The following is a 347,415-nucleotide window of genomic DNA, read 5'->3' on the forward strand; positions in this document are numbered from 1 at the left end:
CCCCCCAGGTCATGCCTTCGACAGGGGGACACAGTCATGCCGGACCCGGAGGCCAGCGGCCCCGTTGCGGAACCGCAGAAAACATAACGGGGGCGGGGGCGACGGACCCCGCCCCGGCCGACCGAACGGCGGTCCCGCCCACCCTTGGGCGGGACCGCCGTTCACCGGGCGGGCCTCAGCGGAGCGCGTCCCGCAGCAGTCGCGCGTTCTTCACCAGCCCGCTCGAACCCTTCCGTCCGGCCGTTGCCGTCACCTCGGCGATCTCCCCCTTCGCCCCGCAGCGCGACACGCATTCCACGGCGAGCGCCAGCAGTTCGCCCGCGCCCCGGACCGGGGTGTCCCGCAGCAGGCCGGGCAGAGCGGCTGCCAGCACGGACCACACCGTGGCGTACGCACCCGTCTCGGCGGCGGTCCGCAACGACTCGGCCGCCCGGCTCGCGCTGGGCCACTCGTCGTTCAGCAACGCCTCCAGCTGCCGTCCGAGCAGCCCGCCGTCCAACTGCCCCCGTGCGGCCAGGACCAGCAGGGCGTCCACCACCGCGTCGGTGTCCATGCGCCAGATCAGTCCGAAGGCCACGGCCAGGTGCACCGAGTAACCCGCCGGACCGCCGGACTCCGCGACGAGCGGCAGGACGCGCGGCCACCCCGTCTGTGACATGCGCGGCTCGAAGTAGTCGCGTGCCATCAACTCCTCGCGGTGGTGCGGCAACTGCGCCACCCAGAAGGGCCGGATCGGGTCGGCGAGGCCGTTGTTGCCGACGTACGGTCCGACCAGCGCCGCCGCGGCCAACGGGAACGCGGGGTCGATGGGCGCCCCGGGGCGCGCGGGTGTCCACCACCCCTGCGAGGCGGGCTTCGGCGGCTTGCAGTGGGGCCAGCCCTTCGGCTCCGAGTCCTGGTGCGGAAGCCCGCCTTCGCGCAGCCAGTGCGCCAGCCGCCGGCCGGCGGGGGAGTCGAGAGCCCCGGCGGCGCGGAGCACCTCGTCGTCCGCCGTCGGGGTGACCCGCAGCAGGGCCTGGGCCAGGTCGACCGGCGCGGGCGTGACGCCCAGGCCGGCGAGCGCCGAGATCCGTTCCAGTAGTACGGCGGCGTCCAGTGCGCCGGTGGAGAGGGTCGGTACGGCCAGCAGGAACGGCTGAGCGCTGGACTCGATGATCTCCATCGCCTCGGCGAGCCGTGCGGCGAGCATCGAGCCGGCCAGGGAGAAGCTGCCGCTCGGGCGGGTCCGGCCGAGGTGGACGACGCGGTGCAGCAGGCCGACCCGTGGTCTCGGTTCGTCGCCACGCACCGTGGCCGCCACGTCGTAGAGGTCCGCCTGTGCCCAGTCGTAGCCGCCCTTCGGCTGTCCGCGCATGACCGGCTTCAGTGCCTCGGACAGCGCGGCCCGGTCCACATGGGCGTGTCGGACCAGGCCGTCCAGGGCGCGCTCGAAGGCCACCACGTCCTGGTCGTTCGCGACGACCGCCGCGACCTCCTGCGCGACCTCGGTGGCTGTTGCCACGGGCCCCGGCACCGGGTTCGGGACCGGCACGGGAAGCAGTGTGTCCGCGTACGACTCGGTGACGACGACCTGTGGTGTGCCACCCACGTCCCCCTGTGCGCCGAACAACTCGCCCGCCCGCGCCGCGAGTCCAGGGCTGAGCCGCTCGGCGGCCGTCCGTAACTCCGGCAGCACCGACTCCCCGGCAGACTTGATGTGACGGCCCGTCAGGGTCAGTGCGCGCTCCTGCAACGCCAGGTCCCGGTGTCCGAAGGCGATGGCCATGTCGGCGAGCAACCTGTCCGCGCGCGCCGGGTTCCGCCGGATCGCGCGGTCGAGCAAGGCCAGTTGGGCGCGGACCAGTCCCTTCTCGGGGCGGAGCAGGACCCGTACGCACGCCTCGGTGAGGACGTCGGGTTCCAGCAGCCCCGACTCGTCCAAGCCGGTCAGGACCTCCTGGGCGTAGCCGGCCACCGGCAACGACCCGTCGAGCAGCGCCAGATGGTCCCGTACCAGGAGCGCGTTCTCGGCCGGTGTGGAGTTCAGGGCCCGCAGGAACAGCAGGAAAGGCGTGGTCTCCACGCGCGTGCCGTCGGCCGGCAGGTGCCCGAGCAGTTGCCCGGCCAGCGCGGCGCGTGCGGGAGCCACCCGGGCGTGTTCGGCCGGGGTGAGCGCGAGTGCCTCCAGCATGGCCGCCGCGCGGGCTCCTCCCGGCGGATCGCCGACCATGTCCGCGAAGAGGTTGTCGACCAGCTCGTCACGGTCGGCGAAGCCCTCTGCGGTGAGGTCGACGAGAGCCTCCAGCAGCCACGCCGAACGGCCGAAGACGATACGCCCAGGTCTTTCCACGGCCAGGGGGACGAGTGTCGGGGTGAAGGCGTCCGTGCGCAGCCGCTCCAAGAGGTCGGCACCCGGTGTCCCACCCAGGACCCGCGCGGGCCGCTCCCGGTTGTTCGCGCGGTTGAAGAGCCAGGCCAGGGCGAACTTGCGGGAGGCCGGCAGCGGACAGCCGGTGTCGTGGACGAGGTGTTCGGTGATCGTGTACACCGTGTCCGAGGCCGTCGCACGTTCGCCGAGCTGTGCGACCAGCTCGGCGCGCCAGGCGACGGGGCGCAGGTTCAGGACGTCCACCGTCCAGGTGTCCAGCTTGAAGTACCGGTACGTCAGGAGCCACGACGCCGCGGCCTCGGGGGTGACCCGGCAGCCCAGTTCGGCGGCGGACAGGGATGCCCTCACTTCCGCGGTGTTCGTCCGCCGGAAGATCGCCTCGCGGAGGGCCGCCAGCCCGGCCGCGCACGCCTTGCGCTGCTCCGGCTCCAGAGCACCCAGCTCCCGGACCACTCCGGCGAGGTCGCCGGCCTCTACAAGTTCGACCAGCTTCATCGTGCCGCCTTCGTCCTTTACGTGTGGGTAAGTAGGCCCAGGGCGTGGGGGGTTGAGCCACATGGACACGCTAGGGCCGCGCACCGACAGGACGAAGAAAACGTTCAGAGGGCAATGATCAAGATGTGTGCGGGGTGGTTGTCCGGGGCGGTGGCCCGCGCGAAACCGCCCAGATTTGAGACCCGCCGTCTCGCCACCCGAGATGCATGTTTGACATTAGGTGACCTTATGAACGATAAAGGACATGCTTTGACCATCTAATAGCCGCCCGTGTTCGCCATGTCGTGGCGTCCGCCCAGTCGAATGAGTTCGCCGTGTCCCAGTCCACCGCCTCCCCGGCCTCCGTCGACCCCGGGGAGGAGTGGAAGCTGTGGCGTGCCGAGCGCCACCGTTCGCTCACCTCACCGACCGGGAACCTCGCCCTCGTCGAGACCCGCTGGCTGCCGACCGGTGAGGAGACCGACACCGAGGCGGCCCGCGCCGGGCAGCCGGACGGTGTGACGGTCACCACGCTCCGGCGCACCGACCTCGTCACCGGCGAACCCGAGCACGGCCTGCGCCTGTGGAACGCGGACTCGCCCGCCATCCGTCATTTCGACGGCGTCACCGCCTTCCCGTACGACCCGGCGTGGGTCCTGGAGGCGTCCTACACCCCCGTGCCCGGCGCCCGCCGCGTCGCGTTCGAGCACCTCCGGGACAACGGCGGCACCCGCGAGCTGGTCGTCCCGGGCGACATCACGCTCACCGTCGACGGCCGCGAGTACACCCTCAGCGCCTTCGACGACGACGGCACCCTGCTCCTTGTCTTCGGCGACCCCACGAACGGGGACACCACCTACGGCGCCGGCCGCTTCCTGTTCGTACGGCGTACCCAGGACGACAACCGGGTGATCCTCGACTTCAACCGGGCCTTCGTGCCGCCCTGCGGGTTCTCCGATCAGTACAACTGTCCGATGCCGCCGCGGCAGAACCGCTTCCACCTGGCCGTCGAGGCCGGCGAGAAGCTTCCCCTCTTCCGCGACGGCTTCCCGGCCCAGCACTGATCGCCCCCTTCCCACCGGCTCCCGCAGCACCGGGCGGCTCCCGACAGCACCCCGCGGCTCCTCGTACCGAAGGCACCTGACACCCATGAGCAAGAACAGCAAGAGCAGAGCGTCCCTCTACGGCACCGCCACCGTCGCCACCCTCGCCCTCGGCCTCACCGCCTGCGGCGGCGGCTCCGGCGGCAGCGGCGCCTCCTCCGGCACCTGGGACAAGAGCGCCACCGTCAACATCGGCTCCCTCTACGAGCCGCAGAACCTCGACAACACCGCGGGCGGCGGCCAGGGCGTCACCGAGGCCCTGAACGGCAACGTCTACGAGGGTCTGTTCAAACTCACCGACGACGGCAAGGTCGAGAGCCTCCTCGCCCAGGACCACGAGGTGAGCAAGGACGGCCTCACCTACACCTTCACCCTGCGCGACGGTGTGAAGTTCCACAGCGGCAAGGAACTGACCAGCGCGGACGTCAAGTACAGCCTGGAGAAAGTCCTCGCGGACGACTCGCAGTCCGCCCGCAAGAGCAATCTCGAAGTCGTCAAGGACATCGCCACCCCCGACGCGAGGACCGTCAAGGTCACCCTGTCGAAGAAGTCGATCTCCTTCGTCTACAACCTCTCCTACGTCTGGATCATCAACTCCGACGCGAAGAACCTCAAGACGACCGAGGACGGCACCGGCCCCTACGCGCTCGCCAAGTGGACCCGCGGCTCCGCGCTGAGCCTCGACCGCTTCGCCGGCTACTGGGGCGACGCCGCAGCCAACAAGAAGGTCGTCTACCACTACTACAAGGACGCCTCCGCGCTGAACAACGCGCTGCTGACCAACGCCGTCGACGTGGTCACCAGCGAGCAGTCGCCCGACGCCCTGGAGCAGTTCAAGAGCAACCAGAACTACAAGGTCAACGACGGCGAATCCACCACCAAGCTGCTCCTCGCCTTCAACGACAAGGCCAAGCCGTTCACGGACGTCAAGGTCCGCAGGGCCGTCTCCGCCGCCATCGACGACAAGAAGCTGCTCGATTCCGTCTGGGGCGGCTACGGCAAGCTCATCGGCTCGATGGTGCCGCCCACCGACCCCTGGTACGAGGACCTCACCGACGTCAACGCGTACGACGTCACCAAGGCGAAGAAGCTGCTCTCGGAGGCGGGCTACGCCAAGGGCTTCAGCTTCACCCTCGACACCCCGAACTACGACCCGCACCCCACGGCCGCGACCTTCATCAAGTCGCAGCTCGCCAAGGTCGGCATCACCGTCAAGATCAACACGATCACGCCGGACGAGTGGTACACGAAGGTCTACAAGAACCGCGACTTCACGGCCACACTCCAGGAGCACGTGAACGACCGCGACCTCGTCTGGTACGGCAACCCCGACTTCTACTGGGGCTACGACGACAAGCAGGTCACCCAGTGGGTGGAGCAGGCCGAGGAGGCCTCCACGACCGACGAGCAGACCGACCTGCTGAAGAAGGTCAACCGCAAGACCGCCGAGGACGCGGCCAGCGACTGGCTCTACCTCTACCCGCAGATCGTCGTCGCCGGCAGCAAGCTCTCCGGCTACCCGCTCAACGGCCTCAACTCCCAGTTCTACGCCTACGACATCAAGAAGAAGGGCTGATGGGGCGCTATCTCCTGCGCCGCCTCGCGTTCCTCCTGGTGTCGCTGGCCCTGGCGAGCGTGGTGCTCTTCGTGCTGCTGCGCCTGCTCCCCGGCGACCCGGCCAACGCGCTCACCTCGGTGGGCGCCAGTCCGGAACAGATCGCCGCGGCCCGCCACTCCATCGGCTCCGACCGTCCGCTGCCCGCGCAGTTCACCCACTGGCTCGGGCAGCTGACGAGCGGCGACCTCGGCACGTCCTTCGTCAGCTCGCTGCCGGTCGGCCCCGAGGTGAGCGCCCGCCTGAACGTCACCGTGCCGCTGACGCTGGCCGCGTTCGTGCTGGCCGTCGTCGTCGCCGTACCGGTCGGCTTCGTGGCCGCGTACAAGCGCCACACCTGGTACGGGGCGGTGCTCAGCGGGATCTCCCAGCTGGGCATCGCCGTCCCGGTGTTCTGGCTCGGCATGATCCTCATCGCCGTGTTCGCGCTGAACGCGGGCTGGCTCCCCTCCGGCGGCTTCCCGCAGGACGGCTGGGCCGCACCCGCCGACGCCATCCGCTCGCTCGTCCTGCCCGTGGTCACCATCGCCCTGGTCATGGGCGCCTCCCTGATCCGGTACGTCCGTTCCGCCACCCTCGACGTCCTCGGCAGCGACTACCTGCGCACCGCCCGGGCCCTCGGCGCGTCCTTCCCGCGGGCCATGTGGCGGCACGGGCTGCGCAACGCCTCCGTACCCGTGATCTCCATCCTCGGGATCGAACTCGCCTCGACGCTGCTCGGCGCGGTCGTCGTGGAGTCGGTGTACGCGCTGCCAGGACTCGGCTCGCTGCTGGCCACCGGTATCGCCCAGCACGACTACCCGGTCGTCCAGGGCGTCCTGTTCGTCTCGACCCTCGCCGTGCTCCTGATCGGCTTCGCCGCCGACCTGGTCCAGCGGATCATCGACCCGCGCCTGCGCGGACGGCTCTCCGGAGGTGCCCGATGACCCTGCCGCCCGCCCCGCTCAAGGAGACGGAGCCCACGGAGTCGACGCCGGTCTCGCGCCGCCGCCGTTCCGCCACGCTCCTCGCGGGCTGCTCGCTGACCGCCCTGATCGTGCTGCTCGCCCTCGTCTCGCTCGTCTGGCTGCCCTTCGACACCGACGACACCTCCGGCGGGCGGCTCGCGGGCCCCGGCGACGGGCATCCGCTCGGCACCGACAAGCTGGGCCGGGATTTGCTCACCCAGCTGATGACCGGCGCCCGTATCGCCGTGCAGGCGGGTCTGGGCTCGGTCGCCATCGCCGCGGTCGTCGGGGTCACCCTCGGTGTGCTCGCCGCGTTCGCTCAAGGGTGGTTCGACGACACCCTCGCCGCGTTCCTCGACATCCTCATCGCCTTCCCGACGCTGCTGCTCGCGATGCTCGTCGTCGCCGCCCGTTCGGCCACCCTCGGCTCCGCGATCCTCGCCATCGGGCTGGCCCAGAGCGCGGTGGTCGCCCGGCTCGTGAGGATCCTCGTCAAGCGGGTCCTGGCGCGGGACTACGTCACGGCCGCCCGGACCTCGGGCACCTCCTGGCCGCGTACGGTCGCCGGGCACGTCCTGCCGAACATCTGGCCCACCCTCGTGGTCAACCTGGCGCTCCAGTTCGGCCTCGCCGTGCTCGCCGAGGCCGGACTGTCCTACCTCGGCCTCGGGGCCCCGCCGCCCAACGCCTCCTGGGGCCGCATGCTCCAGGAAGCACAGTCCACCTTCACCACCGCACCCGCGGGCGCGCTGGCCCCCGGCATCCTGCTGGTCGTGCTCGTCGTGGGTGTCAACCTCATCGCCGACGGACTGCGCGACACCCTCGACCCGGCTACGAGAAGGAGGCGGACATGACCCTCCCCGCCCCCCTCCTGGACGTGCGCGGCCTGACCGTGCGCACCGACGACGGACGCACCCTCGTCGACGACCTCTCCTTCACCGTCGGCAGCGGCGAACGGCTCGGTCTGATCGGCGAGTCCGGCTCCGGCAAGTCCCTGACCACACTCGCCCTGCTGGGCCTGCTGCCCGACGGCATGACCGCCACCGGCAGCGTCGAACTGGCCGCTACGCAGATCGTCGGCGCCCCGGAAAACCGCCTCACCGCCGTACGCGGCCGGGACGCGGCCGTGGTCTTCCAGGAACCCCTGACCGCCCTCGACCCGCTGATGCGCATGGGCCGCCAGATCGCCGAACCCCTGGCACGCAGGACCGGCCTCAAGGGCCGGGACCTGCGCGCGGCCGTCACCGAGGCCCTCGTACGGGTACGGCTGCCCGAACCCGACCGCATCGCCCACGCCTTCCCGCACGAGATCTCCGGCGGCCAGCGTCAGCGCGTCGCCCTCGCCATGGCCCTGGCCTGCGAACCGAGCCTGCTGATCGCCGACGAACCCACCACCGCGCTCGACGTCTCCGTCCAGGCCGAGATGCTGGACCTGCTCGACAGCCTCGTCCGCGAACGCGAGATGGCCGTGCTGTTCGTCAGTCACGACCTCGCCGTGGTGGCCAAGGTCACCGACCGGGTCCTGGTGCTGAAGGACGGGCGGGCCGTCGAGGAGGGCCCCGTCCTCGACGTCGTCACCGCGCCGAGGGCCGAGTACACCAGGGCGCTGGTCGCCGGCGCCCGGAAGCTGGAGTCCGCCCTGGACCTGAGGAGCCCCCGATGACACCCGAGCCCGAGCCGACGGAGGCGGAGCGTGTGACACCCGTACTGGAGCTCACGGACGTGGCCGTACGCTACCGGGGCGCCGCCGCCGACGTCGTACGGGACGTGTCCCTGGCCGTCGAGCCGGGGCAGTCGCTGGCCCTGGTGGGGGAGTCGGGCGCGGGCAAGACCACCCTGCTGCGGCTCCTGCTGGGACTCGCCCGTCCCACGGCCGGTACCGTCCGCTTCGACGGTGAGCCGCTCGCCCCGCGCGACCGGCGGCAGATGCGCCGTTTCCGACGGGGCGTCCAGTGCGTGTTCCAGGACCCGTACTCCTCACTCGACCCCAGCCGCCGCGTCGCCGCGATCGTCGCGGAACCGCTGCGCTCCCTGGGCCTCGACTCCCGGACGACCGCCGCGCCGAAGGTGGCCGCCGCCCTCGAACGGGTCGGGCTCCCGGCGGACACGGCCTCCCGCTACCCGCACGAGTTCTCCGGCGGCCAGCGTCAGCGCATCGCCATCGCCCGTGCCATCGTGTGCGACCCGCGCGTGCTGCTCGCCGACGAACCCGTGAGCGCGCTCGACGTCACCACCCGGGTCAAGGTCGTCGATCTGCTGGCCGAGCTGAAGGAGGAGCGGCGACTGACCCTCGTCATGGTCTCCCACGACCTGTCGGTCGTCGCCTCCCTGTGCGAGCGCACGGCGGTACTGGAGAGCGGCCGACTGGTCGAACAGGGCGACACCGACCAGGTGTTGGGCGACCCGGCCCACCCGTACACCCGGCGGCTGATCGACAGCGTGCCGCGGCTGCCGGTCTGAGCGGCGGACCCCCGGGCCCAGACAGGACCCGCCCCCTCGCCGCCGCGAAACCCCCCTTCCTGTGAGCCTCGGCGTTGGCGCCGTGCGAGCGCGAAGCTGTGGCTAGACTCGCGCCCCATGCGTAACTCCGGCCCCGCCAGCCCGTGGCAGCAGACCTCTTCCAGCGCATCGGCCACCGACGCGGGGGAGGGCAGAAGAGCGGTCGAGGGGAGGGGTGGCGCTTGGTGAGGGCTCGGCACAAACAGTCCCGCGATCCGCGGGGGCACTGGCTGTTGCTGATACTCGTCCTGCCCGCGATGTTCGCGGCCCTCCTCTTCGAGGGCTGGACCAACCACGAGGTCGACGCCGCCGACACCCGGTCCGCCTGTACCTCGCCCGCACCCGACGCCGTCACCCGCGGCGGCCCCGTCATCGGCATCAACCGCAACGGCGTGCGCACCGCCTCCATGCCCGCCCGCACCGTCGCGCTCACCTTCGACGGCGGCCCCGACCCTGTCTGGACCCCGCGCTTCCTCGACCTGCTGAAGAAGCACCGGGCCCGCGCCACCTTCTTCCTCCTGGGGTCGCAGGCGGCCCGCCATCCGGACCTCGTACGACGGATCCGCGCCGAGGGCCACGAGATCGGCTCCCACACCTACACCGGAGCCGCCCTGGGCGAGACGTCCGCACTCCGGTTCTCCGCCGAACTCGACCTGACCCAGAGTGTGCTGGCGGGCACCGCGGACCTGCGCACCAACCTGCTGCGGATGCCGCGGACCACCTCACCCGACACCCTGTGCGGCCGTGAGTGGGCGGCGGCCCGGCGCGCCACCGCCCAGGGCTATGTACTGGTCGCCGCCGACAAGGCGTCCCGCAGGCCCGCACAGGGCCTGGTCCGTCAGTTCAGCCAGACGGCGACCGCGTACCGGGAGACGGAGAAGCTGCTCGGCAACCCGGGAGTCGACCGCTTCACCACCGTCTCGGCAGGGGTCCGGCTGACCCCGTACGAGCGGGTGTCGGCCGTCGAGCGCTGGTGTGGCAGCGCGCTGATCCGGGCCGCCTGGCTGGGGCGCGCGTTCTCGGACGTGATGACCTGGACGCTCGGCATCGCCGGCGCGCTCGGCGTGCTGCGTCTGCTCCTGCTCGTCCACTTCGCCCGCGCCCATGTGCGCCGGCTCGAACGCTCCCGGCCCGGCGCGCCCTGGCTGCGGGAGGTGACGGAACCGGTCACCGTGCTCGTCCCCGCCTACAACGAGGAGGCCGGGATCGAGGCCACCCTCCGCTCACTGCTGGCCTCCGACTACGCCCGGCTGCAGATCATCGTGATCGACGACGGCTCCACGGACCGTACGGCCGAACTCGCCGAAGGCGTCGGTGACGCGCGGGTGCTGGTGATCCGCAAGGCCAACGCGGGCAAGGCCGCCGCCCTCAACACCGGCCTCGAACACGCCAGTCACGACATCCTCGTCATGGTGGACGCCGACACCGTCTTCGAACCGGACGCCGTGCACCACCTCGTCCAGCCGCTCGCGCACCCGGCCGTCGGCGCGGTCAGCGGCAACACCAAGGTCGGCAACCGGCGGGGCCTGCTCGCCAAGTGGCAGCACCTGGAGTACTGCTTCGGCTTCAACCTCGACCGCCGCATGTTCGAGGTGCTGGAGTGCATGACCACCGTGCCCGGCGCCATCGGGGCCTTCCGCCGGGACGCGCTGACCGGGGTCGGCGGAGTCAGCGACGACACCCTCGCCGAGGACACCGACCTCACGATGGCCCTGTGGCGGGCGGGCTGGCGCGTCCTCTACGAGGAGTCCGCCGTCGCCTGGACCGAAGTGCCCACCTCGCTGCGGCAGTTGTGGCGTCAGCGCTACCGCTGGTGCTTCGGCACGATCCAGGCCATGTGGAAGCACCGCGGCGCCGTCCTGGAGACGGGCGTGGCCGGACGCTTCGGCCGGCGCGGACTCACCTACCTCGCGGTCTTCCAGGTCGCCCTCCCGCTCCTCGCACCGGTCATCGACGTGTTCGCCCTGTACGGCGTGCTGTTCCTCGACCCGATCGGCTCGGCCACGGTGTGGTTCGCCTTCATGGGCATCCAACTGCTGTGCGCCGGATACGCGTTGAGGCTCGACGGGGAGCGCGTACGGACCCTGTGGTGGATGCCGTTCCAACTCGTCGTCTACCGCCAGTTGATGTATCTCGTCGTCATCCAGTCCGTGGTCGCCGTGCTGCTCGGCAGTCGGCTGAAGTGGCAGATCATGAAGCGTTCCGGCACCGCCGCTGAACAGATCGGCGACCCCGCCCCGTATAAGAGCGTGCCCACGAGATGACCCCGTGACGGGGTGACCCCATGTGTCGAAGGACTGGACAGGCGGATGAACGACGGGACCGACCACGGGACCGGCCACGGTTCGTGGTCGGGGCGCGGGAACGGCGCCCCCACCTCGACACGTACGGCACCACTGCCCGGTATGCCCTCACCGGCCACCCCGGGCCGTACGCATGAGGGCCGTACGGACGACGGGAGCCGGCCCCACCGGAGCGCGAACAGCGGCAGATCTCCCAGGCCCCGCCCCACCCGGCGCCGCAGGGTCGTGCGGCTGGCGGTCCTGCTGCTCGCCGCGCTGGTCGCGTCCTCCGTCGGCACCTATGTGTGGGCCGACACCGAACTGGACCAGGGAGTCGACCTCGGCGCGCTCCCGGACCGCGCGCCGGCCGGAAAGGGCACCAACTACCTGATCGTGGGCTCCGACAGCCGGGCGGGCCTGTCCGAGCAGGCCAGGAAGGACCTGCGCACCGGTTCGGCCGAGGGCCGCCGCACCGACTCGATGATCCTGCTGCACACCGGCGCCAACGGCACCACCATGCTGAGCCTGCCGCGCGACTCCTGGGTGACCGTCCCGCCCTACGTCCGCCCCGAGACCGGCCGCAGCTACCGCGCCGAGCCGAACAAGCTCAACGCCGCGTTCTCCCTCGGCGGCCCCGACCTGCTCGTACGGGCCGTGGAGAGCAACACCGGGCTGCGCGTCGACCACTACGCGGAGATCGGCTTCGCGGGCTTCGTCGGCGTGGTGGACGCGGTCGGCGGTGTGGACATGTGCCTGGACCGGGACGTCAAGGACGACAACTCCGGCGCCGACCTGCGCAAGGGCTGCCAGACCCTCGACGGCGCCGAGGCGCTGGCGTTCGTCCGTCAGCGCAAGCAGGAGGCCCAGGGCGACCTGGGCCGTACCCGCAACCAGCAGAAGTTCCTGACCGCCCTCGCCGAGAAGGCGGTCACCCCCGGAACCCTCCTCAACCCCGCCAGGTCCTTCCCGACCCTCGGTGCGGGCCTCGACACGCTGGTGGTCGACAAGGGTACGGGCCTGCGGGACCTCATGACACTGTTCCGCGCGATGCGGGGCGTCACGGCGGGCGGCGGCCGGCAGCTCAACGTGCCCGTGTCCGACCCCGCTCTCGCCACCGACAAGGGCAGCGCCGTGCAGTGGGACGACCGCCGCGCGCGGACACTCTTCACTGAGCTGCGGAACGACCGCCCGGTGACGCTCCCGCGGGAGAGGTGACCCTGTTCTTCGACGTCTTGTCCTTCGAGGCCTTGTCCTTCGAAGCCTTGTCCTTCGAGGCCGGGGGAAGCACCGGAGCCGGCGGCAGCGCGGCGGCCGGGACCTCGACGGCGTGCGGGAACGCGGCCGACCGGTGCTGGAAGGAGAGGATCTTCGGGTTCAGGACGACACCGTCACGAATCTCGATGGCGCTCTTGATCGTGGCGTCGCTGTCCCAGGCCGCCGGGCCGCTCAGGACCGTGCGCAGATAGGGCAGGAGCGCCTCACTGATCTCCCAGGTGGCCGAGTCCCACAAGTGCGACGGGCTGTGGTCCACGCCGTAGTAGTGGCAGCCGGGACCCACCGTGGGCATCGGGTCCTCGAACGTGGTCGGCCGCGCCCAGTCGAAGCCCATGCCCTCGTCGCAGGAGACGTCGACGAAGAAGGTACCCGGCTTGAACAGGGCGAGTTCCTCGTCGGTGACGAACGTGAGCGGCGCGTCGGTGTCCTGCCTTATGCAGTTGACGATCACGTCGAACCCGGCCAGATACTCCGCGAGCGGCACGGGGCCGAGCCCGGTGAGCGCCTCCAGACGGGACGGATCGTCCTCGCGCTCGGCGAAGTGTCCCATCACGACCGACGGCATCGGTGAGGCGACCGCCGCGGCGGCGCGCTGCGTCAGCACCGTGACGTCGGAGATCCCCATGGCGCCCAGACCCGTGACCGCACCGCGTGCGGTGGCCCCGAAACTGATGACCACCGCGCGCATCCGGCGGCCGTAGCTGCCGGTCAGCCCGCCGAGCTGCAGGGCGTGCAGCACCGAGCAGTAGCCGGCCAGTTCGTTGTTCTTGTGGAACACATGGACGCTGAAGGCGCCCGTGGAGGTCCAGTGGTTCATCGCCTCCCAGGCGATGAGGCTGAGCTGCCGGTCGATGGCGAGCTGAGTCATCCGCTCGTCCTGCACGCAGTGCGGCCAGCCCCACAGGACCTGGCCCTGGCGCAGCTGGGCCACGTCCTCGTGCATCGGCTTGGGCAGCAGGAGCACATCGCACTCGTCGAGGAGCTGGTCGCGGGAGCGCAGTCCGCCCACCAGTGGCCGCAGCGCGTCGTCACCGACGCCGAACCGGCCGCCGTAACCCTCCTCCAGGAAGATCTTCGCGCGTACGTCGGGAGCGATCCGGTCGAGGTGACCGGGATGCAACGGCAGTCGGAACTCGTTCTCTTTGCGGGAGGAGGCGAGTACTCCGAGACTCAACAGACTCATGCGCGTCCTTCTATTTCGTTGTCGTCGTGCTGGTTGTCGTCGTGCTGGTTCGATCGTGGTGCTTTGGTCGTTCGCGGTGTTCAACGCCGGACCGGCCGGATCAGGCACGGTCTCCCCGGTGCCTGCGCACACGTTCGTCCAGGGGGAGGGCCGTCTCGCCGAGACCGTTGACGGATCCGCACGCCATGCGCGCGCAGGTTCCGTGGCAGGCGAGGATCTGTCCGCCGTCGTGGTGGGAGACCACCACGGCCTCGGGGTCGGGTGCGTTCCGGTAGTCGGTGCCGCACATGAGGCAGGCCAGTCCGGAGAGCATCTCGGCGGTCGGTTCGGGGCGGCCGCGGCGGTGGCCGGAGATCGCGTCCTGTGAGTACATGTGTCCCGCATCCTCTGTGTTCGGGTCTGGTCGGACCGTGCACGAGGCTCCCGAATGCCCAGGGGCGTCCGAAGAGCTGGGAGGGTCGCTATCGCCGGGTGCGGAAGGGACTGCGGGAGACGGCGGGACGGTACGAGCCAGAAGGCATCGTGCGGCTCATTTCCGGCCGGATTCGATCTTCGTCGGCCATTGCCGTTCTCCGAGTGCGACGCCGAAACGGATGACGGCATACGAGGTGCGCCCGGTGACGCAACCGTACTCCCTTCCGCATTCGGCGCCGACCTGCCGGCCAGGGGCCGGAGCCCGGATCCGGGCTTTTCCGTCCATCGGGAACGTATGCGGCACACCGGACGTTGTAGGGAATGGTTGTGGTTGAAGTTTGCGAACGTGGAGGCGCCCGCGGAGTTCTGACAGCGGGCGCTCTGTCGTTTTCGCGCTCTCCGCTCAGCTCGTCATCTCGATTCGAAGGAGACATCACATGGCTCTTGGAACAGTGAAGTGGTTCAACGCGGAGAAGGGCTTCGGCTTCATAGCCCCCGATGAGGGCGGCGACGACATCTTCGTGCACCACTCGGCCATCGACACCGAGGGGTTCCGCTCCCTGGAGGAGAACCAGAAGGTGGAGTTCACGGCCAGCCAGGGACCCAAGGGGATGCAGGCGGACCAGGTGCGCGCGCTCTGAGGAGCCCCCGTCCTGAGCCTTCTGACCTTCTGACCCGAGGCAGGCCCTTTCCGAGGCAGACCCGTACGCGGGCCTGCCTCGGGCTGCTTCCGGCGCCCGGCCGACGAGCCCTGGGTGCCCTGCCGCGCGCAGCAGGCCCGCCCGCACCCCGAGAGGAAACACGTGAGCACCACCGACACCATCGACCGGGGCACCGACCCGGCCGATCCCGCCCGGATGACCAAACCTCCGCCCGCCCGCCGCGGCAGCGACTACGCCGCGCTCTCCCGCGAGGTCAGGCAGAGCGGGCTGCTGAATCGGCGCCCGGTCTACTACGCGGTCAAGGTCGGGGCGAACCTGCTCCTGCTGGCCGCCGGATGGACCGCCTTCGCGCTGATCGGACAGTCGTGGTGGCAGCTGGCGACCGCCGCGTTCCTCGCGGTGATGTTCACCCAGACCGCGTTCATCGGGCACGACGCCGGCCACCACCAGATCGCCGCCTCCAAGCGGGTCAACAACGTGCTCGGCCGCGTCCACGCCGACCTGCTGGTCGGCCTCAGCTACGGCTGGTGGATCAACAAGCACACCCGGCACCACTCCCACCCCAACCACGTCGACCGCGACCCCGACATAGCCGACGGCGCGATCGCCTTCACCGAGGACCAGGCCCGCGTCCGCAGCGGCGCGTACGCCTGGCTGGGCCGTCACCAGGCCTGGCTGTTCTTCCCCATGCTGCTGCTTGAGGGACTGGCCCTGAAGGTCGCCGGCGTACAGGCCACCTTCGAGCGCGGCAACGCGCGCACCGGGCGCGCGACCAGGCTCGCCGAGGCGGCCATGCTGATGACGCACATCGCCGGCTATCTCGCCGCTCTGTTCCTGGTCCTGACCCCCCTCCAGGCCGTGGCCTTCATCGCGGTGCACCAGGGACTGTTCGGGCTGTACATGGGGTGCTCGTTCGCCCCCAACCACAAGGGCATGGCCCTGTTCGGCAAGGACGACAAGATCGACTTCCTGCGCCGGCAGGTACTGACGTCACGCAACATCCGCGGCCACCGGCTCACCGACCTGGCGCTCGGCGGACTGAACTACCAGATAGAGCACCACCTGTTCCCGTCCATGCCGCGGCCCAGCCTGCGCCGCGCCCAGGAACTCGTCCGCGCCTTCTGCGCCCGGCACGGCGTCGCGTACCACGAGACGAGCCTCCTCGACTCGTACGCCCAGGTGCTGAGGCATCTGCACACCGTCGGCGGCCCGCTGCGCCTGCGGCCGGAACTGGAGTACTGACTCACCGAGGGCCGCGCGGTACCACCAGCCCGCAGTCGTACGCCAGGATGACGGCCTGCACCCTGTCGCGGAGCCCGTACTTCTCCAGGATGTGCGCGATGTGCGTCTTGACCGTCGTCTCTCCCACGCCCAGTTCCAGCGCGATCTCCGCGTTGGACAGTCCACGGGTCAGGGCCCGCAGGACGTCGAGCTCACGGCTGGTGAGCGCGCCGAGGCGGGACGGTACGTCCGGGGACGCGGGCGCGCCGAGATGGGCGAAGCGGTCGAGCAGCCGGTGGGTGACCCGGGGCGAGAGCACGGCGTCACCGGCGGCGACGGTACGGATGGCGCCGACGAGCGAGTCGGCCGGTCCGTCCTTGACGAGGAAGGCGCTGGCCCCGGCGCGCAGGGCGTCCACCACGTGCGCGTCCAGGTCGAAGGTGGTCAGGATGACGATGCGGCTCGGCGACCCCGTCTCCGCGATACGGCGCGTGGCCTCGACGCCGTCCATGTTCGGCATCCGGATGTCCATCAGGACGATGTCCGGGCGCAGGGACCGGGCGCTCTCGACGGCGGCTACGCCGTCCGCCGCCTCGCCGACGACCGTGATGTCCGGCTCGGCTTCCAGGATGAGCCGGAATCCCGTCCGGATCATGGGCTGGTCATCGACCAGCAGGACGCGGATGGCTTGCATGCGGGGGGTGCCCTTCGTAGTGCCCTGCGATGTCGAATGAGGGATCGTCCGGTGCCGGTGCCGGTGCAGGTGCTTGTGCTTGTGCTTGTGCTTGTTCGTGTGACGGTGTCGACGCCGGCAGCGGTACGACCGCGTGTACGCAGTAGCCGCCGCCCGGGCGCGCGCCGGTGTGCAGGGAACCGCCCACGGCACCGATGCGTTCCCGCATGCCGAGCAGTCCGTGACCGGGCCCGTCGGGCAGGTCGGCCGGGCGCGGCGCCGCCCCCACGCCCGGCCGGGGCCCGTCGTCGCAGAGCCGGACGGTGAGCCGCCGGTGCCTGCGTTCCCAGGCGACGGTCAGTTCGGCGTGGGTGTGGCCGGCGTGCTTGAGCGTGTTGGTGAGCCCTTCCTGCACGATCCGGTAGACGGTCAGGTGCGAGCCGGCCGGTAGTTCGGCGGGTGTCCCGGTCGTCGTGAAGTCCACGGTGAGGCCCGCCGCGCGCACCGCGTCCACCAGCGCGGGCAGGGCCTCCACGGTGGGCTGCGGCGGCTCCTTGCTCGGATCGGCGCCCGCCTCGTCCTCCGTACGCAGCACGTCGAGGAGTCTGCGCAGTTCGGTGACGGTCGCCCGGCCCGTCTCCTCGATGGTGCCGTGCAACTCGTGGGCCTTGTCGCCGTCGCGGTCCTGGACGCGGTCGGCTGCGATCGTCTGGACGACCATCAGGCTGACGTTGTGCGCGACGATGTCGTGCAGTTCGCGGGCGATCCGGGCCCGCTCCTCCATGACGGCGGCGCGCGCGTTGGCCTCATGGGCGCGGCCCAGCGCCGAGGCCCGTTCCAGTGCCTGGTCGCGGATGGCGGCGCGCGCCCGGGTCAGCCGGCCGAGTGCCCACGCCGCGACCAGCAGCACGCCGTCCGTCAGCAGGGTGGCGATGCGGTGCCCGTCCGGGGCGAGGACCGCCTCGGTGGCGGCTGCGGCCGGGATGACCACGGCCACGACCAGGGTGGCCGTCCCGGGCGCGCCCCGCAGGGCGGTCAGGAAGACCGCCGTGGCCACGCCCAGGTAGGAGGGCCCGATGGAGGTGCCCTGCGGACCCGACAGGTGCGGGATGTAGTGCCGTCCCTGGAGCGCGGTCACCGCGACCGTCATGACCAGCAGAACCGGCAGCGGGAAGCGCCGGTGGACGGCCAGCGGCAGTGCGGACAGCAGGGCGAGTACGACGAACAGGGCGTCCGGAGTGCGCAGTGCGGGCATGTCGGCCGGCATCGGCACGAGCGTGACGAACGCCCCCGCGGTGAAGAGCAGGGCCAGACCCGCGTCCGTGACGGCCGGGGGTACGCGCCGTCCGGCGAACGAGTCCATCAGGGTCATGGACCCCACGGTAGACGGACCGCCCGTGCCGTCCCTCTGGCCCTGGGAGGAACGGTTTTTGGCCGCCTCCTCCGTGAAGGCGTCCTCCGCAGGGAGGAGGACCCGCCGGGTCCCCCGCGGCGGACGGACTCTCGTCAGGTCAGTGGGAGACGCGTACGCCGTCCAGGGCGATGGACATGACCCGGTCGCGCTGGGTGTCGTCGTCGAAGGTCGTCGCGGTGATGCCCGCGACCATGCGCAGCAGGTCCCCGAACGTCATGTCCGTACGTGCCTCGCCGGCCCGCTGGGCCCGCTCGAACAGCGGGGTGGCGGCCGCGTACATCGACTCGCGGCAGGCGGCGAAGATCGCCGACTCGTCGTTCAGGGCCTCGCGCACGGCCCGCTTGGTCACCATGTAGCCGGCGAACCTCTCCAGCCAGGCCGTCAGCGCCTCCCACGGTTCGAGGTCCGCGACCTCCTGGGCGGCCTCGCACAGCGAGTTGACCTCGTCCGCGTACAGGCTCTCGAAGAGGTGTCTGCGGGTGGGGAAGTTGCGGTACAGCGTGCCGATGCCGACGCCCGCGCGACGCGCGATGTCCTCCAGGGAGGCCTCCGCGCCCTGCTCCGCGAAGGCCTCGCGGGCCGCGGTGAGCAGCGCGTCGTAGTTGCGCGCCGCGTCCTTCCGGTGGGGCCGCCGGGTCGCGACGATCTCGCTGACGGGGAACGACTGGGCGGTCACTGCTGCCTCCCGGGCGGGACGAGGTTGAAGCGGAGGTACCCCTCCGCTACAGTGGAGGGGTACCTCCACTTTAACAGTTCGGGGTGCGTCCACCGGGGACACGTGCGGCCGCACGCGCCGTCGGCACGACGTACCACCGTCTCCGTCCGGGCCAGGCGCCGAGCGCACCGCCCGCCCTCTGACACTCCCTGACATCTTCCGCGACCTTCCCCTGCTCCCGGCTGCCGCTTCCGGCCGCGCTCGAACAGGGGACCCGTCCAGCGACCACCGCCGCGTCCGCGCCGCTCCGGCATGCGCGGACGACGGGAACGTGACGACAGGACCCGGGCCGCAACCAGTTCGGAGAGGCTTTCCATGCCCCGCAAGTCCACCCGCCTCACCTTCGCGGTCCTCGCGACCGGTGCGGGCGTCTTCTCCATGCTGCAGTCGCTGATCGCGCCGGCCCTGCCGACCGTCCAGCACGCACTGCACACCTCGCAGTCCACCGCGACCTGGGTGATGACGGCCTACCTGCTGTCCGCCTCGGTCTTCACACCGATCCTCGGCCGGGTCGGCGACCTGATCGGCAAGAAGCGCACCCTCGTCGCCGTCCTGGTGACCGTGATGATCGGCTGTCTGATCGCCGCGCTCGCCCCGACCATCGGCGTACTGATCGTCGCCCGGGTCGTCCAGGGCATAGGCGGCGCGCTGTTCCCGCTGTCCTTCGGCATCATCCGCGACGAGTTCGCCCCGGCCCGGGTGAGCCCCAGCATCAGCAACCTGTCCGCGGTGATCGCCGCGGGCGGCGGTGTCGGCATGGTCGCGGCCGGTCCCATCGTGACCGCGCTCGACTACCGGTGGCTGTTCTGGCTGCCCGTCGGAGTCGTCGCGGTGACCGCGCTCATCGCCCTCCGCTACGTCCCCGAGTCGCCCGGGCGTGCCGAGGGCCGCGTGAACTGGCTCGGCGCGATCCTGCTGTCGGCCTGGCTGGTGGCGCTGCTCCTGCCGCTCAGCCAGGCGACCCGGTGGGGCTGGGGTTCGGTCAGGGTGATCGGGCTGTTCGCCGCCGCGGTCGTCCTCTTCGTCCTGTGGCTGCTCTCCGAGGCGCGCTCCCGCTCGCCGCTGATCGACCTGAAGGTCATGCGGCTGCCCGCCGTGTGGACCACGAACACCGCCGCGCTGCTGTTCGGCGCGGGCATGTACTCGATCTGGTCCTTCCTGCCGGCCTTCGTCCAGACGCCCCGCTCCGCCGGGTACGGATTCGGTGCGAGCGTGACCGCGTCCGGACTGCTCATGCTGCCGATGCTGGTCGCCATGTTCTTCTCGGGCATCCTGAGCGGCCGGCTGGAACCCGTGGTGGGAGCCAAGAAGCTGCTCACGACCGGCGCCGCGCTCGGTGCCGTCGCCTGCGGATTCCTCGCGCTGTGGCACGACGAGCAGTGGCAGGTGGCCTTCGTGGCAGGCGTGTTCGGGCTCGGCATCGGCCTGTCGTTCGCCTCGATGGCCAACCTGATCGTCGGCAGTGTCCCGCCCGAGCAGACCGGAGCCGCGACCGGGATGAACGCCAACATCCGCACCATCGGCGGGTCCATCGGCGCCGCGGTGACCAGCGTCCTGGTCACCGGCCACCTGCAGCCCTCGGGTCTGCCGGAGGCCTCCGGCTACACCCACGGGTTCACCCTGCTGGCGCTGCTGTGCCTGGCCGCGGCTCTGGCCGCGCTGCTCGTCCCGGTACAGCACGTACGCCGTATCGCCGGCGCGCCCCGCGCCACCGGCGGCCAGGAGCCGGACAACGACCAGGGCGTGGGCCCGGAGCCGGCGCGTACGAACCAGGAGACCATCGCCCCCGCCGTACGCAACTGACGTCAGTGGTCCTCGACGGCCCGGCGGCTCTCGGAGCCGGCCGGGTCCCGGTCCGCCTCGCCGGACGCCGTCAGACTCCCCAGGATGGCGAGGAGTTCGGCGTCCCGGCTGCCCGGTGCGGCCTGGAAGACCTTCAGGATCAGGCCGTCCGATCCGACGATGCCCAGCTTGCTGGCGTGCAGCTCGAAGTCGCCGACCTTCGGATGGCGCAGCCGCAGGAGACGCGACTGCTTGGGCCGCACATCGTGCCGGGCCCACAGATACCGGAAACGCTCACTGCGTACGGACAGCTCGCCCACGAGTTCCACCAGTCGGGGATCGTCGACGTCGGGCCCGACATTGGCCCGCAGCGCGGCGACCCCCGCCTCGGTCAGCTCGTCCCAGTCCCGGCGCAGCTCCCGTTCGCTCTCGTCGAGGAGGACGGCCCGCATGATGTTGCTGCCGGGGGCGTGGTTCGGGGACAGGGCCCTGGCCAGCGCGTTGGCGGCCAGCACGTCGGTGAACTTGTTCTCGACGTAGGCGGGGTTGTTCGGCCATGCCTGAAGGAGCTGGAGGATGTCGGGCGGCACGGCCTCGGGCTTGCGCGCGGCCCCGCGTCCGCGACCGGCGGCGGAACCCGTCCCGCGAGCCCGCGACGGCCGGGCCTGGGCCAGGCCGATCAGATGTTCCGTGGCACTGGCGTCCAGATTCAGGACGTCGGCCAGGGCTTCGAGGACCTGGAGCGACGGATTGCGGTCGCGGCCCTGCTCCAGGCGCAGGTAGTAGTCGGCGCTGATGCCGGAGAGCATCGCGACCTCCTCGCGGCGCAGGCCCGGGACGCGCCGCAGGCCGCCGCCGCGGATACCGGCGTCCTGTGGCCGGACCAGGGCGCGACGGGCGCGCAGGAACTCTCCGAGGACGTTCGTGCCGTTCATCTCTCCACCGTAGTTCCGTCCCGGCGCGGGTGACTGTCCCCGCCACTCCCAGGAACAGCGGGGTACTGCCGTCCGCGTCCGGTCCCGCGCAGAGTCGAGGAGCAAGGAGTCGAGACATACAGCGAGAGGCATCACCATGACGGACGTGACCGGCACGCTCTCCGGCGGCACCCTCACCCTGGCCGACGACCTGACCCTCACCCGCATGGGGTACGGGGCCATGCAGCTGGCGGGCCCCAACGCGTTCGGGCCGCCCAGGGACCGGGACGAGGCCGTCGCGGTGCTGCGGGAGGCCGTCGAGCGGGGCATCACCCACATCGACACCAGTGACTTCTACGGACCCTTCGTGGTCAACGAGATCATCAAGGAGGCCCTGCACCCCTACCCCGACGACCTGCACATCGTGACCAAGGTCGGCGCCCGCCGCGGCGACGACGGCGCCTGGATCTTCGCGCGGGAACCCGAGGACCTCAAGGCCCAGGTCCGTCAGAACATCCAGCACCTCGGCGTGGAGGCGCTCGACGTGGTGAACCTGCGGATGGGCTCCGCCGTGGGCACGGACGAGGAGCCGCTGAGCGAGAAGTTCGGCGCGCTGGCCCAGCTGCGGGAGCAGGGGCTGATCCGGCATCTCGGCGTCAGCTCCGTCACCGCCGCGCAGCTGACCGAGGCGCAGGCCATCGCGCCGGTCGTCACCGTGCAGAACCTCTACAACCTGGCCAACCGCCAGGACGACGCCCTCGTCGAGCGGTGCGCGGCGGAGGGGATCGCGTTCGCGCCGTTCTTCCCGCTCGGCGGCTTCAGTCCACTGCAGTCGTCGATCCTGACGGAGGTCGCCGCGCGGCTGGACGCGTCGCCCCAGCAGGTGGCTCTGGCGTGGCTGTTGCGGCGCTCGCCGTCGATCGTCCTCATCCCGGGCACGTCGTCGCGGGCGCACCTGCGCGAGAACATCGCTGCCGCGGATCTCGTCCTGCCGGACGAGGAGATCGCCCAGCTGGACAAGATCGCTTAAGGGACTCCCACCTGCGCGGCGCGCCGAGCGGCGCCGGGCAACCCTCACCCCCTAAGGGGCGCGGGGAACTGCGCGCTCAGCCCCCACTGACCCGCAGTCGGCGTACGACGTCGGCTGCGGGTCGCATGTGGCTGGTCGCGCAGTTCCCCGCGCCCCTTAGGGGCTACGGCGCACCCACCGCCGCCGTCTCGCGGACGAGGTCCAGCTCGGCCAGGGCCACCCCGCGCCCGGCAGGGCCCCGCGTCCGCCGCAGCCATCCGATGTCCCGGCCGAACGACCAGGTCAGCAGGGCGAGCGCCAGGGCGACGACCCCGAACGTCAGGGCGTACGGGAGGATCCCCGAGCCCGCGAGGAGCAGCAGGACTCCCTGGAGCGCGGCCACGGTCTTGCGCGCGGTGCTCGGCGGGAGCGCGTTGTTCAGCCAGGGCAGGAACTTCGCGGCGGCCACGAAGGCGTACCGCATACCGCCGATGACGAGGGCCCACGGCCCCACCGTCGTGGCGACGTACACGCTGAGCACCAGGATGAGGAACGCGTCGACCTCCATGTCGAAGCGCGCGCCCAGCGCCGTGGAGGAACCGGTGCGACGGGCGACCTTGCCGTCGACCGCGTCGAGGATCAGGGCGACCGCGGTGAGCGCGACCAGGACCGTGACCGGCGGCGGGCTCTGGAAGGAGTCGGCGACCAGGGCGGTCACCCCGCCGACCAGGGTCGCCCGGCCGAGCGTCACGCGGTTGGCGGCTCCGAAGGAGCGGGGCCGCGTGCGGTGCAGGGCGCGTGAGAGCACCGCCCAGGTCGCGGTGCCGAACGCCAGCCCGGTGAGCCAGCCCGCGGGGCCCAGGCCGATCGCCGTGCCGAGCACGGTCAACAGCAGTAGCTGTACGCCCGCTCCCACGGCCGTCTCCTGCTGCAAGAGCCTCGCGTCATACGTGTTGTTCAGGGCCACCGCACATCCTCCGGCCAGGTGACAGAGTCGATCATTGCCGCGTACCTTGTGCGCGGCTTCGCAAAGGTCGGTACGTGGCTCGCCGCCCGATCGTTCAGCCCGTTCACTCAGCCGATTCACATGAATCACTCAGGAGGATGCCGAATGGACCGCTCCGCCCGCGCCTTCTGGCTCAGCTCTCCCGGCCGTGGCGAACTCCGAGACACCCATCTGCCCGAACCCGCCGAGGGTGAGGTCGTGGTGCGCACACTCTTCTCGGGAGTGAGCCGTGGCACGGAGACGCTGGTCTTCCGCGGAGGGGTCCCGGAGAGCCAGTACGCCGCCATGCGGGCGCCCTTCCAGGAGGGCGACTTCCCCGGGCCCGTCAAGTACGGCTACCTGAACGTCGGAACCGTGGAGGAGGGGCCCGCCGAACTGCTCGGACGGACCGTCTTCTGCCTCTATCCGCACCAGAGCCGGTACGTCGTCCCCGCGAGCGCCGTCACGCCCGTGCCCGAGAACGTGCCCGCCTCACGCGCCGTGCTGGCCGGCACAGTGGAGACGGCCGTCAACGCCCTCTGGGACGCGGCGCCCCTGATCGGCGACCGGATCTCCGTGGTCGGCGCGGGCATGGTCGGCGCGAGCGTCGCCGCGCTGCTCGCCCGGTATCCCGCCGCCCGCGTCCAGTTGGTCGACGCCGACCCGGCGCGCGCGGACATCGCGCGGGCGCTGGGCATCGAGTTCGCGCTCCCCGCGGACGCCGCCGGGGACCGCGACCTCGTGGTCCACGCGAGCGCCACCGAGGCCGGGCTCTCCCGCGCCCTCGAACTCCTCGCCCCGGAGGGTACGGTCCTCGAACTGAGCTGGTATGGCGACCGGAAGGTCACCCTGCCGCTCGGCGAGGCGTTCCACTCCCGCCGCCTCACCGTCCGCAGCAGCCAGGTCGGGTCCGTCTCACCCGCCAGAAGCTCCCGCCGCACCTACGCCGACCGGCTCGCGCTCTCCCTCGAACTCCTCGCCGACCCCGCGTTCGACACCCTGATCACGGGCGAGTGCGCCTTCGAGGACCTGCCCGCGGCGATGGCCGGGCTCGCCACGGGCGAGACGACCGCGATGTGCCACCTTGTGCGGTACGACGCCGACACGGCCAGGAACTGACAGACCCGGGCTGAAGCAGCCACGTCCGCACACCGAGTAGTCAAAACCCCACGCCGGTAATCAAGTTCGTACCACGCGCCCCGCTGGCACCCCTGTCTCGGTGAACGCGTCCGAAACTCCGACCCGAACCCTGTGAACACGGAGAACGGACCGGCCGTACTACACGACACGCCCCGGCAGAGGGGTCAGACGCACCGCACCTGGAGGGTCGTCCGTTGTTCAGCATCACCGTCCGCGATCACCTGATGATCGCCCACAGCTTCCGCGGAGAGGTCTTCGGACCCGCGCAGCGACTGCACGGAGCGACGTTCCTTGTGGACGCCACGTTCCGCCGCGCCGAGCTGGACGACGACAACATCGTCGTCGACATCGGACTGGCCACCAGGGAACTCGGGGAGGTGGTGGCCGAGATGAACTACCGGAACCTCGACAACGAGCCGGTGTTCGCCGACACCAACACCTCCACGGAGTTCCTGGCGAAGGTCGTCGCCGACCGCCTCGCCGAGCGAGTGGAAAAGGGAGCACTGGGCGAAGGAGCCCGCGGACTGGCCGGCATCACGGTCACCCTGCACGAGTCGCACATCGCCTGGGCGAGTTACGAGCGTGCCCTGTGAGCTCATACGCCGACATCATCCCCATGTCCCTGCGCGCCATGCACTTCGTGATGCCCGGCGGAGTCAACGACTCGACCATGCCGAGCGGCGGCAACGTCTACGACGCCCGCGTCAGCCTCGACCTGCCCGGCTTCGGCTGGCAGGTGCACAAGCACGCCGTCGACGGAAGCTGGCCGCGGCCCGAGGCGCCCGCCCGTGACGAACTGGCCCGCATTCTCGCGGAGCTGGCCGACGGCACCGTCGTGCTGCTCGACGGGATCGTCGCCTGCGCGGTCCCCGAGATCATCGTCCCGGAGGCCGAGCGGCTGCGGCTGGTCGTCCTCGTACACCTGCCGCTCGGCGACGAGACCGGGCTCACGCCCGAGGTGGCCGCGGACCTGGACGCCCGGGAGCGCCACACCCTGCGTGCCGTGCCGGCCGTCGTGGCCACCAGCGAGTGGGCGGCCCGCAGGCTCGTCGCCCACCACGGACTGGCGCCCGACCGCGTCCATGTGGCCACCCCGGGCGCCGACATCGCGCCCCTCGCCCCCGGCACCGACGGCGTCTCCCGGCTCCTGTGCGTCGCCTCGGTCACCCCGCGCAAGGGGCAGCACCGGCTCGTCGAGGCCCTCGCCTCCGTCACCGACCTGCCCTGGACCTGCGTCCTGGTCGGCGGCCTCGACCACGACCCCGAGTACGTGTCCGGGTTGCGGGCGCTGATCGACCAGCACGGTCTCGGTCACCGTCTGGAGCTCGCCGGACCCAGGTCCGGTGCCGCGCTCGACGCCAGCTACGCCTCCGCCGACCTGATGGTCCTCACGTCGTACGCAGAGACGTACGGCATGGCCGTCACCGAGGCGCTGGCCCGCGGGATTCCCGTACTCGCCACGGACGTCGGCGGGCTCCCCGAGGCGGTCGGGCGCGCGCCCGACGGCGGGGTGCCCGGTCTGCTCGTCCCGCCGGAGAACCCCGCGGCCCTCGCCGCGGAACTGCGCGGCTGGTTCGGCGAGGCCGACGTACGCCGGCGCCTCAAGGCCGCCGCGCGCGCCCGCCGGGCATCCCTGGGCGGCTGGGCCGCCACGGCCCGGAGTCTGTCGGGTGTCATGGGGCGACTGAAGAGCGAGGCAAGGAGGGGGGCGGCATGACCAGCACCAGTACGAGTACGAGTACGGGCGTCAGTACGAGCACGGCGCCGACGGAGGGCCCGGGGGCGGGGGAGCGCGGACAGGACACAGGAACGATTCGGCTGGGCGACCGCACCCGCGGCGAGGCCACCGACGACACCACCCGTTACGCCCCCGAGTGGCTGCAGCTGCGGGAGGGCGTCGACGCCTCGGCCCGGTCGGCCGAACTGCTCGATCCGCTGCGGATCCGGCTCGCGAACCTGCCCGGACGGGCGGGCGGGTTCGTCATCCACGACCTCGGCTGCGGCACCGGCTCCATGGGCCGCTGGCTCGCGCCCCGGCTCGACGGGCCCCAGCACTGGGTGCTGCACGACCGGGACCCGTATCTGCTGCACTTCGCGGCCGTCGGCTCGCCCCGTTCGGCCGCCGACGGCAGCCGGGTGACGGTGGAGACACAGCGCGGCGACGTCGGCCGGCTGACCGCCGACGCCCTGACCGGGGCCTCGCTGGTGACGGCCTCCGCACTCCTCGACGTCCTCAACGCCGACGAGATCGAGGCACTGGCCGCGGCCTGCGCCGGAGCCGGCTGCACCGCCCTCCTCACCCTCTCCGTGGCGGGCCGGGTCGAACTCACCCCGGCCGACCCGCTGGACGCCGAGATCGCCGACGCGTTCAACGACCACCAGCGGCGCGGGGGCCTCCTCGGCCCGGAGGCGATCAGCGCGGCCTGCGACGCCTTCTCCGGGCACGGGGCGACGGTACGGGTGCACCCCAGCGCCTGGCAGCTCGGCCGGGACGAGTCCGCGCTGACGGCGGAGTGGTTGCGCGGCTGGGTCGGCGCGGCCGTCGAGCAGCGCCCCGAACTGGCCGCCCCGGCAGAGACGTATCTGCGTGAGCGTCTCGCGGCCTGCGAGGCGGGAGAGCTGACCGTGGTCGTCCACCACAGCGATCTGCTCGCGCTGGCCCGACCGGCCGGGGGATCGTGATGAGCGCGGGAACCGTGGCGCGGGAGGACCGGTCGGACCGGTCACCGGCCGCCCTGGACGCAGAGCTGTCGGCGGCGGCCCGCGACAGCGGCCCGGACGGGACGGCGGAGCGGACCCACGCCGACGCGGGCCCCGGCGAACCCGCCGTGCGTCCGCGCGGCGGCCGGCCGGGCGGCGCCCGCTCCGGCGTCCGGTTCCTGCGCACCCACTTCGGCACGATCGCCGGTGTCGTCATCCTCACGGTGCTGACCTGGCGCCTGGGCACGGGAGTCTTCCTGGACGGCCTGCGCCGCATCGACGGGCCCACACTCCTCGCGGCGCTCGGCATCGGCCTGCTCACCACGGTGTTCAGCGCCTGGCGCTGGTGCGTGGTGGCCCGGGGCCTGCGCCTCGAACTGCCGCTGGCCGCGGCGGTCGCGGACTACTACCGCGCACTGTTCCTCAACGCGGCACTCCCCGGCGGCGTACTCGGCGACGTGCACCGGGCGGTACGGCACGGACAGAGCGCCGGAGACGTCGGACGCGGAGTGCGCGCGGTCGTCCTCGAACGGGTCGCGGGACAGGCCGTCCTGGCCGCGGTCGGCGTGGCCGTCCTGCTCACCCAGCCCTCGCCCGTCCTGTCGGAGACCCGGCACCTCGTCGCGCTGCTGGCCGTCGTCTCGCTGTGCGGGGTCGTCACCGTGGGCGCCGTCCGCGGCAGGGGCAGGGCGCCGCGCACCTCCCGCCGCTACCGGGCCGTGCGGGGCGCGCTCACCGAGGCCCGCGGGGCACTGCTGGCCCGCGGGAGCTGGCCGGGCGTGGTGATCTCGTCCGTCGTGGTCCTCGCGGGACACGTCCTGATGTTCCTGCTCGCGGCCCGCGCGGCCGGATCGGCCGCGCCGGCCGCCGAGTTGGTGCCCCTGGCGCTGCTGGCCCTGATCGCCATGGGACTGCCGCTGAACGTCGGCGGCTGGGGACCCCGGGAGGGCGTCACCGCCTGGGCGTTCGGCGCCGCGGGCCTGGGCGCCACCCAGGGCCTGACCGTCGCCGTCGTCTACGGCGTCCTCAGCTTCGCCGCGAGCCTGCCCGGCGTCGCCGTCCTGGTGGGGCGTTGGTACGTGGGACTGCGCGGCCCGCGGGAGACCGTCGCGGCGGCCGGAACGGACCCGGACGCGCTGCCGCGGCCACGGGCAGAGCGGTCACCGGGAGAGCCGCTCCCGGTCCGCGCCGAAGGGAACGGGGACGCTCAGTGCGGATCGACGGCCGGCGGTACGGGCGATGCGACCGGCACGAGCGGTACGTCGGAGTCGGATGTCAGCAGGGAGAAGTACGCTCCGAAGGAGTCGGCGAGCGAGGCGAGAATGCCCTTCCCCTTCTCGGCGGACGCCCTCGAAGGGCGGCCTATGACACCGGACTTGGTATAGGCGGACATGCCGAGGGAGAGCAGATGCCGGCGGTCGTCGGCGACGAAGTCGGAGGTCTCGTAACCGGGCCTGAGATATCCGGGATCGGTGTGCAGCAGAATGGAGGTCTCGATTTCCCCCGCATGCATATCGGTGAGCAGCGAGGTCTCCACCCCTGCGGCCTCCCGCGCCGTTTCCCAGTCCTCGACCGCCGGGAACAGAGCCATTCGAGCACCGGCGGCGGAAGATTCCTGAACGACATTGCCCAGCACGTAATTTCCGCCATGACCATTGATCAGTACGAGTGTGTCCACGCCCGACCGACGCAGCGAATCGGCTATGTCCCGCACCATCGCATGGAGTGTCACGGAGGAAATGCTCACCGTTCCCGGCCAGGCCGCGTGTTCGTGGGAGCAGGAGATCGTCACCGGAGGAAGGAGATGAACGGGGAATGCTGCAGCGACCTCCCGGGCGATCGCACACGCTACGAGCGTGTCGGTCGACAGCGGAAGATACCGGCCGTGCTGCTCGAAGCTGCCGACGGGGAGCACGGCGACCTGCCGGGCGACACCGGCGCCTCGCGTACGCACATCCTCCGTGGTGTCCGTCGGCAATGGCCCTGACACCGTGAGCCGTATTTCCGAACCGTCCGTATTGACCATGTTCTCGCGACCTTTCGTCTCTGCTTAGGAACCAGAATCATGACAGAAATAGATGGCGTACTCGCCGGGAAATCCCAGTCCTCGGGTGTCGAGCGGGTCGTAACTTCCCCGCTGCCCACCGTGTACGGCGATTTCCAGGCCGTCGGCTACCTGGACCGCACTCGCGGAGACGAACAAGTGGCCCTGGTGCACGGTGACATCCGGGGTGCCCGGGGCGAGGGAGTACTCACCCGGCTGCACTCCGAATGCCTGACCGGTGACGCGTTCGGGTCCCGGCACTGCGAGTGCGGCCCGCAACTCACCACCGCGCTGCGGGAGATCGCCGCGGAGGGCCGCGGCGTCCTGATCTACCTCCGGGGGCACGAGGGCCGCGGCATCGGTCTGCTGGCCAAGCTCCAGGCGATGAAGCTCCAGTCGGAGGGCCTCGACACGGTCGAGGCGAACCTCGCGCTCGGACTGCCCGTGGACGCCCGCGACTACGGCGTGGGCGCGGACATCCTGCACGACCTCGGGGTCCGCTCGGTACGGCTGATGTCCAACAACCCGCGCAAGCGCGAAGCGCTGGTCCGCAACGGCATCCGGGTCGACGCACAGGTGCCCCTGCTGATCCCGCCCTGCGACGACAACATTACCTATCTGCGCACCAAGCGCGAGCGCCTGGACCACGACCTGCCGCACCTGGACGCGGTGGTGGGCCACCGGGTCTGACCCACCCGGTCGCCCTCCGGGACCGCCCGGCCGCCGCACCCGGTCCGTCCCCACCGAAGCCGCCCCGTGCGCCGCCGGTCCTCCGTGCGGCGCGCGGCGGCCGGCAGGACCGTTCGGACGCGCCGGATGTGGTGACCGGGCGCGGACGGGGGAAGGGATGGGGGATGACCTCAGACCTCAGGACGGGCCGCCCGTGACCGCCGTGCCGGGGCGTGCGGGAGTCGTCGTCATCGGCGGCGGGGTGATGGGGACCAGCATCGCCTGTCACCTGGCGCGGGCCGGCGTGCCCGACGTGGTGCTGGTCGAGCGGGACGAACTGGCCTCCGGGTCCACCGCGCGCGCCGCGGGAGGCGTCCGCGCGCAGTTCTCCGACGAGCTCAACATCCAGCTCGGCGCCCGCAGCCTGGAGGCGTTCGCCCGCTTCGAGGAGGAGACGGGCCACGACATCGGACTGCATCGCGTCGGCTACCTCTTCCTGCTGTCGACGCCCGAGGAGGTCGAGGCGTTCGAGGCCGGGGTCCGGCTGCAGAACGGCCTCGGGGTGCCCAGCCGTATGACCGACCTGGCCGAGGCGTGCCGGCTCGCACCGCTGATCACCACCGACGGACTGCTGGCCGCCGCCTTCTCCCCGGACGACGGCCACTGCACACCCGAGGCCGTGGTGCACGGATACGCGGCCACCGCCCGTCGCCACGGCGCGACGATCGTCCGGCACTGCGAGGTCACCGGCATCGACAGGCGCGGCGACGACATCACGGCCGTCGTCACCCGCCGGGGCCGGATCGCCACGGCCACCGTCGTCTGCGCGGCCGGTGCCTGGTCCCGGGCCGTCGGCGCGATGGCCGGCGTGGACCTGCCGGTGGAGCCGCTGCGCCGCCAGATCGCCGTCACCGAACCGGTCCCGGACCTCCCGCCGGACCTCCCCATGACCATCGACTTCACCAGCGGCCTGTACTTCCACACCGAGGGCCCCGGCCTCCTCGTCGGCATGTCCGACCCCGACGAGCGGCCCGGCTTCGCCACCGAGACGCACGACCGCTGGATCCCCCGCCTCTACGAGGCCATGGAGCGCCGCGCCCCCACCCTGCTCGACGTGCGCAGGACGGGCGGCTGGGCGGGTCTGTACGAGATCACCCCGGACCACAACGCACTGATCGGCGAGGCCGGCCAGGTCTCCCGCTTCCTCTACGCGACCGGGTTCTCCGGGCACGGCTTCCTCCAGGGACCCGCCGTCGGAGAGGTGGTCCGCGATCTGTACCTGGGGCACGATCCGTTCGTCGACATCACCCCGCTGCGTGCCGACCGGTTCGCCGCCGACGCCCCGAGACCGGAGGTCAACCTCGTATGACCGAGCTGCACCTGTGGCTGCGCCACGAGACCCGTACGACCGAGCGGCGCACCCCGGTCGTGCCGTCCGACGCCCGGCGGCTCGCCGGGGCCGGCGTGACCCTCACCGTCGAGGAGTCCCCGCAGCGGATCTTCCCCACCGAGGCGTACGAGGCGGCCGGCTGCCGTGTCGTCGAGGCGGGCTCCTGGACCGGGGCACCGGCGGACGCGGTGATCGTCGGCCTCAAGGAACTGCCGGACGGACCCGACGGGCCGGGGGAGTTGCGGCACCGGCACATCTTCTTCGGGCACGCGTACAAGGCACAGCCAGGCGCCGGGGCACTGCTGCGCCGCTTCGTCGCGGGCGGCGGAGGACTGTTCGACCTGGAGTACCTGGTGGACGAGGACGGACGCAGGCTCGCCGCCTTCGGCTACTGGGCGGGCTATGTGGGCGCCGCCCTCGCGGTCCTGCACCACCGGGGCGGGCTGACGGCTCCACTGCGGCCCATGTCGAAGAAGGAACTGGACGGCGGACTCCACCCGCCCCCCGGCGACGAACGGTTCGCCCCGCTGGTGATCGGGGCGCTGGGCCGCTCCGGACGCGGGGCACGGGCGGCGCTCGCCGAGGCGGGCCTCGAACCCACCTGCTGGGACCTCCCCGAGACCCGCGCCCTGGACCGGCCGGCTCTGCTGACGCACGAGTTGCTGGTCAACACCGTGCTCACCACGGGGCCGTCCACCCCCTTCCTCACCGAAAAGGACCTGGCCGAGCCGGACCGCCGCCTGCGCACGGTGTGCGACGTGACCTGCGACGTCGGCTCCCCGTACAACGTCCTGCCGGTCTACGACACCGTCACCGACTGGGCGGACCCCGTACGGCGTCTGCACGAACGACCCGCCCTCGATCTCATCGCCATCGACAACCTGCCGTCCCTGCTGCCCGCGGAGGCCAGTACGGACTTCTCGGCGGCGCTGACCCCCCTGCTCCTGGAGTTCGGGGTGGGCGGGGAGTGGGGCCGCTGTCTGGACCGGTTCACACAGGCGTGCCGGGAACTCGGCGCAGGGGATGAAGGGGTGGGCGATGTCTGAGGCCGTCGCACCCGGGGCCGCCCTCATGCCGTCCTCCGGGACCGTCCACTGGATCGGCGCGGGCCTGTCCACCGGCAGCGGGCTCGCCGCGCTCTGCGAGGCGGCCGACCGCGTACGGCTGTGGCACCGCACCGAGGAGCGGGCCGGGCGGGCCCTGGCGGCGCTCGGCCTCACCGGTCGCGCCGAGCCCCGCGCGTACACCCCGCGGGCCCTCGCCGCCGAGCTGGCCCCCGGGGACGTGGTGGTCTCCATGCTGCCCGCCCCCGAACACGCGGGACTGCTCGCCGCGTGTGTGGAGGGCCGCGCCCACTTCGCCTGCTCCAGCTATGTCTCCGACGCCGTACTGGACCTGGTCCCGGCGGCCACGGCTGCCGGTGTCGTCGTCCTCACCGAGGCGGGCCTCGACCCCGGCATCGACCACCTCTTCGCGCACAGCCTCATCGCCCGCGCCCGTGCGGAGGTCGGCGCGGACACCGCGGCCGAGGTGAGCCTCACCTCGTACTGCGGAGGCGTCCCCGCCGTCCCGAACGACTTCAGATACCGCTTCAGCTGGGCCCCGGCCGGGGTCCTCAACGCCCTGCGCTCGCCCGCCCGTTACATCGAGTCCGGCGCCGAGACGACGGCCCCGCGCCCCTGGGAGGTCACCCGGCCGCATGCGGTGGACGGGGAGCCCTTCGAGGTCTATCCGAACCGCGACAGTGTCCCGTTCGTCGTGCAGTACGGGCTGCCGCCGGCCTGGAAGCCGCAGACGTTCGTCCGCGGCACCCTGCGGCTCGACGGCTGGCTCGACGCGTGGCAGCCGGTCTTCGCGGAACTCCGCGACGGCGACGACCGACGGATCGCCGAACTGTCCCGGGAACTGGCCGCCCGCCACCCGACCACCGACGCCGACCGCGACCGGGTGGTCCTCGCGGTGACCTTGGAGGTACGGGACGGCTCGGGACACTCGTGGTCGGGCCGCTATCTCCTGGACATGGAGGGGGACGCGCAGGAGAGCGCGATGGCGCGCTGCGTCTCGCGGACACTGGCGGTCGGCGTGCGGGCGATCCTGCGGGGCACCCTGCCGCCGGGCCTCAACCGTGCGGCGGAGACCCCGGAGCGCTCGGAGGGCTGGCTCACCGAACTGACGGGTGAGGGAGTCGACTTCACGCTCCGGGCCGGCGGCTGAGCCTCCTGGGAGAGCATTCCCCGCCGAGCGCACCCGGGCCCCGCACCGGGACCGCACACCGCCCTGGAGAGCGAGGGTCCTACGGCTGGAGCAGCGCGGGCGGCACGAACCTTCTGGGTCGACCCCCGCAAGGACCTGACCGTGCTCCCGGTCGCGCGGACCGTACGACGTGAGATGCGCGACACGTCGTGACGAGCCAGGGGAACGAGGTACCCGGTAAAAGAGCCGTGCAACTGGCCCGCGCCTGCCCCCGGTTGACGGTCTGAAAGCGGCGGAAAAGGGATGCCGGCAAGCGCTCGGCGACGAGGCGTGGAGATCGGGAAGCGCTACGGGAGCAGCTGTGCGGGGGATGTCCTCCGAAGGGGATTCACGGCCGCGGCCGGACCCGTACGGGGGGTCGTGGACCGGTGTGCCCAAGTACCACCGGCCCCGGGACACCACACCGGCGCGCGGGGCGCGCGGCGGAGGAGCGTGTGCGTCAGTGCGCTGAACTGCGGCTCCACCCCGGATCCGTAACGCTCGGACCTGCGTCTCCAGAGGTGAATGGCTGCCCTGTGCACGGACGATCGGCGCGGCTGGATCACGTCACGGACCGTACCCGTCCGATGACTACGCAGCGTGAGGCAACCATTCTCCAGTTCGATTCGTATATCTCCGTGGAAGCACTGTGGGCCCGCCAGGTAACGTGACGCCGGAGCGTCACGATCCGCTTGGCCGGATCCGCACCGAGCAAGGAGAACCGATGCGACCGTTCGCGCTCAACTACGCCCGTCCGGCCCAGCAGTTGGAGGTCAGCGTTCCGTACGCCTATGACTCCAGACTGCAATTGAATGTCCTCCCGGACGGACGGCTGGCCGCGCATGACTACGCCGTGTTGCGGGAGTTGGGGTCCACGACTTCCACAGCGGGCTCCAAGACCCACTTCGACGACTGATTCCGGACCCCCGACGATGACGGTTCTGATCCTGACGTGCGAACAGGATGTGACCACGGACATGGTGGTGGCTGAACTCGACGCACACGGAGTTCCGGTCGTCCGCCTCGATCCCGCGGACCTGCCCGGCCCGGTGGCCTTGTCGGGCGAGTACGTGCGCGGCGGTTTTCGCGGGCATCTGTCCGCCGGCGGCCGGCTGGTGAGCATGGGTGGGCTCCGGTCCGTCTGGGTCCGCAGGCCCGGTGCGGCCGCCTCGAATGCCGCCGAGCCCTCCGACTGGCTGACCGAGGAGTCCGCGCAGGCGCTCTACGGCATGCTGCGGTCCACCGACGCACGCTGGATGAACCACCCCGACGCGGCCCGCCGGGCCCGCCACAAGCCCTGGCAGTTGTCCCTGGCCCAACGCTGCGGCCTGCCCGTACCCGCCACTTTGATCACGACGTTCCCGCAGGCCGCCCGTGACTTCGCGGACCGATTCCCGGATCTCGTGGTCAAGCCCGTGTCGGGTTCGCACCCGCAGGAACCGCCGAGGGCGGTCCCCACCAGCCGGGTCGCACCCGACGCGGACTTCACGGCCGTCGCCTTCGGGCCCACCCTGCTCCAGCGGCGGGTGGTCAAGCGAGCGGACATCAGGCTGACCTGCGTCGGCGACCGGATGTTCGCCGCGCGCAAGAAGGTCGCCCCGGACGCCGACCCCGACGAGGTGGACGTCCGGTTCGCTGCCTCGGAGGCCCTGTGGCAGCCGGTGGACACGCCGTCGTCCGTTGCCGCCGGGGTCCGCACCTACCTACGTGAGGCCCAACTGGCTTTCGGTGCCTTCGACTTCGCCGAGGACGCCGAGGGGATGTGGTGGTTCCTGGAGTGCAACCAGTCGGGCCAGTTCGGATTCGTACAGATCGAGTCGGGCCAGCCGATCGCCGCCGCCGTCGCGGACTGGCTGGCCGCCCCCACGACGCCCGGGGCACGCTCCGACGGCCCCAGGGCGTGGGCGATCGAGGGCCACTGAGACAACGCACGGAAGCCATGCACCGCGTCGAGGTGAACGCGTTCTCGACTGCGGCCCGGTGGGGGCAGCCCGTGCCGCGGGCTTTTGAGGGGCGCGGGGAACTGCGCGCCCGGCCCTGGCCTGGCTCGCAGTGGAAACGGGCGCGCCCCTTACGGGCGTGAGGCTCCCGGAGTCGTCGGGTGGGGCGGGACGCACGGCCTGCGTCCCGGGTTTTTGAGGGGCGCGGGGAACGGCGCGCTCAGCCCCCACGGACCCGCAGGCGGTAAGCCCGTACTCTCCGCCAAGGGGTCAAGTGCGGCGAGCGGTCACGGAATCCGGACCGACAGCCCCCGGGACGTAAAGACCGCCTCGGCACGGACCCCGTCCACCACGACCTCGCCGAACCGCCCCCGCAACGACCGCGCCCCGACAACGGGGAGGACCGCGCCTTTCCGCGGCCGGTACGCGTCGGCGAGGTGTACGACGAGCCGGCCGCCCCGGTCGAGCAGCACACGGCGGTCCACCGTGAGCGCCGGCGCCCCGTCACCCGCGAGCGTCACCTCCAGCGTCGTACCGGACGCCTGGGCGTACGCGCCACGCACCCGCAGGGGCGAAGCCACCCGCAGGGTCCCGCCCTCGACCCGGACGTCGCCGTGTCCCAGCGCGGAGGCCGAGGCGGTCGCGAGGACGCCCTCCTCCAGCGTGGTGCCACCGGTGTACTCGTTGGCGCCGGCAAGACACAACGTTCCACTGCCGCGCTTGACGAGCCCGCCCCGGCCGCCGATGTCGTTGCGCCAGGTGTCGGTGGCGCCGAAGCCCCCGACAGCGGCGTCCAGCGTGACGCGCGCGTAGGTGTCGAAGGCCCCGTACCCGTCGGCGGCGGCGAAGAGGTTCAGCCGCCCCCACTTCTCGAAGCCGTCCAGCAGGACGTACCCGGCGGGCAGCGCGGTCGTCCGCAGCACCTCACGCCGCTGGGCCGCGGAGAGATAGGGCAGCCGCGTCTCCAGCAGCACCTCGGCGCCCTTCGGCACGCTCATGCGGTCGTGCGCGGACCGCTTCGGCAGTACGTACGTCAACCGGGGCTCGACCGCCGCCCAGTTGGCGGCACGGTCCGCGTACGGATCCGTGTCGGGGCCCGCCGAATGCGCGTAGGCGCAGAGGGTGTCAGCGGTCGAACCGGTCCGCTCCTGGAAGTACGCCGCGGCCTGGGCACGGGCCGCCGCCTTCAGTCCGGCGTTCGCGGGATCGGCGAGCGCCGCCGCCGCGAGAGCCGTGGCGAGGACCCGGCCGCCCACCACGTCGACGGTGGAGTGCATGCCCGACGCGATACGCGTGTGGGCGAGTTCGGAGGCGCGGGTCACCAACTCCTGGAACCGCTCGGGAACCGCGTACGCCAGGGACAGGGCCGCGAGGTAGAAGGCGTTCGTGTGGCCGCTGGTGAAGCCCCCGTCGTCGGCGGGGTCGGCGCCGCGCTGCCTCAGCAACTGGGGGACGACCACGACGTCGGACTCGTACACGGGGAAGCCCAGTTCGTCGGTCGTGCCCGCGGCGACGATCCGGCTGTCCTCGGTCATGCGCCACGGGCGCGGGTACTGGTAAGCGAGTTTGGACGGGTTGCTCGAAGCGAACGGGCCGCGCACGGTGTCGACCAGCTCGGCGACCTTGCCGAGGTCCGAGGTGTGCGAACCGGCGCCCAGCGCGGAGCCCGCGGGCGCGTCGGCCGGGAGCGTGTCGTTGATCCGGCCCGCCGGAATGCCGTCCGGCGCCGAGGTGATACCGGTGACGGCCTTCGCCCCGCTCCGGTACAGGTCGGCGAGCGGGCCCAGGCCGGCGATCACCGCGTAACTCTGGTGCTGGCGGTCCTGGACGAAGGCCGTCCGCGCCTCGGCCTCGGTGCGGTGTCGGGTGACGCGGGCGCAGTAGCGCATGTTGGCGCGCAGGACCTCGGGTCGCAGCGGGGTACCGGTGTCCCAGGTCGCACCCGTCTTCCAGATGCGCGCGAAGCCGTCGAGGATGTGCACGGCCGCGTTGGTCTCGGGCGTGAGGTTGCCGACGACGTTCGTGGTGTACGCGTCCACGAAGGCGGCGGACGTGTTCGTGACCGCCGTTGCCGCCGATGCCGATGCCGATGCCGATGCCGATGTCGATGTCGATGTCGAAGCCGAGGCGGTGGCTGGCACGGCCATCACCGCGGGGGCCGCGATGAGTCCGGCCGAGACGCCCACGGAGCCCCGCAGGAACACGCGCCGGTCGATACCGATACCGATACCGATACCGGTTCCGGTTCCGGTTCCGGTTCCGTCGTGAGGGGGACGGGGGTGTGCACCGGGCATGGAGGTGCCTCTCCTTCTGATCGTGTTCCGATCGGTCCCGGCACCGGAGCCGGGGCCGCCCCCGGCTCGCGCGCGCACATGCGTCTTGGTGCCGCCCACGTCGTTACCGACGACGGGTGTGGAGTCCGGCACGGAGTCTCCTTCGTCGGAGCACGACGCCGCGATACGCGATACGCGATACGCGGTGTGCGCGGGCGAAGCGAACGGCGGGCGAACCGTGCCTGCGAACAACGACTAGGGAAGCCCCGGGACGGGCTTCGGGGGAGTGCGGCAGACGAGTGCCGCACGAGTTCGTTAGGAAGTTAACTAACGAAGTAGGGTGCGTCAAGGGTTGTGGAATCCATGCCTTACAACGGTTGCTACGAGGGCCGGACAGACCCGAGCGGCGGACCGCCGCGGCATGACCTGAGGGAGAGCATGAACCTGAGCGAGAGCGCCCGCGCGGTGTTCGCCGTACTGGCCGCGTCGGGCACCGCCACCCGCCCCCAGCTGGCGGCCGGCGCGGGTCTGTCCAAACCGACCGTCTCCACCGCCGTGGCAGAGCTGGAGAGCGCCGAACTCGCCGCCTGCTCCGGCACGGCCTCCGGCGGCACCGGCCGTTCCGCCGTCGTCTACGGCCTGGGCCCGGCCGCGGGCACCGTGCTCGCCGTCGATCTCGGCCCCACCCACACGCAGGTCCGCGGCTGCGCGCTGGACGGCACACTGCTCGCCCGGGGCACCGGGCTCCGGGCGGACTCCGCCGACACGGTCCGGGCGGCCCTCGGCGCCCTGCCCGCCGGAGCCCCGCTGCGCGCCGTGGTCGTCGCCGTCGGAGACGTCACCGCGCGGGACCGGGACGGCGCCGGAATGCGCCCCGCGACCGAGAAGGCCGGCCCCGCCTTCGACGCCATGGCGGTCGCGCTGCCTGTGGACGTCCCCGTCCACCTGGAGAACAACGTCAACTGCGCCGCGCTCGCCGAACTGCACCAGGGCGCCGCCCGCGGCCGTGACTCGTTCGGCTATCTGCGGATCGGTGTGGGGATCGGCCTCGGCATCGTCATCGGCGGCCGGGTGCTGCGCGGCGCGAACGGCGCCGCGGGCGAGCTGGCCCGGCTGCCCTACCCGTGGGACGACGGCCGCGAACCGCGCCGCGAGGCACTGGAGGAGCACATGGGTTCCCGTTCGCTCCTGCGCCGGGCCGAGGAGGCCTGGCGGGGCGCCGACGGCCCCTGCCCCCGTAAGCCCGAGCGGCTCTTCGCCCTCGCCGAGGAGGGGCACTCCACAGCCCGTGCCGTGGTCGGCCGGCACGCCGCCCACATCGGCCGGCTGGCCGCCGCGGTGGTCGCGGTGCTGGATCCGGGACTGATCGTGCTGGGCGGCGCCATCGGCGCGTTTCCGCAGCTCCTGCCCGGTGTACGGGAGGAGCTGGCGCGGCTCAGCTGGCCCACCGAGGTGGTCAGCAGCATGGTCGGCGACAGCGGCACCGTGGCGGGTGCGAGCCGCCTCGCGGTGGCTCATGGAATCGAAACCGTGACCGGTGGCGTGCGAGTCAGGCATTGACGGTTCAGCCGCGGGTCTGCCAATGTCCGGACAAGCGCTTTCCATGGCCGGCGGGACCCGGCCCTGGGTGAGGCGTCCCGCCGTACGCGACGTACGGCAGCCGTGCGAGGGCGCGCTCGTGCGGCTGAGGCCTCAGGGCCTGCCGTCACATTCCCTCCCCGAGCCTTCGGCCGGGAGGTGCCCCAGCAGGGCGCCACCCGGCCCGTCCTTCGGGCGGACGACGCGAATGTGACGACGGAACCTGGACCGGGGACCCCCACTCGTCAGAGCGATGCGGCCGGGCGAGGCCGCACGCCGGAAGGCCTCACCCCAGGGACAAAGACCCGAGCCGCTCGACGGCCAGGGGATCCGTAACGCACCTTCAGGAGGACCCGGTGGGTCACCAGATCACGCGCAGAACCCTGTTCCGCTCCGCGAGCGGCATCGCAGTCGCCGGCGCACTCGGCACCTCGCTGAGCGCCTGCAGTTCAGGCACGGGCGCCGGCAGCACCAGCAGCGACCTGACCATGATCTGGTGGGGCAGCGACGACCGGCACGCTGCCTACAAGAAGGTGCTGGCCGCCTTCCAGAAGAAGAACCCGAAGATCAAGATCCGGCCGACCTACTCCGGCTACGACGGGTACTTCGACAAGTTCAACACCAACATCGCCGGCGGCAGCGCCCCCGACCTGCTGCAGATGGACACCGCGCTGGTCGCGCAGTACGCCCGCAAAGGCGTCCTCGCCCCGATCGACTCGTACGTCGGCAAGAGCCTGGACCTCACCGGTTTCTCCAAGACGCTCCTCGCCGCGGGCACCGTCGACGGCAAGCTGTACGGCGTCCCGTCCGGCATCGGCGTCAACCAGCTCACCGTCAACCGCACCGGTCTTGAGAAGCTCGGCCTGGAACTGCCCGACCGCGAATGGACCTGGGCCGACCTGAGGAAGATCGGCACCGACGTCCACAAGAAGAGCGGCGGCAAGATCTACGGCGTCGACGACGGCGGCGGCTCCACCCTCCAGTGCTTCGAGGTCTTCGCCCGTGAGAACGGTGAGACCTTCTTCACCGAGGACGGCAAGAAGCTCGGCTTCACCGCGGACACCCTCCAGGAGTGGTGGGAGTACTGGGCCGGGATGCGCAAGGCCAACGCCTCTCCGCCGCCGGCGATCACCTCCGCCGCGCACAACGACCTCACCAAGAACGCGGTCGTCATCGGCAAGGCGCTGTTCACCTTCGACTCCGGTGTCTACGGTGCGGGCGGCTCCATCACCGACGCCCAGCTCGACTTCCTGCCCACTCCGCAGGGCGACTTCTCCGGGGCCCGCGAAGGCAACTTCGTCAACGGCGGTGTGCTGCTGAGCGCGACGAAGGCCAGCAAGAAGGTCGCCGACTCGGTGAAGATCATGTCGTACTTCGCCCAGGACGCCACCGCGATCAAGGACATGCAGCTGCTGCGGGGCATTCCGCCGACGGAGAAGGCGCGTGAGCTGATCGCCTCGGGGCTCACCGAGACGGACAAGCTGAACATGGCCAACGCGGACTACATCGCGCAGCGGGTCGGCAAGGCGACCGATGCGCTCGCGGCGCCCGCGCCTCCGCCGCAGGGGGCCGACCAGATCTGGGATCTGTTGTTCCAGTCGAACCTGGCGGTGGCCTTCGGGAAGAAGTCGATCAAGGCGCAGCTCGGGGCGTTCTTCGATCAGTCCGCCGGGATTCTTGAGGGCTGAGCGCTGCCGCGCAGCGCCGCTCGGGGTGGGGCCGTTCGAAGGCGCGGGTCCGCTGTGGCCGGCCGCGCGGTTCCCCGCGCCTTTGAAAAGCGCTGGTGCCCGCGCCCCCGAAGGCGCTGGTGCCGCGGGCTTCGAAAGGTGCGGCTCAGCCTTCGCCGTACATCAGCATGACGCGAGAGGGCCAGGGAGAGATGAGTATGACCGTTGCGAAGAGCGGCGAGGTCGTCGAGGAGCAGGCTGCTCCCGTGACCCCGTCCGACCAGCGGGAGCGTGACCGTATGCGCCGCCGCCTCGCCAGACGGCGGGGCGGCGGCTGGTGGCCGTACGTCTTCCTGGCCCCCTGGTTCGTCGGCCTGTTCGGGCTGACGATCTATCCGATGCTGGACTCGCTGTACCTGTCCTTCACCGACTTCGACCTGCTGACGCCCGCGCGGTGGGTCGGAGTGGACAACTACGACAAGATGTTCACCGAGGACCCGGTCTTCTGGGACTCGGTGCACGCCACGCTGCTGTACGTCGTCGTCTCGGTGCCGCTGAAGCTGGCCCTCGCCCTCGGTGTGGCGATGCTGCTCAACCGGGATCTGCGGGGCATCGGCCTGTACCGGGCCGCCTTCTATCTGCCGTCCCTGCTCGGCGGCGCGGTGGCCATCGCCATCGTGTGGCGGCAGGTCTTCGGCGGCGACGGCCTCTTCAACGACTTCCTCGCCTGGTTCGGCATCGAGGGCCAGGACTGGATCTCCAGCCCCGACACCGCGATCTACACGCTGATCCTGCTCGCCGTCTGGCAGTTCGGCACCCCGATGGTCATCTTCCTCGCCGGTCTCAAGCAACTGCCGAAGGACGTGTACGAGGCGGCCGCGATCGACGGCGTCACGCCCGTCACCCGGTTCTTCAGAATCACCCTGCCGCTGCTGACACCGATCGTCTTCTTCAACGTGGTCCTGCAGATCATCGACGCGTTCAAGACGTTCACCCCCGCCTTCGTCATCAGCAACGGCTCCGGCGGACCGCTCAACTCGACCATGCTGTACAGCCTCTACCTGTACAAGAAGGGCTTCACCGACCTCCAGATGGGATACGCCTCGGCGCTCGCCTGGGTGCTGTTCCTGGTCATCGCGGGCTTCACGGCGGTCAACTTCATCGCCAGCCGCTACTGGGTCCACTACGACGACTGAGCGAGAGGTCCTTCACACCATGTCCGCCATCACCCGGGCCCGGTCCCGGAGGTCGCCGCTCCAGCAGCTGCGCTCGTCCACCGGATCGCGCCGCGTCTTCATCCACACCGTGCTCGTCGGCGTGGCGATCGTCATGCTCTATCCGCTGCTGTGGATGCTGAGCAGCTCGCTCAAGCCCGACACCGAGATCTTCACCCAGCCGGGGCTCATCCCCAGCTCGCTGCGCCCCGAGAACTACTCCGAGGGCTGGAGCGGCTCCGGCAACTCCTTCTCCCTCTACATCACCAACTCGCTGATCGTCACGATCGGCGCGGTGATCGGGAACGTGATCTCCTGCTCGCTGGCCGCGTACGCCTTCGCGCGCTTCGAGTTCCGCGGCAAGAAGATCTGGTTCGGCCTGATGCTCGGCACACTGATGCTGCCCACCCAGGCCGTGCTGATCCCGCAGTACACGATCTTCTACAACCTGACCTGGATCAACACGTTCCTGCCGCTGATCGTGCCGAAGTTCCTCGCGGTGGACGCCTTCTTCATCTTCCTCATGGTCCAGTTCATCCGGTCCATCCCGCGTGAGCTGGACCAGGCGGCCATGATGGACGGAGCCAACCCCTTCCAGATCTACTGGAAGATCATCCTGCCCCTGATGAAGCCCGCGCTGATCACCACCACCATCTTCACCTTCATCTGGACGTACGACGACTTCCTGCACCAGCTCGTCTACCTCCAGCAGAACGACAAGTTCACCGTCCCACTCGGCCTGACCCTGTTCCTGGACCAGACCAGCGGCTCCTCGTACGGCGCGATGTTCGCCATGTCGACGCTCGCTCTCCTGCCCACCCTCATCTGCTTCCTGATCTTCCAGAAGCGGCTCGTGGAAGGCCTGGCCACCTCCGGCATGAAGGGCTGAGTACGTGCACCTCCTCCATCAGCGCGGCCCGCTGCACGGCCTCGCGGACGACCCGGCCGCGTACGACGCCGTACTGACCGGCGTCACGGAGACGGCCCTGGCCCGTCTCACCCCCGAGGGCAACCTGGAGAACCCGGCCGCCGGCGACGACATCGGCGACACCTCGCTCGGCATCACCTCCCTGCTCGCGCTCGCCTGGCACCGCACCAAGGACCCGCGCCTGCCGGAGGCCGTGCGCCGCAGTCTCGGCTTCCATCTGCGCGAGCGCGTCTTCACCGAGGACAACCCCGGCTACCCGAACCTGACAGCACGCGACTCCGGCCTCCCGTACGCCCGTTACGTGCCGGCGCCCGGCGCGCACCCCATCGGGGACTGGCCGAGCACGGTGTGGGCGCTGCTCCAGGCCGTCAACGTCCTCGACGCGTCCTTTGGCGGGCTCGTCGACGACGGGCAGTACCGCGAACTCGTCGGCGTGGCGGGCGGCTACTGGCGCTGGCTGACCGAGGCCACGGTCTTCAACCCGCAGGACGCGGCGAACCAGGCCATCGGCTGTGTGGTCGGCGGACTGATGCTCGCCCGCCATCTCCCCGCCGAGGAAGGGGAGTCGGTCCGGCAGCGCGCCCTGCGGCTGTACCTCGACGAGATCCGGGCCCGTCGCGTACGGGACCGGGGCGCACCCCTGCCCCCCGAGCACGGCGGCGCGTACGACAACAACTACGGGCCGATCTCCCTGTCCTTCCTCGCCCAGGCCCACCGGATCAGCGGCGAGGAGGTCTTCGCCCAGGACGGCGACACGCTCGCCCGCTACATCGACGCGCGGGTCTGCTCAAGTGGCTTCGACATCGGCGGCCCGCGCTACAGCGAGCAGCACTCCGCCTTCGAATCGGTCCTCGGACTGCGGTACTTCGGCCGCCGTATCGGCGCGGACATCGGCCGCTACGCCGGGGACGCGCGCTGGGGCCGGCACGCGGTCGGGGCCGACGGAGGCGTCGACGGGCACTTCGCGTTCATGCTCGTCTGGCAGATCCAGGACACCCCGGGCTGGCACCGCGCCCCGAGCACGGCACCCGCCTGCCACCAACTGCGCTCCGGCACGGTCACGGTGTCGTTCGACGACCGGATGACCCCCTCGGTGATCGAGGCCGGCGGTACGGCGCTCATCGCTGCCGCCGTCAACCGGCAGCACGGCTTCGGGCCCGTCGTCGGCCCCGCCGCGGACGGCTTCCTGCTGTGCCGACCGATGGGCGCGGTACGGGTCGCGGACCACCGGGTGGGCGGGCTCGCGGCCAAGCTCGTGACCAAGCCCGTCGTCGGCAGGGACCATGTGCTGCGCCAGGTGCGGTCGTTGTACGTCACGGACGGTACGCGGCTGTGGATGACCGTGATCGTCGAACGGCTGGCCGGGGAACGGTACCTGCTCGCGGGGATGCCCTATGTCGCCGCCGACGGCGACCGGTTCCGGCGGGTGGCCGACTTTCCGCTCGTCGCGGCGGTCGGTGAGCTGCGGCTGACCCATCCGCGGCGGGGCGCTGCGGATTCCTTCGACGCGCGGAGCGAACGCACGCAGCAGCAGGTCGCGTTCGAGCTGGCCGCCGATCCGCGGGGGTATGGGGATCCCGACGCCGGGTGGCGGCATGTGCGGACGACCAGTGCGCTGGAGGTCGGGCCCTCGGCGGACTCCCCGGAGGGGCTCGATGTGTTCGCTGTGCGGTACGGGGCTGTGGCCGCCGAGCCGTTGAGCGTGGTCTGTGCGCGGGTGGAGGGGGAGGGGCTGGTGGTGCGGGCGGGGGCGTTCACCGCGGTGCTCGGGGCGGCGGACGCTCATGGGGAGCCGGGGCTCACGCTGGCCGTTGAGGGGAGCTGAGCTGACGGGGAGGGGGACGGGCAGCGGGCGGCGGAGGGGATTTTCGCCCCCGCCGCCCCTACCCGGTCCCGTCACCGACTCGGGGGCGCTGCCCCCGAACCCCCGGATCGCGCTTCGCGCTCGTCCTCAAACGCCGGACGGGCTGAATACGGTCGGCGCTCTTCAGACGCCTGAAGGGCTGAGTACGTCCGGTGATTCCTGAGGTGCCCGTTCGCCCAGTCGTTCCGTCGGGACCTTGTGCGTCTCGCGGGCCGTCAGTGCGGCGATCACCGGTGGGACGCACAGCGCGGCCGTGAACAGGGCCACGGGCAGCCAGTCGTCTCCGTCCGGGCCCGCGATCTGCGCGGCGAACGTCACCGCGAAACCTGCTATCGCGAAGCCGATCTGTGTGCCGATGGCCATGCCCGACAGGCGGACCCTGGTCGAGAACATCTCGCCGTAGAAGGACGGCCAGACACCGTTCGCGGCGCTGTAGACGACACCGAAGGTGACGATGCCGAGGACCAGGACCAGCGGGTAGGAGCCCGTGGAGATGGCCCACAGGTAGAGGAACATCAGTACGCCGCTGCCCGCGGCGCCGATCGCGAAGACCGGGCGGCGCCCGATGCGGTCGGACAGGGTGGCCCACAGCGGGATCGCGCCGAGCGCGACGAGGTTGGCCAGCGCGCCCACCCACAGCATCGACGTGCGGTCCATACCGACCGCGTCACTGGTCGCGTACGCCAGCGCCCACACCGTGAAGATCGTACTGACCGAGGCGACCAGAGCGGCCGCGATCACCCGCAGGACGTCCGCCCAGTGCTCGCGCATCAGCACGGCCAGGGGCATCTTCGCGACGCCCTCGGTGGCGGCCTGCTGCGTGAAGGTCGGCGTCTCCTGGAGAGTGCGGCGGATCACGTAGCCGACGACGGCGACCGCGATGCTCATCCAGAACGGGATGCGCCAGCCCCAGGCGAGCAGCTGGTCCTCGGGCATCGCGGCGACCGGGATGAACACCAGCGTGGCGAGCAACTGGCCGCCCTGGGTGCCGCTGAGCGTGAAGCTGGTGAAGAAGCCGCGTTTGTCCGGTGGCGCGTGCTCCAGCGACATGGAGTTGGCGCTGGCCTGCTCTCCCGCGGCCGAGATGCCCTGCAGGACCCGGCACAGGACCAGCAGGACCGGCGCCAGTGTGCCGACCTGGTCGCGCGTGGGCAGACAGCCGATGAGGAACGTCGACACGCCCATCAGGATCAGCGTGAAGACCATGATCTTCTTACGGCCGACCTTGTCGCCGAAGTGCCCGAGGAACAGTGCCCCGACCGGGCGGGCCGCGTACGCGACCCCGAACGTGGCCAAGGACAGCAGAGTCGCCGTGGCCGGGTCGGACTCGTCGAAGAAGACCTCCGGGAAGATCAGCGCGGCCGCGCTGCCGTAGATGAAGAAGTCGTAGTACTCCAGCGCGCTGCCGATCCAGGCGGCTGTCGCGGCCTTCCTCGGCTGACCGGGCGGCGCGTCGAGGGGTGCTGCGGGGACGGACACGGCGATGCTCCTTCGGGGGAACTCCAACGTAGGCGGAGTGAGCGGGAGGAGGGCGATGAGCGGTGAGCGGTGATCGGATGATCGGGCGAGCAGAGGGGGAGGCGGGCAGAAGCGGCGGATCCCTGGGGTGGTGGGACGGCCCTGCCGCGGTGCTGCCGGTTAATTAACCCACTGGGTAGTTAGTAGTGGCTGGCTACGGATGTTGCGCTCACGTTTCCCGGGTGTCAAGAGGTCGTGCCGAAGGATCTTGCGGTGGTCAGTCGGCCGTGCGGTCCGCCGTCAGGTAGGCGATGACCATGTCGCCGAGCATGCTCCGGTAGTGCTCACGCTGTGCGGGGTCGACCAGATCGCGGCCGAACAGGGCGCCGAAGGTGTGCCGGTTGGCGACCCGGAAGAAGCAGAACGAGCTGATCATCGCGTGCAGGTCCACGGCGTCGACGTCGGCCGTGAACAGCCCCGACTCCCGCCCCGACTCCAGGATGCGGCGGATCACGTCGAGCGCGGGCGAGCCGATCCTGCCGAGCTTCTCGGAGCCGGCGATGTGCTCGGCGCCGTGGATGTTCTCGATGCTGACCAGGCGGATGAAGTCAGGGTGCGCCTCATGGTGTTCGAAGGTCAGTTCCGCCAGCCGCCGGATGGCCGCGACCGGGTCGAGATGCTCGACGTCGAGCCCCTGCTCCGCCTCGCGGATGACACCGTACGAACGCTCCAGCACGGCCGTGAACAGCTGCTCCTTGCCGCCGAAGTAGTAATAGATCATCCGCTTGGTGGTCCGGGTGCGGGCGGCGATCTCGTCGACCCTGGCCCCGTCGTAGCCGGCCCGGGCGAACTCCTGGGTCGCCACGTCGAGGATCTCGGCCCTCGTGCGGACGGCGTCACGGATGCGTCCGTTCGGCCTTGCCGGTTCTTCGACGCTGGTCATCGGGTTCCTTCGGGTCCTTCCGGCTCTTTCGGGTGCTCTCGGGCGAGGGGCCGGTGCCCGCGATTGTAGAAGCAGGGGCCGATGCGTCGCTCCGGGTGTCCGGAGGGCCTTCCCGTGACCGCGGGATGCTGGTATAGCTAACGTACTGGTTCGTACATTAGTGAGCTGCTCGGGAGGTCCGTCGTGGTCGCCGTGGTCAAGGACTCGTATCTCGTCGGACTGATCGGCGCGGGCATCGGCCCTTCGCTCAGCCCGGCCCTGCACGAGCGGGAGGCCGACCGCCAGGGCCTGCGCTATCTGTACCGGCTCATCGACATCGACGAACTCGGTGTCGCGCCGGAGGCGGTGGGCGACCTGGTGCGCTCCGCCCGCGACCTCGGCTTCGACGGGCTGAACATCACCCACCCCTGCAAGCAGCTCGTCATCGAGCACCTGGACGCGCTCGCCCCGCAGGCCGAGACGCTGGGCGCGGTGAACACCGTCGTCTTCGACGGCGGGCGCGCGATCGGGCACAACACGGATGTCACCGGGTTCGCGGCGTCCTTCGCGCGCGGGCTGCCCGACGCTCCGCTGGAGCGGGTGGTGCAGCTGGGCGCCGGGGGAGCGGGGGCGGCCGTCGCGCACGCCCTGCTGACCCTCGGGGCGGGGTACGTCACCGTGGTGGACGCGCTGCCGGACCGGGCGGCCGATCTTGCCGCCGGGCTGAACCGGCAGTTCGGTGCGGGGCGGGTGGACGCCGGTGGCCCGGAGCGGTTGCCCTCGCTGCTCGCCGGGGCCGACGGCGTGGTGCATGCCACGCCCACGGGGATGGCCGCGCATCCTGGGCTGCCGTTCGCGGCGGAGTTGCTGCGGCCCGGGTTGTGGGTGGCCGAGGTGGTCTACCGGCCGCTGGAGACCGAGTTGTTGCGCGTCGCGCGGGGGGTGGAGTGTGCGGTGCTCGATGGTGGGGGGATGGCTGTCTTTCAGGCCGCGGATGCGTTTCGGTTGTTCACGGGGCGGGAGCCGGACGCTGCGCGGATGCTCTTGGACATCGCGGAGTTGGCCGGGGCGGGGGTCCTTCGGGCGGGCGGGTGAGGGTGCGTCGTGGCTGGTCGCGCAGTTCCCCGCGCCCCTGGAAGACGAAGGACGAAAGACGAAGGATCGCGCCGTTCCCCGCGCCCCTGAAAGCCTTAAGCCGGAATCTGAGGAGTAGCAACGTGCGTACTTCCATTGCCACTGTCTGTCTCAGTGGGGCCCTCACCGAGAAGCTCACCGCTGCAGCTCGGGCCGGGTTCGATGGGGTCGAGGTCTTTGAGAATGATCTGTTGGCCAGTCCGCTCACGCCGGAGGAGATTCGTGCGCGGTGTGCCGATCTCGGGCTGAGTATCGATCTCTATCAGCCGATGCGTGACATCGAGGCCGTGCCACCGGACGAGTTCCAGCGCAATCTGCGCCGGGCCGAGCACAAGTTCCGGCTCATGGAGCGGCTCGGCGCGGACACCGTCCTGGTGTGCTCCAGCGTCTCGCCCCTCGCTGTCGACGACGACGCGCTCGCCGCCTTCCACCTGCGCCGCCTCGCCGAACTCGCCGAGGGTTTCGGTATCCGCGTCGCCTACGAGGCGCTGGCGTGGGGCCGGCACGTCAGCACGTACGACCATGCCTGGCGCATCGTCGAAGCCGCCGACCACTCGGCGCTCGGCACCTGTCTGGACAGCTTCCACATCCTCGCGCGGAGCTCCGATCCGAAGGATCTCGAAGGGATCGCGGACATTCCCGGCGAGAAGATCTTCTTCCTCCAGCTGGCCGACGCGCCGCTGATGGCGATGGACGTCCTGCAGTGGAGCCGCCACTACCGCTGCTTCCCCGGACAGGGCGGCTTCGACATCGCCGGGCTGCTCAGGCAGGTGATCAAGGCCGGATATCAGGGGCCGCTCTCCCTCGAAGTCTTCAACGACGTCTTCCGGCAGGCCGAGGCCGGGCCGACCGCCGTCGACGCGCAGCGCTCGCTCCTCGTCCTGCAGGAGAGCGTCGGCCTCACCGCGCCGCCCGCCCCCGTCGTGCCGACCGGCATCGCCTTCGCCGAACTGGTGAGCCCCGACGTCGAACCGGTCTCGGAACTCCTCGAAGCACTCGGCTTCACCCGGACCGCCCGGCACCGCGGCAAGCCGGTCGATCTGTGGCAGCAGGGCGAGGCCCGCGTGCTGCTCAACACCGGTCCGGGCGCCCGCCGCGACGGTACGCAACTCGCCGCCGTCGGGCTGGAATCACCGGACCCGGCGGGCGCGGCCAGGCGTGCCGAAGCGCTGCTCGCCCCCGTGCTGCCGCGCCGCCGTACCCCCGAGGACGTGCCCCTGGACGCCGTCGCCGCACCCGATGGCACGGAACTCTTCTTCTGCGCCACCGGCCGCCCCGGACTGCCCGACTGGACAAGCGACTTCGACCCCACAGGACCCACAGACCCCGCGGAGCCCGCGCGGTCGGCGGAGCCCGCGCAGGGTACAGAACCCGTTGAGCTTTCGGTGTCCACCGTCCGTGGCATCCACCGCATCGATCACCTCGCTCTCACCCAGCCCTGGCACCAGTTCGACGAGGCCGCGCTCTTCCACCGCAGCGTTCTGGGACTCGGCGCCCTGGAGAGCGTCGACGTCGCCGATCCGTACGGGCTGCTGCGCAGTCGTGCCGTCACCAACGCCGACGGCAGCGTCCGTATCGCCCTCGGTGTCGGCCCGGCCCCGAGCGCCGACGACAGCGACCGTGCCCAGCACATCGCGCTCGCCACCGACGACCTCGTGACGGCGGCCCGCCGCTTCCGAGCCGCGGGCGGCCGGCTGCTGACCATCCCCGCGAACTACTACGACGACCTCGCGGCCAGGTACGAGTTCGCCGACGGTGAGCTGGAGACCTTCCGCGAACTCGGCATCCTCTACGACCGGGACGCGGAGGGCGCCTTCCGCCACTGCTACACGGAGACGATCGGCCGGGTCTTCTTCGAACTGGTCCAGCGCGACGCGGGCTACCGCGGCTACGGCGCGCAGAACGCCCCGGTACGGCTGGCGGCACAGCACGTACGGAGGCCGGTGGGGGCCCGCGCCCTTTGACGGGCGGGGCCCCGGGGAGGGTCGTCGGCTGCCGGCCGGTGAGGGCTGAGCGCGCAGTTCCCCGCGCCCCTGAGAAGCAAGGGCTACCGCCCCCGATGAAAGACAGGGGCGCAGCCCCGTCTTTCAGGGGCGCGGGGAACTGCGCGGCCCACCCCCACCGGCCGGCAGCCGACGGCAGACAGACACGGGCTCCGCCCGTCAAGGGCGCGGGCCCTCACCCCCTACGGCTTGGCGTTCCATTCCGCCAGCACAGGACGGCCGTGCTCCAGCGAGAGACGGCTCACCGTGGCCGTGTCCAGCCGGAACAGCCGCCCGTCCGAGGCGGGCAGTCCGAGCCGGCGGGCGGTCAGGACACGCAGGAAGTGCGAGTGGGCCACGAGGACCACATCACCCTCGTCGAGCGCCTTCGCCGCGTGGGCGAGCACCCGGTCGGCACGGTCGCCCACCTCGACGGGCGACTCGCCCGTGTGCCCGTCCGGGCCGGGCGGCACCCCGTCGTTCCACAGGTACCAGTCGGGACGGGTGCGGTGGATGTCGACGGTCTTGATGCCCTCGTACGCCCCGTAGTTCCACTCGTGAAGATCGGGGTCGACGACGGCCCCGGTCAGACCCGCCAGCTCCGCGGTCCGTATCGCGCGCTGGAGCGGACTGGTGAGCACGAGGGCACAGGAGCGCCCGGCGAAGAGCGGGACGAGGGACTTCGCCTGTTCCTCGCCGTGCGGGGTGAGGGGCAGGTCGGTCCAGCTCGTGTGCTGTCCCGACCGGCTCCACTCGGTCTCGCCGTGCCGGACGAGAAGAAGATCGCCCATGACTCCTACTTCGCGGACTCGACGGCGTGGCCGCCGAACTGGTTGCGCAGTGCCGCGATCATCTTCATCTGCGGCGAGTCGTCCTGCCGGGACGCGAACCGGGCGAACAGCGACGCGGTGATCGCGGGCAGCGGTACCGCGTTGTCGATGGCCGCCTCGACCGTCCAGCGGCCCTCGCCGGAGTCCTGCGCGAAGCCGCGCAGCCGCTCCAGGTGCTCGTCCTCGTCCAGCGCGTTGACCGCCAGGTCGAGCAGCCAGGAACGGATGACCGTGCCCTCCTGCCAGGAGCGGAAGACCTCACGCACATCGGTGACCGAGTCGACGGCCTGGAGGAGCTCCCAGCCCTCGGCGTAGGCCTGCATCATGGCGTACTCGATGCCGTTGTGGACCATCTTGGAGAAGTGCCCGGCGCCGACCTTGCCCGCGTGCACGAATCCGGCGTCGCCCTCCGGCTTGAGGGCGTCGAAGACCGGCTGGACCTTCGCGATGTGCTCGGCGTCGCCGCCGACCATCAGCGCGTAACCGTTCTGCAGGCCCCAGACACCGCCCGAGACACCGGCGTCGACGAAGCCGATGCCCTTGGCCGCCAGCTCCTCGGAGTGCTTCTCGTCGTCCGTCCAGCGCGAGTTGCCGCCGTCCACGACCACGTCACCGGGCTCAAGGAGGTCACCGAGCTCATCGATGATGCCCTGGGTCGCGGCACCGGCCGGGACCATCACCCACACCACTCGCGGGCCTTCGAGCTTGCCCACGAGCTCGGTCAGGCTGCTCACGTCGGCGAGCTCCGGATTGCGGTCGTAGCCGATGACGGTGTGGCCCGCGCGGCGGATGCGCTCGCGCATGTTGCCGCCCATCTTGCCGAGGCCGATGAGACCAAGCTGCATCGCAGTCATGTCAGTTCACTTCTTCCGGAGAGTGCGGTACGTGGCCACGAGGGCACTGGTGGAGGAGTCGAGGCCGGGAACGTCGGCGCCTTCGGTGAGGGCGGGCTCGACGCGCTTGGCGAGGACCTTGCCGAGTTCGACGCCCCACTGGTCGAAGGAGTCGATGTGCCAGATGGCGCCCTGCACGAACACCTTGTGCTCGTAGAGGGCGATGAGCTGGCCGAGGACCGAGGGCGTCAACTCGCGCGCGAGGATCGTCGTCGTCGGGTGGTTGCCCTGGAACGTCTTGTGCGCCACCAGCTCCTCGGCCACGCCCTCCGCCCGCACCTCCTCCGGCGTCCTGCCGAAGGCCAGCGCCTGGCCCTGGGCGAAGAGGTTCGCCATCAACAGGTCGTGCTGGGACGCGAGTTCACCGCCCAGCTCGGCGACCGGGTTGACGAAGCCGATCAGGTCGGCCGGGATCGTCTTCGTGCCCTGGTGGATCAACTGGTAGTAGGCGTGCTGCCCGTTGGTGCCGGGCGTGCCCCAGACGACCGGCCCGGTCTGCCACTCGACGGGGTGCCCGTCGCGGTCCACGGACTTGCCGTTGGACTCCATGTCCAACTGCTGCAAGTACGCCGTGAACTTGGACAGGTAGTGCGAGTACGGCAGCACCGCGTGCGACTGCGCGTCGAAGAAGTTGCCGTACCAGATACCCAACAGGCCCAGTAGCAACGGTGCGTTGGACTCGGCGGGCGCGGTGCGGAAGTGCTCGTCGACCAGGTGGAAGCCGTCGAGCAGCTCCCGGAAGCGGTCCGGACCGATCGCGATCATCAGGGAAAGTCCGATCGCGGAGTCGAACGAGTACCGCCCGCCGACCCAGTCCCAGAACTCGAACATGTTGGCCGTGTCGATACCGAAGTCCGCGACCTTCTCCGCGTTCGTCGACAGCGCCACGAAGTGCTTCGCCACGGCCGCCGGTTCCTCGCCGAGTCCGGCGAGCAGCCAGGTCCGCGCCGAGGTCGCGTTGGTGATCGTCTCGATGGTGGTGAAGGTCTTAGAGGCGACGATGAACAGCGTCTCGGCCGGGTCCAGGTCCCGTACGGCCTCGTGCAGGTCCGCCCCGTCGACGTTCGACACGAACCGGACCGTCAGATCCCGGTCGGTGAAGGCGCGCAGCGCGTCGTAGGCCATCGCCGGGCCCAGGTCGGAGCCGCCGATGCCGATGTTGACGACGGTGCGGATGCGCTTGCCGGTGTGGCCGGTCCACTTGCCCGAGCGGACCTGTTCGGCGAAGCCGGCCATCCGGTCGAGCACGGCGTGCACCTTCGGCACCACGTTCTCGCCGTCGACCTCCACGACCGCGTCACGCGGGGCGCGCAGCGCGGTGTGCAGGACCGCCCGGTCCTCGGTGACGTTGATCCGCTCACCGCGGAACATCGCGTCACGCAGACCGAACACATCGGTGGCGGTGGCGAGTTCCTGGAGCAGCGCGAGCGTCTCGTCGGTGATCAGGTGCTTCGAGTAGTCGATGTGCAGGTCGCCCACGCGCACGGTGTAGCGCTCGGCGCGCTCCGGGTCCGTGGCGAACAGCTCACGCAGATGCGCGTGCAGGAACGGCCCGGCCCGGTGGTCCTCCAGAGCGGTCCACTCGGGGCGGCGGGTGAGCTTCGGTGAGTCAGACACGGCTCTCCCTCTGGGCGTCGTCCCCGTGTAGGGCGACGGCGTACATCTCGTCCGCGTCGAGCCGCCGCAGTTCCTCGGCGATCAGCTCGGAGGTGCTGCGGACCTTCAGCGCGAGGGTGCGCGAGGGCTGGCCCGGCAGGGACAGCGTCGCGAGGGGGCCCTCGGGGCGGTCGATGACGATCTCGCCGTTCCCGGTGCCGAGCTTCACGGCGGTGACCACGGGCCCCGCGGTGACGACCCGCTCGACCGAGACCTGGAGACGGGCCTCCAGCCAGCGGGCCAGCAGTTCGGCGCTCGGGTTGTCCGCCTCGCTCTCCACGGTGGCCGTGATGATCTTCGTGCGGGCCTGGTCGAGGGCGGCGGCCAGCATCGAACGCCACGGCGTCAGCCGGGTCCAGGCCAGGTCCGTGTCGCCCGGCGCGTACGCGGCGGCACGCGCCTCCAGGGCGTCCAGCGGCGTCTCCACGGCGTACATGTCGGTGATCCGGCGCTGCGCGAGGGCGCCGAGGGGGTCCTTGACCGGGACCTCGGGCGCGTCCACCGGCCACCAGACGACGACCGGCGCGTCGGGGAGCAGCAGCGGCAGGACCACCGAGTCGGCGTGGTCGGACACCTCGCCGTACAGCCGCAGGATGACCGTCTCACCGGTGCCGGCGTCGGCGCCGACGCGTACCTCGGCGTCGAGGTGGGAGTTCGTGCGGTCGCGAGGGCTGCGGGCGTGCCGCTTGATGACGACCAGGGTGCGCGAGGGATGCTCGTGCGAGGCCTCCTCGGCCGCCTTGATGGAGTCGTACGCGTTCTCCTCGTCCGTCACGATGACCATCGTCAGGACCATGCCCACGGCTGGCGTGCCGATGGCGCGGCGACCCTGCACGAGGGCCTTGTTGATCTTGCTTGCCGTGGTGTCGGTCAGGTCGATCTTCATGGCCTGCGCCAGCTCCGTCCGTCTCGTGCGAGCATCTCGTCGGCTTCCCCGGGACCCCAGGTGCCCGAGGCGTACTGCGCGGGTTTGCCGTGCGTGTCCCAGTAGCCCTCGATCGGGTCGAGGATCTTCCAGGACTCTTCCACCTCCTGGTGGCGGGGGAAGAGGTTGGCGTCTCCGAGCAGTACATCCAGGATCAGGCGTTCGTACGCCTCCGGGCTGGACTCCGTGAACGACTCGCCGTACGCGAAGTCCATCGACACGTCCCGGATCTCCATCGACGTACCCGGCACCTTCGATCCGAAGCGCACGGTCATGCCCTCGTCGGGCTGGACGCGGATGACGATCGCGTTCGCGCCGAGTTCCTCGGTGGCGGTGGAGTCGAAGGGGGAGTGCGGGGCGCGCTGGAAGACGACCGCGATCTCGGTGACACGGCGGCCGAGACGCTTGCCGGTGCGCAGGTAGAAGGGGACGCCCGCCCAGCGGCGGTTGTCGACCTCCAGCTTGACGGCCGCGTACGTGTCAGTCGTCGAACCGGGGTCGATGCCGTCCTCGTCGAGGTAGCCCCGCACCTTCTCGCCGCCCTGCCAGCCCGTCGCGTACTGACCGCGGACCGTGTGCTCGCCCAGGTCCTGGGGCAGCTTCACGGACTTGAGGACCTTGAGCTTCTCGGTGAGCAGCGAATCGGCGTCGAAGGCGATGGGCTCCTCCATCGCGGTCAGCGCCATCAGCTGCAGGAGGTGGTTCTGGATGACGTCACGGGCCGACCCGATGCCGTCGTAGTAGCCCGCGCGGCCTCCGATGCCGATGTCCTCGGCCATCGTGATCTGTACGTGGTCCACGTACGACCGGTTCCAGATGGGCTCGTACATCTGGTTGGCGAAGCGCAGCGCCAGGATGTTCTGGACGGTCTCCTTGCCGAGGTAGTGGTCGATCCGGAACACCTGCTCCGGGTCGAACACCTCGTGCACCACCCGGTTCAGCTCGCGCGCGCTCTTCAGGTCGCGGCCGAACGGCTTCTCGATCACCCCGCGCCGCCAGGAGCCGGCGGGTGCCTCGGCCAGACCGTGCTTCTTGAGCTGCTTGACCACCTTGGGGAAGAACTTCGGCGGTACGGAGAGGTAGAAGGCGTAGTTGCCGCTGGTGCCCCGGGACTTGTCCAACTCGTCCACTGCGGCGCGCAGTTGATCGAACGCCTGGTCGTCGTCGAAGTCACCCGGGATGAACCGCATGCCCTCGGCGAGCTGCTGCCAGACCTCCTCGCGGAACTCGGTGCGCGCGTGGTCGCGGACCGAGTCGTGCACGATCTGGGCGAAGTCCTCGTCCTCCCAGTCGCGTCGCGCGAAGCCGACGAGCGAGAAGCCGGGCGGCAGCAGACCGCGGTTGGCCAGGTCGTAGACGGCCGGCATGAGTTTCTTGCGCGACAGGTCGCCGGTGACACCGAAGATGACCAGCCCGGAGGGGCCGGCGATCTTCGGCAGACGGCGGTCCTGGGGATCGCGCAGGGGATTGACCCACCCGTCGGCGTGCTCCAGAACCTCGGTGAGCGACTGCGGCGCGAGATCGGCGGCGGTCGCGTCGGCGGTCGCGTCGGCGGTCGCGTCGGCGGTCGCGACCGCCGCCGTCTCCACGGTCGTGGCCGACGCCGAGCCGTCCGCGGCAGTGGCGGCAGCGCCGGCCTTCGCCCGACCGGGCGCGGCTTTCCTGGCACCGACGGCGCTCTTGGCACCAGCGGTCTTCGCGGCGCCCGCGGTCTTCTTGGCGCTCGCGGCCTCGGTGGCGCCTGCAGTCTTCTTGGCGCTCGCGGCCTTGGTGGCTCCGATAGCCTTCTTGGCGCTCGCGGCCTTCGTGGCTCCGGAAGCCTTCTTGGTGCCCGCGGCCTTCGCGACGCTCGCAGGCTTTCCGGTGGCAGCGGGCTTCGTGGCACCCGCAGCCTTGCCGGTACCCGCCGCGGAGTTCCCGGCGCCCGGACCCGCGCTCTTCTTGGTCCCCGGAGCCTTCTTGGTGCTCACGGCCTTCTTCGTTGTGGCCGAGGCCCGATCGGCCTTTGCCGCCGGGGTGGCGGCAGTGGGGGAGGCGCCCGGTGCCGTGCCGGCCCCCTTCGCCGGGGTTCCCTCGGGAGGGTTCTTGCTCATTCGCCGTCAACTCCCTTGCTGTTCAGCGAGACCGTGACCGCGTCCAGCAGCTCGTCCCAGGCCACCGCGAACTTCGCGACGCCCTCGGTCTCCAGCTGCCCGACGACCTCGTCGTACGAGATGCCCTGCTTCTCGACGGCGTCCAGGTCCGCGCGGGCCTGGACGTAACCGCCGCTCACCGTGTCGCCGCGGATCTCGCCGTGGTCGGCGGTGGCGTCCAGCGTGCCCTCGGGCATCGTGTTGACCGTGCCGGGCGCGACCAGCTCGTCGACGTACAGCGTGTCCTTGTAGGACGGGTCCTTGACGCCGGTGGACGCCCACAGCGGGCGCTGCTTGTTGGCGCGGGCGCCGCCGAGCGCGTTCCAGCGCTCACCGTCGAAGACCTGCTCGTACGCCTCGTACGCGAGCCGCGCGTTGGCGAGCGCGGCCCTGCCCTTGAGCGCGAGCGCCTCGTCCGTGCCCACCTTCGTCAGCCGCTTGTTGATCTCGCTGTCGACGCGGGAGACGAAGAAGGAGGCGACGGAGTGGATGGTGGCGAGGTCCAGGCCCTTGGCCCGGGCCTTCTCCAGGCCGGCCAGGTAGGCGTCCATGACCTCGCGGTAGCGCTCCAGCGAGAAGATCAGCGTGACGTTGACGCTGATACCGAGGCCGATGACCTCGGTGATCGCGGGCAGCCCGGCCTTGGTCGCCGGGATCTTGATCATGACGTTCGGGCGGTCGACCAGCCAGGAGAGCTGCTTGGCCTCGGCGACCGTCGCCTTGGTGTCGTGGGCCAGGCGCGGGTCGACCTCGATGGAGACCCGGCCGTCCTGGCCGCCGGTCTCGTCGTACACGGGCCGCAGTATGTCGGCGGCGGCACGCACGTCGGCGGTGGTCATCATCCGTACGGCCTCGTCGACCGTGACGCGGCGGGCGGCGAGGTCGGCGAGCTGCTCCTCGTACCCCTCGCCGGAGCCGATCGCCGCCTGGAAGATGGAGGGGTTGGTGGTGACGCCGACGACGTGCCGGCTCTCGATGAGCTCGGCGAGGTTGCCGGACGTGATGCGCTTGCGGGACAGGTCGTCGAGCCAGATGGAGACGCCTTCGCCGGAGAGGGCCTTCAGGGGGTCAGTGGTGGTGATTGTCTGGGTCACAGTGATCATCTTCCTTCGTGCAGTCGAATCAACCGCGGGCGGCGGCAACGGATTCCCGCGCGGACGCGGCGACGTTCTCGGCCGTGAAGCCGTACTCGGCGAACAGGATCCCGGCGTCGGCGGAGGCGCCGAAGTGCTCCAGGGAGACGATGCGTCCGGCGTCACCGACGTACCGGTACCAGGTGAGACCGATGCCCGCCTCGACCGCCACGCGGGCCTTCACGGATGTCGGCAGGACACTCTCCCGGTACTCGGCGGACTGCTCCTCGAACCACTCCACGGACGGCATCGACACCACACGGGTGCCCACTCCCTCGGCTTCCAACTGCTCGCGTGCCGCCACGGCGAGCTGCACCTCGGAGCCTGTCGCGATCAGGATCGCGTCGGGGGTCTCGGTGGAGGAGTCGCGCAGAACGTAGCCGCCCCTGGCCGCGTCGGCGTTGGCCTCGTACGTGGGTACACCCTGACGGGTGAGGGCCAGGCCGTGCGGGGCCGGGTTCACCGCGTGCCGCCTGGTGATCTCGGCCCAGGCGATCGCGGTCTCGTTGGCGTCGGCCGGGCGCACGACGTTCAGTCCGGGGATGGCGCGCAGCGAGGCCAGGTGCTCGACCGGCTGGTGGGTCGGGCCGTCCTCGCCGAGTCCGACGGAGTCGTGCGTCCACACGTACGTCACGGGGAGCTGCATGAGGGCGGACAGGCGGACGGCGTTGCGCATGTAGTCGGAGAACACCAGGAAGGTGCCGCCGTAGACACGGGTGTTGCCGTGCAGCGCGATGCCGTTCATCTCCGCGGCCATGGAGTGCTCGCGGATGCCGAAGTGGATCGTGCGGCCGTACGGGTCCGCCCCGGGGAGCGGGTTGCCCCTCGGGAGGAACGAACTCGTCTTGTCGATGGTCGTGTTGTTCGAGCCCGCGAGGTCGGCCGAGCCGCCCCACAGCTCGGGAAGCACACCGCCGAGAGCCTGCAGCACCTTGCCGGAGGCAGCGCGGGTCGCCACGGACGTTCCGGTCTCGAACACCGGCAGCGCGCTCTCCCAGCCCTCGGGCAGCTGTCCGGCCACGATCCGGTCGAAGAGCTTGGCACGCTCGGGCCGCGCGGTACGCCACTCGGCGAGCTGCTTGTTCCAGGCGGCATGTGCCTCGGCGCCGCGGTCGAGGGCGCGGCGAGCGTGGTTCAGGACCTCGTCCGACACCTCGAAGGACTGCTCGGGGTCGAAGCCCAGTACGCGCTTGGTGGCGGCGATCTCCTCCGCGCCGAGCGCCGAGCCGTGCGAGGCCTCGGTGTTCCGCGCGTTCGGGGCGGGCCAGGCGATGATCGTGCGCATCGCGATGATCGAGGGCCGCCCGGTCTCGTTCCTGGCGGCGGTCAGGGCCGCGTACAGCGCGGGTACGTCGATGTCGCCGGCCGTGTCGCCGTCCGTCGAGGGCTCGATCCGCTGGACGTGCCAGCCGTACGCCTCGTACCGCTTCAGCACGTCCTCGGAGAACGCCGTGGCGGTGTCGCCCTCGATCGAGATGTGGTTGTCGTCGTAGAGGAAGACGAGGTTGCCGAGCTTCTGGTGGCCCGCCAGCGAGGAAGCCTCGGCGGAGATGCCCTCCTCCAGGTCACCGTCGGAGACGATGCCCCAGATGGTGTGGTCGAAGGGGGACTCGCCCTCGGGGGCGTCCGGGTCGAAGAGGCCGCGCTCGTAGCGGGCGGCCATCGCCATGCCCACCGCGTTGGCGAGGCCCTGGCCCAGCGGACCCGTGGTGGTCTCGACCCCGGCCGTGTGGCCGTACTCGGGGTGTCCCGGCGTCTTCGAGCCGTGGGTGCGGAACGCCTTCAGGTCGTCCAGCTCCAGCTCGTAGCCGGAGAGGAAGAGCTGGGTGTAGAGCGTCAGCGAGGTGTGGCCGGGGGAGAGGACGAAGCGGTCGCGGCCGGTCCACTCCGGGTCCGCGGGGTCGTGACGCATCACCTTCTGAAAGAGGGTGTACGCGGCCGGGGCCAGACTCATCGCGGTGCCGGGGTGGCCGTTGCCGACCTTCTGCACGGCGTCCGCCGCCAGCAGACGGGCCGTGTCGACGGCTCGCCGGTCCAGATCGGTCCACTCCAAGCTGTCAGGTGTCTGCGCGCTCATCTTCAAGAAATCCTCACCGGAAGCCTGATAACTGCTCTGATGCCTTCAACCTTAAAAGTCTGACTTTTACCGGGGAAGGTGCCCCTGTGTCAGCCTTTGGTGAAAGTGGGACAACGACCACGGGACCGATCCGGTAAGAGAAGGACATGGCGGACACAAACGCTCAATTCGAGGACGGACACGAGGTCGGACACGCGGTCGGACGCGAAGACGGATACGGGGGCGGGGATGGATACGGGGACGGATACGACGGTGGCCGGACCGGGATCAGGACCTTTCCCTTCCCCGTGGATCTCAGCGTTCTCGGCGTGGGCATGCAGGTGGGCCCGATGGAAGCAGGCCGCAGCTGGCATTCGGGTGAACAGATCGAGCGCGTCCACCGCATCGACTTCCATGTGGTCCTGCTCTTCCGGGGCGGTCCCGTCCGGCACATGATCGACTTCGACGAGTACGAGGCCGGGGACGGCGAGATCCTGTGGATCCGGCCCGGTCAGGTGCACCGCTTCTCCTCGGCGGCGGACTACCGCGGCACCGCCCTGATCATGCAGCCGGGCTTCCTGCCCCGCGCCACCGTCGAGGCGACCGGCCTCTACCGCTACGACCTGCCCCCGCTGCTGCGCCCCGACCGGGACCAGCTCACCGCGCTGGAGAACTCCCTCGCCCAGCTGGAGCGCGAGTACGTGGACACGGGCACCCTGCCGCTCAGCCTGCACACCGCCGTGCTGCGGCACACCCTGACCGCGTTCCTGCTGCGGCTGGCCCATCTGGCGGCCGGTGCCGCCGACGCGGCCCACGCGCGGGCCGACAGCACCTTCACCCGCTTCCGTGAGGCCGTGGAGAAGGGCTTCGTCACCAACCACAGCGTCAGCGCCTACGCCGACGCCCTCGGTTACTCCCGGCGCACCCTCGTCCGCGCGGTCCGCGCCGCGACGGGCGAGACCCCGAAGGGCTTCATCGACAAACGCGTCGTCCTGGAGGCCAAGCGCCTGCTGGCCCACACGGACATGCCGATCGGCCGCATCGGCGCCGTCGTGGGCTTCCCGGACGCGGCCAACTTCTCCAAGTTCTTCACCCAGCACACGGGGACGACACCGGTGGCGTTCCGGGCGGAGCTGCGCTGAGACGCCGTAGCCGCGCGGATACGCCTGTGGCGGGATCACCGGCCGCCCGCGATCCGGATAGAGCGACACCAGAGCCGCCCCGGACAAGACCTCCCCGAGAGCGTCCCGCATCAGCATCGCCAACGTCCCCTGCGGACACACTGTCCGAGCCATCCGCGCGGTCTCCGCCGGAATGTTCCAAGTCCCGTCGCCTGGAACGACATCAGACACCCCCAACACAAAACGCCGGTCCCTACCACTCAAAGCGAGTGACCAAGACCGGCGTCAAGCTAAGGCCAGGACTTACCCCAACAGTGTCCCCACGGGCCGCCCCTTCTACTTTCGACGCCTACGCCCCAACAGGGAATACAGGGCCGGACGTCGAGCTTTCAGACCACCGTTACGCGTCGGTGGTCGGTCCAGAACCGGGCTGCTGTGACCATGGCCTTCAGCCATGACACACCGGGCTTCCGGTCGGAGAAGACCCGATACATGCGCAGGACGGCCGCAGAAAAGGCGTCAACGGCTTCCTGGTCCCCCGAGGCCCATGCCGCACAACTGGACACGCAAGATTCTGCCGAGTCGGGACTGTGTCCCGCCGCAACCAGTTGGAGCACCAGAAGGGCCGGATCGATGAACCCCGCACCACGGGTTGGCCATGCCCAATCCACAGCCCACATGTCGTGTGCCCCGACAAGGAGGTTGCTGGGATTGATGTCTGTGTGCAACAACGAGTCACCCCGGAAGAGTTCGGCTTCCGACCCGTCGAGAGCGAACGGGTGCCATCGGGTCTCCGGCCAGTCGCGAGCTACGTCCGGGAGGTGAAGTTTCCCGACGCGGTCAACGAGGTCAACGACCGCGGTGAGGTCTGGGGAATCCGGTGCGAAGCTGGCCGGCCGTCCGTCGACCACTTCGAAGCCCAACGCGATCCAGTGTTCATCTTCCGCGTGCCACTTCAGAGCGGGGGAGACGGAGGTGACGAACGGGCTGATGACCCGTTCGCGGGTGATGGAGTCACGGCGGCCACCGGTCCGGTTGCGCATGGCCTTAATGAAGAACGGCCCCTTCTCGCACTCGACTACAGCCGTCAGATCGGAGCCGAAGCCGCGAGCGGTAGGTTCCGTGTCGACCTGGCCACCAGTGTGCGGGCGGACCAGGGCCCAGAACTCGGGTCCGGGCAGAGGGTGTGTCATGGTCCTCAGTTCCTCGGGTTGCAATCGCTGAGCGGGGTTCCCGGGCTGTACTCGTCGTCAGGCTCACAGCCGTCATGGTTGCCGGGCAGACCAGGGGCGCGACTGCTACGGATGGACGCGTTGGCCTCGGCCATGGCACTGCCGCCGAGAATATCGGCCAGGGGCGCGTCATGTACGTTTCCGACGCCGAGCCAACCGGAGAAGACGCAGGGGGACACGGCCCCGTTCGGGCCGATAGCGGCCCGGCCGCTTCCACACTGGCCGCAAAGATTGCCAGCATCCGAAGCCTGATGATGTGCGGCCCGGCCAAAGGGCCGGACGCGGTCGGTTCCGATCCTGGTCACGCCCATAGCTGCAAGCTCTTCCAGAGTCTCGTTGAGATGCTGCTCATAGTCGCTGACGATGATTCCCACACGCAGACGGACGCCGAGCTGCACGGCCGTCTCGATGTTCGCGCGGGTCCGAGCATGACTTCGTCGCGCGGTCATCGCGTTGTGCTCGCTGGCGTGGTTCGAGTAGTACGACGTTGCGAGGGTGACCCCGCCCCGCCGGAACAGATCCCACCATGCGGGCGTGACGTGTACCAGGTTGCTGAAGACTTCGACCTTCAGCCCGATGTTCAGCGCGTAGTCCACCAGCTCGGGCGCGTCGGGATGCATGGTCGGTTCGCCGCCAATGAACTGAACGGAATGGATCCCGACGCTGGCCGCCTGGTCCAGGACGCCGAACCAGTCTGCGGCCGTCATGTCGCCGTGCGTGCCTTCTGGCCCCGAACCGTTGTAGCAGTGCCCACAGTTGAGCTGGCACTTTCGCGTCAGGTCCAGCCACAGAAGTCGGGGTGTGACAGCCGCCGTTGCCGTGGTCTGCGGTTCCGCGATCGTGGTCACAGGTGTACCTCTTTTCACTGAGTGATACGGCCGTTCATGAGGCTTTGCTCGGGTGGGGATGGTTCTCGATCTCCCGATTCCGGCTAGTCACGGTGTCCCGATCCGAGCGGAGCCGAGCGGCCTCCCTCTGCTCGGCCAGGGAGGCGCACACGCCGCAGCCCTCGACCGGGACCGGTTCTAGAGCAGACAGGGCAGCAGGGGGAACCAGAACCGGTCCCTGGCCGCTCACGCCGATGCCCGCTCCCGTAGGCGCTGCTGTACCCGCGCGATCACCTGAGCGGTCGGAGCATCGAAGCGGAGCGGGACCCACGAAGGGGCATGCGCCCGGAAACTCCGCCACTCGGCGATGTCGACGACGACAGTGCATCCGCCTCTGTACGGCGGTGGCTCTTCGACTTCGGGCTTCATGGGGTTCCCCTCGCTGACGTTGTCGCTCTACGCAACCGCGCCGTAGCCCTCGGCGGTACCGTTGAGGTGTCAGCGAGAGTTGAAAGCGTGGAAAGTGTCAGGGGCGGCCATGGCTGAGCGGGAAGCGAACGAGGGATTGAGCCGACTTCTCCGCGAAGCGGATTGGACGTATGGGCAGTTAGCCGCTGGCATCAATCGGGCAGGCAGCGAAGCGGGAGTGAGTGTCCGGGCTGACAAGAGCAACGTGAGCAAGTGGCTTACCGGTACAACGCCCGTGCAGAAGGTTCGTCTCCTGGTCCTCGAAGCTCTGTCGCGGCGCCTAGGCCGTCAGGTCACCTACGCGGAGGCCGGTCTCCCGGGGCCGAAGGGTGAAGAGGCCGTGCCGGGCACCGTTGAAGGTCTCGTTGACCTCGGACGCGCAGACATGGACCCGGCCCGCCGAAGTGTCCTCGGGGCAGGGCTGTATTCGATCGCGCTTACGATTCCGGGGTGGCCCGATGTGGTCGAACGGGCCGAGGCGGTGAAGAAGGGCCGCGGGCTACGGATCGGCTTCGGCGAAGTCGACATGGTTGTTCAGATGACCGAGAAGGTTTCGGAGATAGATGATCAATACGGGGGCCGCACTGCACGCCCCCTGGCCGCAACCTTCATGGTGAACACCGTTGCTCCGTACCTGCGGGCCGAGGCGCCCGAGGACGTACGTAAAGCCATGCTGTCGGCCGCTTCGGATCTCTGCTACCTCACCGGGTACATGGCCGTCGATGAGGGGCTTCACGGCCTGGCTCAGAGCTACTATCTGAAGGCTCTCGAACTAGCCGGAGGGTCCGAGGATCACCTGACTTACTGCACCACCCTTCGAGGCATGAGCGTGCAAGCGGTCGACCTCGGCCACGGCCAGGACGCGTTACGTCTCGCAGATGCCGCCGCCACCGCGTCCCCGAAAGCGGGCCCTCGCATGCTCGCTTTCCTGAAGGGGCAACAGGCGCATGCTGCCGCACAAGACGGCAACCGCACGGCTGCACTGCGCTTCATCCGGGACGCTGAGGTAGCCATGGAACGAGCGGAGAGCAGGGGGAAGCCGCTCGGGTCGTACGACCCCGCCGCTCTCAACTATCACGTGGCGCAGGTGCGTTACGAGCTAGGCGACACTCACGGCTCGATCGAAGCTCTGCAAGAGAGCAACAGGGTTCGCTTTTCCGTGTACCGCAGGGGCAACGTGCGCATGCGCGCACTTCTCGCCGAACGCCAGTTAGAAGTTGGTCACCTCGAAGAAGCCGTGAAGACCTGGCACGAAGCCCTCGATGACTACCCGCTAGTCCGCTCGGGCCGCGCCGATCAGAGGGTGGCGAACATGCGCAGGATGATCCGGCCCCACCTGCGGCACCACGGGGCCGCCGCGCTGTTCGAGCGGGTCCAACACATGAGGCCAGCCATATAAACGCTGCGGAACCTAGGGGGATTCTCCGTGTCGGATACATGGTGGACGATTCTTTTCAGTGTCTTCACTGGTGTGTTCTGTGTGCTACTTGGGGGATGGTATGCGAACAGACTTAGCAACCCAAAGCAGCAACTCGAATATTGGGCAAAAAATACCGCCCTCCTTGAAGCGGCAGGAACTAACCCCAGCAACCCTCCGACCAGTGCGCCCCCCCCGGCTGGGGTATCACTGCGGACGGAAGCGGACTGCTCATTCCGCCCAGCCTCCTTAGGGCGTCCGCCAGTAGGTGCCGTGGGCGGCGGTAGTGGGGCAGGCACGGTTCGCCCGATCATGGAGTTCTCTACGCTTCACGATCACCGGGGGATCCGTGCCTGCCGTCCCATCATGCATTCTCGACCCGATCCGCGACCAGTTCCTTGCTCTGCTGCCCGCCCGTAAGGACTCCCATCCGTGGGGCTGCCACAATCCGCGTATCAGTGACGCACTGGTTTTCGACCGCCTGGTGCAGGTCCTGGTCTTCGGCTGTGGATATGAGCGCGCGGCCGACCGCCTCTGCTCCGCCACCACACTGCGCCGCCGGCGCGATGAATGGATCGCGGCCGGTGTGATGGAGAACCTGCGACTGCTCGTCCTGGGCTGCTACGACCGGATGATCGGCCTCGAACTCGACCGGCTGTCCGCCGACGGCTGCATCACCAAGGCTCCGTCAGGCGGCGAATGCGCGGGCAAGAGCCCGGTCGACCGGGCCAAACTCGGCATCAAACGCTCGCAGTTGACCGACGGATACGGCATACCACTGATCACTGTCCCCGCCCCGGCCAACACTCAGGACCACACCCTGCTGCCCGCTACCCTCGACCGCCTCACCGGCCTGGCACAAGACCTGGGGCCGCTGCCCAAAAACCCGTGCCTGAGCCTGGACGCCGGCTACGACTACAGCATGGTCCACCAGGACCTCCATGCCCGGCAGATCAGCGGCAAGATCACCGGGCGCGGAGCGAAAATCCCTATCCAGACCGGTGGACGATGGGTGGTCGAGCGCACAAACTCCTGGATGAACAACTTCGGCAAGCTCCGCCGCTGCACCGAGCGACGAAAAGCTCCCATCGAGTTCTTCATCGCCCTGGCCAGCGCCATCATCACCGTCCGCAGCCTCATCCGACGCGCCTGGACGCTCTACCGCTAGGACACCCGCCCACCAAGCCCTCGCATCCGATGACCTACTGGCGGACGCCCTAAGGGCTGTCCCGTAAAACGACCTTCTGTTGTCGAGGCTCGGTCAAGCATGCAGTCTCGTCCGGCACGTCAGGCTCGGGCGGGGTAGTCAGGATGGTCGATGTAGGGCGAAGCGAGGTCACGCAGGTCGTGGCACGGCCAGGGGTCGCGGGCGTGACGGGCCAGGATGCGCTGCTTGGCCTCGATCTCGCGCAGGACACGGGCTGGATCGTGCAGAGCTACGTGCAGAGCAACCGTGGGATGGAAACCGGAGAGGTCGGCCTGGCAAAAGTCGACCGTGTGTCCGTGGGCAGACCACTCCCCGCACCCGTCGCCGTCGCAGCGCCGGGCCAAGCCGGCCTCCTCGTCCAGCCGCGCCTTGATGAACCTCACCAGTTCTTCAGTCACAGGAGCATTCTCGACGTTGTGCCGGGCATCATGAAACGATCTTGTGGTGTCTGGTGTGATCACGGCGTCCGAGCCGTCCTGGGTAGCCCCGTTCACCGGGCTGAGCCCTCGTCTGTTCGGGAAGCTGGTGACGGTGCTGCGGCGTGAGGGTGCAGACGCGGTCCGCAGGGGCCGGCCGTGGGGCCTGCCGTTGGAGGACCGGGCCTTGCTGGTCGCGGCGTACTGGCGCACAAACCTGACCATGCGGCAGCTGGCCCCGCCGTTCGGGGTTTCGAAGTCGGCGGCGGACCGGATCATCGATCACCTCGGGCCGATGCTCGCCCTCCAGCCCCGCAAGCGGTTCGCGAAGGACACCGTGCTCATCGTGGACGGCACCCTGGTGCCCACCCGTGACCACACCATCGCCGAGCAGTCGAAGAACTACCGGTACTCCACCAACCACCAGGTCGTCATCGACGCCGACACCCGGCTCGTCGTCCTAGTCGGCCGGCCTCTGCCCGGCAACCGCAACGACTGCAAGGCGTGGGAGGAGTCCGGCGCGAAGGCCGCCGTCGGCACAACCATGACCATCGCCGACGGCGGATATCCGGGCACCGGACTCGTGATGCCCCACCGGCGCCGCAAGGGCGAGGAGTTGCCCGACTGGAAGCAGGCCCACAACAAGTCCCACAAACAGGTCCGAGCCCGGGTCGAACACGCCTTCGCCCGCATGAAAACTTGGAAGATCCTCCGCGACTGCCGTCTCAAAGGTGACGGTGTCCACCACGCCATGCTGGGTATCGCCCGGATACACAACCTCAATTTCGCCGGATAGGCGAGCGGTCGGACTGGTACCGATCACGTCCGCACCAGTCAGAGTTCATTTACGGGACAAGCCTTAGTCGGGAAGCAAGAAGTCCGCTTCTCGGTAATCGCCGATGGTCCAGTCGATCAATCAAAGTTTTGTTTCGTATCTCCCCTGGTGGGTGTCTCGCTAAGAGAGGGCTTCGTCGTAGCTCGGGGCGTGCTGAAGGGCCACGCGGAGGGCGGCCCCGCTTCGGTCTACTGGCCGTAGCGCGAGGGCTCCAGAAGGGCCGATAGGGTTTTGCCGTAAAAATGCGCAGGACTGTTCTTGAGAAAGTTCACTGGGGATATTCCTTACTTGGTTACGGAGAATCTGTGTCGCTTACTGAGGGTGGTAAGGCGGCCTTGCCGGGAATGCCGCCATAGGGGCGGCCAACCCGCTGCCGTGGACACTCCAAGACCGCGCTGCAACACATGTTCACCGCCTCGGCCATGAGAACCCCTGACGGTGGCGGGACGCGCGGAGCCTTTCCAACAGTGTCCCGACCGGACCGGCCGCCCCTCCATAGGCATCTGGCTGTCGCGACTACTCAGGCCTCAGTGACCGAAGTTGAACCAGTTCACGTTCACGAAGTCCGCCGGCTGGCCGCTCGTGAAGGTCAGATAGACGTCATGCGTTCCGGTGACGTTGCTGATGTTCGCCGGCACGGTCCGCCAGCTCTGCCAGCCACCGGTGCTTGCCAGCGCGAAACTGCCGATGGGCGTGCTCGTACGGCTGTCGAGGCGCACTTCGACGAGACCGCTGACGGAGTTCCCGGCGCCGCTCGCGACCCGGGCGGTGAACTGCTTGGCCGCCGTGGTGCCGAAGTTGACGCCCTTGTACTGCACCCAGTCGCCGTTGGCGAGGGCGCCGATGTTCTGCCCGCCGCCCGAGTCGGTGGTGGTCTCGGTGATCGTGCCGCCCTGGCTGTCGAACGACTCGGCCTGGATCGCGCTGTACGCGTCGCGGTTGCCGGTCGGGGGAGGCGTGGTGCCACCACCCGAGGTGAGCACCTGGACATAGTCCACGACCATCGGGTTGCCCGGCACCGTGGCACCGTCCGGGCCACCGCCGAAGGCGTCCACGAAGCCGCCGCCCATCGCCACGTTCAGAATGATGAAGTAGCCGTGGTTGGTGGCGTTCGCCCAGGTCGTCGCGTCGACCTGGTTGGCCCGTACGGTGTGGTAGTTGACGCCGTCGACGTAGAAGCGGATCTCCTCCACGCTCGTCGAGCGGTCCCACTCCAGGCCGTACGTGTGGAAGCCCGCCTGACAGGTCGTGCCGGGACAGGCGATGGAGCCGCCGATGCCGGTCGTCTCGTTGCACGGGCCGCCCGGGTTGGTGCCGCAGTGCATCGTGGACCACACGGTGTTGAGGCCCTGGACGTTCTCCATGATGTCCAGCTCGCCGACGCTCGGCCAGTTCTGGTAGTTGCCGCGGTAGGGCGCGCCCAGCATCCAGAACGCCGGCCAGTACCCGCGGGCGGCCGTGCCCGTCACGTTCGGCATCTGGATCCGGGACTGGACGCGCAGCTTGCCCCCGGCGGGCGGCTGGAAGTCGGTGCGGTTGGTCTCGATGCGGCCCGAGGTCCAGTTGCCCGAGGCGTCGCGCCGCGGGGTGATCCGGAGGTTCCCGGCGCCGTCCAGCGCCACGTTGTCGGTGCTGGACGTCATGTTCTCGATCTCGCCCGTGCCCCAGTTGGAGGGCCCGCCCGGATAGCCGTGGCCGGTCGCGTACTGCCAGTTCGAGGTGTTGACGCCGGTGCCCGCGGTGCCGTTGAAGTCGTCGACGAAGACCTGGGTCCAGCCACTGGGCGGCGTGGGCGCGTCCGCCCGCGCCGCCGATGCCCCGGCCGCGGCCAGGCTCAGCACGCCGACCAGCGCGATGACCGAGCGCCGTATTCGTCCGGGTCTTGCAGGTGTGCCGGAAGTTTCCCTCATGGGTGCCTCTTCGGTACGGAGTGGGGGTGCGCGGATGGTTCAGAGAGCTTTGAGAGCGCTCTCATCACAGCTGCGCGGCCAATGTGCTCTTCGGCACTCCGGTCGTCAAGAGGTAAAGCAGAGAAAGCCTTCAGAGGGCCCGGGAGTTCACACCGTGAAGGAGATGACGGGAGCGGGGACGGATCGGACGGGACGTCAGAAAGCGCTTCCCGCCTGCCAGTCGCTCCAGGACATGTTCCACCCGTTGAGGCCGTTCGCCGGATCCACCGTGTCCTCGCCCGAGTTCTTCACCGCGACCACGTCTCCGAGCATGGAGCTCTTGTAGAACGCGTAGCCGGGCTCGGAGGTGTCGCCCCCGCCCTTGGCGTCGCGCAGGCCGATGCAGCCGTGCGTGGTGTTGCCGGCGCCGAAGATCGACGACGACGCCCAGTAGTTGCCGTGGATGAACGTGCCCGACGTGGTCAGGCGCTGCGCGTGCGGCACGTCGTCGATGTCGTACTCGTCGCCGAGGCCGACCGTGGACGACTCCATACGGGTCTTCTTGAACCGCTCGCTGATCACCATGATCCCGGACCAGGTGGTGTGCTCGGCGTCACCGCCCGACACGGGATACGTGGCGAGGGTGCGCCCGTCCCGCCGTACCGTCATCGTCCTCGTCGCCAGGTCGACCGTACTGATCTGCGCGCGGCCGATGTGGAAGGTGACGTCCTTGGACTGGGTGCCGTAGACACCGGCCGCGCCCTCGACGTCCCTCAGCCGCAGGGTGAGGGTGATCTTCGTGCCCGCCGCCCAGTACTCCTCGGGCCGGAAGTCGAGCCGGGTGTCGCTGAACCAGTGGCCCACCACCTCGACCTGCGGGTCAGCGGTCACCGTGATCGCCTTCTCGACGGCGGCGCGGTCCGTCACGGCGTGCGTGAAGTTCACGGACACCGGCATGCCGACGCCGCAGGTGGACCCCGCCTCGGGAGTGAACCGTCCGACGAAGGTGTCCGCGGCCGTCCTGGTGGTGAAGGAGAGGGTCTCCTCGATGGCCCCCTGCGCCGTGGCCGTGGCCGTGGCCGTGGCCGTGACCGTGTACGTGGTGCCGGAGTACGGATTCCGCGCGGAGGTCCACGTCGTACGGGAGTCGTCGAAGGATCCGGCGAGGGTGGAGCCGTCGTCGGCTGTGACGCTCACTCGGGAGAGGGCGCCGAAGGACGTGGTGACCTGGACCGGGCTGGTGAAGTCGGCGTTCTGGCTGCCGTCGGCGGGGCTGAGGGTGAGGGTGGGTGCCTTCGTCGTGGAGTCCGTGGAGTCCGTGGAGTCCGTGGAGGCCGCGGGGGTGGCGCTGAGGGCGTCCGAGGCGCTCGCCGGGGAGCCGCAGCCCGTGAGCACGGCGGCCGGTACGGCCCCGAGCACGGCGAGAATGCCCCGCCGGGACCATTTCTCCGGTCCGCCGGATATGTGCGAGACGCCCACGAGATGCCTTCCTGCTGTGACCACTGGTGTGTGCAGCCTGCTCCTCTTGTATGGGTTTGTTCTGTGAAGGGGTGGGGTCCCGGCTGAGATTCCTGTGAGAGCGCGGTGGGCTAAGGCCCGTCCCCGAGGTGGCCGGGGCCGTGCCGGGTCAGCCGGTGGCCCGGGACGCGGCCGGTGCGGCGAGCAGGCCGCTCATCGTCTCCGCGGCGCGTACGGCGGCATCACCGCAGCAGTTGTTGAAGAGCACGTGCAGCTCCTCGGCACGCTCGGCCATCGAACGCAGCCGAGGCAGCCAGGCCGCCAGCTCGTCGGTCGTGTAGGCGTGCCGGAAACGGTCCTCCTTGCTCCCGGACCCCCAGGACGCACTGCGCCCGTGGAAGCGGACCACCGCCCGCCGGGGCGAGGTGACCACGTCGACCGGGGGGACGGCGTCGGCGACGGACTGGGCCATGTCCACGCTGACGGTGCTCATGCCCAGCCGCGTGAGCAGATCCGCGGACGCCTGCCGCAGGTCGGGCCGCCACCAGTCCGGATGCCGGAACTCCACGGCGAGCGGCCATCCGGCGGCCCGCCGCGACCACCCCCGAAGGACGGCCTCGGCCCGGTCGTCCGGCCCGAACCACGGAGGGAACTGGAACAGCAGGGTGCCCAGCCGTCCGGTCCGCCGCAGCGGTTCGAGCGCCGTGGTGAACCGCCGCCACAACTCGTCCAGCAAGCCCGGATCACCCAGCCCCGGATCGCCCGGCCGCCCGCTGTGCAGAGACCGCAGATCGGGGGGCAGGGCGGCGCTCCGGGTGGGGTGGCCGGTGAAGAGGGAGAAGGCCTTCACGTCGAAGAGGAAACCGTCCGGCGTCCGTTCGGCCCACAGGAGGCTGTTGCGCTCGCTCGGCAGGCCGTAGTACGTGGAGTCGACCTCCACGACGGGAAAGCGCTCGGCGTAGTACCGCAGCCTGCCTTCCGCGTCCCGCCGGCCCGGCGGGTACCAGCCGCCGGCCACCAGCTTCGCATCCGTCCACGAACACGTGCCGACGAGTGTGTTTCCCATTGCCTACCAGTAGCCGCAGAACGGGGCCCGACACCTGCGCGAGGCAGGTGCGGGTGCAGGTGCGGTCCCCGACGCCTCGGTGCTGCTCGGTGAGTTCGGGCCGTGCGGGCGCCCCACCACGCTCGCCGGCCCAGTAGCGCCATGGTCGCCGGGGCGAGCAGCATCCGTACCGGCGTCGCGTCGATCAGTACCGCGAGCGCCAGGCCGAGACCGATCCGCAGGACAGGGGCGGAGCCGCCCGTCATGAAGGCGCCGAAGACGGCCGGGAGCAGCAGCGCCGCGCAGCTCACGACCCGGCCGGAGCGGCACGGACCGGTGACGACGGCCTCCTGCGCGTCCCCGTGCGCAGCCATGTCTCGCGCATCGCGGACAGCGCGAGTACGGCGAGCGCGGTGTCGACGACGTACGGGTCGGCCGTGCGCGGGCGGCCGACGGCAGGGGTGATCCAGGGCGAGGCGGACCAGGCGGGTGAGGCGGACAAGGCGGGTGAGGCGGACGAGGCAGGCATGGGCGGCTCCTCGGGAAAGGGGCCGTGCCGGTATCGGCGCGGAGCCGAGCCGTGTCCTCGCCGGTGAGAGGGATATCGGGCGGCCTCTGTCCCCGTTGGCCGGCCCTCATCCGCTCGACGGCTCCGGCTGCCACCCCAGTGCCCGGGAGATCCCGCGCGCGGCGAGCCGTACCGCTGGTATCAACGCCGGTGTCTGCGCGCCTCGTTCGGGCACCACGACCGACACCGCCGCTGTCACCGAACCGCCCGGACCGCGCACCGGAGCGGCCACCGACAGAGCGTCCTCAGTGATCTGACGGACACTCACCGCGACGCCGGAGCGCCGGACTTCGGCGAGTACGCGGCGCAGGGCGGTCGGGTCCGTGAGGGTGTGCGGGGTGAAGCCGGCGAGCGGTCCGCCGCAGTACGCCTCCTGGAACGCCGGTTCGCAGTGGGCGAGCAGCGCGAGTCCCACACCGGTCGCGTGCAGCGGCCAGCGCGCGCCCACCTGGATCTTCACACCCACCGCCGAACGGCCGGAGATCCACTCGATGTAGACGACCTCGGAGCCGTCGCGGACGGCCAACTGCACGTTCTCGTGCGTGGCTTCGTAGAGGTCCTCCAGATACGGCAGAGCGATCTGCCGCAGGGCGAGCCCGCGCGGGGAGAGCGCCGCGAGCTCCCACAGCCGCAGACCCACGTGGTAGATCCCGTCCGCGTCGCGTTCCAGGGCGCCCCAGTCGCTGAGCGCGCCCACGAGCCGGTGCGCGGTGGTGAGGGAGAGTCCGGCCCGTCGGCTGATGTCCGTGAGGGAGAGCGCCGGGTGGTCGTGGTCGAAGGCGGCGAGCACGGCCAGCAGGCGGTCGGGTGCGGACAGGGAGGTCATGGTCCGCGCCGCTCTACGCGCCGGAGTCGAGCTCGGTCTCGGCGATGCGTCGCAGCAGCGTGTGCAGGATCTCCCGCTCGGCGGGGTCGAGGGGCCCGAGCAGGCCGTCCGTCACACGCAGCCCCGCCTCGTCGGTGTCGCGCAGAAAGGCGCGCCCGTCCCCGGTGAGTACGACGGTTCGGCTGCGGCGGTCGTCGGGGGAGGGGCGGCGTTCGGCGAACCCGAGCTTCTCCAGGTCGTCGACCAGGCCGACGATCGCGCTCGGGTCGTAACCGAGCCGCGAGCTCAGCTCCCGCTGGAGCGCGCCCTCGGAGGTGGCCAGGAAGCGCAGCAGCGCGTAGTGCCGCAGCCGTAGCCCCGACTCCTGGAGGAACGTGTTGAACATCTGCCCCGAGCGCAGGCCCATCCGGTACAGCAGGTAGCCGGTGTCTGCGTGCAGTCCGCGCATCCACGGTTCCTGGGCGTCGATGGGCGCGGGACCCGCGGCGGGGTCGGTGACATGCGGCTGGCGGGCGATGGCGGGCTCCCTGGTCGTGGTCCCACGAGGGGTCGGTGGTGCGTCCGTACAACACCAGCATGGCGCACCGATCGGACGGCAACAACTATTGACGTCAACAATTATTGTCCTTAGCTTCGATCTCGTCACCTCCATCACCCGTCACCCCATGACCCATCGCCCTGAAGGGACCCCTCGTGTCCAGCATCGATCTCACCGGCAAGGTCGCCGTGGTCACCGGCTCCGGCCGTGGCCTCGGCCTGGCCTACGCGCACGCCCTCGCCGCCGCCGGCGCCTCCGTGGTCGTCAACGACGTGGACGAGGCCGCCGCCGAGCGGGCCGTCGAGGCGATCACCGGCTCGGGTGGCACCGCCGTGGCCGAGGTGGTCGCGGTCGGCACCGCCGAGGCCGCGGACCGCCTGGTGGGCCGCGCGGTCGAGGAGTTCGGCCGCCTCGACATCCTGGTCACCAACGCGGGCATCCTGCGCGACAAGGTCCTGTGGAAGATGACCGACGACGACTTCGACGCGGTGATCACCACACATCTCAAGGGCACCTTCACCTGCGCCCGCGCCGCCGCCGTACGCATGCGGGAGCAGGGCGAGGGCGGCACGCTGATCCTCGTCGGCTCGCCCGCCGGGCAGCGCGGCAACTTCGGCCAGACCAACTACTCCGCCGCCAAGGCCGGCATCGCCGCCATGGCCCGTACCTGGTCGATGGAGCTGGGCCGTGCGGGCATCACCGTCAACGCGATCGTGCCGGTGGCCGCGACCGCGATGACCGAGACCATCCCGGCCTTCGCCCCCTACGTCGAGGCCATGAAACAGGGCGAACCGCTGCCGGACTTCCTGCGCAGGGGCGAGGGCTTCGGCACCCCCGAGGACTGCGCGGCCCTCGTCCCGTTCCTGGCCTCCGGGGCCGCCCGCGCAGTGACCGGCCAGGCCATCGGTATCGGCGGCGACAAGGTGGTCCTGTGGTCCCACCCCCAGGAGATCAGGGCCGCGTACGCCGACGGCGGCTGGACTCCCGAGGCACTCGCCGACGTCTGGCACACCTCGGTCGGTGCCGAACCGCAGACGGTCGGCATCCCCGCGCCCAAGGCTCCGGAGGCGTCATGACCCTCCCGATGAACGTCGACGACCTGGTCGCCATCGACGTCCACACCCACGCCGAGGTCTCCTCCAAGGGCACGTCCTCGCTCGACGACGACCTGCACGCGGCCTCCAGCGCCTACTTCAAGGTCGAGGGCAAGCGGAAGCCGACCCTGGAGGAGACGGCCGCCTACTACCGGGAGCGGAGGATGGCCGCCGTGATCTTCACGGTCGACGCCGAGTCCGCGACCGGCACCGAACCCGTCCCGAACGAGGAGGTCGCCGAGGCCGCCGCCGCCCATCCGGACGTGCTGATCCCCTTCGCCTCCCTCGACCCCTTCCGCGGGAAGGCGGGAGTGAAACGGGCCCGCCGGCTGGTCGAGGAGTACGGGGTGAAGGGCTTCAAGTTCCACCCCAGCATCCAGGGCTTCTTCCCCAACGACCGTGCCGTGGCCTACGCGTTGTACGAGGTCATCGAGGAGACCGGCGCCATCGCCCTCTTCCACACGGGACAGACCGGGATCGGCGCGGGTGTGCCCGGCGGGGGAGGCATCCGCCTCAAGTACTCCAACCCGCTGCACGTCGACGACGTGGCGGCGGACTTCCCGCACATGAGGATCATCCTGGCGCATCCGTCCTTCCCCTGGCAGGACGAGGCCCTCGCGGTCGCCACCCACAAGCCGGGCGTCCACATCGACCTCTCCGGCTGGTCGCCGAAGTACTTCCCGCCGCAGCTCGTGCAGTACGCGAACACCCTGCTCAAGGACAAGGTGCTGTTCGGCTCCGACTACCCCGTCCTCACTCCGGACCGCTGGCTCGCCGACTTCGCGAAGCTGCCCGTCAAGGACGAGGTCAGGCCGAAGATCCTCAAGGAGAACGCGGCCCGGCTGCTCGGCCTCACCAAGCCATGACCGGACACACCGAGCCGTAAGGGGTATGGCATGCGCAACGAGGGACTGGGGTCGTGGCCCGCCCGCCGGGCCCGCAAGACCCCCCACCGCACCGCCCTGGTCCACCACGGCACGACACTCACGTACGGCGGCCTGTACGAGCGCACCACCCGCCTCGCCCACGTCCTGCGCGCCCGCGGCGTGCGCCGCGGCGACCGGATCGCCTACCTCGGCCCGAACCACCCCTCCTACCTGGAGACGCTGTTCGCGGCCGGCACGCTCGGCGCGGTCTTCGTCCCGCTCAACACCCGCCTCGCCGGCCTCGAGATCGCCTACCAGCTCCAGGACTCCGGCGCGAAGGCCCTCGTCCACGGGCCGGCGTTCGAGGGGCTGGTCGCCGGGCTTCCGGGCACCTGCGATGTCCGTACGTACGTCGAAGTGGGCCCGGACTACGACCAGTTGCTCGCCTCGGCCTCCGTGGAGGCCATCGACGAACCCGTCACCGCCGACGACGTCTGCGTCATCATGTACACCTCGGGTACGACGGGCCGCCCCAAGGGTGCGATGCTCACCCACGGCAACCTGACGTGGAACGCCGTCAACGTCCTCGTCGACCAGGACCTGATCGCGGACGAACGCGCACTCGTCAGCGCCCCGTTGTTCCACACGGCGGGCCTCAACATGCTGACGCTCCCCGTCCTCCTCAAGGGCGGTACCTGCGTCCTGGTCGAGGCGTTCGACCCGGCGACCACCCTCGACCTGATCGAACGGCACCGGATCACCTTCATGTTCGGTGTGCCCACCATGTTCGAGCAGGTCGCCCGCCAGCCGCGCTGGGCCGACGCCGACCTGTCCTCGCTGCGGATGCTCAGCTGCGGCGGCTCACCCGTACCGACCCCGCTCATCGCCGCCTACCAGGAGCGGGGCCTCACCTTCCTGCAGGGCTACGGCATGACCGAGGCCTCGCCCGGCGTGCTCTTCCTGGACGCCGAACACGCGGTGACCAAGGCGGGCTCGGCGGGCGTGCCGCACTTCTTCAGCGACGTACGCGTCGTACGACCCGACCTGGCCCCGGCCGACGTCGGCGAGACCGGTGAGATCGTCGTCCGCGGGCCCCATGTCATGCCCGGCTACTGGGGGCTGCCCGACGAGACCGCGGCCGTGTTCAGCGACGGCTGGTTCCGCAGCGGGGACGCCGCCCGGATCGACGAGGACGGCTATGTGACCGTCGTCGACCGCATCAAGGACATGATCATCTCGGGCGGCGAGAACATCTACCCCGCCGAGATCGAGGACCGGCTCCTCGCCCACCCCGGCATCGCCGAGTGCGCGGTCATCGGCGTGCCCGACAAGAGGTGGGGCGAGGTGCCGCGCGCGGTCGTCGTACCGCGCCAGGGTGTGGGGCTGGACCCCGAAGAGGTCCTCGCCTCCCTCACCGGACACCTGGCCAGGTACAAGATCCCGAAGTCGGTGGTGCTCGCGGACGAACTGCCGCGGACGGCCTCCGGCAAGCTGCTCAAATCCCGTGTCCGCCAGCGGTACGGGACCGATTCTCACTAGGGAGAGCCATATGACGATCACAGTGAACGGTGTCGACGAACTTCGGAAGCTCGCCGGGGGTGACCTCGGCACGAGTGAGTGGACCGAGGTGACCCAGGAACGGATCGACACCTTCGCCGATGCAACGGGTGACCACCAGTGGATCCACGTCGACGCGGAGAAGGCCGCGCGGGGGCCGTTCGGGGCGCCCATCGCACACGGGTATCTCACCCTGTCGCTGTTCATCCCGCTCTTCACCGAACTGCTGGACGTCCGGGGCGTGACCACCAAGGTCAACTACGGGCTGAACAAGGTGCGGTTCCCCTCGCCGGTGAAGGTGGGTTCGCGGATACGGCTCGTCGCGAAGCTCGCGAGTGTCGAGGACGTGGCGGGCGGGGTGCAGGTCGCCGTCGACGGCACGATCGAGATCGAAGGGGTGGGCAAGCCGGCGGCGGTGCTGCAGAGCTTGTCCCGCTTCTATGTCTGAGCGGGGGTGTTCGGTGCGCTGCCCGGTGCGGTTCCGTTGTGGCGGGTCGCGCCCACGCGGCGGAGCCGCATATCGATACAGCCTCGCGCCCCTGAAGGCAGAAGACTGCGCAGTTCCCCGCGCCCCTAATGTGGCGGCCTCACCGGGACCAGATCCAGGAGGTCGTCCGCGGACTGCTGGGCCAGGGGGGTCAGGCGGGTGTACACCGTGCGGAACGTCTTCTCGGCCTGGTCGGCGGGCCAGTTGTCCGGGAGGTGCTTGACCGGCAGGCGCGGGTCCCGGCGGACGACCTGCAGCCACTCCGTCGACAGGCGCAGTCGCAGCGCGAGTGCCTGGTCCGCCGCGGGTTCGACCGTCTCCCAGTGCTGCCAGCGGCGTTCGAACGCCTCGTAGCGCGTGGCGAGTTCGTCCAGTTCCCAGGTCTCCTCGATCATCGCGCCGATGTCCATGCCGGCGTCCGCGTGGGCGCGGAAGATCTTCACATGGGCGGACAGGCCGAGTTCGGCGACGAGCCCGGAGACATCGGTCTCGCCCGGTGCGATCCACAGTCCGCCGAACAGCGGGCCGAAGCCGTTCCACGTCAACTGCGCCCGTAGGTCGTGCCGTTGGCGTTGCCATGACTCGGGCAGCGAGAAGCCGAGCAGGGTCCAGGTGCCGTCCCACCGGCGGTTGACGGCCCCCTCCTCCCAGATCCGCTGCTCGCCGTCGCGCAACACGGCCTCCGAGCGCGCGGTCAGCCCGAAGTACATCCGGCGTCCCTCGCGCTGCCGCCGCAGCAGGTCGCGGCCGACCATGCGCGTCAGGGTGGAGCGGGTCGCGTGCTCGCCGACACCCGCGCGCCCGAAGACGTCGATGACGCTGCCCGAGTACACGCAGACGTCCCGGCCGAGCACCTGGTCGCCGAGAAAGGACAACATGAGGGACTGGGGCCGCAGCACCTCGTCACTGGTCACCCACCCACGGTACGCCCGCCGATCACAGACCGACCAGCCACACCCTGGCCGCCTCCAGGCCCGCGGGACTTTCTAGGGGCGCGGGGAACGGCGCAGTCTTTCGCTTGTAGGGGCGCGGGGAACAGCGCAGTCTTTTATCTTTTTGGGGGCGCGGGGAACGGCGCAATCTTCTGTCCGCAAAGGGCGTAGGGCTGAGCGGTCAGAGCACGCGCAGCGTCCACTCCCACCGGTGGGCCCCCGGCGCGACGAGATACCCGGCCGAGGTGTCCGGCCCGCACGAAGCCGTGCCGAGCCCCCGGTGCGCCGCGTCGAGGTGCACGACGCAACCCGGCCGCGGCACCAACTCGTCGTGGTGCGCGGCGGCGGCCAGATCCTCGGCCCGGTACCGGTTGACGGAGACCTGCCCCGGCGCACCCAGCTCCACCGCGAGCCCCGTGGCGTCCGGCGCCGACAGCGTGAACCGCCGCATCCCGTGCCGGCCACCACTCTCCTGCGGACGCAGATACGGGGTGAACAGCTCGTCCACCGCCAGCGAGTGGTGTCCCACGGGCGCGCCCGCACTGCGGTCCGGGTACGACTCCCAGGGGCCCTGCCCGTACCAGTCCAGGACATCGAGTCCGGGGACCGTCTCGAAGACCGTGCCGACCCTGGCCACGTCGTCCAGTCCCGGCGGCAGTTCGGCCGACTCCTCGACCCGGATGCCGCCGGTGACCGGGGTGAACACCTGCTCGTGGCGGACGGGCCCGGCCCCGGTCGCGTACTCGCTCAGCACGACGACCCGCGAGCCCTCTTCGCGCAGGTCCACGACCTTGCGTACGAGGGCGTCGAGGCCCCAGTCGTGCCAGCGGGCCGCCATGCCGCCCAGCTCGTCGTTGTCGGTGGGCGCACGCCACAGGGCGAGCCGCGGCGCGGACGTCAGCAGCGGGTGGACCAGCAGCGCGTCCCCGTCCAGCGTGACGGCCGGGCCGTCCGCGGGCTCCGGCGTCGCGTCGGCGACCGCGGCGCTCAACCGGACCTGCGGCACACACACCTCGGTGCCGAGCGGCGCCCATGCCTCGTCGTCCGCGGTCGTGACCCGCAGGGTCAGCCAGGTCTCACCGGCGGAGGGCTCGGGCAGCGGGAAGGGCGGCGGCACCGCCGCCGACCCGCCCGGCGGTACCTCCGGCAGAGAGGCCGACGCGCGCCGCGTCGTACCGTCGGCGCCCACGAGCAGCCACTCGGCCGCCAGCCACTCCAGTCCCCGGAAGTGCTGCCGGTTGTGGATCCGCAGCACCCCCTCGTCGTACGTCAGCCTGACCGGGCCCGCGATCTCCCGGTGCTCGTACATCACGGGCTTGGGGGTGCGGTCGGGGAACACCACGCCGTCGGCGATGAAGGCGCCGTCGTGGATCGCCTCGTCGAAGTCGCCGCCGTACGCCCAGCGGTGGCCGGGTGCGGTGACACCGTTGCCGTACAGGCCCACGCCACCTCGGCCGGCCGGTCGTCCGTCGTTCACACGTTGCAGGATGCCGTGGTCCCAGAACTCCCAGATGAAGCCGCCCTGAAGGCCCGGGGTGGACTCGATGGCGGCCCAGGTGTCGGCGAGCGTGCCGTTGCTGTTGCCCATGGCGTGCGAGTACTCGCACTGGATGAGCGGCTTGGTCTGCCTGCCCGACAGGGCGTGCGCGACGCACTCCTCGATCGGCGCGTACATGGGGCAGGCGATGTCGGAGGCGAGCTTCTCGTCCGCCCAGTCGATCTTGGCCGCTCCCTCGTACTGGATCGGCCGGGTCGGGTCGTGGCGCCGTACCCAGCCCGCCGCCGCGTCGTGGTTGGCGCCGTAGTCGGACTCGTTGCCCAGCGACCAGATGATGATCGAGGGGTGGTTCTTGTCCCGCAGGACCATGCGGGAGACCCGGTCCACGAACGCGGGCAGGTAGCGGGGGTCGTCGGCGATCTCGTGGGCGTGGTCGTGCGACTCGATGTTCGCCTCGTCCACCACGTACAGGCCCAGCTCGTCGGCGAGGTCGTACAGCGTCGGGTCGTTCGGGTAGTGGGAGGTGCGGACCGCGTTGAAGCCGAACCGCTTGAGGACGACGAGGTCGGCGCGCATGTCGTCCGCGGTGACCGTGCGGCCGGTCAGCGGGTGGAAGTCGTGCCGGTTCACGCCCCGGATGTACACGCGCTCGCCGTTGACCAGCAGGTCCCGGCCGACGATCTCGACGTCCCGGAAACCGACCCGGTGGTGCGAGCTGTCGGCGATCGATCCGTCGGCCCGGTGCAGCCGCACGGCCAGGTCGTACAGTTCGGGCGTCTCGGCGGTCCAGGGGCGGACGTCCCGGACGACGGTCCGCAGCCGTGCCTCGCCGTAGAAGTCGGACACCCGCATGTCCTCGGCGTTGAGGCGGTCGAACTCCGTGTCCTGGGCCAGGAGCTGTCCGTCCAGGGCCGCGGTGACGTACCAGCCCTCGGGGAGCTGTCCCGCCGTGTCGCGCACCTTGCAGTCGACCAGCAGCCGCCCGTCCCGCCGAGCGCGCACGGTCACGTCCGCGAGGTGCAGCGGATCGGTGGCGTACAGCAGCACCGAGCGCGTGATGCCCGCGTGCCACCACTGGTCCTGGTCCTCGATGTGCGAGGCGTCGGACCACTTGACGACGGTGAACCGTACGGTCGCCGGGTCCCCGGGGCGTACGACGTCGGAGAGGTCGAACTCGGCCGCCAGGTGCGAGTCCTTGGAGATGCCGACCGGCCGGCCGTTCACATGGACGAGGAGCACGCTCTCGGCCGCGCCGACCTGGAGGACGATCCGGCGCCCCGCCCACTCGGCGGGGATGTCCAGGGACCGTTCGTAGACGCCGGTCGGGTTCGCGGCGGGCGTGTGCGGCGGGAAGTCGCCGAACGGCATCCGGACGTTGGTGTACTGGGGCAGGTCGTCGGGGCTCTGCATGGTCCACACGCCCGGCACGTCGGCGAGGGTCCACTGGCCCGACGCGCCGGTCGGCGAGGGCAGCAGCTGGAAGTGCCAGGAGCCGTCCAGGGACAGCGCGCCGGAGCGCCGGTCCACCGCGTTCATGGGCAGCCGCTGCCAGGAGGTCGTCTCCGGTGACTCCCAGGGCCGCAGGGCGAGCAGGTGGTCGCGTCGCATCAGCGGATCGCTCCCTTGCCGAGGTCGGCGATGATCTGTTTGGCGCCGATCGCGAAGACGATCAGCAGGGGGATCAGGGCCAGCACCGCACCCGTCATGACCATTCCGTAGTCCGTGGTGCCGTGGACCCCGTTGAGCTGGGACAGGGCGACCTGGAGGGTCACGTTGTCCGGGTTGGTGAGGGCGATCAACGGCCAGGCGTAGTCGTTCCACTGGCCCATGAACGTGAAGATGCCGAGGAAGGCGAGCCCGGGGCGGACCACGGGCAGGGCCACGTGCCAGTACTGGCGCAGGAAGCTCGCCCCGTCGATCTTCGAGGCGTCGAGCAGCTCGTCGTGGATCGCGCTCTTCATGTACTGCCGCATCCAGAAGATGCCGAACGCGTTCGCGGCGGCCGGCACGATCAGCGAGGTCATCGAGCCGATCCAGCCCAGCTTCGCCATGATCACGAACTGCGGGATGGCCGCGAGCTGCGCCGGCACCATGAAGATCGCCATCATCATCGCGAACAGCACCCCGCGGCCCGGGAACGTGAACTTCGCGAAGACGAACGCGGCCAGCGAGTCGAAGAAGAGGACGAGGAACGTCACCGAGACGGCGACGAGCAGCGAGTTGAACATCGACCCGAAGAAGTCGATGCTGTCGAACAGCTTGCCGAGGTTGTCGCCGAAGTGCGAGCCGGGCAGCAGCTTCGGCGGGTAGGAGAAGATCTCGGTCGACGTGTGCGTCGACATGATCACGGCCCAGTAGAACGGGAACGCGGAGAGCAGCACCCCGAAAATCAGGGAGACGTGCAGGGCGATGCCCCGGCGCTGGGTGCCCCGGATGCGCGTGCCCTTGGCGGGTTCGTCACGGGGCGGCTCGGTGGGGGCGGGCTCGGTCTGTGTGGTGACTGCCATGGTGACGTGCCTCCCTAGTCTTCGCCCCGGCGCTGCACCAGGCGCCAGTTGACGATCGAGAAGATGACGACGACGAGGAAGATGCCCCAGGCCACGGCGGCGCCGTAACCGAAGTCGTTGTTGTCGAAGGTCTGCTGGAAGAAGTAGAGGACCATCGTGCGGCCGGCGTGGTCGGGACCGCCCGAGAAGGTGGACTCGTTGGCCGTGGACTGCAGCAGCACCTGGGGTTCGGAGAAGCTCTGCAGTCCGGTGACGGTCGAGATGACGAGCACGAACAGCAGCACGGGCCGCATCAGCGGCAGCGTGATCCGGAAGAAGGTCTGCACGGGTCCGGCGCCGTCCATGCGCGCCGCCTCGTACAGTTCGCCGGGGATCGTCTGGAGTCCGGCGAGGAAGATGATCGCGTTGTAGCCGGTCCACTGCCAGGTCATCAGGGTGGCGATGGCGACCTTGATGCCCCACGGGGTGTTCAGCCAGGCGATCTGGTCGAGGCCGACGGCCTGCAACAGGGCGTTGACCAGGCCGAAGTTGGTGGAGAAGACCGAGCCGAAGATGATCGCGACGGCGACGACCGAGGTGACGTTGGGCAGGAAGTAGGCGAAGCGGTAGACGTTCTTGAAGCGGACCGCCGAGTTGAGCATCACGGCCGTCACCATGGCCAGGAAGATCATGGGGAAGGTGGCCAGCCCCCAGATGATCAGCGTGTTGCCGATCGAGCTCCAGAAGTCGGTGTCGCTCAGGAGATAGCGGTACTGCGAGAGGCCCGCGTACTCCATCGAGCCGAGGCCGTCCCACCGGTGGAACGACAGATAGAGCGAGAAGCCGACCGGGATCAGACCGAAGGCGAGGAAGAGGAGGTAGAAGGGGGAGATCGCGGCGTACAAACGCCAGTAGCTCAGGATGCCCTTCCTGGGGTGGGCGGAGGGCGGTTCGGCGACGGGCGCCGGAGGCTTCTCGACCAGCGGGGCGGTGGCCATCAGTGGCTCACCCCCAGGTGATCGGCGATACGCCGGCACTTGCTCATGGCGTCCTTCCAGGCCTGTTCCGGGTCCTTGCCGAGGACACCGACGTTCTTGATCTCGTCCTTGACCGGCTGCCCGAGCGCCACGTCGTACGGACTGTTGAAGGCGACCGGGATCTTCTCCGCGGCCGGTCCGTAGACGTCCATCGTGATCTGGCCGCCGAAGAACGGATCGGGCTCGCGCAGCTTCTTCATCCCGTACGAGGCGGGGGTCGACGGGAAGAGTCCCGCGTCCATGAAGCCCTGGGCCTGGTTGTCGGCCCCGAGCAGCCAGGTGATGATCTCGAAGGCCTTCTCGGGTTCACGGCACGCCTTGGTGATCGCCAGGAACGAGCCGCCGACGTTGGAGGGGCCGCCGGGACAGCTCGCGACCCGCCATCTCCCCTTGGTCCTCGGGTACTGCAGTTTGAGGTCGCCGGCGTTCCACGAGGCGTTGAGCTGGCTGGGCAGCTCGCCGCTCTCGGTGGCCGAGATGGAGTCGGGCGTACCCGTCACGATGCTCGACGCCAGCCCGCGCCGCTTGGCCTCGACGGCCCGGTCCCAGCAGATGCGCACATGGTCCTGGTCGCCGATGAAGTGCTTGTCCTTGTCGACGTACCGTTTGGTGCCCTGGCCGATCGACATCTCGAAGACGCTGGTGATGTCGGTCAGGATGAACGCCCCGCGCACCCGCTTCTTCAGTTGCTCACCGGCCGCGAAGAACTGGTCCCAGGTACCCATCTCCCTGGAGACGTCCTCCGGTTCGTGCGCGAGGCCGGCCTTCTCGTAGACGGCCGGCTGGTAGAACTGCACGACCGGCCCCACGTCGATGGGGAACCCGACGAGGCTGCCGTCCGGGGCGACCCCCTGCTCCCACTTCCAGTCCAGGTACTGGCTCTTGAGCTTCTCCGCGCCGAGCGTGCGCAGGTCCACGAACTGGTCGGCGTTCGGCAGGTATGACGCCATGTCCTCGCCCTTGAGCCCCGCGATGTCGGGGACATGGGCCTGGCCGGTCATCGTGGTGATGAGCTTGGAGCGGTAGTAGCCGCCGATCTGGATCGCGTTCAGGTCGACAGCGTTGTCGTAGCGCGCCTTGGCCTTCTTGACGACGGTGTCGCTCAGACCGCCGCTCCAGTACCACAGCACCATGTTCCGGCCCGTCGAGCCGGTCGGTACGGCGCAGCCGGACGCCAGGCCGCCGAGCGCGGTCGCGGCCGTACCGGCCAGTCCCGCGCGGAGCAGGCCCCTTCGTGAGAGCCGCACAGCTCCCACCGCCTTTCGCATGTGTTCGGTCTTCGCATCAGGAGAAGCGCTTCGGGAGAGACGCCGCAGGAGAGAGGCATCCCGGGTGAGGCATCAGAAGGGATGCGTCGCGGGAGATGCGTCGGGGGAGATCGGGAGTGCCGTGGGGGTGGGTGGAGTCACCGGGGCGTGGGGGACCGGGGGGCCGGGATCGGCGGGCACGCGGTCGGCCAGGAAGCCGTACGCGTACCGCAGTTCGGGGTTGTCGAGGGAGCGCCACCACTGGTGGATCCCGTACCAGCCGGGCGCGGCCAGCGCCCCGCCGTGCCGCTGTACGGAGAGTCCGGCGGCCAGCACCGCGAAGCGCAGCCGCTCCTCCAGGGGCCAGCCCTGCAGCGAGGCCGCGACGAAACTCGCGCCGAAGACGTCTCCGGCACCCGTCGCGTCCAGGACGTCGGTGGCGAGGGCGGGCACGTCGGCGTGCTCACCCGTGGTCTGGTCGACGGCGATCGCGCCGTCCCGGCCGCGGGTGACCACGGCCACCGGCACCAGCTCGGAGAGCCTGGAGAGCGCGTCGGCCGCGGTGTCGGTGCGGGTGTACGCCATCGCCTCGGTGTCGTTCGGGACGAAGGCGTGGCACAGGGCGAGCTGGTCGAGGAGGTCCGAGGACCACTGCTGGGTGGGGTCCCAGCCGACGTCCGCGTAGATCTTCGTGCCGTTCGCTGCCGCCTTGGCGATCCACTCGCGGGGTTCGGCCTCGATGTGCACGAGGGCCGTACGCGCGGCGGGCGGGTGGCCCATCAGCACGTCCTGCGAGTACGGGGGCTCCTGGCCGTGGGTGACCAGGGCCCGGTCGTGACCGTACGCGATCGAGACGGTGACCGGGGTGTGCCAGCCGTCCGCCGTACGGGAGAGCGAGAGGTCGATGTGCTCCTGTCCTGCGAGGATCTCACGGCAGTACGCGCCGTAGTAGTCGTCGCCGAACACGGTGGCCAGGGAGGTCTTGAGGCCGTAACGGGCCGCGGCCACGGCCAGGTTGGCGATGCCGCCCGGGCTCGTGCCCATCCCGTCGGTCCAGATCTCCTCGCCGGGGGTCGGCGGCTTGCCCAGACCGGTCAGGACGAGGTCGTAGAAGAGCAGCCCGGTCAGCAGCACATCGGGCCGCGCGTCGGGTCGTGTCTCACCCACGAGCGCATCCTCTCGTCAAAACTCTTCATTTTCGGTGCACCGGATCGTGTTTCGGTGGACAGGATCGTGCGCGTCTCCGGCCGATTTGGCAAGAGTCGAGCAGAACTGAGCATAGAAATGATTGGCAATGACGAGTACTGTTCAGCTCGTGCTTGCAGAGCGACGACATCAACTCATCCTGCGGGCCCTGCGCTCCGGTGGCCCCGCGGCCGTGACCGACCTCTCGGAGCAGCTCGGCGTGAGCCCCGCCACCGTCCGGCGCGACCTGCTCAAGCTGGAGGAGGAGGGCCTGCTCACCCGGGTGCACGGCGGAGCGGTCGCCGAGGAGGGCGACCAGCCCTTCGCCGAGGTCGCCGAGGTGCGCGTGGCCGAGAAGGACGCCATAGCGGCACGTGCGGCGGCCCTCGTGGAGGACGGCCAGTCCGTACTGCTCGACATCGGCACCACCGCCTACCGGCTGGCCCGGCAGCTGCACGGCCGCCGGATCACCGTGATCACCAGCAACCTCGTGGTCTACGAGGAGCTGGTGGACGACGAGGCGATCGAACTGGTGCTGCTCGGCGGCATGGTCCGCCGCGAGTACCGCTCACTGGTCGGCTTCCTCACCGAGGACAACCTGCGCCAGCTGCATGCGGACTGGCTGTTCCTGGGAACAAGCGGAGTGAGGCCGGGAGGGCAGGTGATGGACACGACCGTCGTCGAGGTGCCGGTGAAGCGCGCCATGATCAAGGCGGCCGACCGGGTCGTCCTGCTCGCCGACCGCGCCAAGTTCCCGGGGACGGGAATGGCGAGGGTCTGCGGACCCGAGGACCTGGACGTCGTGGTGACCAACGCGCCGGCGGACGCCGGGACGCGGGCCGCCCTGGAAGAGGCGGGCGTACGCGTGGTGCTCACGTGACCGGCGCGCGCGGAGGCCCCGAGACAGGGCCGACGACCCCGAGGAACAGCGAAAGGGCAGTTGCGTGAAGCTGACGATTCTGGGCGGCGGCGGATTCCGCGTGCCGCTCGTGTACGGGGCGCTCCTCGGAGACCGCGGCGAGGGCCGCGTCACCGACGTCGTCCTGCACGACCTCGACCAGGGACGGCTCTCCGCCGTCGCCCGGGTCCTCGCCGAGCAGGCGGCCGGCCACCCGGACGCACCCGCCGTGACCGCCACCACGGATCTGGACGAGGCACTGCGCGGCGCCGACTTCATCTTCTCCGCGATCCGGGTCGGCGGCCTCGAAGGCCGCGCCGCCGACGAACGGGTCGCGCTCGACCAGGGCGTCCTCGGCCAGGAGACGGTCGGCGCCGGCGGTATCGCCTACGGCCTGCGCACGGTGCCCGTCGCCGTCGACATCGCCCGGCGGGTGGCCCGGCTCGCACCCGACGCCTGGCTCATCAACTTCACCAACCCGGCCGGACTGGTCACCGAGGCCATGTCCCGCCACCTCGGCGACCGTGTCATCGGCATCTGCGACTCCCCGGTCGGCCTCGGCCGCCGCATCGCCCGGGTACTGGGCGCCAACCCGCGCGAGGCCTGGATCGACTACGTCGGCCTCAACCACCTCGGCTGGGTCCGCGGACTGCACGTCGCCGGACGCGACGAACTCCCGCGGCTGCTCGCCGACACCGATCTGCTCGGCTCCTTCGAGGAGGGCAAGCTCTTCGGCACCGAGTGGCTCCAGTCGCTCGGCGCCATCCCGAACGAGTATCTGCACTACTACTACTTCAACCGCGAGGCGGTCCGCGCCTACAGCCGGGCCGAGAAGACCCGCGGCGCGTTCCTGCGCGACCAGCAGGCCCACTTCTACGAGGAGATGAGCCGCCCGGACAGTGCCGCCCTCACCGCCTGGGACCGTACGCGGGCCGAGCGCGAGGCCACGTACATGTCCGAGAACCGGGAGAGCGCCGGCGCGGGCGAGCGCGAGGCCGACGACCTGTCCGGCGGTTACGAGAAGGTGGCCCTCGCCCTGATGCGGGCCATCGCCCGCGACGAGCGGACCACGCTCATCCTCAACGTCCGCAACCAGGGAACCCTGGCGGCGCTCGACGCGGACGCCGTCATCGAGGTGCCCTGCCTGGTCGACGCCAACGGCGCGCACCCGGTCGCCGTGGCCCCGCTGCCCGACCACGCCACCGGTCTGGTGTGCGCGGTGAAGGCCGTGGAGCGGGAGGTGCTGGCCGCCGCCGGGTCGGGTTCGCGCGCCACGGCCGTGAAGGCCTTCGCCCTGCACCCGCTGGTCGACTCGGTGAATGTGGCACGCGACCTGGTGGACGGGTACATCGCGGTCCATCCTGGTCTCGCCTACCTCAAGTAAGCGCTTTCCCCGCTCGTTACCTGGAGACTTTCATGCACGACGAACGCCGGCGAATCGAGGAGCGCGTCCAGCGCCTTCACGACCAGCGCATCAGGGCCGCGATCTACGCCGCCGCCGTGCCCTTCGAGATCGAGGCATGGCAGGCCCCGGGGGAGCCCGTCCCCTTCGAGGAGGCCGCGTCCGCCCCGTACGCGCCCTTTGAAATGGGCACGCCGTGGGGCCCGCCCTGGGGCACGACCTGGTTCCGGATGCGCGGGCAGGTGCCCGCCGAGTGGGCGGGCAGGCGCGTCGAGGCGGTCATCGACCTCGGGTTCGTCGGCGACTGGCCCGGCAACCAGGCCGAGGCCCTGGTCCACCTCACGGACGGCACCCCGCTGAAGGCGGTCAACCCGCTCAACCAGTACGTGGCGATCGCCAACCCCGCGGTCGGCGGCGAGGAGATCGACTACCTGGTGGAGGCGGCCTCCAACCCGGACATCCTCGCCGACGACTTCTCGAAGACCACGCCGATGGGTGACATCCGCACGGCGGGCGACAAGCCCCTCTACACCTTCCGGCGGGCCGACATCGCCGTCCTCGACGAGGAGGTCTGGCACCTCGACCTCGACATCCAGGTCCTGCGCGAGCTGATGCTGGAGCTGGGCGAGCACGACCCCCGCCGGCACGAGATCACCCACGCCCTGGACCGGGCCCTGGACCTGCTGGACCTCGACGACATCGCCGGTTCGGCCGCCGACGTACGGGCCGCGCTGAAGCCCGCGCTGTCCAAGCCCGCCAACGCCAGCGCCCACATCGTCTCCGGCGTCGGCCACGCGCACATCGACTCCGCCTGGCTCTGGCCGATCCGCGAGACCAAGCGCAAGACCTCCCGCACCTTCTCGAACGTCACCTCGCTCGCCGACGAGTACGAGGACTTCATCTTCGCCTGCTCGCAGGCCCAGCAGTACGAGTGGGTGCGGGACAACTACCCGAAGGTCTGGGCCCGCATCCAGGAGTCCGTCAAGAAGGGCCAGTGGGCGCCGGTCGGCGGCATGTGGGTCGAGGCCGACGGCAACCTGCCCGGCGGCGAGGCCGTCGCCCGCCAGTTCGTCCACGGCAAGCGGTTCTTCATCGAGCACTTCGGCGTCGAGACCAAAGGCGTGTGGCTGCCGGACTCCTTCGGCTACACCGCGTCCTACCCGCAGCTCGCCAAGCTGGCCGGCAACGAGTGGTTCCTCACCCAGAAGATCTCCTGGAACCAGACCAACAAGTTCCCGCACCACACTTTCTGGTGGGAGGGCATCGACGGCACGCGGATCTTCACGCACTTCCCGCCCGTCGACACCTACAACGCCCGCTTCAGCGGTGAGGAGATGGCGCGCGCCACCCGCAACTACCAGGAGAAGGGTGTCGGCACACGCTCGCTGGCCCCCTTCGGCTGGGGCGACGGCGGCGGCGGCCCCACCCGCGAGATCATGGAGCGGGCGCGGCGCCTCGCGGACCTGGAGGGCTCGCCGAAGGTCGTCGTGGAGCACCCCGACGACTTCTTCGCCAAGGCCCGTGCGGAGTACCCCGACGCCCCCGTCTGGGTCGGTGAGCTGTACCTGGAACTGCACCGGGCCACCTACACCTCGCAGGCCCGCACCAAGCAGGGCAACCGCCGCAGCGAACACAAGCTCCGCGAGGCCGAGCTGTGGGCGACGACGGCCGCGCTGCACGCGCCCGGCTACGCCTACCCGCACGACAAGCTCGACCGGCTCTGGAAGACGGTCCTGCTCCACCAGTTCCACGACATCCTGCCCGGCTCCTCCATCGCCTGGGTGCACCGCGAGGCGGAGGCCGAGTACGCGCGCGTCGCCGAGGAGGTCGAGGCACTGACCGCCGAGGCGGTCACCGCACTCGGCACCGGTGGCGCCCGCGTCTTCAACACCAGCCCGGTCGAGCGCCGGGAGGTCGTACGGACCGCCGACGGCTCCCTGGCCCACACGGTGGTCCCGGCGAACGGCAGCGCGCCCCTCGGCACGGGCACCGGCACCGGCACCGGCACGGGCACGGGCACGGGCACCGGCACCGGCACCGGCACCGATTCCGGCACCGATTCCGGGGCCGCGGAGGCGCCGAGCCCCGTGTCCGTCACCGGCCGCGTCCTCGACAACGGCCTGGTCCGCGTCGAGATCGCCGAGGACGGCACCCTGTCCTCCGTACGCGATCTGCGCGCCGGCGGCCGGGAGGTCCTGGCCGGCCAGGGCAACCTGCTCCGTCTCCACACGGACCTCCCGAACCACTGGGACGCCTGGGACGTCGACAAGCACTACAAGAACCGCTACACGGACCTGCTGGACACCGACTCCGTGACGGTCGTCGAGGACGACCCGCTGCTCGGGGCGATCCGCGTCCAGCGCTCCTTCGGCAACGGTTCGCACATCACGCAGACGATCAGCCTGCGCGCCGGCAGCCCCCGGATCGACTTCGAGACGGACATCGACTGGCACGAGGCCGAGAAGTTCCTCAAGGCGGGCTTCCCGGTGGACATCCGGGCGGCGCACTCGTCCGCCGAGATCGCGTTCGGCCACATCCAGCGGCCCACGCACACCAACACCACCTGGGAGTCGGCCCGCTTCGAGGTCTCCGGCCACCGCTGGGTCCACCTCGGCGAACCCGGCTACGGCGTCGCCGTCATCAACGACTCCACGTACGGCCACGACGTCTCCCGCACGGTCCGCGAGGACGGGGGCACGACGACCACGGTCCGGCTCAGCCTGGTCCGCGCCCCGCGCATCCCGGACCCGGCGGCCGACCAGGGCAGGCACCACTTCACCTACGCGCTGCTGCCGGGCGCCACCATCGAGGACGCGGTCGCCGAGGGCTACGCGCTCAACCTGCCGCTGCGGGTGGCGGACTCGGCGGGCACCCCCGAACCGGTCGTCTCCGTCGACGGCGAGGGCGTGACCATCGAGGCCGTCAAGCTCGCCGACGACGCCTCGGGCGATGTCGTCGTACGCCTCTACGAGTCCCGCGGCGGCCGTGCGCAGGGCACCCTGCGCACGGGTTTCCCGCTGGCCGGTGCCGAGTTCACCGACCTGCTGGAGCGCCCACTGTCGACGGCGGACACGGACGGGAACGGCGTCTTCGTCACCCTCCGCCCCTTCGAGATCCAGACGCTGCGGCTGGCCGTGCGGAAGTGAGGAACACGCTCATGCCGAAGCGGTGACCCCGTTTCCCATGAACAATTAAGGAAGCGGTGAACGGCCTGGTCACGGCGGGTGGGGGAGAGGTCCCCCGGCCGCCGTGACCAGTCCCCTTTCCCTGCACGACACCTGCGGTTCGCTCGGCGCCCCTGTGATGAGGGCGATGGGGGCAGTACGAGAGAAAGGTGTCACCGTGCGAGACCCGCGCATGTCCGCGATCGGCAAAGGGCTGAGGCGCCGCGGCAGACTGATGGCCCAGGCGGTGAGCCCGCCGCGCCGGAACCTCGACGCCGTGCCCACACCGCGCGAGGCCGAGGGCTCCCGCACCGAGGACGGCTATGTGGCGCCCCGCGCCCCGCGTCTGGTGGACTCGCCGGTCTTCGTCCTGTCCTGCGTCCGCTCGGGCTCGACCCTCCTGCGGGTCCTGCTGAACAGCCACAGCAGCATCCGGGCCCCGCACGAGATGCACCTGCGCACCCTGCACGTCCATCTGTCCCGTGACTTCACCGCCGACGCCATGCGGGCACTGGAACTGGACAAGGAGGAGCTGGAGCACACGCTGTGGGACCGCGTGATGCACCTGGAACTCGCCCGCAGCGGCAAGCAGATCATCGTCGACAAGACCCCGCCCAACACCCTCATCTGGCCGCGACTGCAACGATGTTGGCCCAACGCCCGCTACATCGTGCTGCTCCGCCACCCCGGCGCCGTGGTCGCCTCACTGACCGACCGCCGCACCGACCCCGACCCCGAGCAGATCCGCGCCGAGGTCCTCGACTACGGCGTACGGCTCGACGGGGCCCGCCGCACCCTCGACGCCCACGTGATGACGTACGAGGAACTCACCGCCGATCCCGAGCGGACCACGCGCGGGCTGTGCGAGTACCTCGATGTGCCCTGGGAGAGCGCGATGCTCGACTACGGGACGAAGGACCACGGCACCTTCCGGCCCCAGCTCGGCGACTGGAGCCCCACCATCAGGTCGGGCCGCATCCAGCCGGCCCGCCCGGCCGACCCGAAGGCCGAACTGCCGCCCCAGCTGGCCGAGTTGGCGAGGGCATGGGGATACCCGGTCGGCTGACCGGACACCCCCGCTGCGAGAGCCCCTGCGAGGAAACGATCCGGTATCGGACCGATCAGACGGTCAAGGGGCTGTCCGAAGACTGCGAAGCCTGAGCCGTATGAGCCTGACGGGTTGTCTGAGCCGTCTGAGCCGTACGGGCCGCCTGAGCCGTACGGGCTTCCTGGGCCGGCTGGGCTTCCGGGGTCGATGGGGCCGGCTGCGCTTCGGGGGCGGTGTCCGGCGCCGACGCCGGACGCACCGCGCGCGGCCCGGAGACCACCGCGTAGTCCGAGCCGAGGAACGGCGGGACGACATCGCCGGGCTCCTCGCCGAGCGCGAGGCGCACGGCGGCCCACGGCGCGTTGATCCCGCACTGCGAGAGCTGGTGCAGACCGCCCGCCGGGCGCGTGTTCACGTCCATGAGGACCGGCTCGTCACCGAACATCCGGAACTGGATGTTCGTCAGGTAGTGCAGCCCGAAACCCTCCGCGAGGACGCGCGCCGGCTCGATGAACGACGGGTCGAGCGTGAAACCGCGCCGCCGCCCGTTCTTCGTACGGCCCACGGCCATCCGGACCCGTCCGTCAGGACCGGTGAGGCAGTCCACGGACACCTCGGGCTCGCCCAGAAGGGGCATGACAAGCCAGTCCACGGGCTCGTCCGCCTGCCGCAGCGCCTGGACGACCAGGTCCAGCGGCATGTACGGGCTCGGGAAGCCGCTCAGGTGCATGAGCGAGAAGGGGGTGCGCGTGATGATGCGGAAGCCGACGCCACCCGCTCCGGAGGCGGGCTTGAAGCACGCCTTGTGACCGGCCGCCTCCAGCTCGTCGACCGCGGCGATCAGCTCGTCAGCGGTGCGGACCCGCCACCACGGAGGCACCGGCACGCCGAGCTTCTCGACGGCCTCGTACGCGACGACCTTGTCCTGGAAGGTGTGCACGGCCTCGGCGGGCGGCGCGAGCAGCGCGGTGCCGACCGCGGCGAACTCCTCGCGGTGCCCTGCCAGGGCGGTCTGGTGCAGGACGGGCACGAACACGTCGATCGAGTGCCGGGCGCACTGGTCGAGCGCGTACTCGACATAGGCGGCCGGGGACAGCCCCTCCGGCTCCATCGCGGCGATGTCCGCGGCGGCCAGGATCGGGGAGTCGGGGTCGCCGTGGGTGGCGTGGATCTCGACCGCGCGGCCACACGGATTTCGCCGCAGCTGATCCATGAAGAACACGTTCTCCGCGTACGTGCGGTTGAGCCAGACGCGTACGCGAGAGACCATGCAGGCCGCCTTTCAAGGTTTGCGGGCACGTCAAAGCAGACCATGCTCGGCAAGAGGTTGAGTGGGTACACAAAACCGCCGTTCGAAAACGGGAGTTCGTGGCGGTTGTGTATGGCCGATCATAGGGGTTCCTGACCAGTGCTGCTGCTACGGCCGTGTTACGGAATCACCCGCCGGGCCCGCCGTACGGGTCCGCCCGCCGGGCCCGCCGGGGCTCGCGTGGCAGGTCAGAGGCCTGCGCCCGTCGACGCCTAGGGGCCGGCGCAGGGTGCGGCCGGCCCACCGCCGGTGCTGCAGATCACCGCCGTCCGATCGGCGGATCGGGGGATCGGGGGATCGGCCGATCGGTGGGCAGGCACGGCGAGCCGGCCCCCGGGCCGACCGCGCTCCGACCCGCACCGCTCGGCGCCGCCCGCGCGGGCGGCGCCGAGCGGTGCGCGCACAAGGCACGCGCCCGCACCACCGACGTGCGGCCGGCTGCCGGCCGCACGTTCAGCCCGTCCGCCCGCTCGGCCTGTCGGCGGTCGGACGGGCCCCGTCCGCCCTGCCGACATGCCACCCGCCCGCCCAGCCGGCCTACCGACGGGCCGGAGGCCCCGGAAGCCCCGGGGGCCTGGGCCCGAGGGGGCCACCCCGGCCGGGCACCCGGTTGGCTCGGCGCCCGGGTCCCGACGCCGGACGGAGTCGCTCTTGTACCGCGCCGTGCGCGTGTGTTCTTGTGTTCTCATCCGGGCGGCCGCGAGGCGTCCCGGCACGGGGAGGGGGCGAGGGTGACGACGGCTGACCGTCAGGGCCGGCTGCTGGCCATCAGCGACCTGCACGTCGGATACGCCGAGAACCGCGCCCTCGTCGAGGAGATGCGCCCCGAGACCGACGACGACTGGCTCCTCGTGGCCGGTGACGTCGCGGAGACGGTGGCCGACATCCGCTGGGCCCTCGAAACGCTCAGCCGGCGCTTCCGGAAGGTGATCTGGGCACCCGGCAACCACGAACTGTGGACCCACCCCAAGGACACCGTCACCCTGCGCGGAGTGGCACGCTACGAGTACCTGGTGCGGCTCTGCCGCGAGCTGGGCGTGCTCACCCCGGAGGACCCCTACCCCGTGTGGGAGGGCCCCGACGGACCGGTCGCGGTGGCCCCGCTCTTCCTCCTCTACGACTACTCGTTCCTGCCCGCGGGCCGCGTGACCAAGGAAGAGGGCCTCGCGTACGCCCACGGGACGGGCATCGTCTGCACGGACGAGCACCTGCTGCACCCCGACCCGTACCCGAGCCGCGAGGCCTGGTGCCGGGCCAGGGTGGCCGAGACCGAGCGCAGGCTCGCGGAGATCCCCGACGGGCTGCCCACGGTGCTCGTCAACCACTACCCGCTGGACCGGCACCCCACGGAAGTCCTCTGGTATCCGGAGTTCGCCATGTGGTGCGGCACCCGTCTCACCTCGGACTGGCACCGCGCCCACCGGGTGGCCGTCATGGTCTACGGCCACCTGCACATTCCCCGCACCACCTGGCTCGACGGCGTCCGCTTCGAAGAGGTGTCCGTGGGTTACCCCCGCGAGTGGCGCAAGCGCTCGGAACCGCCGGGCAAGCTGCGCCGTATTCTGCCGATGGAGGTCGGATCCGGTGATCGAGGAACTGCTCCCGGAGTCGGTCGTGGCCGTGGAGGCACACGCTGACGACCACGCCGAGGGCACCGGGGCCCCGACGCCGTACCCCGAGCTGTATCCCGAGGAACAGGCGCTGATCGCGCGCGCCGTCGAGAAACGGCGCCGTGAGTTCACCGTGGTCCGCGGGTGCGCCAGGCGCGCCATGGAGAAGCTCGGCGTGCCCCCGCAGGCCGTCCTGAGCGGCGACCGGGGAGCCCCGCGATGGCCCGCCGGGCTGATCGGCAGCATGACGCACTGCGAGGGCTACGCCGCCGCCGCACTGGCCCGGACCACCGACCTGGCCTCGCTCGGCATCGACGCGGAACCCCATCTGCCGCTCCCCGACGACGTGCTGCCTTCGGTGGCGCTGCCCGGCGAGGTCCGGCGGCTGGGCGAGCTCGCCGGACACCATCCGCGGATCCACTGGGACCGGCTCCTGTTCAGCGCCAAGGAGTCGGTCTACAAGGCGTGGTTCCCCCTCACCGGGAAATGGCTCGACTTCTCCGAGGCCGACATCGAGGTCTTCATGGATCCCGGACACACCACGTCCGGCGGCCTGAGTGCCGGACTCCTCGTGCCGGGGCCGGTGGTGGACGGCCGTCGCATCGGCCGCTTCGAAGGACGCTGGACGGTGAGCCGGGGACTCGTGGCGACCTCGGTGACCGTGCCGCACGGGCAGGACTGAGCGCGGCTCCGCCCGGCGAGGGGTGGCACAGGGGCTGACGGTGGTTCATCACACCTCCGGGCACCAGGTGTGCAGCAGGCGGAAGAACGCCTCCTCGTTGCCCTCAAGGCCCGCCGCGGCCAGTGCGCGCTCCGCCTCCGCGAGGGCCGAGGGCGGTACGACGACCGGCCGCCCCGAACCGGACGGGGCGTCCATCGCGGCTCGTACGGTCTGCAGCAGGCGCAGATAGGCCTGCACGGCGGTGCGTTCGTGATCGGTCAGTACGGCTGTCGGCATCGGACGGCTCTCCCGGTTCGGCTCGGCTTCCGCTCTTCGGTCCTGCTCGCGCCGCCGCACAGCGGTGGCGCTGGGTCCAGCTTGCCGTCCGCCACTGACAATGCCCTTTCCACGCGTGTTCGTTCGCCCGGTCAGCCGAGGGAAAACCTCACGGAAACCCCTTGTCGTACAGAGGGCTCACGCTGGAACGGAGGACCTGGGCCGTACTCCCGGCGGCTCGGCGCGAGCCCGGTGAGGGGAGACGATTCCGGTGGTCGACATGCCCGGGGCCGGTGCGTCGTGCGTTGACCGCGGGCGCGTCGTGGCCGGCCGCGCAGTTCCCCGCGCCCCTCAAGGAGCGTCGCTGCGTGCGGCCTCGACCACGGGGGAGTGGCGTAGGGCCAGGGACATGCGTACCAGGTCGCGGGGGCCCTCGGTCGGTCTGGGCGGCTGCGGCGATGCGATGCGGCTGCCGTCGGGATCGGCGGCTCTGGCCCGTACCGCCGCCGCCACCATCGCCGCGTCCGCCTCGGCGCGGGCCTGGGCGGGGTCGGAGCCGGTCGCGAGCGCCGCGGCGTGCGCGCGGGCCCGTATCCCGGTGTCGAAGTAGGGGTAGAGGCTGAGCAGGCCGTCGTGGATGTCCGACTCCCGCTGGGTGACCTGGAGTTCGGCGGAGGACCACCAGGACATCCGGGCCGCGCGGCCCGCGTGCGGCGAGACCGGTGCCAGTTCCCGCCACAACGGCCCCAGCCGGCGGTACCTGCACCAGGTCGACCAGATGTCGCCGGCCCGCTGACAGGCCAGCGGAAGACAGAAGCCGACCGCGCTGATCTGCGCCCCGGCCGAGGCGAGCACCGGGGCCACGTCGGAGCTGAGGTAGTCGAGGTTCCCGCCGTTCCAGCGCGCCACCACCGCGGTGAACTTGGCGGTCAGATAGGCGATGTTGCACACATAGCCCGCCACGATGATCAGCAGCCCGGCCCGCAGCCGGCCCTGGACCTGGAGGGCCCAGCGACCGCACATCACGTTCATCGCGACACCCGCCACGGCCAGCGCGCCGAGATAGAGCACGATCATCTCGCGGACGAACGGCGCGTCGGCGTAGTACGTGTCGAAGTCCCGCAGCCGCTCGACCGGGGTGTCACCGAGGACGAACAGCACGACCAGCACCACGATCACGACGCCGTACCCGGTGATCCAGCGCCGCGACATACGCCGGGTAAGTTCGGGCGGGCCGCCCCGCCAGTTGACGATCAGCACCAGACAGGCCGCGCTGAACGCGCTCAGCAGACAGTAGACGAGCGGCGCGGATACGTTCGTGACGCCGAGGACGTCGTTGACCTCGGCGATGGTCGGCGGCGCCGCGAAGAAGAACACCAGACCCGTCAGCGCCAGCAGCCAGCACACCGACCGCAGCAGCGGATCGCGCCAGGAGCGGCGCAGCGACGGGCACTTGACGGCCAGGACAGCCGCCATGGCGACGGCGGGCAGGTAGTAACTGGACCCGTCCACGGTGTGCCGGCGCTCTCAGCCCCGCGGCCCGCGGTAGCCCAGGGACGCCTCGATGCGGCCCGCGAGACCCCCGCGCCGTACGGGCCCGCGCGACCCCGGACCGGCCAGCCACCCCCGGCACCTGCTCGCCAGCAGCAGCCCGAAGCTCTCGGCGTCCTTCTCGTCGGCCAGGTCGAACCGGGTACGCGCCGCCACCTGGCGCACGGTGGCCCGCAGGTCCGCGTCGTCCGGCAGCGGACGGGCGGCGACGGCCGCCCCCTCGACGTGGTGGCCGCGGTGGCCCGCGCTCATGTGCCACAGCTCGTGGCCGAGAATCACCAGCTGGTGGTCGGGCGCGGTGCGCTCCTCGACGACCACGAGGTCCCAGTCCGGCATGTCGAGCCAGAGCCCGCTGGCGGTGCCCGGCGGGAAGGGGGCCGTACGGAAGCGGACCGGACGGCCGCGCCGACCGCTCATGGCCCCGCACAGCGCCGCGTACAGGTCCCCGGGCTCCGCGGGTGCCGGGAGCGACAGCTCGTCGACCAACTCGCCGCACAGACGGCGCATCTCCCTTCCGACACCCACGGCAGTCCCCCGGATCACGACTCGGGCCGCTTGACGCTCTCCAGGAGCATGTCCAGCCACTCGGCGACCTTGTCCCGGTGCTGGTCGGTGGGCAGCTGCGCGGCCCGCCAGGCGATGCCACGGACCCCGTGGTCCTGCAGCAGCCGCTCCAACGGGTCGTCCGCGGTCGCCGGGTCAGCCCGCCGCTCCCGGTCGGCGAGCCGCTGGAGCAGATCCTGCTCGGTGCGCTGCAGGGCGCCGGCGAGTGCCTCGGGGTCCTCGGCGGACAGGAAGCCGGCGTGGACGCGGAAGAAGCGCTGGATGGCGTCGCAGTGCTCCATGGTGGGGCGCCGGTCGCCGTTGATGAGCGCGCCCGCCTGCTGACGCGACATGCCCGCGCCGTCGGCGATCTCCTGCTGGGTGTACCGGCGGCCGTTGGGCTTCAGGCGGGTGCGGCGCAGCAGGTCGAGGCGCTGCAGGAACCGGGCCTGGAGGTCGGGCTCGCCCGCCGACCGGCCGTTCAGCAGGGAGGCGACCACGACCTCGGGGACACCCGACGCGGCGGACAGCCGGCGGACGTCGAACACCTCGCTGTGCGGTGCGCCGAGCCGGTCCGCCAGACCGGCGACTCGGGCCACGACGGCCGGCAGCAGACCCGTCGCCGTGGCGCCCGGAACCTCGAAGCCATCCGTCACCGACAGTTCTCCTACGTCTCAATCGACCGAACGCTGTGGGGGAACCGGACCCCTCGGACGTGAAGTCCCTGTGGGGATCCGTGTTGTGCAGCGTGAACTGCCCGAAGACCGGAGAGTAGCCCTTTGGTCGAACTCGCATCCAGGTCTCGCCACAACTGTGGCGGGATTCAGCCGTCAACGGGCGCCGAATGCCACGATAGTTGACACCGCTCCGGCCGGGGTAGCAGGATCACGACGCCGCGTGAAGCCCGCATAGGCAAGAGGGGTGGACCTCCCGATGGCATACCAGGCAGGAGGGCCCCGGCCGCAGCCGCGGCCTGTCCCCGACAGTCTTGAGGCCCAGGCGTATCTCCAGGACTACGCAGCACTTCTGGACGCCGTCACCTTTCCGTCCGTCGTCGTCGACCACCGCTGGGACGTCGTCCTCGCCAACGACGCGTTCGAGACACTTTTCCGCGCGGTCGGCCCGCACCCCACCGCCATGCCCGGCGACAACTTCCTCCGCTTCGTCCTGTTCCACCCGGACGCGGGCACGGTCCTCGCCGAGCACGAGTCGAGCTGGTGCCTGCCGATGCTGGCGCACTTCGCCGCCGCCGTGGAGCGACACGGCCACGACCACGGACTCCAGTCGATCCTGCGGGACATCGCCCAGGACCCGATCATGGACGCCGCCTACCGGCACGGCCTGCCCCACTGGATCCGCTCGGTCGGCCCGCACGCGGTCGAGCACGACGGCGCGGTACGACCGCTGCTGCACCCCGATCCGCGGTGGGGGAGTACCTGCCGGATCGTCGGTGAGACCCCCAAGACCCTGCACGACATGGGGTACACGCGGCTGACGCTCGTCCTGCGCGAGGCCCGCCGCCCGGCACCGGCGACGCGCCGGACGAGCAGGCCCGGCCGCGGCCGGCGCGCGGCGGGCCACCTCAGCGTGGTGCCCGCGACCGAGGCATGAGGACCTCCGTCGGCCGCCGGTGACACGTGCGTGCGCCGCCCTACGGGGGTGAGGGCGTGTCGGTGAGGTCCTTCACCAGCCGGTCGACGACCGGTGTCCCGCGCTTCGCCGCCTGGATCTGCTCGTACACATGGGTGCGCAGTTCGGCGAAGCGCGGGGCCACCCGGGTGTGCAACTGGTCCCGTTCGGTGGGGAGATCGATCTTCAGCTGCTCCTGGACGACGGTCGGTGAGGAGGACAGGATCAGCACCCGCTCGCTGAGATAGACGGCCTCGTCGATGTCGTGCGTCACGAACAGGATCGTGATGCCCCGCTGCCGCCACAGCCCCCGGACCAGATCCTCCAGATCGGCCCGGGTCTGGGCGTCCACCGCCGCGAACGGCTCGTCCATCAGCAGCACGTCGGGCTCGTACGCCAGGGCGCGGGCGATGGCCACCCGCTGCTGCATACCGCCCGACAGCTGCCACGGGTACGCGCCCGCCGCGTCCGTGAGACCCACGGACGCCAGGGCGTCGGCGACCAGCTCACGCCGTCTGCCGGCCGTCAACTTCTTCTGCTTGAGCGGTAGTTCGACGTTCTCGCGCACCCTCATCCAGGGGAACAGGCTGCGCCCGTACTCCTGGAAGACGACAGCCATGTCCGGCGGCGGCCCGGTCACCCGGCGGCCCCCGATCAGCACCTCGCCCGCCGTGGGCGTGAGCAGGCCGCCCACGCACTTCAGCAGCGTCGTCTTGCCGCAGCCCGACGGTCCGACCAGACAGACGAGTTCGCCGGCGTCCACGGTGAAGGTGAGGTCGCGCACCGCCTCCACCCGCCGGCCCGATCCCTCGTAGACCTTTTTGAGGCCGCGTACATCGAGCATGGACCGCCCTTTCGCGAGGTTCACGACGACCGCCGGGAAGCGTCGCGCGCACCGTGGTACCAGCCGAGCGCACGACGCTCGACGAGCCGGAGGACAACCGACAGGACGAACCCGAGCAGACCGAGGAGCAGGATCCCGGTCCACATGTCGGGGATGGCGAAGCCGCGCTGGAACTGGACGATGGTGAAGCCGAGCCCGTTGCTGGCGGCGAACATCTCGCTGATGACCATCAGGATGATCCCGATGGACAGGGCCTGGCGCAGCCCCGCGAAGATCTGCGGGCTCGCCGCGGGCAGCACCAGGTGCCGCAGCCGCGCGGCGCGCGTGATGCCGTAGGAGCGGGCCGTCTCGGACATCACCGAGTCGACCGCCCGTACGCCCTCGACGGTGTTGAGCAGGATCGGCCAGACGCAGCCGCTCGCTATCACGGCGACCTTCATCGTGTCGCCGATGCCCGCGAACAGCATGATGACCGGGACGAGCACGGGCGGCGGCACCGCCCGCAGGAACTCAAGCACCGGTTCGCACACCGCCCGCACGCGGCGGTACGAGCCGATCACCGTGCCAAGCGCCACGCCCGCGACGGCCGCGCACGCGTAACCGGCGCTCAGCCGCAGCACACTGGGCAGTACGTCCTCGCGCAGCCGCTCGCCGGTCCAGACGTCCGGGAACGTGGTGAGGATGGTGCGCAGCGGCGGCCGGTAGACGTCCGTGCTGCCGTCCGACGCGTACCACCACGCCACGACGAGCAGGGCGGGCAGGGCCACGACGAGGAACAGCCGCAGCAGGACACGTCGCAGGCCGTTCACACCGCCACCTCCCCGCGCACGGACTGGTGCCAGGCCAGCGCCCGCCGTTCGACGGTCCGCGCGCCCACGTTGATGAGCAGCCCCAGCAGACCGGTGACCACCACCAGCGCGTACATCTCCGGCACCGCCTGCGAGGTCTGCGCGACAGCGATCCGCGCTCCCAACCCCGGCGCTCCGATGACGAGTTCGGCCGTCACGGCGAGGATCAGCGCCACCGCGGCGGCCAGCCGCACACCCGTCATGACGTACGGGAGGGCCGTGGGCCACAGCACATGGCGGACCCGCGCCCAGGTGCCGAGGCCGTACGAGCGGGCGGTCTCCTCGGCGACCGGGTCGACGTCCTGGACGCCGTACATGACCTGCACGAGGACCTGCCAGAACGACGCGTAGACGACCAGCAGGAGCACCGAGCGCAGTTCGGTGCCGTACAGCAGCACGGCGAGCGGAATCAGCGCGACCGACGGGATCGGGCGCAGGAACTCGATCGTCGAGGCGGTCGCCTCACGCAGGTACGGCGTGACCGAGATCAGGACGCCCGCGACGACGCCCGCGCTCACGGCGATCACGAGCCCGATCGCCCAGCCGGTGAGGGTGTCCCCGAGCGCGGTCCAGAACGCGTCGTCGGCCAGCTCGGTGGCGAGCGCGTCGGCGATACGGCTGGTCGGCGGGAAGTAGTCCTCGTCGACCAGGCCGAGCCGCGGCACCGCCTCACCGAGGGCGAGGAAGGCCGCGAGCCCGGCTGCGCCCAGAAGAGCGTTGGTCCCCCTCACGGCAGCAGCTTGTCCAGGTCCGGCGCCTGCTCGAACAGGCCGTCCTGCTCGCCCAGTTCGGCCAGCCTCTCGATGGAGGCGCGGTCCGGCTCCGCGGGCCAGCGCGGCAGGGTGAGCGTGTCCACCAGGGGCTGCGGGATCTTCGTGTACGTGGTGATGATCTCGCGGACCTCGTCCGGGTGGCTGTCGGCGTACTTCAGGGACTCGGCGGTCGCCTCCCGGAACTTCTTCACCATCTCCGGGTTCTTCTGGGCGTACTGCTGGGAGGTGAAGTACATGGCCACGGTGAGGTCGGGCGACACGTCGAAGAACAGCGACGCGATGGAGGTGCCGCCCTTGGCCTTGATACCGGCCAGCGCGGGTTCCACGACACAGGCCGCGTCCACCTGACCGCCTTCGAGCGCGGCCGGCATCTGGTCGAAGGGCATCTCCACGAACTTGACCTTGGAAGGGTCGCCGCCGTCCTTGCGGACCGACTCCCTGGTCGAGGTGTCGCAGATGTTGTTGAGCGTGTTGGCGGCGACCTTCTTGCCCTCGACGTCCTTCGCGGATTTGAGGGGGCTGCCCTTCTTCACGGCGAGTTCCGCGAAGTCGGCGCCCTCCTTGCCGGTGGACGCGACACCGTTCACCACGGCCTTGACCGGCACGTTCTTCGACTGGGCGGTCAGCAGCGACGTCATGTTGCTGAAACCGAAGTCGAACTGGCCCGAGACGACGCCGGGCACGATGGCCGCCCCGCCCTGCGCGCTCGTCAGCGACAGCTTGATGCCCCGCTCGCTGTAGAAGCCCTTCTTCTGGCCCAGGTACAGAGGCGCGACGTCGATGATCGGGATGACACCGACCTTGACCGTGCTGGTGCCCCCGGACGCCTTGTCCTTGTCGTCCGACTCGGGGGAGTCGGACGAACCGCAGGCCGTCGCGGCGACGAACGTGGCGCCGGTCACGAGGCCGATGAGCAGACGACGCATGACTCCCCCTAGTGGGACAGTTCTTCGACAGGCTGTGCGCACACCGCACAGAAGTGCTCAGCGGGAACGTAGAACCTGCCCGTGGAGCAGGTCAATGCCTATGACGCGTAAGGCCGTTGACAGTTGCCGAAGCGTGCTCCTAGCGTGCGCAGAGCGCACTCCCGTGCGTCCCGTGGAGGCGACGATGCCTGCTGCAGCCCGCGAACCGCATTTCGTCCGTTCCTTCGAGCGCGGCCTCGCGGTCATCCGCGCCTTCGACGCCGACCGCCCGGAACTCACGCTCAGCGAGGTGGCGCGGGTCACCGACCTGACCCGCGCGGCGGCCCGCCGCTTCCTGCTGACCCTCTTCGACCTGGGATACGTGGAGACGGACGGCCGGATGTTCCGGCTCACCCCGCGCGTCCTGGAACTCGGATACTCCTACCTGTCCAGTTTCACCCTGCCGGAGATAGCCGAGCCGCATCTGGAACAACTCGTCGCACAGATAAGGGAGTCGTCGTCCCTGTGCGTCCTCGACGGCGACGACATCGTGTACGTCGCCCGCATACCGACGCACCGCATCATGACCGCGACGATCACCGTCGGCAGCCGCTTTCCGGCCCATGTCACCTCGGTAGGACGGGTGTTGCTCGCGCAGCTCCCCGACGAGGAGATCGACACCCGGCTGTCACGCGCGGATCTGAGCCCCCTGACGGCCCGCACGATCGTCACGGCCGAACTGCTGCGCACCGAACTGCGCCGGGTACGCCGTCAGGGGTACGCGATCGTCGACCAGGAACTGGAGGAGGGGCTGCGCTCGGTCGCCGTCCCGGTGCGCGACCGGGACGGCGAGGTGGTCGCGGCCGTCAACATCCCCGTGCACGCCAGCCGCAACTCGGTGGAGTCCGTACGCCGTGACCTGCTGCCCCATCTGCTGGCCACGGTCGCCCGCATCGAGGCGGACCTGCGGATCACAGGTCGAGCACGAGGCGCTTCCCGAGGCACCGGGACACACAGATGAGCATGGTCTCGCCGGCCCCCCGCTCCTCGTCCGTGAGCACCGAGTCCCGGTGGTCGGGCGTGCCGTCGAGGACGTCCGTCTCACAGGTCCCGCAGGTGCCCTCGGTGCAGGAGAAGAGCACTTCGACACCCGCCGCGCGTACGGTGTCGAGCACGGAGGCGTCGGCGGGCACGGTGAGGGTGCGCCCCGACCGCTCCAGGACCACCTCGAACTCCGTCTCTCCGCCGGCGTTCTGGACTTCCGGCACCTCGGGCCGGAAGCGCTCGACGTGCAGTGTGCCGCTCGGCCACTTCGCGCACCGCTCCTCCACGGCGTCCAGCAGCGGACCGGGACCGCAGCAGTAGACGAGCGTGTCCGGCCGCGGGGCGTCCAGCACGGAGGCGAGGTCCAGCAGTCCGCTCTCGTCCTGCGGGGCGACGCTCACCCTGTCCCCGTACCGGCGCAACTCCCCGGTGAAGGCCATGGATCCGCGCGTCCGGCCGCCGTACAGCAGCGTCCAGTCCGCTCCCGCGGCCTCGGCCGCCGCGAGCATCGGCAGGATCGGGGTGATGCCGATGCCGCCCGCGACGAAGAGGTAGCGAGGGGAGGGAAGGAGAGCGAAGCGGTTGCGCGGACCGCGTACGCGGACCTTGTCGCCCACCTCCAACCGCCCGTGCACATGGGCGGATCCACCGCGTCCGTCGGGCTCCCGCAGCACCGCGACGCGCCACTCGCGCCGGTCGGCCGGATCACCGCACAGGGAGTACTGCCGCTCCAGGTCCGGCCCCAGGACCACGTCGATGTGGGCGCCCGGTTCCCAGCCGGGCAGCTGTTCGCCGAGCGGATGGCGAAGGGTGAGGGCGAGCACGCCATCGGCGGCCAAGTTTATCTGCCCGACGACGAGTTCGACTTCGTACGAGCTCATGAGCGGTGTCCCTGGGGCGTGTGTCCTTCGGGCGTGTGTCCTGTGGGGTGGCCGAGCATCCACTCCCACATCGCGACCGGGTCCTCGGCGGTGTGCTCGGCCCCGCAGTGACAGGTGCCGTGGAGCACGTCGGTGCCCGGCAGCCAGTCGATGCGGTAGACCTCACCGGTGGGGCTGCTCACAGGACCCTCTCCACCGGCTTCTCGCCCTCCTCGACAAGCCGGGCGAGAATACGGCGGGCGGCCAGACCGCCGGTGTCGATGTTGATGCTCAGCTCCTGGTAGCCGCTCCGCTCCGTGCCGAGTGTCCGCTGCAGCAGGTTGAGCGCGTCGACGTCCTGCATCACGACGGTGTGGTTGTTGGCCCGCAGGAACTCGGTCACCTCGGCGTCGTCGGTCGCCCAGTCGCGCGAGACCATCCAGAAGTCGTACACCGCGCCGTCGGCGGACGGGGTGATGGCGTACGTGATCTCCGTGTGGAAGCCGTTCGGGTCGCTGCCGTCCGCTGCGGGCACGACGCCGACCGGCGCGATCCGGCTGTGCAGCAGATACAGACACGGCGCGTGGTACTCGATGTCCTGCCAGCGGGTGATCCGCCCCTCGATACCGGTCGACCTGGCGTAGAAGGGCGGGCACTCGGCGTCCTCCATGCGCCGGCTCACCCGCACGATGCCCGCGCCCTCGTCCACCTCGGTGGTGATGGGTGTCTCGGCGACCTCGGGGGTGCCGATGTAGCCGCCGTGCAGATACGTCTCGTGGGACAGGTCGAGGAGGTTGTCGACGAGGAGCCCGTAGTCGGCGTCGATCGGCTCCATCCCGCTGACGGTGACCCAGCCGGGCGAGTCGAGGTGCGCGGCCCGCGGAATGACCTCCGGGTCGGCGAGGGCGGGGTCACCGATCCACACCCAGATCAGGGCGTCCTGTTCGACCACCGGGTAGGAGGCGACGCGGGCGGTGCGGGGAACACGTTTCTGACCGGGCACGTACACGCACGCACCCGTCGTGTCGTACGTGAAACCGTGGTAGCCGCAGACGATCCGGTCGCCGTCGAGCCCGCTGGCGGACAGCGGATAACGGCGGTGCACACACCGGTCGTGCAACGCGACGGGCCGGCCGTCGTCCTCGGTCCGATAGAAGACGAGCGGCTCACCGAGAACGGTCCGCCCGAGCAACTCCCGCCCGACCTCATGGGCGTAGGCGGCTACGTACCACTGGTTCCTGGCGAAGGCGGTGGTGTGCGGCATCGTTGCGGCTCCCGTCATTGGGTGATGGCGACATCGTCCGGAAGGGCGCCACGGGGGCGCAATACCTCTTCCGTCTCACGGAAGGGGGAGGAGAAACTGCCTGTTCAAGGCGGTGCTCGTCTGTGGGAGTGAAAACAGGAGTGCGCTGAGTCGGGCAATCCCGCTAGCGTTTCCGTGGGTGGTACGCGTCCAGCCCGGCACTCCCGCTTTGCGGGATATGGCGTCTTTGGGTGTTTTCGATCGCTTGTTGCGCCGCAAACTGCTGGTACACCGGCAGAAGTCGTATCGCCGCAGATCAACCTTGATCATTTCCGCGTTGAGAGACCGTGGGGTCGATTCCGGGTCGAATGTGCCGTTCTTTCGCCCCTCCAGTGCTTAGCTGCAGGTCAGCAGTGGGGTGAGAGGGGGTGATGGCAGGCAGCGCGAGACCGATTGCTGCGGCTGTGGCCCTGAAGCCTGTACGCGAGCAGATTCTTCGTCTGCTGGTGGTACACCATATGTGTGGCTCTGGCCCGTGTGTGGCCCGGATCTTGGTCGCGAGTTGTCTTGCGCTGCCCTCAGGAACGTGCCAGGTGGCGCACCGGGTCGTTCCACGCGCTCTGCGGAGCCGTGGAGACTGCTTCGGAAGGGTGAAGTTGGCCGACAGCCGTGGCTGCACTTCGCTGATGAACGCAAGGTGCGGGCCTGGCGCCGTCCATGCAGCAAGCTGCCGTCGACGTCGATGTGTTCCCGATGACGGCGAACGTGGAGTGCGTCGCGATCCAGGAACCTGCCGCAAAGGGTGCCTGACCTGATGTCTTGCTGAGTGTGCGCTGTGGGCGTTACGGGCGATATCTTGACCCCTGTTCGACGCACGTGATGCCCTTCCGACGCACGTCCTGATGAGGCGTCAAGTGGTCGTTGGCGGTCATGATGGCGTGAGATGCGGCGAATGGTGCCCAGCCTGGACATCAGCCCGCAGATCGCCCTGCTCGGACAGCGGCAGCCGGGGCGGCGCCGGTGGCCGGGTGGCGGTCCGGTCCCTGCCGCTGCTGAGCGATGAGCTGTTCGCGTCTTTGGAGCGGGAGTTGGACAAGGGGCCCCTCGCGCGCCGGCCCCTTCGACGCGAGAGCCCGCGTCCCACCTTCGGCCCACGCTCTGCGCCAGCGCTGCACCGGGCGGACAGTGACCCGCAGGTCACGAGCAACAACGGCAGTGTCGTCACCTCGCGAGAATCGCTCGGCCGCGACTACCCGAAGCCGCTCCCGAAACACCCCACGCCCGGCGGTCAGCCCGCCACCCTGCGCGTACCTCATTGAGACGGCATACCGCCGGGATCACCAGCTGTCAGCCCTCACGACGCCACGCTTTGAAGGTCAGTGACTGACTCCCACGTGGTGTGCGTGCTTGGGTTATTTCTTGGCGACCATGTACACGCTGCCCCCACTGTCGCTTCGGATTGGCCGTGACCAGGATGGCGCCGAAGTCACCGTCGGGCACGATGCCGGTGTCCAGGTGCTCGGCGTCCGCCGGGACCACCTGGATGTAGGTTCCGGGAGTTCGTGAGCACTGGTTCCTGCAGAAACGCCGTACTCGGGCTTCGTGAGCACCGACCCTGCCCGCCTGGCATGAACTGCTTCGAGGGCTGCGTACCGAGGTGGCCACCCAGAAGGTGCCGTCGGCGGTCAGGAGTTGTCGCACCGGGATAGGAAGGCGTGCTTGTCCTGAACCCAGCGGCAGAGGAGTCGGCAGGTGATGAGGGCGAATGCCGACTCGGCGTGCTCGGGCGCCTGGTGAAGTGGCGAACACGGTCTTCCTCTCGGGTCTGGTCAGGCGGCTTCGGACGTGGTGAACGTACCGACTCAGGTAGGGGATTGCGCGCGCGTGGGCGTTCCTGGGCACCATCTCCGCGGCCCTGGTCATGGGCGGCTTCCTCTTCACCCTCTGGCACGCCGGCTGGAGCCCAGGAGACCCCACAGGCAGCGGCACCCCTCTGCACCAGGCGTATCTGGAAGCGACGACCATCACGTTCGTCGGCATCGTCGCCTGCCAGATCGGCACCGCGTTCGCCGCCCGCACGGACCGCGCCTCCCTGTTCACCGTCGGCATCTTCACCAACCGCCTGCTCCTGTGGGGCATCGCCTTCGAGCTGGCCTTCACCGCGGCGGTCGTGTACGCGCCGCCCCTCCAGCACATCTTCGGCACGGCAGCCCTCAGCCCGGCTCAGCTCGCGATCGTCGCACCGTTCCCGCTCATCGTCTGGGGAGCCGACGAAGTCCTCCGCTGGGTCCGCCGCCATCGCGACGCGACAAGGAACGCGACACTCAGTACGTCCGTGACCTCACGCCTTACCTCGCTGTCGAAGGCGTGAAAATCTATGTCGGCCGGAGTAGACATTCGATGGTTGGCCTGGTTATGGTTTCTCTCGTAGCCCAGAGAGACAGCAGGGCCTGGCAGACACGAACTGCCGGGCAGAAGTAGTGAAGTCGCAGTGCGCAGGACGGTGCGGTGGTGGAGTTCCGAAGCCAGGGTTGTCGCAGGACGGCGACGGGGCTGACGACCGGACCGGGTGGCCCGCAGTGATCAGGGGCCGCCGCGAGCAGTACCTCGGTGAAGGCGTCGGCTGCGGGCGCGCGCACCGGGAGGTTCGGCAGTGGGGTTCCAAGCCGGAGCAGACGCAGGACGGGCGACGGGGCTGGCTGCCGAAGAGTGGCGCTGTCGCAGGCCACTTTGAGCAGTTCGCATCACCAGTAGTACGCGGTATCAGCAGTACGCGGTATCAGTAGTAGGCAGTACCCGCTCAGTAGGTAAGTGATTGATCCCAGAGGGAAGAACGGAGGAGCCGAGCGCCATCAGGATCGCCCGGGCGGAAGTCTTGAGCCCGGGTACCGCAGGACATCGATAGTGAGGTGGTCTCCGGTCGAGCAACCGCGATCCCAGCACACCCGACAGCATGCCGGTCGGGTCTGCGGAAACAGAAGGCCGGCGCAGTACCAGGGCCGGCAGATGGTGTAGCAGTTCCTTCGGGGCCCTGGTGCCATTGGCACCAGGGCCCCTCCACGCGTTCCACAGAGAGGTGCGATGACAGCAGACGACTCCTACGGCCGACTCGATGACGACGACTACCCCGCCTACACCATGGGCCGGGCCGCCGAACTGCTCGGCACCACGCAGGGCTTCCTCCGCGCCATCGGCGAAGCCCGCCTCATCACCCCGCTGCGCTCCGCCGGCGGACACCGCCGCTACTCCCGCTACCAGCTGCGCATCGCCGCCCGCGCCCGGGAACTCGTCGACCAGGGGACGCCCATCGAGGCCGCCTGCCGCATCGTCGTCCTCGAAGACCAGCTCGAAGAAGCCCAGCGCATCAACGCCGAAAACCACCGCACAGCCGGAACACCGAAACTGACGCCCACGGCCTGAGACGACAGCCTGAGACGGCTGAGCCCGGCGCGTTCAGCCCCGGTCGTCGGCGCCGTACGGGGCGTACAGGTCCAGCAGCCGGGTCCGGGCGGAGCGGAGACGGTGGGCGAGCACGTCACCGACCCACTGGGCGATGATGTTGCCGAAGGCCGGGTCTTCCTGACACATCAGCCGGACGGCTGAGGCATCGAACTCGTACGCCCGCACCGGAGTCGTCGCTTCGGCGCCCAAGTGCCAGGCGTGCGGGCTGAACAGCCAGGACACCCCGACGAGTTCGTTGTGCCGGAGGGTCTCGATGACGGCCGCACGGCGGCCCGGCACATGCATGTCGAGTTGGACCGTGCCCGTGCGGATGACCCAGAACCGGTCGGCCCGGCTGCCCTCCTCGAACAGGCGCGTCCCCTGCGGGAAGGAGACCTCGTGGGCCAAGCGCATGAGCCGCAGCCGGTGCTCGGCGGACAGCGCGCGCGGCAAGCTGGGCGTGGGGGCGGTGATCATGGCGTGCCTCCCGACGGGACGTGGGAACTGTCAGGACCAGCGTGTGCCCGACGCCCGGCGACAGCCCATGGGCCACCCGGTCCATCGGCCGGGCCGCTCGGCTCCGAGCAGGGGACTTCCGGCACGCTGCGGAGCCGGGACCTCGGCTGTTCCATGAGTACGTGAGACGACCCACTCGGTGCAGGGGCGAGCTCCGGATACCTGCCTGGCTCCCTCCCGACCGCTGAAGGCCGTCGGCGGATCGGGCCGCTCGTCCCTTACCAGGTCGGTGAGGAGGTCGAGCATCTCCGACCGGGCGGAGAGTCGGCCGCACACCATCGAGGCCGTACTCGTCGCCACCCTGGAGGACTGAGCCATGCGCATCGTCATCACCGTCGGCGGCAACGCCCTGCTGCACCGGGGCGAGTACCCCGACGCGGCTGTCCAGGAGGCGAACATCGACCGGGTGACCACCGCGATCGCCGCCCTCGCCCACGATCACGAGATCGTCATCACCCACGGCAACGGCCCCCAGATCGACCTGCTCGCCGTGGAGAGCGCGGCCGACCCCGCTCTGAGCGCTCCCTACGCCGCCGGGCGCCGGGGATCCACGTTGCGCGTGATCAACGTCTTCAGCCGTCCGCCGGACTTCGCGGCGGCGGACAGGATCGTCCCGGTGAGCAGTCCGGAGTTACGGGCGGAACAGGAGCGTGCCGTGGCCGCCGCGCTGCGCCCCTGGTGAGAGAAGTTCCCCGAGGCCACCGTCACTGAGAGCGTCACCGAAGGGCGCGCGGCCCACGAACTCATCAGCGCCTGAGGGCTGTCCCGTAATCCCCGGTGGATCAGCGCGCGGCGTCAGATGCGGTGCATCGCAAGGCGGAGGGTCGTCCTCATACTGGGCGTATTCGGGCGATCCGACAACGCGGCGAGGTGCCGTAGCTGTCGTCGTGCGCCCGCCGGGGATCACGGGACAGCCCTTAGGCCGGCGCGGCCCGGGAGCGTAAATCCAACGGCCCGGTGCTGTCCCGTCTCAAAGGCGTTCTACGAGCGAACGAGGGCCGAGGGCAAGAGCCACAAGCAGGCCGTCATCGCCCTCGCACGACGACGCCTGAATGTCATCTGGGCTCTCATACGCGATGGCCGCACCTTCGAGATCACCGCACCCCCACCCCCTGCCGCACTGGGCTGACATGCTCACAGCACGTCACCAGCTAGGCTTGACAACCTTATTGAGAATCGTTCGGTGACCCGTGATCATGGGCTTCAGGGCGAGGCTGTCGTGGGTGTTGGCAGCGCTGACGCCGACGAGGAGGGGCAGGCCGTTCGCGTCCGACAGGACGTGCATCTTGGAACCCGCCTTGCCCCTGTCCACGGGGCTCGGACCTGTGAGTGCGCCCTCTTTTTAGCCCTCACGTGGGCCGATTCGAGGACAGCGCGGGAGCGATCGAGGAGGCCGGCGTCGTCGAGCCGATGCAGGATTTCCTCGTGCAGCCGGCCCCACACCCCGGCCCTCGAGCAGATCAGGAACCTGCGGTGGGCCGTTGACTTCGATATCCCGAAACAGGGTGGCAGTGATCGCCAGGCGCATCCGCTGACCAGGACGTAGATGATCGCCGCGAACAGCGTCTCGTAAGGCGTGTCCTGCGTCCCGCCGCCCTGCGACCGCACCTTCGACGGCGGGATCAGCGGCTCCGCGATCTCCCACAGCCCGTCCGGAACAATCCAACTCCGAGTACCCCGCCCCATACCGAGCTCAACGAGGCCTCACCACATAGGACGCGGTGTGAGAAGAGCCTGTATGAGACCGCGTTATGGGGCAGCCGCGCATCGCATACTTCGGCCGTACTCTCGCCTTACAGTAAAGCATTCTTTCACTCCGGCCGACCCTGGCGTATCACTTCACGGGCACTTTCATTCTGAACAGTTTCTCCGCATTTCGGAACGCAATCTTTTCCTTGTCTTCGCGTGGCAAATCGACTCCGCGGAACCAGTCGGTCTGCTCCTTTATGTCCGCGAACGGGTAGTCGGTTGCGAACATCACTCGATCCACGCTTATGTACTTCAGCAGGAGATCGAGCAGTTCGGTCTGGGGGAATGCGCTGGTTGTGACCCAGAAGTTGTCCTGGAAGTATTGCCCGATGGGCTTCTTGAGCGAGTCTTTGGTCGGCTCGCCCATGTCATTGACGATCCGCTCGTAGTAGAAGGGAAGACCTTCGCCCATGTGACCGATGATGATTTTCAGTTTGGGGAATCTGTCGAAAACCCCGTACGTTATCATCCGAATGCATTGGGTCAGCACCTCCTGGTGCCAGCCATATCCAGACCCACTGAAAATGTAGTCCTGGTACTCTTCCGTGTATTTAGGCCGTGTGGTGCTGTAGTAGATCTTGAAGACCTCGTCAGCTGGATAGCCGGGATGCAGGTAGATCGGCACATCGAGAGCAACGGCACGTGCCAGCACAGGCTCGAAATCGGGATGATCGAGATACTTCTTCGCGATGTGTCCGTTGGTCAGTGCGCCTAAGAAGCCATCTTCCCGAACCGAGCGTTCCAGTTCGTCCGCCGCCGCGTCCGGGCTCTGCAAGGGCAAGGTGGCGAAAGCCTTGAAGCGGCCCGGATATTTGGCGATCGGCCCGTCTGCAAGTTGCCGGTTAAGACGATAGGCAAGGTCGATGCCTCTCTGCCCAGGGACATTTTGTACGGAGGGTGTATGAGCAGAGAGGATTTGAACGTTGAGTCCCCCCGCATCCATATCGCCGATGCGGCGTTGGCCCAGATCCGAAAGGCCAATTTCCTCAAGGAACGCTATGTGATCCTGATTGATGGAGTTCAGCTTCAACAACGTGGGAGTCGAAAAGGTCTCCTCCGTGCCGATGAAGGGCAGGTCCTGGTCCCGCCGTGAAATGTCTGAAGTCTTGTCCGAAGTCTCGTTCTCGCTCGCTTCCGAGACAATGGCGTACGTGGACAAGCCGGCACCAATGCCAAGTGCCGTGCTGGCGGTGAGAAATCCGCGGCGTCCCATGGGCTTCATGTCAGTCCCTCTCTTCAGGTGTTTGTGTGGTGAGGTATCCGTATGCCTACTTCCTACCGAGCGAACCTGAGACGAACGTTAAAGAGCTGTCGCGCGCTCTGCTGAATGATCAGTTGTGGGAGCTTCTTGAGCCGTTGCTTCCGCCGTGGGTCGATGAAGGCGCCCGGTCCGCGGCCGGTGCCGGATCGGCAGTGCCTGCAGGGCATCTTGTACGTGCTGCATACCGGGATCGGCTGGGAAGACCTTCCGCAGGAACTCGGCCTCAGGTCAGGCATGACGTGCTGGCGGTGGATCGACGCCGGGGTGATCGACGGCCGGCTCGGCCGGCACCGCTGGAAGATCGAGCGGTCGATCGCCTGGCTGTTCGGCTTCCGCCGGCTCACCGTCAGGTACGAGCGAAAGGGATCTCACTTCCCCGGCCTCGCAGCCGCCCTCACCTGCTACAAGAAGCTCGCGAAACTCGCCACGTGAGACATCCTCCAAGGCCGGGCATGCTCTGGACGACGAGCACGTCAACGCGCTCCGTGCGTTCGAACGCGCCCTGGAAAAGCAGCATCCGCCCACGGTCTTCCTCCTGCGGGCGGGCGAACTCCTGTTCCTGGACAACAGGCGCCTGCTGCACGGTCGCACCGATGTCGGCCCCAAAGGCGCCGGCCGCCACCACCTGCGCGTCCCCGGCGCCGGCCGCCACCACCTGCGCGTCCCCGGCGACGACCACGCTCCGGTGGCTGTCGCCTCCGCCGTCGTCCAGCTAGGCCTGGCCGACCTCGACGCCCTCAACACCGCCTTCGCCCTCCCCTGTATCGGCGAGTTCATCGCCGGCTGGCAGGCCCGGCGCCCGTACAGGGCGATCCGGGTCAACCACGAGCCCCTCACGTGACCCGGCGCCCAGATCGCACGGCGCCGAACGCGCCGGGTCCGAGGTCAGAGCCGGACGGTCTGGTGGTCGGCGAAGTAGTCGACCAGCTCCGGGGCCGGTGCGGCTACGGCGACCGGTGTGCCGTTCGTACGCAGTGAGGTCGTCGCCGCCGCCGCGCAGGCCACCGCCTCGCGGGCGGCCACCGGGGAGGTCTCGGTGGGGCCTCCGGTGGCGGCGAAGCGCAGGAACTCGTCGACCAGGGCCCGGTCCGCGCCGCCGTGCAGACCGTCCTCCTGCGCGGGGACGCAGACGCTGAGGTCGGCGTCCTGGCGGTAGCCGGACCGGCGCCGGTTCCAGACCTTGATGGTGGCGGGGTCGCCGTCGATACCGTCGCCGAAGTTCTCCAGGCGGCCCTCGTCGCCGATGACGGTGTAATTGCGCCAGTAGTCGGGGGTGAAGTGGCACTGCTGGTAGCTGGTGAGTACTCCGTTGTCCAGGCGGCCGAGCATCATGCTGAGGTCTTCGACGTCGATGACGGGGTTGAGATCGCGCAGGGCCGACGGCGGCCAGATGCCGGGGTCGTACCAGTCGGGCATCCGCTCACCGTCGGGTACGGGTGTCCGCGCGGGACGGCGCGGGTTGTCACCGTAGACGGCGAGGGTGCCGTGGGCGACGACGTCCCGCGTGTAGCCGCCGGCCAGCCAGTGGATCACATCGAGGTCGTGGGCGCCCTTCTGCAGCAGCAACCCGTTGGTATGGGCTCGTTCGGCGTGCCAGTCCTTGAAGTAGAAGTCCCCGCCGTGACCCACGAAGTGGCGGCACCAGATGGAACGCACGGCGCCTATCTCACCCCTGTCGATCAGTTCCCGCATCCGGCGCAGCATCGGCAGGTGGCGCAGGTTGTGGCCGACGTACAGACGGGTGCGGGAGCGGAAGGCGGCGGCGAGCAGGGAGTCGCAGTCCTCGACGGTGATCGCGAGGGGCTTCTCCACGAACACCGCGGTCCCGGCGTCGAGGAAGAACAGCGCGGGCCCGGTGTGCAGATGGTCGGGGGTGAGGACGAACACCGCGTCCAGGTCGTCGTCCAGCATGTCCTCGTACCGCTCGTGCACCGCGACGTCCGCCCCGAACAGACGCCTGGCGTCCCTGCGGCCACGGGGATCGGGGTCGGCGCAGGACACGACCCGGGCGACGCCCGGCCGGTTCGCCAGCGTGGCCAGCGGGGCGCGCTGGCCGACTCCCACCACTCCGACGCGCAGTTCGGCATGCGATGGCTCGGTGTCCGCCGGCTGGGCATGGTCGTCCATGTACCCGTCCCTTCGGTTCGGTACTGCAGCTCGGGCGTTCGGTTCGGTCCGTCGCCACGGGATGTGCCGCGCCGCGGGACGGTCGGCGCCGCCGGTCGAAACGGAAGCGGCGGGCCGGGACGGCCCCGCCCGGCCCGAGTCCGGTGACCGTAGAGGGCGGGCTGCCGCGCGGCGCCCGCACGATGGACAGCATGTTCATCTCGCGCGTCCGGGACAGGTCTGCTCGGTCGTCGCCATGCGGTGCTCCCTGAGGGGGGCGGGTCCCCGCCGCCGGACAATGCTGAGCAGTTTACTGATCCATGCCGACGCCGTGGAGAACGGCCAGGTCGAGGCGGCTGCGGAAGTGGACGACACCGGGGTCGACCTCCAGCAGCGGACCACCTCGGCGCAGTCGGCAGGCCTGGACCGGCACCTCACGTACCGCCGTCTTTCACACAGACGCCACGCGGGCCTTCCCTGACGTTTGTTGCTCTTGGAACACTCCGATAGCGCAGGTTCACGCATGCGCAGGTCCGTCCGTCAGTCGCCCCCTATACGTCAGGACGAGAGGTCACCCAGTCATGACCGAAGTGAATCGGCGCCGTTTCCTGCAGCTCGCGGGCGGTACCGCGGCGTTCACCGCGCTGTCGGAGAGCATCGCCAAGGCCGCCTCGATCCCCGCGGGCTACCACCGCGGCACCATCGAGGATGTCGAGCACGTCGTCGTCCTCATGCAGGAGAACCGTTCCTTCGATCACTACTTCGGTGCGCTCAGAGGTGTCCGCGGTTTCGGCGACCCGCATCCGGTCGCGCTCGACAACGGCAAGTCCGTGTGGCACCAGTCGGACGGCACCAAGGACCTCCTGCCCTTCCGCCCGGCGGCCGACGACCTCGGTATGCAGTTCCTGGAGGGCCTGCCGCACAGCTGGCCCGACGGGCACGCCGCCTACAACGGGGGCAAGTACGACAAGTGGGTCCCCGCGAAGGGCGCCACGACCATGGCGTACCTGACCCGTGAGGACATCCCGTTCCACTACGCGCTCGCCGACACCTTCACGGTCTGCGACGCGTACCACTGCTCGTTCATCGGCTCCACCGACCCGAACCGCTACTACATGTGGACGGGCTTCACCGGCAACGACGGCAAGGGCGGCGGCCCGGTCCTCGGCAACGACGAGGCCGGCTACGACTGGACGACCTACCCCGAGCGCCTGGAGGAGGCCGGGATCTCCTGGAAGGTCTACCAGGACATCGGCAACGGTCTGGACGCGGCCGGCTCCTGGGGCTGGATCTCGGACGCCTACCGCGGCAACTACGGCGACAACTCGCTGCTCTACTTCAACAAGTACCGGGGCGCCAAGGCCGGCGACCCGCTCTACGACAAGGCCCGCACCGGCACCGACGCCCGCAAGGGCGAGGGCTACTTCGACCAGTTGCGCGCCGACGTCGTGGGCGGCAAGCTGCCGCAGGTCTCCTGGATAGCGGCCCCCGAGGCGTTCTCCGAACACTCCAACTGGCCCTCCAACTACGGCGCCTGGTACATCTCCCAGGTACTGGAGGCACTCACCGCCGACCCGGAGGTATGGGCGAAGACGGCCCTGTTCATCACGTACGACGAGAACGACGGCTTCTTCGACCACCTCGTGCCGCCGCTGCCGCCGCGCTCCGCCGACCAGGGCAAGTCCACCGTCGACGTCGGCCCGGACCTCTTCGCGGGCAGCTCGACCCATGTCGCCGGACCCTACGGTCTGGGCCCGCGCGTGCCGATGCTCGTCGTCTCGCCCTGGAGCAAGGGCGGATACGTCTGCTCCGAGACCCTCGACCACACCTCCATCGTCCGGTTCCTGGAGCGCCGCTTCGGTGTCGAGGAGCCCAACATCTCGCCCTGGCGCCGGGCCATCTGCGGCGACCTGACCGCCGCGTTCGACTTCTCCCGCAAGGACAGCAAGCCGGTCGAGCTCCCGGACACCGACGCGTACGAGCCGCCGGACAAGGTCAGGCACCCGGACTACAAGCCGACCCCGCCCGCCGACCCGAAGCTCCCCAGGCAGGAGCGCGGTCTGCGGCTCGCCCGCCCGCTGCGGTACGCGCCCTGGATCGACGGCTCGGCGGACGCGAAGGCCGGGAGGTTCACGCTGACCTTCGCCTCGGGCAAGAAGGCCGGCGCCTCCTTCCACGTGACCTCAGGGAACCGCACCGACGGACCCTGGACCTACACCACCGAGGCGGGCAGGAGCGTCTCGGACACCTGGAACTCCGCGTACTCGAAGGGCTCGTACGACCTGACCGTGCACGGGCCCAACGGCTTCGTCCGTGTCTTCAGGGGACCGGGTAAGGCCACCGGACCCGAGGTCACCGCCCGCCACGACGGGGACGACATCGAGCTGACCCTCACCAACAAGGGCGCCCGCACGGTGAATCTGAAGCTCACCGACGGCTACGGCGGCAGGCCCAGGTCGTTCAAGGTGCGGCCCGGCGCGACCGTGCGGCACACCGTGGACCTGCGGGCGAGCAAGCGCTGGTACGACATCACCGTCGTCTCCGACGCGGACGCCTCGTTCCTGCGCCGGTTCGCCGGGCATGTCGAGAACGGCCGGGTGGGCGTCAGCGACCCGGCGATCGCGACGGCCTAGGGATCACCCTATTAGTCATGTACCTGCAGTGTCGGGGTAGTGTGCCCCGGTGACCACGCATTCGAACACAGTTGCAGGCTGGTATCCGGATCCGCAGGGTGCGCCCCAGACCCTGCGGTACTGGGACGGAACCCAGTGGACCGAGCACACCGACAAGGACCAGCAGCAGGCGCAGCAGCCGCCGGTGGATGCCGATCCGCGCGTGCAGCAGCAGGTGCAGCAGCGGGCCGGCGTCGCGCCGAACTCGGCCGGCGGCGGCACCCTGTTCACCGAGCCGGTCCTGGTGGTGAACCAGAAGGCCAAGCTGATCGAGCTGACCAACGAGTACAAGGTCATGGACCAGCAGGGCAACCAGCTCGGCTCGGTCGTCCAGGTCGGGCAGAGCGCGCTGAAGAAGGTGCTGCGCTTCGTCGCCAGCATCGACCAGTTCATGACGCACAAGCTGGAGATCCGTGACGCGCACGGTCAGCCGCAGCTGCTGCTGACCCGGCCCCGGAAGTTCCTGAAGTCCCGGGTGCTCGTGGCGCGTCCGGACGGTTCGCCGGTCGGCGAGATAGCCCAGCAGAACTTGTTCGGGAAGATCAACTTCGCGATCAAGGTCGACGGGCAGCAGGTCGGCGCGATCAAGGCGGAGAACTGGCGCGCGTGGAACTTCGCGATCGTCGACCACTCCGACACCGAGGTCGCCCGGATCACCAAGACCTGGGAAGGCCTCGCGAAGACGATGTTCACCACGGCGGACAACTACGTCCTGCAGATCCACTTCCAGCTGCCCGAGCCCCTGCTGAGCCTCGTGATCGCGACGGCGCTGACCGTCGACACGGCGCTCAAGCAGGACTCGCGCGGCCTGGGCTGACCCGACGACGGTTCACCGAGTGGAAAGGGCGGTCGCGGACATCCGCGACCGCCCTTCGCATGTCCGCGGGTGGCGGAGTCAACGCGAGGTGAGATGCCCCGGCTTCGGCTGCCGCGGCAGGAGCGAGGGCTCGTACGCGGCGGAGTCGGGCTCCAGCGCGAGGACCGCCGCCACCGGATGCTGCTCCCGCTCCACCACCGCAGGCTCCGGCGCGGAACGCGACAGCGTCACCACGCCCCAGGCCGCGACCGCGGCCCCGGCCCCCGCGAGGAGCAGCCCCGCCACCCCGCCCTGCAGTTGCTCACCGAGCAGCGTCAGGCCGATGACCACGGCGGCGATCGGATTGGCCAGCGTCACCACGGCCAGCGGCGCGCCGAGTCCGCCCTTGTAGGCGGTCTGCGACAGGAGCAGACCGCCGGCGGCGAAGGCCGCGACCAGCAGGGCCACCACGATCACCTGCCCGCTGAGCAGCGGACCCGAGCGGTCCGTCGCGGCGACCGTCACGGTCTGGGTGAGCGCCGAGGCGACCCCCGAGGCGAAGCCGGACGCGGACGCGTGCCGGAGCCCGGGACGGGCGCCAGGCCGGGCCAGGACGCCGATGAGGGTCGCGGTGGCGCCCGTCACGGCCAGCGCCTGCGGGACGCTCAGCACGTCGTCGGGCGCGGGCCCGGACGCCGTCACGAGCACGGCCGAGAGCCCGATCAGCGTCAGCGCCGTACCGCGCCACTCGACCGAGGTGACCCGCCGGCCGGCCAGTCGCGCGCCCAGCGGCACCGCGGCGACGAGCGTGAGCGCACCGAGCGGCTGGACGAGGGTGAGGGTCCCGTACTTCAGGGCGGCCACGTGCAGCAGAGCGGCCCCGGCGTTGAGGCCGACCGACCACCACCAGGCACCGCGGCCCAGCAGACGCAGTACTCCGGGGTCCGTGGTCCGGGAGGCCAGCCTCTCCTGTGCCACCGCGGCGCCCGCGTAGGCGACGGCGGAGAACAGCGACAGGACGACGGCGAGGAGGGTCGCGCTCATCGCCGCGCTCCCACGAGCTCGGGCGCTTCCGGTACGCCGCCGGGGGCGTCCTGCCCACCCGAGGCGTGCGGTACGGGGTTGCCTGCGTCTCCTGCGTCCCCTGCGTCCCCTGCGTTCCCGGTGTCCTCGGCCTTCCGGCCGGGCCCGGTGGCAGTCCGTGCCCTGCGGGGCCGGCGGACGACGGCGAGGGCGATGCCGAGGAGGGCCGCCGCCACGATCGCGTCGAGCCAGTAGTGGTTCGCCGTCCCGACGACCACCAGCAGGGTCAGCAGCGGATGCAGCAGCCACAGCCACCGCCACCGGGAGCGGGTCGCGGCGATCAGGCCGATCGCGACCATCAGGGCCCAGCCGAAGTGCAGCGACGGCATCGCCGCGAACTGGTTCGTGAGGGAGTCGGTCTCGGGAGAGCTGCCGTACACCGTGGGTCCGTACACCTGACCGGTGTCCACGAGGCCCGTCGCGGCGAGCATCCGCGGGGGTGCGAGCGGGAATGTGAGATGCACCACCAGTGCGGCGGCGGTGACCGCGGCGAGCACCCGGCGGGCCCACACGTAATGCCCAGGACGCCGCAGATACAGCCACACCAGGAAGGCCGCCGTGGCGGGGAAGTGCACTGTCGCGTAATAGGTGTTGACGAGGTGGACGAGGGTGTCGCCGTGCAGTACGGCGGACTGTACGGAGCCCTCGCCGGGCAGGTGGAGGAACCGTTCCAGGTCCCATACGCGGTGCGCGTTGCCGAAGGCCTCGGCGGTGTGGCCGGTGGCCAGCTGCCGGCCCAGTTTGTAGACGAGGAAGAGTCCCGCGACGAGCAGGATCTCGCGGACAAGGGGTGGCCGCGGTATCGCGGCGGATCCCTTCTGTGCAGGCTCGGTTGGGAGTTCCATCCCCCGGCCCCTTTGCTTGACGGTCTCGACGATGCTGATGCGTGGTGAGCCCAGGAGGGGATCCACTCGGCACAGGGGTGGGTCCTGTCCAAGGCTCATCGATACGCCAGTGTACCGATACGAAGCCGTTCCGGTACACTGGCGTATCGATAGGGCGCCGGGACGAACCCGGGGACGAGCGAGGAGAAGAGCCATGACGTCGCAGGCAGCGGAGGGACCGGAGACGGTCGCCGCCTCGCGCCGCTCCAAGATCACGCCCGAGCGTGAGCAGGAGTTCTTCGACGCCGTGCTGGCCCAGGTCCGCGAGTGCGGCTATGACGCGCTGACCATGGAGGGTGTGGCCGCCAGCACCCGGTGCAGCAAGTCCACGCTCTACCGCCAGTGGAAGACGAAGCCGCAGTTCGTGGCCGCCGCGCTGCGCGCCAACCACTGCCCGAAGTTCATCGGGATCGACACCGGCTCCCTCGCCGGGGACCTGCGTGCCGTCGCCCGTACCGCGGGCGAGCGGTCCGACGAGGACACCCGGCTCATGCAGGCGCTCGGACAGTCCGTGATGCAGGACGAGGAACTGAAGCGCGCGCTGCGCGACGCCCTCGTGGAACCCGAACTGGACGCGCTGCGGGCGATGATCGGGCGCGCGGTCGAGCGGGGCGAGATCACCGCCGACCATCCGGTGCTGGAGTTCGTGCCGGCGCAGCTGCTCGGTGTGCTCCGGGTCAGGCCCTTCCTCGAAGGGCGGCCCGCGGACGCGGAGTATCTGCTGCGCTATGTGGAAGTGGCCCTGCTGCCCGCCCTGGGGCTCTCGGGGCCCCCTTAGAGCTCAGGCCGCCGTCCATGGGATGACTGGACGGTGACCTGATCGCGCCGCACCGTGGGGACGGGGGCGGCGCGCACCCCCCGGCCGGGTGGGGTTCCTCTTGAGCGGAGAGGCGCCCCACCCGGCCGACCGGTGTGCCCGCGGTCCGTGCCCGGGGTTACGTCCTACACGTCCTGGCCGTTGCCGCCGCCGCCCGCGGATTCCTTGATGCCCTTGGTGATGTCGTCGATCACGGACTGCTTGGGCGCGCCGGAGCCCACGTCGATGCCGAAGCGCACGACGACGAGCTGCTTGGCGTTGGCGGGCGCGGGGAAGACCAGCGACTCGACGTAACCGTCGGCGCCCTTGCTCGTGACGACCTTCCAGCGGACCGCGTAGCCCTTCTGCCCCGCCACGGTGACGGCCTTCGAGGAGAGCTCGTCGTGCGAGGTGATCTTGCCGTAGCTCTTGCCGCCGTAGGACTCCTCGGCGTTCTTGGAGATGTCCTCCTTGGCCGCGGCCTCGACGGTGGTGGCCTTGAGCTCAAGGGCGAGCGCGGGAGCGGAGTAGGCGCCGCCGCGCGTGCAGGTCGCCGAGGTGTCGCCCGGGCACTTGTAGGAGTCCTTGGACGTCACCTGGGCGCCCACCTGGATGGTCGAGCCGCTCCAGTCGTCGGGTACGGGGAGGCTGATGCCGTTGACCGGGTCGGCGGCGAAACCCTCCTCGGACTGCTGCGGCTGCGGGACAGCGCTCTCGCCGCCGTCCTGGCCGCCGGGACCGCCCTGGCCACCGCCGTCCTGGCCCTGCGGGCCGCCCGGCAGCGACGGCGTCGGCTGGGCGCTGCTCTGCTCGGGGCTGTCCGTACTGTCGTCGGTGGTCAGCGCGTACACACCGCCGCCGATGCCCGCGAGCACCGCGATGGCGGCGGCCACGGCTATCGCCGTACGCACTCCGCGCCGTGGCCCGCCCGGCTTCGCGCCCCCGTACGGGGTGCCCGGCGGGTACCCCGGGGGACCCCATGCGGCGGCCGACTCCGCGGGGCGGGTCTGGTCCGTCCATGTACTGCCGTCCCACCAGCGTTGCGTGGCGGGACCGTCACTTGTCTGCCCGGGATCGGGATACCAGCCGGGGGGAGTCGCCTGCGTCATGGCCCCACCGTATGAGGTGTGGGTGAAAGCCGTATGAGAGGACCCCCTTTCAGGTCACTTCAGAACCAGGCGCACCGGCTGTCTCGCGCCCGGACGCAGCGTCGGGAATCCGCTCCGCCCCGGTGTGAGCGAGCCGAGCACACCGGCGTGCCGGGCTCCGGTACTCCTCGGATCGGTGCCCGTAAGCCCGTGCGACGTCAGGAACCCCAGAACGGCGAAGGCGTACGCCTCCTTGGCCGCCGCGGGCAGGCCGAGACCGTCGGAGAGGCGCAGCGGCACCCCCCGCAGTTCCTCGGCCAGCATCGCCATGAGGACGGGATTGCGCGTCCCGCCGCCCGAGACGATCACCTCGGTGGCGCGCGGGGACCCGGTGGCGCTCAGGGAACGGACGGCGTCCGCCACCGTCCGCGCGGTGAGCCGGGTGAGGGTCGCGACGACGTCCTCGTCGGTCGGCGTCACGTTCCCGTCGGCCGACGAGGCGAAGTCCGCGAGTGCCGCGAGCAGATAGCCCTCGTGGAACAGCTCCTTGCCGGTCGTCTTCGGCGCGGGTCGCGCGTAGTACGGCTCGGCGAGCAGGCGCCGCAGCAGCGGCTCGTGCACGGTGCCGCGGGCGGCCAGCGCCCCGTCGGCGTCGAAGTCCCGGCCGGTGAAACGGCGTACCGCCGCGTCGATCAGCGCGCCCGCGGGGCCCGTGTCGAACGCGGTGCCGTCGGGTGCGGTGAGGTTGGCGATGCCGCCGAGGTTCAGCGCGACCGGCGTGCCCGGCCTCCCGCGCAGCCACAGGAGGTCGACCAGGCTGACCAGGGGCGCGCCCTGGCCGCCCGCGGCGATGTCGCGCGGCCGGAAGTCGGCGACCACGGGTAGCCCGGTCGCCTCCGCGATCCAGGCCGGCTGCCCGATCTGAAGGCTGCCCCGCACTTCCCCCTGGTCGGTCCAGTGGAAGACGGTCTGACCGTGCGAGGCGATCAACTCGGCCCGCCCGTCACACAGTTCGCGCTGGGCGCGGACCGCCGCGGCGGCGAAGGCCTGCCCGACGAGGGTGTCCAGCCGGCACACCTCGGCGAGGGTGGTGGCCGCCGGGGGCAGCGCAGCCGCGAGGGCCTCGCGCAGACCGGGCTCGTATGCCTCGGTCACCATCCCCAGCGGCCCCAGCACCAGGTCCTCCCTGTCCAGGTGCAGGTCGGCCGCCGCCGCGTCGATGGCGTCGTACGACGTGCCGGACATCAGGCCGATCACGCGCATCGGCTCAACTCCCCTTCTCCGCCTGCTTCTCCGCCCGCTTCTTCTGCCGCTGTACGTGTTCGTTCCCGGCGCCTGTCCGCGCCTCACGGAGTGTCAGGAGGGCCAGTACGCTCACCGCGCACGTGGCCGCCGCGTAGTACGCCGGGATGTCCACGCTGCCCGTCCGCTCGATCGTCTCCGTGATGATGAGCCCCGCGCACCCCGAGAACACGGCGTTGGACAGGGCGTAGGAGAGTCCCAGGCCCGTGTACCGCACGCTCGTCGGGAACATCTCCGAGAGCATCGCGGGTCCTGGGCCCGCCATCAGACCCACGATCGCCCCCGCGACGGACACGGCGGCGCCCTTGAGCGTGGTCGAAGTGCCGCCGTCCTGCAGGAGGTTGAGCAGGGGCACCGCCAGCACGGCGACCAGCAGCGCGCCCGTGAGCATCACCGGCCGCCGGCCGATCCGGTCGCTCAGCAGGCCCGCCGGGATGATCGTCGCCGCGAAGCCCAGGTTGGCGAGGACCGTGGCCACCAGCGCCTGCTGGAAGGTGGCGTTCAGCGAGCTCTGCAGATAGGAGGGGAGTACGACGAGGAAGGTGTATCCGGCGGCGGCCCAGCCCATGACACGCCCGGCGCCCAGCGCGATGGCCTTCGCCACCTCACGCGCCGGGGGTCGCTCGGACCGCTGGTCCTCTCTGTCGGCGTGGTCGGCTTCCCCTGCCTCGCCTGCCTCGTCGGCATGGAGCGGCCGGTGCGACTGGGGTGCCTGGAGTGCCTGGAGTGCTTGAAAAGATGGTGTCTCGTCGAGGCGCAGCCGCAGCCACAGTGCCCCGAGCCCCATCGGCAGCGTCAGGAGGAACGGCACGCGCCAGCCCCAGGAGTTCAGCTGTGCCCCGGTGAGCAGGGTCGCGAGGAGCGCCGCGGCCCCCGCCCCGCCCAGCAGCCCCAGCGCCACCGTGAACGACTGCCACGACCCGTACAGCCCTCGCCTGCCCGGTGGCGCGAACTCCGTCATCACCGACACCGCTCCGCCGAACTCCCCGCCCGCCGAAAGCCCTTGGACCACCCGGAGGAGGGTGAGCAGCCAGGGGGCGAGGGCGCCCGCCGTGGCGTACGTGGGCAGTACGCCGATCAGGGTGGTGGCGGCCGTCATGAGGACGATGACCAGGATCAGCACGGGGCGGCGGCCGACGCGGTCGCCGAGCCGGCCGAACAGCGCGGCGCCGACGGGCCGGAAGAAGAACGCGAGCGCGAACGACGCGTACGTCCTGACCAGGGCCTCGGCCTCGGAGCCGCCCTCCGGGGTGAAGAACCGGGCCGCGATGACCGTGGCGAAGTAGCCGTAGACACCGAACTCGTACCACTCGATGAAGTTGCCGACCGACCCCGCGACCAGCGCTCTTCGGGAACGCTCCGGCCGGTCGGTCCGCGAGCCGGAGCCGTGCGCCGGGGCATCCATACCGTTCCTCCCGCACTGGGGCATGCCGACGATGCCGCCAGTCAGTTTCAGTTTGCGGTTGCTCACAGTCAATGACTGTCACCCGCGCCGGTCGGCGGTCAGGTCCGTCGACTCCGTCCTCCGCCTTCACCCATGACGGCAACAGGTGTCCCGACCAGGCTCCATCGCGCCTTCCGGAGGACTACGCTCGAAGTCTGTACGTCGTTGGGCCGACCTGGGGAGGCAGCGGGATGACGGAGGTACGGCCGGGTGCGGCCGCCCCGACACCGCTCTGGGAGCGCGACGCGGAACTCGCCGCGGTCACGGAGGCCGTCGACGCCCTGTGCGCCGGCTCCGCCGCCGGCAGCCTGCTGGTGTTCACCGGTGAGGCGGGCATCGGCAAGACCGCGTTGCTCGCCCAGGTCCGCGCCCTCGCGGAGAGCCGCTGCACGGTCTGGTCGGCCCGCGGCGGCGAGACCATCACGTCCGTTCCGTTCAACGTCGTCCGGCAGTTGCTCCAGCCCGCGCTCGTGGCACTGATGCCGGACGAGGCGCGCGAGTACTTGGGCGACTGGTACGACATCGCCGGACCCGCACTGGGCATAGCCGAACCGGGCGCACGCCAGGCGGACCCGCAGGGCGTGTGCGACGGACTGGTCGCCGCCGTGCGCAGGCTCGCCCGACGCGAGTGGCCGCTGGTGCTGCTCATCGACGACGCCCACTGGGCCGACCAGGAGACCCTGCACTGGCTGGCGGCCTTCGCCGAGCGCCTCGACGATCTGCCCGTCCTCGTCGTGGTCGCCCGCCGCCCGGGGGACGCCACCGGCGAGAGCGCCCGCCACCTCGACACGCTCGACGCGCTGTCCCGTCCGATGCCCAGCCTGCGCCCGCTGACCCCGGACGCCACGGCCGGACTCACCCGCGCCACACTCGGCGCGCACGCCGACGCCGCGTTCTGCCGCGAGGTCTGGGCGGTCACCGGCGGCAACCCCTACGAGGGCGTGGAGCTCCTCGCCAAGGTCCAGGACAGCGAGCTGGATCCGGTGGAGGACTCGGCCGCCGAACTGCGCGCGCTGAACCGCGCGGCGCGCGGGCGCGGACTGGTCGACCGGCTGGAGGGCCTCGGCGTCGACGCCACGAAGTTCGCCTGGGCGGCCGCCATCCTCGGCACCCAGATCTCCGTGGACCTCGCGGCGGAACTGGCCGGAATGCAGCGGGACGAGGCGGAGCGCTGCGCCCTGCGGCTGAGCGTGGCCCGCATCCTGACCGAGGCCGACCGGGCGCCCGGCCAAGTGGGCGACGGCGAGCTGGAGTTCGTTCATCCGCTCATCGCCACCGCCGTCTACCGCTCGATCCCGGACGCGTTGCGCACCGCGATGCACGGTGTGGCCGCCGCGGTCGTCACCGCGTCGGGCCTCGGCGCCGCCGCGGCCTCCCGCCACCTCCTGGAGGTGCATCCGGACGACGACCCCGAACTCGTCGAGCAGATGCGCGAGGCAGCCGGTGAGCACCTCGCCGTCGGCGCCCCGGACGCGGCCCGCCGGTGTCTGGAGCGCGCCCTGCTGGAACCGCCGCTCCCGGAGGTCCACGCGCGCGTGCTCTACGAACTGGGCTGCGCCACGCTCCTGACCTCGCCCGCGACCACCATCGGATATCTGCGCCAGGCGCTCACGGTGCACGGCCTGGAGGCGGAACTGCGGGTCGACGCGGTCTGCCGGCTGTCCTCGGCGCTCGTCCACAACGACCAGCTGGAGGAGGCGGTCGCGGTGGTCGACGCGGAGGCCGACCGGCTCGAACCAGGGCCCGCGCGGATGAGGCTGCAGGCCGTGCACTACATGTGGGAGGGCATCCACGCCGGCGAGGAGGACGCGCCCGGCCGCTCCCGCCGGCTGGCCCAGCTGGCCGAACCGCTCACCGGCCGCGACAACTCCGAGCGCGCCCTGCTCATCCTGCGGGCCTTCGACGCCATGACCCGCGGGGAGAACGCCGAGGAGGTCGCCGAACTCTGCGACCGCTCGCTCGTCAACAGCGGTCTCGCGCCGGGCCTCGGCTGGACCGACACCGAGTGGAGCTTCGAGCTCCTCATGATGCTCGGCATCTCCTACACGTACGCGGACCGGCTCGACCGTGCCGAGAGCCTCTTCACGGAGGCCCGGCGGTCGTACGAGTCCGCCGGCTGGAGCGGTGGCCATCTGGCCCTCGCGCACGCCTTCGGCGGATACGTGCTCCGCAGACGGGGACGCCTCAAGGAAGCGGACGCGTCACTGCGCGAGGCGCTGCGGCTCGCGGACCGGGTCGGCCGCGGACTTCCCATGCACTGGTCCGCGGCGTGCATGCTCATCGACACCCTGCTCGCCCGCGGTCATGTCGGCGAGGCCGAGGAGATCGCCGAGCGGTACTCCTTCGAGCCGCCCCACCCGTCCACGATCGTCCTGCCGGACACCCACTCGATAAGGGGGCGCCTGCTCATCGCCACCGGTCGCGTCGAGGAGGGCGTGAACGAGCTGGAGGCCGCGGAGAAGATGTCCGAGGCCCGCGGCGGTCACAACACGGTGATGGCTCCCTGGGCGGGCGACCTCGCCCGGACCCTCGCCGTCGAGGACCCGCGCCGCGCCGCGGAGGTCACCGCGCACGCCCGCGTCCAGGCCGAGCGCTTCGGCACCGACACGGCCATCGGTGAGGCCCTGCGCTGCGCCGCCGCCCTGGAGACCGGCCAGCGCTCGGTCGCGCTCTACGCCCAGGCGGTCACCTACCTGGAAGCGTCCCCCTGCGCCTACGAACACGCCGCGGCCCGCGTCGACTACGGCATCGCTTCCCGCTCCCGCACGGAGATCGACCGAGGCCTGACCCTGGCGCAGTCCTGCGGAGCGGACGGCCTGGTGGCACGCGCCCGCGAGGCACTGGGCCCGGGAGCCCCGTAAGGGACGCGGGAAACGGCGCGCTCAGCCCCTACGCACCAGCAGTCGGGCATGCGAGGTGTCGCGGCCGGTCCGAATCCGGCTTTCGACCGCGGACGCCTGGGGCGCGCCGCGCCGTTCCCCGCGCCCCTTACGGGGCTTGCCGATACGGGTCGGTCACTCCTCCTCGGAGAGGACCCGCTGGGCCACGGCGAACGCCGAGTTCGCCGCCGGAACCCCGCAGTACACCGCCGTCTGCAACAACACCGCCCCGATCTCCTGGGGCGTGAGCCCATTACGGCGAGCCGCCCGCACATGCATCGCCAGCTCGTCATAGTGCCCGTGCGCGACGAGCGCGGTCATAGTGATCATGCTGCGCTCACGCCGGGCCAGCGTCTCGTCCGTCCAGACCTCACCCCACGCGTACCGCGAGATGAAGTCCTGGAACCGCGCCGTGAACGCCGACTGCCGAGCCTGCGCCCGGTCCACATGCTCGTCACCGAGCACCTGCCGCCGCACCTCCATCCCACGCCCGGCGTCACCGCCGAAGTGCGCGCGCAACGCGGTGAGCACGGCCTCCGGCCGCTGCGCGGGCGCGAGATGCGACGCGCCCGGGATCTCCACCAGCGCCGCCCCCGGCACCGCGTCCGCGATCTCCCGCAGATGCGCGGGCGGCGTCGCCGGATCCTCGCGCCCGGCGACGAGCAGCGCGGGCGCGCCGATGCGAGGCAGCTGCGCACGGATGTCGAACGCCGCCAGCGCGTCACAGCACGCGGCGTACCCGTCCGGGTCGGCCGTCCGGTGGTCCTCGACCAGCCCGGGAACGGTGAACCCGGGCGTGAACCAACGGGAGTCGGCGCCCTCCGCCAGCCCGGCCAGCCCTTCGGCCCGTACGAGCGCGGCCCGCTCCCGCCACGGCTTCGCGCCGTTGAAGTGCGCCGAGGAGCAGATCACGGCGAGCCTCTCCACCCGCTCCGGGTGGTGGACCGCGAGATGCAGCCCCACCGCACCGCCGAGCGAGACACCGGCGTACGAGAACCGGTCGATGCCGAGCGAGTCCGCGAGCGCCAGCACCAGCGCGGCCAGGTCGGCGACGGTCGCCCCCGGACCGATCAGGGAGGCGGACGAGCCGCCGTGCCCCGGCAGATCCCAGCGCACCACCCGGTGGGTGACGGAGAGTTCGGGCGCGACCTTGTCCCACAGGGCCAACGACGTGCCGAGGGAGGGGCCGAGGAGCAGCGGGGGAGCGGAGGCGGCTCCCTCGGCACGATGGTGCAGCAACGTGTCCTCCGTCGGCGCGGGTCGTTCGGTCCGGCTGGTCAACGTCGCTCCAGGGCACGGTCGGTGAGGGCTCCGGCGGAGCCCGTGTACTGGGTGGGATCAGTGAGGGCCACCAGGTCGAAGTCCTTCAACTCGGGCTCCTCCGCGAGGAGTTCCACGAGCGGCCGGCCCTCCGCGGTGGCCCGCCGTGCGACCCGGGTGAGCACTTCCTTGGCGCGGGCCCGCCCGAGCACCGGCGCGAGTTCGGCCGACAGCCGCTCGGACACGATCAGACCGTGCGTGAGGTCCAGATGGGCACGCATCGCGTCCGCGTGGACCTGCAGGCCCTCGGCCAGCTCCGCCGCGTCCCGCGCCGCCCCGCCGACCAGGCGGAGCAGGTCGCGCAGCGGCTCCCACTCGGCGTGCCAGGCGCCGGCGGGCCGTTCGTCCTCGGCGGCCATGGCCCCGTACAGCGTCGCCGCGAGCTGCGGCGCCCGGCGGGCCGCGGCCGCGATCAGTGTGGCCCGCACGGGGTTCGCCTTGTGCGGCATGGCGGAGGACCCGCCACCCGTGCCCTCGCTCAACTCGCGGATCTCGGTACGGGAGAGGGTGAGGACATCAGCGGCCGTCTTGCCGAGGGCGCCCGCGGTGAAGGCGAGGGCGCCCGCCAGGTCGGCGACCGGTGCCCGGAGGGTGTGCCAGGGCAACACTGGCGCGGCGAGGCCCAGTTCACGGGCGTACGCCTCGACCAGCGCCCCCGTGTCCAAGGCTCCGTACACGGTGAAGGCCGCCAACGTGCCCGCCGCACCGCCGAGTTGCACCGGCAGGCTGTTCCGAACCAGCCGCACCCGGTCCCGGGCGTCCAGCACCAGCGACCGCCAGCCCGCCGCCTTCAGACCGAAGGTGGTGGGGACGGCGTGCTGGGTGAGCGTGCGCCCCGGCATGACCGTGTCCCGGTGCTCGCACGCGAGGCGGGCCAGCGCGCGCTCCGTACGGGCGAGGTCACCGGACATCACGTCCAGCGTCCGTACCGCGACCAGCATCGTGGCCGTGTCCATGATGTCCTGGCTGGTCGCGCCCCGGTGGACGTAGGGGGAGTGCTCGTCGCCGACCGCCGCGCTCAGGTCGGCGACCAGCGGGATCACCGGGTTGCCACCGGCCCGTGCGCGCGGCGCGAGCGCGTGGACGTCGAAACGCGCCGCGTCGGCAGCGGCGGTGACGGCGTCGGCCGCGGCGGCCGGGGCGAGACCGAGTGAGCCCTGAGCGCGGGTGAGAGCGGCTTCCGCGTCGAGCAGCGCCCGGAGGAAGGCGTGATCGCCCGTCGCGGCCTCGGCGGCCGACCCCACCCGCCCGGGCGCGAGAAGCCCCGCGTCGAGGCAGGCGGTACCGGCGGGTTCCGCAGGCTGCTCGGGTTCGTCGGGTTCGTCGGGTCCGACCGCTGTCACTGAAACTCCAGGAAGACCGTTTCGCCTTCGCCCTGAAGACGGATGTCGAAACGGTACGTCCCGTTCGTCCCGTTCGCGCCCCCGGTCGCCACCAGCGTGGCGCGCCGCTCGGCCGGCAGCGAGTCGAGCAGCGGGTCCGGGCCGTCGGCGAGGTAGGCGCGCGTGAAGAGGTGGTGTGTCAGCCCGCGCGCGAACACGCACACGCTGATGTACGGCAGCCCGGAGTTGCCCGGCGGCAGGGTGTGCAGCGCGTAGTGCCCGTCGGCGTCCGTGGGCACCCGCCCGTAGCCCGTGAAGTCGACGCCGTTGCGCCCCAGGAATCCGCCGGTCGACGGATCGCGGCGCATGGAGCCCGGGGCGCCTGTCAGCGAGCCGTCGGGCGCGGCCTGCCAGAAGTCGAGCAGGGCGTCGGGGACCGGCCTGCCCGCGCCGTCGTACACGTACCCGTGCAGGCTGATCGCGTCCGGGTGGCCCAGGGGGGCGATCCGGTCGCCGTCGGGGAAGGGGAGGGCGTGCCCGTAGAACGGGCCGATGGTGTGGGACGGGGTGGGGAGCAGTCGCTCGGCCATGGTCAACGGCCTTCCTCGATCCAGGTGGCGGAGGGACCGTCGAGGACGATGTCCCAGGCGTAACCCATCGAGAACTCGGGCTTGGACAGGTCGTGGTCGTAGGTGGCGACCAGCCGCTCGCGGGCCGCCCCGTCCGTCACCGACTGGAGAATCGGGTCGTACCGGAACAGCGGATCGCTCGGGAAGTACATCTGGGTCACGAGCCGCTGGGTGAACGCCGTCCCGAAGACGGAGAAGTGGATGTGCGCGGGCCGCCACGCGTTGGTGTGGTTGCCCCACGGGTAGGGGCCCGGCTTGATCGTGGTGAACGAGTACCGGCCCTGAGCGTCCGTCAGGGTGCGTCCGACACCGGTAAAGTTGGGGTCGAGCGGCGCCGGGTGCTGCTCGCGCAGATGGGCGTACCGGCCGGCTGCGTTGGCCTGCCAGATCTCGACGAGCTGGTCGCGCACGGGGCGGCCGTCGCGGTCGAGCAGCCGTCCCGAGACGGTCATGCGCTCACCGATCGGCTCACCGCGGTGATGGATGGTCAGATCGCTGTCGTGCTCGGTGATGTCGGTGACGCCGAACACGGGGCCCGACAGCTCGACGGTCTCCGGGTCGCCGCCGCTCACGGCGACCAGCGGCTGTCGGGGATGGCGCAACAGGGAGCTGCGGTACGGGGCGTAGTCGCGCCGCGGGTGGTGCAGGACCGGGGCGCCACCGGCGACCGCCTTGTCGTACGCGTCCCGCTGGTCCTTGATCTCTGTGTCGATGTCCGACTGGGTGAGAGCCATGAGAGGTGGGTTCCTAACGCTCCAGTACGAGGGCGAGGCCCTGGCCGACGCCGATGCAGAGGGTGGCGACGCCGACTCCCGAGCCCTTGCGGGCCAGTTGGTGGGCGACGGTCCCGGCGAGGCGGGCACCGGAGGCGCCGAGGGGGTGGCCCAGGGCGATGGCCCCGCCCTGCGGGTTCAGGACGGCCGGGTCGAACTCGGGCCACTCGGCGACACAGCCGAGGACCTGGGCGGCGAAGGCCTCGTTGAGTTCAAGGGTTGACAGGTCGTCAAATGTTTTGCCCGCCTTGGCGAGCGCGCGGTTCACGGCCTCCACCGGTGCGAGACCGAAGTAGTCGGGGTCGAGCGCGGAGACACCGGACGCGGACACCCGGGCGAGGGGTTCGCGGCCGGTGGCGGCGAGACCCTCCTCGTCGACCAGGAGCAGGGCCGCCGCTCCGTCGTTGAGCGGCGAGGCATTGCCCGCGGTGACCGTACCGCCCTCGGCACGGAACGACGGCTTGAGCCTGGCCATCGCGGCGAGGGAGGCGTCGGCGCGTACGCATTCGTCGGCGGCGAAGGACAGCGGGTCGCCCTTGCGCCGCGGGATGGAGACCGGCGCGATCTCACCGTCGAACAGGCCCGCGGCCTGGGCGGCGGCCGCCTTGCCGTGGCTGGCGAGGGCGAACTCGTCCTGCTGTTCACGGCTGATCTTGTGCTTGTCGGCGATGCGTTCGGCGGACTCGCCGAGCGGGATGGTCCACCGCGGGTCCATCTCCGGGTTGACCATGCGCCAGCCGAGAGTCGTGGAGTACAGCTCGGTGTGCCCGGCGGGGAAGGGCCGGTCGCTCTTCGGCAGGACATAGGGGGCGCGGGTCATCGACTCGACACCGCCGGCGAGCGCGATCGAGGCGTCGCCGAGCGCGATGGCGCGGGCGGCCTGGATGACGGCTTCGAGCCCGGATGCGCACAGCCGGTTGACGCTCACGCCCGGGACGGAGGTGGGCAGACCGGCGAGCAGGCCGGCCATGCGGGCGACGTTGCGGTTCTCCTCGCCGGCGCCGTTCGCGTTGCCGAAGTACACGTCGTCGATCCGTGCCGGGTCCAGGTCCGGTGTGCGGGCGAGGAGCTCACGCAGGGCATGGGCGGCCAGGTCGTCCGGGCGGACGGCGGCGAGGCTTCCGTTGTACTTGCCGAACGGGGTACGGACGGCGTCGACGATGTAGACGTCTTTCACGGCTGCTTCTCCTCGGTGAGCTCCTCGACGAGCTCTTCGGCGATACGGACCTTGGCGGCAGTCTTCGCCACGACCTCATCGACCGTGACACCGGGCGCCGTCTCGACCAGTACCAGGCCGCTGTCGGTGACGTCCAGGACACCGAGGTCGGTGATCACGCGGTTGACACAGGCTTTGCCGGTCAGCGGCAGCGCGCACGCCTCCAGGACCTTCGGCGACCCGTCCTTGGCGGTGTGGGTCATCACGACGATCACCGTACGGGCGCCGTGCACCAGGTCCATGGCCCCGCCGATCCCGGTGATCATCTTGCCCGGTACGGCCCAGTTCGCCAGGTCGCCGCCCGCGGAGACCTGCATCGCGCCGAGGACCGCGACGTCGATGTGCCCGCCGCGGATCATCCCGAACGACAGCGACGAGTCGAAGTAGGAGGCGCCGGGCAGGACCGTCACGGTCTCCTTGCCGGCATTGATGAGGTCCGGGTCGACCTGATCCTCGGTCGGGTACGGGCCGGTGCCCAGGATGCCGTTCTCCGACTCCAGGATCACCTCCACGTCCGGCGGGAGGTAGTTGGGGATCAGTGTCGGCAACCCGATGCCGAGATTCACGTACTGGCCGTCCGTGAGTTCGCGCGCGGCCCGCGCGGCCATCTGTTCACGCGTCCAGGCCATCAGCTGCTCACCGTCCGCTGTTCGATCTTCTTGTCCGCCGCCTGCGCCGGGGTGAGCGCGACGACCCGCTGCACGAAGATGCCCGGCAGATGCACCGCGTCCGGATCGATCTCGCCCGGCTCCACCAGCTCCTCCACCTCGGCGATGGTCACCCGCCCGGCCATCGCGGCGAGAGGGTTGAAGTTGCGGGAGGACTTGTTGAAGACGAGGTTCCCGTGCCGGTCCCCCCTGGCGGCCCGCACCAGCGCGAAGTCGGTACGGATGCCGCGCTCCAGTACGTACGGGGTGCCGTCGAAGTCCCGTACCTCCTTCGGCGGGGAGGCCAGCGCTACGCCGCCCTCGCCGTCGTAGCGCCAGGGCAGTCCGCCGTCGGCGACCTGCGTGCCCACACCGGCCGGCGTGTAGAACGCGGGAATCCCGGCGCCGCCGGCCCGCAGCCGCTCGGCCAGGGTGCCCTGCGGGATCATCTCGACCTCCAGCTCCCCGCCCAGGTACTGCCGCGCGAACTCCTTGTTCGCCCCGATGTACGAGCCGGTGACGCGGGCGATACGGCCGGCCGCCAGAAGGACCGCCAGGCCGGACTCCATCGCCCCGCAGTTGTTGGACACCACGCCCAGGCCGGTGACACCGCGCTCGTACAGCGCCTGGATCGTCACGTTCGGCACACCGCTGAGGCCGAAACCGCCGACGGCGAGTGTCGCGCCGTCCGGTACGTCGGCCACAGCCCCGGCGGCTGTGGAGACCACCTTGTCCATCTGCGAAGCCCCATCTCTCCTGAGCGTCCCGCGGCCCCGATTAGTCAGGGCACTGAGTATTTCTACGAGGTTTCGAACACGCTGCCATCGCGGCCGTCAACCGTCAAGGCCCCCCATGAAACAAGAGCTGTGAGTCCGTACACGGAGAAGAGACAGCGGAGTGCCGGCCCGCTATTGTTCAGTGCACCAACGAATGCCGACTCTCGTGTCCGAAGGAGCGCTCATGGCCGCGGTGGATCTCTCCGCCCACCCCGGGCACCTGGCCCGGCGGCTGCAGCAGGCGCACTACCTGCTGTGGAACACGATGGTCTCCGAGGAGATCACCTCGCCCCAGTTCGCGGTCCTGAACGCGCTCGTCGCCGAGCCGGGTCTCGACCAGCGCACGGTGGGGGAGAGGGTGGGGCTCGACCGGTCCACCATCGCCGAGGTCATCAGCCGGCTCGGTCGGCGCGGCCTGCTGGACAAGGTCCGCGACCCCCAGGACGGCCGCCGCTCCCTGCTGCGCCTCACGGACGACGGCGTGCGCGTCCATCGCAAGCTGACCGTGCGGACGGCTCGGATGAACCAGGTCTTCCTGGCTCCGCTCTCCGGGGAGGAGCAGGCCGTCTTCTTCGACCTGATCCGGCGCGTCTCGGACGCGGCGGAGGGGTTGCGCAATCCGGCTGCGCCGGGGGCGGCGGTTGCCGGCGGTGCGCCTTGACGGGGCGCGGGGAACCGCGCGATCTTTTAGGGGCGCGCTACGACGTGCCCGCACCCGCACCTGCCCCCGAAGGCAACACGCCAGGTCGCTGCTGAGCAGTGGGTCACGCCCGTGCGAACACCACCCACACCTGGCCTTCGGCGAAGTTCATCGGTGTGCCGCCCGCCGTCGTGAACTCGGTGCCACCCGTGGCGAGGGGCCGCTTCCACGCCGCGTCGAAGGCCTTGCCGTCGCGCAGTACTTTCGCCGTGCCCGAGCCGACCGTCTCCGTGTAGGGCGTGATGTTGCCGAGGTAGTCGTGGTACCTGGACTCACGGATGTTCACGTACTGCACGACGACGGTCGAGGCGGTCACCCGCGCCCCGCCGGTCGTCACCGTCGGCGTGCCGTCCATCGACACCAGCCAGCGCTGTTGGTCCCGGGACCAGTCGAAGGTGAAACGCGCCTCCGGGAAGCGGACCGTTCGCGTGCTCTCGGCCGTGCCTCCCGCGGGCGCGGCGCCGTACCGGAAGCCCGTCGTCAGCGCGTCCGCCCCCGGCGCGGCCGTCAGCAGCCGGTGGGGGCGCAGATACAGGTTGTGCGGCTGGGGCTTGTCCGTGCCCCGGTAGTACGCGTTCGTCCTGTCCTCCGGCAGGGCGGTGCGCAGTGGCGCGCTGTCGATCAGCGGCAGCAGCCTCTTCTGTGCTCCCGAGAAGGCGAGCGTCGGCTCGTGGAACTGGCGCAGCAGCTCCAGGTCCGACTCGCGCGCGCTGCGTACCGGGCCGATGGCCTTCGGCAGGCGGGTCGCGTACACCGCCATCAGCCGGCTGAGGCCGCCCTCGACCTGCTCGGCGTACACGACGTCGGCGGCGTCCAGGCCCGTCTGAGGGCGGGCGCCGGGCACGTTGTCGATCTTCACGACGAGCGGGGAGGCGGCCCGGGGCGCCGGACTCGCCGGGGCGCTGGTGCCCTGCGTGCTGTCGGTGCGGGGTGGCAGGTTTCCGCGCTGCTTGTCGTCGAGCGGCTCACCGCTCGTGCACGCCGTCGCCACGGCGCCCACCAGCAGGGCGGCCAGCAGTGCCGTCGTCATGGCTGAGCGCCTCGAACGCCCCGTGCGTCTCCCGCGTACCGTGGCCACCGTGCCCCGTTTCGTCGTTTTTCAGGTTATAGGTTCAACGAGTACGTACCCCATGAGCCAAGATCGAAGGCGTGCGCTGGTCCGAGCGGGTCACGGGCGCGGGCGGGAGGGTACGGCGGTCCGGCCGACGGCGCCGGGCCGCGAGGCATAGGTCGTACGCGGGAGACGTACCCAAACGAGCCGCCGCGCAAGGGTGTTGGCCGGCGGGGATGTGCCTCGGCCCGTTCAGTCGCGCGGTCCCAGGATGTCCGCGAGGTCGTAGCCGACCGGTTCCTCCAGCTGGGCGTACGTACAGCTCTCCGGTGTGCGGTCCGGGCGCCAGCGGCGGAAGCGCGCCATGTGCCGGAAGCGCTCACCGTTCTCCATGTGCTCGTACGCCACCTCGCACACCAGCTCGGGCCGCAGCGGAAGCCAGGAGAGGTCCTTCTTGCCCGTCCAGCGGCTGGGCGCGCCCGGCAGCCGCGCCGACTCGTGCGCCGACTCCTCGGCCCAGGCCGCCCACGGATGCCCGGCGGGCGACTCCATGAGCAGCGGGGCCAGCTCCGCGATCAGTTCCTCGCGCCGCTTCATCGTGAAGGCCGCGCACACCCCCACGTGCTGCAACGTGCCCTCGGCGTCATACAGGCCGAGCAGCAGCGAGCCGACGACGGGCCCGCTCTTGTGGAGCCGGTAGCCCGCGACCACCACGTCGGCCGTGCGCTCGTGCTTGATCTTGAACATCAGGCGTTCGTCCTGCCCGTAGCGCAGGGCGAGGGGCTTGGCGACCACACCGTCGAGCCCGGCACCCTCGTACTGCTCGAACCACCGCCGCGCCACCTCGATGTCCGTCGTCGCCGGCGCCAGGTGCACGGGGGCCGCGCTGTCGGACAGCGCCATCTCCAGCAGGGCCCGCCGGTCGGCCAGGGGGACGTCCAGCAGCGACTCGTCGGCCAGCGCGAGCAGGTCGAACGCCACGAACGACGCGGGATGGCGCTCCGAGAGCGTCTTCACCCGCGAGGCCGCCGGATGGATGCGCTCGGAGAGAGCGTCGAAGTCGAGCCGTCCACCCCGCGCGACCACGATCTCGCCGTCCACCACACAGCGCTCCGGCAACCGCTCCCGCAGCGCCACCACCAGCTCGGGAAAGTACCTGACCAGCGACTTCGTGTTACGGCTGCCGATCTCGACCTCGTCCCCTTCACGGAAGACGATCGCCCGGAACCCGTCCCACTTCGCCTCGTAGTGCATGCCCGGCGGAATCCGCGCCGCGGACTTGGCGAGCATGGGCTTCACGGGCGGCATCACCGGCAGATCCATGCTCTGATTCTGCGTGGATACGCGAGGAACCGCCTGGTGTGCACCGTCGGCGCGGATATGCGAGGTGTGCGCGGTACGCCTACCGTGGCTCGCATGGTGGACGCGGTGGAGCTGGAGGCGGCGGGCAGGACGGTACGGCTGTCCAGCCCGGACAGGGTCTTCTTCCCGGAGCGCGGCTTCACGAAGCTGGACCTCGCCCGGTACTACCTCGCGGTCGGCCCCGGAATCCTGCGCGCGCTGCGGAACCGGCCCACGACCCTGGAACGCTACCCCGAGGGGGTCGGCGGCGAGTCCTTCTTCCAGAAGCGGGCGCCGAAGAACATGCCCGACTGGATCCCCACCGCGCACATCGCCTTCCCCAGCGGACGCAGCGCCGACGAGATGTGCCCCACCGAGGTCGCCGCCGTCCTGTGGGCCGCCCAGTTCGGCACGCTGACCTTCCACCCCTGGCCCGTACGCCGGGACGACGTCGACCGGCCGGACGAGCTGCGCATCGACCTGGACCCGCAGCCGGGCACCGACTACGCCGACGCGGTACGCGCCGCCCATGAGCTGCGCGAGGTGCTGCACGAGTACGGGGATCTGCGCGGCTTCCCCAAGACCTCGGGCGGCCGTGGTCTGCACGTCTTCGTGCCGATCACACCGCGCTGGACCTTCACCCAGGTCCGCCGGGCCGCGATCGCCGTCGGACGTGAGCTGGAGCGCCGGATGCCGGATCAGGTGACCACGGCCTGGTGGAAGGAGGAGCGGGGCGAGAAGATCTTCGTCGACTACAACCAGACGGCCCGCGACCGCACGATCGCCTCCGCCTACTCCGTACGCCCCCGGCCGCACGCGCCGGTGTCGGCACCCCTCACCTGGGACGAGGTCGGTGAGGCCGTGCCCCGGGACTTCGATCTCGCGACCATGCCCGCGCGCTTCGCCGAACTCGGCGATGTGCACGCGGACATGGACGAGCACGCCTGCTCCCTCGAAGCCCTGCTCGAACTCGCCACCCGTGACGAACACGATCACGGACTCGGCGATCTGCCGTACCCGCCCGAGTACCCGAAGATGCCGGGCGAGCCGAAGCGGGTACAGCCGAGCAGGGCCAAGAAGGAGAGCTGACCTGCGACTGCGCGACCGATCAACTAGTCGGGCGTCACAGCTCCTTGATCCTGACGTCCCGGTACGACACCACGTCCGTGGTGCCGTGCACCTGGAGCCCGATGTAGCCGGAGGCGAACCGCCGCCCGTCCGTGCCCGGGTCGTCCGAGCGGGGCGGGGTGAAGTCCTGACCGCCGGTGTTGTCGAACTCGTTGATCAGCACGCCGTTGCGGTAGACGGAGTAGTGCTGGTCCACCACGCGGATCTCGTAGTCGTTCCAGGTTCCCTTCTGGGTGACACCGGCACCGGCCAGGCCCACCCGGTCGAAGCCGTAGAGCGAACCGGTCTTGTACATGTCGCCGGTGGGACTGTCGAACTCCTGTATCTCGTGCCCGTACTTGATGGCGACCCACTCCGGCCGGGACTCCTCCGGGTGGTTGTGGACCTGCGGGAACCGCACGAACACACCGGAGTTGGCGTTGCCCGTGCCCGGCGCGTCGTCACGCCACTGGAGCTTCAGCGAGAAGTCCCCGTACTTGCGCTCGGGGAACCACAGCATGCCGAGGCCGGCCTTCGAGGTGCCCGACGTGATGGTGCCGTCGCCGTTGAGGCCGAACGAACCGCCGCCCACGTGCTGCCACTTGCCGAAGGTGTCCTGCGTGCCGTCCATGATCGTGCGGTAGCCCTCGGTCTGGCCGGGATCACCGATGCCCGACTCGTCGGCCGCCTCGTCGATCAGGTCGTACTCACGCTGGACGATCACACCGTCCTTGAGGAGGGTCTTGAGGACCGCCGTCACGTGCTTGAGGAACAGCGCGTGGGACGTCCACTCCTTCTCGTCCTCGATCAACTCGTTGATGCGGCACCGGCTGTTGGTGATCCGGTTCGGCACGCCCGTGTCGACCGTGCCGACGATGACCGTCAACCGCTCGTCGTACTCGGCGCAGTTGGGCGCCGGCACGCCGCCGCCCGGGGCGATCGTGAAGCTCACCGTCCGGGCGGCCGAGGTGTTGCCCGCCTTGTCGCTCGCCCGATACGCCACCGAGTGCGCGCCCGCGCGGTCGACCACCACGGGAGCGGTGTACGCCAGGTAGGGGCCGCCGTCGAGCGAGTACTCGATCCTGTCCACCCCCGAGCCGCCGTGTGCGTCCGTGGCGGTCACCGTCACCTTGGCGGTGTTGATGTACGCGCCGGCCGAGTTCTTCGTGCCCTCGACGCTCACACCGGTCACCGGGGGAGTGGTGTCCTCGACGGGCGGCGCGACGACGGTGAACGACACGGACTTCTCGGCGGCCGCGTTGCCCGCCTTGTCCGTCGCCCGGAACCGCACCTTGTGCGCGCCCACCTCGTGGACCATCACCGGAGCGGTGTAGGGCTGCCAGGCACCGGCGTCACCGAGCGCGTACTCGATGGTGTTGACGCCGGAGCCGGTGTCGGAGGCCGTCACCGTGACGGTCGCCATGGAGACGTACTCGCCCTGCGCGTTCTTCTCGCCCGTCACCGTGGCCGAGGTGTCCGGCGCGGTCGTGTCGTCCGTCGGCGGGGCCACCACCGTGAACTGCTCCGCCTTCTCCGCGGACGTGTTCCCGGCCTTGTCGACGGCCCGGTAACGGACCTTCTGGGCGCCGACCTGATCGACCACGACAGGCGTGGTGTAAGGCTGCCAGGCGCCCGCGTCACCGAGGGCGTACTCGACGCGCTCGACGCCCGAACCGCCGGTGTCCGTCGCGCTGATCGCCACGGTCGCCGAACCGACGTACGCGCCGTCCGCGTTCTTCGTTCCCGTCACCTCGGCCGCGGTCACCGGCGCGGTGGTGTCCTCGCCGGTGCCCTCCGTGACCACCAGGATGCCCTGCATCTGGCCGTGGCCGGGGATCGTGCAGAAGTAGCGGTACCGGCCGGGTGAGAGCGTCACCTCGGCCGTGTGCTTGCCACCCTGGTCGTCGTTCGGGTTGGCCAGGATGTTCAGCGGGACGTCGTTCTGGTACTCCGGGTCCGACACGTCGAACGTCAGCGTGTGCGGCATGCCCATGGTGTTGCCGGTCGCCTCGCTGTTCTCGAAGACGATCGTCGTCGGGCCCGCGACCGCCGTCGTGGGCGCGGAGGTGTACTTGGTGATGTCGTCACCGGCCGTCCAGGTGAGCGTCTGCGCCGCGGTGCCCGCCCCGGACGGGGTGTTGTCGGTCTGGCCGGAGGCCGAGGTCGAGGCGAGCCCCAGCACCATCAGCAGCGACGCGAGCAGCGCCGTCCACAGCCGTCCAGTTCTTCGCCTGCCGATGTTCGTCACGCGCGTCACTGCGCCTCCCTGGCGAGCTGATCGGCGGCGGGAGTGGGGCCGCCGCCCTTGTACGTCACCTGCCACAGCGCGGACTTGGAGTCCGAGGTGAAGAAGCCACGGCCGTAGTCGAGGACGTACAGCGTGCCGTCCGGGCCGAACTTCCAGTCCATGAGGTTCTTGATGCCGTCGTTGCCGATGGGGATGATCTTCTTCAGGGACTCGGCGTGCACCGGGATGCCGCCCTGCCCGGCCGTCTTCGGGTCGAGGAGCACGGCGTGGCGCGGCTGGTCGGCGTCGTAGAAGTCGCCCACGAACCACTTGCCGTCCCAGTACGAGGGCCACTTGGCGGCGTTCGCCAGCGTGCCGTCGTACCGGTAGACCGGGCCGTCCATGGCCGCCTGGCCGCCGCCCTTCAGCCACGGCAGCAGGAACTTCTGCTCCGCCGTCTTGTACGACGGGATGCCGCCCGCGTCCCGCGGGAAGTCCGGGCCGCCGCCCTGGGGCGAGTACCAGATGGTGTTCGATGTGACCGGCGGGAGATTCACGAGACCGTCGTTGTTCGGCGACTCGTTCTTCGGCGCGTTGCAGTCGTACCAGCCGAGCGGCTTCGTCGGATCGGGCAGGTTGCGGTCCCGGTAGGGCTGCTTGTTGCCCATGCAGTACGGCCAGCCGTGGTTGCCCGGCTTGGTGATCGCGGCGAACGTGTCGTACTTCGCCGGGCCCCAGGTCGTCGACGGCGACCCGGCGTCCGGGCCGACCCAGCCCGCGTACAGCGTGTCGGTCTTCTTGTCGATGGAGATGCGCGCCGGGTTGCGGACGCCCATCACATAGATCTCGCCACGCGTCTTGCCGCCGCCCTCGGCCGTCTCCTTGCCCGTGAAGAGGTTCCCCTCGGGCAGGGTGTACGTGCCGTCCTGCTCCGGGTGGATGCGCAGGATCTTGCCGTTCAGGTTGTTGGTGTTGCCCGCCGTGCGGCGCGCGTCGGCGAAGGAGACGCCCTTGTAGTTCGGCTGCGGGTTGTTGCCCGAGTAACCGTCGCTGAAGCCGCTGGAGTTGTTGTCACCGGTGGCGATGTACAGGTTGCTCTTGGAGTCCCAGGCCAGGCCGCCGCCCGCGTGGCAGCAGCTGTGGATCTGCACCGGCCACTTCAGCAGGACCTTCTCGCTGTTCAGATCCAGCCTGCTGGTCGCCGAGTTGTAGGTGAAGCGGGAGACGTACCGCTCGGCCATCCGCTTGTCGCGGTCGATCCGGGAGTGCGGTGTGTAGTGCAGGTACACCCACCCGTTGTCCGCGAACCGGGGGTCCAGCTCGATGCCGAGCAGGCCCTCCTCGACCTTGATCAGCTCGTCGCCGCCGCCCTTGTTGCCGAAGACGTTGAGCGTGCCGGCCAGGGTGACCTTCTTGGTCCTCGGGTCGTAGACGTGGATCTCGCCCTTGCCCTTGCCGACGTCCGGGTTGTTCCAGTCCGTGACGACCGGCTGCGACGAGTCGGCACCGCCGCGGCCGATGTAGAACACGCGGCCGTCCGGGGCGGTGACCAGGCCGTGCGGTTCGCCGATCTGGTCGTTCTGGCCCGGCTGGTTGGCCTGGGTCAGCCGCTCCGCCTTGTAGTTGCCGTTGATCGTCGCCTTGCAGTCGGCTTGCGAGATCCGGGCCGTCCACGCGAGCGCCCCGCGCAGGTGCGAACGGAACTCCGTCTCGTCGTACGAGGACTCCGTGCCGCCCATGCCGGTGTAGAAGGACCGGCCGCCGTCGTAGTCACGGCACCAGGACACGGGGTGGTCGGCGCCGTTCGCGCCGGTACCCGGCTGGTACGTCGACTCGCGGACCCGGGCCACCGTGTGTACGTCGCCGGACGGGTTCTTGACCCAGTTCAGCCACTGGTCGGGGCGCTTCCACTGCAGCGGGAGATCCTTGGTGGCCGGATGCTGCCGGTCACCGACCTCAACGATCGCCCGCTGTACGGCCGTTGGGCTGCTCGCCGCCGGACGGGCCCCGACGAGCCCGGTGAACCAGTCCGAGTACGGCTCGGCGCGGGCCGCGTCATGGATGCCGAGGAAGCCGCCGCCGGCCTCCATGTACGACTCCAGGCCGGCCTCCTGCTCCGGTTCGAGGACGTCACCGCCGCCGGTCAGGAAGACGACGGCGTTGTAGAGGCCGAGTTGCGTCTCGTCGGTGAAGACCGAGGCGTCGTCCGTGGCCGTCACCTTGAAGCGCCCGGCCGTGGGGCCCGTCCGGCCGATGTCCTCGATCGCCTCGATACCGGCGTTGACGACGGGCGACTCCTCGCCGCCGGCCGCGGAACCGTGGTAGATCAGCACGCGTACATCGGAGCCGCCGGGGGGCGACGTGATCGACATCGTTGTCAGCGGGTCGGGTGCCGGGCGCGCGCTCGCGGCGGGCCCCGAGAGGACGCCCGCCGTGACGACTCCCGCAGCCAGCGCGGCTGCCCAGCCTCTCCGTCTGGACCTGCCCAACTTCCGTACAGTCAGTGGCGTTTGATGCGGTGTGGGCCGCATGTGGTCACCCCATCCTCCTCGGTCACAGCAACAGCGCCATGGAAGCTAGACCTTTTCGCGGAACTCGCCAATAGGTATGACCGGGATCGCACAAACTTTGTCCTGAGTGTGGATAAACGACGGCGATGCCACTACCGTCTCACCAGTTCGTCTCTGTCACCCGGTTCGGTCGGATCCACCGCCAGATCCGCGACCGGACCCACCAGTCCCGTCAATTCCGTTGACCGCGTTGCAGGTTGGGAGAGTTCGGCATGGGCACCACGGACGACATGGCCACCACGGACGCGATGGACAGGCGCGGGTTCAGCCGTCGGATGATGCTGGGCGGGGCCGCGGTCGCCACGGTGGCGACATCGTTGTCACTCGTCGCCGCGAAGGACGCGACGTCCGCCGACAGCGCGGCGAGCGCGAGCACCGCGCTCCGTACCGCTCCCGCCGGCGGCGAGGTCAGGCGCATCAAGCTGTACATCGAGAAGCTCGCCGACGGTCAGTTGGGTTACGGGTTCGAGAAGGGTGCGGCCTCGATACCCGGCCCGCTGATCGAACTCAACGAGGGTGACACCGCGTACATCGAGGTCGAGAACACGTTGGACGTGGCGGCGAGTCTGCATGTCCACGGCCTGGACTACGAGGTCTCCAGCGACGGCACGAAGCTGAGCAGGTCGCATGTCGAGCCGGGCGACACCCGGACGTACACCTGGCGCACCCACGCCCCCGGCCGCCGCAAGGACGGCACCTGGCGGGCGGGCAGCGCGGGCTACTGGCACTACCACGACCATGTCGTCGGCACCGAGCACGGTACGACCGGCATACGCAAGGGCCTGTACGGGCCGGTGATCGTGCGCCGGGAGGGTGACATCCTGCCCGACAAGACCCACACCATCGTCTTCAACGACATGACGATCAACAACAGGCCGGGTCACGACAGCCCCAACTTCGAGGCCACGGTGGGGGATCGGGTCGAGTTCGTCTCGATCACGCACGGCGAGTACTACCACACGTTCCACGTGCACGGTCACCGCTGGGCGGACAACCGCACCGGCCTGCTGACCGGCCCGGACGACCCCAGCCGGGTGGTCGACAACCTGATCGTGGGCCCCGCGGACTCGTTCGGCTTCCAGGTCATCGCGGGGGAGGGCGTCGGAGCGGGCGCGTGGATGTACCACTGCCACGTCCAGAGTCACTCCGACATGGGAATGGCGGGGTTGTTCCTGGTGAAGAAGACAGACGGCACGATCCCTGGCTACGAGCCCCACGAACACTGAACGACGGGGCACGCAGCACCCCCCGCCCAGGGGCGCGGGGAACGGTGCGTTCAGCGACGGCGTGCCCGCACTTGGTGGCCGGTCTGTTTTTAGGGCGCGGGGAACGGTGCGTTCAGTCATGATGTGCCGGCGCGTGACGGCGGTCTGGTCTTTTGGGGGCGCGGGGAACGGCGCGTTCAGCGACGGCGTGCCCGCACTTGGTGGCCGGCCTGTTTTTGGGGGGCGCGGGGAACGGCGCGTTCAGCGACGGCGTACCCGCACTTGGTGGCCGGCCTGCTTTCAGGGGCGCGGGGAACGGCGCGACCAACCACGACGGACCCGCTCGCCGCCAGCCGCTCGGCAAGAAGGGAGCGCTCTCAGCAAAGGGGAGAACCACGGCTATCCTGATCGGCAACCGCCGCCCTGAGGAGCCCCGAGGTGACCGAGCAGTCGACGCAGCCACGCCCCACACTGGAGGCCGTGGCCGCCCGGGCGGGAGTCTCCCGAGCCACCGTGTCCCGCGTCGTCAACGGCGGCGAGGGCGTCCGCGAACCCCTCGTCGAACGAGTCAGGCGCGCCGTCGAGGAACTCGGTTACGTCCCCAACCAGGCCGCCCGCAGCCTCGTCACCCGACGCCACGACGCCGTCGCCGTGGTCATCGCCGAACCGGAGGCCCGAGTCTTCGCGGACCCCTTCTTCGCGCTCCAGCTCCGGGGCATCAGCAAGGAGCTGACGGCCCACGACTCGCAACTCGTACTGCTGCTCACGGAGGGCCGCGACGACCACGCCCGCGTGGCGCGCTATCTCGCCGGCGGCCACGTCGACGGCGCCCTCGTCTTCTCGCTGCACCTCGACGACCCGCTGCCCGGCCTGATCCACGGAGTGCCGACCGTGTACGGAGGGCGCCCCGGCTGGAGCGACGGATCACACGGCGTGGTCTACGTCGACTGTGACAACAGGGGCGGCGCCCGGGAGGCCGTCCGGTATCTCGTCGGGCTCGGGCGCGAACGCGTCGCCCACATCACCGGGGCCCTCGATCAGACCTCGGCGGTCGACCGGCTCGACGGGTTCCGTGACGTCATGGTGGACGCCGATCCGAGGCTGATCGTGGAGAGTGACTTCACCCTGGGTGGCGGCGAGCACGCCATGCGGGAACTTCTCGACCGGTGCCCCGATGTGGACGCGGTGTTCGCCGCGAACGACCTCACGGCGGTCGGTGCGATGCGGGTTCTGCGGGAGCACGGGCGGCGGGTGCCCGAGGATGTCGCCGTCATCGGGTTCGACGACATGCTGCCGTTCACCGAACAGGCTGATCCGCCGCTCACGACTGTCCGGCAGGACATCGAGGAGATGGGGCGGTTGATGGCGCGGTTGTTGTTGCGGGGGTTGGACCGGAGCGGGTCCGCTGCCGCGGGGGTGCCGTCGAGTGTCGTGCTGCCTACGACTCTGGTTCGGCGGGTCTCCGCGTAGCCGCTCCGGGGGGTGTGTGTGCGGGGTTCGTTGTGGCTGGTCGCGCCGTTCCCCATGCCCCTGCAAGCCAGGCTGTTCGTCGGGTGCGGGCACGTCGTGGCTGGTCGCGCAGTTCCCCGCGCCCCCAAAAGACAGGACCGTCGCCGCGTGCGGGCATGTTGTGGCTGGTCGCGCCGTTCCCCGCGCCCCTTGCGGGCGCCCCCGGTGGGGCGTCCGCCAAGGGCGGGGGTCACGCGCCTACCGACACCGTGAAGCGGTGCGGGTTGCCGTCGTGGGCCGCGCCCGATACGTCGGGCTGGCCGTCAGGGCGTACGTCGTCGTACGGGAAGGCGTAGCCGATGGGGGAGTTGGCGTGTACGACGCGTGCCCAGTGGTTGGTGACCGCGCCCGTGTAGTAGTCGGACGTGGTCGTGCCGTTGGGCTGGGTCGGGTGGGTGAGCATGATCGAGCGGTTGAAGCCGGCGGCGAGGCGGGCGAGGATGGCCTTCTTGTCGTCGGAGTCGCCCGGGTTGTTGGCGAACGGGCCGTGGTTGCAGGTGAAGATGTCCTTCGACGTCGGCTTGCTGAAGGTGTGACCACCGGCGAAGGTCAGCGTGTCGCCACTGACCCGGCCGTTGAGTACGCCCCGGCCGCCTTGGAGGTCGATCCCCAGGTCGGTGGAGCGGTACTTGTCCCAGACCTGGTCTATGTAACTGGTCCACAGGTCGCGGAACGGCATCTCGGCGGGCCGGTCGAAGTACGGAGCCATCAGGTTCTGCGGCGAGACCACCCGCAGTACGGAGCCGTCGCTGCCCCGGGTCACCAGCTTGTCCCAGGGCTGGCCGTCCTTGGCGGCCTGTGCCGTGAGGTCCGCGGCGATCCGGTCGACGGCGCCGTCGGGCAGCGGGGCCACCGTGTGCGTGGCGTCGCCCTCCAGGGTCAGACCGATCGGCAGCGCGGTGACCAGGTCGACGTAGCTGATGTTGGCGTACAGCTGATCGGTGTTGAACGTGAATTCGCAGAACGACCACGTCCTGACGTAGTTCGGGTCGGCGGGCGTGGCGAACGCGGGCTCGACCAGGGAGGGGCCCGGGTTGAGGTAGAAGTCGAGCGTGCTGTCCCGTACGAAGTAGACGCGAGCGCCGTACATCTGGGGCAGCGTCAGCACCTTGGCGGCGGAGCCGGCGGCGCCGAGGGGGATGGCGCAGTCGACGGGCAGCGGTGTCTGGGGAGCCGACGGGGAGGTGGGCCGGTAGACACTGCCGTCCGCGCGCAGCAGGACCCAGTTGCCTGTCGACTGCTCGTGACCGGTGACGTACGCGCGGACCGTACCGGGCAACGAGTTGTTCTTGAGGGCGAGTTCACAGGTCGCGGGAGCCGCCTCGGCCGCCGGGCTGAGAGTGCTCCCCCAGACGGGGTAGCCCGCGGCAGCGGTGACGGCCGCGGTTCCGGTCAGAAACTTCCTGCGTGAGATCAAGGGTGTCTCCTGGGACGTGGGGGGAGGCAGGGGCGGGCCGATGTATGGGGCATCGGCCTCCTGCGGGGCACCACTGTTCCCAGAGGGGAGTTGAAGCGTCAAGGGTTATGACTGAGAGCGCTCTCTGAAATTTTGTGCTTTCAGAAGTTGACGGCGGTCAGAGGGGTTGGGCGGGGGTGGTCTGCATACCGCCCGCCGCGGTCTTCCCGGCCGCCTGGAAGAAGCCGTAACCGCCGGAATCGGATCCCGCCGACTGGAAGTCCCAGCCGAAGACCCCTCTGTAGAAGGAGGTGGCGCCGTCGATGTCGGGGGTGCCGAGATCGATCCAGTTCGGAGCGCCGGTGACGAAACGGGTGGTGAGCATAGTGCCCTCCTTCGAGGGGTTCCGTTGCCTGCACTGCCGAGTCTTGCACCGCCCACTGACAACCGCTGCCGGAGCGGGGCGCTACCACGGGCCGGGCCCTTGGTGACCCCCTCCTCCGTCGGGAAGTGGGGTGGGGCGGGGCGGTGTTCGGGTGGGAGCGGTTCCCGCCGCGCGCCGCTGTGCACCTGCCCCCTGCCAGGGGCATCATCGGGTCCGTTGCGTCTTTCGGACCTTGCGACTCCCGTCGGTTCCGCAGGCCTCGGCGGCGTCGCGCGGGCGCCCGTTGAGCTCCCGTTGATCGAACGTTTTTCGATACGCGACACGATCCCGGCATGCACAACGACACCACCGCCGCCGCGCCCGACCTCTCCTGGCAGGAACAGGCACTGTGCGCCCAGACCGGCTCCGACTTCTTCTTTCCCGAGCCTGGCAGCTCGGTCCGTGAGGCGAAGCAGATCTGCGGAATGTGCGAGATGCGCTCCGCGTGCCTCGAATACGCGCTCAACCACGACGAACGTTTCGGCGTCTGGGGAGGCCTCTCCGAGAAGGAACGCCTCATCCTCCGACGTGCCCAGCACTAGGCCAGCACTAGCCCAGCACTAGCCTGACGCCAACCCAGCACCAGCCCGCCACCAGACAGAAGCGCAACGGGAATTCCGAGCGTGTCACAGCTTCCGACAGGCACAATCCACCGGAAGGGGGCGGCCCGGATCGTGCGTACGGGGGCGGCGGGGTGGCCGGCGGTGCGCCTCGCAGTGGCGCAGTCGGCTGGGTAAACGCCGACACGGACGCCGGGCCAGCCCTCACCGAAGCTCCCACTGATGCCGATGCCGATGCGGAGCCCGAAACCGATGCCGATGCCGAGCCCGAAACCGGTGCCGCTGCCGACGCCGACGCCGACGCCGAGCCCCGTAGGGACCGGCCCGCCCGGCAGCGCGTCGACCATCTCGTCGCGTGCCTGGCGCAGCGGGCCGAAGCCGCCGCCGGGCCCGTCCGCGAAGCGGCCCTCGGAGCCGCAGAGCTGCTGGCCCGGTACGACGGACTCGTGCCGCAGGCCGCCGCGATCACGGTGGCCCATATCGACCTGGACGCGGAGGCGGAGCACGTGGACGCGGCCCTGTCCCGGCTGGCCGCTCTGACGGCCGGCCGGCCGGCGCTCGCGGCCGGAACCGCCGCCGAACTCGCCGAACGGCTGGAGCACAGCGCACACGAGGGCGACGCCGAGATCCTTCTCGGCGTCGCCCGGCGGCTCACCGCGCACGGCGGTCACGGTGCGGGACTGATCGCCGCCGCGCTCACGGGGGCACTCGGCACCCGCACGGACTGGCGGCAGCCGTGGCGAGCCCAGCTGAGAGCGCTGCGCCGCCACCCGGTGGCCGACGTCCGCGACGCGGCGCCGGCCCGGACGACGGCGTACGAATGAGAGATGCCCCGGTCCCGGCACACACGCCGGGACCGGGGCAGCGCGTCACACAGCCGCGGCGCGGATCACACCGCGGCGGCGCGGGCCGCCATACGGGCCTTGCGGGCCGCGAGCTTCTCGTCGAACTTGGATGCCTCGGAGTCCAGGCCGCCCATGTACAGGCCGAGCTCTTCCTGCGCCTTGAGGCCCTCGGGGCCCAGGCCGTCGATCTGCAGGACCTTGAGGTGACGAAGGATCGGCATCAGCACGTCGTCATGGTGGATCCGCATGTTGTAGACCTCGCCGATGGCCATCTGCGCGGCGGCGCGCTCGAAGCCGGGCATGCCGTGCCCGGGCATCCGGAACTGGACGATGACGTCCCGCACGGCCTGCATGGTCAGGTCGGGGGCCAGCTCGAACGCGGCCTTGAGGAGGTTGCGGTAGAAGACCATGTGCAGGTTCTCGTCGGTCGCGATGCGCGCCAGCATGCGGTCGCAGACGGGGTCGCCCGACTGGTGGCCGGTGTTGCGGTGCGAGACGCGGGTCGCGAGCTCCTGGAAGGCGACGTACGCGACGGAGTGCAGCATCGAGTGCCGGTTGTCCGACTCGAAGCCCTCACTCATGTGCATCATGCGGAAGGCTTCGAGCTGGTCGGGGTCCACGGCGCGCGACGCGAGCAGGTAGTCGCGCATCACGATGCCGTGGCGGCCCTCCTCGGCGGTCCAGCGGTGCACCCAGGTGCCCCAGGCGCCGTTGCGGCCGAAGAGGGAAGCGATCTCGTGGTGGTAGCTGGGCAGGTTGTCCTCGGTCAGGAGGTTCACGACGAGCGCGATGCGGCCGAGCTCGGTGACCTTGGACTGCTCCTTGCCCCAGGCCTCGCCGTCCTCGAAGATGCCGGGGAAGTTGCGGCCGTCGGACCAGGGCACGTACTCGTGCGGCATCCAGTCCTTGGCGACCGACAGGTGGCGGTTGAGTTCGGTCTCCACCACTTCTTCCAGCGCGAACAGCAGGCGAGCGTCGGTCCAGTCGGAGGACGGGCTGCCGAGTTGGGGAGAAGTGATCGTCACGGGGGCTCCAGGGGGACGTGATTGCTGAGCGTCAAAACAAAGCTACGGCATCGTAGGCTACGTATCCGTAGGTTACGGTGCCGTAGGTTAAGTGTGCTGTAAAGAGCCCTGATCAGCAACGATCTCTGGAGAGATCGATTCCGCGGGCATACGGAGGCCATCCGTCCGGCGGACGCGCAGGTCCCGGGGCCGAACGCGGGGCCGTACGCGCGGCCCTCCCGGGGCTCAGACGTACAGCTCCCGCAGCCGGACCGAGAGACACGTCACACAGCCTTCGAGCTTCTCGAACTCGCTGATGTCGACGAGGACGGGTTCATGACCGAGTCCGGCGAACAGATCGGCGGTCTTCGGCGCGCTCGCCGCCATCAGCAGCTTTCCGCCGCCCAGCAGGACGACGTGCGAGCCTGCCTCCTCCGGCACCGCCAGGAAGCGCGGGAACAGCGAGGGGGTGTCCACCAGCGGCTCGTACCCGATGATCGTGCCGTCCGGCAGCGCGGTGACGGCCGACTTCAGGTGCAGCACCTTGCTGACCGGTACGGCGACGACCCGGGCGCCGAGCGGTTCGAACGTGGCGCGCAGCTGCTGGATGCCGGCTCCGTTGGTGCGTCCGCCCTGGCCCACGTAGATCGTGTCGCCGACCTTCAGGACGTCGCCGCCGTCGAGCGTGCCCGGCTCCCACACCCAGTTCACCGAGCAGCCGAGCCGGGCCACCGCCTCCTCGACGCCGGCGGTCTCGCCGCGCCGGGACTCCGCGCCCGGGCGGCCTATCAGCGCCACGTTGCGGAAGACGACCACCGCGTCCTCCACGAACACGGAGTCCGGGCAGTCCTCGGCGGGCTCCGCCTCGACGGTCTCCCAGCCGTGCGTACGCAGTGCCTCCGCGTACGCCTCCCACTGTTCGACCGCCAGGCCGAGGTCGACCGGCGTGCGCTCCAGGTGCGTGACGAGCCCTTCGGTCAGGCGGGGGCTGGGACGGCGGATGAGGGCTTTCCGGCTGGGCACGTACGGATCTCCGTCTCGGCAGGGTGCGTCCCGCACATCATGCAGCCCCCACCCACGTCACAACAGCCCCCTGAGCGGGACAGCCCCCGGAGGAGGCCGGGCCCCGTAAGGGGCGCGGGGAACGGCGCGCCCGGCCCTCACGCGCCCGCACCGCGCGAACGACCGGTGACGCTCTCCACGGGTGTCGGCGGTCGTGCGGCTGCGGTGGGGGCAGTTCGCGCAGTTCCTCGCGCCCCTCGGACAGCGGGGCTGCGCCTCTGCGCGAACGGCTCCCACGCGCCCGCACGACACGAACAACCGCCCGCAGCCCTCCCCGGGGCCACCGGACTACCCCGGCTGCCCCACCGCCTCGGACGTGGTCTCCGTCAGCTCCCCGTCCAGCAGCAACCACCGCGTGATCCCGATCGACTCCAGGAACGGCACATCGTGGCTGGCCACGATCAGCGCCCCCTCGTACGACTCCAGGGCACTGGTCAGCTGCCGCACGCTCGCCATGTCGAGATTGTTCGTCGGCTCGTCGAGCATCAGAAGCTGCGGTGCGGGCTCGGCGAGCATCAGCGCGGCCAGGGCCGCCCGGAAACGCTCACCGCCGGAGAGCGTCGCCGCCCGCTGGTCGGCCCGCGCGCCCCGGAACAGGAAGCGGGCCAGTCGCGCCCGGACCCGGTTGTTGGTGGCGCCCGGCGAGAACCGGGCCACGTTCTCGGCGACCGTCAGCTCGTCGTCGAGCACGTCGAGACGCTGCGGGAGAAACCGCAGCGGCACATGGGCCAGCGCCTCCCCGGAGACAGGCGGCAACTCCCCGGCGACCGTCCGCAGCAGCGTCGTCTTGCCCGCCCCGTTGCGCCCGATCAGCGCGACCCGCTCGGGCCCGCGCAGATCGAAGGAGCCCGCGCTCGCCCCGTACGCCAGCTCCAGGTCCAGGAGCGTGAGGACGTTACGGCCCGGCGGTACGGCCGTGTACGGCAGGTCGACGCGGATCTCGTCGTCGTCCCGCACGGCGTCCACGGCGTCGTCGAGCCGCCCCTTGGCCTCGGCGAGCTTCTCCTCGTGCATGATGCGGTGCTTTCCGGCGGACTCCTGGGCCGCGCGTTTGCGCGCCCCCATCACGATCTTCGGCTCGCGCTTCTGCTCGAACATCTTCTGGCCGTACCGCTTGCGACCGGCCAGCTTGACCTGCGCGTCGGCCAGTTCGCGCTTCTGCTTCTTCAGATCGGACTCGGCGACGCGCACCATCCGCTCGGCCGCCTCCTGTTCGGTGGCGAGGGCCTCCTCGTACGCCGAGTGGTTGCCGCCGTACCAGGTCACCTCGCCGGAGCGCAGATCGGCGATCTGGTCGACCAGGTCGAGGAGTTCGCGGTCGTGGCTGACCACGACCATGACCCCGGAGTAGGCCTCTACGGCCGCGTACAGCCGTCGGCGCGCGTACAGGTCGAGGTTGTTGGTGGGCTCGTCGAGGAGGAGTACGTCGGGCCGGCGCAGCAGCAGCGCGGCCAGGCGCAGCAGGACCGACTCGCCGCCCGAGACCTCGCCGATGGTGCGGTCGAGCCCGATGTGACCGAGGCCGAGTTCGCCGAGCGTCGCCACGGCGCGCTCCTCGACGTCCCAGCCGTCGCCCACGGCCTCGAAGTGCTCCTCGGACACGTCGCCCGACTCGATGGCGTGCAACGCGGCGCGCTCGGCCGCGATGTCCAGCACCTCGTCGACCCGCAGCCCGGTGTCGAGGGTGACGTTCTGGGGAAGGCGGCCGACCTCGCCCGCGACACGGACGGTGCCCTCGGCCGGGACGAGTTCTCCCGTGATCAGTTGCAACAGGGTCGATTTGCCCGATCCGTTGACGCCGACGAGCCCGGTCCTGCCGGGACCGAAGGCCACCTGGAGGTCCTCGAAGACCGGGGTGCCGTCGGGCCAGGCGAAGGACAGGGAGGTGCAGGTGATGGAAGTGGGGGTACTGGACATACAGGCCTCGCAGTGCTGGATGCGGTCAGGGCGACACGTATCGAGACACCGGGAGGCGGCGACAGCCGGAAGGACGGAGCCCACCGGGGTGATCGCGGAACACGGGAGGAGCCCTGTTACGCGGGACGGCTCGGAGCCGAGGTCGCACGCTGCGCACACACGGATACGTGTGTGACGCGGTGTCTCAAGACCTCAGACGAGCAACGTCCTTCTCCATTCGGCGACAACAGGACCGCTTTACACCGTAGGAGGGGCGTCGGCGGCTGTCAACGAATTAACGTGCCCCCCAACCGCCCGAAGGAAACCACGTGCCCATCGGCCCGCTCTCGCTGCCCGCCCGTCTCTGTCTGCTGGCCTGGGACACCTCGAAACTCAAGGTCACCAGTGCTTCCCAGCTTCCGCATCTGGTCCGGGCCGGCGCCCTCACCGAGCTGGCGCAGCGCGGGCTGCTGGCCGACGCGGACGGCGTCGCCACGCCCACCGATCCGGACGGCAGGAGCGGGGACCCGGCCCTCGATGGGCTTCTGGAACTCATCGAGGAGTCCCGGCCGCACAAGTGGAAGACCTGGGTCAGCCTGCGGGCGCGCATCACGCTTGACGCCGTACAGGCGCAGCTCGCCGCGGACGGATACCTGCGCGCCGAGAAGACACGGGTGCTCGGCGTCTTCCCGTCCGTGGAGTACGAGATCGGCCGCGTCGCCGTCGTGGAAGGACTGCGTGCGCAGGCTCGGCAGGTGCTGGAGGGGCCGCTGCCCGTGCATGAGGTGTCCGAGCGGGACGCGGCGCTCGTCGCCCTCGCCGCGGCGGCCGAACTGCGCACGCTGGTGTCGGGCAGGGAGCGGCGGCAGTACGAGGAGCGGATCGCGGCCCTGACCGAGCGCAGCGGGACGGCGACTCCGGTTCTGCGGCAGGCGGTCCAGGAGGTGCGCTCGGCGGTGTCCGTGGCGATGGCGGCACCTGGGCTGCCGGGGAACTGAGGCTGCCGAAGGACTGCGCGGGCAGCACTCGTACTCGTCCGCCGTGCCACGCGGGAGCTGCTGGACACGGGAACGTACGACACGCGGGCCGGCGGTTCCGGCCGAGGCGGACACCTGCCTCAGGTGCGCCTGCCGGACCGTCAGGGCGCGCTGCCTGGACCGGTGGACGCGGCGTTGTCGACCCAGGGAAGCGGTGTTATCGACCCGGGGAAAGAAAGTCGCTGCTCAGCAGGGATCGCGCAGCAGTTCGGCGAGGTCGTGGTCGAGATCCTGGTGCAGGTGCTCCAGACCGACGGGCACCAGCTCCGTCGAACTCGCCAGGAAGTGCCGCAGCTCGCCGGCGCGCACATGGATCACGGCGGTGCCCTCCGGAGCGTGGAACTCCAGGACGATGCGGTCGTATCCGTACGGCCGCACGCGCACGTCACCGTGGCCGACCTCCTCCTCCAGGCCCGAGGCGAGCAGCTCGCGGGCGAAGGTCCAGCACACCTCCACGCCTTCGAGTGTGGACGGGGCGGGGAAGGACATGCGGACGGCGAAGGGATCGTGCGGGTCGTAGCTGAGCGTCGCGGGAATGCTGGGCATCCGCGGCGCGGCGGCGACGAGGCGGGCCTCTACGGGCTGCTCGATAACGGTGGACAACGCCTTGCTCCCTTGTGACGTGCGGACGAACTGCGGACGGATGAGCCGGGCACTTGTAAGGACGTCGGAATCGGCCAATCCGTGCCTGCGAAAACGGATGAAGTCCTAGTGACCTCCGTCACCGCCTTCAATCACGGGAGTGATCGTTGATTTCCTGAGGGACCGCTGATGCCTCCCGGGGCATCTGGACGTGATCGGGGGAGTGGGCTAGCTTCGCCCGCCATGAGGGGCTTGGGCAAGACGCGACGCACGAGTAACAACGGATTCACGAGGCGCCTGTTGGCCGTGGGGGTGTGCGGAGCGGCGTTCGCCGCCGCGCTCACAGGGCCGGCACAGGCGGACGGAGTCGCGGTTCAGGGGCCGAGTGGCGCGAAATCGACGCACCGGGAGCCGCACTGGGAGCTCAAGGACAGTGGCACGGACGCGCGGTTCCGCGGGCTGGCGGCCGTCAGCCGGAACACCGCCTGGCTGGCCGGATCCAAGGGCACCGTGCTGCGGACCACCGACGGCGGTACGAGCTGGCGGAACGTATCGCCGCCCGGGACCGCCGGGTTGGAGTTCCGTGACGTCGAGGCCTTCGACAGCAGGCGCGCCGTGGTGCTGGCCATCGGGGAGGGCGAGGCGTCCAGGATCCTGCGGACCGAGGACGGCGGCGCGACCTGGACCGAGTCCTTCCGCAACACCGACGCCAAGGCCTTCTACGACTGCGTGACCTTCTTCGACCGGCGCCACGGCCTGGCGATGAGCGACCCCGTGGACGGAAAGTTCCGCATCCTGTCGACCGGCGACGGCGGCCGCTCCTGGAAGGTGCTGCCCGCCGACGGCATGCCCGCGGCCCAGGAGGGCGAGGCGGGCTTCGCGGCGAGTGGGCAGTGCCTGGTCAGCTCGGGACCGCGTGACGTGTGGCTCGCCACGGGCGGGGCGGCACGCGCGCGCGTGCTGCACTCCTCCGACCGCGGCCGCACCTGGACCGCCACCGACACCCCGATCCCCGCGGGTGACCCGGCCCGCGGAGTCTTCGCCCTCGCCTTCCGCGACCGGACGCACGGCATCGCGGTCGGCGGCGACTACCGCGCCGACCAGGCCTCTCCGAAGGCGGCGGCCGTCAGCGGGAACGGGGGCCGCACCTGGACGACGGCCGGCACGCCGCCCGCGGCCTACCGCTCGGGCGTCGCCTGGCTCCCGCACAGCCGCACCTCCGCCCTCGCGGTCGGCCCCACCGGCACCGACCTCACCACGAACGGCGGCCACACCTGGCGCACGCTGGACACCGGCTCGTACGACACCGTGGACTGCACCCAGGACCTGGCCTGCTGGGCCTCCGGAGAGAAGGGCCGGGTGGCCCGCCTGGAACGCTGACGTTCCGGTGCCCCGGGGGGCTGCCCTAGGCTCGGCGGCACCATGACGACGACGACCGTACGCATCCCCGCGGGCTGGCCCGCCACCGAAGAGCGGGCCCGAACCGTGCAGGACGAGTTGCGGGGGCGGGTGGTCCTCGACGAGCCGGGCCCGCCGCCGGGAACCGGCAGGGTGACCGGCGTCGACGTGGCCTACGACGACGCGCGCGATGTCGTCGTGGCCGCGGCCGTGGTGCTCGACGCGGCGACCCTCGACGTGGTCGCCGAGTCCACGGCGGTCGGCCAGGTGCCCTTCCCGTACGTTCCCGGGCTGCTCGCCTTCCGGGAGGTCCCGGCCGTCATGGCGGCCCTCGAAGCGCTGCCGTGCGCGCCGGGTCTGGTGGTCTGCGACGGCTACGGGCTCGCCCATCCCCGCCGCTTCGGCCTGGCGAGCCACCTCGGCGTCCTCACCGGCCTCCCGACGATCGGGGTCGCCAAGAACCCGTTCACGTTCACCCACGAGGAGCCGGGCGCCCCGCGCGGTTCCTCGTCCCCGCTGCTCGCGGGCGAGGAGGAGGTAGGCCGGGCGCTGCGCACCCAGGCAGGGATCAAGCCGGTGTTCGTCTCGGTCGGCCACCGGGTGTCGCTGGAGACCGCCTGCGCCCACACCCTCCACCTCGCACCGCGCTTCCGCCTCCCGGAGACGACCCGCCACGCGGACGCGCTGTGCCGCCGGGCCCTGAAGGCGACGACGGCATGAGCACGGCTTCCGGGTAAGGCCTCTGAGTACGTGCCGTCAGTACGTGTCCTGAGTACATGTCCTGAGTACGAGGATTGAGTACGCGTACGGATGCCGCGGTCCGCCATGATCGACAGGCTTGGCCACATGACGACACACCGTGCTCCCAAGCCCGCCGCAGGCCCCGCCACCCAGCCCGTCGAGCGTGCCGTGATGGCCGGCCTGGCCCTCGCGATACTGGCTGGGATCGCCTGGACAGCCGGAATGATCTACACGCTCCTGGACTGGCCGTTCTGACCAACTCGCGGGGGGACTCAGAGCCTTCAGGGGCGCGGGGAACTGCGCGCCCAGCCACGGCGGACCCGCACGGTCATCCGGCAGCAGTCATCCCGCAGCAGTCATCCGGCGACACCCGTACCGCGCCCGCTGCGCGGCACTACCGCGTGGCGGCGACGCGAAACGTGATCCCAGCCCCCCGCAGCCGCTCGATCAGCGAGTCCCCCATGGCGACAGCCGTCGTCACCTGCCCCGAGGTGAGGGGGAGTTCGTCGAAGGCGAGACACAACGCGGACTCGGCCAGCATCTTGGCGGTGTCCCCGTAGCCGGGATCCCCACCGGCCACCTCGGTGAAGACCCGCTTTCCACCGCCCTCACCGACGAACCGCACCGAGAACCAGCTGGCAGCCCGCTTCTCCTCGCTCGGCCCCTCACCCGGCTTGAACCGGCCCGACAGCCAGCGCCGCACGGGCGGCACCTGCGCCGCCACGAAGACGGCCCCCGCCCCGGCCACCCCTCTCACGGCCGCCGGCAGCGTCTCGACCGCCGCGTAATGGCGGTAGCGGAAGTCGGGCCCGTACCGTTCCAGCGCCCGCGCGGACCGCTGCACGATCTGTGCGTCGATGGTGGGCAGCGGCAGTGCCCACGCGCCGAGTTCCTTCGCATAGCGCGGGGCGCTCGGGGACGCGTACGCCCGGCGTCCGACCAGGCGCGGCTCGTGCCGCCTGCGGTCGCGCGCGGCGGCGAGCAGGTGCCGCCCGCGGGAGAACTGGTTGAGCGCGGAGGCGAAGGTGCCGCCCGAGAACATCGCCCCGACCCGCACGAAGCCGTCCACGGTCAACGGCACCCCTTCGGGGAGCTGCCGCACGGTGAAGTAGGCGCCCAGGTCGTGGGGGACGGAGTCGAATCCGGCGGCGTGCACCAGCCGGGCACCGGTCTCACGCGCGCGTGCGTCGTGCCGCACGTACATGAGGTCCACGAACTCGAGCTCTCCGCAGAGGTCCAGGTAGTCGGTGCCGGCGTCCGCGCAGGCGGCGACCAGGTCCTCGCCGTACTCCACATAGGGGCCGACGGTCGTGGCCACCACGCGCGCGTGCTCCGCGAGTTCCCGCAGGGAGACCGGATCGGTGACGTCGGCTTGCAGCAGGGGCAGCTCCGCGCAGCCCGGGTCGATCGCCGCGAGGCGGTCCCGCAGCCGTTCCAGTCTCGCGGTGTCACGGGCCGCGATCGCCCAGCGCAGCCCCTCGGGAGCGTGCGCGGCGAGGTACTCCGCGGTGAGCCTTCCGACGAACCCGGTGGCGCCGAAGAGCACGATGTCGTACGCGCGCTCGGTCCTGTCCTGCCTGCTCATGGCACCTCTCAGCCGTTCAGCCCGCGCCGTTGTCGGTGGCCGAGACTAGCGTGAGGTAGGAGGAGCCGAACCAGGACCCCGCTGCAGGGGCCGAGCAGGACCCGGAGGCAGCCGTGGCCCCGACGAGGAACAGCCTGCGGAAGCGGGAGAAAGTACGCGCGTCCGCCTTCGGGCTGCCGGGCACCGCCGAGGAGTTCCCCCGGGGCGGGGACCGTCGTGAAGGTCGGCAAGAAGGTGTTCGTCCTCCTCCCGAAGAGACGCGTGGCGCAGCCGGACGCCCGCTGAGCCCCCGCGCCCGTCGGCCCGCGCCGCGTCGGCCGCGACCCGCTCTCACCGGTCCAGGCTCCCGGCCGGCTCCCAGAATTGACTGAGCGCTTGCTCGCCGGGGGCTTGTGCGAAGGGGGACGCGTTCTTAACATCACTGATGTTACATCAGTTGTGTCACAGTGCTGGGGGCTTGATGACAGCGGCGGAATCGGCGGAAACGACGGAAACAGCCGGAACAGCGGGGCACGGTCCGCTGGCCGGGGTGCGCGTGGTCGAGCTGGCGGGCATCGGGCCCGGCCCGTTCGCCGCCATGCTCCTGGCCGATCTGGGCGCGGATGTCGTCCGCGTGGACCGGCCGGGCGGCGGGTCCCTCGCGATCGACCCCGCCTACGACATCACCAACCGCAACAAGCGCTCGGTGATCGCCGACCTCAAGGCGGCCGACGGCGCCGAGCGGGTCCTCGCCCTGGTCGAGCGCGCCGACATCCTCGTCGAGGGCTTCCGGCCGGGTGTCGCCGAGCGCCTCGGTATCGGACCCGAGGCCTGCCACGCCCGCAATCCGGGACTCGTCTACGGGCGCATGACCGGCTGGGGCCAGGACGGGCCGCTCGCCCCGCGCGCCGGCCATGACATCGCGTACATCGCGCTGACCGGCACCCTCGGCATGATCGGCGCTCCCGACGAGCCGCCGGCCGTCCCCGCGAACCTCGTCGGGGACTACGCGGGCGGCTCCCTGTACCTCGTCGTGGGTGTCCTGGCCGCACTGCACCACGCGCGCGCGACCGGCGTCGGACAGGTCGTGGACGCGGCGATCGTGGACGGCACGGCCCATCTGTCCTCGATGATCCACGGCATGCTGGCCGCGGGCGGCTGGCAGGACCGGCGCGGCGCCAACCTCCTCGACGGCGGCTGCCCGTACTACGGCACGTACGAGACGGCCGACGGCCGGTACATGGCGGTCGGTGCGCTGGAAGGGCAGTTCTACGACGAGTTCACCGAACTGCTCGGCCTGGGGGAGTCCGCCTCCGCGCGCAAGGACCTGTCCCGCTGGGGCGAGCTGCGCGAGGCGGTCGCGGCCCGCTTCAGGACCCGTACGCGCGACGAGTGGACGGCCGTCTTCGAAGGGTCCGACGCGTGCGTGGCGCCCGTGCTGTCGCTGCGCGAGGCGCCGCACCACCCGCATCTCGCGGCCCGCGGCACCTTCACCGACCACGGCGGCATCACCCAGCCCGCCCCCGCACCCCGGTTCTCCGCCACCCCCACCACCGTCCGCGGCGGGCCCGCCCTGCCGGGCACCGGCACCGCCGACGTGGCCCGCGACTGGGACGTACCGGACCTCCTGAAGGGCATTCCCGAACCGCAGGGCACCCCGCAGGCGACGGGCGCTCTTGAACCGAAGGGCACCCCCGAATGAAGCGGCAGATCTTCACATCCGAGCACGAGGCGTTCCGCGAGACCGTCCGCACCTTCCTCGCGAAGGAGGTGCTTCCGCACTACGAGCAGTGGGAGAAGGACGGCATCGTCTCGCGTGAGGCCTGGCTCGCGGCCGGGCGGCAGGGACTGCTCGCTCTCGCCGTCCCCGAGGAGTACGGGGGCGGCGGCAACGCCGACTTCCGTTACAGCGCGGCGCTCGCCGAGGAGTTCACCCGCGCGGGAGCCGCCGGGCTGGCACTCGGACTGCACAACGACATCATCGGTCCCTATCTGTCGGGGCTCGGCACCGAGGAGCAGAAGCGGCGCTGGCTGCCCGGATTCTGCGACGGCTCGCTCATCACGGCCATCGCCATGACCGAGCCCGGCGCCGGCTCCGACCTCCAGGGCATCAGGACGCACGCCGAGGACCGGGGCGACCACTGGCTGCTCAACGGCTCCAAGACCTTCATCTCGAACGGCATCCTGGCCGACCTCGTGATCGTCGTAGCGAGGACGACCCCCGAGGGAGGCGCGAAGGGCCTCTCCCTGCTCGTCGTCGAACGCGGCACGGAGGGCTTCGAGCGCGGCCGCAACCTCGACAAGATCGGCCAGAAGGCCCAGGACACCGCCGAGCTGTTCTTCAACGACGTACGCGTCCCGAAGGAGAACCTGCTCGGTGAGCTGAACGGCGCCTTCGTGCACCTGATGACGAATCTCGCGCAGGAGCGGATGGGTATCGCCGTGGCCGGGATCGCCGCCGCCGAGCACCTGCTGGAGATCACCACCGAGTACGTCAAGGAGCGCGAGGCCTTCGGACGGCCGCTGGCAAGGCTCCAGCACATCCGCTTCGAGATAGCGGAGATGGCGACCGAGTGCGCCGTCACCCGGACGTTCATCGACCGCTGCATCGTCGACCACACGGCGGGCGAACTCGACGCGGTGCACGCCTCGATGGCCAAGTGGTGGGCCACCGAACTGCAGAAACGCGTCGCGGACCGCTGCCTCCAACTGCACGGCGGCTACGGCTACATGACGGAGTACCGCGTCGCGAAGGCCTTCACCGACGGCCGCATCCAGACCATCTACGGCGGGACGACCGAGATCATGAAGGAGATCATCGGGCGTTCTCTGCTCGGCTGACCCCGCCCAGTGCCCCCGGGCTCCTCCTGAAAGGCTCACGAGTGACCACCGAAGCGTACGTGTACGACGCGATCCGCACCCCGCGCGGTCGCGGCAAGGCGAACGGCGCCCTGCACGGCACCAAGCCCGTCGACCTGGTCGTCGGACTCATCCACGAGATCCAGGCCCGCTTCCCCGGACTCGACCCGGCCGCGATCGACGACATCGTGCTCGGTGTCGTCGGGCCGGTCGGCGACCAGGGCTCCGACATCGCCCGTATCGCGGCCATCGCCGCGGGGCTGCCGGACACCGTGGCCGGTGTCCAGGAGAACCGCTTCTGCGCGTCGGGTCTTGAGGCCGTCAACCTGGCCGCGATGAAGGTCCGTTCGGGCTGGGAGGACCTCGTCCTCGCGGGCGGCGTCGAGTCGATGTCCCGCGTGCCGATGGGCTCCGACGGCGGTGCCTGGTTCGCCGACCCCATGACCAACATCGCCACCGACTTCGTACCCCAGGGCATCGGCGCCGACCTCATCGCCACCATCGAGGGCTTCTCCCGCCGCGATGTCGACGAGTACGCGGCGCTGTCCCAGGAGCGCGCCGCCGAGGCCGCGAAGGACGGCCGTTTCGGCAGGTCCGTCGTGCCCGTCAAGGACCGCAACGGACTCGTCGTCCTCGACCACGACGAGCACCCGCGCCCCGGCACCACCGCCGACTCACTGGGCAGACTGAAGCCGTCGTTCGCGGACATCGGCGACCTGGGCGGCTTCGACGCCGTGGCGCTGCAGAAGTACCACTGGGTGGAGAGGATCGATCACGTCCACCACGCCGGCAACTCCTCCGGGATCGTGGACGGCGCCTCGCTGGTCGCCGTCGGCTCCAAGGAGGTCGGCGAGCGCTTCGGGCTCACCCCGCGCGCGCGGATCGTCTCCGCCGCCGTCTCCGGCTCCGAGCCGACGATCATGCTGACCGGGCCCGCGCCCGCCACCCGCAAGGCGCTCGCCAAGGCCGGGCTGACCATCGACGACATCGACCTCGTCGAGATCAACGAGGCCTTCGCGGCGGTCGTCCTGCGGTTCGCCCGGGACATGGGCCTGTCCCTGGACAAGGTCAACGTCAACGGCGGCGCGATCGCGCTGGGCCATCCGCTCGGTGCGACCGGCGCGATGATCCTCGGCACGCTGGTCGACGAACTGGAGCGCCAGGACAAGCGGTTCGGCCTCGCCACGCTGTGCGTGGGCGGCGGCATGGGCATCGCGACGATCGTCGAACGCCTGTAACCATCCCCGCGGCTCCCAGTGGCCCCCGGACTTCCACGGACCTTCACGGACTTCTACGGAGAAAACCCTCATGACCGAGAGCACCACCATCCGCTGGGAACAGGACGACACCGGTGTCGTCACCCTGGTCCTCGACGATCCCAGCCAGTCCGCGAACACTATGAACCAGGCGTTCCGGCAGTCGCTCACCGCGATCGCCGACCGCCTGGAAGCCGAGGTCCGGGCCGATCCCGCGGCCATCCGCGGCATCGTCCTCACCTCCGCCAAGAAGACCTTCTTCGCGGGCGGCGACCTGCGGGACCTCATCCGGGTCACCCCCGAGACCGCCCAGCAGCTCCTCGACGGCGGCCTCGCCATCAAGCGCGACCTGCGCCGCATCGAGACACTCGGCAAGCCCGTCGTCGCCGCCATGAACGGCGCGGCCCTGGGCGGCGGCTACGAGATCGCGCTGGCCTGCCACCACCGGGTCGCCCTCGACGCGCCCGGCTCCAAGATCGGCTGCCCCGAGGTCACGCTCGGTCTGCTGCCCGGAGGCGGCGGCGTCGTCAGGACCGTACGCCTCCTCGGTATCGCCGACGCCCTCCTCAAGGTGCTCCTCCAGGGCACCCAGTACAGTCCGCGGCGCGCGCTGGAGAACGGCCTCGTCCACGAAGTGGCGGCCACCCGGGAGGAGATGCTGGCCAAGGCCCGCGCCTTCATCGACGCCAACCCCGAGTCGAGCCAGCCCTGGGACAAGCCCGGCCACCGCATCCCGGGCGGCACCCCGTCCAGCCCGAAGTTCGCGGCGAACCTGCCCGCCTTCCCGGCCAACCTGCGCAAGCAGACGGGCGGCGCGCCCTACCCGGCGCCGCGCAACATCCTCGCGGCGGCCGTCGAGGGCTCTCAGGTCGACTTCGAGACCGCGCAGCTCATCGAGGCGCGCTACTTCGTGGAACTGGCCACGGGCCAGACCTCCAAGAACATGATCCAGGCCTTCTTCTTCGACCTCCAGGCCGTCAACTCCGGCGCCAACCGCCCGGAGGGCGTCGAGCCCCGCCAGGTCCGCAAGGTCGCCGTCCTGGGCGCCGGGATGATGGGCGCCGGGATCGCGTACTCGTGCGCCCGCGTCGGCATCGACGTCGTCCTCAAGGACGTCTCCGCCGAGGCCGCCGCCAAGGGCAGGGCCTACTCGGAGAAGCTCTGCGCCAAGGCGGTCTCCCGCGGTCGTACGACCCGGGAGAAGGCCGACGCGCTGCTCGCCCGCATCACGCCCACCGCGGACCCCCAGGACGTGGCGGGCTGCGACGCCGTCATCGAGGCCGTCTTCGAGGACCCGGCGCTCAAGCACAAGGTCTTCCAGGAGATCCAGCACATCGTCGAGCCGGACGCGCTGCTGTGCTCCAACACCTCGACCCTGCCGATCACCGCGCTCGCCGAGGGCGTCGAGCGGCAGGCCGACTTCGTCGGACTGCACTTCTTCTCGCCCGTCGACAAGATGCCGCTCGTCGAGATCATCAAGGGCGGGCGGACGGGCGACGAGGCCCTGGCACGCGCCTTCGACCTCGTACGGCAGATCAGGAAGACCCCGATCGTCGTCAACGACTCGCGCGGCTTCTTCACCTCCCGGGTCATCGGGCACTTCATCAACGAGGGCGTGGCGATGGTCGGCGAGGGCATCGAGCCCGCCTCCGTCGAGCAGGCCGCCGCCCAGGCCGGCTATCCGGCCAAGGTGCTCTCCCTGATGGACGAGCTGACGCTCACCCTGCCCCGCAGGATCCGAGCCGAGTCGAAGCGGGCCGTCGAGGAGGCGGGCGGCACGTGGACGGCGCACCCCTCCGACACGGTCGTCGACCGCATGGTCGACGAGTTCGGCCGCACAGGTCGCAGCGGCGGCGCGGGCTTCTACGAGTACGCGGAGGACGGCAGGCGCACGGCGTTGTGGCCCGGTCTGCGGGAGCACTTCACCCGCCCGGGCGCGGAGATCCCCTTCCAGGACATGCAGGAGCGCATGCTCTTCTCCGAGGCCCTGGACACCGTCCGCCTCCTGGAGGAGGGCGTCCTGACCTCGGTCGCCGACGCCAACATCGGGTCCATCTTCGGGATCGGCTTCCCCGGCTGGACGGGCGGCGTCCTGCAGTACATCAACGGCTACGAGGGCCGGGACAGGTCCGGCACCGGGCCGGCCGCGTTCGTGGCCCGCGCGCGGGAGCTCGCCGAGCGCTACGGGGAGCGGTTCGCGCCGCCGGCGCTGCTGGTGGCGAAGGCGGAGAAGGGTGAGCGCTTCACCGACCGGTGACGGGCCCCTGCCCGGGGGGCTTGTCGTCTGCGGGTCCGTCGTGGCTGAGGTCGCGCAGTTCCCCGCGCCCCTCAAGGGCGAAAAGCTGGGGCGCAGCCCCGCTTTTCAGGGGCGCGGGGAACTGCGCGCTCGGCAACGACGGACCCGCAGACGACCACCGCCGTACCACCGGTACCGCTGAGTGGTACGCCCCCCTTGCCCCCGGTGGGGCGGTTCCCCGACGCTGACCCGCGACCGGTCCCCGTCCCCACGAGGAGCCAACGATGGGCTGCCGTCCCGCCTCCGCCCTGCTCGGCATCCTGCGCGGCGAGGGCGTGGACCGCGTCTTCGGCAACCCCGGCACCACCGAACTGCCGTTCCTGGCAGCCCTCGCGGACACCGAACGGGCACCCGAGTACATCCTCGGTGTCCACGAGGGCGCGGTCGTCTCCATGGCCGACGGATACGCCCGCGCCACCGGCCGGACCGCCTTCGTCACCCTGCACATCGCGGCCGGCCTCGCCAACGGCCTCGTAGGCCTGCTCAACGCCCGCCGCTCGCGCACCCCGCTCGTGGTGCTGGCCGGCCAGCAGGACCGCCGCCACCTCCAGCAGGACCCCATGCTCAGCGCCGACCTCGTCACGCTCGCCGCACCCGCCGTGAAAGCCGCGTACGACGTCCAGCACGCCCGCGACCTGCCGCTCGCGCTGCGCCGCGCCTTCGCGCTGGCCGCCCGGCCGCCCGCCGGGCCCGTGCTCGTCTCCGTGCCGATGGACCTGCTGGCGGAGGACACCGAGGTCGAGGTCCCCGCCCGTACGCCGGCACCCGGAGCCGCGCCGGCCGGCGGACTCGACCGGGCCGCCGTCCTGCTCGGCGGCGGTGCACGGCCCGTGATCGTCGCGGGGGACGGCGTGGGCCGCGAGGCCGCCACGGCCGCGCTCGTCCGCACCGCCGAGGCCTGCGGGGCACCCGTGCACCACCAGCCGATGGCGGACTTCCTGAACTTCCCGACGACCCACCCCCTGTACGCGGGGATGCTGCCGCCGCGCCACGACGCGATCCGGGCCGCGCTGGAACCGTACGACACCGTGCTGATCGTGGGGGCGCACGCCTTCACGCCCCACCACTACACCCCGGGCCCGGCGCTGCCGCCCGGCATCACCGTCGTCCAGCTCGACTCGGACCCGGACGAGATCGGCCGCAACTTCCCCGCCGACCACGGCCTCGTGGGCGCGCTCAGGCCCTCCCTGGACCGGCTCGCCGAACTGCTGCCCGAGCGGGTCCCCGCGCACACCGCGAAGACCAGAGTGCTGCGCGCCGGCGACCGCCACACGGCCGAGCGACGCCGTACGGAGGCCGCCGCGCGCGCCGCGTACTCCCCGGCACCGCTGGCCCCCTGGGCCGCCGCGCACGCCGTGGCGCGCGGACTGCCGCCCGGCACGGCCGTCGTCGAAGAGGCCATCACCGTGGGCCTGTTGCTCCGCCGGCTCGTACATCTCGACCGGCCCGGCAGCTATACGCACACCGTGGGCGGCGGTCTCGGCTGGGGGATCGGCGCGGCGGTGGGCCGGGCCCTGGCCGAACCGGGCCGGCCCGTGGTCGCCGTCCTCGGCGACGGCTGCGCCCTCTTCGGCCTCCAGGGTCTGTGGAGCGCGGCACGGTACGCGGCTCCCGTGCTGTTCGTGGTGATGAGCAACGGCGCCTACCGGACCCTCCAGGACACCTACGAGGCGAGAGGCGGCACCGGGATCTGCCCCGGCACCGAGCTGGGGCGGCTCGACTTCACCCAGGCGGCCCGGTTCTTCGGGGTCGACGCTGTGCGGGTGGACAGCGCGGACCGACTACGCGAACTCGTCGCGAGCGCGGCAGAGTTGACCAGGCCGATGCTCGTCGACGTGCCCCTGCGGTAGGCAGCGGCGGGCCGGTCGGCGGGGCCGCAGCGTGACGGCGTACCCCTCGTGCGGACAGGGGCCGCCGACGACTCGGAAGGACCCGCACCTTGTCAGGCGCCCGCCGGGGCCCGACCATCGGTCCATGACGGACGGTCAGGTGCCGAAGTCGGTGCTCGCGCGCGGTGCGGCGCTGTTGCGCGCCTGCGGTGAGTCGGAGGGCTCGCGGAGCCTGGCCGAGCTGTCGCTGTGCACGGGTCTGCCCAAACCGACCGTCCACCGGCTGCTGGCCGAGCTGGTCCGGCTGGGACTCATGGAACGGGCTCCGGACGGCCGTTACCGCATCGGACTCGCGCTCTTCGTCCTCGGTCAGTCGGCGCCCTCCGCGCGCGAACTGCGGGACGTGGCACTGCCGTTCCTCGGCGACCTGTACGAGGCGACGGGCGAGAACGTGCACCTGGCCGTCCCCGACGGACCCGACACGCTCTTCCTGGAGAAACTCACCGGCCGCCGTGCCACGCCGATCGTCTCGCGCACCGGGGGCCGGCTGCCCGCCCACTGCACCGCCACGGGGAAGGTCTTCCTGGCCCACGATCCCCGGCCGCCCGGCCCGTCCCTGGCGCGCCTCACGCCCCGCTCCCTCGTCCTGCCAGGACAGCTCGCCCGCGACCTCGCACGCACCCGTGCCCGTGGCTTCGGCGTCAATCTGGAGGAGGCCGAGGTCGGTGTCTCGGCCGTGGCGGCCCCGGTCTACGCCCAGGACGACCGCCCGGTCGCCGCCCTCTCCGTGACCGGCGGCACCCGCCGCCTCGACGTGGACCGCGTCGGCGCACGGGTGTGCGCGGCGGCCCGCGCCCTGACCCGGGAGCTGTCCGCCTGACGGACGAGTACGTGACGTACGAGCGCCTGAGAGGCTGGTTTCAAGGGTGTGCCGGGATCAACTACTCGACCCGCCCCGGCCGTCGCTCCTCGCGTCCGCCCCCGACTGCATCGCCGCCGCCAGCTCGTGCTCCGTGAGCCGTCCGCCGCTCACCTCGCCGGTGATCCGCCCCCGCACGAAGACCAGGACGCGGTCGCAGACCTCCGTCAGTTCGGCCAGGTCGGTCGACGCGACCAGGACGGCCGCGCCGCCCGCCGCCAACTCACCGACAATCGCGTGCATTTCGGCCCGCACGCCTACGTCGACCCCGCGCGTGGGGTCGTCGAGGACGACGATACGCGGGTCCGTGGCCAGCCATTTGGCGAAGACGACCTTCTGCTGGTTGCCGCCCGACAGTCGGCCCACCACGTCGTGCGGGCCGCCCCGCAGCCGTAATCGGGAAGTCAAGCCGGTCGTCCGGCGCACCAGTTCGGCGCGGGACGGCATGACACCGCCCCGGCCGAGCGCCAGCCAGCTCACCGACGTGGTGTTCTCCCACACCGTACGGTCCGTCATCAGCCCGAACCGTTTGCGGTCACTCGGCACGAACGCCACCCCCGCGCGGATCGCGTCGCGCAAGGAGTGCGGGAGCCCCCGGTCGCCGACGCCGACCCGGCCCGCCGAGATGCCGGTACGCCCGCACACCACCGCCAACGCGTCGAGGTGACCCGCCCCTTGCAGCCCGGCCACGCCCACCACCTCGCCCGCGCGCACGGTGAACGTCACGTCCGTCAGCCGCCCCGGGACGCACACCTCGGAGAGCACGACCGGCGGCGGCCCGTCGGCGGGGGCGCGCTCGCGGCGTACCGGAAGCGGTGGCGCGGTGCCCAGCATCGCCTTCACCAGGTCCGGTACGCCGACCTCCTCGCCCCGCACGCCGGCCAGGGTGACCCGGCCGTCCCGCAGAACCGTCACGCGGTGCGCGAAGCGCATCACCTCCTCCAGGAAGTGGGTGACGTACAGGACCGCGATGCCCCGCTCCGTGAGGGTGCGCAGGACGTGTTCGAGGCGGTCCACGGCGGCAGCCGGCAGCGCGGAGGTGGGCTCGTCGAGGACGAGTACGCGCGGCCGGCGCAGCAGTGCGCGGGCTATCTCCGTCAACTGCTGGTCGGCGAGCGGCAGTTCGCCGAGCGGGGCGCCGGGATCGACGTCGAGTCCCAACTCGGTGAGGACCGGCCGGGCCGCGCGGTCCATCGCGCCCCGGTCGAGCAGTCCGAAGCGGCGCGGCGGACGGTGGGGGAAGAGGTTCTCCCGGACCGGCAGATCGGGGAAGAGGCTCAACTCCTGCGAGACGACGGCGATTCCGCCCTCCCGCGCCCGGTCGGCGAGCCGCACCGATCCCTCGTCCGGTGCCAGGGTCCCCGACAGGATCCGCACGAGCGTCGACTTGCCCGCCCCGTTCTCACCGACCAGCGCGTGCACCTCGCCGCCCCGCAGCCGGATGTCCGCCCCGTCCAGGGCCTGCACCCCGCCGTACGACTTGACGAGCGACCGCGCGTCCAGCATGGCCTCGTGACTCATCTCAGCGCGCGTCCTTCAACGGCTTGAGCTGTGCCTCCTGGTCGCCGAGCAGCTTGTCGATCACGGGCTCGTACCAGTCGTACGCGGCCTGGGGGGACTTCTGCCGCGCGGCGACCTCGTCGATGTTGGAGGAGTCCACGACACCGCCGGGGGACAGGAACCAGCCGTCGGGCAGCTTCCCGTCGTTCTCCCGCACCGACTCGATCAGTATCGCCGTGGAGAGGTAGCCCTTGAGGAAGTGCTGCGGATCGATGGTCACGAAGTTCGAGCCGTCCTCGACCGCGTCCAGGGTCTTGGGGTCGACGTCGAAGCCGGCCGTCAGCCACTTCCCGCTCTTCTCCTTCTTGATCTTCGCGAGGTTGTAGCTGTCGGCGTCCCCGACCCCGAGGAAGGCGAGTGCCTTCGGATGCGCGGCGACCTGCGACGCCCAGGAACTGTGGTTCTGACCGGGATCGCTGTACGTCTGGAAGGGGCCGAGCACCTTGACGCCCGGCGCCTCCTTCTCGAACGTGTCGGTGATGCCCTTGGCCCGGTTGTCGAGCACCGGCGTCCCCGGATTGGGCACCCCGACGACGATCTCCCCCTTCGGGTCGTCGCCCAGCCGCTTCAGCGCCTCCTGGGCCATCAGCTCGCCGAGCGCGTAGTTGTCGTTGCCCACGTAGAAGGTGACCTTGCTGCCGTCGGTGGGGGAGGTGTCCAGAGCGACGATCGGGATGCCCTGGTCGACGGCGCGGGCGGCGGGCCGGGTGAAGATGGGCGGGTCCAGGTTCTCCAGGACGATGCCGTCCTTGGCGACGGCGGTGAGGTTCTGGAAGAGCTGGACCTCGGCCGGACCGTCCGTGTTGGGCGGCCCGACGGCCTTGAAGTCCACCTTCCCCGCGTGGTCGGCGGCGCTCTCCGCGCCGAGCACCATCTCGTGCGCGAAGTTGAGACTGATGTTGGCCACCGCGATGCCCATGTCGAGCTTCCCGCCGCCCCCGCCTGCGGAGTCGTCGTCGCCGCATCCGGTGGCACAGAGGAGCACCAGCGCGCCGAGGGCGCCGGAGAGGGTACGGAACCGGGGGTGCATCAGGGCCTCCAGGTGCGGTGACGTTCAGTGTCTGCGGCTGTCTCGGCGGCGCCCTCCGCGGCGCAGGGCGCTGTCCGCCGCGACCGCGACGAGGATCACCGCACCGGTCGCGAACGACGTCCAGTTGATGGGTACTTCGAAGAACACGAGGCCGGACGCGACGACGGACAGGATCAGCGCGCCGGCCACCGCCCCGACGACCGAACCGCGACCGCCCGCCAGCGGTGTGCCGCCGATGATGCACGCGGCGATGGCCTGCAGCTCGTACCCCTGGCCCAGCGTCGGGTCCCCGGCGCCGTAGTACGCGAGCGCCAGCACCGACGCGCAGGCCGTGGTGAGCCCGGACAGCGCGAGCGCCTTGATCCGCGTACGGACGACGGGGATTCCGCTGAACGCGGCCGCGTCGGGATTGGACCCGATGGCCCGCACCCGGGACCCGAAACGGGTACGGGCGAGCACCACGGTCAGGACGGCCGTCACCGCGAGCAGCACCCACAGCGCGAACGGCACCCCGCCCGCATCACCGCCGGCGAGAGTGAAGAACGAGTCGTCCAGGGGCAGATCGGTGATCTGCTTGCCGCCGGCGAGTGCGAGCCCGATGCCCCGGAACAGCATCAGGGTGCCGAGCGTGACGATGAACGAGGGCAGCGCCAGCAGGGTGGTGACCAGCGCGTTGAAGACGCCCAGCGCGGTCCCGGTGAGCAGTACCACCGGGACCGCCAGCCAGGGTGCCACGCCTTCGCGCACCAGCAGGGCGCCGACGACCAGGCACATCGCGTAACTGCCGCCGACGGACAGGTCGACCTCGCGCATGGCCAGCGCGAAGACCATGCCGCACGCCATCAGTGAGATGTAGACGGAGTTGTGCGCGGTGGTGAGCAGGTTGTCGCTGTCGAGGAAGCCGGGGTACGGGATGCCGATGCCGGCGACAAGAAGGGCGAGGACCACCAGGACGCCGAGTTCGTCGGGGAGCCACCGTGGCGAGAGGCGCGCCGCCCACGATCCGGCCGACGGCGGCCCGAACCGCCGCCCTCCTCTTCCGCCCTGTGCGCGGGCGCGCTCGGCGTCGTCCACTGCACGGTCGGTCTCGGTCATCGGGCACGGCTCCGGAACGCTGGCGGCTGGGTCCGCCCGCAGCGTCGGCCCGCCGGGCGTACGCGGCAACAAGGACGTTCCGGCGAATGGAACAGTGACTGGTCCCGAGGCCCGGTCGGCGACCGTTCCGCAGCGCGTTCCGGAGACCGGAAACGCCCCCTTGCACCCTGCTTGACGGGTCATCACACTCGCCGCATGGAGACGCGTACCGCCCTGGTGACCGGCGCGGCACAGGGCCTCGGGCAGGAGTTCGCCGTCGCACTCGCGGGGCGCGGCTACCGGGTCGCGGGCCTCGACCTGGTTCCGCAGCGGGAGACGGCCGACCGCGTTCTGGACTACGTGGAGCTGGTCGCCGACGTCACGGACGAGACGCAGATCGCCGGGGCCCTCGCGCAGGTGCTGGAGCAGTTCGGCACCCTGCACGTCCTGGTCAACAACGCGGGGGTCTACCCCGAATCGGACTTCGAGGACATCACGCCCGAGGAGTGGCGGCGGGTGATGCGCGTCAATCTGGAGGCGCCGTTCCTGATGACCCGCGCGGCACTGCCGTATCTGAAGGCGGCGGGCTGGGGCCGCATCGTGAACATCGCCTCGGCCGCCGTGCTCACCGCCCCGCCCACGATGGTGGCGTACACCGCCTCGAAGGCCGGCCTGATCGGCTTCACCCGCGCGCTCGCCTCGGCGCTCGGGCCGTACGACATCACCGTCAACGCGATCGCGCCGAGCATGGTCCGCACGGAGACCGCCGAGCGCACGGTCGGCGCGGACGGCGGTTTCGAGCACGTACGCGCCCAACAGGCCGTCCCCCGAACCCAGGAGCCGTGCGACCTCGTCTCCACCCTGCTGTACGTGGTGGACGAGGGCAGTGGCTTCCTGACCGGCCAGACCCTCAACGTGGCAGGCGGCTCGGCCTACTTGTGAGGTTCAGGCCCGGCAGTCCGGGCCCGGCTGTTCAGGAGTTCCTGAGCCATTCCCGCAGCTCCTCGTTGAGCGACCGCTGAAAGGTCGTCAGCAGAGCCTGCACCACCAGTGGTTGCATGTGCGCCGACAGGTCCCGCACGGCCTCGACGGACTCGTGCTCGGACACCTCGTCCCGGAACAGCACGGAGAGCTCGTGGGCCGCGGCGCGCGTGTGCTTCACCATGACATTGCGCGCGGCGAGGATGGCCTCGTGCGCTATCGGTACGTCGAGCAGCTGGACGCCGAGCCGCAGCAGCCCGAGGTCCACGCGGTAGGTGTCCGGGCCCGCCGCCTCCCTGAGGACGCCCATCGCGGCGAGCCGGTCCAGGTCCTCCGGGCCGAGCGGTCGCCCCGCCCGGCGCTCCAGCTCCGCCCGGCCCACCTCCTCCGCCGCGTCGGGCGACCAGGAGGCCACCACGGCCCGGTGGATGGCCAGGTCCTGGGCGCTGAGCCCGTCCGGCAACTGCTGCAGATAGCGCTCGATACCGGCCAGCGTCATCCCTTGCCGCTGCAGCTCCTCGATGAGTGCGAGCCGCGCCAGATGCTCCTGGCTGTAGTGCCCCACGCGACGCGGCCCGATCACGGGCGGCGGCAACAGCCCCTTGGTGCTGTAGAAGCGCACCGTCCGCACCGTCACACCCGCCCGCGCGGCCAGCTCGTCGACGGTGAGCGTCGGCTCCCCGGTGTCCGTCGCCATGCCTGCTCCTCCACGTACGGCGCCCACCACCGGACGCGGTGAAACAGTATTGCTGTCTCACCTGGGTTGTGAAAGATCCTCGGGCCCGAGCGGCTCGTCGGGAGACGGCGGCAAACGGTGAGTTCCGGTCAATAGTGGCGCAGATGTACGTTGCTGCGTACACATGATCGGGTAAGTCATGGCCATGGTCCCCGTGGCGTTGCCGCTGTTCGTCGTCGCCGTTCTGTTCTACCGCCGGGTACTGCCCCGAATACGGCGGGCGCTCGACGCAGGCGACGAGATGCGCGACGAGGCGGGCGACGAGGCGAGCGACGAGGCCGTGGTCGGCCGGCGGACCCCGGAGGAGGACGCCGCGGCCCTCGCGGCCACCCGTGCCGAAGGCCACCGCGCGCGCGACGCCATCCTGGCGGAGGGCCGGGCCCGCCGGGCGGCCCACTGCGCCGCCGCCGAGACCCAGCTCCGCATCTCCGTCTCGGAACTGGCCTCGAACCTGGCATCGGACGGCCCCTGCCCCGTCAGGGACGCGGGAAACGGCGCGCCCGAAACCGGCCACCCGCAACCCGCACGGCCCCGCCGGGCACAGGCCCCCACCCCCTGGCCCGCCCCCGGCGGAGCCGCACCGCCCCCGAACGCTCAGTGATCGTGCACGGAACTGGTCGCGGCGATCCCCTTCCGGGACCTCGGCCGAACCACAGCCGCCACACCTCCTCCGCCCCCGGCTCGGACGCCGGTACAGCCATGCGCACCTTTCGAGCCACACCCGATCAGCGGGCCGACACCCCAATCGGCCCCCTTTTGCACAGGAGTTGACCGGAGTACCTTCCGCGCATGCGGACACCTGCGCGCTACATGCGCCTCATCACCTGGAGATCGCTCGCGACGGCGGCCACCGCCGCCCTGATGGCCACGCTCCTCACCCCGGCCGCCGCCCAGAGCGCTCCGCGGGAGAGCACTCCCGTCTACTCGTACGACAACGCCGTCCGTGAGTCCGTCTGGGTGGACACCGGGCTCGACGGCGACAGCGACGGGAGGACCGACCGGGTCGCCGTCGACATCGTCCGCCCCAGCGAGCCCGCCCAGCAGGGCCGCAAGGTACCCGTGATCATGGACGCCAGCCCGTACTACTCCTGCTGCGGCCGGGGCAACGAGAGCCAGCGCAAGACGTACGACGCGGACGGCGACATCGTCCAGATGCCGCTGTACTACGACAACTACTTCGTACCGCGCGGCTACGCCTTCGTCGCCGTCGACCTCGCCGGCACCAACCGCTCCGACGGCTGCGTGGACGTCGGAGGCCGCTCCGACGTCCAGTCCGCGAAGGCCGTCGTCGACTGGCTGAACGGCCGCGGCAAGGGCTACACCTCCCGTACGGGGACCACGAAGGCCAAGGCCGGCTGGACCAACGGCAGGACCGGCATGATCGGCAAGAGCTACGACGGCACCATCGCCAACGGAGTCGCCGCCACCGGGGTCGAGGGCCTGGAGACGATCGTCCCGATCGCCGCCATCTCCTCCTGGTACGACTACTACTTCGCGAAGGGCGCCCCCCTCTACGACTCCGGCCCCGAATGGCTGTCGGACTACGTCGAGAGCCCTGAGGCCCGTGCCAGATGCGCCGCCGTCCAGCAGGAGATCGTCGACGGCGCCCCGCGCACCGGCGACCGGACGAAGTTCTGGACCGAGCGCGACTACGTGAAGGACGTCCGCAAGGTCGACGCCAGCGTCTTCGTCATCCACGGCATGCAGGACCTCAACGTCCGCCCCAAGCACTTCGGCCAGTGGTGGGACGGCCTCGCGAAGAACGGCGTCGACCGCAGGATCTGGCTGTCCCAGACCGGCCACGTCGACCCCTTCGACTTCCGTCGCGCGGCCTGGGCCGACACCCTGCACCGCTGGTTCGACCACGAACTCCTCGGCTACGACAACGGCGTCGACGACGAGCCGATGGCCGACATCGAGCGCGCCCCCGACCAGTGGGCCACCTCGAACGTCTGGCCGCCGCGCAGCACCGACACCGTGAAGCTGCGCCCGGGCAGGGGCGAGCAGGCCGGCGTCGGCACCCTCGGACTGCGTACCGGATCGGGCACCGAGACCTTCACCGACGACCCGGGCCAGGACGAGACCGACTGGGCCGCCGAGATCGACCGGTCCATGTCCGCCAAGGCCGGCTTCAGCACCCGGCCGCTCACCCGTGACGTCCGCCTGTCCGGCTCCTCCAAGGTGACCGTCACCGCCACACCGACCACGACGAGCGCCCATCTGTCCGCGGTCCTGGTCGACCTCGGCCCCGACACGATTCGTGACTACGCCGCCGCCGGCGAGGGCATCACGACGCTCACCGAGCGCACCTGCTGGGGGCCGAGCACCACGGGCGACAGCTCCTGCTTCCGGGAGACCGCGGCCAGGACGACCGACGTCGAGTACACGGTGTTCAGCCGTGGCTGGGCCGACCTCGGCAACCACTCCTCCGCCACGAAGGGCGAGCCGCTCACCCCGGGCAAGGCCTACACCATCACCCTCGACCTGCACGCGAGCGACCACGTCGTGCCCGAGGGCCACCGGCTGGCGCTGATCGTCGCCGGTACCGACCAGGGCCTCATCGACCCGCCGTCGACCACCCCGACGCTCACGCTCGACCTGTCCCGTACGTCTGCCGCTGTGCCGCTCGTCGGAGGGACCGGCGCCTTCGCCCGCGCCACCTCGGGAGCCTCGTACAGCACGCCCGACGCGATCCTCGACGGAGTCGGCGAACCCCGCGCCACCCACCGCGTTCCCGGAGACGTTCCCGGAGGCACCGACCGATGACACGGCAACGACCGACAACACCCCGCCGGACCGCGTCCCTCGCCCTGACCGTTGCGGCGCTCGCCGCACCCCTCCTCAGCGCACCCCTCCTGACGGCGCCGGCCCACGCGGCCGAACGCCCGCCGCGCACCGGATTCGAGCAGACAGACGGAGCACGCTGGACCACCCAGCCCGAGGAGCAGACCTTCCTCACCGCCGTCGACCGGGCGAGCGACCGGGTCTCGCTCAGCCGGATCGGCACCACGAAACAGAACCGGCCCGTCCAGCTCGTACGCGTCGGGAACCCGCGCGCCGCCACCACCGTGCTGCTCGTCTGCAGCCAGCACGGCGACGAACCGTCCGGGCGCGAGGCCTGCCTCACCACCGTCCGCGATCTCGCGTACGCGAAGGACGCGAGCACCCGCGGATTCCTCGACCGCACCACGCTGCTCGTCGTGCCCACCGCCAACCCGGACGGCCGCGCCGCCGACACCCGCGGCAACAGCGACGGCGTCGACATCAACCGCGACCACCTCGCGCTGCGGACGGCCGAGGCGCGCGCGATGGCCGCCGTCGTCCGCGACCGGCAGCCCGACGTGGTCTACGACCTGCACGAGTACGGAGCCACACCCCCCTTCTACGACAAGGACCTCTTCGACCTCTGGCCGCGCAACCTCAACACCGACACAGCCGTGCACGACGAGGCACAGACCCTCTCGCAGACGTTCGTACGGCCCGCCGCGCAAGCCGCCGGCTACTCGACCGGGACGTACGGCATCTGGACCGACCCGGTGACCGGCGACCCGATCCGGCAGGTGGCCGGTGACGGGCAGGAGCGGATCCTGCGGAACATGTCCGGCATCAAGCACGGCGTCGGACTGCTCATCGAGAGCCGGGTCGACCCCCTCACGGAGGCCGAGAAGGCCGACGAGGCGCTCAACAACCGGCGCCGCGTCCACTCGCAACTCGCCGCACTGGGAGGTCTGTTCGACTTCACCGACGAACGGCGCGGCCGGCTCGGGGCGGCAACGACGGCGGCCCGGCTGGCCGGTTACCGGGACCGCGGACCGGTCTACACGGGAGGCGCCGACAACGACCCGGCCGAACCGTCCGAGATCATCGCGGACCCGCCCTGCGCCTACCGGCTGACGGCGGACCAGTACGCGGATCTCAAGGACGAGTTGCTTCTGCACGGCGTCACGGTGCGACAGGACCCCGACGGTGCCGGGGCCCGTGTACCACTGCGCCAGTCCCTGCGCGCCCTCGTCCCGTTGCTGCTCGACGAGCGTGCGCCGTACCACCTGACGGTCGCGGAGCCCGACACCCGCTGCTGAGGCGGTTGCGATCGGCGGTACCTGTGGTAGGTCGTATGCACACGAGCAGGAATGTGTGTCCGAGAGCTTTCCAGGGAAGGTGCCGCCGATGACCGAAGATCTGAAGGACAGGGGAGGCCGGGACGATCCGTCGGGCGTCCCCGGCGGCCCGGACGCCCAGACGGACCGGGGCCCCGGCCCCCGCACGGACCGCGTGGTGTTCGGCGTCACGGCCGCACTCACCGTGGCGTTCGTGATCTGGGGAGCGGTGGCCACCGACTCCCTGGAGAGCGCCTCCACCACCATGCTCAATGGCCTGATCCACAACGGAGGCTGGGCGTTCATGCTCGCGGCCTCCTGTTTCGTGGTCTTCGCGCTGTGGCTCGCGATCAGCCGCTACGGAAGAATCCACCTCGGTGCCGAGGGCGAGGAGCCCGAGTTCCGCACCGTCTCCTGGGTGGCGATGATGTTCAGCGCCGGCATGGGCATCGGTCTGATGTTCTACGGCGTGAGCGAGCCCCTCTCGCACTACACGACACCTCCGCCGGGCACCCAGCCCGCCGACTCCGCGGAACGCATGGAGACGGCGATGGCCACCACCCTCTTCCACTGGACACTGCACCCGTGGGCGATCTACGCGGTGGTCGGCCTCGCCATCGCCTACAGCACCTACCGCAAACGCCGGCGCCAGACCATCAGCGCCGTCTTCACCCCGCTCATCGGCGAGAAGCACGCGAACGGCTCGGCCGGCCGGGCGATCGACATCCTCGCCATCATCGCCACCGTCTTCGGATCGGCGGCCTCGCTGGGCCTCGGAGCCCTCCAGATCGGCTCCGGCTTCACCGAGCTGGACTGGCTGGACAAGGTGAGCAACGGACTGCTCGTCTCGATCATCGCCGTGCTGACCGTGGCGTTCGTCGCCTCGGCCGTCTCCGGCGTGGAGAGGGGCATCCAGTGGCTGTCCAACATCAACATGGTGCTGGCCCTGGTACTCGCGCTCTTCGTGTTCATCGCGGGCCCCACGATCATCGTGCTCGATCTGCTGCCCACCTCGATCTTCTCCTACCTCGGTGACCTGCCGCAGCTCGCCGGCCGCACCGAGGCGAGCGGCGGCAAGGGCGTCGCCGACTGGCTCAGCGGCTGGACCGTCTTCTACTGGGCTTGGTGGATCTCCTGGACGCCCTTCGTCGGCATGTTCATCGCCCGCATCAGCCGCGGCCGCACCATCCGGCAGTTCGTCGGGGGCGTCATCCTCGTGCCCAGCACGGTCAGCCTGGTCTGGTTCGCGATCTTCGGCGGTACGGCGATGAAGCTGAAGGAGGGCGGCGCGCTCGCCGGTGTGTCGACCCCCGAGGGCCAGCTCTTCGGTGTCCTGCAGGAGTTCCCCATCGCGACGGTCACCAGCCTGCTCGTGATGATCCTCGTCGGCATCTTCTTCGTCTCGGGAGCCGACGCCGCCTCCATCGTCATGGGCACTCTCTCCCAGCGGGGCGCCCACGAACCCAGCCGTTTCGTCGTGGTCTTCTGGGGCGTGGTGACCGGCGCGGTGGCCGCCATCATGCTGCTCGTCGGCAGCGGTAACGGGGACGCGCTCACCGGCCTCCAGAACCTCACCATCCTGGCCGCCGCGCCCTTCGTCCTCGTGATGATCGGCATGTGCATCGCCCTCATGCGCGACCTGCGCCGGGACCCGGTCATCGTCCGCAACGAAATGGGCTCCGAGGCGGTTGAACTGGCCGTGATCGAAGGCCACAAGAAATACGACGGCGACTTCGAGATCCGCGTGGGCCCGGGCGCCGGCACGGAAAAGGAGGGCGACCCTCTGGGCCACGACCACACGTAGCCGCCCCCCGCGGGCGTGACGTGCGTCCGCTGCGGCTGCGTCGTGGCTGAGACTGCGCCGTGCCCCGCGCCCCTGAAGAGCCAGGGGCGCGGGGAACGGCGCAGCCTCTCGCCATTCAGGGGCGCGGGGAACGGCGCAATCTCTTGTCTTTCAGGGGCGCGGGGAACTGCGCGACCTCAGCCACGGCCGACCCGCACCTACACAAGCCCAAGAACAACCTCCGCACACCCCCACGCCACGGTGACCCCACCCCCACCATGCCCATAGTTGTGCACCAACACCGAACCCCCACCCCCGGCCAACGCATCCCGTTCGAGCCGCACAGCGGACCGCACAGGCCGCACCCCCACCCGATGCCCCAACACCCGCGCCCCCGCCACCTCCGGCCGGAGCACCGCACACCGAGCGACGATCCCCGCGGCCACCGCGGGATCGGGCTCAAGGGACCACTCCCCGTCATCCGTGGTCCCGCCCAGAACCAACCGCCCCGGCTGCGGAAAGATATACGTGGTCGTCCCCGCCACCGCATCCGTCGACACCAGCCACGTCCGGATCCCCGGGTTCTCCACGATCACCAACTGCCCCCGCACGGGCCGAACCGCCGTATCCCCCAGGAGCTCTCGCGCACCGAGCCCCGTGCAGTTGACGACGACTTCCGCCCGCGCCCGCGCCTCGGCGAGGTCCGTCACGACCCGTGACTCGACCGTCCCACCCGCCCGCAGGAACCGCGCGCGCAGCCACCCCAGATGCACCGGCATGTCGATCAGTGGCAGCCTCGCCCACAGCCCCGCCCCCGCGTACTCCTCGGCGGTGGACGCCCGCAGCCCCGGCAGCCGGGCCGCGGCCCACGACCCCTGCTCGTCAAGCCGCGCCTCGCCCATGACACCTTCGACCATGCGTACGCCCGTCTCCTCGGGTCGCGCGGCCAACTCCTCGTACACGGACAGTGAGCGCAGTGCCCACGTCCGCGCGAGATCCCGCGGCTCGATGGCGTACGGCCACCACAGCGCGCCCGCAACCGCCGAGGTGGTCCGCTCGGCGGGCTCCCGCGTCCAGATGCGTACGCGTCGGCCGCTCCGGGCAAGAACGAGGGCCGTAGTGAGTCCTATGACCCCGCTGCCGACCACGATCACGTCACCGCTTCGCTCTTCCGCCACGCGGGGACGTTAGCGGAATATGTCATGCCGTGCTCATAGTCGGCCCAGGGCGGGAATACTCACAGCATGTCTGCCGAGTACGCGACCTTCGGCCTGGCACCGGCGATGCGTGCCGGTGGAGTACTTGCCAACGGTGACTACCGAGCGCACCGGGACTTCGTCGACTTCATCGTCGACGGACGCCCGCTGCTGTACCAGTTGTCCGACCTCGACGCCGTGTCCCCCCTCGCCTCCGACGTACCACCGGCGATCTTCATCGCCCAGGTGCGGAGCCTGCTGCTGGAAGCCGACCCTCCGCTGGAGGGCGGCCGGTACGTCATATACGGCTGCCCGGAGTGCGAGGACATCGCCTGCGGTGCCGTGACCGCCGTGATCGACCGACACGGCGACGACTTCGTCTGGCGCGACTTCGCCTGGCAGACCGACGAACACCCGGACCTGGAACGGAACGGCTATCACGGCATCGGCCCCTTCCGTTTCCACGGCGACGCATACCGTGCCGCCCTGGGCTCCCTGCTCACCGGCGCCGGGGGCGAGCGCCGCCGGGTCCTGCTCATCGGCACCAGGGCCGCCGTCCTGGCCAAGCTCGCCGCCGCCCTGCGCATCATCGGCATCGGCGCCGACATCACCCGGGACGCCGCCGACGTGCCCGCCGACGAACTGCGCACCTACGGCGCCGTAGCCTTCGGCCGGGCCGTCACCGAACAGGAGCGTGCCGACGTCCGGCACTCCTTCGAGCAGGCCGGCGTCGATGTCGCGTACGTCGAGGGGCTGGCCCCGATCGTCCCGCTCCTGGTCGCCCAGATAGAGAACGCCCTGGACCGCAGCCCCCGGGAGCAGCGCCGGCTGACGCGGCTGGTCGCCGTCGAAGGCGAGGCAGGCATCGAGGTCACCTCCCCCTGCCGGGTCCAGCTGACCGCGTACCGGCTGGACCGCCTCTACCGCACCCACATGCAGGAGGTGTTCGACGGCGTCCTGGAAGCGGGCCGCCACCGGCTTCCGCTGGACACGAAGGCGACCAGAGGGGAGTCCTTCATCGTGGCGCGGACGTCCGGGAGCGTACTGGTCGAGACGATGGCCCGCTGACACCCGAAGCCGGGGAACGCGAGAGGCGCAGGGGAGGAGCACAGGGGGACCAGGGCGTGCGGGCGGTCCGCGCCGCGGGCGTGCGCGAAACCCTGGCGCGGGCGCGCGGGCCCGGCGATTAGGATCGGCCTCCTGATGACTGCCACTCTCGTCGCCAAGAACCTCGCCGCCGGCCACGGCGACCGCACCCTCTTCGCCGAACTCGACCTCGTCGTCGCGCCCGGCGACGTGATCGGTCTCGTCGGTGCCAACGGCGCGGGCAAGTCCACCCTGCTCCGGATGCTCGCCGGGCTCATCAAGCCCGAGGAGGGCGAGCTGCGGCTCTCCCCGCCCGCCGCGGCCGTCGGCCATCTGCCGCAGGAGCCGGAGCGCCGGCCCGGCGAGTCGGTGAGGGAGTTCCTGGCGCGCCGCACCGGCGTGGCCGAGGCCCAGCGGGTGATGGACGAGGCCACGCAGGCACTCGTCGACGGGGCACCGGGCGCGGACGACGCGTACGCCGACAGCCTGGAGCGGTGGCTCGCGCTGGGCGGCGCCGACCTCGACGAGCGGGCCGAGGAGGTCGCCGGCTCGCTCGGCCTCGCCGTCGGCCTGGACCAGCCGATGACCTCGCTCTCCGGCGGCCAGGCCGCCCGGGCCGGACTCGCCTCGCTGCTCCTGTCCCGCTACGACGTGTTCCTGCTCGACGAGCCGACCAACGACCTCGACCTGGACGGCCTGGAGCGCCTCGAACGCTTCGTCTCCGGACTGCGCGCGGGCACGGTCGTCGTCAGCCACGACCGCGAGTTCCTCACCCGCACGGTCACCAAGGTCCTCGAACTCGACCTGGCCCAGCAGCAGATCACCCTGTACGGCGGCGGCTACGAGGCCTATCTGGAGGAGCGGGACGTGGCCCGCCGGCACGCCCGCGAGGGCTTCGAGGAGTACGCCGACAAACGGTCCGCGCTGGAGGGCCGCGCCCAGATGCAGCGCTCCTGGATGGACAAGGGCGTCAAGAACGCCCGGCGCAAGGCGAACAACGACAACGACAAGATCGGCCGCAAGTTCCGCAGCGAGGCCAGTGAGAAGCAGGCCGCGAAGGCCCGGCAGACCCAGCGCATGATCGAGCGGCTCGACGTAGTGGATGAGCCGCGCAAGGAGTGGGAGCTGCGGATGGAGATCGCGGCGGCCCCGCGGTCGGGCTCCGTGGTCGCCACCCTGCGCGACGCCGAGGTCCGGCGGGGCGACTTCACCTTCGGCCCGGCCACGCTCCAGATCGACTGGGCGGACCGGGTGGCCGTCACCGGCGTGAACGGCGCGGGCAAGTCCACACTGCTCGGCGCCCTGCTCGGCCGGGTGCCGCTGGACTCGGGCCACGCCACGCTCGGCTCGGGCGTGATCGTCGGCGAGGTCGACCAGGCACGCAAGCTCTTCCACGGCACGGAGGCCCTGCTCGACGCGTTCTGCGCGGCCGTCCCCGACACCGAGCCGGCCGAACTCCGCACGCTCCTGGCCAAGTTCGGCCTCAAGGCGGAACACGTCCTGCGCCCCGCCGCCAGTCTCTCCCCGGGAGAACGCACCCGCTCGGCCCTGGCGCTCCTCCAGGGCCGGGGTGTCAACCTCCTGGTCCTGGACGAGCCCACGAACCACCTCGACCTGCCGGCGATCGAACAGCTCGAATCGGCCCTGGACACCTACGAGGGCACGCTGCTCCTGGTCACCCACGACCGCCGCATGCTGAACGCGGTCCACACGACCCGCCGCCTGGAGGTGGCGGCAGGCAAGGTGACGGAGCGCTAGCCGCCGCCTTTGGGGGCGCGGGGAACGGCGCAGTCTTTTGCTTTCAGGGGCGCGGGGAACGGCGCGACCAGCCCCCACCGGACCCGCACGTCACGACGGCGCGGGTCCGGCAGCCCAGAACTCAGCCCCGCCCCTTACGCCCCTTCGGGTCAGCGAGCCCCGCCCGCCGCAAGGCATCAGCCATCGCACTGTTCCCAGGCGCGGGCGCGGCAACCTGACGCGACCCCCCGCCCCCGCCCCCGCCGGCACGCCCCCGCTGCTGAGGCGGGCGCCCGCCACCGCGCTGAGGGCGCCCGGAGCCACCCTCCTGCCCTGTCGGCGCCGCCTCGTCGTCCAACCGCAAGGTCAAAGAGATCCGCTTGCGCGGAATGTCGACCTCAAGCACTTTCACCTTCACGATGTCCCCGGACTTCACCACGTCCCGCGGGTCCTTGATGAACGTCTTGGACATCGCCGAGACATGGACAAGACCGTCCTGGTGCACACCCACATCCACGAACGCCCCGAACGCCGCCACGTTCGTGACGACCCCCTCAAGGACCATCCCCGGCTCCAGGTCGGCGATCTTCTCGACCCCGTCCTTGAAGGTCGCCGTCTTGAAGGCGGGCCGCGGGTCGCGCCCCGGCTTCTCCAGCTCCCTCAGGATGTCCGTCACCGTCGGCAGACCGAACTTCTCGTCCACGAAGTCGGCCGGCTTCAGCGAGCGCAGCGCCCCCGTGTTGCCGATCAGCGAGCCGACCTCGTTCCCCGCCGTCTTCACCATCCGGCGGACCACGGGGTACGCCTCGGGGTGCACGCTCGACGCGTCCAGCGGGTCGTCCCCGCCGCGGATCCGCAGGAAGCCCGCACACTGCTCGTACGCCTTGGGGCCGAGCCTGGCCACCTTCTTCAGCGCGGTGCGTGACGTGAACGGGCCGTTCGCGTCACGGTGCGCCACGATGTTCTCGGCGAGCCCGGAGGTGATGCCGGAGACCCGGGTGAGCAGGGGAGTGGACGCCGTGTTCACGTCCACGCCGACGCCGTTCACACAGTCCTCGACGACCGCGTCGAGGGAGCGCGAGAGCTTCACCTCGGACAGGTCGTGCTGGTACTGGCCGACACCGATCGACTTCGGGTCGATCTTCACCAGCTCGGCGAGCGGGTCCTGCAGACGCCGCGCGATGGAGACGGCGCCGCGCAGCGACACGTCCATGCCGGGCAGCTCCTGCGTGGCGAACGCCGACGCCGAGTACACGGACGCCCCCGCCTCGGACACCATCACCTTGGTGAGGTTCAGCTCGGGGTGCTTGGCGATGAGCTCACCGGCGAGCTTGTCCGTCTCGCGGGACGCCGTGCCGTTGCCGATGGCGATCAGCTCGACCGCGTGCTCCTTGGCGAGGCGGGCGAGTTTGCCGATGGCCTCGTCCCACCTGTTCGCCGGGACGTGCGGGTGGATGACGTCCGTGGCGACGGCCTTGCCGGTCGCGTCGACCACGGCCACCTTCACCCCCGTACGGAACCCGGGGTCGAGCCCCAGCGTCGAGCGCGTGCCCGCCGGGGCGGCCAGCAGCAGGTCGCGCAGGTTCGTCGCGAAGACGTCGACCGCCTCGTCCTCGGCGGCCGTGCGCAGCCGCAGCCGCAGGTCGATGCCGAGATGGACGAGCAGCCGGGTGCGCCAGGCCCAGCGGACCGTGTCGTTGAGCCACTTGTCGCCCGGCCGACCGCGGTCGGCGATCCCGAAGCGCTGCGCGACGATCCCCTCGTACGAGGAAGGGCCGGGCTGCTCGGACGGCTCCTCGGGCTCCAGGACGAGGTCCAGGACACCCTCCTTCTCACCGCGCAGCATGGCGAGAACGCGGTGCGAGGGCAGCGCCTTGAAGGGCTCGCTGAAGTCGAAGTAGTCGGCGAACTTGGCGCCCGCCTCCTCCTTGCCGTCCTTGACCTTGGCGGCCAGCCGGCCGCGCACCCACATGCGCTCGCGCAACTCGCCGATCAGGTCGGCGTCCTCGGAGAAGCGCTCGGTGAGGATCGAGCGGGCGCCGTCCAGGGCGGCCTGCGGGTCCGCGACGCCCTTGTCGGCGTCGACGAAGGCCGTGGCCGCGGCGACCGGATCGACGGACGGGTCCCCGAGAAGTCCCTCGGCGAGCGGCTCAAGGCCCGCCTCACGGGCGATCTGCGCCTTCGTGCGCCGCTTCGGCTTGAACGGCAGGTAGATGTCCTCCAGCCGCGCCTTGGTCTCCGCGCCCCGGATGCGCGCCGCCAGCTCCTCGGTGAGCTTGCCCTGCTCGCGCACCGAGTCGAGGATCGCCGAGCGCCGCTCCTCCAACTCCCGGAGATAGCGCAGCCGCTCTTCGAGCGTGCGCAGCTGCTCGTCGTCGAGCATCTCGGTCGCTTCCTTGCGGTAGCGGGCGATGAAGGGCACCGTCGAGCCGCCGTCGAGCAAGTCGACGGCCGCCTTGACCTGCCGCTCCCGTACGCCGAGCTCCTCGGCGATCCTGCCTTCGATGGACCCTACGAGGGGTGTCGTCACGATCCCGTACCGCCTTCTTGACTGGGGTTGCGCGGCAATTGTGGCAGGCGGCACCGACAACGGGGGATCAAGGGCGCACCGGACGGGCCGGGGCCGGTGAGCCGCACGCGCCCGCACACGCGAGGAGCCGGACACGCCCTTGGCATGTCCGGCTCCGAAGCGGTCTTTCGGTCAGGCCCTGCGAGCCCGTCCGCCGCGGCGCGTGGAGCTGGAAGCGCCGCCGAACAGTCGGGCCACTGCCCGGAACGGAAGCGTCACCACTGTGGCGACGGCCCCGCCGATCTGCCGGAACACGTCTGCGATGGCACGGAACACGAGCTACCCCTTTCGTCTCCCGATCGGTACGGCCGGGAGACTCACGGGTACCTCGGATCCGGGTTCCGAACCCCGCCGACTTCGAGAACTCCTTGCGCTACAGGACAGTCCGCGGGGGGAGTTCAGCCTTTGCCGAACGCGCTCCGGGGAAAGGCGCCGGCGGCCAGCGCCTTCGTCGTCAGCCCCGTACCCAACTCCGTGAGGCGCTCGACACCGGCGGCGCCCAGATGCTCGTAAGGAGCCGTGTCCAGGCGGTCCGTGCTCGCCTCGATCTCCTTGCGCAGGGCGACACCGTCCTCGGTCAACTCGTCCTCGGCGGTGAGCAGTCCGCGCTCCCGCAGCCGGTCGCAGGCCGCGTCCCAGTCCGTACGGCGCCAGCCGCGGCTGGACAGGACCCACTTCGGCGCCATGCCCTTGCCGGTGGCGGTGTGGCTCACCAGCGCCTCCACGGGGTCGAGTCTCGCGTCGAGCAGCACCGCGAGGTGCCCGTCGCCCCGGTGCTCGCGCAGCAGCGTGGCCGCGTGCCAGAGCGCGAGGTGCGGTTCGTCGGGCACCGGCAGGTCGGCGTGGGCGGCGTAGAGGGGGCGGGCGGTCCTGGTGCACGCCTCCGTGGCACGCAGGGCGAGCGCCGCCGCCTCGGAGACCTCCTTGGAGGCGATCACCTCGTTGCCGAGCAGCCGTCGCAGCGTGCCGTCGGCGGCCCGCAGCCGTGCCGCGAGCACCACCTCCGGGGAGGCGGTCCGCCACACCTCGGGCACATGCCGTGCCACCAGTCCGTGGCGGAAGTTGTAGAAGGTCGCCGTGACCGTGCCCGCGCCCACCGCCCCCATGGCCGCGGCACGCACCGCGAAGTAGGCGGCGTCGCGGTCCGTCACCCCGACCGCGGCCAGCTCCGTGCCGAGCTCGGGCGAGAAGTACTGGCACGAGTGCAGCGGATTGAGGACGTTGTGGCATCGGCGTCCGGCACGCTCCGGCAGGGCTGTCGTCATGCCTCGCACGTTACCGACTGGTTGGTACGTAGGGAATGGTGGGGCGCCGATCCGGCCCTGCTCGCACCCGCACGGCACCCGCATGACACCCGTATGGCACCCGCATGGCAGAAAAGGTGGGGTACTCGTCATTGCGGACATCCGCGCACCCGCGAAGAATCAGGCACATGGCGCACCGAACCGTCCTCGTCGTCCTCTTCGACGGCGTCCAGAGCCTCGACGTCACGGGCCCCGTGGAGGTCTTCGCGGGCGCGGACCTCCAGGCCGGCCCGCCCGGGGAGACGTACCGCATCCACACCGCCTCCCTGGACGGTTGGCCGGTGCGCACCTCCAGCGGGCTGACCCTGGTCCCGGACCACGCGCTCGTCGACGCCCCCGCACCGCACACCCTGCTCGTCCCGGGCGGGCGGGGCTCACGCGGCCCCGATCCGCGCGTGCTCGACTGGCTGCGCGAGCACGGCCCGCGCGCCGACCGCCTGGTCTCGGTCTGCACCGGGGCGATCCTGCTCGCCGAGGCGGGCCTGCTGGACGGTCACCGGGTGACGACCCACTGGGCCTACTGCGAACGCCTCGCGCGCGACCACCCGGCCGTCGAGGTGGACCCCGACCCGATCTACGTACGCGACGGGAGGATCGCCACCTCCGCCGGGGTCACCGCCGGGATCGACCTCGCTCTCGCGCTCGTCGAGGAGGACGTCGGCCGGGAGGCGGCGCTCGCCGTGGCCCGCCACCTCGTGGTCTTCCTCAGGCGCCCGGGGAACCAGGCCCAGTTCAGCGCCCAGCTGTCCGCCCAGACGGCCCGGCGCGCGCCCCTGAGGGACGTTCAGCAGTGGATCACCGAGCACCCGGGAGACGACCTGTGCGTGGAGAGGCTCGCGGCCCGCGCCCGGCTGTCGCCCCGCCACTTCGCCCGTGCCTTCCAGGCCGAGACGGGTACGACTCCCGGGCGTTACGTCGACTCGGTCCGTCTCGAACACGCCCGCCGCCTCCTGGAGGACACCACCGGCGGCGTCGAGGAGGTCGCCCGGACCAGCGGCTACGGCACCCCGGAAGCCATGCGCCGAGCCTTCGTGAGGACCCTGGGCACGTCCCCGGCGGAGTACCGCCGCCGCTTCCACCCGACAACCGCCCGATGAGCAGCGCCCCGTAAGAGACCCCCGGGGGGCGCCTTCCAGGGCGCGGGGAACTGCGCGACCAGCCCCCACCGCACCCGCACACAAGAAGGGCACCCATGCAGATCGCCATCGTCATCTTCGACCGTTTCACGGCCCTGGACGCAGTCGGCCCCTACGAAACCCTGGGCCGCCTCCCCGACGCGGAAACCGTCTTCGTCGCCGAGCGGCGCGGCCCCGTCCGCACCGACACCGGCAACCTCGCCATCACGGCGGACAAGGCCCTCGCCGAGGTCCCGCACCCGGACGTCGTGATGGTCGCGGGAGGCCCCGGACAGACCCCGCAGATGGAGAACGAGGCGCTCCTCGGCTGGCTGCGCACGGCCGACGCCACCAGCACCTGGACGACGTCCGTGTGCACGGGCTCACTCCTGCTGGCCGCGGCCGGACTGCTCCGGGGCCGCCGTGCGACCTCCCACTGGCTGGCCCTCGACCACCTGGAACGCTTCGGCGCCGAGCCGACGGGGGAGCGGGTCGTGACCGACGGCAAGTACGTGACGGCCGCCGGCGTCTCGTCCGGCATCGACATGGGCCTCACACTGCTCGGCAGGATCGCGGGCGACGAGCACGCGCAGGCGGTGCAACTGGCGTTGGAGTACGACCCCCGGCCGCCCTACGACGCGGGCTCCCCGCAGAAGGCACCCGCCCACCTCGTCGAACAGCTCCGCTCACGCAGCCGCTTCATCCTCTCCTAGGTCTCGCTAGTTTCCTAGGTCTCGCTAGATCTCCCTGAATCTCGCCAGGTCCTGGGAGCCGACCCGGCGGCCGGCCTGGCGGTTGGTCTCTTCGGGCGCAGACGTGGGCGCAGACGTGGTCCAGGTGAACTTTGGCGCGCGGCGCTCCAGAAAGGCGGCGACCCCCTCCGCGGTGTCGTCCCCCTCGCGCGCCTGCCGCGCCCAGTAGCCGTCCCGGTCGGTGCGGCCGTCGGCGAACTCCTTCGCCGCCGCCTGCGTCAGCTGGGATCGGGACGCGAGGATCCGGGTGAACTCCGCGACGCGCCCGTCCAGTTCGCCGTCGGGCAGCACCTCGTCCACCAGGCCGGTGCGCAGCGCCCGCCCCGCGTCGATCAACTCGCCGGAGAACAGCAGGTACTTGGCGGTCGCGGGCCCCACGAGGGACACCAACCGCCGTGTGGAGGAGGCCGCGTAGACGATCCCCAGTTTCGCCGGAGTGATCCCGAACGAGGCCCGCTCGTCCGTGAACCGCAGATCGCACGCCGCGGCGAGCTGACACCCGCCGCCCACGCAGTAGCCGCGTACGGCGGCGAGCGTCGGCCTGGGGAAGGCGGCCAGCGCGTCCTCCGCGCGCACGGCGAGGCCCTGCGCCTCTCCGGCCGAACCCCGCAGCGAGGAGATGTCCGCCCCGGCGCAGAACGTCCCGCCCCCGCCGGTGAGCACGAGCACGCGTACGGCCGGGTCGTCGGCCAGCGTGCCGAGCAGGGGCGGCAGCGCGCGCCACATGTCCGCCGTCATGGCGTTGCGCTTGGCGGGGTGGTGGATGACGACGGTGGCGACCCCGTCGGCGACGCTGTGCGACAGCTGCGGCTCCATGGCCGGATGCTACGTGGTCGATCTCGTGCCTGCCCAAACCCGTACAACCCGAAGAGTTCCGGATCCGGCACGAGACGGACGGGATCGGTCATTCGGCTGACATTGACGTGCGTTGGCGATCAGAAAACGTCGATAATGGCCGACTTCTGTTCAGTTATCCGGTACGGACCAGCGCGTTATCAACACTCGACGTGTGGTGACAATCGAGCGCAAGGGTGGCGACCCGACGATGGACGACCAGGGGCGGGGGCCCGGCCCACGTCCTGAAGGCGGAGAGGAGGCGCCCTCCGAGGGAAGACCGCCCGGCCCACTGCCGTACGAGGGAGTCTGGCGGTTCACCGCTCCCGCCGTCGACTCCTCCGTACCGCAGGCACGGCACGCGGTCCGCGACCTGCTGGCCCGCCAGGGCGTACCGGTGTCGGACGACATCGTCCAGGGGCTCCTGCTGATCGTCTCCGAACTGGTGACCAACGCGGTGCGGCACGCGGCCCTGCTCTCCCCGATGCTCGGCGTCGAGGTCGCCGTCGGAGCCGAGTGGGTGCGGGTCTCCGTCGAGGACAACCATCCCTACCGTCCCACGGCCCTGGAGGCCGACCACGGCCAGACCGGTGGCCGCGGCCTCCTCCTCGTACGCGAGATCACCAGCGAGGCGGGCGGGGTGTGCGACGTCGAGCACACGGCGACGGGGGGCAAGGTGATCTGGTCGGCACTGCCCCTCGCCGTCGCCCGACCGGTCTGAGGGTCACCAGCCCGCGGAGTCGCCCGTCAGTTCCCGGATCGCAGGCCGAGCCGAATCCAGCACGGTCATGAACCACGCCGAGAACGGGTCCTTCGCATGCCGCTCGGCCAGCTCGCCCGCGCTCACGAAGACCGTCGACCCGACCTCCTCGGGGTCGGGCCGCGGAGCCGACTGCACCATCCCGACGAACAAATGGTTGAACTCCTGCTCCACCAGTCCCGAGTCCGGGTCGGGGTGGTTGTAGCGGACCGTGCCCGCCTCGGCGAGGAGCGACGGCGAGACCCCCAGCTCCTCGAACGTCCGGCGCGCGGCCGCCGCGAAGGGCGCCTCGCCGGGGTACGGGTGGCCACAGCACGTGTTGGACCAGACACCGGGGGAGTGGTACTTGCCCAGCGCCCGCTGCTGCAGCAGCAGCCGGCCCCGCTCGTCGAAGAGGAAGACGGAGAACGCCCGGTGCAGTTGCCCGGGTGGCTGATGGGCCGTCAGCTTCTCCGCCGTGCCGATCGTGGTGCCGTCCTCGTCGACCAGTTCGAGCAAGATGGCTTCGGCGTTGCCGTTCGACGAACTGTGCGTCGCGGTGGCAGGAGTGATCGGCATACCCATCCTTCGCATCGGTCTTCAAGCCCCAAGTCTGCCGTACCGAACCGGCACTCCCGGCACCACGCGGGGTCCCGCACGTCCGGTTCCGCCGCGCGGCCGAACCGGACATCACGCCCAGTACCGGCCGGACGTCGAAAGGGGCCGGACACCTCATCGTTTCCCCCTCTACCGGTAGGGAACCGTCCAGAACGGGAGTCTTCGCCCTTTAACTCCTGTCGGGAAACCGGGCCGTACGCCGTAGCCCGGAGTCGGTGTGCCGCACCCGCCGACCGGCCCTCACTCGTGCGCGGCACCTCCACCACCGGGCGTACGCCGGTCCAGCCACGTCACGCGTGATGCAGCTGCCAGCCCCGCCACGCCGACTCGACCATCTCGCGCACCCCGCGCCGCGCGCTCCAGCCCAGTTCCTCGGCGGCCAGCGCGGCCGAGGCGACCGCGCGCGGCGCGTCACCCGGGCGGCGCGGCTCGACGAGCACCGGACGGGTGTCGCCGGTGACCTCGCCGATGAGCGTCAGCAGCTCACGCACCGAGACACCCTCGCCGCGGCCGATGTTGACCGTCAGATCGCCCGCACCGCCCGGCACGTCCGGGGAGGCCAGCCGCCGGGCCGCCGCGAGATGCGCCTCGGCGAGATCGGCGACATGGATGTAGTCGCGTACGCAGGTGCCGTCCGGCGTCGGATAGTCGTCGCCGAAGATCCGGGGAGCCTCGTCGCGGGTGAGCCGGTCGAAGACCATCGGGACCACGTTGAAGACACCGGTGTCCGCCAGCTCGGGGGCGGCGGCGCCCGCCACGTTGAAGTAGCGCAGGCACACGGTGTCGATGCCGTGCGCGCGGCCGGCGGCCCGCACCAGCCACTCACCCGCGAGCTTCGTCTCGCCGTAGGGGTTCATCGGGGCACACGGGGTGTCCTCCGTGATGAGGTCCACATCCGGGTTGCCGTACACGGCCGCGGAGGAGGAGAAGAGGAACCGCCGCACACCCGCCCCGGCCACCGCGTCCAGGAGCGTGGCGAGTCCTCCCAGGTTCTCCTGGTAGTAGCGCGTGGGCTGGGCCACGGACTCACCGACCTGCTTGCGCGCGGCCAGGTGGACCACACCCGTCACCGCGTGCTCGGCGAGAACCCGCTTGAGCAACTCCCCGTCCAGCGACGAACCCTGCACGAGCGGAATCCCGTCGGGCAGCCGCGCGGGAACCCCGGCCGAGAGGTCGTCGAGCGCGAGCACGCGCTCCCCGGCCTCGGCCATGGCGCGCGCCACGTGCGCCCCGATGTATCCAGCCCCACCTGTGATCAGCCATGTCATGGACGCCCACCCTATGCCGGTCGGCTCCGGTCGCGGCGCACCTGTGCTCCGGTCACTGCGCCGACCACTGCTCCGACCACAGGGCACGGGAGCCGTGCCCTGAATTGCGCCGGAATAGGCCGTGGTTTGTGGGCCGGGGCCCGAATCCACGATGATGATCGCCGAGGACGTACCGATCAGAACGTGTTGATCGGACCGTGAACGGGCGGTGAACGGCCGCTTCCATTCATCCGATAGCCTCTGCCGACATGCCGCCCGGCCGTCCCAGGGCGCACCCCCACCACGCACCTGCCCGGCGTCGTGCACGCCGGAACCCAGAGGAGTGAGTTCGTCTGTCGACCGCCATCCTCACCGGTCAGCCGGTCCCCGGGTCGTCGCTCGAAGGCGATCTGCGGTCCCTCGGCTTCGACGTGCGGGCCGCCACCGACGCGGCCGACGCCGAGACGCTCCTCGCCGCCGTCCCCGCGGACCAGCGGGTGGCCGTCGTCGACGCCCGCTTCGTGGGCCACGTCCACGCGCTGCGGCTCGGCCTGACCGACCCCCGCTTCGAGGCCGCCGCGATCCCCGGCGCCGTCACCGCCAAGTCCGGGGGGCGTCCGGCGCTGGCCCGCGCGCTGCGCATCGCCTCCTCGGACGCGTCGAACGGCTCCGTGGTGGTCGGCATAGTCGCCGACCGGGTCGCGGAAACCCTCGACACCGATCTGCACCGCCCCGAGCTGGGCGAACTCGTCGCCGAGGTCCCCAGGGACCCGCAGGCCCGCAACGAGGCCCGGCAGTCCGTCGCCTCCGTGGACGACGAGGCGATCCGGCTGCGTACGGCCGTGAAGTCCCGTGACGGCTTCTTCACCACGTACTGCGTCAGCCCGTACTCCCGTTACCTCGCCCGCTGGTGCGCCCGCCGCGGCCTGACCCCGAACCAGGTCACCACGGCGTCGCTGGTCACCGCGCTGATCGCGGCCGGCTGTGCGGCGACGGGCACCCGGGCCGGCTTCGTCGCCGCGGGCCTGCTGCTGCTCTTCTCCTTCGTACTCGACTGCACGGACGGCCAACTGGCCCGGTACTCCCTGCAGTACTCCACGCTCGGTGCCTGGCTCGACGCGACCTTCGACCGCGCCAAGGAGTACGCCTACTACGCGGGCCTCGCCCTCGGCGCGGCCCGCGGCGGCGACGACGTATGGGCGCTGGCCCTCGGCGCGATGGTCCTGCAGACCTGCCGACACGTCGTCGACTTCTCCTTCAACGAGGCGAACGTCGACAGCACGGCCGCCAACACCAGCCCCACCGCGGCCCTTTCGGGCAAGCTCGACAGCGTCGGCTGGACGGTCTGGCTGCGCCGGATGATCGTCCTGCCCATCGGCGAGCGCTGGGCCATGATCGCTGTACTCACCGCGGTCACGACACCCCGTATCACCTTCTACGTGCTGCTGATCGGCTGCGCGTTCGCGGCGTGCTACACCACCGCGGGCCGGGTGCTGCGGTCGCTGACCCGCAAGGCGCAGCGCACCGACCGTGCCATGCGGGCGCTGGCAGACCTTACCGACAGCGGCCCCCTGGCCGAGCTGCTGGCACGCCTCCCTACGCGCACCCAGCCTGCTGTCACGCGGCTCCTCGCCCTGGCGTGCCTCGTACTGCTGGTGTACACGGCCTGGACCGACGGACCGGGCTGGTCGGTCGTCGTGATCGCCGCCGTGTACGTCCTGGTGTCCGGGGACGTCATCAAGCGCCCCCTCGACGGCCCCCTCGACTGGCTGCTCCCCCCGCTCTTCCGCGCCGCCGAATACGGGACCGTACTGATCCTGGCAGCCAGAGCCGATGTGAACGGCGCCCTTCCAGCGGCTTTCGGGCTGGTGGCAGCCGTCGCCTACCATCATTACGACACGGTGTACCGCATCCGCGGCAACGCCGGCGCGCCCCCGCACTGGCTGGTGCGGGCGATCGGCGGGCACGAAGGCAGGACGCTGCTGGTCACCGTCCTGGCCGCGCTGCTCACCGCAGAAGATTTCAAGGTCGCGCTCACGGTTCTCGCCGTGGCCGTGGCACTGCTGGTGCTCTTCGAGAGCATCCGCTACTGGGTGACCGCCCACAGGCGCGGCGCACCCGCCGTACACGATGAAGGAGAACCCGCATGATCGGCCTCGTGCTGGCTGCCGGCGCCGGACGGCGTCTGCGCCCCTACACCGACACCCTGCCCAAGGCTCTGGTGCCGGTCGGCCCCGAAGGTGCCGCAGCCGATGAGGACAGCATCACGGTGCTCGACCTCACCCTCGGCAACTTCGCCGAGATCGGCCTGACCGAGGTCGCGATCATCGTCGGTTACCGCAAGGAAGCCGTCTATGAGCGCCGCGAGGCGCTGGAGCAGAAGTACGGCGTCAAGATCACCCTGATCGACAACGACAAGGCCGAGGAGTGGAACAACGCCTACTCCCTGTGGTGCGGCCGTGACGCGATCAAGCACTCGGTGATCCTCGCCAACGGCGACACCGTGCACCCGGTCTCCGTCGAGAAGACGCTGCTCGCCGCCCGCGGCGACGGCAAGAAGATCATTCTCGCCCTCGACACGGTGAAGTCCCTCGCCGACGAGGAGATGAAGGTCGTCGTCGGCCCCGAGGGCTCCATGACGAAGATCACCAAGCTGATGGACCCCGCCGAGGCGACCGGTGAGTACATCGGCGTGACCCTCATCGAGGGCGACGCCGCCGACGAGCTGGCCGACGCGCTCAAGACGGTCTTCGAGACGGACCCGCAGCAGTTCTACGAGCACGGCTACCAGGAGCTCGTGAACCGCGGCTTCCGTATCGACGTGGCCCCCATCGGCGACGTTAAGTGGGTCGAGATCGACAACCACGAGGACCTCGCCAAGGGACGCGTGATCGCGTGCCAGTACTGACGAGGCTCATCCCCTCGCCGGTCGTCGTCGACATCCGTCCGGGCGCCCTGGACGACCTGGCGGCGGTCCTCGCCGACCAGCGCATCTCGCACTCCGGCAAGCTGGCCGTCGCGATCAGCGGCGGCTCGGGCGCCAAGCTGCGCGACCGGCTGGCCCCGGCGCTGCCGGGCGCCGACTGGTTCGAGGTCGGCGGCGGCACCCTGGACGACGCGATCAAGCTCGGCGACGCGATGAAGAAGGGGCGCTACGACGCGGTCGTGGGCCTCGGCGGCGGCAAGATCATCGACTGCGCGAAGTTCGCCGCGGCCCGGATCGGCCTCCCGCTGGTCGCCGTCGCCACGAACCTGTCGCACGACGGTCTGTGCTCCCCGGTGGCGACCCTCGACAACGACGCGGGCCGCGGCTCGTACGGTGTGCCGAACCCGATCGCCGTGGTCATCGACCTCGACGTGATCCGTGAGGCCCCGGTCCGGTTCGTGCGCTCCGGCATCGGTGACGCCCTGTCCAACATCTCCGCGGTCCGGGACTGGGAACTGGCCAACCGGGAGAAGGGCGAGCAGATCGACGGCCTCGCCGCCGCGATGGCCCGCCAGGCCGGCGAGGCCGTGCTGCGGCACCCGGGCGGCGTCGGCGACGACGCCTTCCTCCAGGTGCTCGCCGAGGGCCTGGTCCTCACCGGCATCTCCATGTCGGTGGCGGGCGACTCCCGCCCCGCGTCCGGCGCCTGCCACGAGATCAACCACGCCTTCGACCTGCTCTTCCCCAAGCGCGCCGCCAGCCACGGCGAGCAGTGCGGTCTGGGCGCGGTCTTCGCGATGCACCTGCGCGGCGCCCGCGAGGAGTCGGCGTACATGGCCGAGGTCCTGCGGCGTCACGGGCTGCCCGTGCTGCCGGAGGAGATCGGCTTCACCCCGGACGAGTTCGTCCAGGTCGTGGAGTTCGCTCCGACGACCCGGCCGGGCCGCTTCACCATCCTCGAACACCTCGCCCTCTCCACCGACCAGATCAGGGACGCATACGCCGACTATGCAAAAGCCATCGGTAGCTGAGCTCCGCCCGGTCGTGCACCCCCCGGGTGTGAAGGACCGGCGGAGCGGCGAGCACTGGGGAGGCCGGCTCTACATGCGCGAGATCTCGCTGCGCATCGACCGGCACCTGGTGAACACCAAGGTCACGCCCAACCAGCTGACCTACGTGATGACCGTCTTCGGCGTGCTCGCCGCCCCGGCCCTGCTGGTACCGGGCATCCCGGGCGCCCTGCTCGGCGTACTGATGGTCCAGCTGTACCTGCTGTTCGACTGCGTCGACGGCGAGATCGCCCGCTGGCGCAAGCAGTACTCGATGACCGGGGTGTACGTCGACCGCGTCGCCGCCTACCTGTGTGACGCCGCGGTCCTGGTCGGTTTCGGCCTGCGTGCCGCGGATCTGTGGGGCACCGGGCGGATCGACTGGCTGTGGGCCTTCCTCGGCACGCTCGCCGCCCTCGGCGCCGTCCTGATCAAGTCCGAGACCGACCTCGTCGGTGTCGCCCGCCACCAGACCGGCAAGGCACCGGTGCAGGAGTCGGCGTCCGAGCCGCGTTCCTCCGGCATGGCGCTGGCCCGCCGGGCCGCGGGCGCGCTCAAGTTCCACCGGCTCGTCCTCGGTATAGAGGCGTCCCTGCTGATCCTGGTCCTCGCGGTCCTGGACACGGTCCGGGACGACCTGTTCTTCTCGCGGCTCGGCGTCGCGGTGCTGGCCGGCATCGCGCTGCTGCAGACCGTGCTGCACCTGGTGTCCATCCTCGCTTCGAGCAGGCTGAAGTGAGCACGGCCACGAAGGTCGGCGCGGTGATCATCACCATGGGCAACCGCCCCGACGAACTCCGCGCCCTCCTCGACTCGGTCGCCAAGCAGGACGGCGACCCGGTCGAGGTGGTCGTGGTCGGCAACGGCTCGCCCGTCCCGGACGTCACGGGGTCCATACCCGGTGTCCGCACGGTCGAGCTGCCGGAGAACCTCGGCATCCCCGGCGGCCGCAACGTCGGCATCGAGGCGTTCGGCCCCGGCGGCACTGACGTGGACGTCCTGCTCTTCCTGGACGACGACGGCCTCCTCGCCCGCCACGACACCGCCGAGCTGTGCCGGCAGGCCTTCGCGGCCGACCCGGAGCTGGGCATCGTCAGCTTCCGTATCGCCGACCCCGAGACCGGGATCACCCAGCGCCGCCACGTGCCCCGGCTGCGTGCCTCGGACCCGATGCGCGACTCCCGCGTCACCACCTTCCTCGGCGGCGCCAACGCCGTCCGTACGAAGGTGCTCGCCGAGGTCGGCGGGCTCCCCGAGGAGTTCTTCTACGCCCATGAGGAGACCGACCTCGCCTGGCGTGCCCTCGACGCGGGCTGGATGATCGACTACCGCTCGGACATGGTCCTCAACCACCCCACGACCGCACCCTCGCGGCACGCGGTCTACCACCGGATGGTCGCCCGCAACCGCGTCTGGCTCGCCCGCCGCAACCTGCCCGCGCCGCTGGTCCCCGTGTACCTCGGCGTGTGGATGCTGCTCACGCTCGCCCGTCGGCCCTCGCGCCCGGCCCTGAAGGCCTGGTTCGGCGGTTTCAAGGAGGGCTGGACCAGCCCGTGCGGCCCCCGGCGCCCCATGAAGTGGCGTACGGTATGGCGCCTGACCCGACTGGGCCGACCACCCGTCATCTGACACGCTCGATATCTGAGAGCATTCGGGCCGTACCCCGGTCCCTGTCTTTGGCCTACGCCCTACCAGGCCGCGCACCTTGAGGACGAAAGTTTCCCTGTGAGTGAGACAACGCATGACGGCGGCGTCGCGGTGAGCGCGCCCCCGTCCCCCGATGAAGGGCTCTGTGCGGCGGACCTCGCCGCCAAGTACGGGCTGGCCGTCAGCGGCGCCCGTCCCGGACTCGTCGAGTACGTCCGTCAACTCTGGGGACGGCGTCACTTCATCCTCGCCTTCTCGCAGGCGAAGCTGACCGCCCAGTACAGCCAGGCCAAGCTCGGCCAGCTGTGGCAGGTGGCCACACCGCTGCTGAACGCGGCCGTGTACTTCCTGATCTTCGGCCTGATCCTGAAGGCCGACCGCGGGATGGAGCGGGAGGTCTACATCCCGTTCCTGGTGACGGGTGTCTTCGTCTTCACCTTCACCCAGAGCTCGGTGATGGCGGGCGTGCGGGCGATCTCCGGCAACCTCGGACTCGTCCGGGCGCTGCACTTCCCGCGCGCCGCGCTGCCGATCTCGTTCTCGCTGCAGCAGCTCCAGCAGCTGCTCTTCTCGATGATCGTGCTGTTCGTCGTGGCGGTCGGCTTCGGCAGCTACCCCCGGCTGTCCTGGCTGCTGATCCTGCCGGTACTGGTGCTGCAGTTCCTCTTCAACACCGGCCTCGCGATGATCATGGCCAGGATGGGTTCCAAGACCCCGGACCTGGCCCAGCTCATGCCGTTCGTGATGCGTACGTGGATGTACGCGTCCGGTGTCATGTTCTCGATCCCCGTGATGCTCGAAGAGCACCCCGAGTGGATCGCCGACATCCTTCAGTGGAACCCGGCCGCCATCTACATGGACCTGATGCGCTTCGCGCTCATCGACGGCTACGGCTCCGAGAACCTGCCGCCGCACGTGTGGGCGGTCGCGGGCGGCTGGGCCGTCCTGGTCGCCGTCGGCGGCTTCGTGTACTTCTGGAAGGCTGAGGAGCGTTACGGCCGTGGCTGAGCAGAACGACAGGACCCCCCAGATCCCGACCGTCATCGCGGACGAGCTGCACATCGTCTACCGCGTCAACGGCGCCAAGACCGGCAAGGGCAGCGCCACCTCGGCCCTCAGCCGCATACTCCGCCGTGGCGAGGAGCGAGGCGTCCGCAAGGTGCACGCCGTCCGCGGTGTCTCCTTCAAGTCCTACCGCGGTGAGGCCATCGGCCTCATCGGATCCAACGGCTCCGGCAAGTCCACCCTGCTGCGGGCCATCGCCGGACTGCTCCCCGCGGAGAAGGGTCACGTCTACACCGACGGCCAGCCCTCGCTCCTCGGCGTCAACGCGGCCCTGATGAACGACCTCACCGGCGAGCGGAACGTCATCCTCGGCGGTCTGGCCATGGGCATGTCCCGCGAGCAGATCAGGGCGCGCTACGACGACATCGTCGACTTCTCGGGCATCAACGAGAAGGGTGACTTCATCACCCTGCCCATGCGTACCTACTCCTCCGGCATGGCCGCCCGGCTGCGCTTCTCCATCGCGGCCGCCAAGGACCACGACGTCCTCATGATCGACGAGGCCCTCGCGACCGGCGACCGCAAGTTCCAGAAGCGCTCCGAGGCCCGGATCCGGGAGCTCCGCAAATCGGCCGGCACGGTCTTCCTCGTCAGCCACAACAACAAGTCCATCCGTGACACGTGCGACCGCGTCCTGTGGCTGGAGCGCGGCGAGCTTCGCCTGGACGGACCGACCGACGAGGTCCTCAAGGAGTACGAGAAGTTCACGGGCAAGTAGCCCGAGTCGTAGAGGAAGCACGCAGGGCCCCGCCGAACCGTTCCGGCGGGGCCCTGCGTCTGCGAAGGAAACGCCAACTCCGGGCGCCCTTAGGAATCTTGACGTCAATCGGTGTGTTCTTGTGATGTGCGGGACACCCCGGCGGAGCGTGCCGGGTTGTACAACGTAAGCTGTACCGGTGCTGATTCGCGGCAAGTGGGGCGATACTGCGCGACACCAGGCATAGGGTCTGTCGCGCGGACGGCCGGGCGGCGTGTCCGAAATAGTCACCATTGGGTCAGCAGTGTAGAACGGGGGATGTGACGGCGATGGCTACGGAAACTCTCCAGCTCCGCTGCGCGTGTGCCGTCCGTGCGTGTTCCGTCCGTGGCCCGGGCGGCGGGCGATGACGCCGGCCAGAACGGCACGCGCCGGTGACCCGGAGCGCGGCACCCTCGACAAGGCCGCGGACGAGAACTTTCCCGTGGCGCCGTTCTTCCTGCCCAAGGCCTGGCGGGCCGACCTCATGGCCGTCTACGGCTTCGCCCGGCTCGTCGACGACATCGGCGACGGAGACCTGGCCCCCGGCGGCGCGGACGCCCGCCTCCTGGGCGTGTCCCCCGAAGAGGCGAAGGACCGGCTCGTCCTGCTCGACGCCTTCGAGGCGGACCTGCGCAAGGTCTTCGACTCGACTCCGGGCCACCCGCTCCTGCGCCGCCTGCAGCCGACGGTCCGCCGCACCGGCCTGACCCCCGAGCCCTTCCTCGGCCTGATCGCCGCGAACCGGCAGGACCAGTTCGTCAAGCGGTACGAGACCTACGACGACCTCCTCGCCTACTGCGAGCTGTCCGCCAACCCGGTCGGCCGACTCGTCCTGTCCGTCACCGGCACCTCGACCCCCGAGCGGGTCCGCCTCTCCGACGCGATCTGCACGGCCCTGCAGATCGTCGAGCACCTCCAGGACGTTGCCGAGGACCTCGGCCGCGACCGCATCTACCTTCCCGCCGAGGACATGAAGCGCTTTCACGTCCAGGAGGCGGATCTCGCCACGCCCACGGCAGGCGCATCGGCGCGCGCACTGGTTGCATACGAAGCAGAACGCGCCCGGAACCTCCTGAATGAAGGCACCCCCCTCGTGGGTAGCGTCCACGGCAGGCTGAAGCTGCTGCTCGCGGGGTTCGTGGCAGGAGGAAGGGCGGCGATCCAGGCGATCGCCGCCGCCGAATACGACGTACTTCCCGGCCCGCCGAAGCCCGGCAAGATCCAGTTGCTGCGCGAGGTGGGAGTGACTCTGCGAGGAGAGGGGTGATCCGGACCGTGGAGTCGGAACCACACATGTCCGCACCGGTACTCGCCGCTTACGGCTACTGCGAGGCGGTCACCGGGCGGCAGGCCCGGAATTTCGCGTACGGCATCCGGCTGCTGCCGGCGCCCAAGCGCCGCGCCATGTCGGCGCTGTACGCGTTCTCACGGCGCGTCGACGACATCGGTGACGGCGCGCTCGCACCCGAGGCCAAGGCGAAGCGGCTGGAGGACACCCGGGCGCTGCTCGCCCGCATCCGGGACCGAGCGGTGGACGAGGACGACACCGATCCGGTCGCCGTCGCCCTGCGGCACACGGCGGACCACTTCCCGGTCCCGCTCGACGGCCTCGACGAACTCATCGACGGCGTGCTCATGGACGTCCGCGGCGAGACGTACGAGACCTGGGACGACCTGAGGGTCTACTGCCGCTGCGTCGCCGGAGCCATCGGCCGGCTCTCGCTCGGCGTCTTCGGTACGGAACCGGGGGCGCGCGGCGCGGAGCGGGCGCCGGAGTACGCGGACACGCTCGGGCTCGCGCTGCAACTCACCAACATCCTCAGGGACGTTCGTGAGGACGGCGAGAACGGGCGGACGTATCTGCCCGCGGACGACCTCGCGAAGTTCGGCTGCTCGGCCGGGTTCAAGGGGTCGCGCCCACCGGAGGGCTCCGATTTCGCGGGCCTCGTGCACTTCGAGGTGCGCCGGGCCCGCGCGCTCTTCGCGGAGGGCTACCGGCTGCTGCCCATGCTGGACCGCCGCAGCGGCGCCTGTGTCGCCGCGATGGCGGGCATCTACCGCCGCCTCCTGGACCGCATCGAGCGCGAACCGGAGGCCGTCCTGCGCGGCCGGGTCTCGCTCCCCGGACGAGAGAAGGCGTACGTCGCCGTGCGCGGGCTGTCCGGTCTCGACGCCCGGCACGTCTCCCGCCGAACCGTCAGGAGGCGCGCTTGATGGACACTCCGGCCCAGGATGACGCAGGTACCTGGAAACGGCGCGCAACCCTCCGGCCGGGGACGGCGTCCCTGACTGCATCGGCCGCCCGTGCCCCGCTCCACCGGCACGGCGAGGCCGCGGGGGAAGGTGCGCGATGAACGACACCACGCGGGACGAGGAGTCCGACGCCGGCTCGTCGAGCCGCCCCACGACGGCCGTGGTGGTCGGCGGGGGGCTCGCGGGAACGACCGCGGCGCTCGCGCTGGCCGACGCGGGAGTCCGTGTGACGCTGCTCGAAGGCAGGCCCCGCCTGGGCGGGCTCGCCTTCTCCTTCCAGCGCGACGGACTCACCGTGGACAACGGCCAGCATGTGTATCTGCGCTGCTGCACGGCGTACCGCTGGTTCCTCGACCGCGTCGGAGGAGCGGCACTCGCACCGCTGCAGGACCGCCTCGACGTGCCCGTCCTCGACGCCGACGCCCCGGCCGGACGGCGGCTCGGCAGAATCGGCCGAACGGCGCTGCCCGTACCGCTGCATCTGGCGCGCAGCCTCGCGACCTACCCGCATCTGTCGCTCGCCGAGCGCGCCGGGGTCGGCCGTGCCGCTCTGGCGCTCAAGGGACTCGACCTCGCCGATCCGGCGCTCGACGCGCAGAGCTTCGGCGGTTGGCTGACCGCGCACGGTCAGTCGGATCGGGCCATCGAGGCACTGTGGGACCTGGTGGGGGTCGCCACCCTCAACGCGGTGGCCGGCGACGCCTCGCTCGGGCTCGCCGCGATGGTGTTCAAGACCGGTCTGCTGTCCGACCCGGGCGCCGCCGACATCGGCTGGGCGCACGTCCCGCTGGGTGAACTGCACGACCGGCTGGCCCGCAAGGCGCTCGACTCCGCGGGAGTCCGTACCGAGGTCCGTGCACGAGTCACCTCCATCTCCCGACACGAGAACGGGCGTTGGAGCGTTCAGGTTCCCGGCGAGACGCTCGACGCCGACACGGTCGTCCTCGCCGTACCGCAGCGCGAGGCCCACGATCTGCTGCCCGAGGGAGCGCTCGACGCCCCCGAGCGGCTGCTGGAGATCGGTACGGCGCCCATCCTCAACATCCACGTCGTGTACGACCGCAAGGTGCTCAGCCGGCCGTTCTTCGCCGCGCTCGGCTCCCCGGTGCAGTGGGTCTTCGACCGGACCGAGGCGTCCGGGCTCAAGGAGGGCCAGTATCTCGCGCTGTCCCAGTCGGCCGCGCAGGACGAGATCGACGCACCGGTCGCTGCACTGCGCGAGCGATACCTGCCGGAACTGGAGCGGCTGCTGCCGCACACCAGGGACGCCGAGGTCCGGGACTTCTTCGTGACCAGGGAGCGTACGGCGACGTTCGCCCCCACCCCCGGCGTCGGACGGCTGCGGCCCGGCGCCCGCACCAAGGCACCCGGCCTGTACCTGGCCGGCGCGTGGACCGCCACAGGGTGGCCCGCGACCATGGAGAGTGCGGTCCGCAGCGGCGTGAGCGCGGCCGACGCCGTGCTCACAGCCCTGGGCCGGCCACGCGACCACCTCTTCGAGCTCTTCGAGGAGGCGGCGTGACGCTCGATCAGAGCGACGGGGCCACCGTCGCCCGCTCCGGCACCGGCCCCCGCACCCCCCGTATCGCGAATAGAGGAGAGACTGTGCCCACTGTGCCCCCGGCATCGAAGGCTGCCGACGCGGTGGACGTGACCGCGCTCCTGGAGCGCGGCCGGACCCTGGCCTCACCTGTACTACGGGCGGCCATCGACCGCCTCGCACCTCCCATGGACACCGTCGCCGCCTACCACTTCGGCTGGATCGACGCCGACGGCAACCCCGCCGAGGGCGACGGCGGCAAGGCCGTACGCCCCGCCCTCGCCGTGCTGTCCGCCGAGGCCGCCGGCGCCGCCCCCGAGGTGGGCGTGCCGGGCGCCGTCGCCGTCGAGCTGGTGCACAACTTCTCCCTCCTGCACGACGACCTGATGGACGGCGACGAGCAGCGCCGCCACCGTGACACCGTCTGGAAGGTGCACGGCCCCGCCCAGGCGATCCTGGTCGGCGACGCCCTGTTCGCGCTGGCCAACGAACTGCTCCTGGAACTCGGCACGGTCGAGGCGGGCCGCGCCACTCGCCGGCTGACCACCGCCACCCGCGCGCTGATCGACGGCCAGGCCCAGGACATCTCCTACGAGCACCGCGACCGCGTCAGCGTCGAGGAGTGCCTGGAGATGGAGGGCAACAAGACCGGCGCCCTGCTCGCCTGCGCCTGCTCCATCGGCGCCGTCCTCGGGGGCGCCGACGACCGCACGGCCGACACGCTGGAGAAGTACGGCTACCACCTCGGCCTCGCCTTCCAGGCCGTCGACGACCTGCTCGGCATCTGGGGCGACCCGGTCGCCACCGGCAAGCAGACCTGGAGCGACCTGCGACAGCGCAAGAAGTCCCTGCCCGTGGTGGCCGCCCTCGCGGCCGGCGGCCCGGCCTCGGAGCGCCTGGGCGAACTGCTCGCCGCGGACGCCAGGAGCAGCGACTTCGAGAACTTCTCCGAGGAGGAGTTCGCCGTGCGCGCCGCGCTGATCGAGGAGGCGGGCGGCCGCGAGTGGACCGCCCAGGAGGCGCGCCGCCAGCACACCGTCGCCATCGACGCCCTCGACACGATCGACATGCCGGACCGGGTGCGGGCTCAGTTCGTGGAGCTCGCCGACTTCGTCGTCGTACGAAAGAGATGATCACTATCGGTCGAATAGCCCTCGCGTAGTCGCCGGCCGGTGCTGCGGAAGAACGAGCACCGGCCGACGGCGGACCCAGCAGAGCCATGCCACTGCACGAAGGGGAAGCCATGACAGCGACGACCGACGGAAGCACCGGGGCCCTCCCGCCCCGCGCAGCCTCGGCCAGCGACATCCGGACAGAATCGACTCCCGCGGCGGCCGGGACAGCCGATATCCGAGAGACCGCCACGCACGCGATACAGCGTGCCACCGACTTCCTGCTGGCCACGCAGGACGCCGAGGGCTGGTGGAAGGGCGACCTGGAGACCAACGTCACCATGGACGCCGAAGACCTGCTGCTCCGTCAGTTCCTGGGCATCGACGACGAGAAGACCACACAGGCCGCCGCGCTGTTCATCCGCGGCGAGCAGCGCGAGGACGGCACCTGGGCCTCCTTCTACGGCGGACCGGGCGAACTCTCCACCACCGTCGAGGCGTACGTGGCCCTGCGGCTGGCCGGTGACCTGCCGGACGATCCGCACATGGCGCGGGCGTCCGCGTGGATCCGAAAGCGGGGCGGCATCGCGGCGGCCCGGGTCTTCACCCGGATCTGGCTGGCCCTGTTCGGCTGGTGGAAGTGGGACGACCTCCCCGAACTGCCCCCGGAGCTCATCTACTTCCCGAAGTGGATGCCGCTCAACATCTACGACTTCGGCTGCTGGGCCCGGCAGACCATCGTGCCGCTCACCGTCGTCTCCGCGAAGCGCCCGGTCCGTCCGGCGCCCTTCACACTGGACGAGCTGCACGCCGACCCCCGTAACCCCAACCCGGTCAAACCCTTCGCTCCGGTGGCGAGTTGGGACGGGGCGTTCCAGCGACTGGACAAGGCCCTGCACGCCTACCGCAAGGTCGCGCCGCGCAGGCTCCGCCGGGCCGCGATGAACACCGCGGCCCGCTGGATCATCGAGCGCCAGGAGAACGACGGGTGCTGGGGCGGCATCCAGCCGCCCGCCGTCTACTCGGTCATCGCCCTGTACCTGCTCGGCTACGACCTCGAACACCCCGTGATGCGCGAGGGACTGGCCTCCCTGGACCGCTTCGCGGTGTGGCGCGAGGACGGGGCCCGGATGATCGAGGCCTGTCAGTCACCGGTGTGGGACACCTGTCTGGCGACCATCGCGCTCGCCGACGCGGGCGTGCCCGCCGACCACCCGCAGATGGTGCGGGCGGCGGACTGGATGCTCGGGGAGGAGATCGTCCGCCCCGGCGACTGGGCGGTCAAACGGCCCGGACTGCCCCCTGGCGGCTGGGCGTTCGAGTTCCACAACGACAACTACCCGGACATCGACGACACCGCCGAAGTGGTCCTCGCGCTGCGCCGGGTGAGGCACCACGACCCGGAGCGTGTGGAGAAGGCCATCGGGCGGGGGGTGCGCTGGAACCTCGGCATGCAGTCGAAGAACGGCGCGTGGGGCGCCTTCGACGTCGACAACACCAGCCCCTTCCCCAACCGGCTGCCGTTCTGCGACTTCGGTGAGGTCATCGACCCGCCGTCCGCCGACGTCACCGCGCACGTCGTGGAGATGCTCGCGGTCGAGGGCCTGGCCCACGACCCGCGCACCCGCCGGGGCATCGAGTGGCTGCTCGCCGAACAGGAGGCGAACGGCTCCTGGTTCGGCCGCTGGGGCGTCAACTACGTATACGGAACCGGGTCGGTGGTGCCCGCGCTGGTCGCCGCCGGACTGCCCGGCTCGCATCCCGCGATCCGGCGGGCCGTGGCCTGGCTGGAGACCGTGCAGAACGACGACGGGGGCTGGGGCGAGGACCTGCGCTCCTACCACGACGTCGCCGAGTGGAGCGGGCGAGGCGCGTCGACCGCCTCCCAGACCGCGTGGGCGCTGCTGGCGCTGCTCGCGGCCGGGGAGCGGGAGTCCGAGGCCGTCGAGCGCGGGGTCGCCTGGCTCGCGCGGACCCAGCTGGCGGACGGCTCCTGGGACGAGCCGTACTTCACCGGCACCGGGTTCCCGTGGGACTTCTCGATCAACTACCACCTCTACCGGCAGGTGTTCCCGCTCACCGCACTCGGCCGGTACGTCAACGGCGAACCGTTCGCCGACCTGCGGAGCGGCGCCCAGAGCGCCTTCGGCAGGGCGAGCTGATGAGCGCGACACCGGGCGCCGCCCCGCTGCTGATCGCCTGCGCGCTGGGCATCGAGCGGTTCGCCCTGCGCACGGGCGGCGACCGGGGCGGCGCCGACGGACCGGTCACCGTGCTGCGTACGGGCATGGGACCACTGGCCGCCGAACGGGCGGTCGGCAAGGCGCTGGCCGGACCCGCGATGCGCGGGGCGGCCGTCCTGGCCACGGGCTTCTGTGCCGGGCTGGCCCCCGGTATGCGTCCCGGGGACCTGATCGTCGCCGAGGAGACCCGGGATGCGCGCGGCGGTACGCCCTGCGTGGGGACCGGCCTGCTCGTCGGGGAACTGCGGCGTGCCGTGCCCGGGCGCGCCGTTCACACGGGACCGCTCGCCGGTTCCGATCACGTGGTGCGCGGTCGCGAACGGTCGGAGCTGTTCGCGACCGGGGCGATCGCGGTCGACATGGAGTCGGCGGCGACGCTCCGCAGCGCGGTCCGCGCGGGCGAGCGCCCGGTTGCCGCCGTACGGGTGGTCGTGGACGCCCCAGAACATGAACTCGTCCGGATCGGCACGGTACGCGGTGGAATATCAGCCTTCCGTGTTCTTCGTGCCGTTCTTCCTGTTTTCCATGAATGGCACCGTTCTTCGCTGCTCCCCAGGAGGTGAGCCAGATGGCCATGCCGCTCCGCCAGACCATCAAGGTCGCGACGTATCTGATGGAACAGAAACTCCGCAAGCGGGACAAGTTTCCGCTGATCGTCGAACTGGAACCGCTGTACGCCTGCAATCTCGCGTGCGAGGGCTGCGGCAAGATCCAGCACCCGGCCGGAGTGCTCAAGCAGCGCATGCCGGTGGCGCAGGCCGTCGGGGCGGTGCTCGAATCGGGCGCGCCGATGGTGTCCATCGCCGGCGGCGAGCCCCTGATGCACCCTCATATCGACGAGATCGTGCGGCAGTTGGTGGCCAAGAAGAAGTACATCTTCCTGTGCACCAACGCCATGCTGCTGCGCAAGAAGATGGACAAGTTCACACCCTCGCCGTACTTCGCGTTCGCCGTGCACATCGACGGTCTGCGCGAGCGGCACGACGAGTCCGTCGCCAAGGAGGGGGTGTTCGACGAGGCGGTCGCGGCCATCAAGGAGGCCAAGCGGCGCGGCTTCCGGGTGACCACCAACTCGACCTTCTTCAACACCGACACCCCGCAGACGATCATCGAGGTGCTCAACTTCCTCAATGACGACCTGAAGGTGGACGAGATGATGATCTCGCCCGCCTACGCCTACGAGAAGGCGCCCGACCAGGAGCACTTCCTGGGCGTGGAGCAGACCCGCGAGCTGTTCAAGAAGGCCTTCTCCGGCGGCAACCGGCTCCGCTGGCGGCTCAACCACTCCCCGCTCTTCCTGGACTTCCTGGAGGGCAAGGTCGACTTCCCCTGCACGGCGTGGGCGATCCCCAACTACTCGTTGTTCGGCTGGCAGAAGCCCTGCTACCTGATGAGCGACGGGTACGTCACGACGTACAAGGACCTGATCGAGAAGACCGACTGGGACGCCTACGGCCGCGGCAAGGACCCGCGGTGCGCCAACTGCATGGCGCACTGCGGCTACGAGCCGACCGCGGTCATGGCCACCATGGGCTCCCTCAAGGAGTCCCTGCGGGCCGCCCGCGAGACCGTCTCGGGAAACCGCGGGTGACGTGATGACCGCCATCTCCTTGGGCCTCCCCGAGGTGCCGGTCCGGCCGATCGCGGAGCGCCGTGTCGCACGGCGGATCCAGGTCGGACCGGTGGCGGTCGGGGGCGGCGCACCCGTGTCGGTGCAGTCGATGACGACCACACGTACGTCGGACATCGGCGCCACCTTGCAGCAGATCGCCGAACTCACCGCGTCCGGCTGCCAGATCGTCCGCGTCGCCTGCCCCACGCAGGACGACGCGGACGCGCTGGCCATCATCGCGCGCAAGTCGCAGATCCCGGTGATCGCGGACATCCACTTCCAGCCGAAGTACGTGTTCGCCGCGATCGAGGCGGGCTGCGCGGCGGTACGGGTCAACCCCGGCAACATCAAGCAGTTCGACGACAAGGTGAAGGAGATCGCGCGGGCCGCCATCGACCACGGCACACCGATCCGCATCGGCGTCAACGCCGGCTCGCTGGACCGGCGCCTCCTCCAGAAGTACGGGAAGGCGACGCCCGAGGCGCTGGTCGAATCGGCACTGTGGGAGGCCTCGCTCTTCGAGGAGCACGGCTTCCGGGACATCAAGATCTCGGTCAAGCACAACGACCCGGTCGTGATGGTCAACGCCTACCGGCAGCTGGCGGCCCGATGCGACTACCCGCTGCATCTCGGGGTGACCGAGGCGGGTCCGGCCTTCCAGGGGACCATCAAGTCCGCGGTGGCCTTCGGGGCGCTGCTCAGCGAGGGCATCGGAGACACCATCCGGGTGTCCCTGAGCGCCCCGCCCGCCCAGGAGTGCAAGGTCGGCATCCAGATCCTGGAGTCGCTGGGGCTTCGGCAGCGGCGCCTTGAGATCGTGTCCTGCCCGTCCTGCGGGCGGGCCCAGGTCGACGTCTACAAGCTCGCCGACGAGGTCACGGCCGGCCTGGAGGGCATGGAAGTGCCCCTGCGCGTCGCGGTCATGGGCTGCGTCGTCAACGGGCCGGGAGAAGCGCGGGAGGCGGACCTGGGGGTCGCCTCCGGCAACGGCAAGGGACAGATCTTCGTCAGGGGCGAGGTCATCAGGACCGTCCCCGAGTCGAAGATCGTGGAGACCCTCATCGACGAGGCGATGAAGATCGCCGAGCAGATGGAGGCGGACGGCGTCGCATCGGGCGAGCCGGAGGTCACGGTGCCGGGGCAACCCACCGGCACCGCGCGTCAGCCGCAGCACGGACCGGGAGGGGGCCGAGCGTGACGATTCTGGAGACCATCCGGGGACCACGCGACCTGAAGGCGCTGTCCGAGACCGAGATAGGCCAAGTGGCCGAGGAGATCAGGGAGTTCCTGGTGCACGCGGTCGCCAGGACCGGGGGGCATCTGGGACCCAATCTGGGAGTGGTGGAACTGTCCATCGCGCTCCACCGGGTCTTCGAGTCGCCGACCGACCGCATCCTGTGGGACACCGGCCACCAGAGCTACGTACACAAGATGCTGACAGGGCGTCAGGACTTCTCCAAGCTGCGGAGCAAGGGCGGCCTCTCCGGCTACCCGTCCCGCGAGGAGTCCGAGCACGACGTCATCGAGAACAGCCACGCGTCCACCGCGCTGGGCTGGGCCGACGGGCTCGCCAAGGCCCGGCAGGTGAAGGGAGAGAAGGGGCACGTCGTCGCGGTCATCGGCGACGGCGCGCTCACCGGCGGCATGGCGTGGGAGGCGCTGAACAACATCGCCGCCGCCAAGGACCGTCCGCTGATCATCGTCGTCAACGACAACGAACGCTCGTACGCGCCGACCATCGGCGGTCTCGCCAACCACCTGGCGACCCTGCGCACCACCGACAGCTACGAGAAGGTGCTGGCCTGGGGCAAGGACGTCCTGCTGCGCACCCCCCTCGTCGGCGGCACGCTCTACGAGTCGCTGCACGGCGCGAAGAAGGGCTTCAAGGACGCGTTCGCCCCGCAGGGCATGTTCGAGGACCTGGGGCTGAAGTACGTCGGACCGATCGACGGGCACGACACGGGCGCGGTCGAGTCGGCCCTGCGGCGCGCGAAACGCTTCCACGGGCCCGTACTCATCCACTGCCTGACGGAGAAGGGGCGCGGATACGAGCCGGCGCTCGCGCACGAGGAGGACCGTTTCCACACGGTCGGCATGATGGACCCGCTCACCTGCGAGCCGCTCGCGCCGTCCAACGGTCCCTCCTGGACCTCGGTGTTCGGTGACGAGATCGTGCGCATCGGAGAGGAACGCGAGGACGTCGTGGCGATCACGGCGGCCATGCTGCACCCGGTGGGCCTCGCCAAGTTCGCCGAGAGGTTCCCCGACCGGGTGTGGGACGTCGGCATCGCCGAGCAGCACGCCGCGGTGTCCGCGGCCGGGCTCGCGACCGGCGGGCTGCACCCGGTCGTCGCCGTGTACGCGACCTTCCTCAACCGGGCCTTCGACCAGCTCCTCATGGATGTAGCGCTGCACCGCTGCGGAGTGACCTTCGTGCTGGACCGCGCCGGAGTCACCGGAGTCGACGGGGCGTCGCACAACGGCATGTGGGACATGTCCATCCTCCAGGTCGTGCCCGGACTCAGGATCGCCGCGCCGCGGGACGCCGACCAGCTCCGGGCCCAGCTGCGCGAGGCCGTCGCCGTGGACGACGCGCCCACGCTGATCCGCTTCCCCAAGGAGTCGGTGGGACCCCGGATCCCGGCGGTCGACCGGGTGGGCGGAGTGGACGTGCTGCACCGGGGCGAGCGGTCCGACGTGCTGCTCGTCGCCGTCGGCGTGATGGCACCGGTGTGCCTCCACGCGGCCGAACTCCTGCAGGCCCGGGGCATCGGCTGCACGGTGGTGGACCCGCGCTGGGTCAAGCCCGTCGACCCCGCGCTGCCCGGCCTGGCCGCCGAGCACCGGCTGGTCGCGATCGTCGAGGACAACAGCCGGGCCGCCGGAGTGGGCGCGGCGGTCGCGCTCGCCCTGGGGGACGCCGAAGTCGACGTGCCGGTACGGCGGTTCGGCATCCCCGAACAGTTCCTCGCGCACGCCAAGCGGGGGGAGGTGCTGGCCGACATCGGGCTGACCCCCGTGGAGATCGCGGGCCGGATCAGCGCGAGCCTGGCCGTGCGGGAGGCCGATCACCGGGACGCCTCCGCGGGTACCGGTCCCGCTGCCGGCCGGTCCGGGCGGCGCGCCGGCACGGACGCGGCACGTGCGCGGAAGGCGCCGGCAGGCAGACAGGGCGCTGCCGGGCGGCGCGTCGACGGGGAGGGCGAGGGCGACGGGAAGCGGGGGACCGGGAGACAGGGTGCCGCCGGCAAGCCGGCCGCAAAGACGCGCGTGTCCAAGGAGAAGCCGGAATGACCACCAGCAAGTCCCAGGAGTTCGATCTCGGCGGTCTCCTCGCCGAGCGCGGGACCGAGCGCTACGAGCTGCATGCCAAGTACCTGAACCACCAGCTGCCGCGCATGCTGCGCACCATCGGCTTCGACAAGGTCTACGAGCGGGCCGAGGGCGCCCACTTCTGGGACGCGGACGACAACGACTACCTGGACATGCTCGCCGGGTTCGGGGTGATGGGCCTCGGCCGCCACCACCCCGTCGTCCGCAAGGCACTGCACGACGTCCTCGACGCCCGGCTCGCCGACCTGACCCGCTTCGACTGCCAGCCGCTGCCCGGACTGCTGGCGGAGAAGCTGCTGACGCACAGCCCGCACCTGGACCGGGTGTTCTTCGGCAACAGCGGAACGGAGGCCGTCGAGACCGCGCTGAAGTTCGCCCGGTACGCCACCGGCAGGCCACGCGTCCTGTACTGCGCGCACGCCTTCCACGGTCTGACCACCGGGTCCCTGTCCGTCAACGGCGAGCACGGCTTCCGGGACGGCTTCGCCCCGCTGCTGCCCGACACGGCGGTCCCGCTCGGCGACCTCGACGCCCTGGCGGCGGAGCTGAAGAAGGGCGACGTCGCCGCGCTGATCGTCGAACCCATCCAGGGCAAGGGCGTGCACGAGTCGCCGCCCGGCTATCTGCGCGACGCCCAGGAGCTGCTGCACAAGCACAAGGCGCTGCTCATCGCGGACGAGGTGCAGACCGGGCTCGGCCGCACCGGGGACTTCTACGCCTACCAGCACGAGGACGGGGTCGAACCGGACCTGGTCTGTGTGGCGAAGGCGCTGTCGGGCGGATACGTGCCCGTGAGCGCCACCCTCGGCAAGGACTGGATCTTCAAGAAGGTCTACTCGTCCATGGACCGGGTCCTCGTGCACTCCGCGAGCTTCGGATCCAACGCACAGGCCATGGCGGCCGGCCTCGCCGTGCTGTCGGTCATGGAGAACGAGGAGATCGTGGCGAACGCCCGTGCCACGGGGGAGCGGTTGAAGTCCCGGCTCACGGCGCTCGTCGACCGGTACGAGCTGCTGAGCGACGTACGCGGCCGGGGGCTGATGATCGGCATCGAGTTCGGCCGGCCCACCTCGCTGAAGCTGCGCAGTCGCTGGACGATGCTGCAGGCCGCGCGCAAGGGGCTGTTCGCGCAGATGGTCGTCGTACCGCTGCTGCAGCGGCACCGCATCCTGACCCAGGTCTCCGGCGACCACCTGGAGGTGATCAAGCTGATTCCGCCGCTGGTGATCGGTGAGCGGGACGTGGACCGGTTCGTGGACGCGTTCACTGCTGTGATGGATGAGGCGCACAGTGGGGGTGGGCTGATGTGGGACTTCGGGAAGACGCTGGTCAAGCAGGCGGTTGCCAACCGGTAGGGGCCGCGGGGCCCTGCCGTAGTGGGGTCCCTGCGGGCCGGTGGGGCCGTTCGCGCAGTTCCCCGCGCCCCTGAAGGGGCAAAAGACTGCGCCGTTCCCCGCGCCCCTGTAGGCACGCGTCCCTGGGAGGCGGGGGTGCGGCCGAGTCCTTGGGGGCGCGGGGAACTGCGCGGCCAGCCGCAGGGTGCCCGCGCCTTTTGCCTCTGGGGCAAGTTATTTGCCTCGGAGGCAAAGCTGCGGCTCAATGGACACATGAACCCTGACAAGGGTACGCAACCCCCCGAACCGGAGCGGCTGCCCGCCGTCGCGCCCCAGCTACGCGCACTGCGCCACCGCGCAGCCCTCACCCTGGAGTCCGCGGCCGGTGCCGCCGGACTCTCGCCCGCCCATCTCTCCCGGTTGGAGACCGGCCGGCGCCAGCCCTCGCTGCCGATGCTGCTCACCCTGGCCCGTGTCTACGGCACCACCGTCTCCGACCTGCTCGGTGAGACGGTCACCGAGCGGGACGCCGTCGTGCGCTCCGCCGACATGGAGCCCACCCGGGCCGGCGGCTGGACGTACTGGCAGGCCGGCGCCGCCGGACGCGGCATGCAGTCCCTGCGCGTGCACGTCCCCTACGGGGCGCAGGGCGACATCGTGCGGGTCCACCCCGGCGAGGAGTGGCTGTACGTCCTGCACGGGCGGCTGCGGCTGCGGCTCGGGGACACCGCACACGTCCTCGAACCGGGTGACAGCGCCCACTTCGACTCGCTGACCCCGCACCGGATCGCCGCCGCGGACCGTGACGGGGCCGAGCTGCTCTTCGTACACACCCTGCTGCAGAGTCCGACGGCCGCGCTGTGTCTCGGGCCGGCGACGACCGTCACCGGCCCTTCCCTTTCCACGACTCCGACGACGATCTCAGGAGAAGGCTCATGAAGGACTTGGAGGAGAAGTTCCCACGCGCGCTGTGGGTTCGGCTCATCATCTATGTGGCGGTCGGGCACGTCTTCGCCGCCTTCGTCTACCTGCTCTTCACCCTGGGAGCCCAGAACCAGTAAGGGGTCCGGTAGGGGGTCCGGGCGGCCGGGTCAGTCGAGGAACCGCTGCCGCAGCCGCTCCCGTATCCCGGGGGTCACGCCGAGCGCCTGCTCCAGGTACGCGTCGACCCCGCCCCAGGTCTCCTCGATCGTGTCGAACGCCGCCGCCAGGTACTCGGCGCGTGCGTCGAAGAGCGGGCTGAGCAGCTCCATCACCTCGGGGGTGTACGCCGAGGAGGAGGAGCTGCCGCGGTGGACCTTGTAGCGGCGGTGCGCCGCGTTCGACTCCAGGTAGTCCGCCTCGATGGCCTCGCGCTCGACGCCCACGGCGAGGAGTGTCACGGCGACGGAGAGACCGGCCCGGTCCTTGCCCGCCGCGCAGTGCATCAGGGCCGGGACACTGTCCTCGGCCAGCGCGTGCAGCACCTGACGATGCTCGGCCGTGCGCTCCTTGATGATCGTGCGGTAGGACGTGATCATGCGGTTCGCCGCCTGGCCGTCCGCGAGCAGTTCCCGCAGCTCGTCCAGGTTCCCGTCGCGGACCATCTTCCAGAACTCGGCGCCGTCGGCGGGGTCCGTCAGCGGCAGGTTCACATTGCGCACCCCGGGCAGCTCGACGTCGGCGCCCTCCAGCCGCTGGTCGGCCGCATTGCGGAAGTCGAAGATCGTGTGCAGGCCCAGTGAGGCGAGGAACGCGGCGTCCGAGGGCGTCGCGTGCGCCAGGTGGCCGCTGCGGAACAGCCGTCCGTACGCCACCCGCCGGCCGTCCGCCGTCGGCAGGCCGCCCACATCGCGGAAGTTGCGTACGCCGGCCAGCTCGGGTTCGGTCGACGGGACCTGCTGCGTCACGGGGGCTCCTCCCCTCGGCCACCGACGCGGCTCGTCGGCGAGGTGCGTATCCGACGATACGACATGGGTTCGTGGGCCAATGAGTTGTCCACAGGCGTTGCCCGAAAGGCAGGTCGGCCCTGATGATGTTGGGGCTTGAGCGTGCCTGTTCGAATATGTGAGGGCTTGATGGTAGAGATCGGCGCAGACGGCCGTACGTGGCTTCTTTCGGGACCCACGAGCAGCTACGGCCTGCGGCTCGGTGACGAGGACGAGCTGCTTCATCTGCACTGGGGCCCGAGGATCGCGCTCGCCGACGCCGAGGCGCTCGCCGCGGGCCCGGGTCCCGAGTACTGGGCGTTCGAGGCCACCCTCGACGGCCATGAGGAGTACCCGGTCGAGGGCGGCCCCCGCTTCGTACGGCCCGCGCTCTCCGTGCGCACGCCGGAGAGGCGCGGCACCGAATGGCGCTTCGAGGGGTACGAGACCGCCGACGGGGAGGGGGCCGCCGAGGCCGCCGGTGACGAGTTGCGGCTGAGGTTCTCCGACTCCGGGCTCGGCGTCACGCTGCACTACCGGATGCGGGCGGGCACCGACGTCGTCGAGCGATGGGTGACCCTCGCCAACGAAGGGCCCGCCCTGGAGGTGCTGCGCGCCGACTCCGCGACCTGGACGCTGCCGCGGCACGACGGGTGGCGGCTGTCCCAGCTGCACGGACGCTGGGCGGCCGAGTCCCGGCTCGTGCGCTCCGAACTCACCTACGGCGAGAAGATCATCGGCAGCCGACGCGGGCACACCGGGCACCAGCATCTGCCGTGGGTCGCCCTGGACGCGGACGGCACGGCGACCGAGGAGCTGGGCGAGGTCTACGGCTGCGCCCTCGCCTGGTCGGGGACCTGGCGGATCGCGGTGGCCCAACTGCCCGACGCGCGCGTGCAGATCACCGGCGGGGCCGGATACGACGACTCGGGTCTGCTGCGGCTGGAGCCCGGGGAGACCTTCGTCACTCCCGTCTTCGCGGGGCTGTGGAGCGACGGCGGCTTCGGCGGGGCGAGCCGCGCCTGGCACGCGTACCAGCGCGCGCACGTGATCCCGGACGCGGACCAGGACCGGCCCGTGCTCTACAACTCCTGGGAGGCCACGGAGTTCGACATCTCCGAGGAGCAGCAGCGGGCCCTCGCCCGCCGGGCCGCCGACGCGGGTGTCGAGCTGTTCGTGGTCGACGACGGCTGGTTCGGGGCACGCACCAGCGACCGGGCCGGCCTCGGCGACTGGACGGTCAACCGGGACCGCTTCCCCGGCGGCCTCCGGCCCCTCAGCGACTACGTGCACGGGCTGGGGATGCAGTTCGGCATCTGGGTCGAGCCCGAGATGGTCAACCCCGACAGCGACCTGTACCGCGCGCACCCGGACTGGGCGCAGTTCCAGCCGGGACGGAAGCGGACGGAACTGCGCAATCAGCTCGTCCTGAACCTCGCCCGCGAGGACGTCCAGGAATACCTGTGGGAGCAGCTCGACGCGCTCCTGGCCAGTGCGCCGATCGACTACGTGAAGTGGGACTTCAACCGCTGCTTCACGGACGCGGGGTGGCCCGGCGAGGCGTACCCGCAACGGTTGTGGGTGGATCATGTGCACGCCCTGTACAAGCTGTTGGACCGGCTGCGGGCGGCCCACCCGGGCGTAGCCTTCGAGTCCTGCTCGGGCGGCGGCGGCCGGATCGACCTCGGGATCATGGCGCGTACGGACCAGGTGTGGACCTCGGACAACACGGACCCGCTGGACCGGCTCGCCATCCAGCACGGCTTCAGTCAGGTGCACCCCGCGCGGGCCATGGCCGCCTGGGTCACCGACAGCCCGAACACGCAGCTCAACGGACGCGTCAGCTCGCTGCGCTTCCGGTTCGTGAGCGCGATGGCCGGGGTGCTCGGCGTCGGCGGCGACCTCACCCGCTGGACCGAGGAGGAGCTGGCCGAGGCGCGGACCTGGGTGGAGCTCTACAAGGAGATCAGGCCCGTCGTGCAGGGCGGTGAGCTTCATCGGCTGCGGGCGCCGCAGGGCGGACTGAGCGCCGTCCAGTACGTCCGTGACGGTGACGCCGTCGTCCTCGCCTGGCTCCAGGCCCAGCATTACGGAGAACCGGCCGCGCCGGTGAGGCTGCGGGGCCTCGACCCGTCGGCATCGTACAAATGTCTCGAAACGGGCGAAGTCCACCGAGGTGCGGTGCTGTTGCACCACGGGTTGCGGACGGGGTTGCGTGGGGACCTCGATGCGGCAGTTATCCGCCTGCGTCGCGTGTGACTGATGTGTCCGTAATGGAGCCTTCATTCCAACTCGCGCCGGAGTGAAGGCTCCTGGGGCGGTCCTTGGTGAGCAGCGTCATACCCGTGACGTTCCGCTGTCGCCATGCTCACGTAAGTCCGCTTTGTTTTCAGGGGTTCAACAAACCAGGGACAGCCCGTATTCACGCAGGGTGACCGGTATTTCGGTCGAGGATCAAGAAAACGGGGCACACAGGAAACCCTCAAGCTTGTTCCGGCCTCTTCATGTCGCTTACGTTCGCCTCCAATCCGGACGGACGCCCAATCCTGCCGCCGCCCGGAATCCGCACACTCACCCGTATGTGGCAGGAGCGGGGGACCCACAGGTAGTACGCCTGTTCCGGTCTCCGGAACGGCTTGGGGTTAAGTCGTGCGAAAGCACGGCCGGGCATCTCCAGCTCGCACCCGACAGCTCACCTCGCAGGCGCCGGAGAGGAATTCGTCATGCCCGCGAAGGGTAAGCACCGCCGTCCCAAGTCCCAGCGTTTCACCCGATCCATAGCCGTGGCCGGAACGGGGGGCGCAGCACTCGCCCTCCCGCTGCTCGGTGCCGCCGGAGCGCACGCCGCGACTCCGCAGACCGCCGCCGATTCCGTGTCGAGCGCCGCGAATGTCGCGAATGTCGCGAGCGTCGAGTCCGCCGCTGCCGCACCGACCGCGGAGAAGCAGGCCGAGGCGAAGGCCGAGGCGAAGAAGGCCGCGACCAGGACGTACGCCGTGCGTTCGGGCGACTCCCTGTCGAAGATCGCCGACACGCAGGACGTCAGTGGCGGCTGGAAGAAGCTGTACTCGGACAACCGCACGTCCATCGGCGGCGATCCGTCTCTCATCCACCCGGGCCTGAAGCTCGCCATCGGCGGCAAGGCGGCGGCTTCGAGTTCCGACTCCACCGCCCCCAAGTCGTCCGGCAAGTCCGCCGACAAGTCCGCCGACAAGCCCGCGGCCAAGAAGACGACCACGGCGTCCAAGGCCGCGGACACCTCGACGGCCACCGGCTTCTCGCTGCCGGTCTCGGGGGCTTCCATCGGCACCGCGTACAAGATGTCGGGCAGCATGTGGTCCAGCGGGTACCACACCGGTGTCGACTTCGTGGTTCCCACCGGTACCGCGCTCAAGTCCGTCGGTGCGGGCACGGTCGTCTCCGCGGGATGGGGCGGCGCGTACGGCAACCAGGTCGTCATCCAGCTCGCCGACGGCCACTACGCCCAGTACGCGCACCTGTCCTCCCTCTCCGTCTCGGCCGGTCAGACCGTGACCGGCGGACAGCAGGTCGGCCTCTCGGGTGCCACGGGCAACGTCACCGGACCGCACCTGCACTTCGAGATCCGCACCACCCCGGACTACGGCTCGGACGTGGACCCGCTGGCGTACCTGCGCGCCAAGGGCGTCTCCATCTGACGCCGGCCGACGCCTGCTGACGCCTGCTGACGCCTGCTGACGCCTGCCGACGCCTGCTGGTGTCGGCCGACGCCTGCTGGTGTCGGCCGACGTCGCCGACGTCGATTCGCGTCGATCGGTGCCGACCGCCCGGCTCGTCTCCGAAGGCCGGACCCTGTGATCCCCGGGGTCCGGCCTTCGGCATGTCCCGCTCCCCCGACGACCTCCTCGCCACACCCCGCGGCGCCGGGAGCTGCGGCAGCGCCACCGAACGCGTCCCTTATTCCGGGATTGACCAACACTTGACGAGTGGCTTATCTCACCGGGCGTCAACCCCGTCCTACGGTCGCGTAGGTCACACCTCAAGGTGAATCATGGGCCGACGTGGCAGACGATTCGAAAGACGACAACAGATCAGTGATCGGGTCGTACGTGGCGGTGGGGGACAGCTTCACCGAGGGCGTCGGCGACCCTGGTCCGGACGGGGCGTTCGTCGGCTGGGCCGACCGGTTCGCGGTACTGCTCGCGGACCGGCGGCCCGAGGGCGACTTCGATTACACCAACCTCGCGGTTCGCGGGAAGCTGCTCGACCAGATCGTCGAGCACCAGTTGCGGCGGGCCAGGGAGCTCGCGCCGGACCTGGTCTCCTTCTGCGCGGGCGGCAACGACATCATCCGGCCGGGCACCGATCCCGACGAGGTCGCGGAGCGATACGAGCGTGCCGTCGCCGACCTCACGTCGGCCGTCGGCACGGTCCTCGTGACCACCGGGTTCGACACCCGCGGCGTACCCGTGCTCCGGCACATGCGCGGCAAGATCGCCACGTACAACCTGCATCTGCGGGCCATCGCGGACCGGTACAACTGTCCGGTGCTCGACCTGTGGTCCCTCAAGACCATCCAGGACCGGCGGGCCTGGGACGGCGACCGGCTCCATCTGTCGGCCGAGGGGCACACCCGGGTGGCCCTGCGCGCCGGCCAGGTCCTCGGCCTTGAGGTGCCCGCGGACCCGGACCAGCCCTGGCCCGTGCTGCCGCCGCGCGGCACGCTGGAGATGCGGCGGGACAACATCCACTGGGCACGCGAGTACCTGGTGCCGTGGATCGGCCGGCGGCTGCGCGGGGAGTCCTCGGGCGACCGCGTGGAGGCGAAGGGGAGCCTGTCTTTGAACGACATCAAGTCGTGGATAGAGGCCGTGGCCTGAGTGTTTGAACGCTTGCGTACCTGAACGCCTGCGTACCTGAACGCCTGCATGTCTGCGTGCCTGAATGCCTGAATGCCTGAATGCCTGAGGGATGGTTGCCTCAGGCATTCGGAGCCTGGGGCTCGACGTGGTCGAGCCCCAGTTCCCGGGCCAGCGCCTCGTCCACCCACTGCTGGGTGCGGGCGCGTGAGACCGCGCCGGGATACGCCGTCATCTGCACGGCCAGCCCGTCCAGCAGGGCGGTGAGGCGCAGTGCCGTGGCCGTCGGGTCCGGGCACCGGAACTCGCCCGCCGCCACACCCTCGGCGATGACCTCGGTGAGCGCGGCCTTCCACTGCCGGTCCAGGTCACGGGTGACGTCCCGCAGCGCCGGCTCGCGCAGTGCCACCGCCCAGCCCTCGATCCACAGGCGCCAGCCCTTGGCCTGCCCGGTCGGCGCGTACCAGCGCACGGCGGCCCGCAGTCGTCGCAGGGCCGTCGTCCGGCGGCCGAGGAGCTTGCGCAGATGGGCGAGGTCGTCCGCGGCCGCGTACGTGAACGCGGCGGCGACCAGTTTCTCCTTCGTGGAGAAGTGATAGAGCACGAGGGCGTTGCTGACCCCGAGCGCGTTCGCCACATCGGCGATCCGCACCGCGGACACACCGCGCTCCTCGATCTGCCCGATGGCGGCCCGCAGCAGTTCCTGCCGCCGCTCCGCCACACCCAACCGCACTCTCGCCACCGGGCAACCCTATGGCGTGGCCGGGGGCGATGCGTCCGGAAGGGCGGTTACCGGCCGCGTGCGCACCATCATGGTGCGGGCCTCGCGGGGCCTTCACGGACCCGGCCGTGAGGGCGTCGGCGTCGGTGTCGGCATCGGTGTCGGTCTGGCCCCGGCGCGGTGGGGTCTTCAGCGGTACCGGCCGAACCGGTTCGCGATCTCCGGCAGGCGTTCCGCGACGATGGCGTGCGCGGCCGCCCGTGGTGTCGAGCCATCGGTCTCCGCGCGTGCGAGCGTCTGCTCGATCAGGGCGCGCATCGAGCGGCGCGTGTACGCGAACGCCTCCTCCGCGTCGGCCCCGATGTCACCGAACAGCGTCCACCACCACCAGGCGTTGGTCCCGGAGTTGACCACGACGTCTGGCAGGACGGTGACTCCGCGCGCGGCGAGCAGTTCCTCCGCCTCCGGCAGGACGGGCATGTTGGCCGCCTCGACGATCCAACGGGCCGTGATCCGCTCCTGGTTGACGATGTCGACGGCGTACGAGACCGCGGCCGGAACCAGTACCTCGGCCCCCGCGGACAGCCAGGCGTCACCGGGCAGTTCACGGTCGGCGGGGCGCAGGGCCGAGCGGTCGACCGTGCCGTACGTGTCGCGTGCGGCGAGCAGCGCGTCGATGTCCAGCCCCTCGGCGTTGGCGATCGTGCCCTTCACGTCGGCGACCGCCACGACACGCAGCCCCGCGCGCGTGAGGAACCGGGCCGTGGCCCCGCCCATGGTGCCCAGGCCCTGTACGGCGACCCGTGTACCCGCGTACGCCACCCCGGCCCGGTCCAGTGCCGCCAGCACCGACTCGGCCACCCCGCAGCCGCCGACCAGCTCGTCCAGGCCGATGCCGTCCACCTCGACCGCGAACGCGTCCGCCAGCCGCCGGCGGGCCGCCTCCTCGTCGTCGAGCAGGGGGTACACCGCCTGGATCGACGACACCAGGCCCGCCTCCGTCGCGGCGCGGTCGACGAGATCCTGGGTGAGGCCGAGGTCCTCGCCGGTGGCCCAGTGGTTCTCGATGTACGGGCGCATGGCACGCAGATAACGCACCAGCAGGCCGTACGCCTCCGGATCCCGGGGATCGCAGTCGATGCCTCCCTTGGCGCCGCCCAGCGGGATGTAACGGCCCTCCGGGTTGTAGTGCAGCGCCTCCTTCATGGTCATTCCCCGGGCCAGGCCCGCGACCTCGGCCTGCGTGCACCCCTCCCGCATCCGCAGCCCGCCGCTGGAGACACCGCGTACCAGGCGGTCCACGACCAGGTGCCCCTGACGGCCCGTGACGTGGTCGGTCCAGGTGAGCGACATCAGGGGGGTGCTGTCCGGGTCGTTCACAGGGGCTCCTCGGGAACAGGGATCGGCTTCGGAACGTTTGACCGGCTGGAAGCCGGGCGCACACAGCGTCCCGGTGCCGGTCCTGCACCTTCGCTACTGAATGATCGGTCAGTTTCGAAAGTGCCGGGCACATCTGTCAATCGTGTCTGTCGACGTGCTGAACGGATCTTCGGTGTGAGTGGTGGGGTACGGGGTGATCCTGTCCGTGCCCGGCACGGACACCGCCCTGTCACGCGCCCGACCCGGCGCTGTCAGAGGCGGCGACCATAATGGATATTCAGACCGACCCACTGGAGGTGCCGTGACCGGCTCCCGTTCCCTGAGTTCCGGGCTCCGTGCTCTGCGCCCCGCCGCGTTCGGCGTGGATCCGAGTGGTGAGCGCATGCAGCGCATCCGCAGATCTCCGAACTACGCGGACGGCGTGTTCCGCAATCCCGAGGGTGCCCCTCGTCCGGACGGCGCCATGCGCGAGTTCGCGAAGTCCTACTTCCGCAAGGAGGAGCGTGTCCTGCGGGCTCCGGCGGGCGTCGTGCCGGTGCATGCCACGACTCTCGCCGACCTTGCCGCGCATCCGGCCTCGGGGCTGCGGCTGACGTGGATGGGCCACTCCAGCGTGCTGGCGGAGATCGACGGACACCGGGTGCTCTTCGACCCCGTCTGGGGCGAGAGGTGCTCCCCGTTCGCCTTCGCCGGGCCCAAGCGGCTGCATCCGGTGCCCGTGCCGCTGGCGGCGCTCGGCCCGGTCGACGTGGTCGTCATCTCCCACGATCACTACGACCACCTCGACCTGCCCACGATCAGGGCCCTGGCGGACACGGACACGCTGTTCGCGGTGCCCCTCGGCGTCGGCGCCCATCTGGAGCACTGGGGCGTCCCGGCGGACCGGCTGCGCGAGCTGGACTGGCACGAGACGACGAAGGTCGGCGGCATCTCCCTGACCGCCACACCCGCCCGGCATTTCTGCGGCCGAGGATTGCGCAACACGCAGCACACCCTCTGGGCCTCCTGGGTGGTGGCGGGCGACGAGCACCGGATCTACCACAGCGGCGACACCGGTTACTTCACCGGCTTCAAGGACATCGGCACCGAGTACGGCCCCTTCGACGCCACGATGATCCAGATCGGCGCGTACAGCGACTTCTGGCCCGACATCCACATGACGCCCGAGGAGGGCATGCGCGCCCACCTCGACCTCCAGGGCGACCGGCCCACCGGCGTGATGATGCCGATCCACTGGGCCACGTTCAACCTCGCGGGGCACCCGTGGGCCGAGCCGGGCGAGGGCACCGTCACCGCCGCCCGCGCGGTCGGCGCCCGGGTCGCGCTGCCCCGCCCGGGCGAGCCCTTCGAACCCACGGCGGAGACCGTTCCGTCCGAGCCCTGGTGGCGGGGTGTGGCCCTGGCGCCTAAGGGTGGCTGGCCCGACATCGAGAAGACGGTCACCGAGAAGACGGTTGTGGCGGGGGTGGCCGTCGATGAGGCCGTCGCCGAGGAGGCCGTCGTCGAGAAGGCGGCCCGTGACACTCCGCGTGACAAGGCGGCGGACACCGGAGACCCGGAATCGGTGCCGGCGGGATGACCTGAGGCTGTCCGAAGGCGGTCGGCGAGGGCGGAGGAGCGAACTGCTCCTCCGCCCTCGCCGTTTCTCGTTGACCGCTTCTAACCAGGTCTGAGCAGGTCTGATCGGTTCAGTTTGGCGCGGAGGCGTGTGTTCGAGGGGTTTATCGGTCTGTCGTACGAACGCTCATACCAGAGGGGACGTCAGTCATCGGACTTTGTCATCTGACCACCACACGTGATGCGGTGGCGACTACTGTGAGTGGCCGCTGAGCGACAGAGGGCCGATTTCCTCGGCTCTCTCGACCGGGGGATCCCCACAGCCCCGCCACACCAGTACGAGGACGTCGATGTCTCACCTTCGCGCACCGGCCGCACGCGCAGACCGCCGCGAGGGCGGGCGGCACGGGCGACCGGCCTCCCGCACCACCCCCACACTGCCCGAGACCCACATACGGCCCCAACTGCTCCGCCTCGCGATCCTGCCGCCCCTCGCGGTGGCTCTCAGCGCGAGCGCCGCCGTGCTCTTCACCGTCCGTACGACCGGCGCACGCCCCGACCTCACCCTGTGGATCGTGCTCTCCGGAGCCCTCGCGGTCGCTCTCGCGGGCATCGTGATCGCCACCGTGGCCGCCGACCGGGCCGCCCGGTCCGTGCACGACCGCATCGGAACGCTGCGCCGCATCAGCGTCCGGGGCCAGGCCGATCTGCTCAGCCTCGTCGAGACACTGCGCCGCGGTGACGGGCCGCCCGTCCGCAGGCCGCGCAGTCGGCCCGCCGCGGACGCCGACGACTTCGACCTGCTCGCGGAGGACCTGGCGTCCGCGCACGACGCGGCGATCGGCGCGGTCGTCCAGGCATCCCAGCTGTCCAGCCACGCGGGCAGCGAGCAGAAGGTCGAGGTCTTCGTCAATCTGGCCCGGCGGCTCCAGTCCCTCGTACACCGCGAGATCTCGATCCTCGACGAGCTGGAGAACGAGATCGAGGACCCGGACCTGCTCAAGGGTCTCTTCCACGTCGATCACCTCGCCACCCGCATCCGCCGCCACGCCGAGAACCTCGCGGTGCTCGGCGGTGCCGTCTCGCGCCGGCAGTGGAGCCATCCGGTCTCCATGACCGAGGTGCTGCGTTCCGCTACCGCGGAGGTCGAGCAGTACTCACGGGTCAAGCTCGTACCGCCCGTCGACGGGACCGTGCGCGGGCACGCCGTGGCCGACGTGATCCATCTGCTCGCCGAACTCGTCGAGAACGCCACGGTGTTCTCGGCGCCGCACACCCAGGTGCTGCTGCGGGCCAACGTGGTCACGTCGGGGCTCGCCGTCGAGGTCGAGGACCGCGGGCTCGGCATGCCGCTGGCCGAGCAGCACAGGATGAACGCGCTGCTCGCCGACCCGGACCAGGTGAACGTGGCGAGTCTGCTCCAGGACGGCCGGATCGGGCTGTTCGTGGTCTCCCAGCTCGCCCGCCGGCACGGGATCGCCGTCCGGCTGCAGACCAACATCTACGGCGGCGTACAGGCCGTACTGGTGGTGCCGCAGGCGTTGCTCGGGGACGAGGAGGGAGCGCAGACCGGGGCGCGGACGGTGGCGCCGGCCGGGGTGAACGGGTCTTCTCCGGCACGGGGTGCGGTGGTGCGGGGTGCTCCCGCTGTCACGGGGGGTTCCGCTCAGGGCACGCCTGCGCAGGGGTCCCCTGTCCATCGGGTTCCGGCCCGTGGGGCCCCCGTACACGGGACCCCGCCACATGGGACCCCCGCCCGCGGGACCCCCGCTCAGGGGCCAACTACACCTGCGGCAGCCAGACATGGGGTGTCCGCGCATGGGGCCCCGACACATTCGGCCGCGGCACATGGAGCCCCGGCCCATGGGACCCCGGCCCATGGGACCCCAGCCCATGGGACCCCAGCCCATGGGACCCCGGCGCACGAGGCATGGACCGCCGTGCAGGCGCAGGCGCAGGCGCATGCACAGTCGCAGCCGGACGGTACGCCGGTCGGGCCGATCGGCGTGAACGGCGGCGGGGGCGGTCCCGCTCCCCTTCCGGTGCGGGGGGCCGAGACCAGGGCCAACCCCGCGGAGGCCGTTCCCGGGATCCGCCCCGACGACAGGCAGGCCGTTGCCGACAACACGGCCACGCCGCCCACCCCGCGCAACGGCGTGGTGCGCGGCAGCATGAGCAGGCCCCGACTGCCCAGGCGGCGGGCCCAGGAGCACCTCGTGCCCGAACTGCGCGGCGGGCCCGCGCCCCGGCAGGAGTCCGAGTTCCCGGTGGAACACGATCCCGGTCTGATGGCGGCGTTCCAACGTGGCATCGGGCTCGCCGAGGCCCGGTGCAGGGAGATGGATCCGATGGGTCCGGCCCACATGGAGCCGACGCCCAGGGAGCCCGCCCCCGTGGAGTCCGCCCATACGGGCCCCGATCACCTGGACGGATCCCTCTTCGGCGAGACGCGCACAGTGCACCCGGTGCACGCGCGGCCCGAACCGTCGGAGGCGTCGGAGGCGTCCGCCCGGCACGACGGGAGCACACCAGCCGGATGAACCACGCCGCCCCCGCCCCCACCCACACTTCCGCTCCCGAAGACCTTCGTACTGCAAGGAGTCGATCCCTCATGGCGAGCGATGTGCCGACCGGCCACGCATCCGATCTCGACTGGCTGATGAGCGGCCTCGTACAGCGCGTACCGCATACCAGGAGCGCGGTGCTGCTCTCCTGCGACGGCCTCGTCAAGTCGGTGCACGGACTCGACCCCGACAGCGCCGACCACATGGCGGCCCTGGCGTCCGGGCTCTACTCCCTCGGGCGCAGCGCGGGCGTCCGTTTCGGCGACGGCGGCGACGTGCGCCAGGTCGTCGTCGAACTGGACTCCACGCTGCTGTTCGTGTCCACCGCGGGTTCCGGCACCTGTCTCGCCGTGCTCGCCGGACGCGACGCCGACGCGGCCGTACTCGGCTACGAGATGGCGATGCTGGTCAAGAGCGTCCGACCGTACCTGATGACCGCGCCGAGGCAGCACAACGTCGAACCGTCGGCGATGAGGCCTTGAACGTGGCCGCGGCCGGCGACGGGCCCTGGCTCGACGGGGCGGCCGGCCGCCTGGTGCGGCCCTACCAGGTGAGCAACGGCAGGACCCGGCCGAGCACCGCGCTCGACCTCCTGTCCCAGGTGATGGCCACCGGTGTCACCCCCCTCGGCTACCTCGGCCCCGAACACGCCCAGGCGCTCGAACTGTGCCGGGACCCCGTCTCGGTGGCCGAGGTCGCCGCGCATCTGAAGCTGCCGGTGGCAGTGACCAAGGTGTTGCTGTCCGACCTCGTCGACTGCGGGGCGCTGTCCATGAAGCCCCCGACGTTCCACCACAACCCCACTGACCGGTCTCTTCTGGAGGCAGTGCTCGATGGACTACGACGACAGCTCTGACCCTTTCCCCACCGCGTTGAAGATCCTGGTGGCGGGAGGCTTCGGGGTGGGCAAGACCACCTTCGTCGGCGCGGTGAGCGAGATCGCGCCGCTCAGTACGGAGGAACTGCTGACCACGGTCAGCGCCGCGACCGACAATCTCGACGGCATCGAGAACAAGGTCGAGACGACCGTCGCGATGGACTTCGGCCGCATCACCCTCGACGCGGAACATGTGCTGTACCTGTTCGGCACGCCCGGACAGGAACGGTTCTGGTTCATGTGGGACGAGCTCTCCGAAGGCGCGCTCGGCGCCGTCGTCCTCGCCGACACCCGCCGCCTGGAGGACTGCTTCGCCGCCGTCGACTTCTTCGAACAGCGCGGTCTCGGCTTCATCGTCGCCGTCAACGAGTTCGACGGCGGTTTCCGTTACGACCCGGAGGAGGTGCGCGCGGCCATCGACCTCGACCCGGGCGTGCCGGTCGTCCGCTGCGACGCGCGGATCTCCAGTTCAGGAGTGCAGACCCTGCTCACCCTCGTCCGCCACCTGCTCGCCCACGCACCCACGCGCGCCCCGAGCCACGGAGCACACACATGAGCTACGACCCGTCGCGCCCGGCCGGTCGGCTGCTGCTCACGCCCGAGGACAAGGAGGCACCCGCCCGAACGTGCCGACTGCGTGTGCTGGGCCTGGGGGAGCGTGCGGAACCGGCCTTCGACGCGTTCGCGCGGCGGCTGGCCGAGCTGGCCGGGGCGCCGTACGCGATGGTCAACTTCGTCGGCGAGGAACGGCAGTTCTTCGCGGGCCTGCATGCCCAACCCCCGCATGCCCAACCCCCGCATACCCAGCCCTCGTATGCCCGGCTCCCGCATTCCGGGCTCCCGGACACCCGGCACGACGCCAGTGACGCCGGCACCGGCGGCGACCGTGGCAGTGCGGCGACCCGTGGCGGCGCCGGCCACAGTGGCTCGGCCCCGCCGTCCATCGGACCCGGCCGCCATATGGCCCGCGAGTACGGGTTCTGCCCCCATGTGGTCGTCCGCCGCAAGGCGTTGGTCCTGGAGGACGTGCGGGACTATCCGCGTTTCGCGGGCAATCCGGTCGTCGACGAGTACGGCATCCGCTCCTACCTGGGCGCCCCTCTTCTCGACCGCACGGGCATCGCGCTGGGCACGGTGTGTGTCACCGATGTCGAGCCCAGGCCGTGGGGAAGGTCCGGCCTGGACACCATCAAGGCGATGGCGGCGGAGCTGGTCGAGCAGATCGAGTCGAGGGAGGGCGGGATCTGACCGAGGGCGGGATCTGACCGGGAACCGGCCCACGGCGCACCCCCGGGCGTTACGGGGCATGGCGGGACTGCCGACTCCTCGGGCGCCGGTGTTTTCCGAAGAGGGATACGGCCGGTGGCCGCCGAAAGATCGATGGGAGACCGATGGTGTGAAGGAAAGCTGCGGCAGAGGTTAAGAAAACCTCGATGGACCCGGGGGTCGATGTACGGCAGATTGCTGCTCGAATCCACTCCTCTCCCCGGTGCGGGCGTCCTTCGGCATGCCTGGATCCGGGACCTCACGCACGGGAGCCCCGTTGAAGGCGCTGGTCAAGGAGAAGGCGGAGTTCGGGCTGCGGCTCATGGACGTACCGGAGCCGGTCGTCCTGCCCGGAGATGTGCTGATCAAGGTCCTGCGGACCGGGATCTGCGGCACCGACCTGCACATCCGCAACTGGGACGGCTGGGCCCGGCAGACCGTCAAGGCGCCGCTGGTGCTCGGCCACGAGTTCGTCGGCGAGGTCGTGGAGACGGGCCGTGACGTCGGCGAGATCGCGGTGGGGGACCGGGTCAGCGGCGAGGGCCACCTGGTCTGCGGGAAGTGCCGCAACTGCCAGGCCGGTCGGCGCCACCTGTGCCGCGCCACGGTGGGCCTCGGGGTCGGCCGCGACGGCGCGTTCGCCGAGTACGTGGCGCTGCCCGCGTCCAACGTCTGGGTGCACCGCGTCCCCGTCGACCTCGACATCGCCGCGATCTTCGACCCCTTCGGCAACGCCGTGCACACCGCGCTGTCGTTCCCGCTGGTCGGAGAGGACGTACTGATCACCGGAGCGGGTCCCATCGGCCTGATGGCGGCCGCCGTGGCCAAGCACGCGGGGGCCCGGCACGTCGTCGTCACCGACGTGAGCGAGGACCGTCTGGAGCTGGCCCGCAAGATCGGTGTCACCCTCGCGCTGAACGTCGCGGAGTCGGGCATCGCGGACGGCCAGCGCTCCCTGGGCCTGCGCGAGGGCTTCGACGTGGGCCTGGAGATGTCCGGCAGCCCGGTCGCGATGCGGGACATGCTCGCCAACATGACGCACGGCGGAAAGATCGCCATGCTCGGACTGCCGTCCGAGGAGTTCGCCGTCGACTGGTCCCGGATCGTCACCTCCATGCTCACGATCAAGGGCATCTACGGCCGCGAGATGTTCGAGACCTGGTATGCCATGTCGGTCCTTCTCGAAGGCGGCCTCGACCTCGCGCCGGTCATCACCGGCCGCTACGGCCACCGCGACTTCGAGGCGGCCTTCGCGGACGCGGCGAGCGGCCGCGGTGGCAAGGTCATCCTCGACTGGACCCTGTAAGGGCCCGGCCCGCCAAGGCTCCGGACCTCCTCGAAAACTCCGGCCCCCGGCCGACGGTCTTTGGACCGGACTCTAAAGGACTGATGATGTTCGACTCCGTACGTGACGACCTCCGCACCACCCTCGACGAGATCCGCGCCGCGGGCCTGCACAAGCCCGAGCGCGTCATCGGCACCCCGCAGTCCGCGACCGTGACCGTCACCGCGGGCGCTCGTGCGGGTGAGGTCCTCAACTTCTGCGCCAACAACTACCTCGGCCTCGCCGACCACCCGGAGGTCGTCGCCGCCGCCCACGAGGCACTCGACCGCTGGGGCTACGGCATGGCGTCCGTGCGCTTCATCTGCGGTACGCAGGAGGTGCACAAGGAGCTTGAAGGGCGGCTGTCCGCGTTCCTCGGCCAGGAGGACACGATCCTCTACTCGTCGTGCTTCGACGCCAACGGCGGTGTGTTCGAGACGCTGCTCGGCGCGGAGGACGCGGTGATCTCCGACGCCCTCAACCACGCGTCGATCATCGACGGCATCCGCCTGTCGAAGGCCCGCCGGTTCCGCTACGCGAACCGTGATCTCGCCGATCTGGAACAGCAGCTCAAGGAGGCGGCGGGCGCCCGCCGCAGGCTGATCGTCACCGACGGCGTCTTCTCCATGGACGGCTACGTGGCCCCGCTGCGCGAGATCTGCGACCTCGCCGACCGCTACGACGCGATGGTGATGGTCGACGACTCGCACGCCGTCGGCTTCGTCGGCCCCGGCGGCCGGGGCACCCCCGAACTGCACGGCGTCATGGACCGCGTCGACATCATCACGGGCACCCTGGGCAAGGCTCTCGGCGGCGCGTCGGGCGGTTACGTCGCCGCCCGCGCCGAGATCGTCGCCCTGCTGCGCCAGCGCTCTCGCCCGTACCTCTTCTCGAACTCGCTGGCCCCGGTGATCGCCGCCGCCTCGCTCAAGGTCCTCGACCTGCTGGAGGCGGCGGACGACCTGCGCGAGCGGCTCGCCGCGAACACCGCGCTGTTCCGCTCCCGGATGACCGAGGAGGGCTTCGACATCCTGCCCGGCGACCATGCCATCGCCCCGGTGATGATCGGGGACGCGACCGTCGCCGGCCGGATGGCGGAGCTGCTGCTGGAACGCGGTGTGTACGTGATCGGCTTCTCGTACCCCGTGGTCCCGCAGGACAAGGCACGTATCCGCGTCCAGCTGTCCGCGGCGCACTCCACCGAGGACGTGAACCGCGCCGTGGACGCCTTCGTGGCGGCCCGCGCGCAGCTGACGGACGACGCCGCCTGAAACTCCCCGAAGTCCTGAGAGAATCGGGCGCATGATCGAAGCGCGGCGGCTCCACATTCTCCGGGCGGTGGCGGACCACCGGACGGTGACGGCCGCTGCCGCCGCGCTCTACCTCACGCCCTCCGCGGTCTCGCAGCAGCTGACCGCCCTGGAGCAGGAGACGGGGCACCGCCTGGTCGAGCGCGGCGCACGGGGCGTACGGCTGACTCCGGCCGGTGAGATCCTGCTCGGCCACACCAACGCCGTCCTCGCGCAGCTGGAGCGAGCCGAGGCGGAGCTCGCCGCGTACAGCTCGGGTTCGGCCGGTACGGTCAGCGTCGCCTCCTTCGCGACCGGCATCGCCCTCGTCGTCGCGCCCGCCCTGGCCCGCCTCGCCCGCACGGCGCCCGGCATCCTCCTCCGTGTCCAGGACGCCGAGGGCGACGCCAGTCTGCCGATGGTGCTCGACCGCCAGGTCGATGTCGCGGTCGCCGTCGAGTACCGGGGCGCCCCGGACGCCGACGACCCGCGGCTCGCGCACATCCCGCTGTACGCCGAACCGTTCGACGCCGTCGTGCCCCGGACGCACCGCCTCGCCGACCGTACGGAGGTGCCGCTCGCCGAGCTGGCCAAGGATCCGTGGATCGGACCGTACCCGGGCAACCCCTGCCACGACGTGGTGGTCCTGGCCTGCGAGCACGCCGGTTTCCAGCCCCGGCTCGAACACTCCTCGGACGACTTCCGGGCGGTGGTCGCGCTGGCGTCGGCGGACGCGGGGGTCGCCCTCGTACCGCGTTCGGCCCTGCAGGGCATGGACCTCACGGGAGTGGTCGTGCGCCCCGTCGACGGCGTCGCCCCCACCCGCCGCGTCTTCGCCGCGGTACGGCGGGGAGCCGAGGCCCACCCGCTGATCCTGCCGGTGCTGGAGGCGCTGGCGGAGGTGGCGGAAGTGGCGCCCGGCGTCCCGCATCTGGGATCGCATCCCGAAGGTGAGACGTCTGAGACGTGTGAGACGTGAGGGAGAGGTGGGCGTCTGGACGGGCGGCTTGAGGCCGCGGCCGAGGGCACCGCGCACCGGCTCGACACCGGCGACTGCCTGCCCTCGGCCCGGTTATGAACGGGTGAAGATCCACTCGTGGTTGTTCTGGCCCTCCGGAGCGCAGGGCCAGATGATCAGGCTGCGCGTGGAGTCGTTGTTGGCGTAGGAGTCCAGGCACTGGTTGTTGCTGGCGGCGTTGCGTATCCAGAACCTGCCGTCGGACTGCTTGTCCAGCCACCACAGCTGGTTGTCGTTCGTGGTGCCGTTGCACGGAAACTCCGTGACCTTGGTGGCACCTCCGACGCCCTGGTAGCCGGGCAGGTCCAAGCACATGCTGTCCATGACATTGCGGATCTGGAAGAGCGGTGCCCCGCCGGGCCCACCCTTGTCGTAACGCTTCTCGACATTCCACAGTTGGTTGTCGTCGGTATTGCTGTTGCACGTCGCGTGGGTCACCGGCCCGTCCGCCTTGCCACTGCTGAAGCCGGGGACGTCCACGCAGGTGCCGTTGGTGTTGTTCTTGATGAGCACCCTGGACACGACGGCCGGCAGCGTGCTCACTGCCTTCTTCGTGGCAGCCTTCTTCTTTTTGCTCGGCGAGGGGCTGGGCTTCGAAGCGGGCGCGGCGGCCTCCTCCGCGACCGGCGGCGCGGCCACGGCCTTCTCTTCCTCTTCCTTCTTCTTCTTTTCCTTCTTCGACACCGGCTCCGTCTTCGCGGGGGAGGGAGCCTGGGTCGCGAAGACACCGGCCGGGCCGTTGGCCTCGTTCAGGACGGTGTCGGCGGCCGCGTTGTCGACGGTCTTCTCCTCGTCCTTGTCCGTGACCGTGATCAACAGCGGTACGGCGATCAGAATGGCGCCCGCCAGCGCGGCACCGGCGAGCACCGGCTTACGGGGTCTGCCGACCGCGCTCTGGGTGGAGACGGCCGTGTTCTTGCCGGTGGCGACGGTCGCGACGGCCTCGTGCTCCTCCCTGGTCGCCGCGGCGGAGAGTGCCTGCGCGTTGCTCCCGCTCGCGGCGCCTTCGCTCTGGGCACTCCCGCTCTGGGAACTCCCGGTGGTGCCTTGCGCGTTCTCACCGGCTTCGGCTTCGGCTTCGGCTTCGGCTTCGGCTTCGGCCTGTGTCTCGGGCTTGCCCGCCTCCGCAGGTCCACTCGCGGTCTTCTCGGCCTCGGCCTCGGCGTCCGTGCCGGTGCCGGCCTCCGGCTTGCTCGCGGGGGTTCCGGTGAGCTGGGCCGCGACGGCCTCGGCGTCGGGAGTGCTGGATGCCGCTGTGCGGGCGGAGGAGTCTCCCGATGCCTGCTGCTGGTCGGACATGTACTTCCATACCTTTCCTCTGGGCCAACGGGGAAGAGAGGAAACCGTTGCGGGGCGGGGCACGACCCGGGATGCGGGGGCGCGGGTCGTACGGCTGGGGCCAGAGTAGTTGGTGTGGTGTCGGGGGCGGTCGCCCAGGCGGTGAATTACCGGAGCGCAGGCCTGGGTTGTGGCGCTTTCGGACCCAGGTCGACGGTCTTGTCAGTGCCGTTGGTTACGGTGCGTTCCATGCACGATGCCGATGACGTACGCCGAATCTGTCTCTCTCTGCCGGACACGGTGGAGAAGATCGCCTGGAGCATGCCCACCTTCAGGGTGGCGGGGAAGATGTTCGTGACCCTGCCCGAGGAGGAGACCTCCATGGCTGTGCGCTGTCCGAAGACGGAGCGCGACGAACTGGTCCTCGCCGAGCCCGAGAAGTTCTGGGTCGCCGATCACGAGGCCGGGTCCGCATGGGTGCGTGTGCGGCTGGCGGCCGTCGAGGACACCGGCGAGTTGCGTGACATCCTCGCGGACTCCTGGCGGCAGGCGGCACCGGCCCGACTGCTGGATTCCTACCCGGAGTTGGGGGTCGTGACGGACGCCTGAGGGAGGGCGGCCCGGCAACCGGCGGGTCCGGTCGGGTCCGGCCGGCTCCGGTCAGGCTTGTGCCCGTACCCCCAGGAACGCGTCGATCCGGCCCCGCAGGGACTTCGCGTCCAGCCCGTGTGCGGCCACATGCTCCTCGACGAGGCCGTACCGGCGCAGTTCCCGGCGGCCGACGCCGAGGCCGAGCACGCGGTGCGGCAGGTCCACCAGGGAGTCGTTCACGGCGGAGACCGACGTACCGGCCAGATACGGCTCGACCAGGACCACGTCGGTGCCCGCCCCTTCCGTGGCGTGGCGCAGCGTGGCCGCGTCGAAGGGCCGCACGGTCGTCGCGTACAGCACGGTGACGTCGAGTCCTTCGGTCGCTTCGAGCACGGGGTCGAGCAGCGGACCGACCGCGACGACCACACCGGCCCGCCCCTCGCGGACGGTGCGGAAACGGGCGCCGTCGACGGGGAGAGCCTGGGTGTTGGACTGCGCGGACAGCCGCACGTACACCTTGTCGTCACCCGCCGCGACGGCGTGCCGCAGCAGCGTCTCGGCCTCGTCCGGATGGCCCGGCACATGTACGGTCCAGCCGTCCAGGGTGTCGAGGAGGGCGACGTCACCGGGGGACATGTGGGTGTAGCCGCCCGCCGGCCAGTCGAAGGACGCGGCCGCGCTGACCAGCACCGCGCCCACGTCCTGGTGGCCGAGATCCAGCTTGATCTGTTCGAAGGGCCGCTCCACGAGGAAGCTGGCGAAGGTGTGCACCACGGGGCGGAGGCCGGTCAGCGCCAGACCGGCGCCCGCGCCGACCAGCAGCTGTTCGCGGATGCCGACGTTGATCACCCGGTCGGGATGCCGGCGCCGGGCCTCCTCGAAACCGGCGAGACCGATCTCGGCGAGGATGACGGCGACGCGCGCATCCTCGTCGAGCAGCCGTGACACGACGGGAGCGAACCGATCACGCATGGTGTCCATGGAAACCTCTCAGAAGGCAGAAGGCAGAAGGGATGAAGGCAGGGCTGGGGGAGGTGGGTCGAGGGCCGGTGGCCGGCCTCAGATGTCCTTCGGCTCGACCTGGGCGACGACCACGCGTGGGCGCCTCGGATGAGGTGCCGTGAACGCGGCGTACAGAGCCTCGTGGTCCCGCCCGTCGACGGTCGCGGCGGACCAGCCCGCGACCTCGAACCGCGCCGCGATCCCGCCGGGCCGGGCGTAACTGGCGGAGGAGTTGTCGATCACGACGGTGTGCAGGCGGTCGAGCCCGGCCGGGCCCGCGTAGGCGATGGCCTCGTGGTTGCTGCCCTCGTCCAGTTCGGCGTCCCCGACGAGCACCCACACGTGCGGGTCGTGGAGCCCCTGGGCCCGCAGTCCCAGCGCCGTACCGACCGCGATCGGCAACCCGTGCCCGAGCGAACCACTGCCGATCTCGGCGCCCGGCACGAGTACGCGGTCCGGATGGTGGCCGAGCGGCGAGTCGTACGAGCCGAAGCCCGGAAGCCAGTCGAGCGGGACGAATCCCTTGGCGGCGAGCACCGCGTAGTAGGCCATCGGCCCGTGTCCCTTGGACAGCAGGAACCTGTCCCGCCCGGGGTCGTCCGTCCGATCGGGCCCGACCCGCAGCACCCGGTCGTAGAGGACCCAGAGCGCGTCGAGCGTGGACGTCGCCGCCGGTCCGTGCTTCTCGTCCCCGCTCATCAGCTCCATCAGACCGGGCAGCGCTCCGTACCGGTGTTCAGCCGTTGTTGTCGTCATGCGGACGATCGTGCAACCTCAAGCATGATTGAGGTCAAGCGGTGGCCGTGAGCGGCCGGAGGCGGGACAAAAGGAGTGCGCGACCACCGACCCGAGTGCGGTATTGTTTCGATGTCCGTTCAGCCAGGGGAAACCCCAGGTCACGACGGGCAACGGGACGTGGCGCAGCTTGGTAGCGCACTTGACTGGGGGTCAAGGGGTCGCAGGTTCAAATCCTGTCGTCCCGACTGGAGACAGTCGTAGGTCAGGGCCGGTTTCGGAGGTTTCCGAAACCGGCCCTGATCGTTTCTGGGGACCAGTTGGAGACCGGCGTCCTTGGGGCAAGCCGCAGCCGGGCCTCTCTCACGGGCGGGGGTTGACGCGCCGCCACGGGGGCTTGGCGTCGGCGCCCCTGCGTCCGGCGACGGAGGCGCAGCGCGGGCAGAGTCGCTGGACGCGGTCCGCGGCGCCGCCCGACTCGGGGATGGCGTCCTTCCACGGCACGTGCGGGAAGCGGGTGAGCCGGGACCGGCTCAGGGAGAGCCCGCAGACCGTCTCGTTGCGGCCCTGCTCCCACGCGTGCACCTCACCGGCGGGCAGCCGGGACAGGTCCGTCATGATCACCATCACCTCAGCACCAGTACGAGCGCGTAGACCAAGAAGAACGCCGCGATCAGCACCGCCAGAGCGATGATCACCGTCAGAGGGCCCTTCGCCCAGTCCTTCGGCGGGTTGTGCGTCTCCCGGGGGCCCGCCCCCGGCATGCTGCTCTCGGCGGGCGGGGTCTCCCCCGGCGGCACGCCCCCGCCCGGTTCCAGTCCTGTGGAGGTGCGGGGGTCCGGGTCCGGGTCCGGCGGGTTGAAAGGAGTCATCCGTCCCAAGTTCCCACGACATGCCGGACCTCACCTCTCGTACCGGCACGGTGCGTGACCGCGCGGCACGGTTGGGGCGGGTCCAGGTGGAAACTCGCGGGCGTATACGGCCCGGCCCGGGCCGGGACCGCCAGGCCCGAGGAGGCTCCATGACCGTCCCCACCGCTTCCACCGACGCAGTGGCCGTCGTCACCGGCTCGGACTCCGGCATCGGCCGGGCCACGGCCGTCCGGCTCGCCGAAGCCGGGATGGACGTCGGTATCACCTGGCACAGCGACCGGGAGGGCGCCGAGAGGACGGCGCAAGAGGTGCGCGGCCACGGCCGTCGCGCGGCCGTCGCCCGGATGGACCTGTCCCGGCTGCCCGATGCCGCGACCGCGGTCGACGAACTCGCCGAGCGGCTCGGCAGACTCGACGTCCTGGTCAACAACGCCGGTACGGGTACCGCGACGCCCTTCCTCGACCTGAAGCACGAGGACGTCACGCACGTGCTCGACGTCGACCTGGTCGGTCCGTTCCTGTGCGGCCAGCACGCGGCGCGCCGCATGATCCGGCAGGGCGGAGGGGGCCGCATCGTCAACGTGACCTCGGTGCACGAGCACCAGCCCCGGGTGGGCGCGGCCCCGTACTGCGCCGCCAAGGGCGGCCTCGGGCTGCTGACGCAGGTGATGGCCCTGGAGCTGGCGGAGCACGGCATCACCGTCAACGCCGTCGCGCCCGGCGAGATCGCCACGCCCATGACCGGACAGGAGGACACGGACGTGCACGGCGAGCGCCGCCCGGGCATCCCGCTGGGCCGGCCCGGTGACGCCCGTGAGATCGCCGCCGTCATCGCGTTCCTTGCGAGCCCCGACGCCTCGTACGTCACCGGCGCCTCCTTCGTGGCCGACGGCGGCATGGTGCGGATGGGCCCGCAGGCCGGGTCCCACCTGCGGAGCGACGAGTGGCGGCGCCCCTGACGCGTGCGTACCCGCCCACGCGAAGAGGTGGCGCACCTGGCCCTGCGGTATAAGGGAATTCAGGCAACGAAGTCCCAGCGAGGAAATCCGGGCAAGGAGATTCCAGCAAGGAGATCCGAGCAAGGAGATCCGAGCAAGAGAAACCCGACATCGCACGCACGCACGCACGCATGAACGCGTGCGTCGCGGTGTCGTACGGACACCGGCCCGTGTCGAAGCCGGCGGAACCGACACCGGTGTTGCCCCGAGCGGGGATCGCCGAAGACGGCCGGCCCGCCCGCCGAGTGCGGCAGCCGGTGTCCGGAAACGGAGCGACAGGTGACGCGGAACGCCGAGAACGCCACGGACGACCGGCCCGGTCCGGTGACGCAGCTGCGTACGGCCGCCGGCCCCGCCGGGACGAACCCGCGGCACGACCTGCCCGCCGAAGAGCTGCCGCCCGACCTCAACCAGGCCATCCTGGAGGCGGCCAAACAGGTCGCCGCAGTCCTCAAGAGGAACGGCCACGACTTCGCCCTCGCGGGCAGCGTCGCCGTCTACGCGCACGGCGGGACCGGCAACCTCCAGCACGACGCGGACTTCTGCATCAAACCGGAGGACGCCGACGCGGTCGCCACGACCCTGATGGAGGCGGGCCTGACGGTGTACGCGCCGCCGGAGGACTGGCTGCTGAAGGCCAAGTGCCTCGGCCAGGACATCGACCTCATCTTCCAGCTGGCCCACGAGCCGGTCACCGAGGAGTTCCTCGGCCGGGCCACGTCGCTGCCGGTGGACTCGGTGCGCATGCCGGTCCTCGCACCGACCGATCTGCTGCGGTCACTGCTCGCCGCCTTCTCCGAGCACCACTGCGACTTCGGCGCCGTACTGCCCATCGCACGGCAGCTGCGCGAGAAGGTCGACTGGCGGTCGCTGCGCCAGGAGCACGGGGACGAGCCGATGCCGGCCGCCTTCCTGTTCCTGCTGGAGCGCCTGGGAGTCATCGCACCGCAAGGAGGAGACCGATGAACGACCCCGCCAACGTCGAGTACCGCATCGCCCATCTGAAGGAGCGGCTCGCCGCGGAGGAAGTGGGCGAGCTGGGCATCCGCGTGGAACACCGCGGCTCGTCCGTGACGGTCATCGGAACCGTGCCCACGGCGCACTGCCGCGAGGAACTCATGCGCACCGTGCACGAGGAACTGGACGGGCTGACCGTCCACTTCGACATCGTGGTGGCCGAATCGGCGGCCCCCGACCACCCGGAGGAAGTGGCATGATCCGCGTCGCAGCCGTGGGGGACATCCACATGGGCACCGACAGTCAGGGCGTGCTCAGGCCTGCCTTCGAGACCCTGCCCGACTGTGCCGACCTGCTGCTTTTGGCCGGGGACCTCACCCGCCACGGCACCCCGCAGGAGGCGCGGGTGGTCGCCAGGGAGGTGGCCGGCCTTCCCGTGCCCGTCGTCGCCGTCCTCGGCAACCACGACCACCACGACGAGAAGCCCGAGGAGGTCACCGCCATCCTGCGTGAGGCGGGCGTGCGGGTACTCGAAGGGCAGGGCACCGTCGTCGAGGTCGAGGGGGCGCGCGTGGGCGTCGCGGGCACCAAGGGGTTCGGCGGCGGGTTCGTCGGCCGCAGCGGCAGCGAGTTCGGCGAACCCCTGATGAAGGAGTTCATCCGGTACACCCGACGCTGCGCCGAGGGCCTCGGCGCCTCGCTGCGGGGACTGGCCGAGGACGGGTGCGACGTACGCGTGGCGCTCACGCACTTCGCGCCGGTGCCGGACACCCTGGCGGGTGAACCGCTGGAGATCTATCCGTTCCTCGGCAGTTACCTGCTGGCCGAGGCGATCGACTCGGCGGGCGCGGAGCTGGCCGTGCACGGACACGCGCACGCGGGCGCCGAACACGGCATGACCAGCGGCGGCGTACCGGTCCGCAATGTGGCCCAGCCGGTCATCCGCAAGGCGTTCAACGTCTACCACCTGCAGGCCCGCGCCCGCACCGCTCAGCCGACGTAGCGACGCAGGCGCGGATGATCACCGCGACAGTGGTGCGCGGGGCGACCGCTCTCACCTGGGGCGGCTGCTTCTGCGCGGGGAGGCCGCCCTCACGCGCCCCTCTTCAGCAGCTTCTGCACCGCGCGCACCACGTCCTGCGCCGTGACCTCCTCCAGGCAGGGGTGGCCGGGCACCGGGCAGTGGTGGGCGCGGGTGTCCGCGCAGGGGCTGCCCCCGTCCCCGAGGAGGACGGTCGGCACGCCGTAGGGGCCCCTGTGCGCCGCCGGTACGACAGGGGAGTACGGGCAGACGACCGGGGTGCCGGTCGCGGCGGCGAGGTGGGCGGGGCCGGTGTTGCCCGCGATGACGACGTCGGCCGCGCGCAGCACCCCGGCCAGCGTCCGCAGGTCGGTGTGCCCGCCGAGATCGACGGCCGTGTCACCGCTGACCTGGTGGCACAGGGCCGTCTCGTCGGGCCCGCCGGTGACGACGACGCGGTGCCCCGCGTCGGCGAGCAGGACGACCGCTTCGGCCGCGCGTTCGGCGCCCCAGCGGCGGGCCGGTGCTCCCGCGCCCGGGTGCAGCACCACGTAGGGGCCGTTGCCGGTGAGGCCGGTCGGGTCGGGGGCCGGGAGGACACGCGGCCGGCCGTCGTCGCCGGTCCGCAGGCCGAACCCCAGGGCGGCGGCCAGGTCGAGACCCGCCTCCACGTCGTGCCGGCCGGGCAGCCGCGGGTGGCTCACGTCGACGAGGGTGCCGGGATGGGCCACGCCCTCGGCCGCGATGCGTCGTACGTGGGCCATCCGCAGCAGGAGCGCGATCGGCAGCGGGCTCCGCGGCGAGGTGGGCAGGACGAGCGCGACGTCGTACGCCGCGTCCCGCAGCCGGCGTACAAGACCGTCGATGTCCGCCTCGTCCACCGTCGGCGGGCGGACCCCTTCCCACGGCGCGTCCCACACGAGCACGTCGTCGGCACCGGGCAGCAGTGCGGCGGCGGACTCGCCGCGCGGGCCGCACATCAGCGTCACGTGGTCGGCCCCCGCGGCCACCGCGCGGACCGCAGGGCCGGCCAAAAGGACCCCGGTCATGCCGTCCAGGCACACGACGAGCGCCTTCACGACGAGTTCTCCCTCCGGTCGAGGAAGGAGGCGATGGTGCGCTTGAGTCCGTCCTCCCACGGAACCCTGGGCGTCCAGCCGTAGAGCTCGTGGGCGAAGCCGGTCTCGGGCCGGGGCGGCTCCGGGGTGTCGGCGCGCGCCCCGGTCAACCGCAGGCGGGCGTGGGAGCCGGTCAGCTCGATCACCCTGCGGGCGATCTGCTCGACGGTCGCCCCGGGGTCGCCGCCGATGTCGACCGGCCGCACGGACCGGCTGGCCGCGACCAGGAGCACGCCGTCGACGGTGTCGCCCACGTAGCAGAGCGAGGGTGTCCCGCTGCCGTCCCCGGGGACGGTCACCGGTCCGCCGTCCAGGGCCTGCCGGATGAAGGCGGGGATCAGCCCGCCACCGTCACGTGGGCCCATGCGCGGGCCGTACGCGGGGAAGACGCGCACGATGCCCGCGTCGGCTTGCCTGGATGTCGCGTACGCGGCGGTCAGCGCTTCGGAGAGCCGCTCGGGCGCGTCGTGGCCGGCGAGCGCGCCGACCGGGACCGGGTCAGCGGCTCGCGGAATGTCTCCGGGGTCCGCGTGGAGCGGGTCCGCGTGCGGCGGGTCCGAGTAAAGCGGGTCTCCGTGCAGGTGGCAGGTGGAGGCGAGCAGGAAGCGGGCGCCGTCCCGCTCGGCCACGGCGAGGGCGGTGCGGGTGCCCGAGGCGTCGGCGTCGAGGGCTCCCGGGGAGCGTGGCGAGGAGGCGCCCGACGAGGCGGGACACGCGAGGTGCAGTACGAGGTCGTACGGTCCCGTCAGGGAGCCGGGACAGTCGGGCCGCGAGATGTCCCGGCGCAGGAACCGGAATCCGGGGCTGTCCGCCAGGTGTTCGACGGCGCGGGCGGAGCCGGCCGGCAGGTCGTCCACGCAGTCCACCTCGACCCCCGCGTCGAGCAGCCGCTCGCACAGATGCGAACCGAGGAATCCGGCGCCTGCCGTCACCACGGCCCTCTTCCACGGGGGCCACGGGGGCGGGGCCGCCGGCGCCATGGAGAACATCGTCGGCATCATGGACACAGCCTCTCTCCCGTCGGTGGGGACGGATGCCGGGGCGACGGGCGCCTCAGGGCCAGGACGGTTCCCTGCGCGGTACGACGACCAGCTCGCCCACCACACTGCCCGCCGGGACCGACAGCGCGTACAGCACCGTGTCGGCCACGATGTCGGGGCTCTGCAACATGCTCACGTCGGCGTCCGGGAAGCGTTCCATGATGAACGGTGTCTCCATGCCGCCCGCGATGATCCCGGTGACACCGATGCCCACGCAGTCGCGCTGCGCTTCCTGGAACAGGGTGTGGGTGAACGCGCGCAGGCCCGACTTGCCCGCCGCGTACGGTCCCGCCTCGGTCCAGGTCCGGTTCGCCGCGGTGGACAGGATGTTCACGATGTGGCCGCCGCCACGGGCGATCATGCGCCGGTAGGTTTCGAGGCACAGGTACATGGGGCCGAGCAGGTTGGTTTCGATGACCCGTGTCACCTCGTCGGCCGTCAGGTGCTCGATCGGTTTGGAGACGTCCACGGCGGCGTTGTTGACCAGGATGTCGACCGGCCGGCCGGTCTCCTCCAGGGTCCGGAAGACCGCGGCGACCGCGTCGGCGTCCCGTACGTCCATCTCCACGAAGCGGACGTCGCGGCCGTCGCCGTTCAGCTCGTCGCACAGTTCCCGCGCCAGGTCCTTGCGGACGTCGGCGACGAGGACGGACGCCCCCGCCCCGGCCAGTCTCCTGGCGATCGAGGCACCGAGGCCCCGGGCCGCGCCGGTCACCAGCGCCTGTCTGCCGTGGAGGTCGACCCGCACTCCGCCGCTCATGCCCGTGTGCCTTTCCTCGCGCCGTTCGCCCGTTCGCGGCGCACGCTCGGCGACCGCTCCGCTTCTCACTGTGACACCGGGTCGAGTGCGCGGCATGTCGGGCCGGGCCCTCGCCGGGCGGTACGCGGCTGCGGCACAGGTCACGCGGCGGCGCGGCGGAGGGTCGCGCGCGGGGGCCGGTGCGGAAGCGTGTGAGCAAGCACACCAGAAGCGCCAAACGGGCCCTGGAGCAAGGGAGTTGGAGTCATCCCGGACCGCCCGGGACCGAACCGCCACCAGCTTCGGCGGTCGCGTCTGCCACGATGGTCATCGCCGTACTCCGCAGCGCCCGCCACGCCATGGCGCGCTCCACGAGACGCCCTTTCGGCCGCGCGGCGCATCTGACAGATCCGGTGGGAGTGACCGCGGCAATGCGGCCCGTGTCCTGAGCTTCCGCCGCATTCCTCCACCTGAGTCCTCGTGGACTCGTCTCGCGGGTGCCCTGTGCGTTTGTCCCTGTTCTCTCGTGCCCCTTCCGCGCCGTCCCGCACATCCGTCCCGCCCGTCCCGGAAGACGCCCCCGCGTCGTCCGCGACCGGGTCCCGGTCGCCGTGGCGGTCCCTGAAGTACCGCAGCATGCGCTGGTGGTCGGTCGCCAACTTCGTGTCGAACGCCGGTACGTGGATGCAGCTGACCGTGCAGAACCTACTGGTCCTGCAGATCACCGGGTCCGCCGCCGCGACCGGCCTGTCCATGTCCGTGCAGGCGGCGCCCGCCCTGCTCATGAGCCTGGCGGGCGGCGCCGCCGTCGACCGCTGGCCCCGTAGGCTCACCGCCGCGGTCAGCCAGGCCCTGCTGGGCGCCATCGCCTTCACGACGGCCGCCCTCGTGGCGACCGGACGGCTCGACCTGACCGTCCTCATGGTGCTCGCCGCCCTCACCGGCATCGTCGCCACGGTCGACGGGCCCGCGTGCGCCTTGCTGGGCAACGACCTCGTGCCGCCGGACGACGTGCCCTCCGCCATCGGCGTGGGCTCTCTCGTCCACAGCGCGGGCCGCCTCGCCGGTACCGCGCTCGGCGGTGTCACGGTCGGCTTCCTCGGCACGGCCGCCGCGTACGCCGCCAACGGGGTGTCCTTCCTCTTCGTCGCCTCGGTCATCCCCTTCCTCCGTCCCGCGTACGGGGCGCTGCGCGGTGCTGCCGGGGCGGTGCGGCCCGCCGCCTCCGCCACCTCCGCGCCCGCTGGCGTCGAGCCGGTCGGCCAGGACATGACGGTGCGGCAGGGCCTGGCCTTCTTCATGCGGCGGCCCCGCCTGGTGGCCCTCGCGGGCATCACCGGCATCAGCGCGATCTTCGGCCGGAACTACAGCCTGACCCTGGCCGTGCTCGTCACCGGGCCCCTCGCCGGGGGCGCCGGGTCGTTCGGCACGGTCTCCACCGTCCTCGCCGTCGGCGGCATCCTCGGCGCGGTCCTCGGCGCGCGGCTGCGACAGCCGTCGGTGCGGCTCGTGGGCATGCTGGCCGCCGCGGGCGGGCTGCTCCAGGTGGTGGCGGGCTTCTCCCCGTCGTTCGCCGTCCTGCTCGTCCTCGTCCTGCCGATGGCCGTCGTGGAGACCGTCTCGGACACCGCGGGCACGACCGTCCTGCAGACCGACCCGCCCGCACACCTGCGGGGCCGTGTGCTGGGCGTCTGGGGAAGCATCAGCACCGGCTGGGGCCTGGCCGGCCCGCCCGCGCTCGGCCTCGTCATGGAACTGGCCGGTGCGCGCGGCGCCATGGTCTCCGGGGGACTGGTCATCGCCGGTTCGATCGGGGCGGGTTTCCTGCTCCGCGGGCGCCGCGGCACCGCGCCGCCGGTCGTCCTGCGGAAGGAAGAGCACGACCCCACGGCCCGGCCGGCCCTGAGCACGGCCGCCTGACCGGCCTTGCGCCGGTGGCTGTCCCGGCCGGGGGTGCCCTTACGGGGGGCCGCCCGGCCGGGGGGTGCCTTGCTGGGGGACGGCCCCGGCCGGGTGTTCCTGGGTGGACGGGTGCTCGGGTGCCGGAGCCGGCTTGCCCGTCAGCCGTCGAGGTGAGTCGCCGTCCTGCTCCGGTGCGGTTGGCACTGCCGCTCGGGGCGGTCCGGTACCGCGGCAGGCGTTCGTCCGGCGGGTGGCTTCGCGGAGAGGGGTGCCGGAGCCGGCTTGCCCGTCGGCCGTCCATGTGAGCCCCGTCGCGAGGTGGGCGGACCCGGGGCGCCGACAAGCACGCAACGCGCGTACGCCACGAGAGCCGCCGACCGGTCGAACGGCATGGTCGGCCGCGTCGCCGAGCACGGCGGTGCCCGGCAGCCCCGCTTCCGCGCCACGGCCCGCCCGGTCGCCGCCGCCTCCTCCGCCGACTCCGGCGCACGGCGGGCCCGTACCCACGGGACCCGGGCCCGCAGCGCTTGGCCGCGGCGACGAGCCGCCTTGCAGGCCGGCAGCGTGTGGTGGCGTCGCCGCCGGGGTGCATGACGGCCGCGCCGGGCGCCGGGGAGGCTGCCGGGGCGGTGGGTCCGACCGCGTCGCCGGGTCCGGGTCCGGGTTCGCCTCGGCGTCCTCGCGGTGGCGCGTCTCACGGTGTGGGCGGGGGTGGCGGTGCGGCGGTGGCCGCCGCGCGGTGGGCCAGCAGGGTGGTGGAGCGGCCGTCGAGGTACGGCAGGACGACCGCCTGCCCGCCCCAGGCCCGCAGGGTCCGCGCCTCGGGCAGGTCCTGGACCGCGTAGTCGCCACCCTTCACCCACACGTCCGGCCGCAGCCTGCCGAGCAGCGCCTGCGGTGTGTCCTCCTCGAAGACGGCGACGGCGTCGACGCTGCCGAGCGCTTCGAGGACGCGGACGCGGTCGGCCTCCTTGTTGAGGGGGCGCCCCGGACCCTTGCGGCGCGCCAGCGACGCGTCGGAGTTGAGGCACACGATCAGGCAGTCGCCGATGCGCCGGGCGCTCTCCAGGAGACCCACGTGGCCGGCGTGCAGGAGGTCGAAGCAGCCGCCGGTGGCCACCACCGTGCCGCCGCGCGCCCGCACCCGCTCGGCGAGGGCGTACGCGTCGGTCGCGGGCGTCTCCTCGGTCCGGGGCGCGGGTGCCGTCCGCCACAGGTCCGGGTCGGCGGCGCCGCCCGCCGACACGAACGCGGCGGCCTCGGCGACGGCCCGCTGGAGTGCCTCCTCCGGGAGCGCGCCGTCCGCGAGGGCCGCGGCCGTCGTGGCGGCGAAGCAGTCCCCGGCGCCGCAGGGATCACCGGTGGCGCGGTAGGGCGACGGCACGAGCATCGGCGTACCCGAACCCGGCCTGGTCAGCAGCGCGCCGCGCGCGCCGAGGGTCACGGCGACACCGGCCGCCTGCCACCGGTCGGCCAGTTCGGTGCCGCGCGCGGCGTACGCGGCCAGCGTCTCGTCGCCCTCGGGCTCGGGACACAGGGCGCGGGTCTCCGCCGCGTTCGGGGTGACGAGCCGCGCGCCGGGGACGGGCTCGTCGCCCCGGGGGTGCGGGTCCCAGACGAGTGGGGTGTTCGGGGCGACCGCCGCCAGGTGCGCGCGTACGGCGCGCGCCGTGTGGCGTCCGTAGTCGGCGACGAGTACGGCGTGCGCCTGGGCCAGCGCGTCGCGCACCGCGGCGTCGGGCTCGCCCGGTGTGCCGCCGCCCCTGTCGATACGTACCAGCGGTCTGCCGGACGCCAGGACGCGGGTCTTCACCGGCAGGGTGCCGTTCAGCGGCAGCTCCACGAGTCGTACGCGCCCGCTGAGCGCCCGGCGTACGGCTTCGCTGGCGAAGTCGTCGCCCAGCGCGGTGACCAGGACCACCTCGCGTCCGCCGCGGGCCGCGAGGGCGGCGGCGAGGCCCGCGCCGCCGGGGTGGCGCCGGTCCGCGGTGACGTCGACCACGGGGGCGGGAGCGTCCGGGGAGAGGCGGGTGGCGACGCCCTCGATGTCCTCGTCGAGCAGGACGTCCCCGACGACCACGAGCGGCTTCGGCCCGCTCACGACAGACCCCCGGGGACGCGGACCGGCACGGCTCGGGGCGCGGCCCGGCCGACGGTGGCCGCGACGGGTTCGGTGAGCGCCGCGTCGAAGGCCTCGCACAGCAGGTGGACGGCGACGAGGTGGGCCTCCTGCACGGTGGCGGTGGTGGCACCGTCGATGTGCAGGGCCTCGTCGGCGGCCTCGCCGAGCGGGTTCGGGCCCGGCCCGGTGAGGGCCCAGACGCGCAGCCCGGCGGCCCGGCCCGCCACCGCCGCGGTGATCAGGTTGGCGCTGCGGCCGGAGGTGGACAGCAGGATCAGGATGTCGCCGGGACGGCCGTGCGCGGAGACCTGGCGGGCGAACACGTGGTCGAAGCCGTAGTCGTTGCCGATGGCGGTCATGCTGGAGGTCTCCGCGTGCAGGGAGATGGCCGAGTACGCCGGGCGTTCGTGGCGGTAGCGGCCCACCAGCTCCGCGGTCAGATGCTGCGCCTGGGCGGCGCTGCCGCCGTTGCCCGCGGCGAGGAGACGGCTTCCCGCGGGCAGCGCGGCGGCGAGACGGCCGCCCCACTCCGCGATCCGGCCGAGGCTCTCGCCGCGCAGCCGGCCGAGCGCTTGCTCCAGTGACCGGCAGTGCGCGTGTGCGGCGTCGAGTGCGGGGGATTCGGTCATGTCGATCGGGCATGCCGCGCCACTGGGGACGTCGACGGGCCCGCACCTCCTTCGGGGCTCGATGAGGGCGGGCGCCGGGGGTGGGCCGACCTCGGGGTTCCCGCTGCGTGACTCACACCGCTCCGACCCTCGTCGCGACCGGCAGGGCGTCCAGGACCTCGCAGTACGCCGCCTCGGTGGCCGCGGCGACGCGGTCCCAGCCGTAGCGGCGCAGGACCCTGCGGCGGCCCGCCGCGCCGCTCGCCTCGCGCGTCACCGGGTCGGCGAGGAGTTCGGCGACGGCGCGGGCGAGTGCCTGCGGGTCGCCGGGCGGCACCAGGCGGCCGGTGGCCGGGTCGGCGACCGTGTCGAGCTGTCCGCCGACCGCGCTGGCGACGACCGGTCTGCCGCACGCCATGGCCTCCAGCGGGACGATGCCGAACGGTTCGTAGTCCGCGGGGCACACCACCACGTCGGCCGCGCGCAGCAGCGGCGGTACGTCGGCGCTCGGCACGCCGCCGGTGAAGCGGACCCGGCCGGCGACGCCGGCCCGGCGGGCGAGCGCGCGCAGCCGGCGGACCTCCGGGTCCTGTTCGAGCCGGTGAGCGGGGGGCCCGCCGACCACCACGAGCTCCGTTTCGGGCAGCAGGGCGAGCGCGGCGATGGACACCGCCGCGCCCTTGCGCGGCACGAGACGCCCCAGTTGGAGCACCTGGTGCCGTGGGGTGCCGCGCCCGGCGACCGGTCCGCACGGGGTGAACAGCTCGGTGTCGACCCCGCACGGCACGATGCCGGCCTTCGCGGCGGGAACGCCCATCCGGCCCAGTTCGGCGACCTCGTCACGGCAGGTGGCGATGACCCGGTCGCAGCCGAACCCCACCTCCGTCTCCAGGGCGATCCGCTGTGGCGGGCTGGGGTCGGCGAGCCGCTGATGGCGTCGCTTCACCGTGCCGAGCGCGTGATACGTGTGCAGCAGCGGCAGTCCGAGCCGGCGGGTGGCTCGCAGCGAGGCGAGCCCTGACATCCAGAAGTGCGAGTGCACCACGTCGGGCGGCCGGTCGCGCCAGACGCGTGCCAGGTAGTGCCCGAACTCGCCCATGTACGGCAGCAGTTCGTCCTTGGGTATCTGCTCGGGCGGACCCGCGGGCACGTGGTGGACCCGCACCCCGTCGCGCAGCGCCGTCTCCACGGGGAGGTCCCGCGCGTCGCGGCGGGTGTAGACGGTGACCCGGTGGCCGCGGTCGGCGAGAGCGCCCGCGAGGCAGGCGACGTGCACGTTCTGGCCGCCCGCGTCCACGCCTCCCAGGGCCGCGAGCGGACTCGCGTGCTCCGAGACGAGCGCGATGGACAGCGCTCCCGGACCGACGGGCGCCGCGCCGAACGTGCCGGGGGCGAACGTGCCGGGGGCGAACGTGCCGGAGTCGAACGTGCCGGAGTCGAAGGGGCCGGGGGATGAGGTCATGAGCACGCCTCCGTCATCACGCGCTCCCAGTCGTCGAGGAAGCGCTTGAGTCCGTACCGGTCGAGAGCGGCCTGGCGGGCGCGGGCGCCGTCCTCGGCGGCTGCCTCCGGTTCCTCCAGGTAGCGGCGGGCGGCCCGGGCCAGCACCTCCGGGCGGGTGGACAGCGTGCCCGCGCCGGGCGGGACCGCCTCGACCGCCTCGGTGGTGGCGAGCGCCACCACCGGCATGCCCAGGTGCATCGCTTCGAGGAGCGAGAGGCCGAGCGAGGTCCAGCGCACCGGGTGCAGATAGAGGCGGCGCTCCGCGAGGGCCGTGTGCAGCTCGCTCTGCGGCAGGTCGGCGGCGCGGCACCGTTCCCCGGACAGGCCCAGGTGCGCGGCGAGCCCTTCGGTGCGCATGCCGAAGACGTCCAGCGGGGCCGCCTCGCTCAGGGCGGGCAGCAGGTCGGTGCCGGTGTGACGGCCGCGGCGCACCGGGTCGTTGACGACGACGGCGGCACGGGCGATCCGTCCGGTGTACTGGTGCCCGGGGTCGACGATGCCGTGCTCGATCACTTCGGTACGGGTGGTGCCGCACTGCCAGAAGAGCCGGTTGAAGTGGGTGACGTGCACCAGCGTCAGGTCGTCGCGGTCGGCGCACGGATGCCGGGTGTCGGGCACGTCGCCGTCCGGCGCGTTGTGCTCCAGGTACACGGCGGGCACGTCGCGCCCCGGGCGCCGTCCGCCGAGCCAGCGCTCGGCGAGTTCCGGTTCGTGGGGCCGCTGGAGGAGGACCAGGTCCACCTCCGCGTCCCGCAGCTCCTCGGGCGTGACCTCGCGCACCGAGCCGGGCCAGTTGAACGTCCGGGCCCGCCCGAGCCCGTCCGGGCCGCGGCCCGGTGTCACGGGAACGAGGTAGGTGTGCGGACCCTGGACGAACGAGGTCGTCCACGAGCCGTGCACATGCCACAGCAGGATGTTCATACGGTCGCTCCTCGTTGGGTCGCTCCTCGTTCCGTTGTCCGGTCGGTCCGTGCGGAGGCCGTGGCCGCGGGTGCGCCCGGAGGGCTCAACACGAGCCGGACGGCGCTGAGCAGATCGGGGGCCACCGTGTCGGCGGCTTCGATCTCCTCGGCGCGGGTGACGGGGGTGGGGACCAGCACGCCGCGGGCTCCGGCGGCGCGGGCGGCCGCCACGTCGGCGCCGATGTCGCCGATGACGGTGGTGCGCCGGGCCGGGACACCGAGCCGTTCGCACGCGGCGAGTACCAGACCCGGCTCCGGTTTGCGGCAACCGCAGCCCTCGCCGGGGCCGTGCGGGCAGATCGCCCAGACGGAGAACGGACCGAGAAGCTCGTCCACGCGCCGCCGCACCGCCTCCACCTGCTCACGCGTCAGCAGCCCGCGCGCGATCCCCGACTGGTTGCTCACGACACCGACCGGTATGCCCGCCGCCCGGACGGCCTCGACGGCGCTTCGCGCTGTGGGCATGAGCCGTACACGCCCCGGATCCCCGTTGTAGGGGACGTCCACGACGAGCGTCCCGTCCCGGTCGAAGAGAACGGCCGCGGGAACTGCGGGAACGTCAGGCCGGGGACCGCACGAAGACCGGGCCGCCTCGAACTGGGTTGCCCCGGACTGGGGCGCCTCGGACCGGGATGCCTCGGACCGGGGCGCCTTCGGTGGGCCGTCGAGCAGCCAGGGCCGTTGGGCGGTGGCCGGGTGCCGGTTCATGGGCGTACCCGTTCCTCGTGCACCGGCGGGGGTGACAGGGCCGGCGAGGGACCGGGGCACGGCTCGTACGAAGCGGGCCGGGTCACCGCGCGGTGCAGGAGTTGGCCGCGTAGCCAGTGCCAGGTGGCCGCGGGCGGGATGAGCACGCTGGTCAGTGCCATGGCCGCCACCTCCGCGCGGCTCCGGGGGCCCGGCAGGATCCTGGCCAGGGCGAATTCGGCGGTGCCCGCCAGCCACACGGCGGCGCAGGCGGTGGCGGCGGCGGGTCTGCGTGCCGCGGCGCACAGCAGGGCCGCCGCGCCCGCTCCCGTCAGCGCCAGGTGTCGCGGCAGCCGCCCGCGCGGTGCCGCGGCGCGATCCCACCAGTCGCGGCCGTGCAGCCGCGTCATGAGCACGTCGTCCGCGTTGCCCGCCTGGAGGCGGACCGATATCCAACGGCTCGCGGGGCGCACCGGATGCGTCGTGGTGCGCGTCCCGGCGGCCACTGTCCAGCCGGCGGCGAGCACCCGCAGCGCGAGGTCCGCGTCTTCCCTGAAGGCGCGCCGGAACCGCTCGTCGAAGCCCTCGGCCTCCGCGAGCGCCACCCGGCGGTACGCCATGTCGGCGGTGATCCACCGGGCGGTGGCGAGCCCCGCGGTGTTGCGTTCCCAGTCCGTCGGCCGGCGGTCGGCGGGGAGGGGCACGTCGATGCGGGCCGTGACCGCCCCCTCGCGGAAGGTCGACGCGGCGAGATCGAGCGCGAGGTCGTCGCACCAGGTGGGACCGGGCACCACGTCGTCGTCGAGAAAGACGATCCACGGCACGCGCCCGGCCGCCCGCCACCCCGTGTTGCGCGCCGCGGCGGGCCCGCGACCCCCGCCGCTCACCATCATGGTCAGGGGGCGCAGCGGCGCGGGGACGGTGACCGGCAGAGGGGTCGCGGCCTCCGCGCTCCCGCGGTCGTCAACGAGGACCACGCGCACCGGTTTCGGTCCCGTGGCCTCGGCCAGGGCGCGCAGGGTGGCGTTCAGGCTGGGCCGGCCAAGGGTGGGGATCACCACCGCGTACGTGTTCTCGCCGCCGGCGCCGTCGTAGGCGTCAGTGCCGTACGTGCCGTCAGTGCCGTCAGTGCCGTCAGTGCCGTACGTGCCGTACGTGCCGTCAGTGCCGTCAGTGCCGTACGTGCCGTACGTGCCGTACGTGCCGTCTGTGTCGTACGGTCCGGGCTGCTCCGTGTGCTCGGCCATCAGACGACCTCCGCCGTCGCCGCGCCGCGGAAGAGGTCCTGGCGCCGGATCGCGTACGGGCCGATGGCCAGCAGGTCGACCGGCGAGGAGCCGAAGCACTCCAGCGCGTCGCGCGGGTCGTCGACCATGGGACGGCCCGCCGTGTTCAGGCTGGTGTTGACCACGACCGGCAGCCCGGTGAGCTGCTCGAAACGCTCCAGCATGCGGGCGACGAGAGGCTCGCGCACCCGGTCCACGGTCTGGATGCGCGCCGTGCCGTCGACGTGGACGACGGCCGGGATCCGGTCCCGCCAGGACCGCGCCACATCGTGCACGAAGAGCATGTACGGGCTGGGCATCGGGCCGTCGAAGATCTCGGGGGCCCGGTCGGCGAGCACCATCGGCGCGACGGGCCTGAACTGCTCGCGCCCCTTGACGTCGTTGAGCCGTTCCAGGTTGCCCGCGTGGCCGGGGTGGGCCATCAGCGAGCGGTGTCCCAGTGCCCTGGGGCCGTATTCGGACCGCCCCTGGAACCAGGCGACGATCCGGTTGTCCGCGAGTGCCCGCGCGACCGTCTCGGCGATGTCCGGTGGCCGCTCGAAGGAGACGGCCGCCGTCTTCAGCCAGGCGCCGAGTTCCGCGTCCGACCAGTCGCGGCCCAGGTCGGCGCCGGTCATGGGCTCCGGCTGGATTCCCTCTCCCGCGGTCAGGAGCAGCGCGCCGCCGAGGGCCGTACCCGCGTCGCCCGCGGCGGGCTGCACCCACACGTGGGAGAAGGGGCCCTCGCGGGCGATCCGGGAGTTGGCGACGCAGTTCAGGGCGACGCCGCCGGCGAGCGTGAGCACGCTGTGGTGGGTCCTGCCGTGCAGCCACCGCGCCAGATCGAGCAGCGTCTCCTCCAGAACGGCCTGGGCACTGGCGGCCACGTCCGCGTGGTCCTGCGTCCACGGCTCGTCCGCTCCACGGGGCGGGCACAGCTCGTGCCACGGCACCGCGGTGGCCCGGAACCCGCCGTCGCCCGTCGGATACACATGGCGGCGCAGCTCGGGCAGCATGCGCGGTGTGCCGTGGGAGGCGAGCGCCATCACCTTGAACTCGTCGGAGGAGCGCAGGAACCCGAGGTGCTCCGTGAGTTCCTCGTAGACCAGGCCGAGTGAGTGCGGCAGGTCCTGCGCGTACAGCGCTTCCAGTTGGTCGCGAACCCGTCGGGCGGCGAGGTGCGAGGCGCGCTCGCCCCTGCCGTCGAGGACCAGTACGGAGGAGTCCTCCGCGTCGGGCGCGGCGAAGGCGCTCGACGCGGCGTGCGCCATGTGGTGCGGGACGAAGCGGACGATGCCGGGGTCGAGGCCGGGCAGCGCGGCCTTGAGGAAGTTCGGGGCCTCGCGGGCGTAGGTCTGGCGGAGGTGGTCCCACGGGTCGTCGAGGCCCATGGATTCGGCGGGCCGCGCGAGTTCGGGGTCGTAGGAATAGGCGACGGCGTCCAGGTCCTGGGGTCGCAGCCCGGCCCTGCTCAGGCACCAGGCGGCGGCCTGCTCGGGCAGTTCCCAGGCGGAGAACGGCAGGGGTCGTTTGCCGTGCTTGCGCCGGGAGAACCGCTCCTCCTCCGCGGCGGCGACGGTCCGGCCGTCGATCACCAGGGCGGCGGCGGGGTCGTGGAACAGTGCGTTGATTCCGAGGATGCGCATGAGGTATCCGAGGCTCCCTTGGCGGTACGGGACACGGCGTCGGAGGGGCTGGGGCCGGGCTGCGGCGGTAGGGCGCCGGGCGCGGGCGGGTCGGCGTCGGCACGGCGTCGGCTGCCGCGACGTGCGGGCCGGGGCCTCGCCGGACGGAACCGGTCAGTGCTGATCCGCTTGCTGATCCGCTTGCTGCTCCGCTTGGTGATCCGCTTGGTGATCCGCGTGGTGCTTCGTGTGCTCTTCCGTGGCACGGAACCAGTCGATCGTGCGCCGCAGGCCCTCTTCGGCGCCGATCCTCGGTTGCCAGCCGAGTTTGTCGCCGGCCAGGGTGATGTCGGGGCAGCGGACGACCGGGTCGTCCGTCGGCCGGTCGATGAAGCGGATCTGCGAGGACGCTCCGGTGAGCTCGATGACGAGGTGCGCCAGTTCGAGCATGGTGAGCTCGGTGGGGTTGCCGATGTTGACCGGACCGCGCATGCCGTGGGCGGCCGCCGCGAGGATGCCGCGCACGGTGTCGTCGACGTAGCACAGCGAGCGGGTCTGGCGTCCGTCGCCGGTGACGGTCAGGGGCTCTCCCGCCAGTGCCTGCCGGATGAAGGTGGGCACGGCCCGCCCGTCGTGGCCGCGCATCCGGGGGCCGTAGGTGTTGAACAGCCGCACGATGCCGGTGTCGGTGCCCTCGGCCTCGGCGTGGGCCGTGGTGAAGGCCTCGCCGAAGCGTTTCGCCTCGTCGTACACGCTGCGCGGCCCCACCGGGTTCACGTTCCCCCAGTACCTCTCGTCCTGGGGGTTCTGCTGAGGATCGCCGTAGACCTCCGACGTCGAGGCGAGCAGGAAGCGGGCACCGGCCCGGTGCGCGAGCCGCAGCGCGTTGCGGGTGCCCAGGCTGCCGGTCTCCAGTGTGTGCAGGGGTAGCCGCAGGTAGTCGGCGGGGGAGGCGGGGGACGCGAAGTGCAGGACCAGGTCGGGAGGGCGTTCGACGGTGAGGCTCTCGGCCACGTTCGCCCGTATCAGCGTGAATCCGGGGTGACCGAGCAGCGGCGACACGTTCTCCGGCCGTCCCGTGCTGAAGTCGTCCACGCAGGTGACCTCGGTCCCCGAGGCCAGCAGGGCGGTGCACAGGTGCGAGCCGACGAAGCCCCCGCCGCCGGTGACGACGGCGTGCTTCCAGTTCTGTGACTGTTCCCTGGTCATGCACATCTCCTTCGTACGCGGCGACGGCGTGTTGTTCGCTCAGCCTGTGTCACACCGGCACCAGCGGCTCGGTGGTGTACTGCATCCGGGTGACTGACCGAGCGTGAGGACGGACCGTCGGGGTGGGTGTCGGGGTGGGCGTCGCAGACGCGCCCGTCGGCTCGCGACACGCTGACGGCCCGCTCCACCACACCGAAAAGGCGAGGTCGAAGCGGGCCGTGGGCCTGGTGCGCATGACATGTCGGCGTCGTCGCGCGTGCTGAGGGCGACGGCTTCACCTGGGCGAGTTCACCGGCGAATGGCGCGATTGGACGCGAGGGAGATCCGCGAGGAAAAGGGAGGCTGCCCCTTGTCCGCGGCGCGGGACACGACTCGGCCCCGGACACGTTCGTCCGGGGCCGTCCGATCGCGGAGACCGGGAGTCCTCTGTCGCGCACGCCGCGCTCGGTACCGTCGACCTCGCGCTCGGCGTACTGCTTGACGGCTCGGGCCGCCGGTCCGCCGCGGCGGGCGCTGCGTCAGGTCTCGTCCCGCAGGTCGTCCGGACTGAGTCCGGCTTCCTCCAGCGCTTCGCCCATGGTGCGCCCGGTGGCGCCCTTGTCCTGCTCGGCGGCCGCACCTTCCTCACGCGTGGCGATGATGTCGTTGGTGGACGTCGTCTTGGGTCGGTTCTCCTCAGGAACGGTCATGTCTTCTCCGTGCGTCCGTGCGTCCGTGCGTCCGTGTGTCCGTGCGCGTATGCGTGTGTACGTGCGTTTATGCGTGTGTACGTGACTGCGTGTGGGCGGGCGGTGCGGTCGGGCTCAGAGCGGGTGGTCGGGTCGCTGCTCCGGAGGCGTGCCGCCGCCCTTCCCTCCACCCTTGTCCCCGCGGTCCGTGCCGTGGGCGCGGCCACCGCCCTCGGTGGGCTGTGCCGCCTTCCGGGCCTGGCTGTCCTGCGGGGTGCCGCCCCCCTTGTCACTGCGCCGCAACTCGGGTTGTTGAGGGTTCGACATCAGTACCGCTCCTTCCTGCGGATCTTCGCCGAAGTGCTTGCCTGCCGGACGGGTAGCCGTCGCAACTGCGTACGAAACACGCGTACACCTTGCTTCCTGGTTCGGGCATGACCATCGCCTCCGGTGGGTGACGGGTTCCAGGGCCGGGCCCCGCTAGGCGTTGTCGAACACGGATTTCTGGACCTCGTTCGGCCCGTCGAACCGGTCCGCCGAAGCGTCGCGGAGCTTCGTGACCAGAGCTTCGTCCGCGCCGTTGCTCTCGGCCAGCGAGACGAGGTCGTCCCGGTCGGCTGGGTACTCGGCGCCCTTGAGTGCCTTCTGCAGGTCGATCGGGCTGATGTCCGCCATGATGATCTCCTTGTTGCCTTGTTGCCTTGTTGCCTTGTTGCCTTGTTGCCTTGTTGGTCCCTCGACGGTCCGCGACAGCGCGGACGGTTCGACGGTTGGACGGCTTCGCTGGTTCGGGTGAGTGGTCCGGGCGTGCGGTGGCTCTCACCGCGCCTGGCGGCGGTCTCCGTCGACGGCGGCGACGACCTCGGTGACGTTCGCGTACGTGCCGCTGTCCGGCAGGCGCCGCGCGGCCTCCAGGACGGTGTCCGGCGCGTGGTGTGCCTGAAGGACGTCCAGTACCGTCTGCCGGTCGGCCGGGAAGACGGCGCGCTCCAGGTGGCGCGCCATTTTCAGGCGCAACGACTGCGTCTCGGCGTCCGCCCGGGCCCCGTCGCGTTCCGGGCCCGGTGGGGGCACGGAGCCGCCCGGGTCGACACTGATGTCGTCGTCCGCCGGGGGCTCGGGGTCGTTGCCCTCCTCCACGTGCGTGTGCTGACCGGACCGGAGATAGCCCTCCAGTTCGTGCTTCATCTCGTCGTCCTTGCGGGGACCGACCGGGTTGCTGCCTCGCTCCATGCGTGCGCACCTCCGCTTGTCCGGATGGAATGGTGAGACCGGGTTGGGCCGGGCGAGACCGGGCGAACCGGCCAGTCAGTACGTCCAGCGCAGCAGGGCGCCGATACCTCCGGCCGGGACGGCGGTGTTCATCGTGTTGGGTGTGTCCGCCGTACCCGCGGTGCCGTCGGCGCCTGCCGCGGCTTCCCGGTCCGCGTCGTCGGACAGGGACGGTTCGTCGTCGGGAAGGGGAATGATCAGTACGTCCGCTCCTGTGACGGCGGCCGAGCGCAGCAGCGCGTCGTCCGCGCGTACGGAGATCGGGTCGCCCGCCCCCAAAGTGTGCGCATCGTTGCGCCGCACCGCCACTTGGTCGGGCTCGGCCCCCACCCAGGTTTCGCGACCCAGGTCCGGACCGTCGGGCCGGAGCAGCAGCGTGTCGATGCGGTGCTCACGAGCGGCCTCCACCACGGCCGGGACGCCCTCGACCGCATCCGTCGGCCGGTCGGTGCCGACCCGCCCGGCACGGAACCGGTCGAGGGCCCCCTCGACGCGACGGCCGGCGCACTCACGCCGGGCGTGCTCGATAGCCTCTTCCAGCGCGGGGGAGTCGGAGCCCGCGGCCCGGCCGCCGTGCTCGGTCTCCACCGTGACCTCGCGGATGGCCGCGGGGAGCCTTTCGTGCACCGCGGGCCGCTCGCGCGGGTCGCCCACCAGGACCACCAGTTCGGCGCCGGACTGCTCGTACGCCGTGGCCAGTGCTTCGGCGATCTCGCCGGCGTTGTGCTCCCAGGTGTTCTCGACCTTGAGCTGGAAGTGCCGCTCGGACCAGTCCGACGTGGACGTGCGGTGGATCGGCCACTGCCGCCCCTCGACCTTTCCGGCGTCCTTGGGCCCGGCCGCCCCGCGAAGTTCGAAGTCCGCGCCGGTTCGGTCGATGTACGCCACGAGGCAGACGGGGTCCTGGCCGGACAGTTCCAGCAGCGGCGACAGGCGGGGCAGCGGGGCCCAGCACACGATCTGCCCCTGCGGAGCCCGGGAGAGGCGGTGGCTCAGCACCACTTCGCCGCCGGTGGCGAAGAGGGCACGGCCTGCCGGGTACTCCGCGGCGGCCGTGCCGGTCAGGGCCTCGCCGACGGCCTTCGTGACCGCCGTGTCGGCACCCTGCTCCTCCAGCGTCCGGCACACCTCTCGCACGGACAGCTCACGCCGCTTGGCACCCGACTCGTCGTTCTGGCCGGGGTCGAAGTAGACCGTGGCCCAGGGACCGGAGCGGTCGAAGAGCGGTCCCAGGAATGACAGTTGCATGCTTCCTCCTTATTCATCCCGATTCATTCCTGTTCATCCTGATAAACCTCTTTTTGTGCGCCGAGTACCCGGACGGCTGCCGGAGACACCCGTCGGACCCGTCGGACCCGTCGAGGATTTCGTTCTCAGTGAGGCTTGCCGGCCGGCTGAGGCGCCGGTCGGTCGCAGCGCCGGCCGGCGTACCGCCGCGGCGTGTCGCGTGTTCCGCGCCGGCTCCCTCACGCCACCGCTCGCCGCGGCGCGGGCCGGATCGGTTGGGCCGTGCGCGTGAGGACCGCAGGGCCCGGGGCCAGGCGCGCCTGACCCGTTCGGCGCAGCATGTCCGCGCACGACGCCCTTCGCGGCACGCAGAGTAGTCCCGTGCGCGGTGGTGTCCGCGTCACCGGTGCCGTGCGCCTGCGGGACCGGTGACGCGGGCGTCGACACGTATGCGGGAGCCGGATGTCCAGCGCTGGCACATGCGCGTCCAAGAGCGAGGAGAGCCCCGTGGGCGGACAGACCCGGCGCAGGCCCCTGGTGACCGGGGGTGCCTGCTTCGTGGGACCCCGTCTCTGCGGTCGGCTGGTCGACGACGGCCGCGACGTTCGACGACGGCTGCGAGGTCATGTGGATCGACAACGCGGTCACCGGCGCCCGACTGGCCCCGGCTGCCGCAAGCCGCGGCCGGGCATGATCCGCACCGCCGCCGAGCGGCTGCGGACCCTTCCGGAGCGGACCCTTCCGGAGCGGACCCCTCCGGAGCGGACCCCTCCGGAGGGGATCGCCGTGATCGGTGATGTCGGTGCCGACGTCGAGGCCGCCCGCCGGGCCGGAGCCTTCGGCGTCCTCGGCCCCGGCGAGCGGACCCGGCCGGAGGAGGTCACGGCCGCCGGGCGGGTGGCGCCCGACCGTCTGTCGGCCGTGCGCGCGCCGCTGACCGGGCCGCCGCCCCTGCGCGTACGCGCGGACGGGCCCACCGCCCGGAACACCATGGGGAAGGTCCGATGAGAGCTCTTGTCACCCGCCTGGACAGCTTCGGCGACGTGCTGCTCGCCGGGCCCGCCATCCGTGCCGTCGCCGCCCGCGCCGACCACGTCACCGTGTTGTGCGGGCCGCTCGGTGCCCCCGCCGCGCGCCTGCTGCCCTGCGTCGACGACCTCCTCGTATGGGACGCGCCCTGGGCGGGTTTCGCCCCGCCGCCCGTCGACCGGGGAGAGATCGACCAGCTCGTCGACACGATCGACGCCGACACCGCTCTGATCCTGACCTCCTTCCATCAGTCGCCGTTGCCCACCGCCCTGTTGCTGCGGCTGGCCGGCGTGCAGCACATCGCCGCGGACAGCGTGGACCACCCCGGCTCACTGCTCGACGTACGCCACCAGCGGGCCCCGCACGCCCATGAGGCCGAGGCCGCCCTGGACCTGGCCGAAGCCGCCGGCTTCCCACGACCCGACGACGGGCGGCTGCGCGTGCTCCCCCCACCCAGCACCACCCGGCTCACCGGTCCCGGGCAGTACGTCGTACTGCACCCCGGGGCGAGCGTCCCCGCCCGCGCCTGGAGCGTGCACCGGTGCGCCGAGGCGGTACGGGAGCTGACGGCGGCCGGGCGCCGGGTCGTGGTGACCGGCGGTCCGGGCGAACGCGAGCTGACCGCGGCCGTCGCCGCAGGACACGGCCTCGACCTCGGCGGCCGCACCGACGCGAACGAACTGGCCGGCGTGCTCGCCGGGGCGGACGCCGTCGTCACGGGCAACACCGGGCCCGGCCATCTCGCCGCGGCGGTCGGCACTCCCGTCGTCTCCCTGTTCGCTCCGGTCGTCCCGGCCGAGCGCTGGCGCCCCTACGGCGTCCCGTACGTCCTGCTGGGCGACCAGAACGCGCCGTGTGCGGGCAGCCGCGCCAGGAACTGCCCGGTGCCCGGCCACCCGTGTCTGGAATCGGTGACCGCGCACGACGTCGTGGCCGCCGTGGGAAAGGTGACGGTCGCGGAATGAGCACTCTGATCCGGCACGTGCAGCACAACGCCCCCGCCCCCGTCCCCGCCCCCGACGTACCGGATACCCGGTACCCAGTCGCGAACCTGCTGGAGGCGACGCTGCTCCAGGAGCGCAGCGGGCAGGCGGTACTGCTCCCTTACCTCGACCACCTCGACCACCTCGACGGAGGGTCTTCGACCTCGCTCATCACCCGGGCGGCGGCGGGTCCCAGGGCGGGCGGGAGCGGGAACGGGGGCACCGGCACGGACATGGCGGCAGCCCGAGCTTTGGAGGTCGGGACGGTGGAGGCCGGGACGGTGGGGGTTGGGACGCCGGAGGTCGGGGCGGTGGAAGTCGGGGCGGTGGAGGCCCGCACGGTGGAGGCCGGGGTCGCGCAGACCCGTACCACTTCGGACCGGCACCCCCGGGCCGCGGCGGCGGAGCGGGTCCGATGACGCGGCCCCGGCTTCTGGTGCTGCGCGCCCTCGGCCTCGGTGATCTCCTCGCCGGGGTACCGGCGCTGCGCGCCCTGCGGCGAGGTCTGCCCGAGCACGAACTGGTGCTGGCCGCTCCCGCCGAGTTGGCCCCGGTCGCCGCGTCGACCGGCGTCGTCGACCGGCTGCTGCCCGCATCCGCCCCCGGCCGCGCCGTACCGCGGCATCTCGACTGGGTGGGCCCGCCACCCGACGTAGCGGTGGACCTGCACGGCAACGGGCCGCCCAGCCACCGCCTGCTCCAGACGCTGACCCCGCGGCGCCTGTTCGCCTTCGCCCACCCGCGGACCCCTGGGATCGAGGGGCCGCAGTGGTGGGCGGAGGAGCACGAACGGGACCGCTGGTGCCGTTTCGTGGAGTTCTACGGCATCCCGGCCGACCCCGCCGACCTACGGTTGCCGAACCCGCCGGGCTCTTCCCCCGCGCCGGGCGCCGTCGTGCTGCACCCGGGCGCGGGTGCCCCCTCCCGCTGCTGGCCCGTGGAGCGCTACGCGGCGGTCGCCACCGCCCTGCGTGAGCGGGACCGCCGGGTCGTGGTCACCGGAGGTCCGGGCGAGGACGAGCTCGTGGCCCGCCTCGCCGGGCAGGCCGAGCTGCCCGACACGGACACCTTCGCCGGTGGCCTGCCCTTCGGGCGACTCTCCGCGCTCGTCGCCGAAGCCCACGCGGTCGTCAGCGGTGACACCGGCATCGCCCATCTGGCGGTGGCCCTCGGCACCGCGTCGGTCACCCTGTTCGGCCCGGTCCCGCCGAGCCGCTGGGGCCCGCCGGCCGACCCGCGCCACCAGGTGCTGTGGCACCCCGGCCCGGACGGCGACCCGCACGGGCGCCGCACCGACCCGGCGCTGCTGCGCATCGGCACCGGCGACGTACTCCAGGCCCTCGACCGGCTCCACGGGCTCCACGGGCTCGACGGGTTCGACGGGCTCACACGATCCCCCCACGCCTCATGAACCGCGCCCCCGACACGGGCGTCGTCATCGCCGCCCGCAACCGCGCCGACAGCCTGGTGCGCACCCTGCGGCGCCTTCTCGACCTGCCCGAACGGCCCGAGATCCTCGTCGTCGACAACGCCTCCACCGACGACACCCGGACCCGCCTCACCCGCGACTTCCCCCAGGTCCGCGTGCTGCCCCTGCCCCACAACCGGGGCGCCCTGGCCCGTACCGACGGGGTGCGCGCCCTGCGCACCTCCTACGTGGCCTTCAGCGACGACGACTCCTGGTGGGCGCCCGGCTCGCTGACCGGCGCCGCCGACCTCCTCGACCGGCACCCCGGACTCGCCACCGTCACGGCCCGCATCCTGGTCGAACCCGCCGGCACCGAGGACCCGATCACCGAGGAACTGCGCAACTCGCCCGTGCCCGGACCCCAGTGGCTGCCCGGCCCCGCGCTCGGCTCCTTCCTGGCCGCGGCGACCGTGCTGCGCACCGACGCCTTCCGTGCCGCGGGCGGCTTCAACCCCCGGCTGTGGCTGGGCGGCGAGGAGGAACTGCTCGCCGCGGACCTGGCGGCGGCCGGCTGGTGGCTGGTGTACGCCGATCACCTGACGGTGCATCACCAGCCCTCCCGGGTACGGGACGCGACGCTCCGCCGGGCCCACGGCATCCGCAACACCCTGTGGTTCACCTGGCTGCGGCGCCCGGTCCGCCCCGCCTTGCGCCGGACCGCGCACCTGGTCCGCACGGTCCCACGCGACACCGTGTCCCTGCGGGCCTTCGCACAGGCCGCGGCCGCCCTGCCGTGGGTGATATGCGAGCGCCGCGTACTGCCCCCGGCAGCCGAGGCGCGGCTGCGGGCTCTGGAAGAGGCACAGCGACACTCGACCGCGCGCCGCTACGTGGGCTGAGGTCCCCCGGCGGCCGTACGGCCGCCGCGATGGGGGACGCCCTGTCGGCTCGGGGACGCCGCTGATGAGGGTGCGGACGCCGGCGGCTGAGCTTGCCGGAGTTCCGGTTCCACGTCCGTCCGGCAGGCCGGGAACCCGGAGCGGGGAACGCGGCAGCCGGGGAAGGACGCGGCACCCCCGTTCGGAGACAGTGACTGCCAGGGCCGGATCCCACCTCGTCGCGGACGCACACCCCTCACGCGTCCGCCACGGGTGGACCCAGCCGCAAGGCGAAGCAGCGTGCGGGCAGTGCCGCTCGGGGAGGTGTGCAGGACGGCCGCGACGTGGAGCATGTGACCGCAGATCGTGTTCCGACGGTCAGGGGCGGCGGGACGTGCGGGGGCGCCCGGTCGGCGGCCCGGTGGAGCTGTTCGTGGACGGACGCTGTGTCCACCAGGGCGTGGCCGCGCAGTGCGGAGCCGCCGTGGACCCTGCTGACCAGCGAGGGCGGACGTCAGGAGCACAACGGCCACAGCCACCGGGGCCCGGGCTTCAGCAACGACCTCCTCACCGAGGAGAGCGCCTTCACCGGCGTTCACCTGCCGCCGCAGGCCATCACGCTGCTGGCACCATGGAGCGACTGCTCGCCGGGACCGCGGCAGGATCACCGTGGCTGTCGCGGGCGAGCAGCCAGCGGCCCAGTGGCCGGGGATGGACGAAGTCCGCCGCCACCGCGAGGCCGGGCCGTCGGTGTGGCGCTGGGCATCCACCGACGACGGCGAGAACCCGGAGGTCGTGCTCGCCCAAGCGGGCGGCATCCCCACGGTCGAAACACCGGCCGCGGCCGACCTGCTGCGGCGCGACCTGCCCGGCGCACGCATCCGCTTCGTCAACCCGCTCGATCTGTGCGCGCCGGCACCGCCCGAGCCCGAGCGCCGTCCGCACGGCCTCGACGAGGCGGATCGACCAACCTGTTCGGGCAGGACACTCCCGTCGCGCTGGACGTCCACGGCTACCCGCCGGCTTGACGAGGCGGTCCCCCTCCCCGTCGCCCCCAGGTGAGCCGGGCGCGATCCGGACGACGTTAGACGCCGCACGCAAGGGGTACCGATGACGCGCGGAAGCTCAAGATGGCAGGAACCGCAGCGGGTGCTGGGAGGCAGGACGTGGACTCATCGGTGGACCGGATCGCCGAGCCATGGGGTGGCCGGACCCCTTACGGACGACACGAGCCGTGGCCCGCCCGCGTGGACACCTACCTGGCGGAAGGGGTCGCCCCGGACCAGGTGGAGCGGTGGGTGCGGACCGCGTCGATCCTGCACTCCGACGGGGACGCCATGGACGTCGCCGTCGTGGACGGACGCATGGCAGGAGTCCGCGGCCGGGCACAGGACCGGGTCAACCATGGCCGGCTCGGGCCGAAAGACCTCTTCGCCTGGCAGGCCAACGCCTCACCCGACCGTCTCACCCGGCCGCTCGTCCGGCGCGAGGGCCGCCTGGTCGCATGCGACTGGGACACCGCCATGGGACGTGTCGCCGCCCGCTCACGGGAACTGCTGGACGAGCGGGGACCGGGATCGATCGGGTTCTACACCAGCGGTCAGCTTTTCCTGGAGGAGTACTACACCCTCGCGGTCCTGGCACGTGCCGGGATCGGCACGAACCATCTCGACGGCAACACCCGGCTGTGCACCTCCACCGCCGCCGAGGCGCTGAAGGAGACCTTCGGCAGCGACGGGCAGCCCGGCTGCTACGACGACATCGACCACGCCGACGTCATCGCACTCTTCGGACACAATCTCGCCGAGACCCAGCCCGTACAGTGGATGCGCGTCCTGGACCGGCTGGCCGGCGCCGACCCGCCCCGCCTGGTGTGCGTCGACCCGAGGCCCACCCAGGTCGCTCGCAACGCCACCGTGCACCTGGCGCCGCGCCTCGGTACGAACGTCGCGCTGCTCAACGCTCTTCTGCACGAGATCATCCGTAAGGACCAGGTCGACCAGGACTACATCGCGGCTCACACGGTCGGCTACGAGGAACTGGCGGCCCGGGTGGAGAGGTGCAACCCGGCATGGGCGGCTGCCATCTGTGACGTACCCGCCGCGCGGATCGGTGCAGCCGCCGAGCTCCTGGGGACGGCGGACGCACTGCTGTCCACGGTGCTGCAGGGCGTCTACCAGTCCCACCAGGCCACCGCCGCCGCCGTCCAGATCAACAACCTGCACCTGATCCGTGGCATGCTCGGCCGCCCGGGCGCCGGTGTCCTGCAGATGAACGGCCAGCCCACGGCCCAGAACACCCGGGAGTGCGGCGCCAACGGCGATCTGCCCGGTTTCCGCAACTGGCAGAACGACAGCCATGTGGCCGACCTGGCGCGGGTGTGGAACGTCGAGCCCAAGGCCATCCCGCACTACGCGCCTTCCACGCACGCGATGCAGATGTTCCGTTACGCCGAACAGGGTTCGATCCGGATGCTGTGGATCAGTGGCACCAATCCGGCGGTGTCACTGCCCGAACTGTCCCGGATCCGCTCGATCCTGGGGCAGGACCGGCTCTTCGTGGTCGTGCAGGATCTGTTCCTGACCGAGACGGCGCAACTGGCCGACGTCGTCCTGCCCGCGGCGACCTGGGGAGAGAAGACAGGCACCTTCACCAACGCCGACCGCACGGTGCACCTGTCCGACAAGGCCGTCGAACCGCCCGCCGAGGCCAGGCCGGACCTGGACATCTTCCTCGACTACGCCGCCCGGATGGACTTCCGCGACAAGGACGGCGGGCCGCTGATCACGTGGCACGACCCGGCCTCGGCCTTCGAGGCGTGGAAGCGGTGCAGCGCCGGCCGCCCGTGCGACTACACCGGCCTCAGCTACAGCAAGCTGAGGGGCGGAAGCGGCATCCAGTGGCCGTGCAACGATCAGGCCCGCGACGGTACGGACCGCCTCTACACCGACAGCATCAGCTGGGCGCACCCCGACGCGTGTGAGTCCTATGGCAAGGATCTGGTGACCGGCGCGGCCCAGGAGATCGCCGAGTACCGCTCCCTCAACCCAGGCGGCAGGGCCATGCTCAAGGCGGCCGACTACCTGCCACCGCACGAACTCCCCGACGAGAAGCACCCGTTCCAGCTGACGACCGGCCGGACCGTCTACCACTTCCACACCCGCACCAAGACCGCCCGGGCATCCCAGCTGAACGCGGCAGCCCCTGACGTGTGGGTGGAGGCATCCGCTTGCGACGCGGCCGCACTCGGGTTCGGCGAAGGCGACCTGGTGGAAGTCCGTACGCCTCGCGGTGCCCTGCGCGGACGGCTGCGCGTCACCGACATCCGCCCGGGACTGCTCTTCGTCCCCTTGCACTACGGCTACTGGGACACCGAAGCCGGGCACGGACCCGACGAAGGCACCCCGGGGCGGGCCGCGAACGAGACGACCGTCACCGACTGGGACCCGGTCTCCAAACAGCCGCTGTTCAAGACCGCCGCAGCCGCCCTGCGCCTCGTGGAACCCGGCGACGGCAGCAGCACCCCGGCGCCGACGACCACCGCGTCCGCCCCCGCGTCGTCCTCGCCTCCCGGAGCTGTACCCGCCACGACCGGAGGCAGGTCCGCCCACGTCACCCAGGTCGCCGACCCCACCTGGGACAGCCACCGGAAGGAAGCCCGGTGAACGGCGTCACCCTCACCCTGCGGGCCCTGCACCACGGTGAGAGGCACCTGGCCGGGCATCTGACGGCCGTGGCCGAGCGGCACCGCACCGAGCACGAGATCCACTACGTCAGCCTGGACCTCGCGCGCTGGTCACACGCCCATGTCCAGCGCCTGGCCGACATCGCCGGCCACTACGGGCCGGACCTCGCGGAGTCCTCCGCCGCGTCCCTCCCGCACCCGCTGTCCACGCTCACGAAGAAGGCGTCCGAAAGGATGGCCCACCGTCCCGAGCCCGGTCTGCTGCTCCTACGAGATCTGCGGGAACTCCACCTCGCAGCCACGGAGAACTCCCTGTACTGGGAGATGCTTGCCCAGGCCGCACAGGCCACCAAGGACGACGCACTGCTCGACCTGGCTTCCGCGTGCCACCCCGAGACCCTGCGGCAGACACGCTGGACGAACACCATGATCAAGAACCTGGCCCCACAGATCCTGACCAGCCTGTGACCCACTTGGCGGTGCGTGCGGGGGGCTCTTGGCGCCGGACCGACGTAAGCAGGCCCGGACGTCTGTCCGCCACCTCTGCCGTGACGCTCCGAGCGTCAGAGGGTCCTCATGCGAGAGTTGTTCGCACTCGCGCAGGCCGTGCGGGCGCGAGAGGAGGACATGCCTCAGGCTCAGCGGGCCCGGCTGCGTGACATGCACACCTACTACGAGTTCATGGTGCGGCAGTCGCGCCGCCTGCTCAGTGAGTGTCAGGGGACGCAGGCCCCATCTGGTCCTCGGCCGACAGATGTTCCACCGTCCGGCCCGTCTCGGTGAACGTCCGGGTGACGTGGCCCGAGGAGTAGACCCACAGGATGCGCAGCGGGGCGTCCCCGACGTTGCGGAACAAGTGGGGGACGGGGGACGGCACGTAGGTCGTGTCGTACCGCTCCAGCCTGGTCACCTCGCCGTCGACCCACACCTCCGCCTCGCCTTCGAGGACGGTCACGTGCTCGTCGCAGTTGTGTGAGTGCAGCGGCGCACCGGAGCCGACCGGATACACGCTCATCCCGCTGGTGATCCGGTTCTCCCCGCCTGCCGACGGCGTCGTGATCAGCGGTGTCGTCACCACGGCGCCGCCTCGGTCGAGCAGGGGTACCGATGCGACCTTGATGATCGTGGTCATCAGGAATTCCACCTTGCCGTTCTCTCGCTTCTTCCGATGCTGCGTCGACCGACGGTAGGTCGCGCGACCGCGAACGGGTGCCCTCCGGCGTGCAGTTTTACCTTGCGTTCCAGGAGGGGTGAGCTTCTCGGACCCGGCTGTACCGTCGGCTGCCATCGCACGGCTTCTCGATCCGTGTACGAGACGCGCCGGAAAGAAAAGGCAGGTATCGGCCAGATGAGGCTCCCCGTTCTCAGCGATGAGGAAATGACTCCGCGGCAGCAGGAACTGGCCGCCCGTATAGCCGGTCGCCGTGGTGCCGTCCGTGGACCGTTCCGGGTCTGGCTGCACAGCCCGGAGATGTGTGAACGGGCCGAGTCCCTGGGCGCGTTCACACGCTTCGACTGCGGCCTGCCCAGACATCTGCGCGAACTCGCGCTGCTGCTGGCCGCCCGGAACTGGGACGCCCAGTACTCCTGGAACGCCCATGTGCACCAGGCGATCGAGGCCGGCATCCCGGAGGCCGCGGTCAAGGCCGTCGCCGAGAAGCGGGAAGCCCACTTCGACAAGGAGGCGGACCAGGCCTTCTACCAGTTCTGCCGCGAGATCCTCGACGAGCACTTCGTCAGCGACGAGACCTTCGCCCGCGCCCTCGCGCACTTCGGCTCCAAGGGCCTGGTCGACACCGTCGGAGCGCTCGGCAACTTCACCATGCTCGGGATGTGCCTCAACACCTTCCAGGTGGATCTGCAGGCCGACAAGGAGCCCCCGTTCCCGGACATCCGCGGCTACGGACACGTACACGTGGACGAGGACCACGAAAGCGCGGGCCGCGACGGCGAGGGGGCGCGGCCGTGACACCCGTGCTCCGGGTACGAGGTGTCAGCAAGAGTTTCGGCGGGGCCGCCGCGCTCGAAGGCGTCGATCTCGACCTGTACCCCGGCGAGATCCACGCGCTGATGGGCATGAACGGAGCCGGCAAGTCGACGCTCGTGCAGGTCCTGTCCGGGGTCCATCAGGCCGACAGCGGAACCATCGAGGTGGGCGGGCGGACGTACTCCGGACTGACCGTGCGCAGAGCCCGCCGGCTCGGGATCGCCTGTGTGCCGCAGCGGCGCGAGCTGGCGACGGGGCTGACCGTCGCCGAGAACGTGCTGCTCGGCGACCTGCCCACCCGAGGCCCCGTCGTCCACTGGGCGGCGGTACGGGAGCAGGCGCGCGAGGCGTTGTACGGACTCGGGATCGACATCGACGTGGAACGTGTCGCCGGTACGCTCACCGTCGCCGAACAAACCATGGTCGAGGTGGCCCGGGAGGTCCGCCGGGGCGGCCGGATCCTGATCCTCGACGAACCCACCGCGTGCCTGAGCTCCAAGGAAGCCCACCGGATACGGGAGTTGGTGCGCACCCTGCGGGACGACGGCGTGGCGGTCGTCTACATCTCGCACTACATCGACGAGGTCATGGCCGTCGCCGACCGCCTCACCGTCCTCCGTGACGGCGCCGTGGTGATCAGCGCCCCGGCGGCGGAGATGGATCCGGCCTCGCTGGTACGCGGCATGGTCGGCCGGGACGTGGTCTCGCGACGGCCCGAGCGCCCCGCGCCCAAGCACGAGAGCGGCCTCGCCGTACGCGGCCTGCGGCACGGCCGGGCCGTCCAGGACTTCACCGTCGAGGTGCGCAAGGGCGAGATCGTCGCCGTGCTCGGCCCCGCGGGCGACGCCCAGTCGAGACTGTTCGACCTGCTGTCCGGGCGGCGGCGCCCCGACGGCGGAGAGCTGATCGTCGACGGCCGGGCCGTGCCCTTCGGCCGGGTCTCCGCCTCTCTCGCCAGCGGTCTGCGCTGCGTCACGGGCGACCGCCGGACCCTCGGACTGGTCCAGGGCATGACCCTGGACGAGAACCTGATGCTGGCAGGCGACCGCTTCGCCCGGCGCCGGCTGCACCGGCGCGGCGAACTGGCCCGCCGAGCCGCCCCGTTGCGCAGCAGTTACGGCGTGGTCGCCCTGAGCGGAAACCCGCCCGTGGGCACGCTGTCCGGCGGCAACCAGCAGAAGGTCCTGCTGGGCAAGTGGCTGGAGACCGAGCCGGTCGCCTGCTTCCTCGAAGACCCCACCAACGGCGTGGACGTCGCGGCGATGGCCGACATCCACAGCCTGGTCGACGACCTCGCCTCGAACGGTGTGGCCGTGCTGCTCGCCTCCTCCTCCGCCGAGGAGGTCATGCGCCTCGCCGACCGGGTCGTCGTCGTCAGCGCGGGCCGTGCGGTCGCCCACCACGACATCACCGCCATCACCCGCGACGAGCTCGTCGCCACGGCACTCGGAGGTCAGCCGCAGTGAGCCTCAAGACCCCCTCCGCCTCCCCGGACGTCGAGCCCGACCGGCCCACGCGCGCCCCCTCCCGCCTCTCGCCCCGATCCCTGGTACGGGTCCCGCACGGCGGACTGGTCCTGGTCCTGGTGCTGGTGGCGGTGTTCACCGCCGTCCAGGCCGACTCGTTCACCACCTCGCAGAACCTGCTCAACGTACTGCGGCAGATCAGCGTGAACGCCGTCCTCGCGGCCGGGCTGACGCTGCTGATGACCTCCGGCGGCATGGACTTCTCCATGGGCAGCAACGCGGCCGTCACCCTGTCGGTGGCCGCGCAGTTGTCGCACGACGGCTGGCCCACCCCGGCCGTCGTGACCGTGGCGCTGTTCCTCGCCACCGTGATCGGGCTGGTGAACGGGGTGGTGGTGACCTTCACCAGGGTCGCGCCGTTCGTCGCCACCCTGGCCACGGCGATGTTGCTGGACGGTGTCGCCCTGCTCGTCATCGACGGCATGAGCGTCACCATCGGCGACAGGATGTCCGCGCTCGGCAACTCCGACTTCCTCGGCGTCCCGTATCTGACCGTCGTTGCCGTGCTGGTGCTCGTGGCGATCGGCCTGACCATGCGGTTCACGACCTTCGGCCGGGACGCCTTCGCGATGGGCGGCAACGAGCATGTCGCCCGGCTCAGCGGGATCAATGTGGCCGGGCGCAAGCTCGCGCTGTACGCGCTGGCTGGGGCGCTCGCCGGGCTGGCCGGGCTGATGCTGCTGTCCCGGGTGGGGGCCGCCGCCCCCAACACCGCCGGTCTGTTGACCCAGTTGACCGCTGTGGCCGCCGTGGTCATCGGCGGGACCTCGCTGGCCGGGGGGCACGGGACCGTGGTGGGCACCGTGCTGGGGGCTGTGCTGCTGGGTGTGGTGGCCAACGCGCTCAACTTGTTGCAGGTCGACAGCAATTACCAGTTCGTGGTGACCGGGGGTGTGTTGCTGGTGGCCGCTGTGGTGAACGAGGTTCAGCGGAGTCGCTCCGCGGGGGTGTAGTTCGTTCGGTGCCGGCCGGTGAGGGCCGGCCACGCAGTTCCCCGCGCCCCTCCGGGGCGCTCAACGGTGCAGGAAAGGTCCAGTCATGATGTTCATCAGTCGTCCCCGCAGAATCGCCGCCGCCTCGTTCGTCGGCGTTGCCGCCCTCGGGTTGGTCGGGTGCGGGTCCGAGGAGGATTCGGGCAGTTCCGATTCCGTCAGTCTCGGCTTCGTGAACGGCTCCAACACCCACTTCCACTCCTGCCTCCTCAAGGCCGTCGAGCAGACCGCCGAGGCCGAGGGCGCCGAGGTCTACTCGGCCAACTCCAAGCAGGACGCCGGGACCGAGCTGTCCAACATCGAGGACATGATCTCCCGCGACGTGGACGCGCTGATCGTCCAGACGGTCAACGTCGACGCCCTGGAAGGCGACATAGCCAAGGCCGAGAGCGCGGGCATCCCGATCTATCTGACCTCCGTCGCCACCTCGGACATGTCGGACGTCCTGGGGGTCGCCAAGGTCGACCTGAAGAAGGTCGGCGGCCTGGACGCCGGCTGGATCGAGAAGGACGCGGCAGGCAAGGAGGTGGAGGTCGGGATCGTCGCGGGCGCCCCGGGCGCAGCCTCCGACCTGCTGGTCGGCGGCTTCAAGAGCGGCCTTCCGACGACCGCGAAGGTGGTGGCGAACCAGCCCGGCATGTTCAACCCCGCCAAGGCGCAGGAAGTCGCCGAGAACATGATCCAGGCCCACCCGGACCTGGACTACGCCTTCGTCGCCAACGAGGAGATGGCCTTCTCCGTGCGCAAGGCCTTCGACGCGGCCGGCGCCGAGGACGTCAGGATCGTCACGGTGAACGGCACCGAGGAGGGGCTGACGGCGGTCGAGAGCGGGCAGCTGTCCGCCACCGTGGCGAACTCGGCCATGACGATCGGGGAGACCGCGGTGAAGAACACGATCGGCCTGCTCAACAAGGACAAAACTGTTGACAAGATTGCCAACATTCCTCTTGTCTTGGTCACCAGGGACAACGTGAGCGAAGCACCCCAGTACTGCCCCGAGTAGTGAGCGGGCGGGAGCCCCCGGAGGGAACCATGGATCGCTTGCTCCTCATGCACAGCTTCGTCACCGTCGCGCAGGTCGGCAGCTTCAGCGGAGCCGCCAAGAAGCTGGGCTCCTCGGGCTCGCTGGTGTCACGGCACGTCGCCGAACTGGAACGGCAGGTGGGTGTCCGCCTGGTCAACCGCACGGCCCGTTCCGTCAGCCTCACCGAACCGGGGTTGCGGTACGCCGAGTTCGCCGCGCGCATTCTGGAGGAGATCGAGGCCGAGGACGCCGGCATAGCGCAGCTCCACGACCGTGCCGAAGGCGCGCTCAGCATCATCTGCCCCAAGTGGATAGGCAGCCTGGACCTCGGTGACGCCATCGCCGCGTTCTCCGCCGCCCATCCGAAAATACACATCCGCTTCGAACTCGGCGGAATGTCCGACCGTACCTACGACTTTCTCGACAGCGGATTCGACATCGCCTTTCACACCCGGGATCTGCGCGACTCCAGCGTGCGACTCAAGAAGATCTCGTCGCTGCCGTTCGTCCTGTGCGCCTCCAAGGCGTACATCGACCGGCACGGCGCCCTCGCCCACCCGAACGACCTGGCGGCCCACGACTGCCTGGTGCACACGAACGACCCCGTCTGGCGCATCGGCCACGGACACGCGAGCACCCTGCACAAGATCCGCAACATCGCCTTCTCGTCCAACTCCTACATCGCCCTGCAGAAGGCGGCCCTCCACGGCAGGGGCATCGCCCTGCTCCCACAGCGACCGGCGTACGACGATCTCGTCTCCGGCGCCCTGCAGGTCCTGCTGCCCGAACTGGCGGTACCCGACCGCCCCCTGTACGCGATCTACGGCCCCGGCCACGACACCCCGCGCAAGGTCAGCGTGTTCCTGGACTTCCTCGCCCGGTGGTTCTCGCAGAACCCCATTCTCGGGATCCGGCCCTAAGCGCGCCAGAACCGCAAGAAACGATTGCGTATGTCGCCGGGGTCGGGGCGTTGAGAGTCCTACCGCTCCGAACCTAGGCTCACCAGGCGACCCGGAAGCGAGGAATTCATGGGAATTCAGAGAATCGAATCCGTCACCTACAGTATTGACGACCTCGGCGAATGCGTCCGGTTCTTCGACGACTTCGGGTTGTTCCTGGTGGAGAAGTCCGACGAGCACGCGGTGTTCGAGACGCTCACCGGGCAGACCCTGCTCCTGGACACCGAGCCCGGCCCACGGCTGCCGGCCCCCCTGGAGGAGGGCCCCACCCTGCGCGAGGTGGTGTGGGGCGTGGACACCCACGAGGAACTGGAGCGGCTGGTGGCCGAGGCCGGCAAGGACCGGGCGGTCCGCGCGGGAGCCGACGGCGTCCACCACACCGTGGACGGGACCGGGTTCGGGGTGGGGCTCACCGTGGCGAGGCCCAAGCCCGTGGCCGCCGCCCCCCACCCCGCCAACGCACCGGGCGCGGTGAGCCGTTGGAACACCCCGCTGGAACCGATCCCGCGGGTCCGCCCCCTGCGCATGTGCCACGTGGCCCTCAACATCCCCAAGCCGGGCAAGGAGGAGGCCATCGCGTTCTACACGCGGCGCCTCGGCTTCCGGCCCACCGACGTGGTCGAGCCCATGGGGGTGTTCATGCGGGCCCCGGGCGACGACGACCAGCACACCATGCTGCTGTGCCACCGCCCGGACAAGGCCGGGATCAACCACATCGCGTACGAGGTGCCGGGCTTCGACGACGTGATCCAGGGCGGCAACCACATGATCGAGCGCGGCTGGCGGGAGGCCCGCCGGCTCGGTCGGCACACCGTCGGCTCCAACGTCTTCCGCTTCGTGCACGCCCCGTGCGGTGGTCGCGTCGAGTACGCCGCCGACATGGACCGGGTCGACGACACCTACGAGACCCGCGTCCACGAGACCACCCCGCCCCACCACATCTGGGCCCTGCGCACCAACCGCGACCAGGACGCACCCGCCTCCTGAACCGCCGCCCGGCCCCGGCCGGCCCCCGCCCCGAACGTCATCCCCAGCGCCTGCCCGAGAGGCACCCACCATGACCACCGACCACGGCCACCCCGCCGTCCGTATGCACATCGCGGGCGAGTGGTGCCAGGGCGGCACCGGACGTACCGCCCCGATCGTGAACCCGGCCACCGAGGAGGTGATCGGAGAGGTACCGCTGGCCACCGCCGCCGACCTCGACCGTGCCCTCGACGCCGCGCGGGAGGGTTTCCGCGTCTGGCGCGGCACGCCAGTCGCCGAACGCACCGCGATCCTGCACGCCGCCGCCGGCCTGATCGACGAGCGGGCCGCCGAGATCGGCCGCGTCATGACCCGGGAGCAGGGCAAACCGCTCGCGGAGTCGACCGGCGAGGCCCACCGCACCGCCGACACCCTGCGCTGGCACGCCGACGACGCCCGCCGCGCGTACGGCCGCGTCATCCCCTCGGCGCCCGGAACCGTGCTGACCGTACGGCGTGAACCCATCGGCCCGGTCGCCGCCTTCGTCCCCTGGAACTTCCCCGTCGGCGGCCCCAACCGGAAGATGTCCTCGGCGCTCTCGGCCGGCTGCTCGCTCGTCATCAAGGCCTCGGAGGAGACCCCCGCGACGGCCGCCGCGCTGGTCCGGTGCTACCTGGACGCGGGACTGCCGGACGGCGTCCTCAACCTCGTCTTCGGTGAACCCGCCGAGGTCTCCGCGCACCTCATCGCCTCGCCCGTGACCCGCCTGATCGCCTTCACCGGCTCGGTCCCGGTGGGCAGACTGCTCGCCGCCGAGGCCGGCAAGGCCATGAAGCCGTCCCTGATGGAACTGGGCGGCCACGCCCCGGTGATCGTCTGTGCCGATGCCGACCCCGTACAGGCCGCCCGCAGGGCCGCGCAGGCCAAGTTCGCCAACGCCGGCCAGGTCTGCACCTCACCGAGCCGCTTCCTGGTCCACGAGAGTCTGGTCGAGGACTTCATCGCCGAGTTCGTGAAGGCGGCCGAGGCGGTCGTCGTCGGGGACGGGCTGCGCGAGGGCACCACCATGGGTCCACTCGCCAACGAACGGCGGCTCGCGGCCATGGAACGCCTCACCGCGGACGCCGTCGCCCGCGGCGCCAAGGTGCTCACCGGCGGCGAACGGCTCGACCGCGCAGGGTACTTCTTCACGCCGACCGTCCTCATCGACGTACCGCCGGACGCGGATCTGCTGCATGAGGAACCCTTCGGACCGCTCGCCCCCATCGTCCCCTTCACCGATCTCGACGAGGCGATCACCCTCGCGAACGCGCTCCCGTACGGCCTCGCCGCCTACGGCTTCACGCGCTCCGCCGCCACCGCCGAGCGGCTCTGTGACGAGCTGGAGGCCGGGATCCTGTCGGTCAACCACTGCGGCGGCTCGGTCCCCGAAGCCCCGTCCGGCGGGGTGAAGGACAGCGGGTACGGCCGGGAGGGCGGCCCCGAGGCCCTCGACGCCTACCTGATCACCAAGCGCGTCTCCCACCTGCTGGTGCCATGAGGTACGCACGGGTGTCGGTCGGCGGCCGGGCGGTGTGGGGCCGGGTGGGGGAGCGGGACATCGAGCTGCTGTCGCACTCGCCGATCGAGACCACCGGTGAGAGGGGTGGGAGGGGCCCCGACGTCATCGGCACCCTGCCGCGTGCGACAGCCGTGTGGCTGCCCCCGGTCGTCCCGCCCGTCTTCTATGCCGTCGGCATGAACTACGCACGGCACATCGCGCACGCCGAAGCCGCCACCCCGGACCGCCCCGAAGTCGGCTACCGCGCCAACAACGCGCTGACCGGGCACGGTGCGGCCATCGTCAAGCCGGCCGAGGTCGAGGGCCGCTTCGAGGCGGAGCCCGAACTCGTCGCCGTCATCGGCCGTACGGTCCGGTACGCCACCCGGGAGGAGGCGCACAGGTCCGTCTTCGGCTGGACCATCGGCAACGACGTCAGTGCCCGTACCTGGCAGCACCAGGACCGCACGCTCTGGCGCAGCAAGAACAGCGACACGTTCAAGCCGATGGGCCCCTGGATCGAGACGGACGTCGACGCGCTCGCCCAGACCACCACCCTGCGCGTGAACGGCGAGGTCCGCGCGGAGTTCCCCACCGGCGACATGGTCTTCGACCCCTTCGACCACATCGTCGAGATCAGCAGACACCTCACCCTGCACCCCGGCGACGTGCTCTGGATGGGCGCCGAGTCGGCGTGCCGGATCGAACCGGGCGACACCGTGGACATCGAGATCAGCGGCATCGGTGTGCTGTCCAACCCCGTAGTCCCCGAAGGGAATCGAGCATGAGCAAGGAACCCCGCTACATCCACCACGTCAACTTCCCCACCACGGACCCCGACCGGACCGCCGACTGGTACACCAAGGTCTTCGGCATGAAGCGGATCATGCCCAAGTCCAACACCCGAGTGGTGCTGCTGACACGCGGCAACTTCGACCTGCACTTCACCCCGGTCGAGGAGATGGAGCGCATGGCGCCCTATCACTTCGCCGTCGAGGTGGACGACTGGGACGAGTTCCTGCAACACCTGCAAGAGCTGGGCATCCGCCACACCCGCCCGATCCAACGACCCGAGAACCAGTCGAAGTTCTGCTACATCCACGACCCCGACCACACGATGATCGAGCTGGTCTGGCACGGCAAGCGCCCCAACTAGCCGCACCTGTATGGGAGTTACGCATTATGGCTTTCGCCGACTCCGACGGCACCTCCATCTTCTACGAGCGCCACGGCAGCGGCCCGGCGATCCTCTTCGTGCACGGCAGCGGCGGACACCACGCCGCCTGGTGGCAGCAAGTCGCCGCGCTGCGCAGCGAGTTCACGGTCGTCACGGTGGACCTGCGAGGCTTCGGCTCGTCCGACCCCCGTACCCGCCCCCAGGTCCGTCCGGACGCCGACTCCGCGCGCACCGAGTTCGACGGCCAGGACTTCCCCGGTGACGTCGTCGCCGTCCTCGACCAGGAGGACCTCACCGACGTCATGCTCGTGGGCCAGTCCATCGGCTCCGTCGCCGCGCTGCGGGCAGGGCTGCTGCGCCCCGAGCGGGTCGGCTCGGTCGTCCTCGGCCACTCCCTCGGCGGCATCGATCACCCCGAACTGAGGGAACTGGCCGCCACCGACCGCGCGGAGGCCGTGAAGCTGCCGGTCCTCGACCGCCTGCTCACCCGCCGCTTCCAGCAGGAGCGCGCCGATCTGACCTTCCTGTTCCAGCAGATGGGCACCTTCAACATCGCCAGGATGCAGGACCTGCGCAACCTCGACACGGACGGCCCGTCACTGGAGGACATCCGGACCTCGGGCGTCAAGGTCGCGTTCCTGGCCGGCGAGAAGGACGCGGTGCTCAGCGTGAAGACCGTGACCCGCGCCCATGAGCTGCTGCCCGGCTCCCACCTGGAGATCGTCGAGGGCGCCCCGCACTCCATGTACTGGGAGACACCCCAGCGGTACAACGCGGCCGTCGCCCGTCTGCGCCGCACCCTCACCGCACAGCCTGCCACCGCAACAGAGGACACCGTATGAGCAGTCTGACCCTGGACGCCGCCGAGGAGATCATCGACGCCGTCCACCAGCGCGCCCGGGAGATGGGGAAGGCGGTGAGTGCCGCCGTGGTGGACGCGGGCGGATTCCCGATCGCCATCCGCCGCCCGGACGGCGCCCGCCCCCTCACCCCGGACATCGCCCGAGCCAAGGCCTACACCGCGGCGATCATGCAGCGCCCCGGCACGATGCTGAGGAAGTGGCAGGAGAGCCAGCCGGTCTTCTTCGCCCAGCTCTCCCAACTCCCGGGCGCCGCAATGCCGATCATGGCCACCGAGGGCAGCCTCACCATCAAGAAGGACGGCGAGATCATCGGCGGCCTCGGCCTCGCGGGCGGCACCGCGGACGAGGACCAGCGGATCGCCGAAGAGGTCCTCGCGTCCCTCGGGTACGAGCTGGAGTTCGCCGCCTGGGGTGTCCCGGGCACGCCCGCGCCGTCCGGAAAGGAGGCGTGAACCATGGCGGACACGTACAACTACCGGATCGACCACCACGGCAGTCTGGTCCGGCCGGCCGACCTTGCCGCGATCGGCGTACAGCAGGCGGTCGAGGACGCCGTGACCCTGCAGCGCAGGCTGCGTTCCACGGTGGTCACCGACGGTGATCAACCGCGGGAGGACTTCCGCAGCGCGGTTTTCGACGCCGTCCCGGGATTCCGGCGTACGGACGAGACGGGCCCCGGCGGTCTGGTCCGCTGGGTCGCGGAATCCCTGCCCAAGTCGAACGGTCCGCTGCTCGCGGACTGGGCCGAGCGGCTCGCCGAACTGACGGTGATCGCGCCGAAGGCGTCGCTGCCCTCTCCGGCGTACCTCGCCGCCACCACGTACCGGCCCGGTCTCGGACCCTTCTCCGCCCGCGAGCTGGGCGAGGCCCTCGCGGAGATCGTCCGGACGGAGATCGAGCTGCTGATCTCCAAGGGCGCACGCCTGATCCAGCTCAACAACCCCCTTCTGCTGGGCCAGTTGGCGCCAAACCCCGCCGCTCCCGGCGCCCTCTCCTTCGAGGACGCCCTCGCCGTGGACGCGATGGCGCTACGGCTGGACGAGCGACCCGAGGGCGTACGCATCGGGGTGGCGCCCGGCTGGGCCGCACCGGCGGCGGTGGACCGGGCCCGCGCCGAGGAACTGTACGGCGGGATCGCGGCCGACCGCTGGATCCTGCCCTTCGACCAGGGGACGGCGGCCGAGCTCGACCTGCTCAGGGCGCTCCCGGAGGACCGGGACGTATGCCTGGGCGTGGTGGACGCGACCGTGCCCGAGCTGGAGGACCTCGACACACTGCTGGCCAGGATCGACGCGGCCGGCGAGGTGAAGGACCTGGAGGACGCGGCCGTCTCACCGTCGCGCGGGTTCGCCGACGTGGCGAGCCGACCGCTGCTCAGCGCCGAGGAACAGCGCCGCAAACTCGTCCTGGTCGAAACCCTGGCCCGCTACTGCTGGGGCAACGAGTTCTAGAACGCGCCCACACGGGCCGTTGCAAGGGGCGCAGGTTACGGCGCGACCAGCCACGTACAGCCCGCACCCGGAAGCGCACCCGAGCCCCGCAGGCGCTACAACGCCTCGGCGAAAGTGACCGCCCGGTCGGTCAGCAGCGGCCAGACCGTCCGGACGATCAACTCCTGAAAGTGCTCGGCCACCTTGTGCGCCTCGAACCCGTCCCGGTCGGCATACCTCTCGTACAGGAGAAAACCACCGGCCTCGTCCACCACGGAGTGCACCTCGTACGCCTCGTTGGCGGGCTCCGCACGCGTGTGCTCGCGCACCTTCAGCAGGGCGGCACGCACCGCGGGCTCGTCGGCGGGCTCGCACCGGTAGCGGGCGATCACTGCGTAGGCCATGTCGGTCTCTCCTCAGCGCTGTTCCGGCGGCCGGAGGGCTTCCGTACCGCCTCCGGCCCGCTGATTCCAGCATGGATCACCCGCCCGCCGACCGGCGCGAGGCGCAAGCAATGACTGCCGACACGGGGCTGGTGGCCCCCCGGCGACATGGTGTGTTGTCGCATCCGGCCCGCGACCAAGGAAGTGAACCTCATGCGTACTGTGGAAGCCCTGTCCGGCGGGGAGTGGGTGGCCACCGGTGAGTGGATCGACATCCACGATCCGGCTGACATCCGGGCGCCGATCGCCCGTGTACCCGCACTCACCGCCAAGGACGTCACCCGGGCCTACGACCACGCCGAACGGGCCTTCGCCGCCTGGAAGCGCGTCAGCCCCTTCGAACGGTCCCGCATCCTCACCGACGCGGCCCGGCTGATCCGCGAACGCGTCGACGAGATCGCCGCCGACGTGACCGCCGAGAACGGCAAGACCGTGGCCGAGGCGACCGGCGAGACCCTCAAGGCCGCCGACTTCCTGGAGTACTACGCCGGGCTCGCCCGCCAGGGCTACGGCACCCTCCTGCACGACGCACGGCCCCACCACCGCACCCACACCCAGCGCGAACCCATCGGCGTGATCCTCGTGATCAGCCCCTGGAACGACCCGTTGATCACCCCGGCCCGCAAACTCGCCCCGCTGCTCGCGGCCGGCAACGCGGCCGTGTTCAAGCCGGCCACCGAGACCCCCCTGGCGGGACTGCACTTCGCCCGCGCCCTGCACGACGCGGGACTGCCCGCCGGAGTCCTGAACGTGGTCACGGGCCGTACGGCCGAGATCGAGGAGGCGCTTCTCGACGACCCGCGGATCGCCGGAATCACCTTCACCGGCTCCAACGCCGTCGGGGGCCGTATCCGCCGCAGGCTCGCCGACCGCAACGTCCGCTTCCAGGGCGAACTGGGCGGCAAGAACGCCTCCGTGGTCCTGGGGGACGCCGACCTGCCGGCCGCCGCGAAGGCGGTCGTCGCCGCCTCCTTCGGACAGGCCGGGCAGCGGTGCACCGCGACCAGCCGGGTCGTCGTGGAGCGTCCCGTGTACGAGGAGTTCACCCGGTTGCTGGTGGCCGAGGTGGGGAGCCTGAGGACCGGGCCGGGCAGCGACCCCGCCACGACCCTGTGCCCCCTGTCCGGCCCCAAGCAGCGCGACAGCGTCCTCGCCGACCTGGACAGGGCCGTCGAACAGGGTGCCGTGGTCCTCGTCGGCGGCGGGGCCGACACCGAGGGGGAGCGGGCGCACGGCTGCTACGTACGGCCGACCGTGCTCGCCGACGTCACCCCCGAGTCGGAGATCTGGCGCGAGGAGGTCTTCGGCCCCGTCCTCGCGGTCCGCGCGGTCGACAGCTTCACCGAGGCCGTCGACGCCGTCAACGACTCCGACTACGGCCTCGCCGCCGCCGTCTTCACCCGTGATCTCGCCCGCGCGTACCGCTTCGCGGACGAGGTCGAGTGCGGGCAGGTCGCGGTCAACACCACGACCACCGGCTGGGACGTCCATCTGCCCTTCGGTGGGTTCCGCGACTCCGGTACGGCCTACAAGGAGCAGGGCGAGGAGGTCCTGCGCTTCTCGACGCGGGTGAAGACGGTAGCCGTCCACATCGGCGCACCGGATGCCGCGGAGCGGACCCGTGGCCCCCGTGGCTCCCGTGGCTGACGAGACGGTCGGCATCGTAGGGGCCGGCATCGTGGGCCTGGCCACGGGCCGCGAGATCGCCCTGCGCCGCCCCGGCACCCGGGTCGTCGTACTGGAGAAGGAGTACGAGGTCGCCGCCCACCAGACCGGGCACAACTCGGGCGTCGTACACGCCGGGATCTACTACGCACCGGGCAGCCTCAAGGCCGACCTGTGCGTGCGCGGGGTGTCCCTGCTGCGCGAGTACTGCCAGGAGCGGAAGCTCCCGTACGAGGAGAGGGGCAAGCTCGTCCTGGCCGTGCGCGACGACGAGTCGGGCCGGCTGGAGAACCTCTACGAGCGGGCCCGCAACAACCATGTCCCTGAGCTGCGCAGGGTCTCCAAGGAGGAGATCAGAGAGATCGAGCCGCACGCCGGCGGTATCGCGGCCCTGTACTCCCCGCGCACCGCGATCACCGACTACCGGGCGATCGCCCGGGAGTTCGCCGCGGACATCGAGTCCTCGGGCGGCGAGGTACGACTCGGCTTCCCCGTCGACGCTATCACCGGCGTCCCGGGCGGCATCGAGGTCGCCTCCGGCCGGGACGGGGACCGCCTGCGCGTCGACCGGCTGGTCCTGTGCGCGGGCCTCCACTCGGACACCGTCGCGAGACTCGCACAGGGCGGGAAGGAGCCGCGGACCGTCCCGTTCCGCGGCGAGTACATGCTCCTGAGACCGGAGCGGGCCGACCTCGTACGTGGGTTGATCTATCCGGTGCCGGACCCGCGCTACCCCTTCCTCGGTGTGCACTTCACCCCGCGCGTCGACGGCTCGGTCGAGGTCGGCCCGAACGCCGTCCTGGCCCTGGCCAGGGAGGGATACACGCGCGGCAGGATCTCGGTGCGGGACCTCGCGGGACTCGCCGCCTACCCCGGCTCCTGGCGGATGGCCGCCCGGCACTGGCGGACAGGCGTCAAGGAGTACCGCGGCTCCCTCTCCACGGCTGCCTTCATGAAGGACGCGCGGGCGTACGTCCCAGGGGTCGGCGTCCGTGACGTCGTGCGCGGCGGGGCCGGTGTCCGCGCCCAGGCACTGGACCGGGACGGCACGCTCGTGGACGACTTCCGCATCCACCGGGCGGGCCGGATCACCGCCGTCCGCAACGCCCCCTCGCCGGCCGCGACGGCCTCCATGGCCATCGCGGCGCACATCGCCGACGCGGTCCTCGCCGACGCGTGAAGCATCCGGGAACGCCCTGCGTACAGCGGCTGCGCGCGCAACAACAGCTTGCGCTCCCAGGTCTGCGCAAGGCCCGCAGTCGCGCCTAGCGTTCCTCCCGAACCACCCCACCACCCCACCACCCAGCGCAGCAGCAGGAGTTGAAGCCATGTTCGTCGTCGACACGCAGATCCACATCTGGACGGAAGAGACCCCGGACCGACCCTGGGTCCCGGGCGCCCGTGAGCGCATCCGCCTCAACGGCCACCGGGAGGAAGCCTTCTCGTACGAGGAGGCCCTGGAGCTGATGGACGAGGCCGGCGTCAACCGGGCGCTGATCCTTCCGCCGTCCTGGGAGGGCGACCGCATCGACTACGCCCTGGAGGCGTGCGAGGCGCACCCGGACCGCTTCGGGATCATGGCCCGCGTTCCGCAGAACAAGCCGGAGGAGGGCAAGGCGCTGCTGGCGGACTTCGCACAGAACCCGCATGTGAAGGGCGCCCGGCTCACCTTCCACCGGCCGATCGACCGCAACTGGATGATCGACGGCACCAACGACTGGTACTGGCCCCTCGCCGAGGAACTCCGTATCCCGACGATGGTCCACGCCCCGATCTGGAAGCGGGAACTCGGCGAGATCGCCACCAGGCACCCCGAGTTGAAGATCATCATCGATCACATGGGCATCATGGCCCGCTGCGTCGACGACGCGATCGGCTACTGGGTCCAGGAGACCGCCGACCTCGCCGCCCACCCGAACATCTACGTGAAGGTCTCGGCGCTCCCGGGCTACTCCACGCAGCCTTTCCCGAACAACAACATCCAGAAGTACGTGCGCGAGATGGTCGACAAGATGGGCCCGCGGCGCTGCTTCTACGGCACCGACATCACACGGCTGCTCGGCCACGGCATCACGTACACCGACACCATCGAGCAGTTCACCAAGCACTGGGACTTCACGCCCGAAGAGCTCGAATGGATCATGGGCCGCGGTATCTCCGAGGTCCTGAACTGGCCGATCGAGGGCTGAGGAACCACCGGAGATGCCAGCAGAGATGCCACCGGAGAAGCCACCAGGGATGCCACCAGGGATGCCACCAGGGATGACCGACACGACCAGTTCCCCGGGTGCCGACGGCGGAGACGCCCTCGTCACCGCCTTCAACGCCGTCGGCGCCGACTACCTCTTCTGCTCGTCGGGGTCCGAGTGGGCCCCCGTGTGGGAGTCCCTCGCCCGACGCCACCGGGACGGGCTGCCCTGTCCCGCCTACCTCGACCTGACGCACGAGACCGTCGCCGTCGGGATGGCCACCGGCTACGGCCTGGTGAGCCGTCGTCCCCAGGGTGTGCTGCTGCACGCCGCTCCCGGGCTGCTGCAGGGTTCCATGGCCGTGCACGGGGCGCTGCTCGCCGGCGTCCCCATGGTGGTGGCCTCCTCGGAGTCGACCACGTACGGCGACGGACCCGGCCAGGACCCGGGCGGCCAGTGGTACCGCAACCTCTCCATCGTGGGCGGCCCGCACGGCGTCGCCCGGCCCTTCACCAAGTGGGCCACCGAGGCCGCGAGCGTCCACACCCTGCCCGCCATGATCACGCGCGCCGCGGAACTGGCCTGGCGGGCCCCGGCAGGACCGGCGTACCTGAACATCCCGCTGGAGATCCTGCTGGAGGAGTGGGACGGCCGGGAGGCGCATCCCGTCGTGCCGCCGGGCTCCACCCACAGCTCGCCCGAGCAGGCCGACACGGTCGCGCGACTGATCCGGGAAGCCGGCAATCCGGTGATCGTGACCGAGACGGCGGGCCGCGAGGAGGGCGGCTTCGAAGCCCTGGTCGCCTTCGCCGAGGCCTGGAACCTCCCGGTGGTCGAGCCCGACTCGGCGGTCTGCGGCAACTTCCCGCGCAGCCATCCGCTGCACGCCGGCAGCGACATCGGGCCGTGGATGGACGAGGCGGACCTCATCCTCCTCGTCAACTGCCGCGCCCCCTTCTACCCTCCGTCCCGCCGCCCCTCCCGGGCGAGGGTCGTCGTCATCGACGAGGTGCCGCAGCGCCCGCACGTCGTCTACCAAGTCCTCTTCGCCGACGCATATTTGGAGGGCAACGTCACCAACACCCTGCGTCAGCTCGCCAAGCGGGCGAAGAATCCGGACGAGACCACCGCGGTCGTCCGGCGTACGGCACAGGAGGCACGGCACGGCTCCGAGCGGGACGCCATCGCCGCCGCCGAGGTGCAGGCCTCCGCCGGGGGAGAGGGCCGGGGAACGGATCGGGGAGCAGCCGCGGGTGTCGACCCCGTGCTCGTCGCCGCCACCCTGCGGGGTCTGCTCGAAGGCCGACGCGGCATCGTCGTCGACGAGACCATCACCCACAGCCGGACCGTCAGGCGCCATGTCAGGACCGACGCGCCCGACTCGTACTTCTACGTGCAGGGCGGGCTCGGCCAGGGCATCGCGGTCGCGCTCGGCGTCAAACTCGCCGCCCGGGAGCGCCCGGTGGTCCTCACGATCGGCGACGGCGCCTTCGCGTACAACCCGGTCGTCCCGTCGTACGACGCGTCGAGGGCGTATGAACTGCCCCTGCTGATCGTGGTGTTCAACAACCGTGCCTACAAATCGATGAACCTCAACCACCGCAGGTTCTATCCCGAGGGCGCTGCCGCCGGGACGGGGGAGTGGCTCGGCACCGATCTGCGCGGGCTGCCCCGACTGGCGCAGTTCGCGGAGCCGTTCGGCATGCACACCGAGACGGTCGACACGACGGACGCGCTCGCACCCGCGCTCGAACGCGCCCTCAAGGCCGTGTCGGAGGGCACCACCGCCGTCGTCGACGTCCTCGTCACCCGCTGACCCAGGAGACCCCATGTCCAACGCACCCACCAAGGTCCTGGTGCCCGCAGACGACCTGCGCGCCTTCTCCGCCGCCCTCCTGGAGAAGGGCGGTCTCAGCCCGGAGCACGCCGCCACCACCGCCGACGTGTTCGTCTGGGCCGCGCTGCGCGGCGTCGACTCCCACGGCATCGCCCGCGTCCCCGCCTATCTGGAACTGCTCGCCAAGGGCGTGGCCAACGCGCGTGCGCAGCTGCGGTTCGAGTCCAGCACCCCGGCCGCCGCCGTCCTGGACGCCGACCGGGCCCCCGGCCCGGTGGCCCTGAGCGCCGCCGCCGACGAGGCCGTGACACGGGCGAGGACCACCGGTATCGCCTCCGTCGGGGTGCGCGGCACCGTCCACACCGGAGCCATCGGCTACTACGTCTCGAAGATCGCCGAACAGGGGATGGTCGGACTCGGCTTCGTCGCCGGCATGCCCAACATGGGCTACACCGGTGTCAGGGGCGCCGCCGTCGCGACCAGCCCGCTCGCCGTCGCCGTACCGGCCGCCGAGCACGCCCCACTGCTCCTCGACATGGCCACCGCCACCATCGCCCTCGGGAAGATCCGCCAGGCCAGGGCGAGCGGGACCCCGCTGCCTCGGGGAGCGGCGGCCACCGAGGACGGCACCCCCACCACGGACCCGGAAAAGGCGGTCATGCCGCTGCCGCTGGGCGGCGCCAAGGGCTCGGGCATGTCACTCGCGTTCGAACTGCTCACCAGTGTGCTCGTCGGCGCGCCGATCCTCACCCCGTTCCACTCGGACGACCCGCAGGGGCGCGGGCACCGCCAGAACGCGCTGCTCATCGCCCTGGACCCGGCCGCGTTCGGAGGCGCGGAGGGGTTCACCGCGGCCGTCGACGCCACACTCGGCACCCTCAAGGGGCTGCCGGCGGCGGACGGCGCCGAGGGCGTCTTCTATCCGGGCGAGCGCAGCGCGGGCGTGGCCGCCGAGCGGGGCGCACGGGGGATTCCCGTGGCACCCAAGGTGTGGCGTGAGCTGACGGAGAACGCCGCGAGGTTCGGGATCACTCCGCCGACGCCGACGTCCACGTCCACTTCCACGTCGGCGTCCACTCCCACGGTCTGAGTGGACGCCGGGCTGCCGGACAGCGCGATCCCCGCACCCTTCAGGACAGGGCGCCCACATGCGCGAGGGCCTGCTTGAGAAGGGCTCCGTGGCCGCCCGGCATCTCGTTCAGGACCATGGGGGACGAAGCCTCCTGAGGGCTGAACCAGACCAGGTCGAGCGCGTCCTGGCGGGGACGGCAGTCGCCGGTCACCGGCACGATGTAGGCGAGCGACACCGCGTGCTGGCGGGGGTCGTGGAACGGAGTGTCCCCCAGCGTCGGGAAGTACTCGGCGACGGTGAAGGGCTGCAGCGAGGCCGGGACCCGGGGCAGCGCGACCGGGCCGAGGTCCTTCTCCAGGTGGCGCAGCAGTGCGTCCCTGACCCGTTCGTGGTGCAGTACCCGGCCGGAGACGAGCGCGCGGCTGACCGCTCCGCCCGACCCCATGCGGAGCAGCAGTCCGATGCTGGTCACTTCGCCGCTGTCGTCGACGCGCACCGGCACGGCCTCGACGTACAGGATCGGCATGCGGGCGCGTGCCTGCTCAAGCTCGTCGTGAGGCAGCCAGCCGGGCGTGGTTTCGGTCATGTCAGACATTGGTTGATCATACTTTCAGCCTCTGGTGTCGCGAGCGTGTCGCCCGACACAGCGTGGTCCGGGGCCACGGATCATCCGTGCCCCGGACCTTCTGTCCGCTGGGCCCCGCGGCAACCGCGAGGTCACTCTCAAGAGGTCGGTTCGGTCACCTTCGTGGCGGTGTCGCCGTCGACGGCCGCGGCCAACTGCGGCACCAGGCGCTCCAGCATGTAGGGCAGGCTCAGCACCGACACGAAGGACACGGAGTTGCCGTAGTCGCTGGTCTCCTCGACGAAGACCTCGCGGCCCTGCTTCACCACGTCCAGGTCGCCGTAGAGCGCGTTCTTGTGGAGCTTGGCCTCGTCCTTGGCCCTGTCCCCGACGATCCAGACGGCGGTGCCGGTGTTCAGCAGGTCGGTGCGCTCCTTGCTGATGTTGGCACCGAACTTGTCACCGATGACCTTGTCCAGGTCCGTCGGCAGTTTGAAACCGAGGTCGGTCAGGACCCGCGAGCGCGAGTCCTGGCTGCCGAAGACGAAGATGCCCTCGTACGGGGTCGCCATCACGCCGGTCGACTCGGCGAACTCGGGATTGTCCTTGGCGGCGGTCGCGAAGTCGGACTCGACGCCCTTCACGAGGTCCTTCGCCGCGGACTCCTGGCCGAGCGCCTTGCCGATGATCTCGGTCTGCTGCTGCCACGGCACACCGAAGTCGTTGTACTGCTTCGGCTGGGCCACGACCGGGGCGAACTTCGAGAGGGTCGTGTACTGGTCCTTCGTGAGGCCGCCGTAGACCGCGAGGATCAGGTCGGGCCTGAGGCCGGCGATCTTCTCGGTCTGCGGACCCGTGCCGGTGTCCTTCAGCACGGTCGGGGTCTTCCCGCTGCCCAGTTTGTCGGCGGCCCAGGGCCCGATGGCGCCCTTGTATCCGCCGAGCCACTCGGTGGTCCCGACGGGCACCTTGCCGAGGGCGAGTACGGCGTCCTGGTCGGTCAGCCCGACGGTCACGATCCGCTTCGGCTCGGACTTGACGGTGGTGTTGCCGTATTTGTGGGCCAGGGTCACCGGGAAGGCGCTGTTCGCGGACGCGGACTTGTCCGCGCCCGCCGCGTCCGAACCGGAGTCGTCGTCGGAGCCGCAGGCCGCCGCGGTGGTGAACAGGAGAAGTGCGGAGGCGAGCGTCGCGACAAGGCGTGCGCCTCTGGAAGAGCCGGGCATCAGTGGTCCTTCACGGTGGTGGTGTCAGGGCTGGTGGTGACGTGGCTGGTGGTGCTGTGAGAGCTGTGAGGGCCGTGGTGGTGCGTGGGGGTCCGGTCGGCCGTGGCGCGGGTGCCGGACCACGCCGCCCACAGGGAGGCGTAGGGGCCGGCCGCGGCGCACAGCTCGTCGTGGGTGCCGTTCTCCACGATCCGGCCGCCGTCCATCACGACGATCCGGTCCGCGGTGGCGGCCTGGGTGAGGCGGTGCGCGACGATCAGCGCCGTGCGGCCCTCGACCGCCCGGTCGGCCGCCTGCTCCAGGAGGCGGGCGCCGGTGCTGCCCGCCTCGGCGGTGGCCTCGTCCAGTACGGCCACCGGGGGATCGGCCAGTACCAGGCGGGCCAGGGCGAGTTGCTGGACCTGGGCGGAGGTGAGGCGGTGCCCGCCGTCGCCGACGACCGTGTCCAGGCCGTCGGGCAGCGCCCCGGCCCAGTCGAGGGCGTCCACCGTGGCCAGTGCCGTACGCAGTTCGTCGTCGGTGGCGCCGGCCCGCGCGAGCCGCAGGTCGTCCGCGAGCGGTCCGGCGAAGACGTGCGTCTCCTGGGTGACCAGCGCGACCGGCAGGCCTTCCCGGGGCACCCCGTCGTCGGTGGTCACGCGTACCGAGCCGGACGTCGGACGGTGTACGCCCGCGATGAGCTTGGCCAGGGTGGTCTTGCCGGCGCCGCTCACGCCGACCAGGGCCACCCGCTCACCCGCCCGGAGCGTGAGGTCCACGCCGTGCAGGACGGGGCGGCCCGGCTCGTAGGCGTGCCGGATGCCCGTCACGGTGACGGTGCCGTGCGCGTCCGACGGCCCGGCGAGCGAGGGCTCGGGGACGGACGGCTCCGGTGAGGGCTGGTCGGCGACTCCGACGAGGCGGGCGAGCGCGGCGGTCGCCGACTGCGCGTCGTCGAGGAGGACGAGAGCCTGGTTGACCGGCGAGAACAGGCTGTGGAAGTAGAGCGCGGCGGCCGTGGCCGTGCCGATGGACACCGATCCGCCGCGCACGAGCAGGAACCCGGTGACCAGGACCGCCGCGAGTCCGGCGTACTCGGCCACATGCAGCCGGTTGTAGAAGTTCAGCACCAGCCGTATGCCGCGCAGGGTCAGTTCGACCGCCGCCGACGACCGCCGGGTCACCCGTGCGGTGTGCTCCTCCTCAAGACGGAACGCCCGTACGGTGCCGGCGCCCGCGATGGTGTCCAGCAACTGCTGCTGCTGGGACCCGGTGGCGATCCGCTGCTCGGCGTAGAGCGGCACGGCGTTGCGTACGTACCAGCGGGCGGTGGAGGCCTGGACGGGCACCGCGATGAGTGCCGCGAGGAAGAACCGCCAGTCCAGCGCCGCCATCGCGGCCAGGGTCAGCACGATGGCCAGCAGGGAGCGGGCCAGTTCGGGCAGGGCCGAGCGCACCGCCTCGCCCACCACCGACACGTCCCGGGTGACCCGTGCGGTGAGGTCGCCCGCCCCGGCCCTCTCCACCTGTTCCAGGGGCAGTCGCAGCGCCTTCTCGACGAACCGCTCGCGCAGTTGCGCCAGGACGGTCTCGCCGAGCCGGGACACAAGTGCCAGACCCACCACGGTGGTCCCGCCCTGGGCGAGGGCGACCAGCACCAGCAGGACGACCGGCAGGGTGATGCTCCCCGGCGGGCGGTGGCCGGCGACCAGGTCCACGATGCGGCCGAGCAGCGGCTGGACCAGCAGGCCGACAGCGGTGGCCACGACCATCATGGCGAACCCGCCGAGGGCCAGTCGGCGGTGCGGGCGCACGAGTGCGCGTACGGCGGCACGGGTGCGGGCCTGTGTCGCGGTGGGCAGCAGCTCCCGGCCCGGGGTGCTGGTGTCGCTCAGGCCGGCGGCGGTGTCACTCATGCCAGAACCGCCGTTCGGTAGGTCTCATGACGGGCTATCAGGTCGGCGTGCGGGGCCGTGTCGGTGACCCGGCCGCCGTCGAGCAGTACGACCCGGTCCGTCACGGCGAGCAGTGCGGGGCTGGTGGTCACCAGGACCGTGGTGCGGCCCTTGCGGACCTCGCGCAGGCCGGTCGCGATGCCCGCCTCCGTCACGGCGTCGACCGCCGTGGTCGGATCGTGGACCACCAGGACGGCACGGTCGGCGGCCAACGCACGGGCCAGCGCCACCCGTTGGCGCTGCCCGCCGGAGAGCGAGCGGCCGCGCTCACTGACCGCGGTCTCCTCGCCCTCGGGCAGTGTCTGCGCGACCTGGGCCACTCCGGCCGCCGTCATGGCGGGTCCGGGGTCGCCGGACGCGGGAGCGGCGGCCGTCACGTTGTCGCGGACGGTGCCTTCGAAGAGGTCCGCGTCGTGCTCGGCCACCAGCAGGGCCGTACGCATCTCGGCCGGGTCCAGGTCCCGCAGGGACACGCCGTCCAGCTCCACCGTGCCCGCGTCGGGGTCGGCCCGCCGGGCCAGGCAGCGCAGCAGATCGGTCGCGTGGGCGGGGTCGGTGGCGACCACTCCGAGCAGCTCGCCGGGTGCGATGTCCAGGTCCACCTCGCGCAGTCCGCCGTGGCTGACGCCAACCAGCCGCAGCGCGCCGCGCACCTCCGCCGGCAGGCTCAGGTCGCCGGCGGTGACGCCGTGCGGGGTGGCCAGGACCTCCGCGACCCGGCCGGCCGAGGCGCGGCCCTGGGCGAGTTCGGCGTTGACCCAGGCGAGTACTTCGAGGGGGCCGACCAGGAAGAGCGCGAGTCCGACCGCCGACACCAACTGGCCGAGACTGATGGTGCCTTCGGCGGCCAGCCGTCCGCCGACCAGAGCGACCAGGGCGATCAGGCAGCCGGTCAGGGAGAGCACCATGCCGCTCTGGAAGGCCTGTGCGCGGGCCGCCTTCAGTGTGGCCGCCAGGGAGTCGCGGCTGGTGGTGCGGTAGCGGGCGATGGCCGCCGACTCGCCGCCGATTCCCTTGAGGATCCTGAGGCCGGCCACCAGGTCCGCGGCGACGGCGGAGGCGTGTGCCGCGCGCTCCTGCTCGGCCTCGCTGCGGGTCTCCAGGGGCTTGCTCAGCAGATGCCCGAACCAGAGCAGCACGGGTGTGCCGAGGAGGACGACGAGGCCGAGCATGACCGACGTACGCAGCAGGACGAAGGCGCAGGTGAGGATGCCGGCCAGGGACGCGATCCCGTACATCACGGCCGTGTTGACGCCGCCGACCCGCTTGGCGTCCTCGGTCGCGGTGTTGGCGAGGGCTCCGGGCAGCCGGCCGTCCTCGGCGCCACCGCCGGGGTGCAGTACCCGTCGTACGAGGGCGATGCGCAGGGAGTGTTCGGCCCGGACCGCGGACCGGTCACCGGCCCAGGCACCGAAGCGGAAGGACAGGGCCAGCCCGACATACACCACGGCGAGGACGCCGAGCCACAGGAGGAGGGCGCCGGTGTCGGAGCCGGTGACGGCCCGGTCGATCACCACGCCGATCAGAACCGGAACCAGGGCTTCCCCGACTTGGTGTCCGGACGCGAGCAGTGCGCCGAGACCGACGTCCCGGCGTTGCTCCCTGACCGACTCCCGCAGGACGTCACGTCCTGACGGACATGTAGGACTCACCCGCAACCCCTCCGGGATCGGACGAAGAAAACTTAGGTGAGGCTACTCTAAGTTGCTGACCATGGCATTGCCCAGGGCGGGCACGCGTGCGAGAGCCCCGCGCGGGCGTGGTGTGGTGTCACACCCGCGCGGGGCCGGCCCCTCAGCCCGCCGAGAGCGCCAAGTCGCTCGCGCGGTGGGCGATCAGGGACTCCAGGATCTCGCCGGACCGTACCGCCGTGGTGGACAGCAGGGTCGAGGTGAGACCGTGCGTGTGCTCGGTCGCGCCCTGCAGATAGATGCCCGCGGTGACATCGCCGGTGAGCTCGACGCGGTGGTCGCGACCGACGCGTACGGCGTCCTTGTCGTCCCGCAGGCAGAGTTTCGCGGTTCTGCCCAGCAGGGTGTCGAGGTCTCTGGGGCGGTAGCCGGTCGCGTGGACCAGCAGGTCCGCGGCGATCACCTCCCGTTCCCCGGTGGGGAGATACTCGACGGTGACCTCCAGGTGGTCGTCGAGGCTGCGGACGTCCCGGATGCGGGACACGTTGCGCAGGTGCAGCCGCTCGCGGCCCTGGACCTTCTCGCGGTACATCGTCGCGTACAGCGACTCGATGAGGTCCATGTCGACCACCGAGTAGTTGGTGCTGCGGTGGTAGTCGACCAGGGACTGTTTCACCTCCGGCGTGGACCGGAAGTAGACGTCCACGGCCTCCGGGTCGAAGATGCGGTTGGCGAACGGGCTGTCGTCGGCGGGTGTGTACCCGTACTTGGCGAAGATCGCGCAGATCTCCGCCCCGGGGAAGGACCGGTGCAGGTAGTCGAGTGCCTCGGCGCCGCTCTGGCCCGCGCCGAGCACCAGGACGCGGCCCACCGCGTCGCCGTCGCCGGAGGCGGTCAACTCGCGCACGCGCGGCACGAGTTCGCTGTTGTGCCAGATGCGGTCGGACAGGGCGGTCTCCGGGGGCAGATGCGGCTCAAGACCGACGGCGACCGAGATGTTCCGGGCCCGCCGGGTGACGGTCCGGCCCGGTTCGCCGGGTACACGGCTGACGACGTCCAGCCAGCGGATCTCCCCGTCGGGTCCGGTCACCGGATCGACGGACACCACCTCGTCCGAGTAGTCGACGAGGTGTGCGACCCGGGAGGCCGCCCACTCGAAGTACTCGTGGAACTCGATCCGCAGGGGGAACAGCGTCTTGGCGTTGAGGAAGTCCACCATCCTGCCCCGCTCGCGCAGGAAACACAGGAAGCTGAAGTCGCTGGTCGGGTTGCGCATGGTGACCAGGTCCTTGAGAAAGGACACCTGCATCGTGGCGTCTTCGATGAGCATGCCCCGGTGCCAGCCGAACGACGGCTGACGCTCCAGGAATCCCGCGCGGATCCGGTTCCCCGGAGCGGCTTGGGCGTTGTGTTCCTCAACCGCGATGGCCAGTGCGAGATTTGACGGCCCAAACCCTATACCGAGCACGTCAAGGACGGCGTCCGGTTCGTCGTGCAGTGCGTTCACCGCAACTTTTCCTTCCCCTAGGCGCCACTGATGTTAAATAAGGTTAGCCTTACCTTGCAATGGTGTGTCCTAAGAGAGGATCGACTATGCGGGTCGTCATGTTCGGCTACCAGACCTGGGGGCATCGCACCCTCCAGGCTCTGTTGGACTCCGACCACGAGGTGGTCCTGGCCGTGACCCACCCCAGGAGCGACCACGTGTACGAGAGGATCTGGGACGACTCGGTGGCCGATCTGGCAGAGAAGCACGGCGTACCGGTGCTGCTGCGCAACCGGCCCGACGACCCCGAGCTCCTCGCGGCGCTGAAGGACGCGGAGCCGGACCTGATCGTCGCCAACAACTGGCGCACGGTGCTGCCCCCGGAGGTCTTCGACCTGCCGCCCCACGGCACGCTCAACATCCACGACTCGCTGCTCCCGGCCTACGCGGGCTTCTCCCCGCTGATCTGGGCCCTCATCAACGGCGAGCGGGAGGTCGGTGTCACCGCGCACCGGATGAACGCCGAACTCGACGCCGGTGACGTCCTGTTGCAGCGGGCCGTGCCGGTCGGCGCGGCCGACACCGTCGCCGACCTGTTCCACCGCACGGTCGACCTGATCGGCCCGGTCGTGAACGAGTCGCTCGACCTCATCGCCTCGGGCCGCGCCCAGTGGGTACCGCAGGACCGCAGCCGGGCCAGCTTCTTCCACAAGCGGTCCCTGGAGGACAGCAGGATCGACTGGACCTGGCCGGCACAGGACATCGAGCGCCTGGTACGGGCCCAGTGCGACCCGTACCCGAACGCCTTCACCCATCATCGCGGGCAGCGGATCCGGATCGTCGAGTCAGCGGTGTCGCAGGGCCGTTACGGCGGCACCCCGGGACGGATCTTCATCCGGGAGGGCGACGGAGTGGTCATCGTCGCCGGCACGGAGGCGCGGAACGGGCGACTGCGCGGGCTGGTCGTCAAGCGGGTCCGCACCGAGGACGGGGCGGAGCACGCGGCGAGCGACTACTTCCGCACGATGGGCGGCTATCTCACGGGTCGCCCGTGAGCGGCACGGCGGTGGCCGGCGGGGCCGTGTCGGCGGACCTGATCGAGAGGCTCGTAGCGCTCGAACCCCTGCGCGGACACACGGTCGTCGTCAAGTACGGCGGCCACGCGATGACCGACGACACGCTCCGGCGGGCCTTCGCCCAGGACGTCCTCACCTTGTACCGGGCGGGCGTCCGGCCGGTCGTGGTGCACGGCGGTGGCCCGCAGATCGCCGCCCACCTGGACCGGCTCGGGCTCAGGTCCGACTTCCTGAACGGGCTTCGGGTCACCACTCCCGAGACCATGGAGGTCGTACGGATGGTGCTGTCGGGCAAGGTCCAGAAAGACCTGGTCGGACTGCTGAACGAGCACGGGCCGCACGCGGTGGGCCTCAGCGGCGAGGACGGGCACACCCTCACCGCCGTCAAGCGGTATGCCCAAGTCGGCGGTGAGAGCGTGGACATCGGTCTGGTCGGGGATGTGGCGCGGGTCAACACCGCTGTCGTACGGCTTCTGTTGGAGGGCGGCCACATCCCGGTGGTCTCCTCCGTGGGGCGCGGCGAGGACGGGCAGGTCTACAACGTCAACGCGGACACGGCGGCCGGGGCGTTGGCCGCCGCGCTGGGGACGGCGGTTCTGGTGGTTCTCACCGATGTGCCGGGGCTGTATGCCGACTGGCCCGCGAGTGAGCGGGTGGTCGACCGGATCGCGGTGGGGGAGTTGGAGCGGGTGCTGCCGGGGTTGGCCGGCGGGATGGGGCCGAAGATGGAGGCGTGTCTGCGGGCCGTGCGGGGCGGGGTGGGGGTTGCCCGGGTTCTTGACGGGCGGGCGCCGCACGCCTTGCTCGACGGGTTGGTCGGTGGGGTGGGGGTGGGGACGGCTGTTGTGCCGGACGACGTCGTCGGCTGAGGGGGTGGCGTTGTGGGGCGCGCGCCGTTCCCCGCGCCCCTTGCAAGATCAAAAGATTGCGCCGTTCCCCGCGCCCCTGAGGGCAACGGCAAAAGATTGCGCCGTTCCCCGCGCCCCTGGAGGGTGACCCCGTGCCCCTGGGTCGGTGTCCTCAGTCCGGGGTGGGGAGGGCCGGTTCCAGGGGGGCGCTGTGGTGGCGGCCCATCGGGATGACCAGGGGGGTGCCGCTGACCGGGTCCATCGTGATGCGGCAGGTCAGGTCGAAGACGTACTCGACCGTCTCGGCGGTGATGACCTCCGCCGGGCTGCCCTCGGCGACGATCTTCCCGGACTTCATGGCGACCACGTGATCGGCGTACCGGCAGGCCTGGTTGAGGTCGTGCAGGACCATCACGACCGTGCGGTTCTCCCGGCGGTTGAGGTCGGTGACCAGGTCCAGGACGTCGATCTGGTGGGCCAGGTCGAGGTACGTCGTCGGCTCGTCGAGGAGCAGTACGGGCGTGCCCTGGGCGACCGCCATGGCGATCCAGGCGCGCTGCCGCTGGCCGCCGGAGAGTTCGTCGACGGGCCGGTCGGCGAGGTCCGTCATGTTGGTCGCGGCCAGCGCCTGGTGCACGGCCTGCTCGTCCGCCTTCGACCACTGCCGCCACCAGGTCTGGTGCGGCGAACGCCCCCGGTTGACCAGGTCGATGACGGTCAGCCCCTCGGGCGCCACCGGACTCTGCGGCAGGATGCCGAGCCGCTGGGCCAGCTCCCTGCTCGGGATGGACTGCAGCGCCCGGCCGTCGAGGTGTACGGCGCCCTCCTTGGGAGCCAGCAGCCGGGCCAGCGCCCGCAGCAGGGTCGACTTGCCGCACGCGTTGGCGCCGACGATGGCCGTGATCCGGCCGGGCGGGATCGCCAGGTCGAGGCCGTCGACGACCAGGCGGTTGTCGTACGCCAGCCGCAGACCGCTCGCCCGCAGGTCGGGATCGGGGCCGGGGGTCGACAGGTGTTCGACCGACATGGGATCAACCTCCTGAGCCCGCGCGGTTGGCGCGGACGAGCAGCCAGAGCAGGACCGGCGCGCCGAGCACACCGGTGACGATGCCGACCGGCAGTTCCGTGCCGGAGATGAGCGTACGGGCGATGAGGTCGCCGCCCAGGACCACCAGCGCCCCGGTCAGTCCCGAGGCGACGGTGGGCGGCCAGGCCGTGCCGGCCAGCCGTTGCGCGATCTGCGGGGCGGCGAGTGCCACGAACGCCACGGGCCCCGCGGACGCGGTGGCGAAGGCGATCAGACCGACCCCGGTGAGCAAAATGGCCAGGCGGACGGGCTGTACGCGCGTACCGAGGCCGGTCGCCACGTCGTCACCGAGCTGGAGGGTGCGCAGCAGACGCCCCAGCAGCAGGGCCGTCGGCAGCAGCACGGCCAGCGCGATGGCGAGCGGGCCCACCTGCCCCCAGGTGCGGCCGTTGAGGTTGCCCACCAGCCAGCCCAGCGCGGCCTGCGCCTGGAAACGTCCGCCCCTGGCCACGAGGAAGTCGGTGGCGCTCGTGCAGATCCAGGCCACGCCGATGCCCACCAGGATGATCCGGTAGCCGGTGGTGCCGCGCCGCCAGGCCAGTGCGTAGACGGTCAGGGCGGTGACCAGGGCGCCGAACAGTCCGAGCGCCTGGGTGCCCAGGCCGCCGTCCCAGCCCAGCACGATGCCCGCGACGACCGCGGTGCCCGCGCCCTGGGTGAGGCCGATCATGTCAGGGCTGGCCAGCGGGTTGCGGGTCATGGTCTGGAACAGCGCGCCGGAGACCCCGAAGGCGATCCCGGCGAGGAGTCCGACCAGGGCGCGGGGCAGCCGCAGTTCCTCCACCACGAGGACGGTGCCGGGGTCGCCGGAGCCCAGCAGGGCCCGTACGACGTCGGTGAAGCCGATCGGGTAGTCGCCGGTCGTCAGGCCCCAGCAGAACAGGACGAAGGTGCCCGCGGCGAGCAGCACGGACAGGGCCACAAGGCGGGGGCGGAAGACACCGGAGACGGGCGGGAACGCCAGCCGGTAGGTGCGGTGATGGGCGGACCCGGCCGAACAGGTCGTCGCGGCAGGGGACTTGAGGGCGGTTCGGGGGACGGGGTCGGACTTCTGCTGCGGCACGCTCACACCTCCGCAAGATTGCGCCGACGGACCATGGCGATGAAGAACGGACCGCCGATGAAGGCGACCAGCACACCCGCCTGGATCTCGGTGGGCCGTGCCACGAGGCGTCCGAGGATGTCCGCGGCCAGCAGCAGGACGGGAGCGAGGACCGCCGACAGGGGCAGCAGCCAGCGCTGGTCGGGGCCGATGCCCGCCGACTGGGCGAGCACGCGGGCCACATGCGGGACCACCAGGCCGAGGAAGACCACCGGGCCGATGACCGCGACCGCGGCCCCGGTCAGCAGGGTGATCGCCGCGACGCCCGCCAGCCGGACCAGGCCGAGACGCCGGCCGAGCGAGGCCGCCACGTCGTCGCCGAGGGCCAGGCTGTTGAGGGCCGGGGCGCAGGCCAGCGCCAGGACCGCGCCGATGACGAGGAAGGGCAGGACCCGCCACACCATGCCGGTGTCGGCCTCCGCGAGCGAACCGGCGGACCAGAACCGGTACTTGTTGAGCGCGTCCACGTCGGTGAGCACGATGGCCTGCGTGAACGACCACAGCATCGAGGTGACGGCGATGCCCGCGAGTGCCAGCTTCACCGGGGTCATCCCGGACCGCCCGAGACCGCCCAGCAGATAGACGGCCACCGTGGCGATCAGCGCCCCGGCGAACGCGAACCACACATATCCGTACAGCGAGTTGATGCCGAGTACGCCGACGGCGAGCACGATGGCGAAGGCGGCGCCCGCGCTGACCCCCAGTACCCCGGGGTCGGCGAGCGGATTGCGGGTCAGCGCCTGCATCAGTGCCCCGGCCAGCCCGAGGGCCGCGCCCGCGGTGAGCCCGAGCGCGGTGCGCGGCACGCGTGCCGACCAGACGACGTTGTCCACGAACCTGCTCGGCGCTTCACCGAACAGAGCCGATATCACCTGGTCCGGCGGGATGTTGGCCGCGCCGAGCGCCAGCGACAGCAGACACAGGACGGCCAGGACGGTACCCAGCAGTGTCACGAGAAGGACAGGGCGCACTCTCTTGCCCGTCACCTTGCGGTCTCCAACGGCCAGCTCCCTTAGGTTAGGCAGGCCTTAATCGTAGTGGGGATCACGTGGTCCGCCGAGACTGGGCCTTTTGGTTAGGTAATCCTTACCTTAGTATGACCTGCGGTCCCCCGGCTGAGCCGGTTCCGCACACTCTGGAGGCACGGTCAGCTGTGTCCGGTTTCAAATCACGTGTGTCCGGTGTCGACGAGGTCGATGTGGCGGCGTACTGGCGCCGACGGCTCGACCCCCTCCCTCAGGAGGCGGTTCTCCCGGTCGACTTCCCGTATCCGCTCACGCCCGGCGGTGAGCCGCGCACGATCAGTCGCACGCTGGACGCGACGGCCGACGAGGTCACCCTCCTGTCCGCGTTCGTGGCACTGCTGCACCGCTACGGCGGCGCGCACGACCTCACCGTCGGGTACGGGGGACTGCCGGTCCGGGTGGCTCTCGACGGCGGGACCGAATTCACCGAACTGGTCCGGCGCGTCCGTGCGGCGTGCGAGGAGGCCGACGCCCACCGTGTCGAACCGGCCGCGCTGGTCGCCCGGTTGCGGCCGGAGCCGACCCGCGGCGGCGGACTGCTGTTCAACACGGCCTTCGGGACGGACACGGCCTTCGGGACGGACACGGCCTTCGGGACGGACACGGCTTCCGGGGCAGGCAAGGCTTACGGGACGGACGAGGCTTCCGGGACGGAGGAGGGGCGTGACGCGGACTTCACCGGCCCCTACGAGGGCTCGCTCGATCTCGCGCTGGAAGTCCGCGCCGGTGACGTCCGGGTCACGTACCGCCCGGACCTGTTCCGCGACGGGACCGCACTGCGAACCGCGGGCCATTACGCCACCCTGCTGGCCGACGCGATCGCCCGGCCGTACACCCCGGTCGGCGAACTGGACCTGCTGGACGCCGAGGAACGGCACCGTGTCCTGGAGGAGTGGAACGACACCGACCACGACGTCCCCCCGCGGACCTGGCCGGAGATGTTCGCCGACCAGGTACGGCAGCGGCCCGACGAGATCGCGCTGGTCTTCCAGGACACCCGGCTCACCTACGCGGAGCTGGACGAACGGGCCGACCGGCTGGCCCACGCCCTCGTCGCGCGCGGCGCGGGACCCGAACGCGTGGTGGCCCTCGCGGTGCCCCGTTCGGCCGAGCTGATCGTCGCCGAGGTGGCCGTACTGAAGTCCGGCGCCGCCTATCTGCCGGTGGACACCGACTACCCGGCCGACCGCATCTCGTACATGCTGGCCGACGCCCGGCCCGCCTGCCTGCTCACCACCGCCGAGGTCGCCGCGGACATCCCGCCGTGCGAGGGCATGGACGTCGTGGTGCTGGACGCGCCGGACGTCGTACAGGAGTTGACGGAGCATCAGCCGACCGCGCCCGGCCGCTCCCTCTCCGTCGGGAACGCCGCCTACGTCATCTACACCTCCGGTTCCACCGGCCGGCCCAAGGGCGTGGTGCTCTCCCACGCGGGCGTCGCCAAGCTGGTCGCCACGCAGACCGAGCGGTTCGGCATCGGACCGCACAGCCGGGTCCTCCAGTTCGCCTCGCCGAGCTTCGACGTGGCGTTCTGGGACCTGTGCCTCGGGCTGCTCTCCGGTGGCCGACTCGTCGTCGTACCCGCTGAGTTGAGGGTGCCCGGCGCACCCCTCGCCGACTACGCCCACGCCAACGGCATCACCTTCATGATCCTCCCGCCGGCCCTCCTGGCCGCGATGCCCGAGGACGTCGAACTGCCGCCCGCCACCCTGCTCGCGGGCACCGAACGGGTCTCGCCCGAACTGGTCGGCCGGTACGCGCGCGGCCGGATGATGTTCAACGCGTACGGCCCCACCGAGGCGACCACCAACTCCACCCTCGGCCTGTGCGACCCCGACACCCCCGCCGGAACGATCGTGCCGATCGGCGTCCCCGACCCCGGCACCCGGGCCTATGTGCTCGACGCCCGGCTCCAGCCCGTACCGGCCGGTGTCCCGGGCGAGCTCTACCTCGGCGGAGCGGGTCTGGCCCGCGGCTACCTCGGCCGGCCGGACCTGACGGCCGAGCGGTTCGTCGCCGATCCGTTCGGCCCGCCCGGCGAACGGCTGTACCGCACCGGTGACCTGGTGCGCTGGAAGGTCGACGGCCGGCTGGAGTTCCTGGGCCGCGCCGACGCGCAGGTGAAGATCCGCGGATTCCGGATCGAACCCGGCGAGATCGAGTCCGTGCTGCGCGCCCACCCCGCCGTGGAGCAGGCCGCGGTCCTGGTCCGCGAGGACCGCCCGGGTGACCGCAGGCTCGCCGCCTACGTGGTGCCCTCACTGGACGCCGACCGGGACTTCGGCGAGCAGGTCCAGGAATGGAAGGACCTGCACGAACTGCTCTACTCGGCGGCGGGATCCGAGGGCCGACGCGACGGGGCCGCAGGTTCCATGGGTGTCACAGGCTCCGTGCCCTCCGCCGGCGGGTCGGCGCGGTTCAGGGAGAACTTCGCCGGCTGGAACAGCATGTACGACGGGCTGCCCATCCCCGTCGCGGAGATGCGGGAGTGGCGCGAGGCGACCGTCGCCCGTATCGAGGAATCGGCACCGCGCCGCGTGCTGGAGATCGGCGTCGGCAGCGGCCTGATCCTCTCCAGGATCGCCCCCGGCTGCGAGACGTACTGGGGCACCGACCTCTCCGAGGAGGCGGTGCGGACCCTGCGCGCACAGGTCGACGCGGCGCCGGAACTGGCCGGCCGGGTGCACCTGAGCGCACAACCCGCGCACGACATCTCCGGGCTGCCCCGGGCCCACTTCGACACGGTCGTCCTCAACTCCGTCGCCCAGTACTTCCCCGGCGCCGACTACCTCACCGACGTCATCGGCGCTGCCGCCGAGCTGCTGGCCCCCGGGGGACGGCTGTTCGTCGGTGACGTGCGTAACGCCCGGCTGCTGCGCGTCCTGCGCGCCGCGGTGGAGACGCGCCGCGCGGCCGACCCCGGGGACAAGCAGGCGCTGATGGCCGCCGTGGAGCGGTCGCTCGCCTGGGAGGGCGAACTCCTCCTCGACCCCGACTACTTCGCGGCCCTCGACGGCTTCGACGCCGACATCAGGGTCAAGCGGGGAAGCCATCACAACGAGCTGACGCGGTACCGCTACGACGTGGTGCTGCACAAGCGGGAGCGGGAGCAGGAGCAGGATCAGGGGAGGGCGCAGACCGCGGAACCGGTCGAAGGCGACGAGGTGGCCTGGGCCGACCTGGTCGGGGACAGCCACCCCGAGGACAGCTACCCCGGGGACAGCGCCCCCGCGGACGGCCCGCGCGGGCTCGACGCGCTCGATGCCCTGCTCGCCGGGCGGGCGACCCCGCTCCGCGTCACCGGTCTGCCCAACGCCCGCCTCGCCGAGGACCTGGCCGTACTGTCCGCCCTCGACGACAGCAGCCGCGCCGCGTCCCGCGCCGACGCGCCGGACCCGGAAGACCTCCACGTCCTCGCCGCCCGGCACGGTCTGAAGGCCGTCGTCACCTGGAACGGGGTCGCCGACGACGGCAGCCTCGACGTGGTCCTCGGCCCCGGCAACGGTCCCAGCAGCGGCCTGCCCGAGGCGCCGGGCAGGCTGTACCGCCCGTCCACAACCGCCCCGCACGCCAACCGCCCGGCACCCTTCCGTGACGTGAACTCCCTGATGAAGGCGTTGCGTTCCTACGCGTCCGAGCAGCTGCCGGAGTACATGGTCCCGTCCGCCGTCGTCCCCCTGGACCGCCTCCCGGTCACCCCCAGCGGCAAGCTCGACGGCGCGGCGCTCCCGGTGCCCGACTACGGGGCCCTCAGCTCCGGCCGCCCGCCGCGCGACGCCCGTGAGGAGGTGCTGTGCGCGGCCTACGCCGAGGTGCTCGGGCTGCGGTCGACGACCATCGACGACGACTTCTTCGCCCTCGGCGGCGACAGCATCACCGCCATCCAGCTGCTCATCCACGCCCGCAGGGCCGGACTGCGGCTCAGTTCCCGCGATGTCTTCCGGCACCGGACGGTCGCGGCCCTCGCCGAGGCGGCGAGCGTACGCGCCGACGCCGACGCGGGTACGGGCAGGGGTACGGGGGCCTCCGACGCGCAAGCCCCGCTCGTTCGCCTCACCGATGCCGAGCTCGGCACGGTCCAGGGCGAGTACCCCGTGACCGTGCAGGAACTGCTGCCCCTGAGCCCTCTCCAGGAGGGCTTCTACTTCCACGCCCTCGTCGACGGCGCCGACCACGACACCTACGTGGTCCAGCAGGCCCTCGAACTGTCCGGCCCCGTCGACGCCGGGGCACTGCGCAAGGCCGCCCAGCGCGTCCTCGACCGGCACGCCCCGCTGCGGGCCTGCTTCCGCCCGCTCGCCGACGGACGCCCCGTGCAGATCATCGCCGAGGGCCTCGAACTGCCCTGGCGCGAGGAGGACCTGTCGGCGGAGCCGCCTCGCGCAACCGACGCGGAGGCCGACGCGGTCGCCGCCGAGGAGCGTGCCCGCCGCTTCGACCTCGGCCGTCCGCCCCTGGTGCGCTGTGCGTTCATCAGGCTGGGCGAGGACCGTGCCCGCCTGCTGCTGACGTTCCATCACAGCGTCGCCGACGGCTGGTCGTTGCCCGTCCTGCACCGCGAACTGCTCGCTTCCTACGGTGAGAGCCCGGCCCCGCTGCCCCCGGTCACCCCGTACCGCACCTACCTGCGCACGCTCGCCGCCGCCGACCGGGACGGCGCGCGCGAGACCTGGCGCGACGCGCTCGCCGGGATCGAGGAGCCCACCCGACTCGTCGAGACGCCCGCCGACGGCACACCGATCACGCCCGCCCAGGTCCGTGTCGAGCTGTCCGAGCAGGTCACCGCCCGGCTGTCGGCCCGCGCCCGCGAACTGGGCGTGACACTGGGAACGGTCGTCCAGAGCGCCTGGGGCCTGCTGATCGGACGGCTGACCGCGCGCCAGGACGTGGTGTTCGGCACCACCGTCTCCGGCCGGGACGCCGAGGTCGAGGGCATCGAGTCCATGGTCGGGCTGTTCATCAACACCCTGCCCACCCGCTTCCGCTGGGAGCCCTCGGACACCCTCGCCGGTCTCCTCGGGCGGCTCCAGGACGAGCAGGCCGCACTCCTCGACCACCAGCACCTCGGCCTCGCCGAGATCCAGCGGGTCGCCGGACTCGCGGGCAGCGGTGAACTGTTCGACACCCTCGTCGTCTTCGAGAACTACCCGGCCGCCACGGGGCTCGCCGACCCCTCCGGCCGTATCCGGGTCACGGGCCATGAGTTCCACGACGCCGTCCACTACCCGCTCGCCCTGATCGTGAAGCCGGGCCGCCGTCTCGACCTGCGTCTGAAGCACCACGCCCAGCGGCTCGACGCCGAGGCCGTACGCCGTATCGCCGACCGGCTCACCCGGATCCTCGACGCCCTGGCGGCGGACCCCGGGCAGCCGGCCGCCGCCCTGGAACTGCTGTCGGCGGCGGAGCTGTCCCAGGCCCACCCGGCCGGCGAACGCAGGGAGGTGCCCGGGACCACCCTGGCCGCCGCCTTCGAGGCCCAGGTCGCCCGCACCCCGCGGGCCACGGCGGTCGTGTACGAGGACGAGACCCTTACGTACGCGCAACTCGACGCCCTTGCCGAGGGGGTGGCGCGCAGGCTTCGCACGACGGGTGCCGGACCCGGCGCCGTCGTCGCGGTGGCCGTCCCGCGGTCCGCCGCCCTCATGGCCGCCCTGCTCGGCGTGCTCAAGTCCGGGGCCGGCTACCTGCCGGTCGACGTGGACTACCCCGCCGACCGGGTGGCCCACATGCTCACCGACTCCGGCGCGACGACGGTCGTCACCACCTCCGGCACCGCCCACCGACTGCCCGAGGTCCCGGGCCTCACCCACCTCCTGGCGGACGACCCGGCCGGCGAGGAGCCGACGGCCGCCACGACCGCCTCCGTCGCGGCAGGCCCGGACGACCCGGCCTACCTGATCTACACGTCCGGCTCCACGGGCCTCCCCAAGGGCGTCGTCGTCACCCATCGCGCCGTCGTCAACCGGCTGGCCTGGATGCAGGGCCAGTACGGACTGGCCGCCGACGACCGGGTGCTGCAGAAGACCCCGGCCAGCTTCGACGTCAGTGTCTGGGAGTTCTTCTGGGCGCTGTGCGAGGGCGCGACCGTCGTACTGGCCCGCCCGGACGGTCACCGCGACCCCGCCTACCTCGCCGAGCTGATCCGCCAACAGGCCGTCACCACACTGCACTTCGTGCCGTCGATGCTCGAAGCGTTCCTGCGGTCCGAGGAGATCACCGCGGATTCCGCGTGGGCCGCCTCCCTGCGGCGCGTCTTCAGCAGCGGCGAGGCGCTGCCCGGCGCCGCGTCGGCCCGCTGGCTGGCCCTCACCGGGGTGCCGCTGCACAACCTGTACGGCCCCACCGAGGCCGCCGTCGACGTCACCCACCACACGTACGACGGCGCGCCCGGCACCACCGTGCCCATCGGCCGACCGGTGTGGAACACCGGTCTGCGCGTCCTGGACACCTGCCTGCGCCCGGTGCCCGAGGGCGTACCGGGCGAGCTCCACCTGACGGGCGTCCAGCTCGCCCGCGGCTACCACGCGAGGCCCGGCCTGACCGCCGAGCGGTTCGTCGCCGACCCGTACGGCGGGCCCGGCGAACGTATGTACCGCACCGGCGACCTCGTACGCCGTCGCGCCGACGGAGTCGTGGAGTACCTGGGCCGCACCGACCGCCAGGTCAAGATCCGCGGCAACCGGGTCGAACCGGGCGAGATCGAGGCCGCGCTGGCCCGGCAGGCGTCCGTCGCCCAGGCGGCCGTCACCGTCACCGGCGGCGCGCTGGTCGCGTACGTGGTCCCCGCCCGCGACGCCCGCCCGGAACCCGCGCAACTGGCCGAGGCCCTGTCCGCGTCGCTGCCCGCCCCCATGGTCCCCGGCGCCTACGTCGTCCTGGACGCGCTCCCGCTCACCCCCAGCGGCAAGCTCGACCGCGCCGCGCTGCCCGCCCCGCAGGCGGTACGGGCCGAGCTGCGCGCACCTCGCGACGAGCGGGAGGCCGCGCTCACCGGGATCTTCGCCGCGGTGCTGAAGCTCGACGAGGTCGGCGTCGACGACGACTTCTTCATGCTCGGCGGCGACAGCATCACCTCGATCGGCGTCTCCAGCCGCGCCCGCCGGGCAGGCCTGGACCTGAACCCCCGTGACGTCTTCGAGCACCGCACCCCGGTCGCCCTGGCGGCGGCGGCCACCCCGGTCGCCGAAACGCGCGCCCCGCGCTCCGACTTCGCCCTCACCGCCGAGGAGACCGAGCGCGTCCACCGGCTCAGCCCCGGCCCCGTGGACGACATCTGGCCCCTCGCACCGCTCCAGGAAGGCCTGTTCTTCCACTCCACGTACGACGCCGGCACTCTGGACGTCTACACCGTCCACGAGTCCTTCGACCTCGCCACCCCGCTCGACACGGACCGCCTCCGCACCGCCGTACGGGTGCTGCTGGACCGCACCCCCAGCCTGCGCGCCGGATTCACCAGCGAAGGACTGCGCCAGCCGGTGCAGTTCATCGTCCGCGACCCCGAGATCCCTCTCGAAGAGGTCGACCTCTCCGGCCTGCCCGCCGCCGAACAGGACGCCCGCCTGCGGGAACTGACGGAGGCCGAACGCGCGCGCCGCTTCGATCTGACCCGACCCCTGCTCTTCCGCATCCTGGTCGTCCGTCTCGGTGCGGAGCGCGGTGACCGCCTGGTCGTCGGCCGCCATCTGCTCCTGTGGGACGGCTGGTCCGCGTGGCTCTTCCTCGACCAGCTCTTCGCCCTGTACGAGTCGGGCGGTGACCCGAGCACTCTGGCCGCCCCCGGCTCGTACCGCGACTACCTGACCTGGCTGGAGGTCCAGGACACCGCCGTCGCCACCGCCGCCTGGCGCACCGCGCTGGCCGGGCTCGACGAGCCCACCCTGCTCGCCGCCGCCGACCAGGGCCTGGAGCCGGACATCCCGGAGAGCCTCGACGCCTTCGTCCCTGACGAGGTGGGGACACGGCTGCGCGACATCGGCCGCCGGCACGGACTGACCCTCAACACCGTGCTCAACGCCGCCTGGGGGCTGACCCTGGCGAGCGCGACCGGCCGAACCGACGTCGTCTTCGGCACCACCGTCGCCGGCCGCCCGAGCGAGGTGCCGGAGATCGAGAACGTCATCGGCATGTTCCTCAACACCGTTCCCGCCCGCATCGCCTACGACCCTGCCGAACCCGTACTCGCCCTGCTGCGCCGCGTCCAGGACGAGCGGCTGGCCGTCATGCCGTACGAGTACCTGGGCCTCGGCGTGCTGCAGGCCGAGACCGGGCACCGGCGGCTGTTCGACACCCTCTTCGTGCTGCGCAACAGCGACACCGAGGAACGCCTCGCCGAACTGAGCGACCACCACGGGGCCACCGCCGTCGCCAACGTCGACGCCACGCACTATCCCGTCAACCTCGTCGTCACCCCGGGACGCAGGATCCAGGTCACCCTGACCCACCGGGCCGATGTCGTCGCCCGCCCCCGGGCTCAGGACCTGCTCGACCGGTTCACCCTGCTGCTGGCACGGCTCACCGACGACCTCGAAGCGCCTGTCGGACGGATCGACGCGCAACTGCCGTACGAGCGGCGGCAAGGGGAGCGCGAACGCGCCGAGGGCCGGGTGCCCGACCTTGAGGACACCATCGCCGACCTGCTGGCGGCGCAGGCCGTGGCCACACCCGACACCACCGCGCTCGTCTTCGGCGACCGGACCCTCACGTACGCCCAACTCGACGCCCGTATCAACCGCATGGCCCGTCTGCTGCTCGACCGGGGCGCCGCGCCCGAGCGGGTCGTCGCGCTCGGACTGCCCCGCTCCCTCGACATGGTCGTCGCGCTCTTCGCCGTGCTGCGCACGGGCGCCGCGTACCTCCCGCTGGAGCTGGACCATCCGGACGACCGGCTCGTGGCGATGCTCCAGGACGCCCGGCCGACGCTCCTGCTGTCCCACACCGCCGTCTCCGCGCGGCTGTCGGCGGCCGACACACCCCGCGCCCTGCTGGACGACCCCGCGGTCACCGCCGAACTGGCCGCGTTCCCGGCCGACCTGGAGCGGCGGCGCTTCAGCCTGGAGCACCCGGCGTACGTCATCTACACCTCCGGGTCCACCGGCCGCCCCAAGGGTGTGGTCACGCCCTACCGCGGGCTGACCAACATGCAGCTCAACCACCAGCGGGAGATCTTCGAACCGGCCATCGCCTCGGCGGGCGGGCGCGGACTGCGCATCGCGCACACCGTGTCGTTCGCCTTCGACATGTCCTGGGAAGAGCTGCTGTGGCTCGTCGAGGGCCATGAGGTGCACATCTGCGACGAGGAGCTGCGGCGTGACGCCGAGGCCCTGGTCGCGTACTGCGAGACCCATCGCGTCGACGTCATCAACGTGACGCCCACCTACGCCCATCTCCTCATCGAGCAGGGCCTGTTGGAGGGACACCGGCCGCCGCTCGTGCTGCTCGGCGGCGAGGCCGTCTCCGAGACCGTGTGGAACCGGCTCCGCGACACCGAGGGCACGTACGGATACAACCTCTACGGGCCGACCGAGTACACCATCAACACCCTCGGCGGCGGCACCCTCGACAGCGCCACCCCGACCGTCGGACGTCCGATCCGCGGTACCCGTGCCCACATCCTGGACGCATGGCTGCGGCCGGTGCCCGAGGGCGTGCCCGGCGAGCTGTACATCGCGGGCATCGGCCTGGCCCGCGGCTATCTGGAGCGGCCGGGGCTGACCGCCGAGCGGTTCGTCGCCGACCCCTTCGGCGAGCCCGGCGAGCGCATGTACCGCACCGGTGACCTCGTACGCCGCGACCCGGACGGCAACCTCGACTTCCTCGGCCGCACCGACGACCAGGTCAAGATCCGCGGCTACCGCGTGGAACTGGGCGAGATCGAGGCCGCGCTCTCCCGGCACCCCCAGGTCGCGCACGCCGCCGTCGTCGTCCGCGACGAACGGCTCGTCGGCTACGTCGTCCCGGCCCCGCTGACCGGCGACGACCGCGACGGCGCCGAACGCGAACAGGTCGGCGAGTGGCAGGAGATCTACTCCGACGAGTACGAGGAGATCAGCACCGCGGTCTTCACCGAGGACTACGCGGGCTGGGACTCGTCGTACGACGGCCGGCCCATCCCCTTCGAGGAGATGCGGGAGTGGCGCGAGGCCACCGTCGCCCGGATCCGCTCGCTGCGACCGCGCCGCGTCCTGGAGATCGGCGTCGGCTCCGGTCTGCTGCTGTCCAGGCTCGCACCGGAGGCAGAGGCCTACTGGGCCACCGACTTCGCCGCCCCCGTCATCCGCAAGATCGGTGAGGAGCTGGCCCGGGACCCGGAACTGGCCGCACGCGTCACCCTGCGCGCCCAGCCCGCCGACGACCTGACCGGCCTGCCCGCCGACGGATACTTCGACACCGTCGTCATCAACTCCGTCATCCAGTACTTCCCGAGCATCGACTACCTGACGACGGTGATCGAGGGCGCGATGCGACTCCTGGCGCCGGGCGGCGCGCTGTTCGTCGGAGACGTCCGCAACCTGCGCCTCGCCCGGACCTTCCAGACGGAGATCCAGCAGGCCAGGGGCGTCACGGGGGAGGGCCTTGAGCGTGCCGTCGAGCGCGGGCTGCGCCTGGAGAAGGAACTCCTCGTCGACCCCGACTACTTCACCACCCTCGGCCACCGCGTCGACCTGCGCACCAAGCGCGCCCGCCACCACAACGAACTGACCCGCCACCGCTACGACGCCGTCCTGTACGCCGGTGAGGCCGATCTCGCCCTGGAACACGTGCCGTCGGTCGGCTTCACCGACGACCTCGATCCGGCCGACCTCGTCCGTGCGGTCACCCCGCTGCGGTTCACCGGCGTTCCCGACGCCCGTGTCGGGGCCCCCGGGGGAGTGGACCCCGAGTCGCTGCACGACCTCGGCGCCCAGCTCGGCTGCCACGTCCTGACGACCTGGTCCCGCGAACCCGGCACGTACGACGCCGTGTTCATCCCCGACAGCGGTACCCGTACCGGCGGTCCCGGGCGCACCGCCGGGCTCTACCTCCCGGGCGGCGGCGAGGCTCCGTACGCCAACGAACCGACCGCGGCGCGCGGCGCGAACAGCCTCGTGCGGCGGCTGCGGGACGACCTCAAGCGGCAGCTGCCCGAGTACATGGTCCCGGCCGCGTTCGTGACCCTCGACCGGTGGCTGCCCATGAACGACAACGGCAAGCTGGACGTACGCGCCCTGCCCGACGCCGAGCCCGCGGTCGCCCTCGGCACCGGACGCGGCCCGCGCACCCCGCAGGAAGAGGTGCTCTGCCGCCTCTTCGCCGAGGTGCTGGGCCTGCCCGAAGTCGGCGCGGAGGACGGCTTCTTCGACCTGGGCGGCCACTCGCTGCTCGCCACCCGGCTGATCAGCCGGGCCCGCACGGAACTGGGCGCCGAACTGGCGATCCGCGACCTCTTCGAGGCACCGACACCCGAACTGCTCGCCGCACGGGCCGACACCGGGCGCCCCGCCCGCCCGGCCGTCGCCCCCGCCGTACGCCCCGAACGCGTCCCGCTCTCGCCGGCCCAGCGCCGGCTGTGGCTGGTCGAACGCATCACCGGCAGCGGTGTCGCGTACAACTTCCCGCTGGTCTTCCGGCTGCGCGGAGAGCTCGATCTCGGCGCGCTGCGGTCCGCGCTGACCGATGTGGCGGGCCGGCACGAGGCGCTGCGCACGGTGTTCCACGAGCACGACGGAGAGCCGTACCAGGTCATCGTCCCGGCCGCCGAGGCCGCGCCCGGGTTCACCGTGACGGACTGCGCGGAGCAGGCGCTGGACGCGCTGATCCGGGCGGCGCAGCGCCGCCCCTTCGACCTGGCACGCGAACTCCCCCTGCGCTGCGAGGTGTTCAGGGTCGGTCCGGCCGACCATGTGGTGGCCGTCGTACTGCACCACATCACCACCGACGAATGGTCCGACCGGCCGTTCCTCGCCGACCTGAACACCGCGTACGCGGCCCGGGTCGCGGGCGGGGAGCCCGGCTGGGCGCCGCTGCCGGTGCAGTACGCGGACTACACGCTGTGGCAGGAGGATCTGCTGGCCCAGGTCGGCGACGAACAGCTGGCTCACTGGACGCGGACACTGAGCGGTCTTCCGGAGGAGCTGGCACTGCCCCTGGACCGGCCGCGGCCCGCCGAGCCCACCGGACTCGGCGGCAAGGTCCGACACGAGGTGCCCGCCGAGGTCGGCCGCACCCTGCGCGAGCTGTCCGGCGAGACCGGCACCAGCATGTTCATGCTCCTCCAGGCGGCCACCGCGACCCTGCTGCACCGTTTGGGCGCGGGCGACGACATCCCGCTCGGCGCACCCATCGCGGGCCGCACGGACAGCGGCCTGGACGAGCTGGTCGGCTTCTTCGTCAACACGCTGGTCCTGCGCACCGACCTGTCCGGCGACAACCTGACGTTCCGTCAACTGGTTGCCAGGGTCCGGGAGTCGGCCCTCGCCGCCTTCGAGCATCAGGACCTGCCCTTCGACCGGGTCGTGGAGGCCGTCAACCCGCCGCGCGTGGCGGGCCGCAACCCGCTGTTCCAGGTGATGCTGGGCTACCACTACCGCCCCGACGGCGATCCCGACCTGCTGGGCCTGTCCACCGAGTGGTCCGACATGGACACCGGCAGGGCCAAGTTCGACCTGCACTTCACCTTCGTGGACGCGTCGGATCAGCTGGTCCTGCTGCTCGACTACGCGGCCGACCTGTGCGACGAGGCGACGGCGGAACGCCTCGCCACACGCCTGGTCCGGCTGCTGGAACAGGTCACCGGCACACCGGACCTGCCGGTGCGCGAGGTGGAGGTGCTGACGGCCGACGAGCGGGCGCTCGTCCTCGCGGACTGGAACGACACAGCCCACGAGACGGCCTCCACCACCCTCCCCGAGCTGTTCCGCGCCCAGGCGGCCCGCACGCCCGACGCGCTCGCACTGGTCTTCGGCGAACAGCGGCTGACGTACGGCGAGTTGGACGAGCGCGTCGAACACACCGCGCGGGTGCTGGCCGGCCTGGGCGTGGGCCCGGAGCGCACCGTGGCCGTCGCGCTGCCGCGCTCGGCGGATCTCGTCGTCGCCCTGCTCGCGGTGCATCGCGCGGGCGGCGCCTATCTGCCCCTGGACGCCGACTACCCGCCGGAGCGCCTCGCGTTCATGCTGGCGGACGCCCGCCCGGTGTGCGTGATCCGCGACCGCCTGCCCGAGGGGGCAAAGGGCCCGCTTCCTGCCGCGTACGACCCGTCGAGCCCCGCCTACGTCATCTACACCTCCGGTTCCACGGGGCGTCCGAAGGGCGTGGTCGTCCCGCAGTCGGGCATCGTCAACCGCCTGTTGTGGATGCGGGACGCGTACGGGCTGACCGGTGAGGACCGGGTGCTGCAGAAGACGCCGTCCAGTTTCGACGTGTCCGTGTGGGAGTTCTTCTGGCCGCTGATCACCGGGGCCGCCCTGGTGGTCGCCAGGCCCGACGGGCACAAGGACCCCCGCCACCTCGCCGAACTGATACAGCGGCAGTCCGTCACCGTCGCGCACTTCGTGCCCTCGATGCTCCAGTTGTTCCTGGAGGAGCCGACGGCCGCGGGGTGCACGGGCCTGCGCCGGGTGATGTGCAGTGGCGAGGCCCTGTCCGTCCCGCTCGCACACCGGTTCCACCGGACGTTCGCCTCGACCGAGCTGCACAACCTGTACGGGCCGACCGAGGCGTCCGTCGACGTCACCGCGATCCAGGTGCACCCGGGCGCCACCTCGGTGCCCATCGGACGGCCGGTGTGGAACACCCGCGTGTACGTCCTGGACGCCGCGCTGCGGCCGGTGCCGCCGGGTGTCGCGGGGGAGCTGTACCTCGCCGGTGCCCAGCTGGCCCGTGGCTATCTCGACCGCGCCGGTCTGACCGCCGAGCGGTTCGTCGCCGATCCGTACGGCGGGTCCGGCGAGCGTATGTACCGCACGGGCGACCTGGCCCGCTGGACGGCCGACGGCACGGTCGAATACCTGGGCCGCACCGACGACCAGGTCAAGATCCGCGGCTTCCGGATCGAACTCGGCGAGATCGAGAGCGTCCTGGGGCGGCACGACACCGTTGCCCGGGCCGTGGTCGTCCCGCACGGCCAGCGACTTGTGGCGTACGTCGTTCCGGCCCGAGCCGCAGCCGGAGCCGCAGCCGCAGGTCGAGCCGCAGCCGCGCCGGCACCCGCGGCCGGCACCCCGGCTGCGGCCCGCGTCGCGGACCCCGCGGCCCTCCGCCGTCACGTCGCCGCCGAGCTGCCCGAGCACATGGTCCCCGCGGTCCTCATGGTCCTGGACGCCCTGCCGCTGACCCCCAACGGCAAGCTCGACCGCAGGGCGCTGCCCGCTCCCGACTTCGCCGCCGGGACCACCGAGACCCTGCCGCGCACCCCGCGCGAGGAGATCCTCTGCGGTCTGTTCGCCGACGTCCTGGGCCTCGAACGCGTCGGCGTGCACGACGACTTCTTCGCCCTCGGCGGTCACTCCCTGGTGGCCATGCGGCTCGCCGCCCGCGTCCGGGCGGTGCTCGGCGCCGAGGCATCCCTGCGCACGGTCTTCGAGGCCCCGACGGCGGCCCGTCTCGCCGACGCGCTCCGCGACAGGGCCGGGGCCGACCTGCCCGTCCTCGCCCCGGCGGTCCGGCCGGAACGGCTGCCGCTCTCCTTCGCCCAGCAGCGGCTGTGGGTCCTGTACCGGGTGGAGGGCCCCAGTCCCACGTACAACATCCCGCTGCTCTGGCGGGTCTCCGGGACACTCGACGCCGATGCGCTGCGACTCGCGGTCGACGACCTGGTGGCCCGCCACGAGCCACTGCGCACCGTCTTCCCCGAGGAGGACGGGCGGGCGTACCAGCTGATCCTGGACCCGTCGCGGGCCGGGGTCGCCGTGCGGACCGCCTCCGTGGCCGGTGCGGGGGAGCTGGCGGAGCGGCTGGCCGAGGCCGTCGGGTACGGCTTCGAGCTGGACCGGGAAGCGCCCCTGCGCGTACATCTCCTGCGCACCGCCGAGGACGAGCACGTCCTGCTGCTCCTGCTCCACCACATCGCGGGCGACGAGTGGTCGGACCGGCCCCTCACTCGCGACCTGGCAGCCGCCTACGAGGCACGCGCGGCGGGCCGTGCGCCCGCGTGGGCGCCGCTGCCCGTCCAGTACGCCGACTACAGCCTGTGGCAGCGTGCGGTACTCGGCGACGAGAAGGACCCGCAGAGCCTGGCGTCCCGCCAACTCACCTTCTGGAAGCGGGCCTTGGCGGGGCTGCCCGAAGAACTGGCGCTGCCCGTCGACCGGCCTCGCCCGCTGGAGGCCAGCTACCGCGGTGGCGTGGTCGACATGGCCCTCGACCCGGAGCTGGCGGCGGGACTGCGCGAGCTGGCCCGGTCCGGCAACGTCAGTATGTTCATGATCGTCCAGGCGGCCGTGGCGGCCCTGCTGACCAGACTGGGCGCCGGTACGGACATCCCGCTCGGCAGCCCGATCGCCGGACGCGGCGAAGAGGCGCTGGAGGACCTGGTCGGCTTCTTCCTCAACACCCTGGTGCTGCGCACCGACACCTCGGGCGACCCGGCGTTCCGCGAACTGCTCGCCCGCGTCCGGGAGACCGACCTGGCCGCCTTCGACCACCAGGACGTGCCGTTCGAGCGGGTGGTGGACGTACTCAGCCCCGCGCGCTCGCTGTCCCGGCACCCGCTGTTCCAGGTCATGGTCGTCCACCTCGCGGCGGGCGGTGCCGGAGAAGTCCTCGCCGGCCTCGACGCCCGACGGGAGGAAGTAGGCGCGACCGGCGCCAAGTTCGACCTCTCCTTCGACTTCGTGGAACGCGGCGGCGGTCATGACGTGGAGGGTGGCGGGGGTGTCGACGGCGTCCTGGAGTACAGCAGCGACCTCTTCGACCACGCGACCGCCGAGGCGATCGCCGAACGGCTCGTGCGGCTGCTGCGGGCCGTGGTCGCCGCCCCCGACACCCCGATCAGCCGGATCGACATCCTCGGCGACGCCGAGCGCCGACGCATCCTCACCGAGTGGAACGACCGGCCCCTGCTCGCCGGACCGACCACCGTACCGGCCCTCTTCGAACGGCAGGCCGCGCTCTCACCGGACGCACCGGCCGTCGCGTCCGACGGCATCAGGCTGACGTTCGCCCAGCTCAACGCCAAGGCGAACCGCCTCGCCCGGTTGCTCGTCGACCGGGGCGCGGGACCGGAACGGCTCGTGGCGCTGGCCCTGCCCCGCACCGCCCGCACCCTGCTGGCCATCCTCGCCGTGCACAAGGCGGGCGCCGCCTACCTGCCGCTCGACCCGGACGCCCCGAGCGCCCACCTGCACGACACGCTCGCCGACGCCCGGCCGATCCTGACACTCACCACCCGGCAGATCGCGCCGCTGCTCCCGGCGGACGGCCCGCCGGTACTGGAACTGGACGCCGGGGCGACCGCCGAACTGCTCGCCGCCCAGCCCGCGACCGACCTCACCGACACCGACCGCGTCACGGCCCTGACTCCGCGCCATCCGGCGTACGTCATCTACACCTCCGGCTCCACCGGCCGCCCCAAGGGCGTCGTCGTCACCCACGAGACGGTCGGCAACCTCTTCCACAGCCACCGCGAGACGCTGTACGAGCCCGCGAAGGCGCTCACCGGCCGACGGCATCTGCGCGCCGGGCACGCCTGGGCGTTCTCCTTCGACGCCTCATGGCAGCCGCAGCTGTGGCTCCTGGACGGGCACTGCGTGCACGTCGTCTCCGACGAGGCCCGCCGTGACCCGGACCTGCTGGCCGCGGCCGTCGTCGAGCACGGCTTCGACTTCCTGGAGGTCACACCGTCGTTCTTCGCGCAGATGGCCGAGGCCGGACTCGTACGCGAGGACGGCAGCAGCCCCCTCGCGGTCGTGGGTGTCGGCGGCGAGGCCGTGCCCGGCGCCCTGTGGGAGCGGCTCGGACACCTGAACGGCACCGAGGCCTTCAACCTCTACGGACCCACCGAATCCACCGTCGACGCCCTCGTGGCCCGGGTGCGCGACAGCGACCGCCCGCTCGTCGGCCGCCCGGTCGCGGGCACCAGCGCGTACGTGCTCGACCACCGGCTGCAGCCCGTACCGCCCGGCGTGACGGGGGAGCTGTACCTGGCCGGTGGCGGCCTCGCCCGCGGGTACCTGGGCCGTCCCGCCCTGACGGCGGAGCGGTTCGTCGCCAACCCGTTCGGAGGCGGGCCCGGCTCCCGCCTCTACCGGACCGGCGACCTCGCCCGCTGGACCGCCGACGGACACCTCGACTACCTGGGCCGCGCCGACGACCAGGTCAAGATCCGGGGCTTCCGTATCGAACCCGGCGAGATCGAGTCCGTGCTCACCGCCCACCCGGACGTCGCACATTGTGTGGTGACGGTGCGTCAGGAGGTCGCTCGGAAGCTGCTCGTGGCGTATGTGGTCCCCGCGTCCGGGGCGCTGCCCGACCCCGGACGGTTGCGCGCCCACGTCGGCGGAAACCTGCCCGACCACATGGTCCCGGCCGCCGTGGTCCTCCTGGACCGGCTGCCGAAGCTCGCCAACGGCAAGCTGGACCGGGCCGCCCTGCCCGCCCCCGACTTCTCCGCGCTCTCCACCGGCCGTGCCCCCGGCACCGAGCTGGAGAAGACCCTGTGCACGGTGTTCGCCGAGGTGCTCGGCCTGGCCGAGGTCGGTGTCGACGACGACTTCTTCACTCTCGGCGGCGACAGCATCATGGCGATGCAACTCGTCAGCAGGGCCCGCGCGGCCGACGTGCGGATCACTCCGCGCCTGGTGCTCAGGCACCGTACGGTCGCCGGTCTCGCCGACGTGGCGACCGCCACCGGAGCCGCCGACGCCCGTCCCGCCGACGAGGGAACCGGCGTCGTGCCGATCACCCCGGTCATGCACTGGCTGCGCGAACTCGGCGGCCCGTTCCAGGGCTACCACCAGTCGGCCCTGGTCCGCACACCCGCCGCCCTCGACCGCCCGAAGCTCACGGCCGTACTGCGAGCACTGGCCGACCGCCACGCCATGCTGCGGGGCACGCTGGTGCGAAGCGCACCCCTTCAGGGGCGCGGGGCTGAGACACATGAGGCTCCGCCGCCTGGGCGCGAGCAGCCCCCACTGCCCCGCGGCCGACGAACGACCGCTGCCGCCGAGGACGGCTACGGCGGCGACTGGAGCATCGCGGTGCCGCCCGCCGACGCGGTGGACCCGGGGTCCTGGATCGAGCGCGTCGACGTCACAGGGCTGGACCCCGACGCGCTGCGGGCAGCCGTCGCGACCGGTGCGCACGCCGCCCGCGCGACCCTCGACCCCGAAGCCGGCGCCATGGTGAGGGCGGTCTGGTTCGACGCGGGCGACGAGCCCGGCCGACTGCTCCTGATGGCCCATCACCTCGTGACCGACGGTGTGTCCTGGCGCGTCCTGCTGCCGGACATGGAGACCGCCTGGCGAGCGGTCGAGGCGGGACGCCCCGCCGAGCTGCCGCCCGTCGACACCTCCTTCCGCACCTGGGCGCGCAGGCTCGGTGAACTGGCCAGGGACCCGGCCCGCGAGGCGGAACTGCCCTTCTGGACGGGTGTGCTGGAAAGCGCGGCACCCCTGCCGCTGAAGAGCCCGCTGGACCCGGTCCGCGACACGACCGGCACCGTACGGCGGCTGGAGCTGCGGCTGCCCGCCGAGTACACGGGTCCGCTGCTGTCCGCGGTACCGTCCGCCTTCACCGCGAACGTCAACGACGTGCTGCTCACCGGTCTCGCACTCGCCGTGGCCGACTGGCGGCGACGGCACGACGGCGGCGCCCGGGGACCGGTCCTGGTCGACCTGGAGAGCCACGGCCGCGACGAGGAGGTGGCGGGGGACGTCGACCTGTCCCGTACGGTCGGCTGGTTCACCAGCGTCTTCCCTGTCCTGCTCGACCCCGGGCCCGTCGACCTGGACGCGGCCCTGGAGGGTGGCCCGGCCGTCGAGGAGGCGCTCGACCGGACCCGCCGGCACCTCGCCTCACTGCCGGCGAACGGCGTCGGCTACGGCATGCTCCGCCACCTCAACCCCCGTACGGCACCGGTGCTCGCCGGCTTCGAGGCGCCGCCGATCGAGTTCAACTACCTCGGCCGCTTCGGCATCCCCGAGGCGACGGACTGGTCGTACGCCCCCGAGGAGGACGTCTCGGACATCGGTCCCGAGCCCGGTATGCGGGAAGGGCACGCGCTGGGCATCAACGTGGTGACCGAGGACCGCGCCGACGGGCCCGTCCTGGCCGCCCACTGGTCCTGGCCGGAGGCGGTCCTGGACGAGGAGGCGGTCCGCGACCTGGCGGAGACCTGGTTCCGGGCGCTCAGGGCGCTGGTCTCCCGCGCGGCGGCCCGTACGAACCGGGACCAGGTCAACCCGTACGACTCCTGACCGGATCAACCCCCGTGGACCAGAACAACCACCGTAGGAAGCAAGCGAGTCGGAGGACCCTCATGAGCACCAACCCGTTCGAGAACCCCGAAGGCACCTACTCCGTGCTCGTCAACGACGAGGGCCAGTACAGCCTGTGGCCCGACTTCGTGGACGTGCCGGCCGGCTGGACCGTCGCGCACGGCCCCGCTCCCCGCCAGGAGTGCCTGGACCACATCGAGACCAACTGGACGGACATGCGCCCCAGGAGCCTGGTGGAGCGGACGGCGGCGGACCAGGCCGGCTGAGGCCCCGGTGATGCTCTCCACGAGACTCACCAACGCCCGCTTCCTCACCATGGACCCGGACCGTCCCGTCGCCCGCGAACTGGGCGTCTGGCGGGGCCGGATCGTGGGCCTGGACGAGGAGGTGGCCGCCCTGCCCGCCCGCAGGGTTATCGACCTCCAGGGTGCCACCGTGCTGCCCGGATTCATCGACAGCCATGTCCATCTGGCCTGGACCGGCTTCAAGGCGGGCACGCCGAGCATCGCGCCGTGCCGGTCGGTCGAGGACGTACTGGCCGCGGTGGCCGAGGCGGTGGCGCGCACACCCGAAGGAGGCTGGACGGACCTCGCGGGGTACGACCAGCGGGGCCTCGGCCGCCACCTGACCGCGGCGGAACTGGACGGGGTCGGCGCCGGGCGCAAGGTGTTCCTGATGCACGACTCCGGACACGGCTGCATGGTCAACACGGCCGTCCTGGACCTGCTGCCCGCCGAACTGGCGAGCGGGGACGGCTTTCTCGCCGAGGGGGCCATGGGGGCCGCGCGGGCGCTGCGACTGCCCTACTCCCAGCAGGAGTTGGCCGACGCGATCGGACACGCGGCGCGCGGCTGCCTGACCGAGGGCATCACCGGCTGCGCCGAGGCGGGCATCGGCGGAGTCCTGTTCGGGCACAGCCCTGTCGAGCTGGGCGCGTACCAACTGGCTTCGGAACAGGGCAAACTGCCCCTGCGCGTGCAGCTCATGGTGTCCGCGGACCGGCTGCGCCCCGTCGCCGCGCACCGGGACGACGGCATCCCCCGCGCCCTCGACCTCGGTCTGCGCACGGGGTTCGGCGGTGACCGGCTCTCCGTCGGCGCACTGAAGATCTACACCGACGGCGGCATGATGGCCCGTACCGCCGCCCTCAGCCGCCCCTACGAAGGACTTGACCACACCGGCCAGTTGCAGGACGACCCCGAGTCGCTCGCGGACACGATCGTCGACGGACATCTCGCGGGCTGGCAGCTGGCCGTCCACGCGATCGGCGACCGGGCGGCCGATGTGGCCCTCGACGCGCTGGAGCGGGCGCAGCGCCTGCGTCCGAGGCCGGGCGCCCGGCACCGCATCGAGCACGCGGGCCTCATCCGGCCCGACCAGCTGGACCGCCTCGCGCGGCTGGGTGTGACAGCCGTGGTCCAGCCGAACTTCCTGCGCTGCTTCGGCGACGACTACGCGGCCGTCATGGGGAAGGAGCGGGCGCCCTGGCTCTACCGTGGCAGGGGATTTCTCGACCACGGCATCACGCTGGTCGGCAGTTCCGACCGGCCCGTCGCGGACGGATCGCCGCTCAGGGCGGTCCAGTTCATGGTCGAGCGGGCCTCCGAGTCGGGGCAGGTCATCGGCCCGGACGAGGGCATCACCGTCGACGAGGCACTGCGCGCCTACACCGTGGCCGGCGCCTTCGCCTGCCACTGGGAGGATCGCGCGGGCAGTCTCACGCCGGGCAGAAGCGCGGATCTGGTCGTCCTGGGCGACGATCCCACCCGTGTCGAGACCTCGCGCATCGGTGACATCGACGTGGTCGCGACATTCGTCGACGGCCGGGAGACCGAAGGAGGCGCACTGTGAGCACGCGCGTCGACGGCGTGGAAACGTACGCCCACCTGTGGCGGGCGCCCGCGTACCCGCGCAGATGGGTGCTCTGGGACACCGCTGAGGGCGTTCCGGAGGGCGTTCTCGTCTTCGACCGGGGCACCAACTGCCTGGTGGACATCGACGAAGGTCCGTTGCGGGGTGAGGTGCTGCGCAGGATGCGCGAGGCGGGTGTACCGGAGAGCGACGAGTATCCGGGACGCCCTTGCGCGTGAGCCGTCCGCTGTCGTGTCCACTCGGGCGCGACGGTCAACCGGCGCCCGTCGCATGTCACATGCTCTGTGCCGCCTTGCCGTGCAGGAGGTGACGGATCAGCTGGTTGGTGGTGCAGACGACGCCGGTCCGCGCGATCCACCGCAGTGCCATGGAGTGGTCCTCGGCGGAGAAGTCCGCCACCGCGTCGGCCACCACGAACGGCTGGATGTCGTGCATGAAGGCGTCCGCGGCCGTGAGCAGGATGCCGAGATGCGCCCGCACCCCGCAGAGGATCAGTTGATCGCGCCCCTCGGAGCGCAGCAGCCTGCCGAGATGGCTGCGGAGGAACGCGTTGTGGCGGACGTTGACCATCAGGTGTTCGCCCACCCGGGGCATGAGCGGTGCCACGACCGCCGCGTCCCCGTCGGGCTCAGGGCCGATGCCCGGGCCCCAGATGTCGCGCATCAGACCGCGCTGGCCGGGGCGCTGCCCGGACGGTTCGGCGCTGAAGACGATCGGCATGCCGAGGGTGCCCGCCAGTTCGCGCAGGGTGGCGATGTTGTCGATCAGTTCCACGACGGGGGAGCAGTCCGGCGGGAAGGCCTGGACGAAGTGGTTCTGCATGTCGTGGACCAGCAGTGCGGCCCGCGCCGGGTCGATCGTCCAGGCCGGGCCGGACGCGGGAACCGCGGAGCGGTCTGGCATGGCGTAGGAGTTGATGACGGGCAGGACCATGGGCGGACTCCTCCCTGGTGGCGTGGACCCCCGAGCCCTCTAGGGCAAGTTAGCTTAGCCTAAGCTAACTTGCTGTGGAGGGTGGCGTGTCAGGCACCCGATCGAGCCGTGGACCAGGAATCTCGACTTCGAGGGGGATCAGATCATGGCCGGCGGTACGTACCGGGACGCCTGGGGCATTCCGCATCTCCGGGCTGCCGATCCACTGCGGCCGGCCTTCGTCCAGGGACGGAACGCGGCACGCGACCGCGCCTGGCAACTGGAGGTGGAACGGCACCGCTCCCAGGGCACCACCGCCTCCCTCCCGAGGCCCTCCGCCCGGTACGTGTGGGACCTCGCCGACCGCGACAACAGCCTCTGGGTCGGCGCCCACGGAACCCCGGGCACCCCACACCACCGGGACCAGCTCCCCCTCTGGCTGCACGGCGAACTCGCCCCCGTCAGCACCGACTTCGCCCAGCTCGTCGAGGAGCCCGACGACGAGTGAGGGCACCGAACCGGTTCGTCTGCCGGGCGCGTACGGCACGCGGTACGAGCCCGCGCGAGCCGTCCCTACGATCCGCTCAAGCCGGAGGCCTGCTCGGATCGTGCCCCAGGGTCATCAGCCGACGGCGGCGACGAGTCTCCTCGGCCTCGGACGCCTGCTTCGGCTCGCGCTCGGGGCCGGTCTCGGCGGTGACGGTGTCCACGACCTCGTACATCACGTCGAGGTCGTCGTCGGTGAGATCGATACGCCGTTTCTGCAGGATGGCCAGCACATGCTCGCCCGTCGGCGCACCCGCGTGCTCGGGCGGCGCCACGGACTCCTCGGACGCGTCGTTCACCCGCAGCCAGGCGGCCAGCTCCTGTGAGGTCATGTTCACCACGCGGTGGAACTCGGCCCACAGCGCGTCGAGTTCGAGGGCGTCGGCCATCGGGCGTCCCTTTCGGTCGTAAACTTCGTGTTCTGCCTGCCTGCCCGGCAGGAGGGGTTTCACGCGAGCACGCCGTCCACGAAGCGAGTGACATCGGCCAGGACCGTGTCCTTGACCGTCTCGTTGAACACCTCGTGCTGAGCGCCCGGGTACACGCGCTCGTCCCACTCGGTGCCGCGCAGCTCCTCGATGCCGGCCCGGCCGGCGGGCAACGGCACGATCCGGTCGTCGTCCCCGTGCAGCCACAGCAGCGGCAGGGTCCCCACGTCACCGCTCTCGGAGATGGTGTCCAGGGCGTGGACGAAGGCCTCCAGCGTGGTCCGCTCGAACGGCCCGTGCCGGACGAGGGGATCCGCCGCGTACGCCCGTCCGACCGCCGGATCACGCGAGAGCGCCGTCGGGTCGATGGGGACCTCGGGCAGCGGATCGAGCGCGAGCAGCTGACGAAGCGGCTCCCAGTCCCCGAGCACCGGCCCCGACAGGACGAGCGCGGCCAACCCGTCCCCGTACCGCTGGGCGTATCGCGCCGCGACGAGGCCGCCCATCGAGTGGCCGATCAGCACGACCGGCACACCCGGGTACGCGTCCCGGGCCGGCAGTTCCACCGCGCGGACGTCGCTCACCACGTCCTCGAAGTCCTCGATCAGCACCCGTGCGCCGCCGGACTTCCCATGTCCCATGTGGTCGGGGCCGAACACCGCCGCGCCATGCCCGCGCAGCACATTGGCGACGTACTCGTAGCGGCCGATGTGCTCGCCGTATCCATGGACCAGCAGTGCCACGTACCGCGGCCGTTCCCGTGGCCACTCGCGTGCCGTGATGCTGCTCCGGGTGCCCGTGAGGGTGAGCTCGCGGGAGTCGGCCATGGGTCCTCCATCGGCGTCGGCGAAGGTTCGGGGGCGATCAGGGGCGGGCGGGGACGATCGAAGGGGATCGAGGGGGATCTTTCCAGGGGGCGAGGAGGCGGTCCAGAGCGCGCGGCCGGTGGCGGTGGCAGGGGTCACCTGTCGAGCCGCGCCTGACAGGGCCGGATAGGTGGGCATAGCATCGGTCCCCGCATGAACACGATGACGCTCTGGCACATCACTCCCTGGGAGTTCGCCGCCCTCGCCGCCGCGGCTCTGCTCGTCGGCTTCTCCAAGACCGCCGTGAGCGGGGCCAACACCGTCAGCCTCGCGATCTTCGCTGCGGTCCTGCCCGCCAGGGCGTCCACGGGGGTGCTGCTGCCCATTTTGATCGTCGGGGACGTGCTCGCCGTACTCACCTACCGGCGGCACGCGCACTGGCCGACCCTGTGGAAGCTGTTCCCGGCGGTCGCCGCGGGCGTGGTCTTCGGCACGGTGTTCCTGGTGTGGGCGGACGACGCGATGGTGCGTACGTCGATCGGCGCGATCCTGCTTCTCATGGCCGGGGTCACCATGTGGCGCCGGCGGAAGGCCGAGGCCACGGAGGTGGAGGAGCGGCCCGACTCGGTGGCCACGCGGACCGGCCGGATCAAGGCCCGCTCGTACGGAGTGCTGGGCGGCTTCACCACGATGGTCGCCAACGCGGGCGGCCCCGTGATGTCGATGTACCTCCTCTCCGCGGGCTTCCGCAAGCTCGGCTTCCTGGGGACCTCCGCCTTCTTCTTCCTGATCGTCAACGTCTCCAAGGTCCCCTTCAGCGTCGGCCTCGGCCTGATCGACGGCCACTCCCTGCTCCTGGACGCGGCCCTGGCGGCCTTCGTCCTCCCGGGCGCCCTCATCGGCACATGGGCGGTGGACCGCATCGACCAACGCCTGTTCGAACGCCTGGTGATCGCGGCAACGGTCCTGGGCGGCCTACAACTGCTGCTGCGCTGAACAGCGCCCAGCGGAGGGCGCCCTGCAGGGGCGCGGGGCGGTGACACTGTGCGGCTCCGCCGCGTGGGCGCGACCACCCACGACGCACCCGCACACAAGGCAACCGACCTTCAGCGGCCGCTCTCCGCCGAGGCGAGAACCTTCGAAGGGGACTCCGCCGAGGCATCGTCCGTCAGGTCCTCCACCAGCAACCGCTTGGCAATGCTGTCGACGGCGACCCGAAGCTCCGCCCCCGACGGCCGCCCGAGGTCCTGCTCGACCCGATCGGCCAGCCAGCACCCCCACGCCTCGCCGATGACACGAGCCTCGCGAGCACCGGACTCCGTGTGGGAGAACAGCGTCCCCTCACGGGTGAGGTACCCCTCGTCCACCATGCGCTGGAAGACCGGCACCAGGACCTCGGGAGGCAGGTGCCGACGGGCGGCGATCAGGGACAGGTTGGCATGACCGACCATCCGGGTGAACAGCTCGACCTGCATCACGGCCCAGGCACCCGCGATGTCCAGCCGGGTGTCCGCCCCGACGACGATCCGGCGCAGGGTGGCGGGCCCGGTACCGCCGAGGATCTTCCCGACCGTGGCTTCCAGACGCTGTCTGCTGTCCGCCGCGGACGGCGTCGCGAAACCCTCGCCCATGTCGGTGGACCCCATCCGCGCGCTGTCGCGCAGCTGCACCTGCTTGAGGAACAGGGAGACCAGGAAACCGAGCGCCGCCACGGGCACCGTCCACAGGAAGACGGTCTGCAGCGTCTCCGCGTACGCCTCGACCAGAGGCGCGGCGGTCGCCGACGGCAGATCGTGCAGCCCTTCCGGGCTGGTCGCGGCCTTGGTCAGGACCGCGGGGTCGGTGCCGCTCGTCCGGGCCGCCTCGGCGACCCCGTCCGCCAGGTTCGGCTTCAGCGTGTTGGCGTAGATCGTGCCGAAGACCGCGGTGCCGAAGGAACTGCCGAGCGTACGGAAGAAGGTGACGCCGGACGTCGCGGTGCCCAGGTCGGTGTACTCGACGGTGTTCTGCACGGCGATGGTGAGGACCTGCATGCACAGCCCGATCCCCGCACCGAGCACGAACATGTAGAGGGAGGAGAGCCAGGTGCTGGTGCCGCTGTTCATCAGGGAGAGCAGATAGAGCCCGACGCCCATCACGAGCGAGCCGACGACGGGGAAGATCCGGTAGTGGCCGGTCTTGCTGATCACGTTGCCGCTGAAGACCGACGCGATGAGCAGCCCGACGACCATGGGCAGCGTGCGTACGCCGGAGACCGTCGCCGAGTCGCCGTCCACGTACTGCAGATAGGTCGGCAGGAACGTCATCGCGCCGAGCATCGCGAAGCCCACGATGAAGCTGAGGATCGAGCAGACCGTGAAGACGGGGTTGCCGAACAGCCGCATCGGCAGCATGGGTTCGGCCGCGCGGGTCTCCACCCGGCAGAAGGCCGCGAGGGCGAGGACACCGCCCGCGAAGAGGCCGATGATGGTGGGCGAAGCCCAGGCGTACTCGTTGCCGCCCCAGCTCGTCGCGAGGATCAGGGCGCTGGCGCCGACCGCGACCAGGGCGATCCCCAGATAGTCGATGACCGGCCGGGACGGCGACTTCACCACCGGGATCGTGCGGGCGGCGGCCACCACGACGAGGATCGCGATGGGGACGTTGACGTAGAACGCCCAGCGCCAGGTGAGATGGTCGGTGAAGAGGCCGCCGAGCAGGGGACCGATCACGGTGGCGACACCGAACACCGCGCCGATCGCCCCCTGGTACTTGCCACGCTCCCGCAGCGGGATCACATCGGCGATCAGGGCCATCGCGGTGACCATCAGACCACCCGCGCCGATGCCCTGCATGGCCCGCCAGGAGATCAGCAGAAGCATGTTCGAGGAGAGGCCGCACAGGAACGAGCCGGTGATGAAGATGATCGCCGACACCTGGAAGACGAGCTTGCGGCCGAACAGGTCACCGAACTTGCCGACGAGCACCGTGGCGACGGTCTCCGCCAGCAGATAGCTGGTGACCACCCAGGACATGTGCTCCGCGCCGCCGAGTTCCGACACGATCGTGGGCAGGGCCGTGCCCACGATCGTCTGGTCCAGCGCGGCCAGCAGCATGCCGAGCATGATCGTCACGAAGACGACGTTGCGACGGCGCTTGTCCAGCACGGGCGGCTGCGTGGCGGGCGCTTCGGCCGCGGGCGGTCCGGCGGGGGGTCCGGCGGTGTCGATGGTCGTCACACCGGTCAGCTTCACACCGGCCGGCGGGGTGTGCATGCGGGGCCGTCCGCATGGGGGTGCGGGGCGCTGCCGCGGGACGCGGGGGCCCTGGGTCGGCCCGGCCCGGGACCACCCTCGTCACGGGGAGTGCCCTCGTACCCGGGACGCCCGCGCAGCAGGTACGTGTCCATGATCCGGCCCTCGCGCTCGCGGGCCCGTGCACGGACCTCGACGATGTGGGGCGCCGGCTCCGCGGGGGGCTGTACAGGACGCGCCACGCGGCTGAGGTCGCCCAGCTCCTCGGCGATCAGCCGCTCGAAGACGCCGGCACGGGCGCTGCGCCGGTCCCGGCGGCGGGGGAGTGACCCGCACCCTCCGCCGTACGGTCGCGCCCGGGATCGTGCGTCTCGACCGTCCGGTACGTTCCTACGCGGCAAGTACGCGGCAAGTACGCGGCAGGTACGCGGCAGATGCGCGGCAGATGCGCGGCAGGTACGCGGCGGATGCGCGGCGAGAATGTCATGGCGCAGCCGCACGAGGTCAGACACCATCCCGAGTCTGCCGCACGGCGTCACCGCCCTGGTCACCCCATTCGGCCGCAGGCGGCCTACGAGTCGCCGCCTCGCAACCGCGGCGCCCACGCCGACGCGTCCACGGCGGCTTCGTCCCGCTCCACGGCACCCGCCAACTCGCGCGCCCAGGAGGCAAGTTCCCCCAACGCGAGCCCGTGCGGACGCGGGCCCCCGGGACCCGCGCCCCACTCCTCGACAGCGCCGGCCCCCCGCCGCAGCAACCGCGCCCCGCCCGTCACGTTCCCCCGGGCCGCGTGCGTGAGCCCCACCGCGAGCTGGGCGAGCCCCCGCCACAGTGCCCGTTCCTCGTCGGGACCCGACTTCCAGGCGTCCTCGAAGACCTCGTGCGCGTGGAACGGCTTCCCCGCCGTCAGCAGCGCCTGGGCCTCGGTGACGGTGTCCTCGGGTGCGCGCACCACCCCCTCGGGCTGCCGCTCCACTCCGTCCACCCCGTACGGCAGGGGCCGCCCGAGCCCGTCCCGGGGCCGGGCGTTGCGGGCCCGGCCCTCCGTGTCCCGGTCGCGCCTGTCACCAGAAGTGTTGTTCATGCGCCGATTGTCCCCCTTGCCCGCCGTCTTCGAGGCACCCCTCTGTGTGCGGTAGGGTTCAGTTCGCGCGATCACGCGGTTCACCGCGGCGAGGCGCATCGGGACGTGGCGCAGCTTGGTAGCGCACTTGACTGGGGGTCAAGGGGTCGCAGGTTCAAATCCTGTCGTCCCGACGATGTGGAGGGTCTTCGCAGGCGAGAGCCTGCGGAGGCCCTTTTCGCGTGGGTCGCGTTCCGGATTTCATGGTTCAGCGCAGCGTTCACGGCCGAGTTGTTCGTGTTGATGGCCACAACTTGCACGGCACCAAGTGCGGTGTTCTGCCGTCCTCTTGGGTGAGTGGGCCCGTGGTTCACTGATCAGTGCTCCGATGCTCCAATGCTCCAATGCTCCGGAGATTGATTCAATAGTTGCGGATTGTTTTGGGAGAGACGGCAGGAACGTCAGTGGGTACTGGTTCGTGGGGAATCGGTAATTCGACCGGCGACGGTCCTGCTCACACGCCTGTTCCGATTCCCCATGTCGACAGATCGGAGATGCTCTCCCCTCCGGTCCGGCAGCCGATGCCCTTGTGCCGCAGGGGTATCGACTGGTCTCATAAGGGGTTTGACGTACGTGCGGGCTTCGTAGCGTAGGCGGTGTCCTCTTTGTTCGGAGAGGGTGCCCTGTCATGAGGCGGGAGACGGCGTTGGGCAGGCACTCGCGCTCGGTACGGGGCGGCTGTACGGGCTGCGTGCGCCCCTTGGACGCGTTATGACGCTTCCGGGCGACTCGACCGTGGGCCCCCCGCTCCGTGAACCCGTCGAGGTCCTGGACCGGGACGACGGCTGGGAGCGGGTCTTCCGGGATCTCCGGCAGTGCGGTACCGCCCTGGTGCACACGCGGCTGGCCGACTGGTGCCCCGAGCCGGGGGACATTCCGGAGATGCGCCGCCTGCTGGGCCGGGACTGGTCCCGCTATCTCGACCTCGCCCACCCCGAGACCCGGATCCGTCACGTCGCCGGCCGCCTGTTGCTGAAGCACGCGGCGGGCGTGATGCCGTGTGGTGACCCGGAGAACCTGGAACTCGGCTACGGGCCGGCCGGGCGCCCGTATCTGCGCGGCTGCGACCGGGTGGACATCAGCCTGAGCCACGCCGAGGACCGGCTGCTGGTGGGACTCACCACCACCGGCCTGATCGGCGTGGACTCGGAGCGCGCCGACCGGCAGCTGTCCGGCCCGGGGATGAGCAGGCACGTGTGCACGCCGTACGAGCTGATCTCGCTCGCCAATCTGCCGGAGGCGGACCGCAATCCGACGCTGGTGCGGCTGCGAACACTCAAGGAGGCCTACGGCAAGGCCATCGGGGCCGAGCGACGACTCCGGTTCACGGAGTTCGGGTTCGGCCCCGACGGCAAGCCCATGAAGGTGCACCGGCCCGACGGAACGCCCGGCACCGGTGCCGAGTGGGCGTTCCGTACCTTCCTGCTGCCCAACGGCTACTGCGTGGGCGCCGCCGTGTACGACGCGGGTTCCGGCGGTTCACGGACGGCTCTCGCCCGCGAAGCGGCTAATCTTCCGAACTGGGCTGGACCAGCCCGGACAGCGTGGCGTTGACCCCCGCCTGGAAGCGGCTGGTGGCCTTCAGTTCCTCGGTGATCTCGGCGATGTGCCGACGGCAGGTGCGTACGGACATACCGAGCCGTCGGGCCACCATCTCGTCCTTGTAGCCGTTGGCCATGAGCCGCAGGATCGACGCCTTGACCTCGTCGGCGAGCGGCTCGGGGGTGCTGGTGCCGGGCCGGAAGGGAACGGCGCCCTGCCACATGTGATCGAACACCGAGCACATGAAGGCGACCAGATTGGGCTCTCTTATGATCACCGCGCCGCGCCCGGGGTCGGGCAGGTTCTGCTCCGGCAGGAAGGCGACTTCGCGGTCGTAGATGATCAGTCTGTCGATGAGTTCGTCGGTGGTGCGTATCTCGGCGCCCTTGGCGGTGACTTCGGAGACATAGGCGCTGGTGACCAGATCACTGCGTGCCGTGTGCTGGTAGAGGGTGCGCATGCGGACGCCCCGGTCCAGCGCGGCGACATTTGAATTTCGGACGGTATCGAGAAGTTCGGGTGGGCGGGCTCCTCCAGGTTGAACAGTCAACATTTCGGCGCGCGCGCGGAACAGATGCTCGTCGAGAAGCGCGCGAATGGCGTCGACGTCCGTGATGAGATCGAAGGCTTCCATCTGATTTCGCCGGCGGCGACCCTCGAAATAGGCCGGCATCAGGGAAAGCATCCGGGTGCGGACCTCACCGACCGCCTGTTGCAGTTCGCGTATCTGCCACTCGGAGGAGCCCAGCAGCTCCGCGGCGGCGGCATCCGGGCTCACGGGAGCCAGCCGGTCAGGGTCGCCGGGCAGCGGCTGCAGCAGCCGCAGATGACGTAGTACCCCCTCGATCCGGGATACTTCCGTGCTGGACGCCTGTAATTCATCGGCTATTTCTTCTCGCACGAACTCACCGCGCTGGATTGCATGCCGATAAGCATTGGCGCTTGCGTGGTCGAGTTCGGCGAACTCCGGCGTGGAGCCGTTGATTCCTCCCATGTAGTCCTTCTCCCCCGTGCTGACTTCAGTTGTTGCCATGCAACTTTACGCCAGGGGAGCTGACTTGGGGGGAGCGCCGGAGTCGGGCATCCTGGATCTCGTCACGCGAAGGGGGGTGGGAAGCGATGACGACGCACGACGCTTCTCTGCTGCAGAAACGAAATCGTCACCCATGGGGGATGTATGGTGCTCTTCGTGATGAGAAGTGTTATTTCGGGCATGCTGTCGGCGGGATCCGTTCCCGTGCCAGTGCGTCCGGCGAGGCGGGCGGCGGGCGTGGAGGGCAGGCTCCACGGCCTGTCCGACGACAACGGCTGGCCGCGTACGCGTAGTTGACATGAGTGTCAGTGGCCCCTCCCCTTCCCGGAGAGGGGCCACTGCCGCGCCCGGTCCGGTGGACGCACGCGGCGGGGGCGGCGGCCCCCGGGCGGCCCCCGGGCCGAACGCGCACCGGTCACCACCTATTGCGACAGTAATTGTTGACCGAGTGCAAAAAGCCCCCTTGCTGGCCCGACGTTAATTGCCGAACTCGATTGCCACCCGTGCCAAGGCAAAGAAACGGTGGAAACCCGCGTCCGGCCTCCGGTGGGGGCGGATGACATTCTCAGGAGCCCTGCGCGGAAGTCAGTTGGAGATCCAAGGGAAGATCCTGCCGCCTGGTGATCTTGAGTTTCCGGTAGGCCTTGGTGAGATGCTGTTCCACCGTGCTCACGGTGATGTAGAGCCGCAGCGAGATCTCACGATTCGTATAGCCCTGTGCCGCGAGCGCGGCGACCCTCTGCTCGGAGCTGCTGAGCTTGGAGTCGATCGCCGTGGTCGCCGGGATGAGGGTCCGCTCACGAGTGAGGTCCCTGGACGCCCTGCCGGGAATCGTCTCCTCGCACAGTGGTCTGGCCCCGCAGATGTGCGCGAGGTTCCAGGCGCGCCGGGTCATCGTGTTGGCCCGGGTGGCCTCGCCGACCGCTTGCAGGGCCCTGCCGAGGTCGCCGAGGGCCCGGGCGAGCTCGATCCGGTCTCCCGACCGCCGCAGTTCCTCGACGGCCTGACCGAGCAGCGCGGGACGCTCCTCCTGGGACACGGTCCTCGCGTGCGTCCGCAGGGAGATTCCGCGTACCCACGGATGGCGGGCGTCGGGAGAGGCGAGCTGACGCTGTATGAGGCGCTCCGCCTGCTGCACCTCACCGAGCCGCAGCAGCGCCTCGGCCGCATCCGTGCGCCAGGGCAGCACGACGGGCCTGTCCAGATGCCAGCGCTTCAGCAGCCGGCCCGCCTCGGTGAAGTCGCCGTAAGCCAGGTGGAACTGGCCGGTGGCCAGGTGGTACAGCCCTCGGGCGCGCAGATGGCCGGGGCCGTGGATGCTGTCGAAGAGCTGGTCGTCGGCGGGCCGGTTCAGCCGGTCCGCCGCGGCGGCGAACTGCCCGGTCATGGTGTGCGCGCGGATGAGCACCGCGGTGGGTGCCGAGGCGAAGGCGCCCGCGGTCGGTTCCGGCAGGACCTCCAGGGCGGCGGAGGCCTGCAGTTCGGCCCCCCGCAGATCACCGAGCCGCAACAACACCTCCGCGTGGAGGGTGGTGAACAGCGCCTGCCAGCCCGGGGCCTCGCGACGCTCGGCCTCTTCGGCCAGACTCTGGCTCCAGTGGGCCGCCCGCTCGGGCTGCGCGGAATGGGCGAGGGCGCGGACCGCCTGGTTGAGCGCGTGCAGGGTCGTATCGGTGAGGACCGACTGCTCCAGCACCCGCTCCGCCGCCGTACCCGCGCTGCGGTCCGCCGCGTCCGGCACATCCCAGTACGAGGTGAGCACGCGGCTTCCCGGCAGCTCCGGGAGCTGCGGACCCGTGTCACCCGTCCGGTTCGCGGACTCGGCGATCCGGTCGTTGAGCCCGGCGGCCTCGGCCATCCGGCCCTGGCAGGCCAGCACATGGGCGACCGACCCCAGCTGCGGCCCCGTCAGCGCGCCGCCCGCCGCCGTGTCGAGGGAGGAGGACAGGAGGCTCTCGGCCCGCCTCGGATCGAAACGCCACAGGACGGTGGAGAGGCGGGTGGTGATGTCGATCCGGATCCGCTCGTCGGAGCATGCCGCGTACGCCAGTTCCAGTGCCGCCGCCGCCGGCCTCGGCTCGTCCCGGGCGAGCAGCCGCTCGGCGTGGTCGCGGAGCATGTCCGTCGCCCACGGTGTCTCGGACCAGGGGATGCCGGCCTGCGCGGAGGCGAGCAGATGCCCTGTCACGGCGGTCGAGTGCGGTTCCGTGTCGTGCAGCAGCCGGGCGACCCGCCGGTGCAGCCCTGCCTGTTCCGCCGAGGTGAAGTCGTCGAGGACCGCCGCGCGGGCCGCCGGGTGCCGAAAACCGCATCCGTCGAGGATGCCGGCGGAGGTGAGCGCCGCTATGCCGCGCGCCGCGGCCGAGACACTGATGCCGAGCAGTTCGGCGGACCGCTCGGGGGTCCCGAGACCGCCCAGGACGGTGTAGGCGGCGGCCACCTCGCGGGCGGCGCGACCGCTACGGCGCAGACAGTTGTCCACGGCGTGCGCGAACAGCCCCCCGGTCACCGGCCGCAGCGCACGCGGCTCGGCGGTCTCGGGCCACGCGGCACGGCAGTCCTCCAGCAGGGCGCGCACCAGCAGCGGATTGCCGCCGCTGATGTGGTGCAGATCCTCCACCAGGCCGTGGTGCCGGGACAGCTCCGGATCGGCGTCGAGCATCCGGGCGACGCCCAGCCGGCTGAGCCTGCGCAGCCGTACGTACCGGGAGGCGGGACTGCGCAGCAGTTCGGACTGCAGCGAGGAGTCGGCGCTCCCGTGATGCGGCGTGGCGGCCGCCACGAGAAGGATGCGCGCGGAGCGCACATGGCGGATGAAGTACCGCAGGTACCGCAGCGACAGTTCGTCGGCGTGGTGCAGATCGTCGATGGAGCACACGACCGGGTCGGCCGCGGCGAAGCCGTGCAACCACGTGCAGAACTCCCGCATCGACTCGGGGCGTGGCGGCCCCTCGTCCGGGTCGGGCAGCTGAGGCCGCCCGTCGGCCGGAACGCTGTCCAGCAGTTGACGAAGCAGCCCCAACGGCTGGCTGCTCTCCGACTCCGTGCCCTCCGCGTGCAGGACCACGGCCCTTGTGGCGGCACGTTCGGCCACGGCGGCGAGCAGTGAGCTCTTGCCGCAGCCGGCCGCCCCCTCGATGAGTACTGTCCGGGTTCGCCCGGACACCGCCTCGGCACTCGCCGAGTCCAGAACAGCCAGTTCCTTGGTGCGATCTGTCAGCCTCACAGCGGCCCCGTTCCGTGTGAACTGTATGAACATTTGTTCCTCTTGTCCGGCGTGAGTCTATGGACGGGGCAGGGCCGAGAAGCAACGAGGCCGCTGGCCGAAAGTTGCCTTGCATGAAGTCGCGGCCCCGATGCCATGGAGATCTCCGCCGGCCGGCTCCACGACCGCGGGGCGCGCGGAGAAACAGGGGTCCGCGCGGAAGGAACAGGGGGAGGTGCGGGTGGCAGACCGCGCCGCGACGGATTTGACTGCCTGCTTTGCTCTTCACTTTCCGTGCGCCTTTTCGCAGCCGGTCCGAGGGCGGCGCAGGGGTAGGGGCGGGTAAGGGTGGTGAGGCCCGGCGGCTGCTCGCTAGCGTCCGTTTCGATTGCCGTTCGAGTGCGGATCCCTTGTGGACGCCAAAGCTGGTCGATTAAGCGCGGGGTGGCCGAGATGAGCACTGAGGAAAAACTCCTCGACTATCTCAAGCGGACGACTACGGATTTGCGTGACGCGCGACGCCGTGTCACCGAGATCGAGGAGCGGGAGCGCGAACCCATCGCGATCGTCGGGATGGCGTGCCGCTTTCCCGGAGGCGTCACCTCGCCCGAGGAACTGTGGGACCTGGTCGCGGCGGAACGGGACGGACTCTCCGGCCTGCCGCGGGACCGGGGCTGGGACGTGGCGAACCTCTTCGATCCCGAACCCGGCCGTCCGGGCAAGAGCTACGTCGACCGGGGCGGCTTTCTGCACGAGGCGGGGGACTTCGATCCGGGGTTCTTCGGCATCGGGCCGAACGAGGCGCTGACGATGGACCCGCAGCAGCGGCTGCTGCTGGAGATCTCGTGGGAGGCCTTCGAGCGGGCGGGCATCGACCCGTCCGGGTACCGGGGAAGCCGCACCGGCGTCTTCGCCGGCGTCAACTACCACGACTACGCGTTCAACAGCAGTACCGGAGCGATCGCCTCGGGACGCATCTCCTACACGCTGGGCCTGGAGGGACCGGCGGTGACGGTGGACACGGCGTGCTCGTCGTCGCTGGTGGCGCTGCACTGGGCCATGCGCTCCCTGCGGTCGGGGGAGTGCTCCCTGGCGCTGGCCGGTGGCGTGACCGTGATGGCGACGCCCGAGACCTTCATCGAGTTCAGCCGCCAGCGCGGACTCGCCCCGGACGGCCGCGTCAAGGCGTTCGCGTCCGCCGCGGACGGAACGGGGTGGGGCGAGGGCGCCGGGATGCTGCTGGTCGAGCGGCTCTCGGACGCACGCGCCAACGGCCACCCGGTGCTGGCGGTGGTACGCGGCTCGGCCGTGAACCAGGACGGCGCGTCCAACGGGCTGACGGCACCGAACGGTCCGTCGCAGCGGCGGGTGATCGAACAGGCCCTGGCCGGCGCCGGGCTGAGCACACACGACGTGGACCTCGTGGAGGCGCACGGCACCGGAACCGTGCTGGGCGACCCCATCGAGGCCCAGGCGTTGCTGGCGACCTACGGGCGGGACCGCGCGGAGGGCCGGCCTCTGTGGCTGGGGTCGGTCAAATCGAACATCGGTCACGCGCAGGCCGCCGCCGGCGTCGCGGGGATCATCAAGACCGTCCAGGCGCTGCGGCACGGTGTGATGCCCAGGACGCTGCACGTGGACGAGCCGACACCCCATGTGGACTGGTCACCGGGCGGTGTGCGGCTGCTCACCGAGGAGCGGGAGTGGCCGCGGACGGGCCGTCCGCGCCGGGCGGGGGTCTCCTCGTTCGGGATCAGCGGCACCAACGCCCACGTCATCCTTGAGCAGGCCCCCGCCCCGGACGCCGGTGAGCCGCCGACCGCCCCGGACACCGGCGAGCGGTCGCCGAACCGTCCCCCGGCCGTCCCCCTGATCCTCTCGGCGCGCGACGACACCGGTCTGCGGGGCCAGGCCGTGCGACTGCGCACCCATCTTCGTACGCACCCCGAACTGGACCTCCACGACGTGGCGTACTCGCTGGCGACCGGCCGCGCCGCGCTGGAGCACCGGACGGTGGTCGTCGGCCGGGACAGCGCCGAACTGCTCGCGGGACTGGACAAGCTGGCCGACCCGGCGGGCGAACCGCTCGACGGACGGGGCAACGTACTGCGTGGCGTCGCCGCGGCCGGGGAGCCGACCGCGTTCCTGTTCAGCGGCCAGGGCTCGCAGCGGGCCGGCATGGGACAGGAACTGCACGCGGCGTTCCCCGTGTTCGCGGACGCCTTCGACGCCGTCTGCGCCGAGTTCGCCCCGTACCTCGACCGGCCACTGGCGCAGGTCGTCCGGTCCGAACCCGCACTGCTGGACCGGACGTCCTACACACAGGCCGGCCTCTTCGCGGTCGAGGTGGCACTGTTCCGCCTCCTGGAAGCGGCAGGCGTCGTTCCCGACTACGTCGCGGGCCACTCGATCGGTGAGCTGGCCGCCGCCCACGTGGCCGGGGTGCTCTCCCTGGCGGACGCGACCGCGCTCGTCGCGGCACGCGGACGGCTGATGCAGGCGCTCCCGGCCGGCGGCGCGATGGCCGCCGTGCAGGCCGCCGAGGACGAGGTCGTGGCACGACTCGGCGCCGATGTCGACATCGCGGCGGTGAACGGGCCGAACTCGGTCGTCGTCTCCGGCTCCGAGGAAGCGGTGCACCGAATCGCCGGGCATTTCGAGGGAATCGGACGCAAGACCAGCCGGCTGCGGGTGTCGCACGCTTTTCACTCGCCCCTGATGGAACCGATACTCGCCGAATTCCAGGAGATCGCGGCGGGGCTCTCCTATTCTTCTCCGTCGATCCCCGTTATCTCGAACGTCACCGGCCGAGCGGCCGAAGAACTCGGGTCGGCGGAATACTGGACACGTCATATCCGTCGGACCGTCCGATTCCAGGACGGTATCCGGACGCTGCGCGCGGCGGGTGTCAGCCGTTTCGTGGAACTGGGCCCGGACGGCGTTCTGGCCGCCATGACCGAAGCATGCCTCGACGCCGTGGGGAACACCGCGCTCACCGTCCCGGTCCTTCGCCGGGACAGGCCCGAGGCCACCGAACTGCTCACCGCGATCGGCCGCCTGCACGTGCACGGCCTCGCCGTTGACTGGAAGCCGCTGCTGGGCACCGCCTCCCGGGTCGACCTGCCGACCTACGCGTTCCAGCGCCGCCGCTACTGGCTGGAGAGCGCCGGCACCGCGGGGGATGTCGCGTCGGTGGGCCTGCGGCCCGTGGACCACCCGCTGCTGAAAGCGGCGGTGACCCTGCCGGACGGGGGCGGAGCCGTTCTGACGGGACGCGTGTCGCCGGGCACCCAGCCGTGGCTCGCCGACCACGTGGTCGCAGGCGCCGTGCTGTTCCCCGGGACAGCGTTCGTGGAGCTGGCGGTCCTGGCGGGCGACCGCGTCGGCTGCGCGACGGTCGAGGAACTGACCCTGCACGCGCCGCTGGTCCTGCCCGACCACGACGGCGTCACCGTCCAGGTCGTGGTGGAGAGCGCGGACGACACCGGACGGCGCCCGGTCGGGATCTACTCCCGCTCGGGCGGCACGGCCGGCGACGAGGTGTGGATCCGGCACGCCGGCGGCACGCTCACCCCCGGCACGGCCGCACCGGCCTTCGACCTCACCGCCTGGCCGCCGCCCGGCGCGACCGCGGTCCCGGTGGACGACGCGTACGAGCGGCTCGCCGAGGCCGGCTACGGCTACGGGCGTCTGTTCCAGGGGCTGCGCGCGGTGTGGCGGCGCGGCGACGAACTCTTCGCCGAGGCCGCCCTGCCCGAGGACGCCTGGGACGACGCCGCCCGCTTCGGTCTGCATCCGGCGCTGCTGGACGCCGTCCTGCACACGAGCGCGGTCTCCGGGGACGCGGGTGACGACCTGGTCCTCCCCTTCGCGTGGAACGGGGTGCGGCTGTTCGCGGCGGGGGCGCCGGCGGTCCGCGCCCAGTTGAGCCCGGTCGGCTCGGACGGTGTGGCGCTGCGGATCGCCGACGGCGCGGGGCGGCCCGTCGCGTCGGTCGACTCCCTGGTCTCCCGCCCCGTGTCGCCCGATCGGCTCGCCGTCACCACGTCGCCCTCCGCGGACTCCCTGTACCGGCTGGAGTGGTCTCACGCGGCGCTCCCCGCGGCCCCCGGCGACCTGAGCTGGGCGGCGTGGGACGAGGTCGGTGACACGGTTCCCGACGTCGTCGTCCTGCCGGTCCGGGCCGGCGAGGTACGGGCCGTCACGCACGAGGTGCTCGCGGCGCTGCAGGCATGGACGGCCGGGGAGCGGTACGCGGCATCCCGGCTGCTGATCGTCACCTCGGGCGCGGTGCCGGTCGACGGCGAGGACGTCTCCGATCTCGCGGCGGCCGCCGCGTGGGGACTGGTCCGCTCGGCACAGTCCGAGGACCCCGACCGGATCGTACTGGTGGACACCGACACCCCCGACGACCTGGCGGGCGTCGTCCCCCTGGCATTCGGCGAACCCCAGACCGCCGTTCGCGCCGGGACGGCCCACGTCCCCCGGCTGGCGCGGGTGCCGGGCCCGTCCGTGCCCGGCCCGGACGAGCCGTTCGGCACGGGAACCGTGCTGATCACCGGAGGAACCGGCGGGCTGGGCGCCCTGCTGGCCCGGCACCTGGTGACGACCCACGGGGTACGCGACCTGCTGCTGACGAGCCGACGAGGCGAGGACGCGCCGGGCACCGGACAGCTCAAGGCCGAGCTCACCGAACTGGGCGCGCACGTCGAGGTGGCCGCCTGCGACGTCGGCGACCGGCCGGCCCTGGCCTCGCTGCTGGCCGGGCACACCCTGACCGCGGTCGTCCACGCGGCCGGAATCCTGGACGACGGTGTGGTCGCGTCCCTGACCCCGCGACGGCTGGACGCGGTTCTGGCGCCCAAGGCCATGGGCGCCCGGCATCTGCACGAACTGACCCGCCACATGGACCTGTCGGCGTTCATCGTCTTCTCCTCCGCCGCGGGCGTGCTCGGCTCGCCCGGCCAGGGCAACTACGCGGCGGCGAACGCGTTCCTGGACGGCCTGGTCCAGCACCGGCACGCGCGGGGGCTGGTGGGCAGGTCCCTGGCGTGGGGGCTGTGGGCCACGGGCACCGGTATGGCCGGCGGGCTTGACCACGGCGACGTCCGCCGGATGGCACGCTCCGGCGTGCACGCCCTCACCGCCGAGCAGGGCCTGGCACTGTTCGACGCCGCCATCTCCCGGCCGGAACCACTCCTGGTCCCGATCGCCCTGGACCCCGCCCCACCCGCCGACGCCTCCGGTGAACCGCCGCACGTTCTACGGGGCCTGGACAGCGGGCGCGCACGCCGGCGTGCGGCGTCCGGACCGGCAGCCGCCGGGGTGCTGCGCGAACGCCTCGCGCCGCTGCCCGAGGACGACCGCCGTGCGGCGGTCCTGGAGATCGTCCGCGCCCAGGCGGCAGCGGTGCTCGGATTCGACGACCAGGACGCGATCGAAACCGAGCGCGCCTTCCGCGAACTCGGCTTCGACTCCCTGTCCGCCGTGGAGCTGCGCGGACGCCTGAACCAGGTGACCGGACTCCGGCTGCCCGCGACGCTGGTGTTCGACCACCCGACACCGACCGTGCTGGCCCGGTACCTGGCGGACGAGATCTCCGGGCTGGGAGAGGCGGCGGGCGCCGCACCGGTCGCGGTACGACCTCCCGCCGACGACGACGCCGTCGCGATCGTGGGAATGGCCTGCCGCTACCCGGGCGGCGTCACCACCCCGGACCAGCTGTGGGACCTGGTGGCGGACGGCATCGACGGCATCACGCCCTTCCCCTCCGACCGGGGCTGGAACATCCGGCGCCTCTACGACCCCGAGGGCTCCCGCCCGGGCACCAGTTACGTCGACCGGGGCGGATTCCTGCACGACGCCGCCGACTTCGATCCCGGGTTCTTCGGGATCAGCCCGAACGAGGCCCGCTGGATGGACCCGCAGCAGCGTCTGCTGATGGAGGTCTCCTGGGAGGCCGTCGAACGAGCCGGGATGGACCCCACGACCCTGCGGGGCAGCCGCACCGGTGTGTTCGCCGGGATGATGTACCACGACTACGCGAACAACAGCAACACGGGCTCGGTCGCCTCCGGCCGCATCTCCTACACGCTCGGTCTTGAGGGCCCGGCGGTCACCGTCGACACCGCGTGCTCGTCGTCGCTGGTCGCACTGCACCTCGCGGTACAGGCACTCCGCTCGGGCGAATGCTCCCTCGCGCTGGCGGGCGGTGTCGCGGTGATGGCGGCCCCGGACGTCTTCGTGGAGTTCAGCGAGCAGCGCGGACTCGCGCGCGACGGGCGTGCCAAGTCGTTCGCCGCCTCGGCCGACGGGACGTCCTGGGCCGAAGGCGCGGGAATGCTCCTGGTCGAGCGCCTGTCGGACGCGCGCGCCAACGGCCACCCCGTCCTGGCCGTCGTACGGGGCACCGCGGTCAACCAGGACGGCGCGTCCAACGGGCTGACGGCACCGAACGGCCCGTCCCAGCGCCGGGTCATCCGGCAGGCGCTCGCCAACGCCGGTCTGAGCGCCTCGGACGTGGACGCGGTGGAGGCACACGGCACCGGCACCACGCTGGGCGACCCGATCGAGGCGCAGGCACTGCTGGCCACGTACGGGCAGGACCGTCCCGAGGGGCGCCCGCTGTGGCTCGGGTCCATCAAGTCGAACATCGGGCACACCCAGGCCGCCGCCGGAGTCGCCGCGATCATCAAGATGGTCAAGGCCATGGACCACGGCGTCCTTCCACGGACCCTGCACATCGACGAGCCGACCCCGGAGGTGGACTGGGCGTCGGGCGAGGTGGAACTGCTGACCGAGGCGCGGGAGTGGGAGGACTTCGGCCGCCCGCGCCGCGCCGGGATCTCCTCGTTCGGCGTCAGCGGCACCAACGCCCATGTGATCGTCGAGGCGGCATCAGAACCCGCCCCCGCCGAGGCCGGGGAACCGAACCCGCACCCGCACCCGGTCCTCTCGTGGGTGATCTCCGGGCGGGACGAGCACGGCCTGCTCGGGCAGGCGGAGCGGCTGCGCGCACATGTGCTGTCCCGGCCGGACCTCGACCCGGCGGGCGTGGCCCACGCGCTGGCGACGACGCGGGCGCTCCTGGAACACCGCGCGGTCGTGGTGGGCCGCGACCGCGACGAACTGCTCTCGGGCCTGGACTCGCTGATCGAGGACACCGCAGGGCCGGACACGGCACGCGGGGTCGCCGCCTCCGGCCGTACGGCGTTCCTGTTCTCGGGGCAGGGCGCGCAACGGGTGGGGATGGGCGAGGAGTTGTACGAGTCCTTCCCGGTGTTCGCGTCAGCGTTCGACGCGGTGTGCACCGAGCTGGACGTGCACTTGAACCAGTACTTGGACGGTGCGTCGCTGCGTGAGGTGGTGTGGTCGCGGGCTGATCTGCTGGATCGGACGGTGTTCGCGCAGGCCGGTTTGTTCGCGGTCGAGGTGGCGTTGTTCCGGTTGTTGGAGTCGTGGGGCGTACGGCCGGACTTTGTGGCGGGTCATTCGATCGGTGAGTTGGCGGCGGCACATGTGGCCGGGGTGTTCTCGCTGGAGGACGGGGCGCGCCTGGTGGCCGCCCGGGGCCGGTTGATGCAGGGGCTGCCGTCGGGTGGGGCGATGGCCGCGATCCAGGCGGGCGAGGACGAGGTCGTCCCGTTGCTGGACGGCGCGGAGGTGGCGATCGCGGCGGTCAACGGCCCGGCGTCGGTCGTGGTGTCCGGTGCGGAGGCTCAAGTCGCCGCGATCGAGAGCCACTTCTCCGCGTTGGGTCGTAGGACGAGCCGGCTGCGGGTCTCGCACGCGTTCCACTCCCCGCTCATGGACCCGATGCTCGACGACTTCCGCGAAGTCGCCGAGAGCGTCACCTACAGCGTGCCCGTCATCCCGGTCGTCTCCAACGTGACGGGCGGATCGGCGGAGGACCTCGGCTCGGCCGGCTACTGGGTGCGGCACGTGCGGCAAGCGGTGCGCTTCCACGAGGGTGTGCGGACGCTGCGGGCCGCGGGCGTGCACCGGTTCCTGGAACTGGGGCCGGACGGCGTACTGACCGCGATGACCCAGGCAGCCCTGGAGGAAGCGACCGGCGACGTCACCGCGGTGGCGGTCCTGCGGCCCGGCCGACCCGAGACCGTGACCCTGGTCGCCGCGGTCGGGCGGCTCCACGTGCGCGGTGTACCCGTGTCCTGGCGGGCGGTCCACGGCGAGAACCCGCCCGCCGCGGTGGAGTTGCCCACCTACGCGTTCCAGCGACAGCGGTACTGGGTGGAGGCGGCGGCCGAGTCGGGCGACCTGTCCGGCGCGGGACTGCTGCCCGCCGACCACCCCCTGCTGAGTGCGGTCCTCACACTGCCGGACTCGGGCGGTGCGGTACTCACCGGCAGACTGTCGGTCGGAACCCGGCCCTGGCTGGCCGACCACCGGGTGCTGGGCGGGATCCTGTTCCCTGGCAGCGGCCTCGTCGAGCTCGCGATCCGCGCCGGGGACCACCTGGACAGCGGGACACTGGAGGAACTCACACTCCAGGCTCCCCTCGTCCTGCCCGAGCACGGCGGGGTCACCGTACACGTGGTGGTGGACGAGGAGGACGGGACGGGCCGCCGACCGGTCGGCATCCATTCGCGGCCGAGCGAGGGCGCGCCCGACGCGCCCTGGACCCGGCACGCCACCGGCATACTGACGGCCGATGTGCCCGCCCCCGTCAGCGACTTCGACCTGACGGCGTGGCCGCCGGAGGGCGCCTCGGAACTCCCGCTGGACGGCTCGTACGAACGGCTGGCCGCCGCGGGCTACGACTACGGACCGATGTTCCAGGGCTTGCGGGCGGTGTGGCGGCGCGGTGACGAACTCTTCGCCGAGGTCGCCCTGCCCGAGGACGGCTGGGGAGAGGCCGGCCGATTCGGTGTGCACCCCGCACTCCTGGACGCGGTCCTGCACACGGTCCTGGTCGCCGGGGACAGGACGAACCGAGACGAGACGGACCGGAACGAGACGGACCGGGACGAGATGGTGCTTCCGTTCGCGTGGAACGGAGTGCGGCTGTTCGCCTCCGGCGCACGGTTCGTCCGGGCACGGCTGGCACCGGCCGGAGCCGACGGGGTCTCCCTGCGACTCGCCGGTGCGGACGGGCGGCCCGTGCTGTCCGTCGACTCCCTGCTGTCGCGCTCGGTCTCGCCGGAGCAACTCGCCGTCTCCGCGTCGGCGTCGCACGACTCCCTGTACCGCCTGGAGTGGCACTTGGCGACACCGGTGAAGGAGAGGGGAGGGGAGGAGGACGGGGAGAAGGACGGGCTAAAGGACAGAGAGAAGGACGGGGCCGGGGTCTCCTGGGGACTGTGGGACTCGATCTCCGACGTACCGGAAGTCGTTGTTCTACCCGTCACCGACGGCGACCTCGTCGAGGGGGTGCACGGTGTGCTCACCGCCCTGCGGACGTGGTCGGCGCAAGAGCGGTACGCGTCCTCGCGGCTCCTGGTCGTCACCTCGGGCGCTGTGGCACTCGAAGGTGAGGACGTGCCGGACCTGACCGGCGCGGCGATATGGGGGCTGGTCCGGTCCGCCCAGTCGGAGGACCCCGGCCGCTTCCTGCTCGCCGACGTGGACGAGCCCGTGGACGAGCCCGGCGACCTCGCGGATGTGGTCGCTGCGGTCGTCGCCGCCGACGAGCCCCAAGTGGTGATCCGGGCCGGAGCCGGCCACGTACCACGGATGACACCGGCGATCGTCCCAGCCGACCCGGGCGGCGCCGAACCGGCGTTCGGCACGGGGACCGTCCTGATCACCGGTGGCACCGGCGGGCTGGGTGCTCTGGTGGCCCGCCACCTGGTGACGGCCCACGGGGTACGCAACCTGCTGCTGACCAGCCGCAGGGGCAGGCAGGCACCGGGAGCGGCAGAGCTGTGCACGGAACTGACTGGACTGGGCGCCGAGGTCGAGGTGGTGGTCTGCGACGTGGCCGACCGTGCCGCGGTGGCCGGGCTGCTGGACGATCGGGACCTCTCCGCCGTGGTCCACGCGGCCGGGCTCCTGGACGACGGAGTGATCGCGTCCCTGACTCCTGAGCAACTGCGTACGGTGCTCGCTCCCAAGGCGCTGGGAGCCTGGCACCTGCACGAACTGACCCGCGACATGGATCTGTCGGCGTTCGTGGTGTTCTCCTCCGCGGCCGGTGTGATCGGCGCGCCGGGGCAGGCGAACTACGCGGCGGCGAACGCGTACCTGGACGGCCTGATCGCTCACCGGCGAGCGCGCGGGCTGCCGGGACAGTCGCTCGCTTGGGGCCTGTGGGGAACCGGGACGGGCATGTCCGGCCGGCTGGACGGCGGCGATGCCCAGCGGATGGGCCGGTCCGGGGTCCGCGCGCTGAGCGTCGAACAGGGCCTCGGGCTCTTCGACGCCGCCCTGCGGACCACCGATGCCCTGCTCATCCCGATAGGCCTGGAGGCCGGGGCCCTGGCCGCCGCGGGCGACGCGCTCCCGCACGTGCTGCGCGCCCTGGCGGGACGCTCGCGCCGCACCGCCGAGGCGGGAGGGGGCTCGGCGGCGGCGCTGCGGGCACGTCTCGCCGCGCTGCCCGGCGCCGAGCGAGTGCCGATGATGCTGGACACCGTCCGGGTCCAGGCGGCATCGGTGCTGGGATACGACGACCCGGGCCGGGTCGAGCCGGAACGGGCCTTCCGCGACCTCGGCTTCGACTCGCTGTCGGCCGTGGAGCAGCGCAACCGCCTGAACCAGGTGACGGGGCTCCGGTTGCCGGCGACGCTGGTGTTCGACCATCCGACGCCGCTGGCCCTGGCTCAGCACCTGGTGGACCAGATCATGGGCATCGCGCCCTCCATCGGCAAGACCATCGCCGTCAGAGCCCCGGTCGACGACGAGCCGATCGCGATCGTGGGCATGGCGTGCCGTTATCCCGGCGGCGTCGTCTCGCCGGAAGACCTCTGGGACCTGGTCGCGCGCGGAGCCGACGGAGTGGCGGGCTTCCCGGCCGATCGCGGCTGGAACACCGACAGGCTCTACGACCCCGAAGCGGCCCGGCCCCACACCAGCTACGTGAACGAGGGCGGATTCCTCTACGACGCCGCCGGGTTCGATCCCGCGTTCTTCGGGATCAGCCCGAACGAGGCCTGGTTGATGGACCCTCAGCAGCGGTTGCTGCTGGAGGTGTCGTGGGAGGCGCTGGAGCGGGCGGGGATCGATCCGTCGTCGTTGCGGGGCAGTTCGACAGGTGTCTTCGCCGGGATGATGTACCACGACTACGCGCACAACAGCAGTACGGGTTCGGTCGCGTCGGGGCGCATCTCGTACACGCTCGGTCTTGAGGGCCCGGCGGTCACCGTCGACACCGCGTGCTCGTCGTCGCTCGTCGCACTGCACTGGGCCATGCAGGCGTTGCGGTCGGGGGAGTGTGGGCTGGCGTTGGCCGGTGGTGTGACGGTGATGGCGACGCCGGAGACGTTCATCGAGTTCAGTCGTCAGCGGGGGTTGGCCCCGGACGGGCGGGCGAAGTCGTTCGCTGCTGCGGCCGATGGCACCTCGTGGGGTGAGGGCGCGGGGATGCTGCTGGTGGAGCGGCTGGCGGATGCCCGCGCCAACGGTCACCCGGTTCTGGCGGTCGTGCGGGGCACGGCGGTCAACCAGGACGGGGCGTCCAACGGGTTGACCGCACCGAACGGCCCGTCCCAACGCCGGGTCATTCGCCAGGCGTTGGCGAATGCCGGGCTGACGACGGCGGACGTTGACGCGGTGGAGGCGCACGGTACGGGGACGACGCTGGGTGATCCGATCGAGGCGCAGGCGCTGCTGGCGACGTATGGGCAGGATCGGGTGGAGGGGAGTCCGCTGTGGCTCGGGTCGATCAAGTCGAACATCGGGCACACGCAGGCGGCGGCCGGTGTGGCGGGGATCATCAAGATGGTCAAGGCCATGGACCATGGTGTCCTGCCCCGGACGCTGCACGTGGATGCTCCGACGCCGGAGGTGGACTGGGCGTCGGGTGATGTGGAGTTGCTGACCGAGGCCCGGGAATGGCCGCAGAACGGTCGTCCGCGGCGGGCGGGGGTGTCCTCGTTCGGGATCAGCGGCACCAACGCCCACGTCATCATCGAAGCGGCGCCCGTCGGAGCGGAGACCGAACGCGACGAGTCGGCGGCGGACGGGCTCCCGCTCGTCCCCTGGATGCTTTCCGGGCGGTCCGTCGATGGGTTGCGGGGGCAGGCGGACAAACTGCGGTCGTATCTCATGGCTCGCCCGGAGCTGGACTCTGCCGATGTGGCGTTCTCTCTGGCCACGTCACGCCCGGCCATGGAACACCGTGCCGTGGTCGTGGGCCGGGGCCGAGAGGAACTGCTGTCCGCGCTTAGCGAGTTGGCCGATGGTGTCCCTGGCCATGGAGCGGTGCGGGGAGTGGCGAGCTCTGGGCGTACGGCGTTCCTGTTCTCGGGTCAGGGTGCGCAGCGGGTCGGTATGGGTCGGGAGGTGTACGAGGCGTTCCCGGTGTTCGCGGCTGCGTTCGATGCGGTGTGTGGTGAGTTGGACGGGCTTCTGGATCGGTCGTTGCGTGAGGTGGTGTGGTCGCACGCCGATTTGCTGGATCGGACGGTGTTCGCGCAGGCGGGTTTGTTCGCGGTCGAGGTGGCGTTGTTCCGGCTGCTCGAATCGTGGGGTGTACGGCCTGACTTCGTGGCGGGTCATTCGATCGGTGAGTTGGCGGCGGCGCATGTGGCCGGGGTGTTCTCGCTGGAGGACGGGGCGCGCCTGGTGGCCGCCCGGGGCCGGTTGATGCAGGGGCTGCCGTCGGGTGGGGCGATGGCCGCGATCCAGGCGGGCGAGGACGAGGTCGTCCCGTTGCTGGACGGCGCGGAGGTGGCGATTGCGGCGGTAAACGGCCCGGCGTCGGTGGTGGTGTCTGGTGCGGAGGCCCAAGTCGCCGCGACTGAGGCTCACTTCACTGCGTTGGGTCGTAAGGCGAGCCGGCTGCGGGTTTCGCACGCGTTCCACTCCCCGCTCATGGACCCGATGCTGGACGACTTCCGCGAAGTCGCCGAGAGCGTCACCTACAGCGCGCCCGTCATCCCGGTCGTCTCCAACGTGACGGGCGGATCGGCGGAAGACCTCGGCTCGGCCGACTACTGGGTGCGGCACGTCCGCGAGGCGGTCCGGTTCGCCGACTCGGTCCAGGCCCTTCGGGACGAGGGGGTCACCCGCTTCGTGGAGTTGGGGCCCGACGGAGTCCTGACAGCGATGACGCGGGCCATGGTGGACGACGCGGAGGCCGGCGTGTTGATGGTGCCGACGCTGCGCGGAGAGCACGGTGAGTCTGCGACGTTGTTGACAGCGGTCGGGTGGATGCACGCCGGTGGTGTCGCCGTCGACTGGGGCAGGTTGTTCGACGGGCGTGGTGTCCGGCGCGTGGACCTCCCCACCTATGCGTTCCAACGCCAGCAGTACTGGCTGGTGGATTCCCAAATCGGCGGAGACGCTCTCTCGATGGGGCTCGGGCCGGCCGAGCATCCGCTCCTGAGCGCGGTCGTCTCGTCGCCCGAGTCAGGCGGTGTCGTCCTGACGGGCCGTCTGTCGGTCCACGGGCACCCGTGGCTGGCCCACCACACGGTGGGCGGAGTCACCGTGTTCCCGGGCACGGGCTTCGTGGAGTTGGCGATCCGCGCCGGAGACCAGCTGGACTGCGGCCGACTTGAGGAACTGACCCTGGAGGCTCCGCTCATCCTGCCCGCCGACGGCCATGCCTTCGTCCAGGTGATCGTCGGCGCTGCTGGTGTCACTGGTGTTGTCGGTGCTGATGGTGCTGATAGTGCTGATGGTGCGATCGATGAGCCCGAGCAGCGTCCGGTGTCGGTGTACTCCCGTACGGACAGCGACGCCCCATGGACGCGCCATGCTCTGGGCACCCTCTCCGCCGCCGGCACGGACGCGGCTTTCGATCTGCGGGAGTGGCCGCCGGTGGGCGCCGTACCGGTCGCACTTGACGGGTTGTACGACGGGTTGGCGGAGGAGGGTCTGGAGTACGGGTCGGTGTTCCGGGGGTTGCGGGCGGTGTGGCGGCGTGGTGCGGAGTTGTTCGCGGAGGTCGCGCTTCCCGATGCGGAGGTGGTGGACGGGTTCGGGCTGCACCCGGCACTGCTGGATGCCTCTTTGCACGCCTTGGCGGTCGACGGGACGGCCGGCGAGGGTGTGGCCCTGCCGTTCTCCTGGTCGGGTGTGGAGCTGTTCGCCTCCGGCGCCACGGCGCTGCGCGTGCACGTGGCCCCGGCGGGAACCGGCGCACGGTCGTTTCGGGTGACCGACATGTCCGGGCGACCGGTGGCGTCGATCGAGTCGCTGGCTCTGCGGGAGATCGCGCCGGAACGCCTGTCGTCGTCCACTGCCGGATCTCGCCGGTTCCACGAATCACTGTTCAAGGTTGGGTGGGCGCCGACCAGTCCGACCAGTCCGACCAGTCCGACCAGTCCGACTGGGGCCGGCGAACCGGCCTGGGCGCGGTGGGACACGCTGAAACCCGATGACACGGTCCCGGACATCGTGGTGTTCCCGGTGGCCGGCGGGCCGAACGCCACCGCCGTTCGGGAGGCCACGCATGAGGTGCTCGCGGTCGCTCGGGCCTGGCTGGACGAGGACCGCTACGCGGCATCCAAACTGCTGATCGTGACCTCGGGTGCGGTGTCCTCGGTGGGTGAGGACGTCACCGATCTGGCGGGTGCGGCGGTGTGGGGTCTGGTGCGGTCGGCGCAGTCGGAGAATCCGGGACGGTTCGTGCTGGCCGACCTCGACGTGGACACCGATCCAGCCGAGGTGGTGGCGGCAGCCGCTCTGGGTGAGCCGCAGATGGCGATCCGCAACGGTGTGGTGCACGCCCCTCGGTTGGGCCGTGTGGCGTCGAAGGCGCTGGAGGTGGGGGAGGAGCCGGCCTCGGTGTTCTCCAGCGATGGTGACGCCGGTGCTGTTCTGGTGACGGGTGCGTTCGGTGCGCTGGGCAGTCTGGTGGCGCGGCATCTCGTT

General features: G+C 71.1%; 278 protein-coding genes, 2 tRNA genes, 9 pseudogenes and 1 riboswitch. Of the genes and pseudogenes, 162 read left to right on the top strand and 127 right to left on the bottom strand.

The genetic code is table 11. The features are described 5' to 3' along the window. Positions 1–175: 175 nt before the first annotated feature. Complete coding sequence (locus tag ACIOKD_RS17585; protein ID WP_402084382.1) at positions 176–2,863, bottom strand: DUF6493 family protein; 2,688 nt, start codon at positions 2,861–2,863, stop codon at positions 176–178. 314 nt (positions 2,864–3,177) lie between these two features. Here ACIOKD_RS17585 and ACIOKD_RS17590 point away from each other — a divergent pair, with 314 nt between their 5' ends. From ACIOKD_RS17590 to ACIOKD_RS17625, 8 genes are all read left to right on the top strand, one after another. After that, positions 3,178–3,906 (top strand): DUF1684 domain-containing protein, encoded by a 729-nt coding sequence (locus tag ACIOKD_RS17590; protein ID WP_402084385.1) that lies wholly within the window; start codon positions 3,178–3,180, stop codon positions 3,904–3,906. Between the two features lie 85 nt (positions 3,907–3,991). Beyond that, positions 3,992–5,521: an ABC transporter substrate-binding protein gene (locus ACIOKD_RS17595; protein WP_402084387.1), complete on the top strand. Its 1,530-nt coding sequence runs from the start codon at positions 3,992–3,994 to the stop codon at positions 5,519–5,521. Then, positions 5,521–6,486, top strand: coding sequence for an ABC transporter permease (locus ACIOKD_RS17600; protein WP_402084389.1), 966 nt, complete (start codon positions 5,521–5,523; stop codon positions 6,484–6,486). The genes ACIOKD_RS17595 and ACIOKD_RS17600 overlap by 1 nt, the downstream gene beginning before the upstream one ends. Next, positions 6,483–7,361, top strand: a complete 879-nt coding sequence (locus ACIOKD_RS17605) for an ABC transporter permease (RefSeq protein WP_402084391.1) — start codon at positions 6,483–6,485, stop codon at positions 7,359–7,361. The genes ACIOKD_RS17600 and ACIOKD_RS17605 overlap by 4 nt, the downstream gene beginning before the upstream one ends. Further along, positions 7,358–8,170, top strand: a complete 813-nt coding sequence (locus ACIOKD_RS17610) for an ATP-binding cassette domain-containing protein (RefSeq protein ID WP_402084394.1) — start codon at positions 7,358–7,360, stop codon at positions 8,168–8,170. The genes ACIOKD_RS17605 and ACIOKD_RS17610 overlap by 4 nt, the downstream gene beginning before the upstream one ends. Next, positions 8,167–8,967, top strand: coding sequence for an ABC transporter ATP-binding protein (locus ACIOKD_RS17615; RefSeq protein ID WP_402084397.1), 801 nt, complete (start codon positions 8,167–8,169; stop codon positions 8,965–8,967). The genes ACIOKD_RS17610 and ACIOKD_RS17615 overlap by 4 nt, the downstream gene beginning before the upstream one ends. Before the next feature lie 224 nt (positions 8,968–9,191). After that, a complete protein-coding gene (locus ACIOKD_RS17620) occupies positions 9,192–11,270 on the top strand; it encodes a bifunctional polysaccharide deacetylase/glycosyltransferase family 2 protein (RefSeq protein ID WP_402084400.1) in 2,079 nt (692 codons plus the stop codon). Positions 11,271–11,315: 45 nt separating this feature from the next. Further along, positions 11,316–12,503 (top strand): LCP family protein, encoded by a 1,188-nt coding sequence (locus ACIOKD_RS17625; protein WP_402084402.1) that lies wholly within the window; start codon positions 11,316–11,318, stop codon positions 12,501–12,503. Here ACIOKD_RS17625 and ACIOKD_RS17630 read toward each other — a convergent pair. Together ACIOKD_RS17630 and ACIOKD_RS17635 are read right to left on the bottom strand one after the other, a co-directional pair. Further along, on the bottom strand, positions 12,454–13,746 hold the full coding sequence (locus ACIOKD_RS17630; protein ID WP_402084404.1) for a N(5)-(carboxyethyl)ornithine synthase: 1,293 nt from the start codon (positions 13,744–13,746) through the stop codon (positions 12,454–12,456). The two genes, ACIOKD_RS17625 and ACIOKD_RS17630, sit on opposite strands and share 50 nt — an antisense overlap. A 100-nt stretch (positions 13,747–13,846) precedes the next feature. Next, a complete protein-coding gene (locus ACIOKD_RS17635; RefSeq protein ID WP_402084407.1) occupies positions 13,847–14,119 on the bottom strand; it encodes a hypothetical protein in 273 nt (90 codons plus the stop codon). A 478-nt stretch (positions 14,120–14,597) separates the two neighbouring features. On the opposite strand from ACIOKD_RS17635, the gene ACIOKD_RS17640 reads away from it, so the two are divergent. Next, positions 14,598–14,801, top strand: coding sequence for a cold-shock protein (locus tag ACIOKD_RS17640; RefSeq protein WP_402084410.1), 204 nt, complete (start codon positions 14,598–14,600; stop codon positions 14,799–14,801). 216 nt (positions 14,802–15,017) lie between these two features. Further along, positions 15,018–16,064, top strand: coding sequence for a fatty acid desaturase family protein (locus ACIOKD_RS17645; protein ID WP_402084999.1), 1,047 nt, complete (start codon positions 15,018–15,020; stop codon positions 16,062–16,064). Position 16,065: 1 nt separating this feature from the next. Here the strand turns inward: ACIOKD_RS17645 and ACIOKD_RS17650 are convergent, their stop codons facing one another. From ACIOKD_RS17650 to ACIOKD_RS17660, 3 genes are all read right to left on the bottom strand, one after another. Next, positions 16,066–16,737, bottom strand: a complete 672-nt coding sequence (locus ACIOKD_RS17650; protein WP_402084413.1) for a response regulator — start codon at positions 16,735–16,737, stop codon at positions 16,066–16,068. Next, positions 16,706–18,088 carry a sensor histidine kinase gene (locus ACIOKD_RS17655; RefSeq protein ID WP_402084416.1) on the bottom strand — a complete coding sequence of 461 codons (1,383 nt, stop codon included), beginning with the start codon at positions 18,086–18,088 and terminating at the stop codon, positions 16,706–16,708. The genes ACIOKD_RS17650 and ACIOKD_RS17655 overlap by 32 nt, the downstream gene beginning before the upstream one ends. 139 nt (positions 18,089–18,227) lie before the next feature. After that, complete coding sequence (locus tag ACIOKD_RS17660; RefSeq protein WP_402084419.1) at positions 18,228–18,806, bottom strand: TetR/AcrR family transcriptional regulator; 579 nt, start codon at positions 18,804–18,806, stop codon at positions 18,228–18,230. Positions 18,807–19,160: 354 nt separating this feature from the next. Here ACIOKD_RS17660 and ACIOKD_RS17665 point away from each other — a divergent pair, with 354 nt between their 5' ends. After that, positions 19,161–20,648, top strand: a complete 1,488-nt coding sequence (locus ACIOKD_RS17665; protein WP_402084422.1) for an MFS transporter — start codon at positions 19,161–19,163, stop codon at positions 20,646–20,648. A gap of 2 nt (positions 20,649–20,650) precedes the next feature. Here the strand turns inward: ACIOKD_RS17665 and ACIOKD_RS17670 are convergent, their stop codons facing one another. Next, entirely contained in the window at positions 20,651–21,562 is a 912-nt protein-coding gene (locus ACIOKD_RS17670; protein WP_402084425.1) for a helix-turn-helix domain-containing protein, read from the bottom strand. Between the two features lie 136 nt (positions 21,563–21,698). On the opposite strand from ACIOKD_RS17670, the gene ACIOKD_RS17675 reads away from it, so the two are divergent. Further along, a complete protein-coding gene (locus ACIOKD_RS17675) occupies positions 21,699–22,571 on the top strand; it encodes an oxidoreductase (RefSeq protein ID WP_402084428.1) in 873 nt (290 codons plus the stop codon). Between the two features lie 163 nt (positions 22,572–22,734). On the opposite strand, the gene ACIOKD_RS17680 is transcribed toward ACIOKD_RS17675, so the two are convergent. Beyond that, on the bottom strand, positions 22,735–23,517 hold the full coding sequence (locus ACIOKD_RS17680) for a CDP-alcohol phosphatidyltransferase family protein (RefSeq protein WP_402084431.1): 783 nt from the start codon (positions 23,515–23,517) through the stop codon (positions 22,735–22,737). 144 nt (positions 23,518–23,661) lie between these two features. On the opposite strand from ACIOKD_RS17680, the gene ACIOKD_RS17685 reads away from it, so the two are divergent. The 5 genes and pseudogenes from ACIOKD_RS17685 to ACIOKD_RS17705 form a co-directional block, all read left to right on the top strand. Beyond that, on the top strand, positions 23,662–24,654 hold the full coding sequence (locus tag ACIOKD_RS17685; RefSeq protein WP_402084433.1) for a zinc-binding alcohol dehydrogenase: 993 nt from the start codon (positions 23,662–23,664) through the stop codon (positions 24,652–24,654). Between the two features lie 215 nt (positions 24,655–24,869). Continuing rightward, on the top strand, positions 24,870–25,268 hold the full coding sequence (locus ACIOKD_RS17690) for a 6-carboxytetrahydropterin synthase (RefSeq protein ID WP_055513514.1): 399 nt from the start codon (positions 24,870–24,872) through the stop codon (positions 25,266–25,268). A gap of 23 nt (positions 25,269–25,291) precedes the next feature. Next, the gene (locus tag ACIOKD_RS17695; RefSeq protein WP_402085001.1) at positions 25,292–26,392 is read left to right on the top strand and encodes a glycosyltransferase family 4 protein; all 1,101 of its coding nucleotides are present in this window, start codon (positions 25,292–25,294) and stop codon (positions 26,390–26,392) included. Beyond that, the gene (locus ACIOKD_RS17700; protein ID WP_402084436.1) at positions 26,389–27,357 is read left to right on the top strand and encodes a class I SAM-dependent methyltransferase; all 969 of its coding nucleotides are present in this window, start codon (positions 26,389–26,391) and stop codon (positions 27,355–27,357) included. The genes ACIOKD_RS17695 and ACIOKD_RS17700 overlap by 4 nt, the downstream gene beginning before the upstream one ends. Continuing rightward, positions 27,357–28,361 (top strand): annotated as a pseudogene (locus ACIOKD_RS17705) (lysylphosphatidylglycerol synthase transmembrane domain-containing protein); the annotation flags it as partial. The gene ACIOKD_RS17700 and the pseudogene ACIOKD_RS17705, both read left to right, overlap by 1 nt. A 221-nt stretch (positions 28,362–28,582) precedes the next feature. On the opposite strand, the gene ACIOKD_RS17710 reads toward ACIOKD_RS17705, so the two are convergent. Continuing rightward, entirely contained in the window at positions 28,583–29,401 is an 819-nt protein-coding gene (locus ACIOKD_RS17710) for a creatininase family protein (protein ID WP_402084438.1), read from the bottom strand. A 39-nt stretch (positions 29,402–29,440) separates the two neighbouring features. Between ACIOKD_RS17710 and ribA the strand changes: the two genes are divergently transcribed. The 6 genes from ribA (at position 29,441) to tgmB (ending at position 35,632) form a co-directional block, all read left to right on the top strand. After that, positions 29,441–30,109, top strand: a complete 669-nt coding sequence (ribA, locus tag ACIOKD_RS17715; RefSeq protein WP_402084441.1) for a GTP cyclohydrolase II — start codon at positions 29,441–29,443, stop codon at positions 30,107–30,109. Between the two features lie 202 nt (positions 30,110–30,311). After that, a complete protein-coding gene (locus ACIOKD_RS17720) occupies positions 30,312–31,457 on the top strand; it encodes an NAD(P)/FAD-dependent oxidoreductase (RefSeq protein ID WP_402085004.1) in 1,146 nt (381 codons plus the stop codon). Next, positions 31,454–32,524, top strand: coding sequence for a saccharopine dehydrogenase (locus ACIOKD_RS17725; protein ID WP_402084443.1), 1,071 nt, complete (start codon positions 31,454–31,456; stop codon positions 32,522–32,524). The genes ACIOKD_RS17720 and ACIOKD_RS17725 overlap by 4 nt, the downstream gene beginning before the upstream one ends. Continuing rightward, on the top strand, positions 32,517–33,692 hold the full coding sequence (locus ACIOKD_RS17730; RefSeq protein ID WP_402084446.1) for a saccharopine dehydrogenase family protein: 1,176 nt from the start codon (positions 32,517–32,519) through the stop codon (positions 33,690–33,692). The genes ACIOKD_RS17725 and ACIOKD_RS17730 overlap by 8 nt, the downstream gene beginning before the upstream one ends. Positions 33,693–34,434: 742 nt before the next feature. Beyond that, on the top strand, positions 34,435–34,626 hold the full coding sequence (gene tgmA / locus ACIOKD_RS17735) for a putative ATP-grasp-modified RiPP (RefSeq protein WP_055514111.1): 192 nt from the start codon (positions 34,435–34,437) through the stop codon (positions 34,624–34,626). Positions 34,627–34,642: 16 nt separating this feature from the next. After that, positions 34,643–35,632 (top strand): ATP-grasp ribosomal peptide maturase, encoded by a 990-nt coding sequence (gene tgmB, locus ACIOKD_RS17740; RefSeq protein WP_402084449.1) that lies wholly within the window; start codon positions 34,643–34,645, stop codon positions 35,630–35,632. Positions 35,633–35,937: 305 nt separating this feature from the next. Here the strand turns inward: tgmB and ACIOKD_RS17745 are convergent, their stop codons facing one another. Further along, positions 35,938–37,797: a phosphatase PAP2 family protein gene (locus tag ACIOKD_RS17745; RefSeq protein WP_402085006.1), complete on the bottom strand. Its 1,860-nt coding sequence runs from the start codon at positions 37,795–37,797 to the stop codon at positions 35,938–35,940. Between ACIOKD_RS17745 and ACIOKD_RS17750 the strand changes: the two genes are divergently transcribed. The 6 genes from ACIOKD_RS17750 (at position 37,703) to ACIOKD_RS17775 (ending at position 45,135) form a co-directional block, all read left to right on the top strand. Continuing rightward, positions 37,703–37,918: a hypothetical protein gene (locus ACIOKD_RS17750; protein WP_402085062.1), complete on the top strand. Its 216-nt coding sequence runs from the start codon at positions 37,703–37,705 to the stop codon at positions 37,916–37,918. The genes ACIOKD_RS17745 and ACIOKD_RS17750 overlap by 95 nt on opposite strands. Before the next feature lie 443 nt (positions 37,919–38,361). Continuing rightward, positions 38,362–39,483 (top strand): ROK family protein, encoded by a 1,122-nt coding sequence (locus ACIOKD_RS17755; protein WP_402084452.1) that lies wholly within the window; start codon positions 38,362–38,364, stop codon positions 39,481–39,483. Between the two features lie 374 nt (positions 39,484–39,857). Beyond that, positions 39,858–41,189: an ABC transporter substrate-binding protein gene (locus ACIOKD_RS17760; protein WP_402084455.1), complete on the top strand. Its 1,332-nt coding sequence runs from the start codon at positions 39,858–39,860 to the stop codon at positions 41,187–41,189. Positions 41,190–41,386: 197 nt separating this feature from the next. Further along, complete coding sequence (locus ACIOKD_RS17765) at positions 41,387–42,364, top strand: carbohydrate ABC transporter permease (RefSeq protein WP_402084457.1); 978 nt, start codon at positions 41,387–41,389, stop codon at positions 42,362–42,364. A 19-nt stretch (positions 42,365–42,383) separates the two neighbouring features. Next, a complete protein-coding gene (locus ACIOKD_RS17770; RefSeq protein ID WP_402084460.1) occupies positions 42,384–43,271 on the top strand; it encodes a carbohydrate ABC transporter permease in 888 nt (295 codons plus the stop codon). Positions 43,272–43,275: 4 nt separating this feature from the next. Then, positions 43,276–45,135, top strand: coding sequence for a hypothetical protein (locus ACIOKD_RS17775; RefSeq protein WP_402084463.1), 1,860 nt, complete (start codon positions 43,276–43,278; stop codon positions 45,133–45,135). Between the two features lie 162 nt (positions 45,136–45,297). Here the strand turns inward: ACIOKD_RS17775 and ACIOKD_RS17780 are convergent, their stop codons facing one another. Together ACIOKD_RS17780 and ACIOKD_RS17785 are read right to left on the bottom strand one after the other, a co-directional pair. Beyond that, complete coding sequence (locus ACIOKD_RS17780) at positions 45,298–46,653, bottom strand: MFS transporter (RefSeq protein ID WP_402084465.1); 1,356 nt, start codon at positions 46,651–46,653, stop codon at positions 45,298–45,300. Positions 46,654–46,909: 256 nt separating this feature from the next. Beyond that, positions 46,910–47,575, bottom strand: coding sequence for a TetR family transcriptional regulator (locus ACIOKD_RS17785; RefSeq protein ID WP_402084468.1), 666 nt, complete (start codon positions 47,573–47,575; stop codon positions 46,910–46,912). A gap of 192 nt (positions 47,576–47,767) precedes the next feature. On the opposite strand from ACIOKD_RS17785, the gene ACIOKD_RS17790 reads away from it, so the two are divergent. Both ACIOKD_RS17790 and ACIOKD_RS17795 read left to right on the top strand, forming a co-directional pair. Next, complete coding sequence (locus tag ACIOKD_RS17790) at positions 47,768–48,649, top strand: shikimate dehydrogenase (RefSeq protein WP_402085008.1); 882 nt, start codon at positions 47,768–47,770, stop codon at positions 48,647–48,649. A 122-nt stretch (positions 48,650–48,771) separates the two neighbouring features. After that, positions 48,772–50,652: a bifunctional sugar phosphate isomerase/epimerase/4-hydroxyphenylpyruvate dioxygenase family protein gene (locus tag ACIOKD_RS17795; RefSeq protein ID WP_402084470.1), complete on the top strand. Its 1,881-nt coding sequence runs from the start codon at positions 48,772–48,774 to the stop codon at positions 50,650–50,652. Between the two features lie 221 nt (positions 50,653–50,873). Here the strand turns inward: ACIOKD_RS17795 and ACIOKD_RS17800 are convergent, their stop codons facing one another. The 7 genes from ACIOKD_RS17800 to tkt all read right to left on the bottom strand — a co-directional run bounded on the left by ACIOKD_RS17800 (position 50,874) and on the right by tkt (position 60,316). Further along, positions 50,874–51,461 carry a histidine phosphatase family protein gene (locus ACIOKD_RS17800; RefSeq protein ID WP_402084472.1) on the bottom strand — a complete coding sequence of 196 codons (588 nt, stop codon included), beginning with the start codon at positions 51,459–51,461 and terminating at the stop codon, positions 50,874–50,876. A 5-nt stretch (positions 51,462–51,466) separates the two neighbouring features. Next, complete coding sequence (gene gnd, locus ACIOKD_RS17805) at positions 51,467–52,345, bottom strand: phosphogluconate dehydrogenase (NAD(+)-dependent, decarboxylating) (RefSeq protein WP_402085010.1); 879 nt, start codon at positions 52,343–52,345, stop codon at positions 51,467–51,469. Between the two features lie 15 nt (positions 52,346–52,360). Then, positions 52,361–54,010, bottom strand: coding sequence for a glucose-6-phosphate isomerase (pgi, locus tag ACIOKD_RS17810; protein ID WP_402084475.1), 1,650 nt, complete (start codon positions 54,008–54,010; stop codon positions 52,361–52,363). After that, on the bottom strand, positions 54,003–54,935 hold the full coding sequence (gene opcA, locus ACIOKD_RS17815) for a glucose-6-phosphate dehydrogenase assembly protein OpcA (RefSeq protein ID WP_402084477.1): 933 nt from the start codon (positions 54,933–54,935) through the stop codon (positions 54,003–54,005). The genes pgi and opcA overlap by 8 nt, the downstream gene beginning before the upstream one ends. Next, positions 54,932–56,467, bottom strand: coding sequence for a glucose-6-phosphate dehydrogenase (zwf, locus tag ACIOKD_RS17820; RefSeq protein WP_402085012.1), 1,536 nt, complete (start codon positions 56,465–56,467; stop codon positions 54,932–54,934). The genes opcA and zwf overlap by 4 nt, the downstream gene beginning before the upstream one ends. 596 nt (positions 56,468–57,063) lie before the next feature. Further along, positions 57,064–58,209 carry a transaldolase gene (tal, locus tag ACIOKD_RS17825; RefSeq protein ID WP_402084480.1) on the bottom strand — a complete coding sequence of 382 codons (1,146 nt, stop codon included), beginning with the start codon at positions 58,207–58,209 and terminating at the stop codon, positions 57,064–57,066. Positions 58,210–58,228: 19 nt separating this feature from the next. Beyond that, positions 58,229–60,316 carry a transketolase gene (gene tkt / locus ACIOKD_RS17830; protein WP_402084482.1) on the bottom strand — a complete coding sequence of 696 codons (2,088 nt, stop codon included), beginning with the start codon at positions 60,314–60,316 and terminating at the stop codon, positions 58,229–58,231. A gap of 146 nt (positions 60,317–60,462) precedes the next feature. On the opposite strand from tkt, the gene ACIOKD_RS17835 reads away from it, so the two are divergent. Then, positions 60,463–61,437 (top strand): AraC family transcriptional regulator, encoded by a 975-nt coding sequence (locus ACIOKD_RS17835; RefSeq protein WP_402084485.1) that lies wholly within the window; start codon positions 60,463–60,465, stop codon positions 61,435–61,437. A 368-nt stretch (positions 61,438–61,805) separates the two neighbouring features. On the opposite strand, the gene ACIOKD_RS17840 is transcribed toward ACIOKD_RS17835, so the two are convergent. Further along, the gene (locus ACIOKD_RS17840) at positions 61,806–62,609 is read right to left on the bottom strand and encodes a protein kinase (protein WP_402084487.1); all 804 of its coding nucleotides are present in this window, start codon (positions 62,607–62,609) and stop codon (positions 61,806–61,808) included. 5 nt (positions 62,610–62,614) lie between these two features. Then, positions 62,615–63,496, bottom strand: a complete 882-nt coding sequence (locus ACIOKD_RS17845; protein WP_402084490.1) for a radical SAM protein — start codon at positions 63,494–63,496, stop codon at positions 62,615–62,617. 517 nt (positions 63,497–64,013) lie between these two features. Between ACIOKD_RS17845 and ACIOKD_RS17850 the strand changes: the two genes are divergently transcribed. Continuing rightward, positions 64,014–65,342: a tetratricopeptide repeat protein gene (locus ACIOKD_RS17850; protein ID WP_402084493.1), complete on the top strand. Its 1,329-nt coding sequence runs from the start codon at positions 64,014–64,016 to the stop codon at positions 65,340–65,342. Between the two features lie 367 nt (positions 65,343–65,709). After that, positions 65,710–66,528, top strand: a complete 819-nt coding sequence (locus ACIOKD_RS17855) for an IS5 family transposase (RefSeq protein WP_402084495.1) — start codon at positions 65,710–65,712, stop codon at positions 66,526–66,528. Positions 66,529–66,647: 119 nt separating this feature from the next. On the opposite strand, the gene ACIOKD_RS17860 is transcribed toward ACIOKD_RS17855, so the two are convergent. Beyond that, on the bottom strand, positions 66,648–66,965 hold the full coding sequence (locus ACIOKD_RS17860; RefSeq protein ID WP_402084497.1) for a DUF6221 family protein: 318 nt from the start codon (positions 66,963–66,965) through the stop codon (positions 66,648–66,650). Between the two features lie 46 nt (positions 66,966–67,011). On the opposite strand from ACIOKD_RS17860, the gene ACIOKD_RS17865 reads away from it, so the two are divergent. Beyond that, the gene (locus ACIOKD_RS17865) at positions 67,012–67,779 is read left to right on the top strand and encodes a transposase (protein ID WP_402084499.1); all 768 of its coding nucleotides are present in this window, start codon (positions 67,012–67,014) and stop codon (positions 67,777–67,779) included. A 566-nt stretch (positions 67,780–68,345) separates the two neighbouring features. Here ACIOKD_RS17865 and ACIOKD_RS17870 read toward each other — a convergent pair. From ACIOKD_RS17870 to ACIOKD_RS17895, 6 genes are all read right to left on the bottom strand, one after another. Next, on the bottom strand, positions 68,346–69,728 hold the full coding sequence (locus tag ACIOKD_RS17870) for a glycoside hydrolase family 16 protein (protein WP_402084502.1): 1,383 nt from the start codon (positions 69,726–69,728) through the stop codon (positions 68,346–68,348). Between the two features lie 195 nt (positions 69,729–69,923). Then, the gene (locus ACIOKD_RS17875) at positions 69,924–71,186 is read right to left on the bottom strand and encodes an Ig-like domain-containing protein (RefSeq protein ID WP_402084504.1); all 1,263 of its coding nucleotides are present in this window, start codon (positions 71,184–71,186) and stop codon (positions 69,924–69,926) included. A gap of 148 nt (positions 71,187–71,334) precedes the next feature. Continuing rightward, entirely contained in the window at positions 71,335–72,231 is an 897-nt protein-coding gene (locus ACIOKD_RS17880; protein WP_402084506.1) for a DUF72 domain-containing protein, read from the bottom strand. Positions 72,232–72,517: 286 nt separating this feature from the next. Further along, on the bottom strand, positions 72,518–72,739 hold the full coding sequence (locus ACIOKD_RS17885; RefSeq protein WP_402084508.1) for a hypothetical protein: 222 nt from the start codon (positions 72,737–72,739) through the stop codon (positions 72,518–72,520). A 106-nt stretch (positions 72,740–72,845) separates the two neighbouring features. Then, complete coding sequence (locus ACIOKD_RS17890) at positions 72,846–73,604, bottom strand: IclR family transcriptional regulator (protein WP_402084510.1); 759 nt, start codon at positions 73,602–73,604, stop codon at positions 72,846–72,848. Between the two features lie 13 nt (positions 73,605–73,617). Next, on the bottom strand, positions 73,618–74,052 hold the full coding sequence (locus tag ACIOKD_RS17895; RefSeq protein ID WP_402084512.1) for a MarR family winged helix-turn-helix transcriptional regulator: 435 nt from the start codon (positions 74,050–74,052) through the stop codon (positions 73,618–73,620). A gap of 245 nt (positions 74,053–74,297) precedes the next feature. Here ACIOKD_RS17895 and ACIOKD_RS17900 point away from each other — a divergent pair, with 245 nt between their 5' ends. Genes ACIOKD_RS17900 through ACIOKD_RS17915 form a run of 4 tightly spaced genes read left to right on the top strand, consistent with a single transcriptional unit; the run spans position 74,298 to position 78,107 of the window. Beyond that, positions 74,298–75,218: an SDR family oxidoreductase gene (locus tag ACIOKD_RS17900; RefSeq protein ID WP_402084514.1), complete on the top strand. Its 921-nt coding sequence runs from the start codon at positions 74,298–74,300 to the stop codon at positions 75,216–75,218. A gap of 8 nt (positions 75,219–75,226) precedes the next feature. Beyond that, on the top strand, positions 75,227–76,102 hold the full coding sequence (locus ACIOKD_RS17905) for an amidohydrolase family protein (protein WP_402085015.1): 876 nt from the start codon (positions 75,227–75,229) through the stop codon (positions 76,100–76,102). 30 nt (positions 76,103–76,132) lie between these two features. Then, positions 76,133–77,641 carry an o-succinylbenzoate--CoA ligase gene (gene menE, locus ACIOKD_RS17910; protein ID WP_402084516.1) on the top strand — a complete coding sequence of 503 codons (1,509 nt, stop codon included), beginning with the start codon at positions 76,133–76,135 and terminating at the stop codon, positions 77,639–77,641. 10 nt (positions 77,642–77,651) lie between these two features. After that, positions 77,652–78,107 (top strand): MaoC family dehydratase, encoded by a 456-nt coding sequence (locus ACIOKD_RS17915; protein WP_402084518.1) that lies wholly within the window; start codon positions 77,652–77,654, stop codon positions 78,105–78,107. Positions 78,108–78,232: 125 nt separating this feature from the next. Here ACIOKD_RS17915 and ACIOKD_RS17920 read toward each other — a convergent pair whose 3' ends face one another. From ACIOKD_RS17920 to ACIOKD_RS17945, 6 genes are all read right to left on the bottom strand, one after another. Next, the gene (locus tag ACIOKD_RS17920) at positions 78,233–79,060 is read right to left on the bottom strand and encodes a PaaX family transcriptional regulator C-terminal domain-containing protein (protein ID WP_402084521.1); all 828 of its coding nucleotides are present in this window, start codon (positions 79,058–79,060) and stop codon (positions 78,233–78,235) included. A 199-nt stretch (positions 79,061–79,259) separates the two neighbouring features. After that, positions 79,260–82,184 carry a glycoside hydrolase family 2 TIM barrel-domain containing protein gene (locus ACIOKD_RS17925; RefSeq protein WP_402084524.1) on the bottom strand — a complete coding sequence of 975 codons (2,925 nt, stop codon included), beginning with the start codon at positions 82,182–82,184 and terminating at the stop codon, positions 79,260–79,262. Further along, a complete protein-coding gene (locus ACIOKD_RS17930; RefSeq protein ID WP_402084527.1) occupies positions 82,184–83,083 on the bottom strand; it encodes a carbohydrate ABC transporter permease in 900 nt (299 codons plus the stop codon). Before ACIOKD_RS17930 ends, ACIOKD_RS17925 begins: the two co-directional genes overlap by 1 nt. A gap of 14 nt (positions 83,084–83,097) precedes the next feature. Further along, a complete protein-coding gene (locus ACIOKD_RS17935) occupies positions 83,098–84,060 on the bottom strand; it encodes a carbohydrate ABC transporter permease (RefSeq protein ID WP_402084531.1) in 963 nt (320 codons plus the stop codon). Then, positions 84,060–85,346, bottom strand: coding sequence for an extracellular solute-binding protein (locus tag ACIOKD_RS17940; RefSeq protein WP_402084533.1), 1,287 nt, complete (start codon positions 85,344–85,346; stop codon positions 84,060–84,062). The genes ACIOKD_RS17935 and ACIOKD_RS17940 overlap by 1 nt, the downstream gene beginning before the upstream one ends. Positions 85,347–85,439: 93 nt before the next feature. After that, positions 85,440–86,513, bottom strand: coding sequence for a carbohydrate kinase family protein (locus ACIOKD_RS17945; protein WP_402084536.1), 1,074 nt, complete (start codon positions 86,511–86,513; stop codon positions 85,440–85,442). A gap of 148 nt (positions 86,514–86,661) precedes the next feature. Between ACIOKD_RS17945 and ACIOKD_RS17950 the strand changes: the two genes are divergently transcribed. The 4 genes from ACIOKD_RS17950 (at position 86,662) to ACIOKD_RS17965 (ending at position 93,061) form a co-directional block, all read left to right on the top strand. Continuing rightward, a complete protein-coding gene (locus ACIOKD_RS17950; RefSeq protein WP_398292816.1) occupies positions 86,662–87,411 on the top strand; it encodes a DeoR/GlpR family DNA-binding transcription regulator in 750 nt (249 codons plus the stop codon). Positions 87,412–87,475: 64 nt separating this feature from the next. Then, entirely contained in the window at positions 87,476–88,813 is a 1,338-nt protein-coding gene (locus ACIOKD_RS17955) for a 6-phospho-beta-glucosidase (RefSeq protein ID WP_402084540.1), read from the top strand. 32 nt (positions 88,814–88,845) lie between these two features. Then, positions 88,846–91,977 (top strand): alpha-mannosidase, encoded by a 3,132-nt coding sequence (locus tag ACIOKD_RS17960; RefSeq protein ID WP_402084542.1) that lies wholly within the window; start codon positions 88,846–88,848, stop codon positions 91,975–91,977. 196 nt (positions 91,978–92,173) lie between these two features. Beyond that, positions 92,174–93,061: a sulfotransferase family protein gene (locus ACIOKD_RS17965; protein ID WP_402084545.1), complete on the top strand. Its 888-nt coding sequence runs from the start codon at positions 92,174–92,176 to the stop codon at positions 93,059–93,061. A gap of 55 nt (positions 93,062–93,116) precedes the next feature. Here the strand turns inward: ACIOKD_RS17965 and ACIOKD_RS17970 are convergent, their stop codons facing one another. After that, complete coding sequence (locus ACIOKD_RS17970) at positions 93,117–94,313, bottom strand: ATP-grasp domain-containing protein (RefSeq protein ID WP_402084547.1); 1,197 nt, start codon at positions 94,311–94,313, stop codon at positions 93,117–93,119. A gap of 770 nt (positions 94,314–95,083) precedes the next feature. On the opposite strand from ACIOKD_RS17970, the gene ACIOKD_RS17975 reads away from it, so the two are divergent. After that, complete coding sequence (locus tag ACIOKD_RS17975) at positions 95,084–95,989, top strand: metallophosphoesterase family protein (RefSeq protein ID WP_402084550.1); 906 nt, start codon at positions 95,084–95,086, stop codon at positions 95,987–95,989. Beyond that, a complete protein-coding gene (locus tag ACIOKD_RS17980; RefSeq protein WP_402084553.1) occupies positions 95,937–96,644 on the top strand; it encodes a 4'-phosphopantetheinyl transferase in 708 nt (235 codons plus the stop codon). The genes ACIOKD_RS17975 and ACIOKD_RS17980 overlap by 53 nt, the downstream gene beginning before the upstream one ends. Before the next feature lie 48 nt (positions 96,645–96,692). Here ACIOKD_RS17980 and ACIOKD_RS17985 read toward each other — a convergent pair whose 3' ends face one another. The 4 genes from ACIOKD_RS17985 to ACIOKD_RS18000 form a co-directional block, all read right to left on the bottom strand. Further along, on the bottom strand, positions 96,693–96,920 hold the full coding sequence (locus ACIOKD_RS17985; protein ID WP_107020061.1) for a hypothetical protein: 228 nt from the start codon (positions 96,918–96,920) through the stop codon (positions 96,693–96,695). Between the two features lie 330 nt (positions 96,921–97,250). Further along, a complete protein-coding gene (locus ACIOKD_RS17990) occupies positions 97,251–98,411 on the bottom strand; it encodes an MAB_1171c family putative transporter (protein WP_402084556.1) in 1,161 nt (386 codons plus the stop codon). Positions 98,412–98,426: 15 nt separating this feature from the next. Beyond that, positions 98,427–98,957, bottom strand: a complete 531-nt coding sequence (locus ACIOKD_RS17995) for a toxin-antitoxin system, toxin component (RefSeq protein ID WP_402085018.1) — start codon at positions 98,955–98,957, stop codon at positions 98,427–98,429. A gap of 32 nt (positions 98,958–98,989) precedes the next feature. Beyond that, positions 98,990–99,649, bottom strand: coding sequence for a helix-turn-helix domain-containing protein (locus tag ACIOKD_RS18000; RefSeq protein ID WP_402084558.1), 660 nt, complete (start codon positions 99,647–99,649; stop codon positions 98,990–98,992). A 277-nt stretch (positions 99,650–99,926) separates the two neighbouring features. Here ACIOKD_RS18000 and ACIOKD_RS18005 point away from each other — a divergent pair, with 277 nt between their 5' ends. After that, on the top strand, positions 99,927–100,604 hold the full coding sequence (locus tag ACIOKD_RS18005) for a hypothetical protein (protein WP_402084560.1): 678 nt from the start codon (positions 99,927–99,929) through the stop codon (positions 100,602–100,604). Between the two features lie 40 nt (positions 100,605–100,644). On the opposite strand, the gene ACIOKD_RS18010 is transcribed toward ACIOKD_RS18005, so the two are convergent. The 4 genes from ACIOKD_RS18010 to ACIOKD_RS18025 are packed head-to-tail and all read right to left on the bottom strand — an operon-like array spanning position 100,645 to position 104,013. Beyond that, the gene (locus ACIOKD_RS18010) at positions 100,645–101,466 is read right to left on the bottom strand and encodes an ABC transporter ATP-binding protein (RefSeq protein WP_402084562.1); all 822 of its coding nucleotides are present in this window, start codon (positions 101,464–101,466) and stop codon (positions 100,645–100,647) included. 20 nt (positions 101,467–101,486) lie between these two features. Beyond that, entirely contained in the window at positions 101,487–102,266 is a 780-nt protein-coding gene (locus ACIOKD_RS18015; RefSeq protein ID WP_402085021.1) for an ABC transporter permease, read from the bottom strand. 5 nt (positions 102,267–102,271) lie between these two features. Further along, positions 102,272–103,045 carry an ABC transporter permease gene (locus tag ACIOKD_RS18020; RefSeq protein ID WP_402084565.1) on the bottom strand — a complete coding sequence of 258 codons (774 nt, stop codon included), beginning with the start codon at positions 103,043–103,045 and terminating at the stop codon, positions 102,272–102,274. After that, positions 103,042–104,013 (bottom strand): ABC transporter substrate-binding protein, encoded by a 972-nt coding sequence (locus tag ACIOKD_RS18025; RefSeq protein WP_402084567.1) that lies wholly within the window; start codon positions 104,011–104,013, stop codon positions 103,042–103,044. Before ACIOKD_RS18025 ends, ACIOKD_RS18020 begins: the two co-directional genes overlap by 4 nt. 184 nt (positions 104,014–104,197) lie before the next feature. Here ACIOKD_RS18025 and ACIOKD_RS18030 point away from each other — a divergent pair, with 184 nt between their 5' ends. Further along, positions 104,198–105,013, top strand: coding sequence for an IclR family transcriptional regulator C-terminal domain-containing protein (locus ACIOKD_RS18030; protein ID WP_402084569.1), 816 nt, complete (start codon positions 104,198–104,200; stop codon positions 105,011–105,013). On the opposite strand, the gene ACIOKD_RS18035 is transcribed toward ACIOKD_RS18030, so the two are convergent. The 4 genes from ACIOKD_RS18035 to ACIOKD_RS18050 form a co-directional block, all read right to left on the bottom strand. Continuing rightward, positions 104,964–105,917, bottom strand: coding sequence for a PDR/VanB family oxidoreductase (locus ACIOKD_RS18035; protein WP_402084571.1), 954 nt, complete (start codon positions 105,915–105,917; stop codon positions 104,964–104,966). The two genes, ACIOKD_RS18030 and ACIOKD_RS18035, sit on opposite strands and share 50 nt — an antisense overlap. After that, a complete protein-coding gene (locus ACIOKD_RS18040) occupies positions 105,914–106,099 on the bottom strand; it encodes a hypothetical protein (RefSeq protein WP_402084574.1) in 186 nt (61 codons plus the stop codon). Before ACIOKD_RS18040 ends, ACIOKD_RS18035 begins: the two co-directional genes overlap by 4 nt. Next, on the bottom strand, positions 106,096–107,160 hold the full coding sequence (locus ACIOKD_RS18045; RefSeq protein ID WP_402084577.1) for a Rieske 2Fe-2S domain-containing protein: 1,065 nt from the start codon (positions 107,158–107,160) through the stop codon (positions 106,096–106,098). Before ACIOKD_RS18045 ends, ACIOKD_RS18040 begins: the two co-directional genes overlap by 4 nt. Positions 107,161–108,110: 950 nt before the next feature. Continuing rightward, complete coding sequence (locus ACIOKD_RS18050) at positions 108,111–108,455, bottom strand: helix-turn-helix domain-containing protein (protein WP_402084579.1); 345 nt, start codon at positions 108,453–108,455, stop codon at positions 108,111–108,113. Positions 108,456–109,033: 578 nt separating this feature from the next. On the opposite strand from ACIOKD_RS18050, the gene ACIOKD_RS18055 reads away from it, so the two are divergent. Both ACIOKD_RS18055 and ACIOKD_RS18060 read left to right on the top strand, forming a co-directional pair. Beyond that, complete coding sequence (locus ACIOKD_RS18055) at positions 109,034–109,510, top strand: cation transporting ATPase C-terminal domain-containing protein (RefSeq protein ID WP_402085023.1); 477 nt, start codon at positions 109,034–109,036, stop codon at positions 109,508–109,510. A 710-nt stretch (positions 109,511–110,220) separates the two neighbouring features. Beyond that, a complete protein-coding gene (locus ACIOKD_RS18060; protein ID WP_402084584.1) occupies positions 110,221–110,559 on the top strand; it encodes a MerR family transcriptional regulator in 339 nt (112 codons plus the stop codon). Between the two features lie 33 nt (positions 110,560–110,592). On the opposite strand, the gene ACIOKD_RS18065 is transcribed toward ACIOKD_RS18060, so the two are convergent. Next, entirely contained in the window at positions 110,593–111,057 is a 465-nt protein-coding gene (locus tag ACIOKD_RS18065; protein WP_402084585.1) for a Crp/Fnr family transcriptional regulator, read from the bottom strand. A gap of 355 nt (positions 111,058–111,412) precedes the next feature. On the opposite strand from ACIOKD_RS18065, the pseudogene ACIOKD_RS18070 reads away from it, so the two are divergent. Continuing rightward, positions 111,413–111,625: pseudogene (locus tag ACIOKD_RS18070) on the top strand (carbamate kinase); the annotation flags it as partial. 441 nt (positions 111,626–112,066) lie between these two features. Further along, positions 112,067–112,225: pseudogene (locus ACIOKD_RS18075) on the top strand (IS110 family transposase); the annotation flags it as partial. Positions 112,226–112,273: 48 nt separating this feature from the next. Here the strand turns inward: ACIOKD_RS18075 and ACIOKD_RS18080 are convergent. Continuing rightward, positions 112,274–112,782: pseudogene (locus ACIOKD_RS18080) on the bottom strand (IS5 family transposase); the annotation flags it as partial. A gap of 148 nt (positions 112,783–112,930) precedes the next feature. Continuing rightward, complete coding sequence (locus ACIOKD_RS18085) at positions 112,931–114,067, bottom strand: amidohydrolase family protein (protein WP_402084588.1); 1,137 nt, start codon at positions 114,065–114,067, stop codon at positions 112,931–112,933. A gap of 86 nt (positions 114,068–114,153) precedes the next feature. Between ACIOKD_RS18085 and ACIOKD_RS18090 the strand changes: the two are divergent. From ACIOKD_RS18090 to ACIOKD_RS18100, 3 genes and pseudogenes are all read left to right on the top strand, one after another. Next, positions 114,154–114,538, top strand: a pseudogene (locus ACIOKD_RS18090) (transposase). Positions 114,539–114,563: 25 nt separating this feature from the next. Then, positions 114,564–114,728, top strand: a pseudogene (locus tag ACIOKD_RS18095) (TauD/TfdA family dioxygenase); the annotation flags it as partial. A 63-nt stretch (positions 114,729–114,791) separates the two neighbouring features. Continuing rightward, on the top strand, positions 114,792–114,947 hold the full coding sequence (locus tag ACIOKD_RS18100; RefSeq protein ID WP_402084590.1) for a hypothetical protein: 156 nt from the start codon (positions 114,792–114,794) through the stop codon (positions 114,945–114,947). Positions 114,948–114,991: 44 nt separating this feature from the next. On the opposite strand, the gene ACIOKD_RS18105 is transcribed toward ACIOKD_RS18100, so the two are convergent. After that, on the bottom strand, positions 114,992–116,233 hold the full coding sequence (locus ACIOKD_RS18105; RefSeq protein ID WP_402084592.1) for a Gfo/Idh/MocA family protein: 1,242 nt from the start codon (positions 116,231–116,233) through the stop codon (positions 114,992–114,994). Positions 116,234–116,510: 277 nt separating this feature from the next. Between ACIOKD_RS18105 and ACIOKD_RS18110 the strand changes: the two genes are divergently transcribed. The 3 genes from ACIOKD_RS18110 to ACIOKD_RS18120 all read left to right on the top strand — a co-directional run bounded on the left by ACIOKD_RS18110 (position 116,511) and on the right by ACIOKD_RS18120 (position 119,701). Further along, complete coding sequence (locus tag ACIOKD_RS18110) at positions 116,511–116,693, top strand: hypothetical protein (protein WP_402084595.1); 183 nt, start codon at positions 116,511–116,513, stop codon at positions 116,691–116,693. A 100-nt stretch (positions 116,694–116,793) separates the two neighbouring features. Beyond that, positions 116,794–118,845: a phosphocholine-specific phospholipase C gene (locus ACIOKD_RS18115; protein ID WP_402084597.1), complete on the top strand. Its 2,052-nt coding sequence runs from the start codon at positions 116,794–116,796 to the stop codon at positions 118,843–118,845. Positions 118,846–118,894: 49 nt separating this feature from the next. Beyond that, positions 118,895–119,701: a phospholipid scramblase-related protein gene (locus ACIOKD_RS18120; protein WP_402084599.1), complete on the top strand. Its 807-nt coding sequence runs from the start codon at positions 118,895–118,897 to the stop codon at positions 119,699–119,701. Between the two features lie 78 nt (positions 119,702–119,779). Here the strand turns inward: ACIOKD_RS18120 and ACIOKD_RS18125 are convergent, their stop codons facing one another. Both ACIOKD_RS18125 and ACIOKD_RS18130 read right to left on the bottom strand, forming a co-directional pair. Next, on the bottom strand, positions 119,780–120,724 hold the full coding sequence (locus ACIOKD_RS18125; RefSeq protein WP_402084602.1) for a DMT family transporter: 945 nt from the start codon (positions 120,722–120,724) through the stop codon (positions 119,780–119,782). After that, positions 120,721–121,608 (bottom strand): phosphatase PAP2 family protein, encoded by an 888-nt coding sequence (locus tag ACIOKD_RS18130; RefSeq protein ID WP_402084604.1) that lies wholly within the window; start codon positions 121,606–121,608, stop codon positions 120,721–120,723. Before ACIOKD_RS18130 ends, ACIOKD_RS18125 begins: the two co-directional genes overlap by 4 nt. Before the next feature lie 193 nt (positions 121,609–121,801). Here ACIOKD_RS18130 and ACIOKD_RS18135 point away from each other — a divergent pair, with 193 nt between their 5' ends. Then, positions 121,802–122,425: a TetR/AcrR family transcriptional regulator C-terminal ligand-binding domain-containing protein gene (locus tag ACIOKD_RS18135; protein WP_402084606.1), complete on the top strand. Its 624-nt coding sequence runs from the start codon at positions 121,802–121,804 to the stop codon at positions 122,423–122,425. Positions 122,426–122,589: 164 nt separating this feature from the next. On the opposite strand, the gene ACIOKD_RS18140 is transcribed toward ACIOKD_RS18135, so the two are convergent. Genes ACIOKD_RS18140 through ACIOKD_RS18150 form a run of 3 tightly spaced genes read right to left on the bottom strand, consistent with a single transcriptional unit; the run spans position 122,590 to position 126,238 of the window. Beyond that, a complete protein-coding gene (locus ACIOKD_RS18140; RefSeq protein WP_402084609.1) occupies positions 122,590–123,552 on the bottom strand; it encodes a DUF2510 domain-containing protein in 963 nt (320 codons plus the stop codon). A 54-nt stretch (positions 123,553–123,606) separates the two neighbouring features. Beyond that, positions 123,607–124,794, bottom strand: coding sequence for an anhydro-N-acetylmuramic acid kinase (locus tag ACIOKD_RS18145; protein WP_402084612.1), 1,188 nt, complete (start codon positions 124,792–124,794; stop codon positions 123,607–123,609). Positions 124,795–124,798: 4 nt separating this feature from the next. Further along, on the bottom strand, positions 124,799–126,238 hold the full coding sequence (locus ACIOKD_RS18150) for an MFS transporter (RefSeq protein ID WP_402085026.1): 1,440 nt from the start codon (positions 126,236–126,238) through the stop codon (positions 124,799–124,801). 230 nt (positions 126,239–126,468) lie between these two features. Here ACIOKD_RS18150 and ACIOKD_RS18155 point away from each other — a divergent pair, with 230 nt between their 5' ends. Next, positions 126,469–129,138 carry an ATP-binding protein gene (locus ACIOKD_RS18155; RefSeq protein ID WP_402084614.1) on the top strand — a complete coding sequence of 890 codons (2,670 nt, stop codon included), beginning with the start codon at positions 126,469–126,471 and terminating at the stop codon, positions 129,136–129,138. Between the two features lie 153 nt (positions 129,139–129,291). On the opposite strand, the gene pcaD is transcribed toward ACIOKD_RS18155, so the two are convergent. The 7 genes from pcaD to ACIOKD_RS18190 all read right to left on the bottom strand — a co-directional run bounded on the left by pcaD (position 129,292) and on the right by ACIOKD_RS18190 (position 135,800). After that, a complete protein-coding gene (gene pcaD / locus ACIOKD_RS18160; RefSeq protein WP_402084616.1) occupies positions 129,292–130,437 on the bottom strand; it encodes a 3-oxoadipate enol-lactonase in 1,146 nt (381 codons plus the stop codon). Then, the gene (gene pcaB / locus ACIOKD_RS18165) at positions 130,434–131,720 is read right to left on the bottom strand and encodes a 3-carboxy-cis,cis-muconate cycloisomerase (RefSeq protein ID WP_402085028.1); all 1,287 of its coding nucleotides are present in this window, start codon (positions 131,718–131,720) and stop codon (positions 130,434–130,436) included. Before pcaB ends, pcaD begins: the two co-directional genes overlap by 4 nt. A gap of 95 nt (positions 131,721–131,815) precedes the next feature. Then, complete coding sequence (gene pcaG, locus ACIOKD_RS18170) at positions 131,816–132,388, bottom strand: protocatechuate 3,4-dioxygenase subunit alpha (protein ID WP_402084619.1); 573 nt, start codon at positions 132,386–132,388, stop codon at positions 131,816–131,818. A gap of 2 nt (positions 132,389–132,390) precedes the next feature. Further along, positions 132,391–133,161 carry a protocatechuate 3,4-dioxygenase subunit beta gene (gene pcaH, locus ACIOKD_RS18175; RefSeq protein ID WP_402084621.1) on the bottom strand — a complete coding sequence of 257 codons (771 nt, stop codon included), beginning with the start codon at positions 133,159–133,161 and terminating at the stop codon, positions 132,391–132,393. Positions 133,162–133,174: 13 nt separating this feature from the next. Further along, positions 133,175–134,377 carry a thiolase family protein gene (locus ACIOKD_RS18180; protein WP_402084624.1) on the bottom strand — a complete coding sequence of 401 codons (1,203 nt, stop codon included), beginning with the start codon at positions 134,375–134,377 and terminating at the stop codon, positions 133,175–133,177. Then, a complete protein-coding gene (locus ACIOKD_RS18185; protein WP_402084627.1) occupies positions 134,374–135,045 on the bottom strand; it encodes a CoA transferase subunit B in 672 nt (223 codons plus the stop codon). Before ACIOKD_RS18185 ends, ACIOKD_RS18180 begins: the two co-directional genes overlap by 4 nt. Further along, positions 135,045–135,800: a CoA transferase subunit A gene (locus ACIOKD_RS18190; protein ID WP_402084629.1), complete on the bottom strand. Its 756-nt coding sequence runs from the start codon at positions 135,798–135,800 to the stop codon at positions 135,045–135,047. Before ACIOKD_RS18190 ends, ACIOKD_RS18185 begins: the two co-directional genes overlap by 1 nt. A 223-nt stretch (positions 135,801–136,023) precedes the next feature. Here ACIOKD_RS18190 and ACIOKD_RS18195 point away from each other — a divergent pair, with 223 nt between their 5' ends. Beyond that, entirely contained in the window at positions 136,024–136,500 is a 477-nt protein-coding gene (locus ACIOKD_RS18195; RefSeq protein ID WP_402084632.1) for a MarR family winged helix-turn-helix transcriptional regulator, read from the top strand. Between the two features lie 103 nt (positions 136,501–136,603). Here the strand turns inward: ACIOKD_RS18195 and ACIOKD_RS18200 are convergent, their stop codons facing one another. Further along, positions 136,604–137,569 (bottom strand): DUF3048 domain-containing protein, encoded by a 966-nt coding sequence (locus ACIOKD_RS18200; protein ID WP_402084634.1) that lies wholly within the window; start codon positions 137,567–137,569, stop codon positions 136,604–136,606. Between the two features lie 273 nt (positions 137,570–137,842). Continuing rightward, on the bottom strand, positions 137,843–138,913 hold the full coding sequence (locus ACIOKD_RS18205; RefSeq protein WP_402084637.1) for an ATP-dependent DNA ligase: 1,071 nt from the start codon (positions 138,911–138,913) through the stop codon (positions 137,843–137,845). A gap of 93 nt (positions 138,914–139,006) precedes the next feature. On the opposite strand from ACIOKD_RS18205, the gene ligD reads away from it, so the two are divergent. Beyond that, a complete protein-coding gene (gene ligD / locus ACIOKD_RS18210) occupies positions 139,007–140,020 on the top strand; it encodes a non-homologous end-joining DNA ligase (RefSeq protein ID WP_402084639.1) in 1,014 nt (337 codons plus the stop codon). A 34-nt stretch (positions 140,021–140,054) separates the two neighbouring features. On the opposite strand, the gene ACIOKD_RS18215 is transcribed toward ligD, so the two are convergent. Together ACIOKD_RS18215 and ACIOKD_RS18220 are read right to left on the bottom strand one after the other, a co-directional pair. Next, complete coding sequence (locus ACIOKD_RS18215; RefSeq protein ID WP_402085030.1) at positions 140,055–142,223, bottom strand: OmpL47-type beta-barrel domain-containing protein; 2,169 nt, start codon at positions 142,221–142,223, stop codon at positions 140,055–140,057. Positions 142,224–142,291: 68 nt separating this feature from the next. Continuing rightward, entirely contained in the window at positions 142,292–144,796 is a 2,505-nt protein-coding gene (locus tag ACIOKD_RS18220; protein WP_402084641.1) for a ThuA domain-containing protein, read from the bottom strand. 287 nt (positions 144,797–145,083) lie between these two features. On the opposite strand from ACIOKD_RS18220, the gene ACIOKD_RS18225 reads away from it, so the two are divergent. Both ACIOKD_RS18225 and ACIOKD_RS18230 read left to right on the top strand, forming a co-directional pair. Beyond that, a complete protein-coding gene (locus ACIOKD_RS18225) occupies positions 145,084–146,061 on the top strand; it encodes a multicopper oxidase domain-containing protein (RefSeq protein WP_402085032.1) in 978 nt (325 codons plus the stop codon). A gap of 417 nt (positions 146,062–146,478) precedes the next feature. Continuing rightward, a complete protein-coding gene (locus ACIOKD_RS18230) occupies positions 146,479–147,510 on the top strand; it encodes a LacI family DNA-binding transcriptional regulator (protein WP_402084643.1) in 1,032 nt (343 codons plus the stop codon). A 229-nt stretch (positions 147,511–147,739) separates the two neighbouring features. On the opposite strand, the gene ACIOKD_RS18235 is transcribed toward ACIOKD_RS18230, so the two are convergent. Next, complete coding sequence (locus ACIOKD_RS18235; protein WP_402084645.1) at positions 147,740–148,966, bottom strand: glycoside hydrolase family 64 protein; 1,227 nt, start codon at positions 148,964–148,966, stop codon at positions 147,740–147,742. A 166-nt stretch (positions 148,967–149,132) separates the two neighbouring features. Beyond that, positions 149,133–149,330, bottom strand: a pseudogene (locus ACIOKD_RS18240) (VOC family protein); the annotation flags it as partial. A gap of 332 nt (positions 149,331–149,662) precedes the next feature. On the opposite strand from ACIOKD_RS18240, the gene ACIOKD_RS18245 reads away from it, so the two are divergent. Both ACIOKD_RS18245 and ACIOKD_RS18250 read left to right on the top strand, forming a co-directional pair. Then, the gene (locus ACIOKD_RS18245; RefSeq protein WP_402084648.1) at positions 149,663–149,911 is read left to right on the top strand and encodes a WhiB family transcriptional regulator; all 249 of its coding nucleotides are present in this window, start codon (positions 149,663–149,665) and stop codon (positions 149,909–149,911) included. A 152-nt stretch (positions 149,912–150,063) separates the two neighbouring features. Continuing rightward, positions 150,064–150,753: a hypothetical protein gene (locus tag ACIOKD_RS18250; protein WP_402084650.1), complete on the top strand. Its 690-nt coding sequence runs from the start codon at positions 150,064–150,066 to the stop codon at positions 150,751–150,753. Positions 150,754–150,818: 65 nt separating this feature from the next. On the opposite strand, the gene ACIOKD_RS18255 is transcribed toward ACIOKD_RS18250, so the two are convergent. The 3 genes from ACIOKD_RS18255 to ACIOKD_RS18265 all read right to left on the bottom strand — a co-directional run bounded on the left by ACIOKD_RS18255 (position 150,819) and on the right by ACIOKD_RS18265 (position 154,757). Then, entirely contained in the window at positions 150,819–151,799 is a 981-nt protein-coding gene (locus ACIOKD_RS18255; protein ID WP_402084652.1) for an acyl-ACP desaturase, read from the bottom strand. A 225-nt stretch (positions 151,800–152,024) separates the two neighbouring features. Further along, the gene (gene ddaH / locus ACIOKD_RS18260; RefSeq protein WP_402084655.1) at positions 152,025–152,801 is read right to left on the bottom strand and encodes a dimethylargininase; all 777 of its coding nucleotides are present in this window, start codon (positions 152,799–152,801) and stop codon (positions 152,025–152,027) included. 327 nt (positions 152,802–153,128) lie between these two features. After that, positions 153,129–154,757, bottom strand: coding sequence for an ABC-F family ATP-binding cassette domain-containing protein (locus tag ACIOKD_RS18265; protein ID WP_402084658.1), 1,629 nt, complete (start codon positions 154,755–154,757; stop codon positions 153,129–153,131). A gap of 308 nt (positions 154,758–155,065) precedes the next feature. Here ACIOKD_RS18265 and ACIOKD_RS18270 point away from each other — a divergent pair, with 308 nt between their 5' ends. Next, positions 155,066–155,734 carry a GPP34 family phosphoprotein gene (locus ACIOKD_RS18270; RefSeq protein WP_402084661.1) on the top strand — a complete coding sequence of 223 codons (669 nt, stop codon included), beginning with the start codon at positions 155,066–155,068 and terminating at the stop codon, positions 155,732–155,734. 225 nt (positions 155,735–155,959) lie between these two features. Here the strand turns inward: ACIOKD_RS18270 and ACIOKD_RS18275 are convergent, their stop codons facing one another. Further along, positions 155,960–156,376, bottom strand: a complete 417-nt coding sequence (locus ACIOKD_RS18275) for an SsgA family sporulation/cell division regulator (protein WP_402084664.1) — start codon at positions 156,374–156,376, stop codon at positions 155,960–155,962. A 222-nt stretch (positions 156,377–156,598) separates the two neighbouring features. Between ACIOKD_RS18275 and ACIOKD_RS18280 the strand changes: the two genes are divergently transcribed. From ACIOKD_RS18280 to mmpA, 3 genes are all read left to right on the top strand, one after another. Then, positions 156,599–157,735, top strand: a complete 1,137-nt coding sequence (locus ACIOKD_RS18280) for a WD40/YVTN/BNR-like repeat-containing protein (protein WP_402084666.1) — start codon at positions 156,599–156,601, stop codon at positions 157,733–157,735. A 42-nt stretch (positions 157,736–157,777) separates the two neighbouring features. Beyond that, positions 157,778–158,473 (top strand): endonuclease V, encoded by a 696-nt coding sequence (locus ACIOKD_RS18285; RefSeq protein ID WP_402084668.1) that lies wholly within the window; start codon positions 157,778–157,780, stop codon positions 158,471–158,473. A 126-nt stretch (positions 158,474–158,599) separates the two neighbouring features. Next, positions 158,600–158,749: a morphogenic membrane protein MmpA gene (gene mmpA, locus ACIOKD_RS18290; protein WP_402084671.1), complete on the top strand. Its 150-nt coding sequence runs from the start codon at positions 158,600–158,602 to the stop codon at positions 158,747–158,749. A 139-nt stretch (positions 158,750–158,888) separates the two neighbouring features. On the opposite strand, the gene ACIOKD_RS18295 is transcribed toward mmpA, so the two are convergent. Next, complete coding sequence (locus tag ACIOKD_RS18295; protein ID WP_402084674.1) at positions 158,889–160,079, bottom strand: saccharopine dehydrogenase family protein; 1,191 nt, start codon at positions 160,077–160,079, stop codon at positions 158,889–158,891. Positions 160,080–160,539: 460 nt separating this feature from the next. Here ACIOKD_RS18295 and ACIOKD_RS18300 point away from each other — a divergent pair, with 460 nt between their 5' ends. From ACIOKD_RS18300 to ACIOKD_RS18325, 6 genes are all read left to right on the top strand, one after another. Further along, positions 160,540–161,760 (top strand): CaiB/BaiF CoA transferase family protein, encoded by a 1,221-nt coding sequence (locus ACIOKD_RS18300; RefSeq protein ID WP_402084676.1) that lies wholly within the window; start codon positions 160,540–160,542, stop codon positions 161,758–161,760. After that, entirely contained in the window at positions 161,757–162,899 is a 1,143-nt protein-coding gene (locus tag ACIOKD_RS18305) for an acyl-CoA dehydrogenase family protein (RefSeq protein ID WP_402084679.1), read from the top strand. Before ACIOKD_RS18300 ends, ACIOKD_RS18305 begins: the two co-directional genes overlap by 4 nt. A gap of 41 nt (positions 162,900–162,940) precedes the next feature. Beyond that, positions 162,941–164,155 (top strand): acetyl-CoA C-acetyltransferase, encoded by a 1,215-nt coding sequence (locus tag ACIOKD_RS18310; RefSeq protein WP_402084681.1) that lies wholly within the window; start codon positions 162,941–162,943, stop codon positions 164,153–164,155. A 70-nt stretch (positions 164,156–164,225) separates the two neighbouring features. After that, the gene (locus ACIOKD_RS18315) at positions 164,226–166,430 is read left to right on the top strand and encodes a 3-hydroxyacyl-CoA dehydrogenase NAD-binding domain-containing protein (RefSeq protein ID WP_402084684.1); all 2,205 of its coding nucleotides are present in this window, start codon (positions 164,226–164,228) and stop codon (positions 166,428–166,430) included. Between the two features lie 263 nt (positions 166,431–166,693). Next, on the top strand, positions 166,694–168,319 hold the full coding sequence (locus ACIOKD_RS18320; protein WP_402084687.1) for a thiamine pyrophosphate-binding protein: 1,626 nt from the start codon (positions 166,694–166,696) through the stop codon (positions 168,317–168,319). Positions 168,320–168,443: 124 nt separating this feature from the next. Continuing rightward, a complete protein-coding gene (locus ACIOKD_RS18325; RefSeq protein WP_402084689.1) occupies positions 168,444–169,178 on the top strand; it encodes an IclR family transcriptional regulator in 735 nt (244 codons plus the stop codon). 57 nt (positions 169,179–169,235) lie between these two features. On the opposite strand, the gene ACIOKD_RS18330 is transcribed toward ACIOKD_RS18325, so the two are convergent. From ACIOKD_RS18330 to ACIOKD_RS18340, 3 genes are read right to left on the bottom strand one after another with little or no spacing between them, the layout of a single operon-like run. Continuing rightward, entirely contained in the window at positions 169,236–170,738 is a 1,503-nt protein-coding gene (locus ACIOKD_RS18330) for a sugar ABC transporter ATP-binding protein (RefSeq protein WP_402084691.1), read from the bottom strand. Position 170,739: 1 nt separating this feature from the next. After that, positions 170,740–171,807 (bottom strand): sugar ABC transporter substrate-binding protein, encoded by a 1,068-nt coding sequence (locus tag ACIOKD_RS18335; RefSeq protein ID WP_402084693.1) that lies wholly within the window; start codon positions 171,805–171,807, stop codon positions 170,740–170,742. A 24-nt stretch (positions 171,808–171,831) separates the two neighbouring features. Next, the gene (locus ACIOKD_RS18340) at positions 171,832–172,902 is read right to left on the bottom strand and encodes an ABC transporter permease (protein WP_402084696.1); all 1,071 of its coding nucleotides are present in this window, start codon (positions 172,900–172,902) and stop codon (positions 171,832–171,834) included. Between the two features lie 195 nt (positions 172,903–173,097). Here ACIOKD_RS18340 and ACIOKD_RS18345 point away from each other — a divergent pair, with 195 nt between their 5' ends. Continuing rightward, on the top strand, positions 173,098–173,823 hold the full coding sequence (locus tag ACIOKD_RS18345) for an SDR family NAD(P)-dependent oxidoreductase (RefSeq protein WP_402084699.1): 726 nt from the start codon (positions 173,098–173,100) through the stop codon (positions 173,821–173,823). Positions 173,824–173,854: 31 nt separating this feature from the next. Here the strand turns inward: ACIOKD_RS18345 and ACIOKD_RS18350 are convergent, their stop codons facing one another. Continuing rightward, positions 173,855–174,559 (bottom strand): MerR family transcriptional regulator, encoded by a 705-nt coding sequence (locus ACIOKD_RS18350; RefSeq protein ID WP_402084702.1) that lies wholly within the window; start codon positions 174,557–174,559, stop codon positions 173,855–173,857. Between the two features lie 178 nt (positions 174,560–174,737). Between ACIOKD_RS18350 and ACIOKD_RS18355 the strand changes: the two genes are divergently transcribed. From ACIOKD_RS18355 to ACIOKD_RS18370, 4 genes are all read left to right on the top strand, one after another. Further along, on the top strand, positions 174,738–175,199 hold the full coding sequence (locus tag ACIOKD_RS18355) for a hypothetical protein (protein WP_402084705.1): 462 nt from the start codon (positions 174,738–174,740) through the stop codon (positions 175,197–175,199). Between the two features lie 188 nt (positions 175,200–175,387). Continuing rightward, complete coding sequence (locus ACIOKD_RS18360) at positions 175,388–177,364, top strand: Xaa-Pro dipeptidyl-peptidase (RefSeq protein WP_402084706.1); 1,977 nt, start codon at positions 175,388–175,390, stop codon at positions 177,362–177,364. Next, positions 177,361–178,677 (top strand): M14 family metallocarboxypeptidase, encoded by a 1,317-nt coding sequence (locus ACIOKD_RS18365; RefSeq protein ID WP_402084709.1) that lies wholly within the window; start codon positions 177,361–177,363, stop codon positions 178,675–178,677. Before ACIOKD_RS18360 ends, ACIOKD_RS18365 begins: the two co-directional genes overlap by 4 nt. Before the next feature lie 88 nt (positions 178,678–178,765). After that, the gene (locus ACIOKD_RS18370; RefSeq protein ID WP_402084712.1) at positions 178,766–180,499 is read left to right on the top strand and encodes a BCCT family transporter; all 1,734 of its coding nucleotides are present in this window, start codon (positions 178,766–178,768) and stop codon (positions 180,497–180,499) included. A 197-nt stretch (positions 180,500–180,696) separates the two neighbouring features. On the opposite strand, the gene ACIOKD_RS18375 is transcribed toward ACIOKD_RS18370, so the two are convergent. Next, a complete protein-coding gene (locus tag ACIOKD_RS18375; RefSeq protein ID WP_402084714.1) occupies positions 180,697–181,656 on the bottom strand; it encodes an FAD-dependent oxidoreductase in 960 nt (319 codons plus the stop codon). A gap of 66 nt (positions 181,657–181,722) precedes the next feature. Here ACIOKD_RS18375 and ACIOKD_RS18380 point away from each other — a divergent pair, with 66 nt between their 5' ends. Both ACIOKD_RS18380 and ACIOKD_RS18385 read left to right on the top strand, forming a co-directional pair. Continuing rightward, a complete protein-coding gene (locus ACIOKD_RS18380) occupies positions 181,723–182,742 on the top strand; it encodes an oxidoreductase (protein ID WP_402084717.1) in 1,020 nt (339 codons plus the stop codon). Between the two features lie 135 nt (positions 182,743–182,877). Next, complete coding sequence (locus ACIOKD_RS18385; RefSeq protein WP_402084721.1) at positions 182,878–184,518, top strand: ABC-F family ATP-binding cassette domain-containing protein; 1,641 nt, start codon at positions 182,878–182,880, stop codon at positions 184,516–184,518. 121 nt (positions 184,519–184,639) lie between these two features. Here ACIOKD_RS18385 and ACIOKD_RS18390 read toward each other — a convergent pair whose 3' ends face one another. The 3 genes from ACIOKD_RS18390 to ACIOKD_RS18400 form a co-directional block, all read right to left on the bottom strand. After that, positions 184,640–187,027, bottom strand: coding sequence for a Tex family protein (locus ACIOKD_RS18390; RefSeq protein WP_402084724.1), 2,388 nt, complete (start codon positions 187,025–187,027; stop codon positions 184,640–184,642). A gap of 171 nt (positions 187,028–187,198) precedes the next feature. Then, complete coding sequence (locus ACIOKD_RS18395) at positions 187,199–187,342, bottom strand: LPFR motif small protein (RefSeq protein ID WP_402084727.1); 144 nt, start codon at positions 187,340–187,342, stop codon at positions 187,199–187,201. A gap of 122 nt (positions 187,343–187,464) precedes the next feature. Beyond that, entirely contained in the window at positions 187,465–188,331 is an 867-nt protein-coding gene (locus ACIOKD_RS18400) for a hypothetical protein (RefSeq protein ID WP_402084730.1), read from the bottom strand. Between the two features lie 167 nt (positions 188,332–188,498). Between ACIOKD_RS18400 and ACIOKD_RS18405 the strand changes: the two genes are divergently transcribed. Continuing rightward, positions 188,499–189,467, top strand: a complete 969-nt coding sequence (locus ACIOKD_RS18405) for a GlxA family transcriptional regulator (protein ID WP_402084733.1) — start codon at positions 188,499–188,501, stop codon at positions 189,465–189,467. A 95-nt stretch (positions 189,468–189,562) separates the two neighbouring features. Beyond that, the gene (locus tag ACIOKD_RS18410; RefSeq protein WP_402084736.1) at positions 189,563–190,198 is read left to right on the top strand and encodes a DJ-1/PfpI family protein; all 636 of its coding nucleotides are present in this window, start codon (positions 189,563–189,565) and stop codon (positions 190,196–190,198) included. A gap of 24 nt (positions 190,199–190,222) precedes the next feature. Here the strand turns inward: ACIOKD_RS18410 and ACIOKD_RS18415 are convergent, their stop codons facing one another. Further along, the gene (locus ACIOKD_RS18415; protein WP_402084738.1) at positions 190,223–191,053 is read right to left on the bottom strand and encodes an enoyl-CoA hydratase/isomerase family protein; all 831 of its coding nucleotides are present in this window, start codon (positions 191,051–191,053) and stop codon (positions 190,223–190,225) included. Positions 191,054–191,282: 229 nt separating this feature from the next. On the opposite strand from ACIOKD_RS18415, the gene ACIOKD_RS18420 reads away from it, so the two are divergent. Beyond that, complete coding sequence (locus ACIOKD_RS18420; RefSeq protein WP_402085035.1) at positions 191,283–191,792, top strand: ATP-binding protein; 510 nt, start codon at positions 191,283–191,285, stop codon at positions 191,790–191,792. A 3-nt stretch (positions 191,793–191,795) separates the two neighbouring features. Here ACIOKD_RS18420 and idi read toward each other — a convergent pair whose 3' ends face one another. Next, positions 191,796–192,389: an isopentenyl-diphosphate Delta-isomerase gene (idi, locus tag ACIOKD_RS18425; RefSeq protein WP_402084740.1), complete on the bottom strand. Its 594-nt coding sequence runs from the start codon at positions 192,387–192,389 to the stop codon at positions 191,796–191,798. A gap of 329 nt (positions 192,390–192,718) precedes the next feature. Further along, positions 192,719–193,696 carry a UDP-glucose 4-epimerase GalE gene (gene galE / locus ACIOKD_RS18430; RefSeq protein ID WP_402084742.1) on the bottom strand — a complete coding sequence of 326 codons (978 nt, stop codon included), beginning with the start codon at positions 193,694–193,696 and terminating at the stop codon, positions 192,719–192,721. 332 nt (positions 193,697–194,028) lie between these two features. Between galE and ACIOKD_RS18435 the strand changes: the two genes are divergently transcribed. From ACIOKD_RS18435 to ACIOKD_RS18530, 20 genes are all read left to right on the top strand, one after another. After that, on the top strand, positions 194,029–195,825 hold the full coding sequence (locus ACIOKD_RS18435; protein ID WP_402085038.1) for a DUF5941 domain-containing protein: 1,797 nt from the start codon (positions 194,029–194,031) through the stop codon (positions 195,823–195,825). Next, a complete protein-coding gene (locus ACIOKD_RS18440; RefSeq protein ID WP_402084744.1) occupies positions 195,822–196,583 on the top strand; it encodes a sugar phosphate nucleotidyltransferase in 762 nt (253 codons plus the stop codon). The genes ACIOKD_RS18435 and ACIOKD_RS18440 overlap by 4 nt, the downstream gene beginning before the upstream one ends. Then, on the top strand, positions 196,571–197,632 hold the full coding sequence (locus ACIOKD_RS18445) for an iron-containing alcohol dehydrogenase family protein (RefSeq protein WP_402084747.1): 1,062 nt from the start codon (positions 196,571–196,573) through the stop codon (positions 197,630–197,632). The genes ACIOKD_RS18440 and ACIOKD_RS18445 overlap by 13 nt, the downstream gene beginning before the upstream one ends. Further along, the gene (locus tag ACIOKD_RS18450) at positions 197,610–198,389 is read left to right on the top strand and encodes a CDP-alcohol phosphatidyltransferase family protein (RefSeq protein WP_307534613.1); all 780 of its coding nucleotides are present in this window, start codon (positions 197,610–197,612) and stop codon (positions 198,387–198,389) included. Before ACIOKD_RS18445 ends, ACIOKD_RS18450 begins: the two co-directional genes overlap by 23 nt. 35 nt (positions 198,390–198,424) lie before the next feature. Then, on the top strand, positions 198,425–199,279 hold the full coding sequence (locus tag ACIOKD_RS18455; protein ID WP_402085041.1) for a glycosyltransferase family 2 protein: 855 nt from the start codon (positions 198,425–198,427) through the stop codon (positions 199,277–199,279). A 96-nt stretch (positions 199,280–199,375) separates the two neighbouring features. Continuing rightward, a complete protein-coding gene (locus ACIOKD_RS18460) occupies positions 199,376–200,305 on the top strand; it encodes an ABC transporter permease (RefSeq protein ID WP_402084750.1) in 930 nt (309 codons plus the stop codon). Next, positions 200,298–201,080 carry an ABC transporter ATP-binding protein gene (locus ACIOKD_RS18465; RefSeq protein ID WP_402084752.1) on the top strand — a complete coding sequence of 261 codons (783 nt, stop codon included), beginning with the start codon at positions 200,298–200,300 and terminating at the stop codon, positions 201,078–201,080. Before ACIOKD_RS18460 ends, ACIOKD_RS18465 begins: the two co-directional genes overlap by 8 nt. A gap of 385 nt (positions 201,081–201,465) precedes the next feature. Continuing rightward, entirely contained in the window at positions 201,466–202,368 is a 903-nt protein-coding gene (gene hpnC / locus ACIOKD_RS18470; RefSeq protein WP_402084754.1) for a squalene synthase HpnC, read from the top strand. Then, positions 202,365–203,315 carry a presqualene diphosphate synthase HpnD gene (hpnD, locus tag ACIOKD_RS18475; protein ID WP_402084756.1) on the top strand — a complete coding sequence of 317 codons (951 nt, stop codon included), beginning with the start codon at positions 202,365–202,367 and terminating at the stop codon, positions 203,313–203,315. Before hpnC ends, hpnD begins: the two co-directional genes overlap by 4 nt. Next, positions 203,315–203,455, top strand: a complete 141-nt coding sequence (locus ACIOKD_RS18480) for a DUF6380 family protein (RefSeq protein ID WP_402085043.1) — start codon at positions 203,315–203,317, stop codon at positions 203,453–203,455. Before hpnD ends, ACIOKD_RS18480 begins: the two co-directional genes overlap by 1 nt. Continuing rightward, a complete protein-coding gene (gene hpnE / locus ACIOKD_RS18485) occupies positions 203,452–204,876 on the top strand; it encodes a hydroxysqualene dehydroxylase HpnE (RefSeq protein ID WP_402084758.1) in 1,425 nt (474 codons plus the stop codon). Before ACIOKD_RS18480 ends, hpnE begins: the two co-directional genes overlap by 4 nt. 83 nt (positions 204,877–204,959) lie before the next feature. After that, positions 204,960–206,027, top strand: a complete 1,068-nt coding sequence (locus ACIOKD_RS18490; RefSeq protein ID WP_402085046.1) for a polyprenyl synthetase family protein — start codon at positions 204,960–204,962, stop codon at positions 206,025–206,027. A 110-nt stretch (positions 206,028–206,137) separates the two neighbouring features. Further along, positions 206,138–208,168: a squalene--hopene cyclase gene (gene shc, locus ACIOKD_RS18495; RefSeq protein ID WP_402084759.1), complete on the top strand. Its 2,031-nt coding sequence runs from the start codon at positions 206,138–206,140 to the stop codon at positions 208,166–208,168. Then, a complete protein-coding gene (locus ACIOKD_RS18500; protein ID WP_402084761.1) occupies positions 208,168–208,812 on the top strand; it encodes a 1-hydroxy-2-methyl-2-butenyl 4-diphosphate reductase in 645 nt (214 codons plus the stop codon). The genes shc and ACIOKD_RS18500 overlap by 1 nt, the downstream gene beginning before the upstream one ends. A gap of 5 nt (positions 208,813–208,817) precedes the next feature. Next, entirely contained in the window at positions 208,818–209,840 is a 1,023-nt protein-coding gene (gene hpnH / locus ACIOKD_RS18505) for an adenosyl-hopene transferase HpnH (RefSeq protein WP_402084763.1), read from the top strand. Positions 209,841–209,844: 4 nt separating this feature from the next. Next, positions 209,845–211,059: a flavodoxin-dependent (E)-4-hydroxy-3-methylbut-2-enyl-diphosphate synthase gene (ispG, locus tag ACIOKD_RS18510; protein WP_402084765.1), complete on the top strand. Its 1,215-nt coding sequence runs from the start codon at positions 209,845–209,847 to the stop codon at positions 211,057–211,059. Further along, positions 211,056–213,155: a 1-deoxy-D-xylulose-5-phosphate synthase gene (dxs, locus tag ACIOKD_RS18515; RefSeq protein WP_402084767.1), complete on the top strand. Its 2,100-nt coding sequence runs from the start codon at positions 211,056–211,058 to the stop codon at positions 213,153–213,155. Before ispG ends, dxs begins: the two co-directional genes overlap by 4 nt. Continuing rightward, complete coding sequence (locus tag ACIOKD_RS18520) at positions 213,152–214,549, top strand: aspartate aminotransferase family protein (RefSeq protein WP_402084770.1); 1,398 nt, start codon at positions 213,152–213,154, stop codon at positions 214,547–214,549. Before dxs ends, ACIOKD_RS18520 begins: the two co-directional genes overlap by 4 nt. A 252-nt stretch (positions 214,550–214,801) precedes the next feature. Further along, positions 214,802–215,467 carry a helix-turn-helix domain-containing protein gene (locus tag ACIOKD_RS18525; RefSeq protein WP_402084772.1) on the top strand — a complete coding sequence of 222 codons (666 nt, stop codon included), beginning with the start codon at positions 214,802–214,804 and terminating at the stop codon, positions 215,465–215,467. After that, positions 215,464–215,589 carry a DUF6126 family protein gene (locus ACIOKD_RS18530; protein WP_402084775.1) on the top strand — a complete coding sequence of 42 codons (126 nt, stop codon included), beginning with the start codon at positions 215,464–215,466 and terminating at the stop codon, positions 215,587–215,589. Before ACIOKD_RS18525 ends, ACIOKD_RS18530 begins: the two co-directional genes overlap by 4 nt. A gap of 30 nt (positions 215,590–215,619) precedes the next feature. Here ACIOKD_RS18530 and ACIOKD_RS18535 read toward each other — a convergent pair whose 3' ends face one another. Further along, entirely contained in the window at positions 215,620–216,417 is a 798-nt protein-coding gene (locus ACIOKD_RS18535; RefSeq protein WP_402084778.1) for a tyrosine-protein phosphatase, read from the bottom strand. A gap of 168 nt (positions 216,418–216,585) precedes the next feature. On the opposite strand from ACIOKD_RS18535, the gene ACIOKD_RS18540 reads away from it, so the two are divergent. From ACIOKD_RS18540 to ACIOKD_RS18550, 3 genes are all read left to right on the top strand, one after another. Further along, on the top strand, positions 216,586–218,694 hold the full coding sequence (locus ACIOKD_RS18540; RefSeq protein WP_402085049.1) for an alpha-galactosidase: 2,109 nt from the start codon (positions 216,586–216,588) through the stop codon (positions 218,692–218,694). A 284-nt stretch (positions 218,695–218,978) separates the two neighbouring features. Further along, a riboswitch (cyclic di-AMP (ydaO/yuaA leader) is annotated at positions 218,979–219,154 on the top strand. Between the two features lie 4 nt (positions 219,155–219,158). After that, positions 219,159–220,112: a peptidoglycan DD-metalloendopeptidase family protein gene (locus ACIOKD_RS18545; RefSeq protein ID WP_402084780.1), complete on the top strand. Its 954-nt coding sequence runs from the start codon at positions 219,159–219,161 to the stop codon at positions 220,110–220,112. Positions 220,113–220,508: 396 nt separating this feature from the next. Beyond that, positions 220,509–221,294: an SGNH/GDSL hydrolase family protein gene (locus ACIOKD_RS18550; protein WP_402085052.1), complete on the top strand. Its 786-nt coding sequence runs from the start codon at positions 220,509–220,511 to the stop codon at positions 221,292–221,294. 100 nt (positions 221,295–221,394) lie between these two features. On the opposite strand, the gene ACIOKD_RS18555 is transcribed toward ACIOKD_RS18550, so the two are convergent. Both ACIOKD_RS18555 and ACIOKD_RS18560 read right to left on the bottom strand, forming a co-directional pair. After that, positions 221,395–222,015 carry a TetR family transcriptional regulator C-terminal domain-containing protein gene (locus ACIOKD_RS18555; protein WP_402084783.1) on the bottom strand — a complete coding sequence of 207 codons (621 nt, stop codon included), beginning with the start codon at positions 222,013–222,015 and terminating at the stop codon, positions 221,395–221,397. A 168-nt stretch (positions 222,016–222,183) separates the two neighbouring features. Then, positions 222,184–223,347: a Glu/Leu/Phe/Val dehydrogenase dimerization domain-containing protein gene (locus tag ACIOKD_RS18560; protein ID WP_402085054.1), complete on the bottom strand. Its 1,164-nt coding sequence runs from the start codon at positions 223,345–223,347 to the stop codon at positions 222,184–222,186. A 328-nt stretch (positions 223,348–223,675) separates the two neighbouring features. Between ACIOKD_RS18560 and ACIOKD_RS18565 the strand changes: the two genes are divergently transcribed. From ACIOKD_RS18565 to ACIOKD_RS18605, 9 genes are all read left to right on the top strand, one after another. Next, complete coding sequence (locus tag ACIOKD_RS18565; protein ID WP_402084785.1) at positions 223,676–224,953, top strand: MBL fold metallo-hydrolase; 1,278 nt, start codon at positions 223,676–223,678, stop codon at positions 224,951–224,953. A 328-nt stretch (positions 224,954–225,281) separates the two neighbouring features. After that, a complete protein-coding gene (locus tag ACIOKD_RS18570; protein ID WP_402084787.1) occupies positions 225,282–227,471 on the top strand; it encodes an ATP-binding protein in 2,190 nt (729 codons plus the stop codon). Between the two features lie 71 nt (positions 227,472–227,542). Continuing rightward, positions 227,543–227,977 (top strand): roadblock/LC7 domain-containing protein, encoded by a 435-nt coding sequence (locus tag ACIOKD_RS18575; RefSeq protein ID WP_402084790.1) that lies wholly within the window; start codon positions 227,543–227,545, stop codon positions 227,975–227,977. 2 nt (positions 227,978–227,979) lie between these two features. After that, positions 227,980–228,351, top strand: coding sequence for a DUF742 domain-containing protein (locus ACIOKD_RS18580; RefSeq protein ID WP_402084793.1), 372 nt, complete (start codon positions 227,980–227,982; stop codon positions 228,349–228,351). Beyond that, positions 228,329–228,928: an ATP/GTP-binding protein gene (locus tag ACIOKD_RS18585; RefSeq protein ID WP_107019936.1), complete on the top strand. Its 600-nt coding sequence runs from the start codon at positions 228,329–228,331 to the stop codon at positions 228,926–228,928. The genes ACIOKD_RS18580 and ACIOKD_RS18585 overlap by 23 nt, the downstream gene beginning before the upstream one ends. Next, entirely contained in the window at positions 228,925–229,620 is a 696-nt protein-coding gene (locus ACIOKD_RS18590) for a GAF domain-containing protein (protein WP_402084797.1), read from the top strand. Before ACIOKD_RS18585 ends, ACIOKD_RS18590 begins: the two co-directional genes overlap by 4 nt. Positions 229,621–229,915: 295 nt before the next feature. Beyond that, complete coding sequence (gene tdh, locus ACIOKD_RS18595) at positions 229,916–230,944, top strand: L-threonine 3-dehydrogenase (protein WP_402084799.1); 1,029 nt, start codon at positions 229,916–229,918, stop codon at positions 230,942–230,944. 86 nt (positions 230,945–231,030) lie between these two features. Continuing rightward, positions 231,031–232,233: a glycine C-acetyltransferase gene (locus tag ACIOKD_RS18600; protein ID WP_402085056.1), complete on the top strand. Its 1,203-nt coding sequence runs from the start codon at positions 231,031–231,033 to the stop codon at positions 232,231–232,233. 31 nt (positions 232,234–232,264) lie between these two features. Then, positions 232,265–233,230 carry a LysR family transcriptional regulator gene (locus ACIOKD_RS18605; protein WP_402084801.1) on the top strand — a complete coding sequence of 322 codons (966 nt, stop codon included), beginning with the start codon at positions 232,265–232,267 and terminating at the stop codon, positions 233,228–233,230. A gap of 93 nt (positions 233,231–233,323) precedes the next feature. On the opposite strand, the gene ACIOKD_RS18610 is transcribed toward ACIOKD_RS18605, so the two are convergent. Beyond that, positions 233,324–234,568 carry an RICIN domain-containing protein gene (locus ACIOKD_RS18610; RefSeq protein WP_402084804.1) on the bottom strand — a complete coding sequence of 415 codons (1,245 nt, stop codon included), beginning with the start codon at positions 234,566–234,568 and terminating at the stop codon, positions 233,324–233,326. Positions 234,569–234,796: 228 nt separating this feature from the next. On the opposite strand from ACIOKD_RS18610, the gene ACIOKD_RS18615 reads away from it, so the two are divergent. Continuing rightward, a complete protein-coding gene (locus ACIOKD_RS18615) occupies positions 234,797–235,156 on the top strand; it encodes an MmcQ/YjbR family DNA-binding protein (protein ID WP_402084806.1) in 360 nt (119 codons plus the stop codon). A gap of 51 nt (positions 235,157–235,207) precedes the next feature. Here the strand turns inward: ACIOKD_RS18615 and ACIOKD_RS18620 are convergent, their stop codons facing one another. Together ACIOKD_RS18620 and ACIOKD_RS18625 are read right to left on the bottom strand one after the other, a co-directional pair. Further along, the gene (locus tag ACIOKD_RS18620; RefSeq protein WP_402084808.1) at positions 235,208–236,119 is read right to left on the bottom strand and encodes a transketolase family protein; all 912 of its coding nucleotides are present in this window, start codon (positions 236,117–236,119) and stop codon (positions 235,208–235,210) included. Positions 236,120–236,197: 78 nt separating this feature from the next. After that, entirely contained in the window at positions 236,198–236,896 is a 699-nt protein-coding gene (locus ACIOKD_RS18625) for a transketolase (RefSeq protein WP_402084811.1), read from the bottom strand. 153 nt (positions 236,897–237,049) lie between these two features. On the opposite strand from ACIOKD_RS18625, the gene ACIOKD_RS18630 reads away from it, so the two are divergent. Next, positions 237,050–237,123, top strand: a tRNA-Pro gene (locus ACIOKD_RS18630). 115 nt (positions 237,124–237,238) lie between these two features. On the opposite strand, the gene ACIOKD_RS18635 is transcribed toward ACIOKD_RS18630, so the two are convergent. After that, positions 237,239–237,502, bottom strand: a complete 264-nt coding sequence (locus ACIOKD_RS18635; RefSeq protein ID WP_402084813.1) for a hypothetical protein — start codon at positions 237,500–237,502, stop codon at positions 237,239–237,241. Further along, positions 237,502–237,747 carry a DUF6480 family protein gene (locus ACIOKD_RS18640; RefSeq protein ID WP_402084816.1) on the bottom strand — a complete coding sequence of 82 codons (246 nt, stop codon included), beginning with the start codon at positions 237,745–237,747 and terminating at the stop codon, positions 237,502–237,504. Before ACIOKD_RS18640 ends, ACIOKD_RS18635 begins: the two co-directional genes overlap by 1 nt. 149 nt (positions 237,748–237,896) lie before the next feature. On the opposite strand from ACIOKD_RS18640, the gene ACIOKD_RS18645 reads away from it, so the two are divergent. The 4 genes from ACIOKD_RS18645 (at position 237,897) to ACIOKD_RS18660 (ending at position 240,705) form a co-directional block, all read left to right on the top strand. Continuing rightward, positions 237,897–238,706 carry an SDR family oxidoreductase gene (locus ACIOKD_RS18645; protein WP_402084819.1) on the top strand — a complete coding sequence of 270 codons (810 nt, stop codon included), beginning with the start codon at positions 237,897–237,899 and terminating at the stop codon, positions 238,704–238,706. A gap of 318 nt (positions 238,707–239,024) precedes the next feature. Beyond that, positions 239,025–239,711 carry a nucleotidyltransferase family protein gene (locus ACIOKD_RS18650; protein WP_402084822.1) on the top strand — a complete coding sequence of 229 codons (687 nt, stop codon included), beginning with the start codon at positions 239,025–239,027 and terminating at the stop codon, positions 239,709–239,711. After that, positions 239,708–239,962, top strand: coding sequence for a hypothetical protein (locus ACIOKD_RS18655; RefSeq protein ID WP_402084825.1), 255 nt, complete (start codon positions 239,708–239,710; stop codon positions 239,960–239,962). Before ACIOKD_RS18650 ends, ACIOKD_RS18655 begins: the two co-directional genes overlap by 4 nt. After that, positions 239,959–240,705, top strand: a complete 747-nt coding sequence (locus ACIOKD_RS18660) for a metallophosphoesterase (RefSeq protein WP_402084827.1) — start codon at positions 239,959–239,961, stop codon at positions 240,703–240,705. The genes ACIOKD_RS18655 and ACIOKD_RS18660 overlap by 4 nt, the downstream gene beginning before the upstream one ends. An 89-nt stretch (positions 240,706–240,794) precedes the next feature. Here ACIOKD_RS18660 and ACIOKD_RS18665 read toward each other — a convergent pair whose 3' ends face one another. The 3 genes from ACIOKD_RS18665 to ACIOKD_RS18675 are packed head-to-tail and all read right to left on the bottom strand — an operon-like array spanning position 240,795 to position 243,641. After that, positions 240,795–241,802 (bottom strand): glycosyltransferase family 9 protein, encoded by a 1,008-nt coding sequence (locus ACIOKD_RS18665; protein ID WP_402084830.1) that lies wholly within the window; start codon positions 241,800–241,802, stop codon positions 240,795–240,797. Further along, a complete protein-coding gene (locus ACIOKD_RS18670) occupies positions 241,799–242,842 on the bottom strand; it encodes an NAD-dependent epimerase/dehydratase family protein (RefSeq protein WP_402084833.1) in 1,044 nt (347 codons plus the stop codon). The genes ACIOKD_RS18665 and ACIOKD_RS18670 overlap by 4 nt, the downstream gene beginning before the upstream one ends. 52 nt (positions 242,843–242,894) lie before the next feature. Beyond that, positions 242,895–243,641 carry an SDR family oxidoreductase gene (locus tag ACIOKD_RS18675; protein ID WP_402084836.1) on the bottom strand — a complete coding sequence of 249 codons (747 nt, stop codon included), beginning with the start codon at positions 243,639–243,641 and terminating at the stop codon, positions 242,895–242,897. Between the two features lie 615 nt (positions 243,642–244,256). Between ACIOKD_RS18675 and ACIOKD_RS18680 the strand changes: the two genes are divergently transcribed. Continuing rightward, entirely contained in the window at positions 244,257–245,540 is a 1,284-nt protein-coding gene (locus ACIOKD_RS18680; protein WP_402084839.1) for an MFS transporter, read from the top strand. Positions 245,541–246,216: 676 nt separating this feature from the next. Here the strand turns inward: ACIOKD_RS18680 and rfaE2 are convergent. The 13 genes from rfaE2 to ACIOKD_RS18745 all read right to left on the bottom strand — a co-directional run bounded on the left by rfaE2 (position 246,217) and on the right by ACIOKD_RS18745 (position 258,691). Continuing rightward, positions 246,217–247,623, bottom strand: a complete 1,407-nt coding sequence (rfaE2, locus tag ACIOKD_RS18685; RefSeq protein WP_402084842.1) for a D-glycero-beta-D-manno-heptose 1-phosphate adenylyltransferase — start codon at positions 247,621–247,623, stop codon at positions 246,217–246,219. Continuing rightward, positions 247,620–248,273: an SIS domain-containing protein gene (locus ACIOKD_RS18690; protein WP_402084844.1), complete on the bottom strand. Its 654-nt coding sequence runs from the start codon at positions 248,271–248,273 to the stop codon at positions 247,620–247,622. Before ACIOKD_RS18690 ends, rfaE2 begins: the two co-directional genes overlap by 4 nt. Before the next feature lie 112 nt (positions 248,274–248,385). Continuing rightward, positions 248,386–249,714: a glycosyltransferase gene (locus ACIOKD_RS18695; RefSeq protein WP_402084847.1), complete on the bottom strand. Its 1,329-nt coding sequence runs from the start codon at positions 249,712–249,714 to the stop codon at positions 248,386–248,388. Further along, positions 249,711–250,676 (bottom strand): glycosyltransferase, encoded by a 966-nt coding sequence (locus ACIOKD_RS18700; RefSeq protein ID WP_402084849.1) that lies wholly within the window; start codon positions 250,674–250,676, stop codon positions 249,711–249,713. The genes ACIOKD_RS18695 and ACIOKD_RS18700 overlap by 4 nt, the downstream gene beginning before the upstream one ends. Continuing rightward, a complete protein-coding gene (locus ACIOKD_RS18705) occupies positions 250,673–251,425 on the bottom strand; it encodes a D-glycero-alpha-D-manno-heptose-1,7-bisphosphate 7-phosphatase (RefSeq protein ID WP_402084852.1) in 753 nt (250 codons plus the stop codon). Before ACIOKD_RS18705 ends, ACIOKD_RS18700 begins: the two co-directional genes overlap by 4 nt. Beyond that, on the bottom strand, positions 251,422–252,651 hold the full coding sequence (locus tag ACIOKD_RS18710) for a glycosyltransferase family 2 protein (protein WP_402084855.1): 1,230 nt from the start codon (positions 252,649–252,651) through the stop codon (positions 251,422–251,424). Before ACIOKD_RS18710 ends, ACIOKD_RS18705 begins: the two co-directional genes overlap by 4 nt. Beyond that, positions 252,651–254,315: a carbamoyltransferase gene (locus tag ACIOKD_RS18715; RefSeq protein WP_402084857.1), complete on the bottom strand. Its 1,665-nt coding sequence runs from the start codon at positions 254,313–254,315 to the stop codon at positions 252,651–252,653. The genes ACIOKD_RS18710 and ACIOKD_RS18715 overlap by 1 nt, the downstream gene beginning before the upstream one ends. Positions 254,316–254,468: 153 nt before the next feature. After that, the gene (locus ACIOKD_RS18720) at positions 254,469–255,503 is read right to left on the bottom strand and encodes an NAD-dependent epimerase/dehydratase family protein (protein ID WP_402084859.1); all 1,035 of its coding nucleotides are present in this window, start codon (positions 255,501–255,503) and stop codon (positions 254,469–254,471) included. A gap of 518 nt (positions 255,504–256,021) precedes the next feature. Then, complete coding sequence (locus ACIOKD_RS18725; protein ID WP_402084862.1) at positions 256,022–256,192, bottom strand: hypothetical protein; 171 nt, start codon at positions 256,190–256,192, stop codon at positions 256,022–256,024. A gap of 114 nt (positions 256,193–256,306) precedes the next feature. Beyond that, entirely contained in the window at positions 256,307–256,498 is a 192-nt protein-coding gene (locus ACIOKD_RS18730; RefSeq protein WP_402084864.1) for a hypothetical protein, read from the bottom strand. Positions 256,499–256,651: 153 nt separating this feature from the next. Further along, positions 256,652–256,846, bottom strand: coding sequence for a DUF2795 domain-containing protein (locus tag ACIOKD_RS18735; protein ID WP_402084866.1), 195 nt, complete (start codon positions 256,844–256,846; stop codon positions 256,652–256,654). Positions 256,847–256,990: 144 nt separating this feature from the next. Then, positions 256,991–257,404, bottom strand: a complete 414-nt coding sequence (locus ACIOKD_RS18740; RefSeq protein ID WP_402084869.1) for a DUF2795 domain-containing protein — start codon at positions 257,402–257,404, stop codon at positions 256,991–256,993. 75 nt (positions 257,405–257,479) lie between these two features. After that, a complete protein-coding gene (locus ACIOKD_RS18745) occupies positions 257,480–258,691 on the bottom strand; it encodes a Vms1/Ankzf1 family peptidyl-tRNA hydrolase (protein ID WP_402084872.1) in 1,212 nt (403 codons plus the stop codon). A 526-nt stretch (positions 258,692–259,217) separates the two neighbouring features. Between ACIOKD_RS18745 and ACIOKD_RS18750 the strand changes: the two genes are divergently transcribed. The 10 genes and pseudogenes from ACIOKD_RS18750 to ACIOKD_RS18795 all read left to right on the top strand — a co-directional run bounded on the left by ACIOKD_RS18750 (position 259,218) and on the right by ACIOKD_RS18795 (position 267,121). Then, complete coding sequence (locus tag ACIOKD_RS18750; protein WP_402084875.1) at positions 259,218–259,364, top strand: hypothetical protein; 147 nt, start codon at positions 259,218–259,220, stop codon at positions 259,362–259,364. After that, entirely contained in the window at positions 259,361–259,678 is a 318-nt protein-coding gene (locus tag ACIOKD_RS18755) for an HAD hydrolase-like protein (RefSeq protein ID WP_402084878.1), read from the top strand. The genes ACIOKD_RS18750 and ACIOKD_RS18755 overlap by 4 nt, the downstream gene beginning before the upstream one ends. Next, positions 259,675–260,664, top strand: a complete 990-nt coding sequence (locus tag ACIOKD_RS18760) for a glycosyltransferase family 9 protein (RefSeq protein WP_402084881.1) — start codon at positions 259,675–259,677, stop codon at positions 260,662–260,664. Before ACIOKD_RS18755 ends, ACIOKD_RS18760 begins: the two co-directional genes overlap by 4 nt. Further along, positions 260,661–261,101 carry a hypothetical protein gene (locus tag ACIOKD_RS18765; RefSeq protein WP_402084883.1) on the top strand — a complete coding sequence of 147 codons (441 nt, stop codon included), beginning with the start codon at positions 260,661–260,663 and terminating at the stop codon, positions 261,099–261,101. Before ACIOKD_RS18760 ends, ACIOKD_RS18765 begins: the two co-directional genes overlap by 4 nt. Then, positions 261,098–262,093: a glycosyltransferase family 9 protein gene (locus ACIOKD_RS18770; protein ID WP_402084885.1), complete on the top strand. Its 996-nt coding sequence runs from the start codon at positions 261,098–261,100 to the stop codon at positions 262,091–262,093. The genes ACIOKD_RS18765 and ACIOKD_RS18770 overlap by 4 nt, the downstream gene beginning before the upstream one ends. Continuing rightward, the gene (locus tag ACIOKD_RS18775) at positions 262,090–262,989 is read left to right on the top strand and encodes a glycosyltransferase family 2 protein (protein ID WP_402084888.1); all 900 of its coding nucleotides are present in this window, start codon (positions 262,090–262,092) and stop codon (positions 262,987–262,989) included. The genes ACIOKD_RS18770 and ACIOKD_RS18775 overlap by 4 nt, the downstream gene beginning before the upstream one ends. A 332-nt stretch (positions 262,990–263,321) precedes the next feature. After that, a pseudogene (locus ACIOKD_RS18780) lies at positions 263,322–263,600 on the top strand (hypothetical protein); the annotation flags it as partial. Positions 263,601–263,637: 37 nt separating this feature from the next. After that, a complete protein-coding gene (locus ACIOKD_RS18785) occupies positions 263,638–264,030 on the top strand; it encodes a hypothetical protein (protein WP_402084890.1) in 393 nt (130 codons plus the stop codon). Between the two features lie 104 nt (positions 264,031–264,134). Continuing rightward, complete coding sequence (locus tag ACIOKD_RS18790; protein WP_402084893.1) at positions 264,135–266,633, top strand: molybdopterin oxidoreductase family protein; 2,499 nt, start codon at positions 264,135–264,137, stop codon at positions 266,631–266,633. Further along, complete coding sequence (locus tag ACIOKD_RS18795; RefSeq protein ID WP_402084895.1) at positions 266,630–267,121, top strand: hypothetical protein; 492 nt, start codon at positions 266,630–266,632, stop codon at positions 267,119–267,121. The genes ACIOKD_RS18790 and ACIOKD_RS18795 overlap by 4 nt, the downstream gene beginning before the upstream one ends. A gap of 238 nt (positions 267,122–267,359) precedes the next feature. Here the strand turns inward: ACIOKD_RS18795 and ACIOKD_RS18800 are convergent, their stop codons facing one another. Next, a complete protein-coding gene (locus tag ACIOKD_RS18800) occupies positions 267,360–267,785 on the bottom strand; it encodes a cupin domain-containing protein (RefSeq protein WP_402084898.1) in 426 nt (141 codons plus the stop codon). Between the two features lie 246 nt (positions 267,786–268,031). Between ACIOKD_RS18800 and ACIOKD_RS18805 the strand changes: the two genes are divergently transcribed. The 12 genes from ACIOKD_RS18805 (at position 268,032) to ACIOKD_RS18860 (ending at position 279,138) form a co-directional block, all read left to right on the top strand. Continuing rightward, positions 268,032–268,622, top strand: a complete 591-nt coding sequence (locus ACIOKD_RS18805; RefSeq protein WP_402084901.1) for a carboxymuconolactone decarboxylase family protein — start codon at positions 268,032–268,034, stop codon at positions 268,620–268,622. Further along, positions 268,619–270,106 carry a sugar ABC transporter ATP-binding protein gene (locus ACIOKD_RS18810; protein WP_402084903.1) on the top strand — a complete coding sequence of 496 codons (1,488 nt, stop codon included), beginning with the start codon at positions 268,619–268,621 and terminating at the stop codon, positions 270,104–270,106. Before ACIOKD_RS18805 ends, ACIOKD_RS18810 begins: the two co-directional genes overlap by 4 nt. After that, the gene (locus tag ACIOKD_RS18815) at positions 270,103–271,119 is read left to right on the top strand and encodes an ABC transporter permease (protein WP_402084905.1); all 1,017 of its coding nucleotides are present in this window, start codon (positions 270,103–270,105) and stop codon (positions 271,117–271,119) included. The genes ACIOKD_RS18810 and ACIOKD_RS18815 overlap by 4 nt, the downstream gene beginning before the upstream one ends. Positions 271,120–271,204: 85 nt before the next feature. Continuing rightward, the gene (locus ACIOKD_RS18820; RefSeq protein WP_402084907.1) at positions 271,205–272,161 is read left to right on the top strand and encodes a sugar ABC transporter substrate-binding protein; all 957 of its coding nucleotides are present in this window, start codon (positions 271,205–271,207) and stop codon (positions 272,159–272,161) included. A 29-nt stretch (positions 272,162–272,190) separates the two neighbouring features. Further along, positions 272,191–273,102, top strand: a complete 912-nt coding sequence (locus ACIOKD_RS18825; protein ID WP_402084910.1) for a LysR family transcriptional regulator — start codon at positions 272,191–272,193, stop codon at positions 273,100–273,102. A 108-nt stretch (positions 273,103–273,210) separates the two neighbouring features. Further along, positions 273,211–274,128, top strand: coding sequence for a VOC family protein (locus ACIOKD_RS18830; protein ID WP_402084913.1), 918 nt, complete (start codon positions 273,211–273,213; stop codon positions 274,126–274,128). A 70-nt stretch (positions 274,129–274,198) separates the two neighbouring features. After that, entirely contained in the window at positions 274,199–275,647 is a 1,449-nt protein-coding gene (locus ACIOKD_RS18835) for an NAD-dependent succinate-semialdehyde dehydrogenase (RefSeq protein WP_402084916.1), read from the top strand. Beyond that, positions 275,644–276,435 (top strand): fumarylacetoacetate hydrolase family protein, encoded by a 792-nt coding sequence (locus ACIOKD_RS18840; protein ID WP_402084919.1) that lies wholly within the window; start codon positions 275,644–275,646, stop codon positions 276,433–276,435. Before ACIOKD_RS18835 ends, ACIOKD_RS18840 begins: the two co-directional genes overlap by 4 nt. Further along, positions 276,432–276,803 carry a VOC family protein gene (locus tag ACIOKD_RS18845; RefSeq protein WP_402084921.1) on the top strand — a complete coding sequence of 124 codons (372 nt, stop codon included), beginning with the start codon at positions 276,432–276,434 and terminating at the stop codon, positions 276,801–276,803. Before ACIOKD_RS18840 ends, ACIOKD_RS18845 begins: the two co-directional genes overlap by 4 nt. Before the next feature lie 26 nt (positions 276,804–276,829). Beyond that, entirely contained in the window at positions 276,830–277,666 is an 837-nt protein-coding gene (locus ACIOKD_RS18850; RefSeq protein ID WP_402084923.1) for an alpha/beta fold hydrolase, read from the top strand. After that, on the top strand, positions 277,663–278,139 hold the full coding sequence (locus ACIOKD_RS18855; RefSeq protein ID WP_402084925.1) for a heme-binding protein: 477 nt from the start codon (positions 277,663–277,665) through the stop codon (positions 278,137–278,139). Before ACIOKD_RS18850 ends, ACIOKD_RS18855 begins: the two co-directional genes overlap by 4 nt. Before the next feature lie 3 nt (positions 278,140–278,142). Further along, complete coding sequence (locus ACIOKD_RS18860) at positions 278,143–279,138, top strand: methionine synthase II (cobalamin-independent)-like protein (RefSeq protein ID WP_402084927.1); 996 nt, start codon at positions 278,143–278,145, stop codon at positions 279,136–279,138. Positions 279,139–279,233: 95 nt separating this feature from the next. Here ACIOKD_RS18860 and ACIOKD_RS18865 read toward each other — a convergent pair whose 3' ends face one another. Further along, the gene (locus tag ACIOKD_RS18865; protein ID WP_402084929.1) at positions 279,234–279,521 is read right to left on the bottom strand and encodes a putative quinol monooxygenase; all 288 of its coding nucleotides are present in this window, start codon (positions 279,519–279,521) and stop codon (positions 279,234–279,236) included. 192 nt (positions 279,522–279,713) lie between these two features. On the opposite strand from ACIOKD_RS18865, the gene ACIOKD_RS18870 reads away from it, so the two are divergent. From ACIOKD_RS18870 to ACIOKD_RS18890, 5 genes are all read left to right on the top strand, one after another. Continuing rightward, a complete protein-coding gene (locus ACIOKD_RS18870; protein ID WP_402084931.1) occupies positions 279,714–281,207 on the top strand; it encodes an aldehyde dehydrogenase family protein in 1,494 nt (497 codons plus the stop codon). Further along, positions 281,200–282,405, top strand: coding sequence for an L-2-hydroxyglutarate oxidase (lhgO, locus tag ACIOKD_RS18875; RefSeq protein WP_402084933.1), 1,206 nt, complete (start codon positions 281,200–281,202; stop codon positions 282,403–282,405). The genes ACIOKD_RS18870 and lhgO overlap by 8 nt, the downstream gene beginning before the upstream one ends. Positions 282,406–282,553: 148 nt before the next feature. Continuing rightward, a complete protein-coding gene (locus tag ACIOKD_RS18880; protein ID WP_402084936.1) occupies positions 282,554–283,414 on the top strand; it encodes an amidohydrolase family protein in 861 nt (286 codons plus the stop codon). Between the two features lie 73 nt (positions 283,415–283,487). Then, on the top strand, positions 283,488–285,230 hold the full coding sequence (locus tag ACIOKD_RS18885; RefSeq protein WP_402084938.1) for a thiamine pyrophosphate-dependent enzyme: 1,743 nt from the start codon (positions 283,488–283,490) through the stop codon (positions 285,228–285,230). Positions 285,231–285,243: 13 nt separating this feature from the next. Further along, positions 285,244–286,341 carry an Ldh family oxidoreductase gene (locus ACIOKD_RS18890; RefSeq protein ID WP_402084941.1) on the top strand — a complete coding sequence of 366 codons (1,098 nt, stop codon included), beginning with the start codon at positions 285,244–285,246 and terminating at the stop codon, positions 286,339–286,341. Between the two features lie 40 nt (positions 286,342–286,381). Here ACIOKD_RS18890 and ACIOKD_RS18895 read toward each other — a convergent pair whose 3' ends face one another. From ACIOKD_RS18895 to ACIOKD_RS18915, 5 genes are all read right to left on the bottom strand, one after another. Next, complete coding sequence (locus ACIOKD_RS18895; RefSeq protein ID WP_328499113.1) at positions 286,382–286,909, bottom strand: NUDIX hydrolase family protein; 528 nt, start codon at positions 286,907–286,909, stop codon at positions 286,382–286,384. A 137-nt stretch (positions 286,910–287,046) separates the two neighbouring features. Then, positions 287,047–288,114 carry an iron-siderophore ABC transporter substrate-binding protein gene (locus tag ACIOKD_RS18900; RefSeq protein WP_402084943.1) on the bottom strand — a complete coding sequence of 356 codons (1,068 nt, stop codon included), beginning with the start codon at positions 288,112–288,114 and terminating at the stop codon, positions 287,047–287,049. After that, positions 288,114–290,009 (bottom strand): ABC transporter ATP-binding protein, encoded by a 1,896-nt coding sequence (locus tag ACIOKD_RS18905; protein WP_402084945.1) that lies wholly within the window; start codon positions 290,007–290,009, stop codon positions 288,114–288,116. The genes ACIOKD_RS18900 and ACIOKD_RS18905 overlap by 1 nt, the downstream gene beginning before the upstream one ends. After that, positions 290,006–291,700 (bottom strand): ABC transporter ATP-binding protein, encoded by a 1,695-nt coding sequence (locus ACIOKD_RS18910; RefSeq protein ID WP_402084948.1) that lies wholly within the window; start codon positions 291,698–291,700, stop codon positions 290,006–290,008. Before ACIOKD_RS18910 ends, ACIOKD_RS18905 begins: the two co-directional genes overlap by 4 nt. A 142-nt stretch (positions 291,701–291,842) precedes the next feature. Beyond that, positions 291,843–293,186: a lysine N(6)-hydroxylase/L-ornithine N(5)-oxygenase family protein gene (locus ACIOKD_RS18915; protein WP_402084950.1), complete on the bottom strand. Its 1,344-nt coding sequence runs from the start codon at positions 293,184–293,186 to the stop codon at positions 291,843–291,845. Positions 293,187–293,272: 86 nt separating this feature from the next. On the opposite strand from ACIOKD_RS18915, the gene ACIOKD_RS18920 reads away from it, so the two are divergent. Together ACIOKD_RS18920 and argB are read left to right on the top strand one after the other, a co-directional pair. Continuing rightward, entirely contained in the window at positions 293,273–294,220 is a 948-nt protein-coding gene (locus ACIOKD_RS18920; RefSeq protein WP_402084952.1) for a methionyl-tRNA formyltransferase, read from the top strand. A gap of 26 nt (positions 294,221–294,246) precedes the next feature. Then, positions 294,247–295,110 carry an acetylglutamate kinase gene (gene argB, locus ACIOKD_RS18925; protein WP_402085058.1) on the top strand — a complete coding sequence of 288 codons (864 nt, stop codon included), beginning with the start codon at positions 294,247–294,249 and terminating at the stop codon, positions 295,108–295,110. A 151-nt stretch (positions 295,111–295,261) separates the two neighbouring features. Here argB and ACIOKD_RS18930 read toward each other — a convergent pair whose 3' ends face one another. Genes ACIOKD_RS18930 through ACIOKD_RS18940 form a run of 3 tightly spaced genes read right to left on the bottom strand, consistent with a single transcriptional unit; the run spans position 295,262 to position 298,264 of the window. After that, complete coding sequence (locus ACIOKD_RS18930) at positions 295,262–296,116, bottom strand: ABC transporter ATP-binding protein (RefSeq protein WP_402084954.1); 855 nt, start codon at positions 296,114–296,116, stop codon at positions 295,262–295,264. Between the two features lie 4 nt (positions 296,117–296,120). Then, the gene (locus ACIOKD_RS18935) at positions 296,121–297,245 is read right to left on the bottom strand and encodes a FecCD family ABC transporter permease (RefSeq protein WP_402084957.1); all 1,125 of its coding nucleotides are present in this window, start codon (positions 297,243–297,245) and stop codon (positions 296,121–296,123) included. Then, complete coding sequence (locus ACIOKD_RS18940) at positions 297,242–298,264, bottom strand: FecCD family ABC transporter permease (protein WP_402084959.1); 1,023 nt, start codon at positions 298,262–298,264, stop codon at positions 297,242–297,244. The genes ACIOKD_RS18935 and ACIOKD_RS18940 overlap by 4 nt, the downstream gene beginning before the upstream one ends. Positions 298,265–298,374: 110 nt before the next feature. On the opposite strand from ACIOKD_RS18940, the gene ACIOKD_RS18945 reads away from it, so the two are divergent. The 4 genes from ACIOKD_RS18945 to ACIOKD_RS18960 all read left to right on the top strand — a co-directional run bounded on the left by ACIOKD_RS18945 (position 298,375) and on the right by ACIOKD_RS18960 (position 319,805). Then, positions 298,375–317,694: an amino acid adenylation domain-containing protein gene (locus ACIOKD_RS18945; protein ID WP_402084962.1), complete on the top strand. Its 19,320-nt coding sequence runs from the start codon at positions 298,375–298,377 to the stop codon at positions 317,692–317,694. Positions 317,695–317,756: 62 nt separating this feature from the next. After that, entirely contained in the window at positions 317,757–317,981 is a 225-nt protein-coding gene (locus tag ACIOKD_RS18950) for an MbtH family protein (protein ID WP_402084964.1), read from the top strand. Positions 317,982–317,991: 10 nt separating this feature from the next. Continuing rightward, positions 317,992–319,566, top strand: coding sequence for an amidohydrolase (locus ACIOKD_RS18955; RefSeq protein WP_402084967.1), 1,575 nt, complete (start codon positions 317,992–317,994; stop codon positions 319,564–319,566). Beyond that, the gene (locus ACIOKD_RS18960; protein WP_402084970.1) at positions 319,563–319,805 is read left to right on the top strand and encodes a hypothetical protein; all 243 of its coding nucleotides are present in this window, start codon (positions 319,563–319,565) and stop codon (positions 319,803–319,805) included. Before ACIOKD_RS18955 ends, ACIOKD_RS18960 begins: the two co-directional genes overlap by 4 nt. 55 nt (positions 319,806–319,860) lie before the next feature. Here the strand turns inward: ACIOKD_RS18960 and ACIOKD_RS18965 are convergent, their stop codons facing one another. Then, the gene (locus ACIOKD_RS18965; protein ID WP_402084973.1) at positions 319,861–320,520 is read right to left on the bottom strand and encodes an isochorismatase family protein; all 660 of its coding nucleotides are present in this window, start codon (positions 320,518–320,520) and stop codon (positions 319,861–319,863) included. Between the two features lie 145 nt (positions 320,521–320,665). Here ACIOKD_RS18965 and ACIOKD_RS18970 point away from each other — a divergent pair, with 145 nt between their 5' ends. Next, the gene (locus ACIOKD_RS18970) at positions 320,666–321,007 is read left to right on the top strand and encodes a penicillin acylase family protein (RefSeq protein ID WP_402084976.1); all 342 of its coding nucleotides are present in this window, start codon (positions 320,666–320,668) and stop codon (positions 321,005–321,007) included. Positions 321,008–321,083: 76 nt separating this feature from the next. On the opposite strand, the gene ACIOKD_RS18975 is transcribed toward ACIOKD_RS18970, so the two are convergent. Together ACIOKD_RS18975 and ACIOKD_RS18980 are read right to left on the bottom strand one after the other, a co-directional pair. Then, the gene (locus ACIOKD_RS18975; protein ID WP_402084979.1) at positions 321,084–321,434 is read right to left on the bottom strand and encodes a DUF3140 domain-containing protein; all 351 of its coding nucleotides are present in this window, start codon (positions 321,432–321,434) and stop codon (positions 321,084–321,086) included. A 59-nt stretch (positions 321,435–321,493) separates the two neighbouring features. After that, positions 321,494–322,300 (bottom strand): lysophospholipase, encoded by an 807-nt coding sequence (locus ACIOKD_RS18980; protein ID WP_402084982.1) that lies wholly within the window; start codon positions 322,298–322,300, stop codon positions 321,494–321,496. 192 nt (positions 322,301–322,492) lie between these two features. Here ACIOKD_RS18980 and ACIOKD_RS18985 point away from each other — a divergent pair, with 192 nt between their 5' ends. Further along, on the top strand, positions 322,493–323,275 hold the full coding sequence (locus ACIOKD_RS18985; RefSeq protein ID WP_402084985.1) for a sulfite exporter TauE/SafE family protein: 783 nt from the start codon (positions 322,493–322,495) through the stop codon (positions 323,273–323,275). A gap of 110 nt (positions 323,276–323,385) precedes the next feature. On the opposite strand, the gene ACIOKD_RS18990 is transcribed toward ACIOKD_RS18985, so the two are convergent. From ACIOKD_RS18990 to ACIOKD_RS19000, 3 genes and pseudogenes are all read right to left on the bottom strand, one after another. Further along, positions 323,386–325,383, bottom strand: a complete 1,998-nt coding sequence (locus tag ACIOKD_RS18990; protein ID WP_402085060.1) for an MDR family MFS transporter — start codon at positions 325,381–325,383, stop codon at positions 323,386–323,388. A 251-nt stretch (positions 325,384–325,634) separates the two neighbouring features. Continuing rightward, positions 325,635–326,027, bottom strand: a pseudogene (locus ACIOKD_RS18995) (hypothetical protein); the annotation flags it as partial. A gap of 56 nt (positions 326,028–326,083) precedes the next feature. After that, the gene (locus ACIOKD_RS19000; RefSeq protein ID WP_402084987.1) at positions 326,084–326,596 is read right to left on the bottom strand and encodes a DUF309 domain-containing protein; all 513 of its coding nucleotides are present in this window, start codon (positions 326,594–326,596) and stop codon (positions 326,084–326,086) included. Positions 326,597–326,695: 99 nt separating this feature from the next. Between ACIOKD_RS19000 and ACIOKD_RS19005 the strand changes: the two genes are divergently transcribed. Beyond that, positions 326,696–326,769: transfer RNA gene (locus tag ACIOKD_RS19005), tRNA-Pro, on the top strand. 577 nt (positions 326,770–327,346) lie between these two features. Continuing rightward, positions 327,347–328,189, top strand: a complete 843-nt coding sequence (locus ACIOKD_RS19010; protein ID WP_402084989.1) for a 4'-phosphopantetheinyl transferase family protein — start codon at positions 327,347–327,349, stop codon at positions 328,187–328,189. Here ACIOKD_RS19010 and ACIOKD_RS19015 read toward each other — a convergent pair. Both ACIOKD_RS19015 and ACIOKD_RS19020 read right to left on the bottom strand, forming a co-directional pair. Then, entirely contained in the window at positions 328,143–329,210 is a 1,068-nt protein-coding gene (locus ACIOKD_RS19015; protein WP_402084991.1) for a LuxR C-terminal-related transcriptional regulator, read from the bottom strand. The two genes, ACIOKD_RS19010 and ACIOKD_RS19015, sit on opposite strands and share 47 nt — an antisense overlap. Positions 329,211–329,775: 565 nt before the next feature. After that, positions 329,776–332,436, bottom strand: coding sequence for an AAA family ATPase (locus ACIOKD_RS19020; protein WP_402084993.1), 2,661 nt, complete (start codon positions 332,434–332,436; stop codon positions 329,776–329,778). A 432-nt stretch (positions 332,437–332,868) separates the two neighbouring features. Here ACIOKD_RS19020 and ACIOKD_RS19025 point away from each other — a divergent pair. Then, positions 332,869–347,415 (top strand): SDR family NAD(P)-dependent oxidoreductase (locus ACIOKD_RS19025; protein ID WP_402084996.1); only part of this gene is annotated, 14,547 nt, incomplete at its 3' end.

The organism is Streptomyces sp. NPDC087844 (genome assembly GCF_044742785.1).
Lineage (GTDB): Bacteria > Actinomycetota > Actinomycetes > Streptomycetales > Streptomycetaceae > Streptomyces.

Coding starts and splice junctions, on each gene's coding strand:
- ACIOKD_RS18865 (WP_402084929.1), bottom strand. CDS start 279,521: ATGGCCTACGCAGTGATCGCCCGCTACCGGTGCGAGCCCGCCGACGAG.
- ACIOKD_RS18560 (WP_402085054.1), bottom strand. CDS start 223,347: ATGTCGCTCACCTGGACCGACCACGTCACGGGCCGTCAGGGGCACCTG.
- ACIOKD_RS18605 (WP_402084801.1), top strand. CDS start 232,265: ATGATCGAAGCGCGGCGGCTCCACATTCTCCGGGCGGTGGCGGACCAC.
- ACIOKD_RS18305 (WP_402084679.1), top strand. CDS start 161,757: ATGAAGCGGCAGATCTTCACATCCGAGCACGAGGCGTTCCGCGAGACC.
- ACIOKD_RS18130 (WP_402084604.1), bottom strand. CDS start 121,608: ATGGAACTCCCAACCGAGCCTGCACAGAAGGGATCCGCCGCGATACCG.
- ACIOKD_RS17600 (WP_402084389.1), top strand. CDS start 5,521: ATGGGGCGCTATCTCCTGCGCCGCCTCGCGTTCCTCCTGGTGTCGCTG.
- ACIOKD_RS19015 (WP_402084991.1), bottom strand. CDS start 329,210: ATGGCAACAACTGAAGTCAGCACGGGGGAGAAGGACTACATGGGAGGA.
- ACIOKD_RS18205 (WP_402084637.1), bottom strand. CDS start 138,913: ATGGATCTGCCGGTGATGCCGCCCGTGAAGCCCATGCTCGCCAAGTCC.
- ACIOKD_RS17840 (WP_402084487.1), bottom strand. CDS start 62,609: ATGACACACCCTCTGCCCGGACCCGAGTTCTGGGCCCTGGTCCGCCCG.
- ACIOKD_RS18085 (WP_402084588.1), bottom strand. CDS start 114,067: ATGAAGCCCATGGGACGCCGCGGATTTCTCACCGCCAGCACGGCACTT.
- ACIOKD_RS17630 (WP_402084404.1), bottom strand. CDS start 13,746: ATGAGTCTGTTGAGTCTCGGAGTACTCGCCTCCTCCCGCAAAGAGAAC.
- ACIOKD_RS17700 (WP_402084436.1), top strand. CDS start 26,389: ATGACCAGCACCAGTACGAGTACGAGTACGGGCGTCAGTACGAGCACG.
- ACIOKD_RS18295 (WP_402084674.1), bottom strand. CDS start 160,079: ATGAGCAGGCAGGACAGGACCGAGCGCGCGTACGACATCGTGCTCTTC.
- tal (WP_402084480.1), bottom strand. CDS start 58,209: ATGATCACTGTGACCCAGACAATCACCACCACTGACCCCCTGAAGGCC.
- gnd (WP_402085010.1), bottom strand. CDS start 52,345: ATGCAGCTTGGTCTCATCGGCCTCGGCAAGATGGGCGGCAACATGCGC.
- ACIOKD_RS18140 (WP_402084609.1), bottom strand. CDS start 123,552: ATGACGCAGGCGACTCCCCCCGGCTGGTATCCCGATCCCGGGCAGACA.
- ACIOKD_RS17850 (WP_402084493.1), top strand. CDS start 64,014: ATGGCTGAGCGGGAAGCGAACGAGGGATTGAGCCGACTTCTCCGCGAA.
- ACIOKD_RS18060 (WP_402084584.1), top strand. CDS start 110,221: ATGACAGCAGACGACTCCTACGGCCGACTCGATGACGACGACTACCCC.
- ACIOKD_RS18380 (WP_402084717.1), top strand. CDS start 181,723: ATGTCTGCCGAGTACGCGACCTTCGGCCTGGCACCGGCGATGCGTGCC.
- hpnH (WP_402084763.1), top strand. CDS start 208,818: ATGGCCATGCCGCTCCGCCAGACCATCAAGGTCGCGACGTATCTGATG.
- mmpA (WP_402084671.1), top strand. CDS start 158,600: ATGACGACACACCGTGCTCCCAAGCCCGCCGCAGGCCCCGCCACCCAG.
- ACIOKD_RS18805 (WP_402084901.1), top strand. CDS start 268,032: ATGACTCCGCGGCAGCAGGAACTGGCCGCCCGTATAGCCGGTCGCCGT.
- ACIOKD_RS18545 (WP_402084780.1), top strand. CDS start 219,159: ATGCCCGCGAAGGGTAAGCACCGCCGTCCCAAGTCCCAGCGTTTCACC.
- ACIOKD_RS18540 (WP_402085049.1), top strand. CDS start 216,586: ATGGTAGAGATCGGCGCAGACGGCCGTACGTGGCTTCTTTCGGGACCC.
- ACIOKD_RS18575 (WP_402084790.1), top strand. CDS start 227,543: ATGGCGAGCGATGTGCCGACCGGCCACGCATCCGATCTCGACTGGCTG.
- ACIOKD_RS17635 (WP_402084407.1), bottom strand. CDS start 14,119: ATGTACTCACAGGACGCGATCTCCGGCCACCGCCGCGGCCGCCCCGAA.
- ACIOKD_RS17675 (WP_402084428.1), top strand. CDS start 21,699: ATGACGGACGTGACCGGCACGCTCTCCGGCGGCACCCTCACCCTGGCC.
- ACIOKD_RS18440 (WP_402084744.1), top strand. CDS start 195,822: ATGATCGGCCTCGTGCTGGCTGCCGGCGCCGGACGGCGTCTGCGCCCC.
- ACIOKD_RS18930 (WP_402084954.1), bottom strand. CDS start 296,116: ATGTCGGTCGAACACCTGTCGACCCCCGGCCCCGATCCCGACCTGCGG.
- ACIOKD_RS18400 (WP_402084730.1), bottom strand. CDS start 188,331: ATGACGACAGCCCTGCCGGAGCGTGCCGGACGCCGATGCCACAACGTC.
- ACIOKD_RS18185 (WP_402084627.1), bottom strand. CDS start 135,045: ATGGCCTGGACGCGTGAACAGATGGCCGCGCGGGCCGCGCGCGAACTC.
- shc (WP_402084759.1), top strand. CDS start 206,138: ATGACAGCGACGACCGACGGAAGCACCGGGGCCCTCCCGCCCCGCGCA.
- ACIOKD_RS18385 (WP_402084721.1), top strand. CDS start 182,878: ATGACTGCCACTCTCGTCGCCAAGAACCTCGCCGCCGGCCACGGCGAC.
- ACIOKD_RS18110 (WP_402084595.1), top strand. CDS start 116,511: ATGCTGAGCAGTTTACTGATCCATGCCGACGCCGTGGAGAACGGCCAG.
- ACIOKD_RS18620 (WP_402084808.1), bottom strand. CDS start 236,119: ATGGACACCATGCGTGATCGGTTCGCTCCCGTCGTGTCACGGCTGCTC.
- ACIOKD_RS18895 (WP_328499113.1), bottom strand. CDS start 286,909: ATGACCGAAACCACGCCCGGCTGGCTGCCTCACGACGAGCTTGAGCAG.
- ispG (WP_402084765.1), top strand. CDS start 209,845: ATGACCGCCATCTCCTTGGGCCTCCCCGAGGTGCCGGTCCGGCCGATC.
- ACIOKD_RS19010 (WP_402084989.1), top strand. CDS start 327,347: ATGACGCTTCCGGGCGACTCGACCGTGGGCCCCCCGCTCCGTGAACCC.
- ACIOKD_RS18525 (WP_402084772.1), top strand. CDS start 214,802: ATGAACCCTGACAAGGGTACGCAACCCCCCGAACCGGAGCGGCTGCCC.
- ACIOKD_RS18870 (WP_402084931.1), top strand. CDS start 279,714: ATGCGTACTGTGGAAGCCCTGTCCGGCGGGGAGTGGGTGGCCACCGGT.
- ACIOKD_RS18965 (WP_402084973.1), bottom strand. CDS start 320,520: ATGGTCCTGCCCGTCATCAACTCCTACGCCATGCCAGACCGCTCCGCG.
- ACIOKD_RS18245 (WP_402084648.1), top strand. CDS start 149,663: ATGCACAACGACACCACCGCCGCCGCGCCCGACCTCTCCTGGCAGGAA.
- ACIOKD_RS18010 (WP_402084562.1), bottom strand. CDS start 101,466: ATGCTCGATGTACGCGGCCTCAAAAAGGTCTACGAGGGATCGGGCCGG.
- ACIOKD_RS18355 (WP_402084705.1), top strand. CDS start 174,738: ATGGCCATGGTCCCCGTGGCGTTGCCGCTGTTCGTCGTCGCCGTTCTG.
- ACIOKD_RS18695 (WP_402084847.1), bottom strand. CDS start 249,714: ATGACCTCATCCCCCGGCCCCTTCGACTCCGGCACGTTCGACTCCGGC.
- ACIOKD_RS18760 (WP_402084881.1), top strand. CDS start 259,675: ATGAGAGCTCTTGTCACCCGCCTGGACAGCTTCGGCGACGTGCTGCTC.
- ACIOKD_RS18980 (WP_402084982.1), bottom strand. CDS start 322,300: ATGGCCGACTCCCGCGAGCTCACCCTCACGGGCACCCGGAGCAGCATC.
- ACIOKD_RS18710 (WP_402084855.1), bottom strand. CDS start 252,651: ATGGCCGAGCACACGGAGCAGCCCGGACCGTACGACACAGACGGCACG.
- ACIOKD_RS17585 (WP_402084382.1), bottom strand. CDS start 2,863: ATGAAGCTGGTCGAACTTGTAGAGGCCGGCGACCTCGCCGGAGTGGTC.
- ACIOKD_RS17995 (WP_402085018.1), bottom strand. CDS start 98,957: ATGCGCCGTCTGTGCGGCGAGTTGGTCGACGAGCTGTCGCTCCCGGCA.
- ACIOKD_RS17890 (WP_402084510.1), bottom strand. CDS start 73,604: ATGACCTCCCTGTCCGCACCCGACCGCCTGCTGGCCGTGCTCGCCGCC.
- ACIOKD_RS18880 (WP_402084936.1), top strand. CDS start 282,554: ATGTTCGTCGTCGACACGCAGATCCACATCTGGACGGAAGAGACCCCG.
- ACIOKD_RS17645 (WP_402084999.1), top strand. CDS start 15,018: ATGACCAAACCTCCGCCCGCCCGCCGCGGCAGCGACTACGCCGCGCTC.
- ACIOKD_RS18700 (WP_402084849.1), bottom strand. CDS start 250,676: ATGAACATCCTGCTGTGGCATGTGCACGGCTCGTGGACGACCTCGTTC.
- ACIOKD_RS18900 (WP_402084943.1), bottom strand. CDS start 288,114: ATGCCCGGCTCTTCCAGAGGCGCACGCCTTGTCGCGACGCTCGCCTCC.
- ACIOKD_RS17895 (WP_402084512.1), bottom strand. CDS start 74,052: ATGCGCGGACTGCACGCAGACACCGGCTACCTGCTGTACCGGATGGGC.
- ACIOKD_RS17960 (WP_402084542.1), top strand. CDS start 88,846: ATGCACGACGAACGCCGGCGAATCGAGGAGCGCGTCCAGCGCCTTCAC.
- ACIOKD_RS18520 (WP_402084770.1), top strand. CDS start 213,152: ATGACCACCAGCAAGTCCCAGGAGTTCGATCTCGGCGGTCTCCTCGCC.
- ACIOKD_RS18450 (WP_307534613.1), top strand. CDS start 197,610: ATGCAAAAGCCATCGGTAGCTGAGCTCCGCCCGGTCGTGCACCCCCCG.
- ACIOKD_RS18405 (WP_402084733.1), top strand. CDS start 188,499: ATGGCGCACCGAACCGTCCTCGTCGTCCTCTTCGACGGCGTCCAGAGC.
- ACIOKD_RS18150 (WP_402085026.1), bottom strand. CDS start 126,238: ATGGATGCCCCGGCGCACGGCTCCGGCTCGCGGACCGACCGGCCGGAG.
- ACIOKD_RS18195 (WP_402084632.1), top strand. CDS start 136,024: ATGGCCGCGGTGGATCTCTCCGCCCACCCCGGGCACCTGGCCCGGCGG.
- ACIOKD_RS17605 (WP_402084391.1), top strand. CDS start 6,483: ATGACCCTGCCGCCCGCCCCGCTCAAGGAGACGGAGCCCACGGAGTCG.
- ACIOKD_RS18340 (WP_402084696.1), bottom strand. CDS start 172,902: ATGACCGAGACCGACCGTGCAGTGGACGACGCCGAGCGCGCCCGCGCA.
- ACIOKD_RS18820 (WP_402084907.1), top strand. CDS start 271,205: ATGATGTTCATCAGTCGTCCCCGCAGAATCGCCGCCGCCTCGTTCGTC.
- ACIOKD_RS18715 (WP_402084857.1), bottom strand. CDS start 254,315: ATGCGCATCCTCGGAATCAACGCACTGTTCCACGACCCCGCCGCCGCC.
- ACIOKD_RS18145 (WP_402084612.1), bottom strand. CDS start 124,794: ATGCGCGTGATCGGCCTGATGTCCGGCACGTCGTACGACGCCATCGAC.
- ACIOKD_RS18030 (WP_402084569.1), top strand. CDS start 104,198: ATGCCTGCTGCAGCCCGCGAACCGCATTTCGTCCGTTCCTTCGAGCGC.
- ACIOKD_RS18125 (WP_402084602.1), bottom strand. CDS start 120,724: ATGAGCGCGACCCTCCTCGCCGTCGTCCTGTCGCTGTTCTCCGCCGTC.
- ACIOKD_RS18005 (WP_402084560.1), top strand. CDS start 99,927: ATGGCATACCAGGCAGGAGGGCCCCGGCCGCAGCCGCGGCCTGTCCCC.
- ACIOKD_RS17665 (WP_402084422.1), top strand. CDS start 19,161: ATGCCCCGCAAGTCCACCCGCCTCACCTTCGCGGTCCTCGCGACCGGT.
- hpnE (WP_402084758.1), top strand. CDS start 203,452: ATGAACGACACCACGCGGGACGAGGAGTCCGACGCCGGCTCGTCGAGC.
- ACIOKD_RS18905 (WP_402084945.1), bottom strand. CDS start 290,009: ATGAGTGACACCGCCGCCGGCCTGAGCGACACCAGCACCCCGGGCCGG.
- ACIOKD_RS18215 (WP_402085030.1), bottom strand. CDS start 142,223: ATGGTGCTGGGGCTCGCCTCGACCTCGGCCTCCGGCCAGACCGACAAC.
- ACIOKD_RS17930 (WP_402084527.1), bottom strand. CDS start 83,083: ATGGCAGTCACCACACAGACCGAGCCCGCCCCCACCGAGCCGCCCCGT.
- ACIOKD_RS17785 (WP_402084468.1), bottom strand. CDS start 47,575: ATGACCAGCGTCGAAGAACCGGCAAGGCCGAACGGACGCATCCGTGAC.
- ACIOKD_RS18455 (WP_402085041.1), top strand. CDS start 198,425: ATGGGCAACCGCCCCGACGAACTCCGCGCCCTCCTCGACTCGGTCGCC.
- ACIOKD_RS18115 (WP_402084597.1), top strand. CDS start 116,794: ATGACCGAAGTGAATCGGCGCCGTTTCCTGCAGCTCGCGGGCGGTACC.
- ACIOKD_RS18845 (WP_402084921.1), top strand. CDS start 276,432: ATGAGCAAGGAACCCCGCTACATCCACCACGTCAACTTCCCCACCACG.
- ACIOKD_RS17905 (WP_402085015.1), top strand. CDS start 75,227: ATGAACGTCGACGACCTGGTCGCCATCGACGTCCACACCCACGCCGAG.
- ACIOKD_RS18330 (WP_402084691.1), bottom strand. CDS start 170,738: ATGAGTCACGAGGCCATGCTGGACGCGCGGTCGCTCGTCAAGTCGTAC.
- idi (WP_402084740.1), bottom strand. CDS start 192,389: ATGCCGATCACTCCTGCCACCGCGACGCACAGTTCGTCGAACGGCAAC.
- tkt (WP_402084482.1), bottom strand. CDS start 60,316: ATGAGCGCGCAGACACCTGACAGCTTGGAGTGGACCGATCTGGACCGG.
- ACIOKD_RS18105 (WP_402084592.1), bottom strand. CDS start 116,233: ATGGACGACCATGCCCAGCCGGCGGACACCGAGCCATCGCATGCCGAA.
- ACIOKD_RS18360 (WP_402084706.1), top strand. CDS start 175,388: ATGCGGACACCTGCGCGCTACATGCGCCTCATCACCTGGAGATCGCTC.
- ACIOKD_RS18315 (WP_402084684.1), top strand. CDS start 164,226: ATGACCGAGAGCACCACCATCCGCTGGGAACAGGACGACACCGGTGTC.
- ACIOKD_RS18765 (WP_402084883.1), top strand. CDS start 260,661: ATGAGCACTCTGATCCGGCACGTGCAGCACAACGCCCCCGCCCCCGTC.
- hpnC (WP_402084754.1), top strand. CDS start 201,466: ATGACGCCGGCCAGAACGGCACGCGCCGGTGACCCGGAGCGCGGCACC.
- ACIOKD_RS18975 (WP_402084979.1), bottom strand. CDS start 321,434: ATGGCCGACGCCCTCGAACTCGACGCGCTGTGGGCCGAGTTCCACCGC.
- ACIOKD_RS18610 (WP_402084804.1), bottom strand. CDS start 234,568: ATGTCCGACCAGCAGCAGGCATCGGGAGACTCCTCCGCCCGCACAGCG.
- ACIOKD_RS18600 (WP_402085056.1), top strand. CDS start 231,031: ATGTTCGACTCCGTACGTGACGACCTCCGCACCACCCTCGACGAGATC.
- ACIOKD_RS18840 (WP_402084919.1), top strand. CDS start 275,644: ATGAGGTACGCACGGGTGTCGGTCGGCGGCCGGGCGGTGTGGGGCCGG.
- ACIOKD_RS18655 (WP_402084825.1), top strand. CDS start 239,708: ATGAACGACCCCGCCAACGTCGAGTACCGCATCGCCCATCTGAAGGAG.
- ACIOKD_RS18225 (WP_402085032.1), top strand. CDS start 145,084: ATGGACAGGCGCGGGTTCAGCCGTCGGATGATGCTGGGCGGGGCCGCG.
- ACIOKD_RS18740 (WP_402084869.1), bottom strand. CDS start 257,404: ATGGAGCGAGGCAGCAACCCGGTCGGTCCCCGCAAGGACGACGAGATG.
- menE (WP_402084516.1), top strand. CDS start 76,133: ATGCGCAACGAGGGACTGGGGTCGTGGCCCGCCCGCCGGGCCCGCAAG.
- ACIOKD_RS18415 (WP_402084738.1), bottom strand. CDS start 191,053: ATGGAGCCGCAGCTGTCGCACAGCGTCGCCGACGGGGTCGCCACCGTC.
- ACIOKD_RS17725 (WP_402084443.1), top strand. CDS start 31,454: ATGACCGAGCTGCACCTGTGGCTGCGCCACGAGACCCGTACGACCGAG.
- ACIOKD_RS17970 (WP_402084547.1), bottom strand. CDS start 94,313: ATGGTCTCTCGCGTACGCGTCTGGCTCAACCGCACGTACGCGGAGAAC.
- ACIOKD_RS17870 (WP_402084502.1), bottom strand. CDS start 69,728: ATGAGGGAAACTTCCGGCACACCTGCAAGACCCGGACGAATACGGCGC.
- ACIOKD_RS18645 (WP_402084819.1), top strand. CDS start 237,897: ATGACCGTCCCCACCGCTTCCACCGACGCAGTGGCCGTCGTCACCGGC.
- ACIOKD_RS17770 (WP_402084460.1), top strand. CDS start 42,384: ATGTCCGCCATCACCCGGGCCCGGTCCCGGAGGTCGCCGCTCCAGCAG.
- ACIOKD_RS18220 (WP_402084641.1), bottom strand. CDS start 144,796: ATGCGGCCCACACCGCATCAAACGCCACTGACTGTACGGAAGTTGGGC.
- ACIOKD_RS19000 (WP_402084987.1), bottom strand. CDS start 326,596: ATGAACAACACTTCTGGTGACAGGCGCGACCGGGACACGGAGGGCCGG.
- ACIOKD_RS18670 (WP_402084833.1), bottom strand. CDS start 242,842: ATGATGCCGACGATGTTCTCCATGGCGCCGGCGGCCCCGCCCCCGTGG.
- opcA (WP_402084477.1), bottom strand. CDS start 54,935: ATGAAGATCGACCTGACCGACACCACGGCAAGCAAGATCAACAAGGCC.
- ACIOKD_RS18370 (WP_402084712.1), top strand. CDS start 178,766: ATGACCGAAGATCTGAAGGACAGGGGAGGCCGGGACGATCCGTCGGGC.
- ACIOKD_RS18035 (WP_402084571.1), bottom strand. CDS start 105,917: ATGAGCTCGTACGAAGTCGAACTCGTCGTCGGGCAGATAAACTTGGCC.
- ACIOKD_RS18945 (WP_402084962.1), top strand. CDS start 298,375: ATGACCTGCGGTCCCCCGGCTGAGCCGGTTCCGCACACTCTGGAGGCA.
- ACIOKD_RS18320 (WP_402084687.1), top strand. CDS start 166,694: ATGGGCTGCCGTCCCGCCTCCGCCCTGCTCGGCATCCTGCGCGGCGAG.
- ACIOKD_RS18190 (WP_402084629.1), bottom strand. CDS start 135,800: ATGGACAAGGTGGTCTCCACAGCCGCCGGGGCTGTGGCCGACGTACCG.
- ACIOKD_RS18825 (WP_402084910.1), top strand. CDS start 272,191: ATGGATCGCTTGCTCCTCATGCACAGCTTCGTCACCGTCGCGCAGGTC.
- ACIOKD_RS17915 (WP_402084518.1), top strand. CDS start 77,652: ATGACGATCACAGTGAACGGTGTCGACGAACTTCGGAAGCTCGCCGGG.
- ACIOKD_RS18570 (WP_402084787.1), top strand. CDS start 225,282: ATGTCTCACCTTCGCGCACCGGCCGCACGCGCAGACCGCCGCGAGGGC.
- ACIOKD_RS18885 (WP_402084938.1), top strand. CDS start 283,488: ATGACCGACACGACCAGTTCCCCGGGTGCCGACGGCGGAGACGCCCTC.
- ACIOKD_RS18770 (WP_402084885.1), top strand. CDS start 261,098: ATGACGCGGCCCCGGCTTCTGGTGCTGCGCGCCCTCGGCCTCGGTGAT.
- ACIOKD_RS18950 (WP_402084964.1), top strand. CDS start 317,757: ATGAGCACCAACCCGTTCGAGAACCCCGAAGGCACCTACTCCGTGCTC.
- ACIOKD_RS17935 (WP_402084531.1), bottom strand. CDS start 84,060: ATGGCCACCGCCCCGCTGGTCGAGAAGCCTCCGGCGCCCGTCGCCGAA.
- ACIOKD_RS18800 (WP_402084898.1), bottom strand. CDS start 267,785: ATGACCACGATCATCAAGGTCGCATCGGTACCCCTGCTCGACCGAGGC.
- ACIOKD_RS18690 (WP_402084844.1), bottom strand. CDS start 248,273: ATGACCGAATCCCCCGCACTCGACGCCGCACACGCGCACTGCCGGTCA.
- ACIOKD_RS18500 (WP_402084761.1), top strand. CDS start 208,168: ATGAGCGCGACACCGGGCGCCGCCCCGCTGCTGATCGCCTGCGCGCTG.
- ACIOKD_RS18860 (WP_402084927.1), top strand. CDS start 278,143: ATGGCGGACACGTACAACTACCGGATCGACCACCACGGCAGTCTGGTC.
- ACIOKD_RS18530 (WP_402084775.1), top strand. CDS start 215,464: ATGAAGGACTTGGAGGAGAAGTTCCCACGCGCGCTGTGGGTTCGGCTC.
- ACIOKD_RS18955 (WP_402084967.1), top strand. CDS start 317,992: ATGCTCTCCACGAGACTCACCAACGCCCGCTTCCTCACCATGGACCCG.
- ACIOKD_RS18725 (WP_402084862.1), bottom strand. CDS start 256,192: ATGACCGTTCCTGAGGAGAACCGACCCAAGACGACGTCCACCAACGAC.
- ACIOKD_RS17745 (WP_402085006.1), bottom strand. CDS start 37,797: ATGGCCGTGCCAGCCACCGCCTCGGCTTCGACATCGACATCGACATCG.
- ACIOKD_RS17685 (WP_402084433.1), top strand. CDS start 23,662: ATGGACCGCTCCGCCCGCGCCTTCTGGCTCAGCTCTCCCGGCCGTGGC.
- ACIOKD_RS18200 (WP_402084634.1), bottom strand. CDS start 137,569: ATGACGACGGCACTGCTGGCCGCCCTGCTGGTGGGCGCCGTGGCGACG.
- ACIOKD_RS18920 (WP_402084952.1), top strand. CDS start 293,273: ATGCGGGTCGTCATGTTCGGCTACCAGACCTGGGGGCATCGCACCCTC.
- ACIOKD_RS18585 (WP_107019936.1), top strand. CDS start 228,329: ATGGACTACGACGACAGCTCTGACCCTTTCCCCACCGCGTTGAAGATC.
- ACIOKD_RS18285 (WP_402084668.1), top strand. CDS start 157,778: ATGACGACGACGACCGTACGCATCCCCGCGGGCTGGCCCGCCACCGAA.
- ACIOKD_RS18350 (WP_402084702.1), bottom strand. CDS start 174,559: ATGGCGACGGACACCGGGGAGCCGACGCTCACCGTCGACGAGCTGGCC.
- ligD (WP_402084639.1), top strand. CDS start 139,007: ATGGTGGACGCGGTGGAGCTGGAGGCGGCGGGCAGGACGGTACGGCTG.
- ACIOKD_RS18625 (WP_402084811.1), bottom strand. CDS start 236,896: ATGACGACAACAACGGCTGAACACCGGTACGGAGCGCTGCCCGGTCTG.
- ACIOKD_RS17925 (WP_402084524.1), bottom strand. CDS start 82,184: ATGCGACGCGACCACCTGCTCGCCCTGCGGCCCTGGGAGTCACCGGAG.
- ACIOKD_RS18830 (WP_402084913.1), top strand. CDS start 273,211: ATGGGAATTCAGAGAATCGAATCCGTCACCTACAGTATTGACGACCTC.
- ACIOKD_RS18720 (WP_402084859.1), bottom strand. CDS start 255,503: ATGACCAGGGAACAGTCACAGAACTGGAAGCACGCCGTCGTCACCGGC.
- ACIOKD_RS17835 (WP_402084485.1), top strand. CDS start 60,463: ATGGCGGACACAAACGCTCAATTCGAGGACGGACACGAGGTCGGACAC.
- ACIOKD_RS18300 (WP_402084676.1), top strand. CDS start 160,540: ATGACAGCGGCGGAATCGGCGGAAACGACGGAAACAGCCGGAACAGCG.
- ACIOKD_RS17885 (WP_402084508.1), bottom strand. CDS start 72,739: ATGCCTGCCTCGTCCGCCTCACCCGCCTTGTCCGCCTCACCCGCCTGG.
- ACIOKD_RS17650 (WP_402084413.1), bottom strand. CDS start 16,737: ATGCAAGCCATCCGCGTCCTGCTGGTCGATGACCAGCCCATGATCCGG.
- ACIOKD_RS18660 (WP_402084827.1), top strand. CDS start 239,959: ATGATCCGCGTCGCAGCCGTGGGGGACATCCACATGGGCACCGACAGT.
- ACIOKD_RS17985 (WP_107020061.1), bottom strand. CDS start 96,920: ATGCCGACAGCCGTACTGACCGATCACGAACGCACCGCCGTGCAGGCC.
- ACIOKD_RS18985 (WP_402084985.1), top strand. CDS start 322,493: ATGAACACGATGACGCTCTGGCACATCACTCCCTGGGAGTTCGCCGCC.
- ACIOKD_RS17800 (WP_402084472.1), bottom strand. CDS start 51,461: ATGGGCGATCTTCTTCTCGTCCGGCACGGCGAGACCGAGTGGAGCCGG.
- ACIOKD_RS18730 (WP_402084864.1), bottom strand. CDS start 256,498: ATGTCGAACCCTCAACAACCCGAGTTGCGGCGCAGTGACAAGGGGGGC.
- ACIOKD_RS17640 (WP_402084410.1), top strand. CDS start 14,598: ATGGCTCTTGGAACAGTGAAGTGGTTCAACGCGGAGAAGGGCTTCGGC.
- ACIOKD_RS18345 (WP_402084699.1), top strand. CDS start 173,098: ATGGAGACGCGTACCGCCCTGGTGACCGGCGCGGCACAGGGCCTCGGG.
- ACIOKD_RS18065 (WP_402084585.1), bottom strand. CDS start 111,057: ATGATCACCGCCCCCACGCCCAGCTTGCCGCGCGCGCTGTCCGCCGAG.
- pcaG (WP_402084619.1), bottom strand. CDS start 132,388: ATGGCCGAGCGACTGCTCCCCACCCCGTCCCACACCATCGGCCCGTTC.
- ACIOKD_RS18775 (WP_402084888.1), top strand. CDS start 262,090: ATGAACCGCGCCCCCGACACGGGCGTCGTCATCGCCGCCCGCAACCGC.
- ribA (WP_402084441.1), top strand. CDS start 29,441: ATGACAGAAATAGATGGCGTACTCGCCGGGAAATCCCAGTCCTCGGGT.
- ACIOKD_RS18325 (WP_402084689.1), top strand. CDS start 168,444: ATGACGGACGGTCAGGTGCCGAAGTCGGTGCTCGCGCGCGGTGCGGCG.
- ACIOKD_RS18635 (WP_402084813.1), bottom strand. CDS start 237,502: ATGGTGATCATGACGGACCTGTCCCGGCTGCCCGCCGGTGAGGTGCAC.
- pcaH (WP_402084621.1), bottom strand. CDS start 133,161: ATGGCTCTCACCCAGTCGGACATCGACACAGAGATCAAGGACCAGCGG.
- ACIOKD_RS17695 (WP_402085001.1), top strand. CDS start 25,292: ATGTCCCTGCGCGCCATGCACTTCGTGATGCCCGGCGGAGTCAACGAC.
- ACIOKD_RS18590 (WP_402084797.1), top strand. CDS start 228,925: ATGAGCTACGACCCGTCGCGCCCGGCCGGTCGGCTGCTGCTCACGCCC.
- ACIOKD_RS18735 (WP_402084866.1), bottom strand. CDS start 256,846: ATGGCGGACATCAGCCCGATCGACCTGCAGAAGGCACTCAAGGGCGCC.
- ACIOKD_RS18335 (WP_402084693.1), bottom strand. CDS start 171,807: ATGCACCCCCGGTTCCGTACCCTCTCCGGCGCCCTCGGCGCGCTGGTG.
- ACIOKD_RS17710 (WP_402084438.1), bottom strand. CDS start 29,401: ATGGTCAATACGGACGGTTCGGAAATACGGCTCACGGTGTCAGGGCCA.
- ACIOKD_RS18480 (WP_402085043.1), top strand. CDS start 203,315: ATGGACACTCCGGCCCAGGATGACGCAGGTACCTGGAAACGGCGCGCA.
- ACIOKD_RS17655 (WP_402084416.1), bottom strand. CDS start 18,088: ATGACCCTGATGGACTCGTTCGCCGGACGGCGCGTACCCCCGGCCGTC.
- ACIOKD_RS18155 (WP_402084614.1), top strand. CDS start 126,469: ATGACGGAGGTACGGCCGGGTGCGGCCGCCCCGACACCGCTCTGGGAG.
- ACIOKD_RS17625 (WP_402084402.1), top strand. CDS start 11,316: ATGAACGACGGGACCGACCACGGGACCGGCCACGGTTCGTGGTCGGGG.
- ACIOKD_RS18640 (WP_402084816.1), bottom strand. CDS start 237,747: ATGACTCCTTTCAACCCGCCGGACCCGGACCCGGACCCCCGCACCTCC.
- ACIOKD_RS17765 (WP_402084457.1), top strand. CDS start 41,387: ATGACCGTTGCGAAGAGCGGCGAGGTCGTCGAGGAGCAGGCTGCTCCC.
- ACIOKD_RS18365 (WP_402084709.1), top strand. CDS start 177,361: ATGACACGGCAACGACCGACAACACCCCGCCGGACCGCGTCCCTCGCC.
- ACIOKD_RS18890 (WP_402084941.1), top strand. CDS start 285,244: ATGTCCAACGCACCCACCAAGGTCCTGGTGCCCGCAGACGACCTGCGC.
- ACIOKD_RS18045 (WP_402084577.1), bottom strand. CDS start 107,160: ATGCCGCACACCACCGCCTTCGCCAGGAACCAGTGGTACGTAGCCGCC.
- ACIOKD_RS18420 (WP_402085035.1), top strand. CDS start 191,283: ATGGACGACCAGGGGCGGGGGCCCGGCCCACGTCCTGAAGGCGGAGAG.
- ACIOKD_RS17880 (WP_402084506.1), bottom strand. CDS start 72,231: ATGGGAAACACACTCGTCGGCACGTGTTCGTGGACGGATGCGAAGCTG.
- ACIOKD_RS18705 (WP_402084852.1), bottom strand. CDS start 251,425: ATGAACCGGCACCCGGCCACCGCCCAACGGCCCTGGCTGCTCGACGGC.
- ACIOKD_RS17610 (WP_402084394.1), top strand. CDS start 7,358: ATGACCCTCCCCGCCCCCCTCCTGGACGTGCGCGGCCTGACCGTGCGC.
- ACIOKD_RS18025 (WP_402084567.1), bottom strand. CDS start 104,013: ATGCGTCGTCTGCTCATCGGCCTCGTGACCGGCGCCACGTTCGTCGCC.
- ACIOKD_RS18680 (WP_402084839.1), top strand. CDS start 244,257: ATGCGCTGGTGGTCGGTCGCCAACTTCGTGTCGAACGCCGGTACGTGG.
- ACIOKD_RS18410 (WP_402084736.1), top strand. CDS start 189,563: ATGCAGATCGCCATCGTCATCTTCGACCGTTTCACGGCCCTGGACGCA.
- tgmA (WP_055514111.1), top strand. CDS start 34,435: ATGCGACCGTTCGCGCTCAACTACGCCCGTCCGGCCCAGCAGTTGGAG.
- galE (WP_402084742.1), bottom strand. CDS start 193,696: ATGACATGGCTGATCACAGGTGGGGCTGGATACATCGGGGCGCACGTG.
- ACIOKD_RS18990 (WP_402085060.1), bottom strand. CDS start 325,383: ATGCTCGGCATGCTGCTGGCCGCGCTGGACCAGACGATCGTGGGCACG.
- tgmB (WP_402084449.1), top strand. CDS start 34,643: ATGACGGTTCTGATCCTGACGTGCGAACAGGATGTGACCACGGACATG.
- ACIOKD_RS17615 (WP_402084397.1), top strand. CDS start 8,167: ATGACACCCGAGCCCGAGCCGACGGAGGCGGAGCGTGTGACACCCGTA.
- ACIOKD_RS18755 (WP_402084878.1), top strand. CDS start 259,361: ATGATCCGCACCGCCGCCGAGCGGCTGCGGACCCTTCCGGAGCGGACC.
- ACIOKD_RS17595 (WP_402084387.1), top strand. CDS start 3,992: ATGAGCAAGAACAGCAAGAGCAGAGCGTCCCTCTACGGCACCGCCACC.
- ACIOKD_RS18050 (WP_402084579.1), bottom strand. CDS start 108,455: ATGAGGTACGCGCAGGGTGGCGGGCTGACCGCCGGGCGTGGGGTGTTT.
- ACIOKD_RS18135 (WP_402084606.1), top strand. CDS start 121,802: ATGACGTCGCAGGCAGCGGAGGGACCGGAGACGGTCGCCGCCTCGCGC.
- ACIOKD_RS18265 (WP_402084658.1), bottom strand. CDS start 154,757: ATGTCCAGTACCCCCACTTCCATCACCTGCACCTCCCTGTCCTTCGCC.
- ACIOKD_RS18745 (WP_402084872.1), bottom strand. CDS start 258,691: ATGCAACTGTCATTCCTGGGACCGCTCTTCGACCGCTCCGGTCCCTGG.
- ACIOKD_RS18850 (WP_402084923.1), top strand. CDS start 276,830: ATGGCTTTCGCCGACTCCGACGGCACCTCCATCTTCTACGAGCGCCAC.
- ACIOKD_RS18855 (WP_402084925.1), top strand. CDS start 277,663: ATGAGCAGTCTGACCCTGGACGCCGCCGAGGAGATCATCGACGCCGTC.
- ACIOKD_RS18835 (WP_402084916.1), top strand. CDS start 274,199: ATGACCACCGACCACGGCCACCCCGCCGTCCGTATGCACATCGCGGGC.
- ACIOKD_RS17755 (WP_402084452.1), top strand. CDS start 38,362: ATGAACCTGAGCGAGAGCGCCCGCGCGGTGTTCGCCGTACTGGCCGCG.
- ACIOKD_RS18615 (WP_402084806.1), top strand. CDS start 234,797: ATGCACGATGCCGATGACGTACGCCGAATCTGTCTCTCTCTGCCGGAC.
- ACIOKD_RS18675 (WP_402084836.1), bottom strand. CDS start 243,641: ATGAGCGGCGGAGTGCGGGTCGACCTCCACGGCAGACAGGCGCTGGTG.
- ACIOKD_RS18970 (WP_402084976.1), top strand. CDS start 320,666: ATGGCCGGCGGTACGTACCGGGACGCCTGGGGCATTCCGCATCTCCGG.
- ACIOKD_RS17730 (WP_402084446.1), top strand. CDS start 32,517: ATGTCTGAGGCCGTCGCACCCGGGGCCGCCCTCATGCCGTCCTCCGGG.
- ACIOKD_RS17670 (WP_402084425.1), bottom strand. CDS start 21,562: ATGAACGGCACGAACGTCCTCGGAGAGTTCCTGCGCGCCCGTCGCGCC.
- ACIOKD_RS18280 (WP_402084666.1), top strand. CDS start 156,599: ATGAGGGGCTTGGGCAAGACGCGACGCACGAGTAACAACGGATTCACG.